Below are 453,789 nucleotides of genomic sequence, written 5' to 3'. Positions count from 1 at the left end.
CGCGTCCGGCGACGACGGAACGGTGGTGGTCCCGTGCGAGGTGCACGCGCGGCAGCGTGGGTGGGGCGGGCGTCAGGGCCCCCGGACGTCGACTCACCCCCTGACGGTGCCCCCCGGCCCCGCGCCTGAGGTGCTGTCCACACCATCCGCCGTCGACGTCGCACATCCGCACCGAAGACGGTGATGCGCACGTGCGTCCTCGCTGCAGACGTGCGACCCCGCCGGGCGTCGACGGTGGCGTGCGGGTCAGAGTTCCGGGGAGCTACCTGATGACCCGGACCTCCTGGGGCCAGCCGCAGCCCTCGGCGACCCTGCCGGCCCACATCTTGGCCGTCTCCAGGTCGGGCACGTCGATGATGGTGATCCCGCCCAGGTACTCGGTGGTCTCGGCATAGGGGCCCTCGGTGATCGCCACGGTCCCGCTCGTCGCGTCGGCGCTGAACGCGTCGGCCAGGTCCTCCTCGAGCCCGCCGGCGAAGACCAGGACCCCGGCCGCCGCCATGTCACGGACGACCGCCGTGCTGGGCTCCACGCGGCTCTGGAACCACTCGGCCGGGTGATCCCCGACCCACTGCTGGTTGAAGTAGATGGCGTACTGGGTCATGTCGCTCCTCCTTCGAGGCGGGCCTGTGTGGCCTGTCACCACCCTGACGGACGAGCCTCGCCGGAATCGACAGTGTGTGGCGGACCGACGACGTCGGCCGGTCGGCTCGGGCGATCTCCGCCCGACGGCGCCGGTGTCGGGCCGGTGCGTCACGCGGTTCTCATCGGCAGGAACGGGGCTCGACGCCAGAACGTTGGGGGGCGCGACCGAAGGGCCGGGCCCGTCGCAGCGTCACCACTGCGCGGCTGCCGCTGAGGGTGCCATACCGGGGGATGGCCCGGGGGGCCGCGCGCTGGTGCGCGAGGACGGGTCTCCGGGACGAGCATGACGACGTCCGATGGGGTGACCGCTCCGCGGGCGGCCCTTTCTGGGAGGATCGCCTGCATGGCACCTGGGACGGGTGGGCAGGTGGACGTCGTCGTAGGGCTGTGTGGTTGGACGGTGTCCCAGGCGTCGTACGTCCGTCGCTTCCCCGTCGTCGAGGTGCAGCACACGTTCTACGAGCCGCCGTCCGACGCCGTGCTGATGCGCTGGCGAGCCCAGGTGCCGGCCGGTTTCGAGTTCACCATCAAGGCGTGGCAGATCGTCACCCACGAGTCCAACAGCCCCACCTACCGGCGGCTGAAGCAGCCTCTGCCGGACAGCGCGCGTGGCCAGGTCGGAGCGTTCCGGACCACCGCTCCGGTCCTCGAGGGCTGGCAGCGGACCCTGGAGTGCGCCCGGATCCTGCAGGCCACCGCCGTACTGCTGCAGTGTCCGAAGAGCTTTCGCCCGACGGCCGACAACGTCGGACGGCTGCGCAGCTTCATGGCGCAGGTGGAGCGGCCAGCGGGGCGGCTGCTGTGGGAACCCCGTGGTGAGTGGCCCACGCAGCTGCTCACGGAGCTCTGCGCCGAGCTGGACCTTGTGCACGTCGTCGACCCGATGCAGACCGAGACCGTGACGCCGGAGCAGACCTACTACCGCCTGCACGGCACCACGGGCTCTCGGCACGTCCACACCGATGACGAGCTGCGCCGGCTGCGGGGCATGGTCGACGGCCGCCCGTCGCCCTACGTGATGTTCAACAACCTGCCCCGCGTCGGCGATGCAGAGCGGTTCCTCGCCCTGCTCTGATGTCCGAGTCCTCAGGGGTCTCGGCGGGAGCGGAGCGCACGGTCATGCCGGGGCGCCCGGACGTCGACTCACCCCCTGGTTGAAGTAGGTGGCGTGCTGCGTCATCGCTCCCCCTCCGCGGCCGCCCGGTGTGGCCTGTCACCACTCTGACGGGCGGATCTCACGGGAATCGACAGGTCGCCGGCGTCCGCGACGAGCCGCTGGGCGGCGATGCGTCAGGCGGGCGGGCGGGTGGCCTGCCCGTCGAGCCAGAGACGGTCGCTGTCGTCACTGTGGGTGCCGCCGGAGCCGACATGCGTCGAACCGATGCGGTCGCCCTTCGTGATGACGTGCACGAGGGCCATGCCGTGCCCGCGTCCCAGGTCGTACTCGTCCTTGAGCCACTCCAGGATGGGGCCGGCCTTCGTGTCAGGACCGAACCCGCGCTCGCGGGCCTGCTCGATGAACTGGCGCGGCGTGAGGCCGGTCTTCGTCTCGATGGTGTCGAGGTAGGCCTGGAAGGACACGTCCGCTCCCGCATGTGGTCGGTTGTCCGAGTCTTCGCACGCTACCGCCCGCCGGGTTCACTGCGACAGGCGGAGTGCACACCATCCGCCGTCGACGTCGCACATCCCCACCGACATCGGTGATGCGCACGTGCGTCCTCGCTGCAGACGTGCGACCTCGCCCGTGAGCGGGGTGGGCGAGGTCAGCTCTCGGGAAGGACCGCGACGGCCTCGACCTCGACCAGCTGGTCGTCGTAGCCGAGCACGGTGACGCCGAGCAGCGTACTGGGCACCTCGTGGTCGCCGAACGCCGCGTGGACGACGTCCCAGGCGGCCCCCAGGTCGGACTGCCTCGACGAGGCGACGTAGACGGTCGTCTTCACGACGTCGGTCAGCTGCGCCCCGGCCGCATGGAGCGCGGTCACCAGGTTCGCCACCACCTGGCGCGCCTGCCCGGCGACGTCGCCGACGGCCACGGTGTTCCCGTCGCCGTCCAAGGGGCAGGCGCCGGCCGTGAAGACGAGCCGCCCGGGGCTCGTCACCGCGGCGTAGGCGTACGGCGCCTTCGCGCTGAGCTCCGCGGGGCGGACCAGGGTGATCGTGGGCTCGGACGTCATGGGGCACAGGATGGCGCGCGAACACGCCGAGGCGACGGCGGACACGCGCCGGCCGGATCGCCGGCGGGCGGCGGGAACATCCGGCATGCCGCTTGGGTTGAGTCTGGTGGGCTCAACTCTGGCGTCGCAAAGTTGCGTCGCCGACGCGCCCGCAGCAGACTTGAGTGCAGCAGGCTCAACACACGGAAGAAGGAACTCTCATGGCACGTGCGGTCGGGATCGACCTCGGTACCACCAACTCCGTCGTCGCTGTCCTGGAGGGCGGCGAGCCGACGGTCATCGCGAACGCGGAGGGCTCGCGCACGACGCCGTCCGTCGTCGCCTTCTCCAAGACCGGCGAGGTCCTCGTCGGCGAGGTCGCCAAGCGCCAGGCGGTGACCAACGTCGACCGGACGATCAGCTCGGTCAAGCGCCACATGGGCACGGACTGGTCCGTCGCCATCGACGACAAGAAGTACAACGCGCAGGAGATCTCCGCGCGCATCCTCGGCAAGCTCAAGCGTGACGCCGAGGAGTACCTGGGCGAGCCCGTCACCGACGCGGTCATCACGGTCCCGGCGTACTTCAACGACGCCGAGCGCCAGGCGACCAAGGACGCCGGCCAGATCGCGGGCCTCAACGTGCTCCGCATCGTCAACGAGCCGACGGCGGCGGCGCTCGCCTACGGCCTGGAGAAGGGCAAGGAGGACGAGCTCATCCTCGTCTTCGACCTGGGTGGCGGCACGTTCGACGTGTCCCTGCTCGAGGTGGGCAAGGACGAGGATCAGTTCTCCACGATCCAGGTCCGCGCGACGTCGGGTGACAACCGCCTCGGCGGCGACGACTGGGACAACCGGATCGTCGAGCACCTCATCAAGGAGGTCAAGAACACCGCGGGCGTCGACCTGTCCAAGGACAAGATCGCGCTCCAGCGCCTCCGCGAGGCCGCCGAGCAGGCCAAGAAGGAGCTCTCGTCCGCGACGAGCACCACGATCTCGATGCAGTACCTGTCGATGAGCGAGAACGGCCCGGTCCACCTGGACACCAAGCTCACGCGGGCGCAGTTCCAGCAGATGACGGCGGACCTGATCGAGCGCACCAAGGCCCCGTTCCACGCGGTCATCCGCGACGCGGGCATCCAGCTCTCCGACATCGACCACGTGGTCCTCGTCGGTGGCTCGACCCGCATGCCCGCCGTGACCGAGGTCGTGCGCGAGCTCACGGGCGGCAAGGAGCCCAACAAGGGCGTCAACCCGGACGAGGTCGTCGCCGTCGGCGCCGCGCTCCAGGCCGGCGTCATCAAGGGTGAGCGCAAGGACGTGCTGCTCATCGACGTCACCCCGCTGAGCCTCGGCATCGAGACCAAGGGCGGCGTGATGACCAAGCTCATCGAGCGCAACACGGCCATCCCGACCAAGCGCAGCGAGATCTTCTCGACGGCCGACGACAACCAGCCGTCCGTGCTGATCCAGGTGTTCCAGGGCGAGCGCGAGTTCGCGCGGGACAACAAGCCGCTCGGGACGTTCGAGCTCACCGGCATCGCGCCGGCGCCGCGCGGCGTGCCGCAGATCGAGGTCACGTTCGACATCGACGCGAACGGCATCGTGCACGTGTCCGCCAAGGACCGCGGCACGGGCAAGGAGCAGAAGATGACGATCACCGGCGGCTCGGCCCTCCCCAAGGAGGACATCGAGCGCATGGTGCGCGAGGCCGAGGAGCACGCGGCCGAGGACAAGAAGCGCCGCGAGGACGCCGAGACCCGCAACCAGGCCGAGGCCTTCGCGTACTCGACCGAGAAGGTGCTGGCGGACAACGGCGACAAGGTGCCGGACGACGTCAAGACCGAGGTCACGGGCGCCATCACCGAGCTCCGCACGGCGCTCGAGGGCGACGACATCGAGGCCGTGAAGTCGAAGCAGGCCGCCCTGACGGCGGTCAGCCAGAAGATCGGCGAGGCGATCTACCAGTCCGACGCCGCGGGTGAGGCCGCGGCCGGCACGGCAGCGCCCGAGGGCGCCGCGTCGCCGCAGGACGACGACGTCGTCGACGCCGAGATCGTGGACGAGGACGAGAAGAAGTGACCGACCAGTTCGCGGACCAGCCCGGGCAGGGCGGGGGCGAGGAGACCGACCCCGCCCGCCCGCGGTTCACCGACAAGCGCAGGATCGACCCGGAGACGGGCGCGGTCCGCGAGTCGCAGCCGACGCCGGCCGCACCGGAGCCCGAGGCGGCGACGCCGCCCGCGGAACCGGACGCACCGGCGCCGGCCCCGGGCGGGGCCGAGGCCCTGGCCGCCGAGCGGCTCGAGGACCTGCAGCGACTCCAGGCCGAGTACGTCAACTACCGGCGCCGGGTCGACCGCGACCGGCTCGTGGCGCGCGACCAGACGGTCGTCGCCATGGTCGAGGCGCTCCTGGGCGTGCTCGACGACGTCGAGCTGGCCCGCCAGCACGGCGAGCTCGCCGAGGGCCCGTTCGCGTCGATCGCGGACAAGCTCGAGGCGTCGCTCGCGAAGTTCGGCTGGGAGCGGTACGGCGCGGCCGGCGAGCCCTTCGACCCGACGGTGCACGAGGCGCTCATGCACTCGCACTCGGACGAGGTGAGCGAGCCGACGGTCGTGCAGGTGCTGCAGCCGGGGCACCGGGTGGGCGACCGCATCGTCCGCGCGGCGCGCGTCGCCGTCGCGGAGCCCGGCGCCTGAGCAGGACGAGGACGGGGAGGAGGGTGCGATGACCGGCCAGGACTGGTTCGAGAAGGACTTCTACGCGACGCTCGGCGTCCCGAAGAACGCCGACGCGTCGGCCATCAAGAAGGCGTACCGCAAGCTCGCCCGCACCCTCCACCCCGACCACAACCCCGACGACGCGCGGGCGGAGGAGCGCTTCAAGGAGGTCGGCGAGGCCTACGCGGTCCTGTCCGACCCCGAGCAGCGCCAGCAGTACGACGCCATCCGCGCCATGGCGGGCGGCGGCGCGCGCTTCAACGCGCCGGGCCGCGGCCCGGGCGGCCAGGGCGCGGCCGGCTTCGAGGACGTCTTCGGCGGCCTCTTCGGCGGCGGCGCCCCCGGCGGCGGCCGCGTCCGCTACACGACGTCGCCGGGCGGCGGCGGTGCCGGGCAGCCCGGCCTCGAGGACCTGCTCGGCGGCCTCTTCGGGGGCGGTGGTGGCGGCTTCGGCCGCGCCATGCAGGGCCAGGACATCGAGGCGACGACGACGCTGCCCTTCCGGCAGGCGGTCGAGGGCTCGACGGTCACGCTGACGGTCGAGGGCCGCCGGGTCACCGCCCGCATCCCGGCCGGGGTGCGCGACGGCCAGAAGATCCGGCTGCGCGGCAAGGGCCGGCCCGGCGAGGGCGGGGCCCCCGCCGGCGACCTCGTCATCGCCGTCCACGTCGAGCCGCACCCGGTGTTCTCGATCGACGGGCGTGACCTGCGCATCACCGTCCCGGTGACCTTCGACGAGGCGGCGCTCGGTGCCGAGGTCGAGGTGCCCACGTTCGGCGGTGCGGGCGGGAGCGGCACCGTGCGGGTCAAGGTGCCCGCGGGTACGCCGTCGGGCCGGACGCTGCGCGTGCGCGGCCGCGGGGTCGCGACGCCGAAGGGCACCGGCGACCTGCTCGTCACGGTCCAGGTGGTCGTGCCCCAGCGGCTCTCGGACGAGGCCCGGGCGGCCGTCGAGGCGTTCCGCGACGCGACCCGCGACGGCGACGTCCGCGCGGACCTGCGCGCGCGGGCCGCCCGCTAGCGGAGGAGGAACGGTGACGGGGATCGCGGAGCAGGCGTGGGACGCACCCGCGTTCGTCATCTCCGTCGCCGCGGAGCTCGCGGGGATGCACCCGCAGACGCTGCGCCAGTACGACCGCCTGGGGCTCGTGTCCCCCCGGCGGGCCCCGGGGCGCGGGCGGCGCTACTCGCTGCGTGACATCGCGACGCTGCGCGAGGTCCAGCGCCTCTCGCAGGACGAGGGCGTGAACCTCGCCGGCATCAAGCGCATCCTCGAGCTCGAGGCGCAGGTCGAGCGGCTCACCGCGCAGGTCGAGGCGCTGCGTGCCAGGGCCGAGCCGGGACACCGCATCTTCGCGGCGGGGCCCCAGGGCGACGTCGTCGCCGTGCCCCGCGGGCACCGGCCCGCCCGCGTCACGACCAACGGCGCCCTGGTGGTCTGGAGCCCGTCGAGCCGCCGCTGAGTCCGCGGCGCCGGGACCAGCGGCTCAGCGACGCAGGTGGTGCAGGAGGCGTACCGCGGACTCGTGCGTCTCCGGGAGCGGCTCGATCCAGATGCGCGGCGGCTGGCGCACCAGGTCCGCGACCTCGAGCTGGACCGCCTGGCGGTTCACCTCGTCGCGCAGCCGGCGCACGAGCTCCCCGAGGTCGCGGTCGCGTGCCACGAGGGCCGTGAACCGCCCGCCGCCGAGCGCCGCCATGGGCTGGCCCGCCGGCAGCGACGTCGTCAGGGCCTGCCCCATCGCGGCCGACCGCGTCATGCGCCGCCAGGGCGGCACGTCCTCGCGCGCGACGTCGACCAGGACCAGGCAGTGGGTCGTGAACGCCTCGTGGCCGTGCCGGCGCGCGGCCCCGTACGTCTCGGCGAGCCGGACGCCGAGGTACTCGATCGTCGGCAGGCCGGACTCGGGGTCCAGGCAGGAGGCCCGGACCGGGACCGACGCCACCGCGTCCGCCCAGCCCTCGCACAGCGCCCGGACGACCGCCATGCCGGGCTCACGCCCGAGCAGCTCGTAGACGAGCCCGATGTCGTCCAGGGTCTCGGCGATCCCGACGCCCGCGGCGCCCCGCACCTCGCCGAGCCGGGAGGCGGCCGCGGCCGCGCACTCCTCGGCGCTGAGGGCCTCGGCGAACGCGTCGACCGCCGGGTGGTACCAGTCGCCGGGGCGCAACCACACCGACTCGACGGTCCGGGAACGCCACTGCTCGCGCAGGCTCGCCGCCGACCCGTCGCGCGTCAGGTCCGTGGTCGTCATGACAGATGAGAGCGGCCACGGCGGTGACCATGACGCCACTTCCGGCCGCGGATCGCGGAATCGGGCGGTCCGGACACTTCAGTTCAGGGCCCGCGCCGCCGATGTCACCCCCGGGGCCACCCGCACGGGGGTTGACCGCCCATGAGAGCCTGTGCACAGGGCGGACCGACGGAGGGGGCTCGGGTGACGATCGCCAACGCCTGGGACCTGTCCAGCGACGCGGAGCTCATCACCGCCGTGCGCGGTGGTGAGTCCGAGCCCTTCGGCGTCCTCTACGAGCGCCACGTCGGCGCCGCGCGCGCCGTCGCGCGCCAGTACTCCAACCGCGCCGCCGACGCCGACGACGCCGTCTCGGACGCGTTCTCGCGCGTCCTGTCCGCGATCCAGCGCGGCGGCGGGCCCGACGTCGCCTTCCGCGCCTACCTCTTCACGGTGCTGCGGCGCGTCGCGATGGAACGTACCGAGGCGAGCAAGCGGACCGTCGCGTCCGACGACGTCGAGATGTTCGAGGCGGCGGTCGGCCCCGGCGAGTCCACCGAGGCGCCGACCCTCGCCGGGTTCGAGCGCGGCGTCGTGTCCAAGGCCTACTCGTCGCTGCCGGAGCGGTGGCAGGCCGTCCTCTGGTACACCGAGGTCGAGGAGCTCAGCGCGGCGCAGATCGCCCCGATCCTGGGCCTCACCGCGAACGGCGTCGCGGCGCTCGCGTACCGCGCGCGCGAGGGCCTGCGCCAGGCCTACCTGCAGCAGCACCTCGCCGCCCCGGAGAGCGAGGCGTGCACGATCGTCAACAAGAAGCTCGGCGCGTACGTGCGCGGCGGCCTGGCCAAGCGCGAGACGGCGCTCGTCGAGGGCCATCTCGACGAGTGCGGCACGTGCCGCGCGCTGGTGCTCGAGCTCGGGGACGTCAACCACGGGATGCGGGTGGTCATCGCGCCGCTCGTGCTGGGGCTGTCCGCCGCGGTGCTGCACGGCATCGGCTTCGGCGGCGCCGCCGGTGCGGCGGGCGCCACGGCGGCGGCGTCCGCGGGTGCGGGAGCCGCCGGCTCCGCCGGTGCGACGGGCACGGCCGCGGCCGGGTCGACCGGCTCGGTGGGCGGGCTCGGCGGTGGTGCGGCGCTCGGCGGCACGGCGGCTGGCGGCACGGCGGCCGGTGGCACCGCGGCGGGTGGCACCGCGGCGGCCGGCGGCGCGGTTGCCAGCGCCGGCTCGCTCGCGGCGGCCGGCGCTGCCGCCACCGGCATCGCCGCGGTGAGCGTCGGGACGGCCACGACGGCTGCCGGCGCGACCGCCGCGTCCGGTCAGGCCGCCTCCGGTGTCACGGCCGTGCTCGGAGCTGCCGGCACGGCGGGCGGAGCGGGAGCCGGGGCCGCCGGGGCCGGTGGCCTGGTGGGCGTGCTCGCGGCCCTGCCCGGCGGCGCCGCCCTCGGGCTCGCGGCGGTGGGCGCCGTGGTGGCCGGGGCGCTGGCCGTGGCCGGTGCCCTGGGGGTGTTCTCGGACGAGCCGGGATCGACGCCCCGGGCGGCGGGCACCGCCACGCAGCAGCCCACGGACGAGCCGGCCCCGGAGGGCGTCGAGCCCACCCCGGGTGCCGACGAGCCCGAGGGTGACCCGGGCACGGACCCGACGGCCATCCCGCCGGGGACGGGGCCCGACGAGCCCGTCGACGCGGGATCTGCGCCGTCGGGCGGTGCCTCCGACCGGGACCCCGGCGTCCGGCAGACGCCGGCGCCGTCGTCCGAGCCCGAGCCCGGGCCCGGACCCGAACCTCAGCCCGAGCCGGAACCCGAGCCCGAGCCGGAGCCGGAGCCGGAGCCGGAGCCGGAACCCGACATCACCGTCACGTCGCCGACCGACGTCGTGCTGACCGCGGGCGTGCCGACGGAGGTCGTCCTGTCGGTCGGCAACGCCGGCGGCGCGTACGGCGGCACCGTGGCGACCGAGCTGCGGTTCGACGTGGGCGTCGAGTGGTCCGTCTCGGCGCTGCCCGCGACGGTGGACGGCGGCGGTCGGTCGCGCTCGGCCGTGACCGGGACGGACTGGACCTGCGACGTGCTCGACGCCGCGACGGCTCGCTGCACGCTCGAGGGTGTCGCCGCGCGGTCCACCACGACGCTCCGCGCGTCCGTCACGGTCGAGGACGACGTCGACGGCGCGCGCGACCTCGGGGTCGGCATCCGCACCTGGACGCCGGGGCGCGGGACCGCGCCGGAGTTCGCGGTGATACCCGCGCGCGTGGCGTCGGCGCCCGCCGTCCTCGCGCTCGGTGCGATCGACGCGCCCGATGTCCTCGTCTCCCGGACACCCGCGGTGATCACGGTCCCCGTCCACAACGCGGGCCGCACGACCGCGCCCGCCGCCGCGACGGTGGTCCTGCCCCCGAGCGTCACCGCGACCGCCCGCGCACCCTGGGCCTGCGCCCCGGCCGAGGACGCCGACCCGCTCGACGACTACCGGCTGGACTGCTCCCTGGCGGCCCTCCCGCGCGGCTCCGCCACGGGCGCCGGTGCGGTCCCGCTCGTCCTGGACGCCGCGGCCGACCCGGACCTGCGCAACCACGTCCACGACGACGCGACCGTGAGCGTCAGCGCCCGCATCCCCGGCCAGTCCGGGGTGCGCGAGATCGACACCCACCTCGACATCCGCTCGGCCCCCGCGCAGTACGCGCTGACGCTCGAGCAGCCGCCCCACGCGCACGGCACCGTCCAGGCGGCCCTCGTCCTGTCCAACCCCGGCGGCACCGACGGCCGGCCCGACGTGGACGTCGTCCTGCCGCGGGACGTGCAGCCGGCGGCGAGCGGCTGGGCCTGCGCCGCGCCGGCCGACGACGGCTCGACGTCGTGCACCGCCGCGAACGTCGCGGTGCCGGCGGACGGGCGCGCGACGTTCCCCCTCAGCGTCCCGCCGACGGTCCCCGGCGGCAGCCACGCCCTGGCGGCGACCGTCCGCGACGGCGCGCACCACGTCCCCGCCTCGTTCGACCTCGTGGTCGCGCGCACCGACCTCACGACCTCGGCGCTGACCGTGCCGGACGAGGTCGGCCACACGAGCCCCCTCGCGCTCACGGTCGCCAACAGCGGGCTCCTGGGCGACGACGTCGCCGTCAGCCTCACGCTGCCGGACGGCATGGTCGCGGTGGACGCCTCGGGCTGGCAGGGCGGCGCGGGCGGGACCTACACGCGCACGGTCCGGGTCGAGGGCGGCACCACCGTCCCGCTGGCGATCGGTGTCCGCAGCGCCGTGGCGACGCCGGTGTCGCGGCCGGTGACCGTCACCTTCACGGGCACGGACACCGCCCACACGCCGCCGCCGCGTGACGTGCGCCTCGTCCCGCCGCCGGCCGTGCTCTCCGCGACGGCGTCCCTCACACCGGCGGCCATCGTCGGCGAGCAGGCCGCGAGCCTGGACGTCAGCGTCTCGAACCCGGGGTTCGGCACCGCCGGTCTGCCGGCACGGCTGACGGTCGACCTACCGGCCGGCCTCGTGCCGGAGACGTCGTCCGAGACCGGCTGGACCTGCTCGACGTCCGCGCCGCTCGTCTGCGCCAGCGACGTCGCACCGCCCGCGGGCGGGACCGTGACGGCGTCCCTCCCGCTCCGCGGCCAGGTCGACAGCCCGCAGACCCTGGTCGTCGGCATCCGCCTCTCCCAGGCCGGTGGGACCGTGCACGAGTCGACGGTGAGCATCGTGGTCCGGCCCGCACCGCCGCAGACGTGTGCGGACGCGTGGGAGTGGGGCGGCGACTACCGGCGGGGCGACGTCGTGTCCTACGGCGGCTACAACTGGCGCGCGACCTCGCGCATCGGGAACTTCCTGCCGCCGCAGTGGGCCGTGGGGTGGCAGCGGGTCGCGCCCTGCGTCGCCGGGTCCTGATCGGGGGTCAGTCCTCCGCCCGGTGGCGGCCCCGCGGGCGCACCGCCGCGGCCTCCGCCTCGATCGCGTGCGCGGACGCGTCGCCGGGCTCGCCGCGGCCCGCTGCCTGCACCGCCGCGTCGACGAGGTCCTCACCCTGGACCAGCTCGAGCGTGAGCCCGGCCGTCGACGGCTCGTCGAGCAGCGCGACCAGGACCGCGGCGACGTCGTCGCGCGTGACGCGCCCGCGTGGCACCGACGGCTCGAGGCGGACCCGGCCCGTGCCCGGGTCGTCCGTGAGGCCGCCCGGGCGCAGGATCGTCGAGTCGAGCGCCTCGCGCGCCCGCACATCCGCCTCGCTCGCGGCCTTGGCGCGCAGGTAGGCCCCGAAGACCTCGTCGGGCGCCTGGTCCGGGCGGTCGGCGCCCATCGAGGAGACCAGCAGGTAGCGGCGGACGCCGGCCGCCTCGGCGGCGTCGGCGAGCAGGACCGCGGCGCCCCGGTCGACGGTGTCCTTGCGCGCCGCCCCCGAGCCCGGCCCCGCACCCGCGGCGAAGACGACGGCGTCGGCTCCCTGGAGCGCACCGACCACCTCGGTGAGCGAGCTGTGCTCGAGGTCGAGCACCAGGCCGTGACCGCCCGCGGCCTCGACGTCGGAGATGTGGTCCGGGTTGCGGACGAGGCCGACGACCTCGTCGCCGCGCGCCGCGAGCAGGCGGGTGAGGCGGAGGGCGATCTGACCGTGGCCACCGGCGATGACGATGCGCATGGCGCCACGCTAGGTGGCGGGTCCGCGGCCCGCACCTAGAGTGGCGGTCATGCCGGCGCGCACCCGTCCGGTCCCGGCGGACCTCGTGCGCCTCGCGGGACTGGTCAGCCTCGTCGTCGCGCTGGTCTGGCGCGGCCCGGTCGACGCGGCCCTCCTCGCGCTCGTCGTCGGCGGCCTCACGATCCCGCGCCTGGCCGGGGTGCCGCAGCCGCTCGACGCCGCGTACGGCATCGCGCTGATCGTCGCGGCCTGGTGCGGTGCGCTGGACGTCTACCGGGCGGTGTGGTGGTCGGACCTCGCGCTGCACCTCGTCGCGACCGGCCTCGTGGCGGCCGTCGGCTACCTGGTCCTCGCGCACGTCGGCGCGGTGCCGGACCCGCGCGGACCGGCGGGCCCGCGCGGCGTCGTCGTCGTGACGGGCGCGCTCGGGCTCGCGCTGAGCGCGCTGTGGGAGATGGCGGAGTACCTCGGCAACAAGCACATCGACGCGACGATCTTCGTGGAGTACGCGGACACCATCGAGGACATGGCCATCGGCGGGTTCGGCTCGGTGGTCGCGGGCGCTGCGCTCAGGGCGTGGGCGCGGCGCGCAGCCGCATCGCCCACCGCGTCCACGGCGGGATCCGCCGCCAGCTGAGCGCGAGCGTGCGGAACGCCCGGGCGAAGCGCCGGGACGTCTGGTGCGCGCCCACGAGCGACCGGCCCGAGACGTCGACGACCAGCGACGGGTCGTAGCGGATGGTCGCGGTCGGCCCGAGCGCGAACGCGAGGTCGGCGTCGTCGTGGATCTCGGGGTCCAGGTGGACGAGGTGGCGCACCCCCACCCACGCGTCACGACGCACGGCCATCGCCGACCCCCACAGGGGCGGGTGCGCCATCGCGGCGTGCATGAGGACGTAGTACGCCGCCAGGTACAGGCGCCCCACGACCGCCGCCCGCACCGGCCCGACGTCGTAGAAGCGGCCCGTCCCGGTCAGGGCGTCGAGCGCGGGGTCCGCCGCGAACGCGTCGGCCACCCGGGCGAGCAGGTCCGGCGGGACGACGGTGTCCGCGTCGAGGCGCACGACGACGTCGCCCCGCGCCGCGTCGTAGCCCGCGGCGGCCGCGGCGGGGATCCCGCGCACGGGCTCGGTGACGACCCGCGCGCCGTGCGCCGCGGCGACGGCGGCGCCGTCGTCCCGCGAGCCGTTGTCGACGACGACGACCTCGAACGCCGGCTCGGTCTGGGCCCCGAGCGCGGCGAGGCAGCGCCGCAGCGCCGGTGCGTCGTCGCGCACGGGGACCACGACGGACAGACGCGGCCGATCGGCCATCGTTCTCCTCTCGCCCAGGGCGACTCTGTGGACCACCATGGTTGACGACGCGCTCCTGAGGCGGAAACCCGCACTCGTGAATATGCTCAGCATGCTGAGCATCTCGCGACCCGGTCCCACGGCCGAGTCGATCTTCGAGTACAGACCACCCGATCCAGCAGTCAGCCGTCCCCGACGTGACCGCCGGCGAACCTCCGAGGGGGAGGGTCCGCATGACGACCACCGAGAGCGTCATCCTGCTCGACGACGACGGCACCCGCCTGGGCACCGCCGACAAGGCCACCGTGCACACCGCGCGGACGCCGCTGCACCTCGCCTTCTCCTGCCACGTGCTGTCCCCGGAGGGGACCGTGCTCGTCACGCGCCGAGCGCTGAGCAAGAAGACCTGGCCCGGCGTGTGGACCAACAGCGTGTGCGGTCACCCGGGACCGGGCGAGGCGATCGAGGACGCGGTCCGCCGCCGGGCCGCCTTCGAGCTCGGGCTCGAGCTGACGGACCTCGAGCTGGTCGTGCCCGACTTCCGGTACCGGGCGACCGACGCGTCGGGCGTGGTCGAGAACGAGATCTGCCCGATCTACACCGCGCGCGCCCTCGGCGAGCCGGCGCCGAACCCCGACGAGGTCATGGACGTCGCCTGGGTCACCACGGACGCGCTGCGGCGGGCGGTCGACGCGGCGCCGTGGGCGCTCAGCCCGTGGCTCGTCAGCTCGGCGGCGCAGCTGCCGATCCTCGCCGCGAGCCGGCCATGACCGCCACCAGCACGGGCCGCGCGACCGGGACCCGTGCCGGACCGGTGCCGGGCCCCGACGTCCTGGCCGACCTGCGCGACGTCACCCTGCCCGTCGACCGACTGCTCGACGGCGTGCTCAGCGCGGCGCTCGACCGCGCGGAGTCGTTCGGTCCCGCCTACGTGCGGCTGTGGTCGGAGATCGCGCGCAGCGTGCGCGGCGGCAAGCGCTTCCGTTCGGCGATCGTCGTGCGGCTGCACGCGCGGCTGGGCGGCGACCAGCCCGAGGCGGCGGTCAGCGTGGGCGCCGGCTTCGAGATGCTCCACACCGCCTTCCTCGTGCACGACGACCTCATCGACCACGACTCGGTCCGCCGCGGCGAGCCGAACCTCGCGGCGACCATGCGGGGCGAGGCGCTCGCGGCGGGCAACGCCGCCCCCCTGGCGGACCGGTGGTCGGAGGCGGCGGCCGTCCTGGCGGGAGACCTCGCGCTGAGCCAGGCGCACCGCCTGATCGGCGGCGCCGACCTGCCGGTGGCGCAGCGCGACGCGCTGCGCGACCTGCTGGAGGAGGTGCTGCTCGTCTCGGCCGGCGGCGAGCTGGCGGACACGGCCTTCGGGCTCGGGCTCCAGGAGCCGACCCTCGAGGAGTCGATGCGCGTCGCGGAGTCGAAGACGGCGATGTACTCCTTCCGCGCCCCGCTGCGGGCCGGCGCCATCGTCGCGGGGGCGAGCACCGCGGTGCAGGAGGAGCTGGACGACGTCGGCCGCCTGCTCGGGCGCGCGTTCCAGCTCGTCGACGACCTGCTCGGCGTCTTCGCGCCCGAGTCCGAGACGGGCAAGAGCAACCTGAGCGACCTGCGGGAGGGCAAGCGCACGCCGCTGATGATCCACGCGCGCGAGCTGCCCGTGTGGGCCGATCTCGCGGACCACGTCGGCCGTCCCGACCTGGACCAGGTGACCGCCGCGCGGCTGCGACGGGCGCTCGCGCGCTCGGTCGCCCCCGCGATGGTCGCCGACGCGGTGAGCGCGGACCTCGCGCTCGTCGCCGCGCGGTCCTCGGACGGCTCGCTGCCCGCGGGCGCGGGGCACGTCGTCGCGGCCGTCGCGGCACAGGTCGAGCGCGCGCTGCGTGACGTCGGACGGCACGTCGAGGAGGCCCGGTGCAGCACCGACCGACAGACCGGCTGAGCCTGTACGACACCGTGGCCGAGCGGGCCGCCGGCGTCGTCGTGCGCGAGTACTCGACGAGCTTCGGGCTCGCGACCCGGTTGCTGAGCGAGCCCGCGCGCACCCGCATCCGCACCGTCTACGCCCTCGTGCGGCTCGCGGACGAGGTGGTCGACGGCGCCGCGACGCAGGCCGGGGCGGCCGGCGTCGCGCAGGCCCTGCTCGACGACCTCGAGGCCGAGACCGACCGCGCCGTCGCCCGCGGCTACAGCACCAACGTGCTGGTCCACGCGTTCGCGCGCACCGCGGCCGAGGCGGGGATCGGCACCGAGCTGACCCGGCCCTTCTTCGCGTCGATGCGCACGGACCTGCACCGCACCGTGCACGACGCCGACAGCCTGCGCGACTACGTGTACGGCTCCGCCGAGGTCGTCGGGCTCATGTGCCTGCGCGTGTTCCTCCTCGACCTGCCCGAACCGGGGCGCGAGCGTGCGTACGCGCGGCTCACACCCGGCGCCCGCGCCCTCGGTGCGGCGTTCCAGAAGATCAACTTCCTGCGCGACCTCGCGGACGACAGCGAGCGGCTCGGCCGGCGGTACTTCGTCGACGTCGACCCCGCGAGCCTGACCGAGGCGCAGAAGGCGGCGATCCTCGCCGACATCCACGCGGACCTGCGCCTGGCCGCGCAGGCCCTTCCCGGGCTGCCGCCGTCCGCCCGGCGAGCCGTCGCGCTCGCGTACGGGCTCTTCGCCGAGCTCACGCGGCGCCTGGAGCGCACGCCTGCCGTCCGGATCTCGCACACGCGTGTGCGCGTCCCGGCCACGGTCAAGGCGCGCGTCGCGGCCGGGGCCCTGCTCCCGGTGGCGCGGTGACGACGACGCGTCGGCGGACCGCCGGGGGGCCGGGTCCGCGGCGCGTCGTCGTCATCGGTGGGGGGATCGCCGGGCTCGCGACCGCGGCGCTCGTCGCGCGCGAGGGCGACGAGGTGACGGTGCTCGAGGCGCGCGACGCCGTCGGCGGGCGTGCCGGGTCGTGGGCCGCGGACGGGTTCCGCTTCGACACGGGGCCGTCCTGGTACCTCATGCCGGAGGTGTTCGACCACTTCTTCCGGCTGCTCGGCACATCGGCCGCGGAGCAGCTCGACCTCGTGCGGCTCGACCCCGGGTACCGCGTGTACTTCGAGGGCGCGGGGACCCTCGACGTCGCCGCCGACCGGGCGGCGAACGTCGCGCTGTTCGAGCACCTCGAGCCCGGTGCCGGCGCGGCGCTCGAGGCGTACCTCGAGGTCGCCGAGGACACCTACGCGATGGCCCTGCGGCACTTCCTCTACACGACCTACGCGTCGTTGCGGCCGCTGGCCCACCGTGACGTCGTCACGCGCCTGCCGCGCCTGGCGGCGCTGCTGACCCGCTCGCTGGAGGACCACGTCGGCGCCCGGTTCCGGGACCCGCGGCTGCGGCAGGTGCTCGGCTACCCGGCCGTGTTCCTCGGCTCGGCGCCGCGGCTGACGCCGTCGATGTACCACCTCATGAGCCGCCTCGACCTGGCCGACGGCGTGCTCTACCCGCAGGGCGGGTTCACCCGCCTCATCGAGGCGGTCCACGGGCTCGCGGTCGCCGAGGGCGCCGACGTGCGGACCGGCGCCCGCGCCACGGCCATCACGACCCGGGCCGCCGCACCCACCGACGGCGGGCGGGGGACGGCCGTGCTCGCGGCCGCGGCGCGGGCCCGGGCGGCCGCGCGGGGCCGCCAGGTCCCCGGCGTGAGGGCGCGGGTCACGGGCGTGCGCTGGACCGACGCCGAGGGCGAGCACTGGACCCCGGCCGACGTCGTGGTCTCGACCGCCGACCTGCACCACACCGAGACCGCGCTGCTCCCCCCGGAGCTGCGCTCGCACTCGCAGCGCTGGTGGGACCGGCAGGTGCCGGGACCGAGCGCCGTGCTCGTGCTGCTGGGCGTCCGCGGCGGGCTGCCGCAGCTGGAGCACCACACGCTGCTGTTCACCCGCGACTGGCAGGAGGGCTTCGACCGGATCTTCCCGCCGCGCGGCCGGGGCGGGGCGGGTCCGGCGCCGGACGGGACGACGGGGCGGGACGGGACGGTGCCGGACGGGACGACGGTGCCGGACCCGGTGTCGCTCTACGTCTGCCGGCCCAGCGCGACCGACCCCGACGTGGCGCCGCCCGGCTCGGAGAACCTGTTCGTGCTCGTGCCCGTGCCGCCGGACCCGGAGCTGGGCCGCGGTGGCGTCGGCGGTGCGGGGGACCCGTGGGTCGAGGGCGTCGCGGACGCCGCGATCGCCCAGATCGCCCGGTGGGCCGGCGTGCCGGACCTGGCCGACCGCGTCGTCGTGCGCCGCACCATCGGCCCGGCCGACTTCGCCGACGACCTCGGCACCTGGCGCGGCACGGCGCTCGGCCCGGCGCACACCCTCGCGCAGAGCGCGATGTTCCGGGCGGGCAACGCGTCCCGCGCCGTCGAGGGCCTGCTGCACGCGGGCGGCTCCGTGATCCCCGGCATCGGGCTGCCGATGTGCCTCATCAGCGCGGAGCTCGTGGTCAAGCGGCTGCGCGGCGACACGTCGACGGGGCCCCTGCCGGAGCCGCTGCCCGAGCCGCTGCGGCGCGGCGCACCGCGGGGTGCGTCGGTGGCCGGCCGCGCGGATGACGCCGGCGACCGCGCGGACGACGCCGTGGGTACCGTCGCGTCATGAGCCTTGCGTACGCGGCTGCGCTCCTGGTGTCGATCGGCGGGATGGCGGTCCTCGACCACCGGTTCCGGCTGTTCTTCTTCGCCGACGCCCGCCGGGCCGCCGTCGTGCTCGTGGCCGGGGTCGCGTTCCTCGTGGTGTGGGACCTCATCGGCGTCGACCTGGGGATCTTCTTCCGGGGCCAGACGCCGTTCATGACCGGCATCCTGTTGGCGCCCGAGCTGCCGATCGAGGAGATCGGCTTCCTCACCCTGCTGTGCTACCTCACGATGAATCTCTACGTGGCCTTCGCGCGCTGGGGTGCGCGAGGTGGCCGGGCGGCCCGCGGTGCGGGCGCCGCGTCGGCGGGGGAGGTGCGGCGATGACCTACCTGGTGCTCGACGTCGTCTTCCTCGCCGTGGCCGGGGCGGTGGTGGCCCTCGCGCACGCGCGGGGGGTGCGGCCCTCGCTCCGGGCGATCGCGTGGTCGATGCTCGTGCTGGCCGTGATGACCCTGGTGTTCGACAACCTCATGATCGCGGCAGGGCTCTTCGAGTTCGACGACGCGCACCTCGTGGGGCTCCGGGTCGGGCGCGCACCGGTCGAGGACCTGGGCTACCCGTTCGCCGTCGCGCTCCTGCTGCCCGCCCTGTGGCACCTGCTGGGGCGGCGCCGCGGGGCGGGTGCAGGCGGGGTCGACCGGTGACCGCCGCCCCGCCGCGGCCGCGCGCCGGCGTCGTGCGCCAGCTGCTGGTCGCGTCGCGCCCGCTGAGCTGGGTGAACACGGCCTACCCGTTCGCCGCCGCGTACGTGATGGCCACGCGCGAGGTCGACGTCCGGCTGGTGGTGGGCACCCTCTTCTTCCTCGTCCCGTACAACCTGCTCATGTACGGCGTGAACGACGTCTTCGACTACGAGTCCGACCTCGCGAACCCGCGCAAGGGCGGCGTCGAGGGCGCCCTGCTGGACCGGCGGGTGCACCGCACCACGCTGCTGGCGGCCACGCTGCTGCCGGTGCCGTTCGTGGTTTACCTCGTCGCCGTCGGCTCGCCCGCGTCGTGGGCGGTGCTGGCCGTGTCCCTGTTCGCGGTGCTCGCCTACTCGGTGCCCGGGCTGCGGTTCAAGGAGCGGCCGGTCCTGGACTCGCTGACCTCGAGCACCCACTTCGTCTCGCCCGCGCTGTACGGACTGGTGCTCGCGGGCGAGCCGATCGGCCGCGGCGCCTCGCTGGTGCTCGCGGCGTTCTTCCTGTGGGGCGCGGCGAGCCAGGCGTTCGGCGCCGTGCAGGACATCCCACCGGACCGTGCGGCGGGCATCGGCTCCGTCGCGACGGTCCTGGGCGGACGGGCCACGGTCCGGCTCGCGATCGCGCTGTACCTGGCCGGCGGGGCGCTGATGCTCGCGACGCCGTGGCCGGGACCGCTGGCGGCGGTTCTCGTGCTGCCCTACGTGGTGGTCGTGTGGCCGTACCGCTCGGTCTCCGACGCCGATGCGGAGGTCGCCAACCGCGGCTGGCGTCAGTTCCTGGGCGTCAACTACGCCGTGGGCTTCCTGGTCACGATGCTCCTCATCTGGACCGCCCGCACCTGACCCCCGGCCACGGCCCACCCGCCCGCCCGCCCGTGCCCGACCCCGAGCGCGGAGCGCCGTGCCGCGACACGCCGGTGTGTCGCGGCACCACGCTCCACGCTCGTGGCACGACGCTCCGCGGTGCGACACGGTGCTCCGCGCACGGCACGGGGCTCCGCGGGGGCGAGCCGCGGTGCGGCACGACGCTCCGCGCACGGCACGGTGCTCCGCGCAGGTCACGAGGCTCCGCACGCCGACCCCGCAGGGGGCCCGTCCGCCCTCCGGCCCACCGCCCGGACCCGAGCGTGGAGCGCCGTGCCACGACACGCCGGTGTGTCGCGGCACCACGCTCCACGCTCGTGACACGACGCTCCGCGCACGGCACGGGGCTCCGCGCGAGGGCTGCGCGGCGGCACTGCGGACCGCCGCGATCATGATCGTCCTCATGGCGAGACGGCGCCCATGCGGGTTCCGCGTTCCCGCGCCCTGCGTGCTTCACTCGTCCCATGACTGGCCACGGCACCTTCTGCATCAGCGCGGCGATGCCCGCGATGCGAATGTGCCGTCGGGCCATGTGTCGCCGCTGAGCGACCCCGCGCCCGCGCCCCGCCCGGCCCTCTAGGCCGGCCGCGCCCGACCGCCCGCACCCGCTGCCGGCCGTCGGCCACCCCCACCCGTCCCGCCGTGCCGTCCACCGCGCCTCGAGCCGGTGCGTCACGCGCACCCTCGGAGGACCCCGTGATCGAGCTGTCAGGCCTGCGCAAGGTCTACCCCGCCGCGTCGGGCGACGTCGTCGCCATCGACGGCATCGACCTCGTCGTGGAGCGGGGCGCCGTCCACGGCATCGTCGGCCGCTCCGGCGCCGGCAAGTCGACGCTCGTCCGGTGCCTCACGGGGCTCGAGCGGCCGACGTCGGGCACCGTCACCGTCGACGGACGCGTCATCTCGACCCTGCCCGAGCGGCAGCTGCGCGAGGCCCGGCGCGCCATGGGCATGGTGTTCCAGCACGTCAACCTGCTCGACTCCCGCACGATCGCGGGCAACGTCGCCTACCCGCTCGAGGTCGCGGGCGTCCCGCGCCGCCGCCGGTCCGAGCGCGTCGCCGAGCTGCTCGACCTCGTCGGGCTCGCCGACAAGGCCGCCGCCCACCCGGCGCAGCTCTCGGGCGGCCAGCGGCAGCGGGTCGGCATCGCCCGGGCGCTGGCGACGGAACCCTCGGTCCTGCTGTGCGACGAGCCGACGTCGGCGCTGGACGGAGCGACGACGCGGCAGATCCTGTCCTTCGTCCGACGCCTGCGCGACACCCTCGGCATCACCGTCGTGATCATCACGCACGAGATGAGCGTGGTCCGCGAGGTGTGCGACAGCGTCACGCTCCTCGAGCACGGACGGGTCGTGCAGAGCGGCCGGCTCGACGACGTCGTGACGCAGGCCGGCTCGCCGCTCTCCGACGCCCTCATCCCGGTGCCCGACCTCCCGCCCGACGACGCCCGCCGCCTCGTCGAGGTCACCTACGCGACCCGCAGCGTCCCCACCCACCGCGCGCTCGCGGCGGTCGCCGCGCTCGGCGAGGAGGTCGACGTCGTCGCCGGCACCATCGAGACGCTCGCCGGCCTGCGCGTCGGACGCCTCCAGCTCGACCTGCCGCACGGCCGCGTCGCCCCGGTGCTCGCCGCGCTGCGCGACGCCGGCCTCGACGCCCGGGAGGTGGCGTGATGCTCGACGGGCTCCTCGACAACCCGGTCCTGACGCAGGCCCTCCCGGAGGCGACGCTCGAGACCCTGCAGATGGTGGGCGTCGCGGCCCTCGTCGCGGCGGTGGTCGGGCTGCCGCTCGGGCTCCTGCTGCGCACGGTCGCGCCCACCGGCCTGCGGCCGCTCGCCGTGGTGCGCGGGCCGCTCGGCCTGCTCGTGAACCTCGGGCGCTCGCTGCCGTTCATCATCCTGGCCATCGCGCTCCTGCCGCTCACCCGCGCCGTCGTGGGGACGAGCCTGGGCTGGGAGGCGGCCGTCGTGCCGCTGAGCATCGGCGCCATCCCGTTCTTCGCCCGGCTCGTCGAGACCGCGGTCCGCGAGGTCGACCCCGGCAAGGTCGAGGCGGCGCGGGTCATGGGCTCGAGCCGCGGCCGGGTGCTGGTCCAGGTCCTGCTCCGTGAGGCGCTGCCCGGCATCGTCGCGGGCTTCACCGCCACCGTCATCGCGCTCGTCGCGTACTCGGCGATGGCCGGGGCGATCGGCGGCGGCGGCCTCGGCTTCCTCGCCATCAGCTACGGCTACCAGCGCTTCGACACCACCGTGATGGTCGTCTGCGTCGTGGTGATCGTCGCCATCGTCCAGGCCGTCCAGGTCGTCGGCGACGCCGTCGCGCGCCGCCTCGACCACCGCTGACCCGCGCACCGCGCCGGGCGCGGACCGCTCCAGCCCCATACCCGTTCGTGCACGACCCATCTCACCGGAGGAACACCATGAATCGCACCGTCCGCGCCGCAGCCGTCCTGTCCGCCACGGCCCTGGTGATGGCGGGCTGCTCCGGCGGTGGGGGTGACGGCGAGGCGCCGGCCGCCGACGAGAACGGCATCACGACGCTCCGGGTCGGCGCGAGCCCCGTGCCGCACGGCGAGATCCTCGAGTTCGTCGACTCCGAGCTGGCGGCCGACGCAGGCCTCGACCTCGACATCGTGACGTTCGACGACTACGTGCTGCCGAACACGGCGCTCGCCGAGGGCGACCTCGACGCGAACTACTTCCAGCACCTGCCGTACTTCGAGTCGCAGGTCGAGGAGCAGGGCTTCGAGTTCGGCCACTTCGACGGCGTGCACATCGAGCCCTACGGCGTGTACTCGGCGAGCCTCGAGTCCCTCGACGACCTGCCCGACGGCGGCGTCATCGGCATCACGAACGACCCGGGCAACCAGGCGCGGGCCCTCGACCTCCTCGAGGCCGCGGGTGTCATCACGGTCGCCGACACGCAGGGCGCCCCGACGCTCTTCGACATCGAGGACAACCCGAAGAACCTCGAGCTCGTCGAGACGGCGCCCGAGCAGCTGGTCCGCTCCATCGAGGACGTCGACGCCGCCGTGATCAACGGCAACTACGCGCTCGAGGCGGACCTCAACCCGGCCGAGGACTCGATCTACCTCGAGTCGGGCGAGGACAACCCGTACGCCAACTTCCTCGCGTTCCGGACCGAGGACGAGGGCAACGAGGCGCTCGCGACCCTGGACGAGCTGCTCCGCTCGGACGAGGTCCGCGCGTTCATCGAGGACCGCTGGCCCGCCGGCGAGGTCATCCCCGCCTTCTGACCCGCTCGACCCCCGCCGGGACGACGACGACCGTCGTCGTCCCGGCGTGGACCCGGTCAGCGCGCCGTGGACGCGCTCGCGTTGACCTCGTAGCTCGTGTTGGTCGCCTCGAAGAAGTTGACCAGCTGGAGCGTGTCGTTGGCCGTGGCCATCCACTTGGCCGGGTTGCTCACGCGGTAGTGGGGCTCGAAGCCGAGCTCCTCCAGGCGCCGGTCCGCGAGGTACTGGACGTACTGGTTCACGTAGTCGGCGTTGAGCCCGAGGATCCCGTTCGGCAGCAGGTCGCGGTTGTACTGCTCCTCCATCGCGACGGCGTCGATCACCATCTGCCGGATCTCGTCGGCGAACTCGGCCGTCTGCAGGTCCTCGTTCTCCTCCAGCACCGTGAGGATCAGGTTGATCCCGAACTTCAGGTGCAGCGACTCGTCGCGCACGATCCAGTCGATGAGCGAGCCGAAGTTCCGCAGCAGGTTCCGCTGCCGGAAGCTCAGCGCGACCATGAAGCCCGAGTAGAACCAGATCCCCTCGAGGATGATGTTGTAGGCGACGAGGTTCCGGACGAAGTCGCGCTTGCCCTCCGCCGTCGTGATGTCGAGCGTCTGCTCCGTCATGCGACGGATGTAGTGGACCTCGAACTCCTCCTTGGCCGCCATCGACGGCACGCTGACGTGCGAGTCGTAGGCCTGGCCGCGGTCGATCGGGAACGTCTCGAGGACGTACTCGAACGACATGCAGTGGTTGGCCTCCTCCCACATCTGCTTCGCGAGGTAGAGGTGCGCCTCGGGCGCGTTGATGTAGGGGTAGACGCCGAACGCGAGCGCCTTGTTGACGAGGAGCTCGTTCGGGTTGAAGTACGACATGAGGAAGGTGACGGCGTGCTTCTCCTCGTCCGTCATGCGGGCGAAGTCGGCGAGGTCCTCGCCGAGCTGGATCTCGTTGGGGAACCACGTGTTGGCGACGGCCTGGTCGTACAGGTCCATCGCCCACTGGTAGCGGACGGGCTTGAGCAGCAGGCCCTCGGAGATGCCGGTGCCGAGGATGCCGGTGCGGGTCGGGGTGGTCATGGTGGTGCTCCTTGCCGAGGTCTGGGTGATGAGGGCGGGGCCTGCTACTGGCACGCGTCGCACTGCAGCCGCTCCATCGGGTCGGTCGGGCACGCCGTCCCGTCGACGACGTCGTCCGGCGCCGGGAGCGGCGCGACGGGCACCGCCTTGCCGAAGCCGAAGCCACGCCTCGCGCCGGCCGACGCCGTCCCGGGCGCGGGGGCCGACGTCGGCCGGGCCTCGGACTTGTTGACGCGGACCGTCGACTGCTCCGCCGTGTGCCGCGGCTTCATGTGCAGGTAGTACGTCGTCTTGACGCCGCGCTCCCAGGCCGCCTGGTAGAGCGCGGCCATCTCACCGACGTCGCGCGACGCGAGGTAGATGTTCCGGCTGATGGCCTGGTCGACCCACTTCTGCGCGCGGGCCGCGACCTCGATGAACGCGTACGGCGAGAGCTGGAACGACGTCCGGTAGACCTCGACGAGGTGCTCGGGCACGCCCGGCACCCGCGAGAGGTCGCCCTGCGCCGCGAGCAGGTCGTCACGCACCTGCTCCCACAGCCCGAGCGCCTGCAGGTCGCGCACGAGGTTGCGGTTGACCTCGAGGAACTTGCCCGACGACGTCGCCCGGCTGAAGATCTGCGAGAACTGCGGGTCGAGGCCGGGCGTCGTGCCGGCGACGAGGCCGATCGACGCGGTCGGCGCGATCGCCATGAGCGTCGCGTTGCGCATGCCGCCCGCGACCTTGGTGCGCAGCGCGTCCCAGTCGAGGCGGGTCGTGCGGTCGACGGCGACGGGCACCCCGCGGTCCTCCTCGAGCCGTGCGATCGTGTCGATCGGCACGTGCCCGTGCGACCAGCCGGAGCCGGCGAAGTTCGGGTAGGACCCCCGCTCGCGTGCGAGGTCGGCGCTCGCGTCGATCGCGTGGAAGCTGATGAACTCCGTCACGCGGTCGACCAGGTCGTACGACTCGGCCGACTCGTAGGCGTACCCGAGCCGCTCGGTGACGTCCGTGAAGCCCATGATCCCCAGGCCGACGGCGCGGTTCTCGCGGTTGGCCTTCTCGGACTCGCCGACCGAGGAGAGGGTGATGTCGACGAGGTTGTCGAGCTGGCGCACGGCGAGGCGCGCGGACTCGCGCAGGCGGTCCCAGTCGATCTCGCCGCCCGTCAGGTGGGTCGAGAGGTTGATCGACGCGAGGTTGCAGACGGCGATCGTGTCGCGGTCCTGCGGCAGCGTGATCTCGGTGCACAGGTTCGACAGGTGGATCGTGCCCGTGTTGTCGTTCAGCGCCCGCGAGTTGATCGTGTCCTTCCAGGTGAGCCACGGGTGCGACGTCCCCTGGAGGCTGATGAGCATCGCGGTCCACTGCTCGCGCGCCTTCATCCGGCGGAAGCGCGCCATGCGGCCCGCGCGCGCCTCGGCGACGTAGTGCGCGTAGCGCTCGGAGAACTGGCGCCCGACGAGCTCGACGAGGTCAGGGGTGTCGGCCGGGTCGAAGAGGTACCACTCGTCGTCGGCCGCGACGCGCTTCATGAACTCGTCGGAGATCCAGACGGCCGTGTTGGCGGTGCGGGTGCGGCGGTAGGGGTCGCCCGAGTTCTGCCGCAGGTCGAGGAACTGGGGGAAGTCGAGGTGCCAGTTCTCCACGTAGAAGCACAGGGCGCCGAACTTCTTGCCGCCGCGCGAGACCGCGCGCAGCGTGGAGTCGATCGTGTGCATGAAGGGGATCGGCCCGGTCGAGGTCGTGTTGTTGGACCGGATGGGCGAGCCCTCGGAGCGCAGCTTCGTGACCGAGAGGCCGATCCCGCCCGTGCCCTTGGTCAGCCACATGACGTTGCGTACGGACGTCGCGATGTGCTCGATGTCGTCGTCCATCTGCATGACGAAGCAGTTGCTCAGCTGCGGGTACACCGTGCCGGCGTTGACGAGGGTCGAACCCGCGGGCAGGTAGCGCAGGCGCGCGATGCTGTCGTAGAAGCGGATCGCGGCGGTGGTCGGGTCGGCCTCGTTCAGGCTCAGCCCCATGGCGACGCGCATCCAGAAGTACTGCGGCACCTCGAGCGGGCGGCCCTGCCGGTCGTTGATCATGTAGCGGTTCCGCATGGTGACGGTCCCGGTGTAGCACAGCAGCTCGTCGTGCCGGTGGTCGAGCGCCGCTGCGAGGGCGTCGAGGTCGAAGCGGCTCACGAGGCGCGGGTCCAGCAGGCCGGCCTCCACGGCGTCGCGCACGTAGCCCGGGAAGCGGGCCTGGTGCAGGAGCGCGAGCTCGGCGTCCGACTCGTAGGCGCCCAGCACGCGCTTGTAGATCACCTTGCGGAGAAGCCTCGCTGCGACGACGTCGAAGTCGGGGTCGTCCTTGACGTTCTGGACGGCGACGGAGATCGCCGCCTCGTCGAGCTGCTCGGTGGTGATGCCGTCGAAGAGGGTGATCGCGAGCTCGCTCGCGACCTGGGTGACCTTGGCGATCGGGTCCGGAAGGCCGACGGTGGCGCGCTCGATCGCGCGGTTGATCATGTCGGCGTCGTACGGCTCGCGGCTGCCGTCGCGCTTGGTGACGTGGATGCCCGTCCGGGCGTGCGGCGAGGCCGCGGCGGGGGTGGGGTCGGTGAGGGTCATCGTGCTGCTTCCAGGTGGACCGGTGGTCCGGTGCCCTGGGACGACGACGGCGCGTGAGCGCGAGTCGGTCGAGCCCGCCCGAGAGGCTCCGAACCAGCGCGCACCGGCGGTACGCGCACCGGCGGCAGGTCTTCGGACTCGTGGGCGTCGTGCTCGCTCCTACCAGCCGTCGCTTCCCAGGCCTGACGTTCCGGGCCCAGTGCTTGATGACGGCGGTCGTTCCCACTCACCGCTGCGGGGCAGTCCCGGAGTCACACCGGGTTCCCTCTTGCCTCACCTGTCGCCAGGTGAACCGTCGGCAGGGCTCACCCTAGCGCCTCGGCGGCCGCGGACCACAAGATGTAGTGCGCGAGCCACGGGAGGCGCCTAGATGTGCCGTCGCCCCGAGGGTCCGGAGCGATCGCCCCGGACATGACGAACGCCGCCGGCCTGGGCCGACGGCGTTCGCCTACGAAGTGCACTGCCGGGTCGTGGACGAGCCCCCTGATCACACGACCCGGCAGTGCGTGTCCTCAGCCGGCATCCCCCGAGCCGACGAGGACGTTCTCGGGTGCGGGAGCCGAAGCTCCCGCACCCCGGACGGTGACGCATCGCGGGCAGCCCCCCAGCATGACCCGCGGGCGTCGAACATGGTTCCGGATGACGGCGCCACGACCCTCGGACCCGGTGCGGTCCGCGGTGGCGGATCCCCGGGTCATAAGGGCTGCGACGGCTGTCATACGACAAGTGTGACCCTCGTCGCCCAGGGCACCAAGTCGGTCATGTGACTCGTCTCACATGATGGACAGAAGTCACCCGATCGACCGCAGGATCCGCAATGAATACGGCACCGAAGCGCATCGTCGCAGGTGAGAGGCCGAAAACGTTATTTCGAACGAGACCTGCGCCCCGTCAACCCCGGGCCGTCACACCAGGCCGTAGAGGCGATCTCCGGCGTCGCCGAGGCCGGGCACGATGTACGCGTTCTCGTCGAGGCGCTCGTCGACCGCGGCCACGACGATGGTCACGTCGGCGCGGTCGCCGACGTGCTTCTCGACCAGGGCCAGTCCCTCGGGCGCCGCGAGCAGGCAGATGCACGTGACGTCGCGGGCACCGCGCTCGAAGAGGTAGTCGATCGACGCGATGAGCGTGCCGCCCGTGGCCAGCATCGGGTCGAGCACGAAGCACTGCCGGCCCGACAGGTCCTCCGGCAGTCGGTTCGCGTAGGTGATCGCCTGGAGGGTCTCCTCGTCGCGCTGCAGGCCCAGGAAGCCGACCTCGGCCGTGGGGAGCAGGCGCGTCATGCCCTCGAGCATCCCGAGGCCCGCGCGCAGGATCGGCACCACGAGCGGGCGTGGCTCGGCGAGGTGCGTGCCGGTCGTCTCCGCGACCGGCGTCTCGACCCGGACCTCCTCGGTCCGCACGTCCCGCGTGGCCTCGTACGCGAGGAGCGTGACGAGCTCGTCCACCAGCAGGCGGAACGTGGGGGAGGCGGTGCGGCGGTCACGCAGCACGGTCAGCTTGTGGGAGACGAGCGGGTGGTCCGCGACGTGCAGGCGCATGGTGGAACCGTACCGGCTGGTAGCGCGCCGCAGGTGCCCGGCGGCTCGCCGGCCCGTCCGTCCGTGCGGAGCGTGTGACTGGTGGTGCCCACGGGGCTGCTGGGAGTCACATCGGCCCCATCCGTCACGTGCGTGACATGCGGCGCACGGACCGCGGCGGCTAACGTCCACGGCGTGCGGACGAGCGACGCGATGCGCATGGAGGTGGCCCTCGAGGAGGCCCGCCGCGCCCTCGCGACCGGTGACGTCCCGGTCGGCGCGGTCGTCATCGGGCCCGACGGCGCTGTGGCCGGCCGCGGTCACAACGCCCGTGAGGCGACCGGGGACCCCACCGCCCACGCCGAGGTCCTGGCCCTGCGCGAGGCGGCGGCGACACTGGGCCGCTGGCGCCTGGACGACTGCACGCTCGTCGTGACGCTCGAGCCGTGCGCGATGTGCGCCGGCGCGATCGTCCTCGCGCGCATCCCGCGGCTGGTCCTGGGCGCGTGGGACCCCAAGGCCGGCGCCACCGGGTCGGTCCACGACCTCGTGCGCGACCGGCGGCTCAACCACCGGGTCGAGGTCGTCGGCGGCGTGCTCGAGGCCGAGTGCGCCGCGCTCCTGCGGGACTTCTTCACCGAGCGCCGCTGAGCCGCCTCACACGTCGGGGAGGCGCTCCGCGAGAGCGGTGAGGGTCTCGGACGTGCCCGCGTGGAGGCGGAGGTCGGCCAGGTCGTCGCCGCGCGTGGCGCCGCGGTTGACGATGACCACGGGGATGTCGCGCACGCGGCGTGCGTGGCGCACGAACCGCAGCCCGGACATCACTGTGAGCGAGGAGCCCGCCACCAGCAGGGCGCCCGCGGCGTCGACCATCGCGAACGCGCGCGCCACCCGCGCCTTCGGCACGTTCTCGCCGAAGTAGACGATGTCCGGCTTGAGCATGCCGCCGCAGCGCTCGCAGTCGGCGACGACGAACCCCTCCGTCGACTCGATGACCGCGTCCGCGTCGGGGGCGATCTCCACGTCCGCGACGTCGCCCACCTGGTCGGCGAAGCCCGGGTTGAGCTCCTCGAGCAGTCGCGCGACGTGGTCGCGCGAGTAGCCGGCGCCGCACCGCAGGCACAGGACCTCGGCGTACGTGCCGTGGAGGTCGATGACGTCGCGGCTGCCCGCCTCCTGGTGCAGGCGGTCGACGTTCTGCGTGATGACACCGACGACGACGCCCCGCTCCTCGAGCCGGGCGAGCGCCCGGTGGCCCGCGTTGGGCTCGGTGCGGTGCACGTGCCGCCAGCCGACGTGGTTGCGGGCCCAGTAGGTGCGGCGGAACGCCGGGTCGGAGACGAACTGCTGGTAGGTCATCGGCCGGCGCGGCGGGGAGTCGGGGCCCCGGTAGTCGGGGATGCCGGAGTCGGTGGAGATGCCGGCGCCGGTGAGGACCGCGAGCCGGTGTCCCGCGAGGAGGTCGACGACCCGCTCGACGTCGGTGGTCGGGGGCGTGTCCGTGCCGGGGTGGACGGGGTCGATCTGCTGCACACCACCACGGTACGTTCCGCCGCGCGGTGCACCGGCGGCGGCCCGTGACGGCCGGCCGCGGGGGGCGATTCGTTGCGGTGCCCGCCGACCGGGTATCCTCGCCGGCGAGGTAGCGTGTCCGAGCGGCCTAAGGAGCACGCCTCGAAAGCGTGTGTGGGTGAAAGTCCACCGTGGGTTCAAATCCCACCGCTACCGCCAGCCGAAGGGCCCCACCCGCACCGCCGTGCGGCGTGGGGCCCTTCGGCGTTCCCGATCCTCCGTTTATGTTGCTCCGGAGCCTCATCCGACGCCTGGGCGAAGAGCTGGTCGATGATGACCCGCATGTCCGGAGCGACATGGATCCGCTGCACAGAGTGGCGTGCCGTCGTGCTCTCGTCAGAGTGCCCGAGAAGTGCCGTGGCGTTCGCGAGAGTGCTCCCTCTCGCCACCTGGGTGGGCACGGTCCGGCGGAAGTCGTGCAGCGTGACCTTCACGCCGATGTCGTTCTGTGCGAGGTGGAACTGAGCGTCCCCGGCCCGGCGATCGCGGTGAGCCCTTCGTGGACGGGAAGACCAAGTCGTCCGGGCCGCCATCCAGGTCGAGAGCCAGCGCGGTCCGGATCGCCGTGAACGTCGGCGGTGTGATCGTGCGGCACGGGCGCTCCGGTGACGTGCACCTCGTAGTAGTAGTGCGGCGCGGTGCCGACTCCGCTGCCGCCTGACCGAGCGATGACGTGCCCTCCCTGGAACTCGTCGCCGGGCTTCACCAAGGCATCCGAGAGATGCAGATGCTGAGTCGCCACGCTGCTGGCGTGCGTGAGGATGACCGTCAGGCCGCCTCCTGAGCTCCACCAGACCGCGCCAACAACACCCACGGTCGGAGCGGCGATCGGGGTGCCGACGGCAGCATGGAAGTCGGTGACCGGGGGAACCTGTTGCCGAACGGCGAGGTGACCCTGGACCGCAGGGGCGCCGTCCACTCGCCCGCTGCGATGAGCTGTCCTGCGGAGGGCTAAGCCGGAACCCGCGGACGAAGCGAGCTGGAACGTCGACGAGCAGAACGCGTCGATGTCCACGCCGGTCGTCCCGTAGTCGGCTGCCGTCACGACGGCCGACTGCTCGACGGCACCTGAAGCAGCGGGCGTAGCCGTCGCAGAAGCGCCACCGCTGAGGGCGTCCACGATCACAGTCGCCCGGGCCTCGTGCTTGGCGTAGGCCCCGGGGAAGGCCGATCTCTGCACGCTCTGCGCCGCGACTGTGATCGGCAGGTCCATCCAGCCGCCGACCTCGAGCAGGCCACCCGGAGACGCTCTGCCGCTTGCCGGGTTGAAGTGCGGGGACGTCGCGCCGCCGAAGAAGGCCAGCGCCGCGAACCGGGGATCACGCACTTGCTCAGCCGTCCCCCAGCCCTGCGACGGACGCTGCTGGAACAGCCCGAGAGAGTCCCGGTCGCCATAGTCGAGGTTCCGAAGCCGCGACTCCTGGAGTGCGGTAGCGATCGCGACGATGGGGCCGCGTCGCCCGACTCCTGCTACCCCGCCGGCGGCGATGATGGCCTGGGCGTTGGCGATCTTGTCCGCTTCCTCGGGGCCGAAACCGGGGACCAGACCACCGCCCGGGATCGACGGTGTCTGATCGATTGGAGGCGGCTGGTACGCGGCCTGGTCGACCGTGTAACCCAGCTGGGTGCAGGCGTTCGCTGCGGAAGCGCCCTGGCCTGCACTGGAGACGAGGCTCACGGAGTGACCGCCAGGAACGCCGCCGCACCGCCGACCATGAGGAAGCCGCGACGAGCTTGGGCCAGTGGCGCGCGAGCCAACCGACTGATCGGGTCTTGGCCATAGGGCGAGCCATGCGGCGAGGGCTTCCAACGATCTCCCTCCGCATCAGTCCACGGCCTCGACGCGGGAGACGAGCCAGCCGTCGTCGTCGGCACCGGGCACGACGTGCACACGTACCCAGGCGCCCGTTGTCGGGACGTCGAACACGCCGTCCTCGGCGTTCATCGCGACCTGTCGCGGCTCGCCCCGGACGGTGACCTCGGGTGTGCGGGACGGGTCGGTCAGGCTCAGCGCCGTGGTCCAGAGCTCGCTCGTCGCGAGCGGGCGCACGCCGGCGGACCACGCCTCGGTGTCGAGGTCGGGCCGGGCCCACGCAGCCACGAACGCCGAGGCGGCGTCTGCTGCGGCTGCGGATCGGTGGTGCTCTGCCGGGTCGACGCTGAGCTCGTCTGTCGCGTTGGCGTCGTTCAGGACCATGCCGGGCGGGGAGGCGGACGGCGGGGGGAGGCGCAACGCTCGTAGACGTCACGACTGAGGCAGAGCCTTGCGTCGACACAGGGCCGTTCGGTTCGTCGTTGATCTCTCCGATGACGACACACCGACCAGCGCGGCGGCGACGACCGCGACGAACCGCCTCGGCGAGTACAGCGGCCAGCGGACGATTGGTGCGATGGCTTCCCAGATCGGCGGAACTCCTCGGCGTCATCTACATTCGCTGGGACCGCCGTCGCCGGCCGCCAGATCTCGAAGACGGGACTTCCTTCGGTGTTGTACCTGGTGGCAGCCTCGACGATGCCCGCTGGTAGGGCGGTCGAGCGCCCGATGACCTCACCTCGGGGCAGGTACTTGTCGACAGGTGCAGCCAGATCGACGTCCCGATGGTTCGCGGGGTCGCAGGGTGGCGCAGCAGCTCGGTGACCACCTTCTCCCGACCTCGCACAACCGCGACCGCCGCACCGGAGGCGCCATCGAGGCCGCGCCGTCGGTTCCGGACGCAGGCGCGAACGTCTCGCGGTAATGGGATGGGACCGGGCCAGGCTCAGCTCCGGCACCGATCACCGTTCCCTCCTTGCTCACCTGCTGGCCCCGGCGAGCCGGGGCGGGCGCTTCGGGAACTCGCGGGGGAGAGCGCGGCAGGCAGCTTGCGCGGACGCACGGCGCCTGGCCCGATGACGAGCGTGTCGCCCGTCGCCACCGGCGCACTCTTGACGTTCGCGTTCCGTTCCGGCCGTCACTGCAGCCCGTGGTTACCCCGCGAGCAACCGGGCGCGCCAACATGGAACGCCGATTCGAGCCCATCCCGTCGGCAGGGTGGTCCAGTGCATCCGCGTGCGGGCTGCACACTTGAGTCCACGACACCGCGGCGGCTTGAAGCTCCATCACCCAAGCCGAGGACCCGAACACGGCTGGAGCGTGAGTCGTCCCCAGTGCGGCAGCCGTTGTCGCCGTGTCGGTAGTGCAGGAGAGGATGAAGGTATGCAGAGATTCGCGGCGAAGGCGGAGCCTGAAGGGGACAAGCTCAGGGGCGGCTACTACACGCCAGACCTGATTGCGCGGTTCGTCGCCGACTGGGTCCTGGCCGCTGGGACCAAGGTTCTCGAGCCCGCTTGCGGCGACGGCGCCATCCTGCGGCACCTGGTTCGCGCCGGAACTAGCCCCCAGGCCATCGAATTGTTCAGCGAGGAGGCCGCGAGAGCGAGCGCGGCCACTGGCGTTAGTGTCGTTGTCTCGGACTTCTTCCGGTGGTTCACACCGGAACGATGGGGCACTTTTGACGGCGTCGCCGGTAATCCTCCCTACATCCGCTTCGGTTCCTGGCAGCACGAGTACCGAGAGCCTGCGCTAGAACTCATGCGCAGCCAAGGGATGCGCCCCTCCAAGCTCACCAACGCCTGGGTTCCGTTTGTTGTTGCCTCCATCATGGCCGCCCGGGAGGGCGGGCGCGTGGGGCTCGTTCTGCCTGCGGAAATCCTTCAGGTTGGCTACGCCGCCCAGTTGCGTGCCTACCTGGTCGACGAGTGCTCAGAGATCACCCTTGTGTCGTTTGAGAAGCTCGTCTTTCCGGGAATCCTCCAGGAGGTCGTACTCCTGCTCGCAACGCGGGGCCCTGGACCGGCCCGCATAAACACGGTCGAGGTTTCAAATGCCCAAGCGCTCTCCGATGTGTCCCTAGGCACGGCTGCGGCACGTGCGCATCTGCATGAAACCGAGAAGTGGACCAAGTATTACCTGGGTCCGGAAGCCATTGAACTGGTACGCCGGCTACGTGCCGATCACCGGATGGCGCCCCTGAGTGCGTATGCCGCCGCGAACGTTGGAGTTGTTACCGGACGGAACTCCTTCTTCTGCTTGACCGCGGATGAGGCAAGGCGGCGCGGCCTCACCGAATGGACGATTCCGTTACTCGCTCGCAGCGTGCAGATGCGGGGTCTGACATACCGCACTGAAGACCTCGCTGTGCAGTCGATCAACGGCGCTCGAACGCACCTGCTCGCGGCACAGCCAAACATGGACTTGACCAAAGCGCCGGCGCTTGCCCGCTATATCGCCGAAGGCGAGGAGCACGGAGTTGACACGGGGTACAAGTGCCGGATTCGCAATGAGTGGTGGGTTGTCCCGTCGATCTCTGTACCTCAAGGGTTTATGCTCCGGCAGGTTTCATCTCATCTGCGGATCGCCGCGAACGACGCGCGAGCCACTAGCACCGACACGGTCCATCGCGTGTTCACAAAGCCCGGGGTCGACATTCATAAACTCTCGGCAGGAGCGTTCAATTCAGTCACGCTGGCGATGTCCGAAGTGATCGGGCGCAGTTACGGCGGCGGCATCCTCGAGATGGAGCCGTCCGAGTGCGGCGAATTGCCCATTCCGGACCCGAGCCTCGTTCCGGAGGGCCTGAGCGCCAAGGTCGACGATCTGACGCGCGAGGGACGATACGACGAAGCGCTCGATCTCGTCGACCAGGCCGTGCTGGTCGAGCAGGTCGGGCTCTCAATAGACGACATCCTCGCCATGCGCAAGGTTTGGGATCGCATGCGCAATAGGCGGATGAGTCGCAGCAAGCGCTAGCTTCAAGAGTCCAAGCGGGGGCGGTCGGGTGCCGGCAAGGGGCGGAAATCTAGCGAATCTGTAGCCAATACGCACCCGCCGCGTCGCGCCCGATTTCGATACTGGTCCCAGTCATATCAATCTGCGCGAAGCGGTCACGGATCGGCCCAAGTGCAAGTTTTGCCGTGTAATTGCTTCTCTGCTGCTCTCGGAAATGGTCGTGGGTCACTTCGAACGGCAGAACGCCGAGATAGGCGCCCAAAACCGTCGTATGCATGCGCACTTGAGCGGCATCCATCATGTGCCCGGTCCGCGTTGGTGTCTGCTGCCACAGCAGTCCGCCGAACAGGTCGTTCCGGAAGAAACTAGTCTGATCGATCTCCCCCCGTCGATCCGCCTGCGTCAGGGCGATAACGCCGCTCTGGTTCCCGCTCTGCTTCCGCTGCGCGTCGGATGCCGGAAGGGTCTTGCTCCACCACTCCACGAAAGGCGGAGGAACAGGAGCGACCCCAACCCCGATGGCTGGAACGCCAGGCGCGGGTGGCGCAAGGGGGACAGCCAACACCTTTGAGATCGCGGGGAGCCGCACCAGCGCGACCAGGGCTGAGCTCAACCGGCTTGCAGTTCCGCCAACTGTGATCCTGGGTGTTTTCCTGGCAGGTCGAGGCGCTCCGAGCACTCCATCAGCAACGAGCTGTGGCAGGTCGGCAGTGGTGCGAATAGAAAAGAAGCCCGGCCGCGGCTCGCGAAACCATCCGTCGATTGCGTCGAGGACGCTGGATAGCGCGATCGGATCGTCACCCTCCGCCGTATCCAGGATGACGCCTGCTTCTACATTCTTACCGCTGATTCCCGAGTACGTCAGGTTTGCGGAACCTACGTATGCGGCCATCGAGCCGTCGGTGCGGACGAAGTGGTACACCTTCGGGTGGAACAACCCGTCAGAGAAGGCCACGACACCGAGCTGCAGGTGCGGACGAGGTGGACCCGCCAACAGAAGCAAGTCCTCGACAGTCTCGTGATCAGTTTCCCCGCCGTTCGAGCCCACCAGGATCGACGTCTTGCCGTCGAGCGTGGAGAGTGCACCAAGGACCTGCTCCAGGTATCCCAACGGCTGGGGCCCCACATAGCCGGATTGGACCCGTAGCTCGGAGATGTCTCCTGAAGCCGTGATGGCTTCTAGCCAATTCCCGACAGCTTCGCGGGGGTCTCGCGACCCTGTGTCGATGTACCGCATGTGCCGGACTCTAGTGCGGCATGTGCCCACAAGGACGCAAACGAAGTCGCGCAACTGGGTGACACGTCGCAGCGTCCACAGCCTGATCGGTGCCTCTGGAGGTCTCACCACTCGGTGAGAACTTTCCTTGCTGACTCAAGCGCGCGGCTCCGCCGCGCGGGTCGGTCTCCAGGGCGGGCCCCGCGCTCCGCTCGCAAGCTCGCTGCGCGCACCCCACCCCTCCGGCCGACCACCGACATGACGAGGGCGGCCCCGGACTGTTCCCGGAACCGCCTCGACCACGACTGCTTCCACTGCCCAGTTGCACCGTCTTGCCCGCCGGCCCTGCACCGACCGCCGAGCATCCGGCCCTCTCCAGCCGCATCAAGGGCGCCTACGGCATCACTGCGTGATGGCTGGCGCCACCCTTGACCCGGGCCTCCGACAGCCCCTTGTGCTCCGCTATCGGCACGACGCCTCGATATGCCCCAGCCGTTGAGAGATCGCCGATTGCTCTCCCCTTTGGCTGCCGACCGCGGCCGAAATCGTGCAACGCATTACACGGCGTGGACCGGTGTCTGACCAAGCCAGCACCAGGATCGTCCGGCGGAACCGACTCCGTACAAGGTGTGCCATTCAAGCCCACCGCTCCCGCCAGCCGAAGGATCCCACCCGCATGATCACGCGGACGTGGGGCCCTTCGTCGTTCCCCCCGGGATCGCGGCGGCTCCCGCCGTCGGCCGACGGCGCGCCGGGTCAGGCCTCGGTCGCGCCGCGGCGTGTCCGGCGCACTGCCAGTGCGTTGAGCCCGGCGCCGACGAGGGCCCACGCGGTGAGCGTGGCGAGGGGCGCGAGCGCGCCGGCGCCGTCGAAGTAGGCCACCGAGCGGACCAGGGCGCCCGTCGCGCCGGGCGGGAGCAGCTGGCCGAAGGCGCCGAGCCCGGCCGGGAGCCAGGCCCCCGTGGTGGCGATGCCCGCGAGCGGGTTTCCGAGGAACATCATGACCATGGCACCCGCCGTGAAGCCCTTGGTGCCCAGGAGCTGCTGGAGCCCGGCGAGGGGGAGTGCGAGGGCGGCGATGCCGAGCGCCATGGCGCCGGCGACGGGTACGAAGACCGAGGTCACGCTGCCGAACCACAGCTGCAGCACGGCCGCGACGACCGTGCCGCCGACGGCGGAGAAGCCGAGGATGCCGGTCAGGCGCCACCGGTGGCGCCCGGCGAACGCCGTGCCGAAGGCGACGACCGGGACGATGCCGCCGAAGACGAGGGGGAAGGCGAGCCCGCCGACACCGATGCCCGTCGGGTCGTCTGCGGGCAGCGGCACCACGTCCGTGACCTCGACGGGCAGGCCGAGGGACGCCGCGACCCCGCCGGCCGTGGCGGACAGCGTGCCCGAGATCGCGGTCGAGCCGGCGCTCGCGACGACGGCGCGCACGCCGTCGGGGGTCACCACGAGGCCCCCGACGACGTCGCGGTCGCGGACCGCGTCGACGAGGTCGTCCTCGGACGCCAGGCTGCGGGTGGTGTAGTCGCCGGGCGCGAGCTGGTCGAGGCCGGCCTGCGCGGCGGTGACCGCGTCTGCCGTGCCGACCAGGCCCAGGGGCAGGTCGCGCGGCCCGCTCTTGAGCGAGGGGAGGATGAACAGGGCGAGAAGGGCGACGAGCACCGCGGCGAGCCCGCCGGTCAGCGTGAGCAACGAGTGCGCGGGGTGTCGCCCCGGCCGGGCGCCCGGGTCGGCGGGCGGGGTGTCGGGCGTGGTGGCGTCCGCGGATGCGGCGGCCGGGGCGGCGATGGTCATGCAGGTCCCAACGTTGCGGAGGATATCTCTCCACTTTACCGGAGACTCAGTCTCCGGTTACGGTGAGACGCCTCACACGACGCCACGGGAGGTCAGCGATGCGGGTCGACGCCGTGCGACGCCGCGAGGCGCTGCTCCGCGAGGCGCGCCGGCTGTTCGCGGAGGTCGGGACCGACGTCGCGCTCGACGTCGTCGCCGAGGCGGCCGGCGTGGGCATCGCGACGCTCTACCGGAACTTCGAGTCGCGCGCGGCGCTGGTCGAGGAGGTCGCGCTGGCGATCCTCCGCGACCTGCGTGACGCGACGACCGCGGCGCGCGCGGAGTTCGCCGACGCCCCGGCCAGGACGTGGGAGGGGTTCGTGCGGAACGTCGTCGCGCTCGATCTCGGCGCGCTGACCTCCGCCATGGCGCAGGACCTCGCCGGGGAGCTCGACGGGCGGATCCTCGCCGCGCAGGACGACACGCTGGCCGCGGTGGAGGCCCTGCTGGGCGACGCGCGCTCCGCCGGACTGGTGCCCGAGGACCTCGGCGCCCTCGAGCTCGTGGTCACGCTCGCGGTCGTCACCCGGCCGCAGCCCGAGGCCGTGCGCCGCGCCGCGCCGGACGCGGCGGACCGGCTCGTCGCCGTCGTGCTGGCGGGCCTGCGGGCGCAGGCGCTCGCCCGGTAGCACGCGGGGCGGGCGTCCAGTGGGGCGCGCCAGGGGAGTCGTGCCACCCGGCCCGCCCGTCGCTACGGTGGGCGCCCGACCCGTGCAGACAGGAGCCCCGGTGCGCAGCGTTGCCCCCGAGTCGTCCGGCCCGACGAGCCTCGTCGAGCAGCTGGTGCCGCTCCCCCTCGCGGACGGGACGGTCCTACGCGCCACGGTCCACAGGCCGGCCGGCGACGCCCCGGTGCCGGTCGTGCTCGCCCTGACGCCGTACCCCGTCGACGCCGCGCGCCAGGAGATGGGGGAGCAGGGGCTCGTCGACCGCGGGCTCGCCGTCGTCGTGGTGGCGCTGCGCGGCACGGGCGCCTCCGAGGGGACGTTCGTGCCGTGGGCGGGCCACCTCGAGGACGCCCGCGAGGTGCTCGAGTGGTGCGCCACTCGGCCGTGGGCGACGGGCGCCGTCGTCGGCTGGGGGCGGTCCTACCTGGCGCAGACGCTCCTGTACCTCGCGTCGGCCGGGCACCCGGCGCTGCGCGCGATGCACCTCGCGGTGTGCCCGGGCGACCCGGTCGACGTCGCCTACCGCGGCGGCGCGCTCCTGCTCGGCTCGTCGCTGAACTGGGCGGCGGCGATGACGCGCGGCGCGCTGGCACGCGCCGCCGCGCGGGGCGAGGACGTCGCCGCCGAGGCGGCGCAGTGGGAGACGCTCGTCGACGACCTCGCCGGCGCCGCGCGCCGCGCCCCGCTCGCGGACCTCGCGCCGCTCGCGCGCCGGTTCCCGGCGTGGCGGGACTGGGTGACGCACCCGGCGAGCGACCCGTGGTGGCGCGAGCGCGCCCTGCCGCCCCGGCCGCCGGTGCCGACCCTGTTCGTCGCCGGCTGGCACGACATCTTCTGCGACCTGACCCTGCGCCAGTTCGGCACGTCCACGCACCCGGCGTCGCGGCTCGTCGTCGGGCCGTGGGCGCACGGGGCACCGTGGCGCGCGATCGGCGAGGTGGACCACGGCCCCGCCGCCGCCCGCGGCGCGGAGCGGCTCGGCGCGGAGGCCGTGGACTTCCTCGTCGCCCACGCGACCGCCGCGCACGACGGCGTCACGGTGCACGACGCGCCGCGGGTGCGCGTCTTCGTCATGGGCGCCGACGTGTGGCGCGACCTCGACGCCTGGCCGCCCCGCGAGGCCGAGCCGGTCACGTGGCACCTCGCGCCCGACGGCGGGCTGGTGCCCGACGCGGTCGAGGGGCAGAAGGCCCCGTCGACGTTCCGCCACGACCCGCACGATCCGGTGCCGACGGTCGGCGGCCGGAACCTGTTCGAGCAGGGCGATGCCGCCCGCGGCGCCGGACCGTGGGACCGGCGCCGGCTGGCCGAGCGGCCCGACGTGCTGACCTTCACGTCCGAGCCGCTCACCGAGGACGTCACCGTCATCGGGGACGTGGTGGTGCACCTCGTCGCGGCGACGGACGCGGCGGACACCGACTGGGTCGTCTCCCTGGTGGACGTCCACCCCGACGGGACCGCCCTCGGCGTGCTGGAGGGCGTGGCGCGGGTGCGGGACGTGCTCGGCGGACTGGTGCCGCCGGGGGAGGTCCGCGAGGTGAGCGTCGAGCTCGGTGCGACCGCGCAGGCCTTCACCGCGGGGCACCGCCTGCGCGTCGACGTCGCGAGCTCGAGCTTCCCGCGCTTCGACGTGAACCCCGGCACGGGCGCCGCGGTCGCGCCGCCGTCGGAGCTCCGCGTCGCGCACCAGGAGGTGCACCACGACGCCGCCCACCCGTCACGCCTCGTGCTGCCGGTCGTGCCGGCGGCGCCGGCTGCGGACTGAGCCCCGGCAGGACGGTCCGGTGCCGCACGCGAGGGCCGCTCGCCCCTAGACCGGGATGCCGGCGCCCGCGAAGAAGTGGTGCAGCCCGCGCCGCAGCGTGCCCCGCGGCACGTCGAGCCCCTTCGTCCCGACCCGGAGGCCGGTGCGCCGCAGCTGCTTCCAGATGCGGGGGTCGTCGAGGCCGACGGCTCCCGGGTGGTCGGGACGGACGTGCGGGAGCACCGAGACCGCGAAGACGGAGTGCGTCCCCTTCACCGTCTCGCGCAGCGGCGCGACCGCCGACCAGGGGAGGTACACGTGGCCGGCGTCGCTGCCCGGCACGGCCATCCAGAGGCCGGCGGCGTCGGCCACGAGGACCGTGCCCACGTCGCGCCGGGCGCGCACTCCTCCGGTCGCGGCGAACGCGAGTGCGCCGAGGCCGAAGCACGCGAGCCCGAACACGGCGCCGACGCCGAGCGACCTGCCCGGCTCCGCCGACGTGAGGGCGAGCGCAGCGAGAAGGCCGAGGACGGCGGCGAGCCCCCCGCCCGAGACGAGCAACGAGGCGGTGACCGTCCGCACGACGGCGTCCAGTGCGCGTCGGTCGGAGCCGACCTCGAGCCGGTCGTTGGTCAGTACCGCCACGACGCCCCTCCTGCCAGGGTCCGTCACGGGCGCGCGCCCGTGGTGTCCCGGAAGAGTAGGGCCTGTCGCCCCTGCGCGCCGGGCGGTCCCGGTGCGCCCGTGCGCATACTGGTGGCCGCCGATCCGAGGAGGTCACCGTGCCCACGCCGCCACTGCCCGCCGACGCCGTCGCGATGCTGGAGAAGCCCAACCCGGCGGTGATGGCCACCCTGCGCCGTGACGGCTCCCCGGTCACCGCGGCCACGTGGTACCTCTGGGAGGACGGTCGCGCCCTGCTGAACCTCGACGCCTCGCGCGTTCGTCTCGGGCACCTGCGCCGCGACCCCCGGGTCTCCCTCACCGTGCTCGACGGCGCCGACTGGTACACCCACGTCACGTTGCTGGGCACCGTCGCGGACCTCCGGCCGGACCCGGACCGGACCGACATCGACCGCATCTCGCGTCACTACACGGGCAGCGCCTACCAGGACCCGAGCGGCGAGCGGTGGAGCTGCTGGCTGACGGTCGACCGCTGGCACGGCTGGGGCGCCCACCGGGGCTGACGCCGCGTGCGGCGCGGCCCACGCCGCGAGGAACCACCGAAACGGGTGGCGCCACCGGCGTGGGGCGGGCCAGGCTGGCGGGCCGGCGGGCCGGACGGTTCTCGGCGCGCCACCGGTCCACCCACCACACGCCCGCGTCCCGAGAGGTGCCGTCATGTCCGCGACGTCCGACCCGCCGAGCCCGGCGCCCGAGGCGTCGAAGGCTCCCGACGCCGACGCCGCCCTCGTCCAGACGCCGCTCACCGAGGCCGACCTGCCGCACTGGCGTCGCCGGCTCGCGATCTTCCTCACCGGGCAGACGTCGTCCCTGCTGGGCTCCATGCTCGTGCAGTACGCGATCCTCTGGCACCTGACGCTGGAGACGCGGTCCGGCACGGTGATGGCCGTCTACGCCGTCGTCGGCTTCCTGCCGCAGGCGGTGGTGTCGATCTTCGGCGGCGTCTGGGCGGACCGGCTCGACCGCAAGCTCCTGATCATCGGCGCCGACGCGACGATCGCGGCCAGCACGCTCGTGCTCGCGCTGGTGATGCTCTCCGGCTACCGCGACCTGTGGCTCCTGTACCTGGTGGCGGCGATCCGCTCGGCGGGCGCGGGGATCCAGACGCCGGCGGTCTCCGCCCTCCTCCCGCAGATCGTGCCCACGGACAAGCTCATGCGCGTCAACGGGATCAACACGACGATCCAGTCGGCGCTGATGCTCGTCGCGCCGGCGGTCGCGGCCGCCCTGTACGCGTCGGCGTCGATCGAGGCGATCTTCTTCGTCGACGTCGTCACGGCGCTGATCGGCATCGGGCTGCTGGCCCTCGTCCCGGTGGCGCGGCTCGTGCGGACGGACCAGACCGCCGGCGTGCGGGGCTACCTCGCGGACCTGGTCGGCGGCGTGCGCTACGTCGCGGGCGACCGGTTCGTGCGCTGGGTGCTCGCGCTGTGGGGCATCGTCTTCCTGCTCATCGTGGCGCCCTCGTTCCTCACGCCGCTGATGATCGTGCGGACCTTCGGCGAGGAGGTCTGGAAGCTCACGGTCAACGAGCTGGCCTTCAGCGTGGGCATGGTCCTCGGCGGGATCGTGATCGCGGCGTGGGGCGGGCTGAAGAACCGGATCGCGATGGTCGTCGGGACCGCCGCGCTCTTCGGCCTGTTCACCGTCGGACTCGGGCTGTCCACGAACCTCTGGGTGTTCTTCGCCTTCATGTTCCTCATCGGCCTCGGCGTGCCGTTCTTCTCCACGCCCTCGATGACGGCGCTCCAGGAGCGCGTCGCGCCCGATCGGCAGGGCCGGGTCTTCGGGTTCGTCGGGATCGTCATGGCGGTCGCGATGCCGATCGGCATGGCCGTCCTCGGGCCGCTGGCCGACCGCTACCGGATCGAGTCGCTGCTCGTCGGGGCGGGCGTCGCGCTCCTGCTCGTCGTCGCCGCGGCCGTCGGCCTCCCGTCCGGCCGGCGCACCATGGCCCAGGCGCAGACCGACGCGCCCGCGCCGGTCAGCGCGGCGCCGTAGCGCGGGCTCAGACGGTCAGGAGCGCCTTGATCGCGCGACGCTCGTCCATCGCCCGGTAGGCCTCGGCGGCATCGGCCAGCGGGACGGTGAGGTCGAAGACCCGCCCGGGGTCGATCTCCCGCTGCCAGATCCGGTCGATCAGGTCGGGCAGGAAGCGGCGCACGGGCGCCGGCCCGCCGTGCAGGTGCACCCCCGAGAAGAAGAGCTCGCCGCCCGGCAGGCTCACGCCGTGGGAGACCCCGACGTAGCCGACGTAGCCGCCCGGACGGGTCGAGCGGATCGCCTGCATCATCGACTCCTGCGTGCCCACCGCCTCGACGACGCCGTGCGCGCCGAGCCCGTCGGTGAGGTCCTTGACGTGCGCCACGCCCTCGTCGCCGCGCTCCGCGACGACGTCGGTGGCGCCGAGCTCGCGGGCGAGCGCCTGCCGGTCGGCGTGCCGGCTCATGACGATGATCCGCTCGGCGCCGAGCTGCCGGGCGGCGAGCACCCCGCACAGGCCGACGGCGCCGTCGCCCACCACCGCGATCGTGCGGCCGGGGCCCGCCTGCGCTGCCACGGCCGCGAACCAGCCCGTGCCCAGGACGTCCGAGGCCGCCAGGAGCGACGGCACCAGGTCCTGCGGCGGCACGTCCGGCGTCGCGACGAGGGTCCCGTCGGCCAGCGGCACGCGGACGCGCTCGGCCTGCGTCCCGATGGCGCCCATGGGCACGGCGTTCACGCAGCGGCTCTGGTAGCCGGCGCGGCAGATCTCGCAGGTGCCGTCGGAGGCGAAGAACGAGCCGACGACGAACTGGCCGGGCACCAGACCGCGGACCGCGCTGCCGACCTCCTCGACGACGCCGACGTACTCGTGCCCCATCGGGCTCGGGCCGGTGACGTCCTCGATGCCGCGCCACGGCCACAGGTCCGACCCGCAGACGCAGGTCGCCGCGGTCCGCAGGATCGCGTCCGTCGGCTCCACGATCGTGGGCTCGGCCCGCTCCTCCACCCGGACGTCGCCCGGGGCGTACATCACCACTCCACGCACGATCTGCCCCCTTCTCGCGCCCGACGGAGCCGGGCGTCGTGCCCGAGTCGACGCTACGTCCGGCGCGAGGGCGCGGCGAGCGCTCCGAGCGCCGGATCGCCCGGGGCGACGAGGCCTCCGGCGGGCGGCGTCCGCGGGAACCGGGCGGGACATGCGATCGTTGTGCCGCTGACCGCTCACGAACGACAGGACGAAATGGACTCCGACAGTACGAACCCCCCTGAACCCGCCGCCGAGGCGCACGTGAAGGGGGGGAACCGATGACCTGGGTGCTGTCTCTTCTCGCCGGGGTGCTGGTCGTGCTCGCGATCACCGCCGTGACCGGCTACTTCGTCGCCCAGGAGTTCGCCTACATGGCGGTCGACCGGTCGCGGCTGAACGCCCGCAGCGCCGCAGGGGACGCCGCCGCGACGCGCGCCCTGGGCGTCACGCGACGCACGAGCTTCATGCTCTCGGGCGCGCAGCTGGGCATCACGGTGACCGGCCTGCTGGTCGGGTACGTCGCCGAGCCGCTCATCGGCAACTCGCTCGGCGAGGCGCTCGGCGGTGTCGGCGTGCCCGACGGGGTCGGCATCGCGGTGGGCACGGTGCTCGCTCTGCTGTTCTCGACGTTCGTCCAGATGGTGTTCGGCGAGCTCTTCCCCAAGAACCTCGCGATCGCCCGCCCGGAGCCGGTCGCGGTGCGGCTGGCGTCGTCGACCACCTGGTACCTGCGGCTGTTCGGCTGGCTGATCCGGATCTTCGACCAGGCCTCCAACGTGCTGCTGCGCGCCCTGCGGATCGAGCCCGTGCACGACGTCGAGCACTCGGCGACGGTCCGCGACCTCGAGCACATCGTGGCGGACTCGCGCGAGAGCGGTGACCTGCCCGAGGAGCTCTCGGTGCTGCTGGACCGCATCCTCGACTTCCCCGACCAGGACGTCGAGCACGCGATGATCCCGCGCAGCCGCGTCGGCGTCGCCCGGCTCGGCGACACGGTCCGCGAGGTGCGCGAGGCGATGACCACGGGCCACTCGCGCTACCCCGTGGTCGACGAGGACGACCAGGTGCTCGGCACCGTCCACCTGCAGGACGTGCTGGACCAGGCGCCGCAGAGCGACCTCCCGGTCGAGTCGATCATGAAGCCCGCCATCATGGTCCCGACGTCCATGCCCCTGCCGGAGGCGCTGCGCCTGCTCGGGGACAGCCAGAACAAGCTCGCCTGCGTGGTGGACGAGTACGGCGGCTTCGCCGGCGTCGTGACGCTCGAGGACCTCGCGGAGGAGCTGGTCGGCGAGATCACCGACGAGCACGACCCCGAGATCCCGACCGCCGTCCCCGGCGGCGAGGACGGGATGTGGGTCATGGCCGGCGACATCCACATCGACGAGGTCGAGCGCGCGATCGGCGCCGACCTGCCGCGCGGCGACTACGAGACCATCGCGGGCCTCGTCATCGCCGTGCACGGTGCCCTGCCCGAGGCGGGCACCAGCGTCGAGGTCGAGCTGCCCGCCGACCCGGCGGACCTCGCCCTGGCCGAGCCGCCCGAGCCGGTCGTCATGCGGGTCGACGTGCTCGAGGTCGAGCGGCACGTGCCCGCGCTGGTCCGGGTGGTGCTGCCCGTCGACGACGTCGCGGCGGCCGAGAACGAGGAGGACGCCCGATGAGCGCGCCCGTGGTCGTGGCGGTCACCGTCGCGCTGATCGCGCTGAGCGCGTTCTTCGTGGCCGTCGAGTTCGCCCTGCTCGCCGCCAAGCGGCACCGCCTGGAGGACGCCGCGCCGCGGAGCCGCTCCGCGCGCGCCGCGCTGCGTAGCTCGAGCGAGCTCACGGTGCTCCTGGCCGGCTCGCAGCTCGGCATCACGGCGTGCACGCTCGCGCTCGGCGCGATCACCAAGCCCGCCGTGCACCACTGGCTCACCCCGGTCTTCGAGTCCTGGGGGGCCCCGCTGTGGGCGGCCGACGTCGCCGGCTTCGCGCTCGCGCTGATCATCGTCACGTTCCTGCACCTCGTGGTGGGGGAGATGGCGCCCAAGTCGTGGGCGATCGCCCACCCCGAGACGTCGGCGACCCTGCTGGCGATCCCGATGCGCGGCTTCATGTGGCTCACGCGGCCGATCCTGAACTTGCTCAACGAGATGGCGAACTGGTGCCTGCGCCGCGTCGGCGTCGAGCCGGCGGACCAGGTGGCCTCCGGGCAGAATCCCGACGACCTGCGCCACCTCGTCGAGCACTCGGCCAACGTGGGGGCGCTCGACGCGAGCTTCGGCACGCAGCTCGGGGGCGCCCTGGAGCTGCAGCGGCTCACGGTGCGGGACCTGCTGACGGCGGACTCGCGGCCGACAGCGGTCGCGACCGGCGCGACCGTCGGTGACGTCCGCGCCGCGACGCGATCCTCGGGCCACCTGCGGGTGCTCGTGGGCGTCGCGCCCGCCGTGTCCGGCGTGGTCCACGTCCGCGACACGCTCACGGCGCCGGACGACGGCCCGGCCGCCGAGTTCGAGCGGCCCGTGTACCGCCTGCCGCACGACACCCCCGTCTACACGGCGCTCGCGTCGATGCGCGAGACGCGCAACCACCTCGCCGTCGTCACCGACGGCGACGACGTGGTCGGCGTCATCACGCTCGCCGACGTCGTCCGGCGGCTGTTCCCCGGGGACGCGGCGGTCGTCGTCTCGTAGCCGGGCCCCCGTGCCGGCGTGATCATCACCACACGCCGGCGCGGGAGTGCCGCGGCACCCCGGCCGGTTGCCGGGACGTGACCACTCTCGACCCCACGGACCTGGCCGCGACGACGCTCGAGGACCTCTTCGTCCGGCGCCGCACCCCGAAGACCTGGAGCGAGCGCCCCGTCACCGACGAGCACGTCGCCGCCGTGCACGACGCGGTCCGCTGGGGCCCGACGGCGATGAACGCCTCGCCCATGCGCCTGCTCCTGGTGCGCACGCCCGAGGCCCGCGCCCGGCTCGCGGCGCACATGGCGCCCGGCAACCGCGACCGCGTCCTGGGCGCGCCGCTGGCCGTCGTCGTCGCCGCCGACACGCGGTTCCACGAGCACCTCGGCCATCTGGCGCCGCACGTCGGCGGCGCGCGCGACCGGTTCGACCCCGACCACGAGGGGCGCGAGCGCATGGCACGCGAGAACACGTGGCTCCAGGCCGGCTACCTCGTGGTGGGCCTCCGGGCGGTGGGTCTCGACGTCGGGCCCATGACCGGCATGGACGCCGCGGGCGTCGACGCCGACCTGCTCGCCGGCACGGGCCAGCGCACGGTCATGGTGCTCAACGTCGGCTGGCCGGCCGAGGACGCCACACCCCACCCGCGCGCGCCGCGGCTGGACTTCGACGTGGTCGCGCGCGTGATCTGACGCGCCCGTGCCTGACGCGCGCGGGGGCGGCCGCGGTGCCGCGGCCGCCCCCGGTGCCCGGGCTCAGCCGAGCATGTTCTGCACCTCGGCGATGAACGCCGGCGCAGCCTCCTGCGGCGTCGTGGAGCCGAAGTACACCTCGGACGTGTAGCGCCGCAGCGTGTTCTCGAAGTCCGCGGACCCGGCCGGGGGCAGGGTCGCGACGCCGTCCAGCTCGTCGGCGATCGAGTCCAGGTACTCCGCGATCGCCTGGTCCGCCTCGGCGAGCAGCGGGCGGACGGCCTCGCGCACGGTGACGTTGGCGGGGGTCCCGCGCTCGGCCAGGAGCACCTCGCCGGCCGCCTCGGAGTTCACCAGGAAGTCGACGAGGAGCGCCGCCTCCTCGGGGTGGTCGGTGCTGGCCGAGGCCGACCAGAACTGCGACGGGCGGTACCAGATCCCGCGGTCGCCGTCGTCGTCCAGCGGCGGGCGGAGCAGCACGAGGTCCTGCCCGCTGGTCGCCTGGAGCGCACCGAGCTGGTTGGACCACCAGAACCCGAAGGCGGCCCGGTTGGTGGCCGTGAAGGACTGGTCCTGCGTGACCCCGAGCGCCTCGGTCTGGGCGGCCGCCGAGGGGAGCGCGCCGGACTCGAGCAGCTCGAGCGCGAGCTCCCAGTACGCGACGAGCGTCTCCTCGCTGACGCCGAGCTCGCCGTCGGCGGTCCAGAGGTCCTCGCCCTGCTGCCGCGCGAACTGGTCGATCGTCCCCTGCGTCAGGGCGTAGTCCTGGAGCCCGACCGCGCCGTCGACGTCGGCCTGCGTCACGGCGACCGAGAGCTCCGCGAGGTCGTCCCACGTCCACGTCGTGTCGTCGGGCATCTCCAGCCCGGCGGCCTCGATCAGCGTCCGGTTGGTCACCACGGCCCAGCTGTTCACGGCGTTCACGACGCCGTAGAGCGCGCCGTCGATCTCGCCGGCGGCCAGGGCCGCCTCGTCGATGTCGCCGGCGCTGAAGCCCTCGGCGGCGCCCAGGTCCATGAGCGCCCCGCGGTCGGCGTAGGTCGCGAGGTACTGACCGTCCATCTGCATGACGTCGGGCATGTCGCCGCCCGCCGTGGCGGTGGCCAGGCGGTCCCAGTAGCCGCCCCAGTCGGAGAAGTCGCCGACGACCGTGATGTGCGGGTACTCGGCCTCGAACAGGTCGATGACCTCCTGCGTGACCGCGTGCCGGGCGTCGGCGCCCCACCACGCGAGCCGGAGCTCGACCGGCTCGCCCGCGGCGTCGCTGCCGCCGCCGCCCTCGGCCGGGCCGGGTGAGCCGCTGCACGCCGCGAGGGCCGCGACGGCGGCCACGGCGGTGAGGGTGAGGGCGGGACGACGGGTGCGGCGGTGCATGTCTCCTCCAAGTGCCGCGACGCTGCGGCGGTGGTTCCCGGGGGGCCGGACACCGGAAGGTAACCGGTGTAAAGCACATCCGAGCACGCACGCGGTCCAAGGTCAAACCTCGGCCGGCCGCGGCGCCCGCCGGCGCCGGGACGCTCGGTAGGATCGCCGGCGCGCGTGACCACCCGCCGCGCAGCCTCCCGATCGGATCGTCATGACACCCCCGCCTGCCCGGCCCGCTGCTGCTGCTGCCCCGGAGGCCGACGTCGTGCACTCGGTGGCCGCCGCCCTGCGCTCGCCGCGCCGCCTGCGGACCGAGGTGCTCGCGGGCCTGGTCGTCGCGCTCGCGCTGATCCCCGAGGCGATCGCGTTCTCGATCATCGCGGGCGTCGACCCGCGCCTGGGCCTGTTCGCGTCCTTCACGATGGCCGTGACGATCTCGGTCGTCGGCGGCCGGCCGGCGATGATCTCGGCGGCCACGGGGGCGGTGGCGCTCGTCGTCGCGCCGGTGGCCCGCGAGCACGGCGTCGACCACCTCATCGCCACCGTCATCCTCGCCGGCGTCCTGCAGGTGCTGCTGGGCGTCGTCGGCGTCGCGCGGCTGATGCGCTTCATCCCGCGCTCGGTCATGGTCGGCTTCGTCAACGCGCTCGCGATCCTCGTCCTCATGGCGCAGCTGCCGCACCTCACGGGCGTCCCGCTCGTCACGTACCTGATCGTCGGGGCGGGGATCGCGTTGATCGTGCTGCTGCCGCGGCTCACCACGGCCGTGCCGGCGCCGCTCGTCGCCATCGTGCTCCTGACGCTCGTCACCGTGGCCGCGGCGATCGCGGTCCCGACGGTGGGCGACGAGGGGGAGCTCCCGGAGGCCTTGCCGGCGCTGCTCGTGCCGGACGTGCCCTTCACGCTCGAGACCCTCGAGGTCATCGCGCCCTACGCGCTCGCGATGGCGCTCGTCGGCCTGCTCGAGTCGCTGCTCACGGCCAAGCTCGTCGACGACGTCACGGACACGCACTCCGACAAGACGCGCGAGGCCTGGGGGCAGGGCGTCGCCAACGTCGTCACCGGGTTCTTCGGCGGGATGGGCGGGTGCGCGGTCATCGGCCAGACGATGATGAACGTCAAGGCCGCGGGTGCGCGCACGCGCCTGTCGACCTTCCTCGCCGGGGTGTTCCTGCTCGTGCTGGTGGTCGGCCTGGGCGACGTCGTCGCCGTCATCCCCATGGCCGCGCTCGTCGCCGTCATAGTCATGGTCTCGGTGGGCGCCTTCGACTGGCACTCGGTGCGGCCGTCGACGCTGCGCCGCATGCCGCGGTCCGAGACGGCCGTCATGGTGACGACCGTCGTCGTCACCGTCGCCACGGGGAACCTCGCGTTCGGCGTCGTCGGCGGCGTGCTCCTGGCGATGGTCCTCTTCGCGCGGCGGGTCGCCCACGTCACGGACGTCACGGCGCAGGACGTCGTCGGCGGTGAGCGGGTGTACCGCGTGCGGGGCGAGCTGTTCTTCGCGTCGTCCAACGACCTCGTCTACCGCTTCGACTACGCGGGTGACCCGGACCGGGTCGTCATCGACCTCACGGACGCCCACGTGTGGGACGCGTCGACGGTGGCGACCCTCGACGCGATCACCCACCGGTACCGGCGCAAGGGCAAGGACGTGCGGATCGTCGGCCTGAACCCGGAGAGCGCCGCCCGCCACGAGCGCCTGGCGGGCAACCTCAACACCGACCACTGACCGCCCCGCCCGCCCCACCGCGGTCCCCCCGGTCCGACCCCACCGCGAACACGTCCGAACGACGCGGGCACGTCCGTTCCGCAGGACGTCCTCGCGTGGTTCGGACGTGCTCGGCGGGCGGGGTGGATGGGGACGGGGTGGACGGGGACGGGGCGGACGGGGTGGGTGGGGTCGGGCGGCGGGGAGGGGCGTCCCGGGTGCGGGGGTGTGCGGGGCGGGATGATGTGCGCGTGACGACGCAGGAGATCGACCAGTTCGGGCCGTGGGTGCTGCCGGTCCGCGGGCCGCAGGACGTCCCGCCGCTGTACCGCGACGAGGCGGTCGACTGGGACACGGTGCGGTTCGCGATCAAGGTGCCGGGGCCGGTGCCGCGCCGCGACGTCACGCCCGGGATGGACCTGTACGACGCGCTCCTGCTCGCCGACCCCGCGGGTCTCACGGTGCTGCGGCGCCGCCCGACCGCGCCGGGCTACGACAGGTCGTTCGTCCGGCACGCCGACGTCCTGGCGCTCGAGAGCAGCACCGACCTCCTCGACGGACGCCTCGCCGTCCACACCCGGTCCGGCCCGCTCGAGGTCGCGTACAACGGCTCGCAGGCCGACGTCGTCGAGGAGCTGCTGGCCGTCCTGCGCCACCACGCCTTCGGTGCCGGCTCGACGCTCCCCGCCCTCGCGCCCGTGCTCGCGCGCGACGCCGCCGGCGAGGAGGACCTCGCCCTGGTCGCGGCGTACCGCGACCTCGTGGCGGCGGGTGTCGCCGTCGACGCCGTCGCGGCGGTCCCGCGTGGGAGGCACGCGCGGCGCGCCGGGACCGTCGCGGCGCTGGCCGACGCCGTGCGGCCGGTGACCCGTCAGGGGGCCGTGGTGGCCGTCGGCCCCGCCGAGACCCACGTGCTGCACCGGCGCCTGTGGCTCACGACGGGGCGGGCGCCCGTGCACTCGCTCGCGCACCTCGTGCTGCCCCGGGACGGTCGCGCGCCCGTCGAGGTGGCGCCGCACCCGCGCCTCGCCGGTGCCGTGCTGGCGTGGGCGCCCGGGACCCCGCCGCTCGTGCTGCCCGAAGGCCACCCGGCGCTCGCCCTGCTCACCGCCGGTCGCGAGGCGGTCACCGACTGACGCGCCGTCGGCCGCGACGACGCCCGGCAGCCGGAGCCGGCCGACCGGGCGACCGTCAGCCCCGCCCGCTCCCCGCGGGAGCCTCGCCCGCCGGGCCGTCGTCGAGGGCACCGTGCCCCTCGAAGACGTCCGGGACGCCGTCGGCGTCGGCGTCCCTCGACTCGAGCTCCTCGAGACGGCGGTAGGCGCGGTTGCGCGCGCGGAGGAGCGCGGAGGCCAGGAGCGCCGACAGGACGGACCCGGCGAGCACCCCGACCTTGACGTGCTCGACCCGGGCGGCGTCCGCGAAGGCGAGGTCGCCGATGAGGAGCGAGACGGTGAAGCCGATGCCGCCGAGGAGACCCACGGCGAGCACGTCGAGCCACCGCAGGTCGGGGTCGAGGCGCGCGTGGGTGAAGCGCGCGACGAGCCACGTCGTGCCCGTGATCCCGACCGCCTTGCCGATCACGAGCCCGGCCACGATGCCGAGCGCCACGGGGTCGCTGAGCGCCGAGCGCAGCCCGTCGAGCCCACCGACCGTCACCCCGGCGGCGAAGAAGGCGAAGACGGGGACGGCCACACCGGCCGAGAGCGGCCGGAACCGGTGCTCGAAGTGCTCCGCGAGCCCGGGGCCGGCCTCCGGCCCACCCGCCCGCGCGCTGCGCAGCACCGGGACGGTGAAGCCCAGCAGCACGCCCGCGACCGTCGCGTGGACGCCCGACGCGTGCATGAGCGCCCACGCCACCGTGGCGAGCGGCAGCAGCACCCACCAGGCCCGCACGCGGCGCTGCACGGCGACCGTGAACAGCGCGATCACACCGAGCGAGGCGAGCAGCGGGCCGAGGTGCACCTCGTCGCTGTAGAACACGGCGATGACCGTCACCGCGAGCAGGTCGTCGACGACGGCGAGGGTGAGCAGGAAGGTGCGCAGCGCGGCCGGCAGGTGGGTCGCGATGACGGCGAGCACCGCGAGGGCGAACGCGATGTCGGTCGCGGTGGGGATCGCCCAGCCGTCGACGGCGTCGCCACCGGCGCGGGACGCGACCACGACGTAGACGACGGCGGGGATCGCCATGCCGCCGACGGCGGCGAGGATCGGCAGGGCGGCGCGCCGCGGGTCGCGCAGGTCGCCCGCGACGAACTCGCGCTTGAGCTCGAGGCCGACGACGAAGAAGAAGATCGCGAGCAGGCCGTCGGCGGCCCACGCGCCGACCGACAGCCGCAGGTGCAGGCTCTCGGGTCCGATCTCGAGGTCGCGCAGCGCGGCGTAGGCGTCGGCCGCCGGCGAGTTGGCCCAGACCAGGGCCGCCACCGTCGCGACCAGGAGCAGGGCGCCGCCGACGGTCTCCTGACGGAGGATCTCCGAGACGCGCCGGGTCTCGCGCCACGACCCGCGGGACAGGATCTCCGGGGCCCCGGGTGGGGACGACGACGACGGATCGGTGTGCGGCACGAGGCTCCTCAGGGGTCGATGACGACGTTGCCGACCAGACTTCCCGGCGCACCTGCGTCGATCCTACGGGCGGCGACGGGATCGGCACGCGGCCGGTGGGGCCCGGTGCCGGCGGTGCGGGCGGTCGCCCGGGGCCGGGATGATGTCCACAGCGCGGACATCATTGACGCGCCATGTGAGACGCCCTACCGTCGGAGCCAGGTCATGAGCGCCAGCGCGAAGCCCCGGCTCGCTGGCCGGCAACCCTCCTCGTCGTGGGGTGCTCCGGGTGAGGACCGGACCGGTGCGACCGCACCGGTAAGGACGGCCAGGAGGACTCCCGTGCGAATGTGCTGCTGTCGCCACTGACGGCGCACCACCCGGTGCGCCCCGTCGCGCACCCGCACGCAGGTCCGCCTGCACCCGGCTGAACGGGCCCTTGCCGGGGCCCCTGCGTCGGTGGAGCGGCGTCGCGCCTCTCTCCCATCCCGCCCCGCCGGGGGCCGCGCTGCCACGCGCCCCGGCCTCCCCTCGGAGACCCCATGATCGAGCTTCGCCAGCTCACGAAGACCTACGGCGACGGCGCGCACCGCACGACGGTGCTCGACCGTCTCGACCTCACCGTCGGCGATCGGGAGATCGCCGCCGTCATCGGCCCGAGCGGGGCCGGCAAGAGCACGCTCGCCGCGTGCGTGAACCTCCTCGAGCCGCCCACCTCGGGCACTGTCGTCGTCAACGGCCGGGAGCTGTCGCGCCTCGACCAGCGGAGCCTGCGCGACGCGCGGCGGCAGATCGGCACGATCTTCCAGTCCGACGGCCTCCTCGCGCGCCGGACCGCCGCCGAGAACGTGGAGCTGCCCCTGCGCTACCTCGGCGTGACCCGGGCGGACCGGCGACGCCGCGTCGCCGAGCTGCTCGACCGCGTGGGGCTCGCGGCGCGCTCCGGGTACTACCCGCACCAGCTCTCCGGTGGCCAGCGCCAGCGCGTCGGCATCGCCCGCGCGCTGGCGCTCCGCCCACGCGTGCTCCTCTCGGACGAGGCGACGTCCGGTCTCGACCCGGAGGCCACCGCGTCCGTGGTGCGGCTCCTCAAGGAGCTCCGCGACGACCTGGGCCTGGCCATCCTGTTCATCACCCACGAGATGGAGACCGTGCTCGAGATCGCCGACAGCGTCGCGCACCTCGACGCCGGCCGGATCGTCGAGCAGGGCGCCGTCGTCGACCTGCTGCGTGACCCGTCGTCCGCGCTGGGCCGCGCGCTGCTGCCGCGCCGGGCCCACGGCGCGACGCGCGGGGGCGCCCCGTGGTCCGTCTCGTACGCGAGCGCGAGCGTCCCGGCGGACTGGATCGCCCGCGCCGGCGCGGCGCTCGGGGTCGACGTCGCCCTCCTGGGCGCCTCGATCGGGGCGGTCGACGGGCACGTCGTCGGGCACGCGACGATCGCGCTGCCACCGGGCACCGACGCGGCTCGGCTCGTCGCCGTGCTCGGGGACCTGGGCCTGCACGCCGCCCCGAGCGCCGCGCCCGCCGACGCCGCACGGGAGCCGGGCACGATCGGCCGCGAGCTGGAGCCGGTCGCATGAGGACCGCCGGCGACACGCCCCTGGGCGAGATCCCCGCGCTGGTCGTCCCCGCCCTCGGGGAGACGCTCGCGATGGTCGGCATCGTCATGGCCCTCGTCGTGCTGCTCGGGGTGCCGCTCGGCGTCCTGCTGCACAACCTCGCGCCCGGCGGCCTCCTCGAGCGGCCCGTGCTGCACCAGGCGCTCGGCTGGGTCGTCGGGATCGGACGGTCCCTGCCCTTCCTCATCCTCATGGCGGCGCTCGTCCCGGTGACGCGCTTCGTCACGGGGACGAACATCGGGATCGCGGCCGCGGTGGTCCCGATGTCGCTCGCCGGGACCGCCTTCTTCGCGCGGATCGTCGAGAACTCCCTGCGGTCCGTCCCGCCCTCGCTCGTGCGCGTCGCGACGGCGTCGGGCGCCTCCCCGCTGCAGGTGGTGACGACCGTCCAGCTGTCGGAGGCGCTCCCGTCGGTCATCGGGGGCCTGACCATCAACACCATCGCGATGATCGAGTACTCGGCCATCGCGGGCACGATCGGCGCGGGCGGCATCGGCTACGTGGCGGTCACCTACGGCTACCAGCGCTTCGACCACGCCGTCATGCTCACGACGATCCTCGTGCTGGTCACGCTCGTCGCGCTGGTCCAGCTGCTCGGCGACGGACTGGCCCGGGCAGCCACGCCCCACGCGCGCAGGCCCCGCCGGCGCGGCGCTGCGGCGCCCACGGCAGCGGAGGTGCCCGCCTGAGCCGATCGCGCTGACCCGCGGGCCGAGCCCGCCGGCTCGACCAGGCGCTGCCACGCCCGGGCCGACCACCCACGGCCACCACGGCCACCCGTCACGCACCCAGGAGTCACTGCCATGACCACCACCCAGACCGACCGCCCCCAGCCCGAGGCGGCCGAGCCACCGAGCGGCACCGACCACGACCACGGCTTCCAGATCGCCCGACGCCGTCGCTGGCCGTGGGTCGCGGGCGGCGCCATCGTCCTCGCGGCCGCCGCGGCAGCCGTCGTCGTCCCGCGCCTGACCGCCGAGGCCAGCCCCAACACGGTCGCCGGCGCGACGCTGTACGTCGCGACCGCCGAGGGCAACGCCCGCGAGCAGGCGCTCGTGGAGTACGTGGCGCAGGAGATCGCGCCCGACTACGGCATCACCGTCGCGTTCAAGGGCCTCGCGGACAGCAACACGATCAACCGGGCCGTCCACGAGGGCGAGGTCGCCGGGACCGTCTACCAGCACGAGCTGTGGCTGTCCCAGGTGCTCGAGGCCAACCCCGGGTTCGAGGAGACCGCCGCCACGCCGGTCTTCCGCTGGGGCTTCGGCCTGTGGTCCCAGCAGTGGGACAGCGTCGAGGAGATCCCCGACGGCGCGACGATCTCGCTCTACTCCGACCCCGCCAACGAGGCGCAGGGGCTGTGGGTGCTCGAGCGGGCCGGCCTCATCACGCTCGACCCCTCCGTCGACAAGTGGACCGCCACGCAGGACGACATCGTCGAGAACCCCAAGGACCTGGAGTTCGTCCTGCTCGACTTCGGGGCCCAGTCCCGCGCGCTGCCGGACCTCGACGCCGCCGTCGGCTACACGGAGTACTACGTCGCCGCCAAGGTCCCGGTCGAGCACCAGATCTTCGCGCCCCCGGCACCGGACGAGTTCGCCGGCCAGCTGACGGTCGGCACGCGGTGGATCGACGAGCCGAACATCCAGAACCTCATCAAGGCCTTCCAGGACCCGCGCGTGCAGGAGTACCTGGCCACCGACCCCGAGGTCCAGGGCGTCCTGCTGCCCCTGGACGCCGAGTGACCCGCCCGAACCCCGAGAAGGAGACCACCGTGACCGACAACGGCCCGAGCAAGAAGCGCATCGTCCTCAACGCCTTCGACATGACCTGCGTGACGCACCAGGCGGCCGGGACCTGGCGCCACCCGGACAGCCGCGCCTGGGACTACAACACGCTCGAGTACTGGACCGAACTGGCCCGCCTCCTGGAGCGCGGCCGGTTCGACTCGCTGTTCATCGCCGACGTCGTCGGGGTGTACGACGTCTACCGCGGCACCGTCGCGGGCTCGCTGACCGACGCCGTCCAGGTGCCCGTCAACGACCCCTTCCTGCAGGTCCCGGCCATGGCGGCGGTCACCGAGCACCTCGGCTTCGGCATCACCAGCGCCCTGACGTACGAGCAGCCGTACGCGCTCGCGCGCAAGTTCTCGACGCTCGACCACCTCACCCGGGGCCGCGTGGCCTGGAACGTGGTGACCGGCTACCTCAACAGCGCCGCGATCAACCTGGGCTTCGACAAGCAGATGAGCCACGACGCGCGGTACGACCTCGCGGACGAGTTCCTCGACGTCACCTACAAGCTGTGGGAGGGCAGCTGGGACGACGACGCCGTCGTGCGCGACAAGGAGAACGGCGTCTTCACCGACCCGACCAAGGTCCACCCCATCGGCCACCGCGGCGAGTACTACAGCGTGCCCGGCATCCACCTGTCGGAGCCGAGCCCGCAGCGCACGCCGGTGATCTTCCAGGCCGGTGCGTCGCCGCGGGGGCGCGCGTTCGCCGCCAAGCACGGCGAGGGCGTCTTCATCAGCCCGGGCACGATCGCGCAGGCGCGCGAGACGACGGACGACATCCGGGACCGTGCGGAGGCGCTCGGCCGGTCCCGCGACTCGGTGAAGATCTTCTCGCTCATCACCGTCATCACGGCCGAGACGGACGAGGCCGCCCAGGCCAAGTTCGAGGACTACCTGCGCTACGCCAACCCCGAGGGCGCGCTGTCGCTGTACGGCGGGTGGACCGGTGTCGACTTCTCGGACTACGACCCGGACCAGCCGCTCGTCGAGGTCGAGAACGACTCGCTGCGCTCCGCGCTGCAGATGCTCACGACGATCGACCCGGACCGCGCGTGGACGCCGCTCGACATCGTGACCAAGCGGAGCATCGGCGGCCTCGGCCCCGTGCTCGTGGGCTCCGCGACCCGGGTGGCCGACGAGCTCGAGCGCTGGGTCGACGAGGGCGGCGTCGACGGGTTCAACTTCGCCTACGCGATCACGCCCGGCACGTTCGAGGACCTCGTGGACCTGGTGGTCCCGGAGCTGCAGCGCCGCGGGCGCGCCCGCACGGAGTACGACGGCACGACGCTGCGCGAGAACCTCTTCGGCGAGGGCCGCGTCTTCGCCGAGGACACGCACCCGGCCCGGCAGTACCACGGCGCCTTCACGGGCGGCGCGACGTCGGCCGACGGCACCAAGGAGTCCAAGATCTCGGACCACCTCGCGGCCACGGCCGGCGTCTGACGGCCAGGGGTGACGCGTTGGTGTCGCAGGTCGACGCCAACGCGTCACCCGGGGCGGTGGCGTGGCCTGAACTACCCTCGGGGCCGTGCCCGAAGGTCATACCGTCCACCGGATCGCCCGGCAGTTCCGCGCCGATCTCGTCGACCACCCGGTCGCCGTGAGCTCGCCGCAGGGGAGGTTCGCTGCCGGGGCCGCGCTGCTCGACGGGTCGGTCCTCACGACCGCCGCCGCGCTCGGCAAGCACCTGCTGCTGGGCTTCGGGTACGGCGACGACGCGCCGCTGCCCGTGTCCGACGTCGTCCCGGAGCGCTGGGTGCACGTGCACCTCGGGCTCTACGGCGCGTGGGACTTCCGGGGGCGGGTGTCCCCGCTGGCCGACGGCGAGCCGGTCGCCTTCCTGGGGGCGCCGCGCCGCGCGGTGCGGATGGGCGAGGGCGAGGCCTCGCTCGCCACGGCAGCGGCCGGGGACGCCGGCGTGCTGACCGAGGTCTTCCCGCCGCCCCCGGTCGGCGCCGTGCGCGTGCGCCTCGCGACCGACGCGACGGTCGCCGACCTGCGCGGCCCGACGGCGTGCGAGGTCCTGGGGCCGCCCGAGGTGGCCGCCATCGTCGCCAAGGCGGGCCCGGACCCGCAGGTCGACGCGTGGCCCGAGCCGCAGGCGGAGTTCGTGCGCCGCGTCCGCCGGCGCCGGGTCGCGATCGGACAGCTGCTCATGGACCAGTCGGTCGTCAGCGGGATCGGGAACATCTACCGCGCCGAGATGCTGTTCCGCGCCCGGCTCGAGCCGCACGTCCCGGGCTCCGCCGTGCCCGAGGAGGTGCTCGACGCGCTCTGGCGCGACTGGGTCGTGCTCCTCGAGGACGGGATCCGGACGGGTGTCATGCTGACGCGCGAGGACCTCGACGGCCCGGGTGCGCCCTCGCGCGCCGCCGCGGTCGCCGACCGGTCGCTGCGGCACGCGGTGTACGGCCGCGCGGGGGAGCCGTGCCTGCGCTGCGGGTCGACGATCCTGCGCGAGGAGCTGGCGGGACGCACCCTCTACTGGTGCCCCGCCTGCCAGTCCTGAGCCCGACGGCGGCCGCCGCGGCGCGAGGTCGTGTCCCGGGGCGAGAGGATGGGCGCATGGATCTGCGCATCTTCACCGAACCCCAGCAAGGCGCGTCGTACGACGACGTCCTGCGCGTCGCCCAGGCCACCGAGCGCCTCGGGTACAACGCCTTCTTCCGTTCCGACCACTACCTCGTCATGGGCGACGGCGACGGGCTCCCGGGCCCGACCGACGCCTGGACCACCCTCGCGGGCCTCGCGCGCGAGACGAGCACCATCCGGCTCGGCACCCTCGTGTCGTCCGCGACGTTCCGCCACCCGGGCGTCCTGGCGATCCAGGTCGCCCAGGTCGACCAGATGTCCGGCGGCCGGGTCGAGCTCGGCCTCGGCGCGGGCTGGTTCGCCCAGGAGCACGCGGCCTACGGCATCCCGTTCCCCGAGAAGCGCTTCGGCCTCCTGACCGAGCAGCTCGAGGTCGTCACGGGCCTGTGGCGCACGCCCGTCGGCGAGCGCTTCACGCACCAGGGCGAGCACTACACGCTCACCGACTCGCCGGCGCTGCCCAAGCCGGCCCAGCACGTCGCGCTCGCCGACGGCCGCCGGGTCGAGGGCGCCGGCGTCCCGGTGATCGTCGGGGGCAAGGGTCCGAAGCGCACGCCCGCCCTGGCCGCGCGCTTCGCGTCCGAGTTCAACGCCTCCTTCCCGGAGATCGCCGACATCCCGCAGATGTTCGGCCGCGTCCGCTCCGCGTGCGAGGAGATCGGGCGCGACCCGCACGACCTCACCTACTCGGTGGCGCTGGTGCTGTGCGTCGGGGCCGACGACGTCGAGGTCGCGCGCCGCGCCGCCGCCATCGGTCGCGAGCCGGGCGAGCTGCGCGAGCACGGCGTCGCCGGCACGGTCGCCGAGGCGGTCGACCGGCTGGGTGAGCTCGCCGAGGCGGGCGTCGAGCGCATCTACCTGCAGGTCCTCGACCTCGCCGACATCGAGCACCTCGAGCTCGTCGCCGCGCAGGTCGCGCCGCACGTGCGCTGAGGCGTCAGGCGTCCGCCGTCGTCGGCCCCCGCACCGCGCGGGCGAGGCCGACGACGGCGCACGCCGTCACCGCGAGCAGCAGCGCGTTGCGCGCGTCCAGGATCAGGGCCATGCCGTCGTCGCCCGCGAGCAACGGCAGGTAGCCCCACGGGAAGACCGCCTGCGTCAGGCCCGCGGCGAGCAGCACGAGAGCGCCGGCCACCTGCCACCAGACGGGCCGGACGTCGCGCCACGTCGTCGGCGCCCGCATCGCGACGAGGACGGCGACGGGCGGCGCGAACCACGTGAGGAACTGCGGCGAGCCGACCTTGTTGGTCACGACCAGCAACGCGACGAGCAGCAGGGACGCCGGCAGCAGGGCCGCGGGGGCGGTCCCGCGCCGTCGCGCGGCCAGGAGCACGAGGGCCACCGCCCCCACCGCCAGGGGCAGGAGGACGTCCAGGACCGCCGCGGCGCCGGCCGTGCCCGGGCCGACGACCTCGTAGGTGACCAGCTCCTCGTTGAGCACGACGGCGACGTCGTCCCGGTGGAGCGCCCCGACCACCGTGGCCGCGACGGACTCGACCTGGAGCCCGCGCTCGCCCTGCGCGTCGAGGAAGCCGAGCAGCCGCGGCAGGCCGCCGCCGGCCGCGACGGCGCCGACGACCACGGCGCACACCGCGGCCGCGGGTGCGACGACGTCGCGCACCGGGCGGCGGGCGGCGGCCGCGAGCGGCAGCACGAGCGCGCCCGGGGCCACCTTCACCCACGCCCCGAGGGTCAGCAGCGCCGCGGCGCCGCGCGTGCGGGTCGTCGTCGGCGCCGCCGCCAGGAGCAGCGCGACGATCGTCAGCGGCGCGACGACGGCGTCGAGCCGGCCGATCCCCACGGGGCCCAGGAGGAGCAGGAACGCCAGCCACCACCACGCCGCGGCCTCGCCGCGTCGCCCGCCGGCGCGCAGCAGCGCGGCGACCGCGAACGCGTCGAGCAGCGTGACGAGCCCGCACCACGCGAGGGCGTACCCGGGGGTGGTGGCCGCGACCAGCGCCGGCAGCAGCATCGGCAGGACCGCCGCCGCCGGGTACACGGACGGCTCGTCGAGGACGGGCCAGCGCCCCTCGTGGAGCCCGAGGTGCATCCACCAGCGGTAGAGGTCGACGTCGTGGAAGGCCGCGCCGGGCAGCACCACGACGCCGAGGTAGGTCAGCCAGCCGTGGACCGCGACGAAGGCGGCCCACACGGCGGCCCGGGTGGCCACGGTCGGCCGTCGGCGCCGCGGCGTCCGGTCAGTAGCCCGACGTCGTGCCGATCCCCCAGAGGACCGCACCCCAGACGAACACGAAGAACAGGCCGCCGAGCACGGCGATGCCGATGCCGACCCAGCCGAGGATCTGGCCCCACGTCGCGAGCGACGCCCCGCCCTCACCGGTACGCGCGATCTCCTTCTTGGCCATGGGCCCGATGATGACGGCGGCGATCGAGCCGATGAACGGCAGTGCCGTGAGCCCGCAGATGCCGGCGACGAGCGCCATGACCGCCATCGTGTTGTTGGCCGGGGGCGCCACGGGCGGGTAGCCGCCGTAGCCGTACTGGCCCGGGTGGCCGCCCTGCTGGCCGGGCTGCTGCTGGTACCCCTGCGGGTACCCCTGCTGGGGGTAGGGCGAGTAGCCCGGGTCGGGCTGACCGGGCGGCGGGGTCGTGGGCACGCTCATGACAGCTCCTCGGATCGGGCGACGGCGGCAAGCATTTCACAGCGGCGTGACACGAGGTGGCTAGGCTGCCCCCGGCTCCGGCGGCGCTCGTGTGCGACCGTGCGGAAGGGCCCCGGCTGAGGAGGACGCATGGCGCTCGGGTGGCAGGTGCACGGCGACGGCCGTCAGGTCGGTCCGGGGGCGGTCGTGGCGCCCGACGAGCGGCTCAGCTGGCCGCGGACGATCGGCATCGGCATGCAGCACGTGGTGGCCATGTTCGGTGCCACCTTCCTCGTGCCGATCCTCACGGGGCTGCCCCCGGCGACGACGCTGTTCTTCTCCGCGATCGGCACCGCGCTCTTCCTGCTCATCACCGGCAACCGGCTGCCGAGCTACCTGGGCTCGAGCTTCGCGTTCATCGCGCCGATCGCCGCCGCGCAGGCCGACGGCGGCACGGCCGTCGCTCTCGGCGGCGTGCTCGTCACGGGAGCCCTGCTCGCCGTCGTGGGCCTGCTCGTGCAGGCCGTGGGTGCGCGCTGGATCGACGTCGTCATGCCGCCGGTCGTCACCGGGACGATCGTCGCCCTCATCGGGCTCAACCTCGCGCCCGTGGCGTGGGACAACGTCCAGAAGGCGCCCGTGACCGCGGTGGCGACGCTGTTCGCCGTCGTGCTCATCACCGTGCTGTTCCGCGGCATCCTCGGGCGCCTCGCCATCCTGCTCGGGGTGCTGGTCGGCTACGCGGTCGCGGTGCTGCGGGGCGAGGTCGACTTCAAGGCGGTCAAGGACGCGGCCTGGGTGGGCCTGCCGGACTTCACGGCGCCCGTGTTCGACCTCAGCGTGCTCGGGCTCTTCGTCCCCGTGGTGTTCGTGCTCATCGCCGAGAACGTCGGCCACGTGAAGTCGGTGGCCGCGATGACCAACCGCGACCTCGACTCGGTGATGGGGCGCGCGCTCTTCGCGGACGGCGTCGCGACCACCCTGGCCGGGGCCGGCGGCGGGTCCGGCACGACGACGTACGCGGAGAACATCGGCGTCATGGCGGCGACGCGCGTGTACTCGACGGCCGCGTACTGGGTCGCCGCGGGCACCGCGCTGCTCCTGAGCCTGTCGCCCAAGTTCGGCGCGCTCATCGCCACGATCCCCCAGGGCGTGCTCGGCGGGGCCACGACGGTGCTCTACGGGATGATCGGCATCCTCGGTGCCCGGATCTGGGTGCAGAACAAGGTCGACTTCTCCGACCCGGTGAACCTCACGACGGCCGCCGTCGCGCTCATCATCGGCATCGCGAACTACACCTGGGCCGTGGGCGACGTGACGTTCGAGGGCATCGCGCTCGGCACCGCCGCCGCGATCGGGATCTACCACCTCATGCGGTCCGTGGCCCGGTGGCGCGGGACGTCCGAGGAGGCCGCGAGCCCGGCCTCGGTGCCCGGCGGCACGGAGCTGCCCGACCGGCGGCAGGACGACCGGCCGGACCCGGCGAGCTAGGCGGGCGCCCGACCCGACGCCGCGACGAGCTCGGCCGGCGGGACTAGAGGTGCAGGCCCAGCTGCCCGGCGTCGTCGGCGACCGGCCGGAAGCCGAGGTGGGCGTAGAACCCGCGGGCCCGGGTGTTGGCGGGGTCCACGCCGAGGTGCACGCCCGGCACGCCCCGGTCCCGCAGCGCCGTGAACAGGTGCTCCAGGAGCGCGCGCCCGTGCCCGCCGCCCTGCGCCTGCGGCAGGAGGTCGACGTGCAGGTGCGCGGGGAACCGCGCGACGACGGCGTCGTCGGTGCGCGGGGGCTCGTGGATCAGGGCCACCAGCGCCGCGTCGCGCGTCCCGGGCGCGAACTCGTCGCGCGGGTGGCGGCGCCGGACCTGCGGCCACCACCGCTCCTCGCACGCCGCCTCGAAGGCGGCGGTGTCGGCGGCGCCGATCACGTAGCCGACCGGCACGTCGTCGTCGCCGACGAGGACGAATGCCAGGTCCGGCGCGAGGAGGAGGTAGGGCCGCAGCCAGATGTCGCAGATGAGCTCCGGCTGGGCGAAGACCTGCGTCGCGTCCCCGCCGGCCTCGCCCGTGCGGATGCAGACGTCGTCCAGGGCGGCGGCGTCGTCGGGGCGTGCGAGGCGGACGTGCAGGGCCGGTGGTGCGCCGCTCACCCCTCCGTGGCCTCTCCCTCGGCCGGCGCCCCCTCCTCGGCGGGCGCCTCGCCCTCCGCGGGCGCCTCCTCGGGGGCGGCCGGTGCGGGGAGTGCGGCAGCGCGCGCCTCCTCGAGCGGCACGCAGCCCGCGACGCCGGTGAGCGGCGCGGCCTGGTCGAGCACCACGGCGTTGGACTCGACGAGACTCCCGAACTCCTGGCCGAGCACGAGGTCGACGCTCGCATCGGCGCGCTGGTCCAGGACCAGCGTGGGGGTCGTGACGTGCGCCGCGAGCGTGTACGCGGCGGCAAGCCCGGCCTCGCCGAACGTGATCTGCGCGGTGCCCGGCAGCTTGGCCGGGTAGTTGCCCGCCGTGAGCACCGCGAAGCCCCGTGCCGTCAGGGCGTCGCGCGTGCTGCCGGCGAGCCCGGAGGTGCCGGCGCCGTTGAGGACGTTGATCGTGACGGTGTTGTACTGCACCGGCAGGGTGCCCTCGGGCGGGCAGGGCGGGGGCGGCAGGGCCGCGGCGCCGGCGTCCGGGGGCGGGGTGCTGAACTCGCGGTCCAGGAACGGCGCGGAGATGACGCCCGTGTAGACGGCCGCGGAGCCGAGGCCGGCCACGGCGAGCGCCGCGATGAGCGACCCGAAGACGACCGCCTGCCGCTCGTGCTGGCGTCGGCGCCGCAGGCGGCGCTCGCGGTCGGCGGCGGTCTCCTCCATCAGTCCTCCACGACGAGCACTCGGGCATGCAGGATCGGGCGCTGCTGGAGGGCGGCGCGCACGGCGCGGTGCAGGCCGTCCTCGAGGTACATGACGCCCTTCCACTGCACGACGTGGGCGAAGAGGTCGCCGTAGAACGTCGAGTCCTCCGAGAGGAGGTTGTCGAGGTTGAGCGTGCGCTTGGTCGTCACGAGGTCGTCGAGGCGCACCTGCCGGGGCGGGACCTCGGCCCACTGCTTGGGCGTGGTGAGCCCGTGGTCCGGGTACGGGCGCCCGTCGCCCACGGCCTTGAAGATCACGCGGCGAGTCTAGTCGGCGCACCCTTGCGCCACGTGCGACCTCGGGATGACTCGGGTCGGCGCGTGATCCACACGCCCAGCAGGCACAGCGCCCCACCGGCGAACGCGAGCAGCGGCGGCACCTCGCCCAGCAGCAGCCAGCCGAGCAGCACCGCGAGCGGGGGGACGAGGTACGTGGTGGAGCCGAGGCGGCCCGCGTCGCTGCGCGCGAGGGCGTAGGCCCACGTGGTGAACGCGACGGCCGTCGGGAACAGGCCCAGGTACACCACGCCCAGGAGCGGTCCCGGGCCCGGGGCCGCCGTGAGGTCCGCGACCAGCTGCGGTGCGAACGGCAGGCACGCCAGGGCGCCGACCGTGCACGCGGCCCACGTCACCTGCAGCGCCGAGAGCCGTCCGAGCAGTGGCTTCTGCACGATGACGGCGACGGCGTAGGCGACCGCGGCGACGACGCACAGGACTGCGCCCCACACGTCCGCGCGCTCCCCGGTCGACGTCGCGACCCCGATGACCACGACGCCGGCCAGTCCCACCGTGCTGCCCACCAGGAGGGGCCGCGGGAACCCCTCGCCCAGGGTGATCCCGGCGAGGACCGCCAGGAGCACGGGTCCCACGTTGACGAGCATCGACGCGGTCCCGGCGTCGATGCGCTGCTCGGCCGCGTTGAGCGCGAGGTTGTAGACCCCGAACCAGAGCACGCCGACGGCGACCAGGCGGGGCCACGCGGCGCGGGGCGGCCACGCCTGGCGCTGGAGGAGCAGGGGCACGCCGAGGGCGACGCTCCCCACGAGGAGCCGGCCGAGGGTCAGCGCTCCCGGGCCGACGTCGGCGCCGACGTCGCGGATGGCGACGAACGCGGAGGCCCACAGCACGACGGTCACGCCGATCGCGACCACGGGCAGGGCCGGGTGGCGCGAGGTCCGCGGCGAGGGGCGGGAGGTCGGGCCCGAGGCGTGGGAGGTCACGCCTCGACGCTAGGGCCGGGGGCCGTCCCGTGGCTCGCGAGATCCTGCCGTCCTGGCGCGAGATGGCGCCGGGCGCACGGGTTCCGTCAGGACGCGCACCGGGACCGTAGGGAAACCGTCAGGACGGCGGATCTCGCCCCGGCGCGGGCGTGGGATGGGTGGCGAGCCCACCCGGGCCCCGCGTGCGCCCACCGGGCGGCGCGGTCCGGAACCGACGTCAGGAGTCACCCGTGCTGGACCTCGTCTTCGTGGCAGCCTCGATCGCGGTCTTCGCGCTCGTGGCCGTCGTCGGTCGGGGGGTCGCGACGCTGTGATCGTCCTCGACCTCATCGCCGCGGCCCTCGCGGTCGCCGCCGTCGTCTACCTCGTGTGGGCGCTCGTCAAGCCGGAGCGGTTCTGATGGCCGCCTGGTACGCCGTCGCCCAGGCGCTCGCGCTCGCGCTGGTGCTGGCCGGGCTCCACCGACCGCTCGGCGAGTACATGGCGCGCGTCTACACGTCCGGCAAGGACCTGCGCGTCGAGCGCGGGTTCTACCGGGTCCTCGGCGTCGACCCGCGGGCCGAGCAGACCTGGTCGCAGTACCTGCGGGCGCTGCTCGCGTTCTCGCTGGTCGGCCTCCTGCTGCTCTACGCCATGCAGCGCCTGCAGACGGTGCTGCCCTACCACCTGGGGCTGCCCCCGGTCGGCGAGCACCTGGCGTTCAACACGGCCGCGTCGTTCGTCGCGAACACCAACTGGCAGTCGTACTCGCCCGAGCTCACCGTCGGGTACGCGGTGCAGGCCGCGGGTCTGGCCGTGCAGAACGTCGTCTCGGCCGCCGTCGGCATCGGCGTCGTCATCGCGCTGCTGCGGGGGTTCGCGCGGCGCAGGGCCGGCACGATCGGCAACTTCTGGGTCGACCTGACGCGCGGCACGCTGCGGATCCTGCTCCCCGGTGCCGCGATCGGCGCCGTGGTCCTCGTCGCCGGCGGCGTGGTGCAGAACTGGTCCGGGTTCACCGACGTCGCGACGCTCGCCGGCGGGGTGCAGTCCGTCCCCGGGGGCCCCGTGGCCTCCCAGGAGTCGATCAAGCTGCTCGGCACGAACGGCGGCGGCTTCTTCAACGCGAACTCGGCGCACCCGTTCGAGAACCCGACGCCCTGGACCAACCTCGTCGAGGTCGTCCTCATGCTCGCGATCCCGTTCTCGCTGCCGCGCACGATGGGGCGGATGCTCGGCGACACCCGCCAGGGGCACGCGATCCTCGCGGCCATGGCGACGATCTTCGCCGTCTCGCTCGCCGCGCTGACGCTGTTCGAGTGGCACGCCACGGGGGACGCCCCGGCGGCCGCGGGCGGCGCGATGGAGGGCAAGGAGCTGCGCTTCGGCGTGGCCGGCTCGGCGCTGTTCGCCACGACGAGCACGCTGACCTCGACCGGCGCCGTGAACTCGATGCACGACTCGTACACCGCGCTCGGCGGCATGATGCCGATGCTCAACATGATGCTCGGGGAGGTCGCCCCGGGCGGCGTCGGCTCGGGGCTGTACGGGATGCTCGTGCTCGCGATCATCGCCGTGTTCCTCGGCGGCCTCATGGTCGGCCGCACGCCCGAGTACCTGGGCAAGAAGATCGGGCCGCGCGAGATCAAGCTCGCCTCGCTGTACATCCTCGTCACGCCGGTCCTCGTGCTCACCGGCACGGCGCTGAGCTTCGTGATCCCCGGGGTGCGGGCCGACGTCGAGGCGACGTCGATCTGGAACCCCGGCGTCCACGGGTTCTCCGAGGTGCTCTACGCGTTCACGTCCGCCGCCAACAACAACGGCTCCGCGTTCGCGGGCCTGACGGCCAACACGCCGTGGTTCAACACGGCGCTCGGCGTGGCGATGCTCCTCGGGCGGTTCCTGCCGATCCTCTTCGTCCTCGCCCTGGCGGGCTCGCTCGCGGCGCAGGACCGCGTGCCCGCCACCGTCGGCACCCTGCCGACCCACCGGCCGCAGTTCGTCGGCCTGCTCACGGGCGTCACGGTCGTCGTGACCGCCCTGACGTACTTCCCCGCACTCGCGCTGGGTCCCCTGGCGGAAGGTCTCTGACACCCATGTCCACGACAGCACAGCTCTCACCGGCGCCGACGGCGCCCCACACCACTGCCCCGCGGACGTCCGCCCCGAGCGCCTTCGGGCCCCGACAGCTCGCCGCGGCCCTGCCCGGCGCGCTGCGCAAGCTCGACCTGCGCCTCATGTGGCGCAACCCCGTGATGTTCGTCGTCGAGGTCGGCGCGGTGCTCACCACCGTGCTGGCCGTGGCCGAGCCGTTCCTCGGCGGTCCCGGCACGTCGGGCGGGTCACCCGTGCCGGCGACCTTCACCGCGGGCATCGCCGTGTGGCTCTGGCTCACCGTCGTCTTCGCCAACCTCGCGGAGTCCGTGGCCGAGGGCCGGGGCAAGGCCCAGGCGGACAGCCTGCGCCGCACGCGGACCAGCACCTCGGCGAACGTCGTGCAGGGCTACGACGCGGCGGGCGACCCCGCCGCGGAGCGCGCCGCGACGCGCGCCGTCGCGTCCTCGGAGCTCACGGTGGGCGACGTCGTCGTCGTGAGCGCGGGCGAGCCCGTCCCGGGCGACGGCGACATCGTGTGGGGCATCGCGTCCGTCGACGAGTCGGCCATCACGGGCGAGTCCGCGCCCGTGGTGCGCGAGTCCGGCGGTGACCGGAGCGCCGTGACGGGTGGCACGCGGGTCCTGTCCGACCGGATCGTCGTGCGCATCACCTCGCGGCCGGGCGAGACCTTCGTCGACCGCATGATCGCGCTCGTGGAGGGCGCGGCGCGGCAGAAGACCCCCAACGAGATCGCGCTGAACATCCTGCTCGCGAGCCTGTCGATCGTCTTCGTGGTCGTCACCCTGACGCTCAACCCGCTCGCCTCCTACGCCGCCGCGCCGGTGAGCCTGACCGTGCTCGTGGCGCTCCTCGTGTGCCTCATCCCGACGACGATCGGGGCACTGCTGTCGGCGATCGGCATCGCGGGGATGGACCGCCTGGTCCAGCACAACGTGCTCGCGATGTCGGGCCGCGCGGTCGAGGCCGCCGGCGACGTCACGACGCTGCTGCTCGACAAGACGGGCACCATCACCTACGGCAACCGGCGGGCGACGGCGTTCCTGCCGCTCACCGGCGTCGCCGAGCACGACCTGGTGCGCGCGGCGTCGCGCGCCTCCGGGGGCGACCCGACACCCGAGGGACGGTCGATCGTCGACCTCGCCGTCGAGCACGGCGTCGCGCCGCTCGGCGTCGACGGCGGCCGGCTGGTGCCGTTCACGGCGCAGACGCGCATGAGCGGGGTGGACCTGGTCGACGGCACGCTCGTGCGCAAGGGCGCCGGGTCGGCGGTGATCGCGTGGCTCGAGGAGGACGGCCCGATCCCGGCGGACGTGCGCCGCGACCTCGACGGTCACGTCGAGCGCGTCTCGGCGAGCGGCGGCACGCCGCTGGTCGTCGCCGAGCGCGCGCCGGACGGCACGGGGCGCGTCCTCGGCGTCGTGCACCTCAAGGACGTCGTCAAGGAGGGCATGGCGCAGCGGTTCGCCGAGCTGCGGGCGATGGGCATCCGCACCGTGATGATCACGGGTGACAACCCGCTGACCGCCAAGGCCATCGCGGCCGAGGCCGGCGTCGACGACTACCTCGCGGAGGCCACGCCCGAGGACAAGCTCGCGCTCATCCGGCGCGAGCAGGAGGGCGGCAACCTCGTCGCGATGACGGGCGACGGCACCAACGACGCACCGGCGCTCGCGCAGGCCGACGTCGGCGTCGCGATGAACACGGGAACCTCGGCCGCGAAGGAGGCCGGCAACATGGTCGACCTCGACTCGGACCCGACCAAGCTCATCGACATCGTCCGGATCGGCAAGCAGCTGCTCATCACGCGCGGCGCGCTGACGACCTTCTCGCTCGCCAACGACGTCGCGAAGTACTTCGCGATCATCCCCGCCATGTTCGCGGGCGTCTTCCCCGGCCTGGCGGCGCTCAACGTCATGCAGCTGGCCTCGCCCGCGTCGGCGATCCTCTCCGCGATCATCTTCAACGCGCTGGTCATCGTGGTGCTCATCCCGCTCGCCCTGCGCGGCGTGCGGTACCGGCCCCTCTCGGCGCCCAAGATCCTCAGCCGCAACCTGCTCGTCTACGGGCTCGGCGGGATCGTCGCGCCGTTCGTCGGCATCAAGGCCATCGACCTGCTGGTCAGCCTGCTCCCCGGGTTCTGACCCGTCGCCGTCGCCCCGACCAGCCGCCACCCCTCACCACAGAAGGACCGTCCATGAGCTCCGCACGCACCACCTGGCCGCACGTGCGCGTCGCCGTCCGCGCCATGCTCGTCCTGACCGTCGTCCTCGGCGTCGCGTACCCGCTGGCGATCACCGCGATCGGGCAGGTCGCCCTCGGGTCGCGGGCCGACGGCTCGCTCGTCCGCGGGCAGGACGGCGCCGTCGTCGGCTCCGCGCTGATCGGGCAGTCGTTCACCGACGCCGACGGCGAGCCGCTGCCCGAGTACCTCCAGCCGCGGCCCTCCGCCGCGGGCGACGGCTACGACGCGGGCGCCTCGAGCGGCAGCAACCTGGGCCCGAACAACGCCGACCTCGTGGCGTCGATCGAGGAGCGCCGGGCCGCGGTGGCGACGCTCGAGGGCATCGCCGAGGGCGACGTCCCGGTCGACGCCGTCACCGCGTCGGCGTCGGGCCTGGACCCGCACATCAGCCCCGAGTACGCCGAGCTGCAGGTGGCCCGCGTCGCGGCCGCGCGCGGCCTGTCCGAGGACGCCGTGCGCGGCGTGGTCGCCGACGCGACGGCGGGCCGCGACCTCGGGTTCCTGGGCGAGCCGCGCGTCGACGTCCTCATGGTCAACCTGGCGCTCGACCGGCTGGCAGGCTGAGCGCATGTCACGTGGGCGCCTGCGGGTCCTCCTCGGCGCCGCGCCCGGAGTGGGCAAGACCTACGCCATGCTCGAGGAGGGCCGGGACCTGCGTGCGGAGGGACGCGACGTCGTGGTCGCGGTCGTGGAGACCCACGGCCGCGCCGCCACGGCGGCGCTCGCCGAGGGCCTCGACGTGGTGCCGCGCACGCAGGTCGAGCACCGGGGGGTGAGGCTGGCGGAGATGGACCTCGACGCCGTGCTCGCGCGGCGGCCGCAGGTCGCGCTCGTCGACGAGCTCGCGCACACCAACGCGCCCGGCTCGCGGCACGCCAAGCGCTGGCAGGACGTGGCCGCCCTCCTGGACGCCGGCATCGACGTCGTCACCACCGTGAACGTGCAGCACGTCGAGTCGCTCAACGACGTGGTGCAGACGATCACCGGGGTGCCGCAGCGCGAGACGGTCCCCGACTCCGTGCTCCGCGGTGCGGACCAGGTCGAGCTCGTCGACCTCGCGCCCCAGGCCCTGCGCGAGCGCCTCGCGGAGGGCAACGTCTACCCGGCCGAGCGCATCGACGCCGCGCTGTCGCACTACTTCCGGCTCGGGAACCTCACGGCGCTGCGCGAGCTCGCGCTGCTGTGGCTGGCCGACGAGGTCGACAACGCCCTGCGCACCTACCGTGCCGAGCACGAGATCGGGGGCACGTGGGAGGCGCGCGAGCGCGTCGTCGTCGCGCTGACCGGTGGCCCCGAGGGGGAGACGCTGCTGCGCCGGGGCGCGCGCATCGCCGCGCGCTCCGCGGGCGGGCAGCTGCTCGCCGTCCACGTCACCGGGCAGACCGGGCTCCGCGAGTCGAGCCCTCACGCGCTCGCGGCGCAGGCCGCCCTCGCCGAGACCCTCGGCGGCACGTACCACCAGGTCGTCGGCGACGACGTCGCCCGCACGCTGGTCGACTTCGCGCGCACGCACGACGCCACGCAGCTCGTCATCGGGCTGAGCCGGCGCGGCCGGCTGGCCGCCGCGCTGAGCGGCCCCGGCGTCGGCGCGACAGTCATCCGCGAGTCCGGCTCGATCGACGTGCACATCGTCAACCACGCCGCCGCCGGCGGGCACGCGGCACTGCCGCGCCTCCGCGGCGCCCTCACGGCGCGCCGGAGGGTGCTCGGCCTGGTCGTCTCCCTGCTCGGCGGGCCGCTGCTCACCGCGGCGCTCGTGGGGCTGCGCACGCCGGACTCGCTGGTCGCGGACGTGCTGGCCTACCAGCTCCTGGTGGTCGTCGTCGCGCTCGTCGGAGGGCTCTGGCCGGCGCTCTTCACCGCCGTGATGTCCGGCCTGACGCTCGACTACTTCTTCATCGAGCCGGTGCGGACGGTGAGCATCGGCGAGCCGCTGCACGCCGTCGGGCTGGTGCTCTACATCGTCAACGGGATGCTCGTCAGCCTCGTGGTGGACCAGGCCGCGCGCCGCAGCCGGGTGGCGCGCCGGGCCGCGGCCGAGTCGGAGCTGATGCTGGCGGTCGCGGGCGGCGTGCTGCGCGGGCAGGACGTGCTCGGGGCGCTGGTGGCGCGCGCGCGCGAGGCGTTCGGTCTCGACGCGGTGCGCCTGCGCGAGGGCGACGACGTGCGGGCGCAGGACGGCGCGGCCCCACAGGGTGCCCCGTCGGCGACGGTTCGCGTGGACGACGTCGCGGTGCTCGACCTCCACGGACCGCCGCTCGACGCCTCGGCCGCGCGCCTCCTGCCGGTCGTCGTCACCCAGCTCGCCGGGGCCCTCGAGCAGGAGCGCCTGCGCGCGACCGCGAGCGCCGTCGGCCCGCTGGTCGAGGCCGACCAGGTCCGCAGCGCCCTGCTCTCCGCCGTGAGCCACGACCTGCGTCGCCCGCTGGCCGCCGCGGTGACCGCCATCGGTGGCCTGCGGGCGGCCGACGTCGACCTGTCCGCGGCGGACCGCGCGGAGCTGCTCGCGACGGCGGACGAGAGCCTGCGGACCCTGACGACGCTGGTCACGGACCTGCTGGACGTCAGCCGCCTGCAGGCCGGCGTGCTCGGCGTCTCGCTCGCAGCCACCGACGTCGAGGACGTCATCCTGCCGGCGCTGGACGAGCTCGGCGCGGGGCCGGACGACGTCGTGCTCGACCTCGACCCGGACGTGCCGGCCGTCGCGGCGGACCCCGCGCTGCTGCGGCGGGTCATCGTCAACGTCCTGGCGAACGCGCTCCACGTCAGCCCGCCGGGGCGCCCGCCGCACGTCTCGACGAGCGCGTTCGGGGAGCACCTCGAGATCCGGGTGGTCGACCACGGTCCCGGGGTCGCCCCCGACCGCCGGGACCAGCTCTTCGTGCCCTTCCAGCGGCTCGGGGACACGGACAACCTCACGGGGCTCGGGCTCGGGCTCGCGCTGTCCCGCGGCTTCACCGAGGGCATGGGTGGCACGCTCACCTCCGAGGACACGCCCGGTGGGGGCCTGACCATGGTCGTCGCGCTTCCCGTCGCGGCGGGGGCGGGGGTGCGGCCGTGAAGATCCTCGTCGCCGACGACGACCCGCAGATCCTGCGGGCGCTGCGCATCACGCTGCGGGCGCGCGGCTACACCGTCCTGACCGCGACCGACGGTGTCGACGCCCTCGCGCAGGCCGCCGAGCACCGGCCGGACCTCTACCTCGTCGACCTCGGCATGCCGAACCTCGACGGCATCGAGCTGATCCAGGCGCTGCGGGGCTGGACCGCGGCGCCGATCCTCGTGGTGTCCGGCCGCACGGGCTCGGGCGACAAGGTGGAAGCGCTGGACGCGGGTGCCGACGACCACGTCTCCAAGCCGTTCCACCTCGACGAGCTGCTCGCGCGCATCCGCGCGCTGACGCGCCGCTCGGCGCCGCGGGCCGACGGCGAGCCCGTCGTCACCTTCGGCGACGTCACGGTCGACCTCGGGCTGAAGATCGTCCTGCGCGGGGCCGACGCGCGTGAGCCGGTGCACCTGACGCCGACCGAGTGGCAGGTCCTCGAGATCCTGGTCCGCAACCCCGGCCGGCTGGTCACGCGCCGCACGATCCTGTCCGAGATCTGGGGCGCGCACGCGACGAGCTCGGGCTACCTGCGGCTGTACCTGTCGCAGCTGCGCAAGAAGCTCGAGCCCGACCCGTCCGCCCCGCGCTACCTGCTCACGGAGTCCGGCATGGGCTACCGGTTCCAGCCGGGCCCGCCGCCCGCCGGGGCGGCCGACGCCTGAGGCGCGGTGGACGAACGCGGGCGGCCTCCGCCAGAGTGGGCGGCGTGACGGACGACGCTGCGGTTCCCCTGACGGCCGACGGCGCGCCCGTCCAGCACCTGGTCATCATGGGCGTCTCGGGCTCGGGCAAGACGACGCTGGCCACGCTCCTCCAGGAGCGGCTCGGCTGGCCCTACGCCGAGGCGGACGAGTTCCACCCCCAGGCCAACATCGACAAGATGTCGGCCGGGACGCCGCTCGACGACGAGGACCGGTGGCCCTGGCTCGAGGCGATCCGGGACTGGCTCACGGCGCAGACCGCGGCCGGGCTCAGCTCGCTCGTCACGTGCTCCGCCCTCAAGGAGAGCTACCGCGACGTGCTGCGCGGGGCGCAGGGTCGCGTCCACTTCGTGCACCTGACCGCCGCCCCCGAGGTGCTCGCCGAGCGCATGGGCGGCCGCTCGGGCCACTTCATGCCGCCCACCCTCCTGCCCTCGCAGCTGCAGACGCTCCAGCCGCTGCGCGAGGACGAGGACGGGATCACGATCGTGGTCGACGTCCCCCCGGACGCGGTCGCCGACCGGACCATCGACGCGTTCGGGCTCGTGGCCGCGGCGCCGCGGGCGAGCGGGCCCACCGACTGACACCATCCCGCGGGAGCGCCGCGGGCCGTCGAGCACCAGGGGGAAGCCGTGCCACCGGAGGACTGGGAACAGACGCTCGGGGCAGCGCCCCTGCTCGGCATCGCGGCGGGCGCGATCGCGCTGCTGCTCTTCCTCATCATCAGGCTGCGCCTGCACGCCTTCCTCGCCCTGATCCTCGTCTCCCTGCTCACCGCGTTCGCGACCGGCGTGCCGGCCGGGGCCGTGGTGGACGTGCTCACCTCGGGCTTCGGGACGACGCTGGGGTCCGTGGCCCTCCTCGTCGGGCTCGGCGCGATGCTCGGCCGGATGGTCGAGACGTCGGGCGGCGCCAAGGTCATGGCGGACACCCTCGTGCGGCGCTTCGGCGAGAAGCGCGCGCCGCTCGCGCTCGGCGTCGCGTCCCTGATCTTCGGCTTCCCGATCTTCTTCGACGCCGGCCTCGTCGTCATGCTGCCGATCGTCTTCGCGGTCGCCCGGCGCCTGGGCGGGTCGGTGCTCTCCTTCGGCCTCCCGGCCGCGGGGGCCTTCTCGGTCATGCACGTCTTCGTGCCACCCCACCCCGGACCCGTGGCGGCGTCCGAGCTGCTCGGCGCCGACCCGGGGCTGGTCATCCTCATCGGCCTGGTGGTGGCGATCCCGACGTGGTTCGTCAGCTCCTACCTCTACGGCCTGTGGGCCGGACGCAGATGGGTCCTGCCGGTCCCCGAGATCCTCGGGACGTCCGAGGACGAGCCCGCCAACCCGCCGTCGCTGGGCACGGTCGTCGGCGTGCTGCTCCTGCCGCTGTTCCTGATCTTCCTCAACACCGGCCTCGACACGCTGCGCGGCGCCGGGGTCATCGACGGCGACGCGACGTGGGTCCAGCTCGCACGCGCGATCGGCTCGACGCCGGTCGCGCTCCTCATCGCCGTGCTGGTGGCCGCCTGGGTCATGGGCGCCCGGCGCGGACGCGACAAGACGGCGATCGAGCGCCTGCTCGAGTCCGCGCTCGGCCCCGTCTGCTCGGTCATCCTCATCACCGGCGCGGGCGGCATGTTCGGCGGCGTCCTGCGCGCGTCCGGCATCGGCGCCGCGCTCGAGGAGGCCCTCGGCGACCTCGGTCTGCCGATCATCGTGGCCGGGTTCCTCATCGCGACGGTCCTGCGCATCGCCCAGGGCTCGGCGACGGTCGCGCTCATCACGGCGGCGGGCCTCATCGAGCCCGCCGTGGCGAGCGGCGACTACGGGCCCGTGCAGCTGGCGGCGATCGTCCTCGCGGTGGCGGCCGGCTCCGTCATGGCCTCCCACGTCAACGACTCCGGGTTCTGGCTGGTGGGGCGCTTCTTCGGCATGGACGTGAAGACGACGCTCAAGACGTGGACCGTCATGGAGACGATCATCGGCACGATGGGCTTCCTCATCGCCTTGCTCTTCTTCGCCGTCGGGTAGCGGCTTTACGGCTGGACTTAGGTATGGCTAACCTTCGCTTATGACCGCCGCCCCGCCCGCCGTCCTCCGGCCCGACGCCGCCCACCGGGCCGACGTCGCGCCCGGCCGGGTGGCGCTCGAGGGCTCCGACCTGCACCTCGCCTACGACGGCGCTCCGGTCGTGCGCGGCGCGGACCTCGTCCTGCGCGCCGGGCAGGTCACGGCGCTCGTCGGACCCAACGGGTCCGGGAAGTCCACGCTGCTGCGATCGCTCGCGCGCCTGCACCGGCCGACGTCGGGCGCGGTGCGGCTCGCGGCGGCCGACGCGGACGCGTTCGCGCTGCACCCGCGCGAGTTCGCGCGCCTGGTCACCCTGCTCTCGCAGAGCCGGCCGACGCCCGGCGGCGTGACGGTGGCCGACGTCGTCGAGTACGGGCGGCACCCGCACCGCGGTCGCTGGCGGGCCGGCGACGCCGACGGCGCGCGGACCATCGCGTGGGCGATGGCGGTGACCGGCGTCGCCGGGATGGCGCAGCGCGCGGTCGACGAGCTCTCGGGCGGGGAGCTGCAGCGCGTCTGGCTCGCCTCGTGCCTCGCGCAGGACACGGGCGTGCTGCTGCTCGACGAGCCCACCAACCACCTCGACCTGCGCTACCAGGTCGAGATCCTCGACCTGGTCCGCGACCTCGCGGACGACCACGGCGTCGCCGTCGGCGTCGTGCTGCACGACCTCGACCAGGCCGCGGACGTCGCCGACACCGTCGCGCTGCTCGACCGCGGCCGCGTCGTGGGCACGGGCCGGGCGGCCGAGGTGCTGACCGGCCCGGCCCTGACCGAGACCTACGGCATCCGCATCGACGTCACGGTCGACCCGGCGACCGGCCGGGTCCGCGCGCATCCCGTCGGGCGTCACGCCGCGCGCCGCGTGCCGTCCTCCGAACCCTGCTGAGCCGGTCGCCCCGCGACCTGGCCGTGTCCTGACCGCACCCCACACCACGAATCACGAGGAACCCATGCGCCGCCTCCGCCTGTCCCTGCCTGCCCTCACGGCCCTGGCCGTCGTCTCGCTCGCCGCGTGCGGCACGACCGAGGCCCCCGCGACCGAGACCGACCAGGACACCGGTGCGGTCGCCGCGGCCGAGCCGATCACGGTCACGGACGAGCGGGGCGAGGTCACCCTGGACGCCCCCGCGCAGCGCGTGGTCTCGCTCGAGTGGGGTCTGACCGAGAACCTGCTCAGCCTCGGCGTCGAGCCGATCGGCGCGGCGGACCCGGCCGGCTACAACACGTGGGCCACGGTCGTGCCGCTCGACGAGGCCACGCCCGACGTCGGCTTCCGCGGCGAGCCGAGCCTGGACGCGATCGCGGCCCTCGAGCCGGACCTCGTCGTGACCACCACGGACCTGCCCGAGAACGTCGTCGCGCAGATCGAGGAGTCCTTCCCCGTGATCGCGCTGCGCGGCTCGGACGCGTCCGACCCGCTCGGCCACCTGCGGGAGACCGTCACGGTCCTCGGTGAGGCCACCGGCACCTCGGACGAGGCGCAGGAGCTGCTCGCGGAGTTCGACACGGCCGTCGAGGAGGGCGCCGCGGCGCTCGCCGAGGCGGGCCTCGAGGGCGCGCCGATCACGATGGCCGACGGCTGGGACAACAACGGCGTGGTCTCGATCCGGATGTACACCGAGGGTGCCTACCTGGGTGCCATCGCGGCCGAGCTCGGCCTCGAGAACGCCTGGACCGGCGAGGGTGACGCCGACTACGGCCTGGCCTCGACCGACGTCGAGGGCCTGACGGGCCTCGGCGACGTGCACTTCCTCTACGCCGCGAGCGACTCGCAGGCCGACCCGTTCGCCGAGGGCCTCGCCGGCAACCCGATCTGGCAGCAGCTGCCGTTCGTCACGGCCGGTGACGTCCACCGCATCCCGGACGGCATCTGGATGTTCGGCGGGCCGGCCTCCGGCGAGGCCTTCGTCGACGCGGTCGTCGACGCGCTGACCGAGTGAGCGTGCCCGTCCTGACGGTCGGGGCGCCGGGGGAGGCCGAGGCGTCCGCCCCGGTCACCCCGGTGCGCCGGCTGCAGGTCGGCGCCGTTCTCCTTCTCGCGCTCGCCCTGGTCGTCGCGCTCGCGCTCGTCGACGTCACGCTCGGCACGTCTGACGTGGGTGCGGGCGACCTGCTGCGCCTGCTCACGGGCGGCGCGGCCGACGACCAGGCCCTCGCGGTGCTGGTCGCCTCGCGCCTGCCGCGCGTGCTCGCCGCCCTGCTCGTCGGCGTCGCGCTCGCGGTGTCCGGCGGGGTGCTCCAGTCGGTCGCGCGCAACCCGCTCGCGTCGCCGGACACCCTCGCCGTCAACGCCGGGGGGTACCTCGCGGTCGTCCTGGCCGCCGTGGTCGGCGTCGCGCTCCCGCTCGCGGTCAACGGGCTGCTCGCGTTCGTCGGCGGCCTCGCGGCGGCCGCGTTCGTGCTCGCCCTGTCGCGGGGTGGGGCGACGGGGCCGACGCGCCTCGTGCTCGCGGGGTCGGCCACCACGCTCGCCCTCGGGTCGCTGACCGTGCTGCTGCTCATGCTCTTCGAGCAGGAGACGCAGGGCCTCTTCGCATGGGGCAGCGGCTCCATCGCCCAGACCGACGCGCGCACGCTGGCGCAGGTCGCCCCCGTCGTGGCGATCGGCCTGGCCGCCGCGCTCGTGCTCGGGCGCCGCCTCGACCTCATGGCGCTGGGCGACGACGCCGCGACCGTGCTCGGGCTCGACGTGCGCCGCACGCGCGTCGTCGCCGTACTCGTCGCGGTGCTGCTCGCGGCGTCGGCGGTCACCGTCGCGGGTCCGATCGGGTTCGTCGGGCTGTGCGCGCCCGTGATCGCGCGGCTGCTGGCGCCACTCGTCCCGGGCCTGCACCGGCACCGCGTGCTGCTGCCGCTGGCGGGCCTCGTCGGCTGCGTCGTCGTGCTCGCCGCCGACATCCTGCTCCGGCTCCTGATCCCCGGCACGGGCAGCGTCGCGGTCCCGACGGGCGTCGTGACGACGCTCTTCGGCGCCGCCGTGCTCGTCTGGCTCGCGCGCCGGCTGCGCGACGACGCGCGACCCACCACCGCCTCCGCCGGCACGGGCGCGCCGCGCACACGGCGCCGCGTCGTGGTGACGCAGGCGATCCTCGTGGCCCTGGTGGCGGGCGCCGTCCTGGCGGGGCTGCTGCTCGGCGACACGATGCTGCTCACGGGCGACGTCGCCAACTGGCTCCGCGGCGTCTCGGGCCGGGGCGTGACCTTCGTGCTCGACCAGCGGGTGCCGCGCGTCGTGGCGGCGCTGCTCGCGGGGGCCGCGCTCGCGCTGTCGGGCTCGATCGTGCAGGCCGTGTGCCGCAACCCGCTCGCCGAGCCGGGCCTGCTCGGCATCACGGGCGGCGCCGGCGTCGGGGCCGTGCTGCTCATCGTGCTGGTCCCGGGCGCGAGCCTGTGGGCGGTGACGGGCTCGGCCACGGTCGCCGCGGCGGCCACGTTCGCGCTCGTCTACGGACTCGCGCACCGTCGCGGGCTCAGCTCGGACCGGCTGGTCCTCGTCGGCGTCGGCGTGAGCGCGGTCGCGACCGCGCTGATCACGGTGATCGTCGTCGTCACCAACCCCTGGAACACCGTGCTCGCGCTGACGTGGCTGTCGGGCTCGACGTACGGCCGCTCGCTCGAGCAGAGCCTGCCCGTGCTCGCGGCCCTGGCCGTCGTCGTGCCCGTGGTGGTGCGGTCGCGGCGCGAGCTCGACCTCGTGGCGCTCGACGACGACACGCCCCGGGTGCTCGGCGTGGGCCTCGGGCCCGCGCGCCTGACCCTGCTCGCGTGCGCGGCCCTGCTCGCCGCGACGGCGGTCTCGGCGGCGGGCGTCGTCGGCTTCGTCGGGCTGGTCGCGCCGCACCTCGCGCGCGGGCTCGTGGGGTCGGCGCACCGGCGGATGGTCCCGGCGGCGACGCTGCTCGGCGCGCTGCTGGTCAGCGTCGCCGACACCGTCGGCCGCACGGTGATCGCCCCGGGCCAGATCCCGGCCGGCCTGGTCACGGCGATGATCGGCGCCCCGTACCTGGTCTGGCTCCTGTGGCGCACCCGCCGCACGGTCGGCCTCTGACCCCCCGCGCCCAGCCCGCTTCTGGCACGGATCCGGTGGTGGCGACGCCCGAATCGCTCCCAAGACCGGCCGAGTGCGCGGCGCGCTCGGCCCGCCGCTCGCCCTGCCGCCCTGCCGCTCGCCCTGCCGCGCCCGTCTCCCGCTCCGACCCGCCCGGCCCGCGCCCAGCCCGCTCCGCCACCCGCCCGGCCACCTCCGCCCGTCCCGCCCCGTTCCGCCTGCCACCCGCCCGCTCCGCCCGCCCCCTCGCCGCCCTCGCCTCGCCCCCGCCCCCGCCGGTTTTGGCAGCGATCCGGGTGTGGCGGCGCCCGGATCGGTGCCAAAACTGGCGCCGGGCGGGTCGGGCGGGCGGGTCGGGCGGACGGGGCGAGGGCGCGGAGACGGGTCGGGGCGAGCTGGGCGGGGCGGGCGGGGCGGAGGGCTGGGCGAGCGGGTCGGGGCGAGCGGGTCGGGGCCGGCGGGGGTTCGTCGAGCTGGTCGTCGGCACGGGGCGGGACCGGCGGGACGGTGAGGTGGACGACCTTGTCCCGGCCGCGGACCGGGCGCACACTGGCCGGACCTGCGACGACGCTGGAGGCGCTCCGTGGCCACCGATCCGAGCACGATGAGCGGCACGATCGACCCCGCCCCGATCGTCGAGGCCCTCTACACGGACGGGATCACCGCCCTGCGGGGCGCGTTCCCGGTCGAGTGGGCGGACCGCATGGCGCAGGACGTCGAGGCGGCGTTCCAGGAGGCCCGGGGCCGGCCCGACGGCGCCGTCGGGCGCGGGCCGAACCGGTGGTACGTCGAGATCCACCCCGAGCAGCTGCGCGGGTTCGTCGACCTCGTGACGCACCCGTGGGTCAGCGCGACCTGCCGCGCGGTGCTCGGCGACGACTACGAGATCGTCGAGGTCGGCTTCGACACCCCCTACCCGGGCGCCGTCGACCAGCCGTGGCACCGGGACTTCCCGATGCCCGAGGAGACGCGGCGCGACCGCCGGCTGACCTCGCTCGCCTTCAACCTCACGTGCGTCGACACGACGCCGGACATGGGCCCGTTCGAGATCGCACCCGGGACGCAGTGGGACGACAGCCCGGACCTCGAGCACGGCATGTTCCCGCCGACGTCGCACTACGACCGGTACCGCGCGCTGGCCGTGCGGAAGCTGCCGCAGCGCGGCGACGTCTCGGCTCGGTCGGCCCTGACCATCCACCGCGGCACGACGAACCACTCGCAGCTCGCCCGGCCCGTCCTGGTGCTCGGCGTCGACGCGCCGGGGGCGGGCAACGCCGAGCACCACGACCTCGCGGTGACCACCGGCTACTGGGAGGCGCTCCCGCAGGAGGTGCGCGACCACCTGCACTGCCCGGTCGTCGACCAGCTCACGCCCATCACGCAGAAGCACACGATCGAGGGCCTCGTCATGGGCGCCGCGGAGTGACGCCCGCCTGAGCGGCCCGTTGACCCCGGGTCCGTGCCCAGTCGACCTGCGGATCCGGGACCGCGACGCCTGACCGCCCGCGCCGTCAGACGTCGTCGGCCGCCCACCTGGCGACCACCGCGCGCAGCACCGTCAGGTTGCGGTTGGTCGCCGGGCCGAGCGCCCGCTCGACGACGGCGTTCGTCAGCCGGGCCGTGTGGTACTGCTCGCCGAGCATGAGGTGCACCGCGCGCCCGTCCACGCGAGCGACCTCCTGCGCGGTGCTGCGCGCCTCGATCGTCGCGACCTGCTCGGCCGTCGGCTCGTGCTTGAGGAACGAGACGTAGTGGTTGCCGCCGTGGCCGAAGGCCTCCGCGGCGGCGAGGACGTCCCGCAGCTCGGCCGGCGTGAACACGATGGTCGGCACCTCGAACCCGGCGGCTGCGCGGAACGCGTCCTCGAGGGCCGTCTCGATCACCGTGCGTGAGGCGAGGTCGCTCTCCAGGCGCACGTTGCCCGTGTTGATGTGGGTCGCCACGCCCGTGAAACCGGCGCCCTCGGCGGCGGCGGCGATCGCCTCCTTCGCGAACTTCCGGCGCGCGCCCAGGTTGATCGCCCGCAGGAACGCGACGTAGGTGGCCATCCCGCCATCCTCCTCGCGCCGCGGCGGTCAGGCGCCCGCGGACTCGTAGCGGCGCAGCCCCCGTCGGAACAGCCAGACGCCCATGCCGACGCACCACGCCGCCACGAGCGGGGTGAGGACACCGACCCACGCCGACGAGCCGTGGCCGAGGACGGCGGCGACCGGGAAGAAGGACACGAACGCGAACGGCAGCACGAACGTGATGACGGCCTGGATCCCGAGCGCGTAGATCGTGATCGGGAACCGTGCGAGCTCGCCCAGCGAGTGCAGCGAGAAGGCGAACGTGGAGAACGGTGCGTTGATCCAGAACGCGGAGGCGTTGGAGGCGAGATTGAGCCCGATCTTCACCGCGACGCCGCTGACCAGCAGGACGACGGCGAGCAGGACCCGGCCCACCGTCCAGTCGATGTCGACCTGCTGGACCGCGGCGATGATCAGGCCGATGCCCATGGTGATGTTGCCCAGACCGTTGAGCCCGACGTCGATGCTCATGACCTGCAGCACGGGCGAGTACGGGCGCACGAGCACACGGTCCAGCTCGCCCTGGTTCACCAGCCACGCCAGGCGCCACGTCCCCTCGAAGAAGAGCGACCCCACCCCCTCCGCGATGTAGACCATCGCGTACACGAGGACGATCTCCCAGAAGCCCCACCCGTTGATCTCCGGGATCCGCCGGAACACCGTCCACAGGAACACGAGACCCACGGCCTGCGTCATCACCGCGGCGACCATGAGGATCCAGAAGTCCGCCTCGTACTCCATGACGGAGCGGATCTTCGCCCCGAGGCTGCGTCGGTAGAGCCACAGCGCCCGACGCACGGGGCCGCGCTGCACGACGTCGGTCGGTGCCGTCATCCCGCTCACCCCCCGTGCACCGTGAGCCGGCGCGACGCCGCTCGCCACGCGGCGCGCGCCGCCCACCAGAGCAGCAGCGTCCAGCCGAGCTGTCCGCCGAGCCGCCACCACAGCTCGGCACCCTCCAGCCGGCCGAGGTAGAGCATGGCCGGCGTGTAGGCCATGGCCTGGAAGGGCAGCACCTCGGCGATCACCCGGAGCCAGTCGGGGAAGAAGGCGAGCGGCACCATCGCGCCCGAGAACAGCTGCTGCAGCGCGAGCCGCGCCCAGCTCACGCCCATGTAGCTCTGCGTCCAGAAGCACAGCAGGCCGCTCATGTAGACGATCGTGAACTTCAGCGGCACGACGGCGAGGATGCTCACGACGAACAGGGCGAGCGTGCCTGGGGGAGGCACGGCCACGCCGCCGAACACGGCGAGCGCGCCGACGGCGACGAGCGCGCACGCCACCAGCTCGAACGCCGCGAAGCCGAGGGCCTCCGCGAGCCGCGCGCGCTGGTAGTCCACGGGCTTGGTGAGGTCGACCGCGACGGACCCGTCCTGGATGCGCTGCGCCATCCGCCAGTCGGTGTACGTCGAGACGACCGTGCCGGAGACGAACCCGATGAGCAGGTAGGCCTTCATGTCGGGCCACGTGAAGCCGAGGGGCTGCTGGCCCTCGCGCAGGATCGTGCGCCACAGGTAGAACAGCGACAGCAGCAGGAACAGGTTCCCGAGCAGCCCGAGGAAGAACTGGAGCCGGTACGCGAGCAGGCTCTTGAACGCGGTGCCCGCCAGCGCGCGGTACGCCCCCAGCGGCACCCGGGCGCCGTCGGGCGCGCGTCCCGGCGCGACGACGTCGGCCGCTGCGGCACTCACGTCGCCTCCGCCTCGCGCGCCGCGGGTGCGTCCAGCTCGAGCTCGCCGAGGTAGAGCTTGCGGATGACGTCCTCGATCCGCGGCTCCTCGATGGCGACGTCCACGACCTCGGCGACGCCGAGCACACCCGTCAGGACGCGGCCGGCGTCGAGCACGAAGCGGTCGAAGCGCACGGTCACCTCGCGCTCGTGGGTCCCCGCGGCGACCGCCGCGGTCGGCAGCGCGGCGGCGAGCGGTGCGAGGGCGGCGACGGGCTCGCGCAGCTGGAAGGTCATGGCACGGTCGCGCGCGTAGCGGTCGGTCACGGCGGCGAGCGACCCGTCGTAGACGGTCCGGCCGTCGTCGATGATCACGATGCGGCGGCAGATGTCCTGGATGTCGCCGAGGTCGTGCGTCGTGAGCACGACGGTGGTGCCCCCGTCGACCAGCTCCTTGACGAACGCGCGCACGCGGTCCTTGACGGAGATGTCGAGGCCGATCGTGGGCTCGTCGAGGTAGACGATCGGCGGCTCGTGCAGCAGGGCGGCGGCGAGGTCCGCGCGCATGCGCTGGCCGAGCGACAGCTTGCGGGCCATCTGGGGGAGGAACTCGCCGATGCCGAGGATGTCGTCGAAGCGCTCGAGCCGCTCCCGGTAGGCGCGATCCCCGATCCCGTACATGTCCCGCAGCAGGCCGAGGGACTCGCGCACCGGCAGGTCCCACCACAGCTGCGTGCGCTGGCCGAAGACGACGCCGATCTGCCGGGCGTTCTCGATCCGGCGCTCGTGCGGCACGAGGCCACCGACCCGCACCTGGCCGGCGGTCGGCACGAGGATGCCGGTCAGCATCTTGATCGTCGTCGACTTGCCGGCCCCGTTGGGGCCGACGTAGGCGACCGCCTCGCCCGCGTCGATGGCGAGGTCCACGCCGTCGACGGCGACGTGCTCGGTGAACCGCCGCTGCACGAGGTGCTTCAGGGAGCCGGCGAGCCCGGGGCCCTTGTCGGCACGTCTGAACACCTTGGTGAGCCCGGTGGCTTCGATGAGCGGCACGGCGCGAGTGTGGCAGCGGGGTGTGACGTGGGTCACCGTCTTTACCGGTCCATCCCGCCTGCCGGACGGGCCGCCGTCGTCGAGCGGTTGTGGCCCGCGGCATCGTCGCTAGGGTGCTGAGCGTTGCCTGGACCGTCTCAAGGGGGAGATGTCATGGCCGGACGTGCGGACTCGGCGCGGGGTGCCACGGGCGGTGGCACGGAAGGCGGCGGGGGTGCCCTCCTGGAGCAGGATCCCGGCCTGCCGCCCGTCGCCCTCGACCCGGACGTGATCGAGGCGGAGGGCCGCCGCTGGACTCCGGCGCGCATCGCGGTCTGGGCCGCGATCGCCCTGCTGGGCGGCGTCGCCTGGGTCGTCATCGCGGTGGTCCGCGGCGAGACGGTCAACGCGATCTGGTTCGTCTTCGCCGCCGTGTGCACCTACCTCATCGCCTACCGCTTCTACTCCCGCTACATCGAGAAGCACCTGCTGCGCCCGGACGACCGGCGCGCGACGCCCGCGGAGTACAAGGGCGACGGCAAGGACTTCGTCCCGACGGACCGGCGCGTGCTGTTCGGCCACCACTTCGCGGCCATCGCCGGTGCCGGACCGCTCGTCGGCCCCGTGCTCGCCGCACAGATGGGCTACCTGCCGGGGACCATCTGGATCATCGTCGGCGTCGTGCTGGCCGGGGCGGTGCAGGACTACCTCGTGCTGTTCTTCTCGATGCGGCGCGGCGGCCGCTCACTGGGCCAGATGGCGCGCGACGAGCTCGGCGTGATCGGCGGTACCGCCGCCCTGCTGGCGACGCTCGTCATCATGATCATCATTGTGGCGATCCTCGCGCTCGTCGTCGTCAACGCGCTGGCCGAGAGCCCGTGGGGCGTGTTCTCCGTCTCCATGACCATCCCGATCGCCCTCTTCATGGGCTGCTACCTGCGGTTCCTGCGGCCCGGCAAGGTCACCGAGGTCTCGCTCATCGGCTTCGTGCTGCTGCTCGCGGCGATCGTCGGCGGCGGGATGATCGCCGACACCGCGTGGGGCGCCGACGTGTTCACGCTCGACAAGGTGACCATCGCGTGGGCCATCGTCGTCTACGGCTTCATCGCGGCGGTGCTCCCGGTCTGGCTCCTGCTCGCGCCGCGCGACTACCTCTCGACCTTCATGAAGATCGGCACGATCGTCATGCTGGCGGTCGCCATCGTCGTCGTGCGGCCCGTGCTCGAGGTGCCGGCCGTGAGCGAGTTCGCGCGCAACGGCCAGGGACCCGTGGTCGCCGGGTCCCTGTTCCCGTTCCTCTTCGTCACCATCGCGTGCGGCGCGCTGTCCGGGTTCCACGCGCTCATCTCGTCCGGCACCACACCGAAGCTCGTCGAGAAGGAGCGGCAGACCCGCCTCATCGGCTACGGCGGCATGCTCATGGAGTCGTTCGTCGCGATCATGGCCCTGGTCGCCGCCCTCTCGATCGACCGCGGCATCTACTTCGCGATGAACGCCTCGGCCGCCGCCACCGGCGGCACGGTCGAGGGCGCCGTGGCGTTCGTCAACGGGCTGGGCCTGACGGGCGTGGAGCTCACGCCCGAGATGCTCACGCAGACGGCGCAGGACGTGGGCGAGGAGACGATCGTCTCGCGCACGGGCGGCGCGCCGACGCTGTCCGTCGGGCTGGCCCACATCATGCAGCAGCTCGTCGGCGGCTCCGGGATGATGGCGTTCTGGTACCACTTCGCGATCATGTTCGAGGCGCTGTTCATCCTCACCGCCGTCGACGCCGGAACGCGCGTCGCGCGCTTCATGCTCCAGGACAGCGTCGGCAACGTCGTGCCCCGCTTCCGTGACACGTCGTGGCGGCCCGGCGCCTGGCTCGCGACGGCCGTCATGGTCGGCGCCTGGGGTGCCGTGCTCCTGATGGGGGTGACCGACCCGCTCGGCGGCATCAACACCCTGTTCCCGCTGTTCGGCATCGCGAACCAGCTGCTCGCCGCCATCGCGCTCGCGGTGTGCATGGCGATCGTCGCGAAGCAGGGGACGTTCCGGTACCTGTGGGTGGTGGTCCTGCCGCTGACGTTCGCGACGGCGGTGACGGTGACGGCGTCCCTGCAGAAGATCTTCTCGCCCGTCCCGGCGATCGGGTACTTCGCGCAGCACAGCGCGTTCCGTGAGGCCCTGGCGGCGGGGGAGACGAGCTTCGGGACGGCGACGAGCGTCGAGGCGATGCGCGCCGTCGTGCGGAACACGATGATCCAAGGTGTGCTGTCGGTCGTGTTCGTGACGCTGACGCTCGTCGTCATTGTCACGGCCGTCGCCGCCGTGTGGCGCTCGTTCCGGTCGGGCGGCGCGCCGAGCGCCGAGGAGCCCGCCCGGCCGTCGCGCCTCTACGCGCCCGCCGGGTTCGTGGTGACGCCGGCCGAGAAGGAGCTCGAGGCGCGGTGGCGCGAGCATGACGCCGCCCACCCCGAGGCCGTGCACGCGAGGACGCACTGATGGCCGCCGTCGCGGGCCCCGACGCCGTCGTGCGCGGCGTGCGCGGCCTGCGCCGCTACGTGCGCGCACTGCTCGGCGAGGACGCCTATGAGCGCTACCTCGAGCACGAGGCGGCGCACGGGCGGCGGCCGGGTGACGCGGGCGTCATGGGCGAGCGGGAGTTCTGGCGGGACCGCACGGACCGCCAGGACCGGGCGCCGCAGGGGCGGTGCTGCTGAGCGCGCCGGGACTCACGCCTCCGGCGTCGTGCCCTCGCCGGCCTCGGTCTCGGCGCCCGTGCGCGCCTGACGACCCCGCTGCCAGTCGGCGTCGTCGTTGACGTACGCGTAGAAGAGGCCGATGAGCAGGCCACCGCCGATGAAGTTGCCTATCAGTGCGATCCCGACGTTGCCGGCCGCGAGCCCGATGTCGATGCCGTCGCGCAGGCCCACGATGGTGAACAGCACCGTGTTCGCGACGGAGTGCTCCAGGCCGAGGAACGCGAAGATGAACACGGACATGATCATGGCGAGGCTCTTGGTGAGGTCGTCGCGGATCAGGCCGTTGTAGACCAGCAGCATCGCCATGTTGATGCAGAAGTTGCACAGGATCGCGCGCATGAGCAGGTCGACCCAGCCGCCCGGGCCTGCGGCGACATAGTCGAGCTTCACCGTGACGGCGTGCACCATCTCCGCGAGCACCGGCCCGTCGGCGAGCGACGAGAACCGCAGGAGCAGCGCGATGACCAGCCCGCCGATCGCGTTGCCGAGGAAGCACAGGCCCAGGACCCGCAGCGCCTTGCCCCACGTCGTGCGCCGGTGGTAGCCGCCGATCGCGACGATCATCATGTTCGAGGTCAGCAGCTCGGACTTGGTGTAGTAGATGAACACCAGCGCCCAGCCGAACGTCAGGGCGCCGACGATGAGGCCGAGCGGCCGCAGCGTCGAGCCGCCGACGTCGATCGCGTCGAACGCGGCCACGATGGCGTAGTTGGTCATGTAGAACAGCCCGGCGAAGATGCCCGCCATGGCGGCGCGCTGGAGGTAGCGCCGTGCCAGCTCGCCCGACATCGCGATCTTCGTGTCCAGCGCCTCGAGCGCCGTGCTGATGAAGAGCTTTCCCGGGAAGAGCGACGCAGGATCGGCCATGGGTACCACGCTGCCACGTCTGGGACCGCCCAAAAGCCCCATCGGGGCCGGACGTCGAGCCTGATGCGTCACACCGGCGCGTCACGCCGGTGCCTCACACCGCCCCGAACCCCTCAGTCGTCGGGGCCGCGCTCGATCGTCCGCCGGGTGAGCATGTGCTGGCCGACGACGAGCATCCCGACGCCCCAGAGCCCGTACTGCTCGGTCGTGGTGACGGCCTCCGCCCAGGCCGGCGAGCCCGCCTGCGCGCTCAGGCCCCGCGCGACGCCGTTCCACTTCAGTGCGTAGGCCAGGCTCGCCAGCCCGGAGACGGTCACGGCGCCGCCGACCGAGAACCACCGCAACGCCAACGGGCCCCACGACGACGTCGGCTTGGCTGCACCGACGGGCCCGGAGGGGGCCTCGTCGGCGGGCATCGGGTGGGTCGCCACGCGTCACTCCCTCGCTCGGCGGCCCGGACGGCCGCACGGTGGCGCGAGCGTAGGGGTGTCCCGGGGTGGCAGGGTGCAGACATGCCGCAGCGCGCCGTCATCGACACCGCCGACCTCGCGGCCGCGCTCGCGGCGCCCCGGCCACCGCTCCTCCTCGACGTCCGGTGGACCCTCGCCGGCGCGGACCCGGCGTCCTACCGCGCGGGGCACGTCCCCGGCGCCGTCTTCTGCGACCTCGACGCCGACCTCGCGGCGCCGCCGGGGGAGGGCGGCCGGCACCCGCTGCCGACCCCGGCGGACCTCGAGCGGACGCTCCGCCGGCTCGGGGTCGCACCGGACCGCGACGTCGTCGCCTACGACGGCGGCCCGGGCGCGGCCGCCGCGCGCGCCTGGTGGGTGCTGCGCTGGGCGGGTCACGAGCGCGTCGCCGTGCTCGACGGTGGTCTGCCGGCCTGGGTCGCGGCCGGGGGCGCGCTCGAGGCGGGCGACGTCGTGCCGGTGGCCACACCCGACGCCGTCGTGCGCCCGGGTGGGCTGCCGACCGTGACGGCCGACGACGTGCTGAGCGGACGCGCGGGCACGCTGGTGGACGCCCGGGCCGCCGAGCGGTACCGGGGCGAGGTCGAGCCCGTCGACCCGGTCGCGGGCCACATCCCCGGCGCCGTGTCCGTCCCGACGACGGCGCTCTACGACGCCGACGGGCGGCTGCTGCCGGCCGAGGCGCTGGCGGTGGTGCTGGAGCCGGCCACGCACGGGCCGGCGGCCGCGTACTGCGGCTCGGGCGTCACCGCCGCGCAGGTGGTCCTCGCGGCCGACGTCGCCGGGCTGCGCCTGGCGCTGTACCCGGGCTCCTGGTCGCACTGGGTCACGGACCCCTCGCGTCCGGTCGCCACCGGCGCCGAGCCGGGCTGAGCCGGCTCAGCCGCGCACGATCTCCAGCGCGCGACGCTGGTACCAGGCGACGTACTGCTCGTGGCTCCAGCCGAGCTCGCCGGTCAGGCGGTCGTAGGCCTCGGGCATGCCGAGCGCCCAGAGGCTCGCCACGATCTCCTGCGGTGGCGTGGAGGTGGTCAGCCACCCCCGCGCGCGCACGAGGTGCACCATCTGCCCCAGGGAGGCGCGGATGCTCGCCATCATGCGCCGGGCCCGCTCGCGCACGGCCGGCTCGCCGTCGCTCGCGCTCGACAGGGCGCGCCACACGCCCACCACGCGCTGGTTGATGTCCGCCTGGACGTGCGCGCCCACGGCGACGAGCTCCTCCAGCGTGGCCGCCTCGAGGTAGGCCTCGCCGAGCGGGGACTCCAGGAGGGCCATCTCGCCCTCCACGCCGAAGGACACGAGCTCGACCGCCGCCTGGAGCAGGTCCAGCTTCGGACCGTGCCCCTGCACCGTCTCGACGGAGACGCCGGCGAGGGCGGCGATGTCGCTCAGCTTCGTCGCGCGGTAGCCGCGCGACCCGAAGAGCTCCGCGGCGGCGCGGACCACGCGTTCGCGCGTGGCCCGGGCCTGTTCCTGGCGCAGCTGGGAGATGTATCGACGCGGTGCGGTGGCCTGGGACATAGTGACTCCGGTCATGCCGTACTGAACCCCTCGGGGCTGTAACGACCACACCGTACCCCCCGCAGGAGGGCGAATGACTTCAGTTCTGCTCTGCGCCGTGCCGCTCGCGGGCCACGTCGCACCGATGCTCGGCGTGGCGCAGGCCCTCGGCGAGCGCGGCTTCCGGGTCCGCGTGCTCACCGGCCGACGCTTCGCCGACGCCGTGCGCGCCACCGGCGCCGAGCACCTGCCGCTCCCGCCCGACGCCGACCCCGACGACGACCTGTCCGACGTCACGTCGGCGGCGCCCGGTCGGCGACGCCCCACCGGCACGGGCTCCCTCCGCGCGACGATCGCGCGCGTGTTCCTCGACCCGGCGCCCGGCCAGTTCCGCGCGCTCACGGCGGCGCTGGCGGCCGAGCCGACGGACGCCGTGGTCGCCGAGGCGGCGTTCGTCGGTGCCGCCGCGCTCGCCCACGTGCCGCGGGACCGTCGTCCGGCGGTCGTCGCGTGCGGCATCGTCCCGCTCGGCGTGATGAGCCGCGACGCCGCCCCGTTCGGACTCGGGCTGCCGCCGCGGGGCGGGCCGCTCGGTACGGCGCGCAACGTGGCGCTCAACGCCCTGGTCCGCCACGTCGCGCTGCGCCGGTGCCAGCGGCAGGCCGACGAGACCATCCGGGCGCTGTCGGGCCGCGGGCTCGACGGCTACTTCATGGACTGGCTCCTCGCGGCGGAGCGCATCGCGCAGCTCACGGTCGCCGAGTTCGAGTACCCCCGGCGCGACCTGCCCGCGTCGCTGCGCTTCGTCGGGCCCGCGAGCCGGCTCGCCCCGCCCCGGGGCACGACGCCGCCGTGGTGGGACGAGCTCGACGACTCGCGGCCCGTCGTGCTCGTCACCCAGGGCACGCTCGCGAACAGCGACCTGGGGCAGCTCGTCCACCCCACCCTCGACGCGCTCGCCGACGCGCCCGTGAACGTCGTCGTGACGACCGGGGGGCCGCCGGTCGACGTCCTGGGGCCGTTGGCCGCCAACGCGTTCGCCGCGACCTTCGTGCCCTACGACCTGCTCATGCCGCGGGTCGACGTGTTCGTCACCAACGGGGGCTACGGCGGCATCCACCTGGCGCTCGAGCACGGCGTGCCGGTCGTGGTGGCCGGCGACACGGAGGACAAGCCCGAGACCGCCGCCCGCGTGGCGTGGGCGGGGGTCGGCGTGAACCTGCGCACTGGCACGCCCCGCCCCGAGGCCGTGCGCTCCGCGGTGCGCCAGGTGCTCGGGGACGGCCGCTACCGCCAGGCCGCCGGGCGGATCGGTGAGGCGATCCGCGCGGCGCCGGGAGGTGAGGGGCTCGCCGCGCTCGTGCGGGAGGCGATCGCCGACGACGGCGCATCGGTTCCGGTGCGCGGCGCGCGGCGCGTGGGGTGACGGTCGGGGCCGCCGGGGTCGCGGCCCGTCAGGCGAGCGACAGCTCCCGGGCGCCGTCGCCGTGCAGCGGCCGCCCGAGCACGCGCCCGGCCTCGTCGGCCGGCAGCGCCTGCGCGTAGAGCCAGCCCTGCGCGTTGCCGCAGCCCATGGTGCGCAGCAGGTCCGCCTGCTCGCTGCGCTCGACGCACTCCGCGATGACGTCGAGGCCGAGGCCCGCGGCCATGGTGACGATCGCACCGAGGATCACCGCGGGCCGACCGACCTCCGCCAGGTCGCGCACGAAGGCCCCGTCGATCTTGAGGGTGTCGACGGGGAAGTCCTGGAGGGTCTGGAGCGACGAGTGGCCCGTGCCGAAGTCGTCCACGTGGAGGCGGAAGCCGCGCGCGCGCAGGTCCGTCATGATCGCGCACGCGCGGTCGACGTCGGCCATGATCACCGACTCCGTGATCTCCAGCACCAGCGCGGAGGCCGGCACGCCGTGGCGCGTGGCGGCCTCGACCACGGACGGCACCAGGAGGTCGTGCCAGAACTCGAGGTGCGAGACGTTGACCGACACGCTCACGCCGCTGTGCTCGCGGCGCCAGACGGCCAGCTGCCGGCACACCTCGTCGGTGATCCAGCGGCCGAGCGTGACGATCGCGTCCGAGTCGACCATCGCCGGGAGGAAGGCGCTGGGCAGGAGCAGCCCGCGCTCCGGGTGCTGCCAGCGCACGAGGGCCTCGAAGGCGGTCACCTCCGTGCCGTCGAGCGGCACGATCGGCTGGTACTGGACGACGAACTGCTCCTCGGCCAGGGCGGTGCGGATCTCGGACTGGGACCGCAGCCGGTCGGTCGCCTGCGCGTGCATGCCGGGGTCGAAGACGGTCGCCGTGCCCCGCTGGGTCTCCTTGGACCGGTACATCGCGGTGTCGGCGTCGCGCAGCACGTCCTCCGCCGAGGCGTAGCCCGTGGCGGAGCTCGCGATGCCGACGCTCGCGGTGACCGCGACGTCCTGGTCGCCCAGGTGCACGGGCCGCGCGATGGCGACCTGCAGCCGATCGGCGACCTTGAGGAGGTCCTCGGACACGGGGTTGGCGAGCAGCACGGCGAACTCGTCGCCGCCGAAGCGGGCGACGATGTCCACGCCGCGGATCTGCGAGCGCATCCGGCGCGCGACGGCGCGGAGCAGGTCGTCACCGGCGAGGTGGCCGAGCGAGTCGTTGACCAGCTTGAAGCCGTCCAGGTCCAGGAAGATCACGGCGTAGGAGGCGCTCGGGTCGCGCTGGGTGACCGCGATCGCCGCGGCCAGCCGGTCGAGGAACAGGCGCCGGTTCGCCAGGCCCGTCACCTCGTCGTACATCGCGGCGTGACGCAGGCGCTCCTCGAGCTCGCGACGCGCCGTGGTGTCCGACACCGAGCCGACCATGCGGGCGACGCCGCCGTCGTCGTCGGGCACGGCGAGCCCTCGGCTCAGCACCCAGCGGGCACCCGCGTCGCCGTCGAGGCGGTACTCGACCTCACCGGACGTGCCCGGCTGGCCGGACGCGATGCGCATGGCCCGTTCGGCACCCTCGCGGTACTCGGGCGCGATGCGAGCCATCCACTCGGTGTGCGTCACGTCGCCGTCCTCCGGCAGGCCGAGCAGGATCCGGCACCGGTGCGAGAGGTAGAGGTGGCCGGTGCGCAGGTCGTACTCCCACAGGCCGTCCTGGGCGGCGCGGACCGCCCAGGCGTACCGCTCCTCGCTCGCGCGGACCGCGTCCTCCAGCTGCTCGCCCTCGAGCGCGCGGAACAGCAGCTCGGCCATGTGGTGGTACGGCTCGCGGGACGACGTCGTGTCGACGCGGCCCAGCAGGGCCAGCAGCCCCCACGAGCGGTCGCGGGAGGCGACGGGGATCACGAAGCACATGTCGCCGTTCTCGGCGTCGCCGGCGGCGGCGAGCGCCTCACCGGGGAAGTCCCGCACGTCGACGAGGTCACCCACGGCGTACGGGTGCGCGCCGTGCGGGTCGTGGACCCCGCTCACGCGCAGCCGCCCGTCCTCGGCGGGGCCGTCCCAGAGCGCCAGGACGGCGGACCGGATGTCGGTCTCGCGCAGCCACGCGAGCGAGCGCAGGGTGGCGCCGTCGCTGCGCAGCACTGCGCTCGCGACCTGCTCCTGCTCGAGGGCCGAGCGGTCGAGGCGGCGCTCGCCGTGGCGGTGGCCGTGCGCCCGCAGCTCCCACAGCGCCGCGGCGACCTCGGCGGCGCCGACGGCGCGCGGGCCCGAACCGGAGTCCGCGGCGCCCTCGACGACGTCGGCGAGGTGGTCGGACAGGTCTGCCGCGAGATCCTGCAGGTCCTCCGCGTCGCGCGTGAGGCCGGCCAGCCGGCGCACCGCGAGCGTCACCTCGTCGCCGGCGGGCAGCGTCGGGGCGAGGGAGAGCCGCTCGAGCTGCTCGACCGTCTCGACGAGCGCGGCCTGCGAGGCGGTGGGCCGCCCGCCGGCCAGGAGCGCGGCCACGGGGCTGCGGACCGAGGGGACCGCCGGGACGCGGCGGGCGGAGTGGGGGGTGCCGAGAAGGTCCTCGCGGCACCCGCACGAGCCGCGCCGGGCCATGACGATGGTCTCCGGGACGTAGCTGCCCGCGGGGACCTCGCGCCCCTCGATCGTGCCGATCAGGAGCCGGGCGGCGAGCCCACCGACCTCGCGGAAGCGCTGCCCGACGCTCGACAGGCTGGGCGTCGTGTGGGCGCCCTCCTCGAGGTTGTCGAAGCCGAGGACGGCGAGGTCCTCCGGGACGCGTACGCCCGCGCTCGTCACCGCGCGAATGAGGCCGATGGCGTTGTTGTCGGTCGCCGTGATGACGGCCGTCGGCGGGCGGGGGTGCGCCAGCACGCGAGCGGCGGCCGCGGCACCGGCCTGCTGGGAGAAGTCGTCCGCCGGGATGTACAGGTCGTCGTCGCAGTCGAGCCCGCGGGCCGCGACGGCGTCGCGGAACGTCGAGAGGCGCTCGCGGAAGTCGCGCATGTCGAGCGACCCGACGAAGCCGATGCGCCGGTGCCCGTGGTCGGCGAGGTGCTGCACGGCGGCGTCGATCGCGATCGCGTTGTCCGGCATGGCGACGGGACCGTCGAAGCCGTCGTGCACCTCGCTCGCGAGGACGATCGGGAAGCCCTGCTCACGCAGCGCCTCGAGGTACTGCGGCGTCGCGGAGTTGGCGATCGAGATGACGCCCGCGACGCGGTTCCAGGCGAGCGGCAGGGAGAAGCGCGGTCCGAACGAGCGGTCACCGTGACGTCCGCCGGGGTCACGGGTCTCCGCGACGACGACGTGCCGGCCCGCCGCGGCGGCGGTGCGCAGCACGCCCGTGAGCATCTCGCCGTAGTAGTGCCCGCCGCTGTGCAGCGTCAGCACCAGGATGTTGCCTGCCGTCGGCGTGGGGTCCGCCATCACCGGTTACCGTCCTTGGTTCGTCCGCGTGAGCGCGCCCAGGTCGTGAGCGTGCACACTCGTCATCGGCGGTGCTGCGCCGGTTGTGAGGGATCGTCCGGTCTCGGGCGGGCCCGGGTCTGCGCCAGGGCGCTTCCGCGGGGACGCCTCAGCTGCAGGTGTCGCAGACGCCCGTGGCGGGCAGGGCCATCGAGCACGTGGGGCAGATGACCGGCGCGACCTCGCGGGCCGCGGGCGCGCGGGTCGTGGCCGACGGCGTGCGGGGGGCGCGCGGCGCGCGCGGGGTCCGGGTCGCCGCGGCCCGCGGGGCCACGGGGGCCGGCCCGGAGACCTCGAAGCCCCGACGCCGCAGGATCGCGAGCGCGGTGTCCATGCCGGAGCGGAAGTCGTCGGGGGTGGCGAGGCGGCCGGTCGCGTACCGGTGGGCGACGCCCAGGACGGCCGGGGCGTCGTACGTGCTGCCCTCGTGCGTCAGCCGGTGGACCGGGTCCGGCGTGAAGCCGTACGTGGCCAGGAACTCGTCGGCGCCGCGCGAGTCGTGCTCGGCCAGGGCCTGGAGGACGTGCTGTCGGGTCACGGAGGAGAACGTCGCCATGATGCCCGAGCCTACGACGGCCTCCGACGACGTCGCCCCGCTGTGCCCGGGGCGCGGGGCGACGTCGTCGGGTCTCAGGAGGTCGGACGCTGCGCCGCGGCCAGGTCCGCGCGGAGCTCGTCGGCCGTCCGGCGAGGGCCGTAGCCCGGCGTGCCGGGCTCGATCCGCCACGTCCCGGCGAGCGAGTCGATCTCCACGACGTCGAAGCCGAACGAGTCCACCAGCGCCGCCACCGTGGCCCGCGCGTCGGCGTCGTCGGCCGCGACGACCAGCGCGCGGCGGTCCGGCGTGCCGGCCTCCTGGCCCTGCGCCGTGAGGTCCGCGGCGGGGATGTGGTTGAAGGCCTTGACGACCCGCGAGGTCGGCAGGTGGCGCTGGAGCAGCTCCGAGCTCGTCAGGGTCGCGGCGTCGAGCTCGGGGACGTTCCCGTCCCGCTGCGGGTAGTAGTTGTTGGTGTCGACGACGACCTTGCCGGCGAGCGGCTCGACCGGCACGGCGCCGATCGCGTGCACCGGGATGGTCACCACGACGACGTCGCCCCCCTGCGCCGCCTCCTGCGGGGTGCCGGCGCGCGCCAGGTCGCCGAGCTCGGTGACGAGGTCGACGAGCGTCTCGGGACCGCGGGAGTTGCTGACGACGACCTCGTGGCCGCGCGCGACGGCGAGGCGGGCGAGCTGCGAGCCGATGTGGCCGGAGCCGATGAGTCCGATGGTGGTCATGGTCATGTCAACCGGCTGGCGGCGCGGTCATTCCCCGCTGCTCAGAAGGCGTACGGCCCGAACCGGCCCCACGCGACGAAGGCGGCGACGGCGAGCAGGACGACGTTCATCACGATGCCCTGCGGCTCCTTGCGTCGGGCGTGGACGACGATCGCGCCGAGCATCACGACGACGAGACCCGCGGCGGCGACCGGGGTCAGGACGGGCGCGATCCCCGTGAGGGCGGGGAGCACGAGGCCGAGCGCGGCGAGGACCTCGACGACCCCGATGAGGCGGACCTGGGTCGCGGAGAAGTCGGCGACCCAGGGCAGCATCGGCTCGAGTGCGGCCTTGGGGCGGGTGGCCTTCATGGTGCCCGCGGCGAGGAAGGCGAGGGCGAGCAGGATCTGGGCGACCCAGAGGGCGACGGTCATGGTGGTCCTTCGTACGGAGGGATGCGGAATGCTTACCGCGGAAAGTAATGTGCCGTGCGAATGCTTGCCATGTCAAGTATCGTGGCGGCATGACGCGGCCCGACGAGCCCCGGTGGCTGACGCCCGAGCAGACGCAGGCCTGGATCGGTCTGCTGCGGACGACTGTCTCGCTCCCCGCCGCCCTGGACGCGCAGCTCCGCCGCGACGCGGGGCTCTCGCACGCGGAGTACCAGGTCCTCTCGTGGTGCTCGATGTCCCCGGGCCGCGCGGCCCGGATGGGTGACATCGCCGTCCGCGCGAACGTCTCGCTCTCGCACCTCTCGCGGATCGCGGCCCGGCTGGAGAGCCGCGGTTGGTTGACGCGCGTGCCGGACCCCACCGACGGCCGCGCGACGCTCGCGACGCTCACCGAGGACGGCTGGGAGAAGGTCGTCGCGACGGCGCCCGGCCATGCCGAGGAGGTCCAGCGCCTCGTGTTCGACAACCTCGACGCCGAGCAGGTGCGTCAGCTCCGCGAGATCACCGAGCGCATCGTCGACGCCACGCAGCGTGAGCGGGCACTCCCGCCCCCGCCGGGCGCGGTGGCGCGCTGACCTCAGGCCGGGCGACGTCGTCGCTCAGGCGACGTCGTAGACCAGGTGCGTCGCGGTCGACGTCGGCGTCACGCTCCGCTGCACGAGCCGGAGGCGTGCGCCGCTCGGGAAGAGCGGGGTCCCGGCGCCCAGCACCACGGGCGCGAGGTGGAGCACGAGCACGTCGGCCAGGCCGGCGGCGAGCGCGGAGCCCACCGTCGCGCCGCCGCCCATGAGGACGACGTCCAGCACGGTGCCGCGCCCGGACGCCGCCGCCTCCGTGCGCTCGCGGGCGACGGCGACGGCGTCGGCGAGCCCCGAGGTGACGAAGGTCCAGTCGAGGTCGCTGCGCCGTACGGCGTCGGGCGGCGTGCCGGTCACGACGACGAAGGGCGGGGTGCCCACCTCGCCGGCGCCGTAGCCCGTCTCCTCGTCCCAGCCGTGCGGCCCGTCGACGACGTCGAACAGCCGCCGGCCCATGACCACGGCACCCGAGCGGGCGGTGGCGTCCCGCAGGACCTGCTGGTCGGCCGGGTCGTCGGAGAACGCCCACGTGTGGAGCGCCTCACCCCCCGTGCCCAGGCCGTTGTCCGGGCCCGGGTCGGGTCCGGTGACGAAGCCGTCGAGGGAGACGGAGATGTCCGCCACGATGCGGGTCATGCTGTGGGTGACCCGGCGAGCCGCGTGAAGTCATCGGGCGGGTACCGCGGCGGTCGAGGATGCGCGACGAAGGGCCCGTCACCCACATCGCTGCAGGTCACGGGCCCTTCGTGTCGTACCAGGTGCGGAGGATGGGGGATTCGAACCCCCGAGGGCGTTAACCCAACACGCTTTCCAAGCGTGCGCCATAGGCCACTAGGCGAATCCTCCCGGCCGCACGAGGATACCGGAGGACCGGGCCGCGGCCGAACGCGCGCCGATCAGGCCTGCGAGGCCAGCTGGATGAGGTTGCCGCACGTGTCGTCGAGCACGGCCGTCGTCACCGGCCCCATGGTCAGCGGCTCCTGCGTGAAGCGCACCCCGAGGCCGACGAGGCGCTCGTACTCCGCCCGGACGTCCGGCACGCCGAACGACGCGAACGGGATGCCGTCGGCGACGAGGGCGTCGCGGAACGGGGCGACGGCGGGGTGCTCGGACGGCTCGAGCAGGATCTCGGGGCCGTCGGCCTGGTCGGGGGAGCCGACCGTGAGCCAGCTGTGCTCTCCCAACGGCACCTCGGTCCGCTTCTCGAACCCGAGGACGTCGGTGTAGAAGCGCAGGGCCTCCTGCTGGTCGTCGACGAAGACGCTCATCACGGTGATGCGGGGCATGGCGGACCTGCTTTCCGGTGCGGCCACCGCTCGGCGATGGCGGTCAGGGGTGAGGTGTCGACGTGGTGGAACGTGTAGCGGCCCTCGCGCCGCGTGCGGACGAGCCCGGCGGCGACGAGCACAGCGATGTGCTGGGACACGGCCTGGCGCGACGACGTCAGGCCGTGCGTGCCGATGAGGCGGGTGCAGAGCTCGAACAGGGTCTGTCCGTCGCGCTCCACGAGCTCGTCGAGGATCGCGCGGCGGGTTGGGTCGGCGATCGCCTTGAAGACGGCGTCGTCCATGTCGGCGACGATAGGCAAGCACAGACTTGCATGTCAATTGTCCCGGTGGACGCGTGACGGACGGTGCGCGCGCTGCGTTAGGGTGGGCGACGACCCCTCGTGCGGCGTCATCTCGCTGAACTCCCCCAGGGCCGGAAGGCAGCAAGGGCAGGCGGGCTCTGGCGGGTGTGCGGGGGGTCCTTGCATGCCCGGAGCCCTGCAGAGCGAGCCTGCCGTGCGACGGCGCCTGCGACCCAGGGATGACACCGGCCGCACCGACCCTCCCAGGGTCGCAGCCGCGCACCGGCAGGACGGGACCCGAGGGCGACGCGCCGGACGGGGCACCGCCGCCACGCTGGCTGCCATGAGCACCTCGTTCCCCCCTCCGCCGCCCGCCGCGGCCCCGAGCGCCGCGCCCGCGCGCGTCCCGGCGCCGCCCGCCGCCCGCCTCAGCGCACGCGGCCTCGTCAAGACCTTCGGCAGCACGACGGCGCTGGCGGGCGTCGACGTCGACCTCGCGGCGGGCGAGTCGCTGGCGGTGATGGGCCCGTCGGGCTCGGGCAAGTCGACGCTCCTGCACTGCCTCGCGGGCATCCTGCCGCCCGACTCCGGCACCGTGACGCTCGAGGGCCGGGACGTCAGCGGCCTGAGCGACACGAAGCGGACGATCCTGCGCCGCGCGCACTACGGCTTCGTGTTCCAGTTCGGCCAGCTCCTGGGCGAGCTCTCGGCGGAGGAGAACGTCGCCCTGCCGCCCATGCTCCTCGGCACGCCGCGCGCGGAGGCGGTCACCCTGGCGCGGCAGTGGCTGGCCTCGCTCGGCCTCGCCGGCATGGAGACGCGCCGCCCGGGCGAGCTCTCGGGCGGCCAGGCGCAGCGCGTCGCCGTCGCGCGGGCGCTGATCACCGGGCCCGACGTCGTCTTCGCGGACGAGCCGACCGGCGCCCTCGACCAGGCGACCGGCGCCGACGTCATGCGCGTCCTGGTCGAGACCACCCGTGCCGCGGGCGCGTCGCTCGTCGTGGTGACGCACGACGAGAACGTCGCGTCCTGGTGCTCGCGCCGCATCGTGGTGCGCGACGGCCGCGTGGTGGCGGCATGAGGACCGTCCTGATGCTCGCGAGCGGCCCGCTGCGCAGCGGATCGGTCGCGCACCTGATCCCCGGGGTGCGCGGCACATCGCGGCCCGGCCCGGTGTCCGGCGGCGCAGGGGGCCGCCTGACGCCGGGGGTGCTCGCGGTGGTCGCGTTCGCCGTCTCGACCGCGTTCGCGGTCAGCGTCGTGGGAGGGCTCCGCGGCTTCATCCGGCGCGACGCCGACCCGGCGTCGGAGTACATGACGCACTACGGCGAGGCCTACGTGATCCTCGCGTGGGTCGCGGTCGTCCTCCTCGTGGTCCCGCTGGTCTCGCTCGGCGCGGGTGCGGCCCGGCTCGGGGTCGCCCGCCGCGACGCGCGGCTCGCGACGCTCCGGCTGCTCGGGGTCACCGGCGGCCAGGTCGTCGGCCTCACCGCGCTGGAGACCGCCAAGCAGGGGCTCGTCGGTGCGGTCCTCGGCCTGCTCGGCTACGGGGCGCTCCTGCCGGTGTGGACGAGCATCCCCTTCATGGGCGACCCGTTCTCGGTCGGCGAGCTGTGGGTCGGCCTGCCGGTCGTGGCGGCCACCCTCGTCGTCGTGCCGCTGGTCGCGGCCGTGAGCGCCGCGGTCTCGCTGCGCCGCGTGGTGGTCACGCCGCTCGGCGTCGCGCGCCGCACGACGCCGCCGGGCATGCGCTGGGTCCGCGCGCTCGCCGTCGTCGTCGCGGTGGTGGCCTTCACCGTGATGGTCAGGGTCGACCTCGGCCTGGATTTCGCGGTGCTCCTCGTCCTGCTCCTCGGGACGCTCGCGCTCGTCGTGCTCGCGCTGAACCTGCTGGGCCCCTGGGTCATCAGCGTCATGGCCCGCGCGATGGTCCGGCGTGCCAGGACGCCCGCACGCCTGCTCGCCGGGCGTCGGCTGCTCGACGACCCCAAGGCGGCGTGGCGCGTCGTGGCCGGCCTCGGGCTGGCCTCGTTCGTCGCGGGCGTGGTGTCGGTGCTGCCCGTGCTCACCGAGGTGTCCGGCGACACGAACCAGAACGACGTGGTCTTCGCGCAGGACGTGCTCACGGGCGGGATCCTCGCGCTCTCGATCGCGTTCGTGGTGGCCGCCGCGTCGGCCGGCATCATGCAGGCCGCGTCCGTCCTGGACCGCCGGCAGGAGTACGCCCTGCAGCACCTCGCGGGCGTGCCGCAGGAGCTGTTCGACGCGGTGCGGCGCCGGGTCGTCATCGCGCCGATGGTGCTGGTCGCGGGACTCTCCGCCGGTGTCTCGCTGGTCGTCCTGCTGCCCCTGTACGGCCTGGCGCTGGTCATGGCGCCGGCGGGCCTCGCGCTCCTCGCGGGATGCCTCCTGGGCGGCGGCCTGCTCGTGGTCGGTGCCACCGAGACGAGCCGTCCGCTGCTGCGCGCGGTGCTGCGCGAGACGGTGGTGCGGCCGGACTGAGCCGGGTGGGGACCGCGCGCCCGCTTGTCGGCCGCGCCGTCTACCCTCGTGGCGTGAGCACAGCCCTGTACCGCCGCTACCGGCCCGACACCTTCACCGAGGTGATCGGCCAGGAGCACGTCACGGAGCCGCTCATGCAGGCGCTGCGGGCGGACAAGGTCACCCACGCCTACCTGTTCTCGGGCCCCCGCGGCTGCGGCAAGACGACGTCGGCCCGCATCCTCGCGCGCTGCCTCAACTGCGCCCAGGGGCCGACGCCGCAGCCGTGTGGGACGTGCCCGTCCTGCGTCGAGCTCGGGCGCGGGGGGCCGGGGAGCCTCGACGTCGTCGAGATCGACGCGGCGAGCCACGGCGGCGTCGACGACGCGCGCGACCTGCGCGAGCGCGCGACCTTCGCCCCGACGCGCGACCGCTTCAAGATCTTCATCCTCGACGAGGCGCACATGGTGACCCCGCAGGGGTTCAACGCGCTGCTCAAGATCGTCGAGGAGCCGCCGCCGCACATCAAGTTCATCTTCGCCACGACGGAGCCCGACAAGGTCATCGGGACCATCCGCTCGCGCACGCACCACTACCCGTTCCGCCTCGTCGGCCCGTCGACGCTCCAGCCGTACCTCGAGCAGCTCTGCGCGACCGAGGGCGTGCCGGTCGGACCGGGCGTGCTGCCGCTGGTGGTGCGCGCGGGCGGGGGTTCGGTCCGCGACTCGCTGTCGGTCCTGGACCAGCTCGTCGCCGGCGCCGACGCCGACGGCATCGACTACGAGCGCGCCGTCGCGCTGCTCGGCTACACCCACGCGACGCTCCTGGACGACGTCGTCGACGCGATCGCCGCGCGGGACGGCGCGAGCGCCTTCCGCGTCGTGGAGCGCGTGATCTCCTCGGGGCACGAGCCCCGCCGCTTCGTCGAGGACCTCCTCGAGCGGCTGCGTGACCTCATCGTCATCGCGGCGTCGGGCGAGGCCGCGCAGGCCGTGCTCCGGGACCTGCCGGCCGACCAGCTCGAGCGGATGCGCGGCCAGGCCGCGGTGCTCGGAGCCTCTGAGCTGTCGCGCTCGGCGGACCTCGTCAACGCCGCGCTCACCGAGATGACGGGCGCGACGTCGCCCCGGCTGCACCTCGAGCTGCTCGTCGCGCGACTCCTCCTGCCCGCGGCCGACGACGGCTCCCTCGGCCTGGGCGCGCGGCTCGACCGCGTGGAGCGCGAGCTCGCGGGCGGCGCGCGGCCCGCCGCGGACCGGCCCGCCGCGGCGCCCTCCGTGCCCGCCGCCGCGCCTCCCGCAGCGTCGAAGGCTGCGGCGCCGGGGCCCCGGCCTGCACCCGCGGCGCCGGAGCCCCGGCCTGCCCCCGCGGCGGATTCGGCTGCCGCGCCCGCTCCGGCTCCCGCCGCCGGGTCCGCTCGGGCTGCCGCGTCCGCTCCGGCTGCCGCGTCCGCGTCGGCTGCTGGGCGCGCTCCGGCAGCCGCCCCGGCCGCGGCCGTACCCGTCGAGAGCGCGCCGACGGTGCCCGTCGAGCACGCGGTGCCTGCCGAGCCGTCGGAGCCGGCCGTGCCGGAGGTCAGCCAGCCGGCGTCCGCGGAGGGCGGCGAGGGCGGCGCGCACCCCGCCGAGGTGGCGGCGGCACCCGCCGCGCCGAGCGGTACGCCGGAGGTCGCGGAGGAGCAGGCGCGCGCGCCGCAGCAGGCGCAGGCGGCGCCCCCCAGCGCACCCGTGCAACCCGTCGCGGCCGGGCAGTCCGCGCCGACCGCGCCCGGCCTGGACGCCGAGACGGTGCGGCGACGGTGGCCGGAGGTGCTGCAGACGCTGCGCGGGCTGCGCATGGCCACGTGGGTGCTCGTGAGCCAGAACGCCCAGGTCGGCGAGGTGACGGCCGACCGTGTGGCCCTCGCCTTCACGACCCCGCAGCTCGCGTCCACCTTCCGCAGCGGCCCGCACCCGGACAACGTGCAGCGCGCGCTGCACGAGACCCTCGGCATCACCGTGCGGGTGGAGACGACCCTCACGGAGAGCGCCACCGCGGCAGCTGGGGCCGCGGGAGCGCCGGAGGCCCCCCGCGCGGCGGACGCGGCTCCCGCGCGGATGTCCACCGCCCAGGCCGAGGCGTCGTGGGACGCCCCCGCGGCACGCCCGTCCGCCGCCCCGGCGCGTCCCGCCGCGTCGGACACGGCCCGCCCGTCGGGCGGTCGCGAGCCGCAGGCCGGGCGCGAGCCGGCCGACGTCGGACGGTCCGCCCGTGGCACCGCCGCACCCGGACCCGCCTCCGACGGCATCCCCGACGGCCCGGAACCCGACACGGAGCCCGAGCCACCCCTGCCCGCCGGGCCGGGCCGCGGGGCGCCGCGCCAGCCGCTGCGCGTCCCCGAGGGCGCCCGCCCGCGCTTCCAGCAGGACGCGCCCGCCGCCGTCCGCCGCCCCGAGGACGACGGCGACGACGCCAGCCCGGACGACCCCGACCTGCTCTCCACCGGGCTGGTCGGCGCCCCGTTGGTGGCGCAGATGCTCGGCGGCACGGTGGTCGACGAGATCATCGAGGACTCCCGCTAGCCGCACAGACCCAGGTGCGACCCGCCGCACCGCGCCGCGCGCCCTGGCGACGTCGCACCGCCGTCGCGTCACGCCGCGCGGCGACCTCGCGCTGCCGTCGCGTCGCCCGCTTCGACGGAGGGTTGCACCCGCTCCGCGGCCACAACCCTCCGTTCCCGTTCGTGCGCCGGTGCCCGCGATGCCGGTGCTCGTCGCGCGCGCCGCGTCCGCCGGGGCGGAGGGTTGTGGCCGGCCCGCGGGCAGAACCCTCCGCGTCCCTGGCTGCGTGCCTGCGTGCCCGTGGTGTCTCCCGTGCGCGGCGTCGGCGCCGGGTCGGTGCCGACCACGTAGGCTGGCCGGGTGTACGAGGGTGCGGTCCAGGATCTGATCGACGAGCTCGGGCGACTGCCCGGGGTCGGTCCCAAGAGCGCCCAGCGCATCGCGTTCCACCTCCTCGCGGCGGACCCCGCCGACGTGCGGCGTCTCGCCGACGCCCTGACCGAGGTCAAGGCGCGCGTCCGCTTCTGCAGCGTCTGCGGCAACGTGTCGCAGGAGGAGCTGTGCCGCGTCTGCCGCGACCCGCGCCGCTCCACGGCGGTCATCTGCGTCGTGGAGGAGCCGAAGGACGTCGTGGCGATCGAGCGCACGCGCGAGTTCCGCGGTCGGTACCACGTGCTCGGCGGCGCGATCAACCCGATCGACAACGTCGGCCCGGACGACCTGCGCATCAAGGAGCTCATGTCGCGCCTCGCCGACGGCACGGTCACCGAGGTGATCCTCGCGACCGACCCGAACGTCGAGGGCGAGGCCACCTCGACCTATCTCGCGCGCCTCCTGGTCCCCATGGGGCTGCGGGTCACGCGTCTCGCCTCCGGGCTGCCGGTCGGGGGCGACCTGGAGTACGCCGATGAGGTCACGCTCGGGCGTGCCTTCGAAGGACGGAGGCAGATCAGTGCCTGACATCCCCATGATCCCGCGACCGAGGCAGGACGAGCCCGCCGACGTGCCTGCCGGCGCCCCGGCCGACCTGCGCGAGGTCGCGCACTCGATGGCCTCGGAGTCGCGCAGCTTCCTGACGACCGTCACCGAGGTGGGCGCGAACGCCAACCCCGACGCCGCCATCGCCCTGCTGCTGCTCGCCGTGTCCGACGTGCTGGCGGCGGGCGCGCGCCTGGGCGCGATGGTCGACGTCGTCCCGGTCGAGCGCTTCGAGCCGGACCTGGGTCCGGACCCCGACCTCGACCCGCTGCGCGCCGCGCTCGAGAACGTCCTCGACGGGATCGACGACTACGCCGAGGTCGATGACCCGGTGCTGGGAGGCGACGTCGTCACGTCGTCCGTCTCCGGCGACCTCATGCTCATCGCGGGGTCGCTCGCCCAGGGCCTGCGGCACCACGCCGCGGGCCGCGTGACCGAGGCCCTGTGGTGGTGGCAGTACTCGTACCTGTCCAACTGGGGCGAGCGCGCGTCCGCCGTCCTGCGCGTCCTGCAGACGGTCCTCGCGCACCTGCGCCTGGACGTCGACGACGACGTCGCCGCCGAGGCGGAGTTCCAGGCCCTGCACCCCTGAGGGCAGGGCTGGTCACATCCCGCCGCCCGCGGCCGGGAGCAGCGGCACCAGCGCGTCCCAGCGCGCGATCTCGCAGCCGTCGGTGAGCGAGAACCGCGCGCTGACCGGCGCCCCGTCGACCGTGCCCTCCACCGTGGCGACCTGCGGTCCGCCCCACTGCTGCGTGCACATGACGTCCGGCGGCGTCTCGGCGAGGCCGGCGGTGCCCACGGCCGCCAGGGCCGCGCAGGCGCCCTCGGGGTCGGGGTGGTCGCCGCCCGCCGGGTCGCACGTCAGGGTGAGGGTGGTCGTCGCGCCCGAGCCGGTCTCGTCCACCGTCACGGTGAGCGAGGCCGCGCCGACGGCGGCCGGCGTGGGGTCGCCCGACGGCGTGGGGGTCGCCGGTGCCGTCGCGCCCGGCGTGGGCGTCGGCTCGGGATCGCCCGCGTCGGCGCAGCCGACGAGGCCCAGCGCGGCGGCGGCGGCGAGGCAGGTCAGCAGGCGCGTCCTCATGCCCCCCATCCTCCCCCCACCGCCGCGGCCCACGCCTCGGACACCCGGATGTCCGAGGCGTGGGCCGACCTATCATTCGAGGGTCGGATCCCGTGCGTGATCCGGTCGCACCCCGTCTCGACCTCCCGGAGCTCCACCGTGGCCCTGATCGTGCAGAAGTACGGCGGGTCGTCCGTCTCGGACGCCGCCGCGATCAAGCGCGTCGCGAAGCGGATCACCGAGGCGAAGCGCGCCGGCGACGACGTCGTCGTCGTCGTCTCGGCGATGGGTGACACGACGGACGAGCTCATCGACCTCGCGAACGAGATCACGCCGCTGCCGCCGTCGCGCGAGATGGACATCCTGCTCACCGCCGGGGAGCGGATCTCGATGTCGCTGCTCGCGATGGCGATCGCCAACCTCGGCGTGCAGGCGCAGTCGTTCACGGGTCAGCAGGCCGGTGTCATCACCGACGCCGCGCACGGGCGCGCGCGGATCGTGGACGTCAAGGCCAACCGCATCCGCCAGGCGCTCGACGCGGGCAACGTCGCGATCGTCGCGGGCTTCCAGGGCGTCACCGAGAGCACGAACGACGTCACGACGCTGGGCCGCGGCGGCTCGGACACGACCGCCGTCGCCATCGCCGCGGCCGTGGGCGCCGACGTCTGCGAGATCTACACCGACGTCGACGGCGTCTTCACCGCCGACCCCCGCATCGTGCCGACGGCACGCAAGCTCGAGCGGGTCACCTACGAGGAGATGCTCGACCTGGCGGCGAGCGGGGCCAAGGTGCTCATGCTCCGCTGCGTCGAGTACGCCCGCCGGAACAAGGTGACCATCCACGTGCGTTCCTCGTTCTCGGGGCGCGAGGGCACGTTGGTGACCGACCAGCCCGTCGAGGGAGAGGGACCCATGGAGCAGCCGATCATCTCGGGTGTCGCGCACGACCGCAGCGAGGCCAAGGTCACGGTGGTCGGCGTCCCCGACGTGCCCGGCACCGCCGCGCGGATCTTCGAGATCGTCGCCGGCGCCGAGGTCAACATCGACATGATCGTGCAGAACGTGTCGGCGGCGTCCACCGGCCTGACGGACATCTCCTTCACGCTCCCGGCGAGCGACGGACAGCGCGCGACGGCGGCGCTGAGCGCCGCGCAGGACCAGATCGGGTTCGCCTCGCTCCAGTACGACGACACGATCGGCAAGCTCTCGCTCGTGGGCGCCGGGATGCGGTCGCACCCGGGCGTCTCCGCCAAGCTCTTCGGGGCGCTGCGCGACGCCGGCATCAACATCGAGATGATCTCGACGTCCGAGATCCGCGTCTCGGTCGTGACGCGCGCCGACCAGCTCGACGACGCCGTGCGCGCCGTCCACACCGCTTTCGACCTCGACTCCGCCGACGGCGAGGCCGTCGTGTACGGGGGGACCGGACGATGACCACGAACCAGACCAGCACCACCGCACCCGGCCTCCGGGTCGCCGTCGTCGGCGCGACCGGGCAGGTCGGCGCCGTGATGCGCCGCCTGCTGGACGAGCGCGACTTCCCGCTCGCCTCCATCCGCTTCTTCGCCTCGGCGCGCTCGGCCGGCACGACGCTGCCGTGGCGCGGCACCGAGGTGGTCGTCGAGGACACGGCCACGGCCGACCTGTCCGGCATCGACGTCGCGCTGTTCTCCGCGGGCGGGGCGACGTCGAAGGAGCACGCGCCGCGCTTCGCGGCCGCCGGTGCCCTCGTGATCGACAACTCGTCCGCGTGGCGCCGCGACCCGGAGGTCCCGCTCGTCGTGAGCGAGGTCAACCCGGACGCGGTCGACCGCGCGGTCAAGGGCATCATCGCGAACCCCAACTGCACCACGATGGCCGCGATGCCGGTCCTCAAGCCGCTGCACGACGAGGCGGGGCTCGTGCGCCTCGTCGTCTCGACCTACCAGGCGGTCTCGGGCGGCGGCCTCAAGGGCGTCGCCGAGCTCGAGACCCAGGTCCGCGCGCTCGAGGGCGCCGACATCGCGGCCCTGACGCACGACGGCGGCGCTGTCGCCTTCCCGGAGCCCGGGATCTACGCGCGGCCCATCGCCTTCAACGTCCTGCCGATGGCGGGCGCCCTCGTCGACGACGGCTCGTTCGAGACCGACGAGGAGCAGAAGCTCCGCAACGAGAGCCGCAAGATCCTCGACCTGCCCGAGCTGCGCGTCGCGGGCACCTGCGTGCGGGTGCCGGTCTTCACCGGTCACTCGCTGTCGATCAACGCCGAGTTCGAGCGGCCCCTGTCCGTCGAGCGCGCGACCGAGCTGCTCGCGGCGGCCCCGGGCGTCGAGCTGAGCGACATCCCGACGCCGCTGCAGGCCGCCGGCCGGGACCCGAGCTTCGTCGGGCGCATCCGGGCGGACCAGAGCGCGCCGGAGGGGCGCGGGCTGGCGCTCTTCGTCAGCAACGACAACCTGCGCAAGGGCGCGGCGCTCAACGCGGTGCAGATCGCGGAGCTCGTCGCGGCGAAGCGGCTCGCCACGGCCTGACGGCCCGGCCCGGCGTCCCGGCCGGGCGGTCTCAGCTGCCCAGGCGCAGCAGGAACAGCAGGAGCAGGGCCCCCATCGTCGCGAGCGCGACGCCGTAGGTCGTCGTCGCGCTGCCCGGGCCGAGCGTCACGTCGTGCGGGCGCTGCGGGTTGACGTAGACCGTGACCGCGTCGCCGACGGTCAGGCCCCGCAGGCCGTAGATCGGTCCGGCCGAGAGGCGGGCGGACAGGGTCTCGCCGTGCGGGGACGGGTACTCGACGGTGACGCGGGGCGGCTGCGTCATCCACGACCGGTCCACCACCCGCCCGGGCACGGGCACGCGGCGCGACGCGAGCGCGGACCGCACCATGAGCAGCCCTCCGACGAGGAGTCCCAGCGCGATCAGCCCGAGGGGCGAGAAGAGGAAGAAGCTCACGCGCGGACCTTACTGGCCGCGCGCCCTGAGGGAAGCCCGCGCAGGGCGCCGGGGCGCACGACGGGATCCGTCCTTGCGCCCCGGTCGGTTCCGTGGTTCATTACTCCTGTAATGAACCACCCAAGCGGCGGGAGGACGTGACCGTGTTCGACGGACGCGACCCGATCTACCTCCAGATCGCCGACCAGATCCGGGGCGACATCCTCGACGGCACCCTCCGGGAGGAGGAGCAGGTCATGTCCACGACGCAGTACGCGACCACGTTCCGCATCAACCCCGCGACCGCCGCCAAGGCGTTCACCGAGCTGGTCGACGAGGGAGTGCTCTACAAGCGCCGCGGTGTCGGCATGTTCGTCGCACCGGACGCGCGCGCCCGCCTCCTGGCGGGGCGGCGCGAGCGGTTCTTCGCCGACGTCGTCGAGCCCGTCGCGGCTGAGGCGCGGCGCCTCGAGATCCCGGTGGAGGACGTCGTCGCCCACCTCCGGGCCCTCGCCGCCGACCCCGTCCCCGCGAGCCCGTCCCCGACCACCGAGCAGGAGACCCGATGAGCTTCGGAGTCGAGGTCCGTGACCTCACCGTCCGCTACCGCCGCACCACGGCGATCGACGGCGTGAGCCTGACGCTCGAGCCCGGCCGCATCCACGGCCTGCTCGGCCGCAACGGCTCGGGCAAGACGTCGCTGCTGTCCGTGCTCGCCGCGTTCCGTCCCGCCACGAGCGGCACCGTCCTGGTCGACGGCGAGGACCCGTTCGAGAACGCCCGCATCATGGCCGGCACCTGCCTCGTCCGCGAGAGCGGCGACCACATGGACGAGAAGGCGCGGACGTCGCTCCAGATCGCCGAGGCCGTGCGCCCGACGTGGGACGGCGAGCTCGCCGGACGCCTCGCCGAGCGGCTCCAGGTCCCCCTGGACCGCAAGCCGGGCGAGATGTCGCGCGGGCAGCGCTCCGCGCTCGGCGTCGTCGTCGGGATCGCGTCGCGCGCACCGCTGACCATGCTCGACGAGTCCTACCTCGGGCTCGACGCGCCGTCGCGCTACGCCTTCTACGACGAGCTGCTCGCCGACTACGCCGCCCACCCGCGCACGATCGTCGTCTCGAGCCACCTCATCGAGGAGGTCGAGCGCCTCTTCGAGAGCGTCGTCGTCCTCGACCGGGGGCGCGTCCTGCTCGCCGACGACGCGGACGCCCTCCGGGCGCGGGGGGCGACCCTGACCGGCCCGGCCGACGTCGTCGACGCGTTCCTCGACGGGCGCAGCGTCCTCGAGCGCCGGACCCTGGGCCGCACCGCCGCGGTGACCGTCGACGGCGGGCTCGACGCGGACGCACGACGTCGCGCGCGCGAGCTCGGCCTCGAGGTCGGGCCCGTCCCGCTGCAGGACCTGTTCGTCCACCTCACGACGTCCGGGGAGCGCCGATGAGCGCCGTCGCGCCGTCCTGGTCCCTCACCGGCCCGGCCGCCCGCGCGACGCGCCTGTGCCTGCGCAGCCAGCTCGCCGTCTGGGGCTGGTTCTGGTTCACGCTCGTGGTCGTCGGGATCGGCGTCGCCGCCGCGGCCCTGCGCTTCGACGTGCTCGAGCTGAGCGCGTGGGGCTACCTCAGCACCGCGACCCGGTGGTTCGCCTTCGCGATGCTGGTCTTCGTCACGGCGGGCGCCGCCGGTCCCTTCGTCGCCAACGGCCTGACGCGCCGCGCGTTCGTCCGGGTCCTCGCCGCCGTCCTCGTCGTGACAGCCGCCGCCTTCGCCGTCCTGTGGACGGCCGGCCACGCGGTCGAGACGGCGGTGTTCCGCTCGCGCGGCTGGCCCACGGCGGTCGAGGGTCACCTCTACGCGGACGGGGCGCAGCTCGGTCTCGTCGCGCTCGAGGCGCTGCTGGCCATGCTCGCCTACGGCGCGTCCGGCGCGCTCGTCGGCGCCGGCTACTACCGCGGCGGCGGCTGGTCGGGGACGCTCGCGCTGCCCCTGACCCTGCTGCCGGTCGCCGTCGCCCAGCTGCTGCTCTCGGGCGGCTGGAGCCTGGGTTCCCTCGAGCTCGCTGCCGGCGTCGCCGTGCCGCTGCGCGCGCTCGGAGCCCTCCTGGCAGCCGTGCTCGGCCTCGTCGCCGTGCACCTCGTCCTGCGCCGCGTGCCTCTGCGCCGGCCGACCACCTGAGGAGGAAGAGATGACCACCGTCGCGCTGTCCCGCTCGCGGAGCGGGTCCCGGGTGCTGCGCGCGAGCGCACAGCTCCTGCGTCGTCACGCGGTCGCCTGGGCCTGGTACTGGGTGCTCCTCGCGGCCGTGGTCGTCGTCATGGCGCGCACGCCGCTGCGGGTCGAGGTCGACGCCGCGGGCATGTGGAGCACCGTCGACTCCGCGCCCCGCTGGTTCGCGTTCGCCATGCTGCTCTCCCTGGTGCCCTCGGGCCTCGCCGCGCACGTCGCGAACGGGCTGACCCGCCGCGCCTTCGCCGACGTGCTCGTCGCCGTCGCCGTGGTCACCGCCCTGGCCGGCGGCGTCGCCTGGGCCGTGGGGGCCGCCGTCGAGGCGGCCGTCACGGACACGACGGGCAGGCCCGTGCTCCCGCTCATCCTCGAGGCCGCCGCGCACCTCGCCGCCTACGGCGCGGCCGGGACCCTGGTGGGGGCCGTGTACTACCGCGCCGGCGCGTGGTGGGGCACCCTCACGCTGCCCCTCACCGTCGGCCCGGCCGTCGCGGCCGAGACCTGGGTCGCGTCCGGGTGGCAGGGCGAGGTCGGGGCGGCGCTGGGCTGGCCCTCGCTCACGGGTCCCGCCACCACCCTGCTGCCGGTCGGGGTCGCCGCGCTGCTCCTCCTCGCCACGCGGATGGTCCTGAGCCGTGCCGCGATCCACCGTCCGGGGAGCTAGGCGCCCGGCCCTTCCCACCCGTCCGAACCACGCCCTCCGACAACCGCACCGCCGACCCCCGGGAGACACCGTGCACACACAGCCCGACCAGTCCGAGCCCGCACCGGCCGTCGCCGACCCGGAACCCGCGCACGACGTCGTCGTGCAGGTCGAGCACCTGCGCAAGACCTACCGCGACAAGGTCGCCGTCGCCGACGTCTCGTTGACCGTCCGCCGGGGCGAGATCCTCGGCATCCTGGGCCGCAACGGCGCCGGGAAGACCACGACCGTCGAGTGCCTCGCCGGCCTGCGGACCCCCGACGCCGGCACCATCCGCGTGCTCGGCCTCGACCCGACCCGCGACGGTCCCGAGCTGCGCCAGCGGCTCGCCCTGCAGCTGCAGGAGAGCGAGCTCCCGGCCAAGATCCGGGTGCGCGAGGCGGTCGAGCTCTACGCGTCCTTCTACGCGGACCCGGCCGACCCGGCCGAGCTGCTGCGCGACCTCGGCCTCGCCGACAAGGCGGAGGCGCAGTTCGCCAAGCTCTCCGGCGGCCAGCGGCAGCGACTCTCGGTCGCGCTGGCGCTCGTCGGGAACCCGGAGGTCGCGATCCTCGACGAGCTGACCACCGGGCTCGACCCACAGGCGCGGCGGGACACCTGGTCCGTCATCGAGCGCATCCGCGACCGCGGCGTGACCATCCTGCTGGTCACCCACCTCATGGAGGAGGCCGAGCGGCTCTGCGACCGGATCGTCGTCATCGACGACGGACGGGTCGTGGCGACGGGCACGCCCGCCGAGCTCGCGACGGCCGCCGCGGCCGACGTCGTCCTGCGGTTCCGGGTCGTCGGCGACGTGGTGGGTGGCCTGGGGGCCGCCGGGGCCACCGTGACCGGCCCCGGCGTCGACGGGCGCTACGAGGTCCGGGGCGGCGAGCACGTGGTCCAGGACGTGCTCGTGGCCGTCGACCGCGCGGGCGCCCGGGCCGTGGACCTGCAGCTCGAGCGCGGGTCCCTCGAGGACGCCTTCGTGTCCCTCACCAGCAGGTCCACCACGTCCCAGCCGGAGGTCTGACATGTCCGCCACCGCCACCGCCACCGCCACCGCTCCCGCCGTCCTGGCACGGCTCACGGCCGTCGAGGCGCGACTGCTGCTCCGCGACCGCGGCACCGCCTTCTTCGGGCTCCTGTTCCCGGGCGTGCTCCTGACCGTGCTCGGGCTCGTGATGCCCTGGGCCGACGAGCCCGTGGACGCGACCGACCCCGTGCTGAGCCAGGTCACCACGATCACCGCCTACGCACCGATCGTGCTCTCCCTGGCGATCGGCACCGCCGCGCTGTCGACCTTCCCGACGGTGCTCGGCACCTACCGCGACAAGGGGGTGCTGCGCCGCCTGTCGACGACGCCCCTGCCCCCGTCACGGGTGCTCGTCGCCCAGCTGCTCGTCGCCCTCGGGTCGATCGTGGTCGCGGGCGTCCTCGCCGTCGTGCTCGGGGCGGTCGTGCTCGGCATCGCGATGCCGTCGCAGCCGCTCGTGCTGCTCGCCGCGTTCGTGCTCGGCGCGACGTCGGCGCTCGCCCTCGGCTGCCTCATCGCGGCCCGGGCGCGCACCGCCGGCGCGGCGACCGCGGCCGGCATGGTCGCCTGGGTCGCGTCCATGTTCTTGGCGGGCGTCTGGCTCCCGCTGCCGCTCATGCCCGACGTCGTCGCGACGATCAGCGCGTGGACGCCCGTCGGGGCCGTCTCGCAGGCCATGGCGACGGCTTGGTACGGGACGGGCGTGCCGGCCCAGGAGCTGCTGGCGATGGCCGGCTGGACGGCCGTGTGCGTGCCGCTGGCGGCGAGGTTCTTCCGCTGGTCCTGAGCCCGGGCCGTCCGCTCAGCGGGCGAACCACGGGTCGGGTGCGGCGCCCTCGGCCCGGGCCGCGATGTACGCCAGCGTCCGGTCGATGCGCTCGCGCGAGCTGGGCGTCAGCGGCTCGGGCAGCGCGCCGGGGGCGAACCACCCGACCTCGAGGGACTCGTCGTCGGCCACGTGCGCCTCACCGGCCACGGGCCGGCACCAGAAGCACGTGTCGAGGTACTGCGCCTCGTCGCCGTTGGGGTAGCGGACCCGCTCGCTCACGGACACCGCGGTGAGCGCGACGACCTCGACGTCCACGCCCGTCTCCTCGCGCGCCTCGCGCACGATCGCGACGCCGGGCTCCTCGCCGGGCTCGAGGATGCCCGAGACGACGGCCCAGGCGCCGGTGTCCGCCCGGCGGCCCAGGAGCAGGTGCCCGCGCTCGTCCACGACCACCCCGGAGACGCCCGGCAGCCACAGCATGTCGGTGCCGATGCGGGCACGCAGGTCGGCGACGAAGTCGGGGATCGGCATGCGGGCGACTGTAGCCCGGGGACGACGAAGGCCCCCGGGCGGCGTCTCCGCCGGCCCGGGGGCCTTCGTGCACTGTCGGGGTGACAGGATTTGAACCTGCGCCCTCTTCGTCCCGAACGAAGCGCGCTACCAAGCTGCGCCACACCCCGTGGAGCCTGACAAGGATAGCCCAGCCCGAGGGTGCCGGTGAACCGCGTCCCGCTCAGCGGGTCGCGGCGGTCAAGGTGAGCAGGCTCGCCTCCGGACGGCACGCGAACCGCACGGGCGCGTAGGGCGAGGTCCCCAGGCCGGCGCAGACGTGGAGCCACGTCGAGTCCGCGCCGTCGGGCTCGTCCGGCCGCGCGCCCGGCCAGCCGTGCAGCCCTTTGGCCCGGCCGCGGTCCAGGTCGCAGTTCGTCACCAGCGCGCCGAGGAACGGCACGCACAGCTGGCCGCCGTGCGTGTGGCCCGCCAGGACGACGTCGGCGCCGTCGGCGTGCATCGCGTCCAGGACCCGGCGGTACGGCGCGTGCGTCACCGCCAGCCGCAGGTCGACGGGCGAGTGGTGGCTCCGGGTGACGGCGGGGAAGTGGTCGCGGTCCAGGTGCGGGTCGTCCACGCCGACCAGGCTCACGCGGCGACCCGCGACGTCGACGACGTCGCGCCGGTTGGTCAGGTCCTTCCAGCCGGCGTCACGCAGCGCGTCGGCGAGCGCGTCCGCGGGCAGGGCCACGTGGTCCCGCCGCAGGCTCCCGCGGGCGTCGCGGCGCAGGTACCGCGCCGGGTTCTTCGGCACGGGCGCGTAGTAGTCGTTCGAGCCCATGACGAATGCGCCGGGCAGGGCCATGAGCGGCTCGAGCGCGTGCAGCAGCGGGGCCAGCGCGTCGACGTGCGCCATGTTGTCGCCCGTGTCGACGACCAGGTCGGGCTCGAGCGTCGCCAGCGACCGTACCCAGGCGATCTTCCGCTCCTGGCTCGGCACGAGGTGCAGGTCGGAGATGTGCAGCACCCGCAGGTCCGCCGCGCCAGCGGGGAGCACCGGCAGCGTGAACCGGCGCAGCGTGTACCAGTGGGCCTCGGCGGCGGCCCACGCGAGCGCGCCGACGCCGAGCGCGCCGACGACCCCGGCCGTGCGGAGCATCCGGCTCATCCGCGCACGCCGGAGGAGGCCGCGACGCGGTGCAGCAGGGGGGAGCCGCCCACGGCGTCAGCCGTCGCCGTCGCGGTCGTTCTCCTCACCGCCACCACCGGGCGGTGGAGCCACCGCGGCCGGGTCGGGTCCCTGAGAGATCTGGATGGTGACGACGGAACCGCGGGTGGCCGTGCTGCCGCCCCCGGGCGAGGTGCCCGCAGCGGTGCCCGGTGCGTACTGCGAGAACACGGGGGTGGGATCGACCTGCGGCCGGAAGCCCGCGCCGGTGACCTGCGACTGCGCCTGCTCGGGCGTCATGCCGCCGACGTCGGGCACGCGCACCTGCACGCCCTCGACCTGCTGCCGGCTGGCCTCGGCGAAGGGGACGGCCGGGACGCCGTCGAGCGCCCGGGTCATGAACCGTGACCACGTCGGCGCCGCGATGGTCGAGCCGTACGCGTTGCGGACCCACTTGCCGTTGATCGTCATCCGCTGCACGGGACGCATGGTGTCGGGGAAGCCGACCCACACGGCCGACGCGAGCTGCGGCGTGTACCCGACGAACCAGGTGTACTCGTTGTGCGAGGTGGTCCCCGTCTTGCCCGCCGAGGGTCGCCCGGGAGGCGGCGTGACGTCCTTGGCGGTGCCGCCCCAGACGCCGCTGAGCGCGAAGTTGATCGCCGCGGCGATCTCCGGCGAGATCGCCTGCCGGCAGTTGGGCTGGGGCACGGGCAGCGAGACGCCGTTGGTGTCCACGATGCTCGTGATCGCGATCGGCTCGCAGAACACGCCGTTCGCGGCGAAGGCGGCGAACGCCGAGGCCATGGTCAGCGGCGCGATCTCGGTGGACCCGAGGACGTTGGACGGCACGACGTCGACCGGGTCGCCGTTGGCCTTGTGGACTCCGAGGTCGGCGGCGGTGTCGAAGATGCCGCACAGGTCGAGCTCGCTCGCCATCCGGATGTACCCGGAGTTCACGGACCCGCGCGTCGCCTGCAGCACGCTCATGACGCCGCCGGGGCCCTCGGCGTTGCCGAACCTGTACGGGGGCTGCCCGTTGAAGACGGCACCGCACGACGGCGAGTTGAACTCGCGCATCGGGTACTCGAGCTTCCGCGCGTCGATCGTCTCGTTGAGGCTGTGCCCCTCCTTGAGCCACTGCACGAGCGTGAAGGGCTTGAACGTCGACCCGGGGTGGAACCCGCCCGAGGAGCCGTAGGCCTTGTCCGTGTTGTAGTTGACCGCCGTCTCGCCCGGGCCGACGACCTGGGCGCTGTTGAAGATGCGGTTCTGCGCCATCGCCACGACCTTGCCCGTGCCGGGCTCGACGACGGAGATCGCCGACGCGACGCCGGACGGGTCGAGCACGGGGATGCCGTTCTTGACCTCCTCGTCCGCGGCCTGCTGGAGGCTCGGCACGAGGGTGGTGTTGATCGTCAGGCCGCCGTTGAGGAGCAGCCGCTGCCGGTCGGCCGGCGTCTCGCCGAAGGCCGGGTCGTTAGCGATGATCTTCGTGACGTAGTCGCAGAAGTACCCGGCGTTGAAGACGGCGTTCGCCTCGACGCACCCGAGCTTGGAGCTGCTGACCACGAGCGTGTCGGTGAGCGGGGTCGCCACCCCGGCGTCGTGCTCCTCCGCGGTGATGTAGCCCTCGCGCAGCATGAGGTCGAGCACGAGGTTGCGGCGGCTCTGCGCGGCCTCGGGGTTGCGCACGGGGTCGTAGTCGCTCGGCGCCTTGGTGACGCCGGCGATCGTCGCGGCCTGGAGGTAGTTGAGGTTGGCGGCCGAGGTCGAGAAGAAGTGCTGGGCGGCGGCCTCGACGCCGTACACGGACAGCCCGAACTGGGAGATGTTGAGGTAGGCCTCGAGGATCTCGTCCTTGGTCATGCGCTCCTCGAGCGAGAGCGCGGTCTTGGCCTCCTGGAGCTTGCGCGCGTAGCCCGGTATGCCTTCCGTCTCGCGCGCGGCCTCGATCGCCGCCAGGCGCTCCTCCTCCGTGTCCGCCGTGAGGGCGGCCTGGATCAGCGCGTTCTTGACGTACTGCTGGGTGAGCGTCGAGCCGCCCTCGAGCTCGTCGCTCGTGAGGTTCTTCATCAGCGCTCGGGTCATGCCCTGCAGGTCGACCCCGCCGTGCTGGTAGAACCGCCGGTCCTCGGTCGCGACGACGGCGTTGCGCATGTGGACCGAGATCTGGTCGAGCGGCACCACGATGCGGTTCTCGCTGTAGAAGGTGGCCAGCACCGTGCCGTCGGCCGCGTGGATGACCGACTTCTCGGAGAGGGTCACCTGCTCGAGGTCGGCCGGGACCTCGTCGAACAGCCGCACACCGGTGTCGGTCAGGGTGCTCGTGGTCGCGACGGCGGGCATGACGAGGCCCGCCGACAGCAGCCCGCCCACGGTGGCCATGAGCAGGAACGCGAGGAGGAGGCCGAGGGCCTGGAGCACGTTGACCTGCCGGCCCCGAGGCCGAGCGGACGCAGAGGACACCATGCTGCACACACTACGGGAGGCCGTCGCGTCGACCCGGGTGTCGCGGGCGCCCCGGTGTGAAGGCTTCGTGGACGCCGGTACGGTGCACGCATGGCCACCACGTGGGAGTACGCGACCGTTCCCCTGATCGTCCACGCCACCAAGGCGATCCTCGACCAGTGGGGCGCGGACGGCTGGGAGCTCGTCCAGGTCGTCACGGGCCCGGACGGCAACGGCCTGGTCGCGTACCTCAAGCGCCCGACCGGCGGCGACGCGTGAGCGAGCACGGGGGCGTCGGCCGCCGGCTCGCGGAGCTCGGCCTGAGCCTGCCCGCCGTCGCGGCCCCGGTGGCTGCGTACGTGCCGGCGGTGCGCAGCGGGTCGCTCGTCTGGACCGCGGGCCAGCTCCCGTTCGTGGACGGCGCGCTGCCGGTCACCGGCAAGGTGGGCGAGGGCGAGGGGCTCGTGCCGCCGGCGCGCGCGGCCGAGCTCGCGCGGACCGCGGCGCTCAACGCCCTCGCGGCCGTCGCGGAGCAGGCGGGCAGCCTCGACCGCGTGCGTCGCGTCGTCAAGGTCGTGGGCTTCGTGGCGAGCGACCCGGCCTTCACGGGGCAGCCGGCCGTGGTGAACGGCGCGAGCGAGCTGCTGGGGCAGGTCTTCGGCGAGGCGGGCAAGCACGCCCGCAGCGCCGTGGGCGTGGCCGTCCTGCCGCTGGACTCGCCCGTCGAGATCGAGCTGGTCGTCGAGCTCGCCTGACCGCAGAGCTCGCTTGCCGCAGAGCGGCCGGTCCGTCAGCGCGCCCGGCGCTCGAGCCGGTCGATGTCGAGCAGCACGATGGCCCGGCCCTCGCGCCGCACCCAGCCGCGGGCGGCGAAGTCCGCGAGCGCCTTGTTGACCGTCTCGCGCGACGCCCCGACGAGCTGCGCGAGCTCCTCCTGCGTCAGGTCGTGGGCGACCCGCAGGCCGTCGGTGACCTCCTCGCCGAACCGCGTGGACAGGTCCAGCAGCGCCTTCGCGACGCGTCCGGGCACGTCGGAGAAGACGAGGTCCGCGAGCGCCTCGTTCGTCCGGCGCAGCCGGCGGGCGAGCGCCTCGAGCAGGTGCTTGGCGACCGCGGGGTAGCGCTCGAGCCACGTGATGAGCTCGGCGTGGCTGAGCTCGTACAGCGTCGCGTCCGCCACGGCCGTCGCCGTCGCCGTGCGGGGGCCGGGGTCGAACAGCGAGAGCTCGCCGAACATCTCGCCCGGTCCGAGGATCGAGAGCAGGTTCTCGCGGCCGTCGTTCGACCGGCGACCGAGCTTCACCTTGCCGGTGCCGATGACGTACAGGCGGTCGCCGGGCTCGCCCTCATGGAAGACCGCGTGCCCGCGCAGCAGGCGCAGGGGCGTCATGGAGGCGTACAGGGCCTGCGCCGCGTCCTTGTCGATCGCGGCGAACAGGGGGGCCGAGAGCACCACGTCGTCGTCCACAGTCCCTCGTTCCACGTTGCCGTTCACCAGCGTCGCTCGCCGAGCGACATCCTCATCCTGCCTCACCCGGAAGGGGTCAGCGAGCGTCGGGTGCCATCGCGTCGGCGAGGCAGGCCTGGCGGGCCGTCGTCTCGAGTGCCGCGTCGAGCGCCGCGCCGTACGCGGCGAGCCGCTGGTCGAGGTGGCGCAGGTGCTCGAGGAGGGCCACCGGGTCCTGGTCCCGCGGCGTGGCCACGGTGACCGCGCGCACGAGCTCCTGCGGCGCGGGCAGCGCCATCTGGGCCTCGGGCAGCAGGTCCCAGGTCATCGCACCGACGTGGTCCGGGGGTGCGAGTGCGGCGACCGCGAGGTCGAGGCGGGCGCGGACGAGCCGGCGCCACCGGGCGAGCTGGGCGCGTTCGGTGCGCAGGGCCGCTCGCGTCGAGCGTGAGCCGACCGTCGACGGGATCGTCCACTCACCGGACACGTGCCCTGCCATGCCGTCCTCCTCCCGCGGCCGCCGCGGGCCGATACCCATCGATCGTCCGTCGGCCGGATGATCTTGAGGCGTTCCCGGACGGTTTCACCCCTTCGGGCGTCGTCGGGCGTGCGTAGGGTGTCGCCATGGCCGAGCCGACCCCGCTGGGGCTCACCCGCCGCGCGCGGCGGGTCAACCGCCTGCTCGCCGAGCGGTACCCGACGGCGCGGTGCGAGCTCGACTTCCGCACGCCGCTCGAGCTGCTGGTGGCGACGGTGCTCTCGGCCCAGACGACCGACGTGCGCGTGAACCAGGTCACCCCCGTCCTGTTCGCCCGCTACCCGGACGCCGCGGCGCTCGCGTCCGCGGACCGCGGCGACCTCGAGGAGATCCTGCGGCCGACGGGGTTCTTCCGCGCCAAGGCGGCGTCGGTCACGGGGCTCGCGCAGGCCCTGGTCGAGCGGTACGACGGCGAGGTCCCGGCGCGGATGGCGGACCTCGTCACCCTGCCCGGCGTCGGCCGCAAGACGGCGAACGTCGTGCTCGGCAACGCCTTCGGGATCCCCGGCCTGCCGGTGGACACGCACGTGGGGCGCGTCGTGCGGCGCCTGGGTCTGACCGCCGACGAGGACCCGGTGGTCGTCGAGGCCCAGCTCTGCGCCATGATCGAGAAGCGCGAGTGGACGATGTTCTCCCACCGCGTCATCTTCCACGGCCGGCGCACGTGCCACGCGCGTCGGCCGGCGTGCGGTGCGTGCCCGCTGGCACGCCTGTGCCCGTCCTACGGGATCGGGGAGACCGATCCCGCGCGCGCCGCGGCGCTGGTCAAGGACCCCGACCTGGCCCCCGCGGAGCCGACCGGGGCGTGAGCCCGTCTCAGGCCGTGGGCGCGGGCAGCGAGCCGAGCCAGTCGACCAGCAGCTCGGTGGTGCGCTCCGGCGCCTCCTCGGCGAGGAAGTGGCCGGCGCCCGGCACCGTCTCGAACCGGTAGGGCCGCCCCGCCTCGCCGCGCGCCGCGCGGACGGGCAGGCACCGGTCGGCCGTGCCGTGCACCTGCAGGACGGGCACCGGGACCGGCTCGCGTACCGCCGCGAGGTAGCGCTGACCGTCCATGCGCGGCGTGGACCGCACGAGCCAGCGCAGCGTCTCCATCGCGGAGTGCGCTGCGAACGGCACCTGCATCGCGAGCCGGTAGGTCCGCGCGACGTCGGGCGTGAGCCAGCCGGGAGCGCCCCACTCGGTCAGCACGCGCTCGGTGAGGTCGCCGCGCGCCATCGACTGCTCCGGGAACCACGGCAGCTGGAAGAAGGCGAGGCGCCGGGCGGGCGTGGACCGCAGCATCGCCACGGCGAGGGCGGGGGAGTGCATCCGCGCCGGGTGTGGCGCGGAGAACGCACCGACCGCGCGCGTCAGGTCGGGGTGCAGGGCGGGCATGGACCAGGCGACGGCGCCGCCCACGCCCTGGCCGACGACGACCGCTTCCTGGGCGCCCAGCGAGCGGATGACGCCCGCCACGTCGCGGGCGAGCGTGGGCACGTCGTAGCCGAGCGGCGGCTTGTCCGAGGCGCCGGTGCCGCGCAGGTCCATGGCGGCGACCCGGTAGCCGGCGTCGGCGAGCGCGGGGATCTGGTGCCGCCACGCCCACCACGTCTGCGGGAACCCGTGCAGGAGCACGACGAGGGGGGCGGGTGCGTCCGCCCCGGCCGCGGGACCGGCCTCGGCGACGTGGAACCGGGCGCCGTTGGCGGCGACGAACTGGTGCCGCCAGGGGCCATCCAGGAGCACGACGGACTGATCGGTCACGCGCGCCAACCTATCCCCGCCCGTCCCGGCACCGGTACGGGCGGGCGCCTCACCCGGCGAGGTGCTGGTCGTCGGGTGCGCCGGCGGTCAGCTCCGCGGCGTCCGCCGCGAGCCCGCCCGCCGCGGCGCCGCCGTCGCGGTCCGCGCCGCGCCGGTGGGGCGGGTCGAAGCGGTAGCCCACGTTGCGGACGGTGCCGATGAGCTGCTCGTGCTCGGGACCGAGCTTGGCGCGCAGCCGCCGGACGTGGACGTCGACGGTGCGCGTGCCGCCGAAGTAGTCGTAGCCCCACACCTCCTGGAGCAGCTGCGCGCGCGTGAAGACGCGGCCCGGGTGCTGGGCGAGGTACTTGAGGAGCTCGAACTCCTTGTAGGTGAGGTCGAGCGGCCGGCCCCGGACGCGTGCGGTGTAGCCGCCCGCGTCGATGGTCAGGTCGCCCGAGGAGATCTCCTCGACGTCCTCGACCGGGTTGGCCGCACCGGAGCGCTCGATGACGAGCCGCAGGCGGGCCTCGACCTCGGCGGGCGACGCGTCCTCGAGGAGGATGTCGGCCGCGCCCCACTCGCCCGTGACGACCGTCAGGCCGCCCTCCGTGAGCACGAGGACGAGCGGCACCGTGAGGCCGGTGGCGCGCAGCAGCCGGCACGTCGAGCGTGCCGTCGCGAGGTCCCGGCGGGCGTCGAGGAGCAGGACGTCGGCGTCGGGCGCGTCCAGGAGCGCGGACGGCTCGACCGGCAGCACGCGGACGCGGTGGGAGAGTAGGCCAAGGGCCGGGAGCACCTGGACGGAGCCCCCAGCACTGGGTGTCAGGAGCAGCAGGTCTGCCACCGCCGGTCACCTCCTGCGGACGAGGTGGCATCACGGTACAGCCGCGGCGGTGGGTGCGGTGCCACGACAACGCCAGGCGGACGATCTGCGAGACTCTGGCCGTGCTCTCGGCCCCGGACCCCACGATCTGATGGACCTCTCGACCCGTACGGTGCTCACCGCTGCCGTCGCCGCGATCGTCGGCGGGGCGGCCGTCGTGGGCGGCCCGGCGCTGGTCGCCGGGGCCGGTCTCCTGGCCCTCGTGCTGGCCGTCGGCTGGCCCGTGCTGCTGGACCTGCCGTCGCGGCTGGGCAGCGGGGTCGTCATCGCGCTCGGCGGGGCGGGCGGCGTCGTGGCGGTGACCGCGACGCAGGGCGCGCCCGTGCTGCGGGCGCTGCCGATCGTCATCGCGCTCGCGGTCCTGCTGGCGTTCGCCAACGAGCTCGCGCGGCAGGACGGGCGCACGCGCCTCGTCGAGTCGGTCACCGGGACCGTCGCGGGCGTGCTGGTCGCCTCGGCCGCCGCGGGCTGGGTCGCGGCGGGCCGGACGCCGGGCGGCGCGTCCCTGGTGGTCAGCGGCGCGTTCGCGCTCGCCGTCGGCGCGGCCGTCTCTGCCGTCCACCTCGGGGGCTGGACGGCTGCCGCGGTGACCACGACCGCCGCGGTCATCGCGGGCGGTGCGGTCGGTGCCGTCATGCCGGGCACCGACATCGTCTCCGGAGGGGTGCTGGGGCTCGCGACGGGGATCCTCGTCGCGTCCCTGCACGTGCTGTTCGACCGGCACCCCGTGCTCAGCAAGCGGTGGGCCGCGCTCGCCACGATCGTGCTGCCCGTCTCGGTCAGCGGGATCCTGGTCTACGTCGTCGGCCGCGTCCTGCTGGGCTGAGCCGGTCCGGGCGCGGCCTCAGTAGACCAGCGCCTGCGCCCCCGGCCGCAGCGACTCCTCCACGAACGTCGCGGCGCCCGCGACGCGGACACCGGGCACGACGTCGTCCGGGCCGATGCCGCGGCGCGCGGCGCACTGCGTGCAGACGGTCACCGTGCCCGCCGCGAGGACCACGTCGAGCAGGTCGCCCAGCGGGGTCGCGTGCTCGAGCGCGACGTCGGACGTGCGCCCGGGCAGCGCGAGCCACGCCGCCTCCCCGGTGAGCCACAGGCTCACGTCCGCGCCGGCCGCGACCGCCGCCGCCGCGACCGTGAAGGCCTGGTTGCACGCCTCCGGGCGGTCCGCGCCGGAGGTCGTCTTGACCACGAGCGACCGCGCGGCCGCGCGAGGTGGGGGAGTCGGCGTCGTCATGCGGGCAGCGTAGGCGCGGCGCCCCGGCCGGGCGCTTAGGATCGGGGCATGGTGGCCCTCGAGATCTTCTTCATCGGCCTGCTGGTCGCGTCAGCGCTGACGATCGGCTGGTTCGCCTTCTACGTGGTCTACAAGCTCTTCAAGGGCCAGCGCTGACGTGTCCTTCGTCCTGCCCGAGGGGCTCGCTCCCGAGGTCTACCCGCTCGCCTGGCTCGTCGGCCGGTGGCGCGGGGAGGGCGTCGTCGTCTACCCGAACATCCCCGAGACGCCGGTCGTCCAGGAGGTCGTCGTCGACCACGACGGCGGCCCGTACCTGCGGTGGACGAGCACCCTGCGCCTGGGGGCCACGGAGGGTGAGCCGGAGGGGCGCGTCTGGGGGACCGAGTCGGGCTTCTGGCGCGTCCCGGCCGACAGGCCCGAGGGGATCCCGGAGGACCGCCACCCGGTGGAGCTGCTGCTCGTCGACCCGGCCGGCCACCTGACGCTGTACTTCGGCATGGTGGGCAACGGTCGGATCGACCTCGCGAGCGACCTCATCGCGCGCACGCAGGACGCGGCCGAGATCTCGCGCGCGACCCGGCTGTACGGCCTCGTCCACGGCGAGCTCATGTGGACGTGGGACCTCGAGGCGTTCGGCCAGCCGCTGCAGTCGTACGCGTCGGCGCGCCTGGTGCGGCAGTGACCGCCTGGCGCAGCCCGCTCCTCGCGCGACCGGGTGCGGTCGAGGGCGCCGGGCCGGACGCCGGCGTGGCCTGGCACTACGGCGACCCGACGGCGGAGCAGCGCGCGCTCGCCCACGGCGGCGCCGTCGTGGACCTCTCCCACCTGGGCGTGGTCACGGTGACGGGGCCCGACCGCCTCACGTGGCTGCACTCGATCACCTCCCAGGATCTCGCCGCGCTCGCGCCCCGCACGTCGACCGAGACGCTGGTCCTGAGCCCCCACGGCCACGTCGAGCACGCGGCGGGCGTGGTGGACGACGGCACGACGACGTGGCTGCTGACCGAGAGCGCGCCCGCCCTCGCGGCATGGCTCGACTCGATGCGGTTCATGATGCGGGTCGAGGTCGCGGACGTCACCGACCGCTGGGCGGCCCTGGGCGAGCCCGTCGACGCCGAGGGCGGCGAGGCCGAGCCCGTCACCTGGCGCGACCCGTGGCCGCGGACCCTCGCGGGCGGCACGCGCTACGGCCCGCCCGACGCCGAGCACCCGGGCGCCGAGCGTCCCTGGCGCGTGGTGCTCGTGCTGCGCGACGGCCTCGAGACGGCCGTCGGGGCGCGCGAGGCCGCGGGCTGGCGTCTCGCCGGCACCTGGGCGTCGGAGGCGGCGCGCGTCGCCGCGTGGCGCCCCCGGGCCGCGACCGACGTCGACCACCGGACCATCCCGCACGAGCTCGACTGGCTGCGCACCGCCGTGCACCTGCACAAGGGCTGCTACCGGGGGCAGGAGACCGTGGCGCGCGTGCACAACCTCGGCCGCCCACCGCGCCGGCTCGTCATGCTGCACCTGGACGGATCCGGTCACCTGCTGCCCGTGGCGGGCGCCGAGGTGAGCGCCGACGGCCGCGCGGCCGGGGCGGTCACGTCCGTCGCCCGGCACCACGAGCTCGGCCCGATCGCGCTCGCCGTCGTGAAGCGCAGCGTGGACCAGGACGCCACGCTGACCGTCGCGTGCGAGGGCGGCGACGTCGCGGCCGGGCAGGAGGTCGTCGTCCCGGGCGACGGGGTCTCGGTGGACCGGCCGGCCCCCCGCGCGCCCGTCGCCCGCGGGCTCTCGCCCCGCACCCCCTGAGCCCCGGCGCCGCGACGACCGTGGGGACGCGCTCGTGACCTCGGCCCGCGTGGTCGCCCGCGCGCGGGTCCGCCAGGGCTGGCGGCGGGTGCGCCGCGCCGCGCTGCCGGTGCTGGGCGCGAGCGTCGCCGCCGGCGCGGCCTGGGCCATCGCCCACTACGGTCTCGGGCACCCCGCGCCGTTCTTCGCCCCCGTCTCGGCCTGGGTGGCGCTCGGCTTCACGGCCGACCGGCAGCCGCGTCGCGTCGCCGAGCTCGCCGCCGGCGTCGCCGTCGGGGTGCTCCTCGGCGACCTGCTGGTGCACGTCATCGGCACCGGGCCGGTGCAGATCGCCGTCGTGCTGAGCATCGCGGCGCTCGTGGGGCGCTTCATCGACCGCGGCGCGCTGTTCACGATGCAGGCGGGCGTGCAGTCGATCGTCATCGTGGCGCTACCCGCGCTCCAGGCCGGGTCGCCCGTGGGGCGCTGGCTCGACGCGCTCGTCGGCGGCGTCCTCGCGCTGATGGTGGCGACGCTGTGGCCGCAGGACCCGCGGCGCCGCGTGCGCGCGGTCGGCGAGGAGGCGCTCACCGAGGTGGCGGAGCTGCTGCGGCACCTCGCGACGGGCCTCGAGCGCCGGGACGAGGACGAGGTCGAGGAGGCGCTCGCGCGGGGCCGTGCCTCCCAGCCGGTGCTCGACCAGTGGCGGGACTCCGCGTCGGCGGCGCGGCAGTCGGCGCGCGTCTCGCCGGCGTTCCGGCGCCACGTCGCCGAGCTGCGCCAGCTCGAGGGCGCGGCGGTGTGCGTCGACCGCGCCATGCGCAACGCGCGCGTGCTCGCGCGCCGCAGCCGTGCCGTCGTGCGCGAGACCCACGACCTGGCCGGCCTGGCGGCCCTGGTCGAGGACGTCGCGACGGCGGCCGGTGACCTCGCGGGTGCGCTGGGCTCGGGCGGGGACCGCGGTCGGGCCAGGGAGCGGCTCGCCGACCTCGCGCGCCGCACGGACCCGTGGCTCGTCGTGCCCGACGACTGGCACGCCCAGAGCCTCGTGCTGCTGCTGCGCTCGCTCCTGGTCGACCTCCTCGAGGCCGCGGGCGCCGAGCCCGGCGAGGCCCGCGCGAACCTGCCCGAGATCTGACCCCCGGTCGCGTCTCGTACGCTCGTGCCGTGATCGCGTCCATCCAGGTCCTCATCTTCCTCGCGCTCTACGTCGGCGTCTTCGCCGCCTGCGTCGTCGCGCTCATCGACCTGGTGCGCCGCCCGGCGGGGGCCTTCGTCGCCGCGGGCAAGAAGACCAAGACGTTCTGGGGCGCGCTGCTCGGCGTCGCGACGGCGATCGCCTTCGTCGCCATCCCGTACCCCCTCGGCATCGGCGAGCTGCAGTTCCTCGCGCTCGGCAGCGCCGTGGCCGCGATCGTCTACCTCGTGGACGTCCGGCCGGCGATGGGCAGCCACGGCCGGGGCGGACCCCGCCGGCCGGGTCCGCGGGCGGGCGGCTGGTGACCTCGCCGGACCTGCTCGCCGAGGTCGTCCGGGGTGACCTCGTGGAGTCCGTGCACCACGGCCACCTCGTCGTGCTCGGCGCCGACGGCGCCACGCTGGCGGAGGTCGGCGACGCCGACGCCGCGATGTGGCCGCGCTCCTCGCTCAAGCCGCTCCAGGCCGTCGCGATGCTCCGGTGCGGGCTCGACGCCGACGTCGACGCGCTCGCGCTCGCGGCGGCGAGCCACTCGGGCACCGACGCACACCTGGCCGTCGTGCGGGCCGTCCTGGAGCGGGCGGGCCTCGGCCCGGACGCCCTGCAGAACACGCCCGACCTGCCGCTCGACGCCGACGCGGCCTACGCCTGGCGCGCGGCCGGTCACGGCCCCGCGGCGCTGACCCAGAACTGCTCGGGCAAGCACGCCGCGATGCTCGCGACCTGCGTCGCGGCCGGCTGGGACACCGCGACCTACCTCGCGCCCGACCACCCGCTGCAGCGCGCGATCCGGTCGACGGTGGGCGAGCTCACGGGGGTCCCGGTCGAGCACGTGACGGTCGACGGCTGCGGTGCCCCGCTCCTGTCGACGACGGTGCGCGGGCTGGCGCGGGCGCTCGGCCGGATCGCGCGGGCGGGCGCCGGGGCGGGCGACGGCGACGAGGCGCGCGTGGCGCGGGCCATGGCGGCGCGTCCGGACCTCGTCGGCGGGCCCGGGCGGGACGTCACGGCCGTGATGCGGGCCGTCCCGGGCCTCGTCGCCAAGGACGGTGCCGAGGGCGTGTACGCGGCCGGGCTCCCGGACGGGACGGGAATCGCGTTCAAGGTCGCGGACGGGTCGCCGCGGCCGCGGCCGGCGGTGCTGGTCGCCGCGGTCGCGCTGGCGCTGCGGGCGGCGGGCCAGGAGGTACCCGCGGCGCTCGAGGCGGCCGGCCGCACCCCTGTGCTCGGGCACGGGGTGCCCGTGGGCGAGGTCCGGACCGCGTTCGCCGGGGTGGCCCGGTGAGGGCCGTCGTGCAGCGCGTGACCCGCGCGTCGGTCACCGTCGCCGGCGAGGTCGTGGGCGCGATCGACCGCCCGGGCCTGGCCGTCCTGGTCGGCGTCACGCACGACGACGGGCCGGAGCAGGTGGCGCGGATCGCCCGGAAGATCGCGGAGCTGCGCATCCTGCGCGACGAGCGCTCGGCCGTGGACGCGGGGGCGCCGGTGCTCGTCGTCAGCCAGTTCACGCTCTACGGCGACACGCGCAAGGGCCGGCGGCCCACCTGGCACGCCGCCGCGCCGGGCCCCGTGGCGGAGCCGCTCGTCGCGCAGGTCGTGGCGGCCCTGCGCGAGAGCGGACTCGAGGTCGCCACGGGCGTGTTCGGCGCCGACATGGCGGTGGAGCTGGTCAACGACGGCCCGGTGACGATCCTGCTCGAGGCCTGAGCCGGTCGTCTCAGCCGTCGAGCCGCGCCAGCTCCTCGGCCGTGAGCTCCAGCTCGGCAGCGCGCACCGAGTCCGTGATGCTCTCCGGGCGGCTCGCGCCGGGGATCGGGACGACGACGTCGGCCTTGGCCAGCTCCCACGCGAGGCAGACCTGCTGCGGGCTCACGCCGCGCTCCGCGGCCACCTGCGCGAACGCCGCGTGGTTGCCGCCCAGGTCACCGGCGTTCTTGATGCCCCCGAGCGGGCTCCAGGGCAGGAAGGCGATGTCGAGCTCGGCGCACAGCTCGAGCTCCGGCTCGCTGCTGCGGAACGCCGGCGAGAACTGGTTCTGGACGGAGACCAGGCGCCCGCCGAGGACCTCCTGCGCGAGCCGGATCTGGTCCGGGCTCGCGTTCGAGATGCCCGCCATGAGGATCTTGCCCTCGTCGAGCAGGTCGCGGAGCGCGCCGACGGACTCCTCGTACGGCACGGCTGGGTCGGTCCGGTGGAACTGGTAGAGGCCGATCGCCTCGACGTCGAGGCGCTGCAGGGACGCCTCGCACGCCTGCTTGAGGTAGGCGGCGTCGCCCTGGACGTACCAGGAGCCGTCGCCCGGGCGGCGGTGGCCGCCCTTGGTCGCGACGAGGACGTCGTCCGGTCCCGTGCCGGCGAGCCGCAGCGCCTTGGCGATGAGCAGCTCGTTGTGGCCGACGTCGGTCGGGTCGCGGTGGTAGCTGTCCGCTGTGTCGATGAGCGTCACGCCCGCGTCGAGCGCGGCGTGGATCGTGGCGATCGACCGGGCCTCGTCGGGCCGGCCCTCGATGGACATGGGCATGCCGCCCAGGCCGATGGCGCTGACGGACCGGTCGCCGATGCGGCGCTGCTGCACGGTGTGTCTCCCGACGGTGGTGGCCCTCGGGCCGGCGGATCGGTGCCCGGCGATCGTAGGTCGGTCGCTCGCGCGGCGCAGGTGGGGGGTTGAGGTGTGCTGTGTGGTGTAGTACACATGCTACATACAGCATGAGGCACACTATGGGCTGGGGGACGGATGGACGACGAGGCGGTCGCCGTGAGCGGCCTGCGGATGCGCTACGGGACCACGGACGTGCTCGACGGGGTCGACCTCTGTGTCCGGCGCGGCGAGGTGGTCGCCCTCCTCGGTCCCAACGGCGCCGGCAAGACGACGACGGTCGAGATCCTCGAGGGCTTCCGTGAGCGCTCGGCGGGGGACGTGCGCGTGCTCGGCGAGGACCCCGCGACCGCACCCGAGAGCTGGCGCGCGGGGATCGGCGTCGTGCTCCAGTCCTGGCGGGACCACCGCCGGTGGCGCGTGCGCGAGCTGCTCGCCCACCTCGGCGACTACTACCGGCCCTACGGCACGCCGGACCGCGCGCGGCCGCGCGACGTCGACGAGCTGCTGGCCACCGTCGGTCTCGCCGACGCGGCGGACCAGATGCTGATGCGGCTGTCCGGCGGGCAGCGGCGCCGGCTCGACGTCGCCATCGGGATCGTCGGCCGGCCGGAGCTGCTCTTCCTCGACGAGCCCACCGCCGGCTTCGACCCCGAGGCGCGCCGCGACTTCCACGAGGTGGTCCACGCGCTCGTCGACCTGGAGGACACCACGGTGCTGCTGACCACGCACGACCTCGCCGAGGCCGAGAAGCTCGCGGACCGGATCCTCATCCTCGCCGGTGGGCGCATCGTCGCCGACGGCAGCCCCGACGCGCTCGCGCGCCAGACCGCGAGCCGCGCCGAGGTCCGGTGGTCGCGCGACGGGGAGCGCTTCGTCCACGCGGCCGACGACGCCACGGCGTTCGTCCGCGAGCTGCTCCAGCACGAGGGCGTCACCGACCTCGAGGTCCGGCGCGCCAGCCTCGAGGACGCCTACGTGCGGCTCGTGCACGAGCACGAGCACGAGCACGGCGGGTTTGGCACGACCCTGAGCTTCGACGGAGCGGTCCGATGAGCGCGGCGACGAGCGGGCGGGCGGTGACGCCGGCGTCCCCGCTGCGCCACGCGCTCCGGGTCGGGGCCCGGCGCGGCCTGAGGGAGTTCCGGATCAGCCTGCGCAATCCCGAGGACCTGCTGTTCTACCTCGGCTGGGGCGGCGGCCTGCTGCTCTACCTCGTGCTCAACCGCGACGCCGTCGCGCCGGGGACGTCGCTGACGATGCCGACGCTCGTGCTTCCCGGAGCGCTCGCCGCGATGCTCGTCTTCGGCGGTGTGCTCGGGCCCGCGTTCACGCTCGTCATCGAGCGTGAGGACGGGACGCTCCTGCGCGCGAAGGCGGCCCCGAACGGCATGGCCGGGTACGTGACGGGACAGGTCGTCGTCCAGGCGCTCGGCATCCTGCCGATGCTCACGATCATCCTGGTGCCGTCCGTCCTGTTCCTCGGCGTCGACGTCCACCGCGGCGCCGTCGGCTGGGTCGTGCTGGCGGCCGCGCTGTTCCTGGGCCTGGTGGCGACGCTGCCGATCGGCATGGTCGTGGGATCCGTCGCGCGCAAGGCGGGCCAGGTGAGCACCTGGGGCATGCTGCCGATCCTGGCGATGGGCGCCGTCTCGGGGATCTTCGTGCCCATCACCCAGCTCGCCCCGTGGATGCAGGCCGTGGGCCAGGTGTTCCCGATGTACTGGCTGGGCCACGTGATGCGCTGGGCGACCCTGCCCGACGGCGCCACGATGCTCGAGCTCGGAGGCGAGTGGCGCGTCCTGGAGGCCGTGGGCGTCCTGGGCGTGTGGACCGCCGTCGGCCTGCTGCTCGCCCCGCGCGTGCTCCGTAGGATGGCGCGCCGGGAGTCGGGCTCGGCCGTCGAGGCTCGCAGGCAGGAACGGATGCAGCGGATTGGCTGAGCGCACCGCGCCCTCGGGCGAGGCGGTCCACAACCGGATCGCGATGCTGCGCGCGGAGCGCGGCGTCTCTCGCCGCGAGCTGGCCGACGCCCTCGGCGTCCACTACCAGACCATCGGCTACCTCGAGCGTGGCGAGTACAGCCCGAGCCTGCACCTCGCGCTGCGCATCGCCGAGTACTTCGAGGTGCCGGTCGAGGTGGTCTTCTCGGTGCGTCCGTTCCCCCGGCTGGGCAGCGGCGCGGCCGGGGGACGGGACGCGTGACCCGCGCGGGTCAGCCGGCGAGGTCGAGCAGGGCGGCCAGCACCCGCGTCACACCGTTCTCCGTGTGCGGCGGCGCGACGAAGCGCGCCGCGGCGCGGACGTCGGGGTGGCCGTTCGCCATCGCGAAGGACATGCCCGCCGCGGCGAGCAGCTCGAGGTCGTTGAGGTGGTCGCCGAAGGCCGCCGTCTGCGCCGCGGTGACGCCGAGCGCCTCCTGCGCCCGTCGCAGCGCGACCCCCTTGTCGGTGCCGCGCGCCATGACGTCGACCCAGTGCTCGCCGGACAGCACCACGGTGTGCTCCGCGGCGAGCGGCGCGAGCGCGGGATGCGTCCGCGCGGCGACGTCGACCTCGTGGTGGACGGCGACCTTGAGCGCGTCGTCGTCGACGGCGAGCAGGTCGGGCACGCACTCCAGGCGCGCGTAGTAGCGCGAGACGGCGCCGAGGAAGGCGTCGTCGTGCCGCTCGACGTACGCCGACCCCGCGCCCGACAGGACAGTGCCGACCGGCTCGCCCTCGTGCGCCAGGCCGCGCACCGTCTCGACCGCGCGCACGACGGCGTCGCGGGAGACCACGCTCGTGCTCACGCGCCGGCCGTGGTGGACGACGTCGGCGCCGTTCTCGGCGATGAGCACCATGCCCTCGGCCCGCGCGCCGAACATCTCCTCCAGCGTCGCCCGCTGGCGGCCGCTGGCGGCGCAGAGCACGACGCCGCGGCGCTCGAGCTCGTCGGCGACGGGCCAGAAGGACGGGTCGACCTCGTGGTCGGCGTCGAGCAGCGTGCCGTCCATGTCGAGGGCGACGAGGCGCAGGTCCGCCGCCTCGGAGGCGTCGGGCAGGTCGACGAGGGCGGGGCGGGGGAGCACGCCCCAGTCTCCCACCGGGGCGGAAGGGCCGCTCCGGCCCATGGGAAAGAACGAACGGTCGTGCTATTTTGCCGTGATGGGACGGGGCGAGCACACACGGGACGTCATCCTGCGGCAGGCGGTCGCGCTCGCCTACCGCGTCGGGCTCGAGGGCTTGACCATCGGGGCGCTCGCCACCGAGGTGGAGATGTCCAAGAGCGGGATGTACGCGCACTTCGGCTCCAAGCAGGCCCTGCAGCTCGCCGTGCTCGACGCCGCCGCGGCGGACTTCGCGCGAGCCGTCGTCGTGCCCGCGCTCCGGGAGCCCCGGGGAGAGCCGCGCCTGCGGGCGCTCGTCGCGGCCTGGATCGCGTGCGGGCGTGAGCGCCGCCCGGGCGGCTGCCTCTTCGTCAAGGCGAGCACCGAGCTGGACGAGCGGCCGGGTCCGGTCCGGGACCGGCTCGTGGAACACCACCGGGAGCTCGACGCCTCGCTCGCCCGCATCGTGCGCGGCGGTGTCGCGGACGGCCGGTTCCGCCCCGACGCCGACGCCGAGCAGTTCGCGTCCGACCTCTACGCCGTGATGCTCGGGTTCTACCACCGCCACCGGTTGCTGGCCGACCCGCGCGCCGAGGCGCGCACGGCACGCGCCGTCGACACCCTGCTGGCCGCGATCCGGAACCCGGGCGAGGTGACCGCATGACCGGGTCCGTCACGTCCCCTCCCGCCCCGTACGCGTCGCCCTCGTGGCGGCGGCGGTTGCGTCGGACCCGTCGCCGGGCGACGGCGGCGGCGCAGCTCGCCGCGGTCCGCGCGCACCTGCGCGCCCTCGAGCGCGTCGCACCCGCGGCGGCCGATCGCCGCGCGCTCGACCTGTGGTGCACGCTGCCGGCCGTGCCGCGCCGGCAGGACGGGCGACCCGCGGGCGGCGTCGTGCACCGCGTCCCGGTCCCGCGCGGCGGCACCGTCGCGGTCGAGACCTGGGGCGAGGGGCCGACGGTCGTGCTCGTGCACGGCTGGGGCGGGTGGCGAGGTCAGCTCGGTGCGTTCGTCGCGCCGCTGGTCGACGCCGGTCACCGCGTCATCGCCGTCGACGCGCCCGGCCACGGGGACAGCGACCCCGGGTACCTCGGCCCCCGCCGCGGGACGGTGATGGAGTTCGTCGAGGCGCTCGAGGCGACCCTCGAGCGGTTCGGGCCCGCCACCGGGCTGGTGGGGCACTCGATGGGGTGCACGGTGGTGGGCCAGGTGCTCGCGGCCGGGGCGACCCCCGAGCGGGTCGCGCTCGTCGCTCCCAACCACGGGTTCGAGGACGTCGTCGCGATGTTCACCGGGCTGCTGCGGCTGGGCGGGCGCACGGCCGACCACCTGCGCGCGTCGCTGGAGGAGGTCGCGGGCCGGCCGATGGCGGGCTTCGACCTCGCGCCCCTGGGGGAGCGCGGCGTCACGCCGCCGACGCTCGTGGTCCACGACCGCGACGACCGCGAGACGCCGTACCGGGTGGCGGTCGAGCTCGCGGCGCGGTGGCCGGACACGCGGCTCGTGACCACCCAGGGTCTCGGCCACCACCGCGTGCTCGCCTCGCCGGTGACGGTCGACGCCGTCGTCGCCCACCTCGTGGAGCGCGGCCCGGGCCCCGGCGTCACGCCTGCGGCGAACACGGAAGCCTCGGGCGAGACCCGCCGTTAGCCTTGCAGAACGCCGTCGCAAGGAGCGCCACATGTTCGAGAGATTCACGGACCGAGCCCGCCGTGTTGTCGTCCTCGCCCAGGAAGAGGCGCGGATGCTCAACCACAACTACATCGGGACCGAGCACATCCTGCTCGGCCTCATCCACGAGGGTGAGGGTGTCGCGGCCAAGGCGCTCGAGTCGCTCGGGATCTCGCTGGACGCCGTGCGTCAGCAGGTCCAGGAGATCATCGGCGAGGGCCAGCAGGCCCCGTCGGGTCACATCCCGTTCACGCCCCGCGCCAAGAAGGTGCTCGAGCTGTCCCTGCGCGAGGCGCTGCAGCTGGGCCACAACTACATCGGCACCGAGCACATCCTCCTCGGCCTGATCCGCGAGGGTGAGGGCGTCGCCGCCCAGGTGCTCAACAAGCTGGGCGCCGACCTCAACCGCGTGCGCCAGCAGGTCATCCAGCTGCTCTCCGGCTACCAGGGCAAGGAGCCGGTCTCGGCCGGCGGCCCGCAGGAGGGCCAGCCGTCCGGCTCGGCCGTGCTCGACCAGTTCGGGCGCAACCTGACCCAGGCGGCGCGCGAGGGCAAGCTCGACCCGGTCATCGGCCGGGACAAGGAGATCGAGCGGGTCATGCAGGTGCTGTCCCGCCGCACCAAGAACAACCCGGTGCTGATCGGCGAGCCCGGCGTCGGCAAGACGGCCGTCGTCGAGGGCCTCGCCCAGGACATCGTGCGCGGTGACGTCCCCGAGACGCTCAAGGACAAGCAGCTCTACACGCTCGACCTCGGCGCGCTCGTGGCCGGCTCGCGCTACCGCGGCGACTTCGAGGAGCGCCTGAAGAAGGTCCTCAAGGAGATCCGCACGCGCGGCGACATCATCCTGTTCATCGACGAGATCCACACGCTCGTCGGTGCGGGTGCCGCCGAGGGCGCGATCGACGCCGCGAGCATCCTCAAGCCGATGCTGGCGCGCGGGGAGCTGCAGACGATCGGCGCGACGACGCTCGACGAGTACCGCAAGCACGTCGAGAAGGACGCCGCGCTCGAGCGCCGCTTCCAGCCGATCCAGGTCGCGGAGCCGACGCTGTCGCACGCGATCGAGATCCTCAAGGGCCTGCGGGACCGCTACGAGGCGCACCACCGGGTGTCCATCACCGACGGCGCGCTGGTCGCGGCCGCGCAGCTCGCGGACCGCTACGTCAACGACCGCTTCCTGCCCGACAAGGCGATCGACCTCATCGACGAGGCGGGCGCGCGCCTGCGCATCCGCCGGATGACGGCACCGCCGGAGCTGCGCGAGCTCGACGACAAGATCGCCGAGGCGCGTCGCGACAAGGAGTCGGCGATCGACGAGCAGGACTTCGAGAAGGCCGCGCGCCTGCGCGACGTCGAGAAGCAGCTCGGGCTCCAGCGGGCCGAGAAGGAGAAGGCCTGGAAGTCGGGCGACCTCGACACGGTCGCGGAGGTCGACGAGGAGCTCATCGCCGAGGTGCTGGCGCTGGCCACCGGGATCCCGGTGTTCAAGCTCACCGAGGAGGAGTCGAGCCGGCTGCTCCACATGGAGGACGAGCTGCACAAGCGGGTCATCGGCCAGGAGCAGGCCATCAAGGCCCTCGCCCAGGCGATCCGCCGCACGCGTGCCGGGCTCAAGGACCCGAAGCGTCCGGGCGGTTCCTTCATCTTCGCCGGCCCCACGGGTGTCGGGAAGACGGAGCTCGCCAAGGCGCTCGCCGAGTTCCTCTTCGGCGACGAGGACGCGCTGATCCAGCTCGACATGTCCGAGTTCTCGGAGAAGCACACGGTCTCGCGGCTGTTCGGCTCGCCCCCCGGCTACGTCGGGTACGACGAGGGCGGTCAGCTCACGGAGAAGGTGCGTCGCAAGCCGTTCTCGGTGGTCCTCTTCGACGAGGTCGAGAAGGCCCACGCGGACATCTTCAACTCGCTGCTGCAGATCCTCGAGGACGGTCGCCTGACCGACTCGCAGGGCCGGGTGGTCGACTTCAAGAACACTGTGATCATCATGACCACGAACCTCGGCACGCGTGACATCGCCAAGGGCGTCCAGACCGGCTTCCAGGCCGGCGGCGACCTGTCGACGTCGTACGAGCGGATGAAGGCGAAGGTCGGGGACGAGCTCAAGCAGCACTTCCGGCCCGAGTTCCTCAACCGCGTCGACGACGTGGTCGTGTTCCCGCAGCTGTCGCAGGACGAGATCATCAAGATCGTCGACCTGATGATCGCCCGGCTCGAGAAGCGGCTCCAGGACAAGGACATGGGCATCGAGCTCACGCCCGCGGCCAAGAAGCTGCTGGCCGAGAAGGGCTACGACCCCGTCCTGGGTGCCCGGCCGCTGCGCCGCGCGATCCAGCGCGAGATCGAGGACAACCTCTCGGAGAAGATCCTCTTCGGCGAGCTGCGCGCGGGGCAGACCGTGGTCGTGGACGCGCAGGGGGAGGGCCTGCTCGGGGAGTTCATCTTCCGCGGGATCGGCAAGGAGGGCGCCGTCCAGGACGACGTCGAGCCCGTCGGGGTCGCCGTCTCCTCGATGCCGCCGCTGACGACGACGGACGAGGATCAGGCCTCCTGACCGCTTGCACCGCCTGACGGCGACGCCCCGCCCGGGATCCGGGCGGGGCGTCGTCGCGTGTGGGGTGGCCATGGTCGTGTCGGTGGTCGCCCGTAGTGTGCCGGTATGTCCAGTTCGGGGGTTGTCGGCAGCGCCGCTGGCGCGCCGCGTCCCGGTGGTGCCGGTGGTGGGCGTGAGGTCGCTCCCCAGGTCGGCGCGTGGCTGTGGGCCGTGCGTCACCCGGTGGCGGCGGAGCTGGCGGAGGCGGAGCCCGGTGTCGGCCTCGCGGAGCGGCTGGCGGGGTTGGAGCCCGCCGACGTCGACGAGGCGGGGCTGGTGGAGGCGATCGCGGCGTGGGAACGCGTGGTCTCGTGGGCGGTGGCCGGCCAGGCGCGGGTGATCGCGGAGCTGTCCTCGCGCCCGCGCGGCGCGCGCGGGGAGTTCCTGGCCGAGGAGGTCGCGGTCGCGCTGTCGGTGACGCGTCACGTCGCTGAGGACAAGGTCGCGCTGGCCGCGGGGCTGGAGCGCATCCCGGCGGCCGCGGACGCCCTGGCGGGCGGCCGGATCGATGCGCGGCGGGCGACGGTGCTGTGCGAGGAGCTCGCTCGCCTGCCGCAGGACGTGGCGCAGGCGGTGAGTTCGGCGGTGCTTCCCGGCGCCGGGTCGTGCACGGCGCCGCAGCTGCGGTCCAGGCTGCGCCGGATGGAGCTTCTCCGCGACCCCGACGGCGCACGCCGGCGCCACGAGCGGGCGTGCGCCGAGCGGCGGGTCGAGCTCGCGCCCGCGCCGGACGCCATGGCCTGGCTGGGCGCGTACCTGCCCGCCGACGAGGCTCGCGCGGTCCACGACGCCCTGACGGCGGTCGCCGGGGACGCGGCACCGCAGGACGGGCGCACCCTCGACCAGCGGCGTGCCGACGCCCTGGTGGACGTCACGACCCGGTGGCTCGACGCGGGCGTGCACCCCGACGGGACCCCGCTGCCGACCCGGCAGGGCCGTCGCCCGCACCTGGCGGTCACCGCGTCCGCCGCGATGCTGCTGGGCCTGACGGACGAGCCGGGCGAGCTCGCCGGGTACGGGCCCATCCCTCCGGAGATGGCCCGGCGGATCGCCGCCCGCGCGACCTGGCAGCCGCTGCTGGTGGACTCCTGGACCGGCGAGCCGCTGGCCCGCTCGACCACCCGCTACGCACCGACGCAGGACCAGCGCGACGCCGTGGTCCTGCGGGACCGCACCTGCACCTTCCCCGGGTGCCGCATGCCTGCCGCGCGCTGCGACGTCGACCACGTCGTCGCGTACGACCACGGCGCCGACGAGGGCGGCGGCGGAGGAGGCGGGGGCGGCGCCGACGGAGGCGGCGGCGACGGGCCGAACCGCGACGCGAAGCCCCAGACCCGCCTGGACAACCTCCACGCGCTGTGTCGTCACCACCACCGCGCCAAGACCCATGCCGGCTGGACGCCGGTTCGCGCCGACGACGGCACGACGACCTGGCGCGCGCCCACCGGGCGGCTCCATCACCGGCCGCCGGCGCACGATCCGCCCGTGCCACCACCGCGGGGAGACCCACCAGGTGGACCGTCGACGGTGGCCGACCCGACGCCCGACTGACGGGCGCGCCGCGCGTCCTCCGCTCAACCGCTCGACGCTCGCTAGGAGGGCGGTGGGTCCGCCGCGTCGTGGCGCAGGTCCGTCACCTCCAGCACAAGCGGGCCGGGCCAGGGGTAGGCCCTGAGCTCCGCCGCCGAGACGGGGGACGGGCCGACGAGTGCGGCGTCGGGCCTGAAGCGCACTGTCGTGCCGGTGCCGGTGCCGGTGCCGGTGCCGGTGCCGGTGCCCGTGCCCGTGCCGATGTCCTCGGTGCCACCCGGGACCAGGTCGGTGACGGGGACGCCGCGCTCGTACCGCTGGGTCCAGGTGCCCTCCGCGCGGCGGTTCGTGTGGACGAGCCAGGTCGACAGTGCCGCCACGACGGACATGCCGCGGCGGACGTGACCGTCGGGCAGGAGCGGCGGCTCGACGGCGTCGAAGAACCGCAGGTCGCGGGTTGCCATGACCGGCTTGCGGACCGGCGCGCCGTCCGGGCCACGGCGCGTGTCGGTGCCCCGGCCGTCGTCGGCGACGGACACGGACCCGTCGGCGTGCAGGGTCACCACGCACCTACCGCGGCCGACGGCGAGCGCCTCGTCGAGCGGGTACGCGACCGCCTCGAGCACGAGGTGGCGTGCGCCGCCCGGCGCGTACCGCGCGGGGTCGGCGCGGATGAGCGCCAGGTGCCCCACGTCCACGCTCGCCGTCCAGTCGTGCGTCGTCCTGGGCCGCATCGCCGTCCACCCTCCGCCGAGCCGTGCGGGTCGGTCCATCCTGGCCGTCCTCCGAGGCGGACACCACCACGCACCGCGGCGTCCTCGTCCGGCGCACGGGCCTCGCGATCGGCCACCCGGGTCGTCTCGATCCGTGCCGACCGTGCCGACCGTGCCGACCGTGCCGACCGTGCCGACCGTGCCGACCGTGCCGACCGTGCCGCCCGTGCCGACCACGCCGACCACGCCGACCGCGCCGGCCGTGCCGGCCGTGCGGCCGGGAGGGGCTCTGGCTCAGAGGGTGGGCGACGGCATCCGAGCGCGCAGCCAGCGGAGCTGGCGGTCGGCGTGCGCCGCCTCGCCGCCCTCGTGGTGGTTGTACGGGTAGACGGCGATCTCGCGGTCCGGCTCCGATCCGGTCAGCGCGCCCCAGTGGTTGTAGGTCGCGAACGCGGTCGAGGGCGGGCAGATCGTGTCCCGCAGCCCGGTCGCGAAGAGGGTCGCCGCCCGGGCGCGGCGGGCGAGGTGCATGCCGTCCACGTGGTCGAGCGTGCGGAGCACCTGGTCCTCCGCGCCGCGGTGCACGGCGAGGAAGCGGACCACCTCGGCGTAGGGGTCGGCGTCGGTGAGGCCGAGCGCGCGCCGCACGTGGCAGAGGAACGGGGAGCTGACCATGGCGGCGACGAGGTCCGGCACGAGGCCGGCGACCGCGGCCGCGAGCCCGCCGCCCTGGCTGTTGCCCACGATCGCGACCCGCTCCGGGTCGACGCCGTCGAGCGCGCGCACCGCGTCCACCGCCCGCACGGCGTCGGTGATGAGCCGGACGTAGTAGTACGTCGACGGCTCCAGGATGCCCCGCGTCACGAAGCCGGGCGCCGCGGGATCCGAGCCGACGGGGTCGGCGGTGTGCCCGCCGGAGCCGTACTGGCTGCCCTGCCCCCGCGTGTCCATGAGCAGGTGCGCGTACCCCGCCGAGGCCCACGCCAGCCGCTCCTGCGGGTAGCTGCGTCCGCGGCCGTAGCCGAGGTACTCGACCACGGCGGGCAGCGCGGCGCCGTCGGCGCCGGCGGGGCGGGAGTACCAGGCGCGGATCGGGTGCCCGTGGGCGCCCGTGAACGTCACGTCCCAGGTCCGCACGGTCTGCAGCGCGGTGTCGACCGGTCGGACGTCCGCGAGCACGGCGTGCGTGCGGGCGTCGTCGAGCGTCGCGCCCCAGAACGCGTCGAGGCCTTCGGGCTCGGTGACGTCCGGGCGGTACGTCTCGAGTCGGTCGAGCGGCAGGTCGAACAGCGCCACGGGCGCGCCTCCGGGGGTCTCGGCAGGGTCGGGTTGGTGGGCTGCTGGGCGGGCTCGCGGTCGCGGGTGCGTCGCGTCGGACGGCGTCGGGCGGCGGCCCGGTGCTCTCGCGCGCCACCAGCTCGACGGCGAGGTCGATCTTGGTCGGGACGGACATCCTCGCAACATTCTGCGGCGAGGCTAGCGCGCGACGAGCGGCGCCTCGCCGATCGCGTGCGCGAGCGCTTCGTGAAGCCTTCCGCCATGGCGTAGGCGGTCCTATCGTCGGTCCATGGCGATGAGCTTCCAGGTGACGGTGGACTGCGCCGACCCGCACGCGCTCGCGGACTGGTGGGCGGAGACGCTCGGCTGGGAGGTCGAGCCGTCGGACCCGGACTTCATCCGGTCCATGGTGTCCCAGGGCCACGCGTCCGAGGCGGACACCACCACGCACCGGGGCGTCCTCGTCTGGCGCACCGGCGCCGCGATCGGCCACCCGGACGGCGCGGGTCCGGCGGCGCGGATGCTGTTCCAGCTCGTGCCCGAGGGCAAGACCGTCAAGAACCGCATGCACCTCGACCTGCGCCCCGGGGACGGGGACGCCGACGCCGTCGTCGCCCGCCTCCTCGAGCGGGGCGCGACCTTCCTGCACACGGGCTCGGAGGGGCCGCAGAGCACCTGGACGACCCTGGCGGACCCCGAGGGCAACGAGTTCTGCGTGGCCTGACGCGTCAGTGGATGCGGCGCCCGTGGGCGTCGGGGACGCCGGACTTGCGCAGGACGTACGTGTTGAGCTGGTCGCGCCACTCGCGCGCGCTGCGCCGCTGCTCGGCCAGGCGCTCGGTGACGCGCGCGAAGACGTCGTCGGGCACGACGCCCTCGAGCCCGGCCCACCGCTCGGCCATCGCGTCGACGGCCTCGACGCCACGGAAGTGAGTGTCGTAGACGTGCTGGGCGACGCCCACGCCGCTGTGCAGCACGTGCGTCCACGGGACGTGGTGGAAGAACAGCAGGAGCTCGTCCGGGCACTCGGTCAGCGACTCGTAGACGTCGCGCCACGGCTCCGGGTACTGACCGGTGTACCCGGTGCCCGTGGCGCGCGTGCGGTCGACACCGATGCCGTCGCGGTCCGCGAAGTGGTAGGTGCCCCATGGCGTGTACTCGTACCCGTCGACGTCGGGCCCGTAGTGGTGGCCGGGCCGCACCATGAAGCCGACGCCGAGCGGTGCGGTGTAGTCCTCGTAGGTGCGCCACGAGCCGTCCATGACGTCGTGCAGGGCGGCCCGGAGCTCGGGGTCGTCGCCGAACGTGAGGCCGATCCACTCGTCGAGGACGTCGACGGCGGGCAGCGTCGGGTCCCACGCGAGGCGGCCGAACGCGTAGAGGTTCGCCTGTGCGAGGGGGTGGCCGGTCCAGAACTCGTCCGTGCCGACGTTGGAGACGGCCACGAGGCCGGCGCCGCGCCCGCCCGGCCCGTGCCCGGCCGCGAGGTCCGCGACGGTCGTGCCGGCGCCCCAGGGCCGGAACCCGAGCACCTCGGACCACTGCGGGCCCAGCCAGCACACGTGCCGCTGCTGCCCCGTGTACTCCTGCGTGATCTGCAGCTCCACCGCGAGGCGCGTGCGCGGCACGGCCGCGATGACCGGGGAGATCGGCTCGCGCGTCTGGAAGTCGATCGGACCGTACTTGACCTGGAGCACGACGTTCTCGTCGAACCGGCCGTCGAGCGGCGCGAAGTGGTCGTACGCCGCCCGCGCGCGGTCGGTCGAGCGGTCGCGCCAGTCCTGGCGGTGGTCGTAGACGAAGGCGCGCCAGAAGACGGTGCCGCCGTGCGGTGCGACCGCGCGCGCGAGCAGGTTCGCGCCGTCGGCGTGGTCGCGGCCGTACGCGAACGGGCCGGGCTGCCCCTCGGAGTCCGCCTTGACGACGAAGCCGCCGAAGTCGGGGATGCGGGCCCACACGGCCGCGGCCGCGCGGGTCCACCACGCGCGCACGTCGTCGTCGAGCGGGTCCGACGTCGCCAGGCCGCCGACAGTCACGGGGGCCGCGAACGAGACGGACAGGTGGGTCCGGATGCCGTGGCGCCGGAAGATCGCCGCGAGCGCCGCGACGTCGTCCAGGCCGTCGGTGAGCAGGTGCGCCTCGGCCCGGCCGACGTTGACGTTGTTGACGCTCACCCGGTTGACGCCCGTGGCGCCGAGCAGGCGCGCGTACTCGCGCACCCGCGTGAGGTCCGCGCGCAGCCTGCCGTCGAGCCAGAAGATCGAGTCGCCCGCGTACCCGCGCTCGACGTGCCCCATGACCGGGTGCACGCTCAGGTTGTCCCAGTGGTCGAGCATGCGGATCGGCTCGACCGGCTCGTGCCGCCCGAGGAACCCCGGGCCTGGGGCGCCGCCGGCGGCGTGCCGCACCAGGTGGTGCAGCCCGTAGAGCAGGCCCGGCCCGCCGCCCGCACGCACGACGACGACGTCGTCCTCGCGCGTGACCTCGAAGCCCTCCTCGCCCACGCCGTCGTGGCCGGTCGTCAGGACGACCTCGGCGCCCGCGGTCTCGCGGAGCAGGGCGCCCCCCCACCGGGCGGCCGCGCGCTCGACCTCGTCGCGGACGGTCTGGACGACCTCGCCGTCACCGACGACGGCGACCCGCTGGGCGCCGATCCAGGCGAAGGCGCGGTCCGGGAGCCAGGCGGGGTTCGTCATGCGCCCGAGGGTAAGGTCACCCGCCCTCGCCACCCACCTGGTGGTGCGCGGGTCGAGCGGTCCGGTGGCACGCTGAGCACCATGCCCGAAGACGACCTCGCCCTGCCGCGCGTCACCCCCGAGGAGCAGGGCGTCGCCTCGACCGCGCTGCTCGCCCTCGTCGACGCCCTCGAGGCGGTGCCGGAACCCCACGGGCTCGTGGTGGTCACGCGCGGGGCGGTCGTCGCCGAGGGCTGGTGGGCCCCGTACGGCCCCGAGCGCCCGCACCAGCTGTTCTCGCTGAGCAAGACGTTCACCGCGATCGCCGTCGGGCTCGCGGAGGCCGAGGGCCTGCTCTCCGTGGACGACCTGCTCCTCGACCACCTCAGCCTGGAGGAGGGCGAGCCGGACCCGCGGCTGGCGCGCATGCGCCTCGAGCACCTGCTGACGATGACGACCGGGCACCACGAGGACACGACCGAGCGCGTCATCGCGGAGCACGACTGGGTGCAGGCGTTCCTGAGCCTGCCCGTCGAGCACGAGCCGGGCACGCACTTCGTCTACAACACGACCGCGACGGCGATGCTCTCGGCCGTGGTCCAGCGCGTCACGGGCCAGCGGCTGCTCGACTACCTCACGCCCCGTCTCCTCGACCCGCTCGGCATCGCCGGCGCGACGTGGGAGCAGGCGCCGACCGGGTTCGACGCGGGCGGCTTCGGCCTGGCCGCGCGCACCGAGGACGTCGCGCGCCTGGGCGAGCTCCTGCGGTGCGACGGCGTCTGGCGCGGCCGGCGGCTCCTGCCCGAGGGCTGGGTCGCCCGCGCGAGCGCCGCGCGCACGCCGTCGGTCGGGACCACCGTGGACTGGGACCAGGGCTACGGCTACCAGCTGTGGCGCGGGCGGCACGGCTCCTTCCGGGGGGACGGCGCGTTCGGGCAGTTCTGCGTCGTGCTGCCGGACCAGGAGACGGTCGTCGCGATCACGGGCGGGACGCCGGACATGCAGGGCGTGCTCGACGCCATCTGGGCCCACCTGCTCCCCGCGGTCGCGAGCGCGCCCCTGCCGCCCGACCCGGCCGCCCACGCGCGCCTGGTCGAGCGCCTCGGGTCACTGCGGCACGACCCGCCCCTCGGCCGTCCGCCGCACGCCGGGCCCTGGCGGGGCGCCATCGAGGCGGTCGTGGACCCGAACCCGTCCGGCGTGACGGGCCTGCGCGTCATGACGGGGGACCAGCACACCCTCGTGTCCTTCGGTGTGGGGGACACCTGGCAGACGGTCCCGGCCCCGCACGGCCGCTGGCACCCCGACGAGATCACGCTCCCGTGGGACCTGCCCGCGCGGCCGGGCCACCGCGAGCCCGTCGTGGCCGCGGCGCGCGTGGACGACCACGGCGACCTGCGGGTGACGGTGCGCCTGATCGAGACGCCGTTCGTCGCGGACGTGCGGGTCTCGCGCGACGACGAGGACCTCACGGTCACGGGCGAGGCCAACGTCGCGTTCGGGCCCACGACCACGGGGCCCGTCCGCGCATGGGTCAGCGGCGAGGTGCCGGCCGACGCGTGAGCCGGACCACGACGGCCGACCCGAGCGTCACGGCCGCCGCGATCCCCGCGGCGACGGCGACCGCGGTGTCGCGCGGCTCGTCCGTCGTCCGGGCGATGGCCACCCACGTCAGGCCCCACGCGAGGGCGAGGGCGACGGCGATGCGGCCGCGGGTCCACAGCGCATAGGCCAGGCCGATGGCGGCCGCCGCCGCGAGCAGGACGACCGACCAGCCGGTCGCGCCCAGGCCGAGCTCGCCGACGTCGGACGCGGCCAGGGCGGCGGCCGTGTTCGCGATGGTGGCGATGGTCACCCAGCCCAGGTACAGCCCGAAGGTGCCGTCGACCACCAGCGTCTCGAGCCGCGAGCGCGGGGGCACCTCGCGGAGCACGGTCATCAGCAGCACCAGCACGACGAGCAGCGCGACGATCACCGCGACGCTCAGCCACAGGATCCCGGCCTGCACGACGCCGATCCACGCCGCGTTGAGCAGCATCGACGCGGCCGCCAGCCAGCCGGTCCGGCGCTGGCGCGCGTCCGTGCGCTGGGCGGGCAGCACCTGCCAGACGGCGTACGCGAGCAGGCCCGTGTAGATCACCGACCAGATCGAGAAGGCGGGCGAGCCGGGGGCGACGGGCGTGGCCGTGGCCGAGAGCGCGCCGTCGGCCGCCTCCGCGACCGGCGTCCCTCCGAGCGCGCCGGACCCGAGGAACGCGCCGGCGATCGCGAGGAGGGACAGGACGAGGACGCCGATCTGGCGCGTCAGGTCGGAGCGCGGCATGGCACGAGCCTCACAGCCGCGCCGAGGGGCCGCATCTTCAGCCGCGCGCGGCTGTGCCCTCCCAGGCGGTCCAGGACTCGGGGGCGAGGGTGAGGGTGCTCGACCCGGGGGCCGGGACGCTGCTCAGGCAGCGCTCGGCCACGCGGGCGGCGTGCTCCGGGCCCGCGACCGCGGGCTCGTGGTCCGCCACCAGCCGCGTGCCGGTGCCGAGCCGGACGTCCAGCCCGGTGTGCTCGAGCGTCACCTCGACCGGCTCCGGCGAGCGGTTGGTGCAGAAGAGCGCGAAGCGACCCGTCGCCTCGTCCCACGTCGCGGCAGCAGTGACCAGCGGCGTCTCGCCGTGGCGCGTCGTCGTCGTGGGGGACTCGACGCGCAGGTCCAGGGCCGAGCCCGACGCGAGCCGCGCCGTCGCCGCGAACGGGTGGAAGGTGGGCTGGCGCCACGCCTCGCCGCCGGGCTCGGTCATGATCGGTGCGATGACGTTGACGAGCTGCGCCAGGCACGCGACGGCGATCCGGTCGGCGTGGTTGAGGAGCGTCACGAGCAGGTCGCCGACGACGACGGCGTCGAGGCCCGAGTACACGTCCTCGATGATGCGCGGGGCGTCGCGCTGGAGCGGCAGGTTCGACTCGCCCGGGAACCGGGTCTTGAGGTACCAGACGTTCCACTCGTCGAACGAGATGGTCATGCGCTTGTCGGACCGGCGGCGGGCGGCCACGGCGTCGGCGGACGCCTCCACCCGGCGGATGAACGTGTCCATCGCCGTGCCCGACGCGAGGAAGGTCGCGCGGTCGCCGTCCATCTCCTCGTAGTAGGCGTGCATCGAGATGTGGTCGACGACGTCCCAGCAGTGCTCCAGGACGGTGCGCTCCCACGCGCCGAACGTGTCCATCTCCATCGACGACGAGCCGCACGCCACGAGCTCGATGCTGGGGTCCACCAGGCGCATGGCGTGGCCGGCCTGGGCCGCGAGGCGGCCGTACTCGTCGGCGCTCGTGTGGCCGATCTGCCAGGGGCCGTCCATCTCGTTGCCCAGGCACCACAGGCGCACCCCGTAGGGCTCGGTGCGGCCGTTCGCGATGCGCAGGTCGGCCCACCGCGACCCGGCCTCCCCGTTGCAGTACTCGACCAGTGCGGCCGCCTCGGCGACGCCGCGCGTGCCGAGGTTGACCGCCATCATCGGCTCGACGCCCATGCGCTCGGCCCACTGCAGGAACTCGTCGGTGCCCACGAGGTTCGGCTCGACCGTGCGCCACGCGAGGTCGATGAAGGGCTTGCGCTCGGCGACCGGCCCGACGCCGTCCTCCCACACGTAGTTGGAGACGAAGTTGCCGCCCGGGTAGCGCACGACGGTGGCCCCGAGCTCGCGCGTGAGGTCGGCCACGTCCTGCCGGAAGCCGTGCTCGTCGGCCGTCGGGTGGTCGGGCTCATGGATGCCGGTGTAGACCGCGCGGCCCAGGTGCTCGACGAACGAGCCGAAGAGGCGTCGGTCCACGGGACCGACGGTGAAGTCCGGGTGCATGATCACGCGCGCACGCGTCGTCGTCGACTCGCTCATGTGCAGATCACATCATGTTTGCGCTCACATGAGCGACACTGGCCGACGTGAGGCTGCTCGCAATCGGTGCGACGGGGTTCCTCAGCGGCGCCGTGGTGCGGGTGGCGGCCGCGCGCGGTCACGACGTCGTCGGGCTGAGCCGGCGCCCCGGGGCACTGCCGCCCGGGGTCCGGGCCCTGCACGCGGACCGCGACGACGCCGACGCCCTGCGCGCGGCGCTCGCCTCGCTGGGGGACTGGGTGCCCGACGCCGTCGTCGACTCGTGCGGCTACACCGTCGCGGGCGCGCAGGCCGCGGCGGCGGCGCTCGCGGACGTCCCGGCGTACGCGTACGTCAGCAGCATCAGCGCCTACTCCGGGTGGCCGCCCGGCCCGGTGCGGGGCGAGGACGACCCGACCTTCGGCCCGGACGCGGACCTCGACGACTACGGGCCCATGAAGGCGCAGAGCGAGCGGGTGCTCGCGGCGGGGTTCGGCGACCGGCTGCTCGCCGCCCGGGCGGGGCTCATCATCGGGCCGGGCGACGGCACCCGGCGACTGACCTCGTGGCTGCACCGGATCGCGACGCAGGACCGCGTCACCGTGCCCGCCTCCGACGTCCCCGTGGCCTTCGTGGACGCGCGCGACCTGGCGGGGTGGCTCGTCGCGATGGTCGAGCGCGGTGAGGCGATGCCGGCGGGGCCGGTCACCGCGACCGGGCCCGCGGGGATGACGACCTTCCACGGGATGCTCGAGGCGTGCCGCGCCGCGGTGGCCGCGGCGGGCGGCACCCCGGCGGCGCTCGTCCCGGTGCCCGAGGAGGCGCTGCTCGCCGCGGGCGTGGAGCCCTGGCGGGACCTGCCGTTCTGGCTGCCCGACGACGTCGCCCGTACCGCCTGGGACGTCGCGACCGACCGGGCGCGCGAGCTCGGCCTGCCGACGCGGCCGGTCGAGGAGTCCGTCGCGGACGCCTGGCGCTGGGTGCTCGACACCGGGTTCGAGCACCCGCCGCTCGACGCCCGGCTCCACCGGGCGTGAGATGACCATGGACGCTACGGTGTGCGGCGATCCCGCGAGACAGGAGACCGCATGCGCCGCCCTGCCGTTCGAGGAGCCGCCCTCGCCCTGAGCGTGGCACTGCTGGCCGCCTGCGGCGGCGGAGGCGAGGGGTCCGGCCCCGACCCGGTCCCGGCGTCGCCGACGCCCACGCCGGTGGACACGAGCGCCGTGGCGGCCACCTCAACGCTGCACCTCGACGGCGTGGACGTCGAGGTCGAGGTCCTGCCGGTCGTGCGGACCGGCGACCATGCGGTGCTCACGCTGGACCTGACGATGCCGGACGTCGGCGAGGACCCGATCCTGCTGGGCCTGGCGCTGGGCGGCACCGGCGTGCTGACCCTGCCCGTGCTCGCCGGCGTGCGCCTGGTGGACCTCGAGCGCGACGTGGTGCACACCGTCGCGACCGACCCGGGCGGCTACGCCGTCACCACGGTGGACGGCGCCGTCGCGCTCTACCCGGGGACGACGCTGCGGGTGCAGACCGCGTACGCCGCGCCACCGGCGGACGTCACGTCGATGGGCCTGTTCCTGCCCGGGGGGCCGTACCTGCCCGAGGTCCCCGTCGTCGAGGGCGAGGTGCCCGAGCCGGACGCGCCCGGCGACACGCCGGAGGAGCCGACCGAGCGGCTCGTCCTGGAGACGGTCGTCGAGGCGCCGGTCGCGGGCCTCGAGTCGTTCACCGCCGAGCTCGCCGGCGCCGTGCAGACGCTGACGACGACCGAGGAGGTCCAGGTCACGCTCGGGTCCGACGTGCTGTTCGCCGTCGACTCGGCCGACCTCACCGAGGGTGCGCAGGCGGCGCTCGACGTCGCCGCGGGCCACCTCGCCGGTCGTGAGCCGGGGACGGTGACGGTCGTCGGCCACACCGACGACGTCCTGGACGACGCCTACAACCAGGACCTGTCGGTGCGGCGCGCGCAGGCCGTGGCCGCGGCGCTCGCCGAGCGCGTCGACACGGACCGGTTCGAGATCGTCGCCGAGGGCCGCGGCGAGTCCGAGCCGCTCGTCCCCAACACCGACGACGCGAGCCGTGCCCAGAACCGGCGCGTCGCGCTGACGCTCGCGTCGCAGATCACGCAGACCGTCGAGGTCCAGACGGGCGGGGAGCTGCCGCCGTTCGAGGACGGGCCGGTCGGGACCGGCGCCGAGGGGGTGCTCGTCGCCTACGCCGGCGGTACGCACCGCGTCACGGCGCCGCAGGCCCGCCGGGTCGACGGGCACCTCGTCCTCGACCTGGAGGTCGCCGCCGTGGACGAGCGCGCGCTCCACGGCGTCTCGTTCCTGTCCAGCGTCTGGAGCTACCGGGGCGCCAGCTTCGCGCCGCAGCGCTCCGCGTCCGGCGTGGTCCTGCTGCGCGGTGCGACGGCCGTGTACCCGATGGACTACCTCGACGCGGTGAGCGAGAGCGGCAAGGAGCAGTGGCTGCCGCTGACCGACCTCGAGACGCTCAGCGACATGGCACCGGGCGCCACGCGCACCTTCAGCATCGTCTACCCCGACGTCGGCGAGCTGGACGAGATCGCCGTGCAGGTCGGCGGCGGGCTCGGTCAGGCGCCGTTCCGGCTCACCGACATCCCGGTGCGCTGAGGCTCAGACGCCGCCGGGGAACCCGAGCTGGCGCCAGGCCTCGTAGACGGCCAGCGCCGCCGAGTTCGACAGGTTCAGCGAGCGGCGGCCCGGCAGCATCGGGATGCGCAGCTGCTGCGTGATGCGCGGGTGGGCCACGACGTCGTCGGGCAGGCCCGTGGGCTCCGGGCCGAAGAGCAGCACGTCGCCGTCGCGGTACCCGACGTCGGTGAAGCGCTCCGTCGCGTGCGTGGTGAAGGCGAAGACGCGCGCGTCGGGCAGGGCGTCGAGCGCGGTCGCCAGGTCCGGGTGCACGACGACGTGCGCGAGGTCGTGGTAGTCGAGGCCGGCACGGCGCAGCTTGGGCTCGGACAGGTCGAAGCCGAGCGGCTCGACGAGGTGCAGCGCCGAGCCCGTCGCCGCGGAGGTGCGGATGGCGCTGCCGGTGTTCCCGGCGATGCGGGGCTCGAAGAACATGACGTGGAGCACGGGGGAAGTCTCGCAGGCCCGCCGGCGGCCACCGTCGTCGCGCCGCACTAGCGTGGGCCCATGACTCCCCACGTCGCCGCCGACGACCGCTACGACTCGATGACGTACCGCCGCACGGGCCGCAGCGGGCTCGACCTGCCGGAGCTCTCGCTCGGCCTGTGGCACAACTTCGGGCACACCAAGCCGTTCGAGACGCAGCGCGCGATCCTGCTGCGCGCGTTCGACCTCGGCATCACGCACATCGACCTCGCCAACAACTACGGCCCGCCCCCGGGCTCGGCCGAGGAGGCGTTCGGCCACGTGCTCGCGAGAGACCTGCGGCCGTACCGCGACGAGCTCGTCATCTCGACCAAGGCCGGCTACGACATGTGGCCGGGCCCGTACGGCGACGGCGGCTCGCGCAAGTACCTGCTGTCCTCGCTCGACCAGTCGCTCGCGCGCATGGGGCTCGACCGGGTCGACATCTTCTACTCCCACCGGCCCGACCCCTCGACCCCGATCGAGGAGACGATGGGCGCGCTCCACACGGCCGTGACCAGCGGCAAGGCGCTCTACGCGGGCATCTCGAACTACTCGCCGTCGCAGACGCGCGAGGCGGCACGCGTGCTGGGCGAGCTCGGGACGCCGCTGCTCATCCACCAGCCCTCCTACTCGATGTTCAACCGGCACGTCGAGCGCGTCGCCGAGGGGGAGACCGAGACGCTGCTCGACGTCGTCGGGGACCTCGGCATCGGGACCATCGTGTTCTCGCCGCTCGCGCAGGGGCTCCTCACCGACCGCTACCTGTCGGGCGAGGTGCCGGCCGACTCGCGCGCCGCCGTCGGGCACTTCCTCACCGCCGAGCGGATCTCCCAGACCTACCTCGCGCGGGCGCGCGCGCTCAACGACATGGCGGCGGAGCGCGGTCAGAGCCTCGCGCAGCTCGCGCTGTCGTGGGTGCTGCGCGACGAGCGGATCACGTCGGCCCTCATCGGCGCGAGCAGCGTCGCGCAGCTCGAGGACAACGTCGCCGCGCTCCGGGCCGCGCCGCTCACGGCCGACGAGCTCGCGGCGATCGAGGAGCACGCGGTCGACGGCACGGGTCGCTGACGGCGGCCTCTGGCGGCCCTGGGGGCCCCGCCGTCAGCGGGCGAGGGCGAGCGGCTCGATCTCCGGCCGGGGATCCGTGCGCAGCCGCGCGTGGGTCTCGACGTCGAACCGCTCGGCGCCGTAGCGCAGCTTCGCCCGCTCGATGCCCTCGGCGGTGAACCCGGCGGCGGTCGCCACGCGGCACGACGCCGGGTTGTTGACCCGGTGCCCGAGCTCGAGGCGGAAGAGGCCGAGCTCGTCGAAGGCCCAGCGGGCGACGGTCGCCACGGCGCGGGTCGCGAGGCCGCGGCCGCGTGCGCTCGCGGTGAGCCAGTACGACGTCCACGCCGTGTCGTGGCGCGGGTCGAGGTGGCTGATGCCGACCGTGCTGACCGCGACGCCGTCGACCGTGATCGCGTGCAGGCCGCGGTCGAGCAGGTGCGCCGTGATGTAGTCCGCGCAGTCCTCGACGGTGCGCAGGGCCGCGCCGCCCAGCTGGGTCGCGAGGTCCGGGCTCTGGGCCACGGCGTCGCGCAGCGCCGGCGCGTCCTGCACGGTCCACGGCCGCAGCGCCGCCGTCGCGCGGTCCAGCCCGGCGCTCATCCGCGCACGGCCGCGACGAGGGCTGCCCAGTCCGCGCCGCCCCCGTCGGCCTCGGGGACCGCGAGCGTCCGGACGACCGCCTCGACCGGGAGCGGCGCGTACAGGTGCGGGTAGCGCTCCTCGCCGCCCTCCAGGTTCTCCCACCGCACCTCGACGCCGTGCCGGGCGAGTCGGTCGAGGTCCACGACCAGCAGCACGAGGTCGGCGGCGGCGTCGTCGCCGTGGACGGCGGCCCCGACGGCCGGCAGCTGGGCGGGCGTCGCGGCGTGGACGTAGCCGACCTGCTCGAACGACGCGCCCCGGGTCGATCGCTCGTACACGCCGCGCTCGCGGGCGGCGTCCCAGTACGTGCGCTCGGCGAGGTGCAGGACGGTGGGGGCGATGGCCATCCGAGCACGGTAGCGGCCTCCCGCGGCGCTCAAGGGATGATGGCGGCGACCAAGGAGGTGGCAGTGCGCGTTCCCGGAAGCTCTCGCCTGGAGCTGATCAGCGAGGTGCTCGTCGTCGGTGCGGTGGTGGCGGTGCTGAGCCTGCCCGTCGTGACGGCGGTGCCCGCCCTCGCCGCGGGCGCGCGGCGGGTGCGGCGCGGCGCGGACGGGTTCGCCGAGCCGCCCGTGCGGACGGTCGTGCGGGACACCGGCCGCGCCCTGCGGGACTGGTGGGCGCTCGCGCTGGGCGTCCCGCTCCTGGTCCTGCTCGTCGCGATCGACGTCGTGCTCGCGCGCTCCGGCGCGCTGCCCGGCGGCACCGCGGTGCTGGTCGTCGTCGCCGCCGTGGCCGCCGTGGGCGCCGTCGTCGTGCTGCGCGCGTGCGGCACGTGGGAGCCGGGCACGCGCCCGGGGCCCGCGCTGCGGGAGGCGGCGCGCGTGAGCGGGGCCGACCTCGTCGGTTCCGCCCTGCTGCTCTCCGCGGCCATCGCCTCCGGGGTGCTGGTGTGGATGCTCCTGCCGCTCGCCATCGTCGCGGGCGGCCTCCTCGCGCTCGCGACCGTGTCCGTCGAGCGGCGCTGGGCCCTGCGGCTCGCGGGGGTCGACGGCTGACCCGGATGCGGGTGCCGTGGGCGCCGGCGTGCGCGCGGCGCCTTCAGCGGGCAGGATCTTCACACGTGCATCACATCCGGAGGTCATCATGAGCCTTGCCGACATCGCACGGCGGGCGACGTCGACGCCGCCCGAGCGGCGTGAGGGCGGTCAGCAGGCGGGTGCGAGCCAGTCGCCGATCTACGACGAGCTCATCGCCGAGCGCGGGGACCCGACCTCGAAGTCCTGAACCCTCGACGTGCTCAACCGCAGCGCTGCGGCGCCGCGGTCGGGCCGGGTCGATCCCTACGCGCCCGAGGAGGCGCGGACCACCAGCTCGGGCTGGAAGAGCACCTGGCGCTGCGCGTCCGGCGCGGGTTCCCCGGCGCGCGAGCGCAGCAGGAGGTCGGCCGCCACGCTGCCGAGGCGGCGCGTCGGCTGACGCACGGAGGTCAGCGGCGTCGTGAGCATCGACGCGAAGTCGACGTCGTCGTAGCCCACGACGGCGATGTCCCGCGGGATGTCGAGACCGTGGACCCATCGCAGGGTGCGCATCGCGCCCAGCGCGGTGAGGTCGTTGACGCAGAACAGCGCGGTCGGTCGGTCGCGTCCGCCTGCCTGCGCCAGGAGCTGGTTGGCCCCCCGCTCGCCGCCCTCCGCGTTGAGGAAGGGCACCGTCACCTCGACGAGCGCCTCGGCCGGGTCCAGGCCGGCGTCCTCGAGCGCGGCGACAGCGCCGGCCCGCCGGTCGACGCACTGGCGGATGCTCGCGGGCCCGTTGATGAACGCGATGCGCCGGTGCCCGAGGTCGAGCAGGTGCTCGACGGCCATCGCGCCGCCCGCGACGTCGTCGACGGCGACCGAGGCGAGCTCCGGGCTGGGTGAGGGCCGGTCGAGCAGCACCACCTCGACGCCGCGCGCGTGCAGGTCGAGCAGGTGGTCGACGTCGGCCGTCGCGGGTGTGACCAGGAGCCCGAGGACGCCGTGCTCCTCGAAGAGCCGCAGGTAGCGCGCCTCGCGCGCCGGGTCCTCGTCGGAGCTCGCGAGCATGAGCATGTGGTCGTCCTGGGCCAGCCGGTCCTCGACGCCGCGCGCGACCTCGGTGAAGAACGGGTTGGCGATGTCGAGCAGGACGGCGCCGACGGTGGTGATGGTGCCCGCGCGCAGCTGGCGCGCGCTGCCGTTGGGCACGAAGGACAGCTCCTCGATGGCCGCCTGGACCTTCTCGCGCGTCGTGGGGGAGACCCGCTCGGGGCGGTTGAGGACGTTCGAGACGGTGCCGAGCGAGACGCCGGCCTGGCGCGCGACGTCGCCGATGCTGGCGCGCACGGCGCCCCGGCGAGGTGTGCGGGCCATGGGTCCTCCGGGATCGGTACGGTCATTGTGCCCGTGGAACGGTTCAAGGACGAGACGGCGCACACGGGTCGCCGCTGGAGGTCCCATGGCTCGCGTGTGCTTCGTGTCCCGCATCCGTCCCGACCAGGTGGCGGCGTACCGGCGACGGCACGCCGAGGTGTGGCCCGAGATGCTCCAGGCGCTGCACGAGACGGGGTGGCGCGACTACACCCTGCACCTCGCGCCGGACGGCCTGCTCGTCGGGGTGGTCGACGTCGACGACTTCGACGCCGCCCGCGACGCCATGGCCCTGCGTGAGGTCAACGCGCGCTGGCAGGCCGAGATGGCCGAGCTCTTCGGCTCCGACGGGCCCCCGGACGAAGGCTTCGTCCCGCTCGAGACGGTCTTCGACCTCGACGCCCAGCTCGCCGCCGCAACCCCGCCCACCCCCACCCCGCCCACGCCCACCCCGCCCACCCCCACCCCGCCCACCCCCACCCCGCCCACCCCCACCCCGCCCACCCCCTCGCCCCCCACCCCGGCCGCCCGCTGACCGGTTTTGGTGCCGATCCGGGTGCCCGGACGCCCGGATCGGTGCCAGAACTGGGCCGTTCGACCGGCGAGGGCGGGGATCGGCGCCAAAACGCGGCGGGTGGTCGGCGGCGGGGCGGGTGACCGGCGGTCGCCTCACCCGCCTCACCCGCAGCGACCGCCGTCCACGACCGGCCGCCCGCTGACCCGCTTTTGGGGCCGATCTGGGTGCTCCGACGCCCTGATCGGTGCCAAAACCGGGGCGGGGGTCGGCGGCGGGGGGTCGGCGGCGGGGGGTCGGCGGCGGGGGGCGGGGGGTCGGCGGCGGGGGGTCGGCGGCGGGCGGTCGGCGGCGGGGCGTGGAGCGGGGGCGGGGCGGTTGACCCGGTTCGGTGGGGCGCCTATCGTTCGTGAAACGTTTCATTCGAGGAGTAGACACTGTGAGCACCGGGACGACGACGTCATCGGCTGCCGGGCGACGGGCCGCGGCCCTCGCGGCACTCACCGAGCAGACCATCGAGCTGCCGAGCTGGGCCTTCGGGAACAGCGGCACGCGGTTCAAGGTGTTCGCGCAGGCCGGCGTGCCGCGCGACCCCTACGAGAAGATCGCCGACGCCGCCCAGGTGCACCGGTACACGGGCGCCGCGCCGCGCGTCTCGCTGCACATCCCGTGGGACAAGGTCGAGGGCTACGCCCACCTCGCGGCGCACGCGGCCGACCAGGGCGTGACCATCGGCGCGATCAACTCGAACCTGTTCCAGGACGACGACTACATGCTCGGGTCGCTCACGCACCCCGACCCCCGCGTGCGCGCCAAGGCCGTGGCCCACCACCGCGAGTGCCTCGACATCATGCGCGCGACCGGCTCGCGCGACCTGAAGATCTGGCTCCCCGACGGCCTCAACTACCCCGGCCAGGACGACCTGCGCGCGCGTCAGGACCGCCTCGCGGAGGGGCTCGCGGAGATCTACGCGGGCCTGGACCCCGAGCACCGGATCATCCTCGAGTACAAGTTCTTCGAGCCCGCGTTCTACGCGACCGACGTGCCGGACTGGGGCACGTCGCTCCTGCACTGCCTCGCGCTGGGTCCGCAGGCGATGGTCGTGCTCGACACCGGCCACCACGCGCCCGGCACCAACATCGAGTTCATCGTCGCGCAGCTGCTGCGGGTGGGCCGCCTGGGCGCGTTCGACTTCAACAGCCGCTTCTACGCGGACGACGACCTCATGGTCGGGGCGGCGGACCCGTTCCAGCTCTTCCGGATCATGAACGAGATCGTCGCGGCCGACGCCCTGCGCCCCGACTCGGGCGTGAACTTCATGCTCGACCAGTGCCACAACATCGAGCCCAAGATCCCGGCCCAGATCCGGTCCGTGATGAACGTCCAGGAGGCGACGGCCAAGGCGCTGCTCGTCGACCGGGAGGCGCTGCACGCCGCGCAGCAGTCGGGCGACGTGCTCGGGGCCAACGGCGCCCTGATGGACGCCTACAACACCGACGTGCGCCCGCTGCTCGCCGAGCTGCGCGAGAGCCAGGGCCTGGAGCCCGACCCGATGCGCGCTTACGCCGCGTCGGGGTACGCCGAGACGATCGTGGCCGAGCGCGTCGGTGGCGCGCAGGCCGGATGGGGAGCCTGACCCGATGAGCCAGACCAGCCCGACGACGAACCCGGCCGCGGCCGACCTCATCGCGCGGTCCAACCGCCTGGGCGCCGACCCGCGCAACACCAACTTCGCGGGCGGCAACACCTCCGCGAAGGGCACCGGAACGGACCCGGTCACCGGCCAGCCGGTCGAGCTGCTGTGGGTCAAGGGCTCGGGGGGCGACCTCGGCACCCTGCGCGAGGCCAACCTCGCCGTGCTCCGCCTGGACCGCCTGCGGGCGCTGGCGGACGTCTACCCGGGCGTCGAGCGCGAGGACGAGATGGTCGCCGCGTTCGACTACTGCCTCCACGGCAAGGGTGGCGCGGCCCCGTCCATCGACACGGCCATGCACGGGCTCGTCGACGCCGCCCACGTGGACCACCTGCACCCCGACTCGGGCATCGCGCTGGCCACCGCGGCCGACGGCGAGGCCCTGACGCGCGAGTGCTTCGGCGACCGCGTCGTGTGGGTGCCGTGGCGCCGCCCGGGGTTCCAGCTGGGCCTGGACATCGCCGAGATCAAGGCGGCGAACCCGCAGGCCATCGGCTGCGTCCTCGGCGGGCACGGGATCACCGCGTGGGGCGACACGTCCGACGAGGCGGAGCAGCGCTCGCTCGAGATCATCCGGACCGCGGAGCGCTTCATCGCCGAGCGCACGCAGGCGCTGGGCGAGCACCCGTTCGGCGCCGTCGTGCCGGGCCGCGAGGCCCTGCCGGCGGCCGAGCGGCGTGCGCGCGCCGCGGCGCTCGCGCCCACGATCCGCGGCCTGGCCAGCACCGACCGGCCGCAGGTGGGGCACGTCACCGACGACGACGTCGTCCTGGACTTCCTGGCACGCGAGAAGGCGCCGACGCTCGCCGAGCTCGGCACGTCGTGCCCGGACCACTTCCTGCGGACCAAGGTCAAGCCGCTGGTCGTCGACCTGCCGGCCGACGCGCCGCTGGACGACGTCGTCGCGCGGCTGCGCGAGCTGCACGAGGCCTACCGCGCCGACTACGCCGCCTACTACGAGCGCCACGCGACGCCCGACAGCCCCGCGATGCGCGGCGCGGACCCGGCCATCGTGCTCGTGCCCGGCGTCGGGATGTTCTCGTTCGGCAAGGACAAGCAGACGGCGCGCGTGGCGGGCGAGTTCTACGTCAACGCGATCAACGTGATGCGCGGCGCCGAGGCGATCAGCACCTACGCGCCGATCGACGAGGCCGAGAAGTTCCGGATCGAGTACTGGGCGCTCGAGGAGGCCAAGCTCGCGCGCCTGCCGAAGCCCGCGCCGCTCGCGACGCGGGTCGCGCTCGTCACGGGTGCCGCCTCGGGCATCGGGCGCGCGATCGCGGAGCGCCTGGCGGCCGAGGGCGCCTGCGTCGTCGTCGCGGACCTCGACCTCGAGCGCGCGCAGGAGGTCGCGGCCGGCATCGGCGGCCCCGACCGCGCGATCGCGGTGCGCGCCGACGTGACGTCCGAGGACGACGTCCGCGCGATGGTGGACGCGGCGGCGCTCGCGTTCGGCGGCGTCGACCTGGTCGTCAACAACGCCGGGCTGTCGATCTCCAAGCCGCTGCTCGAGACGACGACGGCGGACTGGGACCTGCAGCACGACGTCATGGCGCGCGGCTCGTTCCTCGTGGCGCGCGAGGCGGCGCGGGCGATGATCGCGCAGCGCATGGGCGGCGACGTCGTCTACATCGCCTCGAAGAACTCGCTCTTCGCGGGGCCGAACAACATCGCCTACTCCGCGACCAAGGCCGACCAGGCGCACCAGGTGCGGCTGCTCGCGGCCGAGCTGGGCGAGCACGGCATCCGGGTCAACGGGGTGAACCCCGACGGCGTGGTGCGCGGGTCGGGCATCTTCGCGGGCGGCTGGGGCGCCAAGCGCGCGGCCGTCTACGGCGTGCCGGAGGACGAGCTGGGCCAGTACTACGCGCAGCGCACGCTGCTCAAGCGTGAGGTGCTGCCCGAGCATGTGGCCGCGGCCGTCTTCGCGCTCACGGGTCCGGACCTCGTGCAGACGACGGGCCTGCACGTGCCCGTCGACTCCGGCGTGGCCGCCGCCTTCCTGCGGTGAGCCGGGCCTTCGCGGCGGTCGACCTCGGCGCGTCCAGCGGGCGGGTGGTCGTCGGGCGCGTGCTCGGCGCACCCGGCGAGGAGCGTGTCGAGCTCGACGAGGTCCACCGGTTCGCCAACGAGCCGGTCGTCGTCGACGGCACGCTGCAGTGGGACGTGCTGGCGCTGCACCGCGGCGTGCTCGCCGGGCTGCGTGAGGCGGCGCGGCGGTACGGGACGCTCGCCGGGGTCGGGATCGACGGCTGGGCGGTGGACCACGGGCTCCTCGACGCCGACGGCGTGCTCCTGGGCAATCCGGTGCACTACCGCGACGCGCGGACCGACGGCGTGCCCGAGCGCGTCTTCGCCACCGTGCCGGCGGCCGAGCTCTACGCGCGCAACGGGCTTCAGGTGCAGCCGTTCAACACGGTGTTCCAGCTCGTGGCCGCCGCCGGCACCGCCCGGCTCGCCGCGGCACGCGGGCTCCTCCTCGTGCCGGACCTGCTGTCCGCGTGGCTCACCGGGCCCACCGGCGCGCGCGGCGCGGAGGTGACCAACGCGTCGACGACCGGACTGCTCGACGTGCGCACGCGGACGTGGGACGCGGACCTCGCGGCCCGGCTGGGCATCGACCCCGCGCTGCTGCCGCCGCTGCGCGAGCCGGGCACGGTGATCGGGCACGTCGCCGACGACGTGCGCGCCGCCATCGGTCACCCCGAGCCCTTGCCGGTGCTCGCGGTCGGGTCGCACGACACGGCGTCGGCCGTCGTCGGCGTGCCCGCGGGGGAGCGCGCCGCGTACGTCTCGTGCGGCACGTGGTCGCTCGTCGGCCTCGAGCTCGACGCGCCGGTGCTCACGGAGGCGAGCCGGCTCGCCAACTTCACCAACGAGCTCGGCGTCGACGGGACCGTCCGGTACCTGCGCAACGTCATGGGCCTGTGGCTGCTCGAGGAGTGCCGGCGCGCCTGGCGCGACGCCGGGAGCGCCGCGGACCTCGCCGAGCTCCTGGCGGCCGCCGCCGCGGCCGAGCCGCTGCGCACCGTCGTCGACGCCGACGACGCCGTCTTCCTGCCGCCGGGCGGGATGCCCGACCGCATCGCGGCGCAGGCGGCGCGCACCGGCCAGCCGGTCCCGGGCACGCCGGGCGAGGTCGTGCGCTGCATCGTCGACTCGCTCGCCCTGGCCTACCGCCGGGCGGTCGGGGAGGCGGCGGCGCTCTCCGGTCGCGAGGTCGACGTCGTCCACGTCGTCGGTGGTGGCTCGCAGAACGCGCTGCTGTGCCGGCTCACGGCCGACGCGACCGGGTTGCCCGTCGTGGCGGGCCCCGTCGAGGCCGCCGCGCTCGGCAACGTGCTGGTCCAGGCGCGCGCCGTCGGCGCGCTCGCGGGAGACCTGCGCGCGCTGCGTGCCGTGGGCGCGCGCGGGCAGCAGCTGACGCGCTACGAGCCGACCGGCGACGTCGACGCCGCCGCCTGGACGCAGGCCGAGGCGCGCCTGCGCTGACCCGGCGGGACCCGGCGGGACCCGGCGGGACCCGGCGGGAACGCAGGCGCGCCGGCCGAGGGCCGCGCGGCGCGGGGGACCGCCGCGAGACCCTCCTCCGGGTCGTCGCCGACACGCCCCCGTCATCGGCACGCCGGGCGGCGAGGTGAACGTCACCCGGCAGATCTCACCCGCACCGCGTCAGGCGGCGAGCGCGACCTCGTCCGCCTCGGCGGTCCCCGCGAGGACCGCGGTGGCTGTCGCGGCGGCGGTACGACGGGCGCGCAGGAGCACGACGATCGTCATGACGGCGATGGGGCCGTTGACGATCAGGGGCGCGCCGATCCAGAACGACTCGATGAGCACGGCGTAGGTGAACCACAGCAGCGATCCCGCGAGCGAGATCACCTGGGTGCTCAGGGCGATGCCCGACAGGAGGTGCGTGCTGCGGCGTGCTCTCCACACGCGGACGCCCTGGGGGACCCACAGCAGGAACGAGGTCAGCGAGGCGATCATCCCGATCGCCTCCGTGGCGGCGTGCATGGTGCTCCGTCTTCCGGCGGGGGTGTGCCGGCGTGGTTCGGCCCGCGGACCTGGTGGGCGCCGCGGGGTGGGCGCGCGAGCGCGCCGCACAGGTCATCGGCGCGCGGCGTCGCGGCTTGAGGGTGGCGTCCGTCACGTCCGCCCTGGCGGCTAAGGTCGGCCGCGTGGAACGCTCCCCGGCCGTCGCGAGCCGACCTGCCGACGACGTGGTCCTGGGCCCCGTCGGGACCGCGCCCGGGGCCGTCGAGCCGCCGGCGCCGTCCGCCGTCGACCCCGACATGGCCGGCTGGCAGCGACCGGGGCCGACGGCCGAGCAGCTGCGCGGGGACCTGCTCGTGGCGGCCTGCCTCTTCCTCGGCTCCGTGCTCAGCATGGCGCTGCTGCGCACGGCGGGCATCTACGACGAGCCGGCGGCGGGCTGGCTGTCGGTGCTCTGCCTCGCGCTCGGGACCCTGCCGCTCGCGGTGCGCCGCCGGTGGCCCGCCGCCGTCACCGTGCTCGTCGCGACCGCCTTCGTCCTCGCGGGGGAGCTGAGCGTCCCCGAGACGCTGTTCCTCAACATCTCGCTCTTCATGGCGCTCTACACGGTCGGGGCGTGGACCGCGGACCGGCGCCGCGCCGCGGTGGTCCGCGCCGGGGTCGTCACCGCGATGCTGATCTGGCTGGTCTACAGCATCTTCCGCGCCGCGACGGACCCGGACTCCCTGCCCGGGCTGTCCCGGGCCGGCGCCTTCTCGCCGTTCGTCGCCTACATGCTCATCCAGCTGCTGACGAACGTCCTCTACTTCGGCGGCGCGGTGTGGTTCGGCGAGCACTCGTGGACGTCGGCGCGCGACCGGGCGCGCACGGCCTACCGTGGTCGCCTGCTGCAGCTCGAGCGGCGGGTGGTCGAGCGCCAGGCCGTCGCGCTCGAGCGGCTGCGCATCGCGCGCGAGCTGCACGACGCCGTCGCGCACCACGTCTCCGTCATGGGCGTCCAGGCCGGCGCGGCGCGCGCGCTCCAGGCCTCCGACCCCGCGCGCGCCGCGGTCGCCCTCGAGCACGTCGAGGAGTCGGCGCGGCAGGCCATCACCGAGCTCCAGGGCCTGCTCGGCACGCTGCGCGAGGTGCCCGCGGAGGGCGTGACCTCGGGAGGGGTCGCCGTCGTGGGCCCCGGCGCGCGCGACAGCGTCGGCTCGCTCACGGTCGAGCGCATCCCGGACCTCGTCGCGCAGTCGAGCGAGATCGGCCTGCCCGCGACGTTCCAGGTGGTCGGCGACCCCGTCCCGCTGCCCCCGCTCGTCTCGCTGAACCTCTACCGCATCGCCCAGGAGGCGCTGACGAACTCCCGCAAGCACGGCGGCGTCGGCGCGCGTGCGGACGTCCGGCTGCGGTACCTGGGCGACGCCGTCGAGCTCGAGGTGGCCGACGACGGCGCCGGTACGCGCCGGGGGCCCGTCGCCTCGTCCGGCCTCGGCCTGGTGGGGATGCGTGAGCGCGTCGCGGCCGACGGCGGGACCCTCGACGCCCGCCCGCGCAGCCGCGGCGGCTTCCTCGTCCGCGCGCGCATCCCGCTCGACGCCGCGTCCGCGTCCACCGGCCGGGAGGCCTCGTGAGCCGGCCCGCCTTCCGCGTCCTGCTCGTGGACGACCAGGAGCTCGTGCGCGCCGGCATCGGCACGATCCTCGGCCTCCAGCCGGACCTCGAGGTGGTGGGCGAGGCAGGCACCGGGCGCGAGGGCGTGGAGCTCGCCCGCGCCCTGCGGCCCGACGTCGTCTGCATGGACGTGCAGATGCCGGACATGGACGGGCTCGAGGCGACCCGGCTGCTGACGGCGGACCCCGAGGTCCACGCGGGCGTGCTCATCCTCACGACCTTCCACCGCGAGGACTACCTGGCCGAGGCGCTCGAGGCGGGGGCCTCGGGCTTCCTGCTCAAGAACTCCCGACCCGAGCAGCTCGTCGCCGGCGTGCGCGCCGTCGCCGCGGGCGACGCCCTCCTCGCGCCGGAGGTGACGCGGGCGGTGATCGCGCGCGCCGTGCGGGTCCGCCGCGAGGCGGGGCCCGCGGCCACGCGTGGCCCGTCGCCCCAGGTCGCCGGCCTGACCGAGCGCGAGCGCGAGGTCCTCGTGCTCATGGGCCGCGGGCTGACGAACGACGAGATCGCGGCCGAGCTCGTGCTCGGAAGGGCCACGGTCAAGACGCACGTGTCCAACGTCCTCATGAAGCTGTCGCTGCGCGACCGCGTGCAGGCGGTCGTGTTCGCCTACGAGCACGGCCTCGTCGGGGGCTGAGCCTCCACCCCGGGGCGGAGGCCGAGGTTCCGCCCCGCGCCTGAGCCGCCGGAGCCGGCGGCTCCCTACGGTTGATCGTGTCGCGGGGAGGCCCCGCGGGACGTGACCCCCAGGGGGAGACATGCTCAGGCTGGACGGCATCCGACGGTCCTTCGGCGACCGCCTCGTGCTCGACGACGTCGGCTTCGCGGTGGAGCGCGGCCGCCTCACCGGTTTCGTCGGTGGCAACGGCGCCGGCAAGACCACCACGATGCGGATCATCCTCGGCGTGCTGTCGGCCGACGGCGGCACGGTGACCCTCGACGGTGCGTCGCTCAGCGACGAGGCCCGGCGGCACTTCGGGTACATGCCCGAGGAGCGCGGCCTCTACCCCAAGATGAAGGCGGCGGAGCAGCTCGCCTACCTGGCCCGGCTGCACGGCTACGACCGGCGCACCGCCGACGCCCGCGCCCGTGACCTGCTCGAGCGCCTGGACCTGGGCCCGCGCGCGGACGACGCGCTCGAGGACCTGTCGCTGGGCAACCAGCAGCGCGTCCAGATCGCCGCCGCCCTGGTCCACGACCCCGAGGTCCTCATCCTCGACGAGCCCTTCTCGGGCCTCGACCCCCTCGCGGTCGACACGGTCGTCTCCGTGCTCGCCGAGACGGCGGCCCGCGGCGTGCCGGTGCTGTTCAGCTCGCACCAGCTCGACGTCGTCGAGCGGCTGTGCGACGACGTCGTGGTCATCGCCGGCGGCCGGATCGCCGCGGCCGGCCCGCGCGACGAGCTGCGCGAGTCCTTCGCGGAGCCGCGCTACGAGATCGACTCGGCCGGGGACCTCGGCTGGCTCCGGACCGAGCCGGGGGTCGCCGTCGTCGAGTTCGACGGTGGCTGGGCCCGGTTCGACGCCGACGAGCAGGCGGCGCAGCGCGTGCTGCGCACCGCTCTCGACCAGGCGCCCGTGCGCGCGTTCACGCCGGTGCGCCCCACCCTCGCGGAGATCTTCCGCGACATCGTCCGCGACGAGGCGGAGCCCGAGGCCGGGCCCGACGCCGCCGACGCGACCCCGACCCTGCGCACCGAGAGCGAGCCGGCCCGATGAGCACTCCCGCCCCCACCCGCCCGCCCCGCCCCGCCGTCCCGGGCGTCGTCCCGGCGACGCTCATGGTCGCCGAGCGCGAGATCCTCGCGCAGGTGCGGACCAAGTCGTTCCTCATCTCGACCGCGGTCCTGCTGCTCGGCGTCCTGGCCGCCGTCATCGGCAGCAGCTTCCTGTCCGGGCGCACCGCGGAGGCCACGCAGGTCGCCGTCGTGGCGCAGACGGCCGACGTGGTCGAGGCCATGCCCGGCATGGAGCCCGTCATGGCGGACGACGCGGACGCGGCACGCGAGCTGGTCGAGTCCGAGGAGGTCGCCGCGGCCGTGCTCCCCGACGAGTCGGGGGAGAACCCGACCGGCATCACGGTCGTCGCGCTGACCGACGCACCGCAGAGCCTCGTCGGTGGCCTCTCGGTCGCGCCGTCGGTCGAGCTGCTCGACGCGGACGAGGGCGACGAGACCGGCCTGCGCTACCTGGTCTCCTTCGCCTTCGGCGCCATCTTCATGATGTCGGCGATGACCTTCGGCTCGACGATCGCCCAGAACACGGTCCAGGAGAAGCAGTCGCGGGTCGTCGAGATCCTGCTGTCCACCGTGCCGGCGCGGGCCCTGCTCGCGGGCAAGATCCTGGGCAACAGCGCCCTGGCGCTCGGGCAGACGGCGGCCATCGCCGCCGTGGCCATCATCGGTGCGGTCGTCACCGGTCAGGACGAGCTGCTCTCCGCGCTCGGTGGCCCGGTCGCGTGGTTCATCGTGTTCTTCCTCGTGGGCTTCGTGCTCCTGGCCTCGGTGTTCGCGGCGAGCGCCTCGCTCGTCTCGCGCATCGAGGACACCGGTCCGGTGCTCACGCCCGTGATGATGCTGACGATGACGCCGTACTTCGTCATCGTGTTCTTCAACGAGAACGCGCTGGTCATGAAGATCGCGTCGTACGTGCCGTTCAGCGCGCCGGTCGCGATGCCCGTCCGCCTGTTCCTCGGCGAGGCGGCCTGGTGGGAGCCGCTCGCGGCGCTCGCCCTGCTCGTGGCCTCGTGCGTCGCGGTCATCGCCCTCGGCGCGCGGATCTACGCCCGCTCGCTCCTGCGCTTCAGCGGGCGGGTCCGCCTCAAGGAGGCGCTCGCCGCCTGACGCCCCGCACGACCACCGAGCCCGCCGGTCCGGCACACCCCGCGTGTGCCGGACCGGCGGGCTCGTCGCGTCGATCGCTGCGCCGGCCGGGCCTCAGCGCAGGTGCGCGCGCAGCAGCGTGCTCAGGCGGGTGCGTTCGACGCAGCGGTCGAAGCGGAAGGACCGCGCGAGTTCCGCGGCGCCGTCGGCGTCGAGACCCGTGAAGCAACGCGCGTACTCGTCGACGAGCGGCTCCGCCAGCAGCACGTGCCGGACCAGCACGTTGATCCACTGGCGCGGGCCCCAGGGGTAGGGGTCGAAGTCCGGGAACTCGCGCGCGAAGAGGGCCTCGATCGGGTCCAGGACGTCGCGCGTGTGCGCGTCGCTCCCGCCCCACGAGTCGGTGCCGAGGCGCTGCTTCTTCTCGAGCGCAGGCCGGATGCGCTCCAGGTACGGCGAGGCGGGGTCGGTGGTGACCAGGCCCTGGCTGCCGACGTCCTTGTAGGTCCACAGGCTCCAGCTGGCGCCGTGCTCGCGGTAGATGTTCAGCTGGTCCTGCAGCAGGCGGTAGGCGCCGTCGACGCGCTCGGCGTCGCCGACGTAGATCGGGCCGAACTCGCCCACCCAGATCGGGGTTCCCGTGCGGCGCATCACCTCGGTGCGGCGCAGGAACGTCTGCTCGACCGTGCCGCGGTCGTAGTGCTGCCCGCGCGTCTCGCCCGGGTAGCGGCTGACCGCCGCGATGCCGGGCAGCGCGTAGTCGTGCGCGGTCCAGACCGTGTTCTCGAAGGGCTCGGCGAACATCGAGAAGTCGGTCGAGTAGCGGTTGCCGTCCAGGAAGAGCACGTGGTGCGGGTCGACGGCGCGGATGGCCCGCTCCAGCCGCGCGTAGAAGGGTCCGATCTTCTCGCCGGTCACGTCGGACGGCTCGTTGAGCGGGTTGTAGCCCGCCACCCAGGGGTCGTCCTTGAACCGGTCGGCCACGGCCTCCCACAGGTGCACGACGCGGTCCTGGAAGTGGCGGTGGTTCCAGAACTCCGCGTAGTGCGTGGGGTTGTCGGAGTGCCAGTGCTGGTTCTGCCGGCCCGGCGCGGCGTGCAGGTCGAGGATGGTGTGGATGCCGTGCTCGCCCAGGATGCGCACGACGCGCTCGAGGTGGCGCAGGCCGGACTCCTTGATCTCGAACGGGGCGTCGTCGTCCTCGAGGTGGAAGTAGCTGAACGGCACCCGCACGCAGGTCATGCCGAGCGACGCGAGGTGCGCGGCGTCGGCCTCGGCGAAGAACTCGAGCAGGAACGTCTCGAAGAAGGCCTCCGCGGGTTCCGGTCCGAGCACGCGCGTGACCGCGCGTCGCATCTGGGACTCGGTCGCGGGGTAGCCGGTGATGAAGTTCTCCATCGTCATCCAGCCGCCCAGCCCGACGCCGCGCAGGAGGACCTCCTGGCCGTCGGGCCGCACGAGGCGCGTGCCGTCGACCCGGATCGTGTGCGTCATGCGTCCTCCTCGTCGAGGGCAGGCGTGGTGGCGATGCCCGGTAACCGGTTACCATCGTCCCGGGCGACCCTAGGCGGCGCCGCGCGGGGTGTCCAGCCTGGCGATGGGATAGTGGCGCCCACCACCCGCGGACCGCGGGGCGACGAGGGGAGGGCGCGTGGCCGCGACGATGCGGGACGTGGCCAGGGCGGCCGGGGTGTCCGTCAAGACGGTGTCGAACGTCGTCAACGACTTCCCCCACGTCAGCGACGAGACGCGCCGCAAGGTGCGCGCGGCCATCGACGACCTCGGCTACCAGATGAACTTCTCGGCCCGGAACCTCAGCCTCGGCCGCACCGGGATGCTCACGCTCGCGGTGCCCGAGCTGAGCCTGCCGTACTTCGCCGAGCTCTCCGACGAGGTGATCGACGCCGCGGCCGCGCGCGGGTACACGGTGCTCATCGAGCAGACCGGCGGCTCGCGGGAGCGCGAGATGGAGGTGCTCTTCAGCGCGCGCCGGCGCATGACCGACGGGTTGATCTTCTCCCCGCTGGCCCTGCGCGGCCAGGACTCGCCGGCGCTCGAGGTGGACTTCCCGATCGTCCTGCTCGGCGAGCGCTCGCTGCACAGCCGCGTCCCGCACGTCGCCATGGCCAACACGGCCGGCGCCCGCGCCGCGACGGAGCACCTGCTCGCGCAGGGCCGACGTCGGGTCGCGGTGGTCGGGAGCTTCGACGGCACGGGCACGGGCGCGGGGTCCCTGCGTACCGACGGCATCCGCGCGGCACTGCGCGGGGCCGGGCTCGAGCTCGACCCGGGCCTCGTCGGCTTCACCGAGACCTGGAGCCGGTCCGCGGGTGCCGACGCGATGCGCGGGCTGCTCGACGCCGGGGCGCGCATCGACGCCGTCGTCGGGCTCAACGACGTGCTGGCGCTCGGTGCGATGCGGGTCCTGTACGAGCGCGGCGTCGACGTGCCCGGCGACGTCGCGGTGGTGGGCTTCGACGACATCGAGGAGGCGCGGTTCTCGCGCCCGAGCCTGACGACGGTGAACCCGGGACGCACCCAGATCGCCCGCTCGGCCGTCGAGCTGCTGCTCGCGCGGCTGGACGACGGCCCGGCGGCGGTCGAGCTCGAGGTCGTCGCGCCGCACCGGCTCGTGGTGCGGGAGTCGACCGCCTGAGGCGTGGCGGGTGTCCGATCGGGGCCGGCCCGTTCGTCGACATGGTGAGGGGCCCGTCCGGGGCCCGTGAGCGAGGAGGTTCCCCCGTGCGGTACGTGATCTCGGTGATCGACGACACGACAGGCTCCGCGACCGCGGCCGAGATGGCCGCCGTCGACGCGTTCAACGACCGGCTGCGGGCCGACGGCCACTGGGTCTTCGCCGCCGGCCTCGGCGCGCCGGCCACGGCGGCGGTGGTCGACGGCCGGTCGGGGGCCGAGCCGCTCGTCACCGACGGGCCGTTCCTCGAGTCGAAGGAGTACCTCGCCGGCTTCTGGATCGTCGAGGCCCCCAGCCGGGAGGTCGCGCTCGAGCTGGCGGCGCAGGGCTCGCGGCACTGCCACCGCCGGGTCGAGCTGCGGCCCCTGCTCGGGGGGTGAGCCGCGTGGACGCCCGCGAGGCGGCCGCGCGGGCCCACCGCGAGGAGTGGGCCCGCCTGGTCGGGCTCCTCGTGCGGCGCTTCGGCGACCTCGACATCGCGGAGGACGCGGCGGCGGAGGCCTTCGCCGCCGCGGTGGAGCGCTGGCCGGTCGACGGCGTCCCCGACCGGCCCGGCGCGTGGCTGACGACCACGGCGATGCGCAAGGCGGTGGACCGCGTGCGGCGCGAGAGCAGGCGCGAGGCCAAGCAGCTCGAGGCGTCCGCCCTGCACGCCGCCGACCCGCCCGCGCCTGCCGGTCCGTCGGGCCCACTGGGCGACGACCGGCTGCGCCTGGTCCTCCTGTGCTGCGACCCTGTGCTGTCCCCGGCGGCGCGCGTGACGCTGACGCTGCGCCTCGTCGGAGGGCTGACGGTCCCCGAGATCGCGCGAGCCCTCCTGGTGCAGGAGGACGCCGTCGGGCGCCGGATCACGCGGGCCAAGGCCGCGCTCAGGGCGACGGCCCGCGAGTACCGTCCGCCGTCCGCTGCGGAGCTCCCCGGTCGGGTGGCGGACGTGCTCACCGTGCTGCTCCTGGTGTTCGACGAGGGGTACCTGGCGACCGCGTCCGGACCGCTCCGGCCGGAGCTGACGGCCGAGGCGATCCGCCTGGCCCGCCTGCTGCACGACCTGCTGCCGGACGACGGCGAGGTGACCGGGCTGCTCGCGCTCATGCTCCTCACGGACGCGCGGCGGCCCGCGAGGGTCTCGGCGAGCGGTGACCTCCTGGCGCTCGACGAGCAGGACCGCGGGGCGTGGGACACCGCCCTGCTCGCCGAGGGGCACCGCCTGGTGCGGGAGCGGCTGGCGGCCGGCGTGCCACCCGGCCGCTACCAGCTGCTGGCCGCGGTCAACGCCGTGCACACCTGCGCGCGGGACGTCCGCGACACCGACTGGTCGCAGGTCCTGGCCCTGTACGACCAGCTCGTGCGTCTCGACCCCTCGCCGGTCGTCGCGCTGAACCGGGCGGTGGCGGTGGCCGAGCTCGACGGCGCGCAGGTGGCGCTGGCCCAGCTGGAGCCGCTCGCCGCGGCGCTGGCCGGGTACCAGCCCTTCCATGCCACGCGCGCCGAGCTGCTGGCCCGCCTCGGCCGGACGCGCGAGGCGGACGAGGCCTACGACTGTGCCGTCGCCCTGTGCCCGAACGCGGCGCAGGCGGCGGCCCTCGGGCGGCGCCGCGCGGCGCTCGCGGACGCCCGGTCCTGGCCAGCCCATTGACCCGACCCGAGCGGTGTGGTCTCCTTACACCGGTGTAAACCTCGCGGTGGCGAGGGCCGGCCTCGAGGGGCCGTACCTGGCGCGAGGTCGGATCGACTTACTGAATCGATTCATACCGCCCCGGCCGGGGCCGTATCGCCGCAACGACGCGGCAGGAGGGACGACGATGCGACCCACACGAGGAACCCACCGGAACCGCCGCACCGCACGCGCGCTGGGGGCCGGCCTGGCGACCGGCGTCCTGCTGCTCACCGCCGCCTGCTCGGGCGACGCCGGCGCGGGCGCGGGCGACGGGCCGACCGACGGCGCCGAGGAGCCGGCAGACGACTACGACCCGGACGCCCCGGCCACCATCCGCTTCGTCTGGTGGGGCAACGAGGAGCGCGCCGCCATGACCAACGCGGCGGTCGACGCCTTCGAGGCGGCGAACCCCAACATCACGGTGGAGACGGAGTCCGTCGACTTCACCTCCTACTTCGACCGCCTGGCGACCGGCGTCGCGGCGGGCGACGAGCCCGACGTCATCACGATGGGCGGCGCCTACCCGCGCGAGTACGGCGACCGCGGCGTGCTGCTCGACCTCGCGACGGTCTCGGACCACCTCGACCTCTCCTCGCTCGACGAGGGCGCCCTGTCCAACGGGTTCTTCAGCGACACCCAGTACGGCGTCCCCACGGGCGTCAACACCTTCGGTCTCATCGTCAACCCCGCGGTCTTCGAGGCCGCGGGCGTCGACCTGCCCGACGACGAGACGTGGGACTGGGACGACTTCGCGGAGATCGCGGAGGAGATCTCGGCGAACACGCCCGAGGGGACCTACGGCACCGAGGACCCGACGTCCCCCGACGTCCTGGACCTCTACGCCAACCAGCACACCGGCGAGGGCCTCTACGACGAGAACGGCGTCGTCATCGAGCCGGACATCGTCGAGCAGTGGTTCGAGATGACGAGCGGGCTCATGGAGTCGGGCGCCTCGCCCCAGGCCAGCCTCACGGCCGAGCTCGCCGGCCAGGCGGCGCCCGAGCAGACGCTCATCGGCCGCGGCCTCGCGGGCATGAAGTTCGGCTGGTCCAACCTGCTCACCGCGTACAGCTCGGCGGCGGGCCAGGACATGATCATGATGCTGCCCCCGGGCGAGTCGAACCACGAGGGTCCGGGGACCTGGCTCCAGGCGTCGCAGCTCTACACGATCAGCGCCAACAGCGAGCACCCGGAGGCGTCGGCCAAGCTCATCGACTTCCTGGTGAACTCGACCGAGGCGGCGGACTTCATCGGCGCCAACCGCGGCGTCCCGGCGAACCCGACCCTCCGCGAGCACCTCTCGGCGGACCTCGAGCCCGTCCAGCAGACGGAGTACGACTTCATCGAGCGGATGGCCGAGCACGTCGACGGCCACTTCGTCATCGGCCCGACGGGCTCGACCGAGAGCGTCGCGATCCTCACTCGGCTGAACGACGCCGTGCTGTTCGGGCAGATCGACCCCGCGCAGGCCGGCGAGCAGTTCGTCACCGAGCTGACCTCGGCGACGTCCTGAGCGCTCGGGCACACGCGGACCGACGGACGACGGGGCGAGGAGGCGGTTCGGTGCGCGTGGATCGCGAGGCCGTGGTGCGCAGGCACACGGTCCGGGTGACCGGCATCGAGCCGACCTCCCCGCTGACGGTCGGCAACGGGGAGGTCTGCTGGACCGTGGACGTCACGGGCCTGCAGACGTTCCCCGAGCAGTTCTCGGTGACGGACCCGGGAGGTGGTGCTCCCGGGACGTTGCTGGGCACGCAGGCGCAGTGGGCGTGGCACAGCACCCCGCGGCCGGACGGTGTGGACCTCGCGGCGACGCGGCGCCCCTACCGGACCTCGCGCGGTGAGGTGCCGTACGTCGACGCGGGGTCGTTGCACGGCTCGGACGACTCCGGGCTCGACGTGTCCCACCGCTGGCTCCGTGCCAACCCCCACCGCCTGGACCTCGTGCGCGTCGGTCTGGTGACCCGGCCGCCGGGGACCGGCGGTGGGGTGGACGGCGAGGGCGCGCCGCGCCCGTGGGCTGCGCCCTCGCCGTCGGACCTCGGCGCCGCCGAGCAGGCCCTCGACCTGTGGACGGGCGTCGTCGAGAGCGAGGTCGAGCTCGCGGGCCGCCGCCTGCGGGTCACCACGGCGTGCCACCCGCAGCGCGACGCGCTCGCGGTCCGCCTCGTGCCGGTGCCGGACGCGGCACCGGGCGCGGGCGGGCCCGGCGACGAGGGCGCGCACGACGTCGCCGTCCGCCTCGCCTTCCCCTACGGCTCCACGTCGTGGAGCAACGCGGCCGACTGGACGCGTCCCGAGGCCCACGTGACGCAGGTCGAGGACCGGCCCGACGGCGCCGTCGTCCACCGACGCTTCGACGGCGCCGCGGACGACGCGTACGTGGTGCGGCTGTGGACCGGTGCCCGCGCGGCGGCCGTCGCGCCGCACGAGCTCGTCCTGGACGCCGACGGCACGCTGGACCTGGTCCTCGAGGTGGCGCCTGCGGCGTCCGAGGTGCCGGCGACCCCGCTCGACGTGGACGGCGTGCTCGCCGCCTCGCGGGCCCACTGGCCCGCCTTCTGGCGGCGCGGCGCCGCCCTCGACCTGTCCGGCAGCACGGACCCGCGCGCGCCCGAGCTCGAGCGGCGCGTCGTCCTGTCGCAGTACCTCACCGCGATCCAGTGCGCCGGCTCGACGCCGCCGCAGGAGACGGGCCTGACGTGCAACAGCTGGCGCGGCCGGTTCCACCTGGAGATGCACTGGTGGCACGCGGCGCACTTCGCCGTGTGGGGCCGCCCCGACCTGCTCGAGCGCAGCATGGGCTGGTACGAGCGCATCCTGCCCGCGGCGCAGGAGACGGCCCGGACCCAGGGGTACGACGGTGCCCGGTGGCCCAAGCAGGTCGCCCCCGACGGGCAGGAGAGCCCGAGCCACATCGGGCCCTTCCTGCTGTGGCAGCAGCCGCACGTCCTGCACCTCGCCGAGCTGCTGCGCCGCGCCGCGCCGCCCGAGCGCCGGGGCGACGTCGTGGCGCGCTACGGCGCGCTCGTGGACCAGACCGCGCGCTTCATGGCCGACGTCGTCGAGCCGACGCCCCAGGGGTTCGCGCTCGGCCCCCCGCTCGTCCCGGCGCAGGAGTCGTACGCCGACGTGCGGGAGCGGGCGACCAACCCGCCGTTCGAGCTCGCGTACTGGGTGTGGGGCCTGCGCGTCGCGCAGCAGTGGCGCGAGCACGCCGGCCTGCCGCGCGAGCCGCGCTGGGACGAGGTCGCCGACGGCATGGCGCGGCCGCTCGTGCGCGACGGCGTCTACCCGGCGATCGGCGTCGAGCCGTTCACCGTGCGCGCGGACCACCCGTCGATGGTCTACGGGCTGGGCGTCGTGCCGGACACCGGGCTGCTGGACCCCGCCGTCGTGCGGGCGACGCTCGACGACGTGCTCGCCGACTGGGACTGGCCGAGCACCTGGGGCTGGGACTACCCGGCGCTGGCGATGACCGCCACGCGCCTGGGCGACCCGCAGGGCGCCGTCGACGCGCTGCTCCTGGACCTGCCCAAGAACGCCTACCTGCCCAACGGCCACAACCGCCAGACCGACCACCTGCCGCTGTACCTGCCGGGCAACGGCGGGCTGCTGGTCGCGGTCGCGCTGATGGTCGCGGGCTGGGAGGGCGGCGAGGCGCCCACGCCCGGCTTCGGCGCCGGCTGGAGCGTGCGCCACGAGGGCTTCGTGCCCCTGCCCTAGGGCACCACGACGTCGGGCGACACACCACGCGTCCGAGGATCCACCCGCACCACGAGGAGAACGATGACGGCACGTACCACCCGCCCGCCCGCCCGCCGCCGCACCGCCGCCGCGGCGCTCGTGATGTGCGCCGCCACCGCCCTGGCGGCGTGCAGCGGCGCCGACGCCGACCCGCAGGAGCCGACGGCGTCGGGTGACGAGCAGGAGCAGGTCCGCCTGCGGTTCTCCTGGTGGGGCAACGACAACCGCCACCAGACGACCGAGCAGGTGCTCGACCTGTTCGAGGAGAAGTACCCCCACATCGAGGTGGTCGGCGAGTACTCCGACTGGGGCGGCTACTGGGACAAGCTGTCCACGTCCGTCGCCGCGGGGGACGCGCCCGACGTCATCACCCAGGAGGAGCGGTACCTGCGCGAGTACGGCTCGCGCGGCGTGCTGGCGGACCTGGCCGAGCTCGACGCGATCGGCACGGACGACCTGGACCCGAGCGTCGCCAGCGCCGGCGAGTTCGAGGGTGCCCTCTACGGCATCCCGACCGGGACGCTGACCGCTGCCGTCCTCGCCGACCCGGCCACGTTCGAGGTTGCCGGCGTGCCGATGCCCGACGAGGACACGTGGACGTGGCAGGACTACGTCGACACCGCCGTGGCCATCAGCGCGGCGACGCCCGAGGGCACCTACGGCGCGCAGGACCACGGCTTCAGCGAGGTCGCCTTCGCGATCTACGCGCGGCAGCACGGCGAGGAGCTCTACGCGCAGGACGGGACGCTCGGCTTCGAGACGCAGACCCTGGCCGACTTCTTCGAGATGTCGGTCGAGCTGCGGGACTCGGGCGGCACCCCGCCCGCGTCGACGTCGATCGAGATCAACGCGGACTCCACGCGCTCGCTGATGGCCACGGGCACCGGCGGCATGGGCGTGTGGTGGACCAGCCAGCTCGGCCCGACCGAGGACGCCTCGGGCCGCACGCTCGAGCTGCTGCGGATGCCGGGCGAGACGGCCGGTGAGCGCACGGGCATGTACGTCAAGCCGTCGATGTACTACTCGATCTCGGCCGACAGCGAGCACCCCGAGGAGGCTGCGCTCCTGGTCGACTTCCTCCTGAACGACGTCGAGGCCGGCCGGCTCATCCTGTCCGACCGCGGGCTGCCCGTGAACCTCGAGGTGCGTGCCGCCCTGGAGAGCGACTTCACCGACGCGGACCGCCGGGCCGCGGAGTTCATGGAGCGCGTCGCGCCGACCATCGAGGACAGCCTCAACACCCCGCCCATCGGCGCCGGAGAGGTGGCCGGGATCATGGCCCGCATGAACGAGCAGGTCCTGTTCGACCGGCTCACGCCGCAGGAGGCCGCCGAGCAGTTCGTCTCCGAGGTCGAGGCGGTGATCGGCTGATGCGCCGCTTCGCCGTGGTGGGGACCGGTGCCCGGTCCCAGATGTACGTGGACGCCCTGGTCGGCGCCCACGCCGACGTCGGGGAGCTGGTCGCCTGGTGCGAGCCCAACCCGGGCCGCGCCGACTACGCCGACTCGCTCGTCCGCGCGGCGGGCCGGACCGAGCTCCCGGTGCGCTACGACGTGCCGGACCTCGAGCGCATGATCGCCGAGCAGCGGCTCGATGCCGTGCTGGTGATCAGCCCGGACTGGACCCACGCCGAGATGACGTCGCGCGCCCTGCGCGCGGGCGTCGACGTCGTGCTCGAGAAGCCGCTGACGACGACGGCGGAGGGCTGCCGCGAGATCGTGGCGGCCGTCGAGGAGTCCGGCAAATCGGTGATCATGACGTTCAACTACCGGTACTCCCCGCGCAACGCCGCGCTCAAGGAGGTCATCTCCTCCGGGCGCATCGGCCGCGTGACGAGCGTGCACTTCGAGTGGGTGCTCGACACGATGCACGGCGCCGACTACTTCCGGCGCTGGCACCGGGAGAAGGAGCACTCCGCCGGGCTGGCCGTCCACAAGGCGACGCACCACTTCGATCTCATGAACTGGTGGCTCGACGACGTCCCGGAGTGGGTCGTCGCGTCCGGCGCGCTCAAGTTCTACGGCGACGCCAACGCGGCGGCGCGCGGTCTGGGGGAGCGGCCGCCGCGCGGGACCGTCGACCCGCCGAGCACCGACCCGTTCGCGCTCGACCTGCGCAACGACCCCAAGCTCAAGGCCCTGTACTGGGACGCCGAGCAGCACGACGGCTACCAGCGGGACCGCGACGTCTTCGCGCCCGGGATCACGATCGAGGACAACATCTCGGCGCTGGTCGGCTACCGGGGCGGGCCGGTCATGAGCTACTCGCTCAACGCGCACAGCCCGTGGGAGGGCTACCGGGTGAGCGTCAACGGCACCGAGGGGCGCGCGGAGCTCGACGTCGTGGAGCGGGCCGCGGTGCTCGCGGGGCCGGACGGCCGCCTCGTCCTGGACGCGAGCTCGGTCGTCGACGACGTCGCCGACAGCGACCTGCGCCGGCACGGCGAGCGCCTGACGGTGCAGCGGCACTGGGAGAAGGCCGAGGAGGTCGAGATCGTCAACCAGCGCGGCGGCCACGGGGGCGGCGACGCGCTGCTGCTGCACGACGTCTTCCGCGGCACGGGCCCCGACCCGCTCGGGCGGCGCGCGGGCTACCTCGACGGCCTCCGCTCGGTCGCCGTCGGCCTCGCGGCGAACATCTCGATGGCGGAGTCCCGCCGCGTCGACGTCGCGGAGCTCGGCCTGCCCCTCTAGCTCCCCCGGGCCGACCCGGTTCTGGAACGGATCTCGCCGTCGCGGCGGCGAGATCCGTTCCAGAACGCGGCGGCGGGTCAGGAGAGCAGGGCGGCGATCCCGAGCAGGACGGGCAGCGCGAGCAGGGTCGTGACGAGCCCGGCGTCCCGTGCGAGTGCGCGGCCGCGGTCGTACTGCACGGCGTAGACCAGCACGTTCTGCGCGGTCGGCAGCGCCGCCATCGTGCCGACCGCCAGCAGCTCGACGCCCTCGAGACCCAGGGCGCGGCCCAGCAGGATCGCGAGCAGGGGGTGGACCACCGAGCGCAGCACGACGACGAGCGCGAGCTCGCGCGGGCGGCTGCGGTCGCGGTCCGCGCCGCGCCCCAGGCCGGCGACGGACATGCCGAACGTCAGCAGCGCGAGGGGGGCCGCGGCGGCGCCGATGAGCCGAAAGGGCTCGAGCACGACGTCGGGCACGTCCCACGGAAGGACGGACAGCACGACGCCGGTGAGCGCGCCGATGATGATCGGGTTGCGCAGGGTGCGGGCCAGGACCCGGCGCGCCCGGCCCAGGCCCCGGCCGCGGGCCGGGGCGGCGACGTCGTCGGCCGCGTCGGCGACCGGCTCCTGCCCGCCCGACGCCGCGTGCTCGCGCACCGGGTCCCGCTCGGCCTGGGCGTCCAGGATCGTGAACGCGACGGGCGCGAGCACGAGCAGCTGGAACAGGAGCGTCGGCACGACGGCGACCGCGTCCCCCAGCAGGTAGACCGCGATCGGGATGCCGAGGTTGCCGGCGTTGACGTACGAGGCGGCGAGCGTGCCGATCGTCGCCTCGCCCACGGGCCGCTTCCACAGCCCGCGCAGCACGGCCGCCGCCACGGCGACGACGACGAGCGTGGTCGCCGCGATGACCAGCGCCTGGCGCGAGAGCAGCAGGGCCAGGTCGGCGCGGGCGATCGTCACGGCCAGCAGGCTCGGCGCGGCGATGACGAACACCGCGCGCGCGAGCACCTGCTCGGCGTGCGGCCCGAGCGCGCGCGACCGCGCGAGCAGCCACCCGACGACGGCGATCGCCGCCATGGTGCCCAGGGCGGCGAGGACGGCGCCCATCAGCGCGCCGTCACGCGGTGCCGGCCGGCTCGGCCCCCCGCGCGGGCGGCGCGTCCGGCTCGTCGGCCCCGGGGGTGCCGTCCCCGTCGCCTGCCGAGCCGTCGCCGCCGAGCGCCGCGAGCAGCGTCCGGCCGTACCGCTCCAGCTTGGCCGCCCCGACGCCGCTGACCGAGCCGAGCTCCTCGAGCGTGCTCGGCAGGCGGGTCGCGATCTCGCGCAGCGTCGCGTCGTGGAAGACGACGTACGCGGGCACGCCCTGCTCCTTCGCCGTCGCGGCGCGCCAGGCGCGCAGCTGCTCGAAGACGTCGGTCGCCTCGGACGTGAGCTCGGGCGCTGCCGCCGTCGGGGCGCGGCGCGACGAGCGCACGCGCGCGGGCCGCGCGGCCTCGTGCCGGAGCGCGACCGTGCGCGTGCCGCGGAGCACCTCGGCGCCGGCGTCGGTCAGGCGCAGCGTCCCGTAGCCGTCACCGTCGACCCCGAGCAGGCCCTGCGCGAGGACCTGCCGCACGACGCCGCGCCACTCCGGCTCGGACAGGTCCGCGCCGACGCCGAACACGCTCAGCGACGCGTGGCCGAGCTGCTGCACGCGCGGCGTCTCGCGGCCGAGCAGGATGTCCACGAGGTGGCCCGCGCCGTAGCGCTGGCCGCGCTGGTCGAGGCGGACCACGGTGGACAGGAGCTTCTGCGTGGCGACGGTGCCGTCCCACGTGTCGGGCGGCGAGAGGCACGTGTCGCAGTTGCCGCACGGCTCGGAGGCCTGGCCGAAGTACGCGAGCAGCTGCACGCGGCGGCAGCCCGCGGTCTCGCAGAGCGCGAGCATGGCGTCCAGGTGCGCGGACAGCCGGCGGCGGTGGGCGGCGTCGCCCTCGGACTGGTCGATCATCCGGCGCTGCTGGACGACGTCCTGCAGGCCGTAGGCGAGCCAGGCGGTCGACGGGAGGCCATCGCGGCCCGCGCGCCCGGTCTCCTGGTAGTAGCCCTCGACGGACTTGGGCAGATCCAGGTGGGCCACGAAGCGCACGTCCGGCTTGTCGATGCCCATGCCGAACGCGATGGTCGCGACCATGACCAGGCCGTCCTCGCGCAGGAACCGCGACTGGTTGGCGGCACGCACGCGCCGGTCCAGGCCCGCGTGGTACGGCAGGGCCGTGATGCCCTGCGCGCTGAGGAACTCGGCCGTCTGCTCGACCGACGCGCGGCTCAGGCAGTAGACGATGCCGGCGTCGCCCGCGTGCTCCGTGCGCAGCAGGTCGAGCAGCTGCTGACGCGGGCTCGCCTTGGGCACGATGCGGTACTGGATGTTGGGCCGGTCGAAGCTCGCGACGAAGTGCTTGGCGCCGGACTCCTCGCGCAGGTCGAGGCGCTCCGCGATCTCGCGGTGCGTCGTCTCCGTCGCCGTGGCGGTGAGCGCGATCCGCGGGACCGCCGGCCAGCGCTCGTGCAGCACCGACAGCTGCAGGTAGTCGGGACGGAAGTCGTGCCCCCACTGGGACACGCAGTGCGCCTCGTCGATCGCGAACAGCGCGATCTCGCCTCGGTCGAGGAGCTCGAGCGTCGACGGCACGCGCAGGCGCTCGGGTGCGAGGTAGAGCAGGTCCAGGTCGCCCTCGACGTACGCGCGCTCGACCTCGCGGCGCTGCGTCGGGTCCTGCGTCGAGTTGAGGAAGCCCGCGCGCACGCCGGCCGCCGACAGCGCGTCGACCTGGTCCTGCATGAGGGCGATGAGCGGGGAGACGACGACGCCCGTGCCCGGGCGGACGAGCGCTGGCACCTGGTAGCAGAGCGACTTGCCCGAGCCGGTGGGCATGAGGACGAGGGCGTCGCCGCCCGCCACGACGGTGTCGATGATCGCGGCCTGCTCGCCGCGGAAGCTGTCGTAGCCCCAGACCTCCCGCAGGACCTCGAGGGGCGTGGGCGCCGGGCCGACGCGCTCCGCGGCGCGCGGGCGCGCCGGTGCGGTTGCTGCGCGCGCTACCGGCGCCGTCGCCGCGGGCGCCGGCCGTGCCCGGGACGGGGGCGGCGGGGACGCATCGGGCGGGGGCGCGGCGTCGTACTCCGGGTCGTAGGGCGGCTCGTCGTCGTACGAGACGTCCCATGCCAGGTCGGGCGCCGACGGCGACTGCTCGGGGGACGTGGGCACGCCACCACCCTACGTTCCGCCACCGACGCCGCCCCGGCGGTCCACCGGCCGTCGGCGTCCGGCCCTGCGTGGCGGCTCAGGCCGGCGGTGCGGCCCCGTCCTCGGCCGCGTGCTCGGCCCGCCCCCCGGGGGTGTCAGCGCCCGGGTGCGTCCTCGGTGGGCAGGTGGTCCGGGTCGCCGCCCGAGAGCGTGGCGCGCAGCTCGTCCGGGGCGTCGTCGGGCAGGCCGGACAGCGTCGGGCCGTCCTCGCGGATGCCCGTGCCGTGGGGGTGCGGACCGTCCGGCACGGCGTCGAAGTTCTCGGTCACGGTGTCCTCCTCGGTAGCGGCCGGGGCGCCTGCCCGCCGACCCCGACGCTATGCCAGCCACGCCCACCCCGCCCGCCGGCCAGCGAGCCGCTCGCCGGCCGGCGAGCCGCGCGGTTTTGGCACGCATCCGGGTGTCCGCGCGCCCGCATCCGTGCCAAAACCCGCGGACGGAGCGCTGGGGGCGGTGAGTCGCCGGTGCGGCAGGGACCGGGAAAGCGCTTGCCGAACCCCCGCGGGACCTGGCAGGATCGGCGGGCGGGTCGTCGTCGGGCGGGCCGTGGGACGACGAGAGGGCGACGATGCCGCGCGTGGCACTGGTGACCGGCGGGAACCGTGGCATCGGGCTGGGGATCACCCGCGCCCTGCTCGCGGAGGGGTGGCGCGTCTCCATCCTCGCGACGCGTGAGGAGCCCGCCGACCTGCTCGCCGAGCTCCGCGACGAGGCGGGCGACGTCGACCGGATCCGCTACGTGCGCGGCTCGGTCGCGGACCCCGAGGACCACGCGCGCTACGTCGACGACGCCGTCGACGCCTGGGGCCGCCTCGACCTGCTGGTCAACAACGCGGGCGTCGCGCCCGAGGTGCGCGCGGACCTCCTGGACGCCACCCCCGAGAGCTTCGACCGCGTGCTGGGCATCAACCTGCGCGGCCCGTACTTCCTCACCCAGACGTTCGCGAACCGCGTCATCGCGCTCCGCGGTCCGCTCGAGGCGCTGCCCGAGCCGCCCGCCGGTCCCGTCGCGACCGTCGTGAACGTCTCCTCGGTCTCCGCCACCACCGTCTCGACCAACCGCGGCGAGTACTGCATCTCCAAGGCCGGCGTCGCGATGGCCACCCAGCTGTGGGCCGCGCGCCTGGCGCCCGAGGGCGTCGTCGTCCACGAGGTGCGCCCCGGCGTGATCGCGACCGACATGACCGCGGGCGTCACCGAGCGTTACGACGCCCTCTTCGACGGCGGCCTCGCCCCGATGGCCCGCTGGGGCCGTCCGGCCGACGTCGGCCAGGCCGTCGCGATGCTCGCGTCCGGCCGCACGCCGTACTCGACGGGCGAGGTCTTCCACGTCGACGGCGGCATGCACATCCCCCGTCTCTGACCGACCTGCGACCTGGAGGTCGACATGACGCACGAGCCTGCGCCCACCCACGAGCCCGAGACGCTGCGGATCGCCGGACGCGACGTCCCCGTCGTCACCGCCACGACCGTCGTCGTGGGGACGGGTTCCGCCGGGTTCTGCGCGGCCGACCGCCTCTGGGAGCTGGGGCACGACGACGTCGTCATGGTCGCGGACAAGGTCAACGCGGGCTCGAGCCGCAACGCGGGCTCGGACAAGCAGACCTACTACAAGCTCACGCTCTCGGGCGGCGACGGCGACTCCGTGCGGGAGATGGCGCAGACGCTCTACGCGGGCGGCGCGATGGACGGCGACAACGCGCTCGCGGAGGCCGCGCTGTCGGCCCGCGGGTTCCTGCGGTTGTGCGACCTCGGTGTCCCCTTCCCGCAGAACCGGTACGGCGAGTTCATCGGCTACAAGACCGACCACGACCCGCGCCGGCGTGCGACGTCGGTCGGCCCGTACACGTCCCGCTCGATGGTCGAGCAGCTCGAGAAGAAGGTGCACCGCAACGGGACGCGCATCTTCGACGAGTGCCGCGTGGTCGAGGTGCTCACGCGCCCCGGCGCGGACGGCGGGCGCGAGGTCGCCGGCCTGCTCGTGCTGCGCACGGACGTGCACGTCGACCCGGACGACCCGACGGCCTCGCCCTTCCTGCTGTTCCGCTGCGCCAACCTCGTCTACGCCACGGGCGGCCCCGCGGGCATGTACGCGACGCGCGTCTTCCCCAACGGACAGTGGGGCGCGTCCGGGGCGGCGTACCGCGCGGGCGTGCACGGCAAGAACCTCACCGAGTGGCAGTTCGGGCTCGCCTCGACCAAGCCGCGCTGGAACGTGTCCGGCACGTACATGCAGGTGGTGCCGCGCTTCGTCTCGACGGACGCCGACGGCGGCGACGAGCGCGAGTTCCTCACCGAGGCGATCCCCGACTACGGCCGCCTCATGTCGCTGGTCTTCCTCAAGGGCTACCAGTGGCCGTTCGACATCCGCAAGGCGGTCGACGGGTCCTCGCTGATCGACCTGCTCGTCTACCGCGAGACGGTGCTGCGCGGGCGGCGCGTGTTCCTCGACTTCCGGCGCAACCCGGTCCGCGACGAGTTCGACCCCAGCGCCCTGTCGCCCGAGGCCTACGCCTACCTGGAGCGCGCGGGCGTCCTGTTCGGGACGCCGATCGAGCGGCTGCGGCGCATGAACGAGCCCGCGTACCAGTTCTACCTGGGCAAGAACCCGTACGTGGACCTGGAGCAGGAGATGCTCGAGGTCGACGTGTGCGCGCAGCACAACAACGGCGGGCTGCTCGTCGACGCGTGGTGGCAGTCGAACGTCACGGGGTTCTTCCCCGTCGGCGAGGCGGGCGGCGCGCACGGCGTCTACCGGCCGGGCGGCGCCGCGCTCAACAGCGGCCAGGTGGGTGCGACGCGGGCGGCGCAGTTCATCGCCGCGCACCGCGGCCCCTCGACGGTCCCGCCGGGCGAGGCCTTCGACGCCGCCGCCGCGGCCGCCGTCGCGGGCGCGCACGACCTGGTCGCGCGGGCCACGGCGCGGGCGGCGTCGGGCGCGCCGGACAACACGGGTGACCTGCTGCGCGACGTCGGCGTGCTCATGAGCGCGAAGGCCGGGCCGGTGCGCTCGCCGGACTCGGTCCGCGAGGCGCTCGCGCAGGTCACGGCGTGGCTCGCGGCGTACTCCGACGTCGTCGTCGCGGACGGCGGCTCGCGCCGCGCGGTCAACCGCACCTTCCTGGTCCGCGACATCCTCACGACGGCCTACGTCTACCTGCACGCGATGGTCGACTACGTCGAGCACGGCGGGCGCTCGCGCGGGTCGGTCCTCTACACCGACCCCGAGGGGTCCCTGCCGCGGCGCGGCCACGGGCCCGACGCCGACGCCGAGCTCGACCTGCCGGAGATCTTCCGGTTCCGGCTCGACGGCGGTGTGCTCGACGGCGAGGTGCAGGAGGCGGCGTGGTCGCCCGACGGCGGCGCGGGCGAGGAGGGCACGACGACGCTGCGGTGGCGCCCGCGCCGGCCCGTGCCCGAGGACGACGACTTCTTCGAGAACGTCTGGCGCGAGTTCCGCGAGCACGGCAACGTCCACTGATCTACTCCTGACCATGGGACTGCGCGACGTGCCGCTCGTCGGCGGACCGGTCGAGATCCGGGGCGTCGCGGAGGTGGAGCCGACGGCCGAGGGGCTGCGGCTGCACCGCCTGCCCGCCGCCGCGCGGGCCCAGCTCCCGGACGACTTCCTGCGCATGACCCAGGAGCAGCCGTCGGGCGCGCGCCTGGCGCTGCGCACCACGGCGCGACGGCTCGAGCTCGACGTCCGGCTGCGGCGCACGCTCTCGGTCAACCGCCCGTCCGGCGAGCCCGGCGTGGTCCCGCCGGCGCAGCCGTGGGAGGCCGTGGCCGACGGCGACGTCGTCGCCACGGTGGTGCCGGGCGGGGGCCACGGGCTGGTCGAGATGGACTACGCCACGCGCCGGGCGACGTGGACCCCGGCGCCCGTCGTGACGCTCGCGTTCGAGCTCCCGCCCGGCGCCTCGGAGGTCGAGGTGTGGCCCGCGTTCGGGGAGGTGGTGACGCTCGTCGCGCTCCGGGCCGACGGCGACGTCGCGCCGCCCCGCCCGGCGCCCGGTCCCCGCTGGGTCCACCACGGCAGCTCGATCAGCCACGGCGCGTCGGCGGACCGCCCGACGGGCACCTGGGTCGCCGTCGCCGCACGCGCGCTCGGCCTGGACCTGGTCAACCTCGGGTTCTCCGGCAACGCGGTGCTCGACCCGTTCGTCGCGCGTGCGATCCGGGACCAGCCCGCCGACCTGATCACGCTCAAGCTGGGCATCAACGTGGTCAACCACGACGTGATGCGCCGCCGCGCCTTCGTCCCGGCCGTCGAGGGGTTCCTGGACACGATCCGCGAGGGGCACCCGACGACGCCGGTGGTCGTCATCTCGCCGATCCTGTGCCCGATCGTCGAGGACCGCCCGGGCCCGACGTCGATCGACCCGGCCTCGCCCGCGAGCGCGCCGGTGTTCCGCACGACGGGCCGGCCCGAGGAGCTCACCGAGGGCAAGCTGAGCCTGCGCGTGATCCGTGAGGTGCTCGCGGCGGTGGTGCGGCGGCGCGCCGCCGAGGACCCGAACCTGACGTATCTCGACGGGCGTGAGCTGTTCGGCCCGGCCGAGAGCGACGCGATGCCGCTGCCGGACCGCCTGCACCCCGACGCCGCAGGCCAGCGCCACATCGGCGAGCGCTTCGCCGGCCTCCTCCCCACCCTGGCGCCCGGCCTCCTCTGACCCGACCGCCCCACGAGCACCACGCTCCGCGCATTGCGAGGCGCAGCGGCGACGGGTCACGGCCGCTCGGGTGCTGCGGGCACCCCGAGCGGCCACCTCGCGCCGGATGTCGGCAAGGTCAGGGTGCCTGTCGGCGGTCGACGCGCAGGACGGGGTGGCGCTCGGCGACGGCGGCGAAGTGCTCGACCGGGGCGCCCACCGGCACGGGGATGTGCGGGCGGCCGCCGGGAGCCAGCTCGACGTAGCGACGCAGGATCGGGGCACGGTCCTCGGCCGGGACCTCGGTGAGCAGCACGGGCTCGGGACGCGGCGCGTGCAGGACGGCCCGGCCGCCGTCGGCGCGCACGTTGCGCAGCCACTGGACGTCGGGTCCGAGCATCGAGACGAGGTACCGCTCGCCCTCGTGCCGGACGAGCACCAGCGGCAGCGACACGACGCGTCCCGACGTGCGCCCGCGGACGTCGAGGGTGACGCCGCGGCCGCCGAACGTGAGGACGCCGTGCCGGTACTGCCACGCGGCCAGCGTGTTCATGGGCCGCGCGAGCCAGTTCGGCCGCCCGCTCCGGTACATCCACCGGGTCACGTCCCCCGGCAGGATGCCGCGCATCACTGCCACCCGGGCTGCGTCGCCCACACCGCGGCCATCGCGGCGACGAGCACCGTGACGGTGGTCAGGAGGACTGCCGCGGCGCTCAGGACGAGAAGCACCCGCGCGACGCGCGCCGACCGGGCGCCGGGTCGCCCGGGGCGGAGCGGTCGCCACACGCTCCAGGCAGCGACGGTCAGCATGAGGAACGCCGAGACCGTCAGGGCGTCCGAGCCCTTGGCGTGCTCCTGGACCTCGGCCGGCAGCGGCTGCGGCGCGGTCGCCGTGAGCCGGTCCAGCAGGTCGCCGCCCGCGTCGCCGGCCCACGCGCACAGGGCGAGCGCCACGGCCGCGACGACGACGAGCGCGATGCGGGTGCGGTGACGGGCGGCCGGGACCAGCGCGTAGACGAGCGCCAGCAGCGCGGCGAGAGGTGCGACGATGGCGGCCGCATGACCGATGACGACGTGGGCGGGCATCACGATCGCCCGCGTTGCGTTGACACTTGGTATCCCATGTCCCAAAGGTAGAACCGTGGCTGCACCGCGTCAACGTCCCACCCGAGCTCGGCGACCCCGCATGAGCGACGCCGAGACCGAGCAGCGCGTGCTCGCCGCCGCACTCGACGTGCTCGCCGACCAGGGCATCACCGTCGGCCTCGACGGGCTGCGCTTCGAGGAGGTCATCCGCGCGGCGGACGTCTCGCGCACGTCGGCCTACCGGCGCTGGCCGAGCCGTGAGGCGTTCCTCGACGACGTCCTGCTCCAGCTCGCACGCGGGAGCGAGCTGCCCCACATCGGCGAACAGGTGCAGGCCGAGGCGGCGCCGCTCCTGAGCCCGGGGTGGTCCGACCTGACGACGGCGGCCGGCCGGCACGACCTCTTCGTCGAGCTGCTGCGCCTGGCCTTCGCCGCCGACGTCGGCGCGACCTTCGCGTCCCCGCAGTTCCAGACGTACCTCGCGCTGCGGGCGGCCTTCCTCGGGGTGCCCTCGGAGGAGCTGCGGACGGCGCTTGCGGAGGCGCTCGTGCGCAGCGAGCGCCGCGCCGTGGCACGGGGCCGGGCCATCATCGCGGGGGCCGCGCACCTGTTCGCCCGTCGCCTGGTGCCGCCGCTCGCGGGTGACGAGGGGTACGACGTCGTCGCGCGCACCATCAGTGCGGCGACCAACGGGTTCGTCGTCGCAGGGCTGGCCGACCCGGCGCTCATCCACGACACCCGGGCGCTGGCTCCCTACGGCTCGACGCGCACGGCCGACTGGTCGGTCCCCGTGCTCGCGCTGGCCGGCATCGTGCTGGGCCACCTCGAGGACGACCCGGACGCGCCGGTGCCGACTCCGGAGTCGCTGGTCGCGGCCCTGCCGGACCTCGTCCGCGCCGGCGCCGCGGCGGCCGCCGCCGTCTGACCTCCCGTCCGACCTGCCGTCCGGCCGGTCGTCCCCGAGGCCTCGACCACCCGGGGGTGGGGGCGGCGGGTGGGCTCGTCTAGCCTGGCGGCATGGCACTGATCGGAGCGCACGTGCGGGACGGGGACCCGGTCGCGGCCGCGGCCGAGGTGGGCGCGGAGGCGGTCCAGTTCTTCCTCGCGGACCCGCAGGGGTGGAAGAAGCCCGTCCCGCGCGAGGACGCGGCCGACGTCGTCGGGTCCGGCCTGGGCGTCTACGCGCACGCGCCGTACCTGGTCAACGTCGCGTCGACGAACAACAAGATCCGGATCCCGAGCCGCAAGATGATCGCCGAGCACGCCGCGGCGGCGGCCGCGCTCGGGGGCAAGGGCCTGATCGTCCACGGCGGTCACGTGGGCGACGGCGACGACATCGCCGTCGGCGTCGACAACTGGCGCAAGACCTTCGAGCGGGCGACCTTCCCGGTGCTCGTCCTGGTGGAGAACACCGCCGGCGGCGAGAACGCGTGCGCGCGCACGCTCGACCGCATCGCCATGTTGTGGGACGCGATCGGCGGGTACGACGTCGGCTTCTGCCTCGACACCTGCCACGCGTGGGCGGCCGGGGAAGACCTCGAGACCATCGTCGACCGGGTCAAGGCCATCACCGGGCGCATCGACCTCGTGCACGCCAACAGCTCGCGCGACGAGTTCGGCTCCAGCCGCGACCGCCACGCCAACTTCGCGACGGGGACCATCCCCGCCGAGCTCATCGCGCACGTCGTGCGGGAGGCCGGCTGCGACGCCGTCGTCGAGACGCCGGCGGAGCGTCAGGCCGAGGACATCGCCTTCCTGCGCGCGGCGCTCGCGGGCTGAGCGACGCCGGTCGGCCGCACGGCCGAGGTCTGCGGCTCGACGTACACACGGGTGCCCTCGGCATGCGGCGTGACGCCGCAGGTCAGCGCGCTGTCAGAGGAACGGCAGGACGTGGCGCCGGTACCGCTCGGCGACCGTCGCGACGACGTCGTCCCCGGGCTGGTCCCAGATCGCCTGGTTGAAGATCTCGACCTCGACGTCGCCGGTGTACCCGGCCTGCCCGACCCAGCGCGTGATCGTGGCGAAGTCGACGAAGCCGTCGCCCATGTACCCGCGCGAGAGCAGGGCGTCGTCGGCGAGGGGGAGCAGGAAGTCGCACACCTGGTAGCCGGCGATGCGGCCCTCCGCGCCGGCGCGGGCGATCTGGCGCTCGAGGTCCGGGTCCCACCACACGTGGTAGGTGTCCACGACGACGCCGACCGTCTCGGCGGGGAAGGGCTCCGCCAGGTCGAGCGCCTGGCCGAGGGTCGAGATCACCGCGCGGTCCGCGGCGAACATCGGGTGCAGCGCCTCGAGCACGAGGCGCACGCCGTGCTCCTGGGCGAACGGGACCAGGTCGGCGATGCGGTCGGCGACGCGCCGGCGCGTGGCGGCGACGTCGCGGGCCGGGTCCGCGGCCGCGCCGCCCGGGTGGGGCGAGGCGGGCAGCCCGGCACCCGGGGACGCCGGGAGACCGCCGACGACGAAGACCAGCTCGCGCGTGCCCAGGGTCGCCGCCTCCACGACGGCGCGGCGGTTGTCCTCGAGCGCGGCCGCGATGCCGGCGTCGTCGGCCGCGGTGAGGAACCCGCCCCGGCACAGCGACGAGACGCGCAGGCCGGCGTCGGCCACCAGGCGCGCGGCCCGCTCCAGACCGGCCTCCTGCACGCGGTCGCGCCACAGGCCCACCGCGGGCAGGCCCGCGCGGACCGCGGCGTCGACGGCCTCGGCGAGCGTGAGCGCCTTGGTCGTGGCCGTGTTGAGCGAGAGGCGGGCGAGGTCGCCGTCGGCCGCGTGCGCCGGGCTGGTCACAGCTCGATCGCCGGGATCTCGAGGCGGCGACCCTCGGCCGAGGAGCGCAGGCCGAGCTCCGCGAGCTGCACGCCGCGTGCCGCGGACAGCAGGCCGTAGCGGTGCTCGCGCCCGGCGACGACGTCGCGCAGGAACTCCTCCCACTGGAGCTTGAAGCCGTTGTCGAGGTCGCCGTTGGCGGGGACCTCGAGCCACTGGTCGCGGAAGGGCTCGGTGACGGGCAGGTCCGGGTTCCACACGGGCTTGGGCGTGTGGGCGCGCTGCTGGGCGACGCACTTGCGCAGCCCGGCGACCGCCGAGCCGTGCGTGCCGTCGACCTGGAACTCGACCAGCTCGTCGCGGTAGACGCGCACGGCCCACGAGGAGTTGATCTGGGCGACCACGGGGTCACCGGCGGGCGTCTCGACCTCGAAGATGCCGTAGGCGGCGTCGTCGGCGGTGGCGGCGTACTCGCGGCCCTGCTCGTCCCAGCGCGTCGGGATGTGCGTGGCGGTGCGTGCCGTGACGGCCTTGACGTCGCCGAGGATGCCCTCGAGGACGTAGTTCCAGTGGCAGAACATGTCGACGGTCATGCCGCCGCCGTCCTCGGCCCGGTAGTTCCACGACGGGCGCTGGGCCGGCTGGACGTCGCCCTCGAAGACCCAGTACCCGAACTCGCCGCGCAGCGACAGGATGCGGCCGAAGAAGCCCTCGTCGACGAGGCGGCGCAGCTTCACGAGGCCCGGCAGGTAGAGCTTGTCGTGCACGACGCCGGCCGTGATGCCCGCCTCGCGCGCCGTCCGGGCGAGCTCGACGGCCTCCTGGAGCGTCTCCGCCGTCGGCTTCTCGGTGTAGATGTGCTTGCCGGCCTTCATCGCCGCGGTCAGGGCGGCGGCGCGGCGGGAGGTGACCTGCGCGTCGAAGTAGATGTCGATGCCGGGGTCGGCGATCGCGGCCTCCGCGTCGGTCGTCCAGTGCTCGATGCCGTGCTGCTCGGCGATCTCGCGGATCTTCGCCTCGTTGCGGCCGACGAGGATCGGCTCGACCTGCACGCGCGTGCCGTCGGCGAGCTCGACGCCGCCCGCGTCGCGGATGGGCAGGATCGAGCGCACGAGGTGCTGGCGGTACCCCATCCGACCGGTGACGCCGTTCATCGCGATGCGCAGGACCGGGCTGGCCATGGGATGCCTCCGTGTGTGGTTCGGTGCCGCCTCGGAGGCGGGAGTCGTGGCGCGCACCCCGCCCCGACGACGCCGTCGGCTGTGTGGGGAATGCGCTTTCCCAACCGTAGGGCGCACGGCGCACGGAGGTCAAGCAGCGCAACGTCCGGCGCTGCTGGACGAGCCCCCGACCGCGGGAGTCGTGCTCTCCCCTCTCCGAGCGTGGAGGTGGTGCTCTCCCCTCTCCGAGCGTGGAGGTGGTGCTCTTCCCTCTCCGAGCGTGGAGCGCCGTGCCATGACACGCCGGCGTGTCCCGGCGCCACGCTCCACACTCGTGGCACGACGCTCCGCCGGACGGCACGTCGCTCCGCACTCGACACGGCGCTCCGCCACGGGCGTGGTTCCGCGCCGTCGCGGTGGCCCCAGGCTCCCCGGCGTCCTCAGCGGCTCGAGGGCGGTTCGGTGCGCAGGAGACGGGCGGGCGCGAGCTAGTGCGGAGCGTCGTGCCGCGACCCGCCGGCGTGTCGGGGCACAACGCTCCGCGCTCATGGCACGACGCTCCGCTGGTGGGTACGGGGCTCCGCGGATGGCACGACGCTCCGCGCTCATGGCACGACGCTCCGCTGGTGGGCACGGGGCTCCGCGGATGGCACGACGCTCCGCGCTCGGGGCAGGGGCTTCGCCGAGGGCACGGGGCTCCGCGGCGGAGGGACGAGCGGTGTCGGGTCAGGTCAGCAGGCGCTGGACGCTCGCGACCTCCGTGCGCAGCGCCGTGCGGAGGCGGTCGTCCTCGGCGAGTGCCTCGGGGAACACCGCGCGCAGGGCGAGCATGCGGTCGGCCAGGCCGGCGTCGTCGCCCGACGCCGCCTCGCGCAGCTGGTCGGCGAGCGGGTCGTCGAGCGGCAGCTCCCGGCCGGCGACGTCACGGCCGCGCGCGACGAAGACCATCCACGCCGCCAGCGTGCGCACGGCCGCCTCGGGGACCACGCCCGCGGCGAGCCGGTCCGCCACGGTGCCGAGGATGCGCATGGGCAGCTTCTGCGAGCCGTCGCCCGCGACCTGGAGCGTGGTGTACCCGGTCGACGGGTTCGCGAAGCGCGACAGGATCGAGTCCCGGTACTCCGCGAGGTCCACGCCCTGCGGCTGCTCGAGCGTCGGCATGACGTCCTCGTCCAGGAGCCGGCGCGCGAGGCCCGCCACCTCGGGGTCCCCGAGCGCCTCGTCGATGAGCCGGTGCCCGCGCAGCGCGCCGAGGTAGGCCACCGCCGAGTGGGTGCCGTTGAGCATGCGGAGCTTGGCCCGCTCGTAGGGCCGGACGTCGGGGGCGAGGATCGCCCCCGCGAGCTCCCAGCGCGGTCGCGGCCCGGCGAACGAGTCCTCGATAACCCACTGGCTGAACGGCTCGGCGACCACGAGGCCCTCGTCGCGCAGGCCGAGCAGGCGCGTCGCCTCGGCGCGGTGGGCGTCCGTCGTCGCGGGCGTGATCCGGTCGACCATCGTCAGCGGGTACCGCACCGCGTCCTGCGCCCACGCCCGCACGACGTCGGCGCCGGCCGCCTCGAGCAGGTCCGTCACCAGGCCGCGCAGCACGTGCCCGTTGTCGACCATGTTGTCGCAGCACAGGACGCTGAGCGGCGTCCCGTGCTCCGCCCGCCGCGCGAGCCCGCGCGCGATCGCGCCGACGGGTGTGTGCGCCGCGTCGTCGGACCAGCCGCCGGTGAGCTCGGCCCGCAGCGTGGCGAGGTCGGCCGCGACGGCGTCGTCGCCGAGGTCGAGGCGCCCGTCGGGCGCGCGGTGGTACCCCTTCTCCGAGACGGTCGAGGAGACGACGTGCGTCGTCGGCGCAGCGATCGCGGCCAGGACGTCGGGCGTGCGGCTGCCCAGGTGGGCGACGTCGCGCATCGAGCCGATGACCCGCATCGACGTCGAGTCGGCGCCCTTGGTGAGCACCGAGTACAGGCCGTCCTGGGGTACCAGCTGGTCGGCGACGCGGCGGCTGCGCGGCGTCACGCCGAAGATGCCCCAGCGGTCCTCCCCGGCCGCGGCGGCCGCGTCCTCGGTGAAGACGGCCTGGTGCGCGCGGTGGAAGGCGCCGACGCCCAGGTGCACGACGCCGACGGTGGCCGCACCCGGGTCCACGGCCGGGCCCCGGACGTCGGGGCGTCCGGCGACGGACGCGAGGGTGGCCTTCGAGAGGCGGTGGGTCATGGGTCCCCCTGGGGTGGTGGTGGGTGGTGTCGCGGTCATGCGCCGTCCGGGCGAACCGGCCCGGTGGAGGCGCGCACGACCAGCGAGACGGACATGCGCTGGGTACGGGGCTCGCCCTCGTCGAGGTCCTCGCCGAGGTCCACGGTGCCGGTCGCGCCGTGGTCGACCTCGTCCAGCAGCAGGTCGACGGCGGCCCGGCCGAGCAGGCGGAGCGGCACGGCGACGGTCGTGAGCGTGGGTGAGACGTGCGTGGCGGCCGGGATGTCGTCGAAGCCGACGACCGAGACGCGGCCGGGAACGTCGGTGCCCCGGGCGCGGAGCCGGTCGAGGATGCCGAGCGCGATGAGGTCGTTGTGCGCGATCACGGCCGTCGCGCCGCTCGCGGCCACGAGGTCGGCGGCCGCGACGCCGCCCGCGAAGACGGTCGGGAAGTGGCCCAGCTGCACCAGCTCGACGTCGTCGGTCGCGTGGGCGGCGAGCTCGAGCCCGCGCCGCCGCTCGCGGTCCGACCAGGAGCCCCACTGGCCGCCGGCGTAGGCGATCCGGCGGTGGCCCAGCGCGTGCAGGTGCGCGACGGCCTGGCGGATGCCGTCCTCGTTGTCGATCACGACGGAACGCAGGTGCTCGGACTCGCGGTTCACCAGCACGATCCGCGGGTGCTGGGGGAGCGCCGCGAGCGCCTGGTCCGGCATGCGCGGCGAGCACAGCACGATGCCGTCCACCTCGGACGTCATCCGGTGCACGAGCTCCGTCTCGAGGCGCGGGTCCTCGTCGGCGTCCGCGACGACGACGACCAGGCCGGCGGCGCGCGCGCGGTGCTGGACGCCCTTCGCGATCCCCGAGAAGAACGGGTTCTGCATGTCGGGGACGATGAGCCCGAGCCGGCGCTGGCCCGTCGGCTCGTCGCGCCCGGCCCGGTAGCCGAGCTCGGCGGCGGCGGCCTGCACGCGCTCGCGCCGGTCGGGGGACACGCTCGAGGGGTTCGCCAGGGCGCGGGACGCGGTCGCGGGGGAGACCCCGGCCGCTCGTGCGACGTCGCGCAGCGTCGCCATGGGCGTTCCCCTCTCGCGTGAAACACGATGAATCAGAATCAGAGCACGGTTCATCCGCGCCGCGCAAGGCGCGCTGGGCCCCGTGTGGGGCGCGACAACTTGTGGCCACGCACTTGGCGTCCGTGCACGTCACGCGCAAGGATGACGCGCGGAGCACCATTGTTTCACGCCGTCTCACAGGAGGTCGCCCGATGACCGCTCAGCACGTTGGCACCACGTCGCCCCCCGGCACCACGACGCAGGGCTGGGCGCTGCACCCGGACCGCGCGCTCCCGGCGGAGCCGAGCAGCCGCGACGCGGCCCGCGCGGTCTACGCGGCCACCCGCGACCTGCCGATCGTCTCGATGCACGGTCACGTCGACGCGGGCGTCCTCGCCGCCGACGAGCCCTTCGGCAACCCCGCCGAGGTCTTCGTCGTCCCGGACCACTACCTCGTGCGGATGCTGGTCTCGCAGGGGGTGCCGCACGACTCCCTCGGCGTCCCGCGGCGCGACGGCAAGCCCGTCGAGACCGACCCGCGCGAGATCTGGCGGACCTTCTGCACGAACTGGAAGCTCTTCCGCGGCACGCCCACCCGCTACTGGATGGAGCACGTGCTGGTCGAGATCTTCGGCGTCAGCGCGCCGCCGTCGGCGCAGACGGCCGACACGCTGTACGACGAGGTCCAGGCGCAGCTGAGCACCGACGCCTTCCGGCCGCTCGCGCTCGCCGACCGCTTCAACCTCGAGATCGTCGCCACGACGGACCCGGCGACCGCGACGCTCGCGGACCACGCGGACCTCGCCGGCCGCGGCTGGGGCGAGCGCATCGTGCCCACGTTCCGCCCGGACGCCCTCCTGCACGTCGACCGGCCCGAGTGGCGCGACGACATCGCGCTGCTGGCCGAGCGCTCGGGGATCGACGTCGGCTCCTACGCCGACTACGTCCGCGCCCTCGAGCAGCGCCGCGCGGCCTTCATCGCCGCCGGTGCGCGGGCGACCGACCACGGCCACCTGCTCGCCGACACGACGCCGCTGACGCCCGCCGAGGCCGGCCGGATCTTCGACGCCGCGCTGCGCGGCGAGGTCTCGGCGGCCGACGCCCAGGCGTTCAGCGGCCACATGCTGCACGAGATGGCGCGCATGTCCGCCGAGGACGGCCTGGTCATGCAGATCCACCCCGGCGTGCTGCGCAACCACGACAGCCACGTCTTCGCCGAGCGGGGACCCGACGTCGGCTACGACATCCCGGTCGCCGCCGAGTACACGCGCTCCCTGCGCCCCCTGCTCGAGTCGTTCGGCCACCACCCCGGCCTGCGGCTGATCGTGTTCACGGTCGACGAGACGGTGTTCGCACGCGAGCTGGCGCCGATGGCCGGCGTCTACCCCGCGATGAAGCTCGGCGCGCCGTGGTGGTTCCTCGACACCCCCGACGGCATGCGCCGCTACCGCGAGGCGGTCACGGACTCGGCCGGGTTCTACAACACCACGGGCTTCGTCGACGACACGCGCGCGTTCTTCTCGATCCCCGCGCGGCACGACCTCGCGCGCCGGATCGACGCCGGCTACCTCGGCCGCCTGGTCGCCGAGCACCGCCTCACGGTGGACGAGGCCGTCGAGACGGCCGTCGACCTGGCCTACGAGCTCCCGAAGCTCGCCTACCCGAAGCCCGCCCCCCGCACCTGACCCGCCGGGGTCCGGGCGGGCGACGTCGGCCCGCGCCGACAGCCCGTTGAGCACGTCCGTTCCACGCGAGTGCGTCCGTCACAGCGGACGTGCTCACCGGGAACGGACGTGCTCACCAGGGACGGACGTGCTCGGCGCCGCCGACGGGGCGCCGGCGGCTACTCCAGGTTCTCCTGCTGCATGCGGGGTGCGGCGTGGATGCACGTCATGCGCAGCGCGCCCGTGCCGGTCGCCAAAAACTTGTGGGCCGTGCCGGCGCCGACGACGAGGATGTCGCCGCCGCTCGCGTGGTGCTCCTGCCCGTCGGCGGTGACGGTCGCCTCGCCCTCGTGGACCACCCAGGTCTCGGTGTACGGGTGCCGGTGCAGCGGCGGGCCCTGGCCGGGGTCGACGTCGACCAGGAAGAACGAGACCCCCGAGCCGTACGGCTCGCCCTCGAAGCGTGCGGTCCGGCCGCCACCTGCCCGGAGCTCCGCCGCCGTCACCCTGCTGAGCATTCGTCCCCCCGACGCCCGCTGCCGACTGCCGCTGCCCCACCAGCGTCCCGCAGCGGCCCCGCCCGGCCAAGGGGTGGAGTGCGGCACCCCTCGGCCGGACCGACGTCGTCAGGTGACGGTGCCGAGCTGCCAGGGGATGAACTCGTCCTGCCCGAGGTCCAGCTGCTCGCTGACCGTCTGCTCGCCGGACGCGACGCGCAGGATCATGTCCAGGATCTCCTGGCCCACCTGCTCGAGCGTGGCGGTGCCGTCGACGATGCGCCCGGCGTTGAGGTCCATGTCCTCGGCCATCCGCAGGTACATCTGCGTGTTCGTGGCCACCTTGATCGACGGCGACGGCTTGCAGCCCAGCACCGAGCCGCGGCCCGTCGTGAAGACCACGACGTTCGACCCGCCCGCCACGAGCCCGGTCACCGACACCGGGTCGTAGCCCGGCGTGTCCATGAATCCGAAGCCCGGCACCGAGATCGGCTCCGCGTACTCGTAGACGGCGGCGAGCTCGGCCGTCCCGCCCTTCGCGACGGCGCCCAGGGACTTCTCGAGGATCGTCGTCAGGCCGCCGGCCTTGTTGCCGGGGGACGGGTTGTTGTCGAGCGACCCGCCGCCCTCCTCGGCGTAGCGCCGCCACCAGTCGATCCGGTCCAGCAGCCGCCGGCCGACCTCGGGCGAGACCGCACGCCGCGTGAGCAGGTGCTCGGCGCCGAAGACCTCGGGCGTCTCGGCCAGCACGGAGCGCGCGCCCCACGCCACGAGCCGGTCGGACGCCCAGCCCAGGGCGGGGTTGGCGGTGATGCCCGAGTACCCGTCGGACCCGCCGCAGTTCAACCCGAGCACCAGCTCGCTGACGTCGCACTCCTCGCGCCGGCGCGCGTCGAGCTGCGGCAGCATCGCGGTGATCGCCTCGACGCCCGCGCGCACGGTCTTCCGGATGCCGCCGGACTCCTGGATGATCAGCTGCTGCACCAGGGTGTCGGACGGGATGTCGACGCCGCCGAGCACCTGGTCCACCTGCAGCATCTCGCAGCCGAGCCCGAGCACCAGCAGGCCCGCGACGTTGGCGTGCGTCGCGTAGCCGCGCAGCGTGCGCAGCAGCATCTGCCCGCCCTCCGACGTCGGCACCATGCCGCACCCGGAGGTGTGCGTCAGCGCAACGACGCCGTCGACGTTCGGGAACGCGTCGAGCACCGGGCCGCGGAACTGGTCCGCGATGAGCTTCGCGGAGCTCGCCGAGCAGTTCACGGAGGTGAGGATCGCGATGTAGTTGCGCGTCCCGACGCGACCGTCGGCGCGCCGGTAGCCCTGGAACGTCGGGCGCGGACCGGCGAGCGGCTGCGGGACGACGCGGGCCGTGCCGAACTCGTAGTCCTGGTCGACGTCCGCCATGGCCAGGTTGTGCGTGTGGACGTGGTCGCCGGGGGCGATGTCGACCCGGGCGCGCCCGATGGACTGGCCGTACTTGTGCACCGCGTCGCCCGTGGCGACGGGCCGGACGGCGAGCTTGTGCCCCCGCGGGACGCTCTGCGTCACCTCGAGCGCGGTCCCGTCCGGGCACCGGAGCACCGTGCCGGACTGCAGGTCACGGGTCGCGACGGCGACGTCGTCGTCGGGGCGCAGCAGGAGCGTCGCCTCGGCGAGCGGTGCGGCGGTCTCGGTGGTCATGACTGGTCCTTCCGGTACTCCGGCGCGAGGGCTGCGGCGACGACGTCGTCGGGCAGGCGCCCGTCGGCGAACACCCAGGTGAACGTCCGGCGCACGGGAGATCCTTCCGCAACCTGCAGCGGGGTGTCCCAGGCGAGCGCCGAGCCGATGCCCGGGTACGACGTGACGCGCACGAACCAGGGGTCCTGCGCCGTGATCTCGTCGCCCGGTGCGACGGCGATGGTGACGGGCCGGCCGCCCACGTCGGCGCGCCACGCGAGCCAGTGCGCGCCGTCGGCCGGGCGGGTGCCGTGCACGGCCTCCTCGCCGGACCCGAGCGGCGTGGAGACCTCGACGTCGCGGCACGGCGCGACGCGCAGGAAGACCCCGCCGTAGCCGGCGCGCTCGCGCCCGTGCGTGCCGGGGCTGCCCAGCACGACCGGCGACCGCCCGGCGGTGCCCGCCGGGACGCGGAGGGTCACGCCGAGCTCCAGGCGCCACGTCGCGTCGTCCACCGCGTCCCAGCGGAGCGTGCGCTCCTCGTGCAGCAGGGGCGTGCCGTCGGGGCGGAGCCAGGCGAGCGCCTCGCGCACGGCACCGGGCTCGCGTCGCTCCCACGCGCGGTGCACGACGCGACCGTGGTCGTGGCGCCACGTGTAGCCGGCGTCGGGCAGGTAGGTGCGCCCGCCCCAGAGGTTGGTGCCGTCGACGTCCTGCACGCCGACGGAGAGCCCGACGTGCCAGGTGTGGTCGCGCGGCGCGGCGTCGCTGACGACGACGCCGGACCGGGTCCGGAGCGGGTGCAGGTGGGGGCGCGGCGCGTCGAACGCGGGGCTGCCCGCGCCGTCGACGTAGCGCAGCACCTCGGTGGGCCCGAGCTGGACGGCCAGGAGCCCGTGGTGCCGCGACCACCGGGGCGCCGGGTCCCACGGGGGAGCCTTGACGGGTGCGTCGGGCCCGACCGCCGAGGGCGGCGGCGTGACGCCGGCGTGCACGACGGCGGTCACGCGGTCACCTCCCGCGCGGGCCGGGTGGGGTCGGCGGGCCCGACCGGCCGCGCGAAGGGCGCGCCCAGCTCGGCGAACGTCGCGCCCTGCGCCGCGACGCGCTGGCACCACGCGGCGACGTCGCGCACCACGCGGCGCGGGCCGCCGTCGCCGCGCGTGTCCGCGTCGTCCTGGACGACGTCGACGTGCTCGGGCGCGATCGGCGTCGGATCGGGCGCGGCGCGGACGGCGTCCAGGACGCGCATGAAGGCGCCGGTCCCGCGCAGGGGGGCCAGCAGCGGGACCGCCGGGTCGGCGCGGTGGTCGAGCAGGTTGGCGAGCAGGTTCGTGCGCGCGGCGGCGACCGTGCGCTCGCCGGACCCGTCGGCCGCACGGAACGTGACCGTGTCCGCGTAGTAGTCCAGCGTCGCGGTGCCCCGCGTGCCGCGCACGGTGACGATCGGGTCGGCGTGCTCGGCCGCGCAGAGCGTCAGGCCGAGCGTCACGCGGATCCCGTCCGTGGTCACGACCCGCACCGCGGACGTGTCGTCGGCCTCGATGTCGTTGGCGCGGTACTGGTCGAGCTCGACGGTGGCGACGTCGTCGGTGGTGCGTGCGCCGGCGAGGTGGAGCGCCGTGGCGACGGCGTGCGCGAGGGGGTTGGTCACGACGCCGTCCACGACCGGCCGCCCGCCGAGCGCGCGGCGACCCGCCCAGTCGGCGCGCGTGAAGTAGCTCTCGGCCCGCACCCACGTGCCCACGGCGCCGACGTCGGTGACGTCGCCGAGCTCGCCGGCGCGCACCGCGTCGTGGACGACGTCGAGGGCCGCCGAGCCGAAGGTCTGGAAGCCGACCTGCACCTCGCGCCCGGCCTCCGCGGCCGTGCCCAGCAGGCGGTCGAGCTCGTCGAGCGACGCCGTCGGCGGCTTCTCGAGCAGCACGTCGGCGCCCGCGCGCAGGGCGAGCGTGGCGAGGTCCGCGTGCGTGTGGATGGGGGTGGCGACGACGACGACGTCGGGCCGGGTCGTCGGGTCCGCCGCGCTCGCGTCGAGCAGCGCGCGCAGGTCGGGGAACCACGGGACGCCGGGGCGGTCGCTCGACGGCGCGTCGGGGGAGTCGGCGTCGGGCGGACGCGGGTCGGCGAGCGCGACCAGGCGTGCGCGCCCGGACGCCTCGAGGTTGGCGATGATGCGGCGCTGGTGGGCGCCGTAGCCGTGGATCCCGACCAGGGCGATGCGGGGCAGATCCTGCACGCCGGCTCCTCCGATGGTTGACACCGCTTCGTCGCGGCCGTTACAAAGAGGGTATACGAAGGTGGATAGCGCTTTCCACCTTCGAGCCCTTCCGGGGTTGAAGCGTTTCAGTTTGTGTAGCAGGCTGCAGGTCTGCGTGGCGCTGTCCGGCCGGAACGTCCCGGCCCAGCGCGCTCGGTCCATCAAGGGCGATCACCGAGGAGTGCCCCATGCCGCTTGTCCCCACCCCATCGGCGCGTCGCGCGCGCCCCCACGTCGGGGGGTGCCATGTCAGCACTCGGTGAGCTCGCCGCTCTGCGCAAGACCAAGGGGCAGAAGGCCACGCCCAGCCCGGCGGAGCGCGGCGACAACAAGGCGGCGATCTTCTTCCTCGCGCCGTGGTTCGTCGGCCTCTTCCTCATCACCGCCGGCCCGATGGCCGCCTCGCTGTACCTGTCCTTCACGGACTACAGCCTGCTGCAGCCGCCGGAGTGGATCGGCGGCGCCAACTACGTCGAGATGCTCAACGACCGGCGGCTGCACAACTCGCTCCAGGTCACGGCGACGTACGTCTTCGTCTCGGTGCCCCTGCAGCTGGCGGCGGCGCTCGGGCTCGCGCTGTTCCTCGACCGCGGCCTGCGGGGCCTGGCCCTGTACCGGTCGGTCTTCTACCTGCCGTCGCTCCTCGGCGGCAGCGTCGCGATCGCGATCCTGTGGCGCCAGATCTTCGGCACGAACGGCCTCATCAACCAGGTCCTCGACTTCTTCGGCATCCAGGGCCAGGGCTGGGTCTCGCACCCCGACTACGCGCTCGGGACGCTCGTGATCCTCAACGTGTGGACCTTCGGGTCCCCGATGATCATCTTCCTCGCCGGGCTCCGCCAGATCCCCGAGATGTACTACGAGGCGGCGTCGATCGACGGCGCCGGCAAGCTGCGGCAGTTCGCGAGCATCACGCTCCCGCTCCTCACGCCGATCATCTTCTTCAACCTGGTGCTCCAGCTCATCGGCGCGTTCCAGTCCTTCACCCAGGCCTTCGTCGTCAGCGGCGGGACGGGCGGGCCGGTGGACTCGACGATGTTCTACACGCTCTACCTGTACCAGAAGGGCTTCACGAACCTCGACATGGGCTACGCCTCGGCGATGGCCTGGCTGCTCGTGGTCATCATCGCGGGGCTGACGGCCGTCAACTTCCTCCTCTCCAAGTACTGGGTCTTCTACAATGACTGAGCGCATCGAGCAGGACGTGCCGACCCCCGGGATCCAGGCGCAGGCCGCCGTCGCCGGCGGGAACATGGTGGGCGTCGAGCCCGCTGCCGCCCCCCAGGGCGACCCTCCCCGCCGCAGCACGCGGGCCGTGGGGGACCCGTCGCCGTGGGCCGCGCGGACCCGCACCGTGGGCAAGCACCTGCTGCTCATCGCCCTCGGGTTCGTGATGCTCTACCCGCTGCTGTGGATGCTCTCGAGCTCCCTGAAGCCGACGGAGCTCATCTTCCGCGAGCCCGGCCTCATCCCCTCGCAGCTCGACCCGGCGAACTACACGGACGGCTGGACGGCGCTGCTGCACCCCTTCAGCCACTACCTGATGAACTCGTTCATCATCGTGATGGGCTCGGTCGCCGGGAACCTGATCTCGTGCTCGCTCGCGGCCTACGCGTTCGCGCGGCTCAACTTCAAGGGCCGCAAGATCTGGTTCGCGATCATGCTGATGTCGATCATGCTGCCGATCCACGTCGTGATCGTGCCGCAGTACATCCTGTTCTCCGAGCTGGAGTGGATCAACACGTTCCTGCCGCTCATCGTGCCCAAGCTGCTGGCGACGGACGCGTTCTTCATCTTCCTCATGGTCCAGTTCTTCCGGGGCATCCCGAAGGAGCTCGACGAGGCCGCGCGCATCGACGGCGCGGGCCACGCCCGGATCTTCTTCCAGGTCATGCTGCCGCTCGCCACGCCCGCGCTCGCGACGACGGCGATCTTCACCTTCATCTGGACCTGGAACGACTTCTTCAGCCAGCTGATCTTCCTGACCAACCCCGACATGTACACGGTCCCCGTCGCGCTGCGCACGTTCGTCGACTCGACGGGCGAGAGCTCCTGGGGCCCGCTGTTCGCGATGTCGATCGTCTCGCTCATCCCGGTGTTCCTGGTCTTCCTGTTCGGCCAGAAGTACCTGGTCAAGGGCATCGCCACCACGGGCATCAAGTAGGCCCGACGCCGGCGGGGGCAACGCAGCCCCCGCCGGACGCACCGCGCACCACCCGCACGGCACCACCCGCACCGCACCACCCGCACCGCTACACCGCAGGCCCTCGGAGCCGGCCGAGCACCACCTCCGGCGCAGTACCCGCACGCCCGCCGCACCGTTGCGGCGACGCGTCGCGGGGTCACGCATCGATCCGCACACCACTGAGGAGCACGATGTCCCACCACACCCGTACCCGGCCCGCGCGCCGCGGCATGCGCGGCATGCTGGGCACGGCCGCCGTCGTCGCGGCCGCCGGTCTCGCCCTGACGGCCTGCGCGCAGGAGGCCCCGGACAACGCGCCGGAGGGGCCGGCGGAGGCCGAGGAGACCTACGACCCGGACGCCCCGGTCACCATCAAGTTCTCGTGGTGGGGGTCCGACACCCGCCACGAGCTCACCCAGCAGGTGCTCGACAACTTCATGACCAAGCACCCGAACATCACGGTGGTCAGCGACTTCACGGACTGGAACGGCTACTGGGACAAGCTGGCGACGACCGTCGCCGCGGGCGACGCCCCGGACATCATCACGCAGGAGGAGCGCTACCTGCGCGACTACGCCACGCGCGGTGTGCTCGCCGACATCAACGAGTACAGCGACATCGTCGAGCTGGGGAACCTGGACGAGTCGATCCTCGCGTCGGGTGAGATGGAGGGCGGCCAGTACGGCCTGCCCACCGGCGTGAACGCCTACGCGATCCTCGCCAACACGGCCGTGTTCGAGCAGGCGGGCGTCGAGCTGCCCGACGACGAGTCCTGGACCTGGGACGACTACGTCGACATCGCGACCGAGCTCAGCGAGAAGCTGCCCGACGGCATGTACGGCACGCAGGACTACGGGTTCAACGAGCCGGGCTTCGCGATCTTCGCGCGGCAGCAGGGGGAGTCGCTGTACAACGAGGACGGCTCGATCGGCTTCAGCGAGGACACGCTCGCGCAGTGGTGGGAGATCTCGCTGCGGCTGCGCGACCAGGGCGCGACGCCGTCCGCGGCCGAGACGGTCGAGATCGACGCCGGTGGGCCCGAGCAGTCCCTCGTCGGCACCAACCGGGGTGGCATGGCGTTCTTCTGGAGCAACCAGCTGGGCGCCGTGAGCAATGCGGCGGGCCAGGAGGTCCAGCTGCTCCGCCACCCGGGCGAGACCGAGCACGAGCGCACCGGGATGTACTTCAAGCCCGCGATGTTCTACTCGATCTCCGCCACGTCCGAGCACCCGGAGGCGGCCGCGACGCTCATCGACTACCTGCTCAACGACCCCGAGGCCGCGGAGATCATGCTGTCGGACCGCGGTCTGCCGGCGAACACCGAGGTCCGCGAGTCCGTCGTGGACAACTTCTCGCCCGTCGACCAGCAGGCGGCGGAGTTCCTGACCGACCTCGAGGACGAGATCGTGGACGGCCTGCCGGTGCCGCCGGTCGGCGCGGGTGAGGTGGCCGAGATCATCCGCCGCATCAACGCGGAGGTCCTGTTCGACCGGATGAGCCCGCAGGACGCTGCCGCGCAGTTCATCAGCGAGGTCGAGGGTGCGACCGGCAACTGACCGCTAGCGGTTCGCCGCTGCGACTGGTGGGGTGGCCGTGCGGGCAGTGCGCCCGCACGGCCACCCGAGTCAGCCCTGGACGCAGGTCCGCTCACGGGAGCAGGAAGGACGGACACCCCATGGGTGGAGTCGCGCAGGAGGGTCCGGCCAGGCGCCGGTACGCGGTGGTCGGCACGGGCCACCGTTCACAGATGTACGTCGAGGCGCTGCTCGGGCCGCACGCCGACGTCGGCGAGATCGTGGCCTGGTGCGAGCCGAACCCCGGCCGCATGGACTTCTACGACGAGCTGGTGCGCGCCGCGGGCGCCCAGGTGCCGGCGCGCTACGCGCCCGAGGACCTCGAGAAGCTGATCGACGTCGAGCACGTCCAGACCGTCATCGTGACGAGCCCCGACCACACGCACGCCGAGATGGTCGCGCGGGCGATGGCCGCGGGGGCCGACGTCGTGCTCGAGAAGCCCCTGACGACCGACCTCGCCGGGTGCCGGCGCATCGTCGACGCCGTCGAGAACACCGGGCGCTCGCTCGTGCTGACGTTCAACTACCGGTACTCGCCGCGCAACAGCGCCCTCAAGGAGGTCATCGCCTCGGGCGAGATCGGCGACGTCACGAGCGTGCACTTCGAGTGGGTGCTCGACACCATGCACGGCGCCGACTACTTCCGGCGCTGGCACCGGCGCAAGGACCTGTCGGGCGGGCTGCTGGTGCACAAGGCGTCGCACCACTTCGACCTCGTGAACTGGTGGCTCGCGGACCTGCCGTCGCGGGTCTACGCGAGCGGCGCCCTGCGCTTCTACGGGGCGTCCAACGCCCGCCGTCGTGGGCTCATCCGGCGCCCGGCGCGCGGCTCGACGCGCACGACGCGCAACGACCCCTTCCTGCTCGACCTCCGGGAGAACGAGCGGCTCAAGCAGCTCTACCTCGACGTGGAGCACCACGACGGCTACCTGCGCGACCGGGACGTGTTCTCCTCCGGCATCACGATCGAGGACAACCTGGCGGTGATCGTCGACTACGCCCGCGGCGCGACGCTCACCTACTCGCTCAACGCCCACGGCCCGTGGGAGGGCTACCGGGTCTCGGTCAACGGCACCGCCGGGCGCGCGGAGCTCGAGGTCGTGGAGCGCGGCGCGGTACTCGTCGGCAAGGACGGTCGCCTGGTCGTGGACCCGAGCGCGGTCGAGGACGTCCAGGCCGCCGGCGCGCGGCCGGCCCACGGCGAGCGCCTCGTGGTCCAGAAGCACTGGGGTCCGGCCGTCGAGGTCGAGATCCCTGCGGGCGAGGGTGCCCACGGCGGCGGCGACGAGAAGATGCTGCGCGACCTCTTCCGCGGCGCCGAGCACGACCCGCTGGGTCGCGCGGCCGGCCTCCTCGACGGCGTCCGTTCGGTCGTCGTGGGCGTCGCCGGCAACGTCTCCCTCGAGACGGGCCTCCCGGTCCGCACCGCCGACCTCCGCCTGGGCCTGGGGTAGGGCGTGCCTCACGAGGGCGGATGGTCCGGGCCATGACGCATCGGACGGGCGGCAGACGTTGGCTGCTCGCCGCCCTCGCCGTCACGGTGGTGATCGGTGCGGTGTGGGGCGTGCAGGGCGGCAGCTGCGTCACTGGGAGCGGTGGCGGCGCTGATTGCGCGTCGACGCCCGCGGTCGGGGTCGCCGGGGCGTGGGTGCTGACCATCGGCGGCGTGCTGTTCGTTCTCCATGCGCTGCGCCGCGGCTTCCGGACGCGGACCCGCGAGCCGCGCCGGTAGCTCCACCGTCGGTGCGGTGCGGTGCGGTGCGGTGCGGTGCGGTGCGGTGCGGTGCGGTGCGGTGCGGTGCAGCGCGTCGTCCTTGCTGCCGGGTGGCGAACGCTCCGAGCACCACACGCGGCACGTCGGCACCGCGTGTCAGCCGCCCGGCAGCGCGCTGCGGCGCGCCCCGCAGCGCTCGATGGCGCCCCGCGTGTCACTGGACGGTGAAGAGGTCCGGTGGTTGGCCGGCCGCGTCCGGCATCGGCGCCCCGGCCCCGCCATCCCCATCGTCAGCGAGTCCGGGCGCGGCGCGATTCGGCACGGCGACGGGTCGCCCGCGCTGGTCACGGAAGGTGTACCGGGGTCGGCGTCCTGGTCCGGGTGGTCCGGGTTGTCGGGTGATGGTCAGGTCGCGTCGGTGGACCTCGTGGTGGTGGAAGACGCAGAGCAGGACGCCGTTGGTCAGGGAGGTGGGTCCGTTGTCGCGTTCCCACCAGCGGATGTGGTGGACCTCGCCCCAGCGGGCTTCGGCGCCGCAGTCGGGCCACGAGCACCCGCGGTCCCGGGCGATCACGGCGCGGCGTTGGACGCCGGTGTAGGTGCGTTGGGTGCGTCCGATGTCCAGGGGCATCGTGTCGGCGTCCATCACGACGCGGGTCAGGTCGCAGTCGCACAGGGCCCGGGCGACCTCGCTGATCGGCACCGGCGTCCCGTCCTCCAGGGTGACCGGCGCGAACGACGCGGCATCGGAACCATCGGGCTCGCCGGTCGCGCGCAGTGCGCGCAGCCCGGCCCAGGTCTCGGCGTCCATGAGGAAGGAGACGTGGGGTCGCACCGCGGCGCCGCTGCCTGTCTCGGGTAGGGCGAGGATCTTCTCGGCGATGGTGTCCAGGGCGTCGGCGCGGCGCTGCTCGTGGGAGCGGTCGTCGTCCTTGCCCGGCCGCGGGGAGACCGCTTCGAGGGCCAGCCGCAGCCGGTGCCCGGCCATCCGATCGACGAGCCCTTTGATGCGGGTCCCTTCGGGGGTGTCGGACAGGGTCAGGAACCGTGCGGCGCGCTGGGCCTGGTGCCCGCGCTCGTGCGCGAGGGGGTCCAGCTCGGCGGCGAGCTGCGCCGCGGCCCGCGCAAACGTCCCCGCATCGACCCGCCGCGCGGTCTCCAGCAGCTGGGCCTGCCGCTCCGGGGAAGCCAGGGCCTCCTTGACCGCCCCCGACGCCCCGGCCACCACGCGGCCGAGCGCGTCCATGTGGTCCACGGTGACCGCGCCCTCGCGGGCGGCCTCGCCCAGTGCGGGTAACCGGGTGGCGGCGTCGGCCTGGCGGACCTGGGTCAGCACCGCCCGCGCCCCCGACCGTGACGTGCGACCGCGCCACGCCTCGAAGCTCGGATCACCCGACGCCCGCCACGTCCCACTGTCCCGCTCGGCCAGCAGCACCTCGCCCCGCACCACCGTCAACGCACCGACCGCCGCGTCCAGCGCCGCCAGCACCTCACGCCGCTCCAGCGCCGACCAGTCACCCGCCGCACCACCCGCGCCCTTGACCCGCTCCACCAACCCGCGCACGTCCGCGACCACGCGCGCCGGCGCGGCGACCCCGAAGGGCTCCACCGCCGCCAGCACCGCCATGCCCGCCTCCTCGGATCACTCGAACGTATGTTCGAATAATACTGCACCGGGACAGGTCGGACAACCCCTTCGGCCCACACGCCGCGGTCGACGCGGACGCATAGCGGCGGCTCGCGCACGATCTGTACAGTTGTACAAATGACGAGCGACACCCGCGGCGGCGACACCCGAACCATGTACGACCGCATGCTCGCGGGCGACCTCTACATCGCCGACGACCCCCGCATCCTCGAGGCGAGCGCCGCGGCGATCGACCTCATCACGGCGTACAACGCGACGACCCCGCGCCAGGAGCCGCTGCGCCGGCTCATCCTCGAGCAGCTGCTCGGCTCGATCGGCGAGGGCAGCGGCATCCGCGCACCGTTCTACGTCGACCTCGGCTCGCGCATCCGCATCGGCGCCCGCACGTTCGCCAACTTCGGCCTCGTGGCGCTCGACGTCGCGCCCATCACCATCGGCGACGACGTGATGATCGGCCCCAACGTCCAGCTGCTCACGCCGACGCACCCCATCGCGCCCGGCCCGCGCCGCGACAAGTGGGAGGCGGCGGAGCCGATCACCATCGGGAACAACGTCTGGCTGGGCGGCGGGGTCATCGTCCTGCCGGGGGTCACGATCGGCGAGAACACCGTCGTCGGCGCCGGCTCGGTCGTCACCAAGGACCTCCCGGCCAACGTCGTCGCGGTCGGCAACCCGGCGCGCGTCATCCGCACCCTGGAGGACGACGACGTCGCCCCGGAGCGCCAGCCGTGAGCCCGGACGACGACGCCGCCGACCGCCCGCCCAAGGCCCGCGCCCCGCAGCGCCGCCGTGCGCTGCACACCGACCCGGACCGCCGCGCGGAGCTCATCCGGACCACCCTCGACGTCATCGCCGAGCGCGGCGTCGCGGGTGCCACGCACCGCGCGGTCGGGGCGGCGGCGGGCGTCTCGCCGGGGTCCCTCACCTACCACTACAGCACGCTCGACGAGCTCCACCAGGAGGCGTTCGGCGTCCTCGCGGACGACGTCGCCTCGGCGCTCGAGGCCCGCATGCGGTCCGCGCCGGACGCCGAGGCCGCCGTCGAGGCGCTGGCGCAGCACCTGGCCGACGACCTCGTCGCGGACCGGCGCTCCCTGCTGCTCGCGGTCGAGCTCTACGTCGCCGCCGCCCGCCGCCCGGCCCTGCGCGAGGTCACGGAGGCGTGGATGGTCCGCAGCCGGCGCGCGCTCGAGCTGCACTTCGACCCCGTCACGGCGCGCGAGCTCGACGCGCTCGTCGAGGGCCTCGTCCTGCACCAGGCACTCTCGACCGACCCGATGACCCCCGAGCAGCTGCGCCACGCGCTGCTCCGCCTCACCCGCTGACCACCGCGACGACGACGTCGTCACCGCACGAGTACCCGGAGCCCCCATGTCCTCCCCGGCCGCGCCCGCACTGACGGCGCGGCGTGCCCGCGCCGCGGTGTCCGCCGTCTTCTTCGTCAACGCCGTCCTGTACGCGAACCTCGTGCCGCGGCTGCCCGAGGTGAAGGACCGCCTCGGCCTGAGCAACGCCGAGCTGGGCACCGCGATCGCGGCGATGCCGGCGGGGGCACTGGTCGCGGGACTCCTCGCGCCCGTGCTGATCCAGCGGCTGGGCTCCGGCAGGGTCGCGGCGTTCGGGCTGGTCCTGTCCGCGGTGACGGTCGCCTGCCTGCCGCTCGCGCCGGCGTGGGGCGCGCTCGCCGCGCTGATGCTGGTCGCGGGTGCGCTGGACGCCGTCATCGACGTCGCGCAGAACGCGCACGGCTTCCGCGTGCAGCGCGCCTACGGGCGCTCGATCGTCAACGCGTTCCACGGCCTGTGGAGCGTGGGCGCCGTCGTCGGCGGAGTGCTCGGGTCCGTCGCCGCGGGGCTGTCCGTGCCGCTGCCGGCGCATCTCGCCGCGTCCGGCGTGCTGTTCAGCGTCGTCGCCGTCGTGGCGTACCGCTTCATGCTGCGCGGTCCCGAGGACGCCGAGCGCGAGCCCGCGGACGACGTCGCCCATGGCGCTGCGTCGACGTCGGCGTTGCGTCGCTTGGGCGGGCGCGCCGTGCTGATGCTCGCGGCGCTCGGCGTGCTCGGGGCCGGCGGCGCCTTCGTCGAGGACGCCGGGTCCTCATGGGGCGCCCTCTACCTGCGAGGGGAGGTCGGCACCGACGCCGCGACGGCGGGGCTCGCGTTCGTCTCGCTCTCGGTCGCGATGACGATCGGCCGCCTGACGGGCGACCGAGCCGTCGACCGGTTCGGCCAGCGCCGCGTCGCCCGCGTGGGCGGCGCCGCGATCGCGGCAGGCATGGGGCTGGCGCTCGCCGTCCCGTCCGTCGGCACCACGGTCGTGGGCTTTGCGCTCGCCGGGCTCGGCGTCGCGACCCTGATCCCCGCTGTCATGCACACCGCCGACGAGCTGCCCGGCCTGCCGCCGGGGGTCGGCCTCACCGTGGTCAGCTGGCTGCTGCGCGTCGGCTTCCTGATCTCGCCGATGGTCGTGGGCGTGGTCGCCGACGCCACGAGCCTGCGCGTGGCGTTGCTCGCGGTGGTGATTGCGGGGCTAGGGGTGCTGGTGCTCGGCCGCGTTCTCGTCGGTGCCTCGCCGCCCCGTGACCAGGAGAGCGGCACCACGCCGCCGTCGGGCCCCGCTGTGGCGCCCGTCGCGCCATAGTGCGACAAGTTGCTTGGGGCCCTACCTGAGCTGTCGATCCCAGGAAAGGGTTCTCAGGAGCGAGGGTGACCGGTCTTGTGCCACTCCGGGAGCCACACATAGGCCAGCGGTCACCCCTATCCCTCACGCAGTGCACGGAAGGAAGCGCCGACGCCGGCGCGCGCCCGGCGTCCGTCGTCGCAGCAGGCGTCGGCGTAGGTCAGCGTGCCCAGGCGATTGAGGCGGTTGGCGCGAAGTACCCGCGCAGCTCGCACGGGTCCGACGGCCCGCCTCTTGCGCGGCACGGTTGGGGTCGCGCGCCGAATCACGGGCAACGTAGGTCGGCTGCGGGCGGTAGGAGGAGACGAAGCACCCACCCCCTCAGCGGCTCGGGGGTCGGAGCAATAGGCGGCCTAGAAAGGAGGCTCGCTCGCCGAGCCGTCAGGCCCGAACACCACTTCACGTCCGCTGAAGTCGGACAACTTGACGGTCTTCCCCCGAGAGCGGGCAAGTTCTGCGAGCATCGCCCAAGTTCGACCCGGGAGTACAGGCGGGATAGCATCCGTGGAGCACTTGAATTCAATGATCGAACTACCCGTCGTGGTGTCCGTGACTAACAGTCCGTAGGTGTGCAATGCTGCAACGAAATCATGCTGCCAAGGCACGGAACGGCTGGGCTGGCCTTCCCGGCGGTCCATTCTGGCAACTCGACGAGAGACTTCCCTAACATGCCCGAGAACTTCAAGCAGCATCTCGGATTCAGAGGACTCGGGCTTGACGGGTTCCGGAGTTGCCACGAGGGCTTCGGTAGCGGGAGGAACGACGATGGCTTGAATCCGCTCTTCGAGGCGAGGCCACCACATCCGCGCTTGCTCCTCAAGATCCGCGTCGAGCAGGGCGCCGCCTGCCGCCTTGTTGAGGGATCGAAGAAGCAGGAGCATGTCGTCAAACTCGAGCGACGTTACCTGCAGTTGCTTTAGTGGTCCCGTGAGGTCATTCTTGCGAACGCCGAGCAGCACTGGGCAGGTGCGCGAGTCGACCGACTTGCTGATCGCTCCCGCTTCGTAATTCAACCAAGGTGAGGCAACGTTCTCCGGCGTGACGCAGATGATTCCGAAGTCGGTGTCACTTAGTTCGGAACTCAGGACACTTGTCCAGGTGGCCCCCTTGTCGATGTCCTTCGCGGACACGAACGGGGTGGTGCCCTGAATTACTTTCGGTAGCCACCAACGAAGCGACTCCGCGAGGTCGCGGCTCGCCGTCCCGGACCAACTAACGAAGACCTTCACGTGCGCGCCCCTCTGCTCGACTCGTTGGCAATCCTAGTGGCAGGTCACGCCGGAGTGTGGGCCATTAGCCGGATGGATGCCTCCCACTCCGGACGTCGGGGTCGGTCAGCAACTTGTCGCGTCGCCGACCGTGCTCTCACCGGACGCCAGCCAAGGCCTGCCACCGCCGGGACGTCTTACCTCGCGAGGTTTGAGAGGTGACGTGCCACCCGGTGCACTCTCTGCACGGGTGCACCGCCACGGGACCGGTTCGTCCCCCTGCCCGCATGGCCTTCTGGATTGCCGCGAGTGCACGGGCTGCGGCGCGAGGAGTCGGCTAGGGGACCTTCGTGCACGTCGGCATGGCAGCTCTTCCGAGGGAAGAGTGCGCGCCGAACTGAAGTTCCGGTCCGCACCTGGGCCTGCCTCATATGCACGGCGCCGGTGGGTGGCATGAAAGCCCTGTTTCCGCGGACGGTATCGCGTCGCCTACAGCCGCGCCAGTCTCAGGAGTGCCCACAACGTCGAGCCGCCCCGGCAGTCATACCCCACGCCCGGCACGCCCCGGTAACCTCTGCCCCGCCGACTCGTCCCACGGAATCGAGTGCCGCGATGTCTGATCCACTGTTCTGGCTCGCCCTCACGCTCGCTCTGGGTTTCGGCGCCGTCGGTGCGGTCTTTCTCACGACCGCCCGCCAGGTCATCGCGGCGCGCGGTCTCCGCTGGTGGCTCGGCGGTGCTGCCGTGACCGTCGGCCTCTTCGCGGCGATGTGGTGGGTCGACGCCGCCGCCGAGGGCCCGGGGCCCCGTTATGCGCTGCTCACGCCCGCCGTCGTCCTCGGCATCGCCCTGGCCCGGCCGCTCCGCACCCACGTCCTGACCACCACCACAGCACACGTTCCCGAGAGCCCAGAACCCAGGAGCTAGAACCCATCCCGAACGCCCGGAAACGGCCGATAGGTCTGAGCCGCGTCCCCCTGCGCTCGGAGCCCACCATGGTCAGCGTCCTGCCCCCGCGTACCGCCTCGCCCCCCGCGCTGCCCGCGACGCCGCGCCCCGCGCCCCGGCAGCTCGCACCGGCCACGCCACCTCCCACGCCCCCGGCCCGACGCGCCCGCCGCATCTCCGTCCGCGCGCGCATCTTCGCCGTCGTCGGCGTGCTCTCGCTGATCACGGGCCTCATCGCGGCGTACGGCACCGTCGCGCTGCGCGGCGCGGAGGCGGACATCGAGCGCGTGCAGCGCGTCCAGTCCGAGCTCGACGCGGCCGGCGCCGCGCTGACCAACGCGGTGTGGACGGTGCGCGCCACCGTCACGGCCCAGGCCGCGTACGCCGACCCCGCCGCCAAGCAGGAGCAGGTCGAGGCCACCGCCGCCGCGTGGGCGGCCGTCGACGAGGCGGCGCCCGCGCTCGAGGAGGCGTTCGTGGCGGCGCAGGGCTCCGCGCCCGAGGGGTGGGCCACCTTCGAGAACGCCCTCGCCGCCTACCGCGACGTCGTCCAGGGCGAGCTGCAGGACGCCGCCCTCGCCGACGACCGCGCCGCCTGGGCACAGATCCGCGACGAGCGTGCGGGCGCCCTCGGGGCCGACCTGGTCGCGGCGCTGGCGGCAGTGACCGCGGAGGTCGAGTCGGTCATCGCCGACGTCATCACCCACGCCCAGGACCGGACCCGCGACGAGGTCCGGGTCCTGCTCAGCCTCGCCACCATCGGCGTCGTCCTCGGCCTCACGCTCGGGGCGCTCGTCGCGCGCGGCATCCGGCACGCGGTGCTCGAGGTGGGCCGGTCGATCCACGCGCTCGCCCAGGGCGACCTGACCACGCGGCCGCAGGTCCGCACCAGCGACGAGCTCGGGGACATGGCCGCCGCGCTCGGCGACGCGCAGGACGCCCTGGCCGGCACGCTGGCCGGTGCCCTCGACGTCTCGGACACGGTCGCGGCGGCCGCCGAGGAGCTCTCCGCCGCCAACAGCCAGGTCGCCGCCGGCGCGGAGGAGACGTCCGTCCAGGCCGAGACGGTGGCCGCAGCCGCGGCGCAGGTGTCGCTCAACCTGCAGGCCGTCGCGGCCGGTGCCGAGCAGATGGGCGCGTCGATCGGCGAGATCGCGCAGAACGCGCAGGGTGCGGCCGGCGTCGCCGCGCGCGCGACCGAGGCGGCCGAGGCGACGACGCGGACCATCGCGCGGCTCGGCACGTCGTCGCAGGAGATCGGCGACGTCGTGCGCCTCATCACCTCCATCGCCGAGCAGACCAACCTCCTCGCGCTCAACGCGACCATCGAGGCGGCGCGCGCGGGGGAGGCCGGCAAGGGGTTCGCCGTCGTCGCGAGCGAGGTCAAGGACCTGGCGCGGGAGACGGCGAGCGCGACCGAGGACATCGCGCGCCGGGTCGAGGCCATCCAGGCCGACGCCACGGGCGCGGTGCGCGCCATCGAGGAGATCAGCGAGATCGTCGCCGCCGTCAACGGCTACCAGCTGACCATCGCGAGCGCCGTCGAGGAACAGACGGCGACCACGGCCGAGATGAGCCGCGGCGTCACCGAGGCGGCCACGGGCGCCGGGGAGATCGCGTCGACCATCACCGGGGTCGCCTCGGCGGCGTCGACGTCGTCCGAGGTCATCACGCAGGTGCAGGCGTCGGTCACCGAGCTCGCCGCCATGGCCGCCGACCTCCGCGCCCGGCTCGGGGCCTTCCGCTACTGACGCCTCAGCCGGCGGGCACCTCGTCGCCCTCCCCGGGCGCGAACGGCAGGGGCTCGCCGGCCTCGAGCATCCGTGCGGCGGTGGCCTTGGTCTCGTCGATCTCGGTCCCCCACAGCTCCCCGAGGGCGAGCGCGTCCTCGTACCCGTAGCCGGCGTCGAAGAAGGCGGCGGGCGCCAGATCGTCCGCACCGGACGGGGCGCCGGCCGCGGGGGGAGCCGTCGGAGCCGGAGCGTCCGGGGCGCGCGGCGGGGCCTCGAGCTCGGGATACGTCCCGGCGGCGACCGGGACGGGCTCACCGTCGAGGATGAGCTGACCGGCCCGGGCCTTCGTCTCGATCGACTCGACGCCCCACAGGTCGACGAGGGCCTTCAGGTCGCCGCTCGTGTAGCCGGCGCCCCAGAACGCGTCGTGCTGCTCGAACGTGTAGTCGCCCGGGAGCGGTGACCACTCGAGTCCCACGGCCTGCGCGACGGTCTCGACCGTGCGGGACGCACCCGAGTACGGGTCCCACGCGGCGGCCGCGCCGGCGCCCGCGACGGCGATCGAGGAGCCGACGACCCCTGCGACGACGACGCGGCGCGTGGCCGCGGCGCGCCGCGACGGGCCCTGTGCGGTCGCCGCGAGCTGCGCCTCCAGGCGCGCGGTCACGACGGCGGGGTCGGGACCGGCCACCGGGCGCGAGCGCAGCGCGCGCGCGATCCGCGCGGCGAGCTCGTCGTCGGGGAGGGAGGCCGGGTGGAGGCGCACGACGTCGTCGTCGTGCCGGCGCATCGGGAGCGGGTCGGTGCTCATGGCGTCTCCGTGGGGTTCGAGGGCTGGGACCGCAGCGTGGACAGCGCGCGGGAGGCGTGGGAGCGGACCGTGGCGGCGGTCGTGCCGAGGACGGCGCCGATCTCCGCGTCGCCGAGGCCCTCGTAGTACCGGAGCACCAGCACCGCGCGCTGCCGCGGGGGCAGCACGGCGAGGCGGCGCCACATCTCGTCGTCCTCGACCACGTGCTCCGCGTGGTCGCTGCGCGGCTCGGCGTGGGTGGCGAGCACGTCGTCGTCGGTCGGCCGGACCGTGCGCACGTGCCACCGCCGCCGCCAGGACAGGTGCTCGTTGGTCACCATGCGCCGCAGGTACAGGTCGGGCCGGTCGAGCAGGGCGATCCGCCCCCAGCGCACGTGCGCCCGGAGCAGCACCTCCTGCACGATGTCGGCCGCCGTGTGCCCGTCGCCCGTGAGGACCGTCGCGTAGCGCAGCAGCCCGGGCAGGTGCGCGCGGACGACGTCGTCCAGCCGGCGCCCGACGGCGTCGGGCGCCTCGCGCGGGCGCGCGGTGGCGACGGGACGCAGGAGCGCCCTCGGCGGCAGGGGGAGCTCGGCGCTGTCGGGGCCGCGCGCGCCCGTCCAGGTGGTCATCGGCGCACCGCCACGAGGGTGTCGAGCGCGTCCAGCGGGTCCCGAGCCGCCGTCGCACCCGGCAGCGGCAGGGGCTCCGGGTCGCGGCAGCGGCGCAGCAGCGCCTCCACGACGGCGGCGCGCGAGACGATCGCGTGGGCGTGGTCGGCTCCGGGCAGGATCCTCACCTCCAGGGTGTCGCGGACCGGGCGGTCCGAGAGCAGCTGCGTGAGGTTCACGTCGGCGTACTTGGTCACCCCCGTCGACCGCGCCGCCTGCCGCAGACGCTCCCAGCCGGTGCGGGCGGAGTCGTCCTCCCAGGGGCGGTCCACGAGCTCGACCAGGTCATCCGGCAGGGGGGCGAGGCGGCGGCACGCGGGGTTGGTGCCGAGCGCCTCCCACAGCACCTCGCGCCAGTGGGCGAACAGCCGCACCACGTTCGCGAAGGCGGGCACCTCGCGGAACGGGGCCCCGTCGACGTGCAGGTGGACGGCGGCCTCGTGCGGGACCGTGAAGCCCAGCTCGCGCGCCGGACCGAGCAGCGCCTCGAGCGCCGCGGTGTGGCCGGACGCGATCGGCGGCGTGACGATCTCGCACGGTCGCTCGCGGCCCGCCGGCAGGGGGAGCGCGATCGCGATCGTGGCGCCCCGCTCGTCGTTGAGGCGCGTCGCGGCGGGCAGCACCTCGGCCGGTATGCCGAACAGCGCCGCGACCGGCTCGAGGACCGCGGCCATGGACGCGCCCGGGTCGGCGTACCGCTCGACCAGGCGCAGCAGCCGCGCGTCGTCGCTCAGCACCCGGTACCAGCCCCGGTGCCCGGCGCCGCCGGGGTGGCCGGCGAGGTCAGCCGCGATCGTGATGTCGTCGACCAGGCGCGCGACCGGCCGCCCCGCCGCGTCGACGACGTCGAACGCGGGGGACAGGTGCCGGAAGACGCCCACCCCCGGCACCGCCGACGGCTCGCTGTCCGTGTGGAACGACCGCTCGACGCGTCCGCCGGCGCACGCGGCCAGCTCCGCCGCGAGCACCTGCCGGTCCGATCCGGCGGGCGCCAGCAGCTCGATCTCGAAGCCGGTGCGCAGCGACAGCTCGTGCACGTCGATCATGGGTCTCCTCAGCGGGCGGTCGGCGGTGCCGGGCGAGCGGTCAGGACGCGGGGGCGGAGGTGCCGGGAGCGATCGGGAGCGTCTCGCCGGCGGCGAGCTTCTGCGCCGCAGCGGTCTTGGTCTCGACCACGTCCGTGCCCCACAGGGCGGCGAGCGCCTCGGCGTCGGCGTACGTGTAGCCCGCCTCCCAGAAGGCGTCGGTGGAGAGCACCGGCTCGTCGGGGTGCGTGCCCGGCGCGAACGGCACCGCCTGGCCGTCGAGGACGAGCTGCCCGGCCTTGGCCTTGGCGTCCAGCGTGTCGGTGTGCCACAGGTCCACCAGGGCCTGCGCGTCGTTGGACGTGTACCCCGCCTCCCAGAACGCGTTCAGCCGAGCCTCGGAGTCGGGGGTGAGCGCCGTGGCGCCGTCGGTCCCGGTGGTCCACTCGACCCCCACGGCGCTGAGCGCGCCACGGACGGCCTGCGAGACCGGGGTGTGCGGCGCGACGGCGGCGGCCGCTCCCGCGCCGGCGACGGACAGGCCGGCGGCGACGAGGCCGATCGTCACCAGGCGCTTGCGGGGGCGGGCGGGCGTGCGGGGTGTGGTGCTCTCGTTCATCGTGACCTCCTGGGTCGGTGCGGTGATCCGTACCCCCTCAGAACGCGGCTCGGCGTCCCGGTGTGGAGTCCCGCGGCGCCCGACTTTCGTCCGGGTGCGTCCGGGGTGTTGCCGTCGGTGCCCCGGGACGGGACGATCCGGGGGTGCTGCGACGCCCACGCCCCCACGCCCGCACGACGTCGGCCGCCCTGGTGGCGGGGACCGCGCTCGCGGGCCTCGCCCTCGCCGGGCCGGCCGCGGCCGAGCCGCCCCAGGACCTGCGCGAGAAGGTGACCGACCTCGCCGGCGTGCTGACCACCGGCGACGAGAACCGGGTCGAGGCGGCGCTGGAGCGGCTCGAGGACGAGACCGACTACCAGCTCTTCGTCGTCTACGTCGAGACGTTCGACGCCCTGGACGCCTTCGACTGGACCGACGAGACGGCCACCCTGTCCGGCCTGGGCAGGGACGACCTGCTGCTCGCCGTCGCCGTCGAGGACCGCGAGTACCGCGTCTCGGCGCACGACGAGATCGGCCTGACCGACGACCAGCTGCACGACGTCGAGACCGACGACATCGAGCCGCACCTGGCCGACGACGACTGGGCCGAGGCCGCGATCGCCGCGGCCGACGGCTACCGCGACGCGGCCACCGGCGGCCCGTCGGCGCTGCCGCTGGTCGGCGGCACCGCCGTCGTCGTCGCGGGTGGGCTGTGGCTCGCGCACCGGCGGCGGACCGCGCGCCGGGCCGCCGACGCCGGCACGCGTCCGCAGGCGCTCACGACCGAGGAGCTCGAGAAGCGCGCGGGGACCTCGCTCGTCGCCGTCGACGAGGCCGTGCGGGCGTCGGAGCAGGAGCTCGGCTTCGCCCAGGCGCAGTTCGGCGTGGAGGCCACGCGCACGTTCGACGAGGCCCTCGCGTCGGCCAAGGCGTCGCTCACGCGCGCGTTCGCGCTGCGCCGCAGCCTCGACGACGACGAGCCGGAGACGCCCGAGCAGCGTCGCGAGGCGCTGGTCGAGGTGCTCCGGCTGTGCGACGAGGTCGACGCGACCCTGGACGCGCAGACCGAGGCCTTCGCGCAGCTGCGCGACCTGCACGCGCGTGCGCCGCAGACGCTCGCGGAGCTCGACGCCCGCGTGCGCGAGGCGGAGCAGCGCCTGCCCGCGGCCCAGGCCACGCTCGACACGCTCGCGGCCGGCTACCCGCCGGAGGCGCTGGCCTCGGTGGTCGAGAACGTCGGGGGAGCGACGGCGCTGCTGGGCCAGGCCGCGACAGCGGTGCGCCAGGGGCAGGTCGTCGTCGAGACCGACCGGGCCGCCGCCGTGAGCTACGCGCGGACCGCCGAGGAGGGCGTGGCCCGCGCGCTCGCCCTGCTCGACGCGCTGGGTGCCGCCGGGGAGCAGCTCGCGCAGGCCCCGGCGCGCATCGACGCCGGCCTCGCCTCGCTCGCCGGTGACCTCGCCGACGCCGACCGGCTCGGCGCGGCGGACCCCGCCGTCGGCGCGGCCGCGACGGCCGCCCGCGCCGTCGTCGCGCAGGCCGCGAGCGAGCGGACCACGGGCGACCCGCTCGCGCTGCTCGCTCGCCTCACCGAGGCCGAGGCCGCCCTGGACGCCGCCCTCATGCCGCTGCGCGAGCGCGAGCAGGCGGTCACCCGGGCGCAGGCGCGGCTGGCCGAGGTCCTGCCGCGCGTCGACTCCGCCGTCGTCGGCGTGAACGGCCTGATCGCGGCGCACGGCGCCGTCGTGCGCTCGGGCGCGCGCACGCGCCTCGTGGAGGGCGAGCGCTCGCTCGCCGAGGCCCGGGGCCTGGCGACGTCGGACCCGGTCGCGGCGCTCGCCGCCGCGGACCGCGCGGAGCACGAGGTCGCGCGCGCCCGGCGGGCCGCGCAGGACGACGTCGACGCGGACCGACGTCGCCTCGAGTACCAGCCCTCGGGCGTGTCCGAGTACCGCTGGCGCTCCGACGACGACGACAGCAGCTGGGGCGGCGGCAGCGGCTGGGGCGGGAGCGGGAGCAGCGGCTGGTCGTGGGGCGGGTCCTCGCGCAGCAGCAGCTGGTCCGGCGGCTCCTCCCGGCGCTCGAGCTCGAGCCGCCGGTCGAGCTCGGGCCGCAGCAGCTCGAGCCGCAGCAGCTCCAGCCGCCGGTCGAGCTCGAGCAAGCGCAGCTCGAGCTCGCGCCGCCGCGGCGGTGGCGGCCGCTTCTGAGGCGCCTGCCCCCGACGCGTCAGGGGCGTGGGGGGGTGGACTCGCGCAGGACGACGGTGCCGCCGACGTGGATGAGGCGCGGCTCGGCCGAGGGGGCGGCGAGGGCGAGCTCGGTCGCGGCGATGCCGACGTCGACCAGCGGGACGCGCACCGTGCTCAGCGCGGGGGTGATGTCGCGCAGCGTGACGATGTCGTCGAAGCCGGCCACGGCGACGTCGTCGGGCACGCGGACGCCCGCCTCGCGGGCGGCGGCCATGGCGCCCACGGCCATGACGTCGTTGACCGCGAAGACCACCTGGACCGGCGGGCCGGAGCGCAGCAGCGTGCGCATGGCCTCGTAGCCGCCGTCCCGCGTGAACGCGGACGCGAGGACCGCGCCGTCGCCGGGCGCCGCGCCGAGCTCGGTGAGGACCTCGACGAAGCCCTCCAGCCGGTCGCGGGCGGTGAGGTGGTCGGCAGGTCCGGCGAGCACACCGAAGTGCCGGTACCCGCGCCCGTGCAGCGCGCGCGCGAGGTCCCCGGCCCCGCTGCGGTTGTCGATGACGACGGTGTCGACGTCGAGCAGGGGCTGCCCGACGAGCGTGACCGTGCCGCCCGAGCGCTGGAACCCGGCGAGCGCCGTGCGCATGGCCTCGTTGACCTCGTCGTCGTCCCGACGGCCCCCGGCGACGACGATGGCGCGCGCGCGCTGGCGCGTGAGGAGCTCGACGATCGCCGGCTCGCGCGCCGGGTCGTGCTGCGTGCTGGCGAGGGTCATCGTCAGACCCTCGCGCTCGGCCGCGAGGCCGACGCCCGCGGCGATCGAGGAGAAGTACGGGTCCGCGATGTCGTGGACGATCAGCCCCAGCGAGGTGGTGCGGCCCCGCGCCATGGCCTGCGCGTTCGCGTCGGGCGAGTAGCGCAGCCGCTCGGCGGTCTCGAGGACCCGCTGCCGCAGGTCCTCGCGCACCGTCCGGTTCGCGCTGCCGTTGATCGCCCGGGACGCGGTCGCGAGGGACACGCCGGCCTCACGCGCCACCTGGCTGAGGGTGACGGGTCCCGACGTGTTGGTGGCCACGTTCCCAGCGTAGGGGCTGCCCACCGAGCGCGGGCCGCCCGCTCAGACGGCGGCGTCCGGCTCCCCGCCCGCGGCCCCGGCCGAGAGGCGGGCGACGTGCCGCCGCCCGCGCCACTGCAGCAGCAGCCCGCCGACCAGCGCCGACGTGAGCGACCCGATGAGGATGGCCGCCTTGACGTTCTCGCTGTGCGGGGAGTCCGCGCTGAACGAGAGCTCGCCGATCAGCAGCGACACCGTGAAGCCGACGCCGGCCACCACGCTCACCGCCGCCAGGTCCGGCCATCGGACGCTCGCGTCGAGGTTCGCCTTGGTGAACTTCACCAGCAGGAACGTCGCCGTCAGGATGCCGAGCGGCTTGCCCACCACCAGGCCCAGGGCGACGCCCTGCGCGGCGGGGTCCGCGACCGCGTCCGCGAGCGCGGCGGGGCTCATGCTGACGCCGGCGGCGAAGAGCGCGAACACGGGGACGGCGAGGCCGGCCGAGACTGGGCGCCACACGTGCTCGAGCCGCTCGGCCCGGCTCTCGCGCTCGCCGGCGCGGGCCAGCGCCGGCACGGTGAACCCGAGGATCACGCCCGCGATCGTCGCGTGCACGCCGGACATGTGCATGAACGCCCACGCCACCACGGCCAGCGGGATGAGGATCCAGGCGGTCGTCTTGCGGCGCACGAGCACGCCGAAGAGGACGATGGCGGCGAGCGACGCGGCCAGCCACACGAGCGCGAGGCCCTCGGCGTAGAACACCGCGATGACGACGATGCCCAGCAGGTCGTCGACGACGGCGAGCGTGAGCAGGAAGGCGCGCAGCGCGGGCGGGAGCCGCTTGCCGAACACCGCGAGCACGGCGACGGCGAACGCGATGTCGGTCGCGACGGGGATCGCCCAGCCGTCGAGCGAGCCGCCGGCGGACAGGCTGTTGACCAGCACGTAGAGGGCCGCGGGCGCCGCCATGCCGCCGACCGCGGCGAGGATCGGGACGATCGCGGTCGAGGGGCGGCGCAGCTGGCCGTCGACCATCTCGCGCTTGAGCTCGAGGCCCACGACGAAGAAGAAGATCGCGAGCAGCCCGTCCGTGGCCCACTCGGCGACCGTGAGGTCGAGGTGCAGGGCCGCGGGGCCGACGACGGCCGAGCCCAGCGCCTCGTAGGCGTCCCGCCACGGCGAGTTCGCCCACACGAGCGCGACGACGGCGCCCGCGAGCAGCAGGATGGCGCCGGCGTTCTCGGCGCGCAGCGTGTCCGCGAGGTTGCGCAGGGAGCCGGGGGTCGGGGTGCCCAGCACGGGCGGGCGGCGGTCGGTCATGGCTGTCCTCGGGTCGTTTCGGGACGGGTCCGACGGCCTCGCCTCGGCCCGTCGGCGACGACCGTAACCGACGTCGGGGCGCTGTCCGACGCCCCGACGTCCCGCGTCCGAGGTGCCCCGGCGCTGGTACTCGCGCACCCGCGCGACGCGCGCGGAAGGAGAGTGCGCACCGCTGCGACGGCGCGGCGCGAATACCTCACAGACGCGTCCGGGACTCGACCCACGCCTGCACGACGGAGGTGTCCAGGTCCCCGAGCCCGGCGTCGGTCACGCCCCGGAAGACCTCGAGCAGCAGCTCGGTCTGCGCGGTGGCGGTCCCGCTGCGCTGCGCCTCGTCGAGCGCGAAGCCGAGGTCCTTGACCATGAACTTCGCCGGCCCGGACGGGCTGTGGTCGTGCGTCGCGAAGCGGTGCTTCTTGACCTCCAGCAGGCGGCTCGCGGCGTACCCGCCGCCGAGCAGGTCGAGCATCGCGCCGACGTCGAGCCCGGCGCGCTCGGCGACGACGGCCGCCTCGGCGAGCGCGGTCACCGTGGCGGCGACGATCATCTGGTTGCACGCCTTGGCGACCTGACCGGCGCCGAGCGGACCCAGGTGGACCGCCGTGCCCGTCGCGGCGAGCACCGGCATCGCGCGCGCCACGTCGTGGGGCGCGCCGCCCACCATGACCGACAGCGTGCCCGCCTCGGCGCCCTCCTGGCCGCCGCTCACCGGTGCGTCGACGAGGCTCACGAGCCCGTCCGTGCGCTCGCGGAGCGTCGCGCCGAGCTCGCGCACGCCCGTCGGTGACGCGGTGGACCCGACGACCACGACCAGCGGTCCGCGCACCCCCGCGAGCAGCCCGTCGGGGCCGTCGAGCACGGCGAGCACGTCCGGCAGGTCGGGGACCATGAGCACGACGACGTCCACGTGCGCGGCGAGCTCACGGGGCGTGGCGTGCCAGGCGGCGCCCGCGTCGACCAGGGGCGCGGCCGACGCCGGGCGGCGGGCGGTGACGTGCAGGGGCAGCCCGGCCTCGAGCACGTGGCGGGCCATGGGCGCCCCCATGACGCCCAGGCCGACCACGCCCGCGCGGGGTGCGGTGCTCACCGGGCGGCGAGCGCGAGGGCCGCCCGCGCGACGGCGATCCGCGTCGCGACGTCGGCGTCGAGCGGTCGCACGGCGACCTTGACCGCCACGAGGCAGCCCGGCCCGGCGAGCGCGAGGGCGGCGGCGACGTCGTCGGGGCCGAGCAGCGAGTCCGCCGACGCCGCGAGCGCCGGGTCGGAGCCGCGCGGCGGGATGTGCGCGTCGCCCCACGCCGCGCCCCAGGGCGTCTCGGCGTCCGTCGCGCCGGACAGCACCAGCGCGCCCAGCAGCCCGGCGTCCGCGGCGGCGCGCAGGTGCTCGAGCGGCGTCCGGGCGCTGCGGCCCTCGATCGCGGAGCGGCCCCAGTTGATGCTCATCCCGACGGCGCCGGCGGCGGACCGGTCGGCCAGGACGGCCAGCTCGTCCTCGATCGTCAGGAAGCCCTTGGCCGGCGGCTGCCCGGCGACGAGCGTGTCGCAGTGCTCGACCAGGACGCGCGCCCCGGCGAGGTCCCAGGCCAGGATCTCGTCGAGCGACCGCGCGAGCGCGTCGCGGTCGCCGGACCGCGGGCCCGGGGCGCTGTGGACCTGGATGGCCGCGACGGCGGCGCCGTCCGAGGCGGCCTGGTCCTCGGCCAGGTCACGGGCGCGGCGGACGTCGGCGACCGCGCGGCGGCGGGCGTCGTCGTCCGACGACGCGAGGCCGTAGGCCGGGTCCGCGCCGAGCCGCCCCATGACGGTCGGGATGCAGGTCACGAGCAGGCGCAGGTCGGGACGGGCGGCGAGCCCGGCCGGGTCCGGCCCGGCGCCCTCGGCCGGCAGCGGCAGCTCGAGGCCGCCGATCGGCAGCGCGCCGACCTCGGCCCAGAAGTCCCCGAGGAGGGTCGGGTCCTTGGGCGCCATGGCGTAGGCGCCGAGGGTGGCGGCGGTGGGCTGGGGGGTCATGGCGGGCTCCTGTGTGGGGTTCGTCTCGTGGTCGCGTCACCGTACCCAGGCCCTGTCGGGACCTAGGTCGCAGTTGCCACGGGGCGCCCCCGTGGCTAACTTGTTCCGTGCTTCGGAACTAAGTTCCATTAGGCGAAGCACTGACGCCGAGGTCAGACGGACCGCGACCACAGATGTTCCGGTACAGCCCAGCCGGGCCGTGCTCAGCACCGCCCCCAGCTCACGCCCCTGTGAGCGGACGAAGGAGTTCATGCCATGAGGCGAAACAAGGCCGCATCGATCACCGCCCTCATCGGGGCGTCGGTGCTCGCGCTGACCGCGTGCAGCGCCGGCACCACCCCGGTGGAGCAGGAGACGACGGGCACCGACGACGGCGGCGCCGTCGCAGGCGCGGACACGCTGGTCATGAAGGCCGCGTTCAACCAGCCCGAGACGCACCCGCAGTACATCGTGCTCGACGAGCTCGGGGACAAGTTCTTCGAGGCGACCGACGGCGCGTACGACATCGAGGTCTTCCCGAACGAGACCCTCGGCGCCCAGCGCGAGACCATCGAGCTCGTCCAGGCCGGCACGATCGAGATGGCCTACGTCGGCGGCCCGCTGCTCGAGAACTTCAACCCCGACTTCGTCGTGTTCAACCTGCCGTTCGTCTTCGACTCGGCGGAGCACCAGAGCGAGACGACGAACGACCCGGAGATCGTCGGGGACCTGTACTCCTCGCTCGAGGACGAGGGCATCAAGGTCGTCAGCGCGTTCCACGGCGGCGTCCGGTCGGTCTACAACTCCGAGAAGCCGATCAACACGCCCGAGGACATGGCGGGCATGAAGATCCGCGTCATCGAGTCCGACACCAACATCGAGATGCTCAGGCTCATGGGTGGCACGGGCACCCCGATGGGCCAGGGCGAGGTCTACACGGCCATCCAGTCCGGCGTGCTCGACGGCGGCGAGAACAACGAGCTCATCTACTCCAACCTCAAGCACGCCGAGGTCGCGCCGTACTTCAGCTACACGCGCCACCTCATGTTCCCGGACTACCTGATCATCAGCCCCGCCGTCTTCGACGCGATGACGGAGGAGCACCAGGAGATCTTCCTCGAGCTGCTCGAGGAGGCCCGCGTGCACGAGGCCGAGCTCTGGACGGAGCAGGTCAGCGAGGCGATCGAGGCCGCCGAGGCGGCCGGCGCGACCTTCAACGAGGTCGACGCCGACGCGTTCGCCGAGGTCATCGCCCCGCTGACCGAGGCGAAGCTCACGAACGACGTGACGCGCGGCATCTACGACCAGGTCCGCGCCGCGGCCGAGTGACCGACACCGACCCGAAGAGGCTCGAACCATGAACACAGCAAAGCTCGTGCTCGACCGCGTGCTGATGTGGGCCTGCGTGGTGCTGTTCGCACTGCTCGTGGTCGACGTCGCCTGGCAGGTCTTCGCCCGGCAGGTCCTCGACCAGCCGAGCGGCTGGTCGGAGGAGCTGGCCAAGTACCTGTTCATCTGGCTCGGCCTCTTCGGGTCGGCTCTCGTCTTCGGCGAGCGCGGCCACATCGCCGTCGACTTCGCCGTGAAGAAGCTGCCCGCGGCCGCCCAGAAGGTCGTCGCGGTCATCGTGCAGCTGTCGATCCTCGCGTTCACCGGGCTGGTGCTCCTGTGGGGCGGCTTGCGCGTCGTCGACCTGGCGTGGGAGCAGAACCTCACCGGCCTGCCGGTCAACGTCGGCCCGCTCTACCTCGCGCTGCCGATCTCCGGGGTGCTCATCGCCCTCTACACCGTCTACCACCTGGTCAGGATCCTCACCGGCGCGGAGCGCGCCGTCGAGGACGCCGAGCCTGACGTCCTGTGAAGGGCTGACCCATGGACCCCGCAGCACTCGCCGCACTCATCCTGCTCGGCGGCATCGCCGTCTTCCTGCTCCTCGGCGCGCCCATCAGCATCGCCGTCGGCCTCTCGTCCCTCATCGCGATGTTCACGGCCCTCGGGGTCGAGAACGGCGTCCTCACGGCCGCGCAGCAGGTCTTCCGCGGCATCAACTCCTTCCCCCTGCTCGCCATCCCGTTCTTCGTGCTCGCCGGTGTGATCATGAACCAAGGCGGGATAGCCCTACGGCTCGTCAACGCCGCCAAGGTGATGGTCGGCCGGATGCCCGGCTCGCTGGCCCAGACGAACATCGCGGCCAACGCGCTGTTCGGCGCGGTGTCCGGCTCCGGGGTGGCGGCCGCGGCCGCCATCGGCTCGACCATCGGCCCGATCCAGGCGCGTGAGGGCTACAACAAGTCCTTCGCCGCCGCGACGAACATCGCCTCGGCCCCGGCCGGCATGATCATCCCGCCCAGCAACCTGATGATCGTCTACTCGCTCGTCTCGAGCGCCTCGGTCGCCGCCCTGTTCGTGGCCGGCTACATCCCCGGTGCGATGTGGGCGATCGCGTGCATGATCATCGTCTACCTCTACGCACGCAAGCGTCCCGAGCTCAAGGTCACCGAGCGGATCACCTTCGCGCAGGGCGCCAAGACGATCCTCGCGGCCGTGCCCGCGCTGCTCCTCATCGTCGTCGTCATCGGCGGCATCCTGCTCGGCTACTTCACGCCGACCGAGGGCTCGAACATCGCGGTCGTGTACTCGCTCGTGCTGTCCTTCATCTACCGCACCATCAAGGTCAGCCAGCTGCCCAAGATGCTCATGGACGCGGCGCGCACGACCGCCGTCGTCATGTTCCTCGTGGGCGTGTCCTCGATCATGGGCTTCGTGATGTCGTTCGCCCGGATCCCGCAGATGGCGTCCGAGGCGATCTTCTCGGTCAGCACCAACCCGGTCGTCATCCTGCTGCTCATCGCGGTGATCCTGCTGATCCTCGGGTGCTTCATGGACCCGACGCCGGCGGTGCTGATCTTCACGCCGATCTTCCTGCCGATCGTCACCGCCATGGGGATCCACCCGGTCCACTTCGGGATCATGATGGTCTTCAACCTGTCGATCGGGACGATCACACCACCGGTCGGGCCGATCCTCTTCGTCGGCGCCAAGGTCGCCAACATCTCCATCGAGGCGGTCATCCGGCGGCTGCTGCCCTTCTTCGGGGCCCTCGTGCTGGTGCTCCTCATGGTGATCTTCACGCCGAGCCTGTCCATGTGGCTGCCCACTCAGCTCGGCCTGGTGACCCCGTGACGGGTGCCCGACCCAGCTGATCCCGACAGTACTTATAGGGGTGCTGCGCGGCCCGCGCCGCGCAGCACCCCGGCCGGACCCGGCCCACCCCAGGAGAGAGAGTCATGGAACAGCGATACGCCACCAGCCCGGAGCAGATCCCCGGGATGGACACCGAGGAGATGCGGCGCCGGTACCTCGTGCCGGGCCTCTTCGTCGCCGACGAGGTCAACGCCGTCTACACGCACCACGACCGCGTCGTGCTCGCCGGTGCCCTGCCGGTGGCCGGCCCCGTCACGCTGGGGACGTTCCCCGAGATCCGCTCCGAGTTCTTCTTCGAGCACCGCGAGGCGGGCATCGTCAACGTCGGCGGCACCGGCACCGTGACGGTCGACGGCACAGACTTCACGCTCACCCACGGCTCGTGCCTCTACGTCGGGCGCGGCGCGCGCGACGTCACCTTCACCTCCGCGGACGCGGCGGGCGAGGCCGGCCCCGCCCGGTTCTACCTCGTCTCGGCGCCCGCGCACACCGCCTACCCGACGACGCTGGTCGAGGCCGGCCAGGGCACGGTGCGCGAGCTCGGCGACCCGCTGACCTCGAACCGGCGCACGCTGAACCAGTACATCCACGAGAACGGCGTGCGCTCCTGCCAGGTCGTCATGGGCGTCACCACGCTGCACCCCGGCAGCATGTGGAACACCATGCCGGCGCACACCCACGACCGCCGGATGGAGGCCTACCTCTACTTCGACCTGCCGGAGGACGCCCGCGTCATCCACATCCTCGGCCGCCCGGACGAGACCCGGCACCTGGTCGTCGCGAACCAGGAGGCGATCATCTCGCCCAGCTGGTCCGTCCACTCGGGTGTCGGCACGGCCAGCTACAGCTTCGTCTGGGCCATGGCCGGGGAGAATCAGTCGTTCGACGACATGGACGGGTTCCCGATCACCGTCATGCGCTGACCGAGCCGTTCCGAGACAGGTGACGACGATGGCCCCCGAGAACTCCCGCCCGACGTCGGTGCTGCCCACGGGCCGCGCCGACGACAAGGCGAGCGCGAGCGAGAAGACGCTGCTCGTGCTCGAGGCCGCGCTCCGTCACCCACGGTTCACCGACGTCGTCGAGGCGACCGGCCTGGCCAAGGCGACGACGCACCGGATCCTCGCCACCCTGGTGGACCGGGGCTTCATCGTCGTCACGCCGGACGGCACCTACCAGCCGGGGCCGCAGATCCTGGCCCTCGCGGGCCAGGCGCTGCAGCGCCTCGACATCTCGGCGATCGCCCAGCCCTTCGTCGGTGACCTCGTCGACCGGGTCCACTGCACCTCGCACGTCGGCGTCGCCAACGGCGACGAGATCGTCTACCTGGTCCGCATGGACTCGGACAAGCCGTACCAGATGCCGTCGCGTGTCGGGCACGCCATCCCGATGCACTCCTCGGGGATCGGCAAGGTCGTCCTCGCCTCGTACAGCGACGACGACGTCGAGCGATTCGTCGCCCGGGCGGGCCTGCCGCGGCGGACGCCGGACACGATCACCACGATCGAGCGGCTCCGCGAGGAGCTCGCGCAGATCCGCCGGGACGGCTACGGCTTCGACTGGCAGGAGAACGTCCCCGGCGTCGTGTGCGTGGCAGCACCGATCCGCGACCACACCGGGACCACCCGGTACGGCCTCAGCATCTCCACCCTCGCCCTCGAGTACACCTACGTGCAGCTCGAGGCGCTCGCCCCCGCGGTCGTCGAGACGGCCGCCCGCATCTCCGCGGCCCTGGGCCACCGCGCCTGACCGCACCACCCACGGAAGAGAGCCCGACATGACCAGCACCACCAGCGAGTACCTCACCGGCCTGTTCTCCCTCGAGGGGCAGACGGCCGTCGTCACGGGCGCGAGCCAGGGCATCGGCCTGGCGATCGCCGAGGGGCTCGCGGCCGCCGGCGCGGACATCATCGGCGTCAGCCACGACATGCCCGAGGGCGACAGCGACGTGCGGACCGCCGTCGAGGGGCACGGCCGGGCGTTCACGCCGCTGCGCGCCGACTTCTCGGTGCGGTCCGAGGTCACGGCGCTCGCCGCCGACCTCGCCGGCCGCGGCGTGGACATCCTCGTCAACAACGGTGGCACCATCCGCCGCACGCCGGCCGCGATGCACTCCGACGAGGACTTCGACTACGTCGTCGACGTCAACCTGCGCGCCACCTTCACGCTCTCGCGCGAGGTGGGCCGGACGATGATCGAGCGCGGCCACGGCAAGATCGTCAACACGGCGTCGATGCTCAGCTTCCAGGGTGGCATCAACGTCCCGGGCTACACGTCCTCGAAGTCGGCCGTCGCAGGGCTGACCAAGGCGCTCGCCAACGAGTGGGCCGACAAGGGCGTCAACGTCAACGCGGTCGCGCCGGGCTACGTGGCCACGGCCAACACGCACGACCTGCGCCAGGACGCCGCTCGCAGCAAGGCGATCCTCGACCGGATCCCGGCCGCCCGCTGGGCCGAGGCGTCCGACATCGCCGGCGCCGTGCTGTTCCTGTCCTCGCGTGCCGCCGACTACGTGCACGGGGCGATCCTGCCGGTCGACGGCGGCTGGCTCGCGCGATGAGGATCGTCATCACCGAGTGCGACCACGACTCGTTCGACGCGGAGCACGAGGTCGCCGGACCGGCCGGGGCCGAGGTCGTGCTCACCCAGTCGGCGACGCCCGAGGAGCTCGTGGCGAACGCCGCGGACGCGGACGCGATCCTCGTCCAGTACGCGACGATCACCGCCGAGATCATGGACGCGCTGCCCCGGCTCAAGGCGATCGGTCGCTACGGCGTGGGCGTCGACTCGGTGGACGTCGCGGCGGCGACCGAGCGCGGCATCGCCGTGTGCAACGTGCCGGACTACGGCACCGAGTCGGTCTCCGACCACGCGATCGGCATGGCGCTCGCGGCGGCGCGCGGCATCCCGCGGCTGGACCGCGGCATGCGCGCGGGCTCGTTCGACCTGGCCGTCATCCGACCCGCCTACCAGACGCGCGGACGCGTGTTCGGCGTCGTCGGCATGGGCCTCATCGGCACCGCCACGGCGCGCAAGGCGGCCGGGCTGGGCTACGAGGTGATCGGCTACGACGTCGCGGCGGAGCCCGGGGCGGCCACGTTCCACGGCTTCCCGTCGGTGAGCCTGGACGAGCTGCTCGAGCGCTCGCAGGTGGTCTCGCTCCACACGCCGCTCGACGAGACGACGCGCGGCATGATCGGCGCCGCCGAGCTCGCGCGCATGCGCACCGACGCGATCCTGGTGAACACGAGCCGGGGCGGCGTCGTGGACACGGCGGCGCTCGTCGAGGCGCTGCGGACCGGCAGCATCCGGGCCGCCGCGATCGACGTGCACGAGACCGAGCCGCTGCCCGTGGGCCACCCGCTCATGGACCTCGACTCGGTCGTCCTGACGCCGCACCTGGCGTGGTACTCGGAGGAGTCCTACGTCGAGCTGAAGCGCCGCACGGTCGCGAACGTCATCGACGTGTGCGCGGGCCGCGCCCCGCGCAACGTCGTCAACCCCGAGGTGCTCGGTGCACCCGGCCGCAACGAGGGCTGCGCTCCCGCGGCCGGGGCAGGAGCGTGAGATGAGCACGATGCGAGCGGCGGTATGGACGGGCACCGACGAGGTCGAGGTGGCCGAGGTCGGGCTGCCCGAGGTGCCCGAGGGCTGGGCCCTGGTGAAGATCGCGTACAACGGGATCTGCGGCACGGACCTGTCGATCCTGCACGGCAAGCACCCGCGCGCCCAGGCGCCGCTGGTGACCGGCCACGAGATGTCCGGGTGGGTCGAGCGCGCCGGCGCCACCGGTCCGCGCGAGGGCGCCCTGGTGATCGTCGAGCCCCTCATCAGCTGCGGTGAGTGCAAGGCGTGCCGCGACGGCCACGGCCACGTGTGCCGCCGCCTCGGCCTCTACGGCATCGACGCACCCGGGGGCATGGCGCAGTACGTCGCGCTCCCGCCCGAGGTGCTGCACGAGGTGCCCGCGGGCGTGGACCCGCGCACCGCTGCGCTGGCCGAGCCGCTGGCCGTCGCCGTGCACGCGGTCGACCTGTCCGGCATGCAGCCGGGGGACACGGTCGCCGTGTACGGCGCGGGACCGATCGGGGTGCTCACGGCGCTCGTCGCGCGCCACGCCGGTGCCGGGACGGTCGTCATCACCGAGCCGAGCCCCTGGCGCCGGCAGGTCGCGGCCGACCTGGGGTTCACCGTCGTGCCCGAGGGCGCCACGATGGCGCAGGTGCTCGCGCCCCTGACCGACGGCGAGGGTGCGGACACCACGTTCGACTCCGCCGCGCACCCGTCGGTCGCCGCCGAGCTCGCCGCGACCACGCGCGTGCTGGGCCGGATCGTCATCGTCGGCGTCTACAAGCAGCCGACGCCGATCGACCTGCAGGCGGTCTGCTTCAAGGAGCAGTCGATGGTCGGGGTGCGCGTGTACACCTCGGCCGACGTCGCGCGGGCGATCGAGCTCATCGCGACGGACGCGCTGGGCCTGGCCGGGTTCCCGACCAAGGCCTTCGACCTCGCCGACGTCGAGGCCGCGTTCGCGGCCGCCACGTCGGGCCAGGACTGCCTCAAGGTCCTGGTGACTCCGCTGGACGGGATGGCAGACGCATGACGAACCCCTTCGACCTCACCGGCCGCACGGCCGTCGTCACCGGCGGCGGGCGCGGGCTCGGGCGGGGCATCACGGAGGCCTTCCTCGAGGCCGGCGCCGACGTCGTCGTGCTCGGGCGCAACCCGCTCCCCGCCGAGCTCGGGGAGCACGCCGCGCGGCTCGGGCGGCGGGTCTTCTTCGAGACCCTCGACCTGGCCGACGGCGACGCCATCGCGGCGACCGCCGAGCGGGTCCTGGCCGCGCACCGGGTCGACGTGCTCGTCAACAACGCGGGCACGCAGGACCGCTACCCGGCGGCCGAGTTCCCCCTCGAGGCGTGGGACCGGGTCATCGACGTGAACCTGCGCTCGGTCTTCCAGCTGTGCCAGCTGTTCGGCCGGCCGATGCTCGAGCGCGGCGAGGGCAAGATCGTCAACCTCGCGTCGCTGCTGTCCTTCCAGGGCGGGCTCACGGTGCCCGCGTACGCGGCCAGCAAGGGCGCCGTCGCGCAGCTGACCAAGGCGCTGTGCAACGAGTGGTCGGCCAAGGGCGTGAACGTCAACGCCGTCGCGCCGGGCTACATGGCGACGGAGATGAACACGGCGCTGCTCGCCGACCCCGTGCGCCTCGAGCAGCTGTCCGTGCGCATCCCCGCGGGCCGGTGGGGCCGGCCCGAGGACATCGGCAACGTCGTGGTGTTCCTCGCCTCGCCGGCCGCCGCCTACGTGCACGGCCAGGTGCTCGCCGTCGACGGGGGCTGGCTCGCCCGCTGACGTCGGCCCGCCGCCGTCAGTCGGTCGCGTCGCGCGTGCGCAGGAAGTCCTCCACCTCGAGCAGGTGCGCGGACATGCGCACGCGCGCGCGCTCGACGTCGCCCTCGGCCACCGCGTCCAGGATCGCCTCGTGCTGGCGCTGCGTGCGCCGGTCCGCCTCGGGGTCCGTGACGCCGCGCCACAGCCGGTGGCGGGCCGTGCGGCCGCCCATCGCGTCGGCGAGGGCGGCGAGGACCGGGTTGCCGCACGCGCTCGCGAGCGCGTGGTGGAACGCGAGGTCCGCGGCCAGCAGGGCCTCGTGGTCGACGTCGTCGTCCGCGGCGCCCTGGGCGCGGGCGAGCACCGCCGCGCCGTCGTCGAGCGCGCCCCGCGCCGCCGCGAGGTCCGTCCCGGGGGCCCGCGCGGCGGCCGCGGCGAGCCCGGCCACCTCCGTCTCGAGCAGGCGGCGCACCGCGTGCACGTGCAGGGCGTGCCCCGCGGCCTGGAGCTCGACGACGAGCCCGAGCGGGGCCGCGAGGAGCCCCGGCTCGAGCGCCGTCACGTACGACCCGTCGCCCTGGCGCATCTCGACCACGCCGAGGACGGACAGGGCCCGCATGCCCTCGCGCAGCGAGCCCCGCGAGACCCCGAGGGCCTCGGCCAGGTCCTTCTCGACGGGCAGCCGCTGGCCCGGGCCCAGGCGGCCGTCGAGGATCATCGCGGTGACGCCGTCGACCACCTGGTCCGTCCGTGACATGCCAGGAGTATGCCGGGCGGTCACACGGCGGCGAGGCGTCCGGCCCAGTACGCCCCGTCCGGGTAGCGGAACTCGGCGACCGACGCCTCGTGCATCTGCGTCGAGTAGCCCGGCAGACTGGGCAGCACGTAGGCGGCGTCCTGCACCACGCAGGGGTCGGTGAAGTGCTCGTGGAGGTGGTCGACGAACTCCGTGACCCGTCCCTCGCGCGTGCCGGAGACGGCCACGAAGTCGAGCATCGAGACGTGCTGGACCATCTCGCACAGGCCGACTCCGCCGGCGTGCGGGCACACCGGCACGCCGAACTTCGCGGCCAGGAGGAGCACCGCGACGATCTCGTTCAGGCTCGCGAGCCGGCCCGCGTCGAGCTGGCAGAAGTCGAGCGCGCCGGCCTGCATGAACTGCTTGAACATCACCCGGTTGTGGCAGTGCTCGCCGGTCGCGACGCCGACGGGCGCGACACCGCGCTGGATCGCGGCGTGCCCGAGGATGTCGTCGGGGCTCGTCGGCTCCTCGATCCACAGCAGGTCGAACTGCGCGAGGGCGTTGGTCCACTCGATCGCCTGGTCCACGTCCCAGACCTGGTTGGCGTCGATCATCAGGACCCGGTCCGGGCCGATGACCTCGCGCGCGATGGCGCAGCGCCGGATGTCGTCCTCGAGGTTGGCGCCCACCTTGAGCTTGACGTGCCGGTAGCCGGCGTCGACCGCCTCCTGGCACAGGCGCCGCAGCTTCTCGTCGCTGTAGCCGAGCCACCCGGCCGACGTCGTGTAGCAGGGGTAGCCGGTGCGCTCGAGCTCGGCGATGCGCCCGGCCTTGCCGGACTCCTGCGCGCGGAGCAGCGCGATCGCCTCGTCGCGCGTCAGGGCGTCGGACAGGTAGCGCAGGTCCGCCACGTCGACGAGCTGCTCGGGGGTCATGTCGGCGAGCAGGCGCCACACGGGCTTGCCCGCGAGGCGTCCGGCCAGGTCCCACGCGGCGTTCATGACGGCGGAGAGCGACAGGTGGACGACGCCCTTCTCCGGCCCGAGCCAGCGGATCTGGGCGTCGGCGGTCAGGTCGCGGTAGACGCCGCCCATGTCCGCGACCATGGCCTCGACGTCGCGCCCGACGAGGAGCGCGGCCTGCTGGCGCGCGGCCATCGCGACGATGTCGTTGCCGCGACCCGTGGTGAAGGTCAGGCCGTAGCCGGCCAGGGGCGTCCCGTCCGGCGCCGTCCCGTCGGTGCGCAGGACGACGTAGGCGGCGGAGTAGTCGCCGTCCTTGTTCATCGCGTCCGAGCCGTCGGCCGTGAGCGAGGTCGGGAAGCGGACGTCCTCGATCTCGACGTGGGTGATCTTCATGCTGTCCTCCAGAGGGTGCGTGCCCGCACCGTACCGCATTCATCAGATGAATCCGGGGGGCTGGCGCGCTAGGGTCGCATACGCGTCCGGCGAGGCCGGGCCAGAGATCGGACCATTCGAGAGGTGCAGCGATGACGACGACCGCCGACCAGGGCCCCACCCCCGCGACGCCGTACCGCGTCGGCGTGACGGCGGACTGCCTGCGCCCGGACGGGTCGGCCGTCTTCGGCGACGTCCGGCTCGAGCGTCTGACCGCGGCGGGGCTGGAGTGGGAGATCATGGCGCCCGAGAGCGCGCACGCGCTGACGCCCGCGCTCGCGGACGGGTACGACGCCGTCCTGGCCTTCGGGCACGCGCCCTTCCCGCGCACGCTCGTGCAGGCCGCCCCGCGCCTCAAGCACGTGGCGCGCTTCGGTGCCGGCTACGACGGCATCGACCTCGACGGCCTCGCCGCGGAGGGCGTCGTCGTGACGAACACGCCGCTGGCCGTGCGCCGGCCCCTCGCGCTCTCGGCCCTGACGCTCCTGCTGGCCGTGGCGCACCGGCTCGTGGAGAACCACGCCGCGGCGACGTCGGGCCGGTGGACGGACCGGGGGCGCTACCGCGGCGCCGGCGTCGCGGGCCGCACGGTCGGCATCGTCGGGCTCGGCGGCGTCGGGGCGGACCTCGTCACGCTCCTCGCGCCGCTGGGCGTGCGGGTGCTGGCCAGCGACCCGTTCGCGGACCCCGGGCGGGCGCAGGCGCTCGGGGTCGAGCTCGTGCCGCTCGACCGGCTGACCGCCGAGTCCGACTACGTGGTGCTGACGGCGGCCCTGACCGACGGCACGCGGGGCATGGTCGACGCGGCGTTCCTCGCGGGGATGCGCCCGACCGCCCACCTCGTCAACGTGGCCCGCGGCGGGCTCGTGGACCACGCGGCGCTGACCGCCGCGCTCGTCACCGGGCGCATCGCCGGTGCGGCGCTCGACGTGCTCGACCCGGAGCCGCCCGCCCCCGACGACCCGCTGCTGCACCTGCCGAACGTCGTGGTCACGCCGCACGCGCTGTGCTGGACCGAGGACTTCACGCGTGACGTCTCGACGAGCGTCGTCGAGGCCCTCGTGGACGTCGCGCAGGGGCGCGTCCCGGCCCACGTCCTGAACCCCGACGCGCTCGCGCGGTGGCGACGGGGCCGGTGACGGGGGCGGCCTCCTACCCTGGGCGCATGGCTGCCGACCCGCACACCGCCACCGACGGCGCGACGTCGCCCGTCGAGGCGGTCGACCGAGCGCTCCTCGTCCTGCAGGCGCTGGCCGGCGCGGGCCCGCGCGGGAGCGGCCTGGCCGAGCTCGCCGCGGGCCTCGGCCTGAACAAGACCACGGTGCACCGCACGCTCGCCGCCCTGCGCTTCCGGGGCTTCGTCGTGCAGGACCCCGTGAGCGGCGCCTACGCGCTGGGCACCGCCGCGACGCAGCTCGCCGACGACTACTTCGGCGAGGAGAACCTGCCGGTCCTGCTGCACCCCGCCCTGACCGCGCTGTGCGGGGCGGCCGACGAGCTGGTCCACCTCGGCGTGCTGAGCGGGACCCACGTCGTCTACCTCGACAAGGTCGAGCCGGAGCGCTCGGTGCGCGTGTGGTCCGCGATCGGGCGCCGCAGCCCCGCGGTCACGACGGCGCTCGGGCGGGCGCTGCTCGCGTACCGGGGGACCGACGCGACCACGCTCGCGGGGTACGTGCGGGCCGCCGGGGACGTGCCGGTCGACGCCGACCACGTGTGGGCGGTCATCGAGCGCGCCCGCGTGGTCGGCTACGCCACGGAGGACCAGGAGAACGAGGCCGGGATCAGCTGCGTCGCGGTGCCGCTGCTGCGCTCGGGCGTCGCCGTCGCGGCCGTCAGCGTCACGGCGCCGGCCGAGCGGATGCGGCCCGGACGCGTCACGGACCTGCACCGGACCATGCGCGAGGTGCTGCCGCCGCTCCTGCCGGCCGGCCTCGCGCTGCCCGCCGTCGCCTGACCCGTCGTCCGGCGCGGCGCCGGTTGAGGACGGGTCCGGAGCATGGCATCCTGATTCCGGAGAGCGGCACAGACGTTCCGCCTACCGAAACGCCTGGTCGCCGACGTCCGGGCTCAGCAGCATCACCGAGAACGGATGGATCGATGTCGACCACTCTGGAAGCCCTCAGCGCCGCACGCCTCGTCCCGGTCGTCGTGCTCGACGACGCGAAGGACGCCGACCCGCTGGCCGCGGCGCTCGTCGCCGGCGGCCTGCCCGTGGCCGAGGTGACGTTCCGGACCGCCGCCGCGCAGGACGCCATCCGCGCCATGAGCGCGCGCGGCGACATCCTCGTCGGTGCCGGCACCGTCCTGACGGTCGAGCAGGTCGACCAGGCGGTGGCGGCGGGCGCCGACTACGTCGTCTCGCCCGGCCTCAGCCGCGCGGTCGTCGAGCGGTGCCGCGAGCACGGCGTGCTGCCCCTGCCCGGCGCCGTGACCGCGACCGAGATCCAGGCCGCGCTCGAGCTCGGCCTGACGACCGTGAAGTTCTTCCCGGCCGGCACGTCCGGTGGCGCCAAGGCGATCGCGGCGCTCGCCGCCCCGTTCGGCGGCGTGACGTTCGTGCCGACCGGCGGCATCAGCGCGTCCAACCTGCACGAGTACCTCGACGTGCCGTCCGTCGTCGCCGTCGGCGGCTCGTGGATGGTCGCGAAGGACCTCGTCCGCGCGGGCGACTTCGACACCGTCACGCGCCTCACCGCCGAGGCCGTCGCGCTGACCCAGCGCTCCTGACCCGCCACCCCGGTCCCACCCCAGACTAAGGACGACGACATGACCAGCCTGACCATCCGTCCCGCGGACGAGTGCCGCTACGACGCCGTCTCCCTCGGCGAGGTGATGCTCCGCCTCGACCCGGGCGAGGGCCGCATCCGCACCGCCCGCTCCTTCAAGGCCTGGGAGGGCGGCGGCGAGTACAACGTCACGCGCGGCCTGCGCCGGGCCTTCGGCCTGCGCGGCGCGGTCGTCACCGCGCTCGCGGACAACGAGGTCGGCCGCCTCGTCGAGGACTTCATCCTCACCGGCGGGCTCGACACCCAGTTCATCCAGTGGGTTCCCTACGACGGCATCGGCCGCGGGGTGCGCAACGGCCTCAACTTCACCGAGCGCGGCTTCGGCGTGCGCGGCGCCGTCGGCGTCTCGGACCGCGGCCTGACGGCCGCCTCGCAGATGGCCCCGGGCGACGTCGACTGGGACCACCTGTTCGGTGACCTCGGCGTGCGCTGGCTGCACACGGGCGGCATCTACGCCGCGCTCAGCGAGACGACGGCGGAGGTCGTCGTCGAGGCGGTCACGGCCGCCAAGCGCCACGGCACCGTGGTCTCGTACGACCTCAACTACCGCCCGTCGCTGTGGAAGTCGATCGGCGGCCACGCGAAGGCGCAGGAGGTCAACAAGCGCATCGCCGAGCACGTCGACGTCATGATCGGCAACGAGGAGGACTTCACCGCCTCGCTCGGCTTCGAGGTCGAGGGCGTCGACGAGAACATCTCCGCGATCGAGGTCGACGCGTTCGCCGCGATGATCGAGAAGGCGGCGGCGGCCTACCCGAACTTCCAGGTGATCGGCACGACCCTGCGGACCGTGCACTCGGCCAGCAGCAACGACTGGGGCGCCCTGGCCTGGTCCCGCGAGACCGGCGTGGTGCAGTCCACCTACCGCGAGCGGCTCGAGATCCTCGACCGCGTGGGCGGTGGCGACTCCTTCGCCTCGGGCCTGATCTACGGGCTGCTCGACGGCCAGCCGCTCCAGACGGCCGTGGAGTACGGCGCGGCGCACGGTGCGCTCGCGATGACGACGCCGGGCGACACCACCATGGTCACCAAGGCCGAGGTGCTCAAGCTCGCCGGTGGCGGCGGCGCGCGGGTGGACCGGTGAGCGGCCCGGTGGGCGCCCCGGGCGCCCCGCTCGCGGGCCACACCGCCCTCGTCACGGGCGGCGGCACGGGCATCGGGCGGGCGATCGCGCTCGCGCTCGGCCGTGCCGGCGCGGACGTCGCGGTGACGTACCGCTCCCACGACGCGGCCGACGTCGTCGCCGAGCTCCGGGCGATGGGCCGCGCGGCCCACGCCTACCAGCTCGACGCGACGGACGCCGCGGCGGTGCGCGAGATCGTGTTCCACGCCTCGGGCGCCCTCGGCGGGCGCATCGACGTGCTCGTCAACAACGCGGGCGGGCTGGTGGCGCGCACGCCCCTGGCCGAGATGGCGCCCGAGCACTGGCACGCGGTGCTCGACCTCAACCTCACGAGCGCGTACCTCGTCACGCAGGCCGCGATCGGCGTGATGCCCGACGGCGGGCGCGTGGTGTCGATCTCGTCGCTCGCCGGGCAGGACGGCGGCGGCGCCGGTGCGGCGGCGTACGCGGCGTCGAAGGCGGGGCTCGACGGCCTCACGCGGGGCCTGGCCAAGGAGCTCGGCCCGCGCGGGATCACGGTCAACTCCGTGGCGCCCGGCTTCATCGGCGACACCCCGTTCCACGAGCGCTTCACGCCCGAGGCCGGGCAGCGCGCGGCGATCGCCGGGACGCTCGTCGGGCGTGGCGGCACGCCCGACGACGTCGCCGCGGCGGTCCTCTACCTCGCGACGGAGCCGGGCTTCGTCACGGGTGCGGTCCTGGACCTCAACGGCGGCGCGCACCTGCGCTGAGCAGTCCATCGAGCCCGCCGGCCCGGCACGTCATGTGCCGGACCGGCGGGCTCGTCGCGTGCGGGGCCGGTCCGCGTGCCCCGGTCCGCGTGTCTCAGCCCGCGTGCGGCGCGCCGTCCACGTGGGCGCCGGCCAGGGCGGACCGCGCCTTGGCCGCCCCCGTGAAGCTCGAGCCGGTCACCGTCGCGTCGCGGAACGTCGCGCCCTGCAGGTCCGCGTCGTCGAAGCGCACGCGCGTCACGGTGGCACGCGTGAGGTCGGCGCCCTGGAGCCTGGCCCCGGTGAGGTCGAGGTCCACGAGCGTCGCCCCGACCAGGCTCGCGCCGTTCAGCTTGGCCCCGGCCCAGGTCCCCGTGAGCGCGAGCCCGGACAGGTCGCAGCCGGCGAGGTCGGCGCCGCGCAGGTCGGTGGCACCGGCCCGCGCGCGCTCGCACGGCCGCGCGGCGGGGCCCGGCTGCGGGCTGGTGACCGGGGGTGCGGGCTTCGCAGGTGCAGGGCCCGGCGCGGCCGAGCTCGGGCCATGGGTCGCGGGCCGGGCGCTGGGCGCCGCGGGAGCGCCGGGAGCGGCACCGGCCGACGGCGGGCCCGCGACGGTCGTGGCCGGAGCCGCGTCGGGCGTGGGCTCCGCCGGGGCCGTGCCCGCCTCGGCGGACGTGCCCGCGGACGCGACGTCGCGCTGGTCGGCGTCGGCGGCGACCTCGGCGCCCGGTGCGGAGCCCGCGGCGTCGTCCGGTGCCGTGGACGCGCCCGGCGACCCGCCCGGCGCGGACGCGCCGCGCGCCGCGAGCGCAGCGGGTGCGCCGGTCGGCGTCGCGTGCGCCGAGGACCCGACCGTCCCCTGGTCGTGCGGAGCGGGAGCCAGGACGGGCGCGGCGACCACGAGGCCGGCGGCCACCACGGCGGAGGTCGTGGCCGCGGCGAGCGAGGGCACCGCGCCGGCGGCGTCCGGGACCGCGCGCAGGCCGGGCAGCGCCGCCAGTGCCGAGACGGGCCCCGCGACGAGGCGGAGCCGGACGAGGCCCACGGCGAGCAGCGCCCGCACGACCGCGGGGTCGAACTGGGTGCCGGCGCAGCGCGTGAGCTCGGCCCGTGCGGCCGCCGCCGAGAGCGGCTTCTTGTACGGCCGCGCGGAGGTGATGACGTCGAAGGCGTCCGCGACGGCGACGATGCGTGCCGCGAGGCTGATCTGCGTGCCCGCGAGCCTCGTCGGGTAGCCGGCGCCGTCCCAGCGCTCGTGGTGCTGGGCGACCGCGTCGGTCCACGACCCGAGCCACGGGGCGAGCGACGCGACCAGGTGCCCGCCGCGGGCGGGGTGCTCGGCCAGCGTCGCCCACTCCGCGTCGTCCGGGCGCCCGGCCTTGGTCAGGACCGGCACCGGCACCGCGAGCTTGCCGACGTCGTGCAGCAGGGCCGCCCACGCGAGGCGCGCGAGGTCGTCGCGCGACAGGCCGAGCCGCTCACCGATGAGCGCGCTGTACGCCTGGACGCGCTCGGAGTGCCGGAAGGTCGTGCGGTCGTGGGCGTCGAGCCGGCGCACGAGGTCGAGCAGGAGCCTCGCGTGGTCCCCGGGGGCCGCGAGCGTGCCGGTCTCGAGCGCGGCCGGCGAGTACGTGCGCCGTGCCACCGCGAGCCGCGAGGGAGCACGGTCGGGGAAGTACGCGGTCAGGCGCAGCAGCGCGCTCAGCGGCAGGAGCCGGCGCAGGGCCGCGCCGGTGCCCATGACCAGCGCCGTCGCGCAGAGCACCTCGAGCAGGAGCCACAGCCACGGGTCCAGGCCCAGCCGCGACGGCGGGAACCACCGCACGGCCGCGGCGCCGAACCCCAGGGTCACGAGCACGGGTGCGCCGTACGTCGCGGTCCGCACCGCGGCCGCCAGCACGGGTCGCGGCCGCCACGCGCCGAGGGAGGCGTCGTCGTAGTTCTGCGTGGGACCGGACGCCATGTCCGCACCATCGGCAGCCGGGCCCGGGTCTGTGAGCGGACCGGAGGCCCGGCTCGCGCGTCCCCCCGTTCGGGTACGTGCCGCGCGCCGGGTCACCAGTCGTGCAGGGTGCCGTCCCGCAGGCGGTTCACGGGCAGGTACGCGGGGGTGTACTCGAACTGCGCCGCGAGCTCCAGGTCCAGGTCGACGCCGAGGCCGGGCGTCTCGCCGGGGTCCAGGAGGCCGTCGGTGAAGGTGTAGCTGGTGCGGAACACCTCGAGCGTGCGCTCGTTGTGCTCCATGAACTCCTGGATGCCGAAGTTGTGCAGGGCGATGTCCAGGTGCAGGGCGGCGGCCATGCCGACGGGGGAGATGTCGGTCGGCTGGTGGAAGCCGGACCGGATCCCGTACAGCGCGGCGAGGTCCATGAGCTTCTTGACCCCGGTGATGCCGCCCGCGTGGGCGGGCGAGGACCGGACGAAGTCGATCAGCTGCTCGGTGATGAGCTGGCGGTAGTCGTGGATGCTCGTGAGCACCTCGCCGATGGCCAGCGGCGTCGTGGTCATCGCGCGGACGCGCCGCAGCGCCTCGGGGTTGTCCGCGGGCGTGACGTCCTCGAGCCAGAACAGGTCGTACGGCTCGAGGCTGCGGCCCAGCTGGGCGGCCTCGTTCGGGGACAGCCGGTGGTGCGCGTCGTGCAGCAGCGGCAGCTCGGGGCCGAACTCGGCCCGGACCGCCTCGAAGACGGACGGGATGTGGCGCAGGTAGGCGCGGGTGTCCCAGTCCTCCTCGACCGGCGCCGCCGTGCGTCCGGCGGGCTCGTAGTCGTACTTCTGACCGACGCCCTGGTCCGTCCCGACGCCGTAGACCTTGCCGAGCCCGGGCACGCCGGTCTGCAGCCGGATCGCGCGGAACCCGCGGTCGAGGTGGTTGCGGATCGAGACCATGAGCGCGTCGAGCGTCGTGCCGGACGCGTGCCCGTACGCGAGCGCGCCCCGCCGGCTGCGGCCCCCGAGCAGCTGGTAGACGGGCATGCCGGCGGCCTTGCCCTTGAGGTCCCACAGCGCCATGTCGACGGCGGCGATCGCCGTCATGGTCACGGGCCCGCGCCGCCAGTAGGCCCCGCGCGAGAGGTACTGCCAGGTGTCCTCGATGTTGCGCGCGTCGCGGCCGACGAGCAGCGGCGCCACGTGGTCGCGCAGGTAGGAGGCCACGGACAGCTCGCGCCCGTTGAGCGTCGCGTCCCCGAGGCCGACGAGGCCGTCGGTCGTCTCCAGGCGCAGCGTGACGAAGTTGCGGCCGGGGCTCGTGACGACGACGTCGGCCCGCTCGATCCTCATCGCGTCGGTCCCGGGACGCGGCGGCGCGCGCGGCGCGCGGACGGGGCAGGTCCTGCGTGGCTCATGGGTGTCCTCGTCGACGGTCTGAGCAAGGTCTGAAACACGGATGATGCCGCGCCCGGCATCGCGGTGGCAAGGTGTCTCGCCCGGCAGTGGCGGCTGACCTGCGACATCAGGGAGGACTCCCGGATGCCGACGCAGCCGAAGGTTGCAGTTCTGACACGGCGCTTGACAGATCGGTGCAATGGATTGCAAGACTGTGCGCCTGGTCACACCGAGGTGACCCGGCGACGGAGGTGCACCGATGGCGGTGAGCGCACGAGACGTGGCCCGCATGGCGGGTGTCTCCGTCTCGACCGTCTCCCGCACGCTCGCGCGGCCCGACCAGGTCGCGCCCGGCACCCGGGACAGGGTGCTCGCGGCGGCGCACGCCCTGGGCTACCGCGCCAACCCCGCCGCGCGCAGCCTCATCACCGGCCGCACCGGGACGCTGGGCCTGGTCGTCCCGGACCTCGAGAACCCGTACTTCACGTCCGTGACCAAGGGCGTGCAGAAGCGCGCGCAGGCCGCGGGCTACGCGCTCCTGGTCGCCGACTCCGACGAGCACTCCGGCCAGGAGGCCGAGCTCGTGCGCAACATGGCCAGCCGCGTCGACGGGACCGTGCTGTGCTCGCCCCGCGCGTCCGACGACGTCATCGCCGGCCTCGCACGCGAGTTCCGCCTCGTCCTGGTCAACCGGCGCTGCGGCGCCATCCCGGCCGTGACGGTCGACAACGCCGACGGGGTGCGGCAGGCCCTGCACCACCTGCGCGCGCTCGGGCACACGAGGGTCGCGTACGTCGGCGGGCCGCGTGACTCGTGGTCCCACGGCGAGCGCCTCGCGGCCTTCCGCGTGGCGGGCGAGGAGCTCGCGCTCGAGCTGGTCGAGCTGGGCAGCTTCCGCCCGTACGTCTCGGGCGGCGTCGCCGCGGCCGACATCCTCATCGCGTCCGGGGCGAGCGCCGTGCTCGCCTACAACGACCTGCTCGCCCTCGGCCTCCTCGAGCGCCTGCGCCAGCGCGGCGTGCGCGTACCCCAGGACGTGAGCGTGGTCGGCGTCGACAACGTCCCCGTCGCGGCGCTGACCTCGCCCGCGCTCACGAGCGTCGAGGTGCCCCGCATGGAGAGCGGGCGCGCCGCCGTCGACCTCCTGCTCTCGGAGGTGCGCGACGACGTCCCCGCGGCCCGCACCGTGCAGGAGCTCTCCGTCCAGCTCGTCGTGCGCGAGAGCACCGGCCCGCCGGCCTCCGCGCACGGCGCCGACGTCCGTCTGCACGCGGGCGCCATCACGACCTGACCACGATCCCCCTCCTACCGCCCGACGACGACGTCGGGCGACAGCACAGAGAGAAGGAAGGCCCATGCGAACGACCAAGCACCTGCACCTGGTGGCCGGAGTCGCGGCCCTCGGGCTGCTGCTCACGGCCTGCGCGGCCCCCGAGAACACGCAGCGACCCGAGGGCGAGGAGTCCGCCGCCGCCGGGGAGGGGGGCGACGAGATCCCCGAGACGCCGTCGGAGCCGGTCGACCTGACCATCCACGACGTCGGCGGCGTGCTGAAGCTGTTCCAGGGCGCCATCGAGGACTACGCCGAGGAGAACCCCGACGTCATTGCGTCGGTCACGTTCGAGACGGGCGCCTCGCCCGACCTGGTCGGCGCCCTCAAGCCGCAGGTCGACACGAACAACCTGCAGATCGACCTGGTGCTGACGGGCAACGACGCCCTCTCGGCAGGCATCGGCGAGGAGCTGTGGATCCCGATCGCCGAGGAGTACGGCGACCGGCTCGGCAACATGGACAACTACCTCGCGCCCGCCGCCGACATGCAGGAGCTCTCGCAGGGTCACGGCGTGCTGCTCTCGTGGACCCCGGGCGGCCCGCTGCTCAGCTACAACCCCGACCAGCTGCCGACGTCGGACGTGCCGAGCACGCCCGAGGAGCTCCTGGAGTGGGCGGAGGCCAACCCCGGCAAGTTCGGTTACGCGCGCCCCGCGAACTCCGGCCCGGGCCGCACGTGGCTCCAGGGCCTGCCGTACATCCTCGGTGACGAGGACCCGCGCGACCCGGAGAACGGCTGGGACAAGACCTGGGCGTTCCTCAAGGAGCTCGACCAGTACGTCGACACGTACCCGACGGGCACCGGCCAGGTCATCACGAACATGTCGGACGGCACCTGGGCGCTGACGCCGATCACGATGGGCTGGGACATCGAGCCCCGCGCCGACGGCCGCGCGCCCAACACGCTCGAGGTCGCCGAGTTCGAGGACTACACCTTCATCAGCGACTCGCACTTCGCGGTCGTCCCGCAGGGCCAGTCGGCGGACAAGATGTCCGCGATCCTGCTGCTCCTCAACGACCTGCTGACGCCCGAGCAGAACGCCAAGGCGTACGACAACGGCTACCACTACCCGGGCCCGTCGATCGAGGGCGCGACCCTCGACCTGGCGCCCGAGGACACGCAGGCCGTCATCGAGGAGTTCTCGCGCGACTGGTACGACGAGGCGATCGAGACGCACGAGGCGCAGACGCAGCTCGACGCCGCGTCGATCGTCGTCGCGTTCGACATCTGGGACCGCGAGGTCGGCGCCGGGAAGTTCGAGGCCAACTGATCATGGCCATTGCTGCCGGCAAGTTCGAGTCGTTGGAGCTCCAGGGCGTCGGTCGGAGCTTCGGTGGTCAGACGGCGCTGGCGGACCTCGACCTGACGGTCCGGGCGGGCGAGTTCATCGCCCTGCTCGGGCCGTCAGGCTGCGGGAAGTCCACCGCCCTCAACTGCATCGCGGGTCTGCTGCCGCTGACCCACGGGCAGATCCTCATCGACGGCAAGCGCGTCGACACCGTGCCGGCCGAGAACCGCGGGTTCGGCATGGTGTTCCAGAACTACGCGCTCTTCCCGCACCTCAGCGTCGAGAAGAACATCGCGTTCGGCCTCCAGATGCGCAAGGTCTCCAAGGAGGAGACCAAGCGCCGCGTCGCCGAGGCGGTCGCGCTGGTCAAGCTCGAGCAGCACGCGAAGAAGCTGCCGGGCCAGCTCTCGGGCGGTCAGCAGCAGCGCGTCGCGATCGCGCGCGCCGTCGTGACGGAGCCGCGGCTCGTCCTCATGGACGAGCCGCTGTCCAACCTCGACGCCAAGCTGCGGCTCGAGATGCGCACCGAGATCCGGCGGCTGCACCAGTCGCTGGGCCTGACCACCATCTACGTGACGCACGACCAGGAGGAGGCCCTGTCGATGGCCGACCGCCTCGTGGTGCTGCGCGAGGGGCGGGTGCAGCAGGTCGGCACGCCCGAGCAGCTGCACAAGCACCCGGTGAACTGGCACGTCGCGGACTTCATGGGCTACCGCAACCTCGTGGACCTGACGGTCTCGGCGGTCGCCGGCGACGTCGTCACGGTCGAGGGGCAGGGGATCCGGCTGCACGGCACCGCGCCCGAGCCCGTCGCCGTCGGCGCGCTGGTCCGCGTCGCCATCCGGCCCGAGGACCTGGTCGTCGTCTCGCCGACGGCGCCCCAGGTCGGCGGCAACGCGGTCAGTGCGGACGTCGTGACGGTCGAGTACCACGGCCGGGAGTTCGCGGTCGGGGCGACGACACCGCAGGGCCAGCTGCTGCACGTGCACGCGGACCACCCGCCGGTCCTCGGCCACACGGTCGATCTCACGGCGGACCCGTCGCGCGTGCTGGTCTACCCCGCGGACGCCGTGGACCCGAGCGCGCTGTCCCCCGAGGAACGCGAGCTCGCGGAGGTCAGGCGGTGAGCGTGGCCCGGCCGACGCCGGGGGGCCGCGCCCCCCGGCGCGAGAAGAGCACGGCGAGCCTCAAGCACCGGCTCGCGGAGCGCGGCGTCGACGGCTCGCTGCTCATGCTGCTGCCGGCGCTGCTGTTCACCGTCGTGCTGTTCATCTACCCGTTCACGTACGGGATCGGCCTCACGTTCCAGCCGGCGTTCTGGATCCAGGACCAGTGGGGTGGCGGTGCGTTCGCGAACTACCGCGCCTTCTTCGGGGACTCGTTCGTCTTCGACTCCATCTACCTGACGATGCGCCTGGCACTGCCCGTGGCGCTGTTCAACGTCCTGGCGTCGATCCCCGTGGCGTACAAGCTGCGCCACAAGTTCCGCGGCAAGAAGCTCCTGACGACGCTGCTCGTGCTGCCCATCACGCTCGGCACGGTCCTCACCGCGCAGGGCCTGCTGATCTTCGCGGGGCGTCAGGGCTGGCTCAACCGGTTCCTGGTCTCGAGCGGGATCATCGACGAGCCGCTCCAGCTGGTGAACAACTACTGGGGCGTCGTCTTCTCGCTGGTCATCTCCGGGTTCCCCTTCGCCTTCCTGCTGATCACCTCGTACCTGTCGGGGATCGACCCGTCGATCGAGGCGGCCGCGAAGACGATGGGCGCCAACTGGGCGCAGCGGTTCCGCCGCATCGTCCTCCCGCTCCTGGCGCCGGGCCTCGCGACGACGTTCATCCTCACGTTCGTCCTCGCGTTCAGCGTGTTCCCCTCGGCCCGCCTCGTCGGTGACGCCATGGGGGAGACGCGTGTCATGTCGCTCATGGCGTTCCGCGCCTTCGGTGAGCAGAACGACTACCCGATGGCCTCCACCATCGCGGTGATGATGGGGCTCGTCGAGCTCGTGGTCATCGCGGTCGTCATGCTCTGGCGCTCGTTCATGTACAAGGGATCGACCGGAGGGAAGGGCTGATGGCGACGCAGACCGGGCACACGACCGCAGCCGGCGTCGACCTGCCGCTGCCTCCGCCCGAGCGCAAGCGCCGTCGCGGGGCCGGCCTGCCGCCGGGGGAGAAGGCGCTCGTCGCACGCCCCACGACGTGGGTCGTGTGGGCGCTGGTGGCCGCGTTCTTCGTGTTCCTCATCGGGATCATCACGAGCGTCGTCGTCGACTCCTTCGGCAAGCCGTGGTTCGACTCGTGGCTGCCGGAGGCGTGGTCGGGGAGCTTCTACCTCGGCGCGTGGGAACGCTTCGGGATGGCGCAGGTCATCGGCGTGACGCTCGTCGTCGCGGTGACGGTCATCGCGGCGTCGGTCCTCATCGGGGTGCCGGCGGCGTACCTGCTCGCGCGCCGGAACTTCCCGTTCAAGCGCGTGCTGACCCTGCTGTTCCTGCTGCCGGTGCTCATGCCGCCGATCACGTACGGCATCCCGCTCGCGACGGTCATGTACAACGCCGGGCTCGGTCGCAGCCTGACGGCCGTGATCCTGGTCAACATGGTGCCGTCGGTGCCGTTCGTGATCATGACCATGACGCCGTTCATCGAGCAGATCAACCCGTCGATCGAGAGCGCCGCGCGGATGTCGGGCGCCTCGCTGCGGACGGTCTTCACGAGGATCCTGGGCCCGCTGCTGGTGCCCGGCATCCTCGCGGCGGCCGTGCTGGTCCTGGTGCGCACCGTCGGCATGTTCGAGCTGACGTACCTGGTCTCCGGCCCGGAGTCCGACACGCTCGTCGTCGCGATCTACCGGGCGATGACCGCCTCGGGCGGCGGCGAGGCGCGCCAGCTCGTCTCCTCGATGGCCGTGGTCTACACCGCGACCATGATGGTCATCCTCATCGTGGCCCTGCGCTACGTGAGCCCCACCCAGCTCGTCGCCCGCGTCAAGGACGCGCGCGACGACTGACGTCCGCCGAGGTCGCTGGTTCGTGCACTCGAACCAGCGACCTCGGCGTGTGCGTCAGCTCGGCGACGGCACGACGTCGGGCGCCTCGCCGTGGGGCCCGAGCTCGTCCCGCCAGGAGTGCGCGGGCTCGTAGCCGAGCAGCTCGCGCGCGGCGTCGATCGCCAGCAGCGTCTCGAACTCGCCGAGCTCGCGCGTGAGGGGCACGTCGCCGAACACCTCGGCCACGAGCTCGGCGGACGGCCGGTCCATGATCGTGTCGGCCGCGGCCACGATGACGTTGCGGGACCCCGTCGTCGTCGCCTCGAGCGCGAGCCGGCACGCCTGGGCGACGTCGCGCACGTCCACGTACCCCCACGCGTTCCAGGCGCGCGACCGCGCGTCTGGCCAGTAGTCAGGCACGGCGGCGTAGTCCTGCGGCCGGTGGATGTTGGAGATCCGCAGCCCGACGAACGGGATGCCCGACCACGCCGAGACGTGCTCCGCCATCTGCTCGCCGAGCACCTTGGAGAGCGCGTACTCCGTCGTCGGGTGCGGGAAGTGCGCCTCGTCGACGGGCAGGTAGCGCGGCGGCGCGTCGTCGAACGGGAGCCCGAGCGTGGTCTCGCTCGACGCCCACACCACGCGCCGCAGCCCCAGCCGCGCGGCCGCGAGGAAGACGTTCGCGTTCATCGCCTGGTTGCGGTGCAGCGTCTCGGGGCCCGTGGTCCGGCCGGGCGCCGGGATGTTGCCGAGGTGCACGACGGCGTCCGAGCCCGCCAGGACCTCGACGACCTGCCCGTAGTCGGTGAGGTCCGCGACGAGGAGGTCCGCGGCGAGGCCGGCGTCGGCCCCGGGTGGCCCGGCGACGTCCGTGGCGAGGACCTCGTACCCGTGCGCGACGAGGTCCTCGACGGCCACCCGCCCCGCCTTGCCGAACGCACCCGTGACAGTCACTCGCATCCGGCCATCCTCCCAGCCCACCCCCGCCCGGCAACCGCCCCGGCCGCCTCGCGGGTCGCCCGGCGGGTCGCGCGGGAGGGGAGCTGGGCGGCGACGAGGCCCGCGAGGGCGAGGGCGGCGCCGAGCACCTGCCACGGCGTCAGGCGCTCGCCGAGCGCGAGGACGCCGACGGCGGTCGCGACCAGCGGGCTGAGCAGGCCGAGGAACGAGACGTGCGTCGGCGACAGCCGCTCGAGCCCTCGGAACCACAGCGCGTACGCGAGCGCCGTGCCCACGAGCGTGAGGTACGCGAAGCCGGCCAGGTTCCGCCCGGTGAGGTGCGCGGGTAGCCCTTCGGCCACGAGCAGCATCGGCACGAGGAGCAGCCCGCCGGCGGTCAGCTGCCACGCCGTCGCGGTGAGCAGGCCGACCGGCCGTCCCCAGCGACGGGTGAGGACGAGCCCGAGTGCCATCGCCCCGGTCGCGACGAGCCCGGCGACCACGCCGACGGTGTCGAGCCGCGCGCTCGCGCGCAGCACCAGGAGGGCAACGCCGACGACGCCGACCAGGCCTGCGACCACGGTCCGCGCCCGGACCCGCTCGTGCAGCACCAGGGCGGACAGGCCGGCGACGACGAGCGGCTGCACCGCCCCGAGCGTCGCCGCGACGCCGCCCGGCAGGCGGTAGGCCGCGAGGAAGAGCAGGGCGAAGAAGACGCCGATGTTGAGCGCCCCGAGGACGGTCGCGCGCCACCACCACGACCCGCGCGGCAGGCGCCGACCGACGGCGAGGAGGAGGAGGCCCGCGGGCAGCGCGCGGAGCGTCGCGGCGAGGAGCGGACGGTCCAGCGGGAGCAGGAGAGTGGTCGTCGCGTACGTCGTGCCCCAGACCGCGGGTGCCACGGCGGTGACGAGCAGGAGCGACAGCCTCGACATCTCATCCTCCTAAGTATCTTAGGAGCAAGATACTTACCGCTAGGACATCTGTCGAGACCGTGGCATCATCCGAGCCATGGCAGCACCGGACGGCGTCGACCGGATCCTCGAGCAGTGGGCCGCCGAGCGGCCCGAGCTCGACACCCGGCCCATGGGCCTCTTCGGCCGCATCTACCGGATCTCGCGCCTCTCCGGCGACGCGGTGGAGGCGACGTACGCGCAGCACGGCATCACGCGCGCCGACTTCGACGTGCTCGCGACCCTGCGTCGCTCCGGGGAGCCGTTCGCGCTGTCGCCGTCGGGCCTGACCGCGAGCCTCATGCTGACCTCGGGCGGGACGACCGGCCGGATCGACCGCCTCGAGCGTGCCGGCCTCGTGCGCCGGTCGCCGGACCCGGCCGACCGTCGAGCCCTGCTCGTGTCGCTGACCGAGCGCGGTCGCGACGTGGTCGACGCCGCCGTCGCCGCCGGCCTCGAGACACAGCGGCGGCTCGCCTCGGGGCTCTCCGACGCCGAGCGCCGTCGTCTCGACGACCTCCTCCGGACGCTCCTCGCGTCGGTGACGGACCCGCCCGGCTGACCGCGCACGGGGACGGCAGAGGGGCCCGGCCTGCTGGCCGGGCCCCTCCTGAACCGGTAGGACGACGTCGCGGGTCACCCCGCGGGGTGGGTCACTCCGTGTCGTCGTCGACCCAGTCGAAGGTCTTCGTCACGGCCTTCTTCCAGTTCCGGTACGTGCGGTCGCGTTCCGCGTCGTCCATCGACGGCTCCCAGCGGCGGTCCTCGGCCCAGTTGTCGATGACGTCCTGCTCGCCCTCCCAGAAGCCGACGGCGATGCCGGCCGCGTAGGCCGCGCCGAGCGCCGTCGTCTCCGCGACCTGGGGCCGCACGACCGGGACCCCGAGGATGTCGGCCTGGAACTGCATGAGCAGGTTGTTGGCGATCATGCCGCCGTCGACCTTGAGCTCGGTGAGGTCCACGCCCGAGTCGGCGTTCATGGCGTCCAGCACCTCGCGGGTCTGGAACGCCGTGGCCTCGAGCGCCGCGCGGGCGATGTGGCCCTTGTTGACGTAGCGCGTGAGCCCGACCAGCGCGCCGCGGGCGTCCGAGCGCCAGTACGGCGCGAAGAGGCCCGAGAACGCCGGCACGAAGTACGCCCCGCCGTTGTCGTCCACCGTGGCGGCGAGCTTCTCGATCTCGGGAGCGTCCTTGATCAGCCCGAGGTTGTCCCGCATCCACTGCACCAGGGACCCGGTCACCGCGATCGAGCCCTCGAGCGCGTAGACCTGCGGCTGCTCGCCGAGCTTGTAGCAGACGGTCGTGAGCAGGCCGTTCTTGGACTGGATCGGCTCGGTGCCCGTGTTGAGGAGCATGAAGTTGCCGGTGCCGTACGTGTTCTTGGCGGTGCCCACCTCGAAGCAGGCCTGGCCGAACGTCGCGGCCTGCTGGTCGCCGAGGATGCCGGCGATCGGCACGTCCGGCACCATGCCGCCGCGGCGCCCCTTGCCGTACACCTCGGACGAGGACCGGATCTCGGGCAGCATCGAGAGGGGCACACCCATCTCCTGCGCGATCTCCTCGTTCCAGGTGAGCGAGTCGATGTTCATGAGCAGCGTGCGCGACGCGTTCGTGACGTCGGTGATGTGGACGCCGCCGTCGGTCCCGCCGGTCATGTTCCACAGCACCCACGCGTCCGTGTTGCCGAACGCGAGCTCGCCGCGCTCCGCCTTCTCGCGAGCGCCCTCGACGTTGTCGAGGATCCAGCGGACCTTGGGGCCCGAGAAGTAGGTGGCCAGCGGGAGCCCGACGCGCTCCTTGTAGCGCTCGGCGCCGCCGCCCAGCGCGGCGAGCTGGTCGCAGATCTTCTGCGTGCGCGTGTCCTGCCAGACGATCGCGTTGTAGATCGGCTTGCCCGTCGTGCGGTCCCACACGACGGCGGTCTCGCGCTGGTTGGTGATGCCGACGGCGGCCACGTCGTGGTGCGTGAGGTTGGCGCGGGTCAGCGCGAGGCCGACCACCTCGCGCACGTTGGTCCAGATCTCCATCGGGTCGTGCTCGACCCAGCCCGGCTTGGGGAAGATCTGCTCGTGCTCCTTCTGGCCGGTGGCCACGATGGTGCCGGAGTGGTCGAACACGATGGCCCGGGAGCTCGTGGTGCCCTGGTCGATGGCAAGGATGTAGTCAGCCATGTCAGTCCTTCACGTCGTCGTGCGGGGAGGGATGGGTACGGGAGCGTCGGACGCTCAGATGACGGCGGCCGCGAGCAGGCCGGCGAGCACGCCGCCCACGAGGGGGCCGGCGATCGGCACCCACGCGTAGCCCCAGTCGCTCGAGCCCTTGCCGGGGATGGGCAGGACCGCGTGCGCGATGCGGGGGCCGAGGTCACGGGCCGGGTTGATGGCGTACCCCGTGGGGCCACCGAGGCTCGCGCCGATGCCGACGACCACCAGGGCCACCGCGAGGGGCCCCATCTCGTGCGGCGTGTTGCCGAACTGGATGACGATGTAGACGAGCACGAACGTGCCGAGCACCTCGGTGAGGAAGTTCCAGCCGTAGGAGCGGATCGCCGGGCCCGTCGCGAAGACGGCGAGCTTGGTGGCGCCGTCGGCCTCCGGCTGGTCGAAGTGCTTCTTGTACGCGGCCCAGGCCAGCACGGCGCCGAGGAACGCGCCGAGGAGCTGGGCGCCGAAGTAGACCCCGATGGACGTCACGTCGATCGGGACACCCGGCATGAACTCGCCGCCCGGGTCGTTGGCCGCCAGGCCGACGGTCACGGCGGGGTTCAGGTGTGCGCCCGAGGCCCACGCCGCGAACACACCGACGAAGACCGCAAGGCCCCAGCCGAAGTTGATGAGCAGCCAGCCCCCGTTGAAACCCTTGGTCGTCGGGAGGATGACGTTGGCGACGACGCCTGCACCCATGAGCAGGAGCAGTGTCGTGCCGATGAACTCCGAGACGAAGATGTCGGTCAGGGTCACGTCCATGCGTTCCTCTATTCACTCGGGACTTCGTTGTCACGTGAGCTCCGCGGGTCGCGCGGAGAGGAGGACCGGCGGTCAGGTGCCGTACGGTCCGGCCGCCCCCTTCGAGTCGGCGGGCGAGCCGGGCTTGAGCCCGGGCCCCGGACCTGGCGTCCCGAGCTCGACGAGCGGCGTGACGTCCGGGACGCGCAGCCGCGCCGCCTCGGCCGAGGCGTCGTCGGGCTCGAAGGACGCCGCCTCCTCCGCCTCGCAGCGCGCGGTGTAGGCGGCGACCTCCTCGGCGCGACGCTCCGCGTCCCACCCGAGGCGCTCCGCGACGAGGTCGGCGATCTCCTCGATGGCGGCCAGACCGCGGTCGCGCTGCTCGTAGACCAGGCGCGTGCGGTGGATCATCACGTCCTCGAGGTGCAGGACGCCCTCGTGCGAGGCGGCGTAGGCGACCTCCGCCCGCAGGTAGGCCGGCGCCCCCTCGAGCGGGCGGCCGAGCGACGGGTCGGCGTCGACCATCTCCATGAGGTCGGTGAGCAGCGAGCCGTAGCGGTGCAGCAGGTGGTCGACCATCGGCCGGGACCAGCCGTAGGTGCGCGCGATGCGCTTCGCCTGGCGCTGGAGCACCGCGTGGCCCTCGGCCCCCGCCAGCGAGATGCGGTCCGTGATCGACGGCAGGCTCTTCGCGCGCTCGCCGATCGCGAAGTCGACGGCGTCCTTGGCCATGACGCGGTACGTCGTGAGCTTCCCGCCCGCGATGACCGTCAGGCCGGGCGTGGGCGAGGCCACGGTGTGCTCGCGCGAGACCTTGGCCGACGACGTCCCCGCCTTGGTGCCCGGCTGCAGCAGCGGGCGCAGCCCTGCCCACGTGCCGATGACGTCGTCGCGCGAGATCGGGTCGGCGAGCACGGCGTTCGCGTGCTCGATGACGTAGTCGATGTCCGCCGCGGTGGCGACGGGGTGCGTGAGCTCCTGCTCCCACGGCGTGTCGGTGGTGCCGATGACCCAGTACCGCGACCACGGGATGACGAAGAGGACGCTCTTCTCGGTCTGCAGGATCAGGCCGACGTCGCCGCGGATGCGCTCGCGCGGCACGACGATGTGGACGCCCTTGGACGCCAGCACGTGCAGGCCGCCCTCGTCGCCCGCGAGGGCCTCGGTCTCCTCCGTCCAGACGCCGGTCGCGTTGATGACCTGGTCGGCGTGGACGGTGATGCGGCGGCCGGTCTCGAGGTCCTGCACGACGGCGCCGTTGACGACGCCGGTCGCCCGGCGCGTGAGCTCGACGACCTGCGTGCGGCTGGCCGTGTGCGCGCCGTACGTGGCGGCCGTGCGGACGAGCGTCGCCACGAGGCGGGCGTCGTCGACGCTCGCGTCCCAGTAGCGGACCGCGCCGACGGCGGCGTCGTGGCGCAGGTCGGGGAAGAGGCGCTCCATGCCGGTGCGGGTCACGTGGCGGTGCCACGGCATCGCGCGGTGCCCGGGGGCGATGCTCGCGAGCACGTCGTAGAGGGCGACGCCGGCGCCGACGTACGCACGCTCCCAGACGCGGTGCTCGAGCGGGTAGAGGAACGAGACCGGGCGCACGAGGTGCGGCGCGATCTTCTTCAGCAGCAGGTCCCGTTCGGTCAGCGCCTCGTGGACGAGGTTGAAGTCGAGCATCTGCAGGTAGCGCAGGCCGCCGTGGACGAGCTTGCTCGACCGGCTCGACGTGCCGCTGGCCCAGTCCTGCGCCTCGACGAGGCCCACGCGCAACCCGCGCGTCACCGCGTCGAGCGCGATGCCGGCGCCCGTGACGCCGCCCCCGATCACCAGGACGTCGAGCTCCTCGCCCTCGCTCGACCGCGCCAGCGCCGTGAGCGCCTCCTCGCGTGCCGCCGGCGTCAGTGCCGCTGTCTTCACGGTGCCTCCTCGGGCTCCGGTACGTCCCGGGAGCCGATGCCGCGCACGACGCCTGGGGGACGGGAGTCCCGGTGACAGGGTGTCGGCCGCGCGACAGCCCTATGCTTCCCATGCCCGAACGTTCGCGCAACCCGAGTGCACGAACGTGCAACGCAACTCCGCCGGCGCCCCCGGCACGAGGAGGTGAGCGGTGGTCCACGTCGGTCGCGAACCGCGCGAGGACGTCCGCGAGGACGTGCTCAAGGCGGCGTCCATGTACTACCTCCAGGACCTCAAGATGGACGTCATCGCGCGGCAGCTGGGGACGTCGCGGTCGACGGTCTCGCGCCTCATCAAGCGCGCGCGCGAGACGGGGCTCGTCGAGATCACGCTGCGTCCGGGCCGCACCCGGGCGCCGGGCCTGCGGGAGACGATCGCCGGCCGGTACGGCATCGAGGCCTACGTCGCGCCGGTCCCGGACTCGGCGACGGAGATCGACCGGCTCGACCAGGTCGCGCTCACCACGGCGAAGCTGATCGGCTCGTGGTTCGACTCCGACATGGTCCTCGGCATCGCGTGGGGCACGACGCTGGCCGCCGTCGGCCGCCGCCTCATGCCCAAGGCGACGCGGGGCAGCGCCGTCGTGCAGCTCAACGGCGCCGCCAACACGCGCACGAGCGGCATCGAGTACGCGAGCGACCTCATCTCCGGCTTCGGCGCGGCCTTCGACGCGACGGTGCACCACTTCCCGGTGCCGGCGTTCTTCGACTACCCCGAGACGAAGGCCGCGATGTGGCGCGAGCGCTCGGTCCGGCGCGTGCTCGACGTGCAGCGGCGCGCGGACATCGCCCTGTTCGGCGTCGGCGCCGTCGGCGGCGGCCTGCCGAGCCACGTGTACTCGGCCGGCTACCTCGACGCCGAGGACATCACGCTGCTGCACGACGAGGGCGTGGTGGGCGACGTGTGCACGGTCTTCCTGCGGGCGGACGGCAGCTACGAGGACGTCGCCCTGAACGCGCGCGCGACGGGCCCGACCCCCGTCGAGCTCCAGCGGGTGCCGCGCCGCGTGTGCGCCGTCGCGGGCGACAACAAGGTGGTCCCGCTGCGCGCCGCGCTCGCGGCCGGGGTGGTCACGGACCTCGTCGTCGACGAGCTCACCGCCGAGCTCCTGCTCTCCGACGACGCCTGACGCCGCGCGGCCCTCCCGCGCGGAGGGTTGCGCCCTCTCCCCGGCCACAACCCTCCGGCGGCGGCACGTGACCGCGCGGGCCGGTTCGCGCGGAGGGTTGCGCCCGCCCTGCGGGCACAACCCTCCGGCGTGCGCGGTGGCGTCGGTCAGCCTGCGGTCGCGGCGGGGAGGTGCTCCATGGCCTCCTCGTAGCCGCCCTGCGACGGCAGCTCCGTGGGGGCGTAGATCAGGCGGACGACGCCGGTCGGGTAGACCTCCGAGCGCAGCAGGCGCAGCGGGTAGATCGGCTCCCCCTCGTCGAACAGACGCTCGCCGCGGCGGGCGGCGACCGGGTGGACGAGGAGCCGCAGCTCGTCGAGGAGGCCCGCCGCGAGGAGCTGGCGGACCACGGAGATTGAGCCGGCGACGAGGACCTTGCCGACGCCGGGCTCGGCCGCCAGCGCGCGGACCGACGCCGCGAGGTCGCCGTCGAGGCGCTCGACGTTGCGCCAGCCGAGGTCCTGGTCGCCGCGCGTGGCCACCACCTTGCGGAGGTCGCCCAGCTGCTTCGCGAACGCGGCGTCCTGGCCTCCCGCGGCCTCCCGCCCGGGCCACGCGCCCGCGAAGCTGTCGTAGGTCACGCGCCCGAGCAGGAGCACGTCGGCGCCCTGGTAGTCCTCGTCGACGGCCGCGCCCATGCGCTCGTCGAAGTAGGGGAAGTGCCACGCGGGCTCGACCTCGGCGACGCCGTCGAGCGAGATGAACAGGGTCGAGACGATCGCCATGCGTCCTCCTGGGGCCGCGGCGCGCCGGGTCGGTGCGCCTCCACCACGGCCGACTCCCCGGGACGGCCGGACTCATCGGCCCGGACCCCTCCGCGCCCCGCCGCCTGACCGGCGCGCACCCGGGGCAGGCTCAGGCGGCCTCCCGCCGCTCGACGACGACGAGCACCTGGCCCGGACCGACCTGGTCGCCCGGCGCGACCACCACGTCGACCACGACGCCCGGCGCGGTTGCCACGACGGGCGCCTCCATCTTCATCGCCTCCAGGGCGAGGAGCGTCTGCCCCTGCGCGACGACGTCGCCCGGCCGCACGTCGACGCGGAAGACGGTCGCGACGAACGGCGCCTCGACGCCGTCGCAGCCGTCGGGCACGCCCACCCCGGGGCCGGCGCCCACAGCGGCGAGCTCGGGCTCGGGCCGTGGGTCGAACTCGCCCGCCGCCTGCCACGCGTCCCGCTCCGCACCGAACGCGGCCGCCTGCTGCGCGCGGAAGTCCGCGATCGAGCCGGCGTTCTCGGCGAGGAACCGCTCGTGGTCCGTCAGCGCGAACGTGCCCTCGTCGATGCGCAGGTCGAGCCGTCCCGCCGCCATGTCGGCGCGGTTGTCGAGGAGCTCCTCGGCGCTGACCGGGTACCAGCGGATCGTGTCGAAGAACCGCAGCAGCCAGGGCGTGCCCGGCTCGAACGCCCCGCGCTGGCGGTGGGTCGACCACACCTGGACCGTGCGGCCCACGAACTGGTAGCCGCCGGGGCCCTCCATGCCGTAGATGCACAGGTAGGCCCCGCCGATCCCCACGGCGTTCTCGGGCGTCCACGTCCGGGCCGGGTTGTACTTCGTCGTCACGAGCCGGTGGCGCGGGTCGAGCGGCGTCGCCACGGGAGCGCCGAGGTAGACGTCGCCCAGCCCGAGCACGAGGTACCGGGCGTCGAACACGGTGCGGTAGACGTCGTCGACGCTGTCCAGCCCGTTGATCCGGCGGATGAACTCGATGTTCCACGGGCACCACGGCGCGTCGTCGCGCACCCCGGCCATGTAGCGCTCGATCGCCTCACGCGTGGACGGGTCGTCCCACGAGAGGGGCAGGTGCACCGTGCGGCTCGGCACGACCAGCTCGCTCGTCGGGGGCAGCTCCGCCTCGACCTCCTGCACGACGTCGAGCACGCGGCGCAGCGACAGCGTGTCCGGGTCGAGGTGGAGCTGCAGCGACCGGATGCCCGGCGTCACGTCGACGAGCCCGCCGCGCCGTCCCGCGTCGGGTGCCCCGAGGCGCTCGGTGACCGCCTCGGCGAGTGCGTGCACGCGCAGGCGGGACGCGAGGTCGAGCTCCATCGCGCCGTACTCGACCAGCAGGTTGTCGTCGCCGCTGCGCCGGTAGGTGACCGCGGGGCGGGTGTCGGTGGGGTCGAGCCGGCCGAGGACGCCGCCGTCGCCGTGCGCCGGGCGCGAGGCCGTCGGCACCGACTGCGGCCGGGTCCGCAGCGCCGCCGCCTGCGCCTCGTCCACGGGCACGAACCGCACGGTGTCGCCCGGGCGGAGCTGGCCCAGCTTCCACATCTGCCCGACGGCGACCGTGGCCGGGCACGTGAAGCCACCCAGGCTCGGGCCGTCCGGGCCGAGGAGGATCGGCAGGTCTCCCGTGTAGTCGACCGCGCCGACGGCGTACGGGGTGTCGTGGATGTTGGACGGGTGCAGGCCCGCCTCGCCGCCGTCCGGCCGGGCCCACGTCGGCTTGGGCCCGACGAGGCGCACGCCCGTGCGGGCGGAGTTGAAGTGCACGCTCCAGGTGGCGGCGTAGAAGGCGGCGACGTCGTCGGGCGTGAAGAACTCCGGGGCCGCGTGCGGGCCCTCGAGCGCGCCGACCTCCCACGCGCTCGTCACGTCCGGGCGCTCGCCCGGTGCGACCGGCGCTGCCGGCGCGAGGTCCGGCGCCGGCCGGCCGAGCGGCAGCAGGTCGCCGGGCCGCAGCGGCGACCCCGTCGTCCCGCCGATGCGGCCGAGGTCGAAGGTGGCCGCCGAGCCGAGGACGCCGGGCACGTCGAGCCCGCCGCGGACCAGCAGGTAGGTGCGCATCCCGGCGCTGGGCGCCCCGACGCTCAGCGTGCTGCCCGCCGAGACGTCGACCGGCTCCCACTGCGGCACGGCCATCCCGTCAAGCGTCACCGGCGCGGGTGCGCCGGTGACCATGACGGTGGCCGGCGTGCGGAAGCGCAGGGTCGGCCCGTCGAGCGTGCACTCGAGACCCGGCGCACCCTCCGCGTTGCCGAGCGCGCGGTTGCCGAGGCGGAAGGAGAGGTCGTCCATCGGGCCCGACGGCGGGATGCCGACGTGCCAGAGCCCGGTGCGGCCCGGCCAGTCCTGGACGGTCGTGAGCATGCCCGGGCGCACCACCTCGACCCGCGGGTCGGCGTCGGCGACGTCGGCGAGCGTGCCCGTGTGGTGCGTCGCCGCGCGCACCGCCGGCGTGGCGCCGATCGCCCGGAGCAGGCCGAGGTTCGTCGCGACGCCGCCGATCGTCGTGGCGGCGAGCGCGTCGCCGAGCGCGTCCCACGCCTGGGCGCGGTCGGTGCCGGTCGTGATGACCTTGGCGAGCAGCGGGTCGTAGTGGGTCGTCACCTCGGCGCCGGGCTCGATCCAGGTGTCGACGCGCGCCCCGCCCGGCAGGCGGACGGCCGTGACGGTGCCGGCCGACGGGAGGTGGTCGCGGTCGGGGTTCTCGGCGTACACGCGGGCCTCGACCGCATGGCCCGAGGGCGTCAGCGGCTCGTCGAGCATGGTCGTGTCGCCCTGTGCGAGCCGCAGCATCCAGGCGACGAGGTCGATGCCCCAGACGGCCTCGGTGACGGGGTGCTCGACCTGGAGCCGGGTGTTGACCTCGAGGAAGGCGGCCTCGCCGCGCTCGGCGTCGTACACGTACTCCACGGTCCCGGCGGAGCGGTAGGCGACGGACGCGCACAGACGGCGGGCGGCGTCCGCGATCTCGGCGCGGACGGCGTCGGGCAGGCCGGGTGCGGGGGCCTCCTCGACGACCTTCTGGTGCCGGCGCTGCAGCGAGCAGTCGCGGTCGCCGAGGGACACGACGGTCCCGTCGCCGTCGCCGAACACCTGGACCTCGACGTGCCGCGCCGCGGTGATGAGGCGCTCGAGGAAGACGCCGGCCGAGCCGAAGCTGGCGCCGGCGGTGCGGCGGACGGCCTCCCAGGCGTCGGCGAGCTCGGCGGGGGAGTGGCAGGCCCGCATGCCGATGCCGCCGCCGCCCGCGGTGGCCTTGAGCATCACCGGGTACCCGACGACGTCGGCCCGGGCGAGGGCCTCGTCGAGCGACTCGAGCAGGCCGGTCCCGGCGAGCATGGGCACGCCCGCGGCGCGGGCGGCGTCGCGCGCGGTGTGCTTGGACCCGAACACCTCGAGGTGCTCGGGCCGCGGGCCGACGAAGACGAGGCCGGCCGCCTCGGCCGCGCGCGCGAACGCGGCGTTCTCGGACAGGAAGCCGTAGCCCGGGTGGATCGCGCCCGCGCCCGTCGCCAGGGCGGCCTCGACCACCCGGTCGGCGAGCAGGTAGCTCTGCGCGGCGGGCGCCGGTCCCAGCAGGACCGACTCGTCCGCGAGGTGCGTGTGGGCGGCGCCCGCGTCGGCGGCCGAGTGGACCGCGACGGTGCGCAGGCCCAGCTCGCGGGCCGACCGGATGATCCGGACGGCGATCTCGCCGCGGTTCGCGACGAGCAGCGTGTCGAAGCCCATCAGAGCGCCGGGTCCGGGGCGCCGGCGGTGACGACCATGCGCACGGGCGTGGGGTCGAACCCGTTGCACGGGTTGTTGACCTGCGGGCAGTTGGAGACGACGACGAGCACGTCGCGCTCGGCGCGCAGCCGCAGGCTCAGGCCGGGCGCGGAGAGGCCGTCGACGATGCCGAGCGCGCCGTCGGGGTCGACCGGCACGTTCATGTACCAGTTGATGTTGGAGACGAGGTCGCGCTTGCCCAGGCCGCGCCGGCCGCCCTCCGCGAGGAAGTTCTCGACGCACGCGTGCTGGGACGCGGTGTGGTGCCCGTAGCGGAGCGCGTTGGACTCCACCGAGCACGCGCCGCCGAGCGTGTCGTGCCGGCCGACGTCGTCCGCGACCACCGTCATGAGCGGCCCGTACTCGCAGTCGCGCAGCACGCTGCCCGTCGTGAGGAAGATCGAGTCCTGGCCCTGCAGCGTGTCCGGGGCGCTGTAGCGCAGCGACGTGTCGTGCGCGTCGTAGACGAGGAAGTCCACGGCCTGGTTGCCCTCGAGGTCGATGATCGTCAGCTCGTGGCCGGCGCGGACGACCGCCGACCAGGGCGCGCGCGCCGGGACGGTCTGGTCGAGGACGACGGTCTGGTCCGGCACGGCGGGCTGCCCCGGCACGACGGCGGCGACGGTGGTCTCGGTCATCGGTCTCCTCCGGCGGGCGTGCGGGTGGTGGCGAGGTGCGCGGCGGTGCGCTCGAGGGCGCGGCGTCCTTCGGGCGTCGTCGCCCGGGAGGGGGCGCCCGACGCGACCGGGACGGGGTGCCACGCGACGACGTCGAGCGGGCCGCAGGACCAGTCGGGCCGCGGGTCGAGGGGGTGGGCGGTGTTCGCGACGAGCACGACGAGCGGTAGCTCGGCGACGAGCGTGACGTCCGCCCCGGCCCCCGCGGAGCCGATCGGCCGGGGCCGGCCCGCGTCGTCGACGCGGTAGCCCTGGAAGAAGGAGATGCTCGGGGGCAGGTCACGGCGCGTCAGGCCGTGCTTGGCCCCGGCCAGCGCGAGGAGCTCGCGTCCGGCAGGGCTCGGGCCGTGCGCGTCCCCGTCGCCGTAGCGCTCGGCGTTGCGGGCCCGGGTGCTCGTCCCGAACAGGGTGTCGTGCCGACCGGACGTGTCCTGCGTGATGCTCGCGAGCGCTCGGCCCTGGTCGGAGAGCAGCAGGTGGCCCGCGGTCGGGTACGCCTGCCACTGCACCTTGACGGTGTCGGCGACGTTGAGGCGCTCCCACGGCCGACCGGCGTGGAACAGCAGGAGGTGCGCGCACGCGTCCCCGGTGAGGTCGGTGAGCCGGACCGCCGTGCCCGGTGCGACCTCGAGGTGCGTGTAGCCGCCGGGCGCGACCGTCTCGGACCACACCAGGTCCGCGGCGGCGACGCCCTCGGGCGGGGTGGGCCGGGCGCTCGCGGGGTAGGTCGGGCGCGGGTGGCCCGCACCCTCGGCGGCCGCCTCCTGGGCACGGGCGTGGTCGCGCGCTCCGGCGGTCGTGGCGGTGGACGGTGCGGCCATGTCGGCCCTCCCATATCTGTCGGTCGACAGGTATGAGTCTGGGCGGGTGGTGTTGTCGGCCGATTCCGTGCGTGTGACGGCTGCGTTACGGCCTCGCCGCGGCGGGCTGCCGCGCCGCCAGCACGGCCGCCGAGTCCGGCCAGCCGACGACCCGCAGGCACGCCTCGGCGACCGCGCCGGGCAGCGCGGAGAGGTCGGCGCCGCCCCCTTCGCCGCGGATCCCGATGACGCTCTCGACGAGGCCGAGCACCATGTCGGTCAGGGCCTCGGTCCCGGCGGGGTGCCCGGCCGGCGGCCGGGCCGCGGCGACGAGCCGCCCGTACGCGTCGCGCAGCCGCCGCCGCTCCTCGCGGAACGCCGCGAAGCGCTCGTCGCGGATCTCGGGGAGCAGGTACAGGGCGCCCGTGTTGTGCGGCGTGCCGAGGAGCAGCTCGGCGTCGGCGAGCACGAGCGCGTGCAGCCGGGCGGCGGCTGCCACCGGGTCGTCGTCGGGCAGGTCGGCGAGCAGGGCGTCGGCCGCCTCGAGGGACGGTCGCACGGAGCGCGCGAGCAGCTCGGCGAGGAGGTCGGCCTTCGAGGCGAAGTGGTAGTAGAGCGACGCCTGGCGGATCCCCACCGCGGCAGCGACCGCGCGCGTCGACGTCGCCTGGTACCCGTCCTCGACGAAGAGGCGGGCGGCCGCCTCGAGGATCTGCTCGGCGGCCGGCAGCCCGCTGTCCGCCGGGCCGGAGAGCCGCGGGCGGCCCTGCCGTCGGGTGGTCACGGCGGTCATGCTACGCAGCCGCCGAGCGGCGCCGTACCGCCGCCGCGGCGCCGGCGGCCGCTGTGAGGATTCGTTTACACACCCGTGACGTCTCGAGACCGGGCCGGACATATCGGGGGAGGTCAATGGTGCCTGTCGGGTGACAGGTAACCACGAGCCTCGGAGCATCCATGATCATCGCGGGAGTCGGACTCAGCGTCCTCGCCGTCGTCCTCGTCGGCATCCTCGTCGCGCGCAAGGTCGACGGTGACAGCGCCAACTTCCTCGTCGCCGGGCGACGGCTCGGGGTCCCGCTCGTCGCGGCGTCCCTCACGGCGGCCGCCGTGGACTCGAACGCGACGGTCGGCAACACGGACCTGACGTCCGCCTTCGGGTTCTGGTCCGGCGCCTCGCTCGCGCTCGGCCTGGCGATCTGCCTCCTGCTCACCGGGCTGTTCCTGGCCCGCCCGATGAACCGGATGCGGCTGTTCACGCTGGCCGACTTCTACCGGCTGCGGTACGGGCGCGGGGTCGAGGTCGCGGCGTCGGTCCTCATGATCTTCGCGTTCGCGATCCTCATGGCGGGCAACCTCGTGGCCTGCGGCTTCCTGCTCGAGATGTTCCTCGGCATCGACTACACGCAGGGCGTGCTCATCGCCGTCGTGCTGGTGCTCGTCTACACGATCGGCGGCGGGATGTTCTCCGACGCCTACACGGCCGCGATCCAGATCACGATCACGGCGTTCGCCACGGTCGCGCTGCTGTGGTGGGTCGGGTCGACGATCGGCTTCGCCATCCCCGAGGGCATGGGCCCGTTCGACCTGGAGCAGCTGACCTCGACCGACGCCGGCGCCCCCATCAACTGGGCGACCCTCATCTCGCTGGGCATCGGCGACATCGTCGCCATCGACTTCATGCAGCGGATCTTCTCCGCGAAGAACCCCGAGGTGGCCCGCCGGTCGTGCTTCGCCGGCGCCGCCGGGACCGCCGTCGTGGGCGTCTCGTACGCGCTCGTGTCCCTCGCGGCGGTGTCAGCCTTCGGCCTCGACATGGGCGACGGGCCCGTCCTGTTCTCCCTGCTCGCCGACCACGCCCCGCCCGCGCTGACGATCCTCGTGCTGTCGGGCATCGTGGCGGCGTCCTTCTCGACGGCGTCCGGCGCCATCCTGGCGACGTCGGCCGTGGCGGTGCGCAACATCATCGGGATCCGTCGCGTCGCCCCGGTGGCGGCGGGCGACGGACGCGACCCCCTGCTGCGCTGGACGCGGCTCGCCATGATCCCCGTCGTCGTCCTGGGCGTGACCGTCGCGCTCGAGGTGGCGCAGACGGGGATCCTCCTGACGCTGGCCTTCGACCTCATGCTGGCGTGCCTCGTCGTGCCCTTCCTGCTCGGTCTGTTCTGGCGTCGCGGCGGGACGCGCGCAGCCGTCGCGGCCATGGGCACGGGGCTCGTCGTGCGCCTCGGCCTCTTCGTCCTGACCCCGACCATGTACGGCGTCCCGAACGACATCGCCTACCTGCCCAACAGCCTCGTCCCCGCGAGCTTCGACGGGTGGCCCACCGTCTACGGCGGCCTCGCGTCCCTCGTCGCGTACCTGGTGGCGGCCTTCGTCTGGCCGCGGACCGTGACCGAGGAGGCCTGGGCGATCGCCGACGGCATGCCCGCGCAGGACGAGGCCGACGCCGAGGCCCGCCGCACGGCGGGGGCCGCGCCGCCCATGCGGTGACGGTGCTCCGTACCGGTCCGGTCCGGTGCGGCGCGGTGGCGTGACGGTGCCCTAGCGTGTGCGCGTGACGTCCGCCGAGCCCGCGAGCTCCACCCCCGCACCGGATCAGCCGTTCCGGGTCCGCGCCGCCCTGCCGCGCGACGTCCGCGAGGTCCGCGACCTCGTGGAGCCCTACGCGGCGTCGCGCATCCTGCTCGCCAAGGAGCTGGTCGGGTACTACGAGGCGGTCCAGGAGTTCGTCGTCGCGCAGGACGCGAGCGGCGCGCTCATCGGCTGCGGCGCGCTGCACGTCATGTGGGCCGACCTCGCGGAGGTCCGCACCCTCGCCGTCCACCCGGCCTGGCGGGGGCGCGGCGTCGGGCACGCGCTCCTCGACGAGCTCATCGAGCGCGCGCGGACGCTCGGCCTGCGCCGGCTGTTCTGCCTGACGTTCGAGGTCGACTTCTTCGTCGCCCACGGCTTCCACGTCATCGCGGGCACGCCCGTCGACACGGACGTCTACGCCGAGCTGCTGCGCTCGCACGACGACGGCGTCGCCGAGTTCCTGGACCTCGCGCGCGTCAAGCCCAACACCCTCGGCAACACCCGGATGCTCCTCGAGCTCTGACGGCGCGCGTCGCGGTTCTGGCACCGATCCGGGTGTCGCCGCGCCCGGATCGGTGCCAGAACTCCGGTGGGCGGTCGGGCGGCGGGGCGGCGGTGGGCGGTCGGGCGGTCGGGAGGCGCGGGTCAGTCGAGGACGGACTTGGTGACGGCGACCGCGACGTCGAGCGTGTGGCGGTCGTCGGCCGTCAGGCCGCCCGCGCGCTCGGCCGCGTCCTCGACGGTCCACAGGGCGTTCGTCATCATCCGGAACACCACCCAGTCCCGGGCCCGGTCGTGGTTGAGGCCGCCGACGTCGGTGAGGACCTCCAGCCGCCGCCGCAGCGCCCAGCGCAGCGCGCCGCCCGCCACGGCGTCGTCCCACCGGTTCCACAGCATGGGTGCGACCTCGTAGTGCGGGTCGCCGGACAGCGGCTTGGGGTCGATCGCGAGCCACGGCTCGCGGTCCGCGGCCAGCACGTTGTGGTGGTGCAGGTCCGTGTGGACGAGCGTGCCGTCGGTGGCGGGGTCCGCCGCGAGCTCCCGGCCCAGCGCCACCGCGTGCTCGACGAAGCGGTGCGGCACCGGCGCGCCGCGCGGGAGGCGGGCCAGCCGCCGCGTCCAGTCCCCGACGCACGAGGAGAGGGTCACGAGCTGCGGCGGCGCGGGCACGTGCAGCCGCCCGTACAGGCCCGCGACGACCTCGCAGGCTTCGTCGTCCGGCACCGAGGTGAGGTCGTCCGGGTGCGCCCGCTCGAGCAGCAGCGCGAGGCGGTGCGGGTCGGCGCGCAGCAGCTCCACGGCGCCGTCGCCGTGCCAGCGCTGGAGCGCTACGTGCTCGGTGCGTGCCTCCCAGTGCGGCCAGGTGACCTTGAGGACCGCGGCCCGGTCGGCCTCAGTGCGGACGGGCACGGCGATCGCGCACGCGCCGTGCCGGGGGTCGCCGTCGGCCCGCAGGTCCCACTCGGCCAGCAGGTCGCGCACGAGGCGGGGGAGGGCGTCGAGCCACGCGGCCCACTGCGGCCCGAGTGCCGCCCGGGCGGCGAGGCCCGCCGGCACGACGACGTCCGTCATGCGGCCCCGCCCGGCAGGCGCACCGCGCCGCCCGCCCCGTCGTCGACGACCGCGAGCCCGTCGACGACGAGCGAGGTCAGGGCACGGGCGCGCTGGGCGTCGTCCGGCCACGCGCGGGCGAGCGTCGCCGCGGGCAGCGGTCCGGGCGCGTCGCGCAGGGCGGCCATGAGCGCACCCCGGGCCTGGCGGTCCGTGCCCTGCCACGCCTGCCGGCGTCGGCGGTGCGCGAGCTCGTCGGCCGGCATGCCCGCGAGCCGCCACCGGCAGGTCGTCGCGACCGGGCACGCCCCGCACCGCGGTGCCCGGGCCGTGCAGACCAGCGCCCCGAGCTCCATGACGGCCGCGTTCCAGCGGGCGGCGGTCGCGTCGTCGTCGGGCACGACGTCGCCGGCGCGCCGCAGCTCGGCGGCGCTCAGGTGCGGGTCGGGCAGGGCGCGGCCCTCCAGGGCCCGGGCCAGCACGCGCCGCACGTTGGTGTCGACGACCACGCTGCGGCGGCCGCGGGCGAACGCTGTGACGGCGGCCGCGGTGTACGTGCCGATCCCCGGGAGCGCGAGCAGAGCCGCCTCGTCCGCGGGCAGCTCACCGCCGTGGTGCTCGACCACGGTGCGGGCGCACTCCTGCAGGCGCAGCGCCCGCCGCGGATAGCCCAGGCGGCCCCAGGCCCGCAGGACGTCGTCCGGGCCCGCCGCGGCGAGGTCCGCCGCCGTCGGCCAGCGCTGCATCCACGCGCGCCAGACGGGCTCGACCCGCGCCACGGGCGTCTGCTGGAGCATGACCTCGCTGACCAGCACGCCCCACGCCGTCCGCCCGGGCGCCCGCCACGGCAGGTCCCGCGCGTGCTCGTCGAACCAGGCGACCACGGGCTCGACCAGGGCGTGCACGGGGGAATCATCCCCCACGGGGCCGCCCGGCGCGGCGCCCCCGGGACGGCGGCGCCCCGCCGTACCGTGGCGGCAGCGGCCCCGTGCGGGGCCCGGAGCCCAAGGAGGGGACGATCCGATGAGCACCGTGCTGCGTCCCGTCGGTCCCCGGCCGCCACGCGTCTACTGGATCCGACGGCTCGTCCTGCTCGCGGCCGTCGTGCTGGTGCTCGCCCTCGCGTGGTCGCTCGTGAGCAAGGCGTTCGGGGCGGGAAGGGCGGCCGACACGCCGGACGACACCACCCCGGTGGCCGCGGCGGAGGCCGACGCCGAGGCCGCGACGGAGACCGTCGAGCAGCCGGCGGACGTCGGACCGGTGGCCTGCGCGGCCGCCGACCTCACGGTGACGCTCACGACCGACGCGCGCAGCTACCCCGCGGGGGCGCAGCCGACCTTCACCGTGGCGGTGACGAACGCGGGCACGATCCCCTGCACGGTCGACGCGGCCGCCACGCAGCGCGAGCTGGTCGTCACGTCCGGGGCGGACCGCATCTGGTCCTCGTTGGACTGCTCGCCCGACCCGGCCGCGAACCTCCTCCTGCTCGAGCCGGGCGGCCGAGCGGACACACCCGTGGTGTGGGACCGCACGCGATCCGCGGCCGGGTGCCCCGGCGGGCTGCCGGAGCCGGGTGCCGGGACCTACAGCGCGGTCGTCTCGACGCTCGGTGCGACCAGCGGGGCCGCGGTCTTCGAGCTCGGCTGAACGGAACGAGGCGGGCCGAGCTCGCCGACGGTCAGCCGACCGCGGGCGGGCCGGCCTCCTCGGCCGCGATCTCCGCGGCGAGGCCGGCGGGCGTGCTGTGCAGCAGGCAGAACTCGTTGCCCTCGGGGTCGGCGAGCACGTGCCAGCTCGCGTCCCGCTGCCCGACGTCGACCCGTGTCGCGCCGAGCGCGAGGAGGCGCTCGAGCTCGTCCTCCTGGCTGGAGCCGTCCGTGGGCCGCAGGTCCAGGTGCAGCCGGTTCTTGTGGGTCTTCGGTTCCGGTACGGCGAGGAACAGCAGGCCGCCCACGAGGTCCGCGGCGCGCGGCGCGACCCAGACCTCACCGTCGCCCTCGACGGCGGTCTCCCAGCCGAGCACGCCGGCCCACCACCGGCCGAGCCTCTCCGGGTCCGCACTGTCGATGATGGTCTGGCTGAGGAGGACGCCCATGGCGGCACGCTAGACCCGCCGGGCCGGGTGTGCCCGGCGGTGTCAGACGTAGCGCTCGAGGATGCTGGACTCGGCCAGCCGGGACAGACCCTCGCGGACGGCACGCGCGCGCTGCTCTCCGACGCCGTCGACCGCCATGAGCTCGTCGATGCCGGCGGCCAGGAGCTTCTGCAGGCCGCCGAAGTGCCCGACGAGGCGGTCGACGATGGCGCCCGGCAACCGCGGGACCTTGGACAGGAGCCGGTAGCCGCGGGGCCCGACGGCGCCGTCGAGCGAGTCCTCGACCGCGACCAGGCCGAGGATGCGTGCGATGTGGCCGAGGTCGAGGAGCTCGTTGGCGTCCAGCGCGGCGAGCGAGGCCTGCACGTCGGCCAGCCCGCGCCCGGCGCGACCGGGGTCGACGTAGTCGCGGATGACGAGCTGCCGGTCCGAGCCGACGCCGCCCACGAGCTCGTCGAGCTGGAGCGCCATGAGCCGGCCGTCGGTGCCCAGCTCGACGACGTAGCCCGCGATCTCCTCGGAGATGCGGCGCACCATCTCCAGGCGCTGGACGACGGCGGCGACGTCGCGCACCGTGACGAGGTCCTCGATCTCGAGCGCCGAGAGCGTGCCGCTGACCTCGTCGAGGCGGGACTTGTAGCGCTCGAGGGTCGCGAGGGCCTGGTTGGCGCGCGACTGGATGACGTCCGAGCCCTCGAGCACGTAGCGGCTCCCGCCCACGTACAGCGCGATGATCCGCATCGACTGGCTCACGGAGACGACGGGGAAGCCGGACTGCTTCGCGACGCGCTCCGCGGTGCGGTGACGCGTCCCGGACTCCGTGGTCTCGATCGTCGGGTCGGGCAGGAGCTGCACGGCGGCGCGCAGGATCTTCGTGCCGTCGCCGTTGACGACGACCGCACCGTCCATCTTGGCCAGCTCGCGCAGGCGGGTCGCGGAGAAGTCGACGTCGAGGACGAAGCCGCCCGAGCTCATCGACTCCACGACGGCGTCGAAGCCCAGCACGATGAGCGCACCGGTCCGGCCGCGCAGGATGCGCTCGAGGCCGTCGCGCAGCTCGGTGCCGGGCGCGACCGCGGCGAGGGTGGAGCGCAGCAGGTCCTCGGCGGAGCGCTCGGTGGTGACCACGTCCGAATCCTACGGGAGCAGGGTCGCCGCGGACCCGGCTCCGGGCGGCGCGGCGAGGGCGGGTTCAGCCCGCTGTCGCACGCCGACCCCGCGCGAGGACCAGCGCGCGCCCGAGGTCCGCCGCCTCGAGCAGCTCGAGGCCGGCGGGGACGTCGGCGCGGTCGAGGCCGCCGGCCGGCACGACGGCGCGCGTGAACCCGAGGCGCCGTGCCTCGGCCAGCCTCCGGCCGAGACCCACGACAGGCCGGATCTCGCCGGCGAGCCCCACCTCGCCGAGCACGACGAGGCCGTCGGCGAGCGGCACGTCCTCCATCGCGCTGGCGGTGGCGAGCGCGACGGCGAGGTCGGCGGCCGGCTCGACCACCCGCGCGCCGCCGATGGTCGAGACGTACACGTCCTTGTCGGCGAGCGGGATGCCGCCCCGGCGCTGCAGCACCGCGAGGATCATCGCGAGGCGGCTGCTGTCGACGCCGCTGGTCGTGCGTCGCGGGTTGCTGAGCATCGACGGAACCACGAGCGCCTGGAGCTCGGTCGCGAGCGGGCGGCGGCCCTCGAGGGTCACGGTCACGCACGTGCCCGGGACGTGGTGCAGCGTGTGCGACAGGAAGAGCCCGGAGGGATCGGCGAGCCCGACGATCCCGGCCTCGGTGAGGTCGAAGCACCCGACCTCGTCGGTCGGTCCGTACCGGTTCTTGCTCGCGCGCACGAGGCGCAGGCGCGAGTGCCTGTCGCCCTCGAACTGACAGACGACGTCGACCAGGTGCTCGAGCGTTCGTGGGCCGGCGACGCTCCCGTCCTTGGTGACGTGGCCGACCAGGACCGCGGGCAGGTCGCGCTCCTTCGCGGCGGCGATCAGCGCGGCCGCCACCTCGCGCACCTGGCCGACGCCACCCGGGGCGCCGTCCACCTGGGACGAGGCGATCGTCTGGACCGAGTCGACGACGAGCATGGTGGGGGACGTCGCCTCGATGTGGCCGAGCACCGCCCCCAGGTCGGTCTCCGCGGCGAGCATGAGGCCGGGCGCCAGCGCACCGATGCGCTCGGCCCGGAGCCGGACCTGCCCGGCCGACTCCTCGCCCGTGACGTACAGGACCCGCTGCCCCTCGGCGCGCGCGACGCGGGCGGCGACGTCGAGGAGCAGGGTCGACTTGCCGACGCCTGGCTCGCCCGCCATCAGCACCACGGCGCCGGGCACGAGCCCGCCGCCGAGGACGCGGTCGAGCTCGGCCACGCCCGTGGGCCGGGCGCGCGCCGTCTCCACGTCGATGTCCGCGATGGGCCGCGCGGGCGTCCGCGAGGTCGTGGCCACGGTGCGCGGGCCGGAGCCGGCCGCGGTGTCCTCGACGACGCTGCCCCACGCCTGGCACTCCCCGCAGCGCCCGGCCCACTTGGCGGCGGTCCAGCCGCACTCGAGGCACGTGTAGCCGGGGCGCTGGCTGCGCGCGGAGCGGCCGGGTGAACGGGTGGCGGAGCTGGCGGAGGGCATGGGGCGACGGTAGCCCGGGCCTGCGACACGGCCCGGCACGCGCGGCCCGTAGGGTGCGGCCATGAGCGGGACCACCGGCGACGGGGCGACGCCCCGGCCGCGGGGGCGCCGGACCGAGGGCAGCGCCGCGCAGGACATCCTCGAGGCGGCGCGCGCGGAGTTCGCGGCGCTCGGCTACGCCGGCACCAGCGTGCGCGGGGTCGCGCGTCGCGCCGGCGTCGACCCGCGCCTGGTCCGCTACTACTTCGGCGGCGGGAAGGCCGAGCTGTTCGCCATGGCCTTCGCCCGGCGGGAGATCGACCCGGGCGCCGCGGTGACGCAGATCGTCGCGGGCGGGCTCGACGGCCTGGGCGCACGCCTCCTGGACGCGATCCTGCGCACCTGGGACGCACCCGGGGGGCGGGAGCACTTCCGGATGGTCATCGCGGCGACCTCGACGGGCCAGGACCACCTGGTCCGGGACTTCCTGGCGAGCGAGGTCTTCGGCCGGGTCCGGGCCGCGATGACGGGCGACGACGCCGACCTCCGCGTCGGCCTCATCGCGACGCAGGTGGCAGGCGTCCTCGTGGCGAGGCACGTCCTGGAGCTGGAGCCGATCGCGTCGGCCCCCAGGGAGCGGATCGTCGCCGCGGTGGGCCCGGTGCTGCAGCACTACCTCACCGGTGACCGCGGCCCGTCCTGACCGCGGCCGCCCCACCCGCGCCGGACGGCCGGTCCGGCCGTCCGCCCCTTGCGTCGGGTGCGACCCGAGGAGGATATTCCTCACATGGGGAATACCGAGGCGGCGGCCGTGCGCGTGGCGGGGCTGCGCGTCGTCCGGGGCGGGGTGGAGATCCTGCGCGGGCTCGACCTGGCCGTGCCCGCGGGGAAGGTCGTCGGCCTGCTGGGACCGAGCGGGAGCGGCAAGACGACGCTCATGCGCGCCGTCGTCGGGGTGCAGCGGGTGGCCGGAGGGACCGTCGAGGTGCTCGGTCTGCCCGCCGGCCACCGCGACCTGCGCCGCCGCGTGGGCTACGTGACCCAGTCGCCCAGCGTCTACGCCGACCTCACCGTCCTGGAGAACCTCCGCTACTTCGCGGCCGTGCTGGGGGTGGGCAGCGCGGACGTGGACCGTGTGCTCGCGGAGGTCGACCTCGTGGGCGCCGCGGGACAGCGTGTCGACACCCTGTCGGGCGGCCAGCGGTCACGCGTCTCGCTCGGTGTGGCGCTGCTCGCGAGGCCGGGGCTGCTGGTGCTCGACGAGCCGACGGTCGGCCTGGACCCGGTGCTGCGGCGGGACCTGTGGGACCTGTTCCGCCGGCTGGCGGACGACGGCGTGAGCATCCTCGTGTCGAGCCACGTCATGGACGAGGCGCGGCGCTGCGACCGCCTGCTCCTGCTGCGCGACGGGCGCCTGCTCGCCGACGCGACCCTCCCGGACCTGCTCACCGAGACCGCCACCCAGGACGTCGAGTCCGCCTTCCTGGTCCTCGTCGGCCGGGCCCCGGGGGAGGTCGGCCGGTGAGCGCCCGGCTGACCCTGGTGACGGCGGGCCGCGTGCTGCGCCAGCTGCGCCACGACCGCCGCACGATCGCGCTGCTGCTCGTCCTGCCGTGCGTCGTGCTCGGGCTCGTCGCGTGGATGTTCGAGGGGACCCCGGTCCTCGACACGTTCGGGCCGGTCCTGCTCGGCGTCTTCCCGCTCGTGGTGATGTTCCTGGTGACGAGCGTCGCCACGCTCCGCGAGCGGCAGTCGGGGACGCTCGAGCGCCTCATGACGACGCCGCTGGGCAAGGGCGACCTCGTGGTCGGCTACGCGCTCGCCTTCGGTCTGATGGCGGTGCTCCAGGCGCTCGTCCTGACCGCGTTCGCCGTCTGGGTGTGCGGCATGGAGGTCGCGGGTGACCTCGGGGGCGTCGTCCTCGTCGCCGTGCTCGACGCGATCCTCGGCACCGCGCTCGGGCTCGCCGCCTCGGCCGTCGCGCGCACCGAGTTCCAGGCGGTCCAGCTCATGCCGGCGGTCATCTTCCCGCAGCTCGTCACGGCCGGGCTCTTCATGCCGCGCGCCGAGATGCCGGCCCCGCTCGAGGTTTTCTCGCGCGCCATGCCCCTGACCTACGGCCTCGAGGCGCTGCAGGACCTCGCCGCGGGGGCCGGGATCGCCGACGTGCGCGGCGCGGTGGGCGCGGTGGTGGCCTTCGCCGTCGGCGCGCTCCTCGTGGGCGCCACCACCCTGCGCCGCCGGACCGCGTGAGCGTCCGACGCCGTCGAGCGGCCTGACCTGGCCGACCGGCTCCCGCAGCGCGCGCCGCCCAGGCCCTAGGCTGGCCGCGCACCGGACCGCAGGGAGTGACGCATGACGAGCAGTGGCACGGATCCGCGCGACCCCGCGGCGGGCGGTCGCCCGCCCGCCTGGCCGTTCGGCGAGGTCCGGGCCCAGGAGGGCGCACCCCCGGCGGGCCGTGCGGGCGGCGCCGCGGGAGAGGATCGCGACGCGAGCCCCGCACGCCGGTCGCCCGCCCCGGAGCCGGAGCCCGCCGCGGGACGTCCGGAGCGTCGCACGCCGCCCGTGTGGCTGCTGGTGCTCGGCGCTCTCGTCCTGGTCGGCGCCGTCGTCGGCGGTGTGCTCCTGCTGGGCGACCGGGGCGGGGATCCCGCGGTGGCCCCGGAGCCCGAGACCGTGACGCTGCCGCTCCCGACGCCGACCGTGGAGCCGGTGGCGCGGGCGGCCGGGACGGCCTTCTCGGACGCCCTGCCGTCGACGGTGCTCGCGTACGCGCTGAGCGAGCTCGCCGAGGACCCGGCCGGCCTGCAGGCCGGGGCCGTCGAGGCCTACCGCCTCGCCTACACCGACGGCGCAGCCTCCGTCGTGCTGCTCGCGGCCCAGTGGGAGACGCCCGAGGAGGCGTCCGCCGCCTACGCCGTAGCGGTCGAGGCGCAGACGGCCGCCGCCGCGCAGGCCGGCGCGGGCGACGGCGCCGAGGAGGGCAGCGAGGACGAGGCCTCCACGGACACCGAGGAGGGCGCCGTCACGACGACCGACGGGGCCGAGGCCGGTCGCTACACGATCGTCCCGCGCGGCGACGGCACCGCGACCCTGACCTGGTGGAACGGCACCGCGGTGCTCCAGCTCGACGGCCCCACGGACGACGTCCGCGACCTGTTCGCCGCCTTCCCCCTCTGAGTCGCTCCGAGGGTCCCGCACGACCGCCCGCACACGGCAAGGAGTCACGATGTCCGAGGTACCGCTGGGCCGTGTCGCCGTGCTGGGCGGCGGCGTCATGGGCGAGGCGATCGTCGGCGCGGTGCTGCGCGCGGGGGTCGACGTCGAGGACGTCGCGGTCAGCGAGCGCTATGCCGCACGCGCCACGGAGCTGTCCGAGCGGTACGGGGTGCGCGCCGCGGACTCCGCGGGGAAGGTCGCCAGCCGCGCCGACGTCGTCGTGGTGGCGGTCAAGCCCGTCGACGTCGAGGCCGCGCTCGCGGAGATCGGCCCGCGCCTGCGGGCGGGGACGGTCGTGGTGAGCGTCGCGGCCGGGCTCCCGATCTCGTTCTACGAGGAGCGGCTGCCGGCGGGGACGCCGGTGGTCCGGGTCATGCCCAACACGCCCGCGACCGTCGGCGAGGGGGCGAGCGGGATCAGCGCCGGGACCGCCGCGACCGACGACCACCTCGCCGTGGTCGAGCGGCTGCTCGCCGCCACGGGCCTCGTGCTCCGCGTCCCCGAGCGCCTCCTCGACGCCGTGACGGCGATCAGCGGCAGCGGGCCCGCCTACGTGTTCTACCTCGTCGACGCCCTCGCGGAGGCCGGCGTCCTGCTGGGCCTGACGCGCGCGCAGGCGCTCGAGCTCGCCGTCGCCACCTTCCGGGGCGCGGCGACCATGCTGGCCGAGACGGGGGAGCATCCCGTCGTGCTCCGCGAGCGCGTCTCGTCCCCGGGCGGGACCACCGTCGCCGGGCTGCGGGAGCTCGACGCCCACGGCGCACGGGCCGCCGTGCTCGCCGCGGCGCAGGCGGCGCACGACCGGTCGGCGGCGATCGCGCGGGAGCTGGGATGAGCTCGCCCCGCCCGCCGGCGATGAGCGACGTCGCCGCCGTGGCGGGGGTGTCGCACCAGACGGTCTCGCGCGTGCTCAACGGGCACCCGAGCGTGCGTCCCGAGACGCGCCAGCGCGTCCTGGACGCGATCGCGGAGCTGGGGTACCGGCGCAACACCGCCGCCCGCGCGCTCGTGACCCGGCGCACGGGCACGGTCGGCGTCGTGACGTCGGGGTCGGCGCTCTTCGGGCCGACCAGCACGCTCATCGCCGTCGAGGGGGCCGCGCGCGACGCCGGGCTGTTCGTCAGCGTCGCGACGGTGGCGCGCTGGGAGGCCGCCGGGATGCGCCAGGTCCTGGAGCACTTCATGGACCAGGGCGTCGAGGGCGTCGTGGTGGTCGCCGCCCACGACGAGGCGGTCGAGGCCGTCCGGGCGTTCGACGCGCCGGTGCCGGTGGTCATGGTCGGTCCCAAGGACCTGCCCGGCGGGCGCCTGCACGCGGTGGCCGTCGACCAGTACGCGGGCGCGCGGCTCGCGGTCCGCCACCTCCTCGACCTCGGCCACGCCGACGTCGTCCACCTCGCCGGGCCGCAGGACTGGCTCGACGCCCGCGCGCGCGTCGCGGGCTGGCGCGACGAGCTCGCGGCCGCCGGCATCACGCCGGGCGAGCCGGTCGAGGGCGACTGGAGCGCGGGGCGCGGGTACGACGTGGGCTGCGCGCTGGTGCGCGGCGACCTGCCGACGGCGGTCTTCGCCGCGAACGACCAGCTCGCGCTCGGTCTGCTGCGCGCCTTCGCGGAGGCCGGCGTCTCGGTCCCGGGGGACGTGTCGGTGGTCGGGTTCGACGACGTCGACGGCTCGGCGCACTTCTACCCGCCGCTGACCACCGTGCGGCAGGAGTTCGCGGCGCTCGGGCGGCGCTGCATGGAGCTGCTGGTCGCGGCGATCGGGCGGGGGAGCGACGGCGTGCAGGACGTGGCGCCGACACTCATCGCGCCGCGCCTGGTGGTCCGGCGGAGCAGCGGGCCGGCGCGCGGCTGACGCCCCGGCCGGGACCTCGGAGCTCCTTGACATCTCTCATGTGAACGCTAACATCGGGTGGTCGTGAGCCGGCGCCTGTGGTGCCCGCTCCCCGACCGTGCCAGCGCCGCCACGCCCGAGGAGATGACTCGATGACGCTCGACCCCGCCATGGACGCAGGGGAGGCCCGCGCGGCGATCGCCCAGGGCCGCACCGCACTGGGCATCGAGCTCGGCTCCACGCGCATCAAGGCCTGCCTCGTCGCCGAGGACGGCACGACGCTCGCCACGGGCAGCCACGACTGGGAGAACGAGTACGTCGACCGCACCTGGACCTACTCCCTCGACGCGGTCTGGACCGGCCTGCAGGAGTGCGTCGCGGCTCTCCTCGACGACGCGCAGCGGCGCCACGGGATGCGGCCGACGACCTTCGGCGCGCTCGGCGTCTCGGCGATGATGCACGGCTACCTGGCCCTCGACGCCGACGGCGAGCTGCTCGTCCCGTTCCGGACCTGGCGCAACACCTCGACCGAGCGCGCCGCGCGCGAGCTCACGCAGGCGCTCGGCTTCAACGTCCCGCTGCGCTGGTCCGTCGCGCACCTGTACCAGGCGGTCCTCGACGAGGAGCCGCACGTCCCCCGCATCGCGCAGCTCACGACGCTCGCCGGGTACGTCCACCACCGGCTCACCGGTCGCCACGTCCTGGGCGTCGGCGACGCGTCGGGCATGTTCCCGGTCGACCCCGCGACGCGGCGCTACGACGCGGGCATGCTCGCGCAGGCCGACGCGTTGCTGGCGGCGCGCCGGCCCGGCCTGCGGCTCGAGGACCTGCTGCCCGAGGTGCTCGTCGCGGGCCAGGAGGCCGGACGACTGACCGAGGCGGGCGCTGCGCTCCTCGACCCGACGGGCGGCCTGCAGCCGGGGATCCCGCTCTGCCCGCCGGAGGGTGACGCCGGCACCGGCATGGTGGCCACCAACGCGGTCGCGCCCCGGACCGGCAACGTCAGCGTGGGCACCAGCATCTTCGCCATGGTGGTCCTCGAGCAGCCGCTGGAGCGCGTGCACGAGGAGCTCGACGTCGTCACGACCCCCGCCGGCGACCTCGTCGCGATGGTCCACTGCAACAACGGGGCCAGTGAGCTCGGCGCATGGGCCGAGGTCTTCGGCCGCTTCGCTGCGGTGCTCGGCCACCCCGCCGAGCCGGACGCGGTCTTCGGCGCGCTGCTGCGCGAGGCGCTCGACGGCGAGGCCGACGGCGGCGGGCTGCTCGCCTACAACTACCTCTCGGGCGAGCCGATCACCGGGCTGGCCGAGGGCCGGCCGCTCATCGTGCGCACCCCGGGCAGCCGGCTGACGCTCGCGAACGTCGTCCGCACGCAGGTGTACGGCGCGTTCGCCACGCTGAGCCTCGGCATGCGCGTGCTCGCCGGCGAGGGCGTCGGCATCGACACGCTCTTCGCGCACGGCGGCATGTTCCGCACGGCCGGCGTCGCGCAGCGGCTGCTGGCGGCGGCCGTCGGCACGCCGGTCGCCGTGGCCCGCACCGCGAGCGAGGGCGGGCCGTGGGGGATCGCCGTGCTGGCCGCCTACCTCGGCGCCGCGTCCCAGCAGGACCTGCGGACGTTCCTCGACGAGCGGGTCTTCGCCGGCGCGGCGGTCGACGTCGTGGAGCCCGATGCCGCCGACGTGGCGGGCTACGCCACCTACCTCGAGCGGTACGTCGCCGGCCTCGCGGTCGAGCGCGCGGCGGTCGAGGCGACCGGCCGGCAGGACTGACGCGGCGCCGCCCCGCCACCACGCACCACGCACCCCACGAGGCAGGAGAGACGATGACGGCCCGAACCCTGGACGCGTACCCCGACCACGTCCGCGAGTCCGTCGCGCGCACGCGCGAGGTCGTCGCGGCACTGCACGCCGAGCTCCCCCGCTGGGAGCTGGTGGTGTGGACGGCGGGCAACGTCTCCCAACGCGTGGTCGTCGACCCGCAGGCGGGGCCGGGCGCGGAGGACCTGCTCGTCATCAAGCCGAGCGGCGTCACGTACGACGAGCTGAGCGCCGACGCGATGGTCGTGTGCAACCTGGACGGCGAGCTGGTGGACGGCGACCGGTCGCCGTCGTCGGACACGGCCGCGCACGCGTACGTGTACCGGCACCTGCCCGAGGTCGGCGGCGTCGTGCACACCCACTCGACCTACGCGACCGCGTGGGCCGCCCGCGGCGAGCCCGTCCCGTGCGTGCTGACGATGATGGCCGACGAGTTCGGCGGCGACATCCCGGTGGGCCCCTTCGCCCTGATCGGCGACGACTCCATCGGTCGCGGCATCGTCGAGACGCTGCGCGAGAGCCGCAGCCCCGCCGTCCTCATGCGCAACCACGGCCCGTTCACGATCGGCCGGGACGCGAAGGCGGCGGTCAAGGCCGCCGTGATGTGCGAGGAGGTCGCGCGGACCGTGCACATCTCCCGGCAGCTCGGCGACCCGCTGCCGATCGCGCAGTCCGACATCGACCGCCTCTACGACCGCTACCAGAACGTCTACGGGCGCTGACGCCCCACCCGAAGGAGCAACGATGACCAAGCCCTACGCCGACCGCGAGGTCTGGTTCCTCACCGGCAGCCAGGACCTCTACGGCGAGGAGACCCTGCGCCAGGTCGCCGAGCAGTCCCAGGCCATCGCGCGCGCGCTGGACGACGCGGACGCCGTGCCGGTGCGCATCGTGTGGAAGCCGGTCCTCAAGGACCGCGAGGCGATCCACCGCATGGCGCTCGAGGCCAACGCCGACCCCGCGTGCATCGGCGTCGTCGCGTGGATGCACACGTTCTCCCCGGCGAAGATGTGGATCGTCGGGCTCGACGCCCTGCGCACGCCGCTGCTGCACCTGCACACGCAGGCGAACGTCGAGCTGCCGTGGGCGACGATCGACATGGACTTCATGAACCTCAACCAGGCCGCCCACGGCGACCGGGAGTTCGGGTACATCCAGTCCCGCCTGGGGGTCGCGCGCAAGACCGTCGTCGGGCACGTGTCGAACCCGGCCGTGCAGGCGAAGGTGGGCACGTGGGTCCGCGCGGCCGCGGCGTGGGCCGCGACGCGTGAGCTGCGCCTCGCGCGCTTCGGGGACAACATGCGCAACGTCGCGGTCACCGAGGGCGACAAGACCGAGGCCGAGCTGCGCTTCGGCGTCTCGGTCAACACCTGGGGGGTCAACGACCTGGTCGCCGCGGTGGACGCGGTCGCCGACGCGGACGTCGACGCCCTGGTCGCGGAGTACGAGGACACCTACGACGTCGTGCCCGAGCTGCGCCGCGGCGGGGAGCGCCACGACGCCCTGCGCTACGGCGCCACGCAGGAGCTCGCGCTCCTCGCGCTGCTCGGCGAGATCGGCGCCACCGCGTTCACGACGACGTTCGAGGACCTCGGCGCGCTGCGTCAGCTGCCCGGGCTCGCCGTCCAGCGGCTCATGAGCAAGGGCTACGGCTTCGGTGCCGAGGGCGACTGGAAGACCGCGATCCTGGTGCGCGCGGCCAAGGTCATGGGGCAGGGGCTGCCCGGCGGCGCGTCGCTCATGGAGGACTACACCTACGACCTCGTGCCCGGCGACGAGAGGATCCTCGGCGCCCACATGCTCGAGATCTGCCCGACGCTGACGACCGCGAAGCCGTCGCTCGAGATCCACCCGCTCGGCATCGGCGGCAAGGAGGACCCCGTCCGACTGGTCTTCGACACGGATCCCGGCCCCGGCGTCGTCGTGGCGCTGTCCGACATGCGCGACCGCTTCCGGCTCACCGCGAACGCGGTCGAGGTCGTGCCGCCGTCCGCCGAGCTGCCGAACCTGCCGGTCGCGCGCGCGGTGTGGAAGCCGCAGCCGGACTTCGCGACGTCCGCCGAGGCGTGGCTCATGGCCGGCGCGGCCCACCACACGGTGCTCACCACCCAGGTGGGCGTCGACGCGTGGGTGGACTTCGCCGACATCGCCCGGACCGAGCTGCTCGTCATCGACGACGCGACGACGTCGCGCGGGTTCACCCAGGAGATCCGATGGAACCAGGCGTACTACCGCCTCGCCCAGGGCCTCTGACCATGCTTGCGCGGCGTTTCGCTTGCTTTCGGTGATGTTCCGAAACGGCGCGGGCCCACACCCGGCCGACGGCCGGGTGCGGGCCCGCGTCGGCGCGCCCGACGGCTGGCGCGCAGGCCACCGCGGTGAGTGCCACGGCGGCCGTCCGCGCGCGGGGGACCAACGTCCCGGGCGCGCCGGCGGCGCTACAGCGTTACTGTTTCGCAATCAAAAGTTGGCTTCACGAAGTTGACGCAAGCGTCGCGGCCCCAGGACAGTGGGCGCGTGCTCAAGGACGAGGTCGAGCTGCTGCCCGCGACGCTGCGTCGCGAGCGCATGCTCCAGGTGATCGGCGAACGCGGGTTCGTGCGCGTCGCCGACCTCGCGGAGACCTTCGGCATCTCCGACGTGACGGTGCGCGCGGACCTCGCGGCGCTCCAGACGACGCACGCCGTGCGCCGGGTGCGCGGCGGCGTCATCGCCGGCGGGGCCGAGCGGCGCGAGCCGTCCTTCGAGGAGGCGGCCGTCGAGTTCGCGGGCGAGAAGCAGCGCATCGGCGAGCACGCCGCCGCGATGGTCTCCTCGGGGGCGAGCGTCCTGCTCGACGTCGGCTCGACCACGACGGCGATCGCGCGTGCGCTCGTCGCGCGCACCGACCTCGAGGGCGTCGTGGTCATCACGAACGGCCTGCGGGTCGCCCTGGAGCTCGAGCCCGCGATCGGCCGCATCGAGGTCGTCGTCACGGGCGGCACGCTGCGCCCCCTGCAGCACTCGCTGGTCGACCCCCTGGGCACCGTCCTGCTCGACCGGCTGCACGCGGACCTCGGCTTCATCGGCTGCAACGGGATCGACGCCGACCGCGGCATCACGAACCTCAACCTGCCCGAGGCCGAGATCAAGCACCGCATGATCGCCGCCTCCGAGCGCGCCGTCGTCGTCGCCGACGGCTCGAAGCTCGGCCAGATCCACCTGGGCCGCATCGCGCGGCTCGAGGACGTCCACAGCGTGGTCACGGGCCCCTCGGCCCCCGACCACGAGCTCGCGCGGCTGCGCCGCGCCGGCGCCGAGGTGGTCCAGGTGGAGTAGCACGACCAGCACTTCCTGACCCCCGCGGTCAGGGCCCCCGGGCCCCGCCCTGGACGTACCAGGCGGCCCATGAGCAGGACAGTTCTCGAGGAGGAGAAATGAGCACCAGGAAGTTTGCCGCGGTTGCGGTGGGCATGACGCTCGCAATGACGCTCGCCGCGTGCGGTGGCGAGGGTGCCGGGTCGTCCACGGACGACGAGGGCACGGACTCGGGCTCGGGTGAGTCGTCGGAGGGTGGCCTCATCGGCGTCGCGATGCCGACGCAGACGTCCGAGCGGTGGATCGCCGACGGCGACGCCGTCAAGGCGGGCCTGGAGGAGGCCGGGTACGAGGTCGACCTGCAGTTCGCGGGCGACGACATCCCCACCCAGTCGCAGCAGATCGACCAGATGATCACCAAGGGCGCCGAGGCGCTCATCATCGCCGCGATCGACGGCACCGCGCTCGCGAGCCAGCTCCAGGCCGCGGCCGACGCCGGCATCCCGGTCATCGCGTACGACCGCCTGATCCGCGACAGCGAGAACGTCGACTTCTACGTCACGTTCGACAACTACAACGTCGGCGTCCAGCAGGCGACGGCGCTCCTCGTGGGCCTGGGCGTCCTCAACGCGGACGGCTCCGAGGGCGAGGCCGCCGGCCCGTTCAACATCGAGGTCCACGCGGGCTCGCTCGACGACAACAACGCTCACTTCTTCTTCGCGGGCGCGATGGACACCCTCCAGCCGTACCTCGACTCGGGCGTCCTGACGATCCCGTCCGGCAAGACGGACATCGAGCAGGTCGCGATCCTGCGCTGGCAGCAGGAGGTCGCGCAGAAGAACATGGAGGACGTCCTCACGGCGGCCTACAACGACGGCAAGCCGCTCGACGGCGTGCTGTCCCCGTTCGACGGCGCGTCGCGCGGCATCATCACGGCCCTCGAGAACGCGGGCTACGGCTCCGCGGACAAGCCGATGCCGATCATCACCGGCCAGGACGCCGAGATCGCGTCGATCAAGCTCATCGTCGACGGCGTGCAGCACTCGACGATCTTCAAGGACACGCGCAAGCTCGCCGACCAGGCGGTCGTCGCGGCCCAGGCGTACCTGAGCGGCGAGGAGCCGGAGGCGAACGACACCGAGACGTACGACAACGGCATGAAGGTCGTCCCGTCGTACCTGCTCGAGTCGGACATCGTCTACGCGGACAACATCACGCCGCTCCTGGTCGACTCCGGGTACTACACGGCCGACGAGGTCGCGGCCGGCCAGACCAGCTGATCGCCGCCGAGCCGGCCTGGCGGGAGGTCTCCCGCCGGGCCGGCTCGGCTCGACCGCTCGGTCACCCCACACGAGCGAGGAAGAGGCCGCATGAGCAGCACCATCTTGGAGATGCGTTCCATCACCAAGACGTTCCCGGGCGTCAAGGCGCTCCAGGACGTGAACCTGAGCGTCGAGCGCGGTGAGATCCACGCGATCTGCGGCGAGAACGGCGCCGGCAAGTCCACCCTGATGAAGGTCCTGTCGGGCGTGTACCCCCACGGCACGTACGAGGGCGAGATCCTCTTCGACGGCGAGCCGGTGCGCTTCGGGTCGATCAACGACTCCGAGCACAGGGGCATCGTGATCATCCACCAGGAGCTCGCCCTGGTCCCGTACCTGTCGGTCGCCGAGAACATCTACCTCGGCAACGAGCAGCGCGGGCGCGGCGGCCTCATCGACTGGAACCACACCAACGCCGAGGCGGCCAAGCTCCTCGCGCGCGTGGGCCTGGACGAGAACCCGACGACGCCCGTCGCCCAGCTCGGCGTGGGCAAGCAGCAGCTCATCGAGATCGCGAAGGCGCTCTCGAAGGAGGTCAAGCTGCTCATCCTCGACGAGCCGACGGCGGCGCTGAACGACACGGACTCCGAGCACCTGCTCGGGCTGCTGCGCCAGCTGCAGTCCCAGGGCATCACCTCGATCATGATCTCGCACAAGCTCAACGAGATCGAGGAGATCGCGGACCGCACGACGATCATCCGCGACGGCCGCACCATCGAGACGCTCGACATGAGCGATCCCACCTCGACGCAGGACCGGATCATCAGGGGGATGGTCGGCCGCGACCTCGAGCACCGCTACCCCGAGCGGACGCCCAGCGTCGGCGAGGAGGTGCTGCGGGTCGAGGACTGGACCGTCCACCACCCCACGCAGCTGGGCCGCGTCGTCGTGGACGGTGCGAGCTTCTCGGTGCGGGCGGGCGAGGTCATCGGCATCGCCGGCCTCATGGGCGCGGGCCGGACCGAGCTGGCCATGAGCATCTTCGGGCGCAGCTACGGGCGTGACATCACCGGTCGCCTCTACAAGCGCGGCGAGGAGATCAGGCTCCGGTCGGTGAGCGAGGCCATCGCCCAGGGCATCGCCTACGCCACCGAGGACCGCAAGCGGTACGGCCTGAACCTCATCGAGGACATCAAGCGCAACATCTCGGCCGCGGGCCTGCCGAAGCTGTCCAGCCACGGCTGGGTGAACAGCAACGAGGAGGTCAAGGTCGCGGAGGAGTACCGCGCGAGCATGAACATCAAGGCCCCCAGCGTGCTGTCCGTCGTGGGCAAGCTCTCCGGTGGCAACCAGCAGAAGGTCGTGCTGAGCAAGTGGATCTACACCGACGCGGACGTCCTCATCCTGGACGAGCCCACGCGGGGGATCGACGTCGGCGCGAAGTACGAGATCTACACGATCATCAACCGCTTGGTGGCCGCAGGTAAGGCGGTCGTCGTCATCTCGAGCGAGCTGCCCGAGCTGCTCGGCATCTGCGACCGGATCTACACGCTCGCCTTCGGGCGGATCACGGGCGAGGTCGACGTCGCCGAGGCCAGCCAGGAGCGCCTCATGGAGCTCATGACGCAGGAAAAGGAACAGGTGCAATGACTGGCATCGCCAACATCCGGGAGCTCGCGACCCGGAACATGCGGCAGAGCGGTATCTACATCGCGTTCGTGTTCATCGTCGGGCTGTTCGCGATCCTGAGCGACGGCCTGCTGCTGAGCCCCGCGAACATCTCGAACATCGTCCTGCAGTACTCCTACATCCTCATCCTCGCGATCGGGATGGTCATCGTGATCATCGCCGGTCACATCGACCTCTCGGTCGGCGCGGTGGTGGCCTTCACCGGCGCCGTCGCGGCGACCCTGGTCATCAAGAACGGCCTGCCCTGGTGGATGGGCATCGTCGCGGCGCTCGTCGTGGGCCTGCTCGTCGGCGCGTGGCAGGGCTTCTGGGTCGCGTTCGTCGGGATCCCGGCGTTCATCGTCACGCTCGCCGGCATGCTGCTGTTCCGCGGCGCGACCCTGCTGGTGCTCGGCAACATCTCGCTCTCGCCGTTCCCGCGCGAGTACAGCCAGATCGCCTCGGGCTTCCAGAACGGCCTCATCGGCGGCAACGGGTTCGACGCGTTCACCCTGGTGATCTTCGCCATCGCCATCGCCGGGTACGCGTTCAGCCAGTGGCGCAGCCGCCAGGCCCGCGTGCGCTACCAGCAGGCCGTCGAGGCCTTCCCGCTCTTCGTGCTGAAGATCGTGCTGGTCGCCGCGCTCGTGATGTGGTTCGCCTGGCAGCTCGCGACGAGTCGCGGCCTGCCGAACGTGCTCATCATCCTCGCGGTGCTGATCCTCGTGTACGGCCTGGTCACGAACCGCACGGTGTTCGGCCGGCACGTCTACGCGATCGGTGGCAACCTCTCCGCCGCCCAGCTGTCGGGTGTCAAGGTCCGGTGGGTCAACTTCTGGATCTTCGTCAACATGGGCTTCCTCGCCGGCGTCGCCGGTGCCGTCTACTCGGCCCGGTCCAACGGCGCGCAGCCGAACGCCGGCCAGATGTTCGAGCTCGACGCCATCGCCGCGTGCTTCATCGGCGGCGCGGCGGTGACCGGTGGTGTCGGCAAGGTCAGCGGCGCCATGGTCGGCGGTCTGATCATGGCCGTCATGAGCAACGGCATGCAGCTCATGAGCATCGACCAGTCTGTCCAGCAGGTCGTCAAGGGTCTCGTGCTCCTGCTGGCCGTCGCCTTCGACGTCTACAACAAGCGCCGCGCGGGCTCCGCTCGCTGACGCCTCCTCACACCGCGCGACGCGCGCGGCCTCGCACGACACGACGCCCGGTCTGCCTCGGCAGGCCGGGCGTCGTCGTGCGCCGGTTCGGGGCGATTCGACCGTTATCGAGATGTGACCTGGGTCACTTGACCGTATGTGTGAGCGCTAACACACTCGACGCAGCGGATCGACGGCGACCCGCCCCGGCCCCGGGCCGGGACCCGCGAGGACAAGGACGTCACTCATGAAGCGACACCTGGTGGCAACGGCCGCTGCGGCGGCGGTGCTCGTGCTCTCCGCGTGCGGGGGGACGACGGACCCGGTCGAGCAGGAGCCCGCCACGGAGGCGGAGGGCGGCGGCGGCGAGGACGAGCTCATCGTCGTGGGGTTCTCCCAGGTCGGCGCGGAGAGCGGCTGGCGGGCCGCCAACACGGCCTCGATCCAGGAGACGCTCACGCAGGAGAACGGCTTCGACCTCAAGTTCTCCGACGCCCAGCAGAAGCAGGAGAACCAGATCCAGGCGATCCGCACCTACATCGCGCAGGGCGTGGACGTCATCGCCTTCTCGCCGGTGGTCGAGTCCGGCTGGGACGACGTGCTCGAGGAGGCGAAGGCCGCGGGGATCCCCGTCGTGCTCACGGACCGGGCGGTCGACTCGCAGGACGACTCGCTCTACGTCTCGTTCATCGGCTCGGACTTCGTCAAGGAGGGCGAGATGGTGGGCGAGTGGGTGTCCGAGAACCTCGGCACCGAGCCGCTGAACGTCGTCGAGCTCCAGGGCACCACCGGGTCCGCGCCGGCGATCGACCGCAAGGAGGGCTTCGAGTCCGCGACCGCCGACAACCCGAACATCGAGATCATCGCGTCGCAGACCGGCAACTTCACGCGCACCGAGGGCAAGGCCGTCATGGAGGGCTTCCTCCAGGCGCACGAGGACATCGACCTCGTGTTCGCCCACAACGACGACATGGGCCTCGGGGCCATCGAGGCGATCGAGGCCGCGGGCATGGTCCCCGGCGAGGACATCAAGATCGTCACGATCGACGCCGTCAAGGACGGGATGCAGGCGCTGGCCGACGGGAAGATCGACTACATCGTCGAGTGCAACCCGCTGCTCGGCCCGGACCTCGCCGAGATCATCCAGCAGGTGATGGCCGGCGAGGAGGTCGAGAAGCGGATCGTCGTGGAGGACCTCGCGTTCGACCAGGAGGCCGCCCAGGAGGCCCTGCCGGACCGGCAGTACTGAGGCCGCCGCGATGACGACGACCGAGCCGGTCGTGGAGATGACCGCCATCTCGATCGAGTTCCCCGGCGTCAAGGCGCTGCAGGACGTCGACCTGCGCCTGTTCCCCGGGGAGGTGCACGCCCTGATGGGGGAGAACGGCGCGGGGAAGTCGACGCTCATCAAGGCGCTCACCGGCGTCTACGCGATCGACAGCGGGACGATCCGCGTGGGGGGACGTGAGGTGGCGCTCGGCGGGCCGGCGCAGGCGCAGGCCGCGGGGATCAGCACCGTCTACCAGGAGGTGAACCTCTGCGAGAACCTCTCGGTCGCGGAGAACATCATGCTGGGTCACGAACCGCGGCGGTTCGGGGCGGTCGACTGGCCCCGGCTGCGCCGGCGCGCCGCCGAGCACCTGGCGCGGCTCGGTCTCGACCTCGACCCGCGCTCGGTGCTCGGCACGCACTCGCTGGCCGTGCAGCAGCTGGTCGCGATCTGCCGGGCGATGGTCGTCGAGGCCCGCGTCCTGGTGCTCGACGAGCCGACGTCCAGCCTCGACGCCGACGAGGTCGCGACGCTGTTCCGGATCGTGCGGACGCTGCGCGACCAGGGCGTCGCGATCCTCTTCGTCTCGCACTTCCTGGAGCAGGTCTACGAGATCTCGGACCGGATGACGATCCTGCGCAACGGCCGGGTCGTCGGCGTCCACCGGACGTCCGAGCTGCCGCGGCTCGAGCTGGTCTCGGCGATGATCGGCACGTCCCTGGCGACCCTCGAGCGGCTCGAGGAGCGGACGGAGCGCTCCGCCGGGCACCGGCCGGACGCCCCCCCGGTGCTGACGGCGGTCGGCCTCGGCCGGCGGAGGGCGGTGCAGGCGTTCGACCTCGACCTCTACGAGGGCGAGGTGGTCGGCCTCGCCGGGCTCCTCGGCTCGGGGCGCACCGAGCTCGTGCGCCTCCTGGTCGGCGCCGACCACGCCGACCAGGGGCACCTCGAGGTGCAGGGGGTGCCCACACGCCTGCGGACGCCCCGCGCGGCGCTCCGGCGGGGGATCGCGTTCTCCTCCGAGCACCGCAAGGCGGAGGGGATCGTCGGGGACCTCAGCGTCCGGGAGAACATCGTGCTCGGCCTGCAGGCCGAGCGCGGCTGGCGGCGGCTGCCGCGCCGCCGCGTCGACGAGGTCGTCACGCGGTACATCGAGGCCCTGGGCATCCGGCCGGCGGACCCCGAGGCGCTCGTGCGCAACCTCTCCGGCGGCAACCAGCAGAAGGTGCTCCTCGCGCGATGGCTCGCGACGGCGCCCACGGTGCTCGTGCTCGACGAACCGACCCGCGGCATCGACGTCGGTGCCAAGGCCGAGATCCAGCGGCTCATCGCGTCGCTCGCCGAGGACGGGATGTCGGTCGTGTTCGTCTCGGCCGAGCTCGAGGAGGTCCTGCGCCTGAGCCATCGCATCGCCGTCATGCGCGACCGGGTCAAGGTGGCCGAGCTGGTCAACGGGGAGGACGTCGGGCTCGACGACGTCGTCGGGCTCATCGCGGGGGGTGCGCACGCGTGACGACCGTGGTCCGGCACCGCCTGTTCTGGCCCGTCGTGGCGCTCGTCGCGCTGATCGTCGCGAACGCCCTGCGGACGCCGACGTTCCTGCGCGTCCGGGTCCAGGACGGCCACCTGTACGGCGCGCTGATCGACGTCCTGCGTCAGAGCGCGCCGCTGCTCCTGGTCGCGCTCGGCATGACGCTGGTCATCGCGACGCGCGGCATCGACCTGTCCGTCGGCGCCGTGATCGCCGTCTCGGGCGCCGTGGCCCTGAGCTACATCGCCTCGGCACCCGACCCCGCGGCGCTCGGCACCGTCGTGACGGCCGTCGGCCTGGCGCTCGTGCTGGGCCTGCTGCTGGGCACGTGGAACGGGTTCCTCGTCGCCGTGCTCGGGATACAACCGATCATCGCGACCCTCGTCCTCATGACGGCGGGCCGGGGGATCGCGATGCTCATCACGGGCGGCATGATCACGACCGTCAACAGCCCGCCGTACAAGACGATCGGCTCGGGCTTCCTGCTGGGCCTCCCGGTCCCCGTCGTCATCGCGGGGGTGATCTTCGTCGTCGTCGCGCTGCTGACGCGCCGCACGGCGCTCGGCATGCTCGTCGAGTCCGTCGGGATCAACCCCGAGGCGAGCCGCCTGGCGGGCGTGCGTGCGCGCAGCATCACCTGGACGGTCTATGCGCTCACCGGCCTCTTCGCCGGGGTCGCCGGCCTGATGATGAGCGCCGACGTCATGGCGGCCGACGCCAACAACGTCGGGCTGTTCATCGAGCTCGACGCGATCCTCGCGGTGGTCATCGGCGGGACGTCGCTCGCGGGCGGCAAGTTCTCGCTCAGCGGCACCCTCGTGGGTGTCCTGGTGATCAAGACGCTGACGATCAGCGTGACGATCCTGGGCATCTCGGGGTCCGTCACCCCGCTCTTCAAGGCCGTGGTGGTGATCGCCGTCTGCCTCGCGCAGTCCCCGGCCCTGCGCCGGCGCCTCGCGGCCCGCCGCGGCGTGCCGGTCCCGGCCCGGACGGAGGTGGCGGCCTGATGACGACCGACCAGGCGCTCGGCACGGGCCGCGCGGCGGACGTCGTCGCGGGGGGCAGGCGCCGTCGGCCCTCCCTCGACGCCCGGTACCTGCCCGTCGTCGGCACGCTCGTGGTGCTCGTCGCGATGCTGGCCGTCGGCGGGAGCCGCTACGACACGTTCCTCTCGGGGCGCGTGATGTCGAACCTGTTCATCAACAACTCGTTCCTCATCGTGCTCGCCGTCGGGCTGACGTTCGTCATCCTCACGGGCGGCATCGACCTGTCGGTCGGTGCGGTCGTGGCGCTCGTCGGCGTGGTCGCGGCGACGCTCCTGCAGTCCGGGTGGCCGGCCGCCGTGGTCATCCCGCTCGTCGTGCTCGTCGGCGCGGTCATCGGCCTGCTCGTGGGCGTCATGGTCCACGTCTTCGAGATCCAACCGTTCATCGCGACGCTCGCCGCGATGTTCCTCGCGCGCGGGCTCTGCTACGTCATCAGCCTGAGCTCCATCCCGATCAACGACCCGACGATCGTCTTCCTCTCGGCGTACCGCATCCCGATCGGCGACTGGAACCTCACGCCGAGCGTCATGATCGCGCTCGCCGTGGTGGCGGTCGCGTGGTTCGTGCTGCACCACACCCAGTTCGGCCGCACGGTCTACGCCATCGGGGGCGGGGAGCAGTCCGCCATGCTCATGGGCCTGCCGGTCGCGCGCACCAAGGTGCTCGTGTACGTGATCAGCGGGACGTGCGCGGGCATCGGCGGGCTCCTGTTCACCATCTACTCGCGGTCCGGCTACTCGCTCACCGGCGTCGGCATGGAGCTCGACGCGATCGCCGCCGTCGTCATCGGCGGCACGCTCCTCACGGGAGGCAGCGGCTTCGTCGTCGGCTCCGTGGTCGGCGTCCTGGTGCTCGGCCTCATCCAGACGATCATCACGTTCGAGGGCACGCTCAGCTCGTGGTGGACCCGCATCGTCATCGGCGGCCTGCTGCTCGCCTTCGTCGTCCTCCAGCGGGTCATCGCCGTCCGGCGACGCTAGCCGGGTCAGGGACGCGCCGCGAAGCGCTCCAGCAGGTCGGCGTGGCCGGAGACGATGAGCAGGTCGTTGGCCGAGATCCGCGTCTCGTCCGTCGCGTAGACGAACTCCTCGCCCGGCGGCTTCACACCGATGACCGTGACGCCGTACCGCTTGCGGATCTGCGACTGCGCGATCGTGAAGCCCTGCGTCTCGCGCGGCGGCCGCATCTTGACGATCGTGAAGCCGTCCTCGACCTCGATGTAGTCGAGCAGCTTGCCCGAGACCAGGTGGGCCACGCGGTTGCCGGCGTCGGCCTCGGGCAGCACCACGTGGTGCGCCCCGATCCGCTGCAGGATGCGCGAGTGCTCCACCGAGATGGCCTTGGCCCAGATCTGCGGCGTGTCCAGGTCGACCAGGTTGGCCGTGATGAGCACGCTCGCCTCCAGCGACGTGCCGACGCCGACGACCGCGACCGGGAAGTCCTTGGCGCCCAGCTGGACGAGCGCCTCGGGGTTGGTCGCGTCGGCCTCGACGAGCGGGAACCGGCCCGTGTAGTGCTGGACGAGCGAGGACTCCCGCTCGACGGCGAGGACGTCGTGACCCAGCCGGTCCAGGGTCAGCGCGATCGAGGAGCCGAAGCGGCCCAGGCCGACGACGAGCACGCCGCCGTCGCGGACCTCCTCCTTCTCGGCCCCGCGGCGGCCGGGCACGCGCGTGGTGCGCTCGGGGGCGGGGGCCTCCAGGCCGTGGGGCCCTTCGGCGCTGCGGCGGAACGGGTTGTCAGCCAATGATCGGCCTCTCCTCGGGGTACCGGATGACCCGGCGCCGGTCGCGCAGCGCGAGCGCGGCTGCGAACGTGATGGTGCCCGTGCGGCCCACGAACATGAGCGCCGCGAGCACGTACTTGCCCTGGTCCGGCAGGTCGGCGGTGATGCCCGTCGACAGACCCACCGTGGCGAACGCCGAGATCACCTCGAACAGCACGACGTCGAGGCTCAGGTCGGTGATCTCGAGCAGCGCGAGCGTCGCGACGAGCACCGCCGTCGCGCCCACGAAGACCACGGCGACCGCCAGCCGGAGCGTCTCGCGCGGGATGCGACGGCCGAACGCCTCGACGTCCCGGTCGCCGCGCGCCTCGGCGATGATGGCGAGGAGCATCACGGCGAGCGTCGTCACCTTGATGCCGCCCGCCGTCGAGGCGCTACCGCCGCCGACGAACATCAGCGCGTCGTTGATGAGCCACGTCGACTCCTTCATCTCCCCGACGTCCACGGTCGAGAACCCGCCGGACCGCGGCATGACGCCGGCGAAGAGCGCGGCGATCACCTTGCCCGACGTGTCCAGGGTGCCGAACGTCGCCCGGTTGCCCCACTCGGACGCGGCGATGAGGACGGTGCCGAGCACGACGAGCGCCCCCGACGTCGTCACCGTGAGCTTGGTGTGCAGGCTCCAGCGCCGCACGTCGCGCCGTCGCTGCACCACGTTGAGGATGACGGGGAAGCCGAGCGACCCGATGAAGACGCCGACGACGATCGGCATCCCGATCCACCAGTCGGACACGAACGGCCCCAGGCCCTCGGCCGTCGGGACGAAGCCGGCGTTGTTGAAGGCCGAGATCGCGTAGAAGACGCCGTGCCACACGGCCTCGCCGAGGTCCTCGCCGACCACCGCGAACCGCGGGATGAGCGCGAGCGCGATGAGCACCTCGAGGGACGTCGACGTCAGGATGACGACGCGCAGGAGCGAGCCCACCTCGCCCAGCCCCGACGAGCGGGTCTCGCTCGCGGTGAGCAGCTTCTGGGTGAGGCCGATGCGCCGGGAGACGGCGATGCCGAGCAGCGAGGCGAGGGTCATCACGCCGAGCCCGCCGACCTTGATCCCGACGAGGATGACCACCTGACCGAACATCGACCAGTAGGTGCCCGTGCTGACGGTCGTCAGACCCGTGACGCAGACGGCGGAGACGGCGGTGAAGACCGCGTCGACGAACGGCGCGCGCTCGCCGCTCGCCGTCGCCTGCGGGAGCAGCAGCAGCACGGTGAAGAGCGCGATGACCGCCGCGAAGACGACCAGCGCGAGCCGTGCCGGGGACTGGCGCGCGGCGCGGTCCACGAACTCCCGGCCGGCGAAGAGCCTGCGGGGCAGCTCCATCCCCGCACCTCCTGGTCCTGGCGGCCGCTGCTCGACGGCCAACTCTGGCACGTCGCGGGCTACGGTGAGGCATGGCGCCCACCCGTTTCGTCTGGTCCGACGCCATGCTCGGGTACGACTTCGGCGAGCAGCACCCGATGAACCCGCTGCGCCTTGACCTGACCTTCCGCCTCGCGCGCGAGCTCGGCGTGCTGGACGCGCCGGGAGTCGAGCTGGTGGGCGCGGAGCCGGCCGACGACGACGTCCTGCTGACGGCGCACGACGCCGCGTACGTCGCGGCCGTCCGGCGCGCGTCGACCACGGGCGAGACCGACCTCGAGCACGGCCTGGGGACGGACGACGACCCGGTGTTCCCGGGCATGCACGAGGCCGCCGCACGCATCGTCGACGGGAGCGTGCGGGCCGCCGAGGCGATCTGGGACGGCGCGTGCGGGCACGCGGTGAACGTCGGGGGCGGGATGCACCACGCCATGGCGGACCACGCGTCGGGGTTCTGCGTCTACAACGACGTCGTCGCGGCCGTGCGGCGCCTGCTCGCGCTCGGGGCGGAGCGCGTCCTGTACGTCGACCTGGACGCGCACCACGGCGACGGCGTCGAGAAGGCCTTCTGGGACGACCCCCGCGTGCTGACCGTCTCCGTGCACGAGAGCGGGCTGTCCCTGTTCCCGGGGAGCGGTCACACCACCGACGTCGGCGGCCCCGACGCGCGCGGCGGTGCCGTGAACGTCGCGCTCCCGGCCGGGACGTCGGACGCGCCGTGGCTGCGCGCGGTCCGCTCGGTCGTGCCGCCGCTGGCGCGGGCGTTCCGCCCCCAGGTGGTCGTCAGCCAGCACGGGTGCGACGCGCACGGCCTGGACCCGCTCACCAACCTCTCGGTGTCCGTCGACGCGCAGCGCGCCGCGGCCGAGCTCGTGCACGACCTCACGCACGAGGTCGCCGACGGGCGCTGGCTCGCCCTCGGCGGCGGGGGGTACGCGGTCGCCCAGGTGGTGCCGCGCGCCTGGACGCACCTGCTCGCCCTCGCGGCGCACGTGCCCGTGCCGGTCGACGCCGCGGTGCCGGAGCGGTGGCGCGAGTACGCGGCCGGGGTGGTCGGCTTCCCCGTGCCCGCGACGATGGGGGACGGCGAGACCGCGCAGCCGCGGCCTTGGAGCGAGGGCTACGACCCGGCCGACGACGTCGACCGGATCATCCTGGCCACGCGCCAGACGGTCTTCCCCTGGTTCGACCTGGACCCGCTGTACGACTGACCGGGTGAGGCGCGGCGTGCTCCTCTTTCACTCCAGCCCCACAGGCCACTACGGTTGGGGCACGCGGCGATCGCCGCACCAGCTCTGCATCCCGTCCGCGTGGCCCGCCGCGTGCGACGGATCTGCTCCGTGAGGGACGAGGCCAGGATGAGTGGTGGTCAGGAGCGGCCACGCCTGCGGTACTTCACCGTCGCGGAGGTGGCCGAGACCATGCGGCTGTCGAAGATGACCGTCTACCGCCTGGTCCACTCCGGGGAGCTGCCGGCCGTGCGGGTCGGACGCTCCTACCGGGTACCGCAGGACGCGCTCGAGGCGTACCTCGCGGCGTCGTCGGTCGAGTCGTCCGACCGCGACCGCATGTCGTCCTGACCCTGCCGGGACCTCTTCCGGCGCGGGCACCTGCCCGGGCACGGTAGAGTGACGGCGGACTTTCCCGAGCGCGGGCTGGTCGGTGGCCGAGAGGCCGCTGACATCACCAGGACCGCCGGCACACCGATCACAGTTGCGAGGACACGTGGGCTCCGTCATCAAGAAGCGCCGCAAGCGCATGGCCAAGAAGAAGCACCGCAAGCTGCTGCGCAAGACGCGCCACCAGCGCCGCAACAAGAAGTGAGCGCGCGCCCGCGAGGGCGCTGACGCGAAGGACCTCGACGAGGGCCCGGCTCCGGCCGGGCCCTCGTCGCGTCCGCAGGGTGCGTCGCCGTGGCAGGGGCCGTCGGGACCCGGAGCCGCGCGGGACCGGTCAGCCGCGCAGCTGGCGGCGGACCGCGCGCAGGATCAGACCGGCGACCCACGCGGCGCCCGCCCCGCTGGCGGTGTACATGCTGCGGCGCGCGGCGGTACGCCGGCGGCCGCGGAACTCGCGCACGGGCCAGCCGACCTTGCGCGCGTGGCGGCGCAGGCGGGCGTCCGGGTTGATCGCGACGGGGTGGCCGACCGAGGACAGGATCGGCACGTCGTTGGTCGAGTCGCCGTAGGCGTACGAGCGCGCCAGGTCGATGTCCTCGCGCCGGGCCAGCTCGGCGACGGCGCTCTCCTTCGCGCGGCCGTGGAGCAGGTCGCCGACGAGGCGGCCGGTGTAGAAGCCGTCGCGGTGCTCGGCGACGGTGCCCAGCGCGCCGGTGACGCCGAGCCGGCGGCCGATCAGCTCGCCGATCTCGACCGGGCTCGCGGTGATGATCCACACCTGGTGGCCGGCCTCGAGGTGGCGGTTGAGGAGCGCCTGGGTGCCGGGGAAGATGCGCAGCGAGAGGACCTCGTCCCACACCTCCTCGCCGATCGCCGCGATCTCGGCCACGGACTTGCCGGCCACGATCGACAGCGCGCGCGAGCGGACCTGGTCGATCTTCTCGACGTCCTCGCCGAACATCAGGTAGTGCGCCTGGTGCAGCGCGAACGTCACGAGGTCCTTGGTGCCGAAGAACCCGCGCCGCCGGAGCCCGACGGCGAGGTGGAAGGCGCTCGCGCCGCGGATGATCGTGTTGTCGAGGTCGAAGAACGCGGCGGTCCTGGCGTCGGCCTCGTCGAGGCTGCGGTGGTGGGCCGCCACGGCGGCCCGACCGGACTCCGCGTCGGAGCCCGGGAGCTCGGATCGTCCCGGTCTCGGCTCGGCCACCCGGTCACTGTAACGACTCCCCTAGGGTTGGGCGCATGAGCGACCGGGTGGACGAACGGGTGGTCCTCTACGTCCGTTCCGGCTGCCACCTGTGCGAGGCCGCGCGCGACATCGTCGCCCCCGTGGCCGCCGAGGCGGGCGCCGGGGTGAGCGAGATCGACATCGACACGGCGCCGGACGCCGCGGAGCTGGTGGAGCGGTACGGGGAGCTCGTGCCCGTGGTGGTCGTCGACGGCGTGCAGCAGGGCTACTGGCGGATCGACGCCGGACGCGTGCGGCGCGCGCTCGCGGCGGGTCGCGCATGACGGCACGCCCGGTGCCGGCCTCGACCGTCGCGCGCCTGCCCATCTACCTGCGCGCGCTCGAGCAGCTCGCCGAGCGGGGGGTGGAGCGGACGTCGTCGGGCGAGCTCGCCGAGCTCGCGGGCGTGGGGTCCGCGCAGCTGCGGCGGGACCTGTCCTTCCTCGGCTCGCACGGGGTGCGGGGCGTCGGGTACGAGGTGGACCACCTCGAGGCGCAGGTGGCCGCCGCCCTCGGGCTCATGGGGGACCTCGCCGTCGTCATCGTCGGCCTGGGCAACCTCGGGCACGCGCTCGCCAACTACGTGGCGGGCACCGGCAAGGGCTTCCGGGTCGCGGCGCTCGTGGACACGGGTCCGGACATCGTCGGGACGACCGTGTCCGGGCTGGTGGTCGAGCACGGGCGCGACCTCGAGGACGTCGTGCGGCGCGAGGGCGCGCGCCTCGCGGTCCTGGCGACGCCGGCAGGGGTCGCGCAGGACGTCTGCGACCGCCTCGTCGCCGCGGGCGTGACCGGCATCCTCACCTTCGCGCCGTGCGTGCTCCAGGTCCCGGCCGACGTCGACGTGCGCTCGGTCGACCTCGCCACGGAGCTGCAGATCCTCGCGTTCCACGAGCGCCGCAAGGGCGCCGCGCGCGCCTGACGCCGGACGGCGCGGGGCCGGACGCGGCCGTGCCCCCGCCGGCGGACCGGCGGGGGCACGGCGTCGGGCCGAGGGCCCGGTCAGGCCTTGACGGCCTCGATCTCGAGCGCGACCTTGACCTTGTCCGAGACGAGCACGCCGCCGGTCTCGAGCGCCGCGTTCCACGTCAGCCCGAAGTCCTTGCGCGACAGCTCGGTCTTCGCGGAGAAGCCGAGGCGGGAGGCGCCGAAGGGGTCGGTGGCCGCGCCGTTGAACTCGACCTCGAGCTCGACCTCGCGTGTGACGCCGTGGATCGTGAGGTCGCCGACCAGCACGTACTCGTCGTCGTCCTCGGCACGGATCGACGTCGAGGCGAAGGTCCACGTCGGGTACGTCTCGACCTCGAAGAAGTCGGCGCTCTTGAGGTGGCCGTCACGGTTCGTGTCGCGGGTGTCGATCGTCGCCGGGTCGAGCGTGGCGGTGACGCTCGAGGACGCGAGGTCCTCACCGATGGTCACGGTGCCGTCGGTGATCGCGACGGTGCCGCGGGTCTTGGAGATGCCCGCGTGGCGGACCGTGAAGGACGCCGAGCTGTGCGACGGCTCGATGCTCCAGGTGCCGGTGGTGACGCCGGTCGGCAGGGTGGTCGTGCTCATGGGTGCTCCTCGGTGGTGGTCTGTGGCGGTCGGTCGATTGGTTGAACAATCAACCTCTCGTTGATATTTCTACTACACCCGGGACGGGGGCACAACCGTTCGACCGCCGTCCGCGCGGCCGTCGTGGCACCCTGATCGGGACGGAGGGGGAAGATCATGACGGCTGAGACGCGGACCCGGGCCACGGCCCCGACCGGAGCCGCCGCAGCGCGCACCGCGGCGCCGGGCGCCGACACGACACCTTGGCTCACCGCCGAGCAGCAGCGCGCCTGGCGCGCGTACCTGTCCGGGACCGCCCGGGTCGCCGAGGCGCTCACGCGCCAGCTCGACCAGGACTGCGGCCTGTCGCTGAGCGAGTACGAGATCCTCGTCCGGCTCTCCGAGGTCCCGGACCGCACCCTGCGGATGTCGGAGCTCGCCTCCTCGCTCGTCCACTCCCGCAGCCGCCTCACCCACACCGTCACGCGGCTCGAGCGGCGCGGCGTGGTGCGCCGCGAGAACTGCCTCGTCGACGGCCGGGGCGTCAACTGCGTCATGACCGACGACGGCTACGCGCTCCTCGTCGAGGCGGCGCCCGGGCACGTGCGCGCCGTGCGCGCCAACCTCGTCGAGCTGCTCAGCGACGAGCAGATGGTGGCGCTGGGTGCCGCGATGGAGCGCCTGGCCGCGGGCCCCGACGACGCCTGAGCGCGCCACCGGGCGGGGGTCGCACCGGGCACCCCCGCGGATGGGCGAGAATCGACGCATGCCGACGACCACCGTCCACCTCATGCGCCACGGCGAGGTGCACAACCCTGACGGCGTCCTCTACGGCCGGCTGACCGGGTTCCGCCTGTCCGAGCGGGGCGTGGCCATGGCCGAGCGCATCGCCGCCCACCTCGCGGGGGAGGGACCGCTGGGCGAGCCGCGGCACGACGTCGTGCACGTCGTGGCCTCGCCGCTGCAGCGCGCGCAGGAGACCGCCGCCCCGATCGCCGCCGCCTTCGGCCTCGACGTCGCGAGCGACGAGCGGCTGCTCGAGGCGAAGAACCACTTCGAGGGCAAGACCTTCGGCGTGGGGGACGGGTCGCTGCGGCGCCCCGCGCACTGGCCCTACCTCTGGAACCCGTTCCGGCCCTCGTGGGGCGAGCCGTACCGCGAGCAGGTCGCGCGCATGCTCGCCGGCGTCGCCGCCGCGCGGGACGCCGCCGCCGGGCACGAGGCCGTGGTCGTGAGCCACCAGCTGCCGATCTGGGTCACGCGCCAGGCGCTCCAGGGGCGGCGCCTGTGGCACGACCCGCGCAAGCGGGAGTGCTCCGTCGCCTCCCTGACCTCGCTGCACTACGACGGGGACCGGCTCACCGGGATCACGTACACCGAGCCCGCGGGCGACCTCCTGCCGCGCGTCAAGACGGTCCCGGGGGCGTGATGCGGAGCTCCGCGCGCGCCGCCGGCCTCGTCGGCGTCGCCCTGCTGCTGGCCGGGTGCGGCCCCAGCGTGGACGGCGGCTGGACCGAGGACGGCGGCGAGGCCGGCTACGTCTCGGGCGACGAGTCCGTCACCACGTGGCCCGCCGACGACCGCGAGGGCCCGGTGGAGGTCGCCGGCACCGACTACAGCGGCGCCGCGATCGACATCGCGCAGTGGCGCGGCGACGTCGTCGTGCTCAACACCTGGTACGCGGAGTGCCCGCCGTGCCGCGCCGAGGCGCCGGACCTGGTGGCGATCGCCGGGGACTACGCCGACCAGGGGGTGCGCCTGCTCGGCATCAACACGACCGACGACGCCGGCGCCGCCCAGGCCTTCGAGCGCACGTTCGCGGTGCCGTACCCCTCCCTCGACGACGCGCAGAGCCACGCCGTCGCGAGCCTCTCGGGGGTCGTGCCGCTGCGCGCCGTGCCCACCACGGTGGTCCTGGACCGCGAGGGCGACGTGGCCGCGCGCATCCTCGGCAAGGCCGACGGCTCGACGCTGCGTGCCCTCATCGACGACCTGCTCGCCGAGCCCGCCTGAGCATGGGCGACGTCACGGGGACGGTCCTCGGCGGCTCCATGCTGCTGGCGATCCCGCTCGCGCTCCTCGCGGGGCTGGTGTCGTTCGCGTCGCCGTGCGTGCTCCCGCTCGTGCCCGGGTACCTGGGCTACGTGACGGGCATGGCCGGGGCGAGCCGCGCCGGCCGGTCGCCCGGGGACCCCGCGGGCGCCACGCTCACCGACGTGCGCCGCGGCCGGCTCCTGGTGGGCGTGGGCCTCTTCGTGGCCGGGTTCACCCTGGTCTTCGTCCTCTTCGGCGTGCTCGCCGGGTCCCTCGGCGCGGTGCTGGCGCAGTGGAGCGACCCCGTCACGCGGGTGCTGGGCGTCGTCGTCGTCCTCATGGGCCTCGCGTTCCTCGGCTGGCTGCCGTTCGGTCAGCGCGAGCGCCGCCTGCACGTCGCGCCGCGGGCGGGGCTGTGGGGCGCACCGCTCCTCGGCGTCGTCTTCGGGCTCGGCTGGGCGCCGTGCATCGGGCCGACGCTCGTCGCGGTCTACACGCTCGCGCTCGACGGCGCCTCGGCGGGGCGTGGCGCCGTGCTGTCGGTCGCCTACTGCCTCGGCCTGGGGCTTCCCTTCCTGCTGGTCGCGCTGGGCCTCGAGCGGTCGCAGCGGGCGCTCGGCTTCCTGCGCCGGCACCGCGTCGCGGTGATGCGCATCGGTGGCGGCGTGCTCGTCGCCGTCGGGCTGGCGCTCGTGACCGGGCTGTGGGGTACGTGGACCGCGTCGCTCCAGGGCCTCGTGGCCGGGTACGAGACGGTCCTGTGAGCCCGCGCGCGCCCTACCGGCCCGAGGGGCTGGAGACCGACGACGGCCCCGAGGCGACGCCCGCGGCCCGTCCCGGCGACCCCGCCGTCCTGCCGCGCCTCGGGCTGGCCGGGACCCTGCGCTGGACCTGGCGCCAGCTCACGAGCATGCGCGTCGCGCTCATGCTCCTCATGCTGCTGGCCGTCGTGGCCGTGCCGGGCTCGGTGCTGCCGCAGTACCCGCAGGACCCGGGCGCCGTCGCGCGGTACCTGCAGGACAACCCGACGCTCGGGCCCTGGCTGGACCGCCTGGGCTTCTTCGACGTCTACGCGTCGGTCTGGTTCTCGGCCGTCTACCTGCTGCTGTTCGTCTCGCTCGTGGGCTGCATCCTGCCGCGCCTGCGCACCCACCTGCGGGCCGTGCGGGCCCGGCCGCCCCGCGCGCCGCGCCGGTTCGAGCGCTTCGCCGTCCGCGACGAGGCCACCGTCGCCGCGTCCCCGGACGACGTCGCCGCGGCCGCGCGCCGCGTCCTCGTCGGCCGGTTCCGCCGGCTCCCGCGGTTCCGGGTCGACGTCACCCGCCCCGGACCGGGCGTCGTGGAGGTCTCGGCGGAGCGCGGCTACCTGCGCGAGAGCGGCAACATCGCGTTCCACCTCGCGCTCCTCGGCATCCTCGTCTCGGTCGCGACCGGCCAGATGCTCAGCTACCGCGGGCAGGCCATCGTCATCGAGGGCGAGGGCTTCGCCAACGCGATGACGGACTACGACACGTTCCGCGCCGGGTCCGCCGTCGACCCGGGCTCCCTCGTGCCCTTCACCCTGACCCTCGACGCCTTCACCTCGCGCTTCACGGCCGACGCCCGCGCCGAGGACTTCCGGGCGGACGTCACGCTGACCGAGCCCGGCGAGCAGCCGCGCGAGGCGACCATCCGCGTCAACCACCCCCTCACGGCGGGCGGCGCGAAGGTCTACCTGCAGGGCAACGGCTACGCGCCCGACCTCGTGGTCCACGACGCCGCGGGGGAGGTCGCCTTCGCGGGCACCGTGCCGTTCCTGCCGCAGGACGCCGTCTACACGTCCAACGGGGTGGTCAAGGTCCCGGACGTCTCGACGGGGGACCAGATCGGTCTCGTCGGCGTCCTGCTGCCGACCGCCGTGGTGAGCCCGATCGCCGCCGCGTCGGTGCGCCCGGAGCCCGAGGCGCCGCTGCTGGTCCTCAGCGTGTGGTCCGGCGACCTCGGCCTGGACGAGGGCATCCCGCAGAACGTCTACGAGCTGGACTCCAGCGCGATGACGCAGGCGACGGAGGCGGACGGCACCCCCGTGACGCTGTTCGTCGAGCCGGGCCAGACGGTCGAGCTGCCGGACGGCCTCGGGACGCTGACCTGGCAGGGGCTGCCCCGGTTCGTGGCGCTCGACCTGCGGCACGACCCGTCGCTGCCCTGGCTCCTGGCGTTCTCCGTCGTGGCGCTCGTCGGGCTCTCGGTCTCGCTCTTCACCCCGCGCCGCCGGCTGTGGCTGCGCGTGACCGCCGGCGAGGAGGCGGGCGGCGCCGGCCGTACAGTGGTCGCTGGTGCCGCACTGGCCCGGGGGGACGACGTCGGCCTCGCGGACGAGCTCGCGCGGGTCATGGACACGGTGCGCGACGCGCCGTCGGAGAGGCAGGACGATGAGTCTCGGTGAGCTGAGCACGCTGCTGGTGTGGGGCGCGACGACGGCCTACGCGGTCGCGCTCGTGGCGTTCTCGATCGACCTGGCGCGCCTCGCGGACACGCGGGCGCGCGTGGGCGAGCGGACGCTCGTCGGCGCGGCAGGGGCCTCGGCGCCCGCCCTCGAGCCGGAACCCGCGGACGGGATGCCCGCGGACGCGGCCCCGCGCCGACGCCGCGCCGCCGGCATCGCGATGTCGACGACGATCCTCGGCGTGCTCCTGCACGGGGCCGGCACGGTGCTGCGCGGCGTGGCCGCGGGCCGCGTGCCGTGGGCCAACATGTACGAGTTCACGCTGGTCGGGACGCTCGTCGCCGTCGTGACGTTCCTCGTGCTGTGCCGCCGGCGCGACCTGCGCTTCCTCGGCACGATCGTCATCGGGCTCGCCGTCGTCGCGCTGGGCATCGGCCTCGCCGTGTTCTACACGCCGGCCAGCCCCGTCGAGCCCGCGCTGCAGAGCTACTGGCTCGTGATCCACGTGTCGATCGCGACGATCGCGACGGGGCTGCTCACGGTCTCCTTCGCCTCGAGCGCCCTGCAGCTGCTCAAGGACGCGCGCGACTCCGGCTCGCCGCGCCTCGCGTCCCGGCGCTGGGCCCTGCTCGACGCGCTCCCGCCGGTGCGCGACCTCGAGGCGCTGTCCTTCCGGATCACGGCCGTGGGCTTCGTCCTGTGGACCTTCACCGTCATGGCCGGCGCCGTCTGGGCCGAGCACACGTGGGGCCGCTACTGGGGCTGGGACCCCAAGGAGGTCTGGAGCTTCGTCGTGTGGGTCGTCTACGCGGCCTACCTGCACGCCCGCACGACCCGGGGCTGGTCCGGGCGGCGCGCGGCGTGGTTCGTGCTCGTCGGCTACGCCACCGTGATCTTCAACTTCACGGGCGTGAACCTCTTCTTCCAAGGGCTGCACGACTACGGCGGCCTGCCGTCGGGCGAGTGAACGACACGGCGCCGTCTCGCCGCGGCCCGGCCGACGCCTCGGTCACCTGGGGCGAGCTCCGCGAGCAGAGCATGTGGGGACGTGGCTTCGCCACGGCCATGGCCGGTGGCCTCTTCGCCCTGACCGGGGTCGTGGCGGTGGTCGTCGGGCTGGGCGACGGTGCCTGGTCCCAGGTGGTCGCCGGGGTGCTGCTCGTGCTCTGCGGGCCGTGCCTCGTCCTGGCGCTGCGGGCGCACCGCCGACGCATCGCCCGGATCCGCGACGTGGACAGCCCGGGGCCGCTGGTCACCGCCCCACGCGAGTACCTCCCGGAGGCCGCCTGGCTCGCGGCGGGCCTCGCGGCGATCGGGGTCGCGGCGGTTCTGCTCAGCGCGTCGTCCTGACCGCGTCGACCGACTGCGTCGACCACTGCGTCGACGCGCCGAGGCTCAGTCGGTGCTGCGGTCCTCCGGGTCGGGCGCGGGCCCGTCGCCGTCGCCCGGCTCCTGCGTCCCGTGGGCGCGTCGGCGCCGCTCCCTCTCGAGCCGCCAGAGGAAGTCGGGGTCGTCGTCGGGCGCGACCGGGCCCGAGCGCCGCGGCTTCGGGCGCCCCGGTGCCGGGCGCGTCGGCGCGGTGCCGCCCGCGGCGCGGCGTGCCGCCGCGATCCGGCTGCGGCTCACGGCGATCCATGCGACCGGTCCGACCACGGGGAGCAGCACGATGATCGCCACCCACGCCGCGGGGTGGATCTCGGCGCGCTCGACGGCCGAGCTGCGCGACAGGTCGATGAGGGCGAACAGCGCGAGCGCGAGCGGGACGATGTACGGCAGGGCCCTGACCATGCCCCCAGCCTAGGCGCCTACGCTGGGGGCGTGCCGATGCTCGTCTACTCCCTCCTTCGCCTGGGCCTGCTGGCCGGGGTCCTCGTCGCCGGATGGGCCGTCGGCCTCGGCGGCTGGCTGCTCGTGGTCGTCGCGGCCCTCGTCGCGTGGGCCCTGTCCTACCTGCTGCTGGCCGGTCCGCGGGACCGCGCGGCGCGGTGGATCGCCGACCGTGCCGAACGCCGGCGCACGGGGCCGCGGTTCAGCGCAGGCGTCGAGGACGACGTCCTGGCCGAGGACGCCGAGGCGAGGGGCCCGGGTGCGGGGTCACCGGCCCCGGGCGCTGACCGTCCGCACGACCCGCAGGGTCCGGACCGTCAGATCGACAGCCCGAGGCCGAGCAGCACGCCGTAGCCGAGCTCGAGCAGCCCGGTGCCCGCGAGCACCGGCTTGAGGAGCACGCCCCGGGCGCCGAGCAGCACGGTGCCCGCGAGGATGCCGGCCGGGACCGCGACGAGCAGCACGAGCACGGACCAGGGCGCGGCGAGCGCGCACGCCAGCCCGGCGACCACGGCGACGCCGAGCAGTCCGGCGTAGACCCGCCGCGCGCGGTAGTCGCCCAGGCGCACGGCGAGCGTGCGCTTCCCGCTGAGCACGTCGGTCGGGATGTCGCGGATGTTGTTGACCATGAGCAGGGCGCACGCCAGCGAGCCCACGCCGACGGCCCCCGCGACGGCCGGCCAGGAGATCCGGTCGGCCTGCGTGTAGGTGGTCCCCAGCACGGCCACGAGGCCGAAGAAGACGAACACGCCGACCTCGCCCAGCCCGCGGTACCCGTAGGGGCTGCGGCCGCCGGTGTAGTACCAGGCCGCGGCGATGGCCAGGACGCCGACGCCGAGCAGCCACCAGTGGCCCGAGAGCGCCACGAGCACGAGGCCGAGCGCGGCGCCGACGCCGAACGCGGCGAAGGCGGCGCCGCGGACCTGCGACGGCCGGGCCGCGCCCGAGCCCGTCAGGCGCAGGGGTCCGACGCGGTCGAGGTCGGTGCCGCGGATGCCGTCGGAGTAGTCGTTCGCGTAGTTGACGCCCACCTGGAGCGCGAGCGCCACGCCCGCGGCCAGCAGTCCCCGGACGACCGACGCCTCGCCCAGCTGCGCCGCCGCCCCCGTGCCCACGAGCACCGGCGCCACCGCCGCCGGGAGGGTGCGCAGCCGCGCGCCCTCGACCCACTCCGCGGCAGTCGCCATCGTCCTCGTCCTCGTCTCTCGGGGTCCTCGACAGGTGCCGCCTGGTGTCGACAGGTGCCGACCGGGGCCGGCGGGCGTCCGGTGCGGCCCCTAGGCGCGCACGGCGCCACGCGCCAGGCGCGCCACCGCGGACCGGTCGACCTTGCCCGGGCCGCGCAGCGGCAGGGCGTCGACCAGCACGAGGTGCCGCGGGGCCGCGGCCTGCCCCAGGGTACGGCGCACGGCGGTCCGGACGTCGTCGAGGGCCGCGGGCTGCCCGTGCGCGGGCCGGACGACGACGGCCACGACGGCCTGGCCCCACTCGGGGTCCGGCACGCCGACGACGCACGCCTCGAGCCCGAGCGCCGCGAGCGCGGCCTCCACCGCGGCCGGGGCGACCTTCTCCCCGCCGGTGACCAGGACGTCGTCGGCGCGGCCCACCACGTGCAGCCGGCCGCCGTCGAGGCGTCCGGCGTCGTTGGTGCGGTGCCAGCGGCGCCCCCCGCGCTCGACGAACGCCTCGGCCTGGGCCGCGGGGTCGTCGAGGTACCCCCGCGCCAGGACCGGCCCCGCGAGGAGCACGCGCCCGGCGCCGTCGAGCTCGACGTCGACGCCGTCGAGCGGCACGCCGTCGTAGACGCAGCCGCCGCACGTCTCGCTCATCCCGTAGGTGGTCACCACGCGGAGGCCGAGCTCGCGCGCGCGGTCGAGCAGCGCGGGCGCCGCCGACGCCCCGCCGACGAGGACCGCGTCCAGCGCGCGGAGGGCCCTGGCGTGCTCGGGCGCCTGGACCACGCGCCGCAGCTGCGTGGGGACGAGCGACGCGTAGAGCCGCGCGCCCGGGTCCTGCGTCCGGGCACGGGTGACCGCGTCGGCGAGCGCCGCCGGGTCGGCCGGCTCCGGGACGACCGCGGGCCGGCCCCCGGCCAGGACGGTGCGCGCGACGACCTGGAGCCCGGCGACGTGGTCGAGGGGAAGGGCGAGGAGCCAGCGCCCGGGACCGCCCAGGCGCTCGTGGGTCGCCCGCGCGGAGGCCTCGAGCGCGTCGCGCGTGAGCAGGACGTGCCGGGGGCGCCCGGTGGAGCCGGACGTCCGCACGACCAGGGCGACGTCGTCGGGGACCTCGGGCCCGTCCGCACGGGTGGCCTCGTCGCCCGCCGCCCGCGCCACGGCGGCCACGGCCGGACCACGACCGCTGAGCGCCGACGCGACCGCCCGCGTGACCTCCGCCACCTCCGCCGCGCCGGAGCGACCAGGCCCCACAGGCACCACCAGTGCGCGTCCCACCGTGCCAGCGTAGGTGCGCCGTACAGTATCGGGAGCCGGGCCGGGCCCGGCTCGCTGCACGCACGAGGCCGTTCCACGGCAAGAAGGAGCTGCCGGTGTCGACCACCACGCGCTCGAGCACCACCGTCCGTGACCGCCGCTCCGGGACGACCGCCGGCCTGCGCCGACGCGTCGGTGCCGTCCTCGCGGCGATGACCGTCGCCGCGGGTGTCGTGGCGTGCTCGCCGGCGGACGGGCCCCAGACGCCGGCGCCGGTGACCGTCGAGCCGACGATCGAGAGCGCGCGCAACGCGCCCCCCGCGCCGGTGGTCGCGCCGACGTGGCCGCTCACGGGCGTCGCGGGCGAGCCCGCCACGCGGCCGGCGATCGCCGTCAAGGTCGAGAACACCGCCGTGGCGCGGCCCCAGGTGGGGCTGGAGCAGGCCGACGTCGTGTGGGAGACGGTCGTCGAGTTCGAGGTCTCGCGTCTCATCGCGGTGTACCACTCGCAGCTGCCGGCCGAGGTCGGCCCCATCCGCTCCGTGCGCCCGATGGACCCGCTCGTCGTCGCGCCCCTGCACGGCCTCCTCGTCTACTCGGGCGGCCAGCCCGGCATCCTGGCGGAGGTCGCGGGCAGCGGCGTGCAGAGCATCAGCCACGACGCCGGCGCCGCGGGCCTCTACCGCGTGCGCGGCAGGTCCGCGCCGCACAACGTCATGGGCGACCCCCAGGCGTTCCTCGCGGCCGCGGATGCCGCGCACTCCGCGTCCCCCGGTGAGCAGTTCGCGTTCGCGCGCCGCGCCGACGTCGCCACCGCCGCCGTGGCCGGGACGCCCGCGTCCAGCCTGACGTTCTCGCTGTCGGCGCAGGCGAAGCCGAGCTGGTCGTTCGACGCCGGCACGGGGACGTGGCTGCGCTCGGAGGGCAGCACGCCCGCGACCGCGGCGAGCGGGGCGCGCCTGAGCGCCGTCAACGTCGTCGCGATCACGGCGCCGCACCCGAACTCGCCCTACGGTGCGCAGGGTGGTGCGCCCGTGCCGACCTACGAGCTCGTGGGCTCGGGGGAGGCCGTCGTCGCGACGGGCGGGGCGACGGTCACCGGCACGTGGTCGAAGGCCGCGGCCGACGCGCCGCTCCAGCTCTTCACCGCCGACGGCTCGCCGCTGCTGCTCGCGCCCGGCAACACGTGGGTCGAGATGATCCCCGCCGGCAAGGGGTCGCTGACCGTCGGCTGACGTCGTGGCCAGGCCGGCTCATCCTGCGGGATGAGCCGGCCTCGCCGCGTCCGGCCCGACGGGTGACGGCGGGCGCGCCACGGCGGTCCCTGGGGCCGATCCGCCGCGGCGGGCGGGCCGCCAGGCTGGACGCATGGCACAGATGACGATCGACCTCGACAGCACCCACCACTCGCGCGCCGACGTGCCGGCCGCCGAGATCCAGGCCGCCGACGACGCGCGCGTCCCGGACGACGAGCGCCACAGCGACCGGCTGCGCTCGACGCTGCCCGCCCTCGTGGCGGTCCTCCTGCTGGTCGGCGTCGGGCTCGCGGGCGCCATCGTCCTGCGCGACCTCGCGAGCTTCGGCCTCTGGTTCGCCGGCCAGTTCTGAGGCGGCCCGACCGCGTCCCGGGCACCGGGCGCGGGCCCGCGCAGGGTGCGGGTCCTCAGAAGTGGTACGGGAAGCCCGACCAGTCGGGCGCGCGCCGCTCGAGGAACGCGTCCCGGCCCTCGACCGCCTCGTCCGTCATGTACGCGAGGCGCGTGGCCTCGCCGGCGAAGACCTGCTGGCCCATGAGGCCGTCGTCGGCCAGGTTGAAGGCGAACTTCAGCATCCGCACCGCCTGCGGTGACTTGCCCGCGATGGTGCGGGCGTAGTCGAGGGCGAGGCGCTCCAGGTCGTCGTGCTCGGCGACCTCGTTGACCGCGCCCCAGCGCTCGGCGTCCTGCGCCGAGTACTCCCGGGCCAGGAAGAAGATCTCCCGCGCCCGCTTCTGGCCCACCTGGCGCGCGAGGTACGCGGAGCCGTACCCGCCGTCGAAGGAGCCGACGTCGGCGTCCGTCTGCTTGAAGCGGCCGTGCTCGCGGCACGCGATCGACAGGTCCGCCACGACGTGCAGCGAGTGCCCGCCCCCGGCGGCCCACCCGTCCACGACGGCGACGACCACCTTGGGCATCGTCCGGATGAGGCGCTGGACCTCGAGGATGTGCAGCCGTCCCGCGCGCGCCGGGTCGACCGTGTCCGCCGACGTGCCGGACGCGTAGCGGTAGCCGTCCCGCCCGCGGATGCGCTGGTCGCCGCCCGAGCAGAAGGCCCAGCCGCCGTCCTTCGGGCTGGGGCCGTTGCCGGCGAGGAGCACGACGCCGACGTCGGGCGACATGCGGGCGTGGTCCAGGGCGCGGTAGAGCTCGTCGACCGTGTGCGGGCGGAAGGCGTTGCGGACCTCGGGCCGGTGGAACGCGATGCGCACGACCGGCAGGTCGCGCTCGACGTCACCGGTGCGGTCCACGCCGCGGTGGTACGTGATGTCGGAGAGCTCGAAGCCCTCGACCTCGCGCCAGACCCGGGGGTCGAACGTCTCGGACACCGTCGGGGGCAGCGCGCTCATGGTCGTCAGGGTAACGACCGCTCCGCCTGTGACCCATACGACGGACCCGTACGACGGACCCGTACGACGGACCCGTACTACGGTGACCGGGTGACCCGTCCGCCGACCCGTGACCTGCACGTCTACCGGGTGGCCCTGCGGACCCGCTTCCGTGGGCTGGACGCGCGCGACGGCGTGCTGCTGCGCGGCGACGCGGGCTGGGGCGAGTTCTCGCCCTTCTGGGACTACGACGACGCCGAGTCGGCCTCCTGGTGGCGTGCCGCGCTCGAGGCGGCGGACCAGGGGTGGCCGACACCGGTGCGCGACGCGGTGCCGGTCAACGTCACGGTCCCGGCGGTGGGCCCCGAGCCGGCGCGCGAGATCGTCGTGCGGTCGGCCGGCTGCCGGACGGCGAAGGTCAAGGTCGCGGAGCGCGGCCAGGAGCTCTCGGACGAGGTCGCCCGGCTCGAGGCCGTGCGCGACGCGCTCGGGCCGGACGGCCGGATCCGCATCGACGCGAACGGCGCCTGGGACGTGACCACGGCGATCGCCCGGCTGCGGGTGCTCGACCGGGCCGCGGGTGGTCTCGAGTACGTCGAGCAGCCCTGCGCGTCGGTCCCGGACCTCGCGCGCGTGCGCCGGGCGGTCTCGGTGCCGGTGGCGGCCGACGAGTCGATCCGCCGCGCCGAGGACCCGATGGCCGTCGTGCGGGCCGAGGCGGCCGACGTCGTCGTGCTCAAGGTCCAGCCGCTGGGCGGCGTGCGCGCGTGCCTCGAGCTCGCGGAGCGGGTCGGGCTGCCCGTCGTGGTGTCGTCGGCGCTCGAGAGCTCCGTCGGGCTCGCCGCGGGGATCGCGCTCGCGGCGGCGCTTCCCGAGCTGCCCTACGCCTGCGGCCTCGCGACGGCGCAGCTGCTCCGGGCCGACGTCGTGGCGGAGCCCCTGGTGCCGGTGGGCGGCGCGATCGCCGTCCGCGCTCCGGCTCCGGACCCGGCGCTGCTGGCGGCGCACGCCGCGGACGGCGAGCTCGCGCGCCGGTGGACGGACCGGGCGGAGCGGGTGCAGCGGGTCGGTCAGGTCGCAGCGGGGGAGGGATCGGCATGACCGAGGAGGCCCCCGAGCTGCCGGGCCGCGACGACGCCCCGGCGGCGGGCTCGCCGTCGGCGCACGCCGCGCCGACGGGCTCGCCGTCCGCGCACGCCGCGCGCGTGCTGCTCCAGGCGCTCGCCCGGCTCGGGGTGCGGGAGGTGGTGCTCGCACCGGGGTCGCGGAGCGCGCCGCTCGCGCACGCGCTCGCGGAGGCCGCCCTGCCCGACGGCGAGCGCGACCCGCACGCGCCGGGGCTCGACCTGCACGTCCGCGTGGACGAGCGCGACGCGGGCTTCCTCGCCCTGGGCCTCGCGCTCGCGGCGCGTGCCGCCGGGCACCCGCGCCCGGTCGCCGTTGTGACGACGTCGGGCACCGCGGTGGCCAACCTGCACCCGGCGGTGCTCGAGGCCGACCACAGCGGGGTGCCGCTCCTGCTGGTCACCGCGGACCGGCCCCACGAGCTGCGGGGCACGGGTGCGAACCAGACGACGCAGCAGGTGGGCCTCCTCGCACCGGCGGTGCGCCTGACGCTCGACGTGCCGGCGCCCGTCGGCCGCCCCGGTGAGGACCGCGACCTGCGCCACCTCGCCTCGCGCGCGGTGGCCGTGGCGATGGGCCGCCGCACCGGTGACGCCGGGCCCGTCCACCTCGACCTCGCGTTCCGCGACCCGCTGGTCCCCGACGGCGCCCCGTGGCCGGTCCCGTCCGGCGACGGCCTCACCGAGGTCCTCGCCCGGGGCAGCGCGACGGCGCGCGGTGCGGGCGCCGGCACCGCGGCGCCCCCGGCCGCGACCGCACACGCCTCGGCGCCCCTGGTGGCGCCCGCCGGTGCCGCACGCGTCGACACGGCACGACGCGCGGGCGGCGTGCCGACCGTCGTCGTCGCGGGGGACGGGGCCGGGCCGCTGGCGCGCCGGGTCGCGGAGGCGAACGACTGGCCGCTGCTCGCCGAGCCGTCGTCGGGCGCGCGCGGCGGACCGAACGCGGTCGTCGCCTACCGGCTGCTGCTTCCGGAGCCCGACCTGGGGGGCGCCGTGCGGCGCGTCGTCGTCCTCGGCCGGCCGACGCTGTCGCGTCCCGTGCAGCAGCTGCTCGGGCGGGCCGACGTCGAGGTCCTCGTCGTGGCACCCGAGGGCGAGCTGTGGCCGGACGCCATGCGGTCGGCCGACCAGGTCCTCACCGAGGTGCCACCGCTCCTGCTCGCCGGAGGACTCGCGGGCGACGTCGCCTGGCTCAGCCGCTGGCGGCGCGCCGGGTCGAGCGCCGCGGCGGCCGTGCGCGGGGTCCTCGACGCGGCACCGGCGCTGACGGGGCCCGCGGTCGCCACCCTGGTCGCCGGCGCCACCGGCGACGTGCTGGTCGTGGGGTCGAGCAACCCCGTGCGGGACCTGGACCTCGTGGCCGACTGGGACGAGCCGCCGGTCGTGCTCGCGAACCGCGGCCTCGCCGGCATCGACGGGACGCTCTCGACCGCCGCGGGCGTCGCGCTCGGCCTCGGCCGGCCGGTCCGCGCCTACGTCGGGGACCTGACGTTCCTGCACGACGTCGGCGGGCTGCTCGTGGGCCCGCTCGAGCGTCGGCCCGACCTGCAGGTGGTGGTCGCCAACGACGACGGCGGGTCGATCTTCGCCTCGCTCGAGCACGGCGCGCCCGAGCACGCCCGGGCGTTCGAGCGCGTCTTCGCCACCCCGCACGGCGCCGACCTCGGCGCCCTGTGCGCGGGCTACGGCGTGCGCCACGTCCGGGTCACCGACGCCGCGGGGCTGCGCGCGGCGCTCGCGGCGGGGCCGCGCCCCGGTGCCGGCACCGAGGTGGTCGAGGTGGTGGTCGACCGTGCCGGCCGCCGTGCCCTGGGCGACGCCCTCGCGGCGGCCGTCCGCGGCGCCGTCGCGGACGGCTGACCCGGTCCGTCGCGCCGTGGACGTGACGGACCGGCGTGGTGTCAGCGCGACCCGGTGGCGTCCTCGCGGAGGTCCTGGTCGGCGTGCGCGTGGTCGTGGTGCCCGACCGCCTCGACGTCGGGGACGACGGTCTCCATCACGACGGAGCCCTCGTGCGGGCCGTCCATGACGAGGACGTCGGGGGCGAGCCCGCCGACGACGACGCGCTCCGTCGCCAGGCTGCGGTGCGCGCGCACGTAGGCCGGCACGAGCAGCGCGACGGCGCCGAGCCATGCCAGCGGGTTCGCCCAGATGACGCCGGTGAACCCGAAGGCCGCGCCCAGCACGACGGCGGCGCCCACGCGCATCACGAGCTCGAGCACGCCGGTGGCCGTCGGCACGAGCGTGCGCCCGAGGCCCTGCAGCGCGCCGCGCAGGACGAACAGCACGCCCAGGAACGCGTACAGCACCCCGTTGACCATGAGGAACTGGGCCGCCATCGCGACGACCCGCTCCTCGCCCTCGCCCACGAAGAGGGCGACGATCGCCGAGCCGCCGGTCACGAGGACGGCGCCGAGGGCGACGGAGCCGGCCACCGACATCCAGACGGCCTGCACGACGCCGGTCCGGATCCGGTCGGGCCGCCCGGCGCCGTGGTTCTGGGCCACGAAGGTCGAGACGGCCAGGCCCAGCGACTGCAGCAGGGCGACGGCGAGCCCGTCGACGCGTGCCGCCGTCGTGTAGGCGGCGACCGCGTCGGGGCCGAGCTGGTTGAGGCGCACCTGCACCGCCAGGGTGCCGATCGCGATGATCGACATCTGGAAGCCCATGGGCACGCCGATGCGCAGGTGGCGGCCGAGCTCCGCACGGTCGATACGCCAGTCCGCGCGGCCCACGTGCAGCACCGGCACGCGCAGGCGGACGTAGCCGAGGCACAGCGCGACGGAGACGCCCTGCGAGATGACCGTCGCGAGCGCGGCGCCGCCGACGCCCATGCCGATGACCGGGACGAGGAGGAGCACGAGGGCGATGTTCAGCAGGCAGCTGATCGCGAGGAAGACGAGCGGCGTCCGCGAGTCCCCGATGGCGCGGATGATCGCCGAGAGGTAGTTGAAGAACATCAGCGTGCTGCCGCCGAGGAACATGACCACCGTGAACTCGGTCGCCTCGGCGAGCAGCGGCTCCGGGGTCCGGAGCAGGCGCAGGGCGGGCTCGGCGATGACGGGTGCGCCGGCCGTCAGGGCGATGCTCCCGATGCCCGACAGGATGGTGCCCGCGACCACCGACCGGCGGACCGCGGCCGCGTCACCGGCGCCGAACGCCTGCGCGGTCGGGATGGCGAAGCCGCTGGTCATGCCCCACGTGAAGCCGAGCATCAGGAAGGTGAGCGCGCCGGTCGCGCCGACCGCGGCCAGCGCGTCGACGCCCAGCACGCGCCCGACCACGATGGCGTCGGCGACGTGGTAGAGCTGCTGGACGACGTTGCCGATGAGCAGCGGTACGGCGAAGACGAGGATGACGTGCCAGGGGCGGCCGGTGGTCAGCACCTTGGGCATGGGGGAGAGCTCCCGAACAGGGACGGGCGGGCGAGCCGGGGGGCGGGCGCGCGGACGGAGCAGGGGCACGCTGGGGACGGCCGTGCGGAGGGGGGTCGTGACATGCGGCCGTCCGGTCACCCGAGGCGCGTCGCACCGAGAATCGTAACGATGCGATCGGCATGATCCGACACGTGATGAGGGCATGGCGCTGTTCGTCCCGTCACAGCGCCAAGCGGCGGCCGCCGCCCCCGCCCTCGCGCCGCCTGCGCCCGCCCGCCGTCGCTCGTGGGTGACCGTGGTCTGCTGGTAGAGCGCCAGCCGGGGCCGACCGTCGACGACCGTGTAGACGCTCGTCATCAACGCGGTGAACGGTTCACCCTGGCCGGGTCTCGACGCAGATGCTCGATAGACGAGAGCCGCGCTCGTCTCACCGATCGCGATGTGCTGAGCCTCCTCGATCGAGTAGGAGGACCATGCGGGAGACCCGTCGAGGGTGGCCGCGACGGTGGATCGGTCGAGGACCATCCCGTTCACGAGCACCATGACGGCGCTCTCGGTCATGAGGTCGCCGTAGGGGATCCGGACCGTCGCCGACTCCCAGGAAACTCCCAGGCACGCCCCAGCGGTGCCCGAGGTTGGCGCGGTCTCATGGATCCAACGACCGAGGGAGGACCCATGACGACACCACAGCAGCACCCCGAGCCCCGCGCCGACCAGACGGCGCCCCAGACCCCCCAGACCCAGGCCCCGCACACGCCGTCGCGGCCCGTCACCACGCGCCCCGGCTGGTGGCCGGTCGTCGGCGTCGCCGCCGGCACGGCGCTCGTCGCGAGCCTGGCGACGTTCGGCGTCACCGCGGCGCTGGACGACGACGGCTCCGCCGCCCGGCCCGCCTCGGTGGCGAGCCTCGGCCGCGACGAGTCGTCCACGACCGTCCCCGTCGCGGGCTCCTCGTCGCAGGACCCGGACTGGCAGGCGGTGGCCGACGCCGTCCGCGACTCCGTGGTGGCGATCGACGTCCGCACCCAGAGCGGCAGCGGCACCGGCTCCGGTGTCGTGGTCGACGCGGAGGGCCACGTGCTCACCAACGACCACGTCGTCGGTGACGCGGTGGACGGCGGCCTGCGCGTGACGCTCGCGGACGGTCGCGTCTACGAGGCCACGATCGTCGGCCTCGACCCGACGACCGACCTCGCCGTCATCCAGATCCAGGGCGCCCCGGACGACCTGGTCCCCGCCGTCCTCGGCGACTCGGACGAGCTCGTCGTCGGTGAGGGCGTCATGGCCGTCGGCAACCCCCTCGGCCTGGACAGCACCGTGACGACCGGCATCGTCTCCGCGCTCGACCGACCCGTCTCGACGACCGGCGGCGACGACGAGACGGTCGTGACGAACGCGATCCAGATCGACGCCGCGGTCAACCCGGGCAACAGCGGTGGTCCGCTGTTCAACGCCTCGGGCGAGGTCGTCGGCATCACGTCCTCGATCGCCACGCTCTCGAGCGGCGGCCAGGGCGGCTCCATCGGCCTCGGCTTCGCGATCCCCGCGAACCTCGCCGACCGCATCGGCGCCGAGCTCATCGAGGACGGCACCGCCGAGCACGCCTTCCTGGGTGTCGCGCTCAGCGACGGCACCGCCACCGCCGAGGACGTCACGCGCCGCGGTGCGGTGGTGGAGCAGGTGACGGCCGGTTCCCCCGCGGCCGACGCCGAGCTCGCCACCGGCGACGTCGTCGTGGCGATCGACGGTCAGCCGGTCAGCGGCGCCGAGTCGCTCACGGCCTTCGTCCGGGCGCTCCCGGCCGGCACCGAGGTCACCCTGACGGTGGTGCGCGACGGCGAGGCGCTCGACGTCCCGCTCACCCTCGCGACGCGCGAGGAGAAGTCGGCCACGCCCAACCAGGAGCAGGAGCAGGGCGACCGCGACCGCCGGCCCCGCGGCGACCTCTTCGACCGCCGCTCCGGCTCGCAGGGCGAGCAGGGCGGCCAGAGCGAGCAGGGACAGCGCGGCTGACGAGCCCGCACGACTGACGCGATCGGCTCAGGCCGACCACGGACCGGCCCGGCCCGACGTTCCCCCCGACGTCGGGCCGGGCCCTCGCGCGTCTCGGGGGAGCCGGCGCCGGCGGCGAGGCGTGCGCTCAGCCGTCGCCGAGCGCGTGCCGCATCGGCTCGAGCTTGGCCTCGGACTCGGCCAGCTCGGCGGCCGGCTCGGACGCCGCGACGATGCCGCAGCCGGCGAACAGGCGCAGGCGGTGCGGGTCGTCCGGGTCGAGCTCCGCCGAGCGCAGCGCGATGCCCCACTCGCCGTCGCCGTCCGTGCCGACCCAGCCCACCGGACCGGCGTAGCGGCCGCGGTCCATGCCCTCGATCCGGTCGATCAGCTCGCAGGCCGCCGCGGTCGGCGTCCCGGCCACGGCCGCGGTGGGGTGCAGCGCCGCGGCGAGCGCGAGGCTGGACGGCGGGCCGTCCTCGCCGTCGGTCCGCAGCACGGCGGTCACGTCCGTGGCCAGGTGCAGCACGTTCGGCAGGTGCAGCACGTACGGCGTCTCGGGCACGTTGGCGGACGAGCAGAACGGCTCCAGCGCGTGGGTGAGCGACTCCACCGCGTACTCGTGCTCCTCCAGGTCCTTGGAGGAGTGCGCGAGCGTCGCCGCGCGCGTCAGGTCGGCCGCGTCGTCGCCCGTGCGCCGGATGGTCCCCGCGAGCACGCGTGAGGTGACCAGCCCCTTCTCGCTGCGCAGCAGCAGCTCGGGCGTCGCGCCGACGATGCCGTCCACGGCGAACGTCCAGCACGACGGGTAGTCGGCCGCGAGGCGGCGCAGCACCCAGCGCTGGTCGAGCGGCTCCGTCGTGCGGGCGACGACGTCGCGCGCGAGCACGACCTTGTCCAGCTCGCCCGCGCGGATCCGCTCCACGGCCTGGGCGACCGCCTCCTGCCAGTCCTCGCTCGCGAGCGCCCCGTCGGTGTAGCGGACGGGGCCCGGCGCCGCGGCGGGGGCCTGCGGGCGGGGCCGCACCGTCCCGGGCGCCGCGCCGACGTCGATCGTCGTCACCCACGCCGTGCCTCCCCGGCGGCCGACCACGACGGCGGGCACCACGAGCGTGCTCGCCGCGCGCGAGCCGGCGGCGAAGGCGAAGGAGCCGAACGCGACCGGTCCGGTCCCCGGGACGCGCACCTCGTCACGCACCACCGCGTGCGCCGCGGCCGTGCGCCAGGCGGCCTCCGCCAGCGCGAACCGGTCGGGTCCGTACGACGTCGTGCGTGCCACCTCGCCCCACGCGACGAGGCCGTCGCCGCGCCGCAGCCAGCTGAGGCCGCCCTCGGCGGGAAGGAGCGCGGTGAGGTCGTCGGGCAGGGTGTCGGCGTCGACCCGGACCGTCCGCGCGACGAGGGGCTGGGGGAGGGTGGCGGCGGTCCCGGCGGGGGTGTGCGGCGTCGCGTCGTCGCCCGCACGGGCTGCGCGCAGGTCGGGGCTCATCGCCCCCCAGCGTATGCCGCGCGGCCGGTGCCGCCCGCCGCGGCGACCCCGGCGACCTGAGAGGATGTCCGCCATGCCCCGCGCCAGCCTGGACAAGCAGCCGCACGAGGTCGCCGCGATGTTCGACCACATCGCGCGGCGGTACGACCTCACCAACGACGTCATCTCGCTGGGCCAGGACCGCCGGTGGCGCACGGCCACCATCCGCGCGGTCGACGCGTGGCCGGGCGACGTCGTGCTCGACCTCGCGGCCGGCACGGGCACGTCGAGCGAGCCGTTCGACGCCGCGGGCGTGCGCGTGGTCCCGTGCGACTTCTCGGTCGGGATGCTCGAGGTCGGCAAGCGCCGCCGCCCGGACCTGCCGTTCACGGCGGGCGACGCGACGCGCCTGCCGTTCGCGGACGCGTCCTTCGACGCGGTGACGATCTCCTTCGGCCTGCGCAACGTCGTCGACACGCGCGCGGCGCTGACCGAGATGCTGCGCGTGACCAAGCCGGGCGGCCGCGTCGTGGTGTGCGAGTTCTCGCGGCCCACGTTCGCGCCGTTCCGCACCGTGTACCTGGAGTACCTCATGCGGGCCCTGCCGCCCGTCGCGCGCGCGGTCTCGAAGGAGCCGGACGCCTACGTCTATCTCGCCGAGTCGATCCAGGAGTGGCCGGACCAGGACGCCCTCGGCCGCCTCATGCGCGAGGCGGGCTGGGCCGACGTGGCCTACCGCAACCTCACGGGCGGCGTCGTCGCGCTCCACCGCGCGACGCGGCCGTAGGGACCCTCCGGGCCCGACCCGGCAAGCAAGGTAAGCCTTCGCAGACACGGTCTCGGGCGGTAGTTAGACTGGGCCGACCGGTTAGTGAATCCCTTCACAAAGACGAGGCAGGGCGTGGGGACGCAGCGCGAGCACGATGACGCAGACGTCATCGTCGTCGGCGCAGGTCCGGCCGGATCCACCGCCGCCTACTACCTCGCGGTCGCGGGCCTCGACGTCCTCGTGCTGGAGAAGACCGCGTTCCCCCGCGAGAAGGTCTGCGGCGACGGCTTCACGCCGCGCTCCGTGCGCGAGCTCGTCGCGATGGGCGTGCCCATGCGCGAGGAGGACGGCTGGATCCGCAACAAGGGGCTGCGCGTCTACGGGGGCGGGCACCGCATCGAGCTGCCCTGGCCGGAGACGGACACGTTCCCGAGCTACGGCGTGAGCCGCACCCGCAAGGACTTCGACGACACGCTCGCCCGTCACGCCCGCGCCGCCGGCGCGACGATCGTCGAGCAGATGAACGTCACGGGCCCGGTGCTGCACGAGCGCACGGGCCGCGTGGTCGGCGTCACCGCCCGCCCCGTCGACGCCGCCGGCCGCCGCGCGGGTGACGAGGTCACGTACCGCGCGCCCGTGGTCATCGCCGCCGACGGCGTCTCGGCCCGCCTCGCGCTCGCGCTCGGCATCGAGAAGAACCCGAACCGCCCCATGGGCGTCGCCGTGCGGACGTACTACCAGACGCCCCGGCACGACGACGACTGGATGGAGAGCTGGCTCGAGCTCTGGGACGGCAAGCCCGGGGAGTCGAACCTGCTGCCGGGCTACGGCTGGATCTTCGGGCTCGGCGACGGGACCGCGAACGTGGGCCTCGGCAGCGTCAGCTCCCGCGCCACCGCCACGAAGATCGACTACAAGGACCTCCTGCAGCGCTGGGTCGCGAACACCCCCGCCGAGTGGGGCTTCACGCCCGAGAACCAGGTGGGTCCCGTGCGCAGCGCGGCGCTGCCGATGGGCTTCAACCGCAAGCCGCACTACACGCGCGGGCTCATGCTCGTGGGCGACGCGGGCGGCATGGTCAGCCCGTTCAACGGCGAGGGCATCGCGTACGCGATGCAGGCCGCCCGTCGCGCCGCCGAGGTCGTCGCGCAGGCGCACTCGCGCGGCACGGCCGCCGAGCGCGAGCGCACGCTCGCCAGCTACCCGCGGATCATGTCGGACGAGCTCGGCGGCTACTACACGCTCGGCCGCGTCTTCGTGAAGCTCATCGAGCACCCCGAGGTCATGCGCGTGTGCACGCGCTACGGCCTGCCGCGGCCCGCGCTGATGCGCCTCGTCCTCAAGCTGCTCTCCGACGTGTGGGAGCCTCGCGGGGGCGACCTGTCCGACCGCTTCATCCACGCACTGACCCGGATTGCGCCGGCCGCATGAGCGCACGAGACTCAGCGGAGGCTGCGACCGTCCCGCCGCACCGGAGGGCACGATGACCAACCCGTACATCCCGATCCTGGCCCTCATGGGCGTCGCCGCGGTCCTCGCCCTCGGTGGCGTCGGCGCGAGCGCGATCATCGGGCCGAAGCGCTACAACCGCGCCAAGCTCGAGGCCTACGAGTGCGGCATCGACCCGACGCCGGGCGCCGTCGGCGGCGGTCGCTTCCCGATCAAGTACTACCTCGTCGCGATGACCTTCATCATCTTCGACATCGAGGTCGTGTTCATGTACCCCTGGGCCGTCGCGTTCCAGGAGCTCGCCATGTTCGGCGTGATCGCCATGATGACGTTCCTCGTCCTGATCACCGTGCCGTTCGTCTACGAGTGGCGCCGCGGCGGGTTCGAGTGGGACTGAGCCCCGACCGGGCCGGCGGAGCACCGACCGCCCGACCGCTGACCGTCGCACGGCCCCGGGCCGCCGCGAACCGAGCTGACTGAGAGGAGGGGAGCCATGGGCATCGAAGAGGCACCGTCCGGCTTCCTGCTGGCCTCCATCGAGGACCTCGCGGGGTTGATCCGCAAGGCGTCGCTGTGGCCGGTGACGTTCGGCCTGGCCTGCTGCGCCATCGAGATGATGGCCGCCGGCACGGCGCGCTACGACCTCTCGCGCTTCGGCATGGAGGTCTTCCGCGCGTCGCCGCGCCAGGCCGACCTCATGATCGTCGCCGGGCGCGTCAGCCAGAAGATGGCCCCCGTCGTGCGCCAGGTCTACGACCAGATGTCGGAGCCCAAGTGGGTGCTCTCGATGGGCGTCTGCGCGTCCTCGGGCGGCATGTTCAACAACTACGCCATCGTCCAGGGTGTCGACCACATCGTCCCGGTGGACATCTACCTGCCCGGCTGCCCGCCGCGTCCGGAGATGCTCATCAACGCGATCCTCGCCCTGCACGAGCAGATCCAGTCGTCGCCGCTCGGCGTCAACCGCGAGGAGGCGGCGCGCGCCGCCGAGGCCGCGGCGCTCGAGGCCACGCCGACGTCGCAGATGAAGGGCCTCCTGCGGTGACCGACGCCCCGAAGGACCAGCACGTGACCGGCGACACCGCCTCGGCACAGGCCGGCGCGTCCCAGGTCGCGAAGGACGCGGCGGCCGGCGTCAAGGGCACGCCCGTCGTGGGCACCGCGTCACCCGAGACCGCGCAGAAGGCGACCGAGACCGCGCAGGAGGGTGCCGGGCAGAACCTGGCGGCCCCGGCGGGTGCGGCCACGCCGCAGCTCGAGATCATCGCCGTCCGGGAGGGCATGTTCGGCCCCCAGGACTCCGGCGACACGTCCGGCTTCGGCGGCCTGGTCAAGACGATCGCCATGCCCGGCCCGAGCGAGCGTCCCTACGGCTCGTACTTCGACGAGGTCGTCGACATCCTCGCCGAGGTGCTCGAGGAGGGCGGCACGCCCTTCGACGCGGCGATCGAGAAGGTCGTCGTCGACCGCGACGAGCTGACGCTGTACGTCCACCGCGAGCACATCGTCACGGTCTGCCAGGCGCTGCGCGACGACCAGGACCTGCGGTTCGAGCTCGGCCTCGGCGTCTCGGGCGTGCACTACCCGCACGACACGGGCCGCGAGCTGCACGCCGTCTACCAGCTGCGCTCGGTCACGCACTCGCGCAAGGTGCGGCTCGAGGTCGCGGTGAGCGAGGCGGACCCGCACATCCCGTCGAGCGTCCCGGTCTACCCGGGCCACGACTGGCACGAGCGCGAGACCTGGGACTTCTTCGGCATCGTCTTCGACGGCCACCCGGGCCTGGCCCGGATCGAGATGCCGGACGACTGGCCCGGCCACCCCCAGCGCAAGGACTACCCGCTCGGCGGGATCCCGGTGCAGTACAAGGGCGCGAGCATCCCGCCGCCCGACGAGCGGAGGTCGTACAGCTGATGGCTACGTCCACACCCCACGCGAGCCCGCACATCGTCGACGGCTCGACCGACGGCATCCCGAGCTTCGAGGCGTCCGGCGGCGACTGGTCCGACATCGCCGAGGAGGCCGCTCGCCTCGGCGAGGAGCGCATCGTCGTCAACATGGGCCCGCAGCACCCGTCCACGCACGGCGTGCTGCGCCTCATGCTCGAGATCGACGGCGAGACGGTCACCGAGGCCCGCTGCGGCATCGGCTACCTGCACACCGGCATCGAGAAGAACATGGAGTACCGCACCTGGGTGCAGGGCCCCACGTTCTGCACGCGCATGGACTACCTGGCGAACATGTTCCAGGAGACGGCGTACTGCCTCGCGGTCGAGAAGCTGCTCGGCATCACGGACGACATCCCGGAGCGCGCCACCGTCATCCGCGTGATGATGATGGAGCTCCAGCGCGTCTCGTCCCACCTCGTCTGCCTCGCGACGGGCGGCAACGAGCTCGGCGCCACGACGATCATGATCCTGGGCTTCACCGCCCGCGAGGAGATCCTCAAGATCTTCGAGCTGGTCACGGGCCTGCGGATGAACATGGCCTACGTGCGCCCGGGCGGCGTCGCGCAGGACCTGCCGCCGGGCGCGCTCGACGCGGTCCGCGAGGCGATCCCCGTCGTCAAGGACTACATCGCCCAGCTCGGCGACCTCATGCTGGCCAACCCGATCTACCGGGCGCGCACGGTCGGCATCGGCCACCTCGGCCTCGCCGGCTGCATGGCGCTGGGCATCACCGGTCCGGTGCTGCGCTCCGCCGGTCTGCCGTACGACGTGCGCAAGGCCGAGCCGTACTGCGGCTACGAGACGTACGACTTCGACGTCCCGACGTCGACCGACGCCGACTCCTACTCGCGGACCGTGCTGCGGATCGAGGAGTGCTACCAGTCGCTGCGCATCATCGAGCAGTGCGCCGACCGCCTCCAGGCCATGGGCCCGGGGCCGGTCATGGTCGCCGACAAGAAGATCGCGTGGCCGGCGCAGCTGGCCATCGGCTCGGACGGCATGGGCAACTCGCTCGACCACATCAAGGAGATCATGGGCACCTCCATGGAGGCCCTGATCCACCACTTCAAGCTCGTCACCGAGGGCTTCCGCGTCCCGGCGGGGCAGGTGTTCCAGACCGTCGAGCACCCGCGCGGCGAGCAGGGCGTGCACCTCGTCTCCGACGGCGGCACCAGGCCGTACCGGGTCCACTTCCGGGACCCGTCCTTCAACAACCTCCAGGCCGTGTCGCTGATGTGCGAGGGCGGCCAGGTGGCCGACGTCGTCGTCGCGGTGGCGGCGCTCGACCCAGTGCTGGGAGGGGTGGACCGCTGATGACCACCACCGCGTACGAGCCCTACGAGGGCGCCAAGCTCGAGCGGATGACGGCCGACGCCGCCGCCGCGACGGCCCGCTACCCGGACGCCCGGTCGGCGCTGCTGCCGCTGCTGCACCTCGTGCAGTCGGAGGACGGCTACGTCAGCCCCGACGGCATCGCGTTCTGCGCGCGGACCCTGGGCCTGTCGACGGCCGAGGTGTCCGCCGTCGCGACCTTCTACACGCAGTACAAGCGCCACCCCAACGGCGAGTACACGGTCGGCGTGTGCACCAACACGCTGTGCGCGGTCATGGGCGGCGACGCGATCTTCGACGAGCTGTCGGACCACCTCGGCGTGGGTCACGACGAGACGACCGACGACGGCAAGATCACGCTCGAGCGCGTCGAGTGCAACGCGGCGTGCGACTACGCGCCCGTGATGATGGTCAACTGGGAGTTCTTCGACAACCAGACCCCGGGCTCCGCCAAGGAGGTCGTCGACCGGCTGCGTGCCGGCGACGAGGTCGCGCCCACGCGCGGTGCCTCGTCGGTGTGCTCGTTCAAGCAGATGTCCCGCGTCCTGGCGGGGTTCAGCGACGGCCGCGCGGACGAGGGCGTCGGCGCGGGTCCCGCGACGCTCGCGGGCACGGTCCTGGCACGGCAGCAGGGCTGGACGGCGCCCCCGGTGGGCACCGACGCGGACGCCGCCGACGACGCCGGGGCGCAGGCCGTCGGTGCGGGCGCGACGTCGATGACGGCCGGCCGGGCGTCCAGCACGGACACGCCGTCGGCCCCGCCGGCGGGCGGCACGGCCGACACCCCGACCGGCCGCGAGCCGAGCAAGGAGGCGTGATGGCCACCACCCTGAGCCCGGTGCTCTCCGCGCACTGGGACGCCGAGCGGTCCTGGTCGCTGGCGACCTACGAGGCGAACGGCGGCTACGCCGGCCTGCGCAAGGCCCTGACGATGGAGCCGGGCGACGTCGTCTCGGCCGTCAAGGACTCCGGCCTGCGCGGCCGCGGCGGCGCCGGCTTCCCCACGGGGCTGAAGTGGAGCTTCCTGCCCGCGCCCGACGGCGGGCCGCGCTACCTCGTGGTCAACGCCGACGAGTCCGAGCCGGGCACCTGCAAGGACGTCCCGCTCATGCTCGCGAACCCGCAGTCCCTGGTGGAGGGCGTGGCGATCACGTCCTTCGCGATCGGCTGCCACCACGCGTTCATCTACGTGCGCGGCGAGGTGCTGCACGTCTACCGGCGCCTGCTGCGCGCGGTCGAGGAGGCCTACGCCAAGGGCTACCTCGGCAAGGACGTCATGGGCAGCGGCTACGACCTCGAGGTCACGGTCCACGCCGGTGCGGGCGCCTACATCTGCGGCGAGGAGACGGCGCTGCTCGACTCGCTCGAGGGACGCCGCGGCCAGCCGCGCCTCAAGCCGCCGTTCCCCGCCGTCGCCGGCCTGTACGCGCGTCCGACGGTGGTCAACAACGTCGAGTCCATCGCGTCCGTCCCATCGATCATCGCGAACGGGGTGGAGTGGTTCCGCTCCATGGGCACCGAGAAGTCGGCGGGCTACGGCCTGTTCTCGCTCTCGGGGCACGTCGAGCGCCCCGGCCAGTACGAGGCCCCGCTCGGCATCACGCTGCGCGAGCTCCTCGAGATGGCGGGCGGCGTCCGCGCCGGCCACGAGCTGAAGTTCTGGACCCCCGGCGGGTCCTCGACGCCGCTGTTCACCGCGGAGCACCTCGACGTCCCGCTCGACTACGAGTCGGTCGGTGCGGCCGGCTCGATGCTCGGCACGCGCGCGCTGCAGATCTTCGACGACACGACCTGCGTCGTGCGCGCCATCACGCGGTGGGCCGAGTTCTACGCGCACGAGTCGTGCGGCAAGTGCACGCCGTGCCGCGAGGGCACCTACTGGATGAAGCAGATCCTGGCCCGGCTCGAGGCCGGCACGGGCACGATGGAGGACCTCGACACCCTCCTCGACGTCTGCGACAACATCCTCGGGCGGTCGTTCTGCGCGCTGGGTGACGGGGCGACCTCGACGGTGACGTCGGGCATCGCGCTGTTCCGCGAGGAGTTCGAGGCCCACGTCACCGGCGGCCGCTGCCCGTACGACCCGGCCGCCTCCGCCCTCTTCGAGTACGCGCCGCGCCGCGGGCAGGCCGACGTGCACGCCCTGTCCGGAGTGACCGCGGGAACGGTAGGAGCATGACCACGAGCACCCAGCAGACCGGCCCGGGCGGCGCGGCCGCCTCGCAGCCGCCCGCGGTCCCGCCGGTGACGCTGACCATCGACGACGTCGAGGTCTCCGTGCCGAAGGGCACCCTGGTGATCCGCGCGGCCGAGGAGCTCGGCATCGCGATCCCGCGGTTCTGCGACCACCCGCTGCTGCAGCCCGTCGGGGCGTGCCGGCAGTGCCTGGTCGAGGTCCACACGCCCGACCGCGAGGGCAACCTGCGGCCGATGCCCAAGCCGCAGGCCTCCTGCACGCTCGAGGCGACGCCGGGCATGGTCGTGCGGACGCAGCGCACCTCCGCGATCGCGGACAAGGCGCAGCACGGCAACCTCGAGTTCCTGCTCATCAACCACCCGCTGGACTGCCCGACCTGCGACAAGGGCGGTGAGTGCCCGCTGCAGAACCAGACGATGAGCAACGGGTACGGCACCAGCCGGTTCCACGACGTCAAGCGCGTCTTCCCCAAGCCGCTGGCCATCTCCACCGAGATCCTGCTCGACCGGGACCGCTGCGTGCTGTGCCAGCGCTGCACGCGGTTCTCGGACGAGATCGCGGGCGACCCCTTCATCGACCTGCAGCAGCGCGGTGTGCGCCAGCAGATCGGTGTCTTCGACCCGGCCGTGCTGGGCTTCGAGGGCGCGGAGCGCGTCGAGACGTACCGCGGGGTGCAGCCGGACGGCACGCCCCTGCCGGTCGCCGTCGGCCAGCCGGCCGTGGACCCGCGCGGCCCCGTCGGCCAGGCCACGCTCGACGTGTCCGGCCGGGCGTTCTCGTCGTACTACTCGGGCAACACGATCCAGATCTGCCCCGTCGGCGCGCTGACCAACGCCGCCTACCGCTTCCGGGCGCGGCCGTTCGACCTCGTCTCGACGCCCGGCGTCTCGGAGCACGACAGCAGCGGCGCCGCGATCCGCGTGGACCACCGCCGGGGCGTCGTCCTGCGCCGGCTCGCCGCCGAGGACGCCGCGGTCAACGAGGAGTGGATCACCGACAAGGACCGCTTCGCGTTCACCTGGCAGGGCATGCCGGACCGGCTGACGGTCCCGCTCGTGCGCGACCGCGCCGAGGACGGGACGCCCGGCGAGCTGCGCCCGGCGAGCTGGGCGGAGGCCCTCGAGGTCGCCGCCGAGGGTCTGGCCGCGGCGCGTGCCGCGGGCGGCGTCGGCGTGCTGCCCGGCGGTCGGCTGCCCATCGAGGACGCGTACGCCTACGCGAAGTTCGCGCGCGTCGCCCTCGGCACCAACGACGTCGACCACCGCGCCCGCCCGCACTCCGCGGAGGAGGAGGCGTTCCTCGCCCACCGCGTCGCGGGCACGCGCATGGACGTCACCTTCGCAGACCTCGAGTCGGCGCCCACGACCCTCCTCGTGGCGTTCGAGCCCGAGGACGAGGGCGGCATCGTCTTCCTGCGCCTGCGCAAGGGCGTGCAGAAGAACCGCACGAAGGTCTTCTCGATCGCGCCCCTGGCGAGCCGGGCGCTGGAGCGCCTCGACGCCACGTGGCTGGCGGCGGCCCCGGGCACCGAGCCCGAGGTGCTGGACGCCCTGGCCGAGGCCGGCGGCGGGAGCGACGCGCTGGCGGCGGCCGCCGCGGCCCTCGACGCCTCGTCGGTCATCCTCGTCGGCGAGCGCCTCGCGACGGTGCCGGGCGGCCTCAGCGCCGTCCTGCGGCTCGCGGAGCGCACGGGCGCGCGGCTCGCGTGGATCCCGCGTCGCGCCGGTGAGCGCGGCGGCGTCGAGATGGGGACCCTGCCGGGCCTGCTGCCCGGCGGGCGCCCCGTGGCGGACGCGCAGGCGCGCGTCGACCTCGCGGCCGCGTGGGACGTCGAGCGCCTCCCGGTCGAGCCCGGTCGCAGCGCCGCGGAGATCGTCGCCGCGGCCGCCGACGGCACGCTGGGCGGCCTCGTGGTGGGCGGGGTCGACCCGGTCGACCTGCCCGACCCCGCGCTGGCGCGGGCCGCGCTCGAGCGCGTGGGCTTCGTCGTCTCGCTCGAGGTGCGTGCCTCGGCCGTGACGGCGCTGGCCGACGTCGTGCTGCCCGTCGCGCCGCCCGTGGAGAAGGCCGGCACCTGGATGAACTGGGAGGGCCGCCTGCGGCCGTTCCCCCAGGCGCTCACCTCGACCGCGATGTCCGACCACCGCGTCCTGGACGTCCTCGCGGACGCGATGGGCACGGCCCTCGGCCTGCGCACGCTGGCCCAGGTCCACGCGGAGATCGACGCCCTCGGCCCCTGGGACGGCGAGCGCATCGCCGCGCCCGCGGTCGCCTCCGTCGAGCCGCCGTCGCTGTCCTCCGGTCAGGCCGTGCTCGCGACGTGGCACCAGCTGCTCGACGCGGGTCGCTGCCAGGACGGCGAGGCCTTCCTCGCCGGCACGGCGCACCGGCCGGTCGCGCGCCTCGGCGCCGGCACGGCGGCGGCGCTCGGCGTCGCGACGGGCGACGGCGTCACCCTGCGCACGGCGGCCGGCCAGATCACGCTCCCGGCGGTCGTCACCCCGATGCCCGACGGCGTCGTCTGGGTGCCCACGCACTCCACCGGCTCGATGGTGCGGCCGACGCTCGGCGTCGACGCCGGCGCCGTCGTCGAGCTCGCCGCGGCGTCCGCCGCCGTGGGCGCGCGGACCGGGTCCGACCACACCGACGGAGAGGTGCTGTGATGGCCGGCCTCATGCCCCTGGCCGCGGCGGTCCCGCCGACCGCGGACTTCAGCAACGACACGTGGTGGATCGTCCTGATCAAGGCGGTCGGCATCATCGTGTTCCTGCTGGTCAGCGTGCTGTTCGCGATCTGGTTCGAGCGCAAGGTCGTCGCCCGGATGCAGATCCGGTCGGGCCCGAACGTCCACGGCCCCTTCGGCCTGCTGCAGTCGATGGCCGACGCCGGCAAGCTCCTCCTCAAGGAGGACGTGAACGTCAAGGCCGCGGACAAGGTCGTCTACATCGTGGCGCCGATGATCTCGGTGTTCTGCTCGCTGCTGACGTTCGCCGTCATCCCGCTGGGCCCCGCCGTCTCGATGTTCGGCATCGAGACGCCGCTCCAGCTCACGGACTTCCCCGTGGCGGTGCTCTACATCCTGGCGGTCACGTCGGTCGGCGTGTACGGCATCGTGCTCGGCGGCTGGTCCTCCGGCTCGACCTACCCGCTGCTCGGCGCGGTGCGCTCGACCGCCCAGGTCATCTCCTACGAGCTGGCGATGGGCCTGTCGCTCGTCAGCGTCTTCGTCATGGTCGGCTCGATGTCGACGTCGCAGATCGTCGAGTCGCAGGACTCGATCTGGTGGGTCTTCCCGCTGCTGCCCGCGTTCGTCGTCTACTTCATCTCCATGGTCGGCGAGGTCAACCGCCTCCCGTTCGACCTGCCCGAGGCGGAGGGCGAGCTCGTCTCCGGCTTCATGACCGAGTACTCCTCGATGAAGTTCGCCTGGTTCTTCCTCGCCGAGTACATCAACATGCTCAACGTCTCCGCCGTCGCCACGACGCTGTTCTTCGGTGGCTGGAAGGCGCCGTTCGGCCTCGGCCTGATCAACGACGGCATGCTCAACCAGGGCTGGTGGCCGCTGCTGTGGTTCCTCGCCAAGCTCTGGTTCTTCATGTTCCTGTTCGTCTGGATCCGCGGCACGCTGCTGCGCTTCCGCTACGACCAGTTCATGAAGTTCGGCTGGAAGGTGCTCATCCCGGTCGCCCTCGCGTGGATCGTCTGCGTCGCGGTCGTCCAGGGCATCCGCCAGTTCACGGACGTGGACCTGCGCTCGCTGCTCATCGCGCTCGGCGTCATCGCGGTGGTCGGCATCGGCCTCTCCTTCCTCATCCCGGAGAAGAAGCCGGAGCCGGAGCCGGAGCCGGAGGCGTTCGACGCCTTCGCGGGGGGCTACCCTGTTCCGCCGCTGCCCGGCCAGTCGCTCCCGCCCTCGCCGCGCCGCCTTCGCCTGCAGGAGGCGGCCGCGGGGTCCGCCGCCGGCACCGGGACCGCGACGCTCACCGAGGCGCCCGCCGTCGCGGGCACGCAGACACCCGCCGACGGCGACCAGGAGGAGACCCGTGGCTGACAAGGACCTCAGTCGTCGCGACAGCGACGGCGGTGCCGTGGGCGGGCGCGAGCCCGCGCACGAGTACGAGTCGCTCATCGAGCCGAAGAAGGGGATCGGCGAGGTGCTCGCGCCCGTCGCGGGCTTCGGCGTGACCCTCTCGGCGATGTTCAAGCCGGTCATCACCGAGCAGTACCCGTTCGAGAAGCCGCCGACGAAGCCGCGGTACCACGGGCGCCACCAGCTCAACCGGTACCCGGACGGGCTCGAGAAGTGCATCGGCTGCGAGCTGTGCGCGTGGGCCTGCCCGGCCGACGCCATCTACGTCGAGGGCGCCGACAACGCGCCCGACGCGCAGTTCTCGCCGGGGGAGCGGTACGGCCGCGTCTACCAGATCAACTACCTGCGCTGCATCTTCTGCGGCCTGTGCATCGAGGCCTGCCCGACGCGCGCGCTGACGATGACCAACGAGTACGAGCTCGCCGGTCCGACGCGCCGCGGGATGATTTACGAGAAGCAGGACCTCCTGGCGCCCCTGGGCGAGGGCATGCTCGCGGCCCCGCACCCGATGGTGCCCGGCACGGACGACACCGACTACTACCGCGGCTCGGTCAACGGCCCGGTCCCGGAGCAGATCGACTGGGTCGCCCAGTGGCGCCCGGAGGAGCCGAGCCTGCAGGCGCTGCGCCCGGACCACCGCGCACCCGAGCGGTCGACCGACCGCGGGACGGCCTCCGAGCTCGCGGAGCCGGTCGAGCACGGTCAGCCGGCCGAGGTCGACACCACCGCCTCGCACGGGAGGGCCACCCGATGACCCCGTCCACCACCACCGCCGCGGCCGTGGTGACGTCGCTCGTCGAGACGGGCAGCACGTCGGCCGGCGAGGCGGTGCTCTTCTGGGTGCTCGCGCCGATCATGGTGCTGTCGGCGCTCGGCCTGCTCTTCGCCAAGAAGACGGTCCACGCCGCCATGAGCGTCGTGGTCGTGATGATCAGCCTCGCGATCCTCTACGTCGCGCAGGAGGCGCCGTTCCTCGGCGTCGTCCAGGTGATCGTGTACACGGGCGCCGTGATGATGCTGTTCCTCTTCGTCCTCATGCTCGTGGGCGTCGACTCCTCCGACTCGCTCGTCGAGACGATCGCCGGTCAGCGGTGGATCGGCGCGCTGCTCGGCATCGGCCTCGCCGCCGTCCTGGTCGGCGTCGTGCTCACGGCGGCCGACCTGCGGCCCGCCGGGCTCGAGGCCGTCAACGCCGACAGCAACCCGGTCGGCGTCGCCCGCGTGATCTTCGGCGACTACGTCTTCGCGCTCGAGGTCGTCGGCACGCTGCTCGTCATCGCCGCGATCGGGGCGCTCGTGCTCACGCACCGCCAGCGCCTCACGCGCCAGGTCGGCCAGCGCGAGCGCGCGGACCTGCGCGTCGCCCAGGGCGGCGTGCTCACGCCGCTGCCCTCGCCCGGTGTCTACGCCCGCAGCAACGCCATGGACGTGGCGGCCCTCGGGCCCGACGGCCGCCCGCTCGAGCAGTCGGTCCCGCGCGTGCTGCGCGTCCGCGGCCAGGAGCGTCAGGTCGACGAGGTGCGCGGCGACGTCGGCGCCCAGGGCATCGGCTCCACGCCCCCCGAGCGGTCCATCACCGGTGAGGAGCCCGTGCGGTGAACCTGAGCAACTACCTGGTGCTGGCCACCGTGCTGTTCTCGATCGGCGCGCTCACCGTGCTGCTGCGCCGCAACGCGATCGTCGTGTTCATGGGCATCGAGCTCATGCTCAACGCGACCAACCTCGCGTTCGTGACGTTCTCGCGGATCCACGGTGACCTCACGGGGCAGGTCGTGGCGTTCTTCGTCATGGTCGTGGCCGCGGCCGAGGTCGTCGTCGGGCTCGCCATCATCGTCGCGATCTTCCGCACCCGTCGCTCGGCCTCGGTCGACGACGTCAACCTTCTGAAGAGCTGAGGAGCGCCGGGTGTTGACACACGCTCTTGCCGGCCTGCCCGCAGGCCTGGCCACCGCTGCCGACGATCACGTCGCCGCCGCCGGGGAGGCGACCGGCGCGTTCTCGTACGCCTGGCTGCTGGTCGCGCTGCCCCTGCTCGGGGCCGCGGTCCTGCTGCTGCTGGGACGACGCGCGGACCGATGGGGCCACTGGCTCGGCGTCCTCGCCTCGGCCTCGGCCTTCGTGGTCGGGGCCGTGCTGTGGGTGGCCACGCTCGGCCTGCCCGCTCAGGACCGCGTCCAGGACCTGCACCTGTTCTCGTGGATCCCGGCGGGCGACTTCACCCTGGACGCCGGCCTGCGGATCGACCCGCTCTCGCTGACCTTCGTCCTGCTGGTGACGTTCGTCGGCACGCTGATCCACGTCTACTCCGTGGCGTACATGGAGCACGACGCCGACCGGCGCCGGTTCTTCGCCTACCTCAACCTCTTCGTCGCGGCGATGCTCCTGCTGGTGCTCGCGGACAGCTACCTGCTGCTCTTCGTCGGCTGGGAGGGCGTGGGTCTCGCCTCCTACCTGCTCATCGGGTTCTGGAACCACCACCTGCCCTACGCCGTCGCGGCCAAGAAGGCGTTCATCGCCAACCGCGTGGGCGACGTCGGCATGCTCATCGCGATCTTCATCCTGTTCGCCGAGTTCGGCGGGACGGACTTCGCCACGGTGTTCTCCGGTGCGCCCGGCGCCAGCGAGGCGGTCCTGACGGCGGCCGGGCTCATGCTGCTGCTCGCCGCCTGCGGCAAGTCGGCGCAGTTCCCGCTCCAGGCCTGGCTCGGCGACGCGATGGCCGGCCCGACCCCGGTCTCGGCGCTCATCCACGCGGCGACGATGGTCACCGCGGGCGTCTACCTGGTCGTGCGGTCCGCGCCCGTGTACGACGGCGCGCCCACCGCGCTCCTCGTCGTGGCGATCGTCGGTGCGATCACGCTGCTCTTCGGCGCGATCGTCGGCTGCGCCAAGGACGACATCAAGAAGACGCTCGCCGCGTCGACGATGTCGCAGATCGGCTACATGATGCTCGCGGCCGGCCTGGGTCCGATCGGCTACGCGTTCGCGATCTTCCACCTGCTCACGCACGGCTTCTTCAAGGCGGGGATGTTCCTCGGCGCGGGGTCCGTCATGCACGGCATGGACGACTCGGTCGACATGCGCCGCTACGGCGGCCTGTCCCGCTACATGAAGATCACGTGGCTGACCTTCGCGGCCGGCTGGCTCGCGATCATCGGCTTCCCCGGCCTGTCCGGCTTCTGGAGCAAGGACAAGATCATCGAGACGGCGTTCGCGACGGCCGGCGGCGAGGGCTGGCAGCCCTGGGTCTTCGGCGGTGTCGCGCTGCTCGGTGCCGGGCTGACGGCGTTCTACATGTCCCGCCTGTTCTTCATGACGTTCCACGGCGAGCGCCGCTGGAGCGACGGGCACGGCGGGGGAGCGGTGGACCCGGCGGCGCCGGTGCGCCACCCGCACGAGTCGCCGAAGCTCATGACCATCCCCATGGTCGTGCTGGCCATCGGCTCCGTCGGCCTCGGCGGCGCCCTGACCATCGGCGGCGCGTTCACCACGTGGCTCGAGCCGGTCACGGGGCACGCCGAGCACCACGAGCCCGTGCTCTCGGTGCCGGTCATCACCGGCCTGACGCTCGCGCTCGTCGCCGTCGGCGCGTTCCTGGCGTGGCGCCAGTACGCGGCCTCGCCGGTGGCCGTCGTCGCGCCGCGCGGCTCCGTGCTGACGCGTGCCGCGCGCAAGGACCTGTACCAGGACGACGTCAACGAGACGCTGCTCATGCGCCCCGGGCAGTACCTCACGCGCTCGCTCGTGTACGGCGACCGTGAGGTCGTCGACGGGGCGGCGACGGGCCTCGCGCGCGTCGTCGCGGGCTCGGGCGACGTGCTGCGCAGGCTGCAGAACGGCTACGTGCGGACCTACGCGTCCGGCATGGTCGCCGGCGTCGTCGTGCTGGCCGCCGTCGCGCTGGCGTTCCGGATCTGAGGGAAGAGACACCATGACCGAGACCTTCCCCTGGCTGACCACGCTGATCGTGGTCCCGCTCCTGGGCGCCGCCGTCGTGTGGCTCCTCCCGTCGGGCGCGCGCAAGCACGCCCGGCCCGTCGCGCTCGCCGTGTCGCTCGTCGTGCTCGTGCTGGCCGTGCTCGCCACGCTCCAGTTCGACGTCGCCCGCGCCGGCGAGCACCAGCTCACCGAGCAGGCGCCGTGGATCCCCACGTTCGGCGTCAGCTACGCCGTCGGCGTCGACGGCGTGGGCCTCGCGCTGGTGCTGCTGTCGGTCGTGCTCGTGCCGCTGGTCCTGCTGGCGGCCTGGCGCGAGCACCCGGACGCCGTCGCGGCGCGGGTGGCGCAGGGCACGGACGCGCAGGGCACGGACGCGCAGGCCGACGCGCCGTCGGCCGTCGAGGGCGGCAACCGCATCCGCAACTACGTCGCGCTGATCCTCGTCCTCGAGGCCTTCATGGTCGCCGTGTTCGCGGCCCGGGACCTGTTCCTGTTCTACGTCCTCTTCGAGGCCATGCTGATCCCGGTCTACTTCATGATCGGGGCCTTCGGCGGCCTGCGTCGGCGCTACGCCGCCGTGAAGTTCCTGCTGTTCTCGCTCGCGGGCGGGCTCATCATGCTGGTCGGCGTCATCGCGCTGTACCTCCAGGGCCCGGGCGGCGAGCAGGGCTTCCTCATCGACAACCTCGTCGGTCTCGACCTGCCGGTCACGACCGAGCGGCTGCTGTTCCTCTCGCTGTTCCTCGCGTTCGCCGTCAAGGCGCCGATGTGGCCGGTCCACACCTGGCTGCCCGACGCCGCCGAGCAGGCGCCCGCCGGGACGTCCGTGCTGCTGGTCGGTGTGCTCGACAAGGTGGGCACCTTCGGCATGCTGACGCTCTGCCTGCCGCTGTTCCCCGACGCCTCCCGCTGGGCGGCGCCGGTGATCATCGTGCTCGCGGTCGTGTCGGTGCTCTACGGCGCGCTCCTGGCCATCGGCCAGGAGGACCTCATGCGCCTCATCGCGTACACGTCGGTCAGCCACTTCGGCTTCATCGTGCTCGGCATCTTCGCCTTCAACGAGGTCAGCACGCAGGGCGCCTCGCTCTACATGGTCAACCACGGCCTGTCGACGGGCGCGCTGTTCCTGCTCGCCGGCTTCCTGGTGGCCCGGCGCGGCACGGCGCGGCTCTCCGCGTTCGGCGGTCTGCAGAAGGTCACGCCCGTGCTCGCGGGCACCTTCCTGGTGGCCGGGCTCTCGGCGCTCTCGCTGCCGGGCCTGTCGACGTTCGTCAGCGAGTTCCTCGTGCTGGTGGGCAGCTTCCAGGCCAACCGCCCCGCGACGATCGTGGCGACCCTCGGCGTCATCCTGGCCGCGCTGTACGTCCTGCTGACCTACCAGCGGGTCTTCACGGGACCCGTGCGCGACGACCTCGCGACCACGCCCGACCTGTCCGCGCGCGAGAAGTGGGTCGTGGGCCCGCTCATCGCCGCGATGCTCGTCCTCGGGTTCTACCCCGGACCCGCGCTCGACCTCGTGCGTCAGCCGGCCGAGGTCTCGGTCGCCGCCGTCCACGAGGGTGCCGACCCGGGCGGCCCGGGTGACGAGGCCGGCAACGCCAGCGATTCCTCCGTCGACGGGAGCGACAAGTGACCCCCGCCTTCGTGGCCCCCGAGGTCCCCTGGGCCCAGCTGGCGCCCGTGGTGATCGTGCTCGGAGCCGGAGCGATCGGGGTCCTCGTCGAGGCCTTCGCACCGCAGCGCGCGCGCCGCGCGATCCAGCTCGCCCTCGCGGTGCTCGCCCTCGCCGGCGCGCTCGTGGCGGTGGCGGCCCTGTGGAAGGACGTCATCAGCTCCGGTGGCTTCGAGATCCTCGGCGGCTCGGTCATGCTCGACGGACCCACGCTCGTCCTGTGGGGTGTGCTCGCGCTGCTCGGCCTCGTGAGCGTCCTGGTCATCGCGGACCGCGGCGAGACGGGTGAGGACGCGTTCGCGCCCTCGGCCGCCGCGATCCCGGGCTCGGAGTACGAGGAGCTCGCGCGCCGCAAGGGGCTCGCGCAGACCGAGGTCTACCCCCTGGTCCTGTTCGCGCTCGGCGGGATGATGATCTTCCCCGCCGCCGGTGACCTGCTGACGCTCTTCGTCGCGCTCGAGGTGCTCTCGCTGCCGCTGTACCTGCTGTCGGGGATGGCGCGCCGCCGCCGCCTCTTCAGCCAGGAGGCGTCGATGAAGTACTTCCTCCTGGGCGCCTTCGCCTCGGCGTTCCTGCTCTTCGGTGCGGCGCTGCTCTACGGCTTCGCGGGCTCGATCCGGTTCGCCGACATCGCGGCCGCGACGCAGACCGTGGTCGGGATGGACGCGCTGCTCCTCGCGGGCGTCGTCCTGGTCCTCGTGGGTCTGCTGTTCAAGGTCGGCGCGGTGCCGTTCCACTCGTGGACCCCTGACGTCTACCAGGGTGCGCCGACGCCGATCACCGGCTTCATGGCCGCGTGCACCAAGATCGCCGCGTTCGGCGCGATCCTGCGCCTGGTCTACGTCGTCCTGCCGCCGCTCGAGTGGGACATCATGCCGCTGCTGTGGGCCGTCGCGGTCCTGACGATGCTGGTCGGCACCGTCGTGGCGATCGTGCAGACGGACGTCAAGCGCATGCTCGCGTACTCGTCCATCGCGCACGCGGGCTTCGTGCTCGTGGGCGTCGTCGCGCTGACGCCGTCCGCCATCCCGTCCGTGCTCTTCTACCTGCTGGCCTACGGCCTGGCGACGATCGGCGCGTTCGCGATCATCACCCTGGTCCGCGAGGTCACGTCCGGTCCGGAGTCGGCCGTCGTGGCCGAGGCGACCCACATCTCCCAGTGGTCCGGCCTCGGCAAGCGGCACCCGGTGCTGGCGACGTCGTTCGCGCTCTTCCTGCTCTCGTTCGCGGGCATCCCGCTCACGGGCGGCTTCATCGGGAAGTTCGCGGTCTTCGCCGCGGCGATCGAGGGTGGCCTGACGTGGCTCGCCGTCGTCGGCGTCCTCGCGTCCGCAGCGGCGGTCTTCTTCTACGTGCGCCTCATCGTGCTGATGTTCTTCACGGACGCCGCGGGCACCCCGGGCGAGTCGACGACCGTCGTGCGCTCCGAGGGCTTCACCGCCGTGGCGATCGGGATCGCCGTCGTCGGCACGGTGCTGCTCGGCGTGCTGCCCTCGCCCGTCCTCGACGTCCTCGCGGACGCGGCTCGGCTGATCCCGTGAGCTCCTCCACCACGCTGTCGCTCGCCGACCCGGCCCTGACCGAGCTCCTCACGGCTCGGCTCGGTCTGGTCGAGGAGCGGCTGCGCGGCGCGGTCACCCACGCGGACCTGCTCGCGGACACGGCGTCGCGGCATCTCGTCAACGCCGGCGGCAAGCGCCTGCGCCCCCTGCTGACGCTCCTCGCGGCGCAGCTGGGCGAGGGCCAGCGGCCCGAGGTGCTCGACGCCGCGGTGGTCGTGGAGCTGACGCACCTCGCGACGCTCTACCACGACGACGTCATGGACTCGGCGCCGGTGCGTCGCGGTGCGCCGGCGGCGCACGAGGTGTGGGGCAACCACGTCGCGATCCTCACGGGCGACCTGCTGTTCGCGCGCGCGTCGCGGCTCGTCGCGGGCCTCGGCCCCGAGGCGGTGCGCATCCAGGCGGCCACCTTCGAGCGGCTGTGCCTCGGCCAGCTCCACGAGACGGTGGGCCCGGCGGCCGACGTCGACCCCGTCGAGCACTACCTGCAGGTGCTGTCCGACAAGACCGGCTCGCTCATCGCGACGTCCGCCCGCTTCGGCGCGATGTTCGCCGGCTGCGGGCCGGAGATCGTGGCGACGCTCACGCAGTACGGGGAGAAGGTCGGCGTCGCGTTCCAGCTCGCCGACGACGTCATCGACCTCACCTCGGTGGGCGACCAGTCCGGCAAGACGCCCGGCACCGACCTGCGCGAGAAGGTCCCGACCATGCCGGTGCTGCTCCTGCGCCGCCGGGCGGCCGGCCCCGAGGGCACCGACGAGGACCGTGCGCTCGTCGCGCTGCTCGACTCCGACCTGAGCGCCGACGCGGACCTCGACGACGCCGTGCGGCGCCTGCGGTCCCACCCGGTCGTCGCCGAGACCCGCGCCCGCGCCGTGCAGTATGCCGACGAGGCGGTGGCCGCTCTGGGTACCCTTCCCGCGGGCCCGGTGCGGGACTCGCTCGTCTCCTTCACCCGGGCCCTGGTGGACCGCGCGGCCTGACGGCGGGCAGCGCGGCAGGTCGTTCACCCGGACGGCTCAACTCGGCACCGCGGCGTGCCGATGGTCCGGGAGCATGGTGCTGTACCGCAGCGGACGACGGTCCGCCGAGGGTGACGACGGGGAGGCTCGTGCGCACGTCCTGGGGCTCTGCGACCGACCGCGGGCGCGTCCGCAACCTCAACGAGGACTCGTTGCTGGCGTACCCGCCGGTCTTCCTCGTGGCGGACGGCATGGGCGGGCACTCCGCCGGAGACGTCGCCAGCCGGCTCGCGGTCGAGGAGTTCTCGCAGCTCGCGGGCCGCACGTCCGCGTCGCCCGACGAGATCCACGCGTGCTTCCACCGCACGGCCTCGCGCCTGCGGGGAGCGGTCCAGGCCGGACGCACCGCCGGCACCACGGTGGCGGGCGTGGCCATCGCGGCCCACGACGGTGGCTCGTACTGGCTGGTGTTCAACATCGGTGACTCGCGCGTCTACCGGCTCGCCGGGGGTGAGCTCGAGCAGATCAGCGTGGACCACTCGGTGGTCCAGGAGCTCATCGACCGCGGGGAGCTGTCCCCGCACGAGGCGGTGGGGCACCCCGACCGCCACGTCATCACGCGCGCCGTCGGCACGGGCGCCGAGCCCGAGCCGGACTACTGGCTGATCCCCGCCGGGACGGCCGACCGCGTCCTGGTCTGCTCGGACGGGCTCACCACCGAGCTCGAGGACACGACCCTCCTGCGCGTCCTGTCGACCGTGGCCGACCCGCAGGAGGCGGCCCAGGTGCTCGTCACCGCCGCGCTCGAGGCGGGCGGCAAGGACAACATCAGCGCCGTCGTCGTGGACGTCGCGATCGCGACCGACAGTCCCGACGTCGAGACCACCGTCCGTGCGCCGGACCGTGACGTCGCCGTGGCGGGTGCCGTTCGTCGGGCCGACGCGGCCCGCGACGCCGCGTGGGACGAGGAGATCGACGGCGCCACCATCCCGCGCTCCCCGTCCGCCGTGGGCGCCCGCGCGACCGAGCCGGAGGGCCCCGCGGGCCCGGCCGGCGCCAGCTCCACGGAGGTGCCGTGATGATCGTCCCCCTGTACGCCCCCGGCGAGTGGGTGGCCGTCGTGACCGACGGCCGGATCGCCCTCGTCCCGCCGACCACCGATGCCGCGCTCGTGCGCGACCTGTGGGACACGGTGCGTGCGGGTGCGGGGCTGACCGGGGCGCTCCAGGTGCTGCTGCGCGGCGGGATCGCTGAGCTCCCGCCGTTCGCGCTCGTCGCGGTCGAGTCCGACCGCGCGCACGTCATCGTGCGGGGCGAGCTCGAGGTCGAGATCACGGGCGCGCGGTCCCGCACGCTCACGGGCGCCATGGTCTCCACCTGGGCCGAGGAGATCCACGCCGACGTCGAGTCCGTCACGGTCCGGACCCCCGCCCTCGGCGGGGCGTCCACCGACGGGGCACTGCCCGTGCTGTCCGGCGTCGTGCGCGCCGCGGGCGTGCGGGTGGAGACCAGGTCGGGTGCGGCCGCCCAGCCCGTCCCCGCGACGGCGCTCATCAGGGACGTCCCGACGGCAGCGGCGCCCGCGCCGACGCCGGAGCCGCAGCCCACGCCGGAGCCCGAGCCCACGCCGGAGCCGGAGCCGCAGCCCGCCCTCGAGTCGGAGCTCGAGTCGGAGCCCGAGCCTGAGCCCACGCCTGAGCCGGAGCCGGAGCCCGAGCCGGAGCCGGAGCCGGAGCCGGAGCCGGAGCCGGAGCCGGAGCCCGAGCCCGAGCCGGAGCCCACGCCCGAGCCCGAGCCGGAGCCCACGCCCGAGCCCGAGCCCACGCCCGAGCCGGAGCCCGAGCCCGAGCCCACGCCCGAGCCCACGCCCGAGCCCGCCCCGGAGCCCACCCCCGCGCCGGAGACGCGCGCGCTCGCGCGTCATGCCCTGCCCCGCGGTCGGGTCGAGCCCGAGGATCTCGACGACCTGGAGTACACGCTGCTCCAGGCGCCCGCCGCCGCCCCGCAGTCCGCGCCCGCACCCGCGCCCGCGCCGGCACCTGCGCCGGCGCCCGTGCCGGCCCCTGCCGCGGCGCGCGTCCCGCAGCCGGTGGCGACGTCGCCGGTCTCCGGGGCCGAGGACCACGACGGCATGACGGTCCTCAGCTCCGACGTCGTGGCCCTGCGCCGGCAGCTGCCGGACTGGGCGGGCGACGCCGTGCCGGCGCTGGCCGTGCCGGACACCCGGACGCCGCCCCCGGCCAAGATCCACCTCTCCTCGGGCCTCGTGGTCTCGCTCAACCGCCCGGTGCTGCTCGGCCGGGCGCCGCAGGTCTCACGGGTCTCCAACAGCGAGCTGCCGCGCCTGGTCACGGTGCCCAGCCCGAACCAGGACATCTCCCGCACGCACTGCGAGGTGCGGATGGACGGCGAGGACGTCCTGGTCACGGACCTGCGCTCGACCAACGGCGTCCTGCTGCTGCGTCAGGGCCAGGGCCCGCAGCGCCTGCACCCGGGCGAGCCGACGGTGGTCGAGACGGGCGTCGTCGTCGACCTGGGGGAGGACGTGACGTTCATCGTGGAGCGCGGCACGTGACCGCTCGACGCGAGCCGTCGTCCCCGCCCGCCATCCCGGGCTACGAGTCCGTCCAGCTCCTGGGGATGGGCGGCTTCGCCGACGTCTTCCTCTACCGCCAGCTCATGCCGCGCCGCTCGGTCGCGGTCAAGGTGCTGCTCGCGAGCCACCTCGGCGACGACGTGCGCGAGCGCTTCCGCACCGAGGCCGACCTCATGGCGACGCTCTCGCACCACCCGTCGATCGTCACCATCTACCACGCCGACGTCGCTGCGGACGGCCGGCCCTTCCTCGTCATGGAGTACTGCTCGCGCCCCGGCCTGGGCCAGCGGTACCGCAACGAGCGCATGGGCGTCGCGGAGGTCCTGCGCATCGGCGTCCGGCTCGCCTCCGCGGTCGAGACGGCGCACCGCGCCGGCATCCTGCACCGCGACATCAAGCCCGCCAACGTCCTCATCACGGACTTCGGCTGGCCGGCCCTGACCGACTTCGGCATCGCGGCCACGACCGGCTGGAGCCAGGGGAGCGCGGTCGGCATGTCGATCCCGTGGTCGCCCCCCGAGCTGCTGGCCGAGAACCCCACGGGTGACGTGCGTGCCGACGTGTACTCGCTGTCGGCGACGATCTGGTCCCTGCTCGCGCGCCGCTCGCCGTACGAGGTCGTCGACGGGTCGAACACCGCGGCCGACCTGATCTCCCGCATCGAGCGCGGCGCGCTGCAGCCGACGGGCCGCGGCGACGTGCCGGAGAGCCTGCACGCCGTGCTGACGCGCGCCATGGACCGCTCGCCCGAGCGCCGGCACCACAGCGCGCTCGCGTTCGCGCGGGCGCTGCAGCAGGTCGAGGCGGAGCTCATGCTCCCGCTGACGCCGCTGGACCTGCCCGAGGAGGCGTCGCTCCCCTCGGAGGACACCCACGAGCGCGAGGACCAGGGCGACTCCACCCGGCTGCGCCCCGTGCAGAGCGTGTCCCCCGACGCGGCGCCCGCCGTGGTCACGGCCGCGCCGGTCGGCGGCATCCCCGGGCCCGCGCAGCAGTTCCCGTCCACCGTGCCGGAGCAGGCGCCGACGGGCGTGCCCGAGGCCTGGCAGCGGGCGGCCGCCCAGACGGCCGCGGACCCCGAGCCCGAGCCTTCCGGCAGCGGCAGCGGCGCCGGTCGCGTCATCGGCGCGAGCCTGGGCGGTGTCGTGGTGGTGGCGGCGCTCGTGGTCGGCGGGGTGTTCGCGTTCCGCCCGGACCCGGGCGTCGAGCCGACCCCGACGCCGACGGCCGTGGTGCCGTCCATCCGCGCCGTCCCGGCGCCGGAGGCGCTCGAGGGCGCGGTCGAGGACGGCGCGGCCGTCTTCACCTGGGAGAATCCGGACCCGCAGGAGGGCGACAGCTACCTGTGGGGGGTGAGCCTCGCGGGCACGGAGCCGCAGCTCGAGCTGGTCGGCGAGGAGACGGTGACGGTGACGCCCGTGGTCCCCGGCGAGCAGCTGTGCGTCGAGGTCTCGATCGTCCGCTCGGACGGTCGCTTCTCGACCAGTCCGGCCACCGCCTGCGTGCAGGCCTAGGCGCACGACGACGACGGGGGTGGGATGAGCGGGACGGTGCGGAACGCCACGCGCACGGTGACGACGCGGCGGCGACGGTGGACGACCGTCGTCGGTGCCTCGGTCGTGCCCGCGGTCCTGGCCGTGCTCGCGCTCGTCTACCCGGGCGTGCCCGTCTCGCAGGTCGATCTCAACGACGGCGCCGTGTGGCTGACCAACACCTCCGAGCGCAAGCTTGGCCGCTACAACGCCCAGATCGACGAGCTCAACGCCGGGCTCGTCACGCAGGCGCTCGACTTCGACGTCCTGCAGGACGAGGGCGACGTCCTGCTCACCGAGAACGGCAAGGTGTCCGTCGTGGACGCCGCGAGCGTGGCGCTCGTCGCGCAGATCTCGGTCCCGTTCGGCTCGCCCGTGACGATGTCGGGCGGCACCGCTGCCGTGGTCGTCGACGGAGACGTCTGGGCCCGCACCGTCCCGACGCTCGGCACGCTCAGCATCGAGACCGAGGACCCGGACCTCGAGCTCGGCGGCGGCGGCGTCGCGGTCGTGGCGCGCGACGGCTCCGTGCTGGCCGCCGAGACCGACGGGACGCTGCACCGGATGACGGTGGCCGACGACGAGCGGTCCACCGAGGAGGACGGCGCGCTCGCGGGCGAGCCGGCGGGCGGCTTCGGCCAGGTCACCGCGGTCGGCGACCAGCTCGTGGCCCTCGCGGGCCTCACCGTCCACACGCCGACGGGCTCGGCGGACCTGTCCGAGTACGGCTCGGAGCTCGTGCTGCAGCAGCCGGGGCCGCGCTCCGACGTCGTCCTGGTGGCGACGGGGACGTCGCTGCTCGAGGTCGCGCTCGACGGCGGCCGGGTGCGCGAGCACGAGACGGGCGGCAGCGGCCGCGCGGCCGCGCCCGTGCGCGTCGGCGCGTGCGCGCTGGGAGCGTGGGCGACCGCCACCGGCAGCTACGTGCAGCGCTGCGGCGACGGCGAGGCCGAGGTCAGGGACCTCGAGGGCATGACGACGTCGGACCGCCTCGTCTTCCGCGTCAACCGCGACGTCGTCGTGCTCAACGACACGCTCAAGGGTCGCCTCTGGGTGCCCATGGAGGACCCGGAGCTGCGCGAGCCGAACTGGCAGGACATCGAGCCGCAGGAGGAGACGACCCAGGACGACGAGCAGTCCGAGAGCCGCGACAGCACGCAGAACCTGCAGGCGGAGTGCTCGGCGCAGTCGTCCGCACCGTCGGCGGAGGACGACGAGTACGGCGTCCGCGCGGGGCGCACGATGATCCTCTCGGTCATCGACAACGACTCCTCCTCGGACTGCGGCATCCTGGCGGTCAGCGAGTTCGAGCCGATCCCCGAGGAGTTCGGCGTCGTCGTCCCGATCTACGGCGGGCGCTCCTTCCAGCTGACGACGCGCCCCGACGCCACCGGCTCGGTGGAGTTCACCTACACGATCGACGACGGGCGCGGCACCAACGCGCCGTCGACGGCGACCGTGCGCCTGACGGTGCGCGACGCCTCCGAGAACGGCGCGCCCGTGCAGCTGCGGGTCAGCTCCGTGACCGTCGAGGCGGGCGGCTCCATCGCCTACGACGTCCTGCCGGACTTCCGGGACCCGGACGGTGACCCGCTCGTGCTCGCCGGCGCGGTGGTGGACGGCACCGGCACCGTCCGCACCCGCCAGGACGGCGTCGTGACGTACTCGGCCGACGGCGGCTCCCTCGGGCGGCAGACCGTCGTCGTGCAGGTCTCCGACGGCAGCGAGACCGTCGAGGGCACCCTGTTCGTCGACGTGCGCCCCGCGGGCTCCGTGCCCCCGACCATCGACCCCGTCCACGCCGAGACCTACGTGGACCAGCCGGTCGTCGTCCGGCCGCTCGACAGCGTCCGCAGCGGCTCGCGCGAGCCGGTCCGGCTCGCCGGGGTGGAGCAGGTCCAGGGCACCACGCTCACGAGCGACCTCGAGGCCGGGACCTTCACCTTCTCGGCGCCGACCCCGGGCGTCTACTACGTGACCTTCGTGCTCGCGGCGTCGCCCCAGCAGGTCGAGGGGGTCGCCCGCATCGACGTCAAGCAGCGTCCCGACCAGACCCCGCCGCCCGTAGCGGTGCTCGACCGCGCGCTGCTCCCGCCGGGTGGCGACGTCACGATCGCCCCGCTCGCGAACGACGTCGACCCCGGGGGCGGGGTCCTCGTCGTGCAGTCCGTGGAGGTCCCCGGCGACACGGGCCTGCGCATCGCGGTGATCGACCACGAGCTGCTGCGCATCGACTCGACCCGCGTGCTCGAGGCGCCGGTCACCGCGACGTACACGATCTCCAACGGTGCCGCGACGGCGACCGGCGAGGTCCTCGTCCAGCCCATCCCCGCGTCCGCGACGCAGCAGCCGCCCGTGGTGCCCAACGTCGAGGTCTCCGTGCGGACGGGCGGCGTCGTGACGATCCACGCGCTGCGGGACGCCTACGACCCCGACGGCGACCAGCTCACGCTCCTGCCGACCCTCGTCGAGCCGCTCGGCGAGGGCGAGGGCCTGATGTTCGTCTCGGGCGACGCCCTGCGCTACCAGGCGCCCGCCGAGCCGATGGAGGTGCACGCGACGTTCGAGGTGGCCGACGAGGTCGGGAACCGGACGGCGGCCACCGTCACGGTGAACGTGCACGCGTCCGACCGGGGCAGCAAGGCGCCGCCGCGCCCCCGTGACCTCACCGCGCGCGTCTTCGCCGAGGACGTCGTGCGCATCGACGTCCCGCTCACCGGCATCGACCCCGACGGCGACGGCGTGTACCTGCTGGGCGAGGACCGCGCGCCGGCCAAGGGCCGCATCGTCGCCACGGGCGCCGACTGGATGGAGTACGAGGCGCTGCCGGGGGAGTTCGGCACCGACACCTTCACCTACGCGGTCGAGGACTGGGCCGGCCGGCGCGCCGTCGGGACCGTGCGCGTGGGCATCGCGCCGCGCCCCACGACGTCGGCCACGGTCGTGAGCCGCAACGACGACGTCACGGTGCGCCCGGGGCAGAGCGTCGAGGTCCGCGTCCTGGCCAACGACGTCGACACGGGCGGCGGTGAGCTCACGCTCGACGAGGAGCTGATCCTGGCCGAGGGCGTGGACGCCGAGGTCGAGGGCCGCCGGATCGTGGTGCGCACAAGCGAGGTCGGCGTCCTGCAGATCGGGTACACGGCGCGTAACGAGCGCGGCGGCGTGGGCACCGCGGTGCTGACGGTGGACGTCCGCGAGGACGCCGAGATCCGCCCGCCGGTCGCGCGCGACGTCGTCGTCCCGGCGACGGACACGATCAACAAGACGACCGTCGCGGTGGACGTCCTGGAGACCGCGGAGAACCCGTCCGGCCCGCTGAGCGACCTCGAGGTCTCGGTGCACCCCTCGGCCGCCGACGTCGCGGTCGCGGAGGGCCGCACGGTCGTGGTCACCCTCGGTGAGACCGCGCAGACGATCCCGTACGTGCTGACCAACACCCGGCCCGAGGCCGACGGCGTGCGCTCGTTCGCGTTCATCACGGTGCCGGCCCTCGGCGACTTCCCGCCCATCCCGCGGCCCGGCGCGCCCACGCTCGAGATCGTGGCGGGCGAGCCGCTCGAGATCGACCTGGACGAGCAGATCCAGGTGGCCCCCGGCCGCAAGCCGCGCCTGACGGACGCCACCACGGTCACGGCGACCAAGTCCGACGGCACGCCGCTCGTCGTCGACGACCGCACGCTGCGCTACACGGCGCAGCGCGACTACGCCGGCCCGGCCTCCATCTCGTTCGAGGTGACCGACGGGACGCCGTCCGACGTCGACGGCCGGACCCGCGTCATGACGCTGTCCATCACGGTGCTGGCCGCGGAGGACTACCCGCCGACGTTCGCGCCGTCGGTGCTCGAGGTGGCCCAGGGCGAGACGACGCAGGTGGACCTGCGGGCCTTCACCTCGAGCGCGGGGATCGCGTCCGGGCAGGAGCGCTACACCTACGCGCTCACCTCGCAGCCGCCGCTCGGCGTGACGGCGACCCTGACCGACTCGGTGCTGACGCTCAGCGCCGAGGAGGCGGTACCGAAGGGCACCGTCGGCGGCCTCGGGCTCGCCATCGGGTACGGCACGGCGCAGAGCGTCACCGCGCAGGTGGACTTCCGCGTCACCGCCTCGACCCGGCAGCTCGCTCGCCTCGTCGACCGCCTGGTGCCGGACGGCGTCGAGGGCGGTGCGTCCACGGTCAACGTGCTCGAGGGCGCCTTCAACCCCTTCCCGGACACGCCGCTGACGGTCGTGGACGCCATCGTCGAGACGCCCGGGGCGGGTACCGCCGGCGTCGCGGGCAACCAGGTCACCGTGCGTCCCGCCGCCGGGTTCATCGGCCAGATGGTGACCCGCTACCGCGTGCGCGACGCCACGGGCGACGCCGCCCGCGAGGTCGAGGGCCGCATCACCGTCGTCGTGCGCGGCCGCCCCTCGCAGCCCGCACCGCCCCGCGTGGTGGAGGTCCGCGACCGGACCGTCGTGCTCGCGTGGGACGCGCCCGCCAACAACGGCGAGCCGATCACGGGCTACCGGCTCACCGGGCAGCCGGGCAACATCGTCACCGAGTGCGCGAGCACCACGTGCACCGTGGGCAACCTCACCAACAACGTCGAGTACACGTTCACGGTGATGGCCAAGAACGCCGTGAACTGGTCGGACGCGAGCGCGGTCTCGCTGCCGGCACGCCCGGACGCGAAGCCGTCGGCCCCGGCGGCCCCGCAGCCGGTCGGCCCGGGGTGGGGCAACGGGTCGATCTCCGTGCAGTGGACGCCGCCGGCGAACACGGGCTCGCCGATCGTCCGCTACGACCTGGAGATCAGCCCCGCGCCGCCGGGCGGCTCGGCGAGCGCCACCACCGCCGGGACCGCGCACACGTTCACGGGGCTCGCCAACGGCACGGCGTACTCCGTGCGCGTGCGCGCCGTGAACCTCGCGCCCGAGCCGGGCGACTGGAGCGCGCCGTCGGCCGCGCTGGTCCCGGCCGGGCCGCCGGGCGCTCCGGTGAACGTCGCCGCGACGAACTCGCCCATCGGCTTCTTCGGCAACGGCGAGATCACCGCCACCTGGGCGCCCGGCCCCGAGAACGGGGACCCGGCGCGACAGTTCCTCGTCACCGTCAACGGCTCGACCGTCGAGCTGCCCGGGAGCGCGCGCAGCCACACCTTCACCGCCGAGCGGGGACGCCCCTACAACGTCTGCGTCGTCGCCCGCAACAAGGCGGGCGACTCGCCGTGCGCCTCGACCACGGGTGAGGTGTGGAGCCAGCCCTCGGGGCCGCAGTCCGTCGGTGCCCGCCAGGGCGGCGGCGAGGGCGACCCGGTGGCCCCGGGTGCGGCGACCATCGTGCTCTCCTGGGAGCCGCCCGCCGACACCGGCGGCGCCAACATCCAGATCAAGCGGTACGAGATCGAGGGTGTGGGCACGTTCGGCCCGGGTGAGCGGTCGGCCACCGTCACGAACCGCACCGGCGGTCAGACGTACAGCAGCTACCGGATCCGCGCGGTGAACAACCGCGACGCTGTCGGCGAGTGGGTGGCCTTCCCGGCCGTGACGCCGACCACGGCACCGTCCGAGCCGCGCGGGGGAGCCATCTCCGTTCCCGCCGACCCGACGACCCTGACCGTCTCGTGGCAGCCGCCCAGCGCCACCGGCGGGCTCCCCGTCACCTACCAGTACCGCTACCGCGCCGGCTGGAACCGTCTCGTCGGCAGCGGCATCAACTGGGGTGACGGCCTGGGCGACGGCTGGAGCGGGTGGACCGACGCGGGTGCGGGGACCACCTTCGGTCCGCTGAACCTGCCCGGGCAGATCCGCGACCGCGGCGGCCGGATCGAGGTGGAGGTCCGCGCCAGCAACGGCCGCGGCTCCAGCCCCGGCGTGCTGTTCATGGAGAAGGACGTCGACCCGGCACCGCCGCCGCCCCCCGACCAGGGCGGCGGCTGACGCCCGCCCGCTCGCCCTGACCACCCCCGCACCACCCGAGGAGACACGCACGTGACGATGAGCCCTGAGCAGAGCGCCTGGTTCGCCGAGACCTTCGACGCGCTCGTCGCGAACGTGGGACAGGCGCTCCTGGGCAAGGACCAGGTGGTCCGGCTCGCGCTGACCTGCATGCTCGCCGAGGGGCACCTCCTGCTGGAGGACGCCCCCGGCACCGGCAAGACCTCCCTCGCCAAGGCGATCGCGGCGACGGTCCAGGGCACGCACAGCCGGATCCAGTTCACGCCGGACCTGCTGCCCTCCGACGTCACGGGCGTGACGATCTACGACCAGAACACCCACCGCTTCGAGTTCCACCAGGGTCCGGTGTTCGCCTCCGTCGTCCTCGCGGACGAGATCAACCGCGCCTCGCCCAAGACGCAGTCCGCGCTCCTGGAGGTCATGGAGGAGTCCAAGGTCACGGTCGACAAGGTCTCCCACCCGGTCGGCCGGCCGTTCATGGTGATCGCGACGCAGAACCCCATCGAGCAGGCGGGGACCTACCGCCTGCCGGAGGCCCAGCTCGACCGGTTCCTCATGAAGACGTCGCTCGGCTACCCGGACCACGACTCGACCGTGCAGATCCTCGCCGGCTCGGCCGAGCGGGACCGCACCGCCCACCTGACCGCGAAGATCACGACGAACGCCGTCGCCGAGATGGCGCAGCTCGCGTCCACGGTGCACGCGGACGCCGCGGTGCTCGACTACGTGGCGCGCCTGGTGCAGGCCACGCGTGACGACGCGCAGACGTCGCTCGGCGCGAGCATGCGTGGCGCCCTGGCGCTCGTGCGCTGCGGCAAGGTCTGGGCCGCCTCGCAGGGGCGGGGGTACATCATCCCGGACGACATCAAGCTCCTGGTCGACCCGGTCCTGGCGCACCGCATCATCCTCGACACCGAGGCCGAGTTCTCGGGCGTGACCGCGACGCAGGTCGTCGCCCGCGTCCTCGCCGAGACGGCACCGCCGGCGGCGCGGGTCTGACGTGAACCTGCTCCGAGCCGCCGGGCGCGCCGTCGCCCGCGTCCTGCACCCCGTCTCCCCCCTGGGCTGGGCGGCGCTCGCGTGCGCCGTCGTGCTGGGGGCCGGGGGCTGGTGGCTGGGCTGGGTCGAGCTCACGGTGGTGGCCACGGCGCTCGGCGGTGCGGTCGCGGTCTCGGTGCTGCTCACCCTCGGTCGCTCGACGTACGAGGTGGACCTGGACCTCTCGGACAACCGCGTGACCGTCGGGCAGCGCGCCGTCGGACGCCTCGTGGTGCGCAACACGTCCCGTCGCCGCCTGCTGCCCGCCCAGATCGAGCTGCCGGTGGGCAAGGGCTCCGCGGACTTCCACCTGCCGTCCCTCGGCCCGGGCGGGGAGCACGAGGACGTGTTCGCGATCCCGACGACCCGCCGCGCCGTGGTCGTGGTCGGTCCGGTGCGCTCGGTGCGCGGCGACCCCCTCGGGCTCCTGCGGCGCCGCGTGCGCTGGACGGACCCCGTCGACCTGTACGTCCACCCGGAGCTCGTCTCGCTCGCGGGCGCCGCGTCGGGCGTGCTGCGCGACCTCGAGGGCCAGGCGACGCGCGTCGTGTCCGACTCCGACATGTCGTTCCACGCGCTGCGGGACTACGTGCCGGGCGACGACCGCCGCCACATCCACTGGAAGACGTCGGCCCGCATCGGCGAGCTCATGGTGCGCCAGTTCGAGGACACGCGGCGCACGCACACGGCGATCGCGCTGTCGACGTCGACGGACGACTACGCGAGCGCCGACGAGTTCGAGCTCGCCGTCGCGGCCGCCGCGTCCATCGGCGTCCAGGCGCTGCGCGACGAGCGGGACCTCACGGTCCTGGCCGGCGAGGGCAGGCTGCGCACGGAGAACCCGCCGCGGCTCCTCGACGACTGCGCGGGCCTCGAGGCCGCCGCCGACGGCCGCCCCACCGACCGTCTCGCGCAGTGGGTGGCGCGGGAGGCGGCAGACGCGTCCGTCGCGATCCTGGTGACGGGTTCCGTGCCCGGCCGCAGCGACCTGCGGGCCGCGGCCCGGCAGGTCCCCGTCGGCATCCGCACCCTCGTGCTGTCGTGCACCGCGGGCGGCGAGGTGGAGGTGGCGACGCACGGCGTGCTGTCGCTCGCGCAGCTCGGGTCCCTGGCCGACCTGCCGCGCGTGCTCCGCCGGGTGGTGGCCGGATGAACCCGGAGCAGCAGTCCTCGGGCCGGCGCGCGCTGGTCGACGCGCTCGTGCTCATGGCGGCGACCGCGCTCGCGCTGCTGCCGCTCGTGCCCGTCTACGGCCTGCGCGCCGCGCTGCCGCCGGTCGTCGGAGGGGTCCTGCTCGGCGGCGGCATCGCGCTGCTCGCCGCGCGCCGCCGCTGGGGCACCATGCTCACGGCCGGCGCCATGATCGTGGCGTACCTGCTCGCCGGCGCGGCGCTCGCGGCGCCCACGACCGCGTGGCTCGGCGTCGTGCCGTCCCCGAGGTCGCTCGTGCTCCTGCTCAGCGGGGCCGTGACGGTGTGGAAGCAGGTCCTCACGCTCGACCCGTCCCTGGGCGGCAGCGGCAACCTCCTCGTGGCGCCCTACCTGCTGGGCTTCGGTGCCACGGCGCTCGGCGTGAGCCTGGCCCGCCGTGCCTCGCCGCGCCGTGGCGCGTGGGCCGCCGTCGTGCCGCTGGTCGTCCTGGCCCTGTCGGTCCTGCTCGGCACCAAGGTGACGGTGCAGCCGGTCGCCGCCGGGCTGGTCCTCGTCGCGCTGCTCGGCCCCTGGGTCGCCTGGCGCCGCGGGACGCTCGCCCCGCGCCGGGTCGTCTCCCTGCTCGTCATGGCCGCGGTCGTGGCCACGAGCGGCGCGGTCGCCGGGCCCGTCCTGGGCACCGACCGCGCACGCTTCGTGCTGCGCGACGAGCTCGTGCCGCCCTTCGACCCCAAGGACCACGCCAGCCCGCTCTCGGGCTTCCGGCAGTACATCAAGGAGTGGCAGGACACGGACCTGCTCACGGTGCGGGGCCTGCCCGAGGGCACGCCCGTGCGGCTCGCGACCATGGACGCCTTCGACGGCGTGGTCTGGAACGTGGCCGGCTCCGAGACGGCGGAGGGCTCGGGCCAGTTCCGCCGCGTGGGCGAGACGATCCAGACCTCGGTGCGCGGCGAGGAGGTCGAGGTCGAGGTCGAGGTGCACCGCCTGCCGTCGGTCTGGCTGCCCACCGTCGGCTACTCGCAGCGCTTCGACTTCGCCGGGTCCGACGCGCTCGAGCTGTCCGGCGACCTGCGCTACAACGACGCGACGGGCACGGCGGTGCTGGCGGACGGGGTCCCCGAGGGCACGCGCTGGACCGCCCGGGTCGTCGTGCCGCCGGTGCCCGACGACGACGAGATCGGCACCGCGACCGTGAGCCCGGTGCGCCTGCCCGAGCCGCAGGCGGTCCCGGAGGCGGTGCCGCTGTTCGCGGGCGACATCGCGGGGACGGCGACCTCGCCCGTGCTCATCGCGCGCACGCTCGAGCAGGGACTCGTCGAGCGGGGGTGGTTCAGCCACGGCATCACCGAGGCCGGTGACTACCCGTCGCTGTCCGGGCACGGCGCCAACCGGCTCACGACCCTGCTCACGGACGAGCTCATCGTCGGCGACAGCGAGCAGTACGCGTCCGCGATGGCGCTCATGGCTCGCGAGATGGGCCTGCCCGCACGCGTGGTCCTCGGCTTCCTGCCGGACGAGGACCAGGAGGGCGCGGAGGAGATCACCCTGACCGGCGACGACATCCACGCCTGGGTCGAGATCTCGTTCTCCGGCCACGGCTGGGTGCCGTTCTACCCGACACCGGACGAGTCGAAGACGCCGCGCGAGGACACGCCCGACGAGGTGGCCGAGCCCCAGCCCCAGGTCGTGCAGCCGCCCCCACCGCCGCAGGACCCGGTCACGCCGCCCGACGACGACACCGAGCAGCCCCAGACGGACACGCCGCCCACCCCGCCGGTGGTGCCGGCGGCCTGGCGCGCCGTCGCACTGCTGGCCGTCGCGGTCCTGGGGCCGCTGCTGCTCCTCCTGGCCCCGTTCGTCGTGATCGCCGTGGCCAAGGGGCGACGGCGCAGGCGGCGCCGCGCCGAGGGCGTCCCCGTCGACCGCGTCGTCGGGGGCTGGGAGGAGGTCCTGGACGAGGCCCGGGACCTGCGGGTCCCGCCACCGCCGCTCGCCACCCGCCGCGAGACCGCCGTGCACCTGGCCGAGGCCTTCGCGGCCGGGGCGCCGGCGGGCCGCAGGGCCAGGAAGCGCGCGGCCCGGCCCGGGCCGCCCGCCTCGGCGCACGGCCGGCACGCCGCGGGCGTCGGTGCGCCCGTCGCGGGGCTCGCGGCGGGCGCGGACGCGATGGTCTTCGGTCCCGGGGACCCCACGCCGCAGCAGGTCGAGGCCTACTGGGCCCAGGTCGACGCCGCGGTGCGCGCCATGCACGCCGCCGTCCCGGGCGGCAGGCGGCTGCGCGCCAGGTACTCGACGTCGTCCCTGCGTGCCCGCCGCGCGGCGGAGCGGGCGTCCCGCCGCAGCGCGCGGCGGGAGGCCCGGCGGGTGGCGCGGAGCACGGTGAGCGCGGGCCACGGCGTCGTCGAGTGACGGGCCGCGTGCGCGACGTCAGGTGACGTCGCGCACGCGGAACACCGCGCCGGTGAGCGCCACGAGGAGGGCGCTCACCACGAGGAGCCACAGGCCGCCCTGCCCGAGGGAGACGGCGTGCTCGACGCCCTCGCAGACGGTCCCCTGGGCGCCCACGGTGCACTCCTGGGTCCAGTAGGTGGTGCCGTCCTGGACCCATGCCAGGACGTTGGTGCGCAGCAGCCAGGGCTGCAGGTCGGGCCACAGGCCGCTCACGAGCGACTCGACGACCAGCGCCCAGCCGGCGAGCACGCCGAGCGCGGCGGCGGTGTGGCGCAGCAGCACGCCCAGCGCGGCGCCGAGCACGCCCGCGACGCCGCCGAGCAGGACCAGGCGCAGGGCGATCCCGCCGATCTCGCGCCAGCTGGCCGCGGTGGCCGTCCCGGTGGCGTCGTTGGCCGCGTGGGCGATCCAGACGCCCCCGACGAGGAGCAGGACGAGCACCGTGACGACGACCAGCGCGACGGTGCCGGCGGCCGCGAGCTTCGAGGCGAGCACCGCGGTCCGGCGGGGCACGAACGTCAGCCACGTGCCCATCGCGCCGGTCGTGAGCTCGGCGGCGGTCGCCGTCACGCCCAGCAGGACGGCGAGGAAGGCGAGCAGGAGCGCCGTCGTCGCGAGCACGCCGGGCGCGGCGGAGGCGAAGTCCTGCGCCTGGGGCACGAACCACTCCTCCTGCGGCGCGGTCATCTGGTCGCAGCCGTAGTCGACGTCCGTCCCCGTGGCCTCGCGCTCGGCGGCCTCGGCCTCCTCGCAGTCGGCGATCATCTCCTCGCCGTTGAGCTCCCACTCCTCCAGCGCGGCCTCGTACGAGCGCTGGGCCTGCTCGAGGTCGGCCGCGGACAGCGGGCGGGAGCTGAAGAAGACCCCGATGGCGACCAGCACCACCGTGGCCAGCCCGGCCCCGACGACCGCCACCAGCATGCGGCGCGCGAGCAGGCGCCGGACCTCGACCGCGAACAGCCTCATCGGGCACCTCCGCCGGTGGTGCGCCGGGTGGGGGCGCCGAGCGTCTCGCTCGCGGTCAGCTCCAGGAAGACGGTCTCCAGGCCCGCGCGCACGGGGGTCAGCTCGTGGACCCACAGCCCTTGCTGCGCGAGGAGGTAGGTGACGCGCGCGGGATCCGGCTCGCCCTCGACCAGCAGGTGGTCACCCTCGCGGCGCACCTGTGCGCCGGCGGCGCGCAGGGCCTCCGCGGCCCGGTCCGGTTCGCGCACCCCCACCCTCACCTCCGCCGTGCGGTCGCCGATGACGTCGGCGACGCTGCCGCTCGCGAGCAGTCGGCCGCGCCCGATGATCGAGACCGTGTCGGCGACCTGCTCGACCTCCGCGAGCACGTGGCTGCTCACCAGGACCGTGCGGCCCTCGTCGCCCAGGCGCCGCATCGTGCGGCGGATCTCGTGGATGCCGGCCGGGTCGAGGCCGTTGGTCGGCTCGTCGAAGATGAGCAGGTCCGGCGACTTGAGGAGCGTCGCGGCGATCGCGAGGCGCTGCTTCATGCCGAGCGAGTAGCTGGAGTAGCGGTCGTCGGCCCGGTCCGCCAGGCCGGTCTCCTCGAGCACCGCCCCGACGCGCGTGCGCGGCGTGCCGATGCCGTCCGCGAGCAGCGTGAGGTTGCGGCGCCCCGAGAAGGCCGGGAAGAGCTTGGGCGCCTCGACGATCGCGCCGACGCGGTGCACCACCCCGGGGAGCTGGCGGGGGACCTCGTGGCCGAAGATGCGCGCGCTGCCCGAGTCGGGGCGCACGAGCCCGAGCAGCATCCGGATCGTCGTCGTCTTGCCCGACCCGTTGGGACCGAGGAACCCGTGGACTCCGCCCGCGGGGACGGTCAGGTCGAGCCCCGCCACGGCCACCCGGCGGCCCCGCACCGTGCGGTAGGTCTTGCGCAGGGCGTGGGTCTCGACGGCGACGTCGGCGCTCATGGTCCTCCTCGGGCCGCGGGGGGCGGCGCTGGGCCGACGCTAGCGGGCCCCCGGGACGGACCGCCGCGCGGCGCGCCGATCTTGGAACGCGCGGCTCCCGCCCCGGGGGACCGGTGCGGAGGTCAGAGCGTCGCGGGCGTGAACGAGAGCTGGACCACCTGGCGGCCGTTGTCCCGCGTGATGAGCTGGGCACGCCCCGCGACGCCGGGCACCGGCTTGGCGCCGCCGATGAGCGCCCCCTCGTCCGGGCTGCCGGACATGACGATGCCGGGCGCCGCGAGGTCCTTGAGGGACTGCAGCACGGGCTCGTACATCGACCGCGCGGCACCACCCGTGCGCCGGGTCAGCACGAGGTGCAGGCCGACGTCGCCGGCCTGCGCCAGCAGCGGGACCAGCGGGGTCAGGGGGTTGCCCTGCGACGTCGCCACGAGGTCGTAGTCGTCGACGAGCACGAAGACCTCGGCCCCGGACCACCAGGACCGCGCGCGCAGCTGCTCGGGCGTGACGTCCGGGCCGGGCAGGCGCCCCTTGAGGTACTCCGCGATGCCGGCGATCTCGTCCTTGGCCTGGTCCTGCGTGGTGAGGTAGCCGGCCAGGTACTCGTCCGGGATCTCACCGAGCAGCGAGCGGCGGAAGTCGATCGCGAAGATCTGGGCCTGCGCGGGGGTGTAGAGCCGCTGGACCTCGACCGCGACGCCGCGCAGCAGGGCCGACTTGCCGGCACCGCCGTCGCCGAACGCGTACAGGTGCGACTCCTCGCGGGGGTCGATCCCGACCGGCGCGAGCGCGGCCTCGTCGATGCCCAGGAGGATGTGCCGGTCGTCCACGCCGCGACCCTGGGCCGCCATCTCGCGGACCTGCTCGAGCTCGACCATCTCGGGCAGCAGCCGCAGCTTGGGCCCCGCCGGTCCCTGCCACGCGGCGTTGACCGCCTCGATCATCTGGTCGACGCCGGCGCCGAGGGAGGCGGAGTCGCCGTCGCCGTCGATCCGCGGCAGCGCGGTCAGCACGTGGTGCTTGGTCGTGGTGATGCCTCGGCCCGGCCGGTCCTTCGGCACGTTGACCGCGACGCGCCGGTCGATGTCCGAGTCCATCGGGTCGCCCAGGCGCAGCTCCAGCCGGGTCCCGAAGACGTCCTTGACCTGCGAGCGGAAGTCCATCCAGCGGTTGGCCGTGGCCACGAGGTGCAGGCCGAAGGTCAGGCCCCGCCCGGCGAGCGTCTGGATCTCGGCCTCGAGCTCGTCGAACTCGGCCCGGATCGTGCTCCAGCCGTCGACGACGAGGAAGATGTCGCCGTAGCCGTCGTCGACCAGGCCCTGGGCCCGGCGCTGCCGGTACGTCTCGATCGAGTCGATGCCGTTCTGACGGAAGTAGAGCTCGCGCGCGTCCACGATGCCGTCGATCTCGGCGATGATCCGCCGCACGACGTCGGGCTCGGCGCGGCTCGCCACGCCCGCGACGTGCGCGAGGCGCGTCATCGGGCTGAACGTGCCGCCGCCGAAGTCGAGGACGTAGAACTGGACCTCGAGCGGGGTGCACGTGAGCGAGAGCGCCGTGACGAGCGAGCGGGCCGCGGTGCTCTTGCCCGTGCGCGGGCCGCCGACGATGGCCATGTGGCCCGCGGCGCCGCCGAGGGAGAGCGTGAGGTTCTCCCGGCGCTGCTCGAGCGGCCGGTCGACGATGCCGAGCGGCACGGTGAGGTCCCCGGCGCCGCGCCACCCGGGCGAGTGCAGCCCCAGGGTCGGGTCGGCGACGAGGTCGGGCATCAGCTGGTCGAACGTGTGGGGCACGACGAGCGGCTCGAGCCAGACCTTGTGCGCCGGGCGGCCCTTGCCCGCCATGCGCTGCACGGCGATGTCGAACGTCGCGCGCGTCTCCTCGGGCTCGGCCACCTCGACCACGGGCGCGGCCTCGAGCTGCGGGGCGTCGCTGGTCACGGGCGCGGCGGTGAACAGCTCGATCCGCTCGTTGGTGGAGCGTCCGGCGGGGCCGCCGCGCGCGGCGCGCCGCCGCCCCTTCGGCGGGCCGGAGACGTAGGACGCGCGGAACTGGATCATCGACGTCGTGTCGGGCTTCAGGTACCCCATGCCGGGCACGGCGGGCAGCGTGTAGGCGTCGGGGACGCCGAGGACCGTGCGGGACTCGGCGGCCGAGAACGTGCGCAGGCCGATCCGGTAGGACAGGTGCGACTCGAGGCCGCGCAGGCGCCCCTCCTCGAGGCGCTGCGAGGACAGCAGGAGGTGCATCTGCAGCGAGCGGCCGAGGCGGCCGATCGCGACGAAGAGGTCGACGAACTCCGGCTTCGCGGAGAGCAGCTCGGAGAACTCGTCGGCGACGATGAGGAGCGCGGGCAGCGGCTCGAGGTCGGTGCGCCCGCCCGCGCGGGCCTTCTCGTAGTCCGTGACGTTCGCGAAGTTGCCGGCCGCGCGCAGCAGCTCCTGGCGCCGCGTCATCTCGCCCTGCAGGGCGTCCTGCATGCGGTCGACGAGGGTGAGCTCCTCGCCGAGGTTGGTGATGATCGCCGAGACGTGCGGCATGTCGGCCATGCCGGCGAACGTCGCTCCACCCTTGAAGTCGACGAGGACGAAGTTGAGGTCCTCCGACGAGTGGGTCAGCGCGAGCGCGAGCACGAGCGTGCGCAGCACCTCGGACTTGCCGGACCCCGTCGCGCCGATGATCAGGCCGTGGGGACCCATGCCCTGCTGCGCCGACTCCTTGATGTCCAGGGCGATCGGCTGCCCCTGGCTCGTGAGGCCGATCGGCACCCGGAGCCGGTCGCGCTGCAGGCGCGGGCGCCAGTGCACGTCGGGGTCGAAGTCGCGCACGTCGCCGATGCCGAGCAGGTCCACGAGCTCGGCCGAGACGGCGGGCGAGTCCTCCGCGCGCGGGCCGGACTCGAGGTAGAGCGGCATGAGCCGCCGCGCCGCGGCCTCGGCGTCCGCGACGGACATCCGGTCGGCCGACGCCTCGAAGGGCGCGCGCCCCAGGTGCAGCGCCTCGACGGGGAGGCGAGGGGCGCCCGACGGCGTGCGGCCGGCGCCGACGCGCGAGCCGAGCGTGAGGCGCAGGGTCCGCGGGTCGGCGAGGTCGTCCCACCGCTCCGGCAGGTCCAGGACCGTGACGCCCATGACGCCGTCGGACGTGAGGATCGCGTTCCCGGCGGGCACGTCGCCCCCGTCGACGACGACGAGCAGGTGCGGGAGCAGCGGCGTCTCGTTCACGCCGAAGCGGGGCCGGTCGGGCAGGCCCTCGGGCAGGAGGTCCTCGAGGTCGGTGAGCGAGGCGCCGATCATCCGCGCCGGGCCGACGGCGTCGCGCACGCGGGTGCTGTGCGTGTGCGGGAGCCACTTGGCCCAGTCCCACTCGCCGAGCGCCTGGGGGGAGGCGACCACGGCGATGCGCAGGTGCTCGGGGGAGTGGAACGCCGCCAGGTGGCTGACCATGGCCCGGGCGAGGCCGCGCACGTCGGCCTCGTCGCCGGTGATCTCGACCCGCGCGACGGAGCGGACGTCCACCGCGACGGGGACGTCGTGCTGCGTCTGGTGCGTGACCATGAACCGGTGGGCCGCCGACGCGGCGACCGGGTCGAGCTGCGCGAGCGGGGCCGTCTCCGGCGGGTCGAGCGTCAGGCACAGGGCCTGGTCGGCCAGGCCGATGCGCACGTCGAGGAAGTCCTCGTGGTCGGGCTGGCGCTCCCAGACCCGCGAGCGCTCCTCGGCGACCACGGCCAGGGCGGTGGGCTCCGGGTTGTCCCACAGCGCCCGGCGGCGCTGGGCGCGGGCCGCCTGGCGCACGGTCTCCCGCAGCTCGGAGAGGTACGCGAGGTACTCCCGGCGGGCGCCCACGACGGTGGCCTGGTGCTGCGAGCGCTGGCGCCAGCCGTTGACGAAGACGAAGCCGAGCGAGGCGACGAGGAACATGCCGCCCGCGATCATGCCGCGCGTGCCGGGCGTCGCGAGGGCCACGAAGACGATGGAGCCGGCCGAGCCGAGCATCGGGATCAGCGTGGTCAGCATGCCGCTGATGCCGTCCGACGGGGTGATCTCGGGCGGCGGGAGGACCTGGATCCGGCCCGCTGGGACGGACGGGGGCGCCACCCGCGTGCTGGAGGGGCCGGCGAGCGGGGGTGCGGTCATCTCGTCGGGCTCTCCCTCGTGCGCTCCTGGGCCTCGAGACCCGGCGCACACCCTAATATGAGCGCGTCCAGCCGCGCGCGAGCTTCCAGGGAGTCGGTGTGATCTCACCCGCCCGGTCCTTGGTCGGACTCCGTCTGGGTGACCGCTCGGTCGACGTCGCGGTCCCGCACGGCACCCCGGTCTACGACGTGCTGCGCGCGACGGGCGCCGACCTGGACGACCCGACCCTGACGGTCGTCGACTCCTCGGGGCAGCAGGTCGACATCTACTCGACCACGGGCGAGCACCTGTCGGACGGCGCCGTCCTGCACGTCCTGACGCGGCCCACGGCGGTCCGCGTCGCGAAGGGCGGCCGCCGCGACGTGCACGACCCGACGGTCACCCGCCCGACGACCTCGCCCTGGTGGCTCGGCGTCGCCGGCGCCGCGGCCGTCGTCGTCACCGCCACCGTCGTGCTGGGCATCGGGCGCGGCGTCGCCCCCGCGACGGACCGCTGGATCCTCGCCGCGACGCTGCTCGTCGCGGCGCTGGCGCTCGCCGTCACCCCGCGACGCCCGGGCACCGCCGGCTCGCTCTGGCCGACCGTCGTCGCGGCGCTCACGGGCGCCGCCGCCGGCGCGGCCACCGTCGACACCGGTCTGGCGGCCGCCGCCCAGCTGCTCGTCGTCGCAGCCCTGACGGGGGCGACCGTCGCGACCGCCGCCCGCTGGGGCGCGACGCGCCGTGCCCGCGACGAGGCCGCCGACCACGCCCTGATCCTGCTCGTCGTCCTCGCCGGCGCGGCGCTCGTGTGCGCCGGCGTCGTGCTCATGGGCCTGCCCCCGGTGCTCGCGGCCGCCGTGCTGCTCGGTGCCGTGCCGCTCGTGCTGCGTGCCCTGCCGAGCATGTCCGTCGACGTCCCGGACGAGCAGCTGGTCGACGTCGCCCGCGTCGCGTCGTCCGCCGTGGGCGTCCGCACGCCCGAGCCCGAGCCGCTCGGCGCCGTGAACCACCGCATGGTCCAGCGCACCGTGCACAGCGCCGAGCGCCGGCGCGACGTCGGCACGGTCGTGGTCTCGCTCGTCCCGCCGCTGACCGCCCCCCTCGTGCTGGCGAGCGCGGAGCAGGGCGGCCTGACCGGGTGGGCCTCCCTGGTCGCGGTGCTGCTCGTCGCGCTGTCGCTCGGCCTGCAGCCGCGCACGACGCGTGGCGCCGTCGTGCGCTGGGCGCCGCGGGTGTCCGCGGGCGTGCTGCTCGTCGAGCTGGGGCTGCTGGGCGCGGCGGTGGGAGGCCCGGTCGCGCTCGTCGCGACGGGGACCGCGGTGGGCGTGGGTCTCGGGGTGGCCGCCCTGAGCCTGTCCTTCGGGCGCGGGTGGCGCTCGGTCGGGTTCTCCCGGCTGGCCGACGGTCTCGAGGGCCTCTCGACCACCCTCGCACTGCCGGTCAGCCTGGTCGGCGCGGGTGCCGTCGAGGTGCTCCGGTTGATCACGTCCGCCTGACGCCCCGTTGCTACGCTGACGCCCGACCCGACGCACGTGGAGGTGAGCCCGACCGTGGAGACCACCTGCCCCACGTGCCACGCCGCCGTCGCACCCGGCAGCTCCTTCTGCACCCGGTGCGGCTCCGTCCTCGGCGTCCGGGAGATCGCGCCCGACGTCGGCGGCGGCCAGCAGTGGGGCGGCGCGCCGCGACGCGACCGCCGCGCACGCGGCGCCGCGGGTACCACGCCGCCGCCGCCGGCGCCGGCCCAGGTCGCCCAGCTGGATGCCGCGTGGCGGCAGGTGAGCGCCGCGCCGCAGGCCGCCGCCGCCGCCTACGCGAGCCCGCTGGGCCCGGCGTTCGACGGCGTCTCCCCGGCCGGTGCGGGCCGCCGCGTGGCCGCCTACGCCATCGACGTGGCCGTGGCCGCCGTCGTGGCGGGGGCGGTGTGGTGGTTCACCCGGTCGTGGGTCTACGCCGGCCTGGCGGCCGCGGAGGTCGCGGCCGGACTCGTCGTGTGGGAGGCCCGCAGCGGCCGCACGGTGGGCAACGTGGTGCTGGGCCTGCGCTCGGCCCAGGACCACCTGCCCTACGCGCCGGGCCTGTGGCGCTCCGTCGTGCGCGCCGGGGTGCTGGCCGTCGGGCATCTCGGCCTCGGCCTCGGGCAGTGGCTCGTCGTCGCGTCCAGCGCGTTCGACGGCTCCGGGCGGCGTCAGGGCTGGCACGACAAGCTGGCCGGCACGGTCGTCGTCGACATCCGGGACCTGCGCCGCGAGGAGGCGCCCGTCGCCTTCCAGGCGCCGGTCGTCACCGGGGCCGACATCGACGGCATGGAGTACCGCGTCACCGCGCCGAAGGCACCGCCGCCGCCGCCGCTCCGCACGGCCCCGACGTCACCGCCCCCGCCGCCCGCTGCCACGACGGCGCGCGCCGCGACGCCCGTGTCGCCGCCGCCTCCGCCCGCGACCACGCCGGTCGAGGCGCGTGCCGCCGCCTCCCCTCCGCCGCCGCCCGCGAGCGTCGCGACGCCTCGCGCCACGACGGCGCCGGCCGCGACGGCGCGGGCCGCGACGCCTCCTGTGCCGCCGCCGCCCGCGACCACGCGGGCCGAGGCGCGTGCCGCCGCCTCGCCCCCGCCGCCACCGGCCGCCCCGGCGCGGACCGACGCGCCCATGCCCACGCCCACGCCCACGCCCCCGCCGCCTCCGGCCGAGGTCGCCGCGGCAGCCTCGACGCCCCCGCCGCCGCCCGCCGCCGCCGCGAGGTCCTACGTCGTGACGCTCGACGACGGCCGCGCCATGACGGTGTCCGGGCCGGGCTACGTGGGCCGTCGCCCGCAGGCACCCGCGGGCGAGCGCGTGGACCACGTCATCGAGATCGAGGACCCGGGCCGCTCGCTGTCACGCACCCACGCGCGCTTCGGCATCGACGACAACGGGTTCTTCGTCGAGGACAACGGCTCGGCCAACGGCACGGCCGTCCTGAGCGCCGACGGCTCGGCGGTCCGGGGCGCGCCCGGCGAGCGGCTGGTCGTCCCGCCGGGCGGGACCGTGCGCCTGGGGGACAGGACGTTCACCGTCCGGCCCTACGCCTGACGGACCGGCTTCCACCCGGCGAACGCGCCGGCCAACGCGAGAGGAGCCCCCGACCCGGCCGGGTCGGGGGCTCCTGACGTGATCACGTCGCCGGCGCGGTCACCAGCTCTCGTCGAGCTCGATCTCCTCGGGCGCGTCGCTCGCGGCGGGCCGCTGTCCGCGGGCACCGGCGCGGGCGCCGGCGCCGAGGGCCGCGGCGGACTGCTCGCCGTCGACCTCGACGTCGGGCGCGAGGTAGCCACCGCCGGCGCCACGGCGGCGCTTGGACGAGCCGCTGCCCGCCGCCCCACCGCCGCCCATGGGCATCGCGCCCGCGCCGCCGCCGCGGGCGCCTGCCGCACCGGCCGCGCCGCCGGCTGCACCACCGGGCACGAGCCCCGTGGTCCCACTCGCCCCGGGCGTGCCGATGCCGGTGGCGCCACCACGGGCGCCCGCGAGGCCGCCGGCCCCGCCCCGGCCCGCGTCAGCGGCTCCGGCACCACCGACGGCGCCCGGGGCGCCCATGGCGCCCACCACGCCGCCGGGCCCCCCGGCGCCGCCGCCGGCGGCCGCTCCGAGGCCACCGATGCCCCGCGCGGCGGCACGGCCGAGGGCCGCCGCGCCGAGCGCCGCCCCACCGATGGCGGCGCCGCCGGCGAGAGCGCCGCCCCCGACGCCGTAGCCGCCACCACCGCCGCTGCCGCCGCCGAAGAAGCCGCCCTGCCCGCCGCCGGATCCGCCGCCGTTCCCGTTCCCGGGCAGCGTTCCGGTCACCGTGCCGTCGACCGAGCCGCCGCCGCCGTTCCCGCCTTCGTTGTTGCCGCCGCCCCCGGTGTTGCCCGGCCCGGTCTCCTCACCCGGGTAGAGGACGCCGCCGTTGCCGCCTCCGCCGTTGCCGCCACCACCGTTCTCGTTGCCGCCGCCGCCGAGGCCACCCGGGATCCACTGGCCGACCTGGGCGACGCCGGTCCCCGTCGCGGGACCACCGCCGCCGCCGGGAGCGCCCATGCCGGGGCCGCTCCACGAGGGGGCGCCACCGCCGTAGGTCGGCGCGCTGGGGAACGGTGACGGGCGGGAGGGCCCGCCACCGCCGTCGCCGCCGTCCCCGCCGTCGCCACCGCTGCTCTCGGAGAAGGCGTTCATGGCGGCGGTCTCCGCAAGCGTCATCTCCGCGGCGAACGTGGTCATGGCCTGCTCGGCCGCGGCCTCGCGCTCCGCGGCCTTCTGCTGCGCGAAGTAGGTCTGGGCGGCGGCCGGTGGCATGCTCCCCACGCCCGGGACCGTCACGGGCATCCCCGTGAGGTGGCCGTGCTGGACGATGGTCTCCTGCCAGGGGTCGAGGTCGGACGGCGGCAACGAGGCGTACGCCTCCTGGGCACGGGCCACGGAACCGGCGGCGTCGGTCGTCACGGTGGCCAGCTTGGTGAGCCCGTCCGCGTAGGACTTGAACTGGCCGCTGACCTGGTTGAACGCCTCCCATGCGGCATCGGCCGACTGACCCGTCATGCCCGGGTCCGAGCCGATCGACTGCAGCATCCCGGCCTGGAGGTCGATCTCCGTGGCGGTCGTCGTCAGGTCGTCGGCGCGCTTCTGCGCCACCGTCAGGTCGGCCTTCTCGGTCTTGGCGAGGGCGTCCTCGTTGGTTCCCATCACGGTTCCCTTCTGGTGGCGGTGGACGCTGCGGTGCGGCGGCGCCGGAGGAGGAGGACTGCGGCGACCACGAGGCCGACCAGGAGGGCGCCGATGCCCAGGGCGATCGGCACGACCGGGGTCGCGGCGTCGGTCGCCGTGGCGGAGTCGTCGGCGGGCGCGGGGGTCGCCTCCGGGGTGGGCGCCGGCGTCGGCTCGGCCGTGGCGGTCGGGCGTGCGTCGGCCATGGCGGCGAGCACCTGTCGCGTCGTGGGGACGGCGTCGACGTCGTCGAGCGGCCGCAGGAACGGGTTCTCGTCGGGGTAGGTGGTGGGGTCGGCGTCCATGAGCCGGCTGACCGAGACGGGGCCGTAACCCCACTGGTCGTCGTGGAGGGGCTCCTCGTTCTCCACCGCGGTGTTGCGGATGAGCGCCTGGATCATCTGGTTGCCCGTGGCCTCGGGGTGCTGGGACCACGCGAGGGCCAGGACGCCGGCGGTCCACGGCGTCGCATAGCTCGTGCCCCAGACGAGCTGGTAGTCCTGCCAGGAGCCGTCCCCCGGGACGGGCGCGAGGATGTCCGCGCCGGGGGCGACCACCCCCATGTAGGGGTGGCTCGTCGTGTACGAGCCCTCGTCGAGCTGGAGGTTGGCGTCCGCCATCTCGACCATGACGACGCCGTTGCCCTCGGCCGGGTACATGGGGGCGTAGCCGCCGTCGTTGTTGGGCGCCCCCAGGATCACGGCGCCGGCCGCGTGGGCCCGCGCGACGGCCAGGCCGATGGGCTCGTTCCACAGCCCACCGCTGGACATGCTGATGATGCGGGCGCCCTGGGCGACCGCGTCGTCGATCGCGTTCGCGATGGGGTAGCCGTAGTCGGCGACGCCGTCCGGTCTGATGCAGTCCGGGCGGTCCTGGGACGGGGTCTCCTCGTACCACCCGGGCGGGCGCATCGAGTAGTGCAGCACCGTGGCACCCGGCGCGACCCCGCGGACGCCGGGCTGTCCGCCGGCGCCCGCCCCGGTGCCGACCAGGAGCGAGATGATCGTCGTCGCGTGCTCGGCGGTGGCGTCGGTGGCGGTCTCGGTGGGGGTCTGGCCGTCCGGCGCCCCGCAGAAGCTGTCGCGCACCACGAGGTTCGCGCCCACGAGATCGGGCGCTGCCGGGTTCACCGGGCCGTCGATCACGGCGATGGTGATGCCCTCGCCGGTGCTGCGCTCGTGCGCGGCCGCGACGCCCGTCTTGGTGTAGTACCAGAGGCCACCGTCCGCGGGGTCCGCCGCGGCCGACGCCGGGGCCGCGACCGACACGCCCGCGACGAGCGCGACCGCCGAGGCGACCGCGCGCCACCGGCTCACTTCTCGGTGTCCCACTCGGGCTGGATCGTGGGGCCCGACGACGTCGAGGGCGTCGCGGGTGTCGGGGGCATCCAGGGGGTGAGCAGCGGCGGGTCCATGAGCGGGCGCGGGGCCCACGGACCGGGTGTCGTGGCGCCCGGCGCGTACGGCCCGTACGGCGGCGTCGTGGTCGGCGCAGGCATCTCCGGCGGCGTCTGCGCGCGCTCGAGGAGCCTCGCGAGCTCGGCCCGGGCGTCGTCGTCGAGCGTCGTGAGGTCCGCCGCGTTCTGCTCCAGGGTGTCGCACAGGTCCTTGACGCGGCCCCACAGCGTGCGCAGGTTCGCCTCGGCCGTGTTGAGCGCGTTCCGCATGCTCGTGCGGAACTGCACGGCCGGCGGGGCCGACGACCAGGTCGTCGACGTCTGAGCGGCCCTGACGTTGATGATCTGCGGGAGGAAGTCCTCTTCGATGTCGTCGAACAGCCCGTTGAGCTGCTGCACGCGGTACTTGACGACCTCGGGTGTCAGTTCGACCTGCGTCACGCTCTCGTCCTCCATCGATCCCCCAGCCGGTGGTGGCGGCGCCACGCCCCCAACCCGGCGGTGGGTTGGGGGCGAGCGTCACGAACACCGGGTCACGCGCGCGGTGCGCGCCGTGTGCCCTGCGTCGCCGCGTCGTGCAGCGAGGTCCTGCCGGCCGTCAGGCCGGCCGGCTCACCAGCGGGCGGCGTTGTTCTTCTCGGTCGAGTTGTACTCCTGGCCCGACGTGTCGACCGCGCGGCCGATGTCCGTCAGGAGTGCCTTCATGTCGGTGATGGCCGACGTCCACTTGGCCTTCGCGGCCTCGTAGGACGAGGACGCCTCGCCGGACCAGTTCGCGCGCAGCGGCTGGAGCGAGCGGTCCATGTCGCCGAGCTTGGCCTCGATCTGGTTCGCACCGGTCGAGATGTCCGCGGCCGCCGTGGAGAGGGCGGAGAAGTTGACCTTCAGGTCGCTCATCGATGTGCCTTTCTGCCTGGTCGGGTTCAGCCGAGCCGGCTGGTGAGGCGGGCCATCGAGCTGGACTGAGCCTCGTCGGACGCGGTGTACGTGCTCTGCGACTGCAGGAGGTTGTTCTCGAACTCGTTGAGGGCGCTGATGATCTTCTTCGCGTCCTCCTCCCAGCGCTGCATGAGCGTGTTGAACGCCGTGGCGCCCTGACCGATCCAGGCCCCACGCATGCCCTCGAGCTTGCCGCGGAGAACAGAGAGCTCGTTCTCGAGCTCTCCACGCGACTGCGCGACGGCGGATGCGCCGGCCTTGAGCGCACCATCGGCTGCGGAAACTTCTCCAGCCATAGCCACCTCCCCCTACTACGACCCCAGCAGGGCCAACGAAGGACCCGACCGGACCGGCAGGGTCGGCACCCGTGGTGCCGAGGGCGACATTAGGTACGGGCCGCACCGGGTGCAACAGCAAAGATCAACTGTGCACGGAGTCTCCACGACTCGTCACGCGTTCGGGTGACGCGCGACCGACCGACGGGCGGTGCATGGCGGCGCCGGTCCTGCTCACTATGCTGACGTGCCGACGCACGGCCCGCCACGACCGAAGGACCGGGATGACCGCAGCCACCTCGACCGCCGGCGCCCTCGGGACGCTCCTGCGGGTCTCGGTGACCGCCGGGGAGCGCACCGTTGACCTCGGTGCCCCGGGCAACGTCCCCGTCGCCGAGCTGGTGCCGGGCCTGGCGCGCACGCTCGGCCTCCTCGACGCGGCCACCGTGCACGGCGGCTTCCGGCTGGTCCGCACGGACGGCCGTCCCGTGGACTCCGACCGGAGCCTGCAGGCGCAGGGCGTCGAGGACGGGTCGGTGCTCACGCTGGAGCCGGGTGCCCACGTGGCCGACGTCCGCGTCTACGACGACGTCGTCGAGGCCGTCGCGGACGCGGTCGAGGGGCAGTACGCGCCGTGGACCGCCCGCGACTCCGCGCTCACGGCCGTCGTCGCGGCGACGGCGTTCCTCCTCACCGGCGCCGCGCTCCTGCTCGGCGCCGACCAGGCGTCCCTCTTCCCGCCGGTCGTCGCGGCGGCCGGCGCACTCCTCGTCCTCGGGGCGGCCGCCGTCGTGGGCCGGGTGGGCGGGCACGACGTCGGTGCGCGCGCGCTGGTGCTCACCGCGAGCGTCTTCGGCCTGGTGGCCGGGCTGACGGCCGGGACCGGTGCGCCCTCGTGGGGCATGCCCGCCACGCTCGGCGGCGTCGGCATGCTGGTGGTCGCGGTGATCGGCATCCCGACCCTGCCCTCCGGCCGGGAGATCTGCGTGGCCCCGGGGGTCCTCGGCCTGACGCTGGGCGTCGTGGGCGCCGTCGTCGCGGGGACGGGGGCCGCACCCGGGGCGGTGCTCGCGGTCGTGGTCGCGGTCGCGGTCACCGCCGGCAACGCGATCCCGTGGCTGGCGCTCGCCAGCACCCCGCTGCGGGTGATCTCCCCGCGCAGCGACGCCGAGATCCTGCTGGACCCCGTCGCGATCGACCCCGACGAGGTGCGCGAGCAGTACGGGCGCGGGCACCGCCTGCAGGTGGCGCTGCGGGTCGCCGTCGGCGCGCTGGCGATCGCCGCCGCACCCGCCGTGGTCGCCACGGGGGTCGCCGGGACGCTGCTGCTCACCGCCGCCTTCGTGGGCATGCTCCTCGGGGTCCGGCAGACGTACTCGCGCCACGACGTCCTCGTCGTCATGGGCGCCGGGATCCTGGGCCTGACCGTCACGGGCGTCCTGGCTGCGGCCGCACACCCCGAGTGGCGCAGCGCCCTCGCGATGGGTGCCGGTGGCGCCGCGGCGCTCGTCATCGCGCTGAGCCTGGTCGCACCCCGGCAGCGGGTGGCGATGGGCCGCGCGGCGGACACGCTCGAGCTGCTCTGCCTGGCGCTGCTGCTGCCGCTCGGCATCGCAGCGGCGGGGCTGGTCTGACCGGTGGCGAACAAGAAGGACCTCGTCGAGGCCCAGACCTTCAGCCGGCGACGCCTCCTGACGGCCTTCGTGTCCGGGGCGCCGGGCGGTCGCGAGCTCGAGCCGACCAAGCCGCTGCGCGCCGTGATCACGGGCGTCGCGCTGACGGGCCTGCTCGTCGTGGGCAGCCTCGTCTTCGGGCTCCTCGTGCCCGGCCTGCCGAACGGCTGGGACCACAACTCCCTCATCGTCACGCGCGACGCGGGGGCGCGGTACGTGGCGCTCGACGGCACCCTCTACCCGGTCCTGAACACCGCCTCGGCGCGCCTGCTCATCGAGGGCGAGTACCGCGTCATCCAGGTCGACGACGACAAGATCGCGTCCGCGCCGCGCGGCGAGACCCGCGGGATCCCCGGCGCCCCGGACGACCTGCCCACGCCCGCGTCGCTCATCTCCTCGGGGTGGCTCTCGTGCACGGAGCCGCAGGGCGGCCTCGCGACGGTCCTGGCGACCGGCGAGATCCCCGACACGGTCCGCGCCGAGCTCGCCGAGGCCGAGGCGGAGGGCGCCACCCCGCCCGGGCTGCTCGTCCAGACCGGCGGCGACCTCTTCCTGGTGAGCGAGGGCCTGCGGCACCTCATCCCCCGTGCCGATGCGCCGGCGGTGCTCCGCGCGCTCGGCCAGGAGACGGTGCTGCCGTGGGAGGTCAGCGGGCAGTGGCTCAACCTGTTCCCCGAGGGGGCCGACCTCGACCCGCTCACGACCCCGGGAGCGGGCGAGCCGCTGCCCGACGGCGCGCCCGCACCGCCCGGCGCCGTGGTCGGCTCCGTCATCTCCGTGACGGACACGGGCGCGCGCTACGTCGTCGACGGGGCAGGCGCCCTCGCGCCGCTGAGCCCCTTCGCGCTCGAGCTGTACCGCATCGGCTCCGGTGTCGTGGTCGGCCAGGACGTCGAGGTGCAGGCGGCGCAGATCAAGGCGATGGCGAACACCGACACGGCCGCCGGCGGCGCCGACTGGCCCACCGAGGTCCCCGGGTCGCTGCCCGAGGACGAGGTCGCGTGCGCGTTCCTGCAGACCGAGCCCGAGACGGGGGAGAACCCCGAGGTCAGGCTCGTCTCGCACCCCGACGTCGTGATTGACGTCGGACGCCAGGTGGTCCACGTCCAGCCGGCGGCCGGAGCCCTCGTGCACGCCACCGCCGGGCCGGGCATGACGGGCCCGACCCTGCTGGTCGACCAGACGGGCCGCGCGTTCCCGCTGCCCGGCGCGAGCGAGGAGCTCCTGGGCCGCCTCGGCTACACGCCGGACGACCTGGTCGACGTGCCGCGGGAGTGGATGAACCTCTTCCCGGCCGGCCCCGCGCTCACCGTCGAGGGCGCCATGCAGGCCGCGGAGCCCGTCCAGGCGGCCGGGTGACCTCGCGCGCGCGGGGCGCCGTCGCCTCGCTCGCCGCGGGCGCGGCCCTGCTGGTGGCCGTCGCGCCGGCGAGCGCTGCCCCCGCGACGTCCGGCGCGCGGACCGCCGTGGCCGGCTGCGACGTCGAGCGCGTCACCTACCTGCCGGACGAGCCGCCCGCGCTGGGCCGCCTCGGCGCGCGGCAGGCGTGGGAGCGCGCGACCGGCGCCGGGGTGACGGTGGCCGTCGTGGACTCGGGCGTGGACGTGCGCAACGCGCACCTCACGTCCGCGGTGGTCCCCGGGGCCGACGTCGTCGGCATGGGCGGCGACCCGAGCGGCTGGTCCGACAGCGCGGGGCACGGCACCGCCGTCGCCGGGATCATCGGGGCGCGTCCGGTCGCCGGGTCGGGACTCGTCGGGCTGGCACCGGAGGCCACGATCCTGCCGGTCCGCATCTACTACGACGACAGCGACCAGGGCGCCGCGGCCGGGGTCGACGTGCAGACGGGTCGGATCGCCCAGGGCATCCTGTGGGCCGCCGAGAACGGCGCGCAGATCATCAACGTCTCCATCAGCAGCACGACCGACGACCCGGCCCTGCGGGACGCGGTGCGGGTGGCGACCGAGCGCGGGTCACTCGTGGTGGCGAGCGCCGGGAACCGGGCGACGGCGGAGGACACCTCCGACTCGCCCCGGTACCCGGCGGCCTACGAGGAGGCGCTCGCGGTCACGGCGGTCGACGCGGGCGACAGCGCGACCCAGGACGCCATCCACGGGCCGCACGTCGAGATCGCGGCGCCCGGCACCGACGTCATCACGACCTACCACGCCGCGGGGGACTGCGTCCTCGGCGGCGAGGTCTCCACGAGCTACGCGACGGCGTACGTCAGCGCGGCCGCCGCGCTGGTCGCGCAGGCGCACCCGCAGGAGACGCCGGCGCAGTGGGCGCACCGGCTGATGGTGACGGCGGCGCGGTTCACCGTCGACCAGCGGGACGACTGGGTCGGCTGGGGCGTGGTGCGCCCGCCCGCCGCGCTGACGTTCGTCGACGACGGGTCCGCGCCGGGGCCGCCCAGCCCGGTCCACGAGCGTCCCGCCGTCGAGGTGCCGCCGCCGGCCGAGCTGGAGCTCGGCGCCCACGAGGACGTCCTCGCGCCCGTGCAGGCCGCGTCGTCCTGGTGGGCGCTCGCCGGCCTCGGGGCGTGCGTCGGGGCGCTGATCGTCTCGCGGCTCACGACGCGGCGGCGGCGTCGGGTGCCGGCCTGAGGCGAACGAGGCGTCCTCCCGGCTCAGGTTCCGTCCCCGACGTGCCGATATGTCAGGCAGGCCTCGACCCGGGGTGGTCCCGGCCTGCCCGCGCGAGGCGGTGGTCACAATGTCAACGACGCGCACAGGAGTGATGACACCGATGGCGACGCCCGGATCCGTGCCCGCGAGCATGGGCAAGCGACTGCTGGCGGCCGTGATCGACGGCGCGGCGGCCACGGTCCTGGGCGGCGCGTTCGTCGTCGCCGGCACGATGTCCTCGCTGCGCGAGCTCTCGGAGGCACCCGGTGGGGCGGTCTCGCCGCTCGTGCTGGTCGGCGCGCTGCTGCTGCTGGGCCTGGGCGTCGTCCAGTGGTGGTTCCAGGGCACGCGCGGCTACACGATCGGCAAGCGCCTGGTGGGCCTGAGGACGCTCTCGGCCGAGACGGGGCGGCCCATCGGGATGGGCCGCGCGCTGGTGCGGCTCCTGGTGCCGGCGGCGGGCTCGCTCGTCCTCGGCGTCGGTCAGGCCCTCGTGTACGCCTCGCCCTTCTTCGACGCGTCCGGTCGGCGGCAGGGATGGCACGACAAGGCGGCCGGGTCGATGGTGTTCGACGTCGCCGTGGGCGTGGACCCCGCCGCGGCGCCCGCCGCCCCCGACGTCGCGCGGCGCATCGACGGGCTGCTGGCCGGCCCCGGCGCGCCGCGGCCGGTCCCCGCGCCGGTCGCCGACCTCGTCGCGCCGCCCCCGCCCCCCGCGCCCACGGCGATCCTCGCGCCGCAGCTCCCGCTGACGCCGCCCGGCGGCGGGGTGCAGGTCGACCCGCTCAGCGCCTGGGCCGGGCCGGTGGCGGCGGTCCCGGGCGCGGTGCCCGCTCCGACCTCCGACGCGCCTGCGCCTGCCCCGGCGCCGGCACCTGCGCCTGCTCCGGCGCCCGCTCCGGCACCCGCGCCTGCGCCCGCGCCGGCACCCGCGCCCGCCGAGGACGCCTCGGCGACCCCCGCGGACCACCTGATCTCGCACGTCCCCGGTGCTGTCGCCCGGCCGCGGATGCCGGCGCCCGGCGCGCCCGACGTGACGCGGGTCCCCGTGCCGACGGATGCTGCTGGGGTGACAGCCGAGCAGCCCGTCGTGCCGCCCGCCCTGGGCGCCACCCCGCCGCTGGACGACGACGTCGAGCGCACCCGCCTGGGGCACGCGAGCCGCCGGGCGGTACCGGAGGTCGCGCACGGGGGCCGTGCGGTGCCGCGGGCCACCCTGCAGCTCTGGGACGGCAGCACCCTGGACCTCGCGGGCACCGCGCTCGTCGGGCGCAACCCCGCCCCGCGCGACGGCGAGCCCGAGCCGGACCGGTTGCTCGCCGTACCCGACCCCGGGCGGTCGGTCTCCAAGACCCACCTGGTGCTCGGCGTCGACGCCGAGGGCGTCTGGCTGCGCGACCGCAACTCGACCAACGGCACGATCGTCACGCTCGGGGACGGTCAGCAGATCCTCTGCGCCCCCGAGCAGAAGGTCCGCGTGCCCGACCGGGCGTCGGTCGCGTTCGGGGACTTCTGGCTCACGGTCGCGGGCTGAGCGCGGCGGCCGCCGCACGGCGCGGCGACCGTGTCGCGCGCAGCCCGTCGACCGTCAGGACCACGAGCGCGAGCCACACGAGGCCGAACCCGATCCAGCGCGCCGTGGGCATCTCCTCACCGAAGACCAGCACCCCGACGAGGAACTGCAGCGTCGGGGCGACGTACTGGAGCATCCCGACGACGCTGAGCGGGAGCCGCCGCGCCGCCGCGCCGAACATGAGCAGCGGCACCGCGGTGACGACGCCCAGCCCGACGAGGAGCGCGACGTGGCCCCCGCCGTGCGCCCCGAACGCCGCCGCGCCGCTGAGCCCGAGCCAGGCGAGGTAGGCGCCCGCCACCGGGGTGAGCACGGTCGTCTCGACCGCCAGGCTCGCGACGGCCGGCACGGTGCGCCCCACCCGGTTCTTCAGCAGCCCGTACAGGCCGAAGGTGGCGGCCAGGACCAGCGCGATCCAGGGCAGGCGCCCGACCCCGACGGTGATGACCACGACGGCGACGGCGCCGATCCCCAGGGCGGCCCACTGCGCCGGACGCAGCCGCTCACCGAGGAGCACGACCGCGAGCACGACGGTCACCAGGGGGTTGATGTAGTACCCGAGCGCGGTGTCCACGGTGTGGCCGCTGAGGACGCCGAAGACGAAGACGAGCCAGTTGAGCGCCACGAGCACGCCGGCCACCGCCAGGGTGCCGAGCATCCGCGGGTCGCGCAGGGCGCGGACGTACGCGCTCCACGAGCCGGTGACGCGCAGGAGCACCAGGCAGAAGACCAGCGACCAGACGACGCGGTGGGCGATGATCTCCACCGGCCCCGCCGGCTCGAGCAGCGGGAAGTACAGGGTGAGGAAGCCCCACAGGAGGTAGGCGCCGAACCCGAGGGCGAGCCCGGTGCGGTCCGCCGCCGGTGCGCCCGACGGCGTCTGGTCCCCGGGCGCGCGCACGGGGCAAACCTACGCCGCCTACACTGGATCCAGCGTCCTGGCGTGGCGCGCCGTCGCCGTGCGAACGGTGCCCCGCCGCCCCCCACCGGAAGGCACCCCGCTCCGTGAGCAGCACTCGTCCCCTGCGCGTGGCCGTCGTCGGCGCCGGACCTGCCGGCATCTACGCCGCCGACATCCTGTCCAAGTCGGACCTCGACGTCTCGATCGACCTGTTCGAGCGGCTGCCGGCGCCCTTCGGCCTCGTGCGCTACGGCGTCGCGCCGGACCACCCGCGGATCAAGCAGATCATCGTGGCGCTCCACAAGATCCTCGACCGCGGCGACATCCGGCTGCTCAGCAACGTCGACTACGGCACGGACATCGACCTGGACGACCTGCGCCGGTTCTACGACGCCGTGATCTTCTCCACGGGCGCCATCCGCGACGCCGAGCTGCCCATCCCGGGGATCGACCTGCCGGGCTCGTTCGGCGCGGCCGACTTCGTCTCCTGGTACGACGGGCACCCCGACGTCCCCCGCACGTGGCCGCTCGAGGCGAAGAACGTCGCCGTCATCGGCGCCGGGAACGTCGCCCTGGACGTCGCCCGCATCCTCGCCAAGCACCCCGAGGACCTCCTGCCCACCGAGATCCCGGACAACGTCCACCAGGGGCTGCTCGCGAACCCCGTCACGGACGTGCACGTCTTCGCCCGCCGCGGGCCGGCGCAGGCGAAGTTCAGCCCCCTCGAGCTGCGCGAGCTCGGCCACGTGCCCGACGTGGACGTCATCGTCTACCCCGAGGACTTCGACTTCGACGAGGGCTCGATGGCGGCCATCCACTCCTCGAACCAGACCAAGCAGGTCGTCAAGACCCTCACGGACTGGACCCTCAAGGAGCCCGAGGAGCTGACGGCGAGCCGCCGCATCCACCTGCACTTCCTGCACAAGCCGGTCGCGGTGCTCGGCACCGAGCACGTCGAGGGCCTGCGCACCGAGCGCACGGTGCTCACGGGCGACGGGTCGGTCGCCGGGACCGGGCAGACGCACGACTGGCCGGTCGAGGCGGTCTACCGCGCCGTCGGGTACTTCGGGTCCCCCCTGCCGGGCCTGCCGTTCGACGAGATCGGCGGCGTCATCCCGAACCGCGAGGGCCGCGTGGTCGAGGCGGACGGGCAGCCGCTGCCCGGGGTCTACACGACCGGGTGGATCAAGCGTGGCCCCGTGGGGCTCATCGGCCACACCAAGTCCGACGCGACGGAGACCGTCCGGCACCTCGTGTCCGACGCCGAGACGCTGCCGCGCGCGAGCGAGCCCGACCCCGACGCCGTCACCGCGTTCCTCACGCAGCGCGGCGTCGGCCACGTCGAGTGGTCCGGCTGGATGCTGCTCGACGCGTACGAGCAGGCGCTCGGCGAGCCGCACGGGCGTCAGCGCATCAAGGTGGTCCCGCGCGAGGAGATGCTCGCGATCATCCGCGGCGAGGCCTGACCGGCGCGGACCCGGTGCGGACCCCGCCGGGGTCCGCACCGTGTCACGCGAGGCGGCGCAGGAAGTCGCGGGTGCGGGGTTGCTGCGGGTCGCCCAGCACCTGCTCGGGTGTGCCCCGCTCGTGGACGCGCCCGGCGTGCAGGAAGCACACCTCGTCGGCGACGTGACGCGCGAACCCCATCTCGTGCGTCGCGACGACCATGGTCATGCCCTCGCCCTTGAGCTCGACGAGCAGGTCGAGGACCTCGCCCACGAGCTCGGGGTCGAGCGCGCTCGTCACCTCGTCGAGCAGCATGAGGCGCGGGGACGTCACGAGCGAGCGGGCGATGGCCACGCGCTGCTGCTGACCGCCCGAGAGCTGGTCGGGGAACGCCCGGGCCTTGTCGGCGAGCCCGACGCGCTCGAGGATCGCGAGCGCCGCGCCCTCGGCCTGCGCCCGCGGCGTCCGGTGCACCAGCCGCGCCGCGAGCGTCACGTTGTCGATGACGCGCATGTGCGGGAAGAGGTTGAAGGCCTGGAACACCATGCCCATGCGCGCGCGGTCCGCGTCGGCGTCGCGGCGCGGGTCGGTGATGTCCTCGCCCTCGAGCAGGATGACCCCGTCGTCGACCTCCTCGAGCAGGTCGACCGTGCGCAGGAGCGTGGACTTGCCCGATCCCGACGCGCCGATGAGTACGACGCACCGGTGCGCGTCGACGTCGAGGTCGACGCCGTCCAGGACGACGTGGTCGCCGTAGGCCTTGCGCACCCCCCGCACGCTCAGCAGCGGGGACCCCGGCCCGGGCCCGGTCATCGCAGCGGTCCGGCGCCGGCGACGCCGGCCGTCGCGCCGAGCCACCCGCCCCGTCGGGCCAGTGCCTCGGTGAACCGTGTGAGCGGCACGGTGAGCAGGACGAAGAGGAAGCCCGCGACGACGTAGGGCGTGAAGTTGGCGTGCACCGACGTCTGGATCTGCGCGGCGCGCACGGCGTCGATCGCGCCGAGGATCGAGATGAGCCCCGAGTCCTTCTGCAGCGAGACGAGGTCGTTGAGCAGCGCCGGGACGACGCGGCGCACGGCCTGGGGCAGGACGACCCGGCGCATGGTCTGCGCGCGGCTCAGGCCCAGCGAGCGCGCGGCGGCCACCTGCGAGGGGTGCACCGACTCGATCCCCGCGCGGAAGACCTCGGCGACGTAGGCCGAGTACGTCAGGACCAGCGCCAGGCCACCGAGCACGACCGCCTGCGTCGGGATGCCGTGGAGCCGCAGGCCCGGCAGGCCGAAGCCCACCAGCAGCAGCACCAGGATCAGCGGGAGGCCGCGGAAGACGTCCACGTAGGCCGTCGCGGCGAGGCGCAGGGGGAAGAACACGGGACCGCGCAGCGTGCGCGCGATCGCGAGCGCGAGGGCGACCACCACGACGACGACGGCGCACACCGCCATGACGCGGAGGTTGAGCCAGAGCCCCTCCAGCACCGTGGGCAGGGACTGGAGGGCCACGTCGAGGTCGAAGAACGACTGCCGCACGCGCGGCCAGCCCGGCGAGCTGACGAGCGCGAGGACCGCGACGGCGGTGAGCGCGACGGTGCTCGCGATCGCCACGAGCGTGGAGCGCACCGCCCGGCTGCGCCGGTAGGCGAGGCGCTCGACCTGAAGGGGCGACGGCGTCCAGGCGCTCACGTCACTCGAGGACCGGCGCACCGGCGGCGTCGGTCAGCCACTGCGTCTCGAGCTCGGCCAGCGTGCCGTCCTCGCGCAGCGCGTCGACCGCGGCCGTGACCGCCGCGGTGAGGTCGCTGCCCTTGTCCAGGACGAGCCCGAACTGGTCCGGTGCGTCGCCCGCCGGGAGCTGACCGACCAGGATGCCGCCGTCGAGCTCGGCCGCCGTGATGTACAGGGCCGTCGGCAGGTCGACGACGATCGCGTCGACCAGGCCGGCGGACAGGGCCTGCTTCACCTGGTCGTTGTCGTTGAAGAGCTGCACGGGCGAGGACGGTGCGATCGCCTCCTGCGCCACCTGGGCGCTCGTCGTGCCCACCATCGCGCCGATCCGCAGGGCGGCGAGGGCGGCGAGCGAGGCGGCGTCGGCGGCCGGGCTGCCCTCGAGCGTCACCACGGCCTGCGCGGTGTCGTAGTAGCTGGACGAGAAGTCGAGGTTCGCGCGGCGCTCGTCGCTGATCGAGACCTGGTTGATCGCGATGTCGAAGCTCTTCGCGCCCGGCGCGATGATCTGGTCGAACGTCACGGTGACCCACTCGACGTCGTCCTCGTCGTAGCCGAGCTCGGCCGCGACGGCGTAGGCCACGGCCGACTCGAAGCCCTCGCCGGTGGTGGGGTCGTTGCCGACGACCCAGGGCTCGTAGGCCGGGTCCGAGGTGCCGATGGTCAGGACGCCCTCCGAGAGGGTCGGCAGGGCGTCGCCGTCGGCCGTGGCGTCGCCGCCGTCCTGGTCGTCGACGGGGGCGCACGCCCCGAGCGCCAGGGCGCTCGCGGCGGCCAGGGCGAGCAGACGGGAGGTGCGCACGGGGACTCCAGAGGTCGAGGGGCCGGGCGCGCCGAGTGTATGGGAACGTCGGCGGGCGTCACGGCGTTGTCCCAGGTGGCAAGCACGGCGCCGGGCACGGCCGCGCGGCGCTCGGGGGACCGCGAGATGAGGGGGTCACGGTGGGACGGCGGTACGTCAACGCGCTCAAGACGGCGGCGCTCTTCGGCGTCATGTGGGCGGTGCTGCTCGGGATCGGGAGCGTCGTGGGGGAGGGGCGCTACCTGCTCCTGTTCACCGGCCTCGGCCTGGTGGGGACGGCCTACGGCTACTGGAACTCCGACACGATCGCGATCCGCGCGATGCGGGCGCGGCCCGTGAGCGAGATCGAGCAGCCCGCGATGTACCGCATCGTGCGCGAGCTCTCGACGGTGGCGCGTCAGCCGATGCCCCGGATCTACGTCTCGCCGACCGCGGCGCCCAACGCGTTCGCGACGGGCCGCAACCCACGTCACGCCGCCGTCTGCTGCACGGAGGGGATCCTCACGCTGCTCGACGAGCGCGAGCTGCGGGGCGTGCTGGGCCACGAGCTCATGCACGTCTACAACCGCGACATCCTCACGTCGTCCGTCGCGGCCGCGTTCGCGGGCATGATCACGTCACTGGCGCAGCTGCTGCTCTTCTTCGGCGGTGGTGACCGCGAGCGCGGCGGCAACCCGCTCGCCACGCTGGCGATGGTGTTCCTCGCACCCGTCGCGGCGACGCTCGTGCAGCTCGCGATCAGCCGGACGCGGGAGTACGACGCGGACGAGGGTGGCGCCCAGCTGACGGGCGACCCGCTCGCCCTCGCCTCGGCCCTCGCCAAGCTCGAGCGGGGCACCCAGCGTGTGCCGCTGCCGGCGGACCGTGAGCTGGTGGACGTGTCCCATCTCATGATCGCGAACCCGTTCCGGGGCGGCGGCATGGCCAGCCTGTTCGCGACGCACCCGCCGATGGAGGCGCGCATCGCCCGCCTGCGGCAGATGGCCGGCGTCGTCTGACGCAGGGCCCTGACGTGCGAGAGCCCCGCTCCGGTCGGGACCGGACGGGGCTCTCGTCGCGAGTGGCAGGTGAGGGATTCGAACCCCCGTAGCATGACGCGGCTGATTTACAGTCAGCTCCCTTTGGCCGCTCGGGCAACCTGCCAGGGTGCGGATGGAAGGATAGCAAGTCTGCAGGTGCCCACCGACCATCACGCACGACCGGAGGTAGCAATGGCGTCGGAGTCCTCGTTCGACATCGTCAGCAAGGTGGACCGCCAGGAGGTCGACAACGCGCTGAACCAGGCCGCCAAGGAGGTCTCGCAGCGCTACGACTTCAAGAACATCGGGGCGTCGATCGCGTGGAGCGGCGAGTCCATCGTCATGACGGCCAACTCGGAGGAGCGCGTCAAGGCGGTCCTGGACGTCTTCGAGACCAAGCTCATCCGTCGCGGCATCTCGCTCAAGTCGCTCGAGACGGGCGAGCCCAAGCAGTCCGGCAAGGAGTACCGCCTCGAGGCCGCGATCAAGGAGGGCCTCAGCAGCGAGAACGCCAAGAAGATCTCCAAGATCATCCGCGACGAGGGCCCCAAGGGCGTCAAGGCCCAGATCACGGGGGACGAGCTGCGGGTCTCGGCCAAGAGCCGCGACGACCTGCAGGCCGTCATCGCGCTGCTCAAGGGGGCGGACCTCGACGTCGCCCTGCAGTTCGTCAACTACCGCTGACCTCGTCGGGCACCCGATTTCGCAGGCGCCCCGGAGCCCGTGTACCCTGGCACGCGCTGCCCCGATAGCTCAGTCGGCAGAGCGTCTCCATGGTAAGGAGAAGGTCAAGGGTTCGATTCCCTTTCGGGGCTCTGTTGGTGTCCGGACGCCGGTGACTCACCGGTCGTCCGTCGGCACCGATAGTGGCGGGGTAGCTCAGGTGGTTAGAGCACACGACTCATAATCGTGGTGTCGCGGGTTCGAGTCCCGCCCTCGCTACCACAGTGGACAGGTGGACCGGCCGACGGCCGGGACGCAGACGAGCACGTACCAGAGGCGCCGACTCCCGGCGCGAGAGGTGGCAAGACCGTGGCCAGCAAGTCTCAGGACGTCCGCCCGAAGATCACGCTCGCGTGCGTGGAGTGCAAGGAGCGGAACTACATCACCAAGAAGAACCGTCGGAACGACCCCGACCGGCTCGAGATGAAGAAGTTCTGCCCGCGCGACGGCAAGCACACGCTGCACCGCGAGACCCGCTGACCTGACGCGTCGTGGGCATCAACCCCGCGTACGCCGGGCGCACGTACCCGCCGACGACCGCCTTCGTGGTCGGACGCGAGCACGTGCGCTCGTTCGCGTCTGCCGTGGGTGCCGACCACCCGGCGCACCACGACGTCGAGGCGGCCCGCGCGCTCGGGTACCCCGACGTCGTCGCGCCGCCCACCTTCGCGGTGGTGGTCGCGCAGCGGGCCGAGGCCCAGCTCATCGAGGACCCCGAGGCGGCCATCGACTTCAGCCGGGTCGTGCACGCCGACGAGCGGTTCACCCACCACCGCCCGGTGGTCGCGGGCGACGAGCTCGTGACGGTCCTGCACATCGACGCCGTCACCGAGCGCTCCGGGCTCGCGACCGTCACGACCCGCTGCGAGATCGCGGACGCGGACGGTGCGCCCGTGTCCACCGTCGTCTCCCGCCTCGCCGTCCGGCTCCCGGAGCCCGCGACGCCGGAGGCCGGCGCGTGACCCGCCCCGTCCTCGAGGACCTCGCGGTCGGCGACGTCGTCGGCTCGCGCACCGTGACCCTCACGCGCCGGGACCTGGTGCGCTACGCCGGCGCGAGCGGGGACCTCAACGCGATCCACTGGAACGAGCGCTTCGCGGCCGAGGTCGGTCTGCCCGGCGTCATCGCTCACGGGATGCTGACCATGGGCGCCGCCGTGAACCTGGTCTCCGACTGGGCGGGTGACCCGGGGGCCGTCGTCGACTACGGCACGCGCTTCACGCGGCTCGTGCCCGTGCCCGACCCGGGCGAGGCCGTCGTCGAGGTGACCGGCACGGTCGGCGCGCTGGACGCCGACGCCCGCACGGTGCGGGTGGACCTCACGGTGACCGTCGCCGGCGAGCGGGTCCTGGGCAGGGCGCAGGCGCTCGTCCGCCTCTGACCGGCGCGGGCGGGCACGTCCCGCTCAGGCGGGTGGCGGCGCCGTCGTCGTCCCGAGACGCAGCTCGACGTCGAGCTGCACGGTCGGGGGGGACTCCCCGGCGAGGAGGGCCGCCACCGCGTGGCCCAGGGCCTCGCCCTTGGCGGCCAGGGGCTGCGCGACGGTCGTGAGCACGTCGGGCCCGAGCCACGGCAGGTCCAGGCCGTCGAACCCGGCCACGGACACGTCCTGCGGCACGCGCAGGCCCATCTCGCGCGCGGCGAGCATCACGCCCGCGGCCAGGAGGTCGGACTGCGCCACGACGGCCGTGGGGCGGTCCGGCCCGGCGAGGACGACGCGGCCCGCGGCCTGCCCCTCCTCGACGAGGGAGGCCCGCGCCTCGACGACGAGCGTCGGGCGGACCCCGGCGTCGGTGAAGCCCTCCAGCCGGTGCCGGGTGGGCGTCCAGTCCAGCTCGGCCATGCGCTCGGCGTCGACGACGGCGCAGCGGCGCTCGCCGGCGAAGGGCAGCGTCACCGTGGCGATGCGCTCGTGCCCCAGGCCCACGAGGTGGCGCACCAGCTCGGCCGTGCCGCTGCGGTCGGCGATCCCCACGACGGCGGCGCCGTCGACCTCGGGGCCCTCGCCGACGACGATCGGCACGCCGCGCTGCTGGAGCGCCGCCAGGACCGGGTCGCTGCTGCGCGTGCCCCAGATGAGGACGGCGACGTCCATGGGCGCGCTCGCCAGCAGCGGGTCGAGCCGGGCGCTGTCGGCGTGCGGCGTCGCGGGCACGAGCAGCACCCCGAGCCCCATCGTGCCCAGCGTGCCGACCAGGCCGTCGAGGACCTGGACCGAGACGGGGTCGCGGAAGCTGCGCCGCAGCTCGTCGCCGATGACGACGGCTACGATGCCCGAGCGACCGCTGCGCAACGACCGGCCGAGGGGGTTGGGCCCGGAGTAGGAGAGGGTCTCGGCGGCGGCGAGGACGCGCGAGCGCGTCTCGGCGGCGATCGGTCCGGCACCCGAGAAGGCGAGCGAGGCCGTCGAGACGGAGACTCCCGCCGCGCTCGCGACGTCGGCCAGCGTGGGCCTGCTGTGTGCCATGTCACCTCCTCGGTCGTCCGGTCGCCGGTTGACGGTGCGCCAGCCTATCGGCGAGGATCGACGTGCGGTCTCGAAACGATTCGAAACACCCTCGTCCGAGGGCCGCCCGGCCCGGCGTCGTGCCTCCCGCCCGCCACACCACCTGGATCGAGTCGTCTCGTGCTGCCCCCCGCTCTGCGCCGTCGTGCCCTGCCCCGCCCTGCCCCGTCCGGCCCCACCGCGTCCGGCTCCACCCCGCCCGGCCCCGCCCACCGCGCTCGCCGTGGTCCGGGTCGCCGTCGTGCCGCGACGCGGCCCGAGGCGCCGCGGCGGGCCGGCGCCCGCGGTGCGGTCCCGCGCCGCGCCGGTCGTGATGCTCACCGCGACGCGCTGGTCCCGGCGCGCGTGCTGCGCGCCCGCACCCTGCTGCTCGGCCTGTACGGCCTTCTCGGGCTCACCGTCTCGAGCTGGCTCGCGCGCCTGCCCACCGTGAGGGCGTCGCTCGACCTCACGACCGGGCAGCTCGGCACCGTCCTGCTCGTCGGCGCGGTCGGGTCGCTGGTCACGGTGCTCCTGGCCGGCAGCGTCGTCGCCCGGTGGGGGAGTCGGGTCACGATCCTCGCGGCGGCGGTGGTGTTCTCGACCGCGAGCCTGCTCCTGGGGCTCGCGCCGACCGTGGGCAGCGTCCCGGTGCTGGTGCTGGGCGTCGTGCTGATGAGCGCGTCGTTCGCGCTCGGCAACGTGCCGATGAACGTGGAGACGGTCGCGATCGAGCGGGCCATGGGCCGCACGGTCGTGCCGCAGTTCCACGCCGCCTTCTCGCTCGGCAGCGTCGCGGGCTCGGTCCTCGGCGCGCTCGCCTCCTGGGTCGGCGTGCCGGTCCTGGTCCACTTCGGCGTCGTGAGCATCGGCGCCCTCGTCTGGCGCCTCCTCGCCGTCCCCGGCGCGGTCCTGCCGCCGCCTCCCGCACCCGTGGCCGCCGTCCAGCACCACGGTGCGCCGCCGGCGCGCCGTGGTGCCGGCCTGCGGTCGGCGCTGTCCGCGTGGCGCGACCGGCGCACGCTCCTCATCGGCGTCGTGGTCATGTCCGCGGCGCTCTCGGAGGGTTCCGCCAACAACTGGCTCGCGATCGCCGTCGTCGACGGGTTCGCGCAGACCGAGGCCCTCGCGGCCGCGGTGTTCGGGGTCTTCGTGGCGTCGATGACTGCCGCTCGGCTCGCCGGGACCCGCCTCATCGACCGCTTCGGGCGCGTCGCCGTCCTGGCGACCTCCGGGGTCGCGTCGCTCGTGGGGCTGGTCACCTTCGGGCTCGCGCCGAGCCTGCCGACGGCGCTCGTGGGCGTCGTCGCCTGGGGCCTCGGCGCCGGTCTCGTCGTGCCCATCGGCATGGCGGCGGTGTCGGGCGACCCGCTCCGGGCCGCCGGCCGGGTCGCCGTCGTCTCGGCGTTCGCGTCGTTCGCCTCCATCACCGCGCCGCCGCTCATCGGGCTGGCCGCGGAGGCCGTCGGGGCCCGCCGCGCGCTCCTGCTCATCACGGTCGTCATGCTCGCGAGCATCCTGCTGGCCCGGACCGTCCGGGAGGAGCCCGCTGGCGCGCCGGGTGCCGGGACCGGCACCGTGGTCCCCGTGAGCACCGGAGAGCAGGTCGGCGACGCGCGCGAGGCGCACGTGGCGGTCGGCGACACCCGCGCGCCGCAGGACGTCGGCGCGCTCGGGGGGGCCGCCGCTCCGGCCGTGCCCGTCGGGCAGCGCGACCTCGTGGCGGCCGCCCGATGACGGCGCCGGCCGCGGCCACGCCGAGCGCGGCCGTGGTGCGCGCGGCGTCGACCGCCGTGTTCATCACCTTCCTGCTCAACGGCTTCAACTTCGCGAGCTGGGCGGCGCGGCTGCCCGCGGTGCGTGACGAGCTGGGCCTCGAGCCCGAGCAGCTCGGTCTGCTGCTGCTCGTGGGCTCGATCGGCTCCCTCTGCTCGCTGCCGCTGTCCGGGCTCGTGGTGCAGCGCCTGGGTGCGCGACGCACGATCATTGCCTTCGCCACGGTCAACGTGGCGGGCCTGCTCCTCGCGGCGACGGGCGTCGCGCTGGGCTCCCTGTGGCTCGTGGTGCCGTCGCTCGTCCTCTGCGGTGTCGGCACCGGGGTCTGGGACGCGGCGATGAACCTCGAGGGTGCCGCCGTCGAGCAGCGGCTTGGGCGCACGATCATGCCGCGCTTCCACGCGGGCTTCTCCTTCGGCACCATGGCCGGTGCCGGCGTGGGGGCCGTCGCCGCGTGGCTGCACGCACCGGTGGTGGCGCACCTGGGCGTCGTGCTCGTGCTGAGCTGGGTCGGCATCGTCGTCTGCGCCCGCCACCTGCTGCCCGAGGGCACCCACGACGCGCCCACGGACGAGCCGGTGCCCGACGGGGCTCCCGTCGCGCGCCGCAGCCGCCTCGGCGCCTGGGGCGAGCCGCGGACGCTGCTCATCGGACTCGTCGTCCTCGCGGCCGCCCTCACGGAGGGCGCCGCCAACGACTGGATCAGCCTCGCCGTGGTGGACGGGTTCGGCACCAGCCACGCGACCGGCGCGCTCGGGTTCGGCATCTTCGTCACCGCGATGACGGCGATGCGGTTGCTGGGCACGGGGCTGCTCGACCGCTGTGGCCGCCTGCTGGTGCTCCGGCTCTCCGCGGGCCTCTCTCTCGTCGGGCTGCTGATCTTCGGCCTTGTCCCCAGCCTCGCCGTCGCGCTGGTCGGCGTCGTGCTGTGGGGGATGGGCGCGGCCCTGGGCTTCCCCGTCGGCATGAGCGCCGCCTCCGACGACCCGCGCCGCGCCGCCCCGCGCGTCGCCGTGGTCGCGACGATCGGCTACTCGGCGTTCTTCGTCGGACCGCCGCTGCTCGGGCTCCTGGCCCAGCACGTCGGCTACCGGCAGGCCCTCCTCGCGATCGCCGTCCCGGTCGTCATCGGGCTGCTGGCGCTTCCCGCCGCCCGTCCGCTGCCGGCGGGCGCCGGCGCGGCGGGAGCCGGGGCTAGCCTGGATCGGTGACCACCGTCGTGCCCGCTGCCCTCGCGGGGCCCTCGCTCGCCTCCCTGACCACGCTGCGCCTCGGCGGTCCCGTCGGCCGCTACGTCGAGACGTCGTCCGAGGCGGACCTCGTGGCGGTCGTGCGCGAGGCCGATGCCGCCGGCGAGCCGCTCCTCGTGCTCGGCGGCGGCTCCAACCTGGTCGTGGCCGACGCCGGCTTCCCCGGCGTCGTCGTGCGCGACGTCCGCACGGGCGTGGTCGTCGAGAGCGCGGACACGTGCGGCGGTGCCAGCGTCCGCGTCCCGGCGGGGACGCCGTGGGTCGACGTCGTCGACCGCGCCGTCGCGGAGGGCTGGGTCGGCGTGGAGGCGCTCGCGGGCATCCCGGGCTCCGCCGGGGCGACGCCCGTGCAGAACGTGGGCGCCTACGGGCAGGACGTCGGGGGCGCGCTCTCGACCGTGCGCGTGTGGGACCGCGAGCGGGGGCGCGTGCGCACCATGGCGCCCGTGGACCTCGAGCTCGGGTACCGCACGTCGGTGCTCAAGCGCTCGCTGCGCGCCGACGACGGCGGCCCCTCCGCCTTCGCGCCCACGCCGCGCTACGTCGTGCTCGACGTCGGCTTCCAGCTGCGCCTCGGCACCCTGTCGGCGCCTGTGGCCTACCCGGAGCTCGCGCGGCGGCTCGGTATCGAGGTCGGGCAGCGGGCGCCGTCGGCGGACGTCCGCGCCGCCGTCCTCGAGCTGCGTGCCGGCAAGGGCATGGTGCTCGACGCGGCGGACCCCGACACGTGGAGCGCCGGATCGTTCTTCACCAACCCGGTCGTGACCGCTGAGGTCGCGGACGCGCTGCCGGCCGGCGCCCCGCGGTTCGCCGTGCGCTCGTCCCGGCCGGAGGCCACGACGGGCCCGAGCCTCGGCGCGGTCGACGAGACGCTCGTCAAGACGAGCGCCGCGTGGCTGATCGAGCACTCGGGCTTCGGCAAGGGCTTCGGCCTCCCCGGTCCGGTGGGCCTGTCCACCAAGCACCCCCTGGCCCTCACGCACCGCGGCGACGGCACGACGGCGCAGCTCCTCGCCCTCGCGCGCGAGGTGCGCGACGGCGTGCGTGACCGCTTCGGCATCGAGCTCGAGCCCGAGCCGGTGCTCGTCGGCTGCTCGCTCTGACCTTCCGGGTCTCGCTCACCCGAGGGCGAAGAGGTCGGGCGGTACGCCGCCTTCCCGTGTCGCCGAGGCCCTCGCTATCTCACCCGCCTCGTCGCCACGACTGGGACCGGCCGCACCGCTCGGCTCGGCCGCGCGAGCCGGATCGAGGCTCGCCCGAGCATCTCCCGGCACGGCGACGGGTCGCCCGCGCTGGTCACGGAAGGTGTACCGGGGTCGGCGTCCTGGTCCGGGTTGTCGGGTGATGGTCAGGTCGCGTCGGTGGACCTCGTGGTGGTGGAAGACGCACAGGAGCACGCCGTTGGTGAGCGAGGTGGGTCCGTTGTCGCGTTCCCACCAGCGGATGTGGTGGACCTCGCCCCAGCGGGCTTCGGCGCCGCAGTCGGGCCACGAGCATCCGCGGTCCCGGGCGATGACGGCGCGGCGTTGGACGCCGGTGTAGGTGCGTTGGGTGCGTCCGATGTCCAGGGGCATCGTGTCGGCGTCCATGACCACGCGGGTCAGGTCGCAGTCGCACAGGGCGCGGGCGACCTCGCTGATCGGTACCGGGGTCCCGTCCTCCAGGGTGACCGGCGCGAACGACGCGGTGTCGGGGTTCAGGTGCTCCGTCGCGCCGCTCGCAGCCGCGCCGGTCGCGTCCAGCTTGCCCGCGGCGCGCAGTGCGCGCAGGCCTGCCCAGGTCTGGGCGTCCATGAGGAAGGACACGTGGGGTCGCACCGCGGCGCCGCTGCCGGTCTCGGGCAGGGCCAGGATCTTCTCGGCGATGGTGTCCAGGGCGTCGGCGCGGCGTTGCTCGTGGGAGCGGTCGTCGTCCTTGCCGGGTCGCGGCGACACCGCCTCCAGCGCCAACCGCAGCCGGTGCCCGGCCATGCGGTCGACGAGCCCCTTGATGCGGGTGCCCTCGGGGGTGTCGGCCAGGGTCAGGAACCGTGCCGCACGTTGCGCCTGGTGCCCGCGCTCGTGGGCGAGCGGGTCGACCTCGGCGGCGAGCTGCGCCACTGCCCGGGCGAAGGTCCCCGCATCGACCCGCCGCGCGGTCTCCACCAGCTGCGCCTGCCGCTCCGGAGAAGCCAAGGCGTCCTTGACCGCCCCCGACGCGCCGGCGACCACGCGGCCGAGCGCCTCCATGTGGTCCACGGTGACCGCGCCCTCGCGGGCGGCGTCCCCGAACTGAGGCAAGCGGGTGGCGGCGTCGGCCTGGCGGACCTGGGTCAGCACCGCCCGCGCCCCCGACCGCGACGTGCGACCCCGCCACGCCTCGAAGCTCGGATCACCCGACGCCCGCCACGTCCCGCTGTCCCGCTCGGCGAGCAGCACCTCGCCCCGCACCACCGTCAGCGCACCGACCGCTGCGTCCAGCGCCGCCAGCACCTCACGCCGCTCCAGCGCCGACCAGTCACCCGCCGCACCACCGACCGCCTTGACCCGCTCCACGAGCCCGCGCACGTCCGTCACCACGCGCGCCGGCGCGGCGACCCCGAAGGGCTCCACCGCCGCCAGCACCGCCATGCCCGCCTCCGGATCACTCGAACGTCTGTTCGAATGCTACCGGATCCAGACACGACGGACAAGGGCTCATTCCCTGTGACGAGCCCCCTCCGTGGGCCGCGTGTCGTCACGACCGCCGAGCAGCGCGCCACGGACCAGGCCCAGGACGGCGTCGTCGTCGAGCCCCGCCGATCGCGCCTCCTCCACCAGGCGGCGCGCCGCGTCCCGCAGACCTGCGTCGCCCGACGGCGTGACGTCGGTGACGACGGTGCCCACGCGCCGCCGCGTCGTGACGACGCCGGCCGCCTCGAGCTCGCGGTAGGCGCGCGCCACCGTGCCGGACGCGACGCCGAGGTCGGTCGCGAGCGCGCGGATCGTCGGCAGCCGGTCGCCCGCGCGCAGCCTCCGGGCGGAGACGTGCGCCAGCACCTGGAGCCGGATCTGCTCGTACGGCGGCACGCCGGAGGCCAGGTCGACCTCAATGCGCAGGCTCATCGCGCTGCGTCGTGGAGGGCGTCGTCCGCGTCGACCGCGGGCGCGGCGACCGCGTCGCCCTGCCGGAGCGTGAGCGCCATCGCGACCAGGAGCGAGGCCAGGCCCAGGACCACCAGGGCGGTGCCGCCCAGCACGTAGGCGGTGCTGCCGCCGGCCGCCGCACCGGGAGCGTGGTCGTCGCCGACCGCCCGGACGCTCGTGCCCGCGACCACGAGCACGGCGCCGACCGTGCAGCCGAGGACCAGCTGCGTGCCGCGCAGCACCCGGTGTGCGCTGAGGCGGCGCAGGCCGAGGTCCCACGCCTCCGCGGCGTCGGCGACCGCCGGTCGCCGGGTGATGAGCCGCAGCACGCCCTCCTGCGCCCCGAGGACGAGCGCCGCGGCTGCGAGGAGCGAGACCCCGTAGTGCCACCCGGGGAAGGGGGAGTGGCTGACGACCCAGGCCCCGGAGGTGCGCCCGAGCGATCGTCCGTCGGGCTCGGCCGTGAGCCCGCAGGCCAGGAGCACCACGAACAGCACCGCGCCCCATGCCCAGGTGACCCGCCGGGCGCCCGCGGGCGCCACGTCGACCACGCGGCGGGGTCGAAGGGTCGCGCGCCGCACGGTGCCCGTCGGTCGGGGCCACGTGAGCTCGCCGACCGCGTGCACGAGGAGGAAGGCGAGCCCGACCCCTGCGGGTACGAGGGCGACGAGGGACCCGCTGTCGAAGGAGCTCGAGCCGCCCAGGGCCGTCGCGTACGCGCGGACCGCCTCGGGTGGGCCGGGGAGGCCGCCGTAGCCCATGAGGGGCAGGGCCACGAGGGCTGCCACCCAGGCTGCGAGGTGCACCCCGACGGCGTGCCGACGGGCGACGGATGCGGTACGGCTGATCCCGCCCGACCGCCCGCGCCCGCCGCGCAGGGCGACGACCACGATCGCCGCGACGAGCGCGAGGGGGGTGCCGAAGCCCACGACCGCCCAGAGGAGGTCGTAGAGGGGCGGGACGAACAGCTCGACCTGGCCGGTCCGGGACACGGCGCCTCCTCGCAATGAATCAATGGATTGATACATTGCACCAGGGCGTCGAACCGGTCAAGCCTCCGGAACGGCGAGCCACGCGTCGATCCCGGCCAGCAGTCGCGCGCGCGTCGTCTCCCCGGCGCGGGACGCCCGGACCGACCCGCGCGCGAGCTCGGCGAGCGCCGCGTCGTCGAACCCGTGCACGGTGCGGGCGACCTCGTACTGGTCGACGAGCCGCGACCCGAACAGGAGCGGGTCGTCGGCCCCGAGCGCCAGCGTCGCGCCCGCGTCCGTCAGCGTGCGCAGCGGCACCTGGTGGTCCTCGGCGAAGACCCCGAGCGAGACGTTCGAGGCGGGGCAGAGCTCGAGCGCGACGCCGCGGCGCACGACCTCCTCGAGCACGTGCCGGTCCTCGGCCGCGCGGACGCCGTGCCCCAGACGGTCGGGGGCGAGGTGGTCCAGCACCTGCGCGACGTGCCCCGCCCCCAGCAGCTCGCCGCCGTGGGGCACCGACGCGAGGCCGGCGCGGCGCGCGATCGTGAACGCCGGGGCCCAGTCCGGGGTGCTCCCGCGCCGTTCGTCGTTGCTCAGCCCGAAGCCGACCACCTGGCCCGGACCGTCGCCGGCGTAGCGCGCGGCGAGTCGCGCGAGGGTCCGCGCCTCGAGCGGATGGCGCACGCGTGACGAGGCGACGACGACGCCGACCTCCACGCCCGTCCGCGCGCTCGCGGCCCGCGCCTCGTCGAGCACGATCTCGAGCGCGGGCGTGATGCCGCCGGTGAACGGCGCGTACGACGTCGGGTCCACCTGGATCTCGAGGCGCCCCGAGCCCTCGGCCGCGTCGTCCTGCGCGGCCTCGGCGACGATGCGCCGCATGTCCGCCTCGGACCTGACGCACGCGCGGGCGGCGTCGTACAGGCGCTGGAAGCGGAACCAGCCCCGCTCGTCCGCCGGGGGCCTCGTCACCTGCGTCGTGGCCTCGGCGAGCGCGGCGGGGAGACGGACGCCGCGGGCCGCGGCCAGCGCGGTCAGGGTGCTCGGGCGCATGGACCCGGTGAAGTGCAGGTGCAGGTGGGCCTTGGGAAGACTCGCCAGGTCACGCACCTCGACAGTCTGCCAGGCGCCGGGACCCTCGACCTGACGGCCCACCCGGGCCGTCAGGGCTGGCGCAGGATGCCCCGCGCGAGCGCCACGGTCACGGCGTGCGTCCGGTCGTCGACCCCGAGCTTGGCGAAGATCCGCAGCAGGTGGGTCTTGACGGTCGCCTCGGCGATGAACAGCTCGCTGCCGATCTGCGCGTTGGTCCCGCCGCGCGCGACGCCGGCCAGCACCTCGAGCTCGCGCGCGGTGAGCCGCTCGTCCGGGCGGCGGACCTGGGTCACGAGCCGCCGCGCCACCGACGGCGCGAGCACCGTCTGGCCCCGGGCCGCCATGCGGACCCCGTCGACCAGGTCGTCGCGCGGCGCGTCCTTGAGCAGGTACCCGGTCGCGCCCGCCTCGACCGCGCGCAGGATGTCGGTGTCGGTCTCGTAGGTCGTCAGCACCACCACGTGCACGCCCGGCTGGGCGGCGAGGACCTGCGCCGTCGCGCCGGCCCCGTCGAGCACGGGCATCCGCAGGTCCATGAGGACGACGTCGGGCCGCAGCTCGGCCGTGAGGGCCACGGCCTGCGCGCCGTCGCCGGCCTCGCCGACGACGACGAGGTCGGGCTCGCCCGCGAGCAGGCCGACGATGCCGGCCCGCACGACGGGGTGGTCGTCGGCCACGAGCACCCGCACGACGCCCGCCCCGTCGCCCGCGCCCGCGGGGCCGCTCACGACGCCGCCCCGCCGTCGGCCGCGCGCAGGTCCGTGGCCACGCCGTCGCTGTCACCGGCGGGACCGACGGGACCGACCGGCAGGGTCACGCGCAGTCGCGTCCCACCGCCGTCGCGCGGCACGACGGCGACCTCGCCCCCGCCGGACGTCACGCGGTCGCGCATCCCGCGCAGGCCGAAGCCCTCGGCGGCGTCCGGGTCGATGCCCCGGCCGTCGTCGACCACCTCCAGGTGGACGGCGCTGCCGTCCTGCGCGCCGAGCGGGCCCGCGGCGAGGACCAGCTGGACCTGGCGCGCGTCCGCGTGGCGACGGACGTTGGCCAGGGCCTCCTGCGCGGCGCGCAGGAGGATCACCTCGTGGTCGCGCCCCAGCGGCGTGGAGCCCTCCAGGACCACCTCGACGCGCACTCCCGTCTCCTGCGTGAAGCGTCGCGCGAGGCGTCCCAGTGCCTCGGCCAGCGTCGAGCCGTCCAGCCCGACCGGGGCGAACGCCGCGACCAGCGCGCGCGCCTCCGCCAGGTTCTCGCGCGCCGTGCGCTCCACCAGTGCGATGCGCTCCGCGGCCTGGTCCGGCCGCTCGCGCCGCAGGTCGGCCGTCGCCGTCTGGGCCAGCATGACGATGCTCGTGAACCCCTGGGCGAGCGTGTCGTGGATCTCGCGCGCCATGCGCTCGCGCTCGGCCGCGACCCCGGCGGCGTGGTGCGAGCGCCCGAGCTCCGCCTGCGCCGCCTCGAGCCGCTCGATGAGCTCCGCCCGCTCCTCGCTCTGCTCGGCCATCGCGGTGATCCAGAGCCCGAGCAGGACGGCGAACGCCAGCGCGATCGCGCCCTGGGCCACGGCGCTCGCGAGCTCCGCCCCGCCGGGGCCGACGGTCAGGACGAGCGCGCCGAAGACCCCGATCGTCAGGAGGACCGAGAAGACGACGCCGAGGCGGCGCGAGTCCGCGAAGAACCAGATCTGGCTGTAGGCGATGAACAGCAGGATCGTGCCGATCGTGTTGACCAGCACGATCGCCGAGGTCAGGGCGACGAGGACCCCGAGGTAGGTCAGGGCGAGCCGGTGGTCGCCGCCCCGGGCGGCGCGCCGGCCGAGCAGCAGGTAGGCGGCGACCAGGGCCGCCATGAGTGCGAGCGGCCACCCCACGCTCCGGCCCGTTCCGGACCCGGTGACGACGGCGGCGGCGGCGATCGCCATCATCGCGTAGAACGCCGCGTCCCAGCCGCGCAGCGCGCGGCCCCAGAAGGCCGCGCGCTCCGCGGTGCCGGGCGCCCGCTCAGCCGTCGTCACGCCTGCGCCAACGGAACGTGCGCACACCGACGACCAGTCCGAGCAGGAGCCATGCGCACAGGATGGCAGCTGTCGTGCCCAGCTCCCACGACCCCGCCGGTTCGAGCGAGGCCGCGCCGTCGGGCAGGAAGGCCGCGCGCATGCCCTGGGCCATCCACTTGAGCGGGAAGACCGAGGCGAGGCTCTGCATCCACTCGGGCAGCGAGTAGAACGGGAAGAAGACGCCGGAGATGAACTGCAGCACCAGGACGACCGGCGTCACGACCGCGCTCGCCGACTTGCCCGTGCGGGGCAGCGAGGAGAACCCGACGCCGCAGATCGTGCCCGTGGCGGTGCCCAGGACGAGGACCCACGCGAAGGTGGCCCAGTGCGAGGCGTCCGGCACCGGCACGTCGTAGACCACGAACGCGAGCGTGAGCAGCAGCCCGACCTGCACGGCCGTGTTGACCAGGACCTGCCCGACCTTCCCCAGGAAGAAGGAGACCGGGGGCAGTGGCGTGCCACGCAGGCGCTTGAGCGCGCCGGTGTCGCGCTGCACCGCGAGGTCGATCGCGATGGTCTGGAAGCTCGACAGCATGATGCCGGTCGCGAGGATGCCGGGCAGGAAGTACTGCGCGAACTCCACGGAGATCGTGCCGTCCGACTGGACCTGCCCGTCGAAGACGGTCGCGAAGATCGCCATCATGAGGATCGGGTAGGCGAAGATGAAGACCACCGCGTCGCGCTCGCGGAAGAACTCCTTGAGCTCGAGCCCGGTGCGCCCGACGGCGAGCCGCAGGGGAGAGGGCAGGGTTCCGTGCGCGGGTCGGGCGGGCGCGGTGGTGGACGCGGCGGTGCTCATCGCACGGCCTCCTCGAGGTCGGCGGGACGGCTGGGCGTGGGGGCGAGGCGCGAGCCCTCGCCGACCATCTCGAGGTACACGTCCTCGAGGGTGGGACGCAGGATCTCCAGCGCCGGGACCTCGCCCGGTGCGAAGCGGCGCGACAGCTCGGCCACGAGCGCCGTCGGGGTCGCCGTCCGGTGCTCCTGGACGACCCCGTCCTCGCGCCACCGCACGAGCGCCTCGTGCGTGGCCCGCCCTCCGAGCGCGGCGGGCGCGTCCAGCGCCACCACGCGCCCGTCGCGGACGACGGCGACGCGGTCGGCCAGGTGCTCGGCCTCGTCGAGGTAGTGGGTGGTGAGCAGGATCGTGGTGCCCTCGTCCCGCAGGCCGAGCAGCAGGTCCCAGAAGGACCGGCGGGCCTCGGGGTCGAACCCCGTCGTCGGCTCGTCGAGGAAGAGCAGCTCGGGCCGCCCCACGATGCCGAGCGCGACGTCGAGGCGGCGCCGCTGCCCGCCGGACAGCTGGCGCACGCGCGTGCCGGCCTTCGCCGTGAGGCCGACGGCCTCGATCAGCTGCTCCGGGTCGCGGGGACGGGGGTAGAACGTCGCGAAGTGGCGCACGAGCTCGCGGACCGTGAGCTCGGCCCGGTCGTCGCCGCTCTGGAGCACGATGCCCACCCGGCTGCGCCACGCCCGGTCGGCGTGCTGCGGGTCGACGCCCAGGACGGCCACCTCGCCGCGGTCGCGGTCGCGGAAGCCCTCGAGGATCTCGATGGTGGTGGTCTTGCCGGCTCCGTTGGGTCCGAGCACGGCGAAGATCTCGCCGGCGTGGACCTCGAGGTCCAGGCCGTCGACGGCGCGCTTGGCGCCGTAGTGCTTGTGCAGGTCCCGGACCAGGACCGCGGGTGCGTTCGTCATGGCCCCAGCCTCCCGCGCGCACCCGCACGGGCATGAGCCCCGGGAGACGGGACCGGGGGTCCACCGAGCGGTGGACCCCCGGGTCAGCCGGTCAGCACGGACGCGTGACGGACCGCCTCACTCCGCCTCGGCCAGCAGCGCCTGGATCCGTCCGACGCCCTCGGCGAGGTCGTCGTCGCCCAGGGCGTAGGACAGCCGCACGTAGCCGCTCGGACCGAAGGCCTCGCCGGGCACGACGGCGACCTCCGCCTGCTCGAGGATCAGCGTCGCCAGCTCGGCCGACGTCGTCGGCGTGACGCCGCGGATCGTCCGCCCGAGCACGCCGCGCACGCTCGGGTAGGCGTAGAAGGCGCCCTTGGGCGTCGGGCACACGACGCCGTCGATGGCCGAGAGCATCTCGACCATGGTCCTGCGTCGCCGGTCGAACGCCGTGCGCATCGCGTCGACGGCCGACAGGTCGCCCGTCAGCGCCGCGATCGCGGCGCGCTGCGAGACGTTGGCGACGTTCGAGGACAGGTGCGACTGCAGGTTCGTCGCGGCCTTCGTGACGTCGGGCGGGGAGATCATCCAGCCCACGCGCCAGCCGGTCATCGCGTACGTCTTCGCGACGCCGTTGAGCACGATCGTCGTGTCGGCGAGCTCCGGGACCGCGCGCACGATCGGCGTGAAGACGGCGTCGTCGTAGACGAGGTGCTCGTAGATCTCGTCCGTGATGACCCAGATGCCGTGCTCGAGCGCCCACCGCCCGATCTCGGCGGTCTGCTCGGGGGAGTACACGGCGCCCGTGGGGTTGGACGGCGAGCAGAACAGCAGGGCCTTGGTGCGCTCGGTGCGCGCCGCCTCGAGCTGCTCGACGGTGACGAGGTAGTCCTGGTCCTCGCCCGCGAAGACCTCGACGGGGACGCCGCCCGCGAGGCGGATCGCCTCCGGGTAGGTGGTCCAGTAGGGCGCGGGCAGCAGCACCTCGTCGCCGACGTCGACGACAGTTGCGAACGCCTGGAACACGGCCTGCTTGCCGCCGTTGGTGACGAGCACCTGGCCGGGGGAGACCTCGTAGCCGGAGTCCCGCAGCGTCTTGGCGGCGATCGCCTCGCGCAGCTCGGGCAGGCCCGCGGCCGGCGTGTACCGGTGGTTGGCCGGGACGCGGGCCGCGGCGACGGCGGCCTCGACGATGTAGTCCGGTGTCGGGAAGTCCGGCTCACCGGCGCCGAAGCCGATGACCGGCCGGCCGGCCGCCTTGAGGGCCTTGGCCTTGGCGTCGACGGCGAGCGTCGCGGACTCCGCGATCGCGCCGACCCGCGTCGCGATGCGACGCGCGGTGCTCGGGCTGGAACTGGACGGGGCGGCAGGCGTCTGGCTCACCAGCCCATTCTGGCAGAGGCCTTCGCGGGGGGTGCGGGCGTCCGACGACCGGGCGGGTTCGACCCATCCCCGCGGACCACGTACACTCGACCGCTGGTGGTTGACGTCCGCCAGGCTGTCCCGCGCCCCGGGACGTCCCGGGCGTCGTCGGCCAGCTGAAGGGCAGTGGCGCAATTGGTAGCGCACCGGTCTCCAAAACCGGCGGTTGTGGGTTCGAGTCCCGCCTGCCCTGCGTGATCCGGCGGCCGTGACGGCAGCCCTCCGGGCCTCCCGGGGGACCAGACGTAGGGAACTGACTGTGAGCGAATCCGCACGCGCGGCCGCGTCCGGTGCCGAGGGCACCGGCGGCGGCACCTCGCGTCCGCCGCGCGGACGCGACCAGGAGCGCCGCGGCCTGTTCGCACGCATCGCGCTCTTCGTCCGTCAGGTCGTCGCGGAGCTGAAGAAGGTCGTCCGGCCCACCCGTGCCGAGCTGCTGCGCTACACCGCCGTCGTCCTGGTCTTCGTCGCGGTCGTCATGGCGTTCGTGACGCTGGTCGACCTGGGCGTGGGCACGCTGGTCGGCTGGGTGTTCGGCGGCTGAGGCCGCCGACGGCGACGAGGGCCGCGCAGCAGGACCGAGGCAGGCGTACGGACCAGGCAGCAGCAGGACAGTCAGCACGTTCGCAGACAGGCAGCAGAAAGCAGGTTCACCCCGTGTCGCAGGAGTCGCTGGAGCCCACCGAGCAGGACGAGACCGTCGTGGTCGACGCGCCCGACGGTGACGAGCTCGCCCTGTCCGCGGACGAGCCGGTCGAGGCCGACGAGACCGTCGACGCCGACGAGACCGAGTCGCAGGACGGGGCTGACGAGCCCGTCGAGACCGACGAGCCCGCCGCCGAGGAGGCGTCCGACGCCGACGACGACGAGGACGTCGACCCCGTCGCCGCGTTCAAGGCCGAGCTGCGGCGCCAGCCCGGCGACTGGTACGTCATCCACTCCTACGCGGGCTACGAGAACCGCGTGAAGGCCAACCTGGAGAACCGCACCCAGAGCCTGAACATGGAGGACTACATCCACCAGGTGGAGGTCCCCATGGAGGAGGTCGTGGAGATCAAGAACGCGCAGCGCAAGACCGTGCGCCGCGTCCGGATCCCCGGCTACGTGCTCGTGCGGATGGACCTCACGGACGAGTCGTGGGGCGCCGTGCGCCACACGCCCGGTGTCACCGGCTTCGTCGGCCACACGCACCAGCCGGTCCCGCTGACCCTCGACGAGGTCTACTCGATGCTCGCGCCGTCCCTGGCGCCCGCCACCGAGAAGGCCCGCACCGCCACGGCGGCGCCGACCATCGCGGTGGACTTCACGGTCGGCGAGTCCGTCACCGTCACCGACGGCCCCTTCGACACGCTCCCGGCGACGATCTCCGAGATCAACGCCGAGCAGCAGAAGCTCAAGGTGCTCGTCTCCATCTTCGGCCGGGAGACCCCGGTCGAGCTGTCGTTCGGCCAGGTCGCCAAGATCTGACGTCCGCCAGCACTGCAACCGGGTCATCGCCCACGGCGTCGGCCCACGAAGAACGGAAGGCATCATGCCCCCCAAGAAGAAGGTCTCCGGCCTCATCAAGCTCCAGATCAACGCTGGTGCTGCGACGCCGGCGCCGCCGATCGGCCCCGCGCTGGGTCAGCACGGCGTCAACATCATGGAGTTCTGCAAGGCCTACAACGCGGCGACCGAGTCGCAGCGCGGCAACGTCATCCCGGTCGAGATCACGGTGTACGAGGACCGCTCGTTCACCTTCATCACGAAGACGCCGCCGGCCGCTGAGCTGATCAAGAAGGCCGCGGGCGTCGCCAAGGGCTCGCCCACGCCGCACACGGTCAAGGTCGCGACGCTCACGCAGGCGCAGGTCCGCGAGATCGCCCAGACCAAGCTCGAGGACCTCAACGCCAACGACATCGAGGCCGCGTCCAAGATCGTCGCCGGCACCGCCCGTTCCATGGGCATCAAGGTCGAGGGCTGACGCCTCCCGACCACGCACGACGCGACGGCCGCACGGCCGCCGCACCACCCTCAGTGGCAGGGCCCTTGGCGGCCCGTCGACCACGACTGCGCAAGGAGCAGACCATGGCCAAGCACAGCAAGGCGTACCGCGCCGCCGCCGCGACAATCGACCGCGAGCGGCTCTACGCGCCGCTCGAGGCGATCCGTCTCGCGCAGCAGACGTCGCCCACCAAGTACGACGCGACGGTCGAGGTGGCGTTCCGCCTCGGCGTCGACCCGCGCAAGGCGGACCAGATGGTCCGTGGCACGGTGAACCTGCCGCACGGCACCGGCAAGACGGCCCGCGTGATCGTCTTCGCCACGGGTGAGCGTGCCGAGCAGGCCCGCGCGGCGGGTGCCGACGAGGTCGGCGGCGACGAGCTCATCGAGAAGGTCGCGGCCGGGTACACCGACTTCGACTCCGCCGTCGCCACGCCCGACCTCATGGGCAAGGTCGGTCGACTCGGCAAGGTCCTGGGCCCCCGCGGCCTGATGCCGAACCCGAAGACCGGCACCGTGACGATGGACGTGGCCAAGGCCGTGTCCGAGATCAAGGGCGGCAAGATCGAGTTCCGCGTGGACAAGCACGCGAACCTGCACTTCATCATCGGCAAGGCGTCGTTCTCCGACGTCGCGCTGGTCGAGAACTACGCCGCGGCGCTCGACGAGGTCCTCCGGCTCAAGCCGGCGTCCTCGAAGGGCCGCTACATCACCAAGGCGTTCGTCACCACGACGATGGGCCCGAGCATCCCGCTCGACCAGAACAAGACGCGCAACCTCACGGTGGAGGACACCGACGAGGCGTGATCCTCGCGTGACGCAGGGCCCGGCAGCGTGCTGCCGGGCCCTGCGTCGTCCCCGGGGGAGGCCGCGGTGGCGCGATTTGGCCTGGGCGCCGGGCTGACGTAGGCTGACCGAGCCCAAGACCGCAGGTCGTCGGCTGCCCGTGCGCGCGAGAGCGAGCGTGGGTGGTGGACCGAAGTCCCGCCACGAGCGGGGGCCGGCGCAGGTGAGTGACTCAGATCGGACGGCCCTGACGGGTCTGTGCCGGTGGTCGCGTGGAGACACGCGGGCCCCGCGTCGTGTCCGCCCCGAGCCCCGCGCCTGCGCGGGGCTCTTCTCGTTCCCGGGGCCAGGACCAGGACGACTGCGGTACGACCACCGGAAGGATTGCCATGGCGAGGCCGGACAAGGCAGCCGCGGTAGCCGAGCTCTCGGACCAGTTCCGTGACTCGAGCGCCGTCGTGCTGACCGAGTACCGCGGGCTCACCGTCGCGCAGCTCAAGCAGCTGCGTCGCGCGCTCAGCGGCAACGCAACCTACGCCGTGGTGAAGAACACGCTGTCCGCCATCGCGGCCAAGCAGGCTGGCGTCGAGATCGCCGACGACCAGCTCGCGGGCCCCTCGGCCGTCGCCTTCGTGACCGGTGACCCGGTCGAGGCGGCCAAGGGCCTGCGTGACTTCGCCAAGGCCAACCCGCAGCTCGTCATCAAGGGCGGTGTCCTCGACGGACGCGCCCTGACCGCTGCGGACATCACCAAGCTCGCGGACCTCGAGTCCCGCGAGGTCCTGCTCGCCAAGGCAGCCGGCGCCTTCAAGGCCAAGCTGTACCAGGCGGCATACATGTTCACGGCGCCCACGGCCCAGGCCGTGCGCACCATCGATGCCCTGCGCGAGAAGCGGGCGACCGAGGAGCAGGCGGCCTGACCTCCGGGTCCTGACGTCAGCTGCTCGACACACCACCCCACCTGCTCACCGGCCCTGCCGGCGCAGGGCAATCAGGAAGGACACGCCACCATGGCGAAGCTCACCACCGACGAGCTCCTCGACGCGTTCAAGGAGCTCACGCTCATCGAGCTCTCCGAGTTCGTGAAGGCCTTCGAGGAGACCTTCGAGGTCACCGCTGCCGCTCCCGTCGCCGTGGCCGGTCCGGCCGCCGGCGCGGCCGCCGCCGCCGAGGAGGTCGAGGAGCAGACGGAGTTCGACGTCGTGCTCGAGGCCGCCGGCGACAAGAAGATCCAGGTCATCAAGGAGGTGCGCGCGCTCACGAGCCTCGGCCTCAAGGAGGCCAAGGACCTCGTGGACGGTGCCCCCAAGGCCGTCCTGGAGGGCGTCAACAAGGAGGCCGCCGACAAGGCGAAGGCCGCCCTCGAGGGTGCCGGCGCGACGGTCACCGTCAAGTGACCTCAGCCTGACCCGTACGACGACGAGGCCCGCACCCTTCGGGGTGCGGGCCTCGTCGCATGCGGAGCGCAGCCGAGGATGTCAGCACGGGCGCGAGCCCCGGGTCAAGTCGTCCGATGACCTCGGTGGACATTGTCAGGAGCGTCAAGTACGCTAGCGCTTTGCGCTGGCTTGTGCCTGCACCCCTCAACCCGTCCCGCGTCAGTCGTCGTGCCCGAGCTCTGCCCGGGGACCGATCGCTCGTCGTCGGCCTGGCCGCGAGGGTAGGCCATGACCTGCGCGCGTGCACTCGATCCGCAGGGAAGGACCCCTCTTGGCTGCCTCGCGCACCCCTTCTGCTCCAAACGCCGACGCTATCGCGAACCGCACTGCATCTCGCCGCATCTCCTTCGCCAAGATCCACGAGCCCCTCGAGGTCCCCGACCTGCTGGGCCTGCAGACCGAGAACTTCGACTGGCTGCTCGGCAACGCCGCATGGCAGGAGCGTGTCGCCGCCGCCGTCGAGGCCGGGCGGCAGGACGTGCCGGAGACGTCGGGCCTGGAGGAGATCTTCGAGGAGATCTCCCCGATCGAGGACTTCGGCGGCAGCATGTCGCTGTCCTTCCGGGACCACCGCTTCGAGCCGCCGAAGTACACGGCCGAGGAGTGCAAGGAGAAGGACTTCACCTACGCGGCGCCGCTGTTCGTCACCGCGGAGTTCGTGAACTACACGACCGGTGAGATCAAGAGCCAGACGGTCTTCATGGGCGAGTTCCCGCTGATGACCGAGCGCGGCACCTTCATCATCAACGGCACCGAGCGCGTCGTCGTCTCGCAGCTCGTCCGTTCGCCGGGCGTGTACTTCGAGCGCACCGCGGACAAGACGTCCGACAAGGACATCTTCACGGCGAAGATCATCCCGTCGCGCGGCGCCTGGCTCGAGTTCGAGATCGACAAGCGCGACGCCGTCGGCGTGCGCGTCGACCGCAAGCGCAAGCAGTCGGTCACGGTCCTGCTCAAGGCCCTCGGCCTGACCGAGTCGCAGATCCGCGAGGAGTTCGCGCAGTTCCCGGCCGTCCTCGAGACGCTCGAGAAGGACCACGTGAACACCGAGGAGGAGGCCCTCCTCGACATCTACCGCAAGATCCGCCCGGGCGAGCCGCCGACGATCGAGGCCGGCCGCGCGCTGCTCGAGAACTTCTACTTCAACCCGAAGCGCTACGACCTCGCCAAGGTCGGCCGCTACAAGGTCAACAAGAAGCTCGGCATCGACGCGCCCCTGACGGACTCGGTCCTGTCGGTCTCCGACATCGTCGCGACCGTCAAGTACATGGCCGCCCTCCACGCCGAGATCACCACCCTGCCGGGCACGCGTGCCGGCGAGGCGATCGACCTCCCCGTCGAGACGGACGACATCGACCACTTCGGCAACCGTCGCATCCGTGCGGTGGGCGAGCTCATCCAGAACCAGGTCCGCACCGGCCTGTCCCGGATGGAGCGCGTCGTGCGCGAGCGCATGACGACGCAGGACGTCGAGGCGATCACGCCGCAGACCCTGATCAACATCCGCCCCGTGGTGGCGTCGATCAAGGAGTTCTTCGGCACGTCGCAGCTGTCGCAGTTCATGGACCAGAACAACCCGCTGGCCGGACTGACGCACAAGCGTCGCCTGTCCGCGCTCGGCCCGGGCGGTCTGTCCCGTGACCGCGCCGGCATGGAGGTCCGTGACGTCCACCCGTCCCACTACGGGCGCATGTGCCCGATCGAGACCCCTGAGGGCCCGAACATCGGCCTGATCGGCTCGCTCGCGACCTACGGCCGGATCAACGCCTTCGGGTTCGTCGAGACGCCGTACCGCAAGGTCACCAACGGTCGCGTCACGGACGAGGTGCACTACCTCACCGCGGACGACGAGGACCGCTACGTCATCGCCCAGGCGAACGCCGCGCTCAAGGAGAACGGCCAGTTCGCCGAGGAGATGGTGCTCGTGCGCACCAAGGGCGGCGAGGCCATCGACGTCCCGGGCACCGACGTGGACTACATGGACGTCTCGCCGCGCCAGATGGTGTCGGTCGCGACCGCGATGATCCCGTTCCTCGAGCACGACGACGCGAACCGCGCGCTCATGGGCGCCAACATGCAGCGGCAGGCCGTGCCGCTGGTGCGGTCCGAGGCGCCGCTCGTCGGCACGGGCATGGAGCGGCGCGCCGCGGTCGACGCGGGCGACGTCATCGTCGCCACGAAGCCCGGTGTCGTCACCGAGGTCTCGGCGGACCTCGTGACCGTGAGCAACGACGACGCGACCACGTCGACGTACCGCATCGCGAAGTTCCGTCGCTCCAACCAGGGCACGTCCTACAACCAGCGCGTGCTGGCGAACGAGGGCGACCGCGTCGAGGTCGGCTCCGTGCTGGCCGACGGACCGGCCACGGACGAGGGCGAGCTCGCGCTCGGCCGCAACCTCCTGGTCGCGTTCATGTCGTGGGAGGGCCACAACTACGAGGACGCGATCATCCTGTCGCAGCGCCTCGTGCAGGACGACGTCCTGTCCTCGATCCACATCGAGGAGCACGAGGTCGACGCGCGCGACACGAAGCTCGGCCCGGAGGAGATCACGCGGGACATCCCGAACGTCTCCGAGGAGGTCCTCGCGGACCTCGACGAGCGCGGGATCATCCGCATCGGTGCCGAGGTCGCGGCCGGCGACATCCTGGTCGGCAAGGTCACGCCCAAGGGCGAGACCGAGCTCACCCCGGAGGAGCGCCTGCTGCGCGCCATCTTCGGCGAGAAGGCCCGCGAGGTGCGCGACACGTCCCTCAAGGTGCCCCACGGCGAGTCCGGCACGGTCATCGAGGTCCGCACGTTCAACCGTGAGGACGGCGACGAGCTGCCCGCCGGCGTGAACGAGCTGGTCCGCGTCTACATCGCCGCGCGCCGCAAGATCACGGACGGCGACAAGCTCGCCGGCCGCCACGGCAACAAGGGCGTCATCTCCAAGATCCTGCCGGTCGAGGACATGCCGTTCCTCGCCGACGGGACGCCGGTCGACGTCGTCCTCAACCCGCTCGGCGTGCCCGGCCGCATGAACGTCGGTCAGGTGCTCGAGACCCACCTCGGGTGGATCGCCAAGCAGGGCTGGGACATCTCGGCCGCGGACGCCTCGGCCGAGTGGGTCAAGGACGTGCCGCCGGCCGCCGTGCGCAACGAGCCGGGCAACCCGGTCGCGACGCCCGTGTTCGACGGTGTGCCGGAGAACGTGCTGACGGGCCTGCTCGACGTCACCACGCCGAACCGCGACGGCGACCGCATGGTCGACTCGACGGGCAAGGCGCGGCTGTTCGACGGCCGCTCCGGCGAGCCGTTCCCGGACCCGGTCTCGGTCGGCTACATGTACATCCTCAAGCTGCACCACCTGGTCGACGACAAGATCCACGCGCGCTCGACCGGCCCGTACTCGATGATCACCCAGCAGCCGCTCGGTGGTAAGGCGCAGTTCGGCGGTCAGCGGTTCGGCGAGATGGAGGTGTGGGCCCTGGAGGCGTACGGCGCCGCCTACACGCTGCAGGAGCTCCTGACCATCAAGTCGGACGACGTCCCCGGACGCGTCAAGGTGTACGAGGCCATCGTCAAGGGCGAGAACATCCCCGACTCGGGCATCCCGGAGTCGTTCAAGGTCCTCCTCAAGGAGATGCAGTCGCTCTGCCTGAACGTGGAGGTGCTGTCCTCGGACGGCGTCTCCATCGACATGAAGGAGAACGACGACGAGGTCTACCGGGCCGCGGAGGAGCTGGGCATCGACCTGTCCCGCCGCCCCAACGCCTCGAGCATCGAAGAGATCTGACCTCGCGGGCCCGCCGGGACGCACACGCGTCCCGGCGGGTCACGCCACCGGCTCTCACCGGCCGACACAGTCACGGTGAACACAGACAGACGAAGGAAGTAGGACACCTTGCTCGACGTCAACGTCTTCGACGAGCTGCGCATCGGCCTGGCGACCGCGGAGGACATCCGCACCTGGTCCCACGGCGAGGTCAAGAAGCCCGAGACCATCAACTACCGGACCCTCAAGCCCGAGAAGGACGGTCTCTTCTGCGAGAAGATCTTCGGTCCCACGCGGGACTGGGAGTGCTACTGCGGCAAGTACAAGCGCGTGCGCTTCAAGGGCATCATCTGCGAGCGCTGCGGCGTCGAGGTCACGCGGTCCAAGGTGCGTCGTGAGCGCATGGGGCACATCGAGCTGGCCGCCCCGGTCACGCACATCTGGTTCTTCAAGGGCGTGCCGTCGCGCCTCGGGTACCTGCTCGACCTCGCCCCGAAGGACCTCGAGAAGGTCATCTACTTCGCGGCCTACATGATCACCGAGGTCGACGACGAGGGCCGGCAGGAGGACCTCCCCAACCTCCAGAACGAGATCGACCTGGAGAAGAAGGAGATCACCACCCGCCGCGACGTCGACATCGACAAGCGTGCACGCAAGCTCGAGGCCGACCTGGCCGAGCTCGAGGCCGAGGGCGCCAAGGCCGACGCGCGCCGCAAGGTCCGTGACTCCGCCGAGCGCGAGATGGCGCAGATCCGCAAGCGTGCCGACGCGGAGCTCGACCGCCTCGAGGCCGTGTGGGACCGCTTCAAGAACCTCAAGGTCGCGGACCTCGAGGGCGACGAGCTGCTCTACCGCCAGCTGACGGACCGGTACGGCAACTACTTCAAGGGTGCGATGGGCGCTGCGGCGATCCAGAAGCGCCTGCAGGACTTCGACCTCGAGGCCGAGGCCATGTCGCTGCGCGACACCATCAAGAACGGCAAGGGCCAGCGCAAGACGCGCGCGCTCAAGCGGCTCAAGGTGGTCAACGCGTTCCTGACGACCAGCAACACGCCCCAGGGCATGGTGCTGGACGCCGTCCCGGTCATCCCGCCGGACCTGCGCCCGATGGTGCAGCTCGACGGTGGCCGGTTCGCGACGTCGGACCTCAACGACCTGTACCGGCGCGTGATCAACCGGAACAACCGCCTCAAGCGGCTGCTCGACCTCGGCGCGCCCGAGATCATCGTCAACAACGAGAAGCGGATGCTCCAGGAGGCCGTCGACGCGCTGTTCGACAACGGCCGCCGCGGACGCCCCGTCACGGGCCCGGGCAACCGGCCGCTCAAGTCCATCTCGGACATGCTCAAGGGCAAGCAGGGGCGCTTCCGCCAGAACCTGCTCGGCAAGCGCGTCGACTACTCGGGCCGTTCGGTCATCGTCGTCGGCCCGCAGCTCAAGCTGCACCAGTGCGGCCTGCCGAAGCAGATGGCGCTCGAGCTCTTCAAGCCGTTCGTCATGAAGCGGCTCGTCGACCTCAACCACGCGCAGAACATCAAGTCCGCGAAGCGCATGGTCGAGCGCGCCCGGCCCCAGGTCTGGGACGTGCTCGAGGAGGTCATCACCGAGCACCCGGTGCTGCTGAACCGTGCACCCACGCTGCACCGCCTGGGCATCCAGGCGTTCGAGCCCCAGCTCGTCGAGGGCAAGGCGATCCACCTGCACCCGCTCGTCTGCGGCGCGTTCAACGCCGACTTCGACGGTGACCAGATGGCCGTCCACCTGCCCCTGAGCACCGAGGCGCAGGCCGAGGCCCGCATCCTCATGCTCTCGAGCAACAACATCCTCAAGCCGTCGGACGGCCGTCCGGTGACCATGCCCTCGCAGGACATGATCATCGGCCTGTTCCACCTGACGTCGGACAAGGACGACGCGCCCGGCGCCGGCCGGCAGTTCAGCTCCGTGGCCGAGGCGATCATGGCCTTCGACCAGGGCAGCCTGGACCTCAACGCGGTCGTGACGATCCGGATGAACGACCTGGTCCCCGGCGAGGGCGACTTCGGCCTGCCCGAGGGCTGGGCCCCCGGTGACACGGCGCTCGTCCCGACGACCCTCGGGCGCGCGCTGTTCAACGAGCTGCTCCCGGTCGACTACCCGTACATCAACGGCGTCGTCGACAAGAAGCGCCTGTCCGCCATCGTCAACGACCTGGCCGAGCGGTACCCCAAGGTCGAGGTCGCGGCGAGCCTGGACGCGCTCAAGGAGGCCGGCTTCCACTGGGCCACCCGGTCCGGCGTCACGATCGCCATCTCCGACGTCGCGACGCCGGGGGAGAAGGCGGCGATCCTCGCCGAGCACGAGGCGCGGGCCACCAAGATCCAGGGCCAGTACGAGCGTGGTCTGATCACGGACGACGAGCGCCGCCAGGAGCTCATCGAGATCTGGACGCAGGCGACCGACGAGGTCGCCAAGGCGATGCAGAAGAACTTCCCCGCCCGCAACACGGTCAACCGCATGGTCGGCTCGGGTGCGCGTGGTAACTGGATGCAGGTCCGCCAGATCGCCGGTATGCGCGGCCTCGTGGCGAACCCCAAGGGCGAGATCATCCCGCGCCCGATCAAGTCCAACTACCGCGAGGGCCTGTCGGTCCTGGAGTACTTCATCGCGACGCACGGCGCCCGCAAGGGTCTGGCGGACACCGCGCTGCGAACCGCCGACTCGGGCTACCTCACGCGTCGTCTGGTGGACGTGTCCCAGGACGTCATCGTCCGCGAGGAGGACTGCGGCACCGAGCGGGGCCTGACCCTGCCCGTGGCCGAGGCCATGCCCGACGGCACGCTGCGCCGCCACGACAAGGTCGAGACGAGCATCTACGCGCGGAGCGTGGCGACGGACGTCGTCGCGCCCAACGGGACCGTCATCGCCCGTGCTGGTGACGACGCCGGTGACCTGGTCATCGACGCGGCCCTCGCGGCCGGCGTCACGGAGGTCAAGGTTCGCTCGGTCCTGACCTGCGAGTCGCGCGTCGGCACGTGCGCCAAGTGCTACGGCCGGTCGCTCGCGACCGGCAAGCTCGTGGACATCGGTGAGGCGGTCGGCATCATCGCCGCGCAGTCCATCGGTGAGCCCGGCACGCAGCTCACCATGCGTACCTTCCACACCGGTGGTGTGGCGTCCGCCGAGGACATCACGCAGGGTCTGCCGCGTGTCCAGGAGCTCTTCGAGGCCCGCACCCCCAAGGGTGAGGCGCAGATCGCGGAGTTCTCGGGCCGGGTCACGATCGACGAGTCGGACCGGGTGCGGCGCATCGTCCTCACGCCCGACGACGGCTCCGAGGAGATCGCCTACCCGATCACGAAGCGCTCGCGCCTGCTCGTGCAGGACGGCGACCACGTCGAGGTCGGCGCGCAGCTCGCCCAGGGTGCGGTGGACCCGAAGAAGGTCCTGCGCATCCTCGGCCCGCGTGCCACGCAGAAGCACCTCGTCGACGAGGTCCAGGAGGTCTACCGCTCGCAGGGCGTGGACATCCACGACAAGCACATCGAGGTCATCGTCCGGCAGATGCTGCGTCGCGTGACGGTGCTCGACTCCGGCGACACCGGCCTGCTCCCGGGCGAGCTGGCCGAGCGTGGCCGCTTCGAGGACGCCAACCGCCGCGCGGTCGCCGAGGGCAACCAGCCCGCGTCGGGCCGCCCGGAGCTCATGGGCATCACGAAGGCGTCGCTCGCGACGGACTCGTGGCTGTCGGCGGCGTCCTTCCAGGAGACGACGCGCGTGCTCACCGAGGCGTCGATGAGCGGTCGGTCCGACCCGCTCCTCGGCCTCAAGGAGAACGTCATCATCGGAAAGCTCATCCCGGCGGGTACCGGTCTTCCCCGGTACCGGAACGTCGCGGTCGAGCCGACCGAGGAGGCCAAGGCCGAGCTCTACCCGAGCTTCGGCTACGACGAGATCGACTTCCCGCCGCTCGGCATGGGCTCCGGAGAGGCGATCCCGCTCGAGGACATCGACTTCGGCGACCTGCGCTGACGTGACGTCCGGACGTGAGGGGCCCATCGCGAGGTGGGTCCCTCACGTCCCCCGCGGGCGTCGGGGCGACCGAGGTCACTTTGACGCTCTCGCAGAGCAGCAGGTAACGTAAGTCCCTGTGCCCGCGCCGTCGGGCCCTCGCGCGTGCATCGCGCGCGACGTCCCCGGGAGTCCGGGGGGAGCGTCGTCGCGATGACGGGTGGCGTGACCGCCGCGCGGACCCCACCGTCCAGAAGATCCTGGCGGTCGGTGCCGCGCTCACCGGCTCGACACGCCCGGGTGCGTGGGTCGGAGTCGGCGGCGCAGGACGCAAGACCCCAGGTCCGGCACCGGCCGGACCTCATGACCGGCAATCGCCGGCCGACCAGAGTCAGACCGAGAAGACGGAGACGTAGTGCCCACGATCCAGCAGCTCGTGCGCAAGGGACGGACGTCCAAGACGACGTCGTCCAAGACGCCGGCCCTCAAGGGCAGCCCGCAGCGGCGCGGTGTGTGCACCCGCGTCTACACCACGACCCCGAAGAAGCCGAACTCCGCGCTGCGCAAGGTCGCACGCGTGAAGCTCTCGAGCCAGGTCGAGGTCACCGCGTACATCCCCGGCGTCGGCCACAACCTGCAGGAGCACTCGATCGTGCTCGTGCGCGGCGGCCGTGTGAAGGACCTCCCGGGCGTCCGCTACAAGATCGTCCGCGGTGCCCTCGACACCCAGGGCGTCAAGAACCGCAAGCAGGCGCGCAGCCGCTACGGCGCGAAGAAGGGTAACTGAGATGCCTCGTAAGGGTCCGGCCCCGAAGCGGCCGCTCATCGTCGACCCCGTCTACGGGTCGCCCGTCGTCACCCAGCTCGTCAACAAGGTCCTCCTCGACGGCAAGAAGTCCGTCGCGGAGTCGATCGTGTACGGCGCGCTCGAGGGTGCCCGCGAGAAGACCGGCGGCGACCCCGTCGTCGTCCTCAAGCGCGCGCTCGACAACGTGCGCCCGTCGCTCGAGGTCAAGTCCCGCCGCGTCGGTGGCGCGACCTACCAGGTCCCCGTCGAGGTCCGTCCCGTCCGCGCGACGACCCTCGCCCTGCGGTGGCTCGTCGACTACTCCCGCGCCCGCCGCGAGAAGACGATGACCGAGCGCCTCATGAACGAGATCCTGGACGCCTCGAACGGCCTCGGTGCCGCGGTCAAGCGCCGCGAGGACATGCACAAGATGGCCGAGTCGAACAAGGCCTTCGCGCACTACCGCTGGTAGTCCGCGGTCCCGGCGGGCGACCGTCGCTCGGCCGGGGACGGCCACCACAGGCCCGACCCGGCCATCACCGACTGCTCCAAGAAGGGCTTCACACCGTGGCACTTGACGTGCTGACCGACCTCAACAAGGTCCGCAACATCGGCATCATGGCGCACATCGACGCCGGCAAGACCACCACCACCGAGCGGATCCTGTTCTACACGGGGGTCAACTACAAGATCGGTGAGACGCACGACGGCGCCTCGACGATGGACTGGATGGAGCAGGAGCAGGAGCGCGGCATCACGATCACGTCGGCCGCGACGACCTGCTACTGGAAGGACAACCAGATCAACATCATCGACACGCCCGGCCACGTCGACTTCACGGTCGAGGTGGAGCGCTCGCTGCGTGTGCTCGACGGCGCCGTGGCGGTCTTCGACGGCAAGGAGGGTGTCGAGCCCCAGTCCGAGACGGTGTGGCGCCAGGCGGACAAGTACAACGTCCCGCGCATCTGCTTCGTCAACAAGATGGACAAGCTCGGCGCGGACTTCTACTTCACGGTCGACACGATCGTGAACCGCCTCAAGGCCAAGCCGCTGGTCATCCAGCTGCCGATCGGCTCGGAGAGCGAGTTCACGGGCGTCGTCGACCTGATCGAGCAGAAGGCGCTCGTCTGGCACGGCGAGACCAAGCTGGGCGAGGAGTACTCCGTCGAGGAGATCCCTGCCGACCTGGTCGAGAAGGCCGAGCAGTACCGCGCCGACCTCATCGAGGCCGTCGCGGAGGCGAGCGAGGAGCTGCTCGAGAAGTACCTCGGCGGCGAGGAGCTGACGGTCGAGGAGATCAAGGCGGGCATCCGCACGCTGACGATCACCTCGCAGGCCTACCCGGTGCTGTGCGGCTCGGCGTTCAAGAACAAGGGCGTCCAGCCCATGCTCGACGCGGTCATCGACTACCTGCCGTCGCCTCTCGACGTGCCGGCCATCGAGGGCCACGACGCCAAGGACCCCGAGCTCGTCGTCGAGCGCCACCCGGACGCGACGGAGCCGTTCTCGGCCCTGGCGTTCAAGGTCGCCTCGCACCCCTTCTTCGGCAAGCTGACGTACGTCCGCGTCTACTCGGGCAAGGTCCCCTCCGGTGCCCAGGTGGTCAACTCCACCAAGGGCAAGAAGGAGCGCATCGGGAAGCTCTTCCAGATGCACTCCAACAAGGAGAACCCGGTCGAGGAGGCCACGGCCGGCCACATCTACGCGTTCATCGGCCTCAAGGACGTCACCACGGGTGACACCCTGTGCGACCCGGCCGCGCCGGTCGTGCTCGAGTCGATGACCTTCCCGGAGCCCGTCATCGACGTGGCCATCGAGCCGAAGACGAAGGGCGACCAGGAGAAGCTGTCGGTCGCCATCCAGAAGCTCGCCGAGGAGGACCCGACCTTCCGCGTCAAGCTCGACGAGGAGACCGGCCAGACCGTCATCGGCGGCATGGGCGAGCTCCACCTCGACATCCTCGTCGACCGCATGCGGCGCGAGTTCAAGGTCGAGGCCAACGTCGGCAAGCCGCAGGTCGCGTACCGCGAGACGATCCGCCGCAAGGTGGAGAAGATCGACTACACGCACAAGAAGCAGACCGGTGGCTCCGGGCAGTACGCCAAGGTCCAGATGACCTTCGAGCCGCTCGAGGCCGAGGACGGCGAGCTGTACCAGTTCGTCAACGCCGTCACCGGTGGCCGCGTCCCGCGCGAGTACATCCCGAGCGTCGACGCCGGCATCCAGAGCGCGATGGAGCTCGGCGTCCTCGCCGGCTACCCGCTCGTCGGGATCAAGGCGACGCTGCTCGACGGTGCCGCTCACGACGTCGACTCCTCGGAGATGGCGTTCAAGATCGCCGGTTCGATGATCCTCAAGGAGGCGGTCCGCAAGGCGGACCCCGTGCTCCTCGAGCCCGTCATGGCCGTCGAGGTGCGTACCCCCGAGGACTACATGGGTGAGGTCATCGGCGACATCAACTCTCGCCGAGGCATGATCCAGTCCATGGAGGACGCGACGGGCGTCAAGGTCATCCGCGCGCTCGTCCCGCTGTCGGAGATGTTCGGCTACGTCGGCGACCTGCGTTCCAAGACGCAGGGCCGCGCGGTGTACTCGATGCAGTTCGACAGCTACGCCGAGGTCCCTCGTAATGTTGCCGAGGAGATCATCAAGAAGACCCGGGGCGAGTAGTCCCACAGGTCGTCAGCAAGTCCAGTTCCACCAACAACCTGTAGCGACCCGCACGCCCCGCAGGAGTCAGCCGGCACCTGCATCGTTCGGCGCAACTACCCAGTCCGAGGAGGACACCAGTGGCGAAGGCCAAGTTCGAGCGGACCAAGCCGCACGTCAACATCGGGACCATCGGTCACGTCGACCACGGCAAGACGACGCTGACCGCTGCCATCTCGAAGGTGCTGCACGACAAGTACCCCGACCTGAACCCCTTCACGCCGTTCGACGAGATCGACAAGGCGCCCGAGGAGAAGCAGCGCGGTATCACGATCAACATCGCGCACGTCGAGTACCAGACGGAGAAGCGTCACTACGCTCACGTCGACGCGCCCGGTCACGCGGACTACATCAAGAACATGATCACGGGTGCCGCGCAGATGGACGGCGCGATCCTCGTGGTCGCCGCGACGGACGGCCCCATGGCCCAGACGCGTGAGCACGTGCTGCTCGCCCGCCAGGTCGGCGTGCCGTACCTGCTGGTGGCGCTCAACAAGTCCGACATGGTCGACGACGAGGAGATCCTCGAGCTCGTCGAGATGGAGGTGCGCGAGCTCCTCTCCTCGCAGGGCTTCGACGGCGACAACGCCCCCGTCGTGCGCGTCTCGGGCCTCAAGGCGCTCGAGGGCGACCCGACCTGGGTCAAGTCCGTCGAGGACCTGCTCGAGGCTGTCGACGAGTCCGTGCCGGAGCCGGTGCGTGACATGGACAAGCCGTTCCTCATGCCGATCGAGGACGTCTTCACCATCACGGGCCGTGGCACCGTCGTGACCGGCAAGGTCGACCGCGGCAAGCTCGCGATCAACTCCGAGGTCGAGATCGTCGGCATCCGCCCGGCGCAGAAGACCACGGTCACGGGCATCGAGATGTTCCACAAGCAGATGGACGAGGCGTGGGCCGGCGAGAACTGCGGCCTCCTGCTCCGTGGCATCAAGCGTGAGGACGTCGAGCGCGGCCAGGTCGTCGTGAAGCCGGGTTCGATCACGCCCCACACCAACTTCGAGGCCCAGGTCTACATCCTGGCCAAGGACGAGGGTGGGCGTCACAACCCCTTCTACTCGAACTACCGCCCGCAGTTCTACTTCCGCACCACGGACGTCACCGGCGTCATCACGCTGCCCGAGGGCACCGAGATGGTCATGCCGGGCGACAACACCGAGATGTCGGTCGAGCTGATCCAGCCGATCGCCATGGAGGAGGGCCTCGGATTCGCCATCCGTGAGGGTGGCCGGACCGTCGGCTCGGGCCGTGTGACGAAGATCATCAAGTGATGTGAGCGGGGGCCCGGGCGTCAGCCCGGGCCCTCGCCATGTCCGGCAGCTGTGCGGCGCGGCTGTGACCTGCGCCACGGGACCCCGAGTTGGTGATCGGGGCCCTGCAATGGCACACTGTTCAGGTTGCCCGGCGCCGCCGTGCGCTGCGCTTTGCTGGGAGCCGTCCTCGGGACGGGTTCTCCGAGGCGCGGTGGTCAGGCGAGGGGCCGGCAGCCACGTACGAACGACAGACGTTGAGGACCAGGTGCCTCGCCCGCAGCATCACCGCGGGTGACGGGAGCCGGGTCCACACAGCATCCAACGACCTCGCTCCTCACGGTGCGCAGCGCGAAGGTATGTCGCCAAGAGCGACACGCCCGAGTGCGGGGGTCGGACAGCTAGCGGTTCGAGAGAGAGAGTCAGACGACGCCATGGCGGGACAGAAGATCCGCATCCGGCTCAAGTCCTACGACCACGAGGTCATCGACAGCTCGGCGCGCAAGATCGTCGACACGGTGACACGCGCTGGTGCGACGGTCGTGGGTCCGGTGCCGCTGCCGACCGAGAAGAACGTGTTCGTGGTGATCCGGTCGCCTCACAAGTACAAGGACAGCCGCGAGCACTTCGAGATGCGCACCCACAAGCGCCTCATCGACATCATCGATCCCACGCCGAAGGCGGTCGACTCGCTCATGCGACTCGACCTGCCCGCGGACGTGAACATCGAGATCAAGCTCTGAGGGAGATCACGATGACCACTCTTCCCCAGAACGCGAAGCCCGTCACGGCGGTGCTGGGCACCAAGCTCGGCATGACGCAGGTGTGGGACGAGGCCGGGCGCCTCGTCCCGGTCACCGTCGTGCAGGTCGGCACCAACGTGGTGACGCAGGTGCGCGACGCCGACACCGACGGCTACACCGCGGTCCAGCTGGCCTACGGGCCTATCGACCCGCGCAAGGTGAGCCAGCCCCTCAAGGGCCACTTCGAGAAGGCGGGTGTCACGCCGCGGCGCCACCTCGCCGAGATCCGCACCTCCGACGCCGGCGAGTTCGTGCTCGGCCAGGAGATCACGGCCGAGGCCTTCACGGCCGGCCAGCGGGTCGACGTCGTGGGCACCACCAAGGGCAAGGGCACCGCCGGTGTCATGAAGCGTCACGGCTTCTCCGGCGTCGGCGCCTCCCACGGTGCGCACCGCAACCACCGCAAGGCCGGCTCGATCGGCGGCGCGTCGACGCCCTCGCGCGTCTTCAAGGGTCTGCGCATGGCCGGTCGTATGGGCCACGTCCGTCAGACCACCCAGAACCTGACCGTTCACGCGGTCGACGTCGAGCGGGGTCTCCTGCTCGTCAAGGGCGCCGTTCCCGGCCCCAAGAACGGCGTCGTCCTCGTGCGTAGTGCCGCGAAGGGGGCGTGACATGACGACGCTGACCGTTGACGTGCTGGACGCCACGGGCAAGAAGGCCGGCACCGCCGAGCTTCCTGCCGAGGTGTTCGACGTCCAGACGAACGTCCCGCTGATCCACCAGGTCGTGGTGGCCCAGCTCGCCGCGGCGCGGCAGGGCACCCACTCCACGCTGCGGCGCGGCGAGGTCTCCGGCGGTGGCCGCAAGCCCTACAAGCAGAAGGGCACCGGCCGCGCCCGTCAGGGTTCGACCCGCGCTCCTCAGTTCGCCGGTGGTGGCGTGGTGCACGGCCCGAAGCCGCGTGACTACAGCCAGCGCACGCCCAAGAAGATGAAGGCGGCCGCCCTGCGCGGCGCGCTCTCGGACCGCGCCCGCGCGGGCCGCGTGCACGTCGTCGAGGGCTTCGCCATCGACGGTGGCGTGCCGTCGACGCGCACGGCGATCTCGACGCTCGCCGCGATCTCGCAGCGGCGCCACGTCCTCGTGGTGCTCGAGCGGGGCGACGAGGCCAGCTGGAAGTCGCTGCGCAACGCGGAGCAGGTCCACCTGCTCCTCGCGGACCAGCTCAACACCTACGACGTGCTCGTCTCCGACGACGTCGTCTTCACCCGTGGCGCGCTCGAGGCCTTCCTCGCTCGCCCGACGGGAAAGGCGGCCAAGGCCGTCGCGACGTCGACCGAGGCCGAGCAGGACGCTGAGGAGACGAAGTGACCACCGTGAACAAGGACCCGCGCGACATCCTGATCTCGCCGGTCGTCTCCGAGAAGAGCTACAGCCTCCTGGACGAGGGCAAGTACACCTTCGTGGTGGACCCCCGCGCCAACAAGACGGAGATCAAGATCGCCGTCGAGCAGGTGTTCGACGTCGAGGTCGCCTCGGTGAACACGATCAACCGCAAGGGCAAGTCGCGGCGGACGAAGTTCGGCCTGGGCAAGCGCAAGGACACCAAGCGGGCGATCGTCACGCTGCGCTCGGGCACCATCGACATCTTCGGCGGACCGGTCGGCTGACGCCGGACCGACGAGACACAAGGGACTGACCTCCATGGGAATCCGCAAGTACAAGCCGACGACGCCCGGGCGCCGCGGCTCGAGCGTGGCCGACTTCGTCGAGATCACGCGTTCCGAGCCCGAGAAGTCGCTGGTCCGGCCGCTGCACAAGACCGGTGGCCGCAACAGCACCGGTCGCGTGACCATGCGCCACCAGGGCGGCGGGCACAAGCGTGCCTACCGCGTGATCGACTTCCGTCGCCACGACAAGGACGGCGTGCCGGCCAAGGTCGCGCACATCGAGTACGACCCCAACCGCACGGCGCGCATCGCGCTCCTGCACTACGCGGACGGCGAGAAGCGCTACATCATCGCGCCGAACAAGCTGTCGCAGGGTGACGTGGTCGAGGCCGGAGCCGGCGCTGACATCAAGCCCGGCAACAACCTGCCGCTGCGCAACATCCCGACCGGTACCGTCATCCACGCCATCGAGCTCAAGCCCGGTGGCGGCGCGAAGATGGCGCGGTCGGCCGGCGTGTCCGTGCAGCTCGTCGCCAAGGACGGGCCGTACGCCCAGCTGCGTCTGCCCTCGGGCGAGATCCGCAACGTCGACCTGCGCTGCCGCGCGACGGTCGGCGAGGTGGGCAACGCCGAGCAGTCGAACATCAACTGGGGCAAGGCCGGCCGCATGCGGTGGAAGGGCAAGCGCCCCTCCGTCCGCGGTGTCGCGATGAACCCGATCGACCACCCGCACGGTGGTGGTGAGGGCAAGACGTCCGGTGGTCGTCACCCGGTGAGCCCCTGGGGCCAGCCGGAGGGCCGCACGCGCCGTCCGAACAAGCCGAGCGACAAGCTCATCGTCCGTCGCCGGCGTTCCGGCAAGAACAAGAAGCGCTGAGAAGGAGCCTGACACATGCCTCGCAGCCTGAAGAAGGGCCCCTTCGTCGACGGGCACCTTCAGAAGAAGGTCGACGTCCAGAACGAGAAGGGGACCAAGACGGTCATCAAGACCTGGTCCCGGCGCTCGATGATCACGCCGGACTTCCTCGGCCACACGTTCGCCGTGCACGACGGTCGCAAGCACGTCCCGGTCTTCGTGACCGAGTCGATGGTCGGCCACAAGCTCGGCGAGTTCGCCCCCACGCGGACCTTCCGCGGCCACGAGAAGGACGACCGCAAGGGTCGTCGTCGCTGACCTCGCGGTCACCGACGACACTCGTGCGGGACGTCATCCACTGACAGAAGAAGGCAGGACAGCAATGGAAGCCAAGGCGCAGGCGCGGTTCGTCCGTGTCACGCCCCAGAAGGCCCGGCGCGTCGTGGACCTCATCCGTGGCAAGCAGGCCGAGCAGGCCGTCGCGACGCTGAAGTTCGCGCCGCAGGCTGCGGGGGAGACGGTCCTCAAGGTCGTCGAGAGCGCGATCGCGAACGCCCGCGTCAAGGCGGACCGCGCGAACGTGGCGTTCGACGTCTCGACGCTCGTGGTCTCCGCGGCGTACGTGGACGAGGGCCCGACCCTCAAGCGATTCCGCCCGCGTGCCCAGGGGCGCGCGAGCCAGATCCTCAAGCGCACGAGCCACATCACCGTGGTCGTGGCGCCGGTCGAGAAGAAGGAGAGGACCCGATAGTGGGACAGAAGGTCAACCCGCACGGGTACCGCCTCGGCATCACCACCGACCACCGGTCGCGCTGGTTCGCCGACAGCACCAAGCCCGGGCAGCGCTACCGCGACTACGTGCGCGAGGACGTCCAGATCCGCAAGCTGATGTCGACGGGCCTCGAGCGCGCCGGCATCGCCAAGGTCGAGATCGAGCGCACCCGCGACCGCGTCCGCGTGGACATCCACACGGCGCGTCCGGGCATCGTCATCGGCCGCCGCGGCGCCGAGGCGGACCGCATCCGCGGTGAGCTCGAGAAGCTCACGGGCAAGCAGGTCCAGCTCAACATCCTCGAGGTCAAGAACGCCGAGATCGAGGCGCAGCTGGTCGCGCAGGGCATCGCCGAGCAGCTCGCGAGCCGTGTCTCCTTCCGCCGGGCGATGCGCAAGGGCATGCAGTCCGCCCAGCGCGCCGGTGCCAAGGGCATCCGGGTCCAGTGCTCGGGCCGTCTCGGCGGCGCCGAGATGAGCCGGTCGGAGTTCTACCGCGAGGGCCGCGTGCCCCTGCACACGCTCCGCGCGAACATCGACTTCGGCCTCTTCGAGGCGAAGACGACGTTCGGCCAGATCGGTGTCAAGGTCTGGATCTACAAGGGCGACATGACCGAGAAGGAGTTCGCTCGCGAGCAGGCCACGGCCGGCCCGCGTGCGCCCCGTGGTGGCCCCCGTGGCGACCGTGGGGACCGTCCGGCTCGTGGTCCGCGCCGTGACCGTGCCGAGGGCGCGTCCGAGGCTCCGGCCCAGCCGGCCGCCGCTGCCGCTCCCGCCGGCGAGGCTTCGACCGGAACGGAGGCCTGAGCATGCTGATCCCGCGCAGGCTCAAGCACCGCAAGCAGCACCACCCGTCGCGCTCGGGCCAGGCGACCGGTGGGACCGCGATCTCGTTCGGCGACTACGGCATCCAGGCTCTCGAGCCCGCCTACGTCACGAACCGCCAGATCGAGGCTGCTCGTATCGCCATGACCCGCCACATCAAGCGTGGTGGCAAGGTCTGGATCAACATCTACCCTGACCGTCCGCTGACCAAGAAGCCGGCGGAGACCCGCATGGGTTCCGGTAAGGGTTCCCCCGAGTGGTGGATCGCGAACGTCAAGCCGGGCCGCGTGCTCTTCGAGCTCGCCGGTGTCCCGGAGCCCCTCGCCCGTGAGGCGATGCGGCGTGCGATGCACAAGCTCCCGATGAAGTGCCGGTTCGTGGTGCGCGAGGGTGGTGGCAACTGATGGCTATCGGTTCCAAGGAGCTTGCTCCGACCGAGCTGGACGGCAAGGACGACGACGCGCTCGTCGCCGAGCTGAAGAAGGCCAAGGAGGAGCTGTTCAACCTCCGCTTCCAGTCCGCGACCGGGCAGCTCGAGAGCCACGGTCGGCTGAAGGCCGTGCGTCGTGACATCGCGCGGATCTACACGATCCTGCGCGAGCGTGAGCTCGGCATCCGTACCGCGCCCAGCGCCAGCGCTGAGTGAGCGAGAGGTCTGACATGAGCAGCAACGAGAACGCAGCGGCGGCGACCGCGGAGACGACCACGGCAGCGCGCCCGTACCGCAAGACGCGGCGCGGCTACGTGGTCAGCGACAAGATGGACAAGACCGTCGTGGTCGAGGTCGAGGACCGGGTCAAGCACCCGCTCTACGGCAAGGTCATCCGGCGGACGAGCAAGGTCAAGGCGCACGACGAGGCCAACGCGGCCGGCGCGGGCGACCTGGTCCTCATCATGGAGACCCGCCCGCTGTCCGCCACGAAGCGGTGGCGTGTGGTGGAGATCCTGGAGAAGGCGAAGTAGTCCTGCAGGCACGTGCCCCGGGCGACCGGGGCACGGACCAGCGGGTCACCGACCAGCGGCCCGACCACACACATCCGTTCGGCAAGGCTCGCCTGCGAGCAGCGCAGCGAGAACCAGCAGACGACAGGAGTAGGGAAAGATGATCCAGCAGGAGTCGCGACTCAAGGTCGCCGACAACACGGGGGCGAAGCAGATCCTCTGCATCCGTGTTCTCGGTGGCTCTGGCCGTCGCTACGCCGGAATCGGCGACGTCATCGTCGCGACCGTCAAGGACGCCATCCCCGGGGGCAACGTCAAGAAGGGCGATGTCGTCAAGGCCGTGATCGTGCGCACCACCAAGGAGCGCCGCCGGCCCGACGGTTCGTACATCAAGTTCGACGAGAACGCCGCCGTGATCCTCAAGGGCGACGGCGAGCCTCGCGGCACCCGCATCTTCGGCCCGGTGGGCCGCGAGCTGCGCGACAAGAAGTTCATGAAGATCATCTCGCTGGCGCCGGAGGTGCTCTGACCATGGCCAAGATCAAGAAGGGCGACCTCGTCGTCGTCATCTCGGGCCGCGACCGCGGCAAGCAGGGACGGGTGCTCGAGGTCGTCAAGGACTCCGACCGCGTCATCGTCGAGGGCGTGCAGCGGGTGACCAAGCACGTCAAGGCGGGGCAGTCGAGCCGCGGCGCGCGCACGGGTGGCATCGAGACCGTCGAGGCCCCGATCCACGTGAGCAACGTCATGCTGGTCGACCCGGAGACCAAGAAGGGCACCCGGGTGGGCTACCGCACCGAGCAGATCGAGCGCGACGGCCGCACCCGCAACGTCCGGGTCCGCGTGGCCAAGCGTTCCGGTAAGGACATCTGATGAGCACCGAGACTGTCGAGAAGACCACCCCGCGGCTCAAGGCTCGCTACGCCGAGGAGATCCTCCCCGCGCTGCGCGAGGAGTTCAGCCACGAGAACGTGAACCAGGTCGCGCGCCTGGTCAAGATCGTCGTCAACATGGGCGTCGGCGAGGCCGCGCGTGACTCGAAGCTGATCGAGGGCGCCATCAAGGACCTCACGGCGATCACCGGCCAGAAGCCGCAGGTCACCAAGGCCCGCAAGTCGATCGCCCAGTTCAAGCTGCGCGAGGGCATGCCGATCGGCGCGCACGTCACGCTGCGCGGCGACCGGATGTGGGAGTTCGCGGACCGCCTGGTCTCGCTCGCGCTCCCGCGCATCCGCGACTTCCGCGGCCTGTCGCCCAAGCAGTTCGACGGCCACGGCAACTACACCTTCGGCCTCACGGAGCAGGTGATGTTCCACGAGATCGACCCCGACCGTACGGACCGGGTGCGCGGTATGGACATCACGGTCGTGACGACCGCGACCACCGACGACGAGGGCCGCTCGCTGCTCCGCCGTCTGGGCTTCCCCTTCAAGGAGAACTGACATGGCGAAGACTGCCCTGATCCAGAAGGCGGCGCGCAAGCCGAAGTTCGCCGTGCGCGCGTACAGCCGGTGCCAGCGGTGCGGACGCCCGCACTCCGTGTACCGCAAGTTCGGCCTCTGCCGCATCTGCCTGCGCCAGATGGCGCACCGCGGCGAGCTTCCCGGTGTGACCAAGAGCAGCTGGTAACGACGACGCCGTAGGTCCGGCGCGCACGAGCGCGTACGGATACCGCGGCGAGGAAGGGCGACAGCCCGATGATGACTGACCCGATCGCAGACATGCTCACCCGTCTGCGGAACGCGAACTCCGCGTACCACGACTCCGTGACGATGCCCTACAGCAAGCTCAAGGGACACATCGCGGACATCCTCAAGGCCGAGGGCTACATCGCCGGCTGGTCCGTCGAGGACGCCCCCGTGGGCAAGAGCCTCACGATCCAGCTGAAGTTCGGCCCCAACCGCGAGCGGTCGCTCGCCGGCGTGCGCCGCGTGTCCAAGCCGGGCCTGCGTGTCTACGCGAAGTCGACCAACCTGCCCCGCGTGCTGGGCGGCCTCGGCGTGGCGATCCTGTCCACGTCCTCCGGCCTGCTCACCGACAAGCAGGCCGCCAAGAAGGGCGTGGGTGGGGAAGTCCTCGCCTACGTCTGGTAACCCGAGAACCGAGAGGAGAAGACCATGTCTCGAATCGGCAAGGTCCCCGTCCCGGTCCCGGCCGGCGTGGACGTGAGCATCGACGGCGCAGAGGTGACGGTCAAGGGCCCCAAGGGCACCCTGACGCACACCGTCCCCGCGCCCATCAAGGTCGCCCAGGACGACGGCACCCTCGTGGTGACGCGCCCGGACGACGAGCGCGCCTCGCGCTCGCTGCACGGACTGACCCGCACCCTGCTGGCCAACCTGGTCGTGGGCGTGACCGAGGGCTACACCAAGCGCCTCGAGATCGTCGGCACCGGTTACCGCGTGACGGCCAAGGGCTCGGACCTCGAGTTCGCCCTCGGCTTCAGCCACCCGGTCGTCGTCTCGGCCCCGGCCGGCATCACGTTCGCGGTCGAGGCGCCCACGCGCTTCTCGGTGAGCGGGATCGACAAGCAGCAGGTCGGTGAGGTCGCCGCGAACATCCGCAAGATCCGCAAGCCCGAGCCCTACAAGGGCAAGGGTGTGCGCTACGCGGGCGAGGTCGTCCGCCGCAAGGCCGGAAAGGCTGGTAAGTGACGATGGCACTCACGATCCGTGGCAAGGGCAAGTCCGTCGCGCGTGCGCGCCGCCACCTGCGCCTGCGCAAGAAGGTCTCCGGCACCCCCGCCCGTCCGCGTCTGGTGGTCTCGCGCTCGTCCCGCCACATGGTGGCGCAGGTCGTCGACGACACCGTCGGCCGCACGCTGGTGTCGGCCTCGACGCTCGAGGTCGACCTGCGTGGGCTCGAGGCCGACAAGACCGCCAAGGCGCGTCGCGTCGGCGAGCTGATCGCCGAGCGCGCCAAGGCGGCCGGTGTCGAGGCCGTCGTGTTCGACCGGGGCGGCAACAAGTACCACGGGCGGGTCGCGGCTGTCGCCGACGGTGCCCGCGAGGGCGGTCTGGTCCTGTGACCGCGACCCGAGTCCTGTCCGTACGGAAGCAGAGGAAGCACTGATGGCTGCACCGCAGCGCAGCAACACGGGCGCCCAGGGCGGCGCCGGCGGTGACCGCCGCGACGGCGGTCGTCGTGACGGCGGCGGCCGTCGTGGAGACGCCGCCGAGAAGAGCGCCTTCGTCGAGCGAGTGGTCACCATCAACCGGGTGTCCAAGGTCGTCAAGGGTGGACGTCGCTTCAGCTTCACGGCGCTCGTCGTCGTGGGCGACGGTGACGGCACCGTCGGCGTCGGCTACGGCAAGGCCAAGGAGGTCCCCGCGGCGATCGCCAAGGGTGTCGAGGAGGCGAAGAAGAGCTTCTTCCGCGTCCCCCGCATCCAGGGCACCATCCCGCACCCGATCACGGGTGAGGCCGCCGCGGGCGTCGTCTTCCTGCGCCCCGCGTCCCCGGGTACCGGTGTCATCGCCGGTGGTCCGGTCCGCGCGGTGCTGGAGTGCGCCGGCATCCACGACGTCCTGTCCAAGTCCATGGGCTCGACCAACGCGATCAACATCGTGCACGCCACGGTGGCCGCGCTGCGTGGGCTCGAGGAGCCCGAGGCCGTGGCCGCCCGCCGTGGCCTGTCGCTCGAGCACGTGGCCCCGGCCTCGATGCTGCGGGCGCGTGCCGAGGGCCTCGCCGCGAAGGCAGGTGCCTGATGGCCCGGCTCAAGGTGACCCAGACCAAGTCCGCCATCGGCGGCAAGCAGAACCAGCGCGACACGCTGCGGACCCTCGGCCTCAAGCGCATCGGCGACGTCGTCGTCAAGGAGGACCGTCCTGAGATCCGCGGCATGGTCGCCACGGTGACCCACCTGGTCACCGTCGAGGAGGTCGAGTGACCATGGCAGAGACCAAGAAGGACAAGGACGCGACGGCCGCTGAGGCGCCCGCCAAGAAGTCCACCAAGAAGGCCGCTGCCGGGGAGGGGACGGCCAAGGCCGCCTCGACCAAGGCGGCCTCCAAGGCGAAGGCCCCCAAGGCCGAGTCGGCGGCGGCGGCCGAGAAGCCCGCCAAGGCCCCCAAGGCCACGAAGGCGGCTGCGGCGGACAAGCCGGCGACGACGGCGAAGGCGTCGAGCACGGCGTCGTCCAGGTCCAAGGCCTCGGGCAGCGCCACGACGGCCGGTGCCGGCGGCACGCTCAAGGTCCACCACCTGCGTCCGGCCCCCGGCGCCCACACCGCGAAGACCCGTGTCGGTCGCGGTGAGGCGTCGAAGGGCAAGACGGCCGGTCGCGGCACCAAGGGCTCCAAGGCCCGGTACCAGGTGCCCGAGCGCTTCGAGGGTGGGCAGATGCCCATGCACATGCGCCTGCCGAAGCTGCGCGGGTTCAAGAACCCGTTCCGCACGGAGTACCAGGTCGTCAACCTCGACAAGCTCGCGATGCTCTACCCCAAGGGTGGGGACGTCACGGTCGAGGACCTCGTGGCCAAGGGCGCGGTCCGCAAGGGCCAGCCGGTCAAGGTGCTCGGCGACGGCGACCTGAGCGTCAAGCTCACGGTCTCCGTGCAGAAGGTCTCGGCCTCCGCGGCCGAGAAGATCGTCGCCGCCGGCGGCACGATCACCCAGGACTGAGCAGGGGCAGGGGCCGGGTTGCGTTCGCGACCCGGCCCCTGTGCCGTCCGGTGACAGACCTCGGTTAGGGTTCCCAGGGGTCGCGTCCGGTGCGGGCGTGCACCTCGCGGGGCGAGGGGCCCGGCGCCGGGCTGGCCGGCACGACGACACCGCCCGCGGGCGGAGCAGGAGGACAGGTGCTCAGCGCATTCGCCCGGGCGTTCCGGACCCCAGATCTGCGGCGCAAGCTGCTCTTCACGATCGCGATCATGGCGATCTTCCGGGTCGGCTCGTTCATCCCGACGCCCGGCGTCGACTACCGCAACGTGCAGCAGTGCGTCGAGGAGTCGCAGAACGCGAACGACCTCCTCGGGCTCATCAACCTCTTCAGCGGCGGCGCGCTGCTCCAGCTGGCGGTGTTCGCGCTCGGGATCATGCCGTACATCACCGCGAGCATCATCACCCAGCTGCTGCGCGTGGTGATCCCCCACTTCGAGGCCCTCCACAAGGAGGGTCAGGCCGGTACCGCGCGACTGACGCAGTACACGCGCTACCTGACGATCGGCCTCGCGATCCTGCAGTCGACGACGATCATCACGGTCGCGCGCAACGGCCTGCTCTTCCAGGGCTGCAGCGTGCCGGTGATCCCGAACGACGGCATCGTGACCCTCCTGCTCATGATCGTCACGATGACGGCGGGCACGGCGCTGATCATGTGGCTCGGCGAGCTCATCACCGAGCGCGGCATCGGCAACGGCATGTCCCTGCTGATCTTCACGCAGATCGCGGCGACGTTCCCGACCGCCATGTGGTCGATCGCGGGCGGCGACAACGGCTTCATGAAGTTCGCGATCGTGATGCTCGTGATCATCCTGGTGATCGGGCTCGTCGTGTTCGTGGAGCAGTCCCAGCGGCGGATCCCGGTCCAGTACGCGAAGCGCATGGTCGGACGCAAGATGTACGGCGGCTCCAGCACCTACATCCCGATCAAGATCAACATGTCCGGCGTCATCCCGGTGATCTTCGCGTCGTCGCTCCTGGCCATCCCGGGGCTCGCGGCCCAGTTCGGCGACCAGAACGCGGCGTGGGTGCAGTGGGTGATCGTGAACCTCGCGGCTCCGGACGCGCCGCTCAACATCGCGCTCTACATCGTCCTGATCATCTTCTTCGCCTACTTCTACACGGCCATCACGTTCAACCCGGACGAGGTCGCCGACAACATGAAGAAGTACGGCGGCTTCATCCCCGGCATCCGTGCCGGGCGTCCGACGGCGGAGTACCTCGACTACGTGATCTCGCGGATCACGCTGCCGGGGTCGATCTACCTCGCGTTCGTCGCGATGATCCCGCTGTTCGCGTTCATCCTCCTCGACGTCGGCACCAACATCCCGTTCGGCGGTGCCTCGATCCTCATCGTGGTCGGCGTCGGCATGGAGACGGTCAAGCAGATCGAGTCGCAGCTCCAGCAGCGGCACTACGAGGGGTTCCTGAGGTGACGGCACGACTGGTGATCATGGGCCCGCAGGGCGCCGGCAAGGGCACGCAGGCCGCGCGCCTGGCCGAGCGGCTCGGCGTCCCGGCGATCTCGACCGGTGACATCTTCCGCGCGAACATCAAGGGCGGCACCGAGCTCGGTGTGCTCGCGCAGTCGTACACGGCCCGCGGCGAGCTGGTCCCGGACTCGGTGACGAACGACATGGTGCGCGACCGCCTGGCGCAGGAGGACGTCCGCGAGGGCTTCATCCTCGACGGGTACCCCCGCAACGCGGCGCAGGTGGCGGAGCTCGACGCGATCCTCGCCGAGAGCGGGCTCGCCCTGGACGCGGTCGTCGAGCTCGCGGCGGACCGCGACGAGCTGCTGGCGCGGCTCGCCAAGCGCGCCGCGATCGAGGGGCGCGAGGACGACACCCCCGAGTCGATCGCCCGTCGCCTGGACATCTACGCCGAGCAGACGGCGCCCCTGACGTCGGCGTACGAGACGCGCGGGCTCCTCGTGCGCGTCGACGGCATCGGCGGCATCGACGAGGTCACGGAGCGGCTCGTCGCGGCGCTGGACGGCGCCCTGCTGCGCGGGACGGTCTGACGGAGGCATGGGCATGTTCGGTCGCGACCGGATCGAGTACAAGACGGCGGACCAGGTGCAGGCCATGCGCCGGGCCGGCCTCGTCGTGGCCGACGCCCACGCGGCGGTCCGCGAGGCCGTCCGACCGGGCCTGACCACGGCGGACCTGGACCAGATCGCGGCCGCGGTGATCCGTGACGCCGGGGCGACGCCGTCGTTCCTCGGGTACCACGGCTACCCCGCGACGCTGTGCGTCTCGGTCAACGACGAGATCGTGCACGGGATCCCGGGGTCGCGCGTGCTCGAGCCGGGCGACGTCGTCTCGGTCGACTGCGGTGCCGTCGTGGACGGCTGGCACGGCGACGCGGCCTTCACCGTCGTGCTGGACGACGCGGACCCCGCGGACGTCGCGCTGAGCGAGACCACCGAGCGCGCCATGTGGGCCGGCATCGCCGCCCTGGCGACGGGGGAGCGGCTCGCCGTCGTCGGCGACGCCGTCGAGGACGTGGTGGCGAGCGCGCCGGTGACCTACGGGATCGTGCAGGAGTACGTCGGGCACGGGATCGGCACGGCGATGCACCAGCCGCCCGAGGTCCTCAACTACCGGGCCCGGGACAAGGGGCCCAAGCTGCGTCCCGGCCTGTGCGTGGCGATCGAGCCGATGCTCACGCGGGGCTCGCGACTGACCGAGGTCCTCGAGGACGACTGGACCGTCGTCACCGAGGACGGGTCGCGCGCGGCGCACTGGGAGCACACCGTGGCCATCGGCCCCGAGGGCATCTGGGTGCTCACGGCCGCGGACGGCGGAGCCGAACGGCTCGCGGAGTGGGGCGTCACCGTCACCCCGTGGCAGTGATCCGTGGCACCTCGTGCGCGGTTCCCGAAGTGGTGAACGTGCCGTAGGATAGCCCGTTGGGTGCGTGTGCCCCCGATGTCGGTCCGTGCGTCCCCGTGACGCCACCACCGGCGGCGGGACGCCCGGGCCCGAATCCCAGCTCGACGACCCGCGCTCCGGCGTGGGCCACCGCACCACGGCCAGCCGTGGTGGGGGCGGGCAGGGGCGTCGTGTCGTCACAGAGTTAGCGGAGGAAATGGCAAAGAAGGACGGTGTCATCGAGATCGAGGGCAGCGTGGTCGAGGCCCTGCCGAACGCGATGTTTCGCGTGGAGCTGGCCAACGGTCACAAGGTGCTCGCCCACATCTCGGGCAAGATGCGTCAGCACTACATCCGGATCCTCCCCGAGGACCGGGTGGTCGTTGAGCTGAGCCCGTACGACCTGTCCCGCGGCCGGATCGTCTACCGCTACAAGTAGTCCGCCGGTGGCCGCGAGGTCACCCCCGATCGACACTGCCGCCCGTCGCACGCTCGTGCGCGCGTGCGGTGGCGGAGGAACGAGCAATGAAGGTCAAGCCCAGCGTCAAGAAGATCTGCGACAAGTGCAAGGTGATCCGCCGGCACGGTCGCGTGATGGTCATCTGCGACAACCTGCGCCACAAGCAGCGCCAGGGCTGAGTCCCCGGCGTCCCGGCCCCGAGCCGGGAGCAGGTCGACGTGGTCGACCACCGGCACCGCACCCGCGGTGACCGGGACAGCGCACGGTCAGCGCTCCTGGCCGGACCCCCGGGTCCGGCAGGCGCAACCCCCGGTCGGAGGCCGGGGCCCGCAGCAGCGGGAGGACCGTGCGGAGGACCTCCGACGCAGTACAGGAGTCATCTGGATGGCACGTCTCGTCGGCGTCGACCTCCCCCGCGACAAGCGGCTCGAGGTTGCGCTCACCTACATCTACGGCGTCGGCCGCACGCGCGCGCAGCAGACGCTCGCCGCGACGGGCATCAGCCCCGACCTTCGCGTCAAGGACCTCGGCGACGCCGAGCTCGTCGCCCTGCGCGACTACCTCGAGGGCAACTACCGCCTCGAGGGTGACCTCCGCCGCGAGGTCGCGGCCGACATCCGCCGCAAGGTCGAGATCGGCAGCTACGAGGGCATCCGGCACCGCCGCGGGCTGCCCGTGCGCGGTCAGCGGACCAAGACCAACGCCCGCACCCGCAAGGGTCCGAAGCGCACCGTGGCCGGCAAGAAGAAGGCCGGGCGCAAGTAGCCAGCAGTCCGGGCGTGAGCACCGGGCGGTGACGCCACAGGTCGCTCGCAGTGCTCCCCGGTCCGACGACCTCAGACCTCGAGAAGGAAGACATGCCTCCCAAGACCCGCACCTCGGCGGCGCGCAAGCCGCGCCGCAAGGAGAAGAAGAACATCGCCGTGGGCGTCGCCCACATCAAGAGCACCTTCAACAACACCATCGTGTCGATCACCGACCCGTCCGGTGCCGTCGTCGCCTGGGCCTCGTCCGGCCAGGTCGGCTTCAAGGGCTCGCGCAAGTCCACGCCGTTCGCGGCGCAGCTCGCGGCCGAGGCGGCCGCCCGCCGCGCGCAGGAGCACGGCATGAAGAAGGTCGACGTCTTCGTCAAGGGTCCCGGCTCCGGCCGTGAGACCGCGATCCGCTCGCTCCAGGCCACAGGCCTGGAGGTCGGCTCGATCCAGGACGTGACGCCCCAGGCGCACAACGGCTGCCGTCCGCCGAAGCGCCGCCGCGTCTGACACCGCCACCCACCGGGTGGGCGGACCGTGCCCCGGCGCGGTCCGCCCACCGGTGCGTGCGGCGCCGCAACCGCGCCGGACCGCTCGACCCGTAGGACCCTGACCGGTGGACAGAGACCGGCAGGCACACGTGATGCGTCATATGGCGGACGCACACTGAGAGGAACACACCGTGCTCATCGCACAGCGCCCCACCCTGACCGAAGAGGTCGTCTCCGAGCACCGCTCGCGGTTCGTCATCGAGCCGCTCGAGCCCGGCTTCGGCTACACCCTCGGCAACTCCCTGCGCCGGACGCTCCTGTCGTCCATCCCGGGTGCTGCCGTGACGTCCATCCGCATCGACGGCGTGCTGCACGAGTTCAGCACCGTCAGCGGGGCCAAGGAGGACGTCACCGAGATCATCCTCAACATCAAGGAGCTCGTCGTCTCCTCGGAGAACGACGAGCCCGTCGTGATGTACCTGCGCAAGCAGGGTCCGGGCGCCGTCACGGCCGCGGACATCACGCCGCCGGCCGGTGTCGAGGTGCACAACCCCGACCTGCACATCGCGACGCTGAACGCCAAGGGCAAGCTCGAGGTCGAGCTCACGGTCGAGCGCGGCCGTGGCTACGTCTCGGCGCAGCAGAACAAGTCGTACGAGGCCGAGATCGGCCGCGTCCCGATCGACTCGATCTACTCGCCCGTCCTCAAGGTGACCTACAAGGTCGAGGCGACCCGTGTCGAGCAGCGCACGGACTTCGACAAGCTCATCGTCGACGTCGAGACCAAGGCCGCGATCACGCCGCGCGACGCGCTGGCCTCCGCCGGCAAGACGCTGGTCGAGCTGTTCGGCCTGGCGCGCGAGCTCAACGTCGAGGCCGAGGGCATCGAGATCGGCCCGTCGCCGACGGACGCCGCGCTCGCCGCCGACCTGGCGCTGCCGATCGAGGAGCTGCAGCTCACGATCCGCTCGTACAACTGCCTCAAGCGCGAGGGCATCCACTCGGTGGGCGAGCTCGTGGCGCGCAGCGAGGCGGACCTCCTGGACATCCGCAACTTCGGCGCGAAGTCGATCACGGAGGTCAAGGAGAAGCTCGCCGGGCTCGGCCTGTCGCTCAAGGACAGCCCGATCGACTTCGACCCCTCCACCGCCGACTACTACGACGGTGACTTCACCGAGGACGAGCTGTCCTGACGCCGTGGCGGACCGGCCCCGTGCGGTCGGTCCGGTGATCTTCGAGAACTGAGGAGTACAGACCATGCCTACGCCCACCAAGGGTCCGCGGCTCGGCGGCGGTCCGGCGCACGAGCGGCTCATGCTCGCCAACCTGGCGACGAGCCTGTTCGAGCACCGCCGGATCACGACCACCGAGACCAAGGCGAAGCGGCTCCGCCCGCTCGCCGAGCGTCTCATCACGTTCGCCAAGCGCGGGGACCTGCACGCGCGCCGCCGCGTCCTGGCGACCGTGCGGGACAAGAGCGTCGTGCACGAGCTCTTCACGGAGATCGCGCCCGCCATGGCCGAGCGTCAGGGTGGCTACACGCGCATCACCAAGATCGGCTCCCGCAAGGGCGACAACGCCCCCATGGCGGTCATCGAGCTCGTCATGGAGCCGGTGAGCCCGAAGCAGGCGACCGTGCGCGAGGCCGAGAAGGCCACGAAGAAGGCCGCGCCGAAGAAGGCCGCGCCGGCCGCCGCGCCCGCCGAGGAGGTCCAGGACACGACCGACGTCCAGGACACCACGGACGAGCCGACGACGGCCGAGGAGGCCACGCAGGACGAGGACGCCGCCAAGGCCTGACCTCGCGACGCGTGTCGCAGCACGACGCAGGGCCCGGACCGTCACGGTCCGGGCCCTGCGTCGTTCCCGGCGGCCGTCGCCCGCGGAGGCCTGACGTAGCGTGGTGACGTGACGACGCCACCGGTCCCGGTGCTCCTGCTGCACGGCGCGCGAGCCTCGCGCACCATGTGGCGCGCGCAGGTCGAGGCGCTCGAACGCTCCGGGCGTCGCGCCCTGGCGATCGACCTGCCCGGGCACGGCCGGCGACGCGGCGAGACGTTCACGGTGGAGTCCAGCCTCGCGGCGGTCGACGACGGGATCGCCGAGCTCGGCGGGCGTGTGCTGCTGGTCGGTCTGTCGCTGGGCGGGTACGTCGGCATCGCCGCGGCCGCGCGGCGTCCCGACGGGGTCGCGGGGCTCGTGGCCGCGGGCTGCAGCACCGTGCCGGACATCCCCGTGACGGGCGCCTGGGAGCGCCTCGCGCGGATCATCGCGCGGCTGCCCGACCAGGGCGCGCGGCTGAACCAGCTCGCCGTGGACCGGGCGCTGCCGCGGCAGGCGGCGCTCGACCTGGCCGAGGGTGGTTACGCGCTCGACGTCATGGTCGACATGCTCGGCGCGGTGCGGCGGCTCCGGCCGCTCGAGGACCTCGCGACGCTGCGGTGCCCGGTCTGGGTCGTCAACGGGGCGTGGGACCACTTCCGGACCCAGGAGCGCTCGTACGTGGCCGCGTGCCCGACGGCGCGGCTCGTCACGATCCCGCGCGCGACGCACCTCGTCAGCCTCGTCCGCCCGGTCGAGTTCAACCGCGTGCTGCTCGCGGCGGCCGCCGAGGTGGACGCCGTCGAGGCCGCGGCTCAGCCAGGGGGTGCGGACCGGTCGCCGGGGGAGCGCAGCGACCACGCCCGGACCCCGCCGACGATGCCCGCGGAGTTCGGCACGACCACGACGTCGTCGCCCAGGGCGGCGAGCACCGCCGGGCGCACGAGGCGACCGTTGCCGCCGCCCAGGTAGAGCCGGTCCCACAGGACCACGGGCCGCAGACCCTCGATCGCGCGGCGCACGCGGCGCGACCACGGCCCGTCGCCGAGGCGGCGCCGCTCGTGCTCGCCCAGGTACGCGTCGTAGGTGGTGCCGCGCCGCACGGGGGCGTGGGAGAGCTCCAGGTGCGGGGCCAGGGCGCCGCCGTCGAACAGCGCCGAGCCGAGGCCGGTGCCCAGGGTGAGGACGAGCTCGAGACCGCTGCCGGACACGACGCCCGCGCCGTGCACCTCGGCGTCGTTGAGCACCAGGACGGGGTGCCCGAGGGCGCGCCGCAGGGCGGACTCCATGTCCACGCCCGCCCACGCGGCGACGAGGTCGGGGTCCACCCGGGTCCGGGGGCCCGCGGTGGTCACGTAGTGCGGGGTGGCGATGACGACGCCGTGCCGGATCATGCCGGGCATGCCCACGGTCGTGCGGTCGGCCGGCGGGAGGGACGCGGCCAGCTCCACGACGGTGCTCACGAGCCGCTCGGGGGGGAGCGGGTACGGGGTCGGGACGCGCACCGGCGGGACGTGCATCGTGCCCGCGGCGTCGAGCACGGAGACCTTGATGCCCCCGCCGCCGCAGTCGACCGCGAGCGTGCGCGGGCCGGGCGCCGAGGAGGTGGTCACCCGGCGACAGTAGCGGCGGCTAGCGTGGCGCCGTGAGTGCCGATCCGCTGCCCGACGCCGTGACGACCGATGCCGTGACCCTCGACGCCGTGTCCCGCGAGGCCGGGGCCCCCGACGGGCCCTCCGGCGCGACGGCGACCCTGCGGGTGCGCCTCGACCTGGCGTACGACGGCACGGAGTTCGCCGGCTGGGCCACCCAGCCCGGGCTGCGCACGGTGCAGGGCACGCTCGAGGCCGCCCTCGGGACCGTCCTGCGCTGCCCGCCGCCGCGCCTGACGGTGGCCGGCCGGACCGACGCGGGCGTGCACGCGCGCGGGCAGGTGGCGCACGTGGACCTCGACCCCGCGGCGTGGGACGCCGTGCGCGGGCGCATGACGAGCGAGCCCGGGGAGGCGCTCGTGCGCAGACTCGCCGGCGTGCTGCCGCCCGACGTGGTCGTGCACCGGGCGGCGCCCGCGGCCCCGGGCTTCGACGCGCGGTTCTCCGCGCTGCACCGGCGCTACGCGTACCGGATCGCCGACGACCCGGCGCGCGTGGACCCGCTGCGTCGCCACCTCGTCGTGCGCCACCGCGTGGCCCTGGACGCCGCGGCGATGCAGGAGGCGGCGGCGGCGCTCGTCGGGCGGCACGACTTCGCGGCCTTCTGCCGGCCGCGGGAGGGGGCCACGACGATCCGCACCCTGCAGGTGCTCACCGTCGAGCGCCCCGCGCACGGCCCCGACGTCGGCCTCGTGGTGGTGGGCGTGCAGGCCGACGCCTTCTGCCACAGCATGGTGCGCGCGCTCGTGGGCGCGCTGACGGCCGTGGGGGATGGGCGCCGCCCGGCGGACTGGCCCGCCGGGCTGCTCGCCAGCGGCCGGCGCGAGGGCGTCGTGGCCCCCGCAGGCGGGCTGTGCCTGGAGGAGGTGGCGTACCCGCCCGACGCGGAGCTCGCGGCGCGCGCGGCACGGACCCGGGCCCGCCGCGCGGGCGCCGACGCCGCGAGCGGACCGGCCGCCCGGACGAGCTGAGACGCACGACGCCCCGGCGCGGACCGTGGGGTCCTCGCCGGGGCGTCGTCGTGGTTGCGCGGCGGCCGTGGGCTCCTACTGGATGCGCTCGGTGGTGACGGGCCCCGCGGGCGGGACCTCGCCGTCGTCGGACGTGGCGCCCCGGGCGTCCAGCTCCTCGTCGACGACGTGCACGGCGGCCTCCTCGGCGGTGGCCGCGCTGCCCGCGATCCCGACGTCCTGCGCCATGACGCTCGTCGCCGCAGCACCCGAGGGCTCCGAGTCGGCGGCCTCGAGGCGACCGGCCCGGTCGGGCTCGTCGGAGGAGGGGCGCGGCTCGTCCTGCGTCTCCCAGACGTCGGGCACCTCCTGCGCGAGGCGCTCGTCGAGCGTCTCGCCCTCGAGCTGCTCGACCTCCGTCTCGAGGCGGTGGTACTGGGGCCGGCGCTCGGGCGGCGAGTAGCCCTCGTCGAGGATGCTGTCGACGCCGCGGTCCAGGAGCGTGTCGTCCTGCTGCAGCTGGTTGGTGTCGCCCTCCGCCGCGCTCTCCGGGTCGGGCATGGTCGCGCTGGTGTCGCCATACGTGCTCATGGCCCTACCGTCGCACCGGCCGCGTCCTGACGCATCCGGACCTGCGGGAGACTGGACGTCATGGGACACCTGGACCTCAGCGGCATCGGCTACGTGCTGCCCGACGGCCGGCCGCTGCTCGCGGGCGTGGACCTGCGGGTCGGCGAGGGTGCGCGGGTCGCGCTCGTCGGACCGAACGGGGCCGGCAAGACGACCCTCCTGCGGATCGCGGCCGGCGACGAGGCGCCCCACGCCGGCACGGTGTCCCGCAGCGGCGGCCTCGGCGTCATGCGGCAGCACGTCGGCCGGATCGCGGACGAGCGGTCGGTGCGGGACCTCCTGGCATCCCTCGCGCCCGCGGCGGTCCGCGACGCCGCCGCGGAGCTCTCCGCCTCGGAGCTGGCGATGCTGGAGACCGACGACACCCCCACCCAGATGCGGTACGCGCAGGCGCTGGCCGACTGGGCCGACGTCGGCGGGTACGACGCCGAGGTCGGCTGGGAGCGCGTGACCGAGGCCGTCCTGTCGCTGCCGTTCGAGCGCGCGCAGCACCGTGAGGTGCGCACGCTGTCCGGAGGGGAGCAGAAGCGGCTCGTCCTGGAGGCGCTCCTGCGCGGGCCCGACGAGGTCCTCCTGCTCGACGAGCCCGACAACTACCTCGACGTGCCGGCCAAGCGGTGGCTCGAGGACGCCCTGGTCGCCTCGGGCAGGACGGTCCTGTTCGTCAGCCACGACCGCGAGCTGCTCTCGCGCACCGCGACGCATGTCGCGAGCATCGAGCCGTCCGTCGCCGGCTCGACGATCTGGGTGCACGGAGCCGGCTTCGCGACCTTCGGCGAGGCGCGTGCGGCCCGCGTCGCGCGCGCCGAGGAGCTGACGCGCCGCTGGGAGGAGGAGCACGCGAAGCTGCGTGACCTCGTCCACACGCTCAAGACCAGGGCCGCCTTCAACGACGGCCTGGCCTCGCGGTACTCCGCGGCGCAGACGCGCCTGCGCAAGTTCGAGGAGGCCGGCCCGCCGCCCCTGCTGGCGCGCGAGCAGGACGTGCGGGTGCGCCTCGTCGGCGGCCGCACCGCCAAGCGCGCCGTCGTCGCCGAGCGCCTCGAGCTCACCGGGCTCATGCGCCCGTTCGACGCGGAGCTCTGGTTCGGGGAGCGCGTCGCCGTGCTCGGCTCCAACGGCTCGGGCAAGTCGCACTTCCTGCGCCTGCTCGCGGCCGGCGGCACCGACCCGGACCGCGAGCACGCGCCGGTGCACGAGGGTGCTCCCGCCGGCTCCCGGCCGGCGGCCGTGGCGCACACCGGCCGCGTCACGCTCGGCTCCCGGGTGCGGCCGGGGTGGTTCGCGCAGAACGACATGCACCCCGAGCTCGCGGACCGCACCCTGCTCGAGATCCTGCACCGGGGCGAGGGCAGTCGCATGGGCATGGGACGCGAGCAGGCGAGCAAGGCGCTCGACCGGTACGAGCTCGTGGCCGCGGCCGAGCAGCGCTACGGGACCCTGTCGGGCGGCCAGCAGGCCAGGTTCCAGATCCTCCTGCTCGAGCTGGGCGGGGCGACCCTCCTGCTCCTCGACGAGCCCACCGACAACCTCGACCTGCACTCGGCCGAGGCGCTCGAGCGCGGGCTGGCCGCCTTCGAGGGCACCGTCGTGGCGGTGACCCACGACCGCTGGTTCGCGCGCGGCTTCGACCGGTTCCTGGTGTTCGGCGCCGACGGCGAGGTGCTGGAGACCGTCGAGCCGGTCTGGGACACCGGACGGGTGCAGCGCGTGCGCTGACCGCGACCCCGTCGTCGGCTACGGTCGCCCCGTGGTCGTCCTGCGCTGGCTCCGGGTCGTGGTGGTCGGCCTCGTGCTCGGCTGGCTCGTGGGTCTCGCCGCCGCCGGACCCATGCCGCTGCTGATGCCCGTGCTGCAGCCGGCGAACGAGGTCGCCGGCGCCCTGGTCGCCCTCGGCCCGGTCGCGCTCCTCGTGTGGTCGTGGTCGGCGAGCCGCTCGGCCCTCCTCGCGCTCGCGGGCGGGGTCCCGTCGCCCGCGGACGGCGCCGACGTGCTCGCGGTCGCGGCGGTGGCCCGCGCCGCCGGCGTCGCGCCCCCGACCTGCTGGGTCGCCACGACGGCGCCCGCGCGGCCGGTCGTGCTGCGCGGATGGCGCGTGACGCACGTGCTGGCCGCCGCGGAGGACTACCAGGACCCGGCCGGCCGGGAGCGCCTCGTCGAGGCCGTGCGGCGCGACGTGCGCAGCGGGGACGCCCGGTTGCTGCCGTTGTTCCTCGCGCTGCCCGCCGTGCTCGCGGCCTGGACGGGGGCGCTGCGCCTGAGCACGGCCGGTGTGCGCCGCGGCCGCACCGGGGCGCTCGACCGCGTGCTGCTGCTCGTCGTCCTGCCGCTGAGCGTGCCGGCCGCCGTCGGCTGGGCCGTCGCGTGGACGTGCGTGCAGCTCGGGCGGCTGGTCGTGCCCGGCCGGTTCGCCACGGCGGCCGCCGCGCCGGTGGGCTCGTCGCTCGGGCCGCCGTGGCCGCGCGACGGGGGCGTGCGGCTCGGCCCCGGCGTCACGCTCGGCCAGATGCTCGTGACCGGCCACGTCGACGCCGGGGTCCCGCAGCGGCCGCTCGGGCGCGGCTGGGCGTCCGTCCCGCGGGTGCTGGCCCACGCGCAGGACGAGGGGCCGGTCGTCGGTGCCGCGCGCGTCCTGGTGGGCGTGCTCGTGCTGTGGACCGGGACGTTCGCCGGGTTCGGCCGGCTCCCCGCGGAGCGGGTCGCGTGGCCGTGGGAGCCCGGGCCGGTGACAGCGACCGTCGTCGACGTGACGGCGGACCTGCGCGGGCGGGACGCGCTGCTCGGGCGCCTCGGTCTCGACGTCGCCTCGACCTACGAGGCGACCGTCCGCACGGCCGACGGCGACGAGGTGCGCCTGCCGGCCGGCACGCACCCGCTGGCGGTCGGCGACACGGTGCGCGTGGTGGTGCAGGAGCCGGTCGCGCGCTCGCTGACGCGCAGCTCGACCGCCGACGTGCTCGTCATGGGAACGCTGTTCGCGCTCGCGGCCCTCGGCCTGCAGCGGGTCGTCGGCGGGCTGTCGACGATCGACGACGGGCGCCGCGTGCGCCAGCTCGACTGGGACCAGCGCGTGGCGACCGGGCGGCCGCGCCGGCGCCGCAGGCCCCGCACGTTCCTCGGCCCGCGCGAGGAGCGGTCCTAGGCGAGCGGGCCCCGGCCGAACGGGTCCGCGCCGCCGTCCTCGACGGCGCGCTCACGCAGGCGCGCGAGGGTCCGGGCGATCTCGTCCGCGGCGGCCTGCGCGTCGGCCGCCGCGGAGACGACCTCGTCGGCGCCGGCCGGGCGCTCCCGCCGGGGGTCGACGGCGTCGTCCTGCGCGAGCGCCGTGACGATCTCCTCGCGGATCTCCACCATGCGGTCCATCGCGTGGTCGAGCACGCGCTGCGCGGCGGGGTGCTCGTCGGCCCCCGCGAGGATGGCGGCCAGGGACGTCTGCCCCAGGTCGATGCGCTGCTGCAGCGTGCGCCAGTCGGGGCCGAGCTCACCGGCGCGCGCCGCCTTCGCCCGCTCCTCCTCCTGGCGCGCGGTCTGCGCGGCGAACGCCTGGCGCTCCTGCTCCTGCTGCGCCGCGACCGCACGCACCGAGGCGGTGGCGGCGCGCAGGTCCGCCAGCAGCGCGGTGACGTCGGGGTTGCCCGGGACGCCGCCCGGCGTGCGGGTGCTCACCGGACCCCGAAGGCGGTCGAGGTGGCGCGGTCGCCGGCGGCCACGGCCTGGGTGTCCACGACCGCCGTGGTGGCGCGCGCGAGGATCATGATCGCGTAGGCCACCTTCTGCAGCGCGAGCAGCACCTCGCGGAAGCGCTCGACGAACTCGAGGACCTTCTGCAGGAGGCGGTAGCCGCGCTCCAGCTTCCGGAGCAGCATGGCGCCCGACACGGCGCCGTCGATGGCCCCGGCGACCCAGCCGACGACGGGGATCGAGGCCTCGATCATCAGGCGCGTGAGGTAGTCCCCGATGAACCCGAGGATCCCGGCGATCGCCTCGGCCGTGGCCTTGCACAGGTCGAGCAGCGCCTCGGTGACCTCCCGCATGGCGGTGCAGCCGTCGGCGTACTGCGCGTACCCCTCGGCGATCGAGCCGACGCGCTCGATGAAGGCGTCGGCCGCGATGCCGTCCCACTGCGGCGCGACCGAGGTGGTGAGCGCGGCGTAGTTCGCGGCCACGGAGAGGCTCGCCTGGGCGGAGTGGCCCCATGCCTGAGCGCCCTTCTCGAGCCCGACCCAGTCGCCGGAGAGCGGCTCGACGAGGGCCGCGATCGCCGACGTGCCCGTGAGCTGCTCGACCAGCCAGTCCAGACCGCCGAGGAGGGGGCCCGCCTTCCACCGCAGCGAGTCGGCGAAGTCCTGCGCCGGCCCGGACGGCGCGACGAGCGCGGTCCGCGGATCGTGCACCTCGGTGATCGTCATCTCACTCCGCCCACGCGGCGTTCGCCGTGTTGTCCCGGCCCGTGGCGACCGACGTCACGACGTCGCGCCCGTCGGCCTGCTGGTCGAGCCGCTCGATCGCGTTCCACGCCCCGCGCGCGGACGTCACCGTGCCGTAGACGTCGAGGCCGGCCTGCGTCGTGCGCGTCGTCATGCGGTCCTGCGACCAGGGGGAGTGGTGGGTCAGCGAGCCGGCTCCCGTGGCCTGCGTGCCGCGGTCGTAGCCCTCCGCGAAGCGGCGCATCTGCGCCTGCTCGTAGCGGTCGCGAGCGCTGCTCGTCGACCCGAACGGGGTCTGCTCGTCCCGCCGGTCCCAGTACCGGTCCGTGAGGTGGCTCATGCCCTGGTCGGCCGGGTAGCGCAGGGAGATCGGCCCGAACGGGTTGGACGGCGGCGCGTCGATGCGCTTGACCCCGGTCGTGGTGGCGGTGCGGGCCCCGTCGACACCGGGGCGCAGCGCCTCGGGTGTCATGCGCGACCACGGGGCCACCGAGTCGTCCTGCGCGCCCGGCTCCGCCGCCGGGCCGCCGGGAGGCCCGAGGTCGGGTGACCCCGGGTCGCTGAAGGGCGGGACGCTGACGCCCAGCTCCTGCGCGAGGGCCTGCAGGCGCGTCCAGGCGGCGCGGTCGGCGGCGACGTAGTCGCGTCGCGTCGCGGCGGCCTGCTCGGCCACGTTCTCGCAGATGCGCACGCCCTGCTCGAAACCCTCGAGCGCGACGCGGCGACCCTCGTCGTACTGGCCGCGCAGGCAGAGCATCACGGCACCACCCACGCCGGAGAGCGTCGTGTGGGCGTCCAGGTGGTCGCGGATCGCCCGCAGGTGCCCCGCCTGGCGCTCCGCCAGCTGGCGGACGAGGTCGAGCGCGCCGACCTCCACGCTGAGCTCGGACATTCGTCTCCCCCCTCCCGCCGGTGACGCGCCGGCGCCGTCACGCTAGTGGAACCGGCCGCGCGCGGGCACCCGACGAGGTCGCCCGTCCGAGCGATCCGGGGGGCTGCCGGACGCGGTTTTGCCCACGCGGCCGGCGCCGGGTACTCTGGGACGTCGTTATGCGTCCCCTTGTGGAGCGCCCGCGCGCGGTCAGCCCTCAGAGGTCCTGACCGCCGGGCCTGCCGCGGAGGCGCAGGCGACCACCATCGGAGCCCCGGCCTGACGCCGGAGCGCGATGCACCTCATTCAGCTACAGGAAACGAAGGCTACGACCGTGCGCACGTACACCCCGAAGCCCGGCGACGTCGAGCGGACCTGGCACGTCATCGACGCGAGCGACGTCGTCCTCGGCCGGCTCGCCACCCACGTCGCCACCCTGCTCCGCGGGAAGCACAAGGCCACGTTCGCCCCGCACGTCGACGGCGGTGACTTCGTCATCGTCATCAACGCGGCCAAGGTCGCCCTGACCGGCAACAAGCGCGAGCAGAAGCTCGCCTACCGCCACTCCGGCTACCCGGGCGGTCTGCGTGCCACGCCGATCGGCGAGCTGCTGGAGAAGAAGCCCGAGCGCGTCGTCGAGAAGGCCGTCCGCGGCATGCTCCCCAAGACGTCGCTCTCGCGTGCCCAGATGAGCAAGCTCAAGGTCTACGCCGGCCCCGAGCACCCGCACTCGGCGCAGCAGCCGAAGCCCTTCGAGATCACCCAGGTCACGCAGCAGGCCTGAGCCGCTGCCGACGCCCACCCCGAACTGAGGACAATCACTCGTGGCCGACACCACCGTGGACATCGCTGAGGACGAGACGCCCAGCAGCTACACCTCCGAGACCGCCGCCCCCACCGGCCGTGGCCAGAGCCTGACGGCTCCGGGCCAGGCCCTCGGCCGCCGCAAGGAGGCCGTCGCCCGCGTCCGCCTCGTCCCCGGCACCGGCCAGTGGAAGATCAACGGCCGGACGCTCGAGGACTACTTCCCGAACAAGGTGCACCAGCAGCTGGTCAACAGCCCGCTCAAGCTGGTCGACGTCGAGGGTCGCTTCGACGTGGTCGCGCGCATCGTCGGTGGCGGCGTGAGCGGTCAGGCCGGCGCCCTGCGCCTCGGCGTGGCCCGTGCCCTCAACGAGATCGACGCGGAGCACAACCGCGCGGCGCTCAAGAAGGCCGGCTTCCTCACGCGTGACGCGCGTGTGGTCGAGCGCAAGAAGGCCGGGCTCAAGAAGGCCCGCAAGGCGCCCCAGTACTCCAAGCGCTGACAGACCGTTCCACCGACGGCCCCGATGGTCTCCATCGGGGCCGTCGGTCGTGACGGGGCCGTCTCGTGCGCCGCATGCGCCCGGACGGCGGTGGCGTGTGCAACAGTCGGTGCGACGAGGAGGTCTGATGGGTCGGTTGTTCGGTACCGACGGGGTGCGTGGGCTCGCGAACCGCGACGTGACGGCGGAGCTCGCGCTCGACGTCGCGGTCGCCGCGGCGCACGTGCTCGCGTCCCAGGGGGCGTTCGAGGGGCACCGGCCCCGGGCCGTGATCGGGCGTGACCCGCGCGCGTCGGGGGAGTTCCTGTCGGCCGCGGTCGCCGCGGGCCTGGCCAGCGCGGGCGTCGACGTCCTCAACGTCGGCGTGCTGCCGACGCCGGCCGTCGCCTTCCTCACGGGCGCGCTCCACGTGGACCTCGGGGTGATGCTGTCCGCCTCGCACAACCCCATGCCTGACAACGGGATCAAGTTCTTCGCGCGCGGCGGCCAGAAGCTGCCCGACGACGTCGAGGACGCGATCGAGCGGCGCATCGGCGAGGCCTGGGAACGCCCGGTCGGCGCCGCCGTCGGGCGGATCGCCATGGACGGCGCGTCCGGCGAGCGCTACATCGACCACCTGATCTCCACGCTGCCCGGCGGTGCCACCGCGCTCGAGGGCATGCGGATCGCCGTCGACTGCGCCAACGGCGCGGCGAGCGAGGTCGGGCCCGCGGCCCTGCGCGCGGCCGGGGCCGACGTCGTCGTCATCAACGCCTCGCCCGACGGGCGCAACATCAACGAGAAGTGCGGGTCGACGCACCCCGAGCAGCTGCAGGCCGCCGTGGTCGCTGCAGGCGCGCACCTCGGGGTGGCCTTCGACGGCGACGCCGACCGCTGCCTGGCCGTCGACCACCGCGGCGAGCTGGTCGACGGCGACCAGATCATGGGCATCCTGGCCGTCGCGCTCCGCGAGCGCGACGAGCTCGTCGACGACACCCTCGTCATCACGGTCATGAGCAACCTGGGCCTGCAGCTCGCGATGACCGCGGCGGGGATCCGCACCGTCCAGACCGCCGTGGGCGACCGCTACGTCCTCGAGGCGATGCGCACGGGCGGCTTCAGCCTCGGTGGCGAGCAGTCCGGGCACCTGATCATGGCCGAGCACGCCACGACGGGCGATGGCACGCTCACGGCGCTCCACCTGGCGGCCCGGGTGGCCGCCAGCGGTCGCTCGCTCGCCGAGCTCGCCCAGACGGTCCCGCGGCTGCCGCAGATCCTGCTCAACGTGGCGGGCGTGGACCGCGGCCGGGCGGCGTCGGACGACGGCCTGCTCGCGGCCGTCAGCGCCGCCGAGGCGGAGCTGGGCGAGACGGGCCGCGTGCTCCTTCGCCCCTCGGGCACGGAGCCGGTGGTCCGCGTCATGGTCGAGGCGGCCGACCAGGAGCAGGCCGACCGGGTCGCGCACCGGCTCGCCGACGTGGTCCGGGAGCGGCTGGCGCTGTGACGGCCGCGGTCGACGCCCCGCTGGGGGCCGCGGACCTGCGTGCGCAGGTCGAGCGCCTGCTCGAGGGGGGCCTGCCCCTGCCGATCGTCCAGGCGGGCGACCCGGTGCTGCGCCGCCCGGCGACGCGCTACGACGGGCAGCTCCCGGACGACGTCCTCGCGGCGCTCCTGACGGCGATGCGGGCGACGATGCACGCGGCCCCCGGCGTCGGGCTGGCGGCGCCGCAGGTCGGTCTCGGCGTCGCGATCGCCGTCGTCGAGGACGGGTGGGCGGCGGACCCGGACAGCGCCCGCGTGCGCGAGCGGACCCCGGTGCCGTTCCGCGTCCTGGTGAACCCCGCGTACGAGCCGGTCGGCACCGAGCAGGTGACGTTCTACGAGGGCTGCCTCAGCGTCCAGGGCTGGCAGGCGGCGACGCCGCGGTGGCGCTCGGTGCGGCTCACGGGGGCCGACGAGCGCGGGCTGCCGCTCGACGAGGTGCTGCACGGGTGGCCGGCCCGCATCGTGCAGCACGAGACGGACCACCTGGCGGGGCGCCTGTACGTCGACGTGGCCCAGATGCGCTCGCTCGTGTCGCCCGCGCAGGCGGCGCGGTGGGCCGGTGACCTCACACCCGAGCGCGCCGCCGCCGAGCTCGGGTTCCCGCTCACCTGACCGCGTCCCGTCCGGGGGCGGAGGGGTCGCACGGGGCGCCGCGGGCTCATCCGTGAGGACGACGTCGAGAGCGGCGAGACCTTGCGATGCTGGTCGAGCACACCGGTGGCCGGATCGGGGAACCCTGAGCGGGAATAGGGGGTTATCCCGATGTCGGCCCGTCGCTCCCGCCCTCTACCGTGGGTCCAGGGAGCAGACGGCTTCGCGACGACGTGGACCGAGCCGATCACCCGAGCCGCCCGGGTGGGCGCACCGAGACCCAGGAGCTGATGACGTGCTGGAAGGACTGGCCGACTGGGTCGTCGCGCTGTCGAGCACGCCGTGGGTCTTCGTGGCGCTCTACGCCTTCGCCACCATCGACGGGTTCTTCCCCCCGGTGCCGAGCGAGTCGGTCATCATCGCGCTGGCCGCGACCGCGATGGCCGAGGGCGTCCCGAACCTCTGGATCCTGGGGGCCGTCGCCGCGGCGGGCGCCTTCACGGGGGACCAGATCGCGTACTCGCTGGGCCGCCGGCTGCCCGTGGGCGACCTGCGGATGATGCGTGGCAAACGCCAGCAGCGGGCCCTGCGTTGGGCGGACCGCGCGCTGGCGGACCGCGGCGCCGCCTTCATCATCGCCGCCCGGTACGTGCCCGTGGGTCGGGTCGCGGTGAACATGACGGCGGGTGCGGTGGGCTTCTCCCGCGTCCGCTTCACCGTGCTCGCGGCCATCGCGGCCGTGAGCTGGGCCGCGTACTCGGTGCTGCTCGGCGTCGGCGCCGGCGCCTGGCTGGGGGACAACACGATCCTGGCCGTGGCGGTCGGCGTGGCCGGCGGGCTCGCGCTCGGGTTCGCGCTCGATCCCGTGATCGCCTGGTTCATCCGGCGTCGCCTGGGGCGATCTGAGCGCGCCGCCCGGTCCCTCGCCGACCGACCGGGCGGCTCCGGAGCGCCCGTCAGGGCCGCCGCGGTGAGGCCCGAGGCCTGAGCTGTCGCCGGCGCGGGCCCTGAGCCCACCGGTACGACGGCGCCGGCCCGCCTCAGAGCTTGCGCAGCCGCACCCGCTCCACGGCGTGGTCGGCGCCCTTGCGCAGCACGAGCGTCGCGCGACCGCGGGTCGGCAGGATGTTCTGCTCGAGGTTCGGGGCGTTGATCGAGTCCCAGATCTGCTCGGCGCGCGCCACGGCCTGCTCGTCGGTGAGCGACGCGAAGCGGTGGAAGAACGACTCCGGGTCCGCGAAGGCCGTCGCGCGCAGGCTGAGGAAGCGGTCCACGTACCAGCGGCGCACGTCGGCCGTGCGCGCGTCGACGTAGATGGAGAAGTCGAAGAAGTCGCTCACGGCGATGCTCGTGCCGCCGGCGGCGACCGCGCGCGCCGGCTGCAGGACGTTCAGTCCCTCGACGATGAGGACGTCGGGACGGCGCACGACGACGTGCTCGCCCGGGACGATGTCGTAGGACAGGTGGGAGTAGACGGGGGCGCGCACCTCGGGCCGGCCGGCCTTGACGGCGGCGACGAAGCGGAGCAGCGCCCGGCGGTCGTACGACTCGGGGAAGCCCTTGCGCTCCATGAGACCGCGGCGCTCGAGCTCGTGGTTCGGGTAGAGGAAGCCGTCGGTCGTCACGAGCTCGACGCGGGGAGTCTCGGGCCACCGTGCCATGAGCTCGCGCAGGACGCGCGCGGTCGTCGACTTCCCGACGGCGACCGAGCCCGCGACGCCGATGACGTAGGGCGTGCGGCCGGGCGCCTCGCGCAGGAAGGTCGTGGAGGCCTCGTGGAGGGCCGTCGTCGCGTTGACGTACAGCGCGAGCAGCCGGGACAGCGGGCGGTAGACCGCGTCGACCTCGGCCAGGTCGATGGGGTCGCCGAGCCCGCGCAGCCGCGTGACGTCCCCGTCGGTGAGCGGCAGGGGGGTCGAGGCCGAGAGGCGGCTCCAGGCCGCCCGGTCGAGCTCCACGTACGGCGTGGACGGGGCGGCGGCGGCATCGGGCACCCGCGCATTCTGCCGCTCCTCGAGGGGCCCCGCAGAATCCGGCGCGAGGGGCGCGGTGCAGGGCGGTGAACGGGTCGCCATGCGCGTGCCCGCCCCGGGCGACTCACCGCCTACACTCGGCGCCATGTGCGGAATCGTGGGATACGTCGGTGCCCAGCAGCCGGACGAGCGCCCGCTCGAGGTGGTCATGGGCGGCCTGGCCCGCCTGGAGTACCGGGGGTACGACTCCGCCGGCGTGGCGCTCGTGACGCCGGCAGGCCTTGCGCTCGCGAAGAAGGCGGGCAAGCTCACCAACCTCGTCCAGGAGCTCGAGGCGCAGCCGCTGCCGCCGGCCACCGCCGCGATCGGCCACACGCGCTGGGCCACGCACGGGGCGCCGAACGACGTCAACGCACACCCGCACGTCTCGGCGGACGGGCGGATCGCCGTCATCCACAACGGCATCGTCGAGAACTTCTCCGCCCTGCGCAGCGAGCTCGAGTCGACCGGCGTGCGCATGACGAGCGAGACGGACACCGAGGTCGTGGCGCACCTGCTGGGCCGCGCGTACGAGGAGAAGCAGGACCTCGGCGAGGCCATGCGCTCCGTCGCCCGCCGCCTGCACGGCACGTTCACGCTGCTCGCCGTCCACGCGGACACGCCCGACGTCGTCGTCGGCACGCGCCACGACTCCCCGCTCGTCGTCGGGCTGGGGGAGGGCGAGAACTTCCTCGGGTCCGACGTGGCCGCGTTCATCGCCTACACGCGCGAGGCCATGGAGCTCGGGCAGGACGAGGTCGTGACCATCACGCCCGACACGGTGAGCGTCGTCGACTTCGACGGGATGCCCGTCGAGCCGCGCCGCTTCAGGGTCGACTGGGACGCCGCCGCCGCCGAGAAGGGCGGCTTCGCGTCCTTCATGGACAAGGAGATCCACGACCAGCCGCACGCGATCGCCGACACCCTGCTGGGGCGCACGGACGACGCGGGCCGCCTCGTGCTCGACGAGCTCCGCGTCGACGAGGCCGTGCTGCGCCAGATCGACAAGATCGTGGTCATCGCGTGCGGGACGGCGGCCTACGCGGGCCAGGTCGCCAAGTACGCGATCGAGCACTGGTGCCGCATCCCGGTCGAGGTCGAGCTCGCGCACGAGTTCCGCTACCGCGACCCGGTGGTGAACTCCAAGACGCTCGTGGTGGCCGTCTCCCAGTCCGGCGAGACCATGGACACCCTCATGGCGGTGCGTCACGCGCGCGAGCAGGGCGCCACGGTCGTGGCTGTCGTCAACACCCACGGCTCGACCATCCCGCGCGAGTCCGACGCCGTCCTGTACACGCACGCCGGCCCCGAGGTCGCCGTCGCGTCCACGAAGGCGTTCCTCGCGCAGATCACGGCCGCGTACCTGCTGGGGCTCTACCTCGCCCAGCTGCGGGGCACGAAGTTCCCGGACGAGATCGGCGAGATCCTCGAGGACCTGCGCGCGATCCCCGACAAGGTGCAGACCGTGATCGACGGTGCGGACCACGTGCGCGAGACAGCCCGTTCCATGGCCGAGGCCAGGTCGGTCCTCTTCCTGGGCCGCCACGTCGGCTACCCGGTGGCCATGGAGGGTGCGCTGAAGCTCAAGGAGCTCGCGTACATCCACGCGGAGGGCTTCGCGGCCGGCGAGCTGAAGCACGGCCCCATCGCCCTGATCGAGGAGGGCCAGCCCGTCTTCATCATCGTGCCGTCGCCGCGGGGCCGGGACTCGCTGCACAGCAAGGTGATCTCGAACATCCAGGAGATCCGGGCGCGGGGCGCCCGGACGCTGGTGATCGCGGAGGAGGGCGACACCGACGTGCTGCCCTTCGCCGACGAGGTCTTCTACGTCCCGCGGACTCCCGTGCTGCTGGCGCCGCTGGTCTCCGTCGTGCCACTGCAGATCTTCGCGTGCGAGCTGGCCACGGCGAAGGGCCTCGACGTCGACCAGCCGCGCAACCTCGCCAAGTCCGTCACCGTCGAGTGACGGCTCCCGCCGGGGCCCGCGCGTGATCGTCGGCGTCGGGATCGACGTCGTGGACGTCGCCCGGTTCGTGGCGACGTTGGAGCGCGCCCCGGGCCTGCGTGCCAAGCTCTTCACGCCCGACGAGCGCGACCTTCCCGCCGCGTCGCTGGCGGCGCGGTTCGCCGCCAAGGAGGCCATCGCCAAGGCCCTCGGCGCGCCGGGGACCATGAGCTGGCAGGACGCGACCGTCCGTCGCGTCGTCGGCGGCCCGCCGGAGGTCGAGATCGTGGGCACCGTCGCGGCGCGAGCCGCCGAGCTCGGCGTCGACCGGTTCCACCTGTCGCTCTCGCACGACGCCGGCATCGCGTCCGCCATGGCGGTCGCAGAGCGCGACTGACACAGCGCGACTGACGCGCGTGCCGCCGCGGGTCGTCCCGCGGCGGCACGGCGGCGTCGGCTCAGTCGGCGAGCGCGGGGACCACCTGCGACTCGAAGAGCTCGATGCTCGAGCGGTCGTACGCGGCGTCGACGAAGTACGTGATCGCGTACGTCATGCCCAGGCCCTGCAGCTCGCGCAGCGTGGCGACGATCTGCTCGGGGGTGCCCACGAGGGGACCGGTCCGGAACTGGCGGTCGACCTCGGCCGCCTTCTCGGGGCTCAGCACGCCGCGGTAGTGCTCGGCGATCCAGTCGAGCTTCGCGTCCACGTCGGCCTGCGTGGCGCCGATGACGACGTTGTAGTTGGCCGAGCGCGTGATCGCACCGAAGTCCGTGCCGACCTCGCGGCAGTGCTGCTCGAGGATCGCGGACTTGTGCGCGAAGCCCTCCAGCGAGCCGTCGAAGTTCGTGTACTGCGCGTACCGCGCGGCGATGCGGAGCGTCTTCTTCTCGCCGCCGCCGGCGATCCAGAACGGGATCCCGCCGTCCTGCAGCGGCTGGGGCTGCACCCGCGCGCCGCTGACCTGGTAGTGCTTGCCGTCCAGGGTCGCCTCGCCGGTCTCCCACGCCTGCTTCATGATCTGCACGCCCTCGTCGAGCATCGCGATCCGCTCGCCGGCGCGCGGGAACCCGTAGCCGTAGGCCCGCCACTCGTGCTCGTACCAGCCGGCGCCGATGCCCATCTCGACGCGACCGCCGGAGACGACGTCGATCGTCGCCGCGACCTTCGCCAGGTAGGCGGGGTTGCGGTACGCCATGCACGTGCACATCTGGCCGAGGCGCACGCGCGACGACGCGGCGGCGAACGCCGCCATGAGGGTCCAGGCCTCGTGCGTGGCCTCGAGCGTCGGCTCGGGCGTCGTGTGGAAGTGGTCGTACACCCACACCGACTCCCATGCCGTGCCGGCGTCGGCGTGCTGGACGAGGTCCCGCATCACCGCCCACTGGTCGGTCGGTGCGATGCCGACGAGGTCGAGCCGCCAGCCCTGGGGGATGAAGAGTCCGAAGCGCATGACGTCACGCTAGTCGAAACGATGCGGTCGCACGCGCCGGCGCCGGTCCCGAAGGCGTACCCGAGGCGTCAGTACCCGAGGTTCGGGGCCAGCCAGCGCTCGGCCTCCTCGACGCTCCAGCCCTTGCGCGCGGCGTAGTCCTCGACCTGGTCCCGGCCGATCTTGCCGACGGCGAAGTACGTCGCCTCCGGGTGGGCGAGGTAGACCCCGGACACGGCCGACGGCGGCGTCATCGCGTAGGACGACGTCAGCGCGAGCCCGACCTGCGCCGCGTCGAGCAGGTCGAACAGCGTCTGCTTCTCCGTGTGGTCGGGCTGGGCGGGGTAACCGGGGGCGGGCCGGATGCCGGCGTAGCGCTCGCGGATCAGCTCGGCGACGGGCAGCCGCTCGTCGGGCGCGTAGCCCCAGTAGCGCGTGCGGACCTCGCGGTGCAGCCACTCGGCGAAGGCCTCGGCCAGGCGGTCGGCGAGCGCCTTGACCAGGATCGCCGTGTAGTCGTCGCCGTCGCGCTCGTAGCCGGCGGCGAGCTCCTCGGCGCCGTGGATCGCCACCGCGAAGGCGCCGATGTGGTCGCCCGCGGGCGCGACGAAGTCCGCGAGGGCCGTCAGGTCGCCCGCGCGCTCGCGCTGCTGGCGCAGCGTGTGCAGCACGGCGAGCGGCGCGCCCGCGTCAGCCCCCGCGGCGTGCACCTCGATGTCGTCGCCCACCCGCCGGGCGGGCCAGAGGCCGACGACGCCCTCCGCGCGCACCAGGTCCTCGCGCACCATCGCGTCGAGCAGCGCCCGGGCGTCGGCGAACAGCTCGCGGGCCTGCTCGCCCTGGCGCGGGTCGTCCAGGATCCGGGGGTAGGTGCCGCGCAGCTCCCAGCTCGTGAACAGGGGCGTCCAGTCGATCACCTCGACCAGCTCGGCGAGCGCGGGGCGTACGACGTGGCGGCCCGGTTCGCGCGGCGGCGGGGGCGTCGGCGGCGCGACCCGCGTCGCGCGGCGGCGCGCCTCCGCCAGCGGCACGAGCGCGTGGTCCTTCTCGCGGTGGCGCTCGCGCAGGGCGGCGTGGTCGGCCGCCGTGCGCGCGGCGACCTCGTCCGGGCGGGCCAGCAGGTCCGCGACCACGCCGACCGCGCGGCTCGCGTCGGCGACGTGCACGACGGTGTGGGGGTAGACCGGGTCGATCTTGACCGCGGTGTGGGCCCGGCTCGTCGTCGCCCCGCCGATCATCAGGGGCGTGCGCAGACCCTGCCGCGCCATCTCCGCCGCGAGGGCGACCATCTCGTGCAGGCTCGGCGTGATGAGGCCCGAGGCGCCCACGACGTCGGCACCGAGCTCGGCGGCGGCCGCGAGGATCTTCTCGGCCGGCACCATGACGCCCAGGTCGTGCACCGTGTAGCCGTTGCACGCGAGCACGACGCCGACGATGTTCTTGCCGATGTCGTGGACGTCGCCCTTGACCGTGGCCATGACGACGGTGCCCTTGCCGCGTGCCTCGATCTCGCCGGCGGCCTCGCGGGCGGCCTTCTCCGCCTCGAGGTAGGGCGTCAGGTGCGCGACGGCGGCCTTCATCACGCGTGCCGACTTCACGACCTGCGGCAGGAACATCTTCCCGGCGCCGAAGAGGTCGCCGACGACGTCCATGCCCGCCATGAGCGGCCCCTCGATGACACGCAGCGGCGAGCCGAGCTCGCGGTACGCCTCCTCGGCGTCGGCCGCGACGTGCTCGACGATGCCGTTGATGAGCGCGTGCGAGAGGCGGTCGGCCACGGGCAGCTCGCGCCAGGCCTGCAGCTCGGGTGCGTCCTTGCGCACCTTCTTGTAGGAGTCGGCGAGCGCGAGCAGCCGCTCCGTGGCGTCCGGGCGGCGCGCGAGGATGACGTCCTCCACCGCCTCGCGCAGGTCGGGCTCGATCTCGCTCTCCACCGTGAGCATGCCCGCGTTGACGATGCCCATGTCGAGGCCGGCGGCGATCGCGTGCGAGAGGAACACCGCGTGCATCGCCTCGCGCACGTGGTTGTTGCCGCGGAAGGAGAACGAGACGTTGCTGATGCCGCCGCTCGTGAGCGCGCCGGGGAGGTTCGCCTTGATCCAGCGGACGGCCTCGATGAAGTCGCGGGCGTACCCGTCGTGCTCCGCCATGCCGGTCGCGACGGTGAGCACGTTCGGGTCGAAGATGATGTCCTGCGGCCGGTACCCCGCCTCGTCGACCAGCAGCCGGTACGCGCGCTCGCAGATCGCGGTGCGGCGCTCGAGCGTGTCCGCCTGCCCCTGCTCGTCGAAGGCCATGACCACGACGGCGGCGCCGTAGCGCCGGACCCGCCGCGCCCGCTCCAGGAACGCCTCGGGGCCGTCCTTGAGCGAGAGCGAGTTGACGACGGCCTTGCCCTGGACCCGGCGCAGCCCGGACTCGAGGACGGTCCAGTCCGAGGAGTCGATCATCACGGGGACGCGCGCGATGTCCGGCTCGACGGCGAGCAGGTTGAGGAACCGCGACATGGTCTGCGGGCCGTCGAGCATGCCGTCGTCGACGTTGACGTCGACGAGCTGGGCGCCGCCCGCCACCTGCTGCGCGGCGATCGCGACCATCGCGGCGTCGTCGCCCGCGAGCACGGCCTTCTGGAACCGCGGGCTGCCGGTGATGTTGGTGCGCTCGCCGACGTTGACGAAGTTGGTCTCGGGGGTGAGCACGAACGGCTCGAGGCCCGACAGGCGCAGGTAGGGCGACGGGGGTGGGGGCACGCGCGGCGCGACGCCGTCGACGGCGTCCGCGATGGCGCGGATGTGCTCGGGCGTCGTGCCGCAGCAGCCACCGACCACGTTGAGCAGGCCCTCGCGCGCGAAGCGTCCGAGGACCTCCGCCATCTCCTGCGGCGTCTCCTCGTACTCGCCGAACGCGTTGGGCAGCCCCGCGTTGGGGTGCGCGGAGACCAGCGCCGTGGTCGCGCCGCCGAGCTCGCGCAGGTACGGGTGCAGCAGCGCGGGACCGAGCGCGCAGTTCAGACCGACGGAGAACAGGTCGGCGTGCTCGGTGCTGATGACGAAGGCCTCGGGCGTCTGCCCGGACAGCGTCCGGCCGCTCTGGTCGGTGATGGTCCCCGAGAGCATGATCGGCAGCCGTGTCCCCGTCGCCGCGAACGCCTCCTCGCACGCGAAGAGCGCGGCCTTGGCGTTGAGGGTGTCGAAGACCGTCTCGACCAGCAGGAGGTCGGCGCCGCCGCGGATCAGGGCGCTCACCTGCTCGGTGTAGGCGGCAGCGAGGTCCTCGAACGTGACGTTGCGGAAGCCCGGGCGCTCCACGTCGGGCGACAGGGACGCGGTCCGGTTCGTGGGGCCGACGGCGCCCGCGACCCAGCGCGGCCGGCCGTCGCGTGCCTCGGCCTCGTCGGCGGCCTGCCGCGCGAGCCGCGCCGCCGCCTCGTTCATCTCCGGGACGAGGCGCTCGGTGCCGTAGTCGGCCTGCGAGATCACCGTGCTGTTGAACGTGTTGGTGCTCGTGATGTCGGCGCCCGCGTCGAGGTAGGCGCGGTGGACGTCGAGCACGACGTCGGGGCGCGTCAGCTGCAGCAGGTCGAAGTTGCCCGCGTAGCTGCGGCCCTCCTCGGCGCCGTCGACACGGAAGTCCCGCTCCTCGAGACCGGCGCGCTGCAGCATCGTGCCCCAGGCGCCGTCCAGCACGAGGATCCGGTCACGAGCCTCCGCGACAAGGCGCGCGGAGCGCTCCGAGCGAGTGCTCGGACTCATGCGTCACCCCATCCCATGGCCTCGCGGCGAGTTTACGCGAGCGGGATCGTGGGCAGGATGGTGCCCATGGACGCCTATGCCTCCGCCGACGTGCGCGCCGCCGAGGCGCCCCTGCTGGCCCGCGAGCGCGGTTACGCCGGGGGGCTGATGCACCACGCCGCCACGGCGCTCGCCCGCGCCGTCCGCCAGGAGCTGCGGCGGGTCCGGGGCAGGGTGGCCGGCGCGGGCGTCGTCGCGCTGGTCGGCTCCGGCAACAACGGCGGCGACGCGCTGCACGCCCTCGCGCTCCTCGCGCCCCACGGCGTCCGCGTCACGGCCGTGACCGCGGCCCCGGCCGTCCATGCCGGCGGCCTCGAGGCCCTGCGCGCGGCGGGCGGACGCGTGCTGGTCCTGGTGGCCGACCCCGCCGGGCCGAGCGCCACCACCTGGCTCGGCGACGCCCTCGCCGAGGCGTTCGCGGCCGACGTCGTGCTCGACGCCCTGGTGGGGATCGGTGGGCGCGGGCCGCTGCGCGAGCCGGCGGCGCGCGTGGTCGCGCTGCTCACGGAGCTGCTCGCCGCGGCGGACGCCGACGGGGACGCCGGCTCCGCGCCGGGGAGCGCGCGCCCCGTCGTCGTCGCCGTGGACGTGCCGAGCGGCACCGGCGTGGACGACGGCACCGTGCCCGGTCCCGTGCTCCCCGCCGACCGGACCGTGACCTTCGGCGTCGCCAAGCCCGGCCTCCTGCTGCCGCCCGCGCGCCTGCGGGCCGGTGAGCTGACCGTCGTCGACCTGCCCGGGCTGCGCCCGGAGCTGGCCCGCGCCGAGGCCCGGCCGGCGGTCCGCACGCTCGAGCCGCACGACGTCCGGCGGCTGTGGCCCGTCCCGCGCGCCGCGGGCGACAAGTACGCCCGCGGCGTCGTGGGCGTCGTCGCCGGCACGGCCGCGTACCCGGGCGCGGCGGTGCTGACCGTCGCGGGCGCGCTCGGCGCCGGGTGCGGCATGGTGCGCTACGTCGGCCCGGAGGCGGTCGGGCGCGCCGTCGTGGCCGCGCACCCCGAGGTCGTGGTGGGGGAGGGACGGGTGCAGGCCTGGGTCCTGGGCCCCGGCACGGCCGACGGCGACGAGCAGTCCGGCCGCGTGCGCGAGGCGCTCGAGCGCGCCGCCGCCGACCGCGTCCCGGCCGTGGTCGACGCCGGGGCGCTCGCGGCCGTCGCCGCGGCGGACCTCGGGCCCCACGTGATCCTCACCCCGCACGCCGGGGAGCTCGCGCGCCTGCTGTCTGCGGTCGGCGCCCCGGTCGAGCGCGCCGCGGTCGAGGCCGAGCCGCTGCGGTGGGCGCGTGCCGCCCACGACGCCACGGGGGCGACGGTGCTGCTCAAGGGCGCGGTGACGGTCGTCGTCGGGCCCGGCGGGGTGCTGGCGCAGGCCGACGCGCCCTCGTGGCTCGCGACCGCCGGGGCCGGGGACGTGCTCGCGGGCGTGCTCGGCGCGGTGCTCGCCGGACGCGCCGGGGACGTCGCCGACGACGGCGCGCTCGCCGGCGAGCTCGCGGCGCTGGCGGCGCTGACCCACGGCCGGGCGGCGCACGAGGCCGCGCCCGGCGGCCCGGTGACGGCGAGCGCCGTCGCGGCGGCGCTCCCGCGCACCGTCGCCGCGCTCCTGCGGGACCCGGCGTGAGCGATGGGCCGGGCGCCGCGGCCTCGCTCGACGTCGGGCTGCTGGAGCGTGCGCGGGCGCTCGCGTCCGGACCGCGGCGCCTCCTCGGGATCGTCGGGCCGCCCGGCGCGGGGAAGTCCACGCTGGCCGCCGCCGTCGTGGCCGGCCTGGGCCCGACCCGGGCCGTCCTGGTGCCGATGGACGGCTTCCACCTCGCGCAGGCGGAGCTCGAGCGGCTCGGCCGCGCGGACCGCAAGGGTGCGCCCGACACCTTCGACGCCGCGGGCCTCGTGGCGCTGCTGCTCCGGCTGCGGGCCGGGCGGGTCGGGGGAGCGCCGGCCACCGGAGCGACGGACGGGACCGGCGAGGTCGTCTACGCCCCGACGTTCGACCGCAGGCTCGAGGAGCCCGTGGCCGGCGCGATCGCCGTGCCGCCGGACGTGCCGCTCGTCGTCGTCGAGGGCAACTACCTGCTCCACGACGAGGGGCCGTGGGCCGGCGTCGCCGCGCTGCTCGACGAGACGTGGTGCGTCGACGTCGACGACGACGTGCGGCTGGAGCGGCTCGTCGCGCGTCACGTCGCCTTCGGCAAGCCGCCGGCGGCCGCCCGCGCGTGGGCGACGGGACCGGACGAGGCCAACGCCCGCCTGGTGGCCCGGACCCGTCACCGGGCGGACCTGTGGCTGCGCCCCGACCCCGACGGCACCTGGCGGCCGGTGCCCCCGCGCCCGTGACCACGTCCGTTCCCACCGACGACGTCCGCCACACCGGACGTGCTCGGTGGGAACGGACGTGCTCGGCGGCGGAGGGACGGGCTGGGGGTGCTCGGCGGCGGCCTGTGGGGGCGGCGTGGGGGTGGCCGTGGGCGGTGCCAGACTTGGGGGGTGCCGACCGACGTGAGCGCCTTCCCCGCCCGAGCCGTCGTCGACCTCGCCGCCGTGCGGTCGAACGTCGAGGCGCTGCGGGGGCGCGCCCCGGGCGCGCAGGTCATGGCCGTGGTCAAGGCGGACGCGTACGGGCACGGGCTCGTCCCCTCGGCGCGCGCCGCGCTCGCCGGCGGCGCGACGTGGCTGGGCGTCGCGCAGCTCGATGAGGCGCTGGCGCTGCGCGCCGCCGGCGTCACCGCGCGGACGCTGACCTGGCTGTATGCGCCCGGCGCGCCGCTGGACCTCGCCGTCACCGCCGATCTCGACGTGTCCGTCCCGGCGCTGTGGGCCCTGGACGAGGTGGCCGCCGCCGCGCGGGCCACCGGCCGGACCGCGCGCGTGCACCTCAAGGTCGACACCGGCCTGGGCCGCGGCGGCGTCATGCCGCGCGACCTCGACGCGCTCCTGGACGCCGCGCTCGCCGCCCAGGCCGAGGGCGTGGTCGACGTCGTGGGGGTGTGGTCGCACCTGGCATGGGCGGACGCGCCGGATCACCCGACCGTGCTCGCGCAGGCCGCGGTCTTCGCCGACGCCGTGGCGCTCGCGGAGCGGCGCGGGGCGCGCCTGGAGGTGCGGCACCTCGCCAACTCCGCCGCGACGCTGACCAACCCCGCCATGCACTTCGACCTCGTGCGGCCCGGGCTCGCGGTCTTCGGGCTCTCGCCCGCGCCGCAGCTCGGCACGCCGGCCGACTACGGGCTGACGCCCGCGATGCGGCTCGAGGCGCGGCTCGTGCTCACCAAGACCGTGCCCGCCGGGCAGGGGGTGTCCTACGCGCACGCCTACGTCACGCCGCGCGAGACGGTGCTGGGCGTGGTCCCGCTCGGCTACGGGGACGGCGTGCCGCGCCACGCCTCGGGCGGTGCTGACCGCTGGGGCGGACCCGTGCAGGTCGGCGGCCGGCGCCTCGGGGTCGCCGGACGCGTGTGCATGGACCAGTTCGTGCTCGACCTGGGCCCGGGTGCGACCGAGCGCGCGGGGGACACGGTGGTGCTGTTCGGCTCCGGGCACGACGGCGAGCCCACGGCCGAGGACTGGGCCGCGGCCGCCGACACCATCTCCTACGAGGTGGTCACGCGTCTGGGGGCGCGGGTTCCGCGCACCTACGTCGGCGGCGACGGGGCCGGGGAGCAGGCCGGGGAGCCGGCCGACGAGGAGGCCGCCGCGCCGGCCGCGGAGCAGGCGGGCAGCACGGAGGTGCGGGCATGAGCGCGACGACCACGGTGACGCTCCCGGACGCCGAGGCGACCCGCGCCTACGGCCGGGCGCTCGCGGGCGTGCTGCGCGCGGGTGACCTGGTGGTCCTCACGGGTCCGCTCGGCGCGGGCAAGACGACGTTCACGCAGGGGATCGGCACGGGGCTCGGCGTGCGCGGGCAGGTGGCGTCGCCCACGTTCATCATCGCGCGGGTGCACCCGTCGCTCGCCGACGGGCCCGCGCTGGTCCACGTCGACGCCTACCGCCTCGGCTCGCTCGAGGAGCTCGACGCCCTCGACCTCGACGCCGGGCTGGAGGAGTCCGTGACGGTCGTCGAGTGGGGCGAGGGGCTGGCCGAGGTCCTCTCCGAGGACCGCCTCGAGGTGACGATCCAGCGCCCCCACGGCGACGTGGGCGGTGCGTCGGGGCAGGCCGCCGACGACGCCCTGCTGGACGCCGCCGAGTCCGGCGCGCGCACCGTCACGGTGCGCGCCGTCGGCCCACGGTGGGCCGACGTGGTGCTGCCGGGCTGAGAGGATCGACGTCGTGCCCCTCCTCGCCCTGGACACCTCCGCCGACATCGCGGTCGCCGTCGTCGACGACGACGGCCTGACGCTCGCCGCCCGCCGCGTCGCCGAGCAGCGCCGGCACGCCGAGCTCCTCGCGCCGCTCGTCGTGGCGGCGCTCGCCGAGGCCGGTGTCGACCGGCGCGCGCTCGGCGCCGTGGTCGCCGGGACCGGCCCCGCGCCCTTCACGGGCCTGCGCGCGGGGCTCGTGACCGCCCGCACGCTGGCCTTCGCGCTCGGCGTCCCCGTCCACGGGGTGTGCTCGCTGGACGCCCTCGCCGTCCAGGCGTGGGAGGCGGGCGCCCCGGGCGACGCCGAGGTCGTCGTCGTCACGGACGCGCGACGCCGCGAGCTGTACACGGCGCGGTACCGCCGCGCCGGTGACGGCGAGGCCCGGGGCGACGTCGTCCCGGTGGACGGACCCGCCGTCGTGCGGCCCGACGACCTGGCCGCGACGCTCGCGGCGCGTGGGGGTGTCGTCGTCGGCCCCGGCCTCGCGGTGCACCCCCTGCCCTCCGCGGGCGACGCGCCCCTCGTCGACGGCGTGGATGCGGCCGTCCTGGCGCGCCTCGCCCTCGCGCGGCGCGGTGGCCTCGCGGGCCTGACCACCGGCGAGCCCCTGCCCACCGAGCCGCTCTACCTGCGCCGGCCCGACGTCATGCCGGCCGCCGCCCGCAAGCGGGTCACCGGGTGAGCGCTGCGCCGCACGCTCCCGGCGACCTGCGCCGGCTCGTCGCCGCGGACGTCCCCCGCCTGGCCGAGATCGAGCGCGAGCTGTTCGGCCCCTCGGCGTGGTCGGTGGGGATGCTGCGCGAGGAGCTCGCGGCCGACGGGCGCTGGTACGTCGGCGTCGACGTCGCCGGCCCGGACGGTGCGCCCGTGCTGGCCGCGTACGCGGGCCTGTGGTTCGACGGCGACGTGGCCCAGGTGATGACGCTCGGCGTCGTGCCGGCGGCGCAGCGCCGCGGGCTCGGCGCGGCGCTGCTCGCGGCGCTCGTCGGCCGCGCCCGCGAGCTCGGGGCGCAGGCCGTGCTCCTCGAGGTGCGCGTCGACAACGAGCCCGCGCTCGCGCTCTACCGGGCCGCGGGGTTCGAGGTGCTCGGACGCCGTCGCCGGTACTACCAGCCCGAGGACGTCGACGCCTTCACGATGCGGCTCGAGCTGGCTCCCGCGCCGGCGCCCGGCTCCGGGCCCGTGGCCGGGGACGCGGCCGGCGACGCCTACCCTGGACACCATGTCTGACGCGCTCGTCCTCGGCATCGAGACCTCCTGCGACGAGACGGGCGTCGCGCTCGTGCGGGTCACCGACCAGGGCAGCGAGCTGCTCACCGACGTCGTCGCGAGCTCGATGGACGAGCACGCGCGCTTCGGCGGGATCATCCCGGAGATCGCGTCCCGCGCCCACCTCGAGGCGATGGTGCCCACGCTGCGCACCGCGCTCGAGCGGGCCGACGTCGACCTCGGGCAGGTGGACGCGATCGCCGTCACGGCGGGGCCCGGGCTCGTCGGCCCGCTCACCGTGGGCGCCGCCGCCGCCAAGGCCCTCGCCGTCGGGCTCGACGTGCCCCTCTACGGCGTCAACCACGTCATCGGGCACGCGGCCGTCGACGAGCTCGTCCACGGCGCCTTCCCGGAGCGCGTCATGGCGCTCGTCGTCTCGGGCGGGCACTCCTCGCTCCTGCTCGTCGACGACGTCGCGACCGACGTCACCGAGCTCGGGCACACGCTCGACGACGCCGCGGGGGAGGCCTTCGACAAGGTGGGGCGCCTGCTGGGGCTGCCCTACCCGGGCGGGCCGCACATCGACCGCCTCGCGCGCGAGGGCGACCCGACGGCGATCCGCTTCCCGCGCGGGCTCACGGCAGCCAAGGACCAGGCCCGGCACGCGGACGACTTCTCCTTCTCGGGGCTGAAGACGGCCGTCGCGCGCTGGGTCGAGGCGCGCCGGGACGCCGGGCAGGAGATCCCGCTGAACGACGTCGCCGCGTCGTTCGCGGCAGCGGTCGCCGACGTGCTCACGGCGAAGACGATCGCGGCGTGCCGGCGGCACGGGGTCGACACGCTCGTCGTCGGCGGCGGGTTCTCCGCCAACTCGCAGCTGCGCGAGCTGGCGGCCCAGCGCTGCGCGGAGGCCGGCATCACGCTGCGCATCCCGCCGATCCGCTACTGCACGGACAACGGGGCCATGATCGCGGCGCTCGGGGCCGCGGTGGTCCGTCGCGGGGTGCGGCCCAGCCCGCTGGACCTGCCGGTCGACTCGTCGATGCCGCTCACGCAGGTCACGGTCTGAGCGGTCCGTCCGGTCCCGCCGGCGGCCTCAGCCCCACGCCCGCCACACGCGCGAGCCGAGCAGGAACGCGACCGCGCCGACCGCGACGAGCACCGCCGCGCCGGGTGCCGACGGCGTCTGGGTCACGGAGAACTCGTCCTGCGTGGCGACGAAGACCGTCGGGGCGCCGAAGGGGTAGCGCGTCACGGTGCCGCCGCCGAGGGCCTCGAGGGTGTCGAGCGTCCCGATGGCGTACGCGCCGCCCAGGTAGACCATCATGCCCACGGCGAGCGTGGCCGCGACGGCGCCCGAGTTCCAGCGGGGCAGCGGGCGGCCGAGCTCGGACGTGTAGCTCTCGGCCAGGACCAGCGGGTGGCCGAGGTCGCGCACGGCGCGCGCCATGCCGACGTCGGCCGCTGCGTGCGTGAGCTCCGCGCGCAGGTCGCGCTGGACCTGCTTGCCCTGGCGCCGCGGGTAGTCCTGCAGGTGCCACGAGAGGCGCGCCAGGTACCACTCGCGCCGGAGGCGGTCGCGGACGCTCAGGCGTGCCGGCGGTGCGGCCGCCTGGCCGGGGTCGCCCTCGGGCGCCGGGGCGCCGGTCGTGGTCGTCATGTCGGCTCCTGGGTGGTGGTGCGGTCGAGGACGGTGCGGACGGTGCGGGTGAGGTCCGACCAACCGCGCACGGAATCGGCGAGGTGCTCGGCGCCCGGCGCCGTCGGCCGGTAGTACTTGCGCGCGGGACCGGACGAGGACGCGACGAGGCGCGAGGCGATGAGGCCGTCCCGCTCGAGGCGCGTGAGCACCGGGTACACGGTGCCGGTGGCGATGTCGGTGAGCCCGTCCGCCTGCAGCCGGGTGACCAGCTCGTAGCCGTACGACTCCTGCTCGGTGAGCAAGAGGAGCACGAGCATGGGCAGCACGCCCTTGAGGAGCTGGGGGTCCCGCGCGGCCGGCGTCACGCCTCAGAGGCTATACCTACTACTCGGCATTGCCAACTAGCCGGCTCAGAGTGGCGCGCCCGCCCGCATCTCCTCGACCAGCGCCGCCACGACCGGGTCGAGGTCGCCGCCGTGCCGGCGCGCGACGGCGCGCTGGCGCTGGTAGGACGCGCCCTTGCGCAGGATCGTGCGGACGCCGTCGAGCTCGGCCGTGCACCGCAGGCGCTCCGCGACGGGCTCGAGGTCGACGAGCATGCGCTCGACCGCGTCCGTGACCAGCTCCTCCTCGCCGTGCGCGTCGAGGATGATGATCGCGTCCATGCCGTAGCGCGCGGAGCGCCACTTGTTCTCCTGCGCGAACCAGGGCGGCAGGGTCGGCAGCTCCTTGCCCTCGTCGAGCATCGTCGAGAAGTGCTCCACGAGGCAGTGGATGACGGCGGCGAACGCCATCACCTCGGCGAGGTTCGAGGCGCCGTCGCAGACGCGGACCTCGAGCGTGCCGAAGCGCGGCGAGGGGCGCACGTCCCACCGGATCTCGTCGATCTGGTCGATCACGCCCGTGTGCAGCATGTCGTGCGCGTAGCCCTCGAGCTGCTCCCAACGGTCGAACTGGAACGGCAGGCCCGCCGTCGGCAGCTGCTGGAACATCAGCGCGCGGTTGGACGCGTAGCCCGTGTCCTTGCCGCCCCAGAACGGGGACGACGCCGACAGCGACTGCAGGTGCGGGAAGTACGTGAGCACCGCGCGCAGGATCGGCAGGACCTTGTCGCGGTCCTCGATGCCCACGTGCACGTGGACGCCGTAGATGAGCATCTGGCGGCCCCACCACTGCGTCCGGTCGATGAGGGTCGCGTAGCGCTGCTTGTCGGTGACCTTCTGCTGGGCCCAGCGCGCGAACGGGTGCGTGCCCGCGCACATGAGCTCGACCCGCAGCGGGTCCGTCACGGCGCGGATCTCCTCGATGCTCGCCTCGAGGTCACGGCCGGCCTCGGCGACGGTCCGGCACACGCGCGTGGCGATCTCGACGGTGTTGAGCAGCAGCTCCTGGCGGATCGTCGGGTGCTCGCCGCCGTCGGGCGGCGCCACCGCGTCGAGCACCGTCTGCGCCACCTGGCGCAGGTCGCCCGAGTCCGCGTCCACCAGCGCGAGCTCCCACTCGACCCCGAGGGTCGACCGCTCGGACCGGGCGAACGGGATCTCCATCAGACCGGCTCCACGAGGAGCACCTGCTGCGACCCGTTCACGCGGGTCAGCACGATCGTGGCCTCGGCGTCGCCCTTGAGGTCGAGCTGCTTGCGCAGCTGCTCGGGCACCACGGCGGTGCCCCGCTTCTTGATGGTCAGGCGCCCGACGCCGCGCTCGCGCAGGGCCGTGCGCAGCCGCTTGAGCCCGAACGGCATGACGTCGAGCACGCGGTACGCGGTGCTCAGTGCGCGCACGTCGGGCGAGTCGGTGGGGGAGGCCGGGGCCAGGTGGTCCGAGGTCACGTAGGCAATGGTGGGGTCGAGCAGGCGCCCGCGCACCCCCTCCGCGACCAGAGAGACGAGGCCGGAGCGGATCACGGCGCCGTCGGGCTCGTAGAGGTACGCGCCCGGCGGCCCGACGTCGGCCCCCGGGACGCCGTCGGCCGGCGCCCGGAGCGTCGCGGCGGACTCCCCGCGCAGGACGAGCGCCGTGCGGCCGGGGCCGTCCGGGGCGAGCGGGCCGAACCACAGACCGGCCTCGACGACGTCGCCGTCGACCGAGACCCACTGCGCCTCCGCGTCGTCGGGGACGGCCGTGTGCGGGATCGCGGGACCGACCTTCACGCCCAGGGCGGGCGCGCGGCGCCGCAGCTCCAGGACGTCGTCGAGCGGCGGCGTGTAGGCCGCGGGGTCGTGACGCCTGCGGCCGGCGGCCGTGCGGCGCGCCGGGTCCGCGAACACCCCGTCGACCCCGTCCGCGCCGCCGGGCGCGAGGTCGAGCGTGAGCCCGTCGACGTGCCTGACCTCGGCCTCGGGGAAGTGGCGCAGGTTCACCGTGGCCACGGCGGCGGTGAGCTCGTCGACCTCGGCCGCCAGCACGCCCAGGCCGAGCGCGGAGAACGCCATCGCGTCGCCGCCGATGCCGCACGTCAGGTCGGCGACCCGGGTGCACCCGGCCGACGTGAACCGCTGGGCGTGGCGGGCGCCGACGGTCAGCCGCGTCGCCTGCTCGAGGCCCGCGGGCGTGAAGAGCATGCCGGCCGCGAAGTCGCCGAACTTCTCCCGGCCCTTCGCACGCAGCCGCGACTGGGTCAGCGCGGCGGCCACCAGCACGGGGTCGACGCCCTCCTTGGCGAGCCGCTCGGACAGGACCATGGCCAGCCGCTCGTCGTACGGGGGCAGCGCGCCGAGCAGCGCCCACCCGTCCGGGCTGAGCAGCAGCGAGAGCGAGCGTTCGTCCACGTCGCCGATCCTGGCACGCCGCCCGCCCCGCGGCCGCGTCGGCCGACCCGCGTTGGCACTCGTGTTGACCGAGTGCTAACGCCGCGCATAGATTCCCCTTGGCAGTCCTCCTCGGAGGGTGCCAGCCGCACCGGGACCTGAGGGGTTGTCCGGCACCCGCGACGACGGGCAGCCCTGGGGCCCGCGGCCATGAACCGATCCGTTCCCACGAATGCGAAGGGGAGGTCCGCTGTGTCGGTCTCCATCAAGCCGCTCGAGGACCGCGTCGTCGTCCGTACGCTCGAGGC

The 453,789-nt window shown here is 74.0% G+C and carries 428 protein-coding genes, 7 tRNA genes, 1 other RNA gene, 2 pseudogenes and 2 riboswitches (2 of these 440 cut by a window edge); of the genes and pseudogenes, 286 read left to right on the top strand and 152 right to left on the bottom strand.

From position 1 onward, the window contains the following. Positions 1–46: the 5' portion of a hypothetical protein gene (locus H2O74_RS15335; RefSeq protein WP_182112363.1), read on the bottom strand. 842 nt of this gene lie to the left of the window's left edge; the window shows 46 of its 888 coding nt (coding positions 1–46); it begins with the start codon at positions 44–46; the stop codon falls past the left edge of the window. A 216-nt stretch (positions 47–262) separates the two neighbouring features. Then, positions 263–604 (bottom strand): YciI family protein, encoded by a 342-nt coding sequence (locus H2O74_RS15330; protein ID WP_182112362.1) that lies wholly within the window; start codon positions 602–604, stop codon positions 263–265. Between the two features lie 384 nt (positions 605–988). Here H2O74_RS15330 and H2O74_RS15325 point away from each other — a divergent pair, with 384 nt between their 5' ends. Continuing rightward, positions 989–1,720, top strand: a complete 732-nt coding sequence (locus H2O74_RS15325) for a DUF72 domain-containing protein (protein WP_223148024.1) — start codon at positions 989–991, stop codon at positions 1,718–1,720. A gap of 215 nt (positions 1,721–1,935) precedes the next feature. On the opposite strand, the gene H2O74_RS15320 is transcribed toward H2O74_RS15325, so the two are convergent. Both H2O74_RS15320 and H2O74_RS15315 read right to left on the bottom strand, forming a co-directional pair. Continuing rightward, entirely contained in the window at positions 1,936–2,226 is a 291-nt protein-coding gene (locus tag H2O74_RS15320) for a DUF4287 domain-containing protein (protein ID WP_182112361.1), read from the bottom strand. Between the two features lie 182 nt (positions 2,227–2,408). Further along, positions 2,409–2,822 (bottom strand): RidA family protein, encoded by a 414-nt coding sequence (locus tag H2O74_RS15315; RefSeq protein ID WP_182112360.1) that lies wholly within the window; start codon positions 2,820–2,822, stop codon positions 2,409–2,411. A 200-nt stretch (positions 2,823–3,022) separates the two neighbouring features. On the opposite strand from H2O74_RS15315, the gene dnaK reads away from it, so the two are divergent. Genes dnaK through H2O74_RS15295 form a run of 4 tightly spaced genes read left to right on the top strand, consistent with a single transcriptional unit; the run spans position 3,023 to position 6,986 of the window. Beyond that, complete coding sequence (gene dnaK / locus H2O74_RS15310) at positions 3,023–4,882, top strand: molecular chaperone DnaK (protein WP_182112359.1); 1,860 nt, start codon at positions 3,023–3,025, stop codon at positions 4,880–4,882. After that, entirely contained in the window at positions 4,879–5,502 is a 624-nt protein-coding gene (grpE, locus tag H2O74_RS15305; protein ID WP_182112358.1) for a nucleotide exchange factor GrpE, read from the top strand. The genes dnaK and grpE overlap by 4 nt, the downstream gene beginning before the upstream one ends. A 28-nt stretch (positions 5,503–5,530) precedes the next feature. Then, positions 5,531–6,544 carry a DnaJ C-terminal domain-containing protein gene (locus H2O74_RS15300; RefSeq protein WP_182112357.1) on the top strand — a complete coding sequence of 338 codons (1,014 nt, stop codon included), beginning with the start codon at positions 5,531–5,533 and terminating at the stop codon, positions 6,542–6,544. Positions 6,545–6,557: 13 nt separating this feature from the next. Next, positions 6,558–6,986 carry a heat shock protein transcriptional repressor HspR gene (locus H2O74_RS15295; protein WP_370525769.1) on the top strand — a complete coding sequence of 143 codons (429 nt, stop codon included), beginning with the start codon at positions 6,558–6,560 and terminating at the stop codon, positions 6,984–6,986. A 24-nt stretch (positions 6,987–7,010) separates the two neighbouring features. Here H2O74_RS15295 and H2O74_RS15290 read toward each other — a convergent pair whose 3' ends face one another. After that, a complete protein-coding gene (locus H2O74_RS15290; protein ID WP_182112356.1) occupies positions 7,011–7,778 on the bottom strand; it encodes a hypothetical protein in 768 nt (255 codons plus the stop codon). 183 nt (positions 7,779–7,961) lie between these two features. On the opposite strand from H2O74_RS15290, the gene H2O74_RS15285 reads away from it, so the two are divergent. After that, positions 7,962–11,648 carry a sigma-70 family RNA polymerase sigma factor gene (locus tag H2O74_RS15285; protein WP_182112355.1) on the top strand — a complete coding sequence of 1,229 codons (3,687 nt, stop codon included), beginning with the start codon at positions 7,962–7,964 and terminating at the stop codon, positions 11,646–11,648. A gap of 7 nt (positions 11,649–11,655) precedes the next feature. On the opposite strand, the gene H2O74_RS15280 is transcribed toward H2O74_RS15285, so the two are convergent. Next, on the bottom strand, positions 11,656–12,396 hold the full coding sequence (locus H2O74_RS15280) for an SDR family oxidoreductase (RefSeq protein WP_182112354.1): 741 nt from the start codon (positions 12,394–12,396) through the stop codon (positions 11,656–11,658). Positions 12,397–12,445: 49 nt separating this feature from the next. Between H2O74_RS15280 and H2O74_RS15275 the strand changes: the two genes are divergently transcribed. Next, entirely contained in the window at positions 12,446–13,033 is a 588-nt protein-coding gene (locus H2O74_RS15275) for a hypothetical protein (RefSeq protein WP_182112353.1), read from the top strand. Here H2O74_RS15275 and H2O74_RS15270 read toward each other — a convergent pair. Continuing rightward, positions 12,966–13,709 (bottom strand): glycosyltransferase family 2 protein, encoded by a 744-nt coding sequence (locus tag H2O74_RS15270; RefSeq protein WP_182112352.1) that lies wholly within the window; start codon positions 13,707–13,709, stop codon positions 12,966–12,968. The genes H2O74_RS15275 and H2O74_RS15270 overlap by 68 nt on opposite strands. 212 nt (positions 13,710–13,921) lie before the next feature. On the opposite strand from H2O74_RS15270, the gene idi reads away from it, so the two are divergent. The 10 genes from idi (at position 13,922) to H2O74_RS15220 (ending at position 23,165) form a co-directional block, all read left to right on the top strand. Then, positions 13,922–14,458: an isopentenyl-diphosphate Delta-isomerase gene (gene idi, locus H2O74_RS15265; RefSeq protein ID WP_182112351.1), complete on the top strand. Its 537-nt coding sequence runs from the start codon at positions 13,922–13,924 to the stop codon at positions 14,456–14,458. Next, complete coding sequence (locus H2O74_RS15260; RefSeq protein ID WP_182112350.1) at positions 14,455–15,627, top strand: polyprenyl synthetase family protein; 1,173 nt, start codon at positions 14,455–14,457, stop codon at positions 15,625–15,627. Before idi ends, H2O74_RS15260 begins: the two co-directional genes overlap by 4 nt. Next, positions 15,600–16,478, top strand: coding sequence for a squalene/phytoene synthase family protein (locus tag H2O74_RS15255; protein WP_182112349.1), 879 nt, complete (start codon positions 15,600–15,602; stop codon positions 16,476–16,478). Before H2O74_RS15260 ends, H2O74_RS15255 begins: the two co-directional genes overlap by 28 nt. Then, positions 16,475–18,319 (top strand): phytoene desaturase family protein, encoded by a 1,845-nt coding sequence (gene crtI / locus H2O74_RS15250; RefSeq protein ID WP_182112348.1) that lies wholly within the window; start codon positions 16,475–16,477, stop codon positions 18,317–18,319. The genes H2O74_RS15255 and crtI overlap by 4 nt, the downstream gene beginning before the upstream one ends. Then, positions 18,316–18,681, top strand: a complete 366-nt coding sequence (locus H2O74_RS15245; RefSeq protein ID WP_182112347.1) for a lycopene cyclase domain-containing protein — start codon at positions 18,316–18,318, stop codon at positions 18,679–18,681. Before crtI ends, H2O74_RS15245 begins: the two co-directional genes overlap by 4 nt. Further along, positions 18,678–19,001, top strand: coding sequence for a lycopene cyclase domain-containing protein (locus H2O74_RS15240; protein WP_182112346.1), 324 nt, complete (start codon positions 18,678–18,680; stop codon positions 18,999–19,001). The genes H2O74_RS15245 and H2O74_RS15240 overlap by 4 nt, the downstream gene beginning before the upstream one ends. Further along, positions 18,998–19,885 (top strand): prenyltransferase, encoded by an 888-nt coding sequence (locus H2O74_RS15235; RefSeq protein ID WP_182112345.1) that lies wholly within the window; start codon positions 18,998–19,000, stop codon positions 19,883–19,885. Before H2O74_RS15240 ends, H2O74_RS15235 begins: the two co-directional genes overlap by 4 nt. A 717-nt stretch (positions 19,886–20,602) precedes the next feature. Then, positions 20,603–21,580: a methionine ABC transporter ATP-binding protein gene (locus tag H2O74_RS15230; RefSeq protein ID WP_182112344.1), complete on the top strand. Its 978-nt coding sequence runs from the start codon at positions 20,603–20,605 to the stop codon at positions 21,578–21,580. After that, entirely contained in the window at positions 21,580–22,251 is a 672-nt protein-coding gene (locus H2O74_RS15225) for a methionine ABC transporter permease (RefSeq protein WP_182112343.1), read from the top strand. Before H2O74_RS15230 ends, H2O74_RS15225 begins: the two co-directional genes overlap by 1 nt. A gap of 77 nt (positions 22,252–22,328) precedes the next feature. Further along, the gene (locus H2O74_RS15220; protein WP_182112342.1) at positions 22,329–23,165 is read left to right on the top strand and encodes a MetQ/NlpA family ABC transporter substrate-binding protein; all 837 of its coding nucleotides are present in this window, start codon (positions 22,329–22,331) and stop codon (positions 23,163–23,165) included. 56 nt (positions 23,166–23,221) lie between these two features. On the opposite strand, the gene H2O74_RS15215 is transcribed toward H2O74_RS15220, so the two are convergent. The 3 genes from H2O74_RS15215 to upp form a co-directional block, all read right to left on the bottom strand. Then, positions 23,222–24,229 (bottom strand): ribonucleotide-diphosphate reductase subunit beta, encoded by a 1,008-nt coding sequence (locus tag H2O74_RS15215; RefSeq protein WP_182112341.1) that lies wholly within the window; start codon positions 24,227–24,229, stop codon positions 23,222–23,224. Positions 24,230–24,273: 44 nt separating this feature from the next. After that, complete coding sequence (locus H2O74_RS15210; RefSeq protein WP_182112340.1) at positions 24,274–26,826, bottom strand: ribonucleoside-diphosphate reductase subunit alpha; 2,553 nt, start codon at positions 26,824–26,826, stop codon at positions 24,274–24,276. 105 nt (positions 26,827–26,931) lie between these two features. Beyond that, a riboswitch (cobalamin riboswitch) is annotated at positions 26,932–27,138 on the bottom strand. Between the two features lie 593 nt (positions 27,139–27,731). Then, on the bottom strand, positions 27,732–28,367 hold the full coding sequence (gene upp / locus H2O74_RS15205) for a uracil phosphoribosyltransferase (RefSeq protein WP_182112339.1): 636 nt from the start codon (positions 28,365–28,367) through the stop codon (positions 27,732–27,734). Between the two features lie 174 nt (positions 28,368–28,541). Here upp and tadA point away from each other — a divergent pair, with 174 nt between their 5' ends. Continuing rightward, positions 28,542–28,997 carry a tRNA adenosine(34) deaminase TadA gene (gene tadA, locus H2O74_RS15200; protein WP_255491669.1) on the top strand — a complete coding sequence of 152 codons (456 nt, stop codon included), beginning with the start codon at positions 28,542–28,544 and terminating at the stop codon, positions 28,995–28,997. A 6-nt stretch (positions 28,998–29,003) separates the two neighbouring features. On the opposite strand, the gene H2O74_RS15195 is transcribed toward tadA, so the two are convergent. Next, positions 29,004–29,870, bottom strand: coding sequence for an NAD-dependent protein deacetylase (locus H2O74_RS15195; RefSeq protein ID WP_182114325.1), 867 nt, complete (start codon positions 29,868–29,870; stop codon positions 29,004–29,006). A gap of 117 nt (positions 29,871–29,987) precedes the next feature. Between H2O74_RS15195 and H2O74_RS15190 the strand changes: the two genes are divergently transcribed. Then, positions 29,988–30,077: transfer RNA gene (locus H2O74_RS15190), tRNA-Ser, on the top strand. Positions 30,078–30,348: 271 nt separating this feature from the next. Here H2O74_RS15190 and H2O74_RS15185 read toward each other — a convergent pair. Both H2O74_RS15185 and H2O74_RS15180 read right to left on the bottom strand, forming a co-directional pair. Next, positions 30,349–31,596 carry a M23 family metallopeptidase gene (locus tag H2O74_RS15185; RefSeq protein ID WP_182112338.1) on the bottom strand — a complete coding sequence of 416 codons (1,248 nt, stop codon included), beginning with the start codon at positions 31,594–31,596 and terminating at the stop codon, positions 30,349–30,351. Positions 31,597–31,743: 147 nt separating this feature from the next. Further along, positions 31,744–32,115: a hypothetical protein gene (locus tag H2O74_RS15180; RefSeq protein ID WP_182112337.1), complete on the bottom strand. Its 372-nt coding sequence runs from the start codon at positions 32,113–32,115 to the stop codon at positions 31,744–31,746. 999 nt (positions 32,116–33,114) lie between these two features. Between H2O74_RS15180 and H2O74_RS15175 the strand changes: the two genes are divergently transcribed. After that, a complete protein-coding gene (locus H2O74_RS15175; protein WP_182112336.1) occupies positions 33,115–34,707 on the top strand; it encodes a class I SAM-dependent methyltransferase in 1,593 nt (530 codons plus the stop codon). Positions 34,708–34,756: 49 nt separating this feature from the next. Here H2O74_RS15175 and H2O74_RS15170 read toward each other — a convergent pair whose 3' ends face one another. Both H2O74_RS15170 and H2O74_RS15165 read right to left on the bottom strand, forming a co-directional pair. Further along, a complete protein-coding gene (locus tag H2O74_RS15170) occupies positions 34,757–35,923 on the bottom strand; it encodes a phospholipase D family protein (RefSeq protein ID WP_182112335.1) in 1,167 nt (388 codons plus the stop codon). 735 nt (positions 35,924–36,658) lie between these two features. After that, positions 36,659–37,702, bottom strand: a complete 1,044-nt coding sequence (locus H2O74_RS15165; protein ID WP_220457977.1) for a hypothetical protein — start codon at positions 37,700–37,702, stop codon at positions 36,659–36,661. Between the two features lie 98 nt (positions 37,703–37,800). On the opposite strand from H2O74_RS15165, the gene H2O74_RS15160 reads away from it, so the two are divergent. Both H2O74_RS15160 and H2O74_RS15155 read left to right on the top strand, forming a co-directional pair. Beyond that, positions 37,801–38,370 (top strand): TetR/AcrR family transcriptional regulator, encoded by a 570-nt coding sequence (locus tag H2O74_RS15160; protein ID WP_182112334.1) that lies wholly within the window; start codon positions 37,801–37,803, stop codon positions 38,368–38,370. A 100-nt stretch (positions 38,371–38,470) separates the two neighbouring features. Further along, complete coding sequence (locus H2O74_RS15155) at positions 38,471–40,174, top strand: CocE/NonD family hydrolase (protein WP_182112333.1); 1,704 nt, start codon at positions 38,471–38,473, stop codon at positions 40,172–40,174. A gap of 45 nt (positions 40,175–40,219) precedes the next feature. Here H2O74_RS15155 and H2O74_RS15150 read toward each other — a convergent pair whose 3' ends face one another. Next, positions 40,220–40,798 carry a hypothetical protein gene (locus H2O74_RS15150; protein ID WP_182112332.1) on the bottom strand — a complete coding sequence of 193 codons (579 nt, stop codon included), beginning with the start codon at positions 40,796–40,798 and terminating at the stop codon, positions 40,220–40,222. Positions 40,799–40,935: 137 nt separating this feature from the next. On the opposite strand from H2O74_RS15150, the gene H2O74_RS15145 reads away from it, so the two are divergent. Both H2O74_RS15145 and H2O74_RS15140 read left to right on the top strand, forming a co-directional pair. After that, positions 40,936–41,340 (top strand): PPOX class F420-dependent oxidoreductase, encoded by a 405-nt coding sequence (locus tag H2O74_RS15145; protein WP_182112331.1) that lies wholly within the window; start codon positions 40,936–40,938, stop codon positions 41,338–41,340. 154 nt (positions 41,341–41,494) lie between these two features. Then, the gene (locus H2O74_RS15140) at positions 41,495–42,838 is read left to right on the top strand and encodes an MFS transporter (protein ID WP_182112330.1); all 1,344 of its coding nucleotides are present in this window, start codon (positions 41,495–41,497) and stop codon (positions 42,836–42,838) included. Between the two features lie 7 nt (positions 42,839–42,845). Here H2O74_RS15140 and H2O74_RS15135 read toward each other — a convergent pair whose 3' ends face one another. Then, positions 42,846–43,868, bottom strand: a complete 1,023-nt coding sequence (locus tag H2O74_RS15135; protein WP_182112329.1) for a zinc-dependent alcohol dehydrogenase family protein — start codon at positions 43,866–43,868, stop codon at positions 42,846–42,848. Positions 43,869–44,128: 260 nt separating this feature from the next. Between H2O74_RS15135 and H2O74_RS15130 the strand changes: the two genes are divergently transcribed. From H2O74_RS15130 to H2O74_RS15120, 3 genes are all read left to right on the top strand, one after another. Continuing rightward, positions 44,129–45,514: a hemolysin family protein gene (locus H2O74_RS15130; protein WP_182112328.1), complete on the top strand. Its 1,386-nt coding sequence runs from the start codon at positions 44,129–44,131 to the stop codon at positions 45,512–45,514. Further along, a complete protein-coding gene (locus H2O74_RS15125) occupies positions 45,511–46,527 on the top strand; it encodes a hemolysin family protein (RefSeq protein WP_182112327.1) in 1,017 nt (338 codons plus the stop codon). The genes H2O74_RS15130 and H2O74_RS15125 overlap by 4 nt, the downstream gene beginning before the upstream one ends. Before the next feature lie 77 nt (positions 46,528–46,604). Continuing rightward, positions 46,605–47,213 carry a malonic semialdehyde reductase gene (locus H2O74_RS15120; protein WP_182112326.1) on the top strand — a complete coding sequence of 203 codons (609 nt, stop codon included), beginning with the start codon at positions 46,605–46,607 and terminating at the stop codon, positions 47,211–47,213. A gap of 63 nt (positions 47,214–47,276) precedes the next feature. Here H2O74_RS15120 and H2O74_RS15115 read toward each other — a convergent pair whose 3' ends face one another. Continuing rightward, a complete protein-coding gene (locus tag H2O74_RS15115) occupies positions 47,277–48,587 on the bottom strand; it encodes an ABC transporter substrate-binding protein (RefSeq protein WP_182112325.1) in 1,311 nt (436 codons plus the stop codon). Positions 48,588–48,789: 202 nt separating this feature from the next. On the opposite strand from H2O74_RS15115, the gene H2O74_RS15110 reads away from it, so the two are divergent. Together H2O74_RS15110 and H2O74_RS15105 are read left to right on the top strand one after the other, a co-directional pair. After that, the gene (locus tag H2O74_RS15110; RefSeq protein WP_182112324.1) at positions 48,790–50,310 is read left to right on the top strand and encodes a SulP family inorganic anion transporter; all 1,521 of its coding nucleotides are present in this window, start codon (positions 48,790–48,792) and stop codon (positions 50,308–50,310) included. A gap of 230 nt (positions 50,311–50,540) precedes the next feature. Continuing rightward, entirely contained in the window at positions 50,541–51,425 is an 885-nt protein-coding gene (locus tag H2O74_RS15105) for a hypothetical protein (protein ID WP_182112323.1), read from the top strand. Between the two features lie 55 nt (positions 51,426–51,480). Here the strand turns inward: H2O74_RS15105 and nhaA (H2O74_RS15100) are convergent, their stop codons facing one another. After that, entirely contained in the window at positions 51,481–52,857 is a 1,377-nt protein-coding gene (nhaA, locus tag H2O74_RS15100) for a Na+/H+ antiporter NhaA (protein WP_182112322.1), read from the bottom strand. Positions 52,858–53,057: 200 nt separating this feature from the next. Then, a riboswitch (SAM riboswitch) is annotated at positions 53,058–53,167 on the top strand. A 211-nt stretch (positions 53,168–53,378) separates the two neighbouring features. On the opposite strand from nhaA (H2O74_RS15100), the gene H2O74_RS15095 reads away from it, so the two are divergent. The 6 genes from H2O74_RS15095 to H2O74_RS15070 all read left to right on the top strand — a co-directional run bounded on the left by H2O74_RS15095 (position 53,379) and on the right by H2O74_RS15070 (position 59,778). Next, complete coding sequence (locus tag H2O74_RS15095; RefSeq protein WP_182112321.1) at positions 53,379–54,419, top strand: methionine ABC transporter ATP-binding protein; 1,041 nt, start codon at positions 53,379–53,381, stop codon at positions 54,417–54,419. Further along, positions 54,416–55,147: a methionine ABC transporter permease gene (locus H2O74_RS15090; protein WP_182112320.1), complete on the top strand. Its 732-nt coding sequence runs from the start codon at positions 54,416–54,418 to the stop codon at positions 55,145–55,147. Before H2O74_RS15095 ends, H2O74_RS15090 begins: the two co-directional genes overlap by 4 nt. Positions 55,148–55,261: 114 nt before the next feature. Further along, a complete protein-coding gene (locus tag H2O74_RS15085) occupies positions 55,262–56,203 on the top strand; it encodes a MetQ/NlpA family ABC transporter substrate-binding protein (RefSeq protein WP_182112319.1) in 942 nt (313 codons plus the stop codon). Positions 56,204–56,232: 29 nt separating this feature from the next. After that, on the top strand, positions 56,233–57,696 hold the full coding sequence (locus H2O74_RS15080; RefSeq protein ID WP_255491668.1) for an LLM class flavin-dependent oxidoreductase: 1,464 nt from the start codon (positions 56,233–56,235) through the stop codon (positions 57,694–57,696). A gap of 85 nt (positions 57,697–57,781) precedes the next feature. After that, on the top strand, positions 57,782–58,762 hold the full coding sequence (locus tag H2O74_RS15075) for an Fpg/Nei family DNA glycosylase (RefSeq protein ID WP_182112318.1): 981 nt from the start codon (positions 57,782–57,784) through the stop codon (positions 58,760–58,762). A 56-nt stretch (positions 58,763–58,818) separates the two neighbouring features. Further along, on the top strand, positions 58,819–59,778 hold the full coding sequence (locus H2O74_RS15070) for an LLM class F420-dependent oxidoreductase (RefSeq protein WP_182112317.1): 960 nt from the start codon (positions 58,819–58,821) through the stop codon (positions 59,776–59,778). A gap of 4 nt (positions 59,779–59,782) precedes the next feature. Here the strand turns inward: H2O74_RS15070 and H2O74_RS15065 are convergent, their stop codons facing one another. Together H2O74_RS15065 and H2O74_RS15060 are read right to left on the bottom strand one after the other, a co-directional pair. Next, on the bottom strand, positions 59,783–61,015 hold the full coding sequence (locus H2O74_RS15065) for a hypothetical protein (RefSeq protein ID WP_182112316.1): 1,233 nt from the start codon (positions 61,013–61,015) through the stop codon (positions 59,783–59,785). 28 nt (positions 61,016–61,043) lie between these two features. Then, positions 61,044–61,469 (bottom strand): DUF4190 domain-containing protein, encoded by a 426-nt coding sequence (locus H2O74_RS15060; RefSeq protein ID WP_182112315.1) that lies wholly within the window; start codon positions 61,467–61,469, stop codon positions 61,044–61,046. Between the two features lie 129 nt (positions 61,470–61,598). On the opposite strand from H2O74_RS15060, the gene H2O74_RS15055 reads away from it, so the two are divergent. Further along, positions 61,599–62,939: a uracil-xanthine permease family protein gene (locus H2O74_RS15055; RefSeq protein ID WP_182112314.1), complete on the top strand. Its 1,341-nt coding sequence runs from the start codon at positions 61,599–61,601 to the stop codon at positions 62,937–62,939. A gap of 43 nt (positions 62,940–62,982) precedes the next feature. Here the strand turns inward: H2O74_RS15055 and H2O74_RS15050 are convergent, their stop codons facing one another. The 4 genes from H2O74_RS15050 to H2O74_RS15035 are packed head-to-tail and all read right to left on the bottom strand — an operon-like array spanning position 62,983 to position 65,556. Continuing rightward, positions 62,983–63,594, bottom strand: a complete 612-nt coding sequence (locus H2O74_RS15050; RefSeq protein WP_255491667.1) for an N-acetyltransferase — start codon at positions 63,592–63,594, stop codon at positions 62,983–62,985. Further along, positions 63,591–64,295, bottom strand: a complete 705-nt coding sequence (locus H2O74_RS15045; RefSeq protein ID WP_182112313.1) for a LytR C-terminal domain-containing protein — start codon at positions 64,293–64,295, stop codon at positions 63,591–63,593. Before H2O74_RS15045 ends, H2O74_RS15050 begins: the two co-directional genes overlap by 4 nt. Next, the gene (locus H2O74_RS15040; RefSeq protein WP_182112312.1) at positions 64,295–64,594 is read right to left on the bottom strand and encodes a type II toxin-antitoxin system VapB family antitoxin; all 300 of its coding nucleotides are present in this window, start codon (positions 64,592–64,594) and stop codon (positions 64,295–64,297) included. The genes H2O74_RS15045 and H2O74_RS15040 overlap by 1 nt, the downstream gene beginning before the upstream one ends. Continuing rightward, positions 64,591–65,556: a DMT family transporter gene (locus H2O74_RS15035; RefSeq protein WP_255491666.1), complete on the bottom strand. Its 966-nt coding sequence runs from the start codon at positions 65,554–65,556 to the stop codon at positions 64,591–64,593. Before H2O74_RS15035 ends, H2O74_RS15040 begins: the two co-directional genes overlap by 4 nt. 158 nt (positions 65,557–65,714) lie before the next feature. Between H2O74_RS15035 and H2O74_RS15030 the strand changes: the two genes are divergently transcribed. The 13 genes from H2O74_RS15030 to H2O74_RS14970 all read left to right on the top strand — a co-directional run bounded on the left by H2O74_RS15030 (position 65,715) and on the right by H2O74_RS14970 (position 81,230). After that, a complete protein-coding gene (locus tag H2O74_RS15030; RefSeq protein WP_182114354.1) occupies positions 65,715–65,870 on the top strand; it encodes a hypothetical protein in 156 nt (51 codons plus the stop codon). Further along, positions 65,867–65,956 carry a potassium-transporting ATPase subunit F gene (locus H2O74_RS15025; RefSeq protein ID WP_182112311.1) on the top strand — a complete coding sequence of 30 codons (90 nt, stop codon included), beginning with the start codon at positions 65,867–65,869 and terminating at the stop codon, positions 65,954–65,956. The genes H2O74_RS15030 and H2O74_RS15025 overlap by 4 nt, the downstream gene beginning before the upstream one ends. Further along, on the top strand, positions 65,956–67,626 hold the full coding sequence (gene kdpA / locus H2O74_RS15020) for a potassium-transporting ATPase subunit KdpA (RefSeq protein WP_182112310.1): 1,671 nt from the start codon (positions 65,956–65,958) through the stop codon (positions 67,624–67,626). Before H2O74_RS15025 ends, kdpA begins: the two co-directional genes overlap by 1 nt. 5 nt (positions 67,627–67,631) lie before the next feature. After that, positions 67,632–69,794, top strand: coding sequence for a potassium-transporting ATPase subunit KdpB (kdpB, locus tag H2O74_RS15015; RefSeq protein ID WP_182112309.1), 2,163 nt, complete (start codon positions 67,632–67,634; stop codon positions 69,792–69,794). Between the two features lie 53 nt (positions 69,795–69,847). Beyond that, the gene (gene kdpC / locus H2O74_RS15010) at positions 69,848–70,459 is read left to right on the top strand and encodes a potassium-transporting ATPase subunit KdpC (protein ID WP_182112308.1); all 612 of its coding nucleotides are present in this window, start codon (positions 69,848–69,850) and stop codon (positions 70,457–70,459) included. 4 nt (positions 70,460–70,463) lie between these two features. Next, positions 70,464–72,956: a DUF4118 domain-containing protein gene (locus tag H2O74_RS15005; protein ID WP_182112307.1), complete on the top strand. Its 2,493-nt coding sequence runs from the start codon at positions 70,464–70,466 to the stop codon at positions 72,954–72,956. Next, complete coding sequence (locus H2O74_RS15000; protein WP_182112306.1) at positions 72,953–73,663, top strand: response regulator; 711 nt, start codon at positions 72,953–72,955, stop codon at positions 73,661–73,663. The genes H2O74_RS15005 and H2O74_RS15000 overlap by 4 nt, the downstream gene beginning before the upstream one ends. A 107-nt stretch (positions 73,664–73,770) precedes the next feature. Next, positions 73,771–74,286 (top strand): gluconokinase, encoded by a 516-nt coding sequence (locus tag H2O74_RS14995; RefSeq protein ID WP_182114320.1) that lies wholly within the window; start codon positions 73,771–73,773, stop codon positions 74,284–74,286. Between the two features lie 48 nt (positions 74,287–74,334). Next, the gene (locus H2O74_RS14990; protein ID WP_182112305.1) at positions 74,335–75,714 is read left to right on the top strand and encodes a GntP family permease; all 1,380 of its coding nucleotides are present in this window, start codon (positions 74,335–74,337) and stop codon (positions 75,712–75,714) included. A 40-nt stretch (positions 75,715–75,754) separates the two neighbouring features. Next, positions 75,755–76,642 (top strand): ABC transporter ATP-binding protein, encoded by an 888-nt coding sequence (locus H2O74_RS14985; RefSeq protein WP_182112304.1) that lies wholly within the window; start codon positions 75,755–75,757, stop codon positions 76,640–76,642. 64 nt (positions 76,643–76,706) lie between these two features. Continuing rightward, the gene (locus tag H2O74_RS14980; RefSeq protein WP_182112303.1) at positions 76,707–77,696 is read left to right on the top strand and encodes an iron-siderophore ABC transporter substrate-binding protein; all 990 of its coding nucleotides are present in this window, start codon (positions 76,707–76,709) and stop codon (positions 77,694–77,696) included. 11 nt (positions 77,697–77,707) lie between these two features. Then, complete coding sequence (locus H2O74_RS14975; RefSeq protein WP_182114319.1) at positions 77,708–79,804, top strand: iron ABC transporter permease; 2,097 nt, start codon at positions 77,708–77,710, stop codon at positions 79,802–79,804. A 583-nt stretch (positions 79,805–80,387) separates the two neighbouring features. Continuing rightward, positions 80,388–81,230 carry a phytanoyl-CoA dioxygenase family protein gene (locus H2O74_RS14970; protein WP_220457975.1) on the top strand — a complete coding sequence of 281 codons (843 nt, stop codon included), beginning with the start codon at positions 80,388–80,390 and terminating at the stop codon, positions 81,228–81,230. Between the two features lie 85 nt (positions 81,231–81,315). On the opposite strand, the gene H2O74_RS14965 is transcribed toward H2O74_RS14970, so the two are convergent. The 4 genes from H2O74_RS14965 to H2O74_RS14950 are packed head-to-tail and all read right to left on the bottom strand — an operon-like array spanning position 81,316 to position 84,595. Continuing rightward, positions 81,316–81,852: a DUF1697 domain-containing protein gene (locus H2O74_RS14965; RefSeq protein ID WP_182112302.1), complete on the bottom strand. Its 537-nt coding sequence runs from the start codon at positions 81,850–81,852 to the stop codon at positions 81,316–81,318. Positions 81,853–81,879: 27 nt separating this feature from the next. Beyond that, a complete protein-coding gene (locus tag H2O74_RS14960; RefSeq protein ID WP_182112301.1) occupies positions 81,880–82,707 on the bottom strand; it encodes an ABC transporter permease in 828 nt (275 codons plus the stop codon). Between the two features lie 5 nt (positions 82,708–82,712). Next, the gene (locus H2O74_RS14955; RefSeq protein ID WP_220457974.1) at positions 82,713–83,564 is read right to left on the bottom strand and encodes an ABC-2 family transporter protein; all 852 of its coding nucleotides are present in this window, start codon (positions 83,562–83,564) and stop codon (positions 82,713–82,715) included. Beyond that, positions 83,561–84,595 (bottom strand): ATP-binding cassette domain-containing protein, encoded by a 1,035-nt coding sequence (locus H2O74_RS14950; protein WP_182112300.1) that lies wholly within the window; start codon positions 84,593–84,595, stop codon positions 83,561–83,563. The genes H2O74_RS14955 and H2O74_RS14950 overlap by 4 nt, the downstream gene beginning before the upstream one ends. A 153-nt stretch (positions 84,596–84,748) precedes the next feature. On the opposite strand from H2O74_RS14950, the gene H2O74_RS14945 reads away from it, so the two are divergent. Next, positions 84,749–87,058, top strand: coding sequence for a carbon starvation CstA family protein (locus H2O74_RS14945; RefSeq protein ID WP_182112299.1), 2,310 nt, complete (start codon positions 84,749–84,751; stop codon positions 87,056–87,058). Continuing rightward, the gene (locus H2O74_RS14940) at positions 87,058–87,276 is read left to right on the top strand and encodes a YbdD/YjiX family protein (RefSeq protein ID WP_182112298.1); all 219 of its coding nucleotides are present in this window, start codon (positions 87,058–87,060) and stop codon (positions 87,274–87,276) included. Before H2O74_RS14945 ends, H2O74_RS14940 begins: the two co-directional genes overlap by 1 nt. A gap of 12 nt (positions 87,277–87,288) precedes the next feature. On the opposite strand, the gene H2O74_RS14935 is transcribed toward H2O74_RS14940, so the two are convergent. Together H2O74_RS14935 and H2O74_RS14930 are read right to left on the bottom strand one after the other, a co-directional pair. After that, positions 87,289–88,185 carry a formate/nitrite transporter family protein gene (locus H2O74_RS14935; protein WP_182112297.1) on the bottom strand — a complete coding sequence of 299 codons (897 nt, stop codon included), beginning with the start codon at positions 88,183–88,185 and terminating at the stop codon, positions 87,289–87,291. A gap of 113 nt (positions 88,186–88,298) precedes the next feature. Then, entirely contained in the window at positions 88,299–88,616 is a 318-nt protein-coding gene (locus H2O74_RS14930; RefSeq protein WP_182112296.1) for a hypothetical protein, read from the bottom strand. Positions 88,617–88,697: 81 nt separating this feature from the next. Here H2O74_RS14930 and H2O74_RS14925 point away from each other — a divergent pair, with 81 nt between their 5' ends. Continuing rightward, positions 88,698–89,528, top strand: coding sequence for a sulfurtransferase (locus tag H2O74_RS14925; protein WP_182112295.1), 831 nt, complete (start codon positions 88,698–88,700; stop codon positions 89,526–89,528). A 6-nt stretch (positions 89,529–89,534) separates the two neighbouring features. Here H2O74_RS14925 and H2O74_RS16870 read toward each other — a convergent pair whose 3' ends face one another. Next, positions 89,535–90,191, bottom strand: coding sequence for a TetR/AcrR family transcriptional regulator (locus H2O74_RS16870; RefSeq protein WP_304518598.1), 657 nt, complete (start codon positions 90,189–90,191; stop codon positions 89,535–89,537). Positions 90,192–90,249: 58 nt separating this feature from the next. On the opposite strand from H2O74_RS16870, the gene H2O74_RS14915 reads away from it, so the two are divergent. After that, positions 90,250–91,581 (top strand): nucleotide disphospho-sugar-binding domain-containing protein, encoded by a 1,332-nt coding sequence (locus tag H2O74_RS14915; protein WP_182112294.1) that lies wholly within the window; start codon positions 90,250–90,252, stop codon positions 91,579–91,581. A gap of 28 nt (positions 91,582–91,609) precedes the next feature. Here H2O74_RS14915 and H2O74_RS14910 read toward each other — a convergent pair whose 3' ends face one another. The 4 genes from H2O74_RS14910 to H2O74_RS14895 all read right to left on the bottom strand — a co-directional run bounded on the left by H2O74_RS14910 (position 91,610) and on the right by H2O74_RS14895 (position 96,720). Beyond that, positions 91,610–94,993, bottom strand: a complete 3,384-nt coding sequence (locus tag H2O74_RS14910; RefSeq protein WP_182112293.1) for an EAL domain-containing protein — start codon at positions 94,991–94,993, stop codon at positions 91,610–91,612. A 148-nt stretch (positions 94,994–95,141) separates the two neighbouring features. Continuing rightward, positions 95,142–95,588 (bottom strand): hypothetical protein, encoded by a 447-nt coding sequence (locus H2O74_RS14905; protein ID WP_182112292.1) that lies wholly within the window; start codon positions 95,586–95,588, stop codon positions 95,142–95,144. A gap of 74 nt (positions 95,589–95,662) precedes the next feature. After that, positions 95,663–96,307: an NADPH-dependent F420 reductase gene (locus tag H2O74_RS14900; RefSeq protein WP_182112291.1), complete on the bottom strand. Its 645-nt coding sequence runs from the start codon at positions 96,305–96,307 to the stop codon at positions 95,663–95,665. Positions 96,308–96,348: 41 nt separating this feature from the next. Next, positions 96,349–96,720 (bottom strand): DoxX family protein, encoded by a 372-nt coding sequence (locus tag H2O74_RS14895; protein WP_182112290.1) that lies wholly within the window; start codon positions 96,718–96,720, stop codon positions 96,349–96,351. Between the two features lie 89 nt (positions 96,721–96,809). On the opposite strand from H2O74_RS14895, the gene H2O74_RS14890 reads away from it, so the two are divergent. Further along, complete coding sequence (locus H2O74_RS14890; protein ID WP_182112289.1) at positions 96,810–97,313, top strand: MarR family winged helix-turn-helix transcriptional regulator; 504 nt, start codon at positions 96,810–96,812, stop codon at positions 97,311–97,313. 24 nt (positions 97,314–97,337) lie between these two features. Here the strand turns inward: H2O74_RS14890 and H2O74_RS14885 are convergent, their stop codons facing one another. The 4 genes from H2O74_RS14885 to H2O74_RS14870 all read right to left on the bottom strand — a co-directional run bounded on the left by H2O74_RS14885 (position 97,338) and on the right by H2O74_RS14870 (position 98,886). Continuing rightward, positions 97,338–97,952, bottom strand: a complete 615-nt coding sequence (locus H2O74_RS14885; protein WP_182112288.1) for a dihydrofolate reductase family protein — start codon at positions 97,950–97,952, stop codon at positions 97,338–97,340. A 125-nt stretch (positions 97,953–98,077) separates the two neighbouring features. Next, positions 98,078–98,162, bottom strand: a tRNA-Ser gene (locus tag H2O74_RS14880). Positions 98,163–98,212: 50 nt separating this feature from the next. Further along, on the bottom strand, positions 98,213–98,602 hold the full coding sequence (locus tag H2O74_RS14875; RefSeq protein ID WP_182112287.1) for a VOC family protein: 390 nt from the start codon (positions 98,600–98,602) through the stop codon (positions 98,213–98,215). After that, the gene (locus tag H2O74_RS14870; protein WP_182112286.1) at positions 98,584–98,886 is read right to left on the bottom strand and encodes a helix-turn-helix transcriptional regulator; all 303 of its coding nucleotides are present in this window, start codon (positions 98,884–98,886) and stop codon (positions 98,584–98,586) included. Before H2O74_RS14870 ends, H2O74_RS14875 begins: the two co-directional genes overlap by 19 nt. Before the next feature lie 88 nt (positions 98,887–98,974). On the opposite strand from H2O74_RS14870, the gene ffs reads away from it, so the two are divergent. From ffs to H2O74_RS14840, 6 genes are all read left to right on the top strand, one after another. Beyond that, an RNA gene (gene ffs, locus H2O74_RS14865) (signal recognition particle sRNA small type) lies at positions 98,975–99,071 on the top strand. Positions 99,072–99,229: 158 nt separating this feature from the next. After that, positions 99,230–99,967 (top strand): ABC transporter ATP-binding protein, encoded by a 738-nt coding sequence (locus tag H2O74_RS14860; protein ID WP_182112285.1) that lies wholly within the window; start codon positions 99,230–99,232, stop codon positions 99,965–99,967. Next, positions 99,964–101,388 carry an FtsX-like permease family protein gene (locus tag H2O74_RS14855; protein ID WP_255491662.1) on the top strand — a complete coding sequence of 475 codons (1,425 nt, stop codon included), beginning with the start codon at positions 99,964–99,966 and terminating at the stop codon, positions 101,386–101,388. The genes H2O74_RS14860 and H2O74_RS14855 overlap by 4 nt, the downstream gene beginning before the upstream one ends. A 53-nt stretch (positions 101,389–101,441) precedes the next feature. Continuing rightward, on the top strand, positions 101,442–103,928 hold the full coding sequence (locus H2O74_RS14850) for a DNA polymerase III subunit gamma and tau (protein ID WP_220457973.1): 2,487 nt from the start codon (positions 101,442–101,444) through the stop codon (positions 103,926–103,928). 339 nt (positions 103,929–104,267) lie between these two features. Then, positions 104,268–104,867 carry a recombination mediator RecR gene (gene recR / locus H2O74_RS14845; RefSeq protein WP_182112283.1) on the top strand — a complete coding sequence of 200 codons (600 nt, stop codon included), beginning with the start codon at positions 104,268–104,270 and terminating at the stop codon, positions 104,865–104,867. 7 nt (positions 104,868–104,874) lie between these two features. Further along, positions 104,875–105,477, top strand: a complete 603-nt coding sequence (locus H2O74_RS14840; RefSeq protein ID WP_182114314.1) for a DUF5063 domain-containing protein — start codon at positions 104,875–104,877, stop codon at positions 105,475–105,477. A 12-nt stretch (positions 105,478–105,489) separates the two neighbouring features. Here H2O74_RS14840 and H2O74_RS14835 read toward each other — a convergent pair whose 3' ends face one another. Then, positions 105,490–105,969, bottom strand: a complete 480-nt coding sequence (locus H2O74_RS14835; RefSeq protein ID WP_182112282.1) for an SSI family serine proteinase inhibitor — start codon at positions 105,967–105,969, stop codon at positions 105,490–105,492. 138 nt (positions 105,970–106,107) lie between these two features. On the opposite strand from H2O74_RS14835, the gene H2O74_RS14830 reads away from it, so the two are divergent. Together H2O74_RS14830 and H2O74_RS14825 are read left to right on the top strand one after the other, a co-directional pair. Further along, positions 106,108–107,382: an aspartate kinase gene (locus H2O74_RS14830; RefSeq protein ID WP_182112281.1), complete on the top strand. Its 1,275-nt coding sequence runs from the start codon at positions 106,108–106,110 to the stop codon at positions 107,380–107,382. Further along, positions 107,379–108,458: an aspartate-semialdehyde dehydrogenase gene (locus tag H2O74_RS14825; RefSeq protein ID WP_182112280.1), complete on the top strand. Its 1,080-nt coding sequence runs from the start codon at positions 107,379–107,381 to the stop codon at positions 108,456–108,458. Before H2O74_RS14830 ends, H2O74_RS14825 begins: the two co-directional genes overlap by 4 nt. Before the next feature lie 31 nt (positions 108,459–108,489). On the opposite strand, the gene H2O74_RS14820 is transcribed toward H2O74_RS14825, so the two are convergent. Further along, complete coding sequence (locus H2O74_RS14820) at positions 108,490–108,873, bottom strand: DUF3592 domain-containing protein (RefSeq protein ID WP_182112279.1); 384 nt, start codon at positions 108,871–108,873, stop codon at positions 108,490–108,492. Between the two features lie 143 nt (positions 108,874–109,016). On the opposite strand from H2O74_RS14820, the gene H2O74_RS14815 reads away from it, so the two are divergent. The 6 genes from H2O74_RS14815 to H2O74_RS14790 all read left to right on the top strand — a co-directional run bounded on the left by H2O74_RS14815 (position 109,017) and on the right by H2O74_RS14790 (position 113,580). Beyond that, positions 109,017–109,421, top strand: coding sequence for a GntR family transcriptional regulator (locus H2O74_RS14815; protein WP_182112278.1), 405 nt, complete (start codon positions 109,017–109,019; stop codon positions 109,419–109,421). Further along, entirely contained in the window at positions 109,418–110,293 is an 876-nt protein-coding gene (locus tag H2O74_RS14810) for an ATP-binding cassette domain-containing protein (protein WP_182112277.1), read from the top strand. The genes H2O74_RS14815 and H2O74_RS14810 overlap by 4 nt, the downstream gene beginning before the upstream one ends. After that, positions 110,290–111,024 carry a hypothetical protein gene (locus tag H2O74_RS14805; protein WP_182112276.1) on the top strand — a complete coding sequence of 245 codons (735 nt, stop codon included), beginning with the start codon at positions 110,290–110,292 and terminating at the stop codon, positions 111,022–111,024. The genes H2O74_RS14810 and H2O74_RS14805 overlap by 4 nt, the downstream gene beginning before the upstream one ends. Before the next feature lie 10 nt (positions 111,025–111,034). Then, positions 111,035–111,739 (top strand): hypothetical protein, encoded by a 705-nt coding sequence (locus H2O74_RS14800; protein ID WP_182112275.1) that lies wholly within the window; start codon positions 111,035–111,037, stop codon positions 111,737–111,739. 70 nt (positions 111,740–111,809) lie between these two features. Further along, positions 111,810–112,790, top strand: a complete 981-nt coding sequence (locus H2O74_RS14795; RefSeq protein ID WP_182112274.1) for an ABC transporter ATP-binding protein — start codon at positions 111,810–111,812, stop codon at positions 112,788–112,790. 1 nt (position 112,791) lies between these two features. Continuing rightward, entirely contained in the window at positions 112,792–113,580 is a 789-nt protein-coding gene (locus H2O74_RS14790; RefSeq protein ID WP_182112273.1) for an ABC transporter permease, read from the top strand. A 15-nt stretch (positions 113,581–113,595) separates the two neighbouring features. Here the strand turns inward: H2O74_RS14790 and H2O74_RS14785 are convergent, their stop codons facing one another. The 4 genes from H2O74_RS14785 to H2O74_RS14770 form a co-directional block, all read right to left on the bottom strand. After that, the gene (locus H2O74_RS14785) at positions 113,596–114,093 is read right to left on the bottom strand and encodes an NUDIX domain-containing protein (protein ID WP_182112272.1); all 498 of its coding nucleotides are present in this window, start codon (positions 114,091–114,093) and stop codon (positions 113,596–113,598) included. 75 nt (positions 114,094–114,168) lie between these two features. After that, positions 114,169–114,242 (bottom strand) — tRNA-Pro (locus H2O74_RS14780). Positions 114,243–114,295: 53 nt separating this feature from the next. Further along, the gene (locus H2O74_RS14775; RefSeq protein ID WP_182112271.1) at positions 114,296–115,222 is read right to left on the bottom strand and encodes a metallophosphoesterase; all 927 of its coding nucleotides are present in this window, start codon (positions 115,220–115,222) and stop codon (positions 114,296–114,298) included. Positions 115,223–115,279: 57 nt separating this feature from the next. Further along, positions 115,280–117,694, bottom strand: coding sequence for a transglycosylase domain-containing protein (locus H2O74_RS14770; protein WP_182112270.1), 2,415 nt, complete (start codon positions 117,692–117,694; stop codon positions 115,280–115,282). A gap of 90 nt (positions 117,695–117,784) precedes the next feature. Here H2O74_RS14770 and H2O74_RS14765 point away from each other — a divergent pair, with 90 nt between their 5' ends. Together H2O74_RS14765 and H2O74_RS14760 are read left to right on the top strand one after the other, a co-directional pair. After that, positions 117,785–117,952, top strand: coding sequence for a DUF4177 domain-containing protein (locus H2O74_RS14765; protein WP_182112269.1), 168 nt, complete (start codon positions 117,785–117,787; stop codon positions 117,950–117,952). Further along, complete coding sequence (locus tag H2O74_RS14760; protein ID WP_182112268.1) at positions 117,949–118,428, top strand: RidA family protein; 480 nt, start codon at positions 117,949–117,951, stop codon at positions 118,426–118,428. Before H2O74_RS14765 ends, H2O74_RS14760 begins: the two co-directional genes overlap by 4 nt. 35 nt (positions 118,429–118,463) lie before the next feature. Here the strand turns inward: H2O74_RS14760 and H2O74_RS14755 are convergent, their stop codons facing one another. Next, positions 118,464–119,141: a Crp/Fnr family transcriptional regulator gene (locus H2O74_RS14755; protein WP_304518597.1), complete on the bottom strand. Its 678-nt coding sequence runs from the start codon at positions 119,139–119,141 to the stop codon at positions 118,464–118,466. 76 nt (positions 119,142–119,217) lie between these two features. Beyond that, complete coding sequence (locus H2O74_RS14750; protein ID WP_182112267.1) at positions 119,218–119,619, bottom strand: hypothetical protein; 402 nt, start codon at positions 119,617–119,619, stop codon at positions 119,218–119,220. Between the two features lie 125 nt (positions 119,620–119,744). Here H2O74_RS14750 and nth point away from each other — a divergent pair, with 125 nt between their 5' ends. Further along, the gene (nth, locus tag H2O74_RS14745) at positions 119,745–120,467 is read left to right on the top strand and encodes an endonuclease III (RefSeq protein WP_182112266.1); all 723 of its coding nucleotides are present in this window, start codon (positions 119,745–119,747) and stop codon (positions 120,465–120,467) included. Between the two features lie 7 nt (positions 120,468–120,474). On the opposite strand, the gene H2O74_RS14740 is transcribed toward nth, so the two are convergent. Next, complete coding sequence (locus H2O74_RS14740; protein WP_182112265.1) at positions 120,475–121,401, bottom strand: alpha/beta fold hydrolase; 927 nt, start codon at positions 121,399–121,401, stop codon at positions 120,475–120,477. Between the two features lie 49 nt (positions 121,402–121,450). Continuing rightward, complete coding sequence (locus H2O74_RS14735) at positions 121,451–122,227, bottom strand: response regulator transcription factor (protein ID WP_182112264.1); 777 nt, start codon at positions 122,225–122,227, stop codon at positions 121,451–121,453. Between the two features lie 130 nt (positions 122,228–122,357). Between H2O74_RS14735 and H2O74_RS14730 the strand changes: the two genes are divergently transcribed. Further along, on the top strand, positions 122,358–123,092 hold the full coding sequence (locus tag H2O74_RS14730; protein ID WP_182112263.1) for a hypothetical protein: 735 nt from the start codon (positions 122,358–122,360) through the stop codon (positions 123,090–123,092). A gap of 18 nt (positions 123,093–123,110) precedes the next feature. On the opposite strand, the gene H2O74_RS14725 is transcribed toward H2O74_RS14730, so the two are convergent. Then, on the bottom strand, positions 123,111–123,503 hold the full coding sequence (locus H2O74_RS14725) for a DsrE family protein (protein WP_182112262.1): 393 nt from the start codon (positions 123,501–123,503) through the stop codon (positions 123,111–123,113). A gap of 157 nt (positions 123,504–123,660) precedes the next feature. Between H2O74_RS14725 and H2O74_RS14720 the strand changes: the two genes are divergently transcribed. From H2O74_RS14720 to dtd, 6 genes are read left to right on the top strand one after another with little or no spacing between them, the layout of a single operon-like run. Next, a complete protein-coding gene (locus H2O74_RS14720) occupies positions 123,661–124,185 on the top strand; it encodes an FABP family protein (protein WP_182112261.1) in 525 nt (174 codons plus the stop codon). After that, complete coding sequence (locus tag H2O74_RS14715) at positions 124,182–125,294, top strand: folate-binding protein YgfZ (RefSeq protein WP_182112260.1); 1,113 nt, start codon at positions 124,182–124,184, stop codon at positions 125,292–125,294. Before H2O74_RS14720 ends, H2O74_RS14715 begins: the two co-directional genes overlap by 4 nt. A 34-nt stretch (positions 125,295–125,328) precedes the next feature. Next, positions 125,329–126,411: an FUSC family protein gene (locus H2O74_RS14710; RefSeq protein ID WP_182112259.1), complete on the top strand. Its 1,083-nt coding sequence runs from the start codon at positions 125,329–125,331 to the stop codon at positions 126,409–126,411. A gap of 29 nt (positions 126,412–126,440) precedes the next feature. After that, on the top strand, positions 126,441–126,776 hold the full coding sequence (locus H2O74_RS14705) for a DUF2516 family protein (RefSeq protein ID WP_182112258.1): 336 nt from the start codon (positions 126,441–126,443) through the stop codon (positions 126,774–126,776). After that, positions 126,770–127,756 (top strand): asparaginase, encoded by a 987-nt coding sequence (locus tag H2O74_RS14700; RefSeq protein ID WP_182114312.1) that lies wholly within the window; start codon positions 126,770–126,772, stop codon positions 127,754–127,756. The genes H2O74_RS14705 and H2O74_RS14700 overlap by 7 nt, the downstream gene beginning before the upstream one ends. Next, the gene (dtd, locus tag H2O74_RS14695; RefSeq protein WP_182112257.1) at positions 127,753–128,178 is read left to right on the top strand and encodes a D-aminoacyl-tRNA deacylase; all 426 of its coding nucleotides are present in this window, start codon (positions 127,753–127,755) and stop codon (positions 128,176–128,178) included. Before H2O74_RS14700 ends, dtd begins: the two co-directional genes overlap by 4 nt. Positions 128,179–128,188: 10 nt before the next feature. Here dtd and H2O74_RS14690 read toward each other — a convergent pair whose 3' ends face one another. Then, entirely contained in the window at positions 128,189–129,046 is an 858-nt protein-coding gene (locus H2O74_RS14690) for an aldo/keto reductase (RefSeq protein ID WP_182112256.1), read from the bottom strand. A 159-nt stretch (positions 129,047–129,205) separates the two neighbouring features. Between H2O74_RS14690 and H2O74_RS14685 the strand changes: the two genes are divergently transcribed. Genes H2O74_RS14685 through H2O74_RS14675 form a run of 3 tightly spaced genes read left to right on the top strand, consistent with a single transcriptional unit; the run spans position 129,206 to position 131,272 of the window. Next, on the top strand, positions 129,206–130,123 hold the full coding sequence (locus tag H2O74_RS14685) for an ABC transporter ATP-binding protein (protein WP_182112255.1): 918 nt from the start codon (positions 129,206–129,208) through the stop codon (positions 130,121–130,123). Beyond that, on the top strand, positions 130,120–131,010 hold the full coding sequence (locus tag H2O74_RS14680; RefSeq protein ID WP_182112254.1) for an ABC transporter permease: 891 nt from the start codon (positions 130,120–130,122) through the stop codon (positions 131,008–131,010). Before H2O74_RS14685 ends, H2O74_RS14680 begins: the two co-directional genes overlap by 4 nt. After that, a complete protein-coding gene (locus H2O74_RS14675) occupies positions 131,003–131,272 on the top strand; it encodes a helix-turn-helix transcriptional regulator (RefSeq protein WP_255491660.1) in 270 nt (89 codons plus the stop codon). The genes H2O74_RS14680 and H2O74_RS14675 overlap by 8 nt, the downstream gene beginning before the upstream one ends. A 10-nt stretch (positions 131,273–131,282) precedes the next feature. Here the strand turns inward: H2O74_RS14675 and H2O74_RS14670 are convergent, their stop codons facing one another. Next, on the bottom strand, positions 131,283–132,137 hold the full coding sequence (locus H2O74_RS14670) for a Cof-type HAD-IIB family hydrolase (RefSeq protein WP_255491659.1): 855 nt from the start codon (positions 132,135–132,137) through the stop codon (positions 131,283–131,285). 76 nt (positions 132,138–132,213) lie between these two features. Between H2O74_RS14670 and H2O74_RS14665 the strand changes: the two genes are divergently transcribed. The 4 genes from H2O74_RS14665 to H2O74_RS14650 all read left to right on the top strand — a co-directional run bounded on the left by H2O74_RS14665 (position 132,214) and on the right by H2O74_RS14650 (position 137,970). Then, positions 132,214–132,819: a TetR/AcrR family transcriptional regulator gene (locus tag H2O74_RS14665; protein WP_182112252.1), complete on the top strand. Its 606-nt coding sequence runs from the start codon at positions 132,214–132,216 to the stop codon at positions 132,817–132,819. Beyond that, positions 132,816–133,805, top strand: coding sequence for an alpha/beta fold hydrolase (locus H2O74_RS14660; RefSeq protein WP_182112251.1), 990 nt, complete (start codon positions 132,816–132,818; stop codon positions 133,803–133,805). The genes H2O74_RS14665 and H2O74_RS14660 overlap by 4 nt, the downstream gene beginning before the upstream one ends. Positions 133,806–133,836: 31 nt before the next feature. Beyond that, a complete protein-coding gene (locus tag H2O74_RS14655) occupies positions 133,837–136,380 on the top strand; it encodes an ATP-dependent Clp protease ATP-binding subunit (protein WP_182112250.1) in 2,544 nt (847 codons plus the stop codon). 105 nt (positions 136,381–136,485) lie between these two features. After that, complete coding sequence (locus H2O74_RS14650) at positions 136,486–137,970, top strand: HNH endonuclease signature motif containing protein (protein WP_182112249.1); 1,485 nt, start codon at positions 136,486–136,488, stop codon at positions 137,968–137,970. 41 nt (positions 137,971–138,011) lie between these two features. Here the strand turns inward: H2O74_RS14650 and H2O74_RS14645 are convergent, their stop codons facing one another. Both H2O74_RS14645 and H2O74_RS14640 read right to left on the bottom strand, forming a co-directional pair. Further along, positions 138,012–138,683 carry an ATP-binding protein gene (locus tag H2O74_RS14645; protein ID WP_182112248.1) on the bottom strand — a complete coding sequence of 224 codons (672 nt, stop codon included), beginning with the start codon at positions 138,681–138,683 and terminating at the stop codon, positions 138,012–138,014. Positions 138,684–138,956: 273 nt separating this feature from the next. Beyond that, positions 138,957–139,958 (bottom strand): alpha/beta fold hydrolase, encoded by a 1,002-nt coding sequence (locus H2O74_RS14640; protein WP_182112247.1) that lies wholly within the window; start codon positions 139,956–139,958, stop codon positions 138,957–138,959. Positions 139,959–140,229: 271 nt separating this feature from the next. Between H2O74_RS14640 and H2O74_RS14635 the strand changes: the two genes are divergently transcribed. After that, positions 140,230–140,664, top strand: a complete 435-nt coding sequence (locus tag H2O74_RS14635) for a VOC family protein (RefSeq protein ID WP_182112246.1) — start codon at positions 140,230–140,232, stop codon at positions 140,662–140,664. Positions 140,665–140,668: 4 nt separating this feature from the next. Here H2O74_RS14635 and H2O74_RS14630 read toward each other — a convergent pair whose 3' ends face one another. Next, on the bottom strand, positions 140,669–142,636 hold the full coding sequence (locus H2O74_RS14630; RefSeq protein ID WP_182112245.1) for an alpha-glucuronidase: 1,968 nt from the start codon (positions 142,634–142,636) through the stop codon (positions 140,669–140,671). An 81-nt stretch (positions 142,637–142,717) separates the two neighbouring features. On the opposite strand from H2O74_RS14630, the gene H2O74_RS14625 reads away from it, so the two are divergent. Beyond that, a complete protein-coding gene (locus H2O74_RS14625; protein WP_182112244.1) occupies positions 142,718–144,178 on the top strand; it encodes a serine hydrolase in 1,461 nt (486 codons plus the stop codon). Here the strand turns inward: H2O74_RS14625 and H2O74_RS14620 are convergent. Beyond that, positions 144,150–144,938, bottom strand: a complete 789-nt coding sequence (locus H2O74_RS14620; RefSeq protein ID WP_182112243.1) for a tryptophan-rich sensory protein — start codon at positions 144,936–144,938, stop codon at positions 144,150–144,152. The two genes, H2O74_RS14625 and H2O74_RS14620, sit on opposite strands and share 29 nt — an antisense overlap. 37 nt (positions 144,939–144,975) lie before the next feature. Beyond that, positions 144,976–146,496, bottom strand: a complete 1,521-nt coding sequence (locus H2O74_RS14615) for an alpha-N-arabinofuranosidase (RefSeq protein ID WP_182112242.1) — start codon at positions 146,494–146,496, stop codon at positions 144,976–144,978. Positions 146,497–146,543: 47 nt separating this feature from the next. On the opposite strand from H2O74_RS14615, the gene H2O74_RS14610 reads away from it, so the two are divergent. Together H2O74_RS14610 and H2O74_RS14605 are read left to right on the top strand one after the other, a co-directional pair. Then, positions 146,544–147,512: an NAD-dependent epimerase/dehydratase family protein gene (locus H2O74_RS14610; protein ID WP_182112241.1), complete on the top strand. Its 969-nt coding sequence runs from the start codon at positions 146,544–146,546 to the stop codon at positions 147,510–147,512. 51 nt (positions 147,513–147,563) lie between these two features. Continuing rightward, positions 147,564–149,120: an OmpA family protein gene (locus H2O74_RS14605; RefSeq protein WP_182112240.1), complete on the top strand. Its 1,557-nt coding sequence runs from the start codon at positions 147,564–147,566 to the stop codon at positions 149,118–149,120. 3 nt (positions 149,121–149,123) lie between these two features. On the opposite strand, the gene H2O74_RS14600 is transcribed toward H2O74_RS14605, so the two are convergent. Further along, positions 149,124–149,588, bottom strand: coding sequence for a tRNA (cytidine(34)-2'-O)-methyltransferase (locus H2O74_RS14600; RefSeq protein WP_182112239.1), 465 nt, complete (start codon positions 149,586–149,588; stop codon positions 149,124–149,126). A 60-nt stretch (positions 149,589–149,648) separates the two neighbouring features. Here H2O74_RS14600 and mgrA point away from each other — a divergent pair, with 60 nt between their 5' ends. Further along, positions 149,649–150,677: an L-glyceraldehyde 3-phosphate reductase gene (mgrA, locus tag H2O74_RS14595; RefSeq protein ID WP_182112238.1), complete on the top strand. Its 1,029-nt coding sequence runs from the start codon at positions 149,649–149,651 to the stop codon at positions 150,675–150,677. Positions 150,678–150,710: 33 nt separating this feature from the next. Here mgrA and H2O74_RS14590 read toward each other — a convergent pair whose 3' ends face one another. Both H2O74_RS14590 and H2O74_RS14585 read right to left on the bottom strand, forming a co-directional pair. After that, complete coding sequence (locus H2O74_RS14590; RefSeq protein ID WP_182112237.1) at positions 150,711–151,259, bottom strand: GNAT family N-acetyltransferase; 549 nt, start codon at positions 151,257–151,259, stop codon at positions 150,711–150,713. After that, complete coding sequence (locus H2O74_RS14585) at positions 151,256–151,648, bottom strand: DUF952 domain-containing protein (RefSeq protein ID WP_220457972.1); 393 nt, start codon at positions 151,646–151,648, stop codon at positions 151,256–151,258. Before H2O74_RS14585 ends, H2O74_RS14590 begins: the two co-directional genes overlap by 4 nt. Positions 151,649–151,711: 63 nt before the next feature. Between H2O74_RS14585 and H2O74_RS14580 the strand changes: the two genes are divergently transcribed. Together H2O74_RS14580 and H2O74_RS14575 are read left to right on the top strand one after the other, a co-directional pair. Further along, complete coding sequence (locus H2O74_RS14580; RefSeq protein ID WP_182112236.1) at positions 151,712–152,299, top strand: hypothetical protein; 588 nt, start codon at positions 151,712–151,714, stop codon at positions 152,297–152,299. Positions 152,300–152,387: 88 nt separating this feature from the next. Continuing rightward, positions 152,388–152,528 carry a hypothetical protein gene (locus H2O74_RS14575; protein ID WP_182112235.1) on the top strand — a complete coding sequence of 47 codons (141 nt, stop codon included), beginning with the start codon at positions 152,388–152,390 and terminating at the stop codon, positions 152,526–152,528. A gap of 56 nt (positions 152,529–152,584) precedes the next feature. On the opposite strand, the gene H2O74_RS14570 is transcribed toward H2O74_RS14575, so the two are convergent. After that, on the bottom strand, positions 152,585–153,634 hold the full coding sequence (locus H2O74_RS14570; RefSeq protein WP_182112234.1) for a LacI family DNA-binding transcriptional regulator: 1,050 nt from the start codon (positions 153,632–153,634) through the stop codon (positions 152,585–152,587). Positions 153,635–153,719: 85 nt separating this feature from the next. Here H2O74_RS14570 and H2O74_RS14565 point away from each other — a divergent pair, with 85 nt between their 5' ends. The 4 genes from H2O74_RS14565 to H2O74_RS14550 all read left to right on the top strand — a co-directional run bounded on the left by H2O74_RS14565 (position 153,720) and on the right by H2O74_RS14550 (position 159,330). Beyond that, the gene (locus tag H2O74_RS14565; RefSeq protein WP_182112233.1) at positions 153,720–154,166 is read left to right on the top strand and encodes an L-rhamnose mutarotase; all 447 of its coding nucleotides are present in this window, start codon (positions 153,720–153,722) and stop codon (positions 154,164–154,166) included. Between the two features lie 418 nt (positions 154,167–154,584). After that, positions 154,585–155,781, top strand: a complete 1,197-nt coding sequence (gene rhaI, locus H2O74_RS14560) for an L-rhamnose isomerase (protein ID WP_182112232.1) — start codon at positions 154,585–154,587, stop codon at positions 155,779–155,781. A gap of 4 nt (positions 155,782–155,785) precedes the next feature. Beyond that, on the top strand, positions 155,786–157,849 hold the full coding sequence (locus H2O74_RS14555) for a bifunctional aldolase/short-chain dehydrogenase (protein WP_182112231.1): 2,064 nt from the start codon (positions 155,786–155,788) through the stop codon (positions 157,847–157,849). Continuing rightward, positions 157,846–159,330: a rhamnulokinase family protein gene (locus tag H2O74_RS14550; RefSeq protein ID WP_182112230.1), complete on the top strand. Its 1,485-nt coding sequence runs from the start codon at positions 157,846–157,848 to the stop codon at positions 159,328–159,330. Before H2O74_RS14555 ends, H2O74_RS14550 begins: the two co-directional genes overlap by 4 nt. A 180-nt stretch (positions 159,331–159,510) precedes the next feature. Here the strand turns inward: H2O74_RS14550 and H2O74_RS14545 are convergent, their stop codons facing one another. Then, positions 159,511–159,852, bottom strand: coding sequence for a hypothetical protein (locus H2O74_RS14545; RefSeq protein WP_182112229.1), 342 nt, complete (start codon positions 159,850–159,852; stop codon positions 159,511–159,513). Between the two features lie 164 nt (positions 159,853–160,016). Here H2O74_RS14545 and H2O74_RS14540 point away from each other — a divergent pair, with 164 nt between their 5' ends. The 4 genes from H2O74_RS14540 to H2O74_RS14525 all read left to right on the top strand — a co-directional run bounded on the left by H2O74_RS14540 (position 160,017) and on the right by H2O74_RS14525 (position 164,329). Then, a complete protein-coding gene (locus tag H2O74_RS14540; RefSeq protein WP_255491658.1) occupies positions 160,017–161,447 on the top strand; it encodes a sensor histidine kinase in 1,431 nt (476 codons plus the stop codon). Beyond that, entirely contained in the window at positions 161,444–162,124 is a 681-nt protein-coding gene (locus H2O74_RS14535) for a response regulator transcription factor (RefSeq protein ID WP_182112228.1), read from the top strand. The genes H2O74_RS14540 and H2O74_RS14535 overlap by 4 nt, the downstream gene beginning before the upstream one ends. A gap of 121 nt (positions 162,125–162,245) precedes the next feature. Next, the gene (locus H2O74_RS14530) at positions 162,246–163,205 is read left to right on the top strand and encodes an ABC transporter ATP-binding protein (RefSeq protein WP_182112227.1); all 960 of its coding nucleotides are present in this window, start codon (positions 162,246–162,248) and stop codon (positions 163,203–163,205) included. Continuing rightward, a complete protein-coding gene (locus H2O74_RS14525) occupies positions 163,202–164,329 on the top strand; it encodes an ABC transporter permease (RefSeq protein WP_182112226.1) in 1,128 nt (375 codons plus the stop codon). The genes H2O74_RS14530 and H2O74_RS14525 overlap by 4 nt, the downstream gene beginning before the upstream one ends. Positions 164,330–164,422: 93 nt before the next feature. On the opposite strand, the gene H2O74_RS14520 is transcribed toward H2O74_RS14525, so the two are convergent. Continuing rightward, positions 164,423–165,802, bottom strand: a complete 1,380-nt coding sequence (locus H2O74_RS14520) for a glycoside hydrolase family 5 protein (protein ID WP_182112225.1) — start codon at positions 165,800–165,802, stop codon at positions 164,423–164,425. Positions 165,803–165,959: 157 nt separating this feature from the next. Here H2O74_RS14520 and H2O74_RS14515 point away from each other — a divergent pair, with 157 nt between their 5' ends. From H2O74_RS14515 to H2O74_RS14485, 7 genes are all read left to right on the top strand, one after another. Next, entirely contained in the window at positions 165,960–166,964 is a 1,005-nt protein-coding gene (locus H2O74_RS14515; protein WP_255491657.1) for a LacI family DNA-binding transcriptional regulator, read from the top strand. An 86-nt stretch (positions 166,965–167,050) separates the two neighbouring features. After that, a complete protein-coding gene (locus tag H2O74_RS14510) occupies positions 167,051–167,383 on the top strand; it encodes a YciI family protein (protein WP_220457971.1) in 333 nt (110 codons plus the stop codon). Further along, positions 167,380–168,639: an RNA polymerase sigma factor gene (locus H2O74_RS14505; protein ID WP_182112223.1), complete on the top strand. Its 1,260-nt coding sequence runs from the start codon at positions 167,380–167,382 to the stop codon at positions 168,637–168,639. Before H2O74_RS14510 ends, H2O74_RS14505 begins: the two co-directional genes overlap by 4 nt. A gap of 166 nt (positions 168,640–168,805) precedes the next feature. Next, positions 168,806–170,173: an ABC transporter substrate-binding protein gene (locus H2O74_RS14500; protein ID WP_182112222.1), complete on the top strand. Its 1,368-nt coding sequence runs from the start codon at positions 168,806–168,808 to the stop codon at positions 170,171–170,173. Positions 170,174–170,223: 50 nt separating this feature from the next. Next, entirely contained in the window at positions 170,224–172,386 is a 2,163-nt protein-coding gene (locus H2O74_RS14495) for a hypothetical protein (RefSeq protein WP_182112221.1), read from the top strand. A 63-nt stretch (positions 172,387–172,449) separates the two neighbouring features. Further along, positions 172,450–173,778, top strand: a complete 1,329-nt coding sequence (locus H2O74_RS14490; protein ID WP_182112220.1) for an ABC transporter substrate-binding protein — start codon at positions 172,450–172,452, stop codon at positions 173,776–173,778. Then, complete coding sequence (locus H2O74_RS14485; RefSeq protein ID WP_182112219.1) at positions 173,778–175,100, top strand: Gfo/Idh/MocA family protein; 1,323 nt, start codon at positions 173,778–173,780, stop codon at positions 175,098–175,100. The genes H2O74_RS14490 and H2O74_RS14485 overlap by 1 nt, the downstream gene beginning before the upstream one ends. Positions 175,101–175,177: 77 nt before the next feature. Here the strand turns inward: H2O74_RS14485 and H2O74_RS14480 are convergent, their stop codons facing one another. The 3 genes from H2O74_RS14480 to H2O74_RS14470 form a co-directional block, all read right to left on the bottom strand. Next, positions 175,178–176,191, bottom strand: coding sequence for an AEC family transporter (locus H2O74_RS14480; RefSeq protein WP_182112218.1), 1,014 nt, complete (start codon positions 176,189–176,191; stop codon positions 175,178–175,180). Between the two features lie 10 nt (positions 176,192–176,201). Next, positions 176,202–178,331: a DNA helicase RecQ gene (gene recQ / locus H2O74_RS14475; protein ID WP_255491655.1), complete on the bottom strand. Its 2,130-nt coding sequence runs from the start codon at positions 178,329–178,331 to the stop codon at positions 176,202–176,204. A 134-nt stretch (positions 178,332–178,465) separates the two neighbouring features. After that, entirely contained in the window at positions 178,466–178,639 is a 174-nt protein-coding gene (locus tag H2O74_RS14470) for a hypothetical protein (RefSeq protein WP_182112217.1), read from the bottom strand. Positions 178,640–178,938: 299 nt separating this feature from the next. Between H2O74_RS14470 and H2O74_RS14465 the strand changes: the two genes are divergently transcribed. From H2O74_RS14465 to H2O74_RS14455, 3 genes are read left to right on the top strand one after another with little or no spacing between them, the layout of a single operon-like run. Next, positions 178,939–179,733: a 3-ketoacyl-ACP reductase gene (locus H2O74_RS14465; protein WP_182112216.1), complete on the top strand. Its 795-nt coding sequence runs from the start codon at positions 178,939–178,941 to the stop codon at positions 179,731–179,733. Between the two features lie 24 nt (positions 179,734–179,757). Continuing rightward, the gene (locus H2O74_RS14460; RefSeq protein ID WP_182112215.1) at positions 179,758–181,851 is read left to right on the top strand and encodes an FAD-binding protein; all 2,094 of its coding nucleotides are present in this window, start codon (positions 179,758–179,760) and stop codon (positions 181,849–181,851) included. A gap of 13 nt (positions 181,852–181,864) precedes the next feature. Further along, entirely contained in the window at positions 181,865–183,046 is a 1,182-nt protein-coding gene (locus H2O74_RS14455; protein WP_182112214.1) for a GDSL-type esterase/lipase family protein, read from the top strand. Positions 183,047–183,164: 118 nt separating this feature from the next. On the opposite strand, the gene H2O74_RS14450 is transcribed toward H2O74_RS14455, so the two are convergent. After that, on the bottom strand, positions 183,165–183,653 hold the full coding sequence (locus H2O74_RS14450; protein ID WP_255491909.1) for a nitroreductase/quinone reductase family protein: 489 nt from the start codon (positions 183,651–183,653) through the stop codon (positions 183,165–183,167). Beyond that, positions 183,653–184,111: a hypothetical protein gene (locus H2O74_RS14445; RefSeq protein WP_182112213.1), complete on the bottom strand. Its 459-nt coding sequence runs from the start codon at positions 184,109–184,111 to the stop codon at positions 183,653–183,655. Before H2O74_RS14445 ends, H2O74_RS14450 begins: the two co-directional genes overlap by 1 nt. Positions 184,112–184,211: 100 nt before the next feature. On the opposite strand from H2O74_RS14445, the gene H2O74_RS14440 reads away from it, so the two are divergent. Then, complete coding sequence (locus H2O74_RS14440) at positions 184,212–185,036, top strand: TetR/AcrR family transcriptional regulator (protein WP_182112212.1); 825 nt, start codon at positions 184,212–184,214, stop codon at positions 185,034–185,036. Positions 185,037–185,128: 92 nt separating this feature from the next. Beyond that, positions 185,129–185,890 (top strand): deoxyribonuclease IV, encoded by a 762-nt coding sequence (locus tag H2O74_RS14435; RefSeq protein WP_182112211.1) that lies wholly within the window; start codon positions 185,129–185,131, stop codon positions 185,888–185,890. Positions 185,891–185,983: 93 nt separating this feature from the next. Here the strand turns inward: H2O74_RS14435 and H2O74_RS14430 are convergent, their stop codons facing one another. The 4 genes from H2O74_RS14430 to H2O74_RS14415 all read right to left on the bottom strand — a co-directional run bounded on the left by H2O74_RS14430 (position 185,984) and on the right by H2O74_RS14415 (position 191,300). Beyond that, positions 185,984–186,901, bottom strand: coding sequence for a sugar phosphate isomerase/epimerase (locus H2O74_RS14430; protein WP_182112210.1), 918 nt, complete (start codon positions 186,899–186,901; stop codon positions 185,984–185,986). After that, positions 186,898–188,061 carry a Gfo/Idh/MocA family protein gene (locus H2O74_RS14425; protein ID WP_182112209.1) on the bottom strand — a complete coding sequence of 388 codons (1,164 nt, stop codon included), beginning with the start codon at positions 188,059–188,061 and terminating at the stop codon, positions 186,898–186,900. The genes H2O74_RS14430 and H2O74_RS14425 overlap by 4 nt, the downstream gene beginning before the upstream one ends. Before the next feature lie 705 nt (positions 188,062–188,766). Continuing rightward, a complete protein-coding gene (locus H2O74_RS14420) occupies positions 188,767–190,248 on the bottom strand; it encodes a mannitol dehydrogenase family protein (RefSeq protein WP_182112208.1) in 1,482 nt (493 codons plus the stop codon). Between the two features lie 35 nt (positions 190,249–190,283). Next, positions 190,284–191,300: a LacI family DNA-binding transcriptional regulator gene (locus H2O74_RS14415; RefSeq protein WP_182112207.1), complete on the bottom strand. Its 1,017-nt coding sequence runs from the start codon at positions 191,298–191,300 to the stop codon at positions 190,284–190,286. Positions 191,301–191,491: 191 nt separating this feature from the next. On the opposite strand from H2O74_RS14415, the gene uxaC reads away from it, so the two are divergent. Continuing rightward, positions 191,492–192,964 carry a glucuronate isomerase gene (gene uxaC / locus H2O74_RS14410; protein ID WP_182112206.1) on the top strand — a complete coding sequence of 491 codons (1,473 nt, stop codon included), beginning with the start codon at positions 191,492–191,494 and terminating at the stop codon, positions 192,962–192,964. Between the two features lie 158 nt (positions 192,965–193,122). On the opposite strand, the gene H2O74_RS14405 is transcribed toward uxaC, so the two are convergent. The 4 genes from H2O74_RS14405 to H2O74_RS14390 form a co-directional block, all read right to left on the bottom strand. After that, on the bottom strand, positions 193,123–193,461 hold the full coding sequence (locus H2O74_RS14405) for a cupin domain-containing protein (RefSeq protein WP_182112205.1): 339 nt from the start codon (positions 193,459–193,461) through the stop codon (positions 193,123–193,125). A 108-nt stretch (positions 193,462–193,569) separates the two neighbouring features. Continuing rightward, the gene (locus tag H2O74_RS14400; RefSeq protein ID WP_182112204.1) at positions 193,570–195,120 is read right to left on the bottom strand and encodes a UxaA family hydrolase; all 1,551 of its coding nucleotides are present in this window, start codon (positions 195,118–195,120) and stop codon (positions 193,570–193,572) included. Beyond that, positions 195,117–196,106 carry a PmoA family protein gene (locus H2O74_RS14395; RefSeq protein WP_182112203.1) on the bottom strand — a complete coding sequence of 330 codons (990 nt, stop codon included), beginning with the start codon at positions 196,104–196,106 and terminating at the stop codon, positions 195,117–195,119. The genes H2O74_RS14400 and H2O74_RS14395 overlap by 4 nt, the downstream gene beginning before the upstream one ends. Next, complete coding sequence (locus H2O74_RS14390; RefSeq protein WP_255491654.1) at positions 196,103–197,338, bottom strand: Gfo/Idh/MocA family protein; 1,236 nt, start codon at positions 197,336–197,338, stop codon at positions 196,103–196,105. Before H2O74_RS14390 ends, H2O74_RS14395 begins: the two co-directional genes overlap by 4 nt. A gap of 267 nt (positions 197,339–197,605) precedes the next feature. On the opposite strand from H2O74_RS14390, the gene H2O74_RS14385 reads away from it, so the two are divergent. From H2O74_RS14385 to H2O74_RS14365, 5 genes are all read left to right on the top strand, one after another. Continuing rightward, positions 197,606–198,547: a carbohydrate ABC transporter permease gene (locus H2O74_RS14385; protein ID WP_182112201.1), complete on the top strand. Its 942-nt coding sequence runs from the start codon at positions 197,606–197,608 to the stop codon at positions 198,545–198,547. Positions 198,548–198,611: 64 nt separating this feature from the next. Beyond that, the gene (locus H2O74_RS14380; RefSeq protein ID WP_182114305.1) at positions 198,612–199,523 is read left to right on the top strand and encodes a carbohydrate ABC transporter permease; all 912 of its coding nucleotides are present in this window, start codon (positions 198,612–198,614) and stop codon (positions 199,521–199,523) included. A 212-nt stretch (positions 199,524–199,735) separates the two neighbouring features. Then, a complete protein-coding gene (locus tag H2O74_RS14375; protein ID WP_182112200.1) occupies positions 199,736–201,100 on the top strand; it encodes an ABC transporter substrate-binding protein in 1,365 nt (454 codons plus the stop codon). A gap of 119 nt (positions 201,101–201,219) precedes the next feature. After that, positions 201,220–202,572 carry a Gfo/Idh/MocA family protein gene (locus H2O74_RS14370; RefSeq protein ID WP_182112199.1) on the top strand — a complete coding sequence of 451 codons (1,353 nt, stop codon included), beginning with the start codon at positions 201,220–201,222 and terminating at the stop codon, positions 202,570–202,572. 32 nt (positions 202,573–202,604) lie between these two features. Then, positions 202,605–202,850 (top strand): hypothetical protein, encoded by a 246-nt coding sequence (locus H2O74_RS14365; protein ID WP_182112198.1) that lies wholly within the window; start codon positions 202,605–202,607, stop codon positions 202,848–202,850. Positions 202,851–203,046: 196 nt separating this feature from the next. On the opposite strand, the gene H2O74_RS14360 is transcribed toward H2O74_RS14365, so the two are convergent. Beyond that, positions 203,047–204,459 carry an HNH endonuclease signature motif containing protein gene (locus H2O74_RS14360; protein ID WP_182112197.1) on the bottom strand — a complete coding sequence of 471 codons (1,413 nt, stop codon included), beginning with the start codon at positions 204,457–204,459 and terminating at the stop codon, positions 203,047–203,049. Positions 204,460–204,597: 138 nt separating this feature from the next. Between H2O74_RS14360 and H2O74_RS14355 the strand changes: the two genes are divergently transcribed. From H2O74_RS14355 to H2O74_RS14345, 3 genes are read left to right on the top strand one after another with little or no spacing between them, the layout of a single operon-like run. Beyond that, positions 204,598–205,212: a sugar O-acetyltransferase gene (locus H2O74_RS14355; protein WP_182112196.1), complete on the top strand. Its 615-nt coding sequence runs from the start codon at positions 204,598–204,600 to the stop codon at positions 205,210–205,212. Next, a complete protein-coding gene (locus tag H2O74_RS14350) occupies positions 205,209–205,805 on the top strand; it encodes a TetR/AcrR family transcriptional regulator (protein ID WP_182112195.1) in 597 nt (198 codons plus the stop codon). Before H2O74_RS14355 ends, H2O74_RS14350 begins: the two co-directional genes overlap by 4 nt. A 46-nt stretch (positions 205,806–205,851) precedes the next feature. Then, complete coding sequence (locus H2O74_RS14345; RefSeq protein ID WP_182112194.1) at positions 205,852–207,120, top strand: MFS transporter; 1,269 nt, start codon at positions 205,852–205,854, stop codon at positions 207,118–207,120. A 392-nt stretch (positions 207,121–207,512) separates the two neighbouring features. Here the strand turns inward: H2O74_RS14345 and H2O74_RS14340 are convergent, their stop codons facing one another. Continuing rightward, positions 207,513–208,388, bottom strand: coding sequence for a toll/interleukin-1 receptor domain-containing protein (locus H2O74_RS14340; protein ID WP_182112193.1), 876 nt, complete (start codon positions 208,386–208,388; stop codon positions 207,513–207,515). Positions 208,389–208,979: 591 nt separating this feature from the next. Here H2O74_RS14340 and H2O74_RS14335 point away from each other — a divergent pair. Next, on the top strand, positions 208,980–209,294 hold the full coding sequence (locus tag H2O74_RS14335; protein ID WP_182112192.1) for a hypothetical protein: 315 nt from the start codon (positions 208,980–208,982) through the stop codon (positions 209,292–209,294). 68 nt (positions 209,295–209,362) lie between these two features. Next, positions 209,363–211,066, top strand: a complete 1,704-nt coding sequence (locus H2O74_RS14330; protein ID WP_182112191.1) for a methyl-accepting chemotaxis protein — start codon at positions 209,363–209,365, stop codon at positions 211,064–211,066. A gap of 4 nt (positions 211,067–211,070) precedes the next feature. On the opposite strand, the gene H2O74_RS14325 is transcribed toward H2O74_RS14330, so the two are convergent. The 4 genes from H2O74_RS14325 to H2O74_RS14310 are packed head-to-tail and all read right to left on the bottom strand — an operon-like array spanning position 211,071 to position 214,153. Next, positions 211,071–211,859 (bottom strand): hypothetical protein, encoded by a 789-nt coding sequence (locus H2O74_RS14325; RefSeq protein WP_182112190.1) that lies wholly within the window; start codon positions 211,857–211,859, stop codon positions 211,071–211,073. After that, positions 211,856–212,470 carry an RNA polymerase sigma factor gene (locus H2O74_RS14320; RefSeq protein WP_182112189.1) on the bottom strand — a complete coding sequence of 205 codons (615 nt, stop codon included), beginning with the start codon at positions 212,468–212,470 and terminating at the stop codon, positions 211,856–211,858. Before H2O74_RS14320 ends, H2O74_RS14325 begins: the two co-directional genes overlap by 4 nt. After that, positions 212,467–213,555, bottom strand: a complete 1,089-nt coding sequence (locus tag H2O74_RS14315) for an amidoligase family protein (protein WP_182112188.1) — start codon at positions 213,553–213,555, stop codon at positions 212,467–212,469. The genes H2O74_RS14320 and H2O74_RS14315 overlap by 4 nt, the downstream gene beginning before the upstream one ends. 40 nt (positions 213,556–213,595) lie before the next feature. Further along, positions 213,596–214,153: a hypothetical protein gene (locus H2O74_RS14310; RefSeq protein ID WP_182112187.1), complete on the bottom strand. Its 558-nt coding sequence runs from the start codon at positions 214,151–214,153 to the stop codon at positions 213,596–213,598. Between the two features lie 143 nt (positions 214,154–214,296). Between H2O74_RS14310 and H2O74_RS14305 the strand changes: the two genes are divergently transcribed. Then, positions 214,297–216,339 carry a TPM domain-containing protein gene (locus H2O74_RS14305; RefSeq protein ID WP_182112186.1) on the top strand — a complete coding sequence of 681 codons (2,043 nt, stop codon included), beginning with the start codon at positions 214,297–214,299 and terminating at the stop codon, positions 216,337–216,339. Between the two features lie 19 nt (positions 216,340–216,358). Here H2O74_RS14305 and H2O74_RS14300 read toward each other — a convergent pair whose 3' ends face one another. The 4 genes from H2O74_RS14300 to H2O74_RS14285 form a co-directional block, all read right to left on the bottom strand. Beyond that, positions 216,359–217,396: a LacI family DNA-binding transcriptional regulator gene (locus H2O74_RS14300; RefSeq protein ID WP_182112185.1), complete on the bottom strand. Its 1,038-nt coding sequence runs from the start codon at positions 217,394–217,396 to the stop codon at positions 216,359–216,361. Positions 217,397–217,438: 42 nt separating this feature from the next. Beyond that, positions 217,439–218,698, bottom strand: coding sequence for a Na+/H+ antiporter NhaA (gene nhaA, locus H2O74_RS14295; protein WP_182112184.1), 1,260 nt, complete (start codon positions 218,696–218,698; stop codon positions 217,439–217,441). 196 nt (positions 218,699–218,894) lie between these two features. After that, positions 218,895–219,785, bottom strand: coding sequence for an NAD(P)-dependent oxidoreductase (locus H2O74_RS14290; RefSeq protein ID WP_255491652.1), 891 nt, complete (start codon positions 219,783–219,785; stop codon positions 218,895–218,897). Beyond that, the gene (locus H2O74_RS14285; RefSeq protein WP_182112183.1) at positions 219,782–220,708 is read right to left on the bottom strand and encodes a DUF4862 family protein; all 927 of its coding nucleotides are present in this window, start codon (positions 220,706–220,708) and stop codon (positions 219,782–219,784) included. The genes H2O74_RS14290 and H2O74_RS14285 overlap by 4 nt, the downstream gene beginning before the upstream one ends. 255 nt (positions 220,709–220,963) lie before the next feature. Between H2O74_RS14285 and H2O74_RS14280 the strand changes: the two genes are divergently transcribed. From H2O74_RS14280 to H2O74_RS14240, 9 genes are all read left to right on the top strand, one after another. Further along, positions 220,964–222,016, top strand: a complete 1,053-nt coding sequence (locus H2O74_RS14280) for a TRAP transporter substrate-binding protein (protein WP_182112182.1) — start codon at positions 220,964–220,966, stop codon at positions 222,014–222,016. Between the two features lie 28 nt (positions 222,017–222,044). Next, positions 222,045–222,548: a TRAP transporter small permease gene (locus H2O74_RS14275; protein ID WP_182112181.1), complete on the top strand. Its 504-nt coding sequence runs from the start codon at positions 222,045–222,047 to the stop codon at positions 222,546–222,548. An 11-nt stretch (positions 222,549–222,559) separates the two neighbouring features. After that, positions 222,560–223,870, top strand: a complete 1,311-nt coding sequence (locus tag H2O74_RS14270) for a TRAP transporter large permease (protein ID WP_182112180.1) — start codon at positions 222,560–222,562, stop codon at positions 223,868–223,870. Between the two features lie 104 nt (positions 223,871–223,974). Then, complete coding sequence (gene kduI / locus H2O74_RS14265) at positions 223,975–224,814, top strand: 5-dehydro-4-deoxy-D-glucuronate isomerase (RefSeq protein WP_182112179.1); 840 nt, start codon at positions 223,975–223,977, stop codon at positions 224,812–224,814. Between the two features lie 28 nt (positions 224,815–224,842). Further along, a complete protein-coding gene (locus H2O74_RS14260) occupies positions 224,843–225,640 on the top strand; it encodes an IclR family transcriptional regulator (RefSeq protein ID WP_182112178.1) in 798 nt (265 codons plus the stop codon). Between the two features lie 28 nt (positions 225,641–225,668). Then, positions 225,669–226,451 (top strand): SDR family oxidoreductase, encoded by a 783-nt coding sequence (locus H2O74_RS14255; RefSeq protein WP_182112177.1) that lies wholly within the window; start codon positions 225,669–225,671, stop codon positions 226,449–226,451. Beyond that, complete coding sequence (locus tag H2O74_RS14250; protein ID WP_182112176.1) at positions 226,448–227,458, top strand: C-terminal binding protein; 1,011 nt, start codon at positions 226,448–226,450, stop codon at positions 227,456–227,458. The genes H2O74_RS14255 and H2O74_RS14250 overlap by 4 nt, the downstream gene beginning before the upstream one ends. 1 nt (position 227,459) lies before the next feature. Then, complete coding sequence (locus tag H2O74_RS14245) at positions 227,460–228,494, top strand: zinc-binding dehydrogenase (RefSeq protein ID WP_182112175.1); 1,035 nt, start codon at positions 227,460–227,462, stop codon at positions 228,492–228,494. Further along, the gene (locus H2O74_RS14240; protein ID WP_182112174.1) at positions 228,491–229,246 is read left to right on the top strand and encodes a glucose 1-dehydrogenase; all 756 of its coding nucleotides are present in this window, start codon (positions 228,491–228,493) and stop codon (positions 229,244–229,246) included. Before H2O74_RS14245 ends, H2O74_RS14240 begins: the two co-directional genes overlap by 4 nt. Positions 229,247–229,262: 16 nt before the next feature. Here the strand turns inward: H2O74_RS14240 and H2O74_RS14235 are convergent, their stop codons facing one another. Then, positions 229,263–229,982 carry a FadR/GntR family transcriptional regulator gene (locus H2O74_RS14235; protein ID WP_182112173.1) on the bottom strand — a complete coding sequence of 240 codons (720 nt, stop codon included), beginning with the start codon at positions 229,980–229,982 and terminating at the stop codon, positions 229,263–229,265. Between the two features lie 20 nt (positions 229,983–230,002). Continuing rightward, positions 230,003–231,325 (bottom strand): L-fuconate dehydratase, encoded by a 1,323-nt coding sequence (locus H2O74_RS14230; protein WP_182112172.1) that lies wholly within the window; start codon positions 231,323–231,325, stop codon positions 230,003–230,005. Between the two features lie 131 nt (positions 231,326–231,456). Between H2O74_RS14230 and H2O74_RS14225 the strand changes: the two genes are divergently transcribed. From H2O74_RS14225 to H2O74_RS14205, 5 genes are all read left to right on the top strand, one after another. Further along, a complete protein-coding gene (locus H2O74_RS14225; RefSeq protein ID WP_182112171.1) occupies positions 231,457–232,503 on the top strand; it encodes an NAD(P)-dependent oxidoreductase in 1,047 nt (348 codons plus the stop codon). Positions 232,504–232,529: 26 nt separating this feature from the next. Then, the gene (locus tag H2O74_RS14220; protein ID WP_182112170.1) at positions 232,530–233,321 is read left to right on the top strand and encodes an IclR family transcriptional regulator; all 792 of its coding nucleotides are present in this window, start codon (positions 232,530–232,532) and stop codon (positions 233,319–233,321) included. Between the two features lie 143 nt (positions 233,322–233,464). Further along, entirely contained in the window at positions 233,465–234,094 is a 630-nt protein-coding gene (eda, locus tag H2O74_RS14215) for a bifunctional 4-hydroxy-2-oxoglutarate aldolase/2-dehydro-3-deoxy-phosphogluconate aldolase (RefSeq protein WP_182112169.1), read from the top strand. Between the two features lie 39 nt (positions 234,095–234,133). Then, positions 234,134–235,237, top strand: a complete 1,104-nt coding sequence (locus H2O74_RS14210) for a sugar kinase (protein ID WP_182112168.1) — start codon at positions 234,134–234,136, stop codon at positions 235,235–235,237. Next, positions 235,234–236,007 (top strand): SDR family NAD(P)-dependent oxidoreductase, encoded by a 774-nt coding sequence (locus H2O74_RS14205; protein WP_255491651.1) that lies wholly within the window; start codon positions 235,234–235,236, stop codon positions 236,005–236,007. The genes H2O74_RS14210 and H2O74_RS14205 overlap by 4 nt, the downstream gene beginning before the upstream one ends. Before the next feature lie 94 nt (positions 236,008–236,101). On the opposite strand, the gene H2O74_RS16865 is transcribed toward H2O74_RS14205, so the two are convergent. Next, positions 236,102–237,949, bottom strand: coding sequence for an HD domain-containing phosphohydrolase (locus H2O74_RS16865; protein ID WP_182112167.1), 1,848 nt, complete (start codon positions 237,947–237,949; stop codon positions 236,102–236,104). 92 nt (positions 237,950–238,041) lie between these two features. Continuing rightward, positions 238,042–239,268, bottom strand: coding sequence for a D-mannonate dehydratase ManD (manD, locus tag H2O74_RS14195; RefSeq protein WP_182112166.1), 1,227 nt, complete (start codon positions 239,266–239,268; stop codon positions 238,042–238,044). Between the two features lie 304 nt (positions 239,269–239,572). Here manD and H2O74_RS14190 point away from each other — a divergent pair, with 304 nt between their 5' ends. From H2O74_RS14190 to H2O74_RS14170, 5 genes are all read left to right on the top strand, one after another. Next, a complete protein-coding gene (locus H2O74_RS14190; RefSeq protein ID WP_182112165.1) occupies positions 239,573–240,604 on the top strand; it encodes a LacI family DNA-binding transcriptional regulator in 1,032 nt (343 codons plus the stop codon). Positions 240,605–240,668: 64 nt separating this feature from the next. Continuing rightward, positions 240,669–241,916 (top strand): extracellular solute-binding protein, encoded by a 1,248-nt coding sequence (locus tag H2O74_RS14185; RefSeq protein WP_182112164.1) that lies wholly within the window; start codon positions 240,669–240,671, stop codon positions 241,914–241,916. A 2-nt stretch (positions 241,917–241,918) separates the two neighbouring features. Continuing rightward, the gene (locus tag H2O74_RS14180; protein WP_182112163.1) at positions 241,919–243,061 is read left to right on the top strand and encodes an ABC transporter ATP-binding protein; all 1,143 of its coding nucleotides are present in this window, start codon (positions 241,919–241,921) and stop codon (positions 243,059–243,061) included. Continuing rightward, on the top strand, positions 243,058–244,005 hold the full coding sequence (locus H2O74_RS14175) for an ABC transporter permease (RefSeq protein ID WP_255491650.1): 948 nt from the start codon (positions 243,058–243,060) through the stop codon (positions 244,003–244,005). Before H2O74_RS14180 ends, H2O74_RS14175 begins: the two co-directional genes overlap by 4 nt. Next, positions 244,005–244,940, top strand: coding sequence for an ABC transporter permease (locus H2O74_RS14170; protein WP_182112162.1), 936 nt, complete (start codon positions 244,005–244,007; stop codon positions 244,938–244,940). The genes H2O74_RS14175 and H2O74_RS14170 overlap by 1 nt, the downstream gene beginning before the upstream one ends. 54 nt (positions 244,941–244,994) lie before the next feature. Here H2O74_RS14170 and H2O74_RS14165 read toward each other — a convergent pair whose 3' ends face one another. Next, positions 244,995–245,879 (bottom strand): NAD(P)-dependent oxidoreductase, encoded by an 885-nt coding sequence (locus H2O74_RS14165; RefSeq protein WP_182112161.1) that lies wholly within the window; start codon positions 245,877–245,879, stop codon positions 244,995–244,997. Next, the gene (locus tag H2O74_RS14160) at positions 245,870–246,793 is read right to left on the bottom strand and encodes an EamA family transporter (protein WP_182112160.1); all 924 of its coding nucleotides are present in this window, start codon (positions 246,791–246,793) and stop codon (positions 245,870–245,872) included. The genes H2O74_RS14165 and H2O74_RS14160 overlap by 10 nt, the downstream gene beginning before the upstream one ends. A gap of 76 nt (positions 246,794–246,869) precedes the next feature. On the opposite strand from H2O74_RS14160, the gene H2O74_RS14155 reads away from it, so the two are divergent. Beyond that, positions 246,870–247,373, top strand: a complete 504-nt coding sequence (locus tag H2O74_RS14155) for a MarR family winged helix-turn-helix transcriptional regulator (RefSeq protein ID WP_182112159.1) — start codon at positions 246,870–246,872, stop codon at positions 247,371–247,373. Between the two features lie 91 nt (positions 247,374–247,464). Here the strand turns inward: H2O74_RS14155 and glpK are convergent, their stop codons facing one another. From glpK to H2O74_RS14140, 3 genes are all read right to left on the bottom strand, one after another. Then, the gene (gene glpK / locus H2O74_RS14150) at positions 247,465–248,982 is read right to left on the bottom strand and encodes a glycerol kinase GlpK (protein WP_182112158.1); all 1,518 of its coding nucleotides are present in this window, start codon (positions 248,980–248,982) and stop codon (positions 247,465–247,467) included. Positions 248,983–249,036: 54 nt separating this feature from the next. Then, on the bottom strand, positions 249,037–249,777 hold the full coding sequence (locus tag H2O74_RS14145) for an MIP/aquaporin family protein (RefSeq protein WP_182112157.1): 741 nt from the start codon (positions 249,775–249,777) through the stop codon (positions 249,037–249,039). Between the two features lie 72 nt (positions 249,778–249,849). Next, the gene (locus tag H2O74_RS14140; protein ID WP_182112156.1) at positions 249,850–251,664 is read right to left on the bottom strand and encodes a glycerol-3-phosphate dehydrogenase/oxidase; all 1,815 of its coding nucleotides are present in this window, start codon (positions 251,662–251,664) and stop codon (positions 249,850–249,852) included. Between the two features lie 253 nt (positions 251,665–251,917). Between H2O74_RS14140 and H2O74_RS14135 the strand changes: the two genes are divergently transcribed. Next, positions 251,918–252,832, top strand: coding sequence for a sugar-binding transcriptional regulator (locus H2O74_RS14135; RefSeq protein ID WP_220458081.1), 915 nt, complete (start codon positions 251,918–251,920; stop codon positions 252,830–252,832). A gap of 146 nt (positions 252,833–252,978) precedes the next feature. Here the strand turns inward: H2O74_RS14135 and H2O74_RS14130 are convergent, their stop codons facing one another. The 5 genes from H2O74_RS14130 to H2O74_RS14110 all read right to left on the bottom strand — a co-directional run bounded on the left by H2O74_RS14130 (position 252,979) and on the right by H2O74_RS14110 (position 259,632). Continuing rightward, entirely contained in the window at positions 252,979–253,596 is a 618-nt protein-coding gene (locus H2O74_RS14130) for a dihydrofolate reductase family protein (protein ID WP_182112155.1), read from the bottom strand. A gap of 130 nt (positions 253,597–253,726) precedes the next feature. Beyond that, complete coding sequence (gene uca, locus H2O74_RS14125) at positions 253,727–257,332, bottom strand: urea carboxylase (RefSeq protein WP_182112154.1); 3,606 nt, start codon at positions 257,330–257,332, stop codon at positions 253,727–253,729. Continuing rightward, positions 257,332–258,009 carry an urea amidolyase associated protein UAAP2 gene (locus H2O74_RS14120; protein ID WP_182112153.1) on the bottom strand — a complete coding sequence of 226 codons (678 nt, stop codon included), beginning with the start codon at positions 258,007–258,009 and terminating at the stop codon, positions 257,332–257,334. The genes uca and H2O74_RS14120 overlap by 1 nt, the downstream gene beginning before the upstream one ends. Continuing rightward, positions 258,006–258,869, bottom strand: a complete 864-nt coding sequence (locus H2O74_RS14115) for an urea amidolyase associated protein UAAP1 (RefSeq protein ID WP_182112152.1) — start codon at positions 258,867–258,869, stop codon at positions 258,006–258,008. The genes H2O74_RS14120 and H2O74_RS14115 overlap by 4 nt, the downstream gene beginning before the upstream one ends. 85 nt (positions 258,870–258,954) lie before the next feature. Continuing rightward, a complete protein-coding gene (locus tag H2O74_RS14110) occupies positions 258,955–259,632 on the bottom strand; it encodes a TetR/AcrR family transcriptional regulator (protein ID WP_255491649.1) in 678 nt (225 codons plus the stop codon). A gap of 170 nt (positions 259,633–259,802) precedes the next feature. Here H2O74_RS14110 and H2O74_RS14105 point away from each other — a divergent pair, with 170 nt between their 5' ends. Then, positions 259,803–261,338: a sodium:solute symporter family protein gene (locus H2O74_RS14105; protein ID WP_182112150.1), complete on the top strand. Its 1,536-nt coding sequence runs from the start codon at positions 259,803–259,805 to the stop codon at positions 261,336–261,338. A gap of 64 nt (positions 261,339–261,402) precedes the next feature. Continuing rightward, positions 261,403–261,945 carry an amino-acid N-acetyltransferase gene (locus H2O74_RS14100; protein ID WP_182112149.1) on the top strand — a complete coding sequence of 181 codons (543 nt, stop codon included), beginning with the start codon at positions 261,403–261,405 and terminating at the stop codon, positions 261,943–261,945. A gap of 122 nt (positions 261,946–262,067) precedes the next feature. Here the strand turns inward: H2O74_RS14100 and H2O74_RS14095 are convergent, their stop codons facing one another. Both H2O74_RS14095 and H2O74_RS14090 read right to left on the bottom strand, forming a co-directional pair. Continuing rightward, positions 262,068–262,994, bottom strand: coding sequence for an aminoglycoside phosphotransferase family protein (locus H2O74_RS14095; RefSeq protein ID WP_182112148.1), 927 nt, complete (start codon positions 262,992–262,994; stop codon positions 262,068–262,070). After that, positions 262,991–263,878, bottom strand: a complete 888-nt coding sequence (locus H2O74_RS14090) for an A/G-specific adenine glycosylase (RefSeq protein ID WP_255491648.1) — start codon at positions 263,876–263,878, stop codon at positions 262,991–262,993. The genes H2O74_RS14095 and H2O74_RS14090 overlap by 4 nt, the downstream gene beginning before the upstream one ends. Positions 263,879–263,996: 118 nt before the next feature. On the opposite strand from H2O74_RS14090, the gene H2O74_RS14085 reads away from it, so the two are divergent. Further along, entirely contained in the window at positions 263,997–264,620 is a 624-nt protein-coding gene (locus tag H2O74_RS14085) for a DUF4232 domain-containing protein (RefSeq protein WP_182112147.1), read from the top strand. A gap of 31 nt (positions 264,621–264,651) precedes the next feature. On the opposite strand, the gene H2O74_RS14080 is transcribed toward H2O74_RS14085, so the two are convergent. From H2O74_RS14080 to radA, 3 genes are all read right to left on the bottom strand, one after another. Beyond that, a complete protein-coding gene (locus tag H2O74_RS14080; RefSeq protein WP_182112146.1) occupies positions 264,652–265,068 on the bottom strand; it encodes a VOC family protein in 417 nt (138 codons plus the stop codon). 42 nt (positions 265,069–265,110) lie between these two features. Further along, a complete protein-coding gene (gene disA, locus H2O74_RS14075) occupies positions 265,111–266,196 on the bottom strand; it encodes a DNA integrity scanning diadenylate cyclase DisA (protein WP_182112145.1) in 1,086 nt (361 codons plus the stop codon). Between the two features lie 64 nt (positions 266,197–266,260). Beyond that, on the bottom strand, positions 266,261–267,682 hold the full coding sequence (gene radA / locus H2O74_RS14070; RefSeq protein WP_182112144.1) for a DNA repair protein RadA: 1,422 nt from the start codon (positions 267,680–267,682) through the stop codon (positions 266,261–266,263). 61 nt (positions 267,683–267,743) lie between these two features. On the opposite strand from radA, the gene H2O74_RS14065 reads away from it, so the two are divergent. The 17 genes from H2O74_RS14065 (at position 267,744) to yjfF (ending at position 286,735) form a co-directional block, all read left to right on the top strand. Next, positions 267,744–268,364 (top strand): TetR/AcrR family transcriptional regulator, encoded by a 621-nt coding sequence (locus H2O74_RS14065; protein WP_182112143.1) that lies wholly within the window; start codon positions 267,744–267,746, stop codon positions 268,362–268,364. Positions 268,365–268,448: 84 nt separating this feature from the next. Then, entirely contained in the window at positions 268,449–269,186 is a 738-nt protein-coding gene (locus H2O74_RS14060; protein WP_182112142.1) for an ABC transporter ATP-binding protein, read from the top strand. Then, positions 269,183–269,914 carry an ABC transporter permease gene (locus tag H2O74_RS14055; RefSeq protein ID WP_182112141.1) on the top strand — a complete coding sequence of 244 codons (732 nt, stop codon included), beginning with the start codon at positions 269,183–269,185 and terminating at the stop codon, positions 269,912–269,914. Before H2O74_RS14060 ends, H2O74_RS14055 begins: the two co-directional genes overlap by 4 nt. 102 nt (positions 269,915–270,016) lie before the next feature. Then, positions 270,017–270,844, top strand: coding sequence for a hypothetical protein (locus H2O74_RS14050; protein ID WP_182112140.1), 828 nt, complete (start codon positions 270,017–270,019; stop codon positions 270,842–270,844). 49 nt (positions 270,845–270,893) lie between these two features. Further along, the gene (proC, locus tag H2O74_RS14045) at positions 270,894–271,718 is read left to right on the top strand and encodes a pyrroline-5-carboxylate reductase (protein WP_182112139.1); all 825 of its coding nucleotides are present in this window, start codon (positions 270,894–270,896) and stop codon (positions 271,716–271,718) included. After that, positions 271,715–272,740: a LacI family DNA-binding transcriptional regulator gene (locus tag H2O74_RS14040; protein ID WP_255491647.1), complete on the top strand. Its 1,026-nt coding sequence runs from the start codon at positions 271,715–271,717 to the stop codon at positions 272,738–272,740. The genes proC and H2O74_RS14040 overlap by 4 nt, the downstream gene beginning before the upstream one ends. Before the next feature lie 131 nt (positions 272,741–272,871). Beyond that, positions 272,872–274,494 (top strand): xylulokinase, encoded by a 1,623-nt coding sequence (locus tag H2O74_RS14035; RefSeq protein WP_182112138.1) that lies wholly within the window; start codon positions 272,872–272,874, stop codon positions 274,492–274,494. A 53-nt stretch (positions 274,495–274,547) separates the two neighbouring features. Beyond that, entirely contained in the window at positions 274,548–275,264 is a 717-nt protein-coding gene (locus tag H2O74_RS14030) for an L-ribulose-5-phosphate 4-epimerase (RefSeq protein ID WP_182112137.1), read from the top strand. A gap of 22 nt (positions 275,265–275,286) precedes the next feature. Then, positions 275,287–276,795 (top strand): L-arabinose isomerase, encoded by a 1,509-nt coding sequence (araA, locus tag H2O74_RS14025; protein ID WP_182112136.1) that lies wholly within the window; start codon positions 275,287–275,289, stop codon positions 276,793–276,795. 264 nt (positions 276,796–277,059) lie between these two features. Continuing rightward, entirely contained in the window at positions 277,060–277,860 is an 801-nt protein-coding gene (locus tag H2O74_RS14020; protein ID WP_370525760.1) for a DeoR/GlpR family DNA-binding transcription regulator, read from the top strand. Between the two features lie 98 nt (positions 277,861–277,958). Further along, the gene (chvE, locus tag H2O74_RS14015) at positions 277,959–279,119 is read left to right on the top strand and encodes a multiple monosaccharide ABC transporter substrate-binding protein (protein ID WP_182112135.1); all 1,161 of its coding nucleotides are present in this window, start codon (positions 277,959–277,961) and stop codon (positions 279,117–279,119) included. Positions 279,120–279,209: 90 nt separating this feature from the next. Then, the gene (mmsA, locus tag H2O74_RS14010; RefSeq protein ID WP_182112134.1) at positions 279,210–280,751 is read left to right on the top strand and encodes a multiple monosaccharide ABC transporter ATP-binding protein; all 1,542 of its coding nucleotides are present in this window, start codon (positions 279,210–279,212) and stop codon (positions 280,749–280,751) included. Then, complete coding sequence (gene mmsB / locus H2O74_RS14005) at positions 280,748–281,929, top strand: multiple monosaccharide ABC transporter permease (protein ID WP_182112133.1); 1,182 nt, start codon at positions 280,748–280,750, stop codon at positions 281,927–281,929. Before mmsA ends, mmsB begins: the two co-directional genes overlap by 4 nt. 226 nt (positions 281,930–282,155) lie before the next feature. Then, a complete protein-coding gene (locus H2O74_RS14000) occupies positions 282,156–283,157 on the top strand; it encodes an ABC transporter substrate-binding protein (protein WP_182112132.1) in 1,002 nt (333 codons plus the stop codon). A gap of 10 nt (positions 283,158–283,167) precedes the next feature. Continuing rightward, positions 283,168–284,691 (top strand): sugar ABC transporter ATP-binding protein, encoded by a 1,524-nt coding sequence (locus H2O74_RS16505; RefSeq protein WP_220457969.1) that lies wholly within the window; start codon positions 283,168–283,170, stop codon positions 284,689–284,691. Next, positions 284,688–285,716, top strand: a complete 1,029-nt coding sequence (locus H2O74_RS13995; protein ID WP_220457968.1) for an ABC transporter permease — start codon at positions 284,688–284,690, stop codon at positions 285,714–285,716. Before H2O74_RS16505 ends, H2O74_RS13995 begins: the two co-directional genes overlap by 4 nt. Further along, positions 285,716–286,735, top strand: coding sequence for a galactofuranose ABC transporter, permease protein YjfF (yjfF, locus tag H2O74_RS13990; RefSeq protein ID WP_182112130.1), 1,020 nt, complete (start codon positions 285,716–285,718; stop codon positions 286,733–286,735). The genes H2O74_RS13995 and yjfF overlap by 1 nt, the downstream gene beginning before the upstream one ends. A 5-nt stretch (positions 286,736–286,740) precedes the next feature. Here yjfF and H2O74_RS13985 read toward each other — a convergent pair whose 3' ends face one another. Both H2O74_RS13985 and H2O74_RS13980 read right to left on the bottom strand, forming a co-directional pair. Further along, positions 286,741–287,424: a TrkA family potassium uptake protein gene (locus tag H2O74_RS13985; protein WP_182114298.1), complete on the bottom strand. Its 684-nt coding sequence runs from the start codon at positions 287,422–287,424 to the stop codon at positions 286,741–286,743. 70 nt (positions 287,425–287,494) lie between these two features. Then, the gene (locus H2O74_RS13980) at positions 287,495–288,865 is read right to left on the bottom strand and encodes a TrkH family potassium uptake protein (RefSeq protein ID WP_182112129.1); all 1,371 of its coding nucleotides are present in this window, start codon (positions 288,863–288,865) and stop codon (positions 287,495–287,497) included. Between the two features lie 71 nt (positions 288,866–288,936). Between H2O74_RS13980 and H2O74_RS13975 the strand changes: the two genes are divergently transcribed. The 3 genes from H2O74_RS13975 to H2O74_RS13965 all read left to right on the top strand — a co-directional run bounded on the left by H2O74_RS13975 (position 288,937) and on the right by H2O74_RS13965 (position 290,728). Then, positions 288,937–290,115 carry an acetoin utilization protein AcuC gene (locus H2O74_RS13975; RefSeq protein ID WP_182112128.1) on the top strand — a complete coding sequence of 393 codons (1,179 nt, stop codon included), beginning with the start codon at positions 288,937–288,939 and terminating at the stop codon, positions 290,113–290,115. A gap of 147 nt (positions 290,116–290,262) precedes the next feature. Next, on the top strand, positions 290,263–290,484 hold the full coding sequence (locus H2O74_RS13970) for a helix-turn-helix domain-containing protein (RefSeq protein ID WP_182112127.1): 222 nt from the start codon (positions 290,263–290,265) through the stop codon (positions 290,482–290,484). Positions 290,485–290,629: 145 nt separating this feature from the next. Beyond that, positions 290,630–290,728, top strand: a complete 99-nt coding sequence (locus H2O74_RS13965; RefSeq protein ID WP_003792170.1) for a 30S ribosomal protein bS22 — start codon at positions 290,630–290,632, stop codon at positions 290,726–290,728. Between the two features lie 129 nt (positions 290,729–290,857). Here H2O74_RS13965 and H2O74_RS13960 read toward each other — a convergent pair whose 3' ends face one another. Continuing rightward, positions 290,858–291,730, bottom strand: a complete 873-nt coding sequence (locus tag H2O74_RS13960) for an HAD-IB family hydrolase (RefSeq protein WP_309232660.1) — start codon at positions 291,728–291,730, stop codon at positions 290,858–290,860. Positions 291,731–291,765: 35 nt separating this feature from the next. On the opposite strand from H2O74_RS13960, the gene H2O74_RS13955 reads away from it, so the two are divergent. Together H2O74_RS13955 and H2O74_RS13950 are read left to right on the top strand one after the other, a co-directional pair. Continuing rightward, the gene (locus H2O74_RS13955; protein WP_182112126.1) at positions 291,766–292,035 is read left to right on the top strand and encodes a glutaredoxin family protein; all 270 of its coding nucleotides are present in this window, start codon (positions 291,766–291,768) and stop codon (positions 292,033–292,035) included. Then, a complete protein-coding gene (locus tag H2O74_RS13950; protein ID WP_182112125.1) occupies positions 292,032–292,673 on the top strand; it encodes a redox-sensing transcriptional repressor Rex in 642 nt (213 codons plus the stop codon). The genes H2O74_RS13955 and H2O74_RS13950 overlap by 4 nt, the downstream gene beginning before the upstream one ends. Before the next feature lie 80 nt (positions 292,674–292,753). On the opposite strand, the gene H2O74_RS13945 is transcribed toward H2O74_RS13950, so the two are convergent. After that, on the bottom strand, positions 292,754–293,308 hold the full coding sequence (locus H2O74_RS13945) for a YceI family protein (protein ID WP_182112124.1): 555 nt from the start codon (positions 293,306–293,308) through the stop codon (positions 292,754–292,756). Between the two features lie 156 nt (positions 293,309–293,464). Here H2O74_RS13945 and H2O74_RS13940 point away from each other — a divergent pair, with 156 nt between their 5' ends. Genes H2O74_RS13940 through H2O74_RS13910 form a run of 7 tightly spaced genes read left to right on the top strand, consistent with a single transcriptional unit; the run spans position 293,465 to position 299,096 of the window. Then, positions 293,465–293,995 carry a MarR family winged helix-turn-helix transcriptional regulator gene (locus H2O74_RS13940; RefSeq protein ID WP_182112123.1) on the top strand — a complete coding sequence of 177 codons (531 nt, stop codon included), beginning with the start codon at positions 293,465–293,467 and terminating at the stop codon, positions 293,993–293,995. Between the two features lie 58 nt (positions 293,996–294,053). After that, a complete protein-coding gene (locus tag H2O74_RS13935) occupies positions 294,054–294,716 on the top strand; it encodes a histidine phosphatase family protein (protein WP_182112122.1) in 663 nt (220 codons plus the stop codon). Beyond that, positions 294,716–295,300: a TlpA disulfide reductase family protein gene (locus H2O74_RS13930; protein ID WP_182114296.1), complete on the top strand. Its 585-nt coding sequence runs from the start codon at positions 294,716–294,718 to the stop codon at positions 295,298–295,300. The genes H2O74_RS13935 and H2O74_RS13930 overlap by 1 nt, the downstream gene beginning before the upstream one ends. Positions 295,301–295,302: 2 nt before the next feature. Further along, entirely contained in the window at positions 295,303–296,085 is a 783-nt protein-coding gene (locus H2O74_RS13925) for a cytochrome c biogenesis CcdA family protein (RefSeq protein ID WP_182112121.1), read from the top strand. Continuing rightward, on the top strand, positions 296,082–297,746 hold the full coding sequence (locus H2O74_RS13920; RefSeq protein WP_255491646.1) for a cytochrome c biogenesis protein ResB: 1,665 nt from the start codon (positions 296,082–296,084) through the stop codon (positions 297,744–297,746). The genes H2O74_RS13925 and H2O74_RS13920 overlap by 4 nt, the downstream gene beginning before the upstream one ends. Then, a complete protein-coding gene (gene ccsB / locus H2O74_RS13915) occupies positions 297,733–298,713 on the top strand; it encodes a c-type cytochrome biogenesis protein CcsB (RefSeq protein ID WP_182112120.1) in 981 nt (326 codons plus the stop codon). The genes H2O74_RS13920 and ccsB overlap by 14 nt, the downstream gene beginning before the upstream one ends. Continuing rightward, positions 298,710–299,096 carry a hypothetical protein gene (locus H2O74_RS13910; RefSeq protein WP_182112119.1) on the top strand — a complete coding sequence of 129 codons (387 nt, stop codon included), beginning with the start codon at positions 298,710–298,712 and terminating at the stop codon, positions 299,094–299,096. Before ccsB ends, H2O74_RS13910 begins: the two co-directional genes overlap by 4 nt. A 45-nt stretch (positions 299,097–299,141) precedes the next feature. On the opposite strand, the gene H2O74_RS13905 is transcribed toward H2O74_RS13910, so the two are convergent. Next, the gene (locus H2O74_RS13905) at positions 299,142–299,534 is read right to left on the bottom strand and encodes a PLD nuclease N-terminal domain-containing protein (protein WP_182112118.1); all 393 of its coding nucleotides are present in this window, start codon (positions 299,532–299,534) and stop codon (positions 299,142–299,144) included. Between the two features lie 36 nt (positions 299,535–299,570). On the opposite strand from H2O74_RS13905, the gene H2O74_RS13900 reads away from it, so the two are divergent. Next, positions 299,571–299,927: a DUF4229 domain-containing protein gene (locus H2O74_RS13900; protein ID WP_223148337.1), complete on the top strand. Its 357-nt coding sequence runs from the start codon at positions 299,571–299,573 to the stop codon at positions 299,925–299,927. Here the strand turns inward: H2O74_RS13900 and H2O74_RS13895 are convergent. Together H2O74_RS13895 and menE are read right to left on the bottom strand one after the other, a co-directional pair. After that, positions 299,891–300,760: a 1,4-dihydroxy-2-naphthoate polyprenyltransferase gene (locus H2O74_RS13895; protein ID WP_182112116.1), complete on the bottom strand. Its 870-nt coding sequence runs from the start codon at positions 300,758–300,760 to the stop codon at positions 299,891–299,893. The two genes, H2O74_RS13900 and H2O74_RS13895, sit on opposite strands and share 37 nt — an antisense overlap. A gap of 90 nt (positions 300,761–300,850) precedes the next feature. Beyond that, positions 300,851–302,026, bottom strand: coding sequence for an o-succinylbenzoate--CoA ligase (gene menE / locus H2O74_RS13890; RefSeq protein WP_182112115.1), 1,176 nt, complete (start codon positions 302,024–302,026; stop codon positions 300,851–300,853). Positions 302,027–302,121: 95 nt separating this feature from the next. Here menE and H2O74_RS13885 point away from each other — a divergent pair, with 95 nt between their 5' ends. Further along, complete coding sequence (locus tag H2O74_RS13885; RefSeq protein ID WP_370525759.1) at positions 302,122–303,240, top strand: DUF3048 domain-containing protein; 1,119 nt, start codon at positions 302,122–302,124, stop codon at positions 303,238–303,240. A gap of 133 nt (positions 303,241–303,373) precedes the next feature. Continuing rightward, positions 303,374–303,613, top strand: coding sequence for a hypothetical protein (locus H2O74_RS13880; RefSeq protein WP_182112114.1), 240 nt, complete (start codon positions 303,374–303,376; stop codon positions 303,611–303,613). A gap of 55 nt (positions 303,614–303,668) precedes the next feature. Here H2O74_RS13880 and H2O74_RS13875 read toward each other — a convergent pair whose 3' ends face one another. After that, positions 303,669–304,610, bottom strand: coding sequence for a 1,4-dihydroxy-2-naphthoyl-CoA synthase (locus H2O74_RS13875; RefSeq protein ID WP_182112113.1), 942 nt, complete (start codon positions 304,608–304,610; stop codon positions 303,669–303,671). Positions 304,611–304,700: 90 nt separating this feature from the next. On the opposite strand from H2O74_RS13875, the gene H2O74_RS13870 reads away from it, so the two are divergent. Both H2O74_RS13870 and menD read left to right on the top strand, forming a co-directional pair. Further along, positions 304,701–305,690, top strand: a complete 990-nt coding sequence (locus H2O74_RS13870; RefSeq protein ID WP_182112112.1) for an o-succinylbenzoate synthase — start codon at positions 304,701–304,703, stop codon at positions 305,688–305,690. Continuing rightward, entirely contained in the window at positions 305,687–307,576 is a 1,890-nt protein-coding gene (gene menD / locus H2O74_RS13865; RefSeq protein WP_182112111.1) for a 2-succinyl-5-enolpyruvyl-6-hydroxy-3-cyclohexene-1-carboxylic-acid synthase, read from the top strand. The genes H2O74_RS13870 and menD overlap by 4 nt, the downstream gene beginning before the upstream one ends. Before the next feature lie 41 nt (positions 307,577–307,617). On the opposite strand, the gene H2O74_RS13860 is transcribed toward menD, so the two are convergent. Next, positions 307,618–309,111 (bottom strand): MATE family efflux transporter, encoded by a 1,494-nt coding sequence (locus tag H2O74_RS13860; RefSeq protein ID WP_188037435.1) that lies wholly within the window; start codon positions 309,109–309,111, stop codon positions 307,618–307,620. Between the two features lie 366 nt (positions 309,112–309,477). After that, a pseudogene (locus H2O74_RS16935) lies at positions 309,478–309,618 on the bottom strand (DUF4440 domain-containing protein); the annotation flags it as partial. A gap of 150 nt (positions 309,619–309,768) precedes the next feature. Here H2O74_RS16935 and H2O74_RS13855 point away from each other — a divergent pair. Then, positions 309,769–311,106 carry a S1C family serine protease gene (locus tag H2O74_RS13855; protein ID WP_182112109.1) on the top strand — a complete coding sequence of 446 codons (1,338 nt, stop codon included), beginning with the start codon at positions 309,769–309,771 and terminating at the stop codon, positions 311,104–311,106. Positions 311,107–311,233: 127 nt separating this feature from the next. On the opposite strand, the gene H2O74_RS13850 is transcribed toward H2O74_RS13855, so the two are convergent. Then, positions 311,234–312,574 carry an isochorismate synthase MenF gene (locus H2O74_RS13850; RefSeq protein ID WP_182112108.1) on the bottom strand — a complete coding sequence of 447 codons (1,341 nt, stop codon included), beginning with the start codon at positions 312,572–312,574 and terminating at the stop codon, positions 311,234–311,236. Between the two features lie 73 nt (positions 312,575–312,647). Between H2O74_RS13850 and H2O74_RS13845 the strand changes: the two genes are divergently transcribed. From H2O74_RS13845 to H2O74_RS13730, 24 genes are all read left to right on the top strand, one after another. Continuing rightward, entirely contained in the window at positions 312,648–313,340 is a 693-nt protein-coding gene (locus H2O74_RS13845; protein ID WP_182112107.1) for a demethylmenaquinone methyltransferase, read from the top strand. 114 nt (positions 313,341–313,454) lie between these two features. Beyond that, entirely contained in the window at positions 313,455–314,753 is a 1,299-nt protein-coding gene (locus H2O74_RS13840; RefSeq protein ID WP_182112106.1) for a geranylgeranyl reductase family protein, read from the top strand. A gap of 52 nt (positions 314,754–314,805) precedes the next feature. Then, on the top strand, positions 314,806–315,168 hold the full coding sequence (locus tag H2O74_RS13835; protein ID WP_182112105.1) for an NADH-quinone oxidoreductase subunit A: 363 nt from the start codon (positions 314,806–314,808) through the stop codon (positions 315,166–315,168). Between the two features lie 96 nt (positions 315,169–315,264). Then, positions 315,265–315,816 (top strand): NADH-quinone oxidoreductase subunit B family protein, encoded by a 552-nt coding sequence (locus H2O74_RS13830; protein ID WP_182112104.1) that lies wholly within the window; start codon positions 315,265–315,267, stop codon positions 315,814–315,816. A gap of 107 nt (positions 315,817–315,923) precedes the next feature. Then, positions 315,924–316,685, top strand: a complete 762-nt coding sequence (locus H2O74_RS13825; RefSeq protein WP_182114293.1) for an NADH-quinone oxidoreductase subunit C — start codon at positions 315,924–315,926, stop codon at positions 316,683–316,685. Further along, positions 316,685–318,034 (top strand): NADH-quinone oxidoreductase subunit D, encoded by a 1,350-nt coding sequence (locus tag H2O74_RS13820; protein WP_182112103.1) that lies wholly within the window; start codon positions 316,685–316,687, stop codon positions 318,032–318,034. The genes H2O74_RS13825 and H2O74_RS13820 overlap by 1 nt, the downstream gene beginning before the upstream one ends. Next, on the top strand, positions 318,034–318,870 hold the full coding sequence (nuoE, locus tag H2O74_RS13815) for an NADH-quinone oxidoreductase subunit NuoE (protein ID WP_182112102.1): 837 nt from the start codon (positions 318,034–318,036) through the stop codon (positions 318,868–318,870). The genes H2O74_RS13820 and nuoE overlap by 1 nt, the downstream gene beginning before the upstream one ends. Continuing rightward, positions 318,870–320,231 carry an NADH-quinone oxidoreductase subunit NuoF gene (gene nuoF / locus H2O74_RS13810; protein ID WP_182112101.1) on the top strand — a complete coding sequence of 454 codons (1,362 nt, stop codon included), beginning with the start codon at positions 318,870–318,872 and terminating at the stop codon, positions 320,229–320,231. Before nuoE ends, nuoF begins: the two co-directional genes overlap by 1 nt. After that, entirely contained in the window at positions 320,228–322,912 is a 2,685-nt protein-coding gene (locus H2O74_RS13805) for an NADH-quinone oxidoreductase subunit G (RefSeq protein WP_182112100.1), read from the top strand. Before nuoF ends, H2O74_RS13805 begins: the two co-directional genes overlap by 4 nt. After that, the gene (gene nuoH / locus H2O74_RS13800; RefSeq protein WP_182112099.1) at positions 322,912–324,300 is read left to right on the top strand and encodes an NADH-quinone oxidoreductase subunit NuoH; all 1,389 of its coding nucleotides are present in this window, start codon (positions 322,912–322,914) and stop codon (positions 324,298–324,300) included. Before H2O74_RS13805 ends, nuoH begins: the two co-directional genes overlap by 1 nt. Before the next feature lie 76 nt (positions 324,301–324,376). Beyond that, positions 324,377–325,093, top strand: a complete 717-nt coding sequence (gene nuoI, locus H2O74_RS13795; RefSeq protein WP_255491906.1) for an NADH-quinone oxidoreductase subunit NuoI — start codon at positions 324,377–324,379, stop codon at positions 325,091–325,093. Then, on the top strand, positions 325,090–325,938 hold the full coding sequence (locus H2O74_RS13790; RefSeq protein WP_182112097.1) for an NADH-quinone oxidoreductase subunit J: 849 nt from the start codon (positions 325,090–325,092) through the stop codon (positions 325,936–325,938). Before nuoI ends, H2O74_RS13790 begins: the two co-directional genes overlap by 4 nt. Beyond that, positions 325,935–326,234 carry an NADH-quinone oxidoreductase subunit NuoK gene (gene nuoK, locus H2O74_RS13785; protein WP_182112096.1) on the top strand — a complete coding sequence of 100 codons (300 nt, stop codon included), beginning with the start codon at positions 325,935–325,937 and terminating at the stop codon, positions 326,232–326,234. Before H2O74_RS13790 ends, nuoK begins: the two co-directional genes overlap by 4 nt. Before the next feature lie 10 nt (positions 326,235–326,244). Then, positions 326,245–328,257 carry an NADH-quinone oxidoreductase subunit L gene (nuoL, locus tag H2O74_RS13780; RefSeq protein ID WP_370525758.1) on the top strand — a complete coding sequence of 671 codons (2,013 nt, stop codon included), beginning with the start codon at positions 326,245–326,247 and terminating at the stop codon, positions 328,255–328,257. Positions 328,258–328,270: 13 nt separating this feature from the next. Continuing rightward, the gene (locus H2O74_RS13775) at positions 328,271–329,911 is read left to right on the top strand and encodes an NADH-quinone oxidoreductase subunit M (RefSeq protein ID WP_182112095.1); all 1,641 of its coding nucleotides are present in this window, start codon (positions 328,271–328,273) and stop codon (positions 329,909–329,911) included. Continuing rightward, a complete protein-coding gene (gene nuoN, locus H2O74_RS13770) occupies positions 329,908–331,491 on the top strand; it encodes an NADH-quinone oxidoreductase subunit NuoN (RefSeq protein WP_182112094.1) in 1,584 nt (527 codons plus the stop codon). The genes H2O74_RS13775 and nuoN overlap by 4 nt, the downstream gene beginning before the upstream one ends. Beyond that, on the top strand, positions 331,488–332,495 hold the full coding sequence (locus tag H2O74_RS13765; RefSeq protein WP_182112093.1) for a polyprenyl synthetase family protein: 1,008 nt from the start codon (positions 331,488–331,490) through the stop codon (positions 332,493–332,495). Before nuoN ends, H2O74_RS13765 begins: the two co-directional genes overlap by 4 nt. A 110-nt stretch (positions 332,496–332,605) precedes the next feature. After that, positions 332,606–333,553, top strand: coding sequence for a PP2C family serine/threonine-protein phosphatase (locus H2O74_RS13760; protein ID WP_255491644.1), 948 nt, complete (start codon positions 332,606–332,608; stop codon positions 333,551–333,553). Further along, positions 333,553–335,049, top strand: a complete 1,497-nt coding sequence (locus H2O74_RS13755; protein ID WP_182112092.1) for an FHA domain-containing protein — start codon at positions 333,553–333,555, stop codon at positions 335,047–335,049. Before H2O74_RS13760 ends, H2O74_RS13755 begins: the two co-directional genes overlap by 1 nt. Next, entirely contained in the window at positions 335,046–336,584 is a 1,539-nt protein-coding gene (locus H2O74_RS13750) for a serine/threonine-protein kinase (protein WP_182112091.1), read from the top strand. The genes H2O74_RS13755 and H2O74_RS13750 overlap by 4 nt, the downstream gene beginning before the upstream one ends. 24 nt (positions 336,585–336,608) lie before the next feature. Further along, complete coding sequence (locus tag H2O74_RS13745; RefSeq protein ID WP_182112090.1) at positions 336,609–342,527, top strand: tandem-95 repeat protein; 5,919 nt, start codon at positions 336,609–336,611, stop codon at positions 342,525–342,527. A gap of 57 nt (positions 342,528–342,584) precedes the next feature. After that, a complete protein-coding gene (locus H2O74_RS13740; protein WP_182112089.1) occupies positions 342,585–343,544 on the top strand; it encodes a MoxR family ATPase in 960 nt (319 codons plus the stop codon). A 1-nt stretch (position 343,545) separates the two neighbouring features. Then, complete coding sequence (locus tag H2O74_RS13735; RefSeq protein WP_255491643.1) at positions 343,546–344,736, top strand: DUF58 domain-containing protein; 1,191 nt, start codon at positions 343,546–343,548, stop codon at positions 344,734–344,736. Continuing rightward, on the top strand, positions 344,733–347,147 hold the full coding sequence (locus tag H2O74_RS13730) for a transglutaminase-like domain-containing protein (RefSeq protein ID WP_182112088.1): 2,415 nt from the start codon (positions 344,733–344,735) through the stop codon (positions 347,145–347,147). The genes H2O74_RS13735 and H2O74_RS13730 overlap by 4 nt, the downstream gene beginning before the upstream one ends. Positions 347,148–347,165: 18 nt before the next feature. Here H2O74_RS13730 and H2O74_RS13725 read toward each other — a convergent pair whose 3' ends face one another. The 3 genes from H2O74_RS13725 to eccCa all read right to left on the bottom strand — a co-directional run bounded on the left by H2O74_RS13725 (position 347,166) and on the right by eccCa (position 353,244). After that, positions 347,166–348,155 carry an ABC transporter permease subunit gene (locus H2O74_RS13725; RefSeq protein WP_182112087.1) on the bottom strand — a complete coding sequence of 330 codons (990 nt, stop codon included), beginning with the start codon at positions 348,153–348,155 and terminating at the stop codon, positions 347,166–347,168. After that, positions 348,152–349,108 carry an ABC transporter ATP-binding protein gene (locus H2O74_RS13720; RefSeq protein ID WP_182112086.1) on the bottom strand — a complete coding sequence of 319 codons (957 nt, stop codon included), beginning with the start codon at positions 349,106–349,108 and terminating at the stop codon, positions 348,152–348,154. Before H2O74_RS13720 ends, H2O74_RS13725 begins: the two co-directional genes overlap by 4 nt. Before the next feature lie 122 nt (positions 349,109–349,230). Beyond that, the gene (gene eccCa, locus H2O74_RS13715) at positions 349,231–353,244 is read right to left on the bottom strand and encodes a type VII secretion protein EccCa (RefSeq protein ID WP_182112085.1); all 4,014 of its coding nucleotides are present in this window, start codon (positions 353,242–353,244) and stop codon (positions 349,231–349,233) included. A gap of 98 nt (positions 353,245–353,342) precedes the next feature. Here eccCa and H2O74_RS13710 point away from each other — a divergent pair, with 98 nt between their 5' ends. Continuing rightward, on the top strand, positions 353,343–354,722 hold the full coding sequence (locus tag H2O74_RS13710) for a hypothetical protein (RefSeq protein ID WP_182112084.1): 1,380 nt from the start codon (positions 353,343–353,345) through the stop codon (positions 354,720–354,722). Positions 354,723–354,764: 42 nt separating this feature from the next. Further along, positions 354,765–356,297 carry an RDD family protein gene (locus H2O74_RS13705; RefSeq protein ID WP_182112083.1) on the top strand — a complete coding sequence of 511 codons (1,533 nt, stop codon included), beginning with the start codon at positions 354,765–354,767 and terminating at the stop codon, positions 356,295–356,297. A 99-nt stretch (positions 356,298–356,396) separates the two neighbouring features. Here the strand turns inward: H2O74_RS13705 and H2O74_RS13700 are convergent, their stop codons facing one another. The 5 genes from H2O74_RS13700 to H2O74_RS13680 all read right to left on the bottom strand — a co-directional run bounded on the left by H2O74_RS13700 (position 356,397) and on the right by H2O74_RS13680 (position 360,578). Further along, on the bottom strand, positions 356,397–357,926 hold the full coding sequence (locus tag H2O74_RS13700) for a hypothetical protein (protein ID WP_182112082.1): 1,530 nt from the start codon (positions 357,924–357,926) through the stop codon (positions 356,397–356,399). Then, positions 357,926–359,263: a S8 family serine peptidase gene (locus H2O74_RS13695; RefSeq protein WP_182112081.1), complete on the bottom strand. Its 1,338-nt coding sequence runs from the start codon at positions 359,261–359,263 to the stop codon at positions 357,926–357,928. The genes H2O74_RS13700 and H2O74_RS13695 overlap by 1 nt, the downstream gene beginning before the upstream one ends. Continuing rightward, positions 359,260–359,784, bottom strand: a complete 525-nt coding sequence (locus tag H2O74_RS13690) for a hypothetical protein (RefSeq protein WP_182112080.1) — start codon at positions 359,782–359,784, stop codon at positions 359,260–359,262. The genes H2O74_RS13695 and H2O74_RS13690 overlap by 4 nt, the downstream gene beginning before the upstream one ends. A gap of 171 nt (positions 359,785–359,955) precedes the next feature. Beyond that, a complete protein-coding gene (locus H2O74_RS13685) occupies positions 359,956–360,240 on the bottom strand; it encodes a WXG100 family type VII secretion target (protein WP_182112079.1) in 285 nt (94 codons plus the stop codon). Between the two features lie 26 nt (positions 360,241–360,266). Then, a complete protein-coding gene (locus H2O74_RS13680) occupies positions 360,267–360,578 on the bottom strand; it encodes a WXG100 family type VII secretion target (RefSeq protein ID WP_182112078.1) in 312 nt (103 codons plus the stop codon). Between the two features lie 263 nt (positions 360,579–360,841). Here H2O74_RS13680 and eccD point away from each other — a divergent pair, with 263 nt between their 5' ends. The 4 genes from eccD to H2O74_RS16860 all read left to right on the top strand — a co-directional run bounded on the left by eccD (position 360,842) and on the right by H2O74_RS16860 (position 366,391). Continuing rightward, a complete protein-coding gene (gene eccD, locus H2O74_RS13675; RefSeq protein WP_182112077.1) occupies positions 360,842–362,191 on the top strand; it encodes a type VII secretion integral membrane protein EccD in 1,350 nt (449 codons plus the stop codon). Positions 362,192–362,194: 3 nt separating this feature from the next. Next, positions 362,195–363,589, top strand: a complete 1,395-nt coding sequence (eccB, locus tag H2O74_RS13670) for a type VII secretion protein EccB (RefSeq protein ID WP_182112076.1) — start codon at positions 362,195–362,197, stop codon at positions 363,587–363,589. Continuing rightward, a complete protein-coding gene (locus H2O74_RS13665; RefSeq protein ID WP_182112075.1) occupies positions 363,586–364,836 on the top strand; it encodes a S8 family serine peptidase in 1,251 nt (416 codons plus the stop codon). The genes eccB and H2O74_RS13665 overlap by 4 nt, the downstream gene beginning before the upstream one ends. A gap of 142 nt (positions 364,837–364,978) precedes the next feature. After that, the gene (locus H2O74_RS16860; RefSeq protein WP_182112074.1) at positions 364,979–366,391 is read left to right on the top strand and encodes an RDD family protein; all 1,413 of its coding nucleotides are present in this window, start codon (positions 364,979–364,981) and stop codon (positions 366,389–366,391) included. Here the strand turns inward: H2O74_RS16860 and rarD are convergent. Then, complete coding sequence (gene rarD / locus H2O74_RS13655; RefSeq protein ID WP_182112073.1) at positions 366,375–367,331, bottom strand: EamA family transporter RarD; 957 nt, start codon at positions 367,329–367,331, stop codon at positions 366,375–366,377. The two genes, H2O74_RS16860 and rarD, sit on opposite strands and share 17 nt — an antisense overlap. Before the next feature lie 104 nt (positions 367,332–367,435). Between rarD and H2O74_RS13650 the strand changes: the two genes are divergently transcribed. After that, positions 367,436–368,797 (top strand): FAD-dependent oxidoreductase, encoded by a 1,362-nt coding sequence (locus tag H2O74_RS13650; protein WP_182112072.1) that lies wholly within the window; start codon positions 367,436–367,438, stop codon positions 368,795–368,797. 43 nt (positions 368,798–368,840) lie between these two features. Here the strand turns inward: H2O74_RS13650 and H2O74_RS13645 are convergent, their stop codons facing one another. From H2O74_RS13645 to H2O74_RS13635, 3 genes are read right to left on the bottom strand one after another with little or no spacing between them, the layout of a single operon-like run. After that, complete coding sequence (locus tag H2O74_RS13645; RefSeq protein WP_182112071.1) at positions 368,841–369,590, bottom strand: amino acid ABC transporter ATP-binding protein; 750 nt, start codon at positions 369,588–369,590, stop codon at positions 368,841–368,843. Further along, positions 369,587–370,456, bottom strand: a complete 870-nt coding sequence (locus H2O74_RS13640; RefSeq protein ID WP_255491641.1) for an amino acid ABC transporter permease — start codon at positions 370,454–370,456, stop codon at positions 369,587–369,589. Before H2O74_RS13640 ends, H2O74_RS13645 begins: the two co-directional genes overlap by 4 nt. A 1-nt stretch (position 370,457) precedes the next feature. After that, on the bottom strand, positions 370,458–371,300 hold the full coding sequence (locus H2O74_RS13635) for a transporter substrate-binding domain-containing protein (RefSeq protein WP_182112069.1): 843 nt from the start codon (positions 371,298–371,300) through the stop codon (positions 370,458–370,460). A gap of 140 nt (positions 371,301–371,440) precedes the next feature. Here H2O74_RS13635 and htpX point away from each other — a divergent pair, with 140 nt between their 5' ends. Then, positions 371,441–372,298 (top strand): zinc metalloprotease HtpX, encoded by an 858-nt coding sequence (htpX, locus tag H2O74_RS13630; protein ID WP_182112068.1) that lies wholly within the window; start codon positions 371,441–371,443, stop codon positions 372,296–372,298. Between the two features lie 63 nt (positions 372,299–372,361). Here the strand turns inward: htpX and H2O74_RS13625 are convergent. Continuing rightward, a tRNA-Tyr gene (locus H2O74_RS13625) sits at positions 372,362–372,443 on the bottom strand. 68 nt (positions 372,444–372,511) lie between these two features. On the opposite strand from H2O74_RS13625, the gene H2O74_RS13620 reads away from it, so the two are divergent. The 6 genes from H2O74_RS13620 (at position 372,512) to H2O74_RS13595 (ending at position 374,423) form a co-directional block, all read left to right on the top strand. Then, the gene (locus tag H2O74_RS13620) at positions 372,512–373,003 is read left to right on the top strand and encodes a YajQ family cyclic di-GMP-binding protein (protein WP_182112067.1); all 492 of its coding nucleotides are present in this window, start codon (positions 372,512–372,514) and stop codon (positions 373,001–373,003) included. Positions 373,004–373,061: 58 nt separating this feature from the next. Beyond that, positions 373,062–373,134, top strand: a tRNA-Thr gene (locus H2O74_RS13615). 53 nt (positions 373,135–373,187) lie between these two features. Then, positions 373,188–373,264, top strand: a tRNA-Met gene (locus tag H2O74_RS13610). An 87-nt stretch (positions 373,265–373,351) separates the two neighbouring features. After that, positions 373,352–373,522 (top strand): 50S ribosomal protein L33, encoded by a 171-nt coding sequence (rpmG, locus tag H2O74_RS13605; protein ID WP_182112066.1) that lies wholly within the window; start codon positions 373,352–373,354, stop codon positions 373,520–373,522. Between the two features lie 17 nt (positions 373,523–373,539). After that, on the top strand, positions 373,540–374,004 hold the full coding sequence (locus H2O74_RS13600; protein ID WP_370525904.1) for a MaoC family dehydratase N-terminal domain-containing protein: 465 nt from the start codon (positions 373,540–373,542) through the stop codon (positions 374,002–374,004). Next, positions 374,001–374,423 (top strand): MaoC family dehydratase, encoded by a 423-nt coding sequence (locus H2O74_RS13595; protein ID WP_182112064.1) that lies wholly within the window; start codon positions 374,001–374,003, stop codon positions 374,421–374,423. The genes H2O74_RS13600 and H2O74_RS13595 overlap by 4 nt, the downstream gene beginning before the upstream one ends. A gap of 24 nt (positions 374,424–374,447) precedes the next feature. Here the strand turns inward: H2O74_RS13595 and H2O74_RS13590 are convergent, their stop codons facing one another. Then, positions 374,448–375,509 (bottom strand): LacI family DNA-binding transcriptional regulator, encoded by a 1,062-nt coding sequence (locus tag H2O74_RS13590; protein WP_182112063.1) that lies wholly within the window; start codon positions 375,507–375,509, stop codon positions 374,448–374,450. 384 nt (positions 375,510–375,893) lie between these two features. Between H2O74_RS13590 and H2O74_RS13585 the strand changes: the two genes are divergently transcribed. From H2O74_RS13585 to H2O74_RS13575, 3 genes are read left to right on the top strand one after another with little or no spacing between them, the layout of a single operon-like run. Beyond that, a complete protein-coding gene (locus H2O74_RS13585; protein ID WP_255491639.1) occupies positions 375,894–377,264 on the top strand; it encodes an MFS transporter in 1,371 nt (456 codons plus the stop codon). After that, positions 377,261–378,514 carry an MFS transporter gene (locus tag H2O74_RS13580; RefSeq protein ID WP_182112062.1) on the top strand — a complete coding sequence of 418 codons (1,254 nt, stop codon included), beginning with the start codon at positions 377,261–377,263 and terminating at the stop codon, positions 378,512–378,514. Before H2O74_RS13585 ends, H2O74_RS13580 begins: the two co-directional genes overlap by 4 nt. Next, the gene (locus tag H2O74_RS13575) at positions 378,511–379,656 is read left to right on the top strand and encodes a UDP-N-acetylmuramate dehydrogenase (RefSeq protein WP_255491638.1); all 1,146 of its coding nucleotides are present in this window, start codon (positions 378,511–378,513) and stop codon (positions 379,654–379,656) included. The genes H2O74_RS13580 and H2O74_RS13575 overlap by 4 nt, the downstream gene beginning before the upstream one ends. A 15-nt stretch (positions 379,657–379,671) precedes the next feature. On the opposite strand, the gene H2O74_RS13570 is transcribed toward H2O74_RS13575, so the two are convergent. The 9 genes from H2O74_RS13570 to H2O74_RS13530 all read right to left on the bottom strand — a co-directional run bounded on the left by H2O74_RS13570 (position 379,672) and on the right by H2O74_RS13530 (position 388,839). Further along, the gene (locus H2O74_RS13570; RefSeq protein WP_182112061.1) at positions 379,672–381,162 is read right to left on the bottom strand and encodes an HNH endonuclease signature motif containing protein; all 1,491 of its coding nucleotides are present in this window, start codon (positions 381,160–381,162) and stop codon (positions 379,672–379,674) included. Positions 381,163–381,228: 66 nt separating this feature from the next. Continuing rightward, on the bottom strand, positions 381,229–381,636 hold the full coding sequence (locus H2O74_RS13565) for a GntR family transcriptional regulator (protein WP_182112060.1): 408 nt from the start codon (positions 381,634–381,636) through the stop codon (positions 381,229–381,231). After that, positions 381,633–382,649, bottom strand: coding sequence for a hypothetical protein (locus H2O74_RS13560; RefSeq protein WP_182112059.1), 1,017 nt, complete (start codon positions 382,647–382,649; stop codon positions 381,633–381,635). Before H2O74_RS13560 ends, H2O74_RS13565 begins: the two co-directional genes overlap by 4 nt. 57 nt (positions 382,650–382,706) lie before the next feature. Then, positions 382,707–383,738 (bottom strand): adenosine deaminase, encoded by a 1,032-nt coding sequence (locus H2O74_RS13555; RefSeq protein WP_182112058.1) that lies wholly within the window; start codon positions 383,736–383,738, stop codon positions 382,707–382,709. Between the two features lie 53 nt (positions 383,739–383,791). Continuing rightward, on the bottom strand, positions 383,792–384,451 hold the full coding sequence (locus H2O74_RS13550; RefSeq protein ID WP_220457967.1) for a response regulator transcription factor: 660 nt from the start codon (positions 384,449–384,451) through the stop codon (positions 383,792–383,794). Continuing rightward, the gene (locus tag H2O74_RS13545; protein WP_182112057.1) at positions 384,448–385,737 is read right to left on the bottom strand and encodes a sensor histidine kinase; all 1,290 of its coding nucleotides are present in this window, start codon (positions 385,735–385,737) and stop codon (positions 384,448–384,450) included. Before H2O74_RS13545 ends, H2O74_RS13550 begins: the two co-directional genes overlap by 4 nt. Further along, a complete protein-coding gene (locus H2O74_RS13540; protein WP_182112056.1) occupies positions 385,724–386,578 on the bottom strand; it encodes an ABC transporter permease in 855 nt (284 codons plus the stop codon). Before H2O74_RS13540 ends, H2O74_RS13545 begins: the two co-directional genes overlap by 14 nt. Further along, entirely contained in the window at positions 386,575–387,477 is a 903-nt protein-coding gene (locus H2O74_RS13535) for an ABC transporter ATP-binding protein (protein WP_182112055.1), read from the bottom strand. Before H2O74_RS13535 ends, H2O74_RS13540 begins: the two co-directional genes overlap by 4 nt. A 117-nt stretch (positions 387,478–387,594) precedes the next feature. Further along, entirely contained in the window at positions 387,595–388,839 is a 1,245-nt protein-coding gene (locus H2O74_RS13530) for a pyridoxal phosphate-dependent aminotransferase (protein WP_182112054.1), read from the bottom strand. 159 nt (positions 388,840–388,998) lie between these two features. On the opposite strand from H2O74_RS13530, the gene H2O74_RS13525 reads away from it, so the two are divergent. The 44 genes and pseudogenes from H2O74_RS13525 to H2O74_RS13310 all read left to right on the top strand — a co-directional run. Further along, positions 388,999–389,071 (top strand) — tRNA-Trp (locus tag H2O74_RS13525). A gap of 66 nt (positions 389,072–389,137) precedes the next feature. Continuing rightward, a complete protein-coding gene (secE, locus tag H2O74_RS13520; RefSeq protein ID WP_182112053.1) occupies positions 389,138–389,422 on the top strand; it encodes a preprotein translocase subunit SecE in 285 nt (94 codons plus the stop codon). A 113-nt stretch (positions 389,423–389,535) separates the two neighbouring features. After that, on the top strand, positions 389,536–390,345 hold the full coding sequence (gene nusG, locus H2O74_RS13515) for a transcription termination/antitermination protein NusG (RefSeq protein ID WP_182112052.1): 810 nt from the start codon (positions 389,536–389,538) through the stop codon (positions 390,343–390,345). Positions 390,346–390,409: 64 nt separating this feature from the next. Beyond that, positions 390,410–390,841 (top strand): 50S ribosomal protein L11, encoded by a 432-nt coding sequence (gene rplK / locus H2O74_RS13510; protein ID WP_182112051.1) that lies wholly within the window; start codon positions 390,410–390,412, stop codon positions 390,839–390,841. Between the two features lie 104 nt (positions 390,842–390,945). Continuing rightward, complete coding sequence (gene rplA, locus H2O74_RS13505) at positions 390,946–391,668, top strand: 50S ribosomal protein L1 (protein ID WP_182112050.1); 723 nt, start codon at positions 390,946–390,948, stop codon at positions 391,666–391,668. A 368-nt stretch (positions 391,669–392,036) separates the two neighbouring features. Next, a complete protein-coding gene (rplJ, locus tag H2O74_RS13500; RefSeq protein ID WP_182112049.1) occupies positions 392,037–392,567 on the top strand; it encodes a 50S ribosomal protein L10 in 531 nt (176 codons plus the stop codon). A 90-nt stretch (positions 392,568–392,657) separates the two neighbouring features. Further along, positions 392,658–393,044, top strand: a complete 387-nt coding sequence (gene rplL, locus H2O74_RS13495) for a 50S ribosomal protein L7/L12 (protein WP_182112048.1) — start codon at positions 392,658–392,660, stop codon at positions 393,042–393,044. A 313-nt stretch (positions 393,045–393,357) separates the two neighbouring features. Beyond that, positions 393,358–396,864, top strand: a complete 3,507-nt coding sequence (gene rpoB, locus H2O74_RS13490; protein WP_182112047.1) for a DNA-directed RNA polymerase subunit beta — start codon at positions 393,358–393,360, stop codon at positions 396,862–396,864. Between the two features lie 108 nt (positions 396,865–396,972). Further along, the gene (locus H2O74_RS13485) at positions 396,973–400,851 is read left to right on the top strand and encodes a DNA-directed RNA polymerase subunit beta' (protein WP_182112046.1); all 3,879 of its coding nucleotides are present in this window, start codon (positions 396,973–396,975) and stop codon (positions 400,849–400,851) included. A gap of 394 nt (positions 400,852–401,245) precedes the next feature. After that, the gene (gene rpsL / locus H2O74_RS13480; protein ID WP_149204202.1) at positions 401,246–401,617 is read left to right on the top strand and encodes a 30S ribosomal protein S12; all 372 of its coding nucleotides are present in this window, start codon (positions 401,246–401,248) and stop codon (positions 401,615–401,617) included. Between the two features lies 1 nt (position 401,618). Next, positions 401,619–402,089, top strand: coding sequence for a 30S ribosomal protein S7 (gene rpsG, locus H2O74_RS13475; RefSeq protein ID WP_182112045.1), 471 nt, complete (start codon positions 401,619–401,621; stop codon positions 402,087–402,089). Positions 402,090–402,184: 95 nt separating this feature from the next. Further along, positions 402,185–404,287: an elongation factor G gene (fusA, locus tag H2O74_RS13470; RefSeq protein WP_182112044.1), complete on the top strand. Its 2,103-nt coding sequence runs from the start codon at positions 402,185–402,187 to the stop codon at positions 404,285–404,287. 119 nt (positions 404,288–404,406) lie between these two features. Next, entirely contained in the window at positions 404,407–405,597 is a 1,191-nt protein-coding gene (gene tuf, locus H2O74_RS13465) for an elongation factor Tu (protein WP_182112043.1), read from the top strand. A 413-nt stretch (positions 405,598–406,010) separates the two neighbouring features. After that, positions 406,011–406,319, top strand: coding sequence for a 30S ribosomal protein S10 (gene rpsJ, locus H2O74_RS13460; protein WP_019146773.1), 309 nt, complete (start codon positions 406,011–406,013; stop codon positions 406,317–406,319). A gap of 11 nt (positions 406,320–406,330) precedes the next feature. Further along, positions 406,331–406,993, top strand: coding sequence for a 50S ribosomal protein L3 (gene rplC, locus H2O74_RS13455; RefSeq protein ID WP_182112042.1), 663 nt, complete (start codon positions 406,331–406,333; stop codon positions 406,991–406,993). A gap of 1 nt (position 406,994) precedes the next feature. Further along, positions 406,995–407,693, top strand: a complete 699-nt coding sequence (gene rplD, locus H2O74_RS13450) for a 50S ribosomal protein L4 (protein ID WP_182112041.1) — start codon at positions 406,995–406,997, stop codon at positions 407,691–407,693. Further along, positions 407,690–407,992, top strand: a complete 303-nt coding sequence (gene rplW / locus H2O74_RS13445; RefSeq protein ID WP_182112040.1) for a 50S ribosomal protein L23 — start codon at positions 407,690–407,692, stop codon at positions 407,990–407,992. Before rplD ends, rplW begins: the two co-directional genes overlap by 4 nt. 34 nt (positions 407,993–408,026) lie before the next feature. Beyond that, on the top strand, positions 408,027–408,869 hold the full coding sequence (gene rplB, locus H2O74_RS13440) for a 50S ribosomal protein L2 (protein WP_182112039.1): 843 nt from the start codon (positions 408,027–408,029) through the stop codon (positions 408,867–408,869). 15 nt (positions 408,870–408,884) lie between these two features. After that, positions 408,885–409,166, top strand: coding sequence for a 30S ribosomal protein S19 (gene rpsS, locus H2O74_RS13435; RefSeq protein WP_182112038.1), 282 nt, complete (start codon positions 408,885–408,887; stop codon positions 409,164–409,166). 64 nt (positions 409,167–409,230) lie between these two features. Continuing rightward, complete coding sequence (rplV, locus tag H2O74_RS13430) at positions 409,231–409,599, top strand: 50S ribosomal protein L22 (protein ID WP_182112037.1); 369 nt, start codon at positions 409,231–409,233, stop codon at positions 409,597–409,599. Beyond that, positions 409,599–410,426, top strand: a complete 828-nt coding sequence (gene rpsC / locus H2O74_RS13425) for a 30S ribosomal protein S3 (protein WP_182112036.1) — start codon at positions 409,599–409,601, stop codon at positions 410,424–410,426. The genes rplV and rpsC overlap by 1 nt, the downstream gene beginning before the upstream one ends. A gap of 2 nt (positions 410,427–410,428) precedes the next feature. Continuing rightward, complete coding sequence (gene rplP / locus H2O74_RS13420; protein WP_182112035.1) at positions 410,429–410,848, top strand: 50S ribosomal protein L16; 420 nt, start codon at positions 410,429–410,431, stop codon at positions 410,846–410,848. Continuing rightward, positions 410,848–411,090 (top strand): 50S ribosomal protein L29, encoded by a 243-nt coding sequence (gene rpmC, locus H2O74_RS13415; protein WP_182112034.1) that lies wholly within the window; start codon positions 410,848–410,850, stop codon positions 411,088–411,090. The genes rplP and rpmC overlap by 1 nt, the downstream gene beginning before the upstream one ends. 14 nt (positions 411,091–411,104) lie before the next feature. Further along, positions 411,105–411,407, top strand: coding sequence for a 30S ribosomal protein S17 (rpsQ, locus tag H2O74_RS13410; protein WP_182112033.1), 303 nt, complete (start codon positions 411,105–411,107; stop codon positions 411,405–411,407). Positions 411,408–411,546: 139 nt separating this feature from the next. After that, entirely contained in the window at positions 411,547–411,915 is a 369-nt protein-coding gene (gene rplN / locus H2O74_RS13405; protein WP_182112032.1) for a 50S ribosomal protein L14, read from the top strand. A 2-nt stretch (positions 411,916–411,917) separates the two neighbouring features. Then, entirely contained in the window at positions 411,918–412,259 is a 342-nt protein-coding gene (rplX, locus tag H2O74_RS13400; RefSeq protein WP_182112031.1) for a 50S ribosomal protein L24, read from the top strand. Beyond that, positions 412,259–412,828, top strand: a complete 570-nt coding sequence (rplE, locus tag H2O74_RS13395; RefSeq protein ID WP_182112030.1) for a 50S ribosomal protein L5 — start codon at positions 412,259–412,261, stop codon at positions 412,826–412,828. Before rplX ends, rplE begins: the two co-directional genes overlap by 1 nt. 1 nt (position 412,829) lies before the next feature. Further along, positions 412,830–413,015, top strand: coding sequence for a type Z 30S ribosomal protein S14 (locus H2O74_RS13390; protein WP_182112029.1), 186 nt, complete (start codon positions 412,830–412,832; stop codon positions 413,013–413,015). Between the two features lie 71 nt (positions 413,016–413,086). Continuing rightward, a complete protein-coding gene (rpsH, locus tag H2O74_RS13385) occupies positions 413,087–413,479 on the top strand; it encodes a 30S ribosomal protein S8 (RefSeq protein ID WP_182112028.1) in 393 nt (130 codons plus the stop codon). Positions 413,480–413,503: 24 nt separating this feature from the next. Beyond that, complete coding sequence (gene rplF, locus H2O74_RS13380) at positions 413,504–414,040, top strand: 50S ribosomal protein L6 (RefSeq protein ID WP_182112027.1); 537 nt, start codon at positions 413,504–413,506, stop codon at positions 414,038–414,040. 2 nt (positions 414,041–414,042) lie between these two features. After that, positions 414,043–414,414 carry a 50S ribosomal protein L18 gene (rplR, locus tag H2O74_RS13375; RefSeq protein ID WP_182114286.1) on the top strand — a complete coding sequence of 124 codons (372 nt, stop codon included), beginning with the start codon at positions 414,043–414,045 and terminating at the stop codon, positions 414,412–414,414. A gap of 43 nt (positions 414,415–414,457) precedes the next feature. Continuing rightward, positions 414,458–415,096: a 30S ribosomal protein S5 gene (gene rpsE / locus H2O74_RS13370; protein WP_182112026.1), complete on the top strand. Its 639-nt coding sequence runs from the start codon at positions 414,458–414,460 to the stop codon at positions 415,094–415,096. Further along, positions 415,096–415,278, top strand: a complete 183-nt coding sequence (rpmD, locus tag H2O74_RS13365) for a 50S ribosomal protein L30 (RefSeq protein WP_182112025.1) — start codon at positions 415,096–415,098, stop codon at positions 415,276–415,278. Before rpsE ends, rpmD begins: the two co-directional genes overlap by 1 nt. Positions 415,279–415,280: 2 nt before the next feature. Continuing rightward, the gene (rplO, locus tag H2O74_RS13360; RefSeq protein ID WP_182112024.1) at positions 415,281–416,012 is read left to right on the top strand and encodes a 50S ribosomal protein L15; all 732 of its coding nucleotides are present in this window, start codon (positions 415,281–415,283) and stop codon (positions 416,010–416,012) included. Positions 416,013–416,188: 176 nt separating this feature from the next. Next, positions 416,189–417,487 carry a preprotein translocase subunit SecY gene (gene secY / locus H2O74_RS13355; protein WP_182112023.1) on the top strand — a complete coding sequence of 433 codons (1,299 nt, stop codon included), beginning with the start codon at positions 416,189–416,191 and terminating at the stop codon, positions 417,485–417,487. After that, positions 417,484–418,074, top strand: coding sequence for an adenylate kinase (locus H2O74_RS13350; RefSeq protein ID WP_255491637.1), 591 nt, complete (start codon positions 417,484–417,486; stop codon positions 418,072–418,074). The genes secY and H2O74_RS13350 overlap by 4 nt, the downstream gene beginning before the upstream one ends. A gap of 13 nt (positions 418,075–418,087) precedes the next feature. Further along, positions 418,088–418,909 carry a type I methionyl aminopeptidase gene (map, locus tag H2O74_RS13345; protein ID WP_182112022.1) on the top strand — a complete coding sequence of 274 codons (822 nt, stop codon included), beginning with the start codon at positions 418,088–418,090 and terminating at the stop codon, positions 418,907–418,909. Positions 418,910–419,144: 235 nt separating this feature from the next. After that, positions 419,145–419,366, top strand: coding sequence for a translation initiation factor IF-1 (gene infA / locus H2O74_RS13340; RefSeq protein WP_012867920.1), 222 nt, complete (start codon positions 419,145–419,147; stop codon positions 419,364–419,366). A gap of 86 nt (positions 419,367–419,452) precedes the next feature. Continuing rightward, the gene (gene rpmJ, locus H2O74_RS13335) at positions 419,453–419,566 is read left to right on the top strand and encodes a 50S ribosomal protein L36 (RefSeq protein WP_003956441.1); all 114 of its coding nucleotides are present in this window, start codon (positions 419,453–419,455) and stop codon (positions 419,564–419,566) included. 205 nt (positions 419,567–419,771) lie between these two features. Then, complete coding sequence (rpsM, locus tag H2O74_RS13330; protein WP_182112021.1) at positions 419,772–420,152, top strand: 30S ribosomal protein S13; 381 nt, start codon at positions 419,772–419,774, stop codon at positions 420,150–420,152. 92 nt (positions 420,153–420,244) lie between these two features. Next, positions 420,245–420,649 (top strand): 30S ribosomal protein S11, encoded by a 405-nt coding sequence (gene rpsK, locus H2O74_RS13325; protein WP_182112020.1) that lies wholly within the window; start codon positions 420,245–420,247, stop codon positions 420,647–420,649. Between the two features lie 172 nt (positions 420,650–420,821). Continuing rightward, complete coding sequence (locus H2O74_RS13320) at positions 420,822–421,823, top strand: DNA-directed RNA polymerase subunit alpha (RefSeq protein WP_182112019.1); 1,002 nt, start codon at positions 420,822–420,824, stop codon at positions 421,821–421,823. A gap of 64 nt (positions 421,824–421,887) precedes the next feature. Then, positions 421,888–422,430: a 50S ribosomal protein L17 gene (gene rplQ / locus H2O74_RS13315; protein ID WP_182112018.1), complete on the top strand. Its 543-nt coding sequence runs from the start codon at positions 421,888–421,890 to the stop codon at positions 422,428–422,430. A gap of 108 nt (positions 422,431–422,538) precedes the next feature. Then, a pseudogene (locus H2O74_RS13310) lies at positions 422,539–423,207 on the top strand (alpha/beta fold hydrolase); the annotation flags it as partial. 59 nt (positions 423,208–423,266) lie between these two features. Here H2O74_RS13310 and H2O74_RS16730 read toward each other — a convergent pair. Continuing rightward, positions 423,267–424,064 (bottom strand): ROK family protein, encoded by a 798-nt coding sequence (locus tag H2O74_RS16730; protein ID WP_223147808.1) that lies wholly within the window; start codon positions 424,062–424,064, stop codon positions 423,267–423,269. A gap of 89 nt (positions 424,065–424,153) precedes the next feature. Between H2O74_RS16730 and truA the strand changes: the two genes are divergently transcribed. Then, positions 424,154–425,074: a tRNA pseudouridine(38-40) synthase TruA gene (gene truA / locus H2O74_RS13305; RefSeq protein WP_182114283.1), complete on the top strand. Its 921-nt coding sequence runs from the start codon at positions 424,154–424,156 to the stop codon at positions 425,072–425,074. A gap of 75 nt (positions 425,075–425,149) precedes the next feature. Here the strand turns inward: truA and H2O74_RS13300 are convergent, their stop codons facing one another. Continuing rightward, positions 425,150–425,644, bottom strand: a complete 495-nt coding sequence (locus H2O74_RS13300) for a DUF5709 domain-containing protein (RefSeq protein ID WP_182112017.1) — start codon at positions 425,642–425,644, stop codon at positions 425,150–425,152. A 60-nt stretch (positions 425,645–425,704) separates the two neighbouring features. On the opposite strand from H2O74_RS13300, the gene H2O74_RS13295 reads away from it, so the two are divergent. Both H2O74_RS13295 and H2O74_RS13290 read left to right on the top strand, forming a co-directional pair. After that, positions 425,705–427,402 carry an ABC-F family ATP-binding cassette domain-containing protein gene (locus H2O74_RS13295; RefSeq protein ID WP_182112016.1) on the top strand — a complete coding sequence of 566 codons (1,698 nt, stop codon included), beginning with the start codon at positions 425,705–425,707 and terminating at the stop codon, positions 427,400–427,402. A gap of 31 nt (positions 427,403–427,433) precedes the next feature. Then, complete coding sequence (locus tag H2O74_RS13290; protein ID WP_182112015.1) at positions 427,434–428,825, top strand: hypothetical protein; 1,392 nt, start codon at positions 427,434–427,436, stop codon at positions 428,823–428,825. Here the strand turns inward: H2O74_RS13290 and H2O74_RS13285 are convergent. The 3 genes from H2O74_RS13285 to H2O74_RS13275 are packed head-to-tail and all read right to left on the bottom strand — an operon-like array spanning position 428,822 to position 431,002. Then, positions 428,822–429,349 (bottom strand): hypothetical protein, encoded by a 528-nt coding sequence (locus tag H2O74_RS13285; protein ID WP_182112014.1) that lies wholly within the window; start codon positions 429,347–429,349, stop codon positions 428,822–428,824. The genes H2O74_RS13290 and H2O74_RS13285 overlap by 4 nt on opposite strands. Continuing rightward, entirely contained in the window at positions 429,346–430,092 is a 747-nt protein-coding gene (locus tag H2O74_RS13280) for a hypothetical protein (protein WP_182112013.1), read from the bottom strand. Before H2O74_RS13280 ends, H2O74_RS13285 begins: the two co-directional genes overlap by 4 nt. A gap of 1 nt (position 430,093) precedes the next feature. Then, positions 430,094–431,002, bottom strand: coding sequence for a hypothetical protein (locus H2O74_RS13275; RefSeq protein WP_182112012.1), 909 nt, complete (start codon positions 431,000–431,002; stop codon positions 430,094–430,096). Positions 431,003–431,315: 313 nt separating this feature from the next. On the opposite strand from H2O74_RS13275, the gene rplM reads away from it, so the two are divergent. The 5 genes from rplM (at position 431,316) to H2O74_RS13250 (ending at position 435,391) form a co-directional block, all read left to right on the top strand. Next, positions 431,316–431,765: a 50S ribosomal protein L13 gene (gene rplM, locus H2O74_RS13270; RefSeq protein ID WP_182112011.1), complete on the top strand. Its 450-nt coding sequence runs from the start codon at positions 431,316–431,318 to the stop codon at positions 431,763–431,765. Between the two features lie 40 nt (positions 431,766–431,805). Then, the gene (gene rpsI / locus H2O74_RS13265) at positions 431,806–432,288 is read left to right on the top strand and encodes a 30S ribosomal protein S9 (protein ID WP_182112010.1); all 483 of its coding nucleotides are present in this window, start codon (positions 431,806–431,808) and stop codon (positions 432,286–432,288) included. 127 nt (positions 432,289–432,415) lie between these two features. Further along, the gene (glmM, locus tag H2O74_RS13260) at positions 432,416–433,771 is read left to right on the top strand and encodes a phosphoglucosamine mutase (protein WP_182112009.1); all 1,356 of its coding nucleotides are present in this window, start codon (positions 432,416–432,418) and stop codon (positions 433,769–433,771) included. Further along, positions 433,768–434,424, top strand: a complete 657-nt coding sequence (locus tag H2O74_RS13255) for a peptide deformylase (RefSeq protein WP_255491635.1) — start codon at positions 433,768–433,770, stop codon at positions 434,422–434,424. The genes glmM and H2O74_RS13255 overlap by 4 nt, the downstream gene beginning before the upstream one ends. Positions 434,425–434,698: 274 nt before the next feature. Next, a complete protein-coding gene (locus tag H2O74_RS13250) occupies positions 434,699–435,391 on the top strand; it encodes a DedA family protein (RefSeq protein ID WP_255491634.1) in 693 nt (230 codons plus the stop codon). A gap of 52 nt (positions 435,392–435,443) precedes the next feature. On the opposite strand, the gene coaA is transcribed toward H2O74_RS13250, so the two are convergent. Continuing rightward, positions 435,444–436,397 (bottom strand): type I pantothenate kinase, encoded by a 954-nt coding sequence (coaA, locus tag H2O74_RS13245; protein ID WP_255491633.1) that lies wholly within the window; start codon positions 436,395–436,397, stop codon positions 435,444–435,446. A 124-nt stretch (positions 436,398–436,521) separates the two neighbouring features. Between coaA and glmS the strand changes: the two genes are divergently transcribed. Continuing rightward, a complete protein-coding gene (gene glmS / locus H2O74_RS13240) occupies positions 436,522–438,381 on the top strand; it encodes a glutamine--fructose-6-phosphate transaminase (isomerizing) (protein WP_182112007.1) in 1,860 nt (619 codons plus the stop codon). Between the two features lie 22 nt (positions 438,382–438,403). After that, a complete protein-coding gene (locus H2O74_RS13235; RefSeq protein ID WP_182112006.1) occupies positions 438,404–438,757 on the top strand; it encodes a holo-ACP synthase in 354 nt (117 codons plus the stop codon). A 61-nt stretch (positions 438,758–438,818) separates the two neighbouring features. Here the strand turns inward: H2O74_RS13235 and H2O74_RS13230 are convergent, their stop codons facing one another. Beyond that, positions 438,819–439,811 carry an LLM class F420-dependent oxidoreductase gene (locus H2O74_RS13230; RefSeq protein ID WP_182112005.1) on the bottom strand — a complete coding sequence of 331 codons (993 nt, stop codon included), beginning with the start codon at positions 439,809–439,811 and terminating at the stop codon, positions 438,819–438,821. A 68-nt stretch (positions 439,812–439,879) separates the two neighbouring features. Beyond that, a complete protein-coding gene (metH, locus tag H2O74_RS13225; protein ID WP_182112004.1) occupies positions 439,880–443,542 on the bottom strand; it encodes a methionine synthase in 3,663 nt (1,220 codons plus the stop codon). 66 nt (positions 443,543–443,608) lie between these two features. On the opposite strand from metH, the gene H2O74_RS13220 reads away from it, so the two are divergent. From H2O74_RS13220 to tsaD, 7 genes are all read left to right on the top strand, one after another. Continuing rightward, positions 443,609–445,201 carry a bifunctional ADP-dependent NAD(P)H-hydrate dehydratase/NAD(P)H-hydrate epimerase gene (locus H2O74_RS13220; protein WP_255491632.1) on the top strand — a complete coding sequence of 531 codons (1,593 nt, stop codon included), beginning with the start codon at positions 443,609–443,611 and terminating at the stop codon, positions 445,199–445,201. Continuing rightward, entirely contained in the window at positions 445,198–445,914 is a 717-nt protein-coding gene (locus H2O74_RS13215; RefSeq protein ID WP_182112002.1) for a nucleoside/nucleotide kinase family protein, read from the top strand. Before H2O74_RS13220 ends, H2O74_RS13215 begins: the two co-directional genes overlap by 4 nt. A 150-nt stretch (positions 445,915–446,064) precedes the next feature. Next, complete coding sequence (gene alr, locus H2O74_RS13210) at positions 446,065–447,315, top strand: alanine racemase (protein ID WP_255491631.1); 1,251 nt, start codon at positions 446,065–446,067, stop codon at positions 447,313–447,315. Continuing rightward, positions 447,312–447,836, top strand: coding sequence for a tRNA (adenosine(37)-N6)-threonylcarbamoyltransferase complex ATPase subunit type 1 TsaE (gene tsaE / locus H2O74_RS13205; RefSeq protein WP_182112001.1), 525 nt, complete (start codon positions 447,312–447,314; stop codon positions 447,834–447,836). Before alr ends, tsaE begins: the two co-directional genes overlap by 4 nt. Positions 447,837–447,849: 13 nt before the next feature. Further along, entirely contained in the window at positions 447,850–448,563 is a 714-nt protein-coding gene (gene tsaB, locus H2O74_RS13200) for a tRNA (adenosine(37)-N6)-threonylcarbamoyltransferase complex dimerization subunit type 1 TsaB (RefSeq protein WP_182112000.1), read from the top strand. Further along, positions 448,560–449,111 (top strand): ribosomal protein S18-alanine N-acetyltransferase, encoded by a 552-nt coding sequence (gene rimI / locus H2O74_RS13195; RefSeq protein WP_220457966.1) that lies wholly within the window; start codon positions 448,560–448,562, stop codon positions 449,109–449,111. Before tsaB ends, rimI begins: the two co-directional genes overlap by 4 nt. After that, positions 449,104–450,159, top strand: coding sequence for a tRNA (adenosine(37)-N6)-threonylcarbamoyltransferase complex transferase subunit TsaD (gene tsaD, locus H2O74_RS13190; protein WP_182111999.1), 1,056 nt, complete (start codon positions 449,104–449,106; stop codon positions 450,157–450,159). Before rimI ends, tsaD begins: the two co-directional genes overlap by 8 nt. Before the next feature lie 27 nt (positions 450,160–450,186). Here tsaD and H2O74_RS13185 read toward each other — a convergent pair whose 3' ends face one another. The 4 genes from H2O74_RS13185 to H2O74_RS13170 are packed head-to-tail and all read right to left on the bottom strand — an operon-like array spanning position 450,187 to position 453,502. Further along, complete coding sequence (locus H2O74_RS13185) at positions 450,187–450,750, bottom strand: hypothetical protein (protein WP_182111998.1); 564 nt, start codon at positions 450,748–450,750, stop codon at positions 450,187–450,189. Next, positions 450,747–451,097, bottom strand: a complete 351-nt coding sequence (locus tag H2O74_RS13180) for a PadR family transcriptional regulator (RefSeq protein ID WP_255491630.1) — start codon at positions 451,095–451,097, stop codon at positions 450,747–450,749. Before H2O74_RS13180 ends, H2O74_RS13185 begins: the two co-directional genes overlap by 4 nt. 45 nt (positions 451,098–451,142) lie before the next feature. After that, positions 451,143–452,279 (bottom strand): glutamate--cysteine ligase, encoded by a 1,137-nt coding sequence (locus tag H2O74_RS13175; protein WP_182111997.1) that lies wholly within the window; start codon positions 452,277–452,279, stop codon positions 451,143–451,145. Beyond that, positions 452,279–453,502, bottom strand: coding sequence for an SAM-dependent methyltransferase (locus tag H2O74_RS13170; protein WP_182111996.1), 1,224 nt, complete (start codon positions 453,500–453,502; stop codon positions 452,279–452,281). Before H2O74_RS13170 ends, H2O74_RS13175 begins: the two co-directional genes overlap by 1 nt. Before the next feature lie 231 nt (positions 453,503–453,733). On the opposite strand from H2O74_RS13170, the gene groES reads away from it, so the two are divergent. Beyond that, positions 453,734–453,789, top strand: the beginning of a protein-coding gene (gene groES, locus H2O74_RS13165; protein ID WP_199422729.1) for a co-chaperone GroES. It continues 241 nt past the right edge of the window; 56 of the gene's 297 nt are visible here — the first part of the coding sequence; its start codon is at positions 453,734–453,736; its stop codon lies beyond the right edge, outside the window.

The sequence above is a fragment of the Actinotalea sp. JY-7876 genome (genome assembly GCF_014042015.1).
Classification (GTDB): Bacteria; Actinomycetota; Actinomycetes; order Actinomycetales; family Cellulomonadaceae; genus Actinotalea.
Note: the sequence above shows the minus strand (reverse complement) of the source record. Positions and strands in the feature narration are given on the sequence as shown.

Bases quoted from the DNA above. Each gene is read 5' to 3' on its own strand.
- H2O74_RS15325 (WP_223148024.1), top strand. From the start codon at position 989: ATGGCACCTGGGACGGGTGGGCAGGTGGACGTCGTCGTAGGGCTGTGT.
- H2O74_RS16865 (WP_182112167.1), bottom strand. From the start codon at position 237,949: ATGGCGTCCGGTCCCACGCAGAACTACGACGACGCCTCCCTCGGCGCG.
- H2O74_RS14425 (WP_182112209.1), bottom strand. From the start codon at position 188,061: ATGGCCAGCCCGGTCCTGCGCATCGCGATGAACGGCGTCACCGGTCGG.
- H2O74_RS14170 (WP_182112162.1), top strand. From the start codon at position 244,005: ATGGCGACGCAGACCGGGCACACGACCGCAGCCGGCGTCGACCTGCCG.
- rplR (WP_182114286.1), top strand. From the start codon at position 414,043: ATGGCACTCACGATCCGTGGCAAGGGCAAGTCCGTCGCGCGTGCGCGC.
- H2O74_RS14115 (WP_182112152.1), bottom strand. From the start codon at position 258,869: ATGGCCGCACCGTCCACCGCCACGACCGCCGGAGCGCGCGACCACGCC.
- H2O74_RS13590 (WP_182112063.1), bottom strand. From the start codon at position 375,509: ATGGCACACAGCAGGCCCACGCTGGCCGACGTCGCGAGCGCGGCGGGA.
- H2O74_RS14625 (WP_182112244.1), top strand. From the start codon at position 142,718: ATGCCCGAAGACGACCTCGCCCTGCCGCGCGTCACCCCCGAGGAGCAG.
- H2O74_RS13880 (WP_182112114.1), top strand. From the start codon at position 303,374: ATGGCACAGATGACGATCGACCTCGACAGCACCCACCACTCGCGCGCC.
- rpmJ (WP_003956441.1), top strand. From the start codon at position 419,453: ATGAAGGTCAAGCCCAGCGTCAAGAAGATCTGCGACAAGTGCAAGGTG.
- H2O74_RS14405 (WP_182112205.1), bottom strand. From the start codon at position 193,461: ATGCTCAGCAGGGTGACGGCGGCGGAGCTCCGGGCAGGTGGCGGCCGG.
- H2O74_RS14650 (WP_182112249.1), top strand. From the start codon at position 136,486: ATGTCCAGTTCGGGGGTTGTCGGCAGCGCCGCTGGCGCGCCGCGTCCC.
- H2O74_RS15130 (WP_182112328.1), top strand. From the start codon at position 44,129: ATGACCTGGGTGCTGTCTCTTCTCGCCGGGGTGCTGGTCGTGCTCGCG.
- H2O74_RS14590 (WP_182112237.1), bottom strand. From the start codon at position 151,259: ATGAGCGCCGGGCTGGACCGCGCGACGGCGGCGCTGCGGCCGTGGACC.
- H2O74_RS13945 (WP_182112124.1), bottom strand. From the start codon at position 293,308: ATGAGCACGACCACCCTGCCGACCGGCGTCACCACCGGCACCTGGAGC.
- H2O74_RS14065 (WP_182112143.1), top strand. From the start codon at position 267,744: ATGAGCGGGACCACCGGCGACGGGGCGACGCCCCGGCCGCGGGGGCGC.
- H2O74_RS13720 (WP_182112086.1), bottom strand. From the start codon at position 349,108: ATGAGCGCCGACGTCGCCGTCGAGACCCACGCCCTGCGCAAGACCTAC.
- H2O74_RS14455 (WP_182112214.1), top strand. From the start codon at position 181,865: ATGGGACTGCGCGACGTGCCGCTCGTCGGCGGACCGGTCGAGATCCGG.
- H2O74_RS14030 (WP_182112137.1), top strand. From the start codon at position 274,548: ATGACGGCCCGAACCCTGGACGCGTACCCCGACCACGTCCGCGAGTCC.
- H2O74_RS14420 (WP_182112208.1), bottom strand. From the start codon at position 190,248: ATGACCCACCGCCTCTCGAAGGCCACCCTCGCGTCCGTCGCCGGACGC.
- map (WP_182112022.1), top strand. From the start codon at position 418,088: ATGTTCGGTCGCGACCGGATCGAGTACAAGACGGCGGACCAGGTGCAG.
- H2O74_RS13955 (WP_182112126.1), top strand. From the start codon at position 291,766: ATGAGCGACCGGGTGGACGAACGGGTGGTCCTCTACGTCCGTTCCGGC.
- H2O74_RS13280 (WP_182112013.1), bottom strand. From the start codon at position 430,092: ATGACGATCACCGAGGTGCACGATCCGCGGACCGCGCTCGTCGCGCCG.
- H2O74_RS14585 (WP_220457972.1), bottom strand. From the start codon at position 151,648: ATGGCCATCGCCCCCACCGTCCTGCACCTCGCCGAGCGCACGTACTGG.
- H2O74_RS14770 (WP_182112270.1), bottom strand. From the start codon at position 117,694: ATGGTGTCCTCTGCGTCCGCTCGGCCTCGGGGCCGGCAGGTCAACGTG.
- H2O74_RS16505 (WP_220457969.1), top strand. From the start codon at position 283,168: ATGACGACGACCGAGCCGGTCGTGGAGATGACCGCCATCTCGATCGAG.
- H2O74_RS16860 (WP_182112074.1), top strand. From the start codon at position 364,979: ATGGCGACGCCCGGATCCGTGCCCGCGAGCATGGGCAAGCGACTGCTG.
- H2O74_RS13940 (WP_182112123.1), top strand. From the start codon at position 293,465: ATGACGGCTGAGACGCGGACCCGGGCCACGGCCCCGACCGGAGCCGCC.
- H2O74_RS13950 (WP_182112125.1), top strand. From the start codon at position 292,032: ATGACGGCACGCCCGGTGCCGGCCTCGACCGTCGCGCGCCTGCCCATC.
- H2O74_RS14630 (WP_182112245.1), bottom strand. From the start codon at position 142,636: ATGACGAACCCCGCCTGGCTCCCGGACCGCGCCTTCGCCTGGATCGGC.
- H2O74_RS14545 (WP_182112229.1), bottom strand. From the start codon at position 159,852: ATGCACGCCGCCACGGAGGCGATCGGGATGATCGCCTCGCTGACCTCG.
- tsaD (WP_182111999.1), top strand. From the start codon at position 449,104: ATGTCTGACGCGCTCGTCCTCGGCATCGAGACCTCCTGCGACGAGACG.
- H2O74_RS14790 (WP_182112273.1), top strand. From the start codon at position 112,792: ATGTCCGCCACCGCCACCGCCACCGCCACCGCTCCCGCCGTCCTGGCA.
- H2O74_RS13935 (WP_182112122.1), top strand. From the start codon at position 294,054: ATGCCGACGACCACCGTCCACCTCATGCGCCACGGCGAGGTGCACAAC.
- uxaC (WP_182112206.1), top strand. From the start codon at position 191,492: ATGACCGCTCAGCACGTTGGCACCACGTCGCCCCCCGGCACCACGACG.
- H2O74_RS14900 (WP_182112291.1), bottom strand. From the start codon at position 96,307: ATGACCACCATCGGACTCATCGGCTCCGGCCACATCGGCTCGCAGCTC.
- H2O74_RS14255 (WP_182112177.1), top strand. From the start codon at position 225,669: ATGACCAGCACCACCAGCGAGTACCTCACCGGCCTGTTCTCCCTCGAG.
- H2O74_RS15095 (WP_182112321.1), top strand. From the start codon at position 53,379: ATGATCGAGCTTCGCCAGCTCACGAAGACCTACGGCGACGGCGCGCAC.
- H2O74_RS14160 (WP_182112160.1), bottom strand. From the start codon at position 246,793: ATGTCGAGGCTGTCGCTCCTGCTCGTCACCGCCGTGGCACCCGCGGTC.
- H2O74_RS14835 (WP_182112282.1), bottom strand. From the start codon at position 105,969: ATGAGGACGCGCCTGCTGACCTGCCTCGCCGCCGCCGCCGCGCTGGGC.
- H2O74_RS13925 (WP_182112121.1), top strand. From the start codon at position 295,303: ATGGGCGACGTCACGGGGACGGTCCTCGGCGGCTCCATGCTGCTGGCG.
- H2O74_RS13220 (WP_255491632.1), top strand. From the start codon at position 443,609: ATGGACGCCTATGCCTCCGCCGACGTGCGCGCCGCCGAGGCGCCCCTG.
- H2O74_RS14935 (WP_182112297.1), bottom strand. From the start codon at position 88,185: ATGGCCGATCCTGCGTCGCTCTTCCCGGGAAAGCTCTTCATCAGCACG.
- H2O74_RS15245 (WP_182112347.1), top strand. From the start codon at position 18,316: ATGAGCCTTGCGTACGCGGCTGCGCTCCTGGTGTCGATCGGCGGGATG.
- glpK (WP_182112158.1), bottom strand. From the start codon at position 248,982: ATGGCTGACTACATCCTTGCCATCGACCAGGGCACCACGAGCTCCCGG.
- H2O74_RS14905 (WP_182112292.1), bottom strand. From the start codon at position 95,588: ATGGCGACGTTCTCCTCCGTGACCCGACAGCACGTCCTCCAGGCCCTG.
- H2O74_RS15290 (WP_182112356.1), bottom strand. From the start codon at position 7,778: ATGACGACCACGGACCTGACGCGCGACGGGTCGGCGGCGAGCCTGCGC.
- H2O74_RS14165 (WP_182112161.1), bottom strand. From the start codon at position 245,879: ATGCGAGTGACTGTCACGGGTGCGTTCGGCAAGGCGGGGCGGGTGGCC.
- H2O74_RS14555 (WP_182112231.1), top strand. From the start codon at position 155,786: ATGAGCCAGACCAGCCCGACGACGAACCCGGCCGCGGCCGACCTCATC.
- H2O74_RS14370 (WP_182112199.1), top strand. From the start codon at position 201,220: ATGGGTGGAGTCGCGCAGGAGGGTCCGGCCAGGCGCCGGTACGCGGTG.
- H2O74_RS14335 (WP_182112192.1), top strand. From the start codon at position 208,980: ATGTCTGATCCACTGTTCTGGCTCGCCCTCACGCTCGCTCTGGGTTTC.
- H2O74_RS15180 (WP_182112337.1), bottom strand. From the start codon at position 32,115: ATGGTCCTGAACGACGCCAACGCGACAGACGAGCTCAGCGTCGACCCG.
- rplF (WP_182112027.1), top strand. From the start codon at position 413,504: ATGTCTCGAATCGGCAAGGTCCCCGTCCCGGTCCCGGCCGGCGTGGAC.
- H2O74_RS13645 (WP_182112071.1), bottom strand. From the start codon at position 369,590: ATGACCGGGCCCGGGCCGGGGTCCCCGCTGCTGAGCGTGCGGGGGGTG.
- dnaK (WP_182112359.1), top strand. From the start codon at position 3,023: ATGGCACGTGCGGTCGGGATCGACCTCGGTACCACCAACTCCGTCGTC.
- rplA (WP_182112050.1), top strand. From the start codon at position 390,946: ATGGCCAAGCACAGCAAGGCGTACCGCGCCGCCGCCGCGACAATCGAC.
- H2O74_RS14945 (WP_182112299.1), top strand. From the start codon at position 84,749: ATGGCCGGACGTGCGGACTCGGCGCGGGGTGCCACGGGCGGTGGCACG.
- H2O74_RS14825 (WP_182112280.1), top strand. From the start codon at position 107,379: ATGACCACGAACCAGACCAGCACCACCGCACCCGGCCTCCGGGTCGCC.
- H2O74_RS16870 (WP_304518598.1), bottom strand. From the start codon at position 90,191: ATGACCGGAGTCACTATGTCCCAGGCCACCGCACCGCGTCGATACATC.
- H2O74_RS14800 (WP_182112275.1), top strand. From the start codon at position 111,035: ATGACCACCGTCGCGCTGTCCCGCTCGCGGAGCGGGTCCCGGGTGCTG.
- H2O74_RS13745 (WP_182112090.1), top strand. From the start codon at position 336,609: ATGAGCGGGACGGTGCGGAACGCCACGCGCACGGTGACGACGCGGCGG.
- idi (WP_182112351.1), top strand. From the start codon at position 13,922: ATGACGACCACCGAGAGCGTCATCCTGCTCGACGACGACGGCACCCGC.
- H2O74_RS13790 (WP_182112097.1), top strand. From the start codon at position 325,090: ATGACCCCGTCCACCACCACCGCCGCGGCCGTGGTGACGTCGCTCGTC.
- H2O74_RS14875 (WP_182112287.1), bottom strand. From the start codon at position 98,602: ATGCCCCGCATCACCGTGATGAGCGTCTTCGTCGACGACCAGCAGGAG.
- H2O74_RS13535 (WP_182112055.1), bottom strand. From the start codon at position 387,477: ATGACGAACGCACCCGCGGTCCTGGTCCGGGACCTGCACAAGCACTAC.
- H2O74_RS14135 (WP_220458081.1), top strand. From the start codon at position 251,918: ATGTACTACCTCCAGGACCTCAAGATGGACGTCATCGCGCGGCAGCTG.
- H2O74_RS14310 (WP_182112187.1), bottom strand. From the start codon at position 214,153: ATGAACGAGAGCACCACACCCCGCACGCCCGCCCGCCCCCGCAAGCGC.
- H2O74_RS14995 (WP_182114320.1), top strand. From the start codon at position 73,771: ATGGGCGTCTCGGGCTCGGGCAAGACGACGCTGGCCACGCTCCTCCAG.
- H2O74_RS14385 (WP_182112201.1), top strand. From the start codon at position 197,606: ATGTCAGCACTCGGTGAGCTCGCCGCTCTGCGCAAGACCAAGGGGCAG.
- rplN (WP_182112032.1), top strand. From the start codon at position 411,547: ATGATCCAGCAGGAGTCGCGACTCAAGGTCGCCGACAACACGGGGGCG.
- H2O74_RS14080 (WP_182112146.1), bottom strand. From the start codon at position 265,068: ATGGGCGTCCTCCTCAGCCAGACCATCATCGACAGTGCGGACCCGGAG.
- rplJ (WP_182112049.1), top strand. From the start codon at position 392,037: ATGGCGAGGCCGGACAAGGCAGCCGCGGTAGCCGAGCTCTCGGACCAG.
- H2O74_RS15070 (WP_182112317.1), top strand. From the start codon at position 58,819: ATGGATCTGCGCATCTTCACCGAACCCCAGCAAGGCGCGTCGTACGAC.
- rpmD (WP_182112025.1), top strand. From the start codon at position 415,096: ATGGCCCGGCTCAAGGTGACCCAGACCAAGTCCGCCATCGGCGGCAAG.
- H2O74_RS13980 (WP_182112129.1), bottom strand. From the start codon at position 288,865: ATGGAGCTGCCCCGCAGGCTCTTCGCCGGCCGGGAGTTCGTGGACCGC.
- yjfF (WP_182112130.1), top strand. From the start codon at position 285,716: ATGACGACCGACCAGGCGCTCGGCACGGGCCGCGCGGCGGACGTCGTC.
- menD (WP_182112111.1), top strand. From the start codon at position 305,687: ATGACCGAGGAGGCCCCCGAGCTGCCGGGCCGCGACGACGCCCCGGCG.
- H2O74_RS14960 (WP_182112301.1), bottom strand. From the start codon at position 82,707: ATGACGGCACCGACCGACGTCGTGCAGCGCGGCCCCGTGCGTCGGGCG.
- H2O74_RS14910 (WP_182112293.1), bottom strand. From the start codon at position 94,993: ATGGCGGACCCCACGCCGACGGCAGGCAACATCCTGGTGCTGACGCTG.
- rpsK (WP_182112020.1), top strand. From the start codon at position 420,245: ATGCCTCCCAAGACCCGCACCTCGGCGGCGCGCAAGCCGCGCCGCAAG.
- rplX (WP_182112031.1), top strand. From the start codon at position 411,918: ATGGCCAAGATCAAGAAGGGCGACCTCGTCGTCGTCATCTCGGGCCGC.
- H2O74_RS14260 (WP_182112178.1), top strand. From the start codon at position 224,843: ATGGCCCCCGAGAACTCCCGCCCGACGTCGGTGCTGCCCACGGGCCGC.
- H2O74_RS14615 (WP_182112242.1), bottom strand. From the start codon at position 146,496: ATGAGCGAGTCGACGACGACGCGTGCGCGCGTGATCATGCACCCGGAC.
- H2O74_RS14235 (WP_182112173.1), bottom strand. From the start codon at position 229,982: ATGTCACGGACGGACCAGGTGGTCGACGGCGTCACCGCGATGATCCTC.
- nuoH (WP_182112099.1), top strand. From the start codon at position 322,912: ATGGCCGGCCTCATGCCCCTGGCCGCGGCGGTCCCGCCGACCGCGGAC.
- H2O74_RS14575 (WP_182112235.1), top strand. From the start codon at position 152,388: ATGAGCCTTGCCGACATCGCACGGCGGGCGACGTCGACGCCGCCCGAG.
- H2O74_RS13700 (WP_182112082.1), bottom strand. From the start codon at position 357,926: ATGGGAACCAACGAGGACGCCCTCGCCAAGACCGAGAAGGCCGACCTG.
- H2O74_RS14965 (WP_182112302.1), bottom strand. From the start codon at position 81,852: ATGGCCACCTACGTCGCGTTCCTGCGGGCGATCAACCTGGGCGCGCGC.
- kduI (WP_182112179.1), top strand. From the start codon at position 223,975: ATGGAACAGCGATACGCCACCAGCCCGGAGCAGATCCCCGGGATGGAC.
- H2O74_RS14765 (WP_182112269.1), top strand. From the start codon at position 117,785: ATGGCCACCACGTGGGAGTACGCGACCGTTCCCCTGATCGTCCACGCC.
- H2O74_RS15275 (WP_182112353.1), top strand. From the start codon at position 12,446: ATGCCGGCGCGCACCCGTCCGGTCCCGGCGGACCTCGTGCGCCTCGCG.
- H2O74_RS13805 (WP_182112100.1), top strand. From the start codon at position 320,228: ATGACCACGAGCACCCAGCAGACCGGCCCGGGCGGCGCGGCCGCCTCG.
- H2O74_RS14060 (WP_182112142.1), top strand. From the start codon at position 268,449: ATGGGGAATACCGAGGCGGCGGCCGTGCGCGTGGCGGGGCTGCGCGTC.
- H2O74_RS15215 (WP_182112341.1), bottom strand. From the start codon at position 24,229: ATGACCACCCCGACCCGCACCGGCATCCTCGGCACCGGCATCTCCGAG.
- H2O74_RS15140 (WP_182112330.1), top strand. From the start codon at position 41,495: ATGTCCGCGACGTCCGACCCGCCGAGCCCGGCGCCCGAGGCGTCGAAG.
- H2O74_RS13390 (WP_182112029.1), top strand. From the start codon at position 412,830: ATGGCGAAGACTGCCCTGATCCAGAAGGCGGCGCGCAAGCCGAAGTTC.
- H2O74_RS14775 (WP_182112271.1), bottom strand. From the start codon at position 115,222: ATGAGCCGGATGCTCCGCACGGCCGGGGTCGTCGGCGCGCTCGGCGTC.
- H2O74_RS14620 (WP_182112243.1), bottom strand. From the start codon at position 144,938: ATGCCGCGCTCCGACCTGACGCGCCAGATCGGCGTCCTCGTCCTGTCC.
- rplO (WP_182112024.1), top strand. From the start codon at position 415,281: ATGGCAGAGACCAAGAAGGACAAGGACGCGACGGCCGCTGAGGCGCCC.
- H2O74_RS15280 (WP_182112354.1), bottom strand. From the start codon at position 12,396: ATGCGCATCGTCATCGCCGGTGGCCACGGTCAGATCGCCCTCCGCCTC.
- H2O74_RS13975 (WP_182112128.1), top strand. From the start codon at position 288,937: ATGGCGCCCACCCGTTTCGTCTGGTCCGACGCCATGCTCGGGTACGAC.
- H2O74_RS14355 (WP_182112196.1), top strand. From the start codon at position 204,598: ATGACGAGCGACACCCGCGGCGGCGACACCCGAACCATGTACGACCGC.
- H2O74_RS14035 (WP_182112138.1), top strand. From the start codon at position 272,872: ATGACGCTCGACCCCGCCATGGACGCAGGGGAGGCCCGCGCGGCGATC.
- H2O74_RS13740 (WP_182112089.1), top strand. From the start codon at position 342,585: ATGAGCCCTGAGCAGAGCGCCTGGTTCGCCGAGACCTTCGACGCGCTC.
- eccCa (WP_182112085.1), bottom strand. From the start codon at position 353,244: ATGACCGCACCCCCGCTCGCCGGCCCCTCCAGCACGCGGGTGGCGCCC.
- H2O74_RS14980 (WP_182112303.1), top strand. From the start codon at position 76,707: ATGCGCCGCCTCCGCCTGTCCCTGCCTGCCCTCACGGCCCTGGCCGTC.
- uca (WP_182112154.1), bottom strand. From the start codon at position 257,332: ATGGGCTTCGACACGCTGCTCGTCGCGAACCGCGGCGAGATCGCCGTC.
- nuoF (WP_182112101.1), top strand. From the start codon at position 318,870: ATGGCCACCACCCTGAGCCCGGTGCTCTCCGCGCACTGGGACGCCGAG.
- H2O74_RS14730 (WP_182112263.1), top strand. From the start codon at position 122,358: ATGGACCTCTCGACCCGTACGGTGCTCACCGCTGCCGTCGCCGCGATC.
- infA (WP_012867920.1), top strand. From the start codon at position 419,145: ATGGCAAAGAAGGACGGTGTCATCGAGATCGAGGGCAGCGTGGTCGAG.
- H2O74_RS14860 (WP_182112285.1), top strand. From the start codon at position 99,230: ATGAGCACCTCGTTCCCCCCTCCGCCGCCCGCCGCGGCCCCGAGCGCC.
- H2O74_RS14345 (WP_182112194.1), top strand. From the start codon at position 205,852: ATGTCCTCCCCGGCCGCGCCCGCACTGACGGCGCGGCGTGCCCGCGCC.
- H2O74_RS15210 (WP_182112340.1), bottom strand. From the start codon at position 26,826: ATGACCCTCACCGACCCCACCCCCGCCGCGGCCTCGCCGCACGCCCGG.
- H2O74_RS14665 (WP_182112252.1), top strand. From the start codon at position 132,214: ATGGGACGGGGCGAGCACACACGGGACGTCATCCTGCGGCAGGCGGTC.
- H2O74_RS13570 (WP_182112061.1), bottom strand. From the start codon at position 381,162: ATGGCGGTGCTGGCGGCGGTGGAGCCCTTCGGGGTCGCCGCGCCGGCG.
- rpsS (WP_182112038.1), top strand. From the start codon at position 408,885: ATGCCTCGCAGCCTGAAGAAGGGCCCCTTCGTCGACGGGCACCTTCAG.
- H2O74_RS14685 (WP_182112255.1), top strand. From the start codon at position 129,206: ATGGACGACGAGGCGGTCGCCGTGAGCGGCCTGCGGATGCGCTACGGG.
- H2O74_RS14120 (WP_182112153.1), bottom strand. From the start codon at position 258,009: ATGACCGAGACCACCGTCGCCGCCGTCGTGCCGGGGCAGCCCGCCGTG.
- H2O74_RS14490 (WP_182112220.1), top strand. From the start codon at position 172,450: ATGACGGCACGTACCACCCGCCCGCCCGCCCGCCGCCGCACCGCCGCC.
- H2O74_RS13230 (WP_182112005.1), bottom strand. From the start codon at position 439,811: ATGCGCTTCGGACTCTTCATCCCCCAGGGCTGGCGGCTCGACCTCGTC.
- H2O74_RS14445 (WP_182112213.1), bottom strand. From the start codon at position 184,111: ATGCCCGCCCACGTCGTCATCGGTCATGCGGCCGCCATCGTCGCACCT.
- H2O74_RS14415 (WP_182112207.1), bottom strand. From the start codon at position 191,300: ATGGCGACGCTGCGCGACGTCGCACGAGCGGCCGGGGTCTCCCCCGCG.
- H2O74_RS14380 (WP_182114305.1), top strand. From the start codon at position 198,612: ATGGTGGGCGTCGAGCCCGCTGCCGCCCCCCAGGGCGACCCTCCCCGC.
- H2O74_RS15270 (WP_182112352.1), bottom strand. From the start codon at position 13,709: ATGGCCGATCGGCCGCGTCTGTCCGTCGTGGTCCCCGTGCGCGACGAC.
- H2O74_RS13185 (WP_182111998.1), bottom strand. From the start codon at position 450,750: ATGACGACCACGACCGGCGCCCCGGCGCCCGAGGGCGACCCCGGCCAG.
- H2O74_RS14240 (WP_182112174.1), top strand. From the start codon at position 228,491: ATGACGAACCCCTTCGACCTCACCGGCCGCACGGCCGTCGTCACCGGC.
- H2O74_RS14435 (WP_182112211.1), top strand. From the start codon at position 185,129: ATGGCACTGATCGGAGCGCACGTGCGGGACGGGGACCCGGTCGCGGCC.
- H2O74_RS14250 (WP_182112176.1), top strand. From the start codon at position 226,448: ATGAGGATCGTCATCACCGAGTGCGACCACGACTCGTTCGACGCGGAG.
- H2O74_RS14105 (WP_182112150.1), top strand. From the start codon at position 259,803: ATGATCATCGCGGGAGTCGGACTCAGCGTCCTCGCCGTCGTCCTCGTC.
- H2O74_RS14660 (WP_182112251.1), top strand. From the start codon at position 132,816: ATGACCGGGTCCGTCACGTCCCCTCCCGCCCCGTACGCGTCGCCCTCG.
- H2O74_RS14325 (WP_182112190.1), bottom strand. From the start codon at position 211,859: ATGAGCACCGACCCGCTCCCGATGCGCCGGCACGACGACGACGTCGTG.
- nuoE (WP_182112102.1), top strand. From the start codon at position 318,034: ATGACCACCACCGCGTACGAGCCCTACGAGGGCGCCAAGCTCGAGCGG.
- H2O74_RS14460 (WP_182112215.1), top strand. From the start codon at position 179,758: ATGACGCACGAGCCTGCGCCCACCCACGAGCCCGAGACGCTGCGGATC.
- H2O74_RS14810 (WP_182112277.1), top strand. From the start codon at position 109,418: ATGAGCTTCGGAGTCGAGGTCCGTGACCTCACCGTCCGCTACCGCCGC.
- H2O74_RS13565 (WP_182112060.1), bottom strand. From the start codon at position 381,636: ATGAGCCTGCGCATTGAGGTCGACCTGGCCTCCGGCGTGCCGCCGTAC.
- H2O74_RS14245 (WP_182112175.1), top strand. From the start codon at position 227,460: ATGAGCACGATGCGAGCGGCGGTATGGACGGGCACCGACGAGGTCGAG.
- H2O74_RS13835 (WP_182112105.1), top strand. From the start codon at position 314,806: ATGACCAACCCGTACATCCCGATCCTGGCCCTCATGGGCGTCGCCGCG.
- H2O74_RS14525 (WP_182112226.1), top strand. From the start codon at position 163,202: ATGAGCACTCCCGCCCCCACCCGCCCGCCCCGCCCCGCCGTCCCGGGC.
- H2O74_RS14210 (WP_182112168.1), top strand. From the start codon at position 234,134: ATGACCAGCCTGACCATCCGTCCCGCGGACGAGTGCCGCTACGACGCC.
- H2O74_RS14280 (WP_182112182.1), top strand. From the start codon at position 220,964: ATGAGGCGAAACAAGGCCGCATCGATCACCGCCCTCATCGGGGCGTCG.
- H2O74_RS14320 (WP_182112189.1), bottom strand. From the start codon at position 212,470: ATGACCACCTGGACGGGCGCGCGCGGCCCCGACAGCGCCGAGCTCCCC.
- H2O74_RS15260 (WP_182112350.1), top strand. From the start codon at position 14,455: ATGACCGCCACCAGCACGGGCCGCGCGACCGGGACCCGTGCCGGACCG.
- H2O74_RS13620 (WP_182112067.1), top strand. From the start codon at position 372,512: ATGGCGTCGGAGTCCTCGTTCGACATCGTCAGCAAGGTGGACCGCCAG.
- H2O74_RS13850 (WP_182112108.1), bottom strand. From the start codon at position 312,574: ATGAGCCCCGACCTGCGCGCAGCCCGTGCGGGCGACGACGCGACGCCG.
- H2O74_RS15055 (WP_182112314.1), top strand. From the start codon at position 61,599: ATGGCGCTCGGGTGGCAGGTGCACGGCGACGGCCGTCAGGTCGGTCCG.
- H2O74_RS13875 (WP_182112113.1), bottom strand. From the start codon at position 304,610: ATGAGCGCGCTGCCCCCGACGGTGTCCGAGACGTTCGACCCCCGGGTC.
- H2O74_RS14375 (WP_182112200.1), top strand. From the start codon at position 199,736: ATGTCCCACCACACCCGTACCCGGCCCGCGCGCCGCGGCATGCGCGGC.
- H2O74_RS14360 (WP_182112197.1), bottom strand. From the start codon at position 204,459: ATGGCGGTGCTGGCGGCGGTGGAGCCCTTCGGGGTCGCCGCGCCGGCG.
- H2O74_RS13755 (WP_182112092.1), top strand. From the start codon at position 333,553: ATGATCGTCCCCCTGTACGCCCCCGGCGAGTGGGTGGCCGTCGTGACC.
- mmsA (WP_182112134.1), top strand. From the start codon at position 279,210: ATGAGCAGCACCATCTTGGAGATGCGTTCCATCACCAAGACGTTCCCG.
- radA (WP_182112144.1), bottom strand. From the start codon at position 267,682: ATGCCCTCCGCCAGCTCCGCCACCCGTTCACCCGGCCGCTCCGCGCGC.
- H2O74_RS13175 (WP_182111997.1), bottom strand. From the start codon at position 452,279: ATGGAGATCCCGTTCGCCCGGTCCGAGCGGTCGACCCTCGGGGTCGAG.
- rplD (WP_182112041.1), top strand. From the start codon at position 406,995: ATGACGACGCTGACCGTTGACGTGCTGGACGCCACGGGCAAGAAGGCC.
- H2O74_RS13830 (WP_182112104.1), top strand. From the start codon at position 315,265: ATGGGCATCGAAGAGGCACCGTCCGGCTTCCTGCTGGCCTCCATCGAG.
- H2O74_RS14440 (WP_182112212.1), top strand. From the start codon at position 184,212: ATGAGCGACGCCGAGACCGAGCAGCGCGTGCTCGCCGCCGCACTCGAC.
- rpmC (WP_182112034.1), top strand. From the start codon at position 410,848: ATGGCTATCGGTTCCAAGGAGCTTGCTCCGACCGAGCTGGACGGCAAG.
- H2O74_RS15175 (WP_182112336.1), top strand. From the start codon at position 33,115: ATGCAGAGATTCGCGGCGAAGGCGGAGCCTGAAGGGGACAAGCTCAGG.
- mgrA (WP_182112238.1), top strand. From the start codon at position 149,649: ATGACTCCCCACGTCGCCGCCGACGACCGCTACGACTCGATGACGTAC.
- rpsE (WP_182112026.1), top strand. From the start codon at position 414,458: ATGGCTGCACCGCAGCGCAGCAACACGGGCGCCCAGGGCGGCGCCGGC.
- H2O74_RS14185 (WP_182112164.1), top strand. From the start codon at position 240,669: ATGCGAACGACCAAGCACCTGCACCTGGTGGCCGGAGTCGCGGCCCTC.
- glmM (WP_182112009.1), top strand. From the start codon at position 432,416: ATGGGTCGGTTGTTCGGTACCGACGGGGTGCGTGGGCTCGCGAACCGC.
- nhaA (WP_182112184.1), bottom strand. From the start codon at position 218,698: ATGACCGACCGCCGCCCGCCCGTGCTGGGCACCCCGACCCCCGGCTCC.
- H2O74_RS14000 (WP_182112132.1), top strand. From the start codon at position 282,156: ATGAAGCGACACCTGGTGGCAACGGCCGCTGCGGCGGCGGTGCTCGTG.
- rplC (WP_182112042.1), top strand. From the start codon at position 406,331: ATGACCACTCTTCCCCAGAACGCGAAGCCCGTCACGGCGGTGCTGGGC.
- H2O74_RS13540 (WP_182112056.1), bottom strand. From the start codon at position 386,578: ATGAGCACCGCCGCGTCCACCACCGCGCCCGCCCGACCCGCGCACGGA.
- H2O74_RS14330 (WP_182112191.1), top strand. From the start codon at position 209,363: ATGGTCAGCGTCCTGCCCCCGCGTACCGCCTCGCCCCCCGCGCTGCCC.
- rplB (WP_182112039.1), top strand. From the start codon at position 408,027: ATGGGAATCCGCAAGTACAAGCCGACGACGCCCGGGCGCCGCGGCTCG.
- araA (WP_182112136.1), top strand. From the start codon at position 275,287: ATGACCAAGCCCTACGCCGACCGCGAGGTCTGGTTCCTCACCGGCAGC.
- H2O74_RS14400 (WP_182112204.1), bottom strand. From the start codon at position 195,120: ATGACCACCGAGACCGCCGCACCGCTCGCCGAGGCGACGCTCCTGCTG.
- H2O74_RS13930 (WP_182114296.1), top strand. From the start codon at position 294,716: ATGCGGAGCTCCGCGCGCGCCGCCGGCCTCGTCGGCGTCGCCCTGCTG.
- H2O74_RS14485 (WP_182112219.1), top strand. From the start codon at position 173,778: ATGCGCCGCTTCGCCGTGGTGGGGACCGGTGCCCGGTCCCAGATGTAC.
- metH (WP_182112004.1), bottom strand. From the start codon at position 443,542: ATGAGTCCGAGCACTCGCTCGGAGCGCTCCGCGCGCCTTGTCGCGGAG.
- kdpC (WP_182112308.1), top strand. From the start codon at position 69,848: ATGAGCTCCGCACGCACCACCTGGCCGCACGTGCGCGTCGCCGTCCGC.
- H2O74_RS15160 (WP_182112334.1), top strand. From the start codon at position 37,801: ATGCGGGTCGACGCCGTGCGACGCCGCGAGGCGCTGCTCCGCGAGGCG.
- H2O74_RS14085 (WP_182112147.1), top strand. From the start codon at position 263,997: ATGAGCACCGTGCTGCGTCCCGTCGGTCCCCGGCCGCCACGCGTCTAC.
- tsaE (WP_182112001.1), top strand. From the start codon at position 447,312: ATGAGCGCGACGACCACGGTGACGCTCCCGGACGCCGAGGCGACCCGC.
- glmS (WP_182112007.1), top strand. From the start codon at position 436,522: ATGTGCGGAATCGTGGGATACGTCGGTGCCCAGCAGCCGGACGAGCGC.
- H2O74_RS15115 (WP_182112325.1), bottom strand. From the start codon at position 48,587: ATGCACCGCCGCACCCGTCGTCCCGCCCTCACCCTCACCGCCGTGGCC.
- H2O74_RS14050 (WP_182112140.1), top strand. From the start codon at position 270,017: ATGACGAGCAGTGGCACGGATCCGCGCGACCCCGCGGCGGGCGGTCGC.
- H2O74_RS14925 (WP_182112295.1), top strand. From the start codon at position 88,698: ATGCCGCAGCGCGCCGTCATCGACACCGCCGACCTCGCGGCCGCGCTC.
- H2O74_RS14285 (WP_182112183.1), bottom strand. From the start codon at position 220,708: ATGACCCCCCAGCCCACCGCCGCCACCCTCGGCGCCTACGCCATGGCG.
- H2O74_RS14315 (WP_182112188.1), bottom strand. From the start codon at position 213,555: ATGATCGACGTGCACGAGCTGTCGCTGCGCACCGGCTTCGAGATCGAG.
- H2O74_RS14230 (WP_182112172.1), bottom strand. From the start codon at position 231,325: ATGAAGATCACCCACGTCGAGATCGAGGACGTCCGCTTCCCGACCTCG.
- H2O74_RS15060 (WP_182112315.1), bottom strand. From the start codon at position 61,469: ATGAGCGTGCCCACGACCCCGCCGCCCGGTCAGCCCGACCCGGGCTAC.
- H2O74_RS15085 (WP_182112319.1), top strand. From the start codon at position 55,262: ATGACCACCACCCAGACCGACCGCCCCCAGCCCGAGGCGGCCGAGCCA.
- H2O74_RS14680 (WP_182112254.1), top strand. From the start codon at position 130,120: ATGAGCGCGGCGACGAGCGGGCGGGCGGTGACGCCGGCGTCCCCGCTG.
- H2O74_RS14840 (WP_182114314.1), top strand. From the start codon at position 104,875: ATGATCCCGCGACCGAGGCAGGACGAGCCCGCCGACGTGCCTGCCGGC.
- H2O74_RS15170 (WP_182112335.1), bottom strand. From the start codon at position 35,923: ATGCGGTACATCGACACAGGGTCGCGAGACCCCCGCGAAGCTGTCGGG.
- H2O74_RS14520 (WP_182112225.1), bottom strand. From the start codon at position 165,802: ATGACGCACACGATCCGGGTCGACGGCACGCGCCTCGTGCGGCCCGAC.
- H2O74_RS14190 (WP_182112165.1), top strand. From the start codon at position 239,573: ATGGCGGTGAGCGCACGAGACGTGGCCCGCATGGCGGGTGTCTCCGTC.
- H2O74_RS15110 (WP_182112324.1), top strand. From the start codon at position 48,790: ATGACACCCCCGCCTGCCCGGCCCGCTGCTGCTGCTGCCCCGGAGGCC.
- H2O74_RS14365 (WP_182112198.1), top strand. From the start codon at position 202,605: ATGACGCATCGGACGGGCGGCAGACGTTGGCTGCTCGCCGCCCTCGCC.
- rplK (WP_182112051.1), top strand. From the start codon at position 390,410: ATGCCCCCCAAGAAGAAGGTCTCCGGCCTCATCAAGCTCCAGATCAAC.
- manD (WP_182112166.1), bottom strand. From the start codon at position 239,268: ATGAGGATCGAGCGGGCCGACGTCGTCGTCACGAGCCCCGGCCGCAAC.
- H2O74_RS13300 (WP_182112017.1), bottom strand. From the start codon at position 425,644: ATGAGCACGTATGGCGACACCAGCGCGACCATGCCCGACCCGGAGAGC.
- H2O74_RS14885 (WP_182112288.1), bottom strand. From the start codon at position 97,952: ATGACCCGCATCGTGGCGGACATCTCCGTCTCCCTCGACGGCTTCGTC.
- H2O74_RS14570 (WP_182112234.1), bottom strand. From the start codon at position 153,634: ATGGCCCGCACACCTCGCCGGGGCGCCGTGCGCGCCAGCATCGGCGAC.
- H2O74_RS13725 (WP_182112087.1), bottom strand. From the start codon at position 348,155: ATGAGGCTGTTCGCGGTCGAGGTCCGGCGCCTGCTCGCGCGCCGCATG.
- H2O74_RS15220 (WP_182112342.1), top strand. From the start codon at position 22,329: ATGAATCGCACCGTCCGCGCCGCAGCCGTCCTGTCCGCCACGGCCCTG.
- H2O74_RS14130 (WP_182112155.1), bottom strand. From the start codon at position 253,596: ATGGCGATCGTCTCGACCCTGTTCATCTCGCTCGACGGCGTCGCCGAG.
- proC (WP_182112139.1), top strand. From the start codon at position 270,894: ATGTCCGAGGTACCGCTGGGCCGTGTCGCCGTGCTGGGCGGCGGCGTC.
- H2O74_RS13895 (WP_182112116.1), bottom strand. From the start codon at position 300,760: ATGGCGACTGCCGCGGAGTGGGTCGAGGGCGCGCGGCTGCGCACCCTC.
- rpsG (WP_182112045.1), top strand. From the start codon at position 401,619: ATGCCTCGTAAGGGTCCGGCCCCGAAGCGGCCGCTCATCGTCGACCCC.
- H2O74_RS14645 (WP_182112248.1), bottom strand. From the start codon at position 138,683: ATGCGGCCCAGGACGACGCACGACTGGACGGCGAGCGTGGACGTGGGG.
- H2O74_RS15240 (WP_182112346.1), top strand. From the start codon at position 18,678: ATGACCTACCTGGTGCTCGACGTCGTCTTCCTCGCCGTGGCCGGGGCG.
- rplP (WP_182112035.1), top strand. From the start codon at position 410,429: ATGCTGATCCCGCGCAGGCTCAAGCACCGCAAGCAGCACCACCCGTCG.
- H2O74_RS13295 (WP_182112016.1), top strand. From the start codon at position 425,705: ATGGGACACCTGGACCTCAGCGGCATCGGCTACGTGCTGCCCGACGGC.
- H2O74_RS14155 (WP_182112159.1), top strand. From the start codon at position 246,870: ATGGCAGCACCGGACGGCGTCGACCGGATCCTCGAGCAGTGGGCCGCC.
- eda (WP_182112169.1), top strand. From the start codon at position 233,465: ATGTCGACCACTCTGGAAGCCCTCAGCGCCGCACGCCTCGTCCCGGTC.
- H2O74_RS14655 (WP_182112250.1), top strand. From the start codon at position 133,837: ATGTTCGAGAGATTCACGGACCGAGCCCGCCGTGTTGTCGTCCTCGCC.
- H2O74_RS14870 (WP_182112286.1), bottom strand. From the start codon at position 98,886: ATGGACGACGCCGTCTTCAAGGCGATCGCCGACCCAACCCGCCGCGCG.
- ccsB (WP_182112120.1), top strand. From the start codon at position 297,733: ATGAGTCTCGGTGAGCTGAGCACGCTGCTGGTGTGGGGCGCGACGACG.
- H2O74_RS14855 (WP_255491662.1), top strand. From the start codon at position 99,964: ATGAGGACCGTCCTGATGCTCGCGAGCGGCCCGCTGCGCAGCGGATCG.
- H2O74_RS14040 (WP_255491647.1), top strand. From the start codon at position 271,715: ATGAGCTCGCCCCGCCCGCCGGCGATGAGCGACGTCGCCGCCGTGGCG.
- H2O74_RS15045 (WP_182112313.1), bottom strand. From the start codon at position 64,295: ATGGAGGAGACCGCCGCCGACCGCGAGCGCCGCCTGCGGCGCCGACGC.
- rpsJ (WP_019146773.1), top strand. From the start codon at position 406,011: ATGGCGGGACAGAAGATCCGCATCCGGCTCAAGTCCTACGACCACGAG.
- rpsH (WP_182112028.1), top strand. From the start codon at position 413,087: ATGACTGACCCGATCGCAGACATGCTCACCCGTCTGCGGAACGCGAAC.
- H2O74_RS15225 (WP_182112343.1), top strand. From the start codon at position 21,580: ATGCTCGACGGGCTCCTCGACAACCCGGTCCTGACGCAGGCCCTCCCG.
- H2O74_RS13845 (WP_182112107.1), top strand. From the start codon at position 312,648: ATGCCCCGCGCCAGCCTGGACAAGCAGCCGCACGAGGTCGCCGCGATG.
- H2O74_RS14450 (WP_255491909.1), bottom strand. From the start codon at position 183,653: ATGCGCGGCATCCTGCCGGGGGACGTGACCCGGTGGATGTACCGGAGC.
- H2O74_RS14915 (WP_182112294.1), top strand. From the start codon at position 90,250: ATGACTTCAGTTCTGCTCTGCGCCGTGCCGCTCGCGGGCCACGTCGCA.
- H2O74_RS13860 (WP_188037435.1), bottom strand. From the start codon at position 309,111: ATGCCCAAGGTGCTGACCACCGGCCGCCCCTGGCACGTCATCCTCGTC.
- kdpB (WP_182112309.1), top strand. From the start codon at position 67,632: ATGTCCACGACAGCACAGCTCTCACCGGCGCCGACGGCGCCCCACACC.
- H2O74_RS13820 (WP_182112103.1), top strand. From the start codon at position 316,685: ATGGCTACGTCCACACCCCACGCGAGCCCGCACATCGTCGACGGCTCG.
- H2O74_RS15125 (WP_182112327.1), top strand. From the start codon at position 45,511: ATGAGCGCGCCCGTGGTCGTGGCGGTCACCGTCGCGCTGATCGCGCTG.
- H2O74_RS14220 (WP_182112170.1), top strand. From the start codon at position 232,530: ATGGCTGCCGACCCGCACACCGCCACCGACGGCGCGACGTCGCCCGTC.
- H2O74_RS15315 (WP_182112360.1), bottom strand. From the start codon at position 2,822: ATGACGTCCGAGCCCACGATCACCCTGGTCCGCCCCGCGGAGCTCAGC.
- H2O74_RS14605 (WP_182112240.1), top strand. From the start codon at position 147,564: ATGCGCCGCCCTGCCGTTCGAGGAGCCGCCCTCGCCCTGAGCGTGGCA.
- chvE (WP_182112135.1), top strand. From the start codon at position 277,959: ATGAGCACCAGGAAGTTTGCCGCGGTTGCGGTGGGCATGACGCTCGCA.
- H2O74_RS14270 (WP_182112180.1), top strand. From the start codon at position 222,560: ATGGACCCCGCAGCACTCGCCGCACTCATCCTGCTCGGCGGCATCGCC.
- rpsQ (WP_182112033.1), top strand. From the start codon at position 411,105: ATGAGCAGCAACGAGAACGCAGCGGCGGCGACCGCGGAGACGACCACG.
- rplV (WP_182112037.1), top strand. From the start codon at position 409,231: ATGGAAGCCAAGGCGCAGGCGCGGTTCGTCCGTGTCACGCCCCAGAAG.
- rpsM (WP_182112021.1), top strand. From the start codon at position 419,772: ATGGCACGTCTCGTCGGCGTCGACCTCCCCCGCGACAAGCGGCTCGAG.
- H2O74_RS14985 (WP_182112304.1), top strand. From the start codon at position 75,755: ATGACCGCCGCCCCGCCCGCCGTCCTCCGGCCCGACGCCGCCCACCGG.
- H2O74_RS15330 (WP_182112362.1), bottom strand. From the start codon at position 604: ATGACCCAGTACGCCATCTACTTCAACCAGCAGTGGGTCGGGGATCAC.
- H2O74_RS14940 (WP_182112298.1), top strand. From the start codon at position 87,058: ATGGCCGCCGTCGCGGGCCCCGACGCCGTCGTGCGCGGCGTGCGCGGC.
- H2O74_RS15005 (WP_182112307.1), top strand. From the start codon at position 70,464: ATGTCACGTGGGCGCCTGCGGGTCCTCCTCGGCGCCGCGCCCGGAGTG.
- H2O74_RS13685 (WP_182112079.1), bottom strand. From the start codon at position 360,240: ATGAGCGACCTGAAGGTCAACTTCTCCGCCCTCTCCACGGCGGCCGCG.
- eccD (WP_182112077.1), top strand. From the start codon at position 360,842: ATGACCGCAGCCACCTCGACCGCCGGCGCCCTCGGGACGCTCCTGCGG.
- H2O74_RS14275 (WP_182112181.1), top strand. From the start codon at position 222,045: ATGAACACAGCAAAGCTCGTGCTCGACCGCGTGCTGATGTGGGCCTGC.
- mmsB (WP_182112133.1), top strand. From the start codon at position 280,748: ATGACTGGCATCGCCAACATCCGGGAGCTCGCGACCCGGAACATGCGG.
- H2O74_RS14895 (WP_182112290.1), bottom strand. From the start codon at position 96,720: ATGACCGTCGCCCTCTGGGTCGCCCAGATCCTGCTCGCCCTCGCCTTC.
- H2O74_RS14750 (WP_182112267.1), bottom strand. From the start codon at position 119,619: ATGGCAGGGCACGTGTCCGGTGAGTGGACGATCCCGTCGACGGTCGGC.
- H2O74_RS13905 (WP_182112118.1), bottom strand. From the start codon at position 299,534: ATGGTCAGGGCCCTGCCGTACATCGTCCCGCTCGCGCTCGCGCTGTTC.
- H2O74_RS14500 (WP_182112222.1), top strand. From the start codon at position 168,806: ATGCGACCCACACGAGGAACCCACCGGAACCGCCGCACCGCACGCGCG.
- H2O74_RS15300 (WP_182112357.1), top strand. From the start codon at position 5,531: ATGACCGGCCAGGACTGGTTCGAGAAGGACTTCTACGCGACGCTCGGC.
- H2O74_RS14725 (WP_182112262.1), bottom strand. From the start codon at position 123,503: ATGACGACGCCGACTCCCCCACCTCGCGCGGCCGCGCGGTCGCTCGTG.
- H2O74_RS15165 (WP_220457977.1), bottom strand. From the start codon at position 37,702: ATGACCATCGCCGCCCCGGCCGCCGCATCCGCGGACGCCACCACGCCC.
- H2O74_RS14095 (WP_182112148.1), bottom strand. From the start codon at position 262,994: ATGACGGACGTCGTCGTGCCGGCGGGCCTCGCCGCCCGGGCGGCACTC.
- H2O74_RS13855 (WP_182112109.1), top strand. From the start codon at position 309,769: ATGACGACACCACAGCAGCACCCCGAGCCCCGCGCCGACCAGACGGCG.
- H2O74_RS14890 (WP_182112289.1), top strand. From the start codon at position 96,810: ATGACGCGGCCCGACGAGCCCCGGTGGCTGACGCCCGAGCAGACGCAG.
- H2O74_RS13970 (WP_182112127.1), top strand. From the start codon at position 290,263: ATGAGTGGTGGTCAGGAGCGGCCACGCCTGCGGTACTTCACCGTCGCG.
- H2O74_RS13680 (WP_182112078.1), bottom strand. From the start codon at position 360,578: ATGGCTGGAGAAGTTTCCGCAGCCGATGGTGCGCTCAAGGCCGGCGCA.
- H2O74_RS14465 (WP_182112216.1), top strand. From the start codon at position 178,939: ATGCCGCGCGTGGCACTGGTGACCGGCGGGAACCGTGGCATCGGGCTG.
- kdpA (WP_182112310.1), top strand. From the start codon at position 65,956: ATGGCCGCCTGGTACGCCGTCGCCCAGGCGCTCGCGCTCGCGCTGGTG.
- H2O74_RS15090 (WP_182112320.1), top strand. From the start codon at position 54,416: ATGAGGACCGCCGGCGACACGCCCCTGGGCGAGATCCCCGCGCTGGTC.
- H2O74_RS13580 (WP_182112062.1), top strand. From the start codon at position 377,261: ATGACGGCGCCGGCCGCGGCCACGCCGAGCGCGGCCGTGGTGCGCGCG.
- H2O74_RS14785 (WP_182112272.1), bottom strand. From the start codon at position 114,093: ATGCCGATCCCCGACTTCGTCGCCGACCTGCGTGCCCGCATCGGCACC.
- H2O74_RS13275 (WP_182112012.1), bottom strand. From the start codon at position 431,002: ATGTCCGAGCTCAGCGTGGAGGTCGGCGCGCTCGACCTCGTCCGCCAG.
- H2O74_RS14805 (WP_182112276.1), top strand. From the start codon at position 110,290: ATGAGCGCCGTCGCGCCGTCCTGGTCCCTCACCGGCCCGGCCGCCCGC.
- rplL (WP_182112048.1), top strand. From the start codon at position 392,658: ATGGCGAAGCTCACCACCGACGAGCTCCTCGACGCGTTCAAGGAGCTC.
- H2O74_RS13775 (WP_182112095.1), top strand. From the start codon at position 328,271: ATGACCGAGACCTTCCCCTGGCTGACCACGCTGATCGTGGTCCCGCTC.
- H2O74_RS14565 (WP_182112233.1), top strand. From the start codon at position 153,720: ATGGCTCGCGTGTGCTTCGTGTCCCGCATCCGTCCCGACCAGGTGGCG.
- H2O74_RS14530 (WP_182112227.1), top strand. From the start codon at position 162,246: ATGCTCAGGCTGGACGGCATCCGACGGTCCTTCGGCGACCGCCTCGTG.
- H2O74_RS13900 (WP_223148337.1), top strand. From the start codon at position 299,571: ATGCTCGTCTACTCCCTCCTTCGCCTGGGCCTGCTGGCCGGGGTCCTC.
- upp (WP_182112339.1), bottom strand. From the start codon at position 28,367: ATGCGCCTGCACGTCGCGGACCACCCGCTCGTCTCCCACAAGCTGACC.
- nth (WP_182112266.1), top strand. From the start codon at position 119,745: ATGGCCGAGCCGACCCCGCTGGGGCTCACCCGCCGCGCGCGGCGGGTC.
- H2O74_RS14480 (WP_182112218.1), bottom strand. From the start codon at position 176,191: ATGGGCGCCGTCCTCGCCGCCCTGGGCACCATGGCGGCGATCGCCGTC.
- rplQ (WP_182112018.1), top strand. From the start codon at position 421,888: ATGCCTACGCCCACCAAGGGTCCGCGGCTCGGCGGCGGTCCGGCGCAC.
- H2O74_RS13730 (WP_182112088.1), top strand. From the start codon at position 344,733: ATGAACCCGGAGCAGCAGTCCTCGGGCCGGCGCGCGCTGGTCGACGCG.
- H2O74_RS14180 (WP_182112163.1), top strand. From the start codon at position 241,919: ATGGCCATTGCTGCCGGCAAGTTCGAGTCGTTGGAGCTCCAGGGCGTC.
- H2O74_RS14225 (WP_182112171.1), top strand. From the start codon at position 231,457: ATGACGACGACCGCCGACCAGGGCCCCACCCCCGCGACGCCGTACCGC.
- H2O74_RS14635 (WP_182112246.1), top strand. From the start codon at position 140,230: ATGGCGATGAGCTTCCAGGTGACGGTGGACTGCGCCGACCCGCACGCG.
- H2O74_RS14145 (WP_182112157.1), bottom strand. From the start codon at position 249,777: ATGGACGTGACCCTGACCGACATCTTCGTCTCGGAGTTCATCGGCACG.
- rplE (WP_182112030.1), top strand. From the start codon at position 412,259: ATGAGCACCGAGACTGTCGAGAAGACCACCCCGCGGCTCAAGGCTCGC.